The organism is Phytohabitans flavus (genome assembly GCF_011764545.1).
Taxonomy (GTDB): Bacteria; Actinomycetota; Actinomycetes; order Mycobacteriales; family Micromonosporaceae; genus Phytohabitans; species Phytohabitans flavus.
Map to the genome: position 1 here is coordinate 4,857,084 of NZ_AP022870.1, position 461,373 is coordinate 5,318,456.

The 461,373-nt window shown below is 70.1% G+C and carries 384 protein-coding genes, 1 tRNA gene, 25 pseudogenes and 1 CRISPR repeat array (2 of these 411 running past the window's edge); of the genes and pseudogenes, 193 read left to right on the forward strand and 217 right to left on the reverse strand.

Features of this window, described 5'->3' with window-relative positions:
• The 4 genes from Pflav_RS21230 to Pflav_RS21245 form a co-directional block, all read right to left on the reverse strand.
• On the reverse strand, positions 1-1,698 hold the 5' portion of the coding sequence (locus Pflav_RS21230) for a BTAD domain-containing putative transcriptional regulator (protein WP_173037704.1). 1,437 nt of this gene lie to the left of the window's left edge; the window shows 1,698 of its 3,135 coding nt (coding positions 1-1,698); it begins with the start codon at positions 1,696-1,698; the stop codon falls past the left edge of the window.
• Between the two features lie 33 nt (positions 1,699-1,731).
• Entirely contained in the window at positions 1,732-2,133 is a 402-nt protein-coding gene (locus tag Pflav_RS21235; RefSeq protein WP_173037705.1) for a GlcG/HbpS family heme-binding protein, read from the reverse strand.
• A gap of 36 nt (positions 2,134-2,169) precedes the next feature.
• Positions 2,170-3,306, reverse strand: coding sequence for a glutathione-independent formaldehyde dehydrogenase (locus tag Pflav_RS21240; RefSeq protein ID WP_173037706.1), 1,137 nt, complete (start codon positions 3,304-3,306; stop codon positions 2,170-2,172).
• A gap of 224 nt (positions 3,307-3,530) precedes the next feature.
• Positions 3,531-3,800 carry a helix-turn-helix domain-containing protein gene (locus Pflav_RS21245; protein ID WP_173037707.1) on the reverse strand — a complete coding sequence of 90 codons (270 nt, stop codon included), beginning with the start codon at positions 3,798-3,800 and terminating at the stop codon, positions 3,531-3,533.
• A gap of 87 nt (positions 3,801-3,887) precedes the next feature.
• Here Pflav_RS21245 and map point away from each other — a divergent pair, with 87 nt between their 5' ends.
• Positions 3,888-4,655: a type I methionyl aminopeptidase gene (gene map / locus Pflav_RS21250; protein WP_173037708.1), complete on the forward strand. Its 768-nt coding sequence runs from the start codon at positions 3,888-3,890 to the stop codon at positions 4,653-4,655.
• A gap of 6 nt (positions 4,656-4,661) precedes the next feature.
• On the opposite strand, the gene Pflav_RS21255 is transcribed toward map, so the two are convergent.
• Positions 4,662-5,513, reverse strand: coding sequence for a hypothetical protein (locus Pflav_RS21255; protein WP_173037709.1), 852 nt, complete (start codon positions 5,511-5,513; stop codon positions 4,662-4,664).
• Positions 5,510-6,034, reverse strand: coding sequence for a SigE family RNA polymerase sigma factor (locus Pflav_RS21260; RefSeq protein WP_173037710.1), 525 nt, complete (start codon positions 6,032-6,034; stop codon positions 5,510-5,512). Before Pflav_RS21260 ends, Pflav_RS21255 begins: the two co-directional genes overlap by 4 nt.
• Positions 6,035-6,179: 145 nt before the next feature.
• Here Pflav_RS21260 and Pflav_RS21265 point away from each other — a divergent pair, with 145 nt between their 5' ends.
• Entirely contained in the window at positions 6,180-7,241 is a 1,062-nt protein-coding gene (locus tag Pflav_RS21265; protein ID WP_173037711.1) for an amidase family protein, read from the forward strand.
• A 23-nt stretch (positions 7,242-7,264) separates the two neighbouring features.
• Positions 7,265-7,735 (forward strand): amidase, encoded by a 471-nt coding sequence (locus Pflav_RS21270; RefSeq protein WP_173037712.1) that lies wholly within the window; start codon positions 7,265-7,267, stop codon positions 7,733-7,735.
• A gap of 742 nt (positions 7,736-8,477) precedes the next feature.
• On the opposite strand, the gene Pflav_RS21275 is transcribed toward Pflav_RS21270, so the two are convergent.
• Entirely contained in the window at positions 8,478-8,786 is a 309-nt protein-coding gene (locus Pflav_RS21275) for an antibiotic biosynthesis monooxygenase family protein (protein ID WP_173037713.1), read from the reverse strand.
• A 169-nt stretch (positions 8,787-8,955) separates the two neighbouring features.
• Between Pflav_RS21275 and Pflav_RS21280 the strand changes: the two genes are divergently transcribed.
• Entirely contained in the window at positions 8,956-9,732 is a 777-nt protein-coding gene (locus Pflav_RS21280) for a hypothetical protein (protein ID WP_232071706.1), read from the forward strand.
• Positions 9,733-9,786: 54 nt separating this feature from the next.
• Here Pflav_RS21280 and Pflav_RS21285 read toward each other — a convergent pair whose 3' ends face one another.
• Positions 9,787-10,941, reverse strand: a complete 1,155-nt coding sequence (locus Pflav_RS21285) for an epoxide hydrolase family protein (protein ID WP_173037715.1) — start codon at positions 10,939-10,941, stop codon at positions 9,787-9,789.
• A gap of 62 nt (positions 10,942-11,003) precedes the next feature.
• On the opposite strand from Pflav_RS21285, the pseudogene Pflav_RS48030 reads away from it, so the two are divergent.
• Positions 11,004-11,951 (forward strand): annotated as a pseudogene (locus Pflav_RS48030) (helix-turn-helix transcriptional regulator).
• A gap of 514 nt (positions 11,952-12,465) precedes the next feature.
• Here Pflav_RS48030 and Pflav_RS21295 read toward each other — a convergent pair.
• From Pflav_RS21295 to Pflav_RS21320, 6 genes are all read right to left on the reverse strand, one after another.
• Positions 12,466-13,383, reverse strand: a complete 918-nt coding sequence (locus Pflav_RS21295; RefSeq protein ID WP_232071709.1) for a M20/M25/M40 family metallo-hydrolase — start codon at positions 13,381-13,383, stop codon at positions 12,466-12,468.
• Between the two features lie 447 nt (positions 13,384-13,830).
• Entirely contained in the window at positions 13,831-17,013 is a 3,183-nt protein-coding gene (locus Pflav_RS21300) for a BTAD domain-containing putative transcriptional regulator (RefSeq protein ID WP_173037716.1), read from the reverse strand.
• Between the two features lie 355 nt (positions 17,014-17,368).
• On the reverse strand, positions 17,369-18,592 hold the full coding sequence (locus Pflav_RS21305; protein ID WP_173032861.1) for an IS110 family RNA-guided transposase: 1,224 nt from the start codon (positions 18,590-18,592) through the stop codon (positions 17,369-17,371).
• A 352-nt stretch (positions 18,593-18,944) separates the two neighbouring features.
• Positions 18,945-19,289 carry a DUF1801 domain-containing protein gene (locus tag Pflav_RS21310; protein ID WP_173037717.1) on the reverse strand — a complete coding sequence of 115 codons (345 nt, stop codon included), beginning with the start codon at positions 19,287-19,289 and terminating at the stop codon, positions 18,945-18,947.
• 37 nt (positions 19,290-19,326) lie between these two features.
• On the reverse strand, positions 19,327-20,595 hold the full coding sequence (locus Pflav_RS21315; protein WP_173037718.1) for an SGNH/GDSL hydrolase family protein: 1,269 nt from the start codon (positions 20,593-20,595) through the stop codon (positions 19,327-19,329).
• Between the two features lie 85 nt (positions 20,596-20,680).
• Positions 20,681-21,055 (reverse strand): MerR family transcriptional regulator, encoded by a 375-nt coding sequence (locus Pflav_RS21320; protein WP_173037719.1) that lies wholly within the window; start codon positions 21,053-21,055, stop codon positions 20,681-20,683.
• Between the two features lie 52 nt (positions 21,056-21,107).
• Here Pflav_RS21320 and Pflav_RS43795 point away from each other — a divergent pair, with 52 nt between their 5' ends.
• Both Pflav_RS43795 and Pflav_RS43800 read left to right on the forward strand, forming a co-directional pair.
• Complete coding sequence (locus Pflav_RS43795; protein ID WP_197938677.1) at positions 21,108-21,422, forward strand: polysaccharide deacetylase family protein; 315 nt, start codon at positions 21,108-21,110, stop codon at positions 21,420-21,422.
• Between the two features lie 56 nt (positions 21,423-21,478).
• Entirely contained in the window at positions 21,479-21,961 is a 483-nt protein-coding gene (locus Pflav_RS43800; RefSeq protein WP_197938678.1) for a polysaccharide deacetylase family protein, read from the forward strand.
• Positions 21,962-21,972: 11 nt separating this feature from the next.
• Here Pflav_RS43800 and Pflav_RS21330 read toward each other — a convergent pair whose 3' ends face one another.
• The 11 genes from Pflav_RS21330 to Pflav_RS21375 all read right to left on the reverse strand — a co-directional run bounded on the left by Pflav_RS21330 (position 21,973) and on the right by Pflav_RS21375 (position 31,465).
• Positions 21,973-23,022 (reverse strand): LLM class flavin-dependent oxidoreductase, encoded by a 1,050-nt coding sequence (locus tag Pflav_RS21330; RefSeq protein ID WP_173037720.1) that lies wholly within the window; start codon positions 23,020-23,022, stop codon positions 21,973-21,975.
• 7 nt (positions 23,023-23,029) lie between these two features.
• Positions 23,030-23,290 (reverse strand): hypothetical protein, encoded by a 261-nt coding sequence (locus Pflav_RS21335; RefSeq protein WP_173037721.1) that lies wholly within the window; start codon positions 23,288-23,290, stop codon positions 23,030-23,032.
• Entirely contained in the window at positions 23,287-23,379 is a 93-nt protein-coding gene (locus Pflav_RS48035) for an FAD-linked oxidase C-terminal domain-containing protein (protein ID WP_197938679.1), read from the reverse strand. The genes Pflav_RS21335 and Pflav_RS48035 overlap by 4 nt, the downstream gene beginning before the upstream one ends.
• Positions 23,376-24,797, reverse strand: coding sequence for an FAD-binding oxidoreductase (locus Pflav_RS21340; protein WP_197938680.1), 1,422 nt, complete (start codon positions 24,795-24,797; stop codon positions 23,376-23,378). The genes Pflav_RS48035 and Pflav_RS21340 overlap by 4 nt, the downstream gene beginning before the upstream one ends.
• Complete coding sequence (locus Pflav_RS21345; RefSeq protein WP_197938681.1) at positions 24,794-26,041, reverse strand: (Fe-S)-binding protein; 1,248 nt, start codon at positions 26,039-26,041, stop codon at positions 24,794-24,796. The genes Pflav_RS21340 and Pflav_RS21345 overlap by 4 nt, the downstream gene beginning before the upstream one ends.
• 48 nt (positions 26,042-26,089) lie before the next feature.
• Positions 26,090-27,262 carry a CapA family protein gene (locus Pflav_RS21350; protein WP_173037722.1) on the reverse strand — a complete coding sequence of 391 codons (1,173 nt, stop codon included), beginning with the start codon at positions 27,260-27,262 and terminating at the stop codon, positions 26,090-26,092.
• Between the two features lie 16 nt (positions 27,263-27,278).
• Positions 27,279-28,337 carry an NlpC/P60 family protein gene (locus tag Pflav_RS21355; RefSeq protein WP_173037723.1) on the reverse strand — a complete coding sequence of 353 codons (1,059 nt, stop codon included), beginning with the start codon at positions 28,335-28,337 and terminating at the stop codon, positions 27,279-27,281.
• Positions 28,334-28,798: a poly-gamma-glutamate biosynthesis protein PgsC/CapC gene (locus tag Pflav_RS21360; protein WP_173037724.1), complete on the reverse strand. Its 465-nt coding sequence runs from the start codon at positions 28,796-28,798 to the stop codon at positions 28,334-28,336. Before Pflav_RS21360 ends, Pflav_RS21355 begins: the two co-directional genes overlap by 4 nt.
• Positions 28,799-28,817: 19 nt before the next feature.
• Positions 28,818-29,102 carry a hypothetical protein gene (locus tag Pflav_RS21365; protein WP_173037725.1) on the reverse strand — a complete coding sequence of 95 codons (285 nt, stop codon included), beginning with the start codon at positions 29,100-29,102 and terminating at the stop codon, positions 28,818-28,820.
• On the reverse strand, positions 29,099-30,241 hold the full coding sequence (gene pgsB, locus Pflav_RS21370; RefSeq protein WP_173037726.1) for a poly-gamma-glutamate synthase PgsB: 1,143 nt from the start codon (positions 30,239-30,241) through the stop codon (positions 29,099-29,101). The genes Pflav_RS21365 and pgsB overlap by 4 nt, the downstream gene beginning before the upstream one ends.
• A gap of 183 nt (positions 30,242-30,424) precedes the next feature.
• Positions 30,425-31,465, reverse strand: a complete 1,041-nt coding sequence (locus Pflav_RS21375; protein WP_173037727.1) for an aldo/keto reductase — start codon at positions 31,463-31,465, stop codon at positions 30,425-30,427.
• Positions 31,466-31,530: 65 nt separating this feature from the next.
• Between Pflav_RS21375 and Pflav_RS21380 the strand changes: the two genes are divergently transcribed.
• A complete protein-coding gene (locus Pflav_RS21380; RefSeq protein ID WP_173037728.1) occupies positions 31,531-32,136 on the forward strand; it encodes a TetR/AcrR family transcriptional regulator in 606 nt (201 codons plus the stop codon).
• 20 nt (positions 32,137-32,156) lie between these two features.
• Here the strand turns inward: Pflav_RS21380 and Pflav_RS21385 are convergent, their stop codons facing one another.
• A complete protein-coding gene (locus Pflav_RS21385; RefSeq protein ID WP_173037729.1) occupies positions 32,157-32,762 on the reverse strand; it encodes a cadmium resistance transporter in 606 nt (201 codons plus the stop codon).
• A 226-nt stretch (positions 32,763-32,988) separates the two neighbouring features.
• On the opposite strand from Pflav_RS21385, the gene Pflav_RS21390 reads away from it, so the two are divergent.
• Positions 32,989-33,855 (forward strand): universal stress protein, encoded by an 867-nt coding sequence (locus Pflav_RS21390; RefSeq protein WP_173037730.1) that lies wholly within the window; start codon positions 32,989-32,991, stop codon positions 33,853-33,855.
• On the opposite strand, the gene Pflav_RS21395 is transcribed toward Pflav_RS21390, so the two are convergent.
• Complete coding sequence (locus tag Pflav_RS21395; RefSeq protein ID WP_173037731.1) at positions 33,791-34,591, reverse strand: phosphatase PAP2 family protein; 801 nt, start codon at positions 34,589-34,591, stop codon at positions 33,791-33,793. The genes Pflav_RS21390 and Pflav_RS21395 overlap by 65 nt on opposite strands.
• A gap of 74 nt (positions 34,592-34,665) precedes the next feature.
• Positions 34,666-35,594, reverse strand: a pseudogene (bla, locus tag Pflav_RS48860) (class A beta-lactamase).
• Positions 35,595-35,674: 80 nt separating this feature from the next.
• On the opposite strand from bla, the gene Pflav_RS21405 reads away from it, so the two are divergent.
• The 4 genes from Pflav_RS21405 to Pflav_RS49335 are packed head-to-tail and all read left to right on the forward strand — an operon-like array spanning position 35,675 to position 38,590.
• Complete coding sequence (locus tag Pflav_RS21405) at positions 35,675-36,655, forward strand: LysR family transcriptional regulator (protein ID WP_232071711.1); 981 nt, start codon at positions 35,675-35,677, stop codon at positions 36,653-36,655.
• Positions 36,652-37,578 (forward strand): serine hydrolase, encoded by a 927-nt coding sequence (locus Pflav_RS21410; protein WP_173037732.1) that lies wholly within the window; start codon positions 36,652-36,654, stop codon positions 37,576-37,578. The genes Pflav_RS21405 and Pflav_RS21410 overlap by 4 nt, the downstream gene beginning before the upstream one ends.
• Before the next feature lie 50 nt (positions 37,579-37,628).
• Positions 37,629-38,090, forward strand: coding sequence for a helix-turn-helix transcriptional regulator (locus tag Pflav_RS49330; protein ID WP_462933160.1), 462 nt, complete (start codon positions 37,629-37,631; stop codon positions 38,088-38,090).
• A gap of 2 nt (positions 38,091-38,092) precedes the next feature.
• Positions 38,093-38,590, forward strand: a complete 498-nt coding sequence (locus Pflav_RS49335) for a WYL domain-containing protein (RefSeq protein ID WP_462933161.1) — start codon at positions 38,093-38,095, stop codon at positions 38,588-38,590.
• On the opposite strand, the gene Pflav_RS21420 is transcribed toward Pflav_RS49335, so the two are convergent.
• The 3 genes from Pflav_RS21420 to Pflav_RS21430 all read right to left on the reverse strand — a co-directional run bounded on the left by Pflav_RS21420 (position 38,581) and on the right by Pflav_RS21430 (position 40,978).
• Positions 38,581-39,498, reverse strand: coding sequence for an SDR family oxidoreductase (locus Pflav_RS21420; RefSeq protein WP_173037733.1), 918 nt, complete (start codon positions 39,496-39,498; stop codon positions 38,581-38,583). The genes Pflav_RS49335 and Pflav_RS21420 overlap by 10 nt on opposite strands.
• 108 nt (positions 39,499-39,606) lie before the next feature.
• Positions 39,607-40,344, reverse strand: a complete 738-nt coding sequence (locus tag Pflav_RS21425; protein WP_173037734.1) for a hypothetical protein — start codon at positions 40,342-40,344, stop codon at positions 39,607-39,609.
• Between the two features lie 31 nt (positions 40,345-40,375).
• Positions 40,376-40,978, reverse strand: a complete 603-nt coding sequence (locus tag Pflav_RS21430) for a class I SAM-dependent methyltransferase (RefSeq protein ID WP_173037735.1) — start codon at positions 40,976-40,978, stop codon at positions 40,376-40,378.
• 155 nt (positions 40,979-41,133) lie between these two features.
• On the opposite strand from Pflav_RS21430, the gene Pflav_RS21435 reads away from it, so the two are divergent.
• Positions 41,134-41,712, forward strand: coding sequence for a TetR/AcrR family transcriptional regulator (locus tag Pflav_RS21435; RefSeq protein WP_173037736.1), 579 nt, complete (start codon positions 41,134-41,136; stop codon positions 41,710-41,712).
• Between the two features lie 71 nt (positions 41,713-41,783).
• Positions 41,784-42,560 (forward strand): SDR family oxidoreductase, encoded by a 777-nt coding sequence (locus tag Pflav_RS21440; RefSeq protein WP_173037737.1) that lies wholly within the window; start codon positions 41,784-41,786, stop codon positions 42,558-42,560.
• Here the strand turns inward: Pflav_RS21440 and Pflav_RS21445 are convergent.
• The 4 genes from Pflav_RS21445 to Pflav_RS21460 all read right to left on the reverse strand — a co-directional run bounded on the left by Pflav_RS21445 (position 42,547) and on the right by Pflav_RS21460 (position 47,713).
• On the reverse strand, positions 42,547-43,131 hold the full coding sequence (locus Pflav_RS21445) for a hypothetical protein (protein ID WP_173037738.1): 585 nt from the start codon (positions 43,129-43,131) through the stop codon (positions 42,547-42,549). The genes Pflav_RS21440 and Pflav_RS21445 overlap by 14 nt on opposite strands.
• Positions 43,132-43,197: 66 nt before the next feature.
• Positions 43,198-44,424 carry a KAP family P-loop NTPase fold protein gene (locus Pflav_RS21450; protein WP_173037739.1) on the reverse strand — a complete coding sequence of 409 codons (1,227 nt, stop codon included), beginning with the start codon at positions 44,422-44,424 and terminating at the stop codon, positions 43,198-43,200.
• Positions 44,421-46,253, reverse strand: coding sequence for a caspase, EACC1-associated type (locus Pflav_RS21455; RefSeq protein WP_173037740.1), 1,833 nt, complete (start codon positions 46,251-46,253; stop codon positions 44,421-44,423). The genes Pflav_RS21450 and Pflav_RS21455 overlap by 4 nt, the downstream gene beginning before the upstream one ends.
• Before the next feature lie 125 nt (positions 46,254-46,378).
• Complete coding sequence (locus tag Pflav_RS21460) at positions 46,379-47,713, reverse strand: hypothetical protein (RefSeq protein WP_173037741.1); 1,335 nt, start codon at positions 47,711-47,713, stop codon at positions 46,379-46,381.
• A 242-nt stretch (positions 47,714-47,955) separates the two neighbouring features.
• Here Pflav_RS21460 and Pflav_RS21465 point away from each other — a divergent pair, with 242 nt between their 5' ends.
• Positions 47,956-48,294 carry an Imm51 family immunity protein gene (locus Pflav_RS21465; protein WP_173037742.1) on the forward strand — a complete coding sequence of 113 codons (339 nt, stop codon included), beginning with the start codon at positions 47,956-47,958 and terminating at the stop codon, positions 48,292-48,294.
• Positions 48,295-48,355: 61 nt separating this feature from the next.
• On the opposite strand, the gene Pflav_RS21470 is transcribed toward Pflav_RS21465, so the two are convergent.
• From Pflav_RS21470 to Pflav_RS21480, 3 genes are all read right to left on the reverse strand, one after another.
• Positions 48,356-51,649, reverse strand: a complete 3,294-nt coding sequence (locus Pflav_RS21470) for a glycosyl hydrolase family 95 catalytic domain-containing protein (protein ID WP_173037743.1) — start codon at positions 51,647-51,649, stop codon at positions 48,356-48,358.
• A gap of 69 nt (positions 51,650-51,718) precedes the next feature.
• The gene (locus Pflav_RS21475; protein ID WP_173037744.1) at positions 51,719-54,238 is read right to left on the reverse strand and encodes a discoidin domain-containing protein; all 2,520 of its coding nucleotides are present in this window, start codon (positions 54,236-54,238) and stop codon (positions 51,719-51,721) included.
• 805 nt (positions 54,239-55,043) lie between these two features.
• Positions 55,044-56,276: an ROK family transcriptional regulator gene (locus Pflav_RS21480; protein ID WP_232071715.1), complete on the reverse strand. Its 1,233-nt coding sequence runs from the start codon at positions 56,274-56,276 to the stop codon at positions 55,044-55,046.
• Positions 56,277-56,351: 75 nt separating this feature from the next.
• On the opposite strand from Pflav_RS21480, the gene Pflav_RS21485 reads away from it, so the two are divergent.
• The 6 genes from Pflav_RS21485 (at position 56,352) to Pflav_RS21505 (ending at position 63,123) form a co-directional block, all read left to right on the forward strand.
• The gene (locus Pflav_RS21485; RefSeq protein ID WP_173037745.1) at positions 56,352-57,215 is read left to right on the forward strand and encodes a LacI family DNA-binding transcriptional regulator; all 864 of its coding nucleotides are present in this window, start codon (positions 56,352-56,354) and stop codon (positions 57,213-57,215) included.
• Positions 57,216-57,438: 223 nt separating this feature from the next.
• Positions 57,439-58,548 carry an ABC transporter substrate-binding protein gene (locus tag Pflav_RS21490; RefSeq protein WP_197938684.1) on the forward strand — a complete coding sequence of 370 codons (1,110 nt, stop codon included), beginning with the start codon at positions 57,439-57,441 and terminating at the stop codon, positions 58,546-58,548.
• The gene (locus Pflav_RS43810) at positions 58,542-58,709 is read left to right on the forward strand and encodes a hypothetical protein (protein WP_197938685.1); all 168 of its coding nucleotides are present in this window, start codon (positions 58,542-58,544) and stop codon (positions 58,707-58,709) included. The genes Pflav_RS21490 and Pflav_RS43810 overlap by 7 nt, the downstream gene beginning before the upstream one ends.
• A gap of 54 nt (positions 58,710-58,763) precedes the next feature.
• Positions 58,764-59,720, forward strand: a complete 957-nt coding sequence (locus Pflav_RS21495; RefSeq protein WP_173037746.1) for a carbohydrate ABC transporter permease — start codon at positions 58,764-58,766, stop codon at positions 59,718-59,720.
• Positions 59,717-60,547 (forward strand): carbohydrate ABC transporter permease, encoded by an 831-nt coding sequence (locus Pflav_RS21500; protein WP_173037747.1) that lies wholly within the window; start codon positions 59,717-59,719, stop codon positions 60,545-60,547. Before Pflav_RS21495 ends, Pflav_RS21500 begins: the two co-directional genes overlap by 4 nt.
• On the forward strand, positions 60,544-63,123 hold the full coding sequence (locus Pflav_RS21505; protein WP_173037748.1) for a glycoside hydrolase family 2 protein: 2,580 nt from the start codon (positions 60,544-60,546) through the stop codon (positions 63,121-63,123). The genes Pflav_RS21500 and Pflav_RS21505 overlap by 4 nt, the downstream gene beginning before the upstream one ends.
• Before the next feature lie 635 nt (positions 63,124-63,758).
• On the opposite strand, the gene Pflav_RS21510 is transcribed toward Pflav_RS21505, so the two are convergent.
• From Pflav_RS21510 to Pflav_RS21580, 15 genes and pseudogenes are all read right to left on the reverse strand, one after another.
• A complete protein-coding gene (locus Pflav_RS21510; protein ID WP_173037749.1) occupies positions 63,759-64,520 on the reverse strand; it encodes an SDR family NAD(P)-dependent oxidoreductase in 762 nt (253 codons plus the stop codon).
• A gap of 35 nt (positions 64,521-64,555) precedes the next feature.
• Positions 64,556-65,412 (reverse strand): annotated as a pseudogene (locus Pflav_RS48865) (fumarylacetoacetate hydrolase family protein).
• Between the two features lie 175 nt (positions 65,413-65,587).
• Entirely contained in the window at positions 65,588-66,400 is an 813-nt protein-coding gene (locus tag Pflav_RS21520) for an IclR family transcriptional regulator (RefSeq protein WP_173037750.1), read from the reverse strand.
• An 89-nt stretch (positions 66,401-66,489) separates the two neighbouring features.
• Positions 66,490-67,419, reverse strand: coding sequence for an SMP-30/gluconolactonase/LRE family protein (locus tag Pflav_RS21525; protein ID WP_173037751.1), 930 nt, complete (start codon positions 67,417-67,419; stop codon positions 66,490-66,492).
• Complete coding sequence (locus Pflav_RS21530; RefSeq protein ID WP_173037752.1) at positions 67,409-67,711, reverse strand: antibiotic biosynthesis monooxygenase; 303 nt, start codon at positions 67,709-67,711, stop codon at positions 67,409-67,411. The genes Pflav_RS21525 and Pflav_RS21530 overlap by 11 nt, the downstream gene beginning before the upstream one ends.
• A 76-nt stretch (positions 67,712-67,787) precedes the next feature.
• A complete protein-coding gene (locus Pflav_RS21535) occupies positions 67,788-68,684 on the reverse strand; it encodes a ThuA domain-containing protein (RefSeq protein ID WP_173037753.1) in 897 nt (298 codons plus the stop codon).
• Between the two features lie 52 nt (positions 68,685-68,736).
• Positions 68,737-69,702: an ABC transporter permease gene (locus Pflav_RS21540; RefSeq protein WP_173037754.1), complete on the reverse strand. Its 966-nt coding sequence runs from the start codon at positions 69,700-69,702 to the stop codon at positions 68,737-68,739.
• Positions 69,699-70,658, reverse strand: a complete 960-nt coding sequence (locus Pflav_RS21545) for an ABC transporter permease (RefSeq protein WP_173037755.1) — start codon at positions 70,656-70,658, stop codon at positions 69,699-69,701. The genes Pflav_RS21540 and Pflav_RS21545 overlap by 4 nt, the downstream gene beginning before the upstream one ends.
• A 7-nt stretch (positions 70,659-70,665) precedes the next feature.
• Entirely contained in the window at positions 70,666-71,781 is a 1,116-nt protein-coding gene (locus tag Pflav_RS21550; protein WP_173037756.1) for an ATP-binding cassette domain-containing protein, read from the reverse strand.
• Positions 71,781-72,188 (reverse strand): ATP-binding cassette domain-containing protein, encoded by a 408-nt coding sequence (locus Pflav_RS21555; RefSeq protein ID WP_173037757.1) that lies wholly within the window; start codon positions 72,186-72,188, stop codon positions 71,781-71,783. The genes Pflav_RS21550 and Pflav_RS21555 overlap by 1 nt, the downstream gene beginning before the upstream one ends.
• Before the next feature lie 33 nt (positions 72,189-72,221).
• On the reverse strand, positions 72,222-73,334 hold the full coding sequence (locus Pflav_RS21560) for a substrate-binding domain-containing protein (protein ID WP_173037758.1): 1,113 nt from the start codon (positions 73,332-73,334) through the stop codon (positions 72,222-72,224).
• Positions 73,335-74,401: 1,067 nt separating this feature from the next.
• Positions 74,402-74,713 carry a hypothetical protein gene (locus Pflav_RS21565; protein ID WP_173037759.1) on the reverse strand — a complete coding sequence of 104 codons (312 nt, stop codon included), beginning with the start codon at positions 74,711-74,713 and terminating at the stop codon, positions 74,402-74,404.
• Entirely contained in the window at positions 74,710-74,931 is a 222-nt protein-coding gene (locus Pflav_RS21570) for a hypothetical protein (RefSeq protein WP_173037760.1), read from the reverse strand. The genes Pflav_RS21565 and Pflav_RS21570 overlap by 4 nt, the downstream gene beginning before the upstream one ends.
• Positions 74,928-75,536: a phage holin family protein gene (locus Pflav_RS21575; protein WP_197938686.1), complete on the reverse strand. Its 609-nt coding sequence runs from the start codon at positions 75,534-75,536 to the stop codon at positions 74,928-74,930. Before Pflav_RS21575 ends, Pflav_RS21570 begins: the two co-directional genes overlap by 4 nt.
• Entirely contained in the window at positions 75,472-76,560 is a 1,089-nt protein-coding gene (locus Pflav_RS21580; protein ID WP_197938687.1) for a LysR family transcriptional regulator, read from the reverse strand. The genes Pflav_RS21575 and Pflav_RS21580 overlap by 65 nt, the downstream gene beginning before the upstream one ends.
• A gap of 122 nt (positions 76,561-76,682) precedes the next feature.
• Here Pflav_RS21580 and Pflav_RS21585 point away from each other — a divergent pair, with 122 nt between their 5' ends.
• Complete coding sequence (locus Pflav_RS21585; protein WP_232071717.1) at positions 76,683-77,903, forward strand: MFS transporter; 1,221 nt, start codon at positions 76,683-76,685, stop codon at positions 77,901-77,903.
• Here Pflav_RS21585 and Pflav_RS21590 read toward each other — a convergent pair.
• Positions 77,857-78,567, reverse strand: a complete 711-nt coding sequence (locus Pflav_RS21590; RefSeq protein WP_173037762.1) for a siderophore-interacting protein — start codon at positions 78,565-78,567, stop codon at positions 77,857-77,859. The two genes, Pflav_RS21585 and Pflav_RS21590, sit on opposite strands and share 47 nt — an antisense overlap.
• 152 nt (positions 78,568-78,719) lie before the next feature.
• Between Pflav_RS21590 and Pflav_RS21595 the strand changes: the two genes are divergently transcribed.
• Positions 78,720-79,364: a maleylpyruvate isomerase family mycothiol-dependent enzyme gene (locus tag Pflav_RS21595; RefSeq protein WP_173037763.1), complete on the forward strand. Its 645-nt coding sequence runs from the start codon at positions 78,720-78,722 to the stop codon at positions 79,362-79,364.
• A 24-nt stretch (positions 79,365-79,388) separates the two neighbouring features.
• Here the strand turns inward: Pflav_RS21595 and Pflav_RS21600 are convergent, their stop codons facing one another.
• From Pflav_RS21600 to Pflav_RS21620, 5 genes are read right to left on the reverse strand one after another with little or no spacing between them, the layout of a single operon-like run.
• Positions 79,389-81,656, reverse strand: a complete 2,268-nt coding sequence (locus Pflav_RS21600) for a hypothetical protein (RefSeq protein ID WP_173037764.1) — start codon at positions 81,654-81,656, stop codon at positions 79,389-79,391.
• Between the two features lie 11 nt (positions 81,657-81,667).
• Entirely contained in the window at positions 81,668-83,848 is a 2,181-nt protein-coding gene (locus Pflav_RS21605; RefSeq protein ID WP_173037765.1) for a hypothetical protein, read from the reverse strand.
• A 15-nt stretch (positions 83,849-83,863) separates the two neighbouring features.
• Positions 83,864-93,160 (reverse strand): Tc toxin subunit A-related protein, encoded by a 9,297-nt coding sequence (locus tag Pflav_RS21610; RefSeq protein WP_173037766.1) that lies wholly within the window; start codon positions 93,158-93,160, stop codon positions 83,864-83,866.
• Entirely contained in the window at positions 93,073-96,390 is a 3,318-nt protein-coding gene (locus Pflav_RS21615; protein WP_173037767.1) for a hemopexin repeat-containing protein, read from the reverse strand. The genes Pflav_RS21610 and Pflav_RS21615 overlap by 88 nt, the downstream gene beginning before the upstream one ends.
• Before the next feature lie 20 nt (positions 96,391-96,410).
• Positions 96,411-97,079, reverse strand: coding sequence for a Tc toxin subunit A (locus Pflav_RS21620; RefSeq protein ID WP_173037768.1), 669 nt, complete (start codon positions 97,077-97,079; stop codon positions 96,411-96,413).
• 217 nt (positions 97,080-97,296) lie between these two features.
• Here Pflav_RS21620 and Pflav_RS21625 point away from each other — a divergent pair, with 217 nt between their 5' ends.
• The 4 genes and pseudogenes from Pflav_RS21625 to Pflav_RS21640 all read left to right on the forward strand — a co-directional run bounded on the left by Pflav_RS21625 (position 97,297) and on the right by Pflav_RS21640 (position 101,197).
• A complete protein-coding gene (locus tag Pflav_RS21625; RefSeq protein ID WP_197938688.1) occupies positions 97,297-98,601 on the forward strand; it encodes a phytase in 1,305 nt (434 codons plus the stop codon).
• Positions 98,602-98,798: 197 nt separating this feature from the next.
• Positions 98,799-99,509 (forward strand): alpha/beta fold hydrolase, encoded by a 711-nt coding sequence (locus Pflav_RS21630; RefSeq protein ID WP_232071719.1) that lies wholly within the window; start codon positions 98,799-98,801, stop codon positions 99,507-99,509.
• Positions 99,510-99,650: 141 nt separating this feature from the next.
• Positions 99,651-99,857: pseudogene (locus tag Pflav_RS46000) on the forward strand (cyclic nucleotide-binding domain-containing protein); the annotation flags it as partial.
• A gap of 431 nt (positions 99,858-100,288) precedes the next feature.
• Positions 100,289-101,197 (forward strand): NAD(P)/FAD-dependent oxidoreductase, encoded by a 909-nt coding sequence (locus Pflav_RS21640; protein ID WP_232072715.1) that lies wholly within the window; start codon positions 100,289-100,291, stop codon positions 101,195-101,197.
• Between the two features lie 134 nt (positions 101,198-101,331).
• Here the strand turns inward: Pflav_RS21640 and Pflav_RS21645 are convergent, their stop codons facing one another.
• Together Pflav_RS21645 and Pflav_RS21650 are read right to left on the reverse strand one after the other, a co-directional pair.
• Positions 101,332-102,006, reverse strand: coding sequence for an HD domain-containing protein (locus tag Pflav_RS21645; protein WP_173037770.1), 675 nt, complete (start codon positions 102,004-102,006; stop codon positions 101,332-101,334).
• Positions 102,007-102,115: 109 nt separating this feature from the next.
• Entirely contained in the window at positions 102,116-102,580 is a 465-nt protein-coding gene (locus tag Pflav_RS21650; protein WP_173037771.1) for a hypothetical protein, read from the reverse strand.
• A 155-nt stretch (positions 102,581-102,735) separates the two neighbouring features.
• Here Pflav_RS21650 and Pflav_RS21655 point away from each other — a divergent pair, with 155 nt between their 5' ends.
• The gene (locus Pflav_RS21655) at positions 102,736-103,689 is read left to right on the forward strand and encodes a GlxA family transcriptional regulator (protein ID WP_173037772.1); all 954 of its coding nucleotides are present in this window, start codon (positions 102,736-102,738) and stop codon (positions 103,687-103,689) included.
• Positions 103,686-104,237 carry a G/U mismatch-specific DNA glycosylase gene (gene mug / locus Pflav_RS21660; protein WP_173037773.1) on the forward strand — a complete coding sequence of 184 codons (552 nt, stop codon included), beginning with the start codon at positions 103,686-103,688 and terminating at the stop codon, positions 104,235-104,237. Before Pflav_RS21655 ends, mug begins: the two co-directional genes overlap by 4 nt.
• Here mug and cobF read toward each other — a convergent pair.
• From cobF to Pflav_RS21705, 9 genes are all read right to left on the reverse strand, one after another.
• The gene (gene cobF, locus Pflav_RS21665) at positions 104,234-104,992 is read right to left on the reverse strand and encodes a precorrin-6A synthase (deacetylating) (protein WP_173037774.1); all 759 of its coding nucleotides are present in this window, start codon (positions 104,990-104,992) and stop codon (positions 104,234-104,236) included. The genes mug and cobF overlap by 4 nt on opposite strands.
• Before the next feature lie 87 nt (positions 104,993-105,079).
• On the reverse strand, positions 105,080-105,451 hold the full coding sequence (locus tag Pflav_RS21670) for a hypothetical protein (RefSeq protein ID WP_173037775.1): 372 nt from the start codon (positions 105,449-105,451) through the stop codon (positions 105,080-105,082).
• Positions 105,448-111,498, reverse strand: coding sequence for an RHS repeat-associated core domain-containing protein (locus Pflav_RS21675; protein WP_173037776.1), 6,051 nt, complete (start codon positions 111,496-111,498; stop codon positions 105,448-105,450). Before Pflav_RS21675 ends, Pflav_RS21670 begins: the two co-directional genes overlap by 4 nt.
• A 71-nt stretch (positions 111,499-111,569) precedes the next feature.
• Positions 111,570-113,837 (reverse strand): LamG domain-containing protein, encoded by a 2,268-nt coding sequence (locus Pflav_RS21680; protein ID WP_173037777.1) that lies wholly within the window; start codon positions 113,835-113,837, stop codon positions 111,570-111,572.
• The gene (locus tag Pflav_RS21685) at positions 113,771-115,144 is read right to left on the reverse strand and encodes a hypothetical protein (RefSeq protein ID WP_173037778.1); all 1,374 of its coding nucleotides are present in this window, start codon (positions 115,142-115,144) and stop codon (positions 113,771-113,773) included. The genes Pflav_RS21680 and Pflav_RS21685 overlap by 67 nt, the downstream gene beginning before the upstream one ends.
• Before the next feature lie 5 nt (positions 115,145-115,149).
• Positions 115,150-116,148, reverse strand: coding sequence for a hypothetical protein (locus tag Pflav_RS21690; protein ID WP_173037779.1), 999 nt, complete (start codon positions 116,146-116,148; stop codon positions 115,150-115,152).
• The gene (locus Pflav_RS21695) at positions 116,145-116,408 is read right to left on the reverse strand and encodes an FG-GAP repeat protein (protein WP_173037780.1); all 264 of its coding nucleotides are present in this window, start codon (positions 116,406-116,408) and stop codon (positions 116,145-116,147) included. The genes Pflav_RS21690 and Pflav_RS21695 overlap by 4 nt, the downstream gene beginning before the upstream one ends.
• Positions 116,405-117,625 (reverse strand): DNRLRE domain-containing protein, encoded by a 1,221-nt coding sequence (locus tag Pflav_RS21700; RefSeq protein ID WP_232072716.1) that lies wholly within the window; start codon positions 117,623-117,625, stop codon positions 116,405-116,407. Before Pflav_RS21700 ends, Pflav_RS21695 begins: the two co-directional genes overlap by 4 nt.
• Positions 117,592-118,314 (reverse strand): hypothetical protein, encoded by a 723-nt coding sequence (locus Pflav_RS21705; RefSeq protein ID WP_180201278.1) that lies wholly within the window; start codon positions 118,312-118,314, stop codon positions 117,592-117,594. The genes Pflav_RS21700 and Pflav_RS21705 overlap by 34 nt, the downstream gene beginning before the upstream one ends.
• Before the next feature lie 292 nt (positions 118,315-118,606).
• On the opposite strand from Pflav_RS21705, the gene Pflav_RS21710 reads away from it, so the two are divergent.
• The 3 genes and pseudogenes from Pflav_RS21710 to Pflav_RS21720 all read left to right on the forward strand — a co-directional run bounded on the left by Pflav_RS21710 (position 118,607) and on the right by Pflav_RS21720 (position 123,235).
• On the forward strand, positions 118,607-120,448 hold the full coding sequence (locus tag Pflav_RS21710) for a tetratricopeptide repeat protein (protein WP_173037782.1): 1,842 nt from the start codon (positions 118,607-118,609) through the stop codon (positions 120,446-120,448).
• Positions 120,449-120,507: 59 nt separating this feature from the next.
• Complete coding sequence (locus tag Pflav_RS21715; protein ID WP_173037783.1) at positions 120,508-121,389, forward strand: hypothetical protein; 882 nt, start codon at positions 120,508-120,510, stop codon at positions 121,387-121,389.
• A 212-nt stretch (positions 121,390-121,601) separates the two neighbouring features.
• Positions 121,602-123,235: pseudogene (locus Pflav_RS21720) on the forward strand (carboxylesterase/lipase family protein).
• Positions 123,236-123,284: 49 nt separating this feature from the next.
• On the opposite strand, the gene Pflav_RS21725 reads toward Pflav_RS21720, so the two are convergent.
• The gene (locus Pflav_RS21725; protein ID WP_197938690.1) at positions 123,285-125,147 is read right to left on the reverse strand and encodes an ATP-binding protein; all 1,863 of its coding nucleotides are present in this window, start codon (positions 125,145-125,147) and stop codon (positions 123,285-123,287) included.
• A 186-nt stretch (positions 125,148-125,333) separates the two neighbouring features.
• Positions 125,334-125,549: a hypothetical protein gene (locus tag Pflav_RS46005; RefSeq protein ID WP_232071721.1), complete on the reverse strand. Its 216-nt coding sequence runs from the start codon at positions 125,547-125,549 to the stop codon at positions 125,334-125,336.
• A 127-nt stretch (positions 125,550-125,676) separates the two neighbouring features.
• On the opposite strand from Pflav_RS46005, the gene Pflav_RS21735 reads away from it, so the two are divergent.
• Entirely contained in the window at positions 125,677-127,680 is a 2,004-nt protein-coding gene (locus tag Pflav_RS21735) for an alkaline phosphatase PhoX (RefSeq protein ID WP_232071723.1), read from the forward strand.
• The gene (locus Pflav_RS21740; RefSeq protein ID WP_173037785.1) at positions 127,596-128,225 is read left to right on the forward strand and encodes a hypothetical protein; all 630 of its coding nucleotides are present in this window, start codon (positions 127,596-127,598) and stop codon (positions 128,223-128,225) included. The genes Pflav_RS21735 and Pflav_RS21740 overlap by 85 nt, the downstream gene beginning before the upstream one ends.
• Positions 128,226-128,602: 377 nt before the next feature.
• Here the strand turns inward: Pflav_RS21740 and Pflav_RS21745 are convergent, their stop codons facing one another.
• Entirely contained in the window at positions 128,603-129,568 is a 966-nt protein-coding gene (locus Pflav_RS21745; protein ID WP_173037786.1) for a Bug family tripartite tricarboxylate transporter substrate binding protein, read from the reverse strand.
• 49 nt (positions 129,569-129,617) lie between these two features.
• Between Pflav_RS21745 and Pflav_RS21750 the strand changes: the two genes are divergently transcribed.
• Both Pflav_RS21750 and Pflav_RS21755 read left to right on the forward strand, forming a co-directional pair.
• Positions 129,618-131,198: a sensor histidine kinase gene (locus Pflav_RS21750; protein WP_173037787.1), complete on the forward strand. Its 1,581-nt coding sequence runs from the start codon at positions 129,618-129,620 to the stop codon at positions 131,196-131,198.
• A complete protein-coding gene (locus Pflav_RS21755; protein ID WP_232071725.1) occupies positions 131,195-131,884 on the forward strand; it encodes a response regulator in 690 nt (229 codons plus the stop codon). The genes Pflav_RS21750 and Pflav_RS21755 overlap by 4 nt, the downstream gene beginning before the upstream one ends.
• A 12-nt stretch (positions 131,885-131,896) precedes the next feature.
• Here the strand turns inward: Pflav_RS21755 and Pflav_RS47555 are convergent, their stop codons facing one another.
• The 4 genes from Pflav_RS47555 to Pflav_RS21770 are packed head-to-tail and all read right to left on the reverse strand — an operon-like array spanning position 131,897 to position 135,001.
• On the reverse strand, positions 131,897-132,361 hold the full coding sequence (locus tag Pflav_RS47555) for a tripartite tricarboxylate transporter permease (protein ID WP_269474525.1): 465 nt from the start codon (positions 132,359-132,361) through the stop codon (positions 131,897-131,899).
• Entirely contained in the window at positions 132,349-133,428 is a 1,080-nt protein-coding gene (locus Pflav_RS47560) for a tripartite tricarboxylate transporter permease (RefSeq protein ID WP_269474526.1), read from the reverse strand. The genes Pflav_RS47555 and Pflav_RS47560 overlap by 13 nt, the downstream gene beginning before the upstream one ends.
• Positions 133,425-133,964 (reverse strand): tripartite tricarboxylate transporter TctB family protein, encoded by a 540-nt coding sequence (locus Pflav_RS21765; protein WP_173037788.1) that lies wholly within the window; start codon positions 133,962-133,964, stop codon positions 133,425-133,427. The genes Pflav_RS47560 and Pflav_RS21765 overlap by 4 nt, the downstream gene beginning before the upstream one ends.
• Positions 133,961-135,001 (reverse strand): Bug family tripartite tricarboxylate transporter substrate binding protein, encoded by a 1,041-nt coding sequence (locus Pflav_RS21770; RefSeq protein ID WP_173037789.1) that lies wholly within the window; start codon positions 134,999-135,001, stop codon positions 133,961-133,963. Before Pflav_RS21770 ends, Pflav_RS21765 begins: the two co-directional genes overlap by 4 nt.
• Before the next feature lie 245 nt (positions 135,002-135,246).
• Here Pflav_RS21770 and Pflav_RS21775 point away from each other — a divergent pair, with 245 nt between their 5' ends.
• Positions 135,247-135,987: a hypothetical protein gene (locus tag Pflav_RS21775; RefSeq protein WP_173037790.1), complete on the forward strand. Its 741-nt coding sequence runs from the start codon at positions 135,247-135,249 to the stop codon at positions 135,985-135,987.
• 72 nt (positions 135,988-136,059) lie between these two features.
• Positions 136,060-136,587, forward strand: a complete 528-nt coding sequence (locus Pflav_RS21780; protein ID WP_173037791.1) for a GNAT family N-acetyltransferase — start codon at positions 136,060-136,062, stop codon at positions 136,585-136,587.
• 215 nt (positions 136,588-136,802) lie between these two features.
• On the opposite strand, the gene Pflav_RS21785 is transcribed toward Pflav_RS21780, so the two are convergent.
• From Pflav_RS21785 to Pflav_RS21810, 6 genes are all read right to left on the reverse strand, one after another.
• Positions 136,803-138,059, reverse strand: a complete 1,257-nt coding sequence (locus Pflav_RS21785) for an HNH endonuclease signature motif containing protein (RefSeq protein ID WP_232071727.1) — start codon at positions 138,057-138,059, stop codon at positions 136,803-136,805.
• A gap of 407 nt (positions 138,060-138,466) precedes the next feature.
• On the reverse strand, positions 138,467-139,588 hold the full coding sequence (locus Pflav_RS21790; RefSeq protein ID WP_173042567.1) for a CapA family protein: 1,122 nt from the start codon (positions 139,586-139,588) through the stop codon (positions 138,467-138,469).
• A 213-nt stretch (positions 139,589-139,801) separates the two neighbouring features.
• Positions 139,802-141,382 carry an SGNH/GDSL hydrolase family protein gene (locus Pflav_RS21795; RefSeq protein ID WP_173037792.1) on the reverse strand — a complete coding sequence of 527 codons (1,581 nt, stop codon included), beginning with the start codon at positions 141,380-141,382 and terminating at the stop codon, positions 139,802-139,804.
• 172 nt (positions 141,383-141,554) lie between these two features.
• Complete coding sequence (locus tag Pflav_RS21800) at positions 141,555-142,736, reverse strand: Cmx/CmrA family chloramphenicol efflux MFS transporter (protein WP_173037793.1); 1,182 nt, start codon at positions 142,734-142,736, stop codon at positions 141,555-141,557.
• A 603-nt stretch (positions 142,737-143,339) separates the two neighbouring features.
• Entirely contained in the window at positions 143,340-144,404 is a 1,065-nt protein-coding gene (locus tag Pflav_RS21805) for a hypothetical protein (protein WP_173037794.1), read from the reverse strand.
• Between the two features lie 503 nt (positions 144,405-144,907).
• Positions 144,908-145,906 (reverse strand): LacI family DNA-binding transcriptional regulator, encoded by a 999-nt coding sequence (locus Pflav_RS21810; protein ID WP_173037795.1) that lies wholly within the window; start codon positions 145,904-145,906, stop codon positions 144,908-144,910.
• Positions 145,907-146,391: 485 nt separating this feature from the next.
• Here Pflav_RS21810 and Pflav_RS21815 point away from each other — a divergent pair, with 485 nt between their 5' ends.
• From Pflav_RS21815 to Pflav_RS21825, 3 genes are all read left to right on the forward strand, one after another.
• The gene (locus Pflav_RS21815; protein ID WP_173037796.1) at positions 146,392-147,357 is read left to right on the forward strand and encodes a trypsin-like serine peptidase; all 966 of its coding nucleotides are present in this window, start codon (positions 146,392-146,394) and stop codon (positions 147,355-147,357) included.
• Between the two features lie 76 nt (positions 147,358-147,433).
• Positions 147,434-147,649, forward strand: a complete 216-nt coding sequence (locus tag Pflav_RS21820; protein ID WP_232071729.1) for a hypothetical protein — start codon at positions 147,434-147,436, stop codon at positions 147,647-147,649.
• A 584-nt stretch (positions 147,650-148,233) separates the two neighbouring features.
• The gene (locus Pflav_RS21825; protein WP_269474527.1) at positions 148,234-150,675 is read left to right on the forward strand and encodes an ATP-binding protein; all 2,442 of its coding nucleotides are present in this window, start codon (positions 148,234-148,236) and stop codon (positions 150,673-150,675) included.
• A 9-nt stretch (positions 150,676-150,684) separates the two neighbouring features.
• Here the strand turns inward: Pflav_RS21825 and Pflav_RS21830 are convergent, their stop codons facing one another.
• Positions 150,685-152,196 (reverse strand): non-reducing end alpha-L-arabinofuranosidase family hydrolase, encoded by a 1,512-nt coding sequence (locus Pflav_RS21830; protein WP_173037798.1) that lies wholly within the window; start codon positions 152,194-152,196, stop codon positions 150,685-150,687.
• A gap of 408 nt (positions 152,197-152,604) precedes the next feature.
• Between Pflav_RS21830 and Pflav_RS21835 the strand changes: the two genes are divergently transcribed.
• The 6 genes from Pflav_RS21835 to Pflav_RS21860 all read left to right on the forward strand — a co-directional run bounded on the left by Pflav_RS21835 (position 152,605) and on the right by Pflav_RS21860 (position 159,963).
• The gene (locus tag Pflav_RS21835; RefSeq protein WP_173037799.1) at positions 152,605-152,850 is read left to right on the forward strand and encodes a hypothetical protein; all 246 of its coding nucleotides are present in this window, start codon (positions 152,605-152,607) and stop codon (positions 152,848-152,850) included.
• A 4-nt stretch (positions 152,851-152,854) separates the two neighbouring features.
• Positions 152,855-154,600 (forward strand): amidase, encoded by a 1,746-nt coding sequence (locus Pflav_RS21840; protein WP_173037800.1) that lies wholly within the window; start codon positions 152,855-152,857, stop codon positions 154,598-154,600.
• A 75-nt stretch (positions 154,601-154,675) separates the two neighbouring features.
• Positions 154,676-157,087 (forward strand): amidase family protein, encoded by a 2,412-nt coding sequence (locus tag Pflav_RS21845; protein WP_173037801.1) that lies wholly within the window; start codon positions 154,676-154,678, stop codon positions 157,085-157,087.
• Positions 157,088-157,110: 23 nt separating this feature from the next.
• Entirely contained in the window at positions 157,111-157,935 is an 825-nt protein-coding gene (locus Pflav_RS48870; RefSeq protein WP_173037802.1) for an amidase, read from the forward strand.
• Positions 157,936-158,027: 92 nt separating this feature from the next.
• A complete protein-coding gene (locus Pflav_RS21855) occupies positions 158,028-158,873 on the forward strand; it encodes a helix-turn-helix domain-containing protein (protein WP_173037803.1) in 846 nt (281 codons plus the stop codon).
• A 52-nt stretch (positions 158,874-158,925) separates the two neighbouring features.
• Complete coding sequence (locus tag Pflav_RS21860; protein WP_173037804.1) at positions 158,926-159,963, forward strand: alpha/beta hydrolase; 1,038 nt, start codon at positions 158,926-158,928, stop codon at positions 159,961-159,963.
• A 21-nt stretch (positions 159,964-159,984) separates the two neighbouring features.
• Here the strand turns inward: Pflav_RS21860 and Pflav_RS21865 are convergent, their stop codons facing one another.
• Positions 159,985-160,461 (reverse strand): nitroreductase/quinone reductase family protein, encoded by a 477-nt coding sequence (locus tag Pflav_RS21865; protein WP_173037805.1) that lies wholly within the window; start codon positions 160,459-160,461, stop codon positions 159,985-159,987.
• Positions 160,462-160,558: 97 nt separating this feature from the next.
• Here Pflav_RS21865 and Pflav_RS21870 point away from each other — a divergent pair, with 97 nt between their 5' ends.
• A complete protein-coding gene (locus Pflav_RS21870; protein WP_173037806.1) occupies positions 160,559-161,008 on the forward strand; it encodes a MarR family winged helix-turn-helix transcriptional regulator in 450 nt (149 codons plus the stop codon).
• 584 nt (positions 161,009-161,592) lie between these two features.
• Entirely contained in the window at positions 161,593-162,090 is a 498-nt protein-coding gene (locus Pflav_RS21875) for a response regulator (protein ID WP_173037807.1), read from the forward strand.
• Between the two features lie 419 nt (positions 162,091-162,509).
• Here the strand turns inward: Pflav_RS21875 and Pflav_RS21880 are convergent, their stop codons facing one another.
• The 7 genes from Pflav_RS21880 to Pflav_RS21905 form a co-directional block, all read right to left on the reverse strand.
• Complete coding sequence (locus Pflav_RS21880; RefSeq protein ID WP_173037808.1) at positions 162,510-163,274, reverse strand: hypothetical protein; 765 nt, start codon at positions 163,272-163,274, stop codon at positions 162,510-162,512.
• Positions 163,275-163,425: 151 nt separating this feature from the next.
• Positions 163,426-164,286 carry a DMT family transporter gene (locus Pflav_RS21885; protein ID WP_173037809.1) on the reverse strand — a complete coding sequence of 287 codons (861 nt, stop codon included), beginning with the start codon at positions 164,284-164,286 and terminating at the stop codon, positions 163,426-163,428.
• The gene (locus Pflav_RS21890; RefSeq protein WP_173037810.1) at positions 164,277-165,026 is read right to left on the reverse strand and encodes a polysaccharide deacetylase family protein; all 750 of its coding nucleotides are present in this window, start codon (positions 165,024-165,026) and stop codon (positions 164,277-164,279) included. The genes Pflav_RS21885 and Pflav_RS21890 overlap by 10 nt, the downstream gene beginning before the upstream one ends.
• Positions 165,027-165,059: 33 nt before the next feature.
• Positions 165,060-166,427, reverse strand: coding sequence for an MGDG synthase family glycosyltransferase (locus tag Pflav_RS43815; protein ID WP_232071731.1), 1,368 nt, complete (start codon positions 166,425-166,427; stop codon positions 165,060-165,062).
• A complete protein-coding gene (gene galE, locus Pflav_RS21895) occupies positions 166,424-167,248 on the reverse strand; it encodes a UDP-glucose 4-epimerase GalE (RefSeq protein ID WP_232071733.1) in 825 nt (274 codons plus the stop codon). The genes Pflav_RS43815 and galE overlap by 4 nt, the downstream gene beginning before the upstream one ends.
• Positions 167,249-167,342: 94 nt before the next feature.
• Complete coding sequence (locus Pflav_RS21900) at positions 167,343-168,638, reverse strand: hypothetical protein (protein WP_173037811.1); 1,296 nt, start codon at positions 168,636-168,638, stop codon at positions 167,343-167,345.
• 5 nt (positions 168,639-168,643) lie between these two features.
• Complete coding sequence (locus Pflav_RS21905; RefSeq protein ID WP_173037812.1) at positions 168,644-169,822, reverse strand: enolase C-terminal domain-like protein; 1,179 nt, start codon at positions 169,820-169,822, stop codon at positions 168,644-168,646.
• A 166-nt stretch (positions 169,823-169,988) separates the two neighbouring features.
• On the opposite strand from Pflav_RS21905, the gene Pflav_RS21910 reads away from it, so the two are divergent.
• The 25 genes and pseudogenes from Pflav_RS21910 to Pflav_RS22020 all read left to right on the forward strand — a co-directional run bounded on the left by Pflav_RS21910 (position 169,989) and on the right by Pflav_RS22020 (position 196,111).
• A complete protein-coding gene (locus tag Pflav_RS21910) occupies positions 169,989-171,491 on the forward strand; it encodes an FAD-dependent oxidoreductase (protein WP_269474528.1) in 1,503 nt (500 codons plus the stop codon).
• Between the two features lie 132 nt (positions 171,492-171,623).
• Positions 171,624-172,664 carry a LacI family DNA-binding transcriptional regulator gene (locus Pflav_RS21915; protein WP_173037814.1) on the forward strand — a complete coding sequence of 347 codons (1,041 nt, stop codon included), beginning with the start codon at positions 171,624-171,626 and terminating at the stop codon, positions 172,662-172,664.
• 756 nt (positions 172,665-173,420) lie between these two features.
• Positions 173,421-174,347, forward strand: coding sequence for a dihydrodipicolinate synthase family protein (locus Pflav_RS21920; RefSeq protein WP_173037815.1), 927 nt, complete (start codon positions 173,421-173,423; stop codon positions 174,345-174,347).
• Positions 174,348-174,350: 3 nt separating this feature from the next.
• Positions 174,351-174,845, forward strand: coding sequence for an FAS1-like dehydratase domain-containing protein (locus Pflav_RS21925; RefSeq protein WP_173037816.1), 495 nt, complete (start codon positions 174,351-174,353; stop codon positions 174,843-174,845).
• Complete coding sequence (locus tag Pflav_RS21930; protein WP_173037817.1) at positions 174,842-175,717, forward strand: FAS1-like dehydratase domain-containing protein; 876 nt, start codon at positions 174,842-174,844, stop codon at positions 175,715-175,717. Before Pflav_RS21925 ends, Pflav_RS21930 begins: the two co-directional genes overlap by 4 nt.
• Complete coding sequence (locus Pflav_RS21935; RefSeq protein WP_173037818.1) at positions 175,714-176,115, forward strand: MaoC/PaaZ C-terminal domain-containing protein; 402 nt, start codon at positions 175,714-175,716, stop codon at positions 176,113-176,115. Before Pflav_RS21930 ends, Pflav_RS21935 begins: the two co-directional genes overlap by 4 nt.
• Positions 176,112-177,197 carry a tartrate dehydrogenase gene (locus tag Pflav_RS21940; protein WP_173037819.1) on the forward strand — a complete coding sequence of 362 codons (1,086 nt, stop codon included), beginning with the start codon at positions 176,112-176,114 and terminating at the stop codon, positions 177,195-177,197. Before Pflav_RS21935 ends, Pflav_RS21940 begins: the two co-directional genes overlap by 4 nt.
• The gene (locus Pflav_RS21945; RefSeq protein ID WP_173037820.1) at positions 177,194-177,979 is read left to right on the forward strand and encodes an SDR family NAD(P)-dependent oxidoreductase; all 786 of its coding nucleotides are present in this window, start codon (positions 177,194-177,196) and stop codon (positions 177,977-177,979) included. The genes Pflav_RS21940 and Pflav_RS21945 overlap by 4 nt, the downstream gene beginning before the upstream one ends.
• A 22-nt stretch (positions 177,980-178,001) precedes the next feature.
• The gene (locus Pflav_RS21950) at positions 178,002-178,901 is read left to right on the forward strand and encodes an ABC transporter permease (RefSeq protein WP_173037821.1); all 900 of its coding nucleotides are present in this window, start codon (positions 178,002-178,004) and stop codon (positions 178,899-178,901) included.
• 31 nt (positions 178,902-178,932) lie between these two features.
• Positions 178,933-179,922 (forward strand): annotated as a pseudogene (locus Pflav_RS21955) (aldehyde dehydrogenase family protein); the annotation flags it as partial.
• A 95-nt stretch (positions 179,923-180,017) separates the two neighbouring features.
• Complete coding sequence (locus tag Pflav_RS47565; RefSeq protein WP_269474529.1) at positions 180,018-180,311, forward strand: aldehyde dehydrogenase family protein; 294 nt, start codon at positions 180,018-180,020, stop codon at positions 180,309-180,311.
• Between the two features lie 5 nt (positions 180,312-180,316).
• A complete protein-coding gene (locus Pflav_RS21960) occupies positions 180,317-181,540 on the forward strand; it encodes a CaiB/BaiF CoA transferase family protein (protein WP_173037823.1) in 1,224 nt (407 codons plus the stop codon).
• Positions 181,541-181,559: 19 nt separating this feature from the next.
• A complete protein-coding gene (locus Pflav_RS21965; RefSeq protein ID WP_173037824.1) occupies positions 181,560-182,573 on the forward strand; it encodes an ABC transporter ATP-binding protein in 1,014 nt (337 codons plus the stop codon).
• Entirely contained in the window at positions 182,570-183,472 is a 903-nt protein-coding gene (locus Pflav_RS21970; RefSeq protein ID WP_173037825.1) for an ATP-binding cassette domain-containing protein, read from the forward strand. The genes Pflav_RS21965 and Pflav_RS21970 overlap by 4 nt, the downstream gene beginning before the upstream one ends.
• Positions 183,469-184,230 (forward strand): enoyl-CoA hydratase/isomerase family protein, encoded by a 762-nt coding sequence (locus tag Pflav_RS21975; RefSeq protein WP_173037826.1) that lies wholly within the window; start codon positions 183,469-183,471, stop codon positions 184,228-184,230. The genes Pflav_RS21970 and Pflav_RS21975 overlap by 4 nt, the downstream gene beginning before the upstream one ends.
• A complete protein-coding gene (locus Pflav_RS21980) occupies positions 184,227-185,456 on the forward strand; it encodes a CaiB/BaiF CoA transferase family protein (RefSeq protein WP_173037827.1) in 1,230 nt (409 codons plus the stop codon). Before Pflav_RS21975 ends, Pflav_RS21980 begins: the two co-directional genes overlap by 4 nt.
• Positions 185,457-185,623: 167 nt before the next feature.
• On the forward strand, positions 185,624-187,237 hold the full coding sequence (locus Pflav_RS21985) for an ABC transporter substrate-binding protein (protein ID WP_173037828.1): 1,614 nt from the start codon (positions 185,624-185,626) through the stop codon (positions 187,235-187,237).
• A 62-nt stretch (positions 187,238-187,299) separates the two neighbouring features.
• Positions 187,300-188,097: an HpcH/HpaI aldolase family protein gene (locus Pflav_RS21990; protein ID WP_173037829.1), complete on the forward strand. Its 798-nt coding sequence runs from the start codon at positions 187,300-187,302 to the stop codon at positions 188,095-188,097.
• 11 nt (positions 188,098-188,108) lie between these two features.
• A complete protein-coding gene (locus tag Pflav_RS21995) occupies positions 188,109-189,029 on the forward strand; it encodes an ABC transporter permease (RefSeq protein WP_173037830.1) in 921 nt (306 codons plus the stop codon).
• 1 nt (position 189,030) lies between these two features.
• Positions 189,031-190,344 carry a Gfo/Idh/MocA family protein gene (locus Pflav_RS22000; protein ID WP_173037831.1) on the forward strand — a complete coding sequence of 438 codons (1,314 nt, stop codon included), beginning with the start codon at positions 189,031-189,033 and terminating at the stop codon, positions 190,342-190,344.
• A gap of 737 nt (positions 190,345-191,081) precedes the next feature.
• Positions 191,082-192,326 (forward strand): carboxypeptidase regulatory-like domain-containing protein, encoded by a 1,245-nt coding sequence (locus tag Pflav_RS22005; RefSeq protein WP_173037832.1) that lies wholly within the window; start codon positions 191,082-191,084, stop codon positions 192,324-192,326.
• Positions 192,263-193,510, forward strand: coding sequence for a hypothetical protein (locus Pflav_RS46010; RefSeq protein ID WP_232071735.1), 1,248 nt, complete (start codon positions 192,263-192,265; stop codon positions 193,508-193,510). Before Pflav_RS22005 ends, Pflav_RS46010 begins: the two co-directional genes overlap by 64 nt.
• Positions 193,447-194,601: a nidogen-like domain-containing protein gene (locus tag Pflav_RS22010; RefSeq protein ID WP_232071737.1), complete on the forward strand. Its 1,155-nt coding sequence runs from the start codon at positions 193,447-193,449 to the stop codon at positions 194,599-194,601. The genes Pflav_RS46010 and Pflav_RS22010 overlap by 64 nt, the downstream gene beginning before the upstream one ends.
• A 416-nt stretch (positions 194,602-195,017) precedes the next feature.
• The gene (locus tag Pflav_RS22015) at positions 195,018-195,302 is read left to right on the forward strand and encodes a hypothetical protein (protein ID WP_173037834.1); all 285 of its coding nucleotides are present in this window, start codon (positions 195,018-195,020) and stop codon (positions 195,300-195,302) included.
• Between the two features lie 104 nt (positions 195,303-195,406).
• Entirely contained in the window at positions 195,407-196,111 is a 705-nt protein-coding gene (locus tag Pflav_RS22020; protein ID WP_173037835.1) for a carbonic anhydrase, read from the forward strand.
• A gap of 83 nt (positions 196,112-196,194) precedes the next feature.
• Here the strand turns inward: Pflav_RS22020 and Pflav_RS48875 are convergent, their stop codons facing one another.
• On the reverse strand, positions 196,195-197,055 hold the full coding sequence (locus Pflav_RS48875) for a TetR/AcrR family transcriptional regulator (protein ID WP_377308274.1): 861 nt from the start codon (positions 197,053-197,055) through the stop codon (positions 196,195-196,197).
• 113 nt (positions 197,056-197,168) lie between these two features.
• On the opposite strand from Pflav_RS48875, the gene Pflav_RS22030 reads away from it, so the two are divergent.
• Positions 197,169-198,401, forward strand: coding sequence for a DUF418 domain-containing protein (locus tag Pflav_RS22030; RefSeq protein ID WP_232071739.1), 1,233 nt, complete (start codon positions 197,169-197,171; stop codon positions 198,399-198,401).
• A 65-nt stretch (positions 198,402-198,466) separates the two neighbouring features.
• Here the strand turns inward: Pflav_RS22030 and Pflav_RS22035 are convergent, their stop codons facing one another.
• The 3 genes from Pflav_RS22035 to Pflav_RS22045 form a co-directional block, all read right to left on the reverse strand.
• A complete protein-coding gene (locus tag Pflav_RS22035) occupies positions 198,467-200,311 on the reverse strand; it encodes a hypothetical protein (protein WP_173037837.1) in 1,845 nt (614 codons plus the stop codon).
• Positions 200,312-200,570: 259 nt separating this feature from the next.
• Positions 200,571-200,834: an SMI1/KNR4 family protein gene (locus Pflav_RS22040; RefSeq protein ID WP_173037838.1), complete on the reverse strand. Its 264-nt coding sequence runs from the start codon at positions 200,832-200,834 to the stop codon at positions 200,571-200,573.
• A 51-nt stretch (positions 200,835-200,885) separates the two neighbouring features.
• The gene (locus Pflav_RS22045) at positions 200,886-201,299 is read right to left on the reverse strand and encodes a VOC family protein (protein ID WP_173037839.1); all 414 of its coding nucleotides are present in this window, start codon (positions 201,297-201,299) and stop codon (positions 200,886-200,888) included.
• A gap of 92 nt (positions 201,300-201,391) precedes the next feature.
• Here Pflav_RS22045 and Pflav_RS22050 point away from each other — a divergent pair, with 92 nt between their 5' ends.
• Together Pflav_RS22050 and Pflav_RS22055 are read left to right on the forward strand one after the other, a co-directional pair.
• A complete protein-coding gene (locus Pflav_RS22050) occupies positions 201,392-201,598 on the forward strand; it encodes a hypothetical protein (RefSeq protein WP_173037840.1) in 207 nt (68 codons plus the stop codon).
• Positions 201,599-201,985: 387 nt separating this feature from the next.
• Positions 201,986-202,207 (forward strand): hypothetical protein, encoded by a 222-nt coding sequence (locus tag Pflav_RS22055; protein WP_232071741.1) that lies wholly within the window; start codon positions 201,986-201,988, stop codon positions 202,205-202,207.
• A gap of 185 nt (positions 202,208-202,392) precedes the next feature.
• Here the strand turns inward: Pflav_RS22055 and Pflav_RS22060 are convergent, their stop codons facing one another.
• Positions 202,393-202,854, reverse strand: coding sequence for a hypothetical protein (locus Pflav_RS22060; protein ID WP_173037841.1), 462 nt, complete (start codon positions 202,852-202,854; stop codon positions 202,393-202,395).
• 158 nt (positions 202,855-203,012) lie between these two features.
• Here Pflav_RS22060 and Pflav_RS22065 point away from each other — a divergent pair, with 158 nt between their 5' ends.
• A complete protein-coding gene (locus tag Pflav_RS22065; RefSeq protein ID WP_173037842.1) occupies positions 203,013-203,363 on the forward strand; it encodes a hypothetical protein in 351 nt (116 codons plus the stop codon).
• Between the two features lie 147 nt (positions 203,364-203,510).
• On the opposite strand, the gene Pflav_RS22070 is transcribed toward Pflav_RS22065, so the two are convergent.
• Entirely contained in the window at positions 203,511-205,094 is a 1,584-nt protein-coding gene (locus tag Pflav_RS22070) for a hypothetical protein (protein ID WP_173037843.1), read from the reverse strand.
• Between the two features lie 280 nt (positions 205,095-205,374).
• On the opposite strand from Pflav_RS22070, the gene Pflav_RS22075 reads away from it, so the two are divergent.
• The 6 genes from Pflav_RS22075 (at position 205,375) to Pflav_RS22100 (ending at position 210,770) form a co-directional block, all read left to right on the forward strand.
• Positions 205,375-205,950 carry a hypothetical protein gene (locus Pflav_RS22075; protein WP_173037844.1) on the forward strand — a complete coding sequence of 192 codons (576 nt, stop codon included), beginning with the start codon at positions 205,375-205,377 and terminating at the stop codon, positions 205,948-205,950.
• A gap of 497 nt (positions 205,951-206,447) precedes the next feature.
• The gene (locus tag Pflav_RS22080; RefSeq protein WP_173037846.1) at positions 206,448-207,011 is read left to right on the forward strand and encodes an RNA polymerase sigma factor; all 564 of its coding nucleotides are present in this window, start codon (positions 206,448-206,450) and stop codon (positions 207,009-207,011) included.
• On the forward strand, positions 206,998-208,071 hold the full coding sequence (locus Pflav_RS22085) for a CU044_5270 family protein (protein ID WP_173037847.1): 1,074 nt from the start codon (positions 206,998-207,000) through the stop codon (positions 208,069-208,071). The genes Pflav_RS22080 and Pflav_RS22085 overlap by 14 nt, the downstream gene beginning before the upstream one ends.
• Positions 208,072-208,246: 175 nt before the next feature.
• A complete protein-coding gene (locus Pflav_RS22090; protein WP_173037849.1) occupies positions 208,247-208,756 on the forward strand; it encodes a SigE family RNA polymerase sigma factor in 510 nt (169 codons plus the stop codon).
• Positions 208,743-209,897 carry a WD40/YVTN/BNR-like repeat-containing protein gene (locus tag Pflav_RS22095; RefSeq protein WP_173037851.1) on the forward strand — a complete coding sequence of 385 codons (1,155 nt, stop codon included), beginning with the start codon at positions 208,743-208,745 and terminating at the stop codon, positions 209,895-209,897. Before Pflav_RS22090 ends, Pflav_RS22095 begins: the two co-directional genes overlap by 14 nt.
• A 381-nt stretch (positions 209,898-210,278) precedes the next feature.
• Positions 210,279-210,770 carry a methyltransferase family protein gene (locus Pflav_RS22100; RefSeq protein ID WP_197938691.1) on the forward strand — a complete coding sequence of 164 codons (492 nt, stop codon included), beginning with the start codon at positions 210,279-210,281 and terminating at the stop codon, positions 210,768-210,770.
• A 107-nt stretch (positions 210,771-210,877) separates the two neighbouring features.
• Here Pflav_RS22100 and Pflav_RS22105 read toward each other — a convergent pair whose 3' ends face one another.
• The 3 genes from Pflav_RS22105 to Pflav_RS22115 all read right to left on the reverse strand — a co-directional run bounded on the left by Pflav_RS22105 (position 210,878) and on the right by Pflav_RS22115 (position 214,121).
• On the reverse strand, positions 210,878-211,540 hold the full coding sequence (locus Pflav_RS22105) for a tetratricopeptide repeat protein (RefSeq protein WP_173037853.1): 663 nt from the start codon (positions 211,538-211,540) through the stop codon (positions 210,878-210,880).
• Between the two features lie 174 nt (positions 211,541-211,714).
• On the reverse strand, positions 211,715-212,677 hold the full coding sequence (locus Pflav_RS22110; RefSeq protein ID WP_173037855.1) for a hypothetical protein: 963 nt from the start codon (positions 212,675-212,677) through the stop codon (positions 211,715-211,717).
• Positions 212,678-212,804: 127 nt separating this feature from the next.
• Entirely contained in the window at positions 212,805-214,121 is a 1,317-nt protein-coding gene (locus Pflav_RS22115) for a tannase/feruloyl esterase family alpha/beta hydrolase (protein WP_180201279.1), read from the reverse strand.
• Between the two features lie 376 nt (positions 214,122-214,497).
• Here Pflav_RS22115 and Pflav_RS22120 point away from each other — a divergent pair, with 376 nt between their 5' ends.
• Together Pflav_RS22120 and Pflav_RS22125 are read left to right on the forward strand one after the other, a co-directional pair.
• On the forward strand, positions 214,498-215,241 hold the full coding sequence (locus Pflav_RS22120) for an SDR family NAD(P)-dependent oxidoreductase (protein WP_173037857.1): 744 nt from the start codon (positions 214,498-214,500) through the stop codon (positions 215,239-215,241).
• A gap of 216 nt (positions 215,242-215,457) precedes the next feature.
• A complete protein-coding gene (locus Pflav_RS22125) occupies positions 215,458-215,883 on the forward strand; it encodes a PPOX class F420-dependent oxidoreductase (RefSeq protein ID WP_173037859.1) in 426 nt (141 codons plus the stop codon).
• On the opposite strand, the gene Pflav_RS22130 is transcribed toward Pflav_RS22125, so the two are convergent.
• On the reverse strand, positions 215,880-216,851 hold the full coding sequence (locus Pflav_RS22130; RefSeq protein WP_332107880.1) for an alpha/beta fold hydrolase: 972 nt from the start codon (positions 216,849-216,851) through the stop codon (positions 215,880-215,882). The genes Pflav_RS22125 and Pflav_RS22130 overlap by 4 nt on opposite strands.
• Before the next feature lie 48 nt (positions 216,852-216,899).
• Between Pflav_RS22130 and Pflav_RS22135 the strand changes: the two genes are divergently transcribed.
• Complete coding sequence (locus Pflav_RS22135) at positions 216,900-217,361, forward strand: ABATE domain-containing protein (RefSeq protein ID WP_197938692.1); 462 nt, start codon at positions 216,900-216,902, stop codon at positions 217,359-217,361.
• Positions 217,361-217,465: a CGNR zinc finger domain-containing protein gene (locus Pflav_RS48880; protein WP_197938693.1), complete on the forward strand. Its 105-nt coding sequence runs from the start codon at positions 217,361-217,363 to the stop codon at positions 217,463-217,465. The genes Pflav_RS22135 and Pflav_RS48880 overlap by 1 nt, the downstream gene beginning before the upstream one ends.
• A gap of 608 nt (positions 217,466-218,073) precedes the next feature.
• Here Pflav_RS48880 and Pflav_RS48885 read toward each other — a convergent pair.
• Genes Pflav_RS48885 through Pflav_RS22150 form a run of 3 tightly spaced genes read right to left on the reverse strand, consistent with a single transcriptional unit; the run spans position 218,074 to position 219,501 of the window.
• On the reverse strand, positions 218,074-218,277 hold the full coding sequence (locus Pflav_RS48885; protein WP_377310580.1) for a type I-E CRISPR-associated protein Cas6/Cse3/CasE: 204 nt from the start codon (positions 218,275-218,277) through the stop codon (positions 218,074-218,076).
• A 52-nt stretch (positions 218,278-218,329) separates the two neighbouring features.
• Positions 218,330-218,821, reverse strand: a complete 492-nt coding sequence (locus tag Pflav_RS22145; protein WP_173037863.1) for a hypothetical protein — start codon at positions 218,819-218,821, stop codon at positions 218,330-218,332.
• Positions 218,822-218,823: 2 nt separating this feature from the next.
• Positions 218,824-219,501 carry a hypothetical protein gene (locus tag Pflav_RS22150; RefSeq protein WP_173037865.1) on the reverse strand — a complete coding sequence of 226 codons (678 nt, stop codon included), beginning with the start codon at positions 219,499-219,501 and terminating at the stop codon, positions 218,824-218,826.
• A gap of 1,084 nt (positions 219,502-220,585) precedes the next feature.
• On the opposite strand from Pflav_RS22150, the gene Pflav_RS22155 reads away from it, so the two are divergent.
• Entirely contained in the window at positions 220,586-221,251 is a 666-nt protein-coding gene (locus Pflav_RS22155; RefSeq protein ID WP_173037867.1) for a C39 family peptidase, read from the forward strand.
• Positions 221,252-221,317: 66 nt separating this feature from the next.
• Here the strand turns inward: Pflav_RS22155 and Pflav_RS22160 are convergent, their stop codons facing one another.
• The 9 genes from Pflav_RS22160 to Pflav_RS46025 all read right to left on the reverse strand — a co-directional run bounded on the left by Pflav_RS22160 (position 221,318) and on the right by Pflav_RS46025 (position 228,299).
• A complete protein-coding gene (locus Pflav_RS22160) occupies positions 221,318-221,740 on the reverse strand; it encodes a hypothetical protein (protein ID WP_173037869.1) in 423 nt (140 codons plus the stop codon).
• Between the two features lie 400 nt (positions 221,741-222,140).
• Positions 222,141-223,001: a Vgb family protein gene (locus Pflav_RS22170; RefSeq protein WP_232071745.1), complete on the reverse strand. Its 861-nt coding sequence runs from the start codon at positions 222,999-223,001 to the stop codon at positions 222,141-222,143.
• Between the two features lie 162 nt (positions 223,002-223,163).
• Complete coding sequence (locus Pflav_RS43825) at positions 223,164-223,388, reverse strand: hypothetical protein (protein ID WP_197938694.1); 225 nt, start codon at positions 223,386-223,388, stop codon at positions 223,164-223,166.
• The gene (locus Pflav_RS43830; protein WP_197938695.1) at positions 223,385-223,597 is read right to left on the reverse strand and encodes a hypothetical protein; all 213 of its coding nucleotides are present in this window, start codon (positions 223,595-223,597) and stop codon (positions 223,385-223,387) included. Before Pflav_RS43830 ends, Pflav_RS43825 begins: the two co-directional genes overlap by 4 nt.
• A 96-nt stretch (positions 223,598-223,693) precedes the next feature.
• Positions 223,694-224,665, reverse strand: coding sequence for an aldo/keto reductase (locus Pflav_RS22180; RefSeq protein ID WP_173037873.1), 972 nt, complete (start codon positions 224,663-224,665; stop codon positions 223,694-223,696).
• A gap of 140 nt (positions 224,666-224,805) precedes the next feature.
• Complete coding sequence (locus tag Pflav_RS22185) at positions 224,806-226,620, reverse strand: carboxylesterase/lipase family protein (RefSeq protein WP_232071747.1); 1,815 nt, start codon at positions 226,618-226,620, stop codon at positions 224,806-224,808.
• Positions 226,621-226,655: 35 nt separating this feature from the next.
• The gene (locus Pflav_RS22190) at positions 226,656-227,375 is read right to left on the reverse strand and encodes an ABC transporter permease (RefSeq protein WP_173037877.1); all 720 of its coding nucleotides are present in this window, start codon (positions 227,373-227,375) and stop codon (positions 226,656-226,658) included.
• Between the two features lie 22 nt (positions 227,376-227,397).
• A complete protein-coding gene (locus Pflav_RS22195; RefSeq protein ID WP_232071749.1) occupies positions 227,398-228,144 on the reverse strand; it encodes an ABC transporter ATP-binding protein in 747 nt (248 codons plus the stop codon).
• Positions 228,141-228,299 carry a hypothetical protein gene (locus Pflav_RS46025; RefSeq protein ID WP_232071751.1) on the reverse strand — a complete coding sequence of 53 codons (159 nt, stop codon included), beginning with the start codon at positions 228,297-228,299 and terminating at the stop codon, positions 228,141-228,143. Before Pflav_RS46025 ends, Pflav_RS22195 begins: the two co-directional genes overlap by 4 nt.
• A gap of 122 nt (positions 228,300-228,421) precedes the next feature.
• Between Pflav_RS46025 and Pflav_RS22200 the strand changes: the two genes are divergently transcribed.
• The 4 genes from Pflav_RS22200 to Pflav_RS22215 all read left to right on the forward strand — a co-directional run bounded on the left by Pflav_RS22200 (position 228,422) and on the right by Pflav_RS22215 (position 231,496).
• A complete protein-coding gene (locus Pflav_RS22200) occupies positions 228,422-229,030 on the forward strand; it encodes a TetR/AcrR family transcriptional regulator (RefSeq protein WP_173037879.1) in 609 nt (202 codons plus the stop codon).
• A 152-nt stretch (positions 229,031-229,182) separates the two neighbouring features.
• The gene (locus Pflav_RS22205) at positions 229,183-230,046 is read left to right on the forward strand and encodes a helix-turn-helix domain-containing protein (RefSeq protein WP_173037881.1); all 864 of its coding nucleotides are present in this window, start codon (positions 229,183-229,185) and stop codon (positions 230,044-230,046) included.
• A 40-nt stretch (positions 230,047-230,086) separates the two neighbouring features.
• On the forward strand, positions 230,087-230,743 hold the full coding sequence (locus tag Pflav_RS22210; RefSeq protein WP_173037883.1) for an NADPH-dependent F420 reductase: 657 nt from the start codon (positions 230,087-230,089) through the stop codon (positions 230,741-230,743).
• A gap of 69 nt (positions 230,744-230,812) precedes the next feature.
• Positions 230,813-231,496: an SDR family NAD(P)-dependent oxidoreductase gene (locus tag Pflav_RS22215; RefSeq protein ID WP_173037885.1), complete on the forward strand. Its 684-nt coding sequence runs from the start codon at positions 230,813-230,815 to the stop codon at positions 231,494-231,496.
• On the opposite strand, the gene Pflav_RS48890 is transcribed toward Pflav_RS22215, so the two are convergent.
• Positions 231,497-232,264 (reverse strand): NACHT N-terminal helical domain 7-containing protein, encoded by a 768-nt coding sequence (locus Pflav_RS48890; protein ID WP_415624329.1) that lies wholly within the window; start codon positions 232,262-232,264, stop codon positions 231,497-231,499. It lies immediately after the preceding gene.
• Between Pflav_RS48890 and Pflav_RS22220 the strand changes: the two genes are divergently transcribed.
• Together Pflav_RS22220 and Pflav_RS22225 are read left to right on the forward strand one after the other, a co-directional pair.
• Positions 232,263-235,208, forward strand: coding sequence for a COR domain-containing protein (locus tag Pflav_RS22220; protein ID WP_173037887.1), 2,946 nt, complete (start codon positions 232,263-232,265; stop codon positions 235,206-235,208). The genes Pflav_RS48890 and Pflav_RS22220 overlap by 2 nt on opposite strands.
• Positions 235,209-235,247: 39 nt before the next feature.
• Positions 235,248-236,681, forward strand: coding sequence for a pentapeptide repeat-containing protein (locus Pflav_RS22225; RefSeq protein WP_173037889.1), 1,434 nt, complete (start codon positions 235,248-235,250; stop codon positions 236,679-236,681).
• A gap of 179 nt (positions 236,682-236,860) precedes the next feature.
• Here Pflav_RS22225 and Pflav_RS22230 read toward each other — a convergent pair whose 3' ends face one another.
• Positions 236,861-237,094: a hypothetical protein gene (locus Pflav_RS22230; RefSeq protein ID WP_173037891.1), complete on the reverse strand. Its 234-nt coding sequence runs from the start codon at positions 237,092-237,094 to the stop codon at positions 236,861-236,863.
• Positions 237,095-237,140: 46 nt separating this feature from the next.
• Entirely contained in the window at positions 237,141-237,713 is a 573-nt protein-coding gene (locus Pflav_RS22235) for a TetR/AcrR family transcriptional regulator (RefSeq protein ID WP_173037893.1), read from the reverse strand.
• A gap of 60 nt (positions 237,714-237,773) precedes the next feature.
• On the opposite strand from Pflav_RS22235, the gene Pflav_RS22240 reads away from it, so the two are divergent.
• Positions 237,774-238,259 (forward strand): FBP domain-containing protein, encoded by a 486-nt coding sequence (locus tag Pflav_RS22240; RefSeq protein WP_173037895.1) that lies wholly within the window; start codon positions 237,774-237,776, stop codon positions 238,257-238,259.
• A 16-nt stretch (positions 238,260-238,275) separates the two neighbouring features.
• Here Pflav_RS22240 and Pflav_RS22245 read toward each other — a convergent pair whose 3' ends face one another.
• The 11 genes and pseudogenes from Pflav_RS22245 to Pflav_RS48050 form a co-directional block, all read right to left on the reverse strand.
• Positions 238,276-240,663 carry an ATP-binding protein gene (locus Pflav_RS22245; RefSeq protein WP_173037897.1) on the reverse strand — a complete coding sequence of 796 codons (2,388 nt, stop codon included), beginning with the start codon at positions 240,661-240,663 and terminating at the stop codon, positions 238,276-238,278.
• Entirely contained in the window at positions 240,660-240,797 is a 138-nt protein-coding gene (locus tag Pflav_RS22250) for a helix-turn-helix domain-containing protein (protein WP_173037899.1), read from the reverse strand. Before Pflav_RS22250 ends, Pflav_RS22245 begins: the two co-directional genes overlap by 4 nt.
• Positions 240,798-240,864: 67 nt before the next feature.
• A complete protein-coding gene (locus Pflav_RS22255) occupies positions 240,865-241,017 on the reverse strand; it encodes a hypothetical protein (RefSeq protein ID WP_173037901.1) in 153 nt (50 codons plus the stop codon).
• Positions 241,014-243,560: an ATP-binding protein gene (locus Pflav_RS22260; RefSeq protein ID WP_173037903.1), complete on the reverse strand. Its 2,547-nt coding sequence runs from the start codon at positions 243,558-243,560 to the stop codon at positions 241,014-241,016. Before Pflav_RS22260 ends, Pflav_RS22255 begins: the two co-directional genes overlap by 4 nt.
• A 564-nt stretch (positions 243,561-244,124) precedes the next feature.
• Positions 244,125-245,396 (reverse strand): RHS repeat-associated core domain-containing protein, encoded by a 1,272-nt coding sequence (locus Pflav_RS46030; RefSeq protein ID WP_332107882.1) that lies wholly within the window; start codon positions 245,394-245,396, stop codon positions 244,125-244,127.
• Positions 245,393-249,190, reverse strand: coding sequence for a toxin TcdB middle/N-terminal domain-containing protein (locus Pflav_RS22265; protein WP_173037905.1), 3,798 nt, complete (start codon positions 249,188-249,190; stop codon positions 245,393-245,395). The genes Pflav_RS46030 and Pflav_RS22265 overlap by 4 nt, the downstream gene beginning before the upstream one ends.
• Before the next feature lie 1,036 nt (positions 249,191-250,226).
• Positions 250,227-251,180, reverse strand: a pseudogene (locus Pflav_RS46035) (SpvB/TcaC N-terminal domain-containing protein); the annotation flags it as partial.
• Complete coding sequence (locus Pflav_RS22270; RefSeq protein ID WP_173037907.1) at positions 251,177-251,506, reverse strand: nucleotidyltransferase domain-containing protein; 330 nt, start codon at positions 251,504-251,506, stop codon at positions 251,177-251,179. The pseudogene Pflav_RS46035 and the gene Pflav_RS22270, both read right to left, overlap by 4 nt.
• A complete protein-coding gene (locus tag Pflav_RS22275; protein WP_173037909.1) occupies positions 251,503-254,178 on the reverse strand; it encodes a Tc toxin subunit A-related protein in 2,676 nt (891 codons plus the stop codon). The genes Pflav_RS22270 and Pflav_RS22275 overlap by 4 nt, the downstream gene beginning before the upstream one ends.
• 17 nt (positions 254,179-254,195) lie before the next feature.
• Positions 254,196-255,923, reverse strand: a complete 1,728-nt coding sequence (locus Pflav_RS46040; protein ID WP_332107786.1) for a neuraminidase-like domain-containing protein — start codon at positions 255,921-255,923, stop codon at positions 254,196-254,198.
• 2,357 nt (positions 255,924-258,280) lie between these two features.
• Positions 258,281-260,695, reverse strand: a pseudogene (locus tag Pflav_RS48050) (peptidoglycan-binding protein); the annotation flags it as partial.
• A 359-nt stretch (positions 260,696-261,054) separates the two neighbouring features.
• On the opposite strand from Pflav_RS48050, the gene Pflav_RS22285 reads away from it, so the two are divergent.
• The 7 genes from Pflav_RS22285 (at position 261,055) to Pflav_RS22310 (ending at position 271,102) form a co-directional block, all read left to right on the forward strand.
• Entirely contained in the window at positions 261,055-262,665 is a 1,611-nt protein-coding gene (locus Pflav_RS22285) for an LCCL domain-containing protein (RefSeq protein ID WP_173037912.1), read from the forward strand.
• 194 nt (positions 262,666-262,859) lie between these two features.
• Positions 262,860-263,786: an ABC transporter ATP-binding protein gene (locus Pflav_RS22290; RefSeq protein ID WP_173037914.1), complete on the forward strand. Its 927-nt coding sequence runs from the start codon at positions 262,860-262,862 to the stop codon at positions 263,784-263,786.
• The gene (locus Pflav_RS22295) at positions 263,783-264,475 is read left to right on the forward strand and encodes an ABC transporter ATP-binding protein (RefSeq protein WP_232071753.1); all 693 of its coding nucleotides are present in this window, start codon (positions 263,783-263,785) and stop codon (positions 264,473-264,475) included. Before Pflav_RS22290 ends, Pflav_RS22295 begins: the two co-directional genes overlap by 4 nt.
• A gap of 19 nt (positions 264,476-264,494) precedes the next feature.
• Complete coding sequence (locus tag Pflav_RS22300; RefSeq protein ID WP_173037916.1) at positions 264,495-267,653, forward strand: FtsX-like permease family protein; 3,159 nt, start codon at positions 264,495-264,497, stop codon at positions 267,651-267,653.
• Positions 267,650-268,600 carry a hypothetical protein gene (locus tag Pflav_RS48055; RefSeq protein WP_332107787.1) on the forward strand — a complete coding sequence of 317 codons (951 nt, stop codon included), beginning with the start codon at positions 267,650-267,652 and terminating at the stop codon, positions 268,598-268,600. The genes Pflav_RS22300 and Pflav_RS48055 overlap by 4 nt, the downstream gene beginning before the upstream one ends.
• Positions 268,601-270,030: 1,430 nt before the next feature.
• Positions 270,031-270,432 carry an FtsX-like permease family protein gene (locus tag Pflav_RS48060; RefSeq protein WP_332107883.1) on the forward strand — a complete coding sequence of 134 codons (402 nt, stop codon included), beginning with the start codon at positions 270,031-270,033 and terminating at the stop codon, positions 270,430-270,432.
• A 151-nt stretch (positions 270,433-270,583) separates the two neighbouring features.
• Entirely contained in the window at positions 270,584-271,102 is a 519-nt protein-coding gene (locus tag Pflav_RS22310) for an SRPBCC family protein (protein ID WP_197938697.1), read from the forward strand.
• Here the strand turns inward: Pflav_RS22310 and Pflav_RS22315 are convergent.
• Positions 271,086-271,502: a hypothetical protein gene (locus Pflav_RS22315; protein WP_173037918.1), complete on the reverse strand. Its 417-nt coding sequence runs from the start codon at positions 271,500-271,502 to the stop codon at positions 271,086-271,088. The genes Pflav_RS22310 and Pflav_RS22315 overlap by 17 nt on opposite strands.
• A 235-nt stretch (positions 271,503-271,737) precedes the next feature.
• Here Pflav_RS22315 and Pflav_RS22320 point away from each other — a divergent pair, with 235 nt between their 5' ends.
• The gene (locus Pflav_RS22320; protein ID WP_173037920.1) at positions 271,738-272,199 is read left to right on the forward strand and encodes a molybdopterin cofactor-binding domain-containing protein; all 462 of its coding nucleotides are present in this window, start codon (positions 271,738-271,740) and stop codon (positions 272,197-272,199) included.
• Positions 272,200-272,232: 33 nt separating this feature from the next.
• Complete coding sequence (locus Pflav_RS22325; RefSeq protein ID WP_173037922.1) at positions 272,233-273,192, forward strand: carotenoid biosynthesis protein; 960 nt, start codon at positions 272,233-272,235, stop codon at positions 273,190-273,192.
• On the opposite strand, the gene Pflav_RS43835 is transcribed toward Pflav_RS22325, so the two are convergent.
• The 3 genes from Pflav_RS43835 to Pflav_RS22335 form a co-directional block, all read right to left on the reverse strand.
• The gene (locus tag Pflav_RS43835; protein ID WP_197938698.1) at positions 273,129-273,707 is read right to left on the reverse strand and encodes a Rossmann-fold NAD(P)-binding domain-containing protein; all 579 of its coding nucleotides are present in this window, start codon (positions 273,705-273,707) and stop codon (positions 273,129-273,131) included. The genes Pflav_RS22325 and Pflav_RS43835 overlap by 64 nt on opposite strands.
• An 80-nt stretch (positions 273,708-273,787) precedes the next feature.
• Positions 273,788-274,048, reverse strand: coding sequence for an SDR family NAD(P)-dependent oxidoreductase (locus Pflav_RS43840; protein WP_197938699.1), 261 nt, complete (start codon positions 274,046-274,048; stop codon positions 273,788-273,790).
• Positions 274,049-274,226: 178 nt separating this feature from the next.
• On the reverse strand, positions 274,227-275,033 hold the full coding sequence (locus Pflav_RS22335; RefSeq protein WP_232071757.1) for a helix-turn-helix transcriptional regulator: 807 nt from the start codon (positions 275,031-275,033) through the stop codon (positions 274,227-274,229).
• Between the two features lie 284 nt (positions 275,034-275,317).
• Here Pflav_RS22335 and Pflav_RS22340 point away from each other — a divergent pair, with 284 nt between their 5' ends.
• Complete coding sequence (locus Pflav_RS22340) at positions 275,318-276,148, forward strand: helix-turn-helix transcriptional regulator (RefSeq protein WP_173037924.1); 831 nt, start codon at positions 275,318-275,320, stop codon at positions 276,146-276,148.
• Positions 276,149-276,190: 42 nt separating this feature from the next.
• Here the strand turns inward: Pflav_RS22340 and Pflav_RS22345 are convergent, their stop codons facing one another.
• Together Pflav_RS22345 and Pflav_RS43845 are read right to left on the reverse strand one after the other, a co-directional pair.
• Complete coding sequence (locus Pflav_RS22345) at positions 276,191-276,724, reverse strand: DAK2 domain-containing protein (RefSeq protein WP_232071759.1); 534 nt, start codon at positions 276,722-276,724, stop codon at positions 276,191-276,193.
• 22 nt (positions 276,725-276,746) lie between these two features.
• On the reverse strand, positions 276,747-276,914 hold the full coding sequence (locus tag Pflav_RS43845; protein WP_197938701.1) for a hypothetical protein: 168 nt from the start codon (positions 276,912-276,914) through the stop codon (positions 276,747-276,749).
• A gap of 40 nt (positions 276,915-276,954) precedes the next feature.
• Between Pflav_RS43845 and Pflav_RS22350 the strand changes: the two genes are divergently transcribed.
• From Pflav_RS22350 to Pflav_RS47570, 3 genes are read left to right on the forward strand one after another with little or no spacing between them, the layout of a single operon-like run.
• Entirely contained in the window at positions 276,955-277,461 is a 507-nt protein-coding gene (locus Pflav_RS22350; protein ID WP_173037926.1) for a SigE family RNA polymerase sigma factor, read from the forward strand.
• Positions 277,461-278,564, forward strand: coding sequence for a hypothetical protein (locus tag Pflav_RS22355; RefSeq protein WP_173037928.1), 1,104 nt, complete (start codon positions 277,461-277,463; stop codon positions 278,562-278,564). The genes Pflav_RS22350 and Pflav_RS22355 overlap by 1 nt, the downstream gene beginning before the upstream one ends.
• On the forward strand, positions 278,561-278,686 hold the full coding sequence (locus Pflav_RS47570; RefSeq protein ID WP_269474530.1) for a hypothetical protein: 126 nt from the start codon (positions 278,561-278,563) through the stop codon (positions 278,684-278,686). The genes Pflav_RS22355 and Pflav_RS47570 overlap by 4 nt, the downstream gene beginning before the upstream one ends.
• A 180-nt stretch (positions 278,687-278,866) precedes the next feature.
• On the opposite strand, the gene Pflav_RS22360 is transcribed toward Pflav_RS47570, so the two are convergent.
• The 3 genes from Pflav_RS22360 to Pflav_RS22370 all read right to left on the reverse strand — a co-directional run bounded on the left by Pflav_RS22360 (position 278,867) and on the right by Pflav_RS22370 (position 280,254).
• Positions 278,867-279,193, reverse strand: a complete 327-nt coding sequence (locus Pflav_RS22360) for a hypothetical protein (protein ID WP_173037930.1) — start codon at positions 279,191-279,193, stop codon at positions 278,867-278,869.
• Positions 279,194-279,285: 92 nt separating this feature from the next.
• Positions 279,286-279,558, reverse strand: a complete 273-nt coding sequence (locus Pflav_RS22365; protein ID WP_173037932.1) for a hypothetical protein — start codon at positions 279,556-279,558, stop codon at positions 279,286-279,288.
• Positions 279,559-279,861: 303 nt separating this feature from the next.
• Positions 279,862-280,254 (reverse strand): ester cyclase, encoded by a 393-nt coding sequence (locus Pflav_RS22370; protein WP_173037934.1) that lies wholly within the window; start codon positions 280,252-280,254, stop codon positions 279,862-279,864.
• A 563-nt stretch (positions 280,255-280,817) separates the two neighbouring features.
• Here Pflav_RS22370 and Pflav_RS22375 point away from each other — a divergent pair.
• From Pflav_RS22375 to Pflav_RS22395, 5 genes are all read left to right on the forward strand, one after another.
• Positions 280,818-281,294 (forward strand): cellulose-binding domain-containing protein, encoded by a 477-nt coding sequence (locus Pflav_RS22375; RefSeq protein WP_173037936.1) that lies wholly within the window; start codon positions 280,818-280,820, stop codon positions 281,292-281,294.
• A 126-nt stretch (positions 281,295-281,420) separates the two neighbouring features.
• Positions 281,421-282,167 (forward strand): dihydrofolate reductase family protein, encoded by a 747-nt coding sequence (locus tag Pflav_RS46045; RefSeq protein ID WP_232071761.1) that lies wholly within the window; start codon positions 281,421-281,423, stop codon positions 282,165-282,167.
• Positions 282,080-282,703 carry a hypothetical protein gene (locus Pflav_RS22385; protein ID WP_173032636.1) on the forward strand — a complete coding sequence of 208 codons (624 nt, stop codon included), beginning with the start codon at positions 282,080-282,082 and terminating at the stop codon, positions 282,701-282,703. The genes Pflav_RS46045 and Pflav_RS22385 overlap by 88 nt, the downstream gene beginning before the upstream one ends.
• Positions 282,704-283,002: 299 nt before the next feature.
• Positions 283,003-283,206 carry a cold-shock protein gene (locus Pflav_RS22390; RefSeq protein WP_173037938.1) on the forward strand — a complete coding sequence of 68 codons (204 nt, stop codon included), beginning with the start codon at positions 283,003-283,005 and terminating at the stop codon, positions 283,204-283,206.
• Between the two features lie 232 nt (positions 283,207-283,438).
• Complete coding sequence (locus Pflav_RS22395) at positions 283,439-284,290, forward strand: DUF4253 domain-containing protein (protein ID WP_197938702.1); 852 nt, start codon at positions 283,439-283,441, stop codon at positions 284,288-284,290.
• Positions 284,291-284,329: 39 nt separating this feature from the next.
• Here the strand turns inward: Pflav_RS22395 and Pflav_RS22400 are convergent, their stop codons facing one another.
• The 5 genes from Pflav_RS22400 to Pflav_RS22420 all read right to left on the reverse strand — a co-directional run bounded on the left by Pflav_RS22400 (position 284,330) and on the right by Pflav_RS22420 (position 289,607).
• Positions 284,330-286,111, reverse strand: a complete 1,782-nt coding sequence (locus Pflav_RS22400) for a CocE/NonD family hydrolase (RefSeq protein WP_197938703.1) — start codon at positions 286,109-286,111, stop codon at positions 284,330-284,332.
• Positions 286,112-286,124: 13 nt separating this feature from the next.
• On the reverse strand, positions 286,125-286,907 hold the full coding sequence (locus Pflav_RS22405) for an ABC transporter permease (RefSeq protein ID WP_173037940.1): 783 nt from the start codon (positions 286,905-286,907) through the stop codon (positions 286,125-286,127).
• A gap of 2 nt (positions 286,908-286,909) precedes the next feature.
• Positions 286,910-287,680 (reverse strand): ABC transporter permease, encoded by a 771-nt coding sequence (locus tag Pflav_RS22410; protein WP_173037942.1) that lies wholly within the window; start codon positions 287,678-287,680, stop codon positions 286,910-286,912.
• Positions 287,680-288,729, reverse strand: a complete 1,050-nt coding sequence (locus Pflav_RS22415; RefSeq protein WP_173037944.1) for an ABC transporter substrate-binding protein — start codon at positions 288,727-288,729, stop codon at positions 287,680-287,682. Before Pflav_RS22415 ends, Pflav_RS22410 begins: the two co-directional genes overlap by 1 nt.
• Positions 288,730-288,827: 98 nt before the next feature.
• On the reverse strand, positions 288,828-289,607 hold the full coding sequence (locus Pflav_RS22420) for an ABC transporter ATP-binding protein (RefSeq protein ID WP_173037946.1): 780 nt from the start codon (positions 289,605-289,607) through the stop codon (positions 288,828-288,830).
• An 88-nt stretch (positions 289,608-289,695) separates the two neighbouring features.
• Between Pflav_RS22420 and Pflav_RS22425 the strand changes: the two genes are divergently transcribed.
• Together Pflav_RS22425 and Pflav_RS22430 are read left to right on the forward strand one after the other, a co-directional pair.
• Positions 289,696-290,484, forward strand: coding sequence for an alpha/beta fold hydrolase (locus Pflav_RS22425; RefSeq protein ID WP_173037948.1), 789 nt, complete (start codon positions 289,696-289,698; stop codon positions 290,482-290,484).
• A 43-nt stretch (positions 290,485-290,527) separates the two neighbouring features.
• On the forward strand, positions 290,528-291,271 hold the full coding sequence (locus Pflav_RS22430; RefSeq protein ID WP_173037950.1) for a GntR family transcriptional regulator: 744 nt from the start codon (positions 290,528-290,530) through the stop codon (positions 291,269-291,271).
• A gap of 43 nt (positions 291,272-291,314) precedes the next feature.
• Here the strand turns inward: Pflav_RS22430 and Pflav_RS48895 are convergent.
• Both Pflav_RS48895 and Pflav_RS22440 read right to left on the reverse strand, forming a co-directional pair.
• Positions 291,315-292,450, reverse strand: a pseudogene (locus Pflav_RS48895) (CaiB/BaiF CoA transferase family protein).
• A complete protein-coding gene (locus Pflav_RS22440; protein WP_173037952.1) occupies positions 292,447-293,442 on the reverse strand; it encodes an MBL fold metallo-hydrolase in 996 nt (331 codons plus the stop codon). The pseudogene Pflav_RS48895 and the gene Pflav_RS22440 overlap by 4 nt, the downstream one beginning before the upstream one ends.
• A 66-nt stretch (positions 293,443-293,508) precedes the next feature.
• Here Pflav_RS22440 and Pflav_RS22445 point away from each other — a divergent pair, with 66 nt between their 5' ends.
• Together Pflav_RS22445 and Pflav_RS22450 are read left to right on the forward strand one after the other, a co-directional pair.
• The gene (locus tag Pflav_RS22445; RefSeq protein ID WP_173037954.1) at positions 293,509-294,330 is read left to right on the forward strand and encodes an HpcH/HpaI aldolase/citrate lyase family protein; all 822 of its coding nucleotides are present in this window, start codon (positions 293,509-293,511) and stop codon (positions 294,328-294,330) included.
• A 182-nt stretch (positions 294,331-294,512) separates the two neighbouring features.
• Positions 294,513-295,085 carry a dihydrofolate reductase family protein gene (locus Pflav_RS22450; protein WP_173037956.1) on the forward strand — a complete coding sequence of 191 codons (573 nt, stop codon included), beginning with the start codon at positions 294,513-294,515 and terminating at the stop codon, positions 295,083-295,085.
• 263 nt (positions 295,086-295,348) lie between these two features.
• Here Pflav_RS22450 and Pflav_RS22455 read toward each other — a convergent pair whose 3' ends face one another.
• Genes Pflav_RS22455 through Pflav_RS22470 form a run of 4 tightly spaced genes read right to left on the reverse strand, consistent with a single transcriptional unit; the run spans position 295,349 to position 301,116 of the window.
• Entirely contained in the window at positions 295,349-295,999 is a 651-nt protein-coding gene (locus tag Pflav_RS22455; protein WP_173037958.1) for a hypothetical protein, read from the reverse strand.
• Between the two features lie 5 nt (positions 296,000-296,004).
• A complete protein-coding gene (locus tag Pflav_RS22460) occupies positions 296,005-296,949 on the reverse strand; it encodes a hypothetical protein (protein WP_173037960.1) in 945 nt (314 codons plus the stop codon).
• A 25-nt stretch (positions 296,950-296,974) separates the two neighbouring features.
• Positions 296,975-299,095 carry a hypothetical protein gene (locus tag Pflav_RS22465; protein WP_173037962.1) on the reverse strand — a complete coding sequence of 707 codons (2,121 nt, stop codon included), beginning with the start codon at positions 299,093-299,095 and terminating at the stop codon, positions 296,975-296,977.
• A 14-nt stretch (positions 299,096-299,109) separates the two neighbouring features.
• Positions 299,110-301,116: a hypothetical protein gene (locus Pflav_RS22470; protein ID WP_173037964.1), complete on the reverse strand. Its 2,007-nt coding sequence runs from the start codon at positions 301,114-301,116 to the stop codon at positions 299,110-299,112.
• A 336-nt stretch (positions 301,117-301,452) separates the two neighbouring features.
• Here Pflav_RS22470 and Pflav_RS22475 point away from each other — a divergent pair, with 336 nt between their 5' ends.
• Positions 301,453-301,662 carry a hypothetical protein gene (locus Pflav_RS22475; RefSeq protein WP_173037966.1) on the forward strand — a complete coding sequence of 70 codons (210 nt, stop codon included), beginning with the start codon at positions 301,453-301,455 and terminating at the stop codon, positions 301,660-301,662.
• Positions 301,663-301,693: 31 nt separating this feature from the next.
• Here the strand turns inward: Pflav_RS22475 and Pflav_RS22480 are convergent, their stop codons facing one another.
• From Pflav_RS22480 to Pflav_RS22500, 5 genes are read right to left on the reverse strand one after another with little or no spacing between them, the layout of a single operon-like run.
• The gene (locus Pflav_RS22480) at positions 301,694-302,764 is read right to left on the reverse strand and encodes a hypothetical protein (protein ID WP_173037968.1); all 1,071 of its coding nucleotides are present in this window, start codon (positions 302,762-302,764) and stop codon (positions 301,694-301,696) included.
• A gap of 29 nt (positions 302,765-302,793) precedes the next feature.
• The gene (locus Pflav_RS22485) at positions 302,794-304,965 is read right to left on the reverse strand and encodes a hypothetical protein (RefSeq protein WP_173037970.1); all 2,172 of its coding nucleotides are present in this window, start codon (positions 304,963-304,965) and stop codon (positions 302,794-302,796) included.
• Positions 304,962-305,420, reverse strand: a complete 459-nt coding sequence (locus Pflav_RS22490; RefSeq protein WP_232071763.1) for a hypothetical protein — start codon at positions 305,418-305,420, stop codon at positions 304,962-304,964. Before Pflav_RS22490 ends, Pflav_RS22485 begins: the two co-directional genes overlap by 4 nt.
• Entirely contained in the window at positions 305,339-308,119 is a 2,781-nt protein-coding gene (locus Pflav_RS22495; protein WP_173037974.1) for a DUF6603 domain-containing protein, read from the reverse strand. Before Pflav_RS22495 ends, Pflav_RS22490 begins: the two co-directional genes overlap by 82 nt.
• A gap of 17 nt (positions 308,120-308,136) precedes the next feature.
• A complete protein-coding gene (locus tag Pflav_RS22500) occupies positions 308,137-309,963 on the reverse strand; it encodes a phospholipase D-like domain-containing protein (RefSeq protein ID WP_173037976.1) in 1,827 nt (608 codons plus the stop codon).
• Between the two features lie 1,465 nt (positions 309,964-311,428).
• On the opposite strand from Pflav_RS22500, the gene Pflav_RS22505 reads away from it, so the two are divergent.
• Positions 311,429-311,776, forward strand: coding sequence for a YciI family protein (locus tag Pflav_RS22505; RefSeq protein WP_173037978.1), 348 nt, complete (start codon positions 311,429-311,431; stop codon positions 311,774-311,776).
• Positions 311,773-313,002, forward strand: coding sequence for an RNA polymerase sigma factor (locus tag Pflav_RS22510; protein ID WP_173037980.1), 1,230 nt, complete (start codon positions 311,773-311,775; stop codon positions 313,000-313,002). Before Pflav_RS22505 ends, Pflav_RS22510 begins: the two co-directional genes overlap by 4 nt.
• Here Pflav_RS22510 and Pflav_RS22515 read toward each other — a convergent pair.
• The gene (locus Pflav_RS22515; RefSeq protein ID WP_232071765.1) at positions 312,962-313,579 is read right to left on the reverse strand and encodes a GbsR/MarR family transcriptional regulator; all 618 of its coding nucleotides are present in this window, start codon (positions 313,577-313,579) and stop codon (positions 312,962-312,964) included. The genes Pflav_RS22510 and Pflav_RS22515 overlap by 41 nt on opposite strands.
• An 80-nt stretch (positions 313,580-313,659) precedes the next feature.
• Between Pflav_RS22515 and Pflav_RS22520 the strand changes: the two genes are divergently transcribed.
• The 5 genes from Pflav_RS22520 to Pflav_RS22540 all read left to right on the forward strand — a co-directional run bounded on the left by Pflav_RS22520 (position 313,660) and on the right by Pflav_RS22540 (position 317,605).
• Complete coding sequence (locus Pflav_RS22520; RefSeq protein WP_173037982.1) at positions 313,660-314,571, forward strand: ABC transporter ATP-binding protein; 912 nt, start codon at positions 313,660-313,662, stop codon at positions 314,569-314,571.
• A gap of 14 nt (positions 314,572-314,585) precedes the next feature.
• Positions 314,586-315,437, forward strand: coding sequence for an ABC transporter permease subunit (locus Pflav_RS22525; RefSeq protein ID WP_173037984.1), 852 nt, complete (start codon positions 314,586-314,588; stop codon positions 315,435-315,437).
• Between the two features lie 107 nt (positions 315,438-315,544).
• Complete coding sequence (locus Pflav_RS22530; RefSeq protein WP_173037986.1) at positions 315,545-315,697, forward strand: hypothetical protein; 153 nt, start codon at positions 315,545-315,547, stop codon at positions 315,695-315,697.
• A gap of 166 nt (positions 315,698-315,863) precedes the next feature.
• Positions 315,864-316,310 (forward strand): CBS domain-containing protein, encoded by a 447-nt coding sequence (locus Pflav_RS22535; protein ID WP_173037988.1) that lies wholly within the window; start codon positions 315,864-315,866, stop codon positions 316,308-316,310.
• Positions 316,307-317,605, forward strand: a complete 1,299-nt coding sequence (locus Pflav_RS22540) for an ArsB/NhaD family transporter (protein WP_173037990.1) — start codon at positions 316,307-316,309, stop codon at positions 317,603-317,605. Before Pflav_RS22535 ends, Pflav_RS22540 begins: the two co-directional genes overlap by 4 nt.
• 68 nt (positions 317,606-317,673) lie before the next feature.
• Here Pflav_RS22540 and Pflav_RS22545 read toward each other — a convergent pair.
• Positions 317,674-318,002 (reverse strand): annotated as a pseudogene (locus tag Pflav_RS22545) (sensor histidine kinase); the annotation flags it as partial.
• A 32-nt stretch (positions 318,003-318,034) separates the two neighbouring features.
• A complete protein-coding gene (locus Pflav_RS22550; protein ID WP_197938705.1) occupies positions 318,035-318,427 on the reverse strand; it encodes a MarR family winged helix-turn-helix transcriptional regulator in 393 nt (130 codons plus the stop codon).
• An 85-nt stretch (positions 318,428-318,512) separates the two neighbouring features.
• On the opposite strand from Pflav_RS22550, the gene Pflav_RS46050 reads away from it, so the two are divergent.
• Positions 318,513-318,851 carry a hypothetical protein gene (locus tag Pflav_RS46050; RefSeq protein ID WP_232071767.1) on the forward strand — a complete coding sequence of 113 codons (339 nt, stop codon included), beginning with the start codon at positions 318,513-318,515 and terminating at the stop codon, positions 318,849-318,851.
• Positions 318,779-319,510 (forward strand): NADP-dependent oxidoreductase, encoded by a 732-nt coding sequence (locus Pflav_RS22555; RefSeq protein WP_377308236.1) that lies wholly within the window; start codon positions 318,779-318,781, stop codon positions 319,508-319,510. The genes Pflav_RS46050 and Pflav_RS22555 overlap by 73 nt, the downstream gene beginning before the upstream one ends.
• A 796-nt stretch (positions 319,511-320,306) precedes the next feature.
• Here the strand turns inward: Pflav_RS22555 and Pflav_RS22560 are convergent.
• The 3 genes from Pflav_RS22560 to Pflav_RS22570 all read right to left on the reverse strand — a co-directional run bounded on the left by Pflav_RS22560 (position 320,307) and on the right by Pflav_RS22570 (position 322,701).
• The gene (locus tag Pflav_RS22560; RefSeq protein WP_173037992.1) at positions 320,307-320,576 is read right to left on the reverse strand and encodes a hypothetical protein; all 270 of its coding nucleotides are present in this window, start codon (positions 320,574-320,576) and stop codon (positions 320,307-320,309) included.
• A gap of 59 nt (positions 320,577-320,635) precedes the next feature.
• Positions 320,636-321,092: a CRISPR direct-repeat array (repeat unit 29 nt; unit sequence GGGACCATCCCCGCGTGCGCGGGGAGCAC).
• Between the two features lie 611 nt (positions 321,093-321,703).
• The gene (locus tag Pflav_RS46055; protein ID WP_232071769.1) at positions 321,704-322,378 is read right to left on the reverse strand and encodes a hypothetical protein; all 675 of its coding nucleotides are present in this window, start codon (positions 322,376-322,378) and stop codon (positions 321,704-321,706) included.
• Positions 322,375-322,701, reverse strand: a complete 327-nt coding sequence (locus tag Pflav_RS22570) for an AbrB/MazE/SpoVT family DNA-binding domain-containing protein (protein WP_232071771.1) — start codon at positions 322,699-322,701, stop codon at positions 322,375-322,377. The genes Pflav_RS46055 and Pflav_RS22570 overlap by 4 nt, the downstream gene beginning before the upstream one ends.
• A gap of 641 nt (positions 322,702-323,342) precedes the next feature.
• Between Pflav_RS22570 and Pflav_RS48900 the strand changes: the two genes are divergently transcribed.
• Positions 323,343-323,756: a WD40 repeat domain-containing protein gene (locus tag Pflav_RS48900; protein ID WP_377308232.1), complete on the forward strand. Its 414-nt coding sequence runs from the start codon at positions 323,343-323,345 to the stop codon at positions 323,754-323,756.
• 407 nt (positions 323,757-324,163) lie between these two features.
• Here the strand turns inward: Pflav_RS48900 and Pflav_RS22580 are convergent, their stop codons facing one another.
• Positions 324,164-324,655: a hypothetical protein gene (locus Pflav_RS22580; RefSeq protein WP_173037996.1), complete on the reverse strand. Its 492-nt coding sequence runs from the start codon at positions 324,653-324,655 to the stop codon at positions 324,164-324,166.
• Between the two features lie 666 nt (positions 324,656-325,321).
• Positions 325,322-325,405 (reverse strand) — tRNA-Leu (locus Pflav_RS22585).
• A gap of 168 nt (positions 325,406-325,573) precedes the next feature.
• Between Pflav_RS22585 and Pflav_RS22590 the strand changes: the two genes are divergently transcribed.
• From Pflav_RS22590 to Pflav_RS22625, 8 genes and pseudogenes are all read left to right on the forward strand, one after another.
• On the forward strand, positions 325,574-325,972 hold the full coding sequence (locus Pflav_RS22590; protein ID WP_173037998.1) for a RidA family protein: 399 nt from the start codon (positions 325,574-325,576) through the stop codon (positions 325,970-325,972).
• A 45-nt stretch (positions 325,973-326,017) separates the two neighbouring features.
• A complete protein-coding gene (locus tag Pflav_RS22595; RefSeq protein ID WP_232071773.1) occupies positions 326,018-327,127 on the forward strand; it encodes a fibronectin type III domain-containing protein in 1,110 nt (369 codons plus the stop codon).
• A gap of 216 nt (positions 327,128-327,343) precedes the next feature.
• A complete protein-coding gene (locus Pflav_RS22600; protein WP_415624330.1) occupies positions 327,344-330,007 on the forward strand; it encodes a fibronectin type III domain-containing protein in 2,664 nt (887 codons plus the stop codon).
• Positions 330,007-331,007 (forward strand): annotated as a pseudogene (locus tag Pflav_RS22605) (AAA family ATPase); the annotation flags it as partial. The gene Pflav_RS22600 and the pseudogene Pflav_RS22605, both read left to right, overlap by 1 nt.
• 89 nt (positions 331,008-331,096) lie before the next feature.
• Positions 331,097-332,232: pseudogene (locus Pflav_RS22610) on the forward strand (DUF58 domain-containing protein).
• Positions 332,180-334,451: pseudogene (locus tag Pflav_RS22615) on the forward strand (transglutaminase TgpA family protein); the annotation flags it as partial. The pseudogenes Pflav_RS22610 and Pflav_RS22615, both read left to right, overlap by 53 nt.
• A 745-nt stretch (positions 334,452-335,196) precedes the next feature.
• Entirely contained in the window at positions 335,197-335,868 is a 672-nt protein-coding gene (locus Pflav_RS22620) for a DUF3159 domain-containing protein (RefSeq protein WP_173038004.1), read from the forward strand.
• Between the two features lie 81 nt (positions 335,869-335,949).
• Positions 335,950-336,477 carry an NUDIX domain-containing protein gene (locus tag Pflav_RS22625; RefSeq protein ID WP_173038006.1) on the forward strand — a complete coding sequence of 176 codons (528 nt, stop codon included), beginning with the start codon at positions 335,950-335,952 and terminating at the stop codon, positions 336,475-336,477.
• Here Pflav_RS22625 and Pflav_RS22630 read toward each other — a convergent pair.
• The 3 genes from Pflav_RS22630 to Pflav_RS22640 form a co-directional block, all read right to left on the reverse strand.
• On the reverse strand, positions 336,474-336,767 hold the full coding sequence (locus Pflav_RS22630; protein ID WP_173038007.1) for a YiaA/YiaB family inner membrane protein: 294 nt from the start codon (positions 336,765-336,767) through the stop codon (positions 336,474-336,476). The genes Pflav_RS22625 and Pflav_RS22630 overlap by 4 nt on opposite strands.
• A gap of 87 nt (positions 336,768-336,854) precedes the next feature.
• Positions 336,855-337,589, reverse strand: a complete 735-nt coding sequence (locus Pflav_RS22635; RefSeq protein WP_173038008.1) for an ABC transporter permease — start codon at positions 337,587-337,589, stop codon at positions 336,855-336,857.
• Entirely contained in the window at positions 337,586-338,293 is a 708-nt protein-coding gene (locus Pflav_RS22640; RefSeq protein WP_173038009.1) for an ABC transporter ATP-binding protein, read from the reverse strand. The genes Pflav_RS22635 and Pflav_RS22640 overlap by 4 nt, the downstream gene beginning before the upstream one ends.
• 91 nt (positions 338,294-338,384) lie before the next feature.
• On the opposite strand from Pflav_RS22640, the gene Pflav_RS22645 reads away from it, so the two are divergent.
• Genes Pflav_RS22645 through Pflav_RS22660 form a run of 4 tightly spaced genes read left to right on the forward strand, consistent with a single transcriptional unit; the run spans position 338,385 to position 341,721 of the window.
• Positions 338,385-339,485: a sensor histidine kinase gene (locus Pflav_RS22645; RefSeq protein WP_173038010.1), complete on the forward strand. Its 1,101-nt coding sequence runs from the start codon at positions 338,385-338,387 to the stop codon at positions 339,483-339,485.
• Positions 339,482-340,159: a response regulator gene (locus tag Pflav_RS22650; protein WP_173038011.1), complete on the forward strand. Its 678-nt coding sequence runs from the start codon at positions 339,482-339,484 to the stop codon at positions 340,157-340,159. The genes Pflav_RS22645 and Pflav_RS22650 overlap by 4 nt, the downstream gene beginning before the upstream one ends.
• 49 nt (positions 340,160-340,208) lie before the next feature.
• A complete protein-coding gene (locus Pflav_RS22655) occupies positions 340,209-340,793 on the forward strand; it encodes an ATP-dependent Clp protease proteolytic subunit (RefSeq protein WP_173038012.1) in 585 nt (194 codons plus the stop codon).
• Positions 340,794-340,827: 34 nt separating this feature from the next.
• Complete coding sequence (locus Pflav_RS22660; RefSeq protein ID WP_173038013.1) at positions 340,828-341,721, forward strand: LLM class flavin-dependent oxidoreductase; 894 nt, start codon at positions 340,828-340,830, stop codon at positions 341,719-341,721.
• Here the strand turns inward: Pflav_RS22660 and Pflav_RS22665 are convergent.
• Complete coding sequence (locus Pflav_RS22665) at positions 341,711-342,805, reverse strand: acyltransferase family protein (protein ID WP_173038014.1); 1,095 nt, start codon at positions 342,803-342,805, stop codon at positions 341,711-341,713. The two genes, Pflav_RS22660 and Pflav_RS22665, sit on opposite strands and share 11 nt — an antisense overlap.
• Before the next feature lie 298 nt (positions 342,806-343,103).
• Here Pflav_RS22665 and Pflav_RS22670 point away from each other — a divergent pair, with 298 nt between their 5' ends.
• Positions 343,104-343,748, forward strand: a complete 645-nt coding sequence (locus tag Pflav_RS22670; protein ID WP_173038016.1) for a hypothetical protein — start codon at positions 343,104-343,106, stop codon at positions 343,746-343,748.
• A gap of 275 nt (positions 343,749-344,023) precedes the next feature.
• On the opposite strand, the gene Pflav_RS22675 is transcribed toward Pflav_RS22670, so the two are convergent.
• Positions 344,024-346,948: a glycoside hydrolase family 48 protein gene (locus tag Pflav_RS22675; protein ID WP_173038017.1), complete on the reverse strand. Its 2,925-nt coding sequence runs from the start codon at positions 346,946-346,948 to the stop codon at positions 344,024-344,026.
• A gap of 1,081 nt (positions 346,949-348,029) precedes the next feature.
• Between Pflav_RS22675 and Pflav_RS22680 the strand changes: the two are divergent.
• The 6 genes and pseudogenes from Pflav_RS22680 to Pflav_RS22705 all read left to right on the forward strand — a co-directional run bounded on the left by Pflav_RS22680 (position 348,030) and on the right by Pflav_RS22705 (position 352,772).
• Positions 348,030-349,468 (forward strand): annotated as a pseudogene (locus tag Pflav_RS22680) (GH1 family beta-glucosidase).
• A gap of 82 nt (positions 349,469-349,550) precedes the next feature.
• The gene (locus Pflav_RS22685) at positions 349,551-350,150 is read left to right on the forward strand and encodes a phosphotransferase family protein (protein WP_173038018.1); all 600 of its coding nucleotides are present in this window, start codon (positions 349,551-349,553) and stop codon (positions 350,148-350,150) included.
• A 21-nt stretch (positions 350,151-350,171) separates the two neighbouring features.
• Positions 350,172-350,609, forward strand: coding sequence for a serine/threonine-protein kinase (locus Pflav_RS47575; protein WP_173038019.1), 438 nt, complete (start codon positions 350,172-350,174; stop codon positions 350,607-350,609).
• Positions 350,576-351,604 carry a protein kinase domain-containing protein gene (locus tag Pflav_RS22695; RefSeq protein WP_269474531.1) on the forward strand — a complete coding sequence of 343 codons (1,029 nt, stop codon included), beginning with the start codon at positions 350,576-350,578 and terminating at the stop codon, positions 351,602-351,604. Before Pflav_RS47575 ends, Pflav_RS22695 begins: the two co-directional genes overlap by 34 nt.
• Positions 351,605-352,128: 524 nt before the next feature.
• Positions 352,129-352,449, forward strand: coding sequence for a PadR family transcriptional regulator (locus Pflav_RS22700; RefSeq protein WP_173038021.1), 321 nt, complete (start codon positions 352,129-352,131; stop codon positions 352,447-352,449).
• Entirely contained in the window at positions 352,446-352,772 is a 327-nt protein-coding gene (locus Pflav_RS22705; protein ID WP_173038022.1) for a hypothetical protein, read from the forward strand. Before Pflav_RS22700 ends, Pflav_RS22705 begins: the two co-directional genes overlap by 4 nt.
• A gap of 38 nt (positions 352,773-352,810) precedes the next feature.
• On the opposite strand, the gene metK is transcribed toward Pflav_RS22705, so the two are convergent.
• From metK to Pflav_RS22725, 5 genes are all read right to left on the reverse strand, one after another.
• Complete coding sequence (gene metK, locus Pflav_RS22710; protein ID WP_173038024.1) at positions 352,811-354,004, reverse strand: methionine adenosyltransferase; 1,194 nt, start codon at positions 354,002-354,004, stop codon at positions 352,811-352,813.
• A gap of 73 nt (positions 354,005-354,077) precedes the next feature.
• Complete coding sequence (locus Pflav_RS22715) at positions 354,078-354,500, reverse strand: roadblock/LC7 domain-containing protein (protein WP_173038026.1); 423 nt, start codon at positions 354,498-354,500, stop codon at positions 354,078-354,080.
• Complete coding sequence (locus Pflav_RS22720) at positions 354,497-356,629, reverse strand: sensor histidine kinase (RefSeq protein ID WP_232071775.1); 2,133 nt, start codon at positions 356,627-356,629, stop codon at positions 354,497-354,499. The genes Pflav_RS22715 and Pflav_RS22720 overlap by 4 nt, the downstream gene beginning before the upstream one ends.
• The gene (locus tag Pflav_RS46060) at positions 356,626-356,967 is read right to left on the reverse strand and encodes a hypothetical protein (RefSeq protein WP_232071777.1); all 342 of its coding nucleotides are present in this window, start codon (positions 356,965-356,967) and stop codon (positions 356,626-356,628) included. Before Pflav_RS46060 ends, Pflav_RS22720 begins: the two co-directional genes overlap by 4 nt.
• Positions 356,968-357,255: 288 nt before the next feature.
• On the reverse strand, positions 357,256-358,602 hold the full coding sequence (locus Pflav_RS22725; RefSeq protein WP_173038027.1) for an FGGY family carbohydrate kinase: 1,347 nt from the start codon (positions 358,600-358,602) through the stop codon (positions 357,256-357,258).
• 230 nt (positions 358,603-358,832) lie between these two features.
• Here Pflav_RS22725 and Pflav_RS22730 point away from each other — a divergent pair.
• The 7 genes and pseudogenes from Pflav_RS22730 to Pflav_RS22760 all read left to right on the forward strand — a co-directional run bounded on the left by Pflav_RS22730 (position 358,833) and on the right by Pflav_RS22760 (position 373,063).
• A pseudogene (locus tag Pflav_RS22730) lies at positions 358,833-360,701 on the forward strand (chorismate-binding protein).
• Between the two features lie 41 nt (positions 360,702-360,742).
• On the forward strand, positions 360,743-362,698 hold the full coding sequence (locus tag Pflav_RS22735; protein WP_173038036.1) for a glycoside hydrolase family 9 protein: 1,956 nt from the start codon (positions 360,743-360,745) through the stop codon (positions 362,696-362,698).
• Positions 362,699-362,737: 39 nt separating this feature from the next.
• A complete protein-coding gene (locus tag Pflav_RS22740) occupies positions 362,738-363,952 on the forward strand; it encodes a hypothetical protein (RefSeq protein ID WP_173038038.1) in 1,215 nt (404 codons plus the stop codon).
• A gap of 84 nt (positions 363,953-364,036) precedes the next feature.
• Positions 364,037-365,272: a pyridoxal phosphate-dependent aminotransferase gene (locus Pflav_RS22745; protein ID WP_232071779.1), complete on the forward strand. Its 1,236-nt coding sequence runs from the start codon at positions 364,037-364,039 to the stop codon at positions 365,270-365,272.
• A 347-nt stretch (positions 365,273-365,619) separates the two neighbouring features.
• Complete coding sequence (locus tag Pflav_RS22750; RefSeq protein WP_232071781.1) at positions 365,620-367,170, forward strand: NF041680 family putative transposase; 1,551 nt, start codon at positions 365,620-365,622, stop codon at positions 367,168-367,170.
• A gap of 1,224 nt (positions 367,171-368,394) precedes the next feature.
• A complete protein-coding gene (locus Pflav_RS22755; RefSeq protein ID WP_173038040.1) occupies positions 368,395-370,083 on the forward strand; it encodes an Hsp70 family protein in 1,689 nt (562 codons plus the stop codon).
• Positions 370,084-370,294: 211 nt separating this feature from the next.
• Positions 370,295-373,063: an alpha-amylase family glycosyl hydrolase gene (locus tag Pflav_RS22760; RefSeq protein ID WP_173038042.1), complete on the forward strand. Its 2,769-nt coding sequence runs from the start codon at positions 370,295-370,297 to the stop codon at positions 373,061-373,063.
• A 14-nt stretch (positions 373,064-373,077) separates the two neighbouring features.
• On the opposite strand, the gene Pflav_RS22765 is transcribed toward Pflav_RS22760, so the two are convergent.
• Positions 373,078-373,611, reverse strand: a complete 534-nt coding sequence (locus Pflav_RS22765; RefSeq protein WP_173038044.1) for a GNAT family N-acetyltransferase — start codon at positions 373,609-373,611, stop codon at positions 373,078-373,080.
• Between the two features lie 47 nt (positions 373,612-373,658).
• Here Pflav_RS22765 and Pflav_RS22770 point away from each other — a divergent pair, with 47 nt between their 5' ends.
• Positions 373,659-374,705 (forward strand): LLM class flavin-dependent oxidoreductase, encoded by a 1,047-nt coding sequence (locus Pflav_RS22770; RefSeq protein ID WP_173038046.1) that lies wholly within the window; start codon positions 373,659-373,661, stop codon positions 374,703-374,705.
• Here the strand turns inward: Pflav_RS22770 and Pflav_RS22775 are convergent.
• Positions 374,698-375,318: a hypothetical protein gene (locus Pflav_RS22775; RefSeq protein ID WP_173038048.1), complete on the reverse strand. Its 621-nt coding sequence runs from the start codon at positions 375,316-375,318 to the stop codon at positions 374,698-374,700. The two genes, Pflav_RS22770 and Pflav_RS22775, sit on opposite strands and share 8 nt — an antisense overlap.
• A gap of 762 nt (positions 375,319-376,080) precedes the next feature.
• Here Pflav_RS22775 and Pflav_RS48905 point away from each other — a divergent pair.
• A pseudogene (locus Pflav_RS48905) lies at positions 376,081-376,280 on the forward strand (hypothetical protein); the annotation flags it as partial.
• A gap of 586 nt (positions 376,281-376,866) precedes the next feature.
• Here the strand turns inward: Pflav_RS48905 and Pflav_RS22780 are convergent.
• The 4 genes from Pflav_RS22780 to Pflav_RS22790 are packed head-to-tail and all read right to left on the reverse strand — an operon-like array spanning position 376,867 to position 379,020.
• Entirely contained in the window at positions 376,867-377,154 is a 288-nt protein-coding gene (locus Pflav_RS22780) for a transposase family protein (RefSeq protein ID WP_377308221.1), read from the reverse strand.
• Positions 377,155-377,191: 37 nt separating this feature from the next.
• Positions 377,192-377,353, reverse strand: coding sequence for a hypothetical protein (locus tag Pflav_RS46070; RefSeq protein WP_232071783.1), 162 nt, complete (start codon positions 377,351-377,353; stop codon positions 377,192-377,194).
• Positions 377,353-378,153 carry a DUF1152 domain-containing protein gene (locus Pflav_RS22785; protein ID WP_232071785.1) on the reverse strand — a complete coding sequence of 267 codons (801 nt, stop codon included), beginning with the start codon at positions 378,151-378,153 and terminating at the stop codon, positions 377,353-377,355. The genes Pflav_RS46070 and Pflav_RS22785 overlap by 1 nt, the downstream gene beginning before the upstream one ends.
• A 45-nt stretch (positions 378,154-378,198) precedes the next feature.
• A complete protein-coding gene (locus Pflav_RS22790; protein WP_173038050.1) occupies positions 378,199-379,020 on the reverse strand; it encodes a hypothetical protein in 822 nt (273 codons plus the stop codon).
• A 281-nt stretch (positions 379,021-379,301) separates the two neighbouring features.
• On the opposite strand from Pflav_RS22790, the gene Pflav_RS22795 reads away from it, so the two are divergent.
• The 3 genes from Pflav_RS22795 (at position 379,302) to Pflav_RS22805 (ending at position 381,426) form a co-directional block, all read left to right on the forward strand.
• Positions 379,302-380,399 (forward strand): Kelch repeat-containing protein, encoded by a 1,098-nt coding sequence (locus tag Pflav_RS22795; RefSeq protein WP_173038052.1) that lies wholly within the window; start codon positions 379,302-379,304, stop codon positions 380,397-380,399.
• Positions 380,400-380,443: 44 nt separating this feature from the next.
• Positions 380,444-380,836, forward strand: a complete 393-nt coding sequence (locus Pflav_RS22800; RefSeq protein WP_173038054.1) for a hypothetical protein — start codon at positions 380,444-380,446, stop codon at positions 380,834-380,836.
• A gap of 164 nt (positions 380,837-381,000) precedes the next feature.
• Entirely contained in the window at positions 381,001-381,426 is a 426-nt protein-coding gene (locus Pflav_RS22805; protein WP_173038056.1) for a RusA family crossover junction endodeoxyribonuclease, read from the forward strand.
• A 4-nt stretch (positions 381,427-381,430) separates the two neighbouring features.
• On the opposite strand, the gene Pflav_RS47580 is transcribed toward Pflav_RS22805, so the two are convergent.
• From Pflav_RS47580 to Pflav_RS22820, 3 genes are read right to left on the reverse strand one after another with little or no spacing between them, the layout of a single operon-like run.
• Positions 381,431-382,003, reverse strand: a complete 573-nt coding sequence (locus Pflav_RS47580) for a TetR/AcrR family transcriptional regulator (RefSeq protein WP_269474532.1) — start codon at positions 382,001-382,003, stop codon at positions 381,431-381,433.
• Positions 382,000-382,923, reverse strand: a complete 924-nt coding sequence (locus Pflav_RS22815) for an FAD-dependent oxidoreductase (protein WP_173038058.1) — start codon at positions 382,921-382,923, stop codon at positions 382,000-382,002. The genes Pflav_RS47580 and Pflav_RS22815 overlap by 4 nt, the downstream gene beginning before the upstream one ends.
• A 55-nt stretch (positions 382,924-382,978) precedes the next feature.
• Positions 382,979-383,245 carry a winged helix-turn-helix domain-containing protein gene (locus tag Pflav_RS22820; RefSeq protein WP_173038060.1) on the reverse strand — a complete coding sequence of 89 codons (267 nt, stop codon included), beginning with the start codon at positions 383,243-383,245 and terminating at the stop codon, positions 382,979-382,981.
• 183 nt (positions 383,246-383,428) lie between these two features.
• Here Pflav_RS22820 and Pflav_RS22825 point away from each other — a divergent pair, with 183 nt between their 5' ends.
• From Pflav_RS22825 to Pflav_RS22840, 4 genes are all read left to right on the forward strand, one after another.
• Positions 383,429-384,229 (forward strand): class I SAM-dependent methyltransferase, encoded by an 801-nt coding sequence (locus tag Pflav_RS22825; RefSeq protein ID WP_173038062.1) that lies wholly within the window; start codon positions 383,429-383,431, stop codon positions 384,227-384,229.
• A 275-nt stretch (positions 384,230-384,504) separates the two neighbouring features.
• The gene (gene argS, locus Pflav_RS22830) at positions 384,505-386,229 is read left to right on the forward strand and encodes an arginine--tRNA ligase (protein ID WP_173038064.1); all 1,725 of its coding nucleotides are present in this window, start codon (positions 384,505-384,507) and stop codon (positions 386,227-386,229) included.
• Between the two features lie 46 nt (positions 386,230-386,275).
• Complete coding sequence (locus Pflav_RS22835; RefSeq protein WP_173038066.1) at positions 386,276-386,791, forward strand: helix-turn-helix domain-containing protein; 516 nt, start codon at positions 386,276-386,278, stop codon at positions 386,789-386,791.
• Entirely contained in the window at positions 386,788-387,222 is a 435-nt protein-coding gene (locus tag Pflav_RS22840) for a serine hydrolase (RefSeq protein WP_173038068.1), read from the forward strand. Before Pflav_RS22835 ends, Pflav_RS22840 begins: the two co-directional genes overlap by 4 nt.
• A 925-nt stretch (positions 387,223-388,147) precedes the next feature.
• Here the strand turns inward: Pflav_RS22840 and Pflav_RS22845 are convergent.
• Both Pflav_RS22845 and Pflav_RS22850 read right to left on the reverse strand, forming a co-directional pair.
• Positions 388,148-389,464 (reverse strand): TIGR04013 family B12-binding domain/radical SAM domain-containing protein, encoded by a 1,317-nt coding sequence (locus tag Pflav_RS22845; RefSeq protein ID WP_173038070.1) that lies wholly within the window; start codon positions 389,462-389,464, stop codon positions 388,148-388,150.
• Positions 389,465-389,468: 4 nt separating this feature from the next.
• Positions 389,469-390,428 (reverse strand): helix-turn-helix transcriptional regulator, encoded by a 960-nt coding sequence (locus tag Pflav_RS22850; RefSeq protein WP_173038072.1) that lies wholly within the window; start codon positions 390,426-390,428, stop codon positions 389,469-389,471.
• Positions 390,429-390,483: 55 nt separating this feature from the next.
• Between Pflav_RS22850 and Pflav_RS22855 the strand changes: the two genes are divergently transcribed.
• Positions 390,484-391,074, forward strand: a complete 591-nt coding sequence (locus Pflav_RS22855) for a GNAT family N-acetyltransferase (RefSeq protein WP_173038074.1) — start codon at positions 390,484-390,486, stop codon at positions 391,072-391,074.
• Positions 391,075-391,110: 36 nt separating this feature from the next.
• Here Pflav_RS22855 and Pflav_RS22860 read toward each other — a convergent pair whose 3' ends face one another.
• Complete coding sequence (locus Pflav_RS22860; RefSeq protein ID WP_173038076.1) at positions 391,111-392,673, reverse strand: pectate lyase family protein; 1,563 nt, start codon at positions 392,671-392,673, stop codon at positions 391,111-391,113.
• Between the two features lie 1,551 nt (positions 392,674-394,224).
• Here Pflav_RS22860 and Pflav_RS22865 point away from each other — a divergent pair.
• Positions 394,225-394,938, forward strand: coding sequence for a hypothetical protein (locus Pflav_RS22865; protein ID WP_173038077.1), 714 nt, complete (start codon positions 394,225-394,227; stop codon positions 394,936-394,938).
• Positions 394,939-395,224: 286 nt separating this feature from the next.
• Here Pflav_RS22865 and Pflav_RS22870 read toward each other — a convergent pair.
• A pseudogene (locus tag Pflav_RS22870) lies at positions 395,225-397,874 on the reverse strand (MGH1-like glycoside hydrolase domain-containing protein).
• A gap of 94 nt (positions 397,875-397,968) precedes the next feature.
• Between Pflav_RS22870 and Pflav_RS22875 the strand changes: the two are divergent.
• The 5 genes and pseudogenes from Pflav_RS22875 to Pflav_RS46085 all read left to right on the forward strand — a co-directional run bounded on the left by Pflav_RS22875 (position 397,969) and on the right by Pflav_RS46085 (position 404,966).
• Positions 397,969-399,871, forward strand: a pseudogene (locus Pflav_RS22875) (amylo-alpha-1,6-glucosidase).
• A gap of 154 nt (positions 399,872-400,025) precedes the next feature.
• Positions 400,026-401,360 carry a glycosyltransferase family 4 protein gene (locus tag Pflav_RS22880; protein WP_173038078.1) on the forward strand — a complete coding sequence of 445 codons (1,335 nt, stop codon included), beginning with the start codon at positions 400,026-400,028 and terminating at the stop codon, positions 401,358-401,360.
• Positions 401,357-403,240 carry a 1,4-alpha-glucan branching protein GlgB gene (glgB, locus tag Pflav_RS22885; protein ID WP_173038079.1) on the forward strand — a complete coding sequence of 628 codons (1,884 nt, stop codon included), beginning with the start codon at positions 401,357-401,359 and terminating at the stop codon, positions 403,238-403,240. Before Pflav_RS22880 ends, glgB begins: the two co-directional genes overlap by 4 nt.
• A 126-nt stretch (positions 403,241-403,366) precedes the next feature.
• Entirely contained in the window at positions 403,367-404,098 is a 732-nt protein-coding gene (locus Pflav_RS46080; protein WP_232071786.1) for a serine/threonine-protein kinase, read from the forward strand.
• Between the two features lie 241 nt (positions 404,099-404,339).
• Positions 404,340-404,966, forward strand: a complete 627-nt coding sequence (locus tag Pflav_RS46085; RefSeq protein ID WP_232071788.1) for a hypothetical protein — start codon at positions 404,340-404,342, stop codon at positions 404,964-404,966.
• A 131-nt stretch (positions 404,967-405,097) separates the two neighbouring features.
• Here Pflav_RS46085 and Pflav_RS22900 read toward each other — a convergent pair whose 3' ends face one another.
• Entirely contained in the window at positions 405,098-405,769 is a 672-nt protein-coding gene (locus Pflav_RS22900; protein ID WP_173038081.1) for a response regulator, read from the reverse strand.
• Positions 405,766-407,178, reverse strand: coding sequence for a sensor histidine kinase (locus Pflav_RS22905; RefSeq protein WP_232071790.1), 1,413 nt, complete (start codon positions 407,176-407,178; stop codon positions 405,766-405,768). Before Pflav_RS22905 ends, Pflav_RS22900 begins: the two co-directional genes overlap by 4 nt.
• Positions 407,179-407,388: 210 nt before the next feature.
• Here Pflav_RS22905 and Pflav_RS22910 point away from each other — a divergent pair, with 210 nt between their 5' ends.
• From Pflav_RS22910 to Pflav_RS22920, 3 genes are all read left to right on the forward strand, one after another.
• A complete protein-coding gene (locus Pflav_RS22910) occupies positions 407,389-407,916 on the forward strand; it encodes a DUF1707 domain-containing protein (protein ID WP_173038082.1) in 528 nt (175 codons plus the stop codon).
• Between the two features lie 146 nt (positions 407,917-408,062).
• On the forward strand, positions 408,063-408,872 hold the full coding sequence (locus Pflav_RS22915; RefSeq protein ID WP_173038084.1) for a metal-dependent hydrolase: 810 nt from the start codon (positions 408,063-408,065) through the stop codon (positions 408,870-408,872).
• The gene (locus Pflav_RS22920) at positions 408,869-409,759 is read left to right on the forward strand and encodes an amidohydrolase family protein (protein WP_173038086.1); all 891 of its coding nucleotides are present in this window, start codon (positions 408,869-408,871) and stop codon (positions 409,757-409,759) included. The genes Pflav_RS22915 and Pflav_RS22920 overlap by 4 nt, the downstream gene beginning before the upstream one ends.
• A 579-nt stretch (positions 409,760-410,338) precedes the next feature.
• Here the strand turns inward: Pflav_RS22920 and Pflav_RS22925 are convergent.
• The 6 genes and pseudogenes from Pflav_RS22925 to Pflav_RS22950 all read right to left on the reverse strand — a co-directional run bounded on the left by Pflav_RS22925 (position 410,339) and on the right by Pflav_RS22950 (position 416,845).
• Positions 410,339-410,934 (reverse strand): annotated as a pseudogene (locus Pflav_RS22925) (nucleotidyltransferase family protein).
• Positions 410,935-411,020: 86 nt separating this feature from the next.
• Positions 411,021-412,529 (reverse strand): annotated as a pseudogene (locus Pflav_RS22930) (bifunctional 3'-5' exonuclease/DNA polymerase); the annotation flags it as partial.
• Between the two features lie 107 nt (positions 412,530-412,636).
• Positions 412,637-413,557 carry a carbohydrate ABC transporter permease gene (locus Pflav_RS22935; protein ID WP_173038087.1) on the reverse strand — a complete coding sequence of 307 codons (921 nt, stop codon included), beginning with the start codon at positions 413,555-413,557 and terminating at the stop codon, positions 412,637-412,639.
• Between the two features lie 11 nt (positions 413,558-413,568).
• Positions 413,569-414,480 carry a carbohydrate ABC transporter permease gene (locus tag Pflav_RS22940; RefSeq protein WP_173038089.1) on the reverse strand — a complete coding sequence of 304 codons (912 nt, stop codon included), beginning with the start codon at positions 414,478-414,480 and terminating at the stop codon, positions 413,569-413,571.
• Positions 414,481-414,485: 5 nt separating this feature from the next.
• Entirely contained in the window at positions 414,486-415,919 is a 1,434-nt protein-coding gene (gene ngcE / locus Pflav_RS22945; protein ID WP_173038091.1) for an N-acetylglucosamine/diacetylchitobiose ABC transporter substrate-binding protein, read from the reverse strand.
• Between the two features lie 32 nt (positions 415,920-415,951).
• The gene (locus Pflav_RS22950; RefSeq protein ID WP_173038093.1) at positions 415,952-416,845 is read right to left on the reverse strand and encodes a MurR/RpiR family transcriptional regulator; all 894 of its coding nucleotides are present in this window, start codon (positions 416,843-416,845) and stop codon (positions 415,952-415,954) included.
• A gap of 158 nt (positions 416,846-417,003) precedes the next feature.
• On the opposite strand from Pflav_RS22950, the pseudogene Pflav_RS22955 reads away from it, so the two are divergent.
• Positions 417,004-418,016 (forward strand): annotated as a pseudogene (locus Pflav_RS22955) (N-acetylglucosamine kinase).
• 9 nt (positions 418,017-418,025) lie between these two features.
• On the opposite strand, the gene Pflav_RS22960 reads toward Pflav_RS22955, so the two are convergent.
• The 4 genes from Pflav_RS22960 to Pflav_RS22975 form a co-directional block, all read right to left on the reverse strand.
• Positions 418,026-418,922, reverse strand: a complete 897-nt coding sequence (locus Pflav_RS22960) for a carbohydrate ABC transporter permease (protein ID WP_173038095.1) — start codon at positions 418,920-418,922, stop codon at positions 418,026-418,028.
• On the reverse strand, positions 418,919-419,827 hold the full coding sequence (locus tag Pflav_RS22965) for a carbohydrate ABC transporter permease (RefSeq protein ID WP_173038097.1): 909 nt from the start codon (positions 419,825-419,827) through the stop codon (positions 418,919-418,921). Before Pflav_RS22965 ends, Pflav_RS22960 begins: the two co-directional genes overlap by 4 nt.
• A 16-nt stretch (positions 419,828-419,843) precedes the next feature.
• A complete protein-coding gene (ngcE, locus tag Pflav_RS22970) occupies positions 419,844-421,262 on the reverse strand; it encodes an N-acetylglucosamine/diacetylchitobiose ABC transporter substrate-binding protein (RefSeq protein ID WP_173038099.1) in 1,419 nt (472 codons plus the stop codon).
• Between the two features lie 98 nt (positions 421,263-421,360).
• Entirely contained in the window at positions 421,361-422,650 is a 1,290-nt protein-coding gene (locus Pflav_RS22975; RefSeq protein ID WP_173038101.1) for an aspartate aminotransferase family protein, read from the reverse strand.
• Positions 422,651-422,723: 73 nt separating this feature from the next.
• Between Pflav_RS22975 and Pflav_RS22980 the strand changes: the two genes are divergently transcribed.
• Positions 422,724-423,662 carry a hypothetical protein gene (locus tag Pflav_RS22980; protein ID WP_232071792.1) on the forward strand — a complete coding sequence of 313 codons (939 nt, stop codon included), beginning with the start codon at positions 422,724-422,726 and terminating at the stop codon, positions 423,660-423,662.
• Between the two features lie 6 nt (positions 423,663-423,668).
• On the opposite strand, the gene murD is transcribed toward Pflav_RS22980, so the two are convergent.
• Positions 423,669-425,003, reverse strand: a complete 1,335-nt coding sequence (gene murD / locus Pflav_RS22985; protein ID WP_173038103.1) for a UDP-N-acetylmuramoyl-L-alanine--D-glutamate ligase — start codon at positions 425,001-425,003, stop codon at positions 423,669-423,671.
• 46 nt (positions 425,004-425,049) lie between these two features.
• Between murD and Pflav_RS22990 the strand changes: the two genes are divergently transcribed.
• Both Pflav_RS22990 and Pflav_RS22995 read left to right on the forward strand, forming a co-directional pair.
• Positions 425,050-426,348: a hypothetical protein gene (locus Pflav_RS22990; protein ID WP_173038104.1), complete on the forward strand. Its 1,299-nt coding sequence runs from the start codon at positions 425,050-425,052 to the stop codon at positions 426,346-426,348.
• 383 nt (positions 426,349-426,731) lie between these two features.
• Positions 426,732-427,955 (forward strand): IS110 family RNA-guided transposase, encoded by a 1,224-nt coding sequence (locus tag Pflav_RS22995; protein ID WP_173032861.1) that lies wholly within the window; start codon positions 426,732-426,734, stop codon positions 427,953-427,955.
• A gap of 652 nt (positions 427,956-428,607) precedes the next feature.
• Here the strand turns inward: Pflav_RS22995 and Pflav_RS23000 are convergent.
• The 5 genes and pseudogenes from Pflav_RS23000 to Pflav_RS23020 all read right to left on the reverse strand — a co-directional run bounded on the left by Pflav_RS23000 (position 428,608) and on the right by Pflav_RS23020 (position 433,632).
• Positions 428,608-430,215 (reverse strand): annotated as a pseudogene (locus tag Pflav_RS23000) (PucR family transcriptional regulator).
• A gap of 4 nt (positions 430,216-430,219) precedes the next feature.
• Positions 430,220-431,025, reverse strand: a pseudogene (locus Pflav_RS23005) (TrmH family RNA methyltransferase).
• A 104-nt stretch (positions 431,026-431,129) separates the two neighbouring features.
• On the reverse strand, positions 431,130-431,858 hold the full coding sequence (locus Pflav_RS23010) for a hypothetical protein (RefSeq protein WP_173038106.1): 729 nt from the start codon (positions 431,856-431,858) through the stop codon (positions 431,130-431,132).
• A 194-nt stretch (positions 431,859-432,052) separates the two neighbouring features.
• On the reverse strand, positions 432,053-433,159 hold the full coding sequence (locus Pflav_RS23015) for an SPFH domain-containing protein (protein WP_173038108.1): 1,107 nt from the start codon (positions 433,157-433,159) through the stop codon (positions 432,053-432,055).
• 35 nt (positions 433,160-433,194) lie between these two features.
• Positions 433,195-433,632 (reverse strand): NfeD family protein, encoded by a 438-nt coding sequence (locus Pflav_RS23020; protein ID WP_173038110.1) that lies wholly within the window; start codon positions 433,630-433,632, stop codon positions 433,195-433,197.
• A 96-nt stretch (positions 433,633-433,728) separates the two neighbouring features.
• On the opposite strand from Pflav_RS23020, the gene Pflav_RS23025 reads away from it, so the two are divergent.
• Both Pflav_RS23025 and Pflav_RS23030 read left to right on the forward strand, forming a co-directional pair.
• The gene (locus Pflav_RS23025) at positions 433,729-435,030 is read left to right on the forward strand and encodes a serine hydrolase domain-containing protein (RefSeq protein ID WP_173038112.1); all 1,302 of its coding nucleotides are present in this window, start codon (positions 433,729-433,731) and stop codon (positions 435,028-435,030) included.
• A 40-nt stretch (positions 435,031-435,070) separates the two neighbouring features.
• Complete coding sequence (locus Pflav_RS23030; RefSeq protein WP_232071794.1) at positions 435,071-435,577, forward strand: Rieske (2Fe-2S) protein; 507 nt, start codon at positions 435,071-435,073, stop codon at positions 435,575-435,577.
• Here the strand turns inward: Pflav_RS23030 and Pflav_RS23035 are convergent.
• Positions 435,569-436,375: a DUF3097 domain-containing protein gene (locus tag Pflav_RS23035; protein WP_173038114.1), complete on the reverse strand. Its 807-nt coding sequence runs from the start codon at positions 436,373-436,375 to the stop codon at positions 435,569-435,571. The genes Pflav_RS23030 and Pflav_RS23035 overlap by 9 nt on opposite strands.
• Positions 436,376-436,463: 88 nt before the next feature.
• On the opposite strand from Pflav_RS23035, the gene Pflav_RS23040 reads away from it, so the two are divergent.
• Both Pflav_RS23040 and Pflav_RS23045 read left to right on the forward strand, forming a co-directional pair.
• Positions 436,464-437,255, forward strand: coding sequence for a hypothetical protein (locus Pflav_RS23040; RefSeq protein WP_173038116.1), 792 nt, complete (start codon positions 436,464-436,466; stop codon positions 437,253-437,255).
• 243 nt (positions 437,256-437,498) lie between these two features.
• Positions 437,499-437,978, forward strand: a complete 480-nt coding sequence (locus Pflav_RS23045; RefSeq protein WP_173038118.1) for a hypothetical protein — start codon at positions 437,499-437,501, stop codon at positions 437,976-437,978.
• A 128-nt stretch (positions 437,979-438,106) separates the two neighbouring features.
• Here Pflav_RS23045 and Pflav_RS23050 read toward each other — a convergent pair whose 3' ends face one another.
• The 4 genes from Pflav_RS23050 to fabG are packed head-to-tail and all read right to left on the reverse strand — an operon-like array spanning position 438,107 to position 441,412.
• On the reverse strand, positions 438,107-438,940 hold the full coding sequence (locus tag Pflav_RS23050; RefSeq protein WP_415624391.1) for an HAD-IIA family hydrolase: 834 nt from the start codon (positions 438,938-438,940) through the stop codon (positions 438,107-438,109).
• Positions 438,886-439,905: a ferrochelatase gene (locus Pflav_RS23055; protein ID WP_173038120.1), complete on the reverse strand. Its 1,020-nt coding sequence runs from the start codon at positions 439,903-439,905 to the stop codon at positions 438,886-438,888. Before Pflav_RS23055 ends, Pflav_RS23050 begins: the two co-directional genes overlap by 55 nt.
• A gap of 4 nt (positions 439,906-439,909) precedes the next feature.
• Positions 439,910-440,677: an enoyl-ACP reductase FabI gene (gene fabI, locus Pflav_RS23060; RefSeq protein ID WP_173038122.1), complete on the reverse strand. Its 768-nt coding sequence runs from the start codon at positions 440,675-440,677 to the stop codon at positions 439,910-439,912.
• Between the two features lie 30 nt (positions 440,678-440,707).
• A complete protein-coding gene (fabG, locus tag Pflav_RS23065) occupies positions 440,708-441,412 on the reverse strand; it encodes a 3-oxoacyl-ACP reductase FabG (protein ID WP_173038124.1) in 705 nt (234 codons plus the stop codon).
• A gap of 131 nt (positions 441,413-441,543) precedes the next feature.
• On the opposite strand from fabG, the gene Pflav_RS23070 reads away from it, so the two are divergent.
• Entirely contained in the window at positions 441,544-442,791 is a 1,248-nt protein-coding gene (locus tag Pflav_RS23070) for a sensor histidine kinase (RefSeq protein WP_173038126.1), read from the forward strand.
• Entirely contained in the window at positions 442,788-443,456 is a 669-nt protein-coding gene (locus Pflav_RS23075; protein WP_173038128.1) for a response regulator, read from the forward strand. The genes Pflav_RS23070 and Pflav_RS23075 overlap by 4 nt, the downstream gene beginning before the upstream one ends.
• 879 nt (positions 443,457-444,335) lie before the next feature.
• Here Pflav_RS23075 and Pflav_RS23080 read toward each other — a convergent pair.
• The 4 genes and pseudogenes from Pflav_RS23080 to Pflav_RS23095 all read right to left on the reverse strand — a co-directional run bounded on the left by Pflav_RS23080 (position 444,336) and on the right by Pflav_RS23095 (position 448,140).
• Entirely contained in the window at positions 444,336-444,854 is a 519-nt protein-coding gene (locus tag Pflav_RS23080) for a hypothetical protein (RefSeq protein ID WP_173038129.1), read from the reverse strand.
• Positions 444,855-445,122: 268 nt separating this feature from the next.
• A complete protein-coding gene (locus tag Pflav_RS23085; RefSeq protein WP_173038130.1) occupies positions 445,123-446,073 on the reverse strand; it encodes a VWA domain-containing protein in 951 nt (316 codons plus the stop codon).
• A pseudogene (locus Pflav_RS23090) lies at positions 446,070-446,989 on the reverse strand (DUF58 domain-containing protein). The gene Pflav_RS23085 and the pseudogene Pflav_RS23090 overlap by 4 nt, the downstream one beginning before the upstream one ends.
• Entirely contained in the window at positions 446,986-448,140 is a 1,155-nt protein-coding gene (locus Pflav_RS23095; protein ID WP_173042586.1) for an AAA family ATPase, read from the reverse strand. Before Pflav_RS23095 ends, Pflav_RS23090 begins: the two are co-directional and overlap by 4 nt.
• Positions 448,141-448,635: 495 nt before the next feature.
• Between Pflav_RS23095 and Pflav_RS23100 the strand changes: the two genes are divergently transcribed.
• A complete protein-coding gene (locus Pflav_RS23100) occupies positions 448,636-449,169 on the forward strand; it encodes a PH domain-containing protein (RefSeq protein ID WP_232071798.1) in 534 nt (177 codons plus the stop codon).
• 2 nt (positions 449,170-449,171) lie between these two features.
• Complete coding sequence (locus Pflav_RS23105) at positions 449,172-450,500, forward strand: PH domain-containing protein (protein WP_415624392.1); 1,329 nt, start codon at positions 449,172-449,174, stop codon at positions 450,498-450,500.
• Here Pflav_RS23105 and Pflav_RS23110 read toward each other — a convergent pair.
• Positions 450,424-451,443, reverse strand: coding sequence for a phosphatase PAP2 family protein (locus tag Pflav_RS23110; protein WP_173038132.1), 1,020 nt, complete (start codon positions 451,441-451,443; stop codon positions 450,424-450,426). The genes Pflav_RS23105 and Pflav_RS23110 overlap by 77 nt on opposite strands.
• 101 nt (positions 451,444-451,544) lie before the next feature.
• On the opposite strand from Pflav_RS23110, the gene Pflav_RS23115 reads away from it, so the two are divergent.
• Both Pflav_RS23115 and Pflav_RS23120 read left to right on the forward strand, forming a co-directional pair.
• Entirely contained in the window at positions 451,545-451,946 is a 402-nt protein-coding gene (locus tag Pflav_RS23115; RefSeq protein WP_173038133.1) for a thioesterase family protein, read from the forward strand.
• A gap of 50 nt (positions 451,947-451,996) precedes the next feature.
• A complete protein-coding gene (locus tag Pflav_RS23120; protein WP_173038135.1) occupies positions 451,997-452,842 on the forward strand; it encodes an MBL fold metallo-hydrolase in 846 nt (281 codons plus the stop codon).
• Here the strand turns inward: Pflav_RS23120 and Pflav_RS23125 are convergent.
• On the reverse strand, positions 452,836-453,210 hold the full coding sequence (locus Pflav_RS23125) for a nuclear transport factor 2 family protein (RefSeq protein ID WP_173038137.1): 375 nt from the start codon (positions 453,208-453,210) through the stop codon (positions 452,836-452,838). The two genes, Pflav_RS23120 and Pflav_RS23125, sit on opposite strands and share 7 nt — an antisense overlap.
• A 46-nt stretch (positions 453,211-453,256) precedes the next feature.
• On the opposite strand from Pflav_RS23125, the gene Pflav_RS23130 reads away from it, so the two are divergent.
• From Pflav_RS23130 to Pflav_RS23145, 4 genes are all read left to right on the forward strand, one after another.
• Entirely contained in the window at positions 453,257-453,658 is a 402-nt protein-coding gene (locus Pflav_RS23130) for a DUF1801 domain-containing protein (RefSeq protein WP_173042588.1), read from the forward strand.
• A 356-nt stretch (positions 453,659-454,014) separates the two neighbouring features.
• Complete coding sequence (locus Pflav_RS23135) at positions 454,015-455,109, forward strand: lytic polysaccharide monooxygenase (RefSeq protein WP_377308201.1); 1,095 nt, start codon at positions 454,015-454,017, stop codon at positions 455,107-455,109.
• A 304-nt stretch (positions 455,110-455,413) separates the two neighbouring features.
• Positions 455,414-456,337 (forward strand): SCO2521 family protein, encoded by a 924-nt coding sequence (locus tag Pflav_RS23140; protein WP_173038139.1) that lies wholly within the window; start codon positions 455,414-455,416, stop codon positions 456,335-456,337.
• The gene (locus Pflav_RS23145) at positions 456,334-457,233 is read left to right on the forward strand and encodes a hypothetical protein (protein ID WP_173038142.1); all 900 of its coding nucleotides are present in this window, start codon (positions 456,334-456,336) and stop codon (positions 457,231-457,233) included. Before Pflav_RS23140 ends, Pflav_RS23145 begins: the two co-directional genes overlap by 4 nt.
• A gap of 9 nt (positions 457,234-457,242) precedes the next feature.
• On the opposite strand, the gene Pflav_RS23150 is transcribed toward Pflav_RS23145, so the two are convergent.
• The 4 genes and pseudogenes from Pflav_RS23150 to Pflav_RS23165 all read right to left on the reverse strand — a co-directional run.
• On the reverse strand, positions 457,243-458,187 hold the full coding sequence (locus Pflav_RS23150) for an SCO2522 family protein (RefSeq protein WP_232071800.1): 945 nt from the start codon (positions 458,185-458,187) through the stop codon (positions 457,243-457,245).
• Positions 458,184-459,101, reverse strand: a complete 918-nt coding sequence (locus Pflav_RS23155; protein WP_173038146.1) for an SCO2523 family variant P-loop protein — start codon at positions 459,099-459,101, stop codon at positions 458,184-458,186. Before Pflav_RS23155 ends, Pflav_RS23150 begins: the two co-directional genes overlap by 4 nt.
• Before the next feature lie 11 nt (positions 459,102-459,112).
• A pseudogene (locus tag Pflav_RS48910) lies at positions 459,113-460,953 on the reverse strand (SCO2524 family protein).
• Positions 460,950-461,373, reverse strand: partial view of an SCO2525 family SAM-dependent methyltransferase gene (locus tag Pflav_RS23165; protein ID WP_173038148.1) — the 3' portion only. Its footprint extends 350 nt past the window's final position; only the last 424 of its 774 coding nucleotides appear in the window; its start codon lies off the right edge, out of view; the stop codon is at positions 460,950-460,952. Before Pflav_RS23165 ends, Pflav_RS48910 begins: the two are co-directional and overlap by 4 nt.

The following is a 461,373-nucleotide window of genomic DNA, read 5'->3' on the forward strand; positions in this document are numbered from 1 at the left end:
GCCGGCCTCGGCCAGGCGCTCGTCCGCGTAGGCGGCGACCGTCTCCAGCATCCGGTACCGCCCGCCGGCCACCGAGAGCAGCGACTTGTCCACAAGGGAGTCGAGCACGTACGGCACACCCGCGACCGCGCAGACCTGGGTCGCGCCCGCGACATCGGCGTCGCCGGCGAACACCGACAGCCGTCGCAGCGCCGCCTGCTCCCCGTCCGAGAGCAGATCCCAGCTCCACGCCACCGCCGCCCGCAACGTCTGATGCCGCGGCTCTGCGGTGCGGTTGCCGCGCGACAGCACCGCGAACCTGTCGGCGAGCCCCTGCCCGAGCGTCGCCACGTCCATCGTCCGCAGCCGGGCGGCGGCCAGCTCGATGGCCAGGGGAAGGCCGTCGAGGCGCCGGCAGATCTCGGCGACCGCCTCGGCAACGGTCGCGTCCAGCGCGAAGCCCGGCCGTACCGCCGCGGCCCGGTCGGCGAACAAGCGGGCGGCGGCGGTCTCGTCGAGCACGCTCACCGGCCAGAGGTGCTCTCCGGCCGCCCGCAGCGGCTCCCGGCTGGTGGCCAGCACCCGCACTCCGGGGCAGTACGTCAGCACCTGCTCGGCCAGCTCGGCCACGCCGTCGACGAGGTGCTCGCAGTTGTCGAGTACAAGCAGGGTGGACCGGGTGGACAGCGCCGCGAGCAGGCGGGTCGCGGGCGGCGCCTCGGCCGGCATCGGGTGCGGCCCGCTGTCGCGCAGGCCCAGCGCGGTGAGGATCGCGGGCGGCAGCTGCGACGGGTCGCGCAGGGCGGCAAGGCGTACGAACAGCACGTCCGCCCGCCGCGCGGCGACCTCGGCCGCCAGCCGGGTCTTGCCCACGCCACCGGGGCCGTAGAGGGTCACGAGTCGGGCGCCGGCGAGCAACTTCGCGACCGCGGCGACGTCATGGGCCCGTCCGACAAAGCTGGTGAGCGCCGCCGGCACCCCGGCCCGGGCCTCCGGCCGGAGCAACGCCAGGTGTACGGCCGCGAGCTCCGCGGACGGCTCGGCCCCGAGCTCCTCGACGAGCCGCTGCCGGAACGCCGCGAAGGTGGCCAGCGCCTCGGCCGTCTCGCCGGACGCGACGAGCGCGCGCATCAACAGCCCGTGCGGTCGCTCCCGGAGGGGATTCCGCGTCACCAGCTCGCGCAGCTCCGCCACCGCGGCCAGGTGCTCACCCAGGCGTAGCTCCGCCTCGATCCGGTCTTCGACCGCGGCCGACCGCCGCTCCTCCAGCCGGCTCGCCATCGCCCGTGCGGAGGGGGCGTCGGCCACGTCCGCCAGCGCGGCTCCGCGCCACAGCACGAGCGCGGCGCCCAGGAGCGCGGCGGCGCGGCGCGGGTCGCCCTCGCCGAGCGCCTGCCGGCCCTCCTCCGACAGCCGCTCGAACTCGGTCGCGTCGATCTTGTGGTCGCCGGTGAGCAGCCGGTAGCCGGAGGGCAGCGAGTCGATGGTGACCTCTGCCAAGGTGCGCCGCAGCCGGGAGATCTGCGACTGCAACGCGTGTCCGGCGTCGAGCGACGGGCGTTCGCCGTACAGCTCCTCCACCAGGCTGTCCACGCTGACGGCCTCGCCCGCCCGGACGAGCAGGAGCGCCAGCAGCGTACGCAGCGCCGGCCCACCGATGATGACCTCGCGGCCGTCGGCGCGCCATGCCCGCGTCGTCCCGAGAATGCCGAACCGCACCCGCCTATTGTGCTGTGGTTCGGGCGCGGGTGGTCAGAGGGCGCCCGCACCCGCCTCGGCGACGCTCTGGTCCTGCTCCCCGGTACCGCCGCTGACGCCGACCGCACCGACCACCATGCCGTCGCGGCGCAGCGGGATGCCACCCGCGAAGATCATCACGCGGCCGTGGTTGCTGGCGTGGATGCCGTAGAACTGCTGCCCCGGCTGGGAGTTCATGCCGAGCTCCTTGGTCGCGATGTCGAACGCCCGCGATGTCCAGGCCTTGTTGACGCTGATGTCGACGCTGCCCATCCAGGCGCCGTCCATGCGTACGTGGGCGACGAGGTTGCCGCCCATGTCGACCACGGCGATGTTCATCGGCTGACCGATCTCGGCGGCCCGCGCCTCCGCGGCCTCGATGATCCGGCGGGCGTCGGCGAGGTTGACGGTCGCCATGCGTGCTCCTTGCGGGTGAGTGTGTGGCTTGCCGGCTCAGGCTGCGGGCTTGAGAACGACCTTGGAGTAGCCCTCCTCGCGCTGGTCGAACCGCGCGTACGCGTCGGGCGCGTCGTCGAGCGGGAGCTGCTTGCTGACCACGAAACTGGGCCGCGCGCGGCCGGCGATGATCAGGTCGCGCAGGTACCGGTTGTAGGCCTTGACGTTGGTCTGCCCGGTCCCCATCCGCTGGCCCTTCTCGTAGAACTTGCCCAGCCGAAACAGCAGTTCGCCGTTGGCCGAGTGCGGGTCGGACGCGCCCGGGTCGTGCGGGACGTACAGCCCGACGACGCCGATCACGCCGGTGGCCCGGACGATGTCGACAAGGCTGTTGAGCACGCTCGCCGGCTGCTCCTCGCCGCTGGGCGCGGTGGCCTGGTAGCCGACCGCGTCGACGCCCTTGTCGGTGCCGTCGCCGCCGGTCTGGTCGCGGATCTGCTCGATCGGGTCGGCCTTCGTGTAGTCGATCGGGATCGCGCCGATCGACTCGGCGAACTGGAGGCGCGACGGCACCTTGTCGACCACGAACACCTTCGCCGCACCCATGATCAGCGCGGAGTACGCGGCCATCAGCCCCACAGGTCCGGCGCCCATGACCGCGATCGTCTCGCCGGGACGCAGGCCCGTCATCGCGACGCTGTGGTAGCCGGTCGGGAAGATGTCGGCGAGCATCGCGAAGTCGTTCTCGTGGTCGTCGTTCTTGGGCAGCTGGAGGCAGTTGAAGTCGGCGAACGGCACGCGCACGTACTCGGCCTGCCCGCCGCGGTACGGGCCCATCGCGACGTAGCCGTACGCCCCGCCGCCGAAGCCCGGGTTGACCGTGAGGCAGAACGCCGTGTAACCGACGAGGCAGTTCTTGCAGAATCCGCAGGCGACGTTGAAGGGCATCGACACCCGGTCGCCCTGCTTCACCGCCCCGACGCCGGACCCGACCTCCACGACCGTGCCCATGTTCTCGTGGCCGAAGACCAGGCCGGGCTCCGCCTTCGTACGGCCCTCGTACATGTGCAGGTCCGAGCCGCAGATGGCGGCAGAGCTGACCTTCACGATCACGTCGGTCGGGTCCTCGATGCGGGGATCCTCGACGGTGTCGACGCTGACGGTGCGGGGCCCGTGGTAGACGACCGCCTTCATGATCCGGCCTCGCCGCAGGCGGCGCCCAACGCGATGCTCATGCCGACGACGTTAGGTGCCGAGCATCTGCCCCGTGCCCGAAATGGAAGAAGACAACCGGCCGCGCCGGCCAGGGTTTGGATTGTGAACCGCGAAGGGTGAGGCCGCGGGAGCAGCGGCCTGGACCACCGCGGACGTCGCGGTAGCCCAATATTTGATCGTGGTTATTCCCAGATGCGCAGGGGCTACCGGACGGCTTCCAGCGGCAGGTCGCTGCCGCGCCAGGTGGCTGCCAACTCCTGCACCGGCAGGTTGAGCGCCTCACCGAGGCAGATGATCGTGCCGAATCCGGGAGAGGGCAGTCGTCCGGTCTCGATCTTGCGTAGGGTTTCCGGCGAGATGCCCGCTGCCTGCGCGACGTCCGCCAGGTCGCGTCCCGCTCGCGCGTGGCGCAGCAGGGCGCCGAGACGCCTGCCGGCTTCGATCTGCTCGGGTGTGAGCGGGTGGCGGACCATGCCCCCAGGATATGACTGGTATTACTATACCGGCAAGTGTTAGCGTGCCGGTATAACTATACCGGCACCCTGTGACGCGAGGTAATCGTGATTGAGCTGAAGACGCCTGCGGAGATCGAACGCATGCACGTGGCCGGGCGTTTCGTCGCCGAGGTGCTTACCGAGGTCGGCCAGCTCGCCGACGTGGGCGTCAACCTGCTGGACCTGGAGCACCACGCGCGCGGCATGATCAAGCGGCGCGGGGCGGAGTCGTGCTACTGGGACTACGCGCCGTCCTTCGGGCGCGGCCCGTTCCGCAACGTCATCTGCCTGTCGGTCAACGACGCGGTCCTGCATGGCCTACCCCACGACTACACGCTGCGCGACGGCGACGTACTCAGCGCGGACATCGCGGTCAGCATCGACGGCTGGGTGGCCGACTCGGCGCGTACGGTCGTCGTCGGGACCGCCGCCGAAGAGGACCTGCGGATCATCCGCGCCACCGAGGAAGCGTTGGAGGCGGCGATCGAGGTGGCGCGTCCGGGCAACCGCCTGGGTGACATCTCGGCCGCCATCTGGGCGGTAGCCGACGGCTACGGTTACCCGGTCAACACCGAGTTCGGTGGCCACGGCCTTGGCCGCACCATGCACGAGGACCCCCACGTTTCGAACAAGGGCCAGGCAGGGCGCGGCCTCAAGCTCCGGCCAGGCCTGACCCTCGCGCTCGAACCCTGGCTCGCCCGCACGACCGACCGGATCGTCTACGACGCCGACGGCTGGACCATCCGGTCGGCCGATGGCTCACGCACCGCCCACTCCGAGCACACCGTCGCCATCACCGAGGATGCCCCCTTGGTGCTCACCCGCCGCGGATAGGGTTCGTCAGCCGTCCACCGGGTGTAGCTGGCGGCCGCTGGCGTCGTAGAGTTCGCGGTCCCCGAGCGGTTGGGACAGGTGGACAGTGGCGGTCCGCGGGCCGGCGATGTCGTAGCAGGGCCCGCCGGGTGTGCCGGTTGGCACGGTGTCGACGCGTACTTCGACGCGCTGGGAGGTCTCGCGAACCGTGCCGACGTACCGCGCGCCGCACCGCCCGCTGTCGGACGGAACGCCGGAGAACCGCAGCTCCAGGCTGCGTCCGCCATCGAGCAGGATGACCTGGTTGAACGGCAGCGGCGGGTCCCCCGGATGATGGCCGTTCGGGGGCGGCTCGCCGGGCGGGATTCGTTTGCCGGTCAACTCGTCGACCAAGGGGCGGCCATTCCCGACGGAGTCCAGCGAAACCAGGATCCGGCGGAGTTCCGGCGGGCAGGCGGTCCCGGCCCGGCTGGAAGCGCGGACCGAGATCCTGATCTCACCAGCGGACTCCTGGACTGTGGCCGACAGGGCGGTCGCGCAGGCGCTGTCGAAGCTGGTCGCCTTGACCTCGATGGATATGTCCCGGGCACCGTCGATCCAGTCAGCCTGCTGGATGGCCACCGGCCCGGACGTGCCTGGTGTCAGGCTCGGACCCGGCGATGGATTGACAGCCTGGTCGGTGGTACCCGGCCCGTCGAGCAAAAGCGTCGACGCGGACAGCAGGCTGGCGGCGGCCAGGCCCGCAGCCGCGGCGGCCAGCCGTCGTCGCCGGGCACGCACGCGGCGGCGTGCGGCGGCGGCGAGGTCGGTGGCGACCGGCGCGCGTTCGGCGTCGGCGGCGAACTCGGTGCGTAGAGACCGTTCCAGGTCGAGACTCATGAGATCTCCTTCTGGGTGACCGGCGTGCCGAATCCGGCCGCGCGCAGGGTCGCGAGCGCCCGCGAGGCGGTGGCCCGGACGCTGCTCGTGGCGATGCCCAGCAGTTCGGCGATGGCGGCGTCGTCCAGGTCGGCGTAGTAGCGCAGCACCAGCACCGTGCGGGCCCGTGGCGGCAAGCTGTCCAGCGCTCGCCGGGACTCGTCCCGGGCGGCGACGGCCTCAGCGTGGTCCGCCACCACCGGCGCCGCGTCGGCGGTCCGGTCGGTCGGGACCTCGCCGAACCAGCGGCGCCGCCGCCACCCCAGGTACTTGTTGACGATCATGCGCCGCACGTATGCGTCCGGGTGGTCGGCGCGGGACACCCGCCGCCAGTGCCGGTACGCGTCGGCCAGCGCGGACTGGACGAGATCCTCGGCGGTGTGCGGGTCGGTGGTCAGGACGTACGCGAAACGTAGCAGCGACTGCCCGCGTGCTGCGACGTACTCATCGAACCGCCCGTCACCGGCGGAGCCTGCGCCCATACCCCTTAGATGCATCGAACCCCCGGTCCGCTGCATCCGCGGGGGTGTGACCTGACGCCGCCCCGGGACGGAAATGTGGATCACATATGGCGGAAACGAGCTGCTCCTAGCCTCCGCAACATCAACTTCGGGCTAGGAGGCTACGTTGAACGGACGAAGACGCACCACTCGTACCATCGTCACCGGTGTTGTCCTGGCGCTGGTGGCCGTGCCAGCTACCGCGTCGGCGCACGGATCGGGATCCGCGCGTGGGTTTGTGCTCGAAGAGGCGACGGTCGCGTCGATCCATCAGGCGTTCAAGTCGGGCAAGCTTACCTGCTCGCAGCTGATCGACGGGTACCTCACGCGGATCCTGGCGTACGAAAACCAAGGCCCCGCGATCAACTCCCTCATCTCCGTCGCGGTCGACGCGAAGGCCCAGGCGAAGGCCCTGGACGCCAAGTACAAGCGCCAGCACGGACGCGTCGGCCCGCTGCACTGCATCCCGGTGATTCTCAAGGACAACATCGATACGAAGGACATGCCGACCACCGGCGGCTCGAAAACCCTCATCACACCCTTGCCGGCGAAGGACTCCTACATCGCCAAGGCGTTCCGCGACGACGGCGCCATCATCCTCGGCAAAGGCAACATGGACGAGTGGGCGCATGGCGGGCGGGCCGGATACAGCTCCGCCGGCGGCCAGACGCTCAACCCGTACGACCTGTCGCGTTCCCCGGCTGGCTCCAGCGGCGGACCGGCCGCCGCGATCGCCGCCAACTTCGCCGTCCTGTCCATCGGCAGCGACACCGGTGGATCGATCCGCGGGCCGGTCAACGCCGAGTCGTTGGCTGGTATGCGGCCAACCCTCGGGCTGGTCAGCCGCGCCGGCATCATCCCCTTCTCGTCCACATTCGACAGCGCGGGACCGATGACCCGGACGGTCACCGACAGCGCCTTGGTGCTGAACACCATCGCCGGCTATGACCCGGCCGACCCCGCGACGAAGCAGAGCCAGGGCAAAATACCGAGTGACTACACCAAGTACCTGAAGAAGGATTCGCTCAAGGGCGCGCGGATCGGCGTGCTCCGCAACTACGTCAACGCCGCCAACGCCCCGATGATGGATGCGGCCATCCAGCAGATGCGCCAGCTGGGCGCCACCGTCGTGGACAACCTCGTGCTCCCCAGGCGGCGCTCGACCTGCGTGGGCAGTACTACCCGATAGTCTCCGAGACCGAATTCAAGACATTGCTGGGCGAGTACCTGGCCACCTACCGTCCCGGCGCGGCCGTCAAGTCACACGCGGACGTACTCGCCGCGAGCTCGCAACCCGGCTTCAACATGGCGCCCGAAGTGTTGGTGCGGCTCCAGACCGAGGCCGGCCGAGGCGCGATGACGGATGCGGACTACCTCCTGGCCGCCCAAGAGGGCCCCGCCAAGATGCGCGCCGCCATCGACAAAATCCTCGACGACAACCACCTCGACGCCCTCGTCCGGCCCACCAGCGCGGGCAGCGACATGGCCGCCCTGTCCGGGTACCCGGACATGCTCGTCCAAGGCGGCGTCGACACCAACGGCATCTCCGCCGGCATCGCATTCATCTCGAAAGCCTTCACCGAACCCAAACTGCTCGGATACGCCTACGCCTACGAACAAAAGGCGAACGCCCGCAAGGTCCCGGCGCTCACCCCACCCATCCCGTCATCCTGGTGGATGTAGCACACATTCGATCGCCCAGACCGCCCCAGCCCAACAGCTGGGGCCGGTCTGCATCGAGGCCACGGGTGCATCCCTCCTTCGCGGATCCCTTAGACCATAAAGATTTGAGCTACCGCGACGTCCGCGGTGGTCCAGACCGCTGCTCCCGCGGCCTCACCCTCCGCGCTTCACAACCCACCCCGCCCGCGGGCACCCGACAGACCGCCAGCGGGCCACCAGTCCGCGGGGCTCTGGAGCTGGAAGCACCAATGCGCCCGCCCCACCGGTCCTCTCGAACCTCCCACTCACCCGCCCGCCGACCAGACCGGGCCGCTTTGATCGGGCGAACGATCGCCAGCGAGACCACCACCGGTAGCGACGCCAGTCGCGCACCCAGCGCACCCACCCTAGTGCCATCCTGGAGGCCGGAGATCCCCGCCGGAGGCAAGACGTGGGGTAACCGCAACCCCCGCGACGCGGAGGCGTTTCCGCGCTGCCCGCCTCGCGGGCAGCGCCGAAAGAGTCCTGGATCTAGTCGACTTTCTGCCGTCATGACGGCAGAAAGTCGACTAGATCCAGAGGCCAGGTCCGCTCTGGGGTTGGGTTGTGAAGAGCGGAGGGTGAGGCCGCGGGAGCAGCGGTCCGGACCACAGCGGACATCGCGGTAGCTCGATTTGTTATTGATGGATCCGGGAATGGGTTGTGGACAGACCAAGCCGTGACGGCTCTGGTCGTCCGTCGCGAGGTCTGCGGACATCGACCATTATGGGAGGTCGGCGGCGACCTCGTGGTGGCTGACGAGGTCGTCCCAGCGGGTCAGGGCGCGGCGGGCTGCCTCCGCCACCACGGCTTGTTCGGGATTTTCGCCGGCGAAGGCGCGTATGTCGTCCATGCTCGCGAAGTAGGTGATCGAGGTGAACAGCACTTCGTCGCCGGCTTCCTGGCGCAGGAGCCGCGCACCGCGGAAACCCGCTACCTGCCGTAAGTGCTCGGCGACGTCGGTTTCGTAATGAGCCTGGTAGTCGCCGGCCGCCGCGGCCGACGTCCATCCTCGCCACACTCGCGCGATCATCTGTTCTGCTGCCTTCCCCGTGTCGGTTGGCACCCTTCCGTTGGCGAAGGCTACCGGGCGGCTCCTCGCGCTGTCTTCAATCCGACTTCACCACCGTCACCTGCGCTTTCTGGGCTGCGTCCGGATCGTGGGTACGTCGGGTGAGTAGTGCTGTCAGTACCATGCGTGCGTGCTGGCGGCTGATCCGAATCCGGTCGAGTACCTGTCGTGGTGGAGTGCGATCGTTGGCACGTTGCTCGGCGGGCTCGGCACCTTCAGCGCGCTCGTGGTGCTGTGGTGGGAATGGCAGCGGCGACGCGAAGCACGTCCCGCGCGGCAGGCGCGACCCGCGGCGGCGGCCGAGCGCGCTACCGAGGCCGCCGCCAGCGCGCCCACCGTCCCGGCCCGCGGGCGGCCAAAGGCGCAGCGCGTGCTGGTGACCGTATCGGTCCTGTTGACGATCGTGTCCATCACCCTGGTCGCCGGCCTGGTCCAAGGGTTGCGCCTGATGCGTGACACGAGCTACCGCCAGCTCGTCCCCGTCGCCGGAGACCTTCCCGCCCGCCAGAGCGTCGACGCCTGTGACAGCGGCCTCTGCCCCGTTACCCACCACTGGGACCTGACCGGCGACACCCGTCACGTCGAGGTCAGCTATGCCGGCCTTGCTCGGCGCGAGACTCAGCGCGGCAAGGCGGTGCTCGGCGTCGCCGCGCCCGGCTGTGGTCCCAGCCCTCAGGTGCTGTGGCAGGCCGTCATCGACGGGGAGATCGCGGCAAGCGGGATAGCGGGTCCTGGTAATACCGGAAAGGTCCTGGACGTGACCACCGGCCAGACGATCACTATGATCGTCGACAGGGCCACCACCACACCGTGCACAGTGGACTTACGGGTGAGCTGGATCGTCTTCTTCGCGCCCGATGAGGCGTGGCGGTTCATGAACGGCCGGGATGGTCTGCTCGAGGCCTAGCTATGCGCGTGCGGTGAGCCTGGTGGCTCCAGGCCCACCACTTCCGGCGACGGGTCAGCGAAGGTCGCGGAAGAAGTCTCGGATGTCGGCGGTCAGGGTTTCGGGTTCTTCCAGCGCGGCGAAGTGGCCGCCCTGGTCGACGTCGACCCAGCGGGTGATGGTGTTCTCCTGTTCGGCGTAGCGCCGGATTCCGACGTCGTGGGCAAAGACGATGGCCGCGGTGGGCACGCCGGAGTTCGGTTTCGTGGCGCCCCACGCGGATTCCTGGGCGTAGCCGACGTAGGCCGCGGCGCCGGCCGTGCCGGTCAGCCAATAGACCATGGCATTCGTCAGCAGCACATCCCGGTCGACGATCTTGTCGGGCAGGACCGATCGTGGGTGCGTCCATTCCCGAAACTTGTCCATGAGCCAGGCGAGCTGGCCGGCCGGCGAGTCGGTCAGGCCGTACGCGAGGGTCTGTGGCCGGGTGGACTGGATGGCGATGTAGCCGAACTCCTCCTGCATGAACGCCTCGATCCGGCGGATCCGGTCGCGTTCGAGGTCGGACAGGCTGGCCAGTTCCTCGTCGGTCAGCGGCAGTGGCGGCAGCGGACCGGGGCCGCCGTTGACGTGGACACCGGCGACGCGGTCCGGCGCGACCCGGCCCAGCTGCGGGCTGACCGCGGCTCCGATGTCGCCGCCCTGTGCCCCGTAGCGCTGGTAGCCCAGCCGGCGCATCAGCTCGGCCCAGGCCCGCGCGATGCGATCGGTGTCCCACCCGGCATCGGTGGTCGGCCCGGAGAAGCCGAACCCGGGCAGCGACGGGATGACCACGTGGAACGCGTCGGCCGGGTCACCGCCGTGGGCGCGCGGGTCGGTCAGCGGTCCGATCAGGTCGAGGAACTCCACCACCGAACCGGGCCAGCCGTGCGTGAGGATCAGCGGGAACGCGTCCGGCTCCGGGGAGCGCACGTGCATGAAGTGGATCCGCTGCCCGTCGATGACCGTGGTGAACTGCGGGAATTCGTTGAGCCGAGCCTCGGCCGCGCGCCAGTCGTAGCCACTGCCCCAGTAGTCGACCAGCTCCCGCAGCCAGGCGGTGGGGACGCCGGTGTCCCAGTCGTCGCCGGGCAGCGCGATTGGCCAGCGGGTCCGGGCGAGCCGGTCACGCAGGTCGTCGAGCTGCTCCTGCGGGATGTCGATGCGGAATGCGGTGATTTCTTCGCTCATGAGACCAACGTATGGAGCGAAGAGGACAGCTTTCGTCCTAGCTGGCGGGCAGACTTCTCGGTGTGTTGGAGACCTCGGCGCGGCTGCTCCGCCTGCTGTCCCTGCTGCAAACCCCGCGCGACTGGAGCGGCGCCGACCTGGCCGAGCGGCTCGGCGTCGGCGTGCGGACCGTCCGGCGCGACGTCGACAAGCTGCGTGCCCTCGGCTACCCGGTACACGCCACGCCGGGCGTGTCCGGCTACCGGCTGGGCGCCGGCGCGAACCTTCCGCCGCTTCTGCTCGACGACGAGGAGGCGATCGCCGTCGCGATCGGGCTGCGCACCGCCGCGACCGGCACGGTGGCCGGCATCGAGGAAAGCTCGGTACGCGCGCTCGCCAAGCTCGAACAGGTCCTCCCTCGCGGCTGCGGCACCGGGTAAACCTGCTGCGCGCGGTCACCGTGACCGTCCCCGCCACCGGCCCGACCGTCGACCCCGAGACCCTGACCGCCGTCGCGGCGGCATGCCGCGACCACCACCGGCTCCGCTTCGACTACCGCAGCCACGACGGCACGACATCGGTACGCACGGCGGAGCCCCACCGGCTCGTCCACACCGGCCGCCGCTGGTACCTCGTCGGCTGGGACGTCGAGCGCGCCGGCTGGCGCACGTACCGGATGGACCGGCTGGTCCCCGCGTCCCGACGGGTCCGCGCTTCACCCCCGCGCGGCGCCCGACGTCGACCTCGCCGCGTACCTGTCGCACGGCGTCTCGACCGCGGTCTACCGATACCAGGCGCGGGTCACCCTGCATGTATCCGCCGAGGTGGCCGCGGAGCGGATCCTCCCGACAGTCGGCGTCGTCGAGGCCGTCGACCCGCAGAGCTGCCTCCTGCACACCGGATCGAACTCCCTCGACGAACTCGCCATCTACCTCGGCCTCTTCGACCTCCCCTTCACCGTCCACGAGCCACCCGAACTGATCACACGCATCCGCGCCGTCGCCGCCCGCCTCACCGACGCCGTCCGCTAACCACATCCCACCCCCGGCCGCCCTCCCCGCGGTAGGGACGGCCGGCGTGCTGGCGCAACAACTGCTCGGGGTTAAATGCGGAGCCCCTTACGCGTACGGACACAGGTCTATCCACAATGGAGACTTTGAGCTACCGCGATGTCCGCTGTGGTCCAGACCGCTGCTCCCGCGGCCTCACCCTCCGCGATTCACACCCAGCCGCCGGCCTTACGGCCGGCGGCGCGGGCGACCCGGAACGTGCCTGATGTCGCCCACCGGTGGTGGTCTCGCGGGTGGCTCGGCCGGCTTTGTGAAGACCTAAGGTCTGCGGATCGCGCGCGCTAGGTAGTCCGCTGCCTCGCCGCCGGCCGTGCCGGCCGGGTTTTGGCTTGTGGAACGCGGAGGGTGAGGCTGCGGGAGCGACGGTCTGGACCACCGCGGACATCGCGGTAGCTCGAATCTCCATTATGGAATGGATCCGCGAAGAGATTGTGGCAGACCTTGCCTTTCGGCCCTGACCGTCGCCCCGCCTTCGTCAGGCGTGGGTGCGCTTGGCCAGCCAGCCGGCCATCGCGCGGACGCCGTGGCCGATGGCCCGCTCGTCCGGGGTGAAGGCGCTGAAGTGCGGATAGCTGCTCTCGATCGGGGCTCCGGGCGCGCGGACACCGAGGAACGTGAACGTGCCGGGCACCCGGTCGAGGAAGAGCGAAAAATCCTCGCCGCTGAAGGGGATCGCGGCCCGCAGCGCGCGTGCCCGGTCGCGGCCGAGCGTCTGGCGCAGGTGCCGGTGGAGCGCCTGGCCCTCCCGCACGGGCGAAATCATGGCGGGGAACGGGTCGTCCGGGAAGTCCACAGTGGCCTCGCCGGACGACCGCGCGAGCCGGCGGATGCTGTCGCGGATCTCGACGTACCGGTCCTCCGGCCAGCAGCGGTAGGAGAGCCGCACCTCGGCCCCGGCTGCCTGTACGCGCATGAAGACGAACCTCTCCAGCGGCCCGTGGGGTATCTGGAGGTCGGACACGAGCCGTTCGAGGTCGGCGGGGGTGGCGGGCGGAGACACCGTGCCGAGCGCGCCGATCTCGGCGGCGAGCCGCTGTGCCCGCGCGGCCGCGTCCGGGCCGGTGAGCGTGATCGTGCCGCGGTCCAGGCCGGGAAGCCCGAAGCCGGACGTGGTGAAGAATTGCCCGACCGGGAAAGGACCGCAGTGCAAGCCGTGGATCTCCGCCGGACGCGTGCGGGCGAACACGCCGTCGTCGAGCATCGCGGCAGCACCGCTGAGGCTCTCCTCGGCGGGCTGGAAGACGAACACGACGCGTCCGGTGAGCCGGTGGCGCAGGCGCGCCAGGACCTCCGCGACACCCACGCCGATTGTGGTGTGCAGGTCGTGCCCGCACAGGTGGGCCGCTTCCGTGCCGCCGCCCCCGATCTGCTCATCCGGCGGCACGGCGTCCATGTCGGCTCGATAGGCGACCGTGCGGCCACGACGAGCGCCAGCGAGGACGCCCACGACCCCGTGCCCGCCGACCCCGTGGTGACGGCGAGCCCGGCCGCGCGGAGCCGGCCCGCGACCACCGAGGCGGTGCGCTGCTCCTGGCCCGCGGTCTCGGGGTGCGCGTGGATGTCCCGGCGTAGCTCGACCAGTTCGGCGTCCAGCCGGGCCGCCACGGCGTCGACAGAGTCCTGGTCAATCGGCGCGGATCCGCGGCTGGCGTGCGCCGCTGGGGCGGGCAGCAAGGCAGCGCCGGCCGGCGCCAACCCGGCGCCGACCAAGCCGGCGAGGACGACGCGACGGCTTACGACATGATCTCCTGAGCTCGACATGGGTACGAGCGTCTCGCGTCAACGAGGAGAGCACATTGGAGCTAGCCGCCCTCTTCGCCGTAGGGCTAGCCTCACCACGTCAGGCCGCCGTGCCGGAGTAGTCATCGGGTCTCGTGCGAAGACCCCTTGCGAAGTAGTCCTCGAAATCGGCGCCCAGAGCCGCGCGGGTGGCGTTCGTCGCGCGGTCCAGGTCGCCCCGTTCGGCGGCCGTGGGGGGTTTGCCGGTCGGCTGCCGGGCGGCGTCGGCCGCACCGAGCAGTGTCGCGGCCTCCTGGTGGTCACCAGAGGCCGCGGCGGTGCTGGCCAAGCCGGTCAGAGCGGCTGCGACGTCACGCGCGGCGCCGAGACCTCGCGCCACCCGGAGTGCTTCGCGGTGGTGGTCCGCGGCCACGGTCAGCTCGCCGCGGTGTTCGGCGATGTGGCCCAGCTCGACAAGGACGCTGGGGACGTAGAGCGGTTGACCCGCCTCGCTGTCCCGGTCGGCCGCCGCGTCCAGCAGCGACCGCAGGTGTGTCGTTGCGGTGTCGAGGTCCCCTGCCCTGCGGGCTGTCCAGGCCAGGCCCATCGTCGCGAAGGCAGCCAGAAGCGGTGCGCCCTGTTGGTTCGCCAGCGCGAGCGCCTCACTGCTGTGCGCGCGCGCCGCCGCGTAGTCGCCGCGCTCCATGGCGATCCAGCCCAACCAGCCGAGGTGACCAGCGACATCGGCCCAAAGGTCAAGCTCGCGGGCGATCGCGAGTCCTTCGGTGTGCAGCGTGACAGCGGTGTCGTAGTCACCGCCCAGGCTGGCATGCGCACCGAGCCATTCGGCGGCCTGGAGTACACCCCACCGATCGCCGAGCCGGCGGAAGAGTGCGGCGGCTCCCGCCCCATCGCGGGCGACAACCTCGGCGTCGCCGCGGATGTAGGCGAGTTTCGCCAGCAGTACAAGGGTGGCGGCACTGCCCCACCTGTCGTCGGTCTTGTCGAAGCGGGTGAGCGTGTCGTTCAGCAGGGTCTCGGTGGCGGCGACGTCGCCCAGGTCGATTTCGGCGTAGGCGAGGAACCACGCGGCGCGGGCATGGGCGGTGTCGTCGTCGGCGTCGTCGAACTCCCCCAGCGCCGCGTCGTGCCGGGCCGGCCAGTCGGCCACGTCACCGAGCAGGAAGGCGAACCCGGTCTCCCACGCGGTAGCTCGCGCCCGCGCGGAACCGGATGCCGATCCCGTGCTGGCGGCCAACGCGGCACGCATCGCGCGGCGGGCCTCGTCAAGGCGACCGCGCAGGAACCAGTACCACGCCAACGCGTTGACAAGGCGCAGTCCGGCATCGCTGTCCCCTTCCCGAAGGGCGAAGTCGACGGCGCTCCTCAGGTTGGCGGCCTCGGTGTCCAGTACGCGCAGCCAGTGCCCCTGGTCGGGGCCGCGCAGCAGCTCTTCGGCCTGCTCCGCCAGAGCCGTGTAGTAGTGAAGGTGGCGTCGCCGCGTCACGGCGAGCTCGTCAGCCTCGGTGAGGCGTTCGAGGCAGTACGCGGCGACCGACTCCAGCAGGCGGTAGCGGGGCCCGAGCCGGACCACGAGCGAGCGGTCGACCAGGCGGGCGAGCAGGTCCGGCACATCCTGCCGGGGGAGGTCGGCGGCGGCACAGATCGCTTCGGCGGCCTCGAGTGTGCAGCCATCGGCCTGGACGGCGAGGCGGCGCAGGACGACGCGTTCCGGTGCGGTCAGCAGCCGCCAACTCCAGTCGATCGTGGCGGTCAGCGTCTGATGGCGTGGCTCGGCACCCCGATGTCCCGGCGCCAGCAGGCGGAACCTGTCGTCAAGGCCGGCGACGAGCTGCTTGATGCCCAGGCCGCGTACGCGGGTCGCGGCGAGCTCGAGTGCGAGTGGGATGCCGTCGAGCCGCCGGCAGAGCGCCGTGACAAGGCCGGCGTTGGACGCGTCGAGCGTGAAGCCCTTGTCGGCCGCGGCGGCACGTGCCACGAAGAGTCGCACCGCGCTGGAGCTTCCCGGATCGCCTCCGGTGGTCGCGGGCAGGTCCAGCGGCGGTACCGGCCACACGGTCTCGCCGGGCAGGTCAAGCGGCTCGCGGCTGGTGCCGAGCACGACAAGGTCAGGCACGGCACGCAGCAGCTTGTACGCGACAGCGGCGAGATCGGCGATCAGGTGTTCGCAGTTGTCGAGGACGAGCAGCATCCGCCGGGACCGCAGCGCGGCGGCGAGTCGGTCGACGCGAGGCAGTGTCCCGGTCGCGGTGTCGCGAAGGCCAAGCGCGCTCGCCACCGTGTCGATGATCGAGTCCTCGCCGCCGTCGGCAGCCGCGAGCTCGACAAGCCACGCACCGTCCGGGAACGAGGCCTGCGCGCGGCGTGCGACCTCGACCGCGAGGCGGGTCTTGCCGACGCCGCCGGGACCGGTCAGTACGGTCAACCGGCTCGCCCGCACGAGATCGGTGAGTTCGGCGATGGCCTTGTCGCGGCCGACCAGCTCGGTAACCGGAGCGGGAAGGTTGCTGGTCGGTCGAGCCTCCGCGGGCGGCGCGGCGTCGAGCGCCGGGTCCTGAGCCAGGATCGCCTGGTGCAGTGCGGCTATCTCGGGCCCGGGCTCCAGTCCGAGCTCCTCGATAAGCCGCGACCGGAGGTCGGCGAACGCGTCGAGCGCCTCCGTCTGCCGACCTGACCGGTAGAGGGCCAGCATCCGCAGCCCTCGGCTCCGCTCCCGCAGCGGGCTCTTCGCCACCACGTCCGCGAGGGAGTCGGCGACCGTCGCGTGGCGCCCCAGCGCGAGGTATGCCTCGGCGCGGTCGTCTATCGCCGTGAGGCGCTGCTCCTCCAGGCGTGCCACAGCCGCCTCGGCCAGCGCCTCGTCACGGTGGTCGGCGTAGGCAGATCCCCGCCACAACGCGAGCGCGTCATCGAGCAGGACGACGCGGGCGTCCGGACGCGGCTCGTCTGCCGCACGGGCAAGAAGCGCGGTGAAGTCGAGCGCGTCGACCGCACGCGTGTGGAGCGTAAGCCCAGCCGGTCCGGATCCGACGAGGGCACGGCCGCCGGGCTCGGCATCGTCGAGCGCCTTTCGCAGCTGTGACACCTTCACCGCGAGCGCCGCCGGCGGGTTTCCCGGCGGCTCGTCACCCCACAGCTCGTCGACGAGCCGATCCGTCGACACCGGTCGCCCTTCCCGGACCAGCAGCGCCGCGAGCAACGCCCGAACTTTCGCACCGGGCACGGCAACGGCCCGCCCACTGTCTGTCCAGACCGCGAGCGGGCCGAGCACCCCGAACCGCATGCCGGCCACCCTACGTCGCCGCGACGGTAGGTTCGCGGCGTTTCTAGAGCGCTTGGAGTCGGGGTGGCCTCGGCCTCCTGCCTTGGATAAAGATCCAAACCCAATAACCTTGAGCTACCGCGATGTCCGTCGTGGTCCAGACCGTCGCTCCCGCAGCCTCACCCTCCGCGGTTGGCAAGCTCACCCCGCGGGGCCGCGGTCGGCCGACCGCGACCCTCGCCGCCGGGTCGGCCCGCCGGGTCGGCCGTTGGGCGCGGCCATGCACCCAGCTCGACAGGTCGCGGAAGGCGGAACCCCGGGGGGTTGGGCTTGGACCGCGGACCCGGCAGCGCAGACATCCCATGTGGATTTGTTGTCAAGCGGCAGTGTCAAGATCTTTTCTGTGGTGTGCCCAGGCGATGTCTTCGCTGTATGGCTTGCCTGTTTTGAGGCATCCGTGGAGGATGCCGACGAGACGGTTGCCGAGCTGGCGGAGCGCGGCGCGGTGGCCGACGCCTTTGGCCCGGAGTTGGTCGTAGTAGGTGCGGGCGCCTGGTGAGTTGTTCAGTGCGGTGAAGGCCTGCTGGCCGAGGGCGTCGACCAGCCTGTCGTTGTGGACGTAGCGGGCCAGCACAACCTTCTTCTTGCCGGACTGGCGGGTGATCGGACTGGTCCCGGCGTAGTTCTTGCGTGCTCTTGCGTCGGCGTAACGCTGTTTGTCGTCGCCGAACTCGGCGAGCACCCGGGCGCCGAGCACGACGCCAAGGCCGGGCTGGCTAAGGTAGACCTCAGCGTCCGGGTGCTCGGAAAAATGGGCCTCGATCTCCTTACCCATGGTCTTGATCTCGGCGTTGAGGGTGCCCAGGATCGCCACGTGCGCGCGCACGGTCGCGGCGAAGGCGGTAGCCACTACTGGGGGCTGGCCCAGATGCTCGGCCCGCAACGCGGCCGCGATGGCCTCGGCCTTGGCTGCCCTGCCGTGGCGGCGTGCGCGCTTGAGCGCTTCGTTGATCCGTTCGGTGCTCAGCGCGGCGGCTGCGGTCGGTTCCGGCGCGGCGCCCAGCAGCTCAAGGGCCTCCGGGGCGGTGAGATCGTCGAAGGCGACCAGCGCGGCCGGGAAGAACTCACGCAGCGCGTGACGCAGCCGCAGCATCTGCCGGGTACGGTCCCAAATCAGCGTCTTATGCACACGGGACAGGACCTTGACCGCCTCGGCCTGGGCGCTGTCCCCGGCGACCGGGCGCAGCTGGTGGCGGTCGGTGCGCACCATGTCGGCCAAGGCATGTGCGTCACCGGTGTCGCTCTTGGCACCCGACACACCACGACGCTCACGGTACCGGGCCACCTGCAGCGGATTGATCGCATAAACCTGGTAGCCGGCCGCGATCAGCGCCTGCACCCACGGGCCGCGGTCGGTCTCGATACCGACCACCACCGTCGCCTCGTCGTCCTCACCCAGGTGCTCGCCGATCATCGCGTGCAGCCGCCCGATACCCGCCACACCCTCAGGCAGCTTCGCCCGGCCCAACACCCGGCCCGTCTCGTCTTGCAACTCGACGTCGTGGTGATCCTCCGCCCAGTCATCTCCGACGAACAGCAAACTCGACTCCAATCCATAGCGGACAGATCTGCTCCGGCGAGCCTGCGGAGAACTACCAGCGACCTAATAAACGAGTGCTCACGCCACAGTCAGCGAGGCACGACATCCCATCAGCGGTCCTGTCTCCCGACCACCAACGGGGCACGATCTGCGCTGAGGACTCAACGTCCTGGTCAGGGAAGTGCTCACCCGCCGGCGGCTACCGGAGCCGAGTATGACTGCCGCCCTACCCGGTTGCTCTTATTAGGTCGGGGATCTCGGCGAGCGCCAGCGAGCCGCCGACCTGCGCGGTGCCCGCGGGAGCATACGGTCTACAACTGACGCGGACCGGGGAAATCTATCTTTTCGGGGTCTAGCTCTTGTCCAAGGCGACGGCCTGGCGGACGTACTCCGCGAGTACGGGATTGTCCACATCGGACAACTTCTTGAGCTTGACGTGCCGGGTTGTCGTGCCGATGCCTTCGAGCATTCCGTACGGGTCGGTGAACTCGGCACCGCGGGCGAAGGCGAGTGTGATGTGGGTTTTGCTCCGGCTGACAATGGCGATCAACTTGTTTCCCTGCCAAGCCGGCGATCCTCGGCTGATCACTTCGCGAGAATCGGGTGCGTTCACGGCCATCAGCTTCCGTACGGCCTGCACAATCGCTGCCTGCGGTTCGACGAGATGGCGAGCGATGTATTCGTCAATGTCCGTCATTCCTACTCCTTAAGCCGTCCGGGCACGTCCGTTCGCGTCAGCAGCACAAGGCGCGGAAGATGGCGTCGGCGATGCGGTCGGCGCCGGCGTCGTTGAGGTGCAGACCGTCACCGAAGTCGTACCGGGCCGCCAACGCGTCGGGATCCTGCGGGTCGGAGAGCATCCGGTCGAGGTCCACCACCGCGTCGTACTCACCACTGGTCCGGATCCAGTCGTTGAGCTGGTCCCGCACCCGTTCCTTGTCCGCTGAGTAGTAGCCGGTGAAGTTCTTCATCGGGGTGATCGTCGCGCCGACGACGCGGACTCCGGCACGGTGCGCCGACCGGATGAGCTGCCGATGCGCCGCGATCAGGTCGGGCCCGGTCACCTCGGGCGAGGCGCCGCAGCCGAAGTAGTCGGGATATCCGCCGGCACCGATGTCGTTGACGCCTTCGAGCACCACGACCGTCCGCACGCCCGGCTGGCTCAGCGCGTCGCGGCTGAAGCGGGTGACAGCCCGCTCGCCGTAGCAGGGCGAGTCGGCGAGCAGCTTGTTTCCGCCAATGCCGGCGTTGACCACGCTCAGCCGCCGGTGCGAACGCACCAGCCGCTCGGCGAGCTGGTCCGGATAGCGGTTGTCGGCTCCGGCTGTCGACCCGTGCCCATCGGTAATCGAGTCACCGAACGCCACGACGGTCCCGGCCGGCCCGCCCGCCCCGGTGACATCGACGCCCGTGATGAAGTAGCGGGAGTGGCTTGTCTCGCCCCCGAAGGCCGCAGAACCCTCGTCCCGACGGTGGTCGCCGGCCGCGCGGTACGTCGTCGTCAGCCCGTCCTGGTGGAACGTCGCGGGACCGGATGGGCCCTTGAAGTAGAGGGTGATCGTCAACGAGTCCAGGGCCGACACCCGCAGCCGCACGGGATCGGACACGGCCGACCTGCCCGCCGGGATGACCGTCGAGCCATCGCCACCGAACCGCAAGGGCCGGACCGTGCCCGGTTTCAGGCCGGCGCCGGTGCCGGCCTGCGCGACGGTGGCTCCGGTGAGCCGCAGTGGTCCCGACCCGTACGCGTTCGACAGCCGGATCCTCACCTCACTCCCGCCGGCGCTGACCCGGACCACCTGTCTCACGGACTGGTCGGTGAAGCCTTCGAGGGACCAGTTCGGACCATCGAACTGGTTTCCCGGTATCGGTGCGTGGACGGATGTCGCCCACGCGGCAAACCACCGGTCGCTGGCGGCCGCGGCGGGTGGACCGGCCGCCGCGACCGCGCCCGCGGTCAGTACCGCCCCCAACAGCGACGCCACATGCTTACGGCTGAACATGAAAGCTCCTCTCGGCACGCGCCTCTGCGCTGGCGCCAGCATGCCGAGCGGCACTTACCGTTCCTTTACGATCGAAAGCCTTCGATCAAGCTTGGTTCGCCCGGCGCTGCGAGGCCGCATTGATCACGTCGTCGAGTACCCCGCGGGAGTTGGCCAGTTCGGTCATCATCCGGTCGATGCGGTCCCGCTCGGTGACCAGGTCGGCGACCAGTTGCGGGGTGGCGATCTCGGAGGGGCCGCCGTCGGCGTCCCGCATGCATGGCAGCAACCGCGCGATCTTCTTGCTGTGCAGTCCCGCGGCGAACAACTCCTGGATGCGGATGACCCTGTCGACCGCCCACTCTGGATAGTCCCGCTGGCCGCCGGGCGTGCGGTCGGCCGCCAGCAACCCCTGCTGCTCGTAGTAGCGCAGCGACCGCTCGCTCACCCCGGTGCGCCGCGCCAGCTCACCGATCCGCATCACACCCCCAAGGCTTGAACCTGACACCGATGTCAACTTCTACCGTGTCGGCATGACGAACGCCACGCTCTTCGACTACAGCCCCATCACCGAACGCCCACCGATCCGCTGGCCGGGCGGTGCGAGAGTCGCCGCGTACATCGGGTTGAACGTCGAGCACTTCCTGATCGACCGCCCGTCCACCAGCATCTGGCCCGGTACGGCGGACCTGGTCCCCGACGCGCTCAACCACGGCTGGCGTGACTACGGGCCCCGGGTCGGCATCTGGCGCACGGTCGACAGCCTCGACCGGCACGGTATCCGGGCAAGCGTGCTGCTGAACTCGGCGGTCGCGGACCACTACCCCAGATCGTCAAGGCCGGCCTGAGCCGCAACTGGGCCTGGCTCGCGCACGGGCGTACCAACTCGATCCTCCAGGCCGGCATGTCCCTGGACGAGGAGCGCCGCTTTCTCACCGACGTCGTCGACACCATCGCCGCCGCCACCGGGCAGCGGCCGCGCGGCTGGATGGGACCGGGGCTGACCGAGACGTTCAACACGCCGTCGCTGCTCGCCGAGCTGGGGCTGAGCTACCTGCTGGACTGGACCAACGACGACCAGCCGTACCGGCTGAACGTACCCGGCATGATCAGCGTCCCGTACTCGGTCGAGCTCAACGACCTCCTGCTGTTCGGTAAGGGCACCACGGGGCCGGAGTTCCTCCAGATCGTCAAAGACCAGTACGAGCAGCTCCATGCCGACTCCGAGCACAGCGGCCGGGTCCTGGCGCTGGCCCTGCACCCGTTCGTGATCGGCCAGCCGTTCCGCGCCAAGTACCTGGACCAGGCGTTGGAGTACCTCGCGGCGCAGCCCGACATCTGGCTGACCACGAGCGATGAGATCGCCGAGCACTACCTGCGCACGTAGGGCTACGGGGCTCAGGAGAAGGCTGGCATCACCTCGTCGTGGATGAGCTGGAGCTGGTCGTTGACCGATGCGACGTTGTCGAGATCGCGACCCATCAACGCCTTCACGAGCGCGGCGTCGGTGATGGCGAAAATCAGATGGTTGACGCCCGCGTCGACGATCTCGCTGCGCAGCTTGGCCACGCACTCCTCCGGTGTGCCCGCCACCGACAGCCGCTCGGCGATCTCCGGCGGGGTGCGCTCGATGGCGCCGGCCAGGTCGCCCTTGCCGAGCGCCTCGATGACCGGCTCCAGGTCGGCCGGGTCGACGCCGTTGCGCCGCAGCTGCTCCGCGGGCATGGACGACGCGTAGAGACCCACCATGCTGCGCGCGGCCTCCTTCGCCGCCGCCGAGTCGCGGCCGACCGAGAACACGATCCAGGCCCCGATGTCCAGCGACCGCCAGTCGCGGCCGGCCTTCTCCGCGCCTTTGCGGACGTTGGCGACCAGATAGTCGTACGCCTCGCGGGTGTAGCTCAGCGCGTGGTGCACGCCGTCGGAGACCTCTCCTGCCTTGCGGAACGAGCGCGGCCCGCGCATCGCGCCGAGCAGCACCGGCAGCCGTTGCTGCACCGGCCGGGCGAACGTGAACAGGCCCGTGTACTTGTAGAACTCGCCCTCGAACGTGATCGCGCCCTCGTCCAGCAGCGTCCGCATCACCTGGTGGGCTTCCAGCGTCCGGGACAGCGGCCGGATCTGCGTCCAGTCGATGTTGTACTGCGCGAGCAGGCCGAAGTTGCCGCACGAGATGACGCATTCCGCGCGCCCGCCGGTCAGCTCGTCGAGGGTCGCCACCGCCTGTGCGATCAGCGTCGGCTCGCGGAGCGCGACGGCGGAGAGGCTGGGTCCGAAGCGGATGTTGGTGGTCTTGTCGGCCGCCGCGGCGAACAGCAACCACATGTCCTTGTGCCACGTCTCGTCGGCGGCGTAGCAGCCGTAGAAGCCGAGCTCGTCCGCCTTCTTGATGGACTCGATCGATTCCGCGAGAGGGTAGTCGGCAAGCATCACATAGCTGAACCTCATCGGATCCTCACTCTCCTGTCGGCTCGTCCTCCATCAGCTCCTCGCCAGAGATCACCGAGTCGGCCCAGTGGTCGTGCATCCAGGCCAGGTGCTCCCAGCGACTGTCGACGATGCGGCGGGTGTCCCAGGCCGGGAAGTCGTGCTGCCGCACGTGGTCACGCATAAGCGCGGGATCCACCTCGTAAACGTGGTCGAAGCGTTGGACCACGGCGTCGTTGATCCGCCGCGGGTCGGGCGGGCGCTGCGCCGAGTACCGGAACCCGATCACTGCCCATCACCCTCGTACGCCTGGTCGAGCAGGTACTTGCCCGGGTTCATGATGTTGAGCGGGTCGAGCACACGCTTGACCTTCTTCATGACGTCCCAGCCCCGCCGAGCTCCTCCGGCACCAGGTCGACCTCGCCCTCCCGGCAGGCGCCGTGGCAGGCGCTGATCGACCCGCCATACGCGATCGCCACGGCGGCGATGTCGCGCTTGGCGGTGACCCAGGCGTCCCACGCCGCGTCGTCAAGCTCCTGCTCCCAGATACCGACGTCGATCTCCGTGAGATAGTCGCCCCACGGCTTGAACGCACCGTTGGTGTAGGCGAACATCCCCCAGTCGTCGAAGATCCGGAAGCGGTCGCCGAGCCGGGCGACGATGTCGTGCCACTCGCGGCGGACCTGCGGCAGCTTCGACCAGTTGATCGACGCGTCCTCGCAGTGCCAGCTCATCGGCACGACCTGCCCGTCGCGGAGCCGGCCGTGCAGCGGTGTCGCGTAGCGGTCGTGGCGCGACGCCCAGTCGCCCTGCGAGATCTCATCGCCGAGGTAGGCGCCGCCGGTCTCCTTCCCGATCCGCAGCAGCCGCTTGGCGCCGGGGCGCACCTCGTCGGTCGTGCCGTACATCGCGGTCGCGACCACGCACCGCACGTCGTCGGGCTGCGGGATGTAGGCCTCGTCGTCGCGGCGCAGGTAGTCGAGCTTCCACTCGTCGAAGAGCACGACGCCGGCAAGCGTGGCCAGCCCCGACTTGGCGAGCGCACCGGTCGACCGCCACGCGGTCTCGTAGTCGGGGTAGGAGAAGAACGCCGCGAACTCGGCCTCCGGGCGCGGCACGAGCTCCAGGACGGCCTCGGTGACGATGCCCAGCGTGCCCTGGTGACCCATGAACAGCTGCTTGAGCTGGTAGCCCGTGGACGACTTGCGCACCTTGCGGCCACCGCCGTCGCCAACCCAGATCAGCTCTCCGGTAGGCAGCACGATCTGGAAGCTGATCACGAGGTCGCGGGTGTGCCCGTACCGGCCGCCGATCAGCGACCAGCCGCTGGTGCCGATCCGGCCGCCGACAAGCGAGCACGGGTACGACGCGGGGTCGTCGGGGTAGATCACGCCGTACTGCCGCAGCTCCTCGTTGAGCTTGAGCATGTTGATGCCGGGCTGCACGGTCACCGTGCGGTCGTCGAGGTCCACTTCGAGGATCTTGTTCATCAGCTTGACGTCGACGACGATGCCGTGCCGCAGTGGTACGGCGCCGTCGGTCAGCCCGGTCCCGCCAGCACGCGGCACCACCGGGATCCGGTGGCGGTTGGCCAGCTTGACCACCTCGGAGACCTGCTCGGCGCTGGTCGGCAGGACGACGACGTCGGGCACGTGCTCGGCCCAGCGGTGCACGGGGAACGGCGCGGGGACGCGGGCGCGGTTGACTCGTGACGACTTGTCCGCGAAGACGTTGTCGGGGCCGCAGATGGCGACCAGCTCGTCGATGACCGGGTCGGTGACGAGGATGCTGGTCATGTCGCGTCCTCCAGGCCCGCGGCGAGCGCGACGATCTCGAGCAGGTCCATGACCTCGAGCGCGCCGCGCTGCTCGGTGAGCGGCCGCTCCGACCAGACGCAGGCGCTGACCAGGGTGTCGACGTCGAGGGCGGCCGCGCGCTCGACCCGGCGCCGGCTGATCTCCGCGGTGAGGTCGGGACGCTCGATGGGCAGGCCCCCGCCGGCGCCCGAGCAGTACGACCACTGGGTGACGTGGTCGACGTCCTTGAAGGTGAGGCCCGGGATGGCCCGCAGCACCTCGCGCGGCGCCGCGTGGATGCCCTTGCGCTTGTTGAGCCGGCAGGCGTCGTGGTAGGTGACGGCCCGCTCGACCGGGCGGGTCAGCGCCAACCTGCCGTCGCGGATCAGCTCGGCGAGCAGCTCGACGAAGAGCACGATCTCGAAGTCGTACTCGTCGCCGAAGTAGCTCGGGTAGTCCTCGGTGAACGTGATGTAGTCGTGCGGGTCGAAGACGATGATCCGCTTGGCGCCGACCGCTCTCCAGTCGTCGACGTTGTGCCGGGCGAACTCGCGGGCTCGCTCGGAGTACCCCATCTCCGCGGCCGGCCCGCCGCAGCACCACTGCTCGCGCATCAGCCCGAACTCGACGCCGGCCGCCTGGAGTATCCGGGCCGCGGCACGCGGCACGGACGTGCGGTGGAACGCGCCTTCGCAGTCACAGAAGAGGATGGTCTCGCCGCCCACAGGCAGATCGAGGCCGGCCGCCCAGTCGCGCACGTGCTCCTGGCTCACCGGCACGTCGCCGAGGACCGGCTCGGACTTCTGCCGATCGGTCTCCTCGACCCAGCGCTGCCATCCAGGCTGATGGATGCCGGAGTCGACGGCGAGCGCGCGGACCGCCTTGACCAGCTGCACGGTACGGGTCCGGAAGCGGTAGAAGTCACCGGTGTACAGCGTGTTGGGACAGCGCAGCTCGCAGGCACCGCACTGGGTACAGTGCACGTAGTCGCGGGCAACGTCCTCAATGGACAGTAGGCCCTTCTCCATCGCCACGACGTTGGCGTGGAAGGCCGTGGGCGTGTGCACCTCGTTGCGGGTCACCTGCATCACGGGGCAGACCTCGCGGCAGAACTTGTGGCCCGAGCTGTAGCAGTTGTAGGCGGCATTGCGCCACTCCTCGACGAACGCGGCGCTTGCGCCGTCGTCGCCTGTCCCGTCATCGGGACCAGCCGCCATACCATTTCCGCGTTCGGTCGAAGACATCGTCGTCCCTCCCTGGTCGCGTAACCATGGTGCCTCGCGGCTAGGCGATCAGTAAAGAGGTACGCGGAGCCCGGCCCCGAACGCGCCGCGGCTGCCGAGGTAGCCGGTGATCCGGTCCTGGGCACCGGTGTAGATGGCGCGGCGGCGGTCGGCCTTGGGCATGTGCTCCAGGACCCGGGCCAGGTCGAGGACGCGGATGGTTGGCCGGAGGGAAAGCCAGATCGGGATCGCCTCGGCGCGGGTGACGACCCACCGCCGGTTGGGCTGCTCGGTGAAGGTGAACTTCGCGAGGATGCCCTCGCGGTTGTCGTCGTTCGGGAAGTCGTGGCGGGCCAGGGTGTTCCCCATGCCGTAGGCGATCCACTTGTCACCAACCCGCTCCATCGGCTGTACGACGTGCGCGTGGTGGCCGATGATCAGGTCGATGTTCGGGTCCGCGATGAGCTGTTTGGACCAGGACAGCTGCTCCCCGTCGATGTTGTGGACCTTCTCCGTCCCCCAGTGGGCGGAGAGCACCACGATCTGCGCCCCGGCCTTGCGGGTGGCCGCGGCGGCGGCGCGGATCCCAGCGACGTCGATCCGGTTGGCCAGCCACTCCTTGCCGGCCGGCGGGTCCAGGCCGTTGAAGTGCATTGCCCAGGACAGGTGGCCGATCTTGACGCCGTGTACCTCGTAGATCGTCGGCTTGGCACGCTCGGCGGCACTCCGGAAGGTGCCGGTGTGGCGTAGACCGACCGCGTCGAGGGCGTCGAGGTTGTCGTACACGCCTTGCTCGCCTTGATCCAGTGCGTGATTGCTGGCCGTGGAGCATGTGTCGTAGCCGGCCTTCTTGACCGCGGCGGCCAGGTCGACGGGAGCGTTGAACCGCGGAAAGTCCTTGGGGTCGCCGGGGCCCATCGGGGCCTCCATGTGGCAGATGGCCAGGTCAGCCGACTCGACGGCGGGACGGATCGAGGCGAACATCGGGTCGAAGTCGTAACCGGCGCGGCCCGCCGCCTCGGCGTCGGCCCGTGCCTGCTGCCAGGTCGGCGGGTGCACGAGGATGTCACCAGAGCCGAGGATGCTGACCTGGCGCGGGATGCGCGCCGGCGGCTGCACGACATGCGCCGCGGGCTGCGCAGACAGTCGCTCGCGGATAACGTCGCCGCGCAGCGCCCACACGCCGGCCGGGGCAGCGACAAGCGTGACGACGAGCAGGACGCGGACGGGTGATGCGCGCATGCCGGGCGTGCCCTTCCTAGAGGCGGATGACGCGGCGCAGCCGCTTGCCGAAGTAGCCGGAGTCGAGAACGCCGTCGCCGCGCACGTCGCCGAAGGTGGGCCCGTCGACGGTGCCGCGAGATGAAACGAACCGCATGCCTCCGTCGGCGTCGTCGCCGATGTAGATACCGGAGTGGGTGATCAGGGCCGGGTCGTCGTGCAGGGCGAAGAAGGCGAGGTCGCCCGGTTGCATGGCGGACAGGTCCGTCGGCGAGCGGCTGGGGCTCGGGGCGGCGGCGATCACGACGGCTCGGGCGTACGCCGCCATGCTCGCCGCGGTGCGCGGCAGTCCGTCGACGGTCGTGGTGGCGGTCTGGCTGAACAGCGGGATCCCGAACCGGTAGCCGTAGACCAGCCTGAGAAAGCCGGAGCAGTCCAGGTCACGGCCCCACCGGCCGGACGGTTTGACGTTGCCGGCGTCTGGGAAGTGCCACGGGATCTCGAGGTAGTCGTAGAAATCGGCGCCGTCGCGTTCGTCCCGGCTGTGCACGTACCCGAAACCGGCGTCGCCGGCGTACCGCACGCCGTGCCGGTCGCGGAGGTCGGGCGCGCCAGGCAGGTACTGCATCGCGGCGGCGAGCACGTCCACCGGGAGATCACCATCGCGTTGCAGCTCGGCGAGCAGCCAATGGGCCAAGGACTCCGGGATGTGCGGACCGGGCGGCCACGCCTGCGGGGCTACTCGCACCCACCGCGTCGATTCGACCACCGCGGGGGTGGTCGACGGCTCCGCGAATCGGCGGCGCGGACCCGCGAAGACGGCCGTTCGCGCGCCGACGGTCAGGGTCGCCACCACGGTCTGGTCCGCGCGCCGGCGGACCTGGGTACGGGTCGGGTCGGCCAGGTCGAGCAGCTCGTACTCCTCGGCCAAGCGCTCGGCGGTAGGCCCACCGACCGGACGGTCGCCGGGAGCGGCGGGTCGCCACGTCGGGTCGGGACCGTCCGATGTGGATCCGCCGGTGTTGACCATCGCCAAGCCCACGCCGACCGCGGCAACGCCCACTATGGCCACCAGTCCGAGGTGGACCAGCCTCACAGGGAGATCACCAAGAGGGCCGTCGCACCGGTACCGCACGTGACCACGGCGGTGGCGGCGAGAGTCTGCAACGCCCGTGGCCGCACGAGCTGGAAGCTCATCAGCCCGGGGACCAGGAAGGACAACGTGTCGCCGCCGAACAGGAACGGATACCTCACGTGCAGTGCCACGAACGCGACGAGCGACAGCAAGGACGAAACCAGCATCGTTACCGCGAACAGCCGCTTGCCGTACAGGATCGTGATGCGCTTGAGCACCTTGATCAGCACGACGGTCACGATGGCCACCGCCGATATGGTGGCCACGCTCCGCACGTCCTCGAGGGCGGTCAACACGATGCAGCCGGGCACCATCAGGCCGGCGGGTGCGACGTTGGTAATCAGGTATCCGACTAGTCCGAACAGCAGCCCGGCGGCCACGATGACGGCGCTGAGCTCGGAGGACAGGTCGAACGTTGCCATGAGGGCGACTCCTGTTCACTCAGTGAAGGGTGGGCCGCCGGACGGTGGCGCGCAGGATCGCGGGGTGCGCTCCACGCAGGACGGCGGCGGCGAGATCATCGCGGGACAGGACCACGGTGGCGTCCGGGTCCATTTGACGCGGGGCGGCCATGTAGCTCCGCGGCATGAGAACGGTCTCGGCCTGGTAGAGGGCTTCGAGCTCGCGGGTCAGCTCGTCGAACGTGGCCGCGGCGGTGGCGGCCACGGTGACCTGGTCCAACGCCGCGAGCAGCTCCTCGCCGCGACCGTGGATGTTGCCGATCATGAGTAGTGAGGTGCCCGCGTCGCCGGGTGGTATCGCCTCGACGATCGCGTCGCGCAGTTGCGGGCCGGTGCGGTGCTCCCTTCGAGATCGACCACAGCGCCGCGCCACGCCTCGGGCACGTGGTGCAGCGCGCTGCGGGTCGGCGAGCCGATCAGGAAGACCCGGTGCGGGTTGATCCGCGGGATGATCGCGCCCATCTGGCCGTTGCGTTCCATCCGGTCCGGCCGGCAGTTGATCGCCACCGAGACGCGCCGACCGATCATCCGGCGCTGGCGCAGCAGGTCGACGTTCATCAGCGTCGACACCGGGTCGTTGGCGGCGAACAGGTTGACTGCCGCGAACCGGCGTCCCTGGTGCGCGCACGCGTCGACGCGCAGCATGCCTGGGTCGGGGATCGCGCGGTACATGCCAGCCAGGGCGGTGGCCCGGTCGACGCCGCACAGCTGCGCGACCGCCAAGGCGATCGCGACGTTCTCCTTGAAGGTAATCCACCGGAACGGGGCCATTTCGGCGTCGCCAACAGTTTCCGGCTCGACCGCGATCAGCGCGCACTGGCGGCGTGTGGCCTCTTCTCGCAGGATGTGCAACCGCTCTCGTTCGGCGGTGATCACCACGCCGCGGTGGGGCATCGACCGGCTCAGCGACCGGGCGACGTCGTCGAGGGTAGGCCCCATCTCCTCGAGGTGGTCCTCCCGCACATTGGTGATCACGACGATCCCGGCGTCGACCAGCTGCTCCTGATTGACCTGCTGGAGCTCCGGCTGGACCGCCATGCACTCGACGACGAGGGTGGCGGCGCCGGCGTGTACCGCCCGCCGCACCACGGCGACCTGCTCGATCACGTTGGCGGCACCGCGAGTGCGGCGGATCGGTACCTCCCGTCCTCCGGGGTAGATGAACCTCGCCGCCGTGCCGGTTGTCTTGGCCGCGACGATGCGGAAGGGGTCCGCACGCAACGCGCCCGCGACGAGCCTTGTGACCGACGATTTGCCGCGAATGCCGTTTACGACGATCCGGGTCGGTATCAGCGCGAGCTGCCGCCGGTGCCGGGCCCGTTCCAGCACCAGGTAGCCCAGCAGAACAACCAACGCGAGCCCGAGCCCACCGAGCGAAACGGCGACCTGAGTGCTCAGTGTCACAACCCCTCTCATATCGAGGCGGCAGGCTTCGGTAAGTCAGTGATTGTCCGCGGGGCAACCAAGGGTCACTTGGTGCGCATGCTGGATCGCGAGGCCGATCGTGACGTGACGTCGACCTAACGAGGGATGGCCGATATCTCGACTAACGCGCGGGACCGGACCGAGGCAACGCGTGGCGGAAGATCAACCTTTGCCAATTGGTGGGTTGAGGCGCATGAAGCCCTCCTGCCGGTGGTACGGAAAGTGCGGGTATGGCGCGGTCCGTACGCTTGCCGCGTCGAGCCGGGCCACCTGCTCGGGAGTGAGGCTCCAGCCGACCGCGCCAAGGTTTTGCCGCAGCTGGGCCTCGTCGCGCGCGCCGACGATGACCGACGCCACCGTGGGGCGCTGGAGCAGCCAGTTGATCGCGACCTGCGGCACCGCCCGCCCGGTCTCCTCGGCCACCGCGTCGAGGGCGTCGACCACGCGGAAGAGGTGCTCGTCGTCGACCGGCGGACCGTACTCGGCGGTCTGGTGCAGCCGGCTCCGCGCGGGCAGGGGGTGGCCCCGGCGGAGCTTGCCGGTGAGCCGGCCCCAGCCCAGCGGGCTCCACACGAGCGCGCCGACGCCCTGGTCACGGCCGAGCGGCAGGAGGTCCCACTCGTAGTCGCGGCCGACGAGGGAGTAGTAGACCTGGTGGGCGACGTACCGCGGCAGGTTGTGCCGCTCCGCGACCGCGAGGGACTTCATCAGCTGCCACCCGGCGAAGTTGGAGACCCCGACGTAACGCACTTTTCCGGCGCGCACCAGGTCGTCCAGTGTGGACAGCACCTCCTCGATCGGCGTGCCGGCGTCGAACGCGTGCAGCTGGAACAGGTCGATGTGCTCGGTGCCCAGCCGCCGCAGTGCCGCCTCGCACGCCTCGATAAGGCGGGAGCGGGACGAGCCGGCCTCGTTGGGGCCGTCACCCGTGGGCAGGCTCGCCTTCGTGGACAGCAGCACCCGCTCGCGCCGCCCCTTGACGGCTTGGCCGAGCACCTCTTCCGAGGCGCCCGCCGAGTACACGTCGGCGGTGTCGAAGAGCGTCACACCCGCGTCCAGGCAGATGTCCACGAGCCGGCGGGCCTCGGCCGCGTCCGTGCTGCCCCACGCGCCGAACAGCGGCCCACTCCCGCCGAACGTCCCCGCGCCGAACGCCAGCGCCGGCACGTTCAGCCCCGACGCGCCCAGTCGCCGATACTCCATCTCGGTCTCCTAACGGTACGATGGTTCCATTAACCTAGCACGACTAATGGAACTGGAGTACCGTTATGACGCACGACATGGTGCGGCCGGGCGGCCGTACCGCGCGGGTGCGCGAGGCGGTGCTGCGTGCGGCCGGCGACCTCCTGGCCGAGGGCGGCCTCGATCACCTCGACCTGGGCGAGGTCGCGCGCCGCGCCGAGGTCGGGCGGACCACCGTCTACCGGCGCTGGGGCACGCCCGCGGTGCTCGTCGCCGACCTCCTGGCCGAGATGGCCGAGACGTCGCTGCCGCGCACCGAGACCGGCTCGCTGCTCGGCGACCTCACCGCGAACGCCCGGCTTGTCCAGCGCACGCTCGCCGACCCCCGCCAGGGAGCGCTCTTCAAGGCCTTGATCGCGGCGGCGACCTGCGACGCGCGTACTGCCGAGGCGCTGCACCGCTTCTACGAGATCCGGATCGACGAGTGGGCCCCGTGCGTGGCGGCCGCCGTCGAGCGGGGCGAGCTACCCGCCGGCACCGACGCCCGCGAGGTGGTCCGCGCCGTCTCGGCCCCGCTCTACTACCGCCTGCTCGCCAGCGGCGACCCGGTCGACGAGGCCGCCGCCGACCGCGCCGCACGCGCCGCCGTGGCCGCGGCTACCGCCGGGGCGTACGGGCCTACCAGGTGCTGAGATCCACCGGCCGTTTAGGCTCAGTGCCCGACGGTGAGGACGCCGGATTCGAGCACGATGAACGCGCCGATGCTCATGAAGACGAGCGGGACGATCCAGTGGCCCCAGCGTTCGACGACGGCGATGACCTTGCGGTGAGAGCCGAGCCAGGAGCCGGCCAGGCACCAGACGGCGACCCCGATGGCGAACACGGCGACCGTGAGCAGGCTGTCGGCCAGGCCGATGGTGCGGAACATCGGGGTGTAGATCGAGATGTTGTCCGCACCGTTGGCGATGGTCACGCCGGCCACCGAGATCATGCGGCTAGCGACCGCGGGAGTGGGTGGTTCGGCCTCGTTGCGGGCGCGGACGGCACGGACCAGGCCCACCATGCCAAGGGCGAACGGGACCAGGCCGAGCAAGCCGACCCACCGGTCCGGGACCAGGGTGAGCCCGGCCGCCGCGACGGCGGAGAGGGCGACCAGGGCGGCGATGCCGGCGTATTGGCCGGTCCAGATCTGCCAGGGCTTGGGTTTGCCGGCGGCGCGCGCCGACAGGAACAGCACGGTCAGGACGATGATGTCGTCGATGTTCGTGCCAGCGAACACGGCCACGGCTGCTAGAAACGTACCGCCAAGATCGTCCATGATTCCCGGAGGATACGGGGACAAGCCAGGGCTGTGGGGTTGTGAAGCGCGCAGGGTGAGGCCGCGGGAGCAGCGGTCCGGACCACCGCGGACGTCGCGGTAGCCCAAATCTCTATTGTGGATAGACCCGTGTCCTCACCTCGTCGTCACCCGGATGGTGTGGGACGCCATTGCGCGTTTGCTGTTGCCGGCGCTTCCCGCGGTCGGCGTGGCTACGTTGGGGGTGATGACACCACGTCCCATCGTCGTTGCCTACGACGCGTCGGAGGGCGCCGAGGCGGCCTTGGGTTGGGCACTGGACGAGGGTAGGCGTAGCGGCGCGCCGGTGCTGCTGGTGCACGTGCTCGAATCGCTGGCGCTGGCTGGGCCGGTCCCGGTGTCGCAGTCGCCTTGGCTGGACGAGGGTGCTCGGCGGGACATACGGCAGATGGTGGTTTCGGCGGTCGGGCGGGCCCGTGAGACGCATCCGGACGTGGCGGTGACGGGTACGGTGATCGAGGGCGCCGCGTCGGCGGTGCTGATAGACCAGTCCAAGCAGGCCCGGCTGGTGGTGATGGGCAGCCGCGGACACGGCGGCTTCGCCGGACTGCTCCTCGGATCGACCAGCATGAACGTCTGCGCGCACGCGCACAGCCCGGTCGTCGTCGTACGCCAGACCGCGGCCGCCGATGACGCCCCGGTCGTGGTCGGGGTAGACGGCTCGGCGTGCTCCCTGCTCGCCGCGGACTTCGCCTTCGCCGAGGCCGCCACGCGCAAGGTCAGCCTGCGCGTCCTGTGGGCCTGGCCGATGCCGGTGCCCAACTGGCAACCACCGGCCGTCGACCCGGAGGAGGCTGCTTTCGCCAAGGACATGCAGATACAGGGCGCGGTCGCGCCACTGCGGGACAAGTACCCACAGGTCTCGGCCGCCATCGACATCGTCGACGGCCCTGCCGGCCGGGTGATGGTCGAAGCGAGCCACGGCGCCCAGCTCGTCGTGGTCGGCACCCGAGGGATGGGCCAAATGCGCGGAATGCTGCTCGGCTCGGTCAGCCAACAGCTGCTCCACCACGCCCACTGCCCCGTCGCCGTCGTCCGCGAACAGCCCGCCTGACCCACGCAGCCGGGTCGCGTCCGGGCCGGCCCGGTTTGGGCCCGACGACGAACCAGAGCGCGCCGGTGAGCGCCAGGCCGGCGACGACGTCGAGGATGTAGTGGTTCGCGGTCACGACGACCGCCAGGTCCATCGACAGCGTCACCGCGACGGCGAAGACGCGCAGCAGGACGTTGCGGGTCGCCGCGATCAGGGCCAGGCTGACGATGAGGGTCCAGCCGGCGTGCAGGCTGGGCATCGCGGCGTATTCGTCGGTGAAGCCGGTTGGTTGCAGTACCCGGTAGGAGTTCGACCGCTGGGTGACGGTGTCCACCAGCCCGATCCCGGCCAGCCGCGGCGGTAGCACGGGAAACGTCGCGAAGACGACGATGCCGACCGCGCCGGAGATGAGCATCGCGTTGCGGGCCCGCAGGAAGACCGGCCGGTGCCAGATCACCAGCCAGATCAGGGCCGAGATGATGAACGGCCAGTGCCCGTAGATGTAAACCCAGTTGGCGACCGTGGGCAGCAGCGGCACCTCGAACGCCGCCCGTTGCACCGGGACCTCCCAGTCGATGCCGAGCGATCGCTCCAGCACGATCAACCGGTCCCCGTTGCGCGCCGCGGCGGGGGTCTCGCCGCGGGTCAGATGGCGCACGCCGAAGTACACGGCGGCGGCAGCGACCATGATCACCACCTGCTGGAGAACCTTGAGCAGGCGTCCAGCGCCGCCCGCACGCCCCAGCCGCCGGCCCATGACCGAGGGGTTTCCCGATTTCGACAGGTACAGCCGGTGCGCTGGGGTTGGCGGCCGAACTCGCTCAGGCTCGCTCAGCCGAGGGTTTCCGCTAAGTAGGCTGCGGCCTGAGCGATGAGGGCCGAATCGTATTCGGCGTCGCTGGCCGCTCTGCTGGACATGATCGCCATGACGATCGGCGCGCCGTCCGGAGGCCACACGACGGCTATGTCGTTGATCGTGCCGTAGTCACCCGTCCCGGTCTTGTCGGCCACTGTCCAACCCCGCGGTAGGCCGGCCCGGATCCGTTGTGCACCCGCCTCGGTGGCGTTGCGTTCGAGCAGGTCACGGAGGAAGGCACGCTTCTGCGCCGGGAGGGCGTCCCCCAGCACGATCTTCTGGTAGTCGGTGCCGAACGCCCGGGGCGAGGTCGTATCGCGGGGGTCTCCGGGGTGGCCTGCGTGATCGCCGGCTCGATCCGGTCCATCCGGGTGACCGTGTCACCGAGGCTGCGCGCGTACGCCGTCAACTGGGCCGGCCCGCCCAGATCGCGGAGCAGGAGGTTGCCGGCCGTGCCGTCGCTGTAGCGGATCGCGGCGTCGCACAGCTGACGGATCGTCATCCCCGTGGCCACGTGGTTCTTGGTGATGGAGGCGTTCTTCATGAGGTCGTCCCTGGTGTACCTGACGACCGTGTCAAGGTGCGACATCGGGTTTCGGTGGAGGACGGCCGCCGCCGCCAGTCCCTTGAACGTCGAGCAGAAGGCGAACCGCTCATCCGCCCGGTGCGCGATGCTGGTCCCGGTGCCGGTGGCCAGCGCGTACACGCCCAAGCGAGCGTCGAAGCGCCGTTCCAGCTCGACCAGTCGTTCGTGGCGATCGTCGGCGGCGGTGGGAGATAAGGAGGGCATAGGAGAGGAGGCGGCCGAGGGCGTCGTCGTCTCCTTGGCACAGCCGGCCAACGGTACGAGTGCCGCCACACCAAGTAGTGCGCGGCGAGTGATGGTCGGTTGCGATGACGTCATGGTTGAGCAGCCAACCAGCCCTCCTCGTTCTATGTCCAAGAGATATGTTGGAACGATCTATAGCTTTTTGGTATATGTGGATGGTGGACCTGCTCGCACACCTCGAGGCGTATGTCGCCGTCGCGGAGGAGGGCAGCTTTTCCAAGGCCGCCGACCGGCTCTACATCGCGCAGCCGGTGCTCAGTCGGCGGATCAAGCACCTGGAGCAACACCTCGGTGGCGAGCTCTTCGACCGCTCCCGGCGCCAGATCACCAGCACCGATCTCGGCGTCCTGCTGCTTCCACACGCCAAAGACCTGCTGAGCCGGGTCGACCACCTGCGGCAGGTGGCGACGGCGGCGTTGGCTTCGACGGCGCACACGGTGGGCGTGCCGCCGGACTCGGACCCGGCGTCCTTGGCCCGCGTCATCCGCGCCGGGGCCCAGGCCGGCGTCACGATCGGCGTGCGAGAGCTCCCCGCCGAGGAGCGGGCCAGCGGTCTGGCGGATGGTTCACTGGCGTTCGCGCTGCTGCGGGTGCCGCCGGAGACAGCGGCCCACCACGTGCCTCTCGGCCTGGCGTCCGCCGCACCCGCGACCCGCGCATCCGGTCGACGACCTGTGCACCTGGAGAGCCTGCGAGCACGGCGGGGCGCGGGCAGCGAGTCGTCACCGGCGATCCTCCTGACGGCCGAGGACGAAATCGGTTTCGCCGCGGAGCGGTTCGACCGGGCCGCCGCCCGGGCCGGCCTGCCCGGGGGGCGCGTCCGCCGCATCGCCTCGACCGCGACCGCGCTGGCCGAGACGCTCGCGGGCGATGCGATGCTGCTGTGCGCCGAGCCGTTCGCCCGCCGCCACGACTTGGCCTGGTCACCGCTGGCGGACCCAGCGCTCCACCGGGGGTACGAGCTCGCCCAAGCCACTCTGCGCGTCGGTAGCCTCGACGGCTCCATGCTCGCCTGGATGGAGCCGCTGCTCGCCGTCGCGATCGGTGCGGTGGGTGGTCCCGTCGAGAAGCCCACAACGGCGGACCAAGGCTCCAGCGGGCCAGACCGGCGATCCCGGTTGGCGGCCTGGGGATGAGGCTCCGTCATCCGGCATTCGTCGCCAGCTCGGCGGGCCTTCTCACGGTCGCCGAGACCATCGCCGAGCAGTGGCGGCGGGTCGGCGCCACGGGCCATCTGCTCGCCCGCAACATCGACACGGGCGAGGAGCTCGGGTTCGACGTCGACGCACCGGTGCCGCTGGCGTCGGTGGTAAAGGCCCCGCTGGCCCTGGTGGTGCTGGACCGGATCGCGACCGGAGCGCTCGATCCGGCGATGCCGGTGACCATCGAGCCGGCCGCCAAGAGCATCGGCTGGACCGGCGTGGCCGGATTCCGGTACCCCGTCACCCTGGCCGTCGCCGACCTTGTCCACCAGGCGCTGACCGTCAGCGACAACGCCAGCGCCGACGCCTTGTTCGACCTGGTGGGCGTCGACCAGGTCGACGAACGCCTACGCACGTGGGGATGCACCGGCATCCGGGTCCGGCACCGCATGCACCGCATGTACGAGTGCGCCGCCGGTATCGCCGGTGACGACTTCGGACTCGCTCTGAAGCTGGCGATCCGGGACGACGCCGCCGGACAGCATTCCATCGAGACCCTCGACCCCGCCTACGCGAATGTCGGCAGCGCCGCCGCCCTCGTCGGACTGCTGCAACGGGTCTGGCTCGACCAAATCTCCCAGCCCGAGGCCACCGCCGAGCTTCGCCGCCTCATGGCGCTTCAGGTCTTCACCCAGCGCCTCTCCAGCGACCTGCGCGCCGACACACTCCGGGTCAGCGGCAAGACCGGCACATTCCTGCACCTGCGACACGAGATCGGCCTCGTCACGGCAGACTCCGGCGACCGGGTGGCGATCGCCGCCCTCACCCGCTCCCAGCGTCCGGCGAGCATCGCCCACGACATCGACCTCGCGATCGGCGCCGCCGCCCGCTCCGCCTTCGAAAGCCTCCGCCGCTAGCGAGCCACCCCGGGCGCGTCCGGGACTGTCCGCCGTTTCAGGATTGGTCCATGCGTGCCGCCCGGCTTATCAATCTTGTGTTGTTGCTCCAGTCCCGCGGCACGATGACGGCCGCCGAGCTCGCGCAGGAGCTTGAGGTCTCGGAGCGCACCGTGTATCGGGACGTCGTCGCGCTTTCCGGTGCGGGTGTGCCGGTCTATGCCGAGCAGGGCCGCGCGGGCGGCTACAAGTTGGTCGGCGGCTACCGCACCCGGCTGACCGGGCTCAACCGGACCGAGGCCGAGGCGCTTTTCCTGGCCGGGCTGCCCGGACCGGCCCGGGACATGGGTCTGGACGAGCCGGTCCGCTCGGTACGGCGCAAGCTGCTGGCCGCACTGCCACCCGGGTTGCGCGACGCCTCGGAGCGGGCTGGGCAGCGCTTCCACCTGGACGCGCCGGGCTGGTTCGCCGACACCGATCCCCGCCGCTACTGGCCGACCTGGCCCAGGCGGTGTGGCAGGACCGTACGCTGACCATGCGTTACCGCCGGCACGACGAGGTGACCCGGACCGTCGAACCGTACGGACTCGTACTCAAGAACGGCGTCTGGTATCTGGTCGGCAAGGTGGGCGAAGACTTCCGCTCGTACCGCGCGGACCGGGTCACCTCGGTCGAGCCGACCGGCGACACGTTCGAGCGGGACCCGGCGTTCGACCTTCCGTCGTTCTGGGCCGCGCGGGCGGCCGAGTTCGTCCGGCAGATGTTGCGCGAGACCATCACGATCCGGCTCAGCCCGGAGGGCCTGCGGCAGCTGCGCTTCGTCGCCGAGGCGGTCGCCGTACGCGCGGCGACCGACGCGGCGAAGGAGCCGGATCCCGAGGGCTGGGTCGAAACCCAGCTCCCGGTCGAATCGATGGACGTGGCCTACAGCTACGTGGTGCGGCTCGGCCCCGACGCGGAGGTGCTCGACCCTCCCGACCTGCGCGCCCGGGTCGCCGCGGCGGCCGAACGGATGCGGAACCTCTACCGGTAGCCGGTGACGTCGGCGACCTCACCAGGGTCCTGCACCTCGACGAGGTACCGCCACGCGTCCGGCTGGCTGCCGTCGAGGTCGGTGAAGCCGTACACCTGGGCGAGCTCCCCGCTGGACACGGACCGGCCGTTCCACCTGGCCCGTTCCGGGTCGGCGGCGAGCGCGGCGACAGCCCGCCCGACGTACGCGGGCGACTCCGAGATCGCGAAGTGCGGCTCCTTCGCCGTCGCGTCGCGCCAGTTTTCCTCCGTGACGCCGAAGTGCTCCAGCATCATCTCCGAACGCAGCCACCCCGGCGTGAGCGCCACGGCCGTCGCGCCGTGCTCCGCGACCTCCTTCGACCACGCGAACGCCAGCCGGTTCACCGACCACTTCGCCTGGTCGTAGAAGACCGACAGCCGATAGTTCGTCGAGTTGTAGGCCGTGGTCCCATCCCCCATCTCGACCACCAGCCCGCCTGGCGAGCGGATCAGCAATGGCAGCGCATAGTGACTGGTGATGATGTGCGTGTCGACGGCCAGCCGGAGCAGCCGCAACCCCCGCTCCAGCGGCTGCTCCCACACCGGCTTGTGCCACGTGGTCAGCGGGTCGCCGCCCCACACATCGTTGACCAGCACGTCCAGCCGCCCTTGCTCGCGGTCGACGCGCCGCACCAATTCCTCGACCTGTGCGGGCACCAGGTGATCAACGGCCACCGCCACGCCGACACCGCCGGCCGCCGTGACCAGCTCGGCGGTCTCCTCGATCGTCTCCGCCCGGTCCATCTCGGACCGCTGCTCACGCGTGCTGCGCCCGGTGGCATACACCGTCGCCCCCGCCGCGCCGAGCTGCACCGCTATCTGCCGGCCCGCGCCTCGCGTCGCCCCGGCCACCAGGGCCACCTTGCCCGCCAATGGTTGCTCACTCATACCACCGACACTGCCCACAAAACCTGACAGGATGCGTCAGAGTTTTGCGCCGCGCCGTAGGCGCCGCAGCCTGACACCCAGAGCGCTCGATCGTTCGTCGCTGGCTGGTCAGCCCCAGTCGAAGGTCAGCAGGGCGAGTCGTTCGACCGGTTCGAAGAAGAGCAGGATCGAGTCCGCGCCCTGGTGGCGATAATGCCAACCCGGGACCGAAGCCACGAAATGGAACCGGTTCCCGGCTGGGCTTATCGGCCAGACACGGCCGGCATGAAACCGGTCGCCCGGTTCGACGTCGAGCGGGAAGAGGTCTTCGTCTTCCCAGTTGCCACCCGGCGGATCGCCGCCCAACTGGTCAAGCAGCGGGACATCGGTGCGTACGCCGTAGAGCAGGGAACCATCAAGATCAAGTCTGATCAGACTGCCTTCCCTCTGGTACGTCTCGCGGTGCGCCAGATAACTGCGTTCCTCGTCCTCGCAGTGCTCATCGAGGTCGGCGCGGAACCCGCCCCACGGGTCAGGCACCTCGTCCGGCGTCGTGGCGCGCTGGAAGTACCGGATGTCGCCGACCATGCGGTACCGGTCGTCCTCGACGGCGAAGCCCAACCAGTTCGTGGTCTGCAACGGTGAGTGGAAGGCGTCCGTGTGGTCGCCGAGGTACCCCGCGACCGGTTCCACCGGGCTGAGCAGGTGGACCCAGCCGGACCAGCCGGCGTTCACCTGGCCGAGGTCGATCGAGATCAACGGATGCAGATGCCGGCGAAGCAATTCCACCTGCTCAGCCACGAACACGTCGGCGGGCTCGGGATAGACCCGAAGACCCGATTCCGGCTCCATGATCTTTTCCCGCACTCCGAACCTCCTGCGAACCGTGGCGGCCGAGTCAGTGCATGCGCCGCGCCCGCAGCACGGTATCTCGGGTGTGGCGGGTGCCCGGAGGCGCCGGAGCGGTTCGTGGGCGGGACTCGTTGATCAGGATCTTCCAGCCATCGTCGAGGAGCTCGGCGACGTCGGCGGGCTGGTAGAAGGCGCCCGGGTCGACGCCGAGCTCGTCGCGCGGAGGGAGGTCGGCGAGGTCGTGGCTGGCGAAGAGCAGAGTGCCGCCTGGGGCGACGGCCGCCAGCAGGCCGCGCAGCGCGGCGTGATCCGCCTGGCGCGGCAATGGGAAGTACTGGGCGGACACCAGATCGAAGGCACTGGCCGGCGGCGGTGTGGTGGTCAGGTCCCCGTCCACCCACGCCACAAGATCGACGACATCCACGCCGGTGGCGGCGGCCCGCCCCAGCGCTGTCCGTGAGATGTCCATCGCGGTGACCCGCCAGCCGCGCCGCGCCAGCCAGAGCGCGTCGGCTCCCTCCCCGCATCCCACGTCGAGCGCCCGGCCTGGGGGAAGATCGGCGACCTCGGTGACGAGCACCCCGTTGGGCGCGCCGCTGAAGAGCTGGTCGCGGCTGCGATACATCTCGTCCCAGAACTGTGCGTCCATATCGTTCCTTCTTCGGTCGTGGTCCAGCGGGTGTCGGCTCCGGGCCAACATGCCCCTGCCGTCGACGGGCCGACAAAGTTCTTTGCGGAAACCGCAAAAGCCGCCGGGGTACCGCTTATTTGACCTGTAGTTCCAGAATGGACTACCGTACCCGCGTGGCACGCACCAAGGGGTTCGATCCAGACGTCGCCGTGGACCAGGCCATGGAGCTCTTCTGGGCCAACGGGTATGCGAACACCACGCCCCAGCAGCTCGTCGAAGCGCTCGGTATCGGTCGAGGCAGTTTGTACAACGCGTTCACAAGCAAGCACAACCTGTACGAGCTGGCACTTCGGCGGTACCACGACCGCGTGACCACCCGGTTCATCGAGGTGCTCGACCAACCAGGACCGGCACGCGAGCGCATCCGCTCGGCACTGGAGCTGATCGTGACCGCCGTACACGAGGACCAGCAGCGCCGGGGGTGCATGATCGCCAACGCCGCGGTCGAGTTCGCCGGCACCGACGAGGCGGTAAACCGTCTGGTACGCCGGGCGCTGCACCGCCAGGAGGCGGCGCTGCGGAGCGCGATCGAGGAGGGGCAGCGCGCCGGCGAGGTCGACGCCGACCGCGATGCGGCACAGCTCGCCGCGTTCCTGCTCGCGACGATCAACGGCGTCCGGGTCGTGGCCAAGGCCGACCCGGACCCGCAGCGACTGACCGGGCTCGTCGATACAGCCATGCTGCTGCTGTAGTGGTGGCCGGAGGGCCAACCAGCTTTGCCATGCCATTTTTCTGTACCCACAGTTCCAGAAAGGGACCGCTCGTGGATCTCCAGCTGAAGGACAAGGTCGCGGTCGTCACCGGGGCCAGCAAAGGCATCGGCCTTGCCACCGCGCGGGCGCTGGTCGCCGAGGGCGTACACGTGGTGGCCGTCGCCCGCACGACGAGCCCGGAGCTGACTGACCTCGGCGACCGCGTGACCGCCGTACCCGCGGACCTGACCGCCTCCGACGCTGCCGAGCGAGTGGCGGACCGAGCCGGGGCGGTCGACATCCTGGTCAACAACCTCGGCGGCATCATGCCCGGCAGCATGGCGGGTGGGTTCCTGACCGCCGACGACACGCTGTGGCAGCAGACGTTCGAGCTCAACCTGTTCAGCACCGTACGCGTCACCCGCGCCCTGCTCCCGGGTCTGCTCGACCGGCGCGGCGTAGTCATCATGATCTCCTCGATCGGCGCCCGAGCGGCGTTCCGGCCCGTCGACTACGGCGCGGCGAAGGCTGCGATGACAAACCTGGCCAAGGCGCTCGCCGAGGAGTTCGGCCCGCGTGGGCTGCGGGCGCTTACCGTGAGCCCCGGGCCGACCAGGACCCGAAACTGGGCCGACCCGGACGGGTATGCCGGTGAGCTGGCCCGCAATGCCGGAATGAGCATCGACGAGTTTCTGGCCCACGTCCCCGAGCGGATGGGCATCACGACCGGCCGCCTGACCGAGCCGGCCGAGACGGCCGCGCTGGTGACGTTCCTCGCGTCTCCACTGGCCGGCAACATCACCGGCGTCGACTACCTCGCCGACGGTGGCGTGATCAAGACGGTGTGAGCGCGTGTATGCGCCCGGAGGCTCGTAGGCGATGGGCGCGGCGGCGCCTCCAGACGACCAGGACGATCCCGCCGCCGAGCGCGAGACTGAGCACGGCGGCTCCGCCGGCGACCGCTATCGTCGTGCCGAGGATTCGCAGGAGCCGACCATTGTCCGGCATCTCGCCCACCGCCAGCATGTCCGCGCCACGCCCGACTGGCGCCACGCAGGTGAGCTTCCCGGTCCCCGTCTGGTCGGCCACCAGCTCGTAGCGGGCCGCCCAGGTCTCCAGCCCGCTGAAGAACGTAAACGTCCGCGAGTCGGTCACCCGTATCGGCGAGCCGGCCACCTCGCCCTCGCACAGGTACTCCGCCGGCGCGGTGTCCGGGCTGACGTACAGCACGAGGGTCTCCCCCGCCCGTACCTCGACCGGCACCGTGTCGCCGCTGCGGAAGCGCTCACCCAGGTCGGGGAAGCCGTCGAGCCAAGACCGGACACCGGTCACCAGCACAATCATCGCGACGGCCAAGCCGAGCGCGGTGGCCGTACCCGCGACCACGTACCAGCCGCGGCCAGGAGGGGGCTTCGCCATGGCCGACATCATGCCGGGGCGCCGGCCGACAACGCGACCCGCTGTACTACTGAGCCCAGGCCACTGCTAGAGGAAGATCGCGGCGGTGGTGCCGATCGCCGGGCCCGAGGCCAGGAGCTTGCACAGGTCGTCGGAGGCGAGCAGGTTGGCGCGCAGCCGGTCCGGCACTTTGGCGTCGACGAGAGCGGCGCGTAGCGCTTCTTTGCGGGCGGCCCAATCCGCGTCTTCTGGCAGCTCCGCCACCGGCGCCTCCAGCAACGAGAGCACCGTGTCGCGTTCGGTGGCGCCGATCTGGCGGCCGAGGGCCGCGCGCAGGTGCGGCCACCGGATGGCAAGGAGCGCGAGCTTCGCGACCTCGGCGAGGGTATCCGGCGCGGGAAGGCCGGCTGTGATGCGTTCCTGCCGGACGACCGCGTAGAAACGGAAGACGTTCACGAAGCGCTTGATCTCTCGTGGGTTCTTGCCCAGCCTGCCTGCGGCCGCTGCGACGACCTCCGCCACCTCCGGGTCGTTGGGGCGCAGGCGCCGGCGCAGCTCACGGCGCATTGCCGCGCGCGTCTCCGGGCTGAATCCGCCGGTCGGTGGCATGCCTTGGCGGTCCCGTTGGACCGCAGCCGCCGCGTCGGAGATGTCCGCGATGGACGGTCCCCGCCGCCGGATGCCGTCCGCGATGCGGCTGACCTCGTGCTCGTCGACGGCGTCGTCGTTCTGTCCGGTAGTCGCCGGCCGGAAACGGTCCACGAGAGTGGCGCCGAGGAACTCGTTGGCCTGGTCGGATCTGAGCGCGGGCAGGCTGATCGGCAACTGGATGATTTTGTCCAGGAAGCGCCAGCCGAGCGTGCGGACCTCGCCCCAGTAGTCGTCCTCGGTCAGCGCCTCGACGAGTGGCTGATACGCCACCTCGATGTGCGCGGCGATCATTTCAGGCTCCATCGCGACGACGAATACGCAGTTGGGAAACTGCCCCGCCAAGAACAGATTGATCGCCTCGATTACCTGGGCCACCGTCGAGGGCGAGCATCGGTCCAAGTCGTCGACAAAGATCACGACCGGCTGCCGCTTCGTCGCGACAAGGTCAAGCACGCGGCGCATGTCCGCCTGGACATGGTGGAGCTGTCCAAGCTGGCTCTCGTACCCAGGATCGCGGACGGTGTCGGCGAACAGCCCCGAACCCTGCCGCTCCGCGAGTTGGGCCAGGCTCCGTGTGTAGTCGGGTGGGCGCACGAGTGCCGTGAGCGTACCGGCGACGTTCTCCCGCCAGAATGCCCTGGCACGCGCCAGCCCCGCGATCACCGTCGCCGCCGTTCCCCGGCCAGCAGCGCCTGGGCCCCGGTGGCAAGCCGTTCGGCCGCGCCGGGCACGAGCGAACGGCAAATGGCGACAACCGCCGCGACCAGCACAACGGCACCGAGGACGGCCGCCAGCGGCAACAGCCTCTCGAGCAAAGCTTTGTGTACGCGGCGGCGAACGACGTCGGCGTCCACCCGGCGTACGTTCAGCTCCAACCAGAACGCCTCCCGGTCCGCACGGTGCATCCGATCGGTGACCTGGGTGATGACCTCGTACGCCAGACCTGCCCAGACCTGCTCACCGCTCTGGTACATCCATGGGTTGAACCAGACGGTGGGCCGCCACCCTGGCAGGTTCGGGGGCTCGATCTCCAGGTCGTCCGCCTTCCCGCTGGCGGATTGGTGGAGCTTGCGCAGCACCGCGCGGTTGGAGACGTCTGGGGGTGCGTCCCCACCCGGCCTGCTGTCGGGCCGGCGCGACCACCACCGCCTGGGCTTCGGCGCGAGCAGGCGACGCGACCGCGGGCTGAGCCGGACGCGTCGACGCGACTCCCGTCCGGCCGCCTCGGTGCCACTGGTCGGCGGATCGAGTCGGTCCTGGATCATCCGCATCAGCGAGGTTTTCCCCGCGCCCCAGGGCGCCTTGATCCCGATGGTCAGCGGCGGAGCCGTGGCTTCGTGCTGGACGAACTCGCTGATGGCGACGGCGTAAGGGCGGTACTCGAGCTGGTCTCCGGTCGTCCAGTAGTCGTTGCTGGCGATGGGTTCGGGGGCGTACTCGCCGGTCTCGCCCTCGTCTGCCTCGGCCTCGGACTCGACGGTCGCGAGAGGGGGTGGCGTGATGCCCGCCGACGCGGTCGGGGGCAGGTCGGCGAGGGCCTCGCTGGCCACCCGGGCCACGCGGACGCTATCGTCGTTTTCCGCGAGCCATCGGAGTCTGTCGCGGGCGGTCGCCGCCACTGACGGTGCACCGGCCTGAGCCAGAGCCTTGAGCATTTCAGCGGCTTCGAGCCGGAGGACGACCCGGTCGCTGTTGAGGTCTGCAATGACCTCGTCGGGCAGGCGAGCGGTGTTGTCGGTTCCGGCGACCTTCGGGTTGCGGGCGATGACGATCGTGCCCGATGTCGAGGACCACTTGGACGGTGTCTGGTCGGGGGTGGTCGCCCGCACCGCGTCAAAGAGGTATTCGTAGAGCTCTTCGACCGTGACAAGACCGTCCTGGTCGAGGTCGGCCTCCCCGGTCGCCAGCCCTTGGACGAGCGCCCGTGAAAAGATCGATGATATGCCTTTGCCCTCGACGGGCTCGGATCCCTCGAACGAGTACTCGGTGGCATTGCTGGAGGTGATGATGACGCGCCCACGGCCCGCAAACCGCTCGCCGAGATTCAAGGCGGTGCTGGACTTGGGCCTGAGACCTTGGCTGAACGCGCCGCTGTAGCAGCAGTCGAGGATCAGCACGACCTCCCGCGAGCGGCACTGATCCATCTGTTCGTTGATGAAGTCGGCCGGCGTGGAGGTCGCCGACAGATTCCGCAGTTCGGAGTCGGTCGCCGCGAGGTAGAGCCGCCCTCTGTCGTCCTTCAACCCGTGGCAGGAGATGTAGAGCAGGACCAGCTCGTCCCGGCCGCGGTCGGCGAAGAAGCGACCGATGTCCCGACGGATAGCCGCCTCCGGCCGATTCACCGCGGTCTGCACGTCGAAGCCACCGATCGACGGGTCGCCCAGTACGCCGGCGATCGCCGCCGCGTCGTAGACGGGTGATCGGAGCTGGCTGAGGCCGGGATCCTGATAGGCGTCCGTGGCTATCACCAGTGCGCTTCGGATGTCAGCCATCAACCAGACATCGTATTGCGCCGGCGCATCGCCGTGAAGTTCGCCGGTGAGGGCGCGGTGCCGCGGAATAGCGGAAGGCTCCGCCCGGGCCGGACCCGGGACGGAGCCTTCGTGTGTAGCGACGGTCAGTGACCGCGGTTGCTGGCGACGAGCTGACCCCTGTTCAGGAGCGGCGGCCCGTCCGCGGCCCGCGCCCCCTCTGTTTCGTCCGGGAAGAACTCGAAGCGACCGCCCATGTCGGCGACCACGTTGATCGACCCGGCGCTGTTGTAGACCAGGAACTGCTTGTTGTCGCCCAGCTCGGTGATCGCGCCGTTGGACACCACCTCACCCGCGTTCGGGTTGAGGTTGCTGACATCCGGGCGATCGCCACCACCGAAGTCGGGCCAGACCGTGAGGAAAGTTCCGGTGGTCGGCGCGACAGCGGTGACGTTGAGCGAGAGCGCCCAGGTCTCGGGCGTAACCGCCGCCGCCACTGAGACGGCGCGGGTGGTGTCCGGACCCAACCGCGAACTCGTGCGGGTGTCGAGGATCCGCTGCGGCGTGATCGGTGCGAACTTCAGGCCGTCGATGCTGTCGTTGAAGTAGTACCCGAAAACGTCGACGAGCCAGTGGGTGGTGGTGCTGGTGTAGACGCCGAACATCGGTTCGTTGCCGGTGCAATCTGGCGGGATGTCGCACCGCGAGGCCGGCGTGATGACGCTGTTGGGCCACACGCCGCCCTTGCCGTAGTTGACCGCCGAGACGCCGGCCGGCGGGTTACCGAGACCGTTCCACACGGTCAGGTAACCGCCGTTGGTCGGGCGGACCGCGGTCACGTTCAAGGCGACGGCCGTGATGGCGGCGTCAACCGCCGGATCGTGGAGCGTGAACGCGTACTGGTACCAGGACCCGCCGGGCACCTGCCCTACGGTGTCGCGGGTGTCCTCGAGCCGCCACGCCCCGAGCGGGTCCGGGATGTAGGTGCTGCCGACCGGGGCCGCCGCGTTGCTGCTGTAGTAGCCAGAGACGTCGGCGAGGATGTGCGTGCCGGCGCTGCTCTGGAAGATGTCGACGATACCGCTGGCGCCTACAGCGACAGTGACCGTGTTCGCCCGGGTCGCCCCCGTACCGAAGTTGATGGACGACGCGGTAGGCCGCGCGGCACCGCCCGGGTAGGCGGTCAGGAAACCGCCACCGAGGGTGCTGACGACCGTCAGGTTGAGAACAACGGCCGAAACACCCGAGGCCGGCACGCCGCCACGGCCGTTGACCTGGAGACGGACGGTGGCATTCCGACCGACGACTCCCTTGGGCGCGCCATTACCGCTGCGGGTGTCGAGGATGCGGCTCGGCGCGAGCGCCGTGTAAGTGCCGACCGCACCGGTAGGCGGCGCCGCCGCGGCGGGCGACGCGAGGACGTAGACGGAACCGGCGATGGCGAGTGCGGTTGCCACAGTGCCGGCCAGAGCTGTCCGCATTAAGCGCATGATCACCCCGTGTTGTGACTAGAAGGATTGGTGAAGGGCACGGACACCCCAGCACCACTCGGCCGTTGTGCGCAAGTCGGTTAGGTGACTTTGGTCGAACCGCCGCGATCGTTGGCCGAACGGGTTCATTCTTCCGTTGCGACGCAAGTCACCGTCACAACCACCGACCAGCCGCGCTACCACATGCTGGACGGAGGGCTCGCCCTTCGTTGATCCAATGCGATAGTTCGCCGGTGCATCCGCTGAAGCTGATAGAGACGACGCCCGGCAAGTACTCGCTGCTGCTCAACGCGGGCTCGACCGAGGTCGACGACGTCATCGCCGAGCTCGGTCACGAACCCAACGGGTACTTCTGGGAAGGGATCGCGCAGCTGATCGTCCAGGACGAGGCTCCCGCTCTGGCCGGCCGGATCGAGTACGACCCTGAAGGCGGCATGTTCGTCGCCTACGGCACGGACCGGGCCGCCTTGGAGGATCTCGGCGAGCGGATGAGCGCGCTGGCCTCCGACGAGGAGCGCATGCGTGAGCTGGTCACCACGGCAGAGGAAGCCGGCTTCGAGTTCGACGACTGAGGCCGGCCCGCTCAAACGGTGCCGGGCGGGCGCCATACGACGCCCGCCCGAAAAGATTCGTTCAGTACACCTGCATCTCGTACAGCGAATAGCCCCACTGTCCGGACAGCTGTGTGCCTTGCATCCGGACGTATCTGGCCTGGCCGCTCACTGTGATCTTCTCGTTGCCGCCCGACGAGGTCGTCGTGGTGTACATGTCTCGCCACGTCGATCCGTCAGTGGAGGCTTGCAGCTTGTACCCCTTCGCGTACGACGCCTCCCACAACAGGTTGACCTCGCTGAGGTTGAACGTGCCGCCGAGGTCCACCTGGATCCAGCTGTTCGGATCCTGGCTCGCCGCCCAGCGCGACGCCTGGTCGCCGTCGAATGCCTTCGCGGCGGCCTGATCGGCGCTGGACTGCGACGACGCCGAGGCGGCCTTGCCGAGGGCAAGGTTGGTCCGGCCCGCGGTCGTCGTGATGTTGAGGGTGGTGGCCCGTCCGGCCTGGAGCGGCACGACGCGCGCGATGTTGCCCAACGGCGAGCTCTGTACCGCGCTGCCGTCGGTGGTGATCGAGGCGATGCCGTTGCGCTGGATCAGCGTCAGGTTCTGGTTGATCCTCGACGTCAGCGTCACCTTGATCGTGCGGGCGTTCAGGTCCCACGTCAGGTTGTTGATGGTGAACTGGCCCTTGCCCAGCATGCCGTTGATGGAGCCCCTGGACAGGCCGCTGGGCATCGCCGGCAGCAGCTCGATCGTGCCCGGCTGGGTGGCGGCCGCCATCTCCATCATGATGCTGGGGACGGAGTTGACCACGTCGGTGGCAAACACGCCGTGGTTGTTGTAGTGCGACGTCGCCATGCTGCTGTAGTAGTAGTCGTCCTTGGCGAAGCGCAGCAGCTTCGAGTTGACCGAGCCGGCGTTGTTGAGGTCGGCGGCGATCAACGCGCCGTGCAGCAGGCCGTGTCCAGCGTTCTCGTAGCTACCCTGGTCCTTCCTCTGTAGAAACACCTTGGCCGCGTTGTACTGCGCCAGGTTGGTCTCCGGGGTGAGCTCGCGGTACGGCCAGACGGGCATGAGGCCGCTGGAGTGCCGGTGCTGGTACTGGTTCTGGTTGGCAAGGCCCGGCCAGGCCCACTCGGCCAGCGCGCCGTCGTTGTTGACGAGGTACGGCGGCAGGTTGTTGAGCTTCTCCTGCCAGACCGGGATCTTGTCGGCGTCCCGGCCGAGCGTCCGGCTGGTCTGGATCAGCGTCGACAGGGCGAAGCGGGCGCCGGAGATGTCGTACACCGAGTTGACCGCGAGCGGCACCCCGTTCGGCGGGCGGTTCTCCGGCGAGATGGACCCGGCGAAGATGTACTTGCCGTTGGCGTCCTTCTTGACGAGGAAGTCCTCGTAGAAGTCGCCCATGTCGCGGATCAGCGGGTAGTACTTGTTGGCCAGGAACGTCGTGTCGCCGGTGACCTGGTAGTACTCCCAGAACGGGTAGAGCAGCCACGACTCGCCACCCGTGACGTACTGGTACGGGTAGTCGAAGTTGATGTTCGAGATCAGCCCTTCCTCGTTCGGCGTGTTGCCGCCGGTGAGCATCCCCCGCGTGCCGAGCAGCTTGCGGGCGTTGGTCCGGAAGTCGTTCTGCCACGCCTGGTTCAGGTAGAAGTACCCGGCCATGGCTTCCGGCATGTTGCCCACGTTGCCGCTGGAGATCTGGAGGTTGAGGTTCGCGTCGAGGTGGTAGTAGCCGTCCCATCCGACGTTGCTGTCACCGGTCCAGTTGCCGAGCAGGTCGGGCGCCGCGGTCTCGTTGCTCGACGCCAGCAGGTGGTACCGGCCGGCGTAGAACATCCGCTCGTACAGCGCCAGGTTCGGCGACGACGCGTTCTTCTGCTCGGCCAGCAGCTGCTCGGTCGGCTTGGCCCGATCGGCGGCGCTCGCGCCAAAGTCGATGTTGACTCGGCCGAAGATCTCGCGGTGCCTGTTCGTGTGACGGTTCAGCAGCGTCTGGTAGCTGTCGTTGATCCCGCCCAGCTGCGACCGCAGCAGCTGCCGGTTCCACTCCGTCTCGGCGGTGACGCCGCCGTTGTAGGTGCCGTTGTACCGCTGGGTCAGCGACAGCAGCAGCACGTAGGTCGCGTTGGACACGGCCACGTTGGAGCCGGACATCGCCTTCGTACCGTCGGTCACGATGCGCGTGACGCCCTCGTAGCCGGCGTTGTAGGTGCCGCTGGGGTACTTGGCCCGGATGTTGAGGAAGTCCACATTGGAGTTGTTGGTGAACGTGACGCCCTTGTTGGTGAGGTTCATGCCCGGGTCGACCGACAGACCCAGCGTCACGTTCAGCCGCTGCCCGCTCGGCGCCGGCATGTACTGCACAGTGGCGCCGTCGGTGCGGGACACGAACGAGTCGCGCTGCCAGCTGCCCCGGTCGTCGGTCCATTTCACCGACACCACGCCGTTGGCGTAGTCGGTGGACCGCGAGTAGTTGCGCACCGCGCCGGCGTCGGGCATCTGCATGGTCATTTTGAAGCCCGGGTGCTTGCTGCCCTCGCCGCCGCCCCCGTATCCCTGCACGTCGGCCGCGAGCTGGTTCGCCTGCTGGTACTGCCCGGCGATCGCCTGGTCCCGGATCCGGTTGATGTTGTCCGCGCTCACCGTGTTGAAGGTCCGGTGCGGGCGGGCCTCCGAGCGCGCCATGAAGAACCGCTTGTCGTTGAAGACGAGGGTCTCGTTGCGCGGGTTGCCGAAGACGATGACGCCCTGCTTGCCGTTGCCGGCCAGCAGCCCGTTCGCCCAGTCGCCGTAGGTCTGCGGGTAGGTGTTCGACGTCGCGATCGCAGGTGCGCCACCGAGCGGTGGCGGCGGTGGCGGCGGGGTGGTGCCGCCGGTGCCCCAGACCTCAAGCTCCCACAGCGAGTAGCCCCACTGCGTGTTCGGCGTGACGCCCTGCATGCGCACGTACCGCGTGGTGCGGCTGAAGGTCACCGTCTCGTTGCCGCCGACGCCGGTCGTGGTGGAAAACACGTCGGTCCAGCTCGTCGCGTTGTCCGACACCTGGATCTTGTACGCCCTCGCGTAGGCGGCCTCCCAACGCAGTACCACCGACGTCACGGCGTAGGACGCGCCCAGGTCGACGTGGATCCACGCGTTGTTGTCGTTGCTGTGATCGCTGGACCAGCGGGTGCCGGTGTTGCCGTCGATGGCGTTGGCGGCGAGCAGCGTGCCGTCCTGATAGGACGCGACCGCCCGGGCGCCCGGGTCGCGCGACAGGTTCACCTCGTCGGCCGCGTTGGCTTGCGTTTGCACCGCGGCCGAGGTGAGGAGAAGCGTGGCCGCGGCCACGCCGAGTACCCGTCTGAGAATTCTGGCCTGTTTCATGGGGCTCCTTTGCGTGGGGGTGTACCCCGGGGCGGAGAGCGGCCGGCCCCGGGGTTCGAGCGCTGGAGGTCAGGCGGTGGTGACGCGCAGCGAGGAGATGGCGTCGTTGTTGCCGGTGTTCAGGAGGTTGGCGTTGTCGGCCCGGAAGGTCCACGCCGTGCCGCCGAAGCCCGCGTCGGCGTAGCCGGTGACGACGTAACCGGACGGCACCCGGATCGAGGAGATGGAGTCGTTGGCGATGCCGGCGGCCTGTAGCTGCGGCAGGTCGTAGTTGCCCACCGCGAGCCGCGCCGAGGGACCGTTGAAGTCGGCGTCACCGTGGACCGTCGGGCCGGCGGGCGGCGGTGGGGTCGTGCCGCTCGTGCCCCAGACCTCGAACTCCCACAACGAGTAGCCCCACTGGGTGTTCGGTGTGACGCCTTGCATGCGCACGTACCGTGTGCTGCGGTTCACCGGCACCGTTTCGTTGCCGCCGCGGCCGGTCGTGGTGGAGAAGACGTCGGTCCAGCTCGTCCCGTTGTCCGACACCTGGATCTTGTATCCCCTGGCGTAGGCGGCCTCCCACGAAAGCACCACCTGCTGCACGTTGTAGGTGCCGCCCAGGTCGACGTGGATCCACGCGTTGTTGTCGTTGCTGTGGTCGCTGGACCAGCGCGACGACGGGTTGCCGTCGATGGCGTTGCCCGCGACAAGCGTGCCGTCCTGATAGGACGCGACCGCCCGGGAGCCCGCGTTACGCGACAGGTTCACCGGCTGGTTGGCCGGCGGCGCCGGCGGCGTCGGCACGGTCTGCCCGGCCGGCGGCCACAGCGTGAACGAGTTCGCGCCGTTGCGCGCGCCGGCGAATGGACCCGCCATGACGCCGCTGGCGGGGATCGCGTTGCCGAAGAAGTCGGTGTTCACGTCCGCGGCGATGCTCTCGTTGGCCCTCGGGATGGTGCCGACCCGCGCCTTCGTCACCTGCGTGAGACCGCTGATGCCGGTGGCGTTGAGGTTGAAGTTGAGCTGCACCGACGTGCTGGTCGCCGTGGTCTGCACGCCGGAGATGACGTTTGTGAAGTTGCCTTCCTTCACGTGCGTCTTGTTCGTCGCGTTCTCCGGCAGCGTCGAGCCCTGGACGAGGTTGTTGTACCAGAAGTCCTTCACCGGCGACGTGACGGCGCTGCTCTCGTTCATCGTGCCCGGCTGGAAGTAGTAGGCGTCCCGGCCGCTGCCGTCGATATTGATGTTGCGGTTGTCGATGAACAGGTTGTTGGCGAACACGAGGCCGGTGGCGTCGAGCGTGCGGATGTCGCTGTTGCCGATGAACACGTTGTTGTCGACCAGGATCGGGCCGAACACCGCCTCGGCGTAGTAGCCCCACGGGGCGTTCATCACGATGTTGCCGGTAACGCGGACGTTCTGGTTGCCCCAGTCGGTCCAGATGCCGGCGGAGTTGCCGCCGCGCGAGTTCTTGATGTAGTTGCTCTTGATGAGCCCCTCGTTCATGTAGTGAACCTTGATCGGGGCCGTCTCCGCGCCGCTGAACTCGTTGCGGTAGTTCGTGTCCTCGATCATGTTGTACATGAGGTCGGAGTTCCACGAGAAGACGCCGGCGATGCCGGACTGGCCGGACTTGGCGATGTAGTTGTTGCGCACGACGTGCGAGCCGTACTTGCTCGTGTCACGGAAGTTCGTCCGCACGTTGCCGGGCCGGTTGCCGGCCCACTCGTCGCAGCCGAGGCCGATGTCGATGCCGATCGTGCGGGCGTTGATGACGATGTTGTTCTGGATGATCCAGCGCAGGCCGCCGTTGACGCTGATCGCGCCGGCCTGCCGGCGCGACGGTGAGCTCGGGAAGTCCGAGTAGGTATTGGCGGCGTGCTTCACGGTGAAGCCGTCGACGGTGATGTAGCCCAGGCCCCACGCGTCGGGGGCGAAGATCTGCCGCCGCACGTTGATCTCGGCCAGCCGGGCGTTGGGGTCGGCGGTGCCGAAGTTCGCCCAGATCGTCGTGTTGCCGCCGGCCACCTGCGTGTACCACGTGTTGGCGGCGTTCTGGACGTCGGCCAGCGCGGCCTTCTCGAAGTACGCCGTCTCGTCCAGGTAGACGTCGCCCGCGGTGTAACCGGGGAAGGTGGCGTCGCCGCCGCCCTGCGGCTGCCCGGTCGCGTACGGGTTGTACGCGCCGAAGTAGGTGCTGGGCAGCGTGACGCTCCAGACGTTGCCGCTGGACCGCACCCAGTTGTTGACCTCTTCCGAGCCCTTGATGACCACGTCGCCGTCGCGGGCGGTGGTGTACGTGATGCGGGCGCCCTCGCCGGTACCGCCGCGCGCCGGCTTGACCTGCTCGCGGTACAGCCCGGCGTGCACGACCACCGTGTCGCCGGGCTGCGCGTCCTGCGCGGCGCGGTTGACGGTCAGGTAAGGCGCGGCCTGCGTGCCGGCGTTGTTGTCGTTGCCGTTCTTGGCGACGTGGATGGTGCGGACGGCCAGCGCCGCCTGCTGCGCCGCGAGCGCGGGCACCGGCCTCGACACCAACGCGATGGTGCCGGCGACGACGCAGAGCGAGGTGATCGCGGCGGCGAGGCGGGTCCTGTGTTGTCTCATACGATTCCTTTGTGGAAGCGGGATCCCCGCCGTGATCGCCGAATCACGGTCGGCATCAACGATGGCCATGGACACGTTTCGCGGGATGGGCGTTGCCGAGCGGCCGGCGTGGGCGCCGAGCACCACGCACGGTGGCGTCGTGGCCGGACTCAAGGTCACAGACCATCGCCCGGCATGTTGCCACTTAGTTACATTATTAATCTATGCTGATGCCTAGTGGGCGTCAACCCCTTCGCGGTCGGGGGTAGCCCGCGGCGTCGAAGAGCCAAACCCAGGAAGCTTTGGGCTACCGCGACGTCCGCTGTGGTCCAGACCGTCGCTCCCGCAGCCTCACCCTCCGCGTCGGGCAAGCCCACCCACAGGTCGTCGTCGGCCGGACCGCGACCTTCGCTGCCGGGTCCGCGCTCCAGCCCAACCTTGACCTAGCTCGGCGGTCGGGCGCAGGTCCGTCCAAGACAGGCCTGCGCCCGAAGGGCGCTCGGTTTGCCTTGATCGACGCTACGACGGGCCGCCGTCTGGCAGATCGTGGTACCTAGTTGCCCCTGGAGGGCGGTTGAATACCACGATCCGTCGCGACACGCGCCCGCACACCCACCTCTGGCCCGCGTCCAACGAACGATCCCGGTCGGGCTTGGGGTTGGGCTTGGACTGCGGACCTGGCAGCGCAGGTCGGAGATTTCGGCGAGCGCTAGCGAGCCGCCGACCTGCGCGGTGCCCGCGGGAGCATACGGTCCGCAGGTGACGCGGACCGGGGCAAATACCCATCTGAAGAAATATCGAATGCGACCCCGACCCTGAAAGATCTCTAGACGCGGGCTGTGACCTGGGGGCCGTGGCCCGGTGCGACCGACCCCTGGAGCACCAGGGCCGCCCCGCCGATCGCCGCGGCGTCGCGCGGGTTGCTCGACAGGTCGACCCGTACATCGTGGACGTCCCGCGCGAAGGCCCGCTCCGCGAGCCGGCGGCGGATCTCGGTGACGTAGATCGATCCGGCGACGGCGAAGCCCGGCCCGGCGAGGACGAGCGTGTCGAGGTCCCACAGGTTGGCGAGGACCACCGCGCCCTCGGCCAGCAGCGCGGCCGACTCGTCGACGAGCGCGCGGGCCTGCGGGTCGCCGTAGATCGCCGCGCGGGCGAGCACGTCGAAGGCTCGCGCGTCGGGGTCGTCGGGGCGGATGCGCAGGCGGTCCGCCAGGTCCGGGGTCGCCCGCACCCGAGCGGCGAGCACGTGCGGCGCGGCGGTCTGCTCGAGGCAGCCGCGGTTGCCGCAGTAGCACCGCTCGCCTTCGTGGACCACGGCGATGTGCCCGAGCTTGCCCGCGTTCGAGCTGGCGCCGCGGTGCAGGGCGCCGTCGAGGACGACTCCGGAGCCGATGCCGGCGTTCATGTAGAGGCAGCCGAAGGTCCGGTCGCGCGAGACCTGCCGTCCCCAGAACTCCCCGACGGCGGCCGCCGCGGCGTCGCTGTCGACCAGCACCGGCACGCCCAGCCGCTGGGTCAGGGCGTGGGCGAGATCCAGGTCGGCCCGCTGCTCCAGTCCGGGCAGCGCGAGAAAGCGGCCCCCGGCTACGTCGACCGGTCCCGGCCCGACGACGGCCATGCCGGCCACGCTGTCCGCCGGCAGGCCGAGGCCGGCCGTGACGTCGCGGTAGAGCGTGGCGAGCTGCTCGACCACGTCGCCTGGCTGCTCCTCGGCGGCACCGGCGACGAGCTGGCGGCCGACGGTGCCGCCCCGGGTGTCCGTCACCACGCAGGTCAGGGTGTCGGCACCCACGTGGATGCCCACGCCGTAGGCCGCGCGGGAGTTGATGACGAGCATGGATCGGGGCTTGCCCCGGGTCGCGACCGTGTCGCCGGTCTCGCGCACGACCCCGTCGTCGATGAGCCGGCGAACGATGTTCGAGATCGTCGGCTGGGTCAGCCCCGTGACCTTGACAAGTTCCACCCGGCTGATCGGCCCGGAGGACCGGATGAGGTCCACGATGAGCGCACGACTGCCCGGCCCGGCGGCCGCAGACTCCCGTCGTGCCACTCTCATCCGCCTCTCGTGTCGCCGTACGCTGTCGCACGACCACGTTACGGGCAACGAGGTGATTTGGACGAGGAGGAGATCATGACCGCGGCACCGTCCGGTCCGGCGCCCGCCCCGCAGCGGGGGACGCCCGTCGGCCTCGCCCTGGTACGCGACGCGGAGGTCCTCGGCGCCGAGCCGTTCTTCCACGAGTTCATCGCGGGCATGGAGCGCGTGCTCGTGCCGCTCGGCGTGCCGGTGCTGCTCCAGGTCGTCGCCACGGTGCCCCAGGCCCAAGACCGGATGCGCGCCTGGGCGCGGTACGGCCAGGTGCAGGGCATGATCCTGATCGACCTGCTGCCCGGCGACGAACGCGTAGCGCTCGCCCAGCGGCTGGGCATGCCCACCGTCGTCGTCGGCGACCCGGTCACCGCGGGCGGCCTGCCGACGGTGTGGCCGCAGGACGAGGTCGCGATGCACGACGTCGTCGCCGAGCTCGTCGCGGCCGGCCACACGCACCTCGGCCACGTCTGCGGCCCGGCCCAGATGGCGCACACGATCATCCGGCGCCGCACGTTCGAGTCCGTCGCGGCCGAGCGCGGTGCCCGCACGACCTCGTTCGACGGCGACTACTCCGAGGCTGCGGGCATACGTGCGGTAGCCGCGCTCGCGGCGCTGGAGGACCGCCCCACCGCGCTTGTCTTCGACAACGACGTCATGGCGCTCGGTGCCCTGCACGAGGCCGGCCGCCGTGGCCTCGCCGTGCCGGCCGACCTGTCCCTCATCGCGTGGGACGACTCGGCGCTGTGCCAGCTGGCCGTGCCGCCGCTCAGCGCGGTCAGCCACGACGTCCAGGAGCTGGGCGAGCTGGTCGGACACACCCTTGCCGACGCCCTGTCGTCGGCCCCACCACGCACCGTGACTGCGCCCCCGGCACGCCTGGTGGTGCGCGGCTCCAGCCTTTAATAGATTACTAATCTTTGTTGTTGACTTCGGTGTTCCCGTCGTAGACGCTGTGAGACGAGCGCGCTCCGGGTAACACGGGCACCCCATTTCCCGGGCTCTCCCGCTCGTTCGTTCACATCGCGCAACAGCGCCGATCACCACGATCGACGCGCTGTCACCTTGCCCTGCATAAAAGTAAGGACACCCTATGGACCATCGCACCAGGCCACGGACTGTGCGCGCCATGGGCGCGTTCGTCGTCGCCGCTCTCGTCCTGTCCCCTTCCCTTGTCGCCTGCGGCTCCGATGACGAGGCGGCCGCCAGCGACTCCATCGACGTCGTCAGCCGCTGGACGGCGGGCAACTCGGCGAACGCGGCGCAGAACAAGGTCCTCCAGGCCTTCACCGCGGAGACCGGCGTCAAGGTCAACCTCACCGAAGGCCTTGAGACCATCGACGACCAGGTAGAGAACGCCGTGGCCGCGGGCAAGTCCCCCGACCTGGTGATCGTCAACCTGTTCGACAAGACGCTGGGCTGGCTGGACGCCGGCGTCACCGTTTCGGCCGACCAGTACCTCAAGGACTGGGGCCTCGCCGACAAGATCAAGCCGGTCGCGCTCGATGAGTGGCGGGTCGGCAGCGTCGCCGGCGGCGAGCTACAGGGCCTGCCGTTCTCCGGGTTCAGCTGGCCGCTGTGGTACAACACCGACCTGCTCAAGAAGGCCGGCGTCGACAAGCCCCCGGCGACCACCGACGAGCTCATCGCCGCCGCCCAGAAGCTGCGCGCCGCGGGCTCCGGGCCGGTCGTCGTGGGCGGCAACGACTGGACCGGCCAGAAGCTCTTCTACCAGATCGCGGAGTCGTTCACCGACGCCGCGAGCATGCAGAAGGTCATGCAGAACGGCGGCTACTGCTCGACGCCCTCGGTGATGGAGGGCATCAAGCTGTTCACGAAGCTGCGCGACGGCGGGGTCTTCGTCGACAACGTCGCCGGGCTCAACGCCGACAACATGTACGCGTCCTACTACGGGGACAAGGCCGCGATCATGCCGGGCGGTTCGTGGGCCTACACCGAGTCCACCGCCGCGGGCACCGGGATCGACAAGCGCACGACGCTCGCCGGGTTCCCGATCCCGAGTGGATCGACCTTCAAGAAGCCGACGGCGTACCGAGGGTTCACCGGCGTCGGGTTCATGATCACCAAGCGCGGCGCCGAGCCGGGCCGGATCGAAAACGTGCGCAAGCTGGTGACGAAGTTCTACGCCGACGCGTCCGTGGGCGAGTTCGTCAAGGACGCCAGCATCCTGCCCCGACCAACGGCGACTTCGGCTCCTACTCGGCCAACCCGTTGCTGAGCCAGTCGCTCGGCCTCGACAACACCGTCGAGTACGCCGTGGTGCCCGACGTGTGGATCGGCGCCGCCTCCGACCGGATCATCACGGTCCTGACCGGGGCCTACGGGAAGTCGACGCCGGAAGAGATCTGTGCCGGTCTCGACACCGCGACAAAGGGCTGACGACGCGGGGCCGCCCACTCGTGGCGGCCCCCGCCTTCTGAAGGAACGCAGGAGATGTCAACAACCAGCACCCTGCCCGGCACCCGCCCCGGCACCGCGCCCCCGATCGTCACCGGCCGGCGAAAGGCGGGAGGTGGCCTGCACTCACCCCGCGTCCTGCTGCTGACGATCCCGTCGCTGGTCTGGTTCGCCGTCTTCACGGTCGGCCCGCTCATCGCGATGTTCGTCATCGCGACGCTGCGGTGGAAGGGGCTGCTGTACGAGCCGACGTACGTCGGGACGGAGAATGTCAGCCACGTCTTCGCCGACCCGGTGTTCTTCGACGCACTGCGCAACAGCTTGGTACAGGTCGCGATCGTGATCCCGATCATGATCCCGCTGGCGTTCATGCTCGGCTACCACCTCCACACCAAGCCGCGCGGCTACCGCGTGCTGTCGGTGCTCTACTTCTCGCCGGGCCTCATCTCGATCTCCATCACCGCGATGATCTTCTATGGGGTGCTGTCTCCGGACGGCGGGGTCAACGGCGCGCTGCGCCAGATCGGCCTCGACTCGTTGGCCACCCCGTGGCTCGCCGACCCGAGCACCGCGCTCGCGAGCCTCATCGCCATCGACCTCTGGCGCGGCGTCGGCTGGACCGCGGTGCTGTTCGCCGCCCGCCTGGCCAGCCTGCCGTCCGATGTGGTCGAGGCGGCCCGGATGGACGGCGCCGGGCGGTTCCGCATCATGTGGCAGATCGCCTTTCCGATGATCAAGGACTACGTCCGCACACTGACGATGCTCCAGTACCTCTGGACGCTGTTCACCTCGGCCGCCCTGATTCTCCTGCTCACCAAAGGCGGACCGGGCACCTCGTCCACCACGCTGTCCTACCTGGTCTACGCGAAGGCGTTCACCCAGCGGGACCTCGGCTACAGCCAGGTGGTCGGTGTCGTCCTCCTCGTCCTCGGCATCGCCGGGATGCTCCTCATCCGTGCGCTGCTGCGCAGCTCCCTGGAGAACAAGCGATGACCCGTTCCCGGCGTAGTGGCACACCGGTCGCCACCGTCCTGTCCTGGCTGTACGCGCTGCTGCTCGCGGCGCCGCTGTACTACCTCGCGGTCAGTGCCCTAAAGACGAACGTCGAGATCTTCACGCGGCCGTTCGCGCTGCCGGCGCACTGGCTGTGGGGAAACTTCGAGACCGCCTGGCGCACCGCCGACCTCGGGGGCGCGCTGTTCAACTCGGTGCTCATCTCGGTCGTCGCGATCGTGCTGACGCTGTGTCTGGCGGTACCCGCGGCGTACGCGCTGGCCCGCCAGGACAACCGCGTCGCCCGCGTGGTCACCGGCGTGTTCTCGGCCGGCTTCCTCATCCCTCCGTTCGCGGCGCTGATCCCCACCGTCATCCTCGCCATCAAGATGGATCTCTTCTACACGCGCGAGTTCCAGATGCTCTTCCTGCCGGCCAGCGCACTGCCGCTGTCGGTGCTCCTGCTCACCCAGTTCATGCGCACGGTGCCGCCGGCCCTGGTGGAGTCGGCCGCCCTCGACGGCGCGGGCCACTGGCGGCTGCTGTTCAACGTGTTCATCCCGATCGCGATGCCCGGCGTCGTGAGCGTGACGATCCTGCAACTGCTCACCTTCTGGAACGAGTACCTGTTCGCGCTGGCCATCACCGGCACCGGACCGGACGTGCGCACGGTGCAGGTGGCGCTGCCGACGCTCGTTTCCGACGCCACCAACTTCGGGGTGCTGACCGCCGGCACCGTACTCACCCTCCTGCCGGTGTACATCGCGTACTCGCTGGCGAGCCGCCGTATGCAGGAGGCACTCACCGCGGGGGCGGTCAAGGGATGACAATCACCACGCAAGCGACGACGTCCATCGCCACCCGGCTCGACCTCGGCGGCGAGTGGGAGCTGACCTGGTCGGCGGGGCCGCCCGGGGTCCCCGACGCCGTCCGCACGGCCGCGATCGCCGCGCACGTGCCCGGCGAGGTGCACACCGCGCTCCTGGCGGCAGGTCTCATCGCCGACCCCGACGTCGGCTGGGGTGAGCTGGCCCAGACCTGGGTCGGCCGCTCCGGGTGGGTCTACCGCCGGCACGTCCAGTGGGCGCCGGCGCCCGGCACGCGTACCGACCTCGTCGCCGACGGCCTCGACACGATCGCCGACGTCTACGTCAACGGGCAGCACATCGGGGCCGCGCGGGACCAGCACCTGGCGTACCGCTGGAGCGTCGACGACGCCCTGCGCCCCGGCGACAACGTCATCGAGGTGCGTTTCGCCTCGGCCTGGGACGCCGCGTACGCACACGAACGCGCCCACGGCCCACTGCCCAGCCCCTACGACGAGCCGTACGCGCACGTGCGCAAGGCCGCGGCCAACTTCGGCTGGGACTGGGGACCGCACTACGTCACCGCGGGCATCTGGCGCGACGTGCGCCTGGAGACGTACGTCGGCCGCATCGAACACGTCCGGCCCCTCGTCGCCCTCGACGACGACCACACCACCGCCCGCGTCACGGCGCACGTACGCGTCGACGCACCGGCGGGCGCGCGGGTCCTGGTCGAGCTGACCGACCCGGACGGACTTCCTGTCGCGTCGGCGGCCGGCACGGTCGCGGGCGACGAGGCCACGATCGTCCTGCCCGTGGCCGACCCCCAGCTCTGGTGGCCGATCGGCCTCGGCGGGCAGCCCCTCTACCGCCTGCGGGTAGAGCTGATGCACGCCGACACCGGCACGCTGGACTCCACTACCGCCCGCCTCGGCCTGCGCTCCGTCGCGGTCGACGAGGCCCCCGACGCGATCGGCACCCGCTGGGCGCTCGTCGTCAACGGCCGGACCGTGCGGGTACGCGGCTACAACTGGATCCCCGACGACACCCTCGCCAGCCGGGCCACGCCCGAGCGGGTCACCGCGCGGATCGACCAGGCCGTCGCCGGCAACGCCAACCTGCTGCGCGTCTGGGGCGGCGGCCACTTCGCCACCGAGGAGTTCCTGGACGCGTGCGACGAACGCGGCGTACTCGTCTGGCACGACTTCCTCTTCGCCTGCGCCGCCTACTGCGAGGACGCGGAGATGGTCGCGCTCGTCACCGCCGAGGCGGAGCAGGCGGTCGCGCGGATGTCGGCCCACCCCAGCCTCGTCATCTGGTGCGGCGGCAACGAGACCGCACTCGGCCTGCACCACTGGGGCTGGGCCGACCAGCTCGGCACGCGCGGCTGGGGCGCGTCGTACTACCTTGACGTGCTCCCGCGAGTGCTCGCCCGGCTCGACCCGACCCGCCCGTACGTGCCGAACTCGCCCTGGTCGGGCACCGTCGACCGGGACCCGGTGGCCGACACGCACGGCCTCAGCCACCTGTGGGACGCCTGGAACGACGCCGACTACGCGCACTACCGCGACCACGACCCGGCGTTCGTCGCCGAGATGGGCTGGTGCGGCCCGGCCGCGTGGACCACGCTCGAACGCGTCGTCGAGGGCGAGGATGTCGGCCCCGACTCCCCGCTCACCCGCCACCACCTGCGCGCCATCGACGGCCTGCACAAGCTCACCCGCGGCCTCCAGCCGCACGTGCCCACCCCCGCTACCGGCGCCGACTGGCACTTCGCGACGCAGGTCGTCCAGGCCCGCGCGGTCGCCGCCGGCGTCGAGTGGCTGCGCACCCGCGAACGCTGCGGCGGCGTGGTCGTCTGGCAGCTCAACGACTGCTGGCCCGCCATCAGCTGGTCGGCCGTCGACAGCGCGGGGATCGAAAAGCCGCTATGGCACGCCCTGCGCCGCTCGTTCGCGCCGGAGCTGGCCACGGTCCAACCTGTCCACCCTGGTCCGACCCACGACCCGAGCGGCGAGCAGGGGCTGGAAATCGTGCTGGTCAACGACTCCGGCACCGCCTGGCACCCGGACATTCTCGTGCGGCGGGTCGCGCTCGACGGCCGGGAACACGCACGAGCCCAGCTGCGGCCCACCTGCCCGCCGGGCGGCCTCGTCCGCCTGCCCGTCGACTCCGCGGTGGGCCGGCCCACGGACCCGCACGCCGAGTTGCTCGTGGTCGACGCCGGCACAGCCCGGACGACCTGGGCCTACCGCCCAGACCGGGCCATGGCGCCGCTGCGGCCCGAGCGGCGGGTCGACGTCACCGCCGCCGGCGGCGAGCTGCACATCGCGGTCACCGCCGTGACCATCCTGCGCGACGTGTGCGTCTTCGCCGACCGGCTCGCCGCGCCCCTCGGCGTCGAACCGCACGAGCTGGCGGTCGACGACGCCCTCGTCACCCTCCTGCCAGGCGAGCGCCACGTCTTCCGGGTCACCCGCCGCGACGGCCACGCGCTCCCGGAGAACGCGGCCGGTGCCCTGTCCGGCGCACTGCTCGACGCCGCGGTCCGATCCATCGGCGAGCTAACCGCCGAAGTCCAACGTGGACCGGAGTAGAGCGAAGAGATCGTCTAGAGACAGGCCCAAAATCAAGGGAAGTCGGGCTACCGCGATGTCCGCGGTGGTCCGGACCGTCGCTCCCGCGGCCTCACCCTTCGCGGTTGGGCAAGCTCACCCCGGGTCGTGGCCGGCCGACCGGACCTTCGCTGCCGGTCCGCGTTCAGCCAGCCTTGACCAAGAGATCTTTCAGCATCAATGTGGTGGGTCGCTCTGTTGGGGCTCGGGGTTGCGGTTACCCCACTTCTTGCCTCCGGCGGGGACCTCCGGCCTCCGGGATGGGGGAAGTGCCGTCCCGACGGGACGGCACCGCGGGCGGGGTGCGCGCCTGCGCGCCGGTGGTGGTCTCGGTGGTGATCGTTCGCCCGATACCTACACGACCTCCGACCGCGGCGCGGATTCTGGGCGAACGATCACCAGAGCGCTCCGCGGCTACGGTGACTCGTGGATACCACGATCCGTCGGGGTTGGGCTTGGACCGCGGACGTGGCAGCGTAGGTCGGGGAATTCGGCGAGCGCCAGCGAGCCGCCGACCTGCGCGGTGCCCGCGGGAGCATACGGTCAGCGACTGACACGGACCGGGGCAAATACCCTTGTCTCAAGAAATCGAATGTGACCCGACCCCGAAGATCTCTCTAGGCCATGGGTGGGGCGCCGGCGAGGCGGAGGCCGGTCACGCCGCCGTCGACCGCCAGCAGTACCCCGGTCGTCGACGCGGACTGGGGGCCCGCGAGATAGGTGATCGCGTAGGCCACCTCGTCGGCGCTGACCAGGCGACCGATGGGTTGCCGGCCACGCAGCGCCGCGCCGGCGGCGTCCGGGTCGTCGGCGGCGTCGAGGAGCCGGGCGACCCACGGCGTGTCCGCCGTGCCCGGGATGACCGCGTTGACCCGGATGCCGTCGCCGACGTGGTCGGCAGCCATCGCCAGGGTCAGCGCGGCCACGGCGCCTTTGCTGGCCGAGTAGAGCGCCCGTTGCGGGAGGCCGATCTGCGCTGCGATCGAGCAGGTGTTGACGATCGACGCCGCCGGCGAGCGGCGCAGGTGTGGCAGGGCGGCCCGCGAGACGCGGGCGATGCCGACCACGTTGACGTCGAGCACGCTGTGCCATTCGTCATCGGCGTTTACGGTCACGTCACCGGTCGCGCCGATCCCGGCGTTGTTGACCAGGATGTCGATCCTGCCGAACCGGTCGACGACGGTGGCGACGGCCGCGTCGACGGCGACGGGGTCGCGTACGTCGCAGGTGAGCGGCAGGTCGGCGGTCTTGTCACAGTCGGCGGCGGTGTCGAGGGTGGCGACGATCGCGCCCCGGCTCTGGAGGGCGGCCACGGTCGCGGCGCCGATCCCGTAGGTGCCGCCGGTGACGACGGCGACGAGCCCGTCGAAGTCGGTCATGGAGGTGTTCCTCTCTCGCGCGCCGGCGTGGTCGCTCATCGCGGTGCCACTACGTGCTGGCGTTGGGTTCCCAGGCCGTCGATACCAAGTTCGATGAGGTCGCCAGGTCGCAGGTAGACCGGCGGGCGCAGACCCATTCCCACGCCGGGCGGGGTGCCGGTGTTGACGAGATCGCCGGGTTCGAGCACGAGAAACTGGCTCAGGTAGTGGACGATCGTGAACGGGTCGAAGACCATCGTGGCGGTGCTGCCGGTCTGGCGCCGCTCGCCGTTGACGTCGAGCCACATGCCGAGCGCGTTGACGTCGTCGATCTCCTCCGGAGTCGCGAGCCACGGCCCGGCGGGGTTGAACGTCTCGGCGGACTTGCCCTTGGACCACTGGCCCCCACGCTCGATCTGGAACGCCCGCTCGCTCACGTCGTTGCAGAGCACCCAGCCGGCGATCGCCGCGCGCGCCTCCTCGGGGAGTCGAGATAGCTGGTCCGCCTGCCGATGACGATCCCGAGCTCGACCTCCCAGTCGAGCTTGGTCGAGCCGCGCGGCTGCCGCACGTCGTCGTCGGGACCGACAAGTGTGTTCGGCGCCTTGGTAAACAGGATCGGCTCGTCGGGCACCGCCTGCCCGGTCTCCGCCGCATGGTCTCGGTAGTTGAGGCCGATGCAGATGATCTGGTGCGGCCGGGCGAACGGCGCGCCGATCCGCTCACCGGCGAACTCGCCGACCTGGCCGGCCTCAACGCGCGCGGCGACGGCCTCGCGGAGCCGGTCATGGCCGGCGGCGAAGTACGCGGCGTCGAAGTCGCCCACCAGATCGCCGACTTCGACGTAGGTGAGGTCGTCGACGCGGACGACGGGCCGCTCGGCGCCGGGCGCGCCGATCCGCATCAGCAACATCGCGGTCTGCTCCTCGAAAAGGCGAAACGAAAAAGGCGAAACGGGGGAAGGCGAAACGGAAAGCGGTACGGAGGCATGGCGCGCCCGCGGCGCCGGTCGACGGACGACCGGAGCCGCCGAAGCGTCTCCTGTGGACTATGTCCGGGAGAGGATGGAGTGGACGGTCAGCGCCAGGTCAGCTCGGAGCCGACCGCGAGGCCCACCCGGTGGGCGAGCTCCTTGGCCTGGCTGGCGAGCGCGGCCACCCGCTCGGGGTGGCCTCGGCCTTGTTGATGGTGACGCTGATCGCGGCCGGGCCCTTGATGCCCGTCGCCGGGCTCGGGCGGAAGGCCGCCGCGACGCAGACGGTACCGGTCACGGTTTCCTCGTCGTCGATGCCGTAGCCGAGCGAGCGGGTCTGCTCGAGCCGATTGTGCAGCTCCTCGACCGTCGAGATCGAGCGCTGGGTCATCGTCTCGAGCTGGCCGGACGCCGGGAGGCGGCTGGCGAGCTCCTTGGGCCGCAGCAGCGCCAGCATCGACATGCCGGTCGCGGTGCAGTTGGCCGGCAGGTGGCCGCCGATCTCCGAGGCCAGCCGCAGCGGCCGCTCGCCAAGCTGGCGGGCCACGTAGATGACGTCGAGGCCGGAGCCGAGCAGCGCGAGCTGGCACATCTCCCCGCTCAGCTCCTCGTACTCGTTCGCGGCGACCTGGAACTCGCTGGCCAGGTCGACACTGCCCAGATAGCGGGCGCCGAGCTCGAGGAGGCCGCTGCCGAGCACGAACCCGCCGCTGCGCCGGCGGACGAGCCCGGTCTCGACCAGAGCGCTGCACAGGTTGAGGGCGGACGACTTGGGAATGTCCAGCTTGCGGGCGAGATCGCTGATGCCCATGGGGATCGAGCCGCTCGCCGCGAGCAGGTGGAGCAACGCGACAGCACGGGTCACCGCCGGCGCACGGGAGGTCGCGCCGTCGACCGCGGCCGGTAGAGCGCTAAGGCTGTGCGTCACCGAATTGATCCATTCTCCTGATCGTTCGCCGTCGGCGGAGAGCCGCGACATGTCCCGTCGGGACGAGAAAACCGGAATAATCGATGGTACTAGCCCGGCGATGGCATCGACGCCTCCTCCCCTACCGGGCCGGGCACAGGATTTCCCGCGACAAGCGTCGGCACCCGATACAGCGACGTCGACGCGCAGATGTAAAGGTCCCTGCGATCCGGCCCGCCCCAGGTCAGGTTGCCGACCACCTCGGGCACGGCCAGCACGCCGAGGCGGGCACCGTCGGGCGCGTAGACCCAGATGCCGCCGGGGCCGGTCACCCACACGTTGCCGCGCTCGTCGGTTTTCATCCCATCGGGCACCCCGGTGGTCGACTCGGCGGAGCCGATCCCTTCGGCGAACAGCCGACCGCCGGCGAGGCTGCCGTCGGGCGCGACGTCGAAGGCCTTGATGTGGCAGCGGCCGGTGTCGTTGACGTAGAGGATCCGCTCGCCAGGCGCGAAGCACAGCCCGTTGGGGAGGTCGAACTCGTCCTTCGCCGCGGCCAGCGACTGCGTGCCGTTGGGCGCGATCCGGTAGACGCCCTGGAAGGGCAGCGACTTCTCGCGGGGTACGCCGAAGCCCTCGACCCGGCCGTACCAGGGATCGCTGAAGTAGACGCTGCCGTCCGAGCGCACCACCACGTCGTTCGGGCTCTGTAGCTCGGCGCCGTCGTGGTGGCTGGCGAGCACGTCCACGCCGCCGTCGGGCCGCTCCCGGACCAGCCGGCTTGTCGCGTGCTCGCAGACGAGCAGGTTGCCCGCCGCGTCGTACGCCATGCCGTTGCACTTGTTGGCCGGCCGCCGGACCTCCTCGACCCCGCTCGCGGCGCTCCACCGCCGGCGCACGTCGCCCGGCATGTCGCTGAACAGCAGCGTGGCCGACGGTGCGTGCCACACCGGACCCTCGGTGAACATGAAGCCGGTGGCGAGGCGCTCCACGGTCGCACCCGCCGCGAGCAGCCCGGCCGAGACGAGGTCAGCGCTCATCGGAACCTCCACTGGGCACGAACAGCACCGGCTCGAACCCGTCGAGATGGGCCGCGATCGCCGGCCAGACCTTCTGGTGCAGGTCGGTGTCGACCCAGGCCAGCCGCTGCTCCTCGGTCGCGAACCGGATGACCAGCCGCCACCGGCCGGCGCCGACCGGCGCGAGCAGCTCGCTCGCCACGAACCCGGGCTGCGCCGAGACGGCTGGATAGAACTCGGCCGCGTACACGCCGCGCAGCTCCGCGTCGTGCCCTTCGGTGACGTCGAGCTCGACATGCAGCACTGAAGTCACGTTCTCCGCCTTTCCGCTGCGGTGGACGGGGCGTGCGCGCGACCCGCGCGCACGCCGACCGTCCTACATGGAGTGTCTAGTGGGTGAGCCAGTTCATCGTGTTGCGCCAGATCAGCAGGTTGTCCGGCTTCCAAAGGGCGTCGAGGTTGTGGCCGATGGTGTGGTGGACGACCTTGCCCCGGCCGAAGGTGTGTGCCCAGGTCGTCGCCGACGTCGCCGGCTTGAGGCCGCTGTTGGTGGTGTACGGCAGCCCGTCGATGTTGATGCCCTCGGTGAGCAGGGTGGAACCGCCGTCGTAGAGCGGGAAGTGCTGCTCGTCGGTTACCCCGAACGCCTTGACGCCCTGGGTCACGGGGTGGTTGCCGTTGATGACCCTGACCTGGAACGGACGCTCGGTCGGGTGCCCGTCGTAGGCGCCCTTCACGACGTCGCGGAAGTTCGTCGACTTGAGCGAGATGTGTCCGCTGTTGTGCGCGGCGAACAGGCTGCCGCCCTTCTCGACGTAGGACTTCACCGCCTCGCCGAAGCCCTCGGTGACCCAGGTCTCCTGCGGTCCGTTGGGCGGCGCCACCATCTGCCCGGTGATGTTCGGGTACGCGTCCGGACCCACGTAGCCGCCGGGAATGATGATGCCGTCACGGAAGACGAGGAAGACCTTGTAGCCGTCCAGCATCGCGGCGGTGTCCTTCTTGGACCCGAACCACTCCCAGTTCGCGGTGTAGTCGAACTTCACGTTCGTGTCGCCGAAGAACTTGATGAGGTGGGTCCGGATGTAGTCCAGGTTGTGGTAGCGGTCGCCGATCAGGGCGAGCACCGTCGCGCCGGGGGTCTTTCTACCGGGGACGGCGGCGTGGGCGTGCGCGGCGCCCGGCACCACGGCCGAGCCGACCGCGACGCCGCCGAGCACGCTGGCCGTACGGATGACGTTGCGGCGAGAGAGGGACGTGGACTTCTCGGTTGCTTCTTCGGACACTGTCTTTCCTTTCAGAGGAGTTCCAGGCCGTCCCGAGGGAGGACGGCCAAGGTCATCCGCGTCGCGGGCCGCGACCGACGGTCGTGCCTTCGGACCGGGGGTTCGCGGCGGCGAGGACGGCGATAATGAGCAGGCCCTCGACGATGAACTGCCATGCGGTGCTCACGTGCAGGACGTTGAGCATCGTGACGAGCAGGGTGAGGAAGAGCGCGGCGCCCCAGATGCCGGAGACGTTGGAGACGCCACCGGAGATGAGCGATCCGCCGAGGACCACGACGATGATGGAGCCGAGCTGGTAGGTGGTGGCGAGGTCGACGGCGGCGCCGCCCGCGTAGCTCGCGAGCAGCACGCCGGCCACTCCGGCCGAGCCGCCACTGATCAGGTAGGTGCTGCCGCCGACCCGCCCGGTGCGGATGCCGGCCAGGACGGCGGCGGGCTCGCTCTGGCCGGTCGCCTGTAGGCGCCGGCCGTATGCGGTGCGGTGCAGCACGACCGCCGCGAGCCCGGCGACCGCGACGCCCACAAGGACGATCCACGGGATGCCGAGCACGCGGGCGCTGGTGAAGCCCGCCAGCCCCGGGGACGGGGCGAACGAACCCTGGTGCGCGAGCACCTGGGAGCCGGAGAGGAGCACGAACCCGACCGAGAGCGTCGCGACGATCGGCGGGATCCGCAGGAGCCTGATCGACAGCGCGTTGACGAGCCCGACGACCAGGCCGCAGGCCGCGGCGACGAGCAGGCCGGGCACCAGCAGCGCGTTGTCGCCGCCCATGACGCGCAGGCCGACGAAGCCGCAGAACGTCATCACGTAGGCGATCGAGAGGTCGATGTTGCCGCTGCCCGAGGTGATGACGAACATCTGGCCGACGCCGACGATCGCCAGGTACGCGGCCACGGTCGCCGCGGCGATCACGGTGCTGACCAACCCGCGCCCGGCGGCGCTGACGGTCACGACCCAAACGACGACGGCGGCCGCGTACACCCAGATCCAGCGCTGTCCCGACAGTTTGACGATCATGCCGGCCGCCGCGAGGAGAGGGCGCGCACCGCGACCACGAGGAAGAGCACGAGGCCCTGGGCCCCGACCTGGTAGTCGGAGGAGACGTCGAGGAACGCGAGCAGCGAGGTGACCAGCGTCAGGCTGACCGCGCCGAGCACCGCACCGACCGGCGCGATCCGGCCGCCGCCGAAGCTGGCCCCGCCGAGCACGACCGCCGCGATGCTGAGCAGCGTGTACCCGGACGAGGCGTTGACGTCGCCGGAGGTGGTGTTCGCGGTGACCGCGAGCCCGCTCAGCACGACACAGAAGCCGGCGAGCGCGTAGACGGCGAGCTGCGTGACGATCAGCGGGCGCCCGGAATGGCGGATCGCGTCCTGGCTCACGCCGCTCCCCCGGGCGATCAACCCGAACCGCGAGCGCATGAAGACGAAGTAGGCGACGGCCGCGCTGATCGCCGCGATCACGACCGGCAGCGGGACGACGACCGGCCGCAGCGCGAACAGGTCGGTCAGCCAGGCCGGCGCGATGCCGCCAGGGATCGGCAGCAACAGCAGGCCGAGGCCGAGCCAGACGAACGAGGCGCCCAGCGTAGCGATGATCGACGACACCTGGCGGGCGTGCACGACCAGGCCGAGCAGCACGTAGCCGGCGACGATGCCGAGCAGCGCAAGGACGCCGAGCGGCGGGTTGTCCGTGAGCCAGGTCGCGCAGACCACGTTGGCGAGCCCGACCGCCGCGCCGACGCCGAGGTCGATGTCGCCGAGCGTGGCCAGGCACAGCTGGGCCAGCGCGGCGAAGATGAGGCCCGTCGAGCCGGACAGGATGAGCGTGAGACCCCGGTACGTGGAGGCGTTCGGTTCGAGCGCCAGCACCACGGCCAGCAGGGCGACGAGCGAGCCGACCGGGAGCGCGGCCTGCGACGCGCGGCCCCAGGGCACCACGCCGAGCCGGGCGGGCAAGGTAGGCGCGGTCATCGGTCCCTCACCGCACTTCCTGGAACGACGCCGCCACGACCCGCTCCTCGCTGAACTCGGCCCGGTCGACCTCGTCGACGATCCGGCCGTCCCGCAGCACGTAGCACCGGTCGCATTCGGACAGCTCCTCGTTCTCGGTCGAGTACCAGAGGAACGACCGCCCGTTCGCGGCCTCCTCGCGGATGATCTGGTAAATCCGCGCCTTGGTGCCGAGGTCGACACCGCGGGTCGGATCGTCGAGCAGGATCACGTCGGCGCGGGTCGCCAGCGAGCGGGCGAAGAGCGCCTTCTGCTGGTTGCCGCCGCTCAGGTCGCCGATGGACGCGTCCGGCTGGCCGAGCAGCCCGAGTCGGTCGATCCACCCGGCGGCGAGCCGCCCCTCGGCCACCGTGGAGAGCAGGCCACGCGAGGTGAGCCGGCGCACCGACGAGACCGTGATGTTGCGGTTGACGGACCAGTGCGGGAAGACGCCCTCGACTCGCCGGTCGCCGGCCACATAGGCGACGTCGCCGCGCAGCGCGATCCGCGGGTTGCGGCGCCGGCCAGCCGCGAAGACAGCCCGCAGCAGGTCGCGCTGGCCGTGCCCCTCCAGCCCGGCGAGGCCGACGACCTCGCCGGGCCGGACGGTGATCGAGACATCGTGGAGCCGCGGGGTGGTGAATCCCGAGACTGCGACGCGGGCCTCCTGCCCCTTTACGGAGGCCGGCCGCACCGGCTCGCCGCGCTCGCCCGCCGTCGAGGGCGCCACCCGGGCTTCCCCCATCAGCTTCACGAGGCCGTCGCGGTCGATGTCCCGCGTGGCGCCGTCGAAGACGATCCCGCCGTCGCGCAGCACCACGATCCGGTCGGTCCGGGCCTGGATCTCGGCCAGCCGGTGGGACACCAGCAGGCAGGTCAGGCCCGTCCCGGCCGCGTCACGCAGATAGTCGAAGAGCTGTGCGGCCGTGACCGCGTCGAGGGCCGAGGTCGGCTCGTCGAGCATCAGCAGGCGCATCGGTGTACCGACGTCCGCGACCGCGACCGCGATCTCGACCATCTGCCGTTGCCCCAGGCTGAGGTCGCCCACCTGCGCGTTGACCGCGATCCCATGCCCGGGAAACACCCGGTCCAGCGCCGCCGTCATCAGAGCCCGGCAGTCCCGCCGCCAGCGCGGCCCGCGCCGCCCGGGTAGCGGATCACCAGGTTCTCGTAGACCCGCAGGTTGGCGCAGAGCGACAGCTCCTGGTGGACCACCCGGATGCCCAGCTCGGTCGCCCGCCGCGGAGAGAGCCCGCGACCGCCGGCGATCGGCTCCCCGGCGATCACGAGCGCGCCCTCGTCGGGATCGGTGATCCCCGCGATGATCCGCATGAGCGTGGACTTGCCGGCGCCGTTGTGCCCGATCAGGCCGATGACCTCACCGCTGGCGGCGGCGAACGTCGTGTCCACCAGGGCACGCGTCTCTCCGTACGTCTTGGCGACATGGTCGATCGAGATGACCTGTTCGGCGGTCGCGGGCATGTCGGACTGCTCCTCCGTCAGCGGCAACATCGGCGGGAAATCCTCGGCTGGGGAGCTAGGGAGCTAGCTGTAGACCCCGATGTAGCCCGGGTCTCCCGGCAGCGGTGAGTCCGGCACGGCCGTCTTGTTGTTGGCCGCCTCGACGAGCTTCTTCGCGTAGTCGAGGTTGTAGACCGGGGTCGCGACCCCCTCGGGCGGCGTGGCCTCGATCCACTTCTTCGCGTCGTCGAGCGTCAGGATGCTGATCAGCGGCCCGGGGATCGACTTGGGCATCTCGGTGCCTTGGGTGAGCAGGTAGGCGATCCAGAACGCGATCGACGAGATGCCGGGCGCCGACGAGGACGAGATCGTCTCGTAGCCGCTGGCCGACTGCTCCTGCCAGAACCGCAGCTCGTCGCCGCGGTTGCCCATAATGATCACGGGCAGCTTGCGGTTGGCGGCCTGGAAGGCGAGCGCGGCGCCGGTGCCGTCACCGCCCTGTGTCACGACGGCGTCGACCTGCGGGAGGCTGGGCAGGATGCCGGCGACGGCCTGCTGCGCGACCGACTTGGTCCAGTTTCCGTGCACTTCGCCGACGATCTTGATGTCCGGGTAGGCGGCGAACGCCTCCTGAATGCCCTTGTGGATGTCGTCGTCGACCGAGGTGCCCGCGATGCCCCGGATCTCGAGGATGTTGCCCTTGCCGTTCAGCTTCTTGGCCACCCACTCGGCTTCCTGCTTGCCGAGCGCGACGTAGTCGAACGCGACCTGGTAGGCGCAGGGCGAGGTGGTCACCGAGTCGTAGACGACGACCTTGATGCCCTGGTCACACGCCTTCTGGATGACGCCGTTGAGCGCGGTCGCGGAGGCCGCGTTGATGACGATCGCGTTCCAGTCCTGCACCAGCATGCTCTGGATCTGGGAGATCTGCGTGTTCGCGGTGTTGTCGGCGTTGACCACGGTGTTCTTGCCGACGAGTTGCTGCTTGGTGGCGTCGGCGACCGCGAGGTCCCACGCCTTGACCATCGTCTGCCGGTAGAAGTTGCCGTCGTAGGAGTTGCTCATGGCGATGTTCGGTGGACCCGAGGCGGCCGTATCGGTACCTCCGCCGTCGTCACCGGACTGGCAGGCGGCGACCGACCCGACGGCCAGCACCGCGACCAACCCCAGACATGTCTTACGCCAGTAGCGGCTCATATCGCCTCACAGACCGTTCGTTCCGAGCCGTTCAACATACTGAACGGTGGACAATATGCTGCGTCGTCACTCAGCGGGCTGTCAATAGGTTGCGAGATTGTTTCCGCCGTCCAACTGGTTGTCCGGAACAAAGGGTCAAAACCCAAGATCAACCCCATAAAGCCCAGGCAGCGGTACGGGCGCCGGCGCCCCGCCGCGACCTAGGTATTTATGGGCGTCGCACCGGCGGCGAAGCTCCACAGTGTCCGAACCGAGAGCCAGCGAGCCAGCATCATCAAGTGACGCGCCGCCCGATCCCGGACTCCGTCCACGATGGACTGATCATGGACAAACCGGGTTCGCTATGCCCCCGCGGGCACCGCGCAGGCCGGCGGCTCGCTGGCGCTCACCGAGATCCCCGGCCTCCGCTGCCGGGTCCGCGCTCCAAGCGCACCCCCGGGTTCCTCATCTCCGCGAGCTGTCGAGCTGGGCGCGTGGCCGCGCCCAGCCGCAGACCCACGACGGACGAGACCTTGATCAGTTGGTGGTCAGGTCGCCCGTGGCGAGAAAAGACGCACAGACGTTGCGCGATCTGCCGAGACCTCCACCCCATAAGCCCTATAGATCCAGAACTCCCCGGGAAGCCCGCGACGCGGACGGCGAAAATCGGGCCTGGATCGTGGGCGCTGACGCGCCCGGGCGACCACGGCAGCGGCCGAGTCTGGTCACGGGCCGGGTGAATGGACAGTGCCGGACCACCGGCGGGGTGCCCCGTCCCCCAGTCGGCCATGGCGGGCGCATCGGTGCGCCCAACTCCAGAGCCCGCCGGGGCCGGCCCCCCGATGCCCGCAGGCGGGGTCGGGTTGTGAAACAGCGGAGGGTGAGGCCGCGGGAGCGACGGTCCGGACCACGACGGACATCGCGGTAGCTCAATTTCTTAGAAGCCGCGGAAGACGCCGTCGGCGCTTGCCGATCGCATGAGCTCGACGTAGTCCATGTTTGCGAGCGACTCAGCCACGGATTCAGCTTTCCAGTTTCTCGGTTGCCGCGGGGATACCGACGCCGACCCGGTCTCACTCAAAGGCCGCTTAGTCGAGCCAGGCCAGCGCCCGCTCGATCTCCTGCCTGGCGCGGAGGTGGGAGTCGTAGCGCATTGGTTCCAGCTCGGCGGCGATGGCCTCAATCCGGGACCGCAGCTCGGCGAACGTGTCCTCGATGTCGCCGGTTTCGGCGGGGTGGCTGGCGGCGTAGGCGCGGGCCTTGCGCCGGTCCAGGGCGGAGGAGACCGCGTCGCGCGCCAGCCGGCCCAGAATCATCGTGCCGCCGAAGGTCAGCGCCAGCACCCACGGTTCGGCCGGGTGCGGCACGGCCAGCAGGATCCCCACGCAGGCGACGATCATCCCCCGAACATCAGGTAGCCCTCGGTCAGCTGCCGGCGCGAAGCATTCGCCGGCGGTAGGAGCTGATTCGCAGCCCCTTTGAGCCAATCGGCGGCGCTCTCCAGGCGGCAGATGGTGTGGTCGTGCACGGTGCCCGTCAAGTCCGCGTGCTGGCAGTACACGGCGGCGCGGGTCGCCAGCTCCGCGGTCGCGTAAAGCCGCGCGGCGATGGTGGTCACCGGTCGCGCTCCGCGGTCCTGAGCCAGCGCTCGACCGAGACGATTGCCTGGCAGACACACCGGTCGGCGAGGCTCGCGAAGTGCAGCCGGGTGTCGCGCTGGCACAGCAAGTCGAAGCCGGCGGCGGTCCGGGCCGCGGACCCCCACGGGTGCGCCGCGATGCGGCGGCGCATCACCACGGCCAGGGCCGACCGCGCGGCCACCAGAACGTGCAGGAGCTGCTCGCCTGGCACCGTGCTGGTCGGCGGCGACGCCGCGCGGGGTACGGGCGGACCGAGCCCGCGCCGGTTGACCAGGTCCCGCAGCGCGTCGGCCAGTCTGAACAGCGGCAACAACGACACGAGCGCGACCAGCACGGTCACCGCGATCGTCCACCCGGAGGGCAGGCCGACAAGGCCGCAGAGGGTGGCCGTGACCCACACGACCACGGCGAGCAGCAGCGCGTCGAGCCAGGGGCGGACCCACCGCGGGAACCCACCCGCGGCACGGATGGCCGCCCGGATCGAGTCGTCGATCCGGATCCGCGCGGACTGGATCGCGTCATGGTCCTGCCCCTCGCCGAGGTCGGCAACCCGCTGCGCGGCCTCGTCGAGAAACCTCCACACAACCACCAGATCCGCGTTGTCGCCACGACCCATAGGCCCAGAGTCGCAAACCGCCGCCCGTCGGCCTCTTCACCGCGACCTCAGCGGGCTGAACTCTGTGCCCACTTCGGCAGCCATACCTTCTCGTCGGGGTGTCCACCCGCCTGGAGCTGAGGTAGTCGCGAAGCTTGCCGAGTGCGGGATGCGGGTTGTCGTCGCGCCAGATCAGTGACATCGGGTAGACCGGTGCCGGGTCGCGCACCGGTATGCGCCGGAGGTCGTAGCTGTCCGGCCACAGGTATCGCGTGCGTTCGCCGGCCAAGGTCGCCAGCTCCGCGGAGTCGGCGATCTCGGCCAGCAGTGCCTCGTTTCCGAAGACCGGCCCGACCACGTCGATGGTGAGACCGAAAGCGGCGGCCAGCTCGTCGTAGTAGCTGGCCCACTCGGTACCGGCGGCCACGCCGGGCATCCAGATGCGATGCGCGGCGAGTTGCGCGGGCGTGACAGCGCGGGCGTTGGCGAGCGCATGGCGTGGCCCGACGAGGATCTCGTGGTGCTCGTCGATCACGCGGGCGGTCCTGATCGCGCCCGCCAGCTGGCGCGCGGGGACGGTGACGGCGTGGAAGGTGGCGTCGACCGTCCCCGCCTCGACCGCGGCGGTCGCGGCGTGGACGTCGGCATCGAGGGTCACGACATCCAGCTCGATCCGCGGATACTCACGGTGGAAGTCCTGGAGCAGCACCGCCGGCGCGATCCGTCGACTGTGGACGTCGACGCGGAGCGCGCGGCGACCCGGGCGCACGGAGGCGTCGGCGCGCGCCGCCACGCGGAGCAGCTCACGGGCGTGGGGCAGGAATGCCTGGCCGTCGACCGTGAGCTGGGAGCCACGTGCCGTGCGGGTGAACAGCCGTACCTCCAGATCCTTCTCCAGCGCGGCGATGCGCTTGGACACGGCCTGCTGGGTGATCGACAGCGCGGCCGCGGCGTCCTGGAACTGGCCGGCATCCGCGGCGGCGACGAAGGTGCGCACGGCGTCGAGATCCACGGACCAGACCTTACGCACACAACGATCGGTTGTGGCTCGCCGCCGTTTCGGTTGTTTGATCCGTTCTCTCTGCCCTTGCTTTGATCGCCGCGATCAACAGCGAGTTGTCTCGGGAGAGCGCAGTGGGCCGGCAGTTCAGATGGTTGTGGGCGGCGTACGCGGTGAGCGCCTACGGCTCCGGGCTGGGCTTCGGCGCGTTCCCGCTGATCGCCGTGCTGGTGTTGGATGCCAGCCCCGCTCAGGTGTCCGCACTGGCCGCGGTGGGCCCGGCGGTGGGCGCGCTGATCGCCTTGCCACTCGGGCCGTGGGTGGAGTTTCACCGCAAGCGGCCGGTGATGATCGCGATGGACCTGGCCCGGTTCGCGGTCTTGACGACGATCCCCATCGCGTACGCCGCCGGCCGCCTCGGTTTCGTGCAGTTGCTGGTCGTCTCGGCGGTTGTCGCCGCCACCAAGATCGCGTTCAACGCCGCCAGCGGCGCCTACCTCAAGGCCCTCGTCCGGCCGGACGACCTGCTCGTGGCCAACGCGCGCTTCGAGTCCACGACGTGGAGCTCCATCGCGGTCGGGCCGCCGCTGGGCGGGGCTGCGGTCGGGCTCTTCGGGCCGGTCGCCACCATCGTGGCCGACGCGCTGAGCTACCTGCTCTCCGCGCTGGGCATCACGGCGATACGCGGCCGGGAAGAACGCCCTCAGCGCACCGGCAAGCACCGGGTCCGGGCCGGCGAGCTGCTCGACGGCTGGCGGCACCTCCTGACCCATCCCGGCCTGCGGGCGCTCTACCTCAACCAGCTGCTCGTCAGCGGACTGATCATGGCTAGCGAGCCGCTGCTGGCCGTACTGCTGCTCGGCGAGCTCGGCTTCGCCCCTGGCAGTACGGCCTCGCCTTTGCCGCCCCTGCGTCGGCGGGCTCGTCGGCGCACGCCTGGCCCGCCGTGTCGTCGCCCGCTACGGCCAACACCGCGTCCTGCGTACCGCCGGCACGCTACGCGTGATCTGGCTGATCGGCCTCGCCTTCGTCCAGCCCGGGGTCGCCGGCCTCGCCACGGTGATCGCGGCCGAACTCGCGATCATCATCAGCATGAGCCTGTACAACCCTGTGCTCGCCACCTACCGGCTGGAACACACCCCAAAGACCGCATCGCCCGTACCCTGTCGGCCTGGTCGATCAGCAGCAGCGTCGCGATCGCCATCCTCAGCGCGCTCGGCGGAATCCTCGCCGAAGCCACCAGCCCACGCACGGCCCTCACGGTCGCGGGATTGTTCATCCTCACCAGCCCGCTGCTGCTACGAGGCGTTAGTCGAGGCCGACGCGGCCCTCAGCCCAATAGGCCTTCCCCTTGACCTGCCGGGGCACCCGCGGCCACCCCCGGCTGGCGCGCCGCACCGCGTGGACGGTCGCCGCGTCGCCGGTGACGACGAGGCTGCACGGCCCAGAGCCCGCGGCGTCGCGCGCCTGACGCAACAGCTCAGCACGATCCGCGGCCTTCGAGACCACCGCCACCTGGCCAGCGATCCCCAGACCGGCCAGCACCTCGGCCAGCCCGGCAGGATCGTCCGCCTCGAAGACGTGTGACACGTCCTCAGTCACCGCGCGCAGCGCGCAGGCGAGGGCCACGCTGGACTCGTCACCGACGAAGACCACGGGACCTGTAGCGTCGCGCAGGTCGATCGAACGGCGCGGCCCGAAGATCGCACAGTCGTCGCCGACCTCCACCCGCCGAAACCACTCCGCCGCCGGACCGTCGCCGTGCGTGAAGGCGACCAACTCCGTCACGCCCCGTCCGATGTCCCACCCCACCGGCGTGTAGGTGCGCATACGCAGCGTCCCGCGCTGCGGCCGGAGCTGAAGCTTCGCCCCCGGCACCCACACCGCCTTCCGGAACGCGTCGGCCGAGAGCTCCACCCGCACGAACTCCGGCGACAGGCGACTGACCTCGGTGACCCGGGCAGTATCCAGCAGCGCACCACCGGCCAAGTCAGCCAAGCGCGCGGTGAGCAAGCTCATCGACCCCTCCGATCGGCAGTTAGGTCAACCTAACATGGAGTCTTCTTCGTGTGTGCGGTGTGTTGGTCGGGACCTTGGCGGGCGCGGTCGCCCGACTGAAAAATGGTCGTCGCGCGAGACTTCACTATTTCCAATTTGCGGATCGGACCCGGATGGATCGCGAAGAGGTGTGGCGGGCGGTCGAGCGGGAGCGGTACGCCGTCATCGGCCTGCTGGAGGATCTGACGCCCGAGGAATGGGAACGCCCCTCCCTGTGCACGGGATGGCGGGTGCGCGAGGTGGCGGCCCATCTGACCATGCAGAACAACATCGGCCCGCTGAACCCATTGGGCGACGTGATCCGAGCCCTGGGCAACTTCAACCGGATGACCGACGCCACCGCGCGACGCCGAGCCGCCGCCCCGCCAGAGCGGATCGTCGCGGATCTGCGTGCGATCGCCGGGTCGCGCCGGCTGGGGATCGGGATGAACCCGCGGGACGCCCTGCTGGACACCCTCACCCACGGCCAGGACATCGCCATTCCCCTGGGGCGCTCGCACCCGATGCCGCTTCAGCCCACGCGCACCGCCGCGGAGCGGGTCTGGGTGATGGGCTTTCCGTTCGGGGCCAAGCGGCGGTTGCGCGGCTTCCGGCTCACCGCCACCGACGTGGACTGGGCCCGCGGCGACGGGATGGAGGTGCGGGGACCGATCGGCGCGTTGCTGCTCGTCGTTGCCGGTCGGACGGCGGCCGGTCTGGCCGGGTGCACCGGGGACGGCGTGGACGAGCTCCGGCACCGGACGACCGTTCCCCGCTGAGTTCCTCCCGATCCTGCTGGTCGACTACGCGGATTGGCGCTTGATCGCGTGTATCAGCGCACCGCGGAGAGTGGGCCGGATGCGCATCTCGTCGGCGCCGGTCTCGTTCGCGATCGCCTCGAGGAGGGCAGCGGCCAGCTCCTTCTTCTTGTCGGCGCTCCCCGCCTCGACGATCTCCCGGAAGCGCGTGCCGAGGCCCTGAGGGAGGAGGTTGTTGCTGTACAGGACCTTGCAGCCTTTGCTCTCGAGGAAGTCGACCATCACCTTGCCACTCTCGGCGGTCGCGGCCAGCTCCAGCATGGATATCTCGTTCGCGACCCTCATGACGTCGTAGGGCTTGAGGCTGGTCAGGAGCTCCGGGGCGACATCGTTGACGATCTGCTGGAACTTGGACAGGTCCTTGGGCGGTTTGCGGTCTTCCCACGCCGGCTTGTAGGCCGCGTCCATCTTCGCCTTCAAGGCTTCGATCTCTGTGTCCGGGATGAACTTGCCCTTCCTCGTGAACTTGACCGTGTCCTTCAAGGCGGGCCAGGTCCGGAGGATTTCGCGGATCTCGAAGATCGTGATCCCGTCGACGTACTCCTTGCCTCTGCCGCCGAGGAACGTGTTGATGGCGGCGGTCTTGAGCGTCTTGTAGTTGACGACGTCGTCGTCTTTGACGCCGTCGAGGCAGTAGTAGACCGGCGCCCCCACCTTCTGTGCCCACCAGAGCCCGGCCACACAGCCGAGCGCCCCCATGTACGCGTTGAAGTCCGTCCCCCGCAGCCCCTTGGTGTCGTACTTGGCCCGCGGCTGCTGCTCGGCGAGGGACTTCAGGAACGATTCGCACTGCACCCTGAACGCCGCCTCGAACTGCGGCAGTGTCCAATAGAGATAGTCCACCGGCCGTTTCTGGTACATCTCCGCGGTCGCCTTGACCCCCGCTTCGACAAGGAGCGGGATCGTCTTGGTGGGATTCGCCAGCAGCTGTGTGTACCAGCCTTTTCCGATCGCCAGCTGGACGGTCTCCCACAGCTCCCACATCCGCAAGGGCTGGTCCTTGTCGAGGGTGGCGTGCGCCGCCTGCACGTACGGCAGCCGTACGTGCTCGAAGCCCCAGATCGTGCCGGCCTTCTCCTTGAACGCCGTGATGAGGTCGCTCTCCTCCACGTCGCCGTAGGTCGTAAGAATCGTGACCTTGTCCTTCGGCCGCCGGCCGAGCGCCTCGAAGATCAGCTTCGCGCCGGCCACCTTTTCCGCGCCCCGCTGGCGTTTCTGATCCGGAGTGAGCCCACCGCCACCGACCGACATCCCGCCGTACGACGTCAACTCGACCTCGAGGCCCGGGTCGTCCGGGTTCGGGGCCAGCGAACGCAGGCTCGCCAGGCGCAGGTACTTGCCGAGCACGTGCTCCAGCGGCTGCACGCGCCCGCTGTGCATGCCGTCGAAGACGAGCCGCGGGTTCTCCATCCCGTAGTAGGCGGGCTGGGCTGTGTCGATCCCCATCGATATAAAGTCACAGATCGCCTGGTAGTCCCCGGTGTTCCAAAGAAGGTTGAGGAGGCGGCAGGCGAGACCGTCCTCGGCCTGGTTGACCGAATAAATGTCGATGTGCTTGCAGATCCAGTCGCGGACCGGCTTTTCAAGGATCGCCGGATTGTTCCAGTCCCGCTCGAGCAGGAACTGGGCGAGGGATGTCGCGGTGAGCCCGCCGATGTGGCTCAGCGCCTCCGTCAACCAGGCGTCGGTGAAGCCGGCCTTCGCGCCGAACCTCGTGCTCAGGATCAGGGTCCGGGCATTGCGGACGAGTTCGACGAAGAACATGTCGTGGCGGTCGGTGTTGACGAACGCGCCCGGCGTGGTGAGGAGCCCTTCGATCCACCCCCGCACGGCCGCGCTCCACTCGTCGTCGGGGAGGGTGCCCATTTGGTCGTAGAGCTTCGTGAAGGCGTTTTCCGCCGCGTCGAGGTCGCCCTTCTCGATGGCCTCGACGTGTGCCTTGAAGGACAAGGGCACCGACGGCTGCGCGACGGCGATGGTCAGCCCGGTGACGTCTACGGGATCGGCGTCCTCCTCCCGCCTGTTCTTTTCGACCGGCGGCGTGCTGGAGGCTGCGTCCTCGACCACAACGACGTCGCCGTTCGAATCACCGTCCACTGTGGTGGCAGCGACGGCCGGCGGAGCGTTGTTCGCAGGCGGCCGCGGGCCTGTATTCGTGGGTGTGCTGCCGACCGACTGGCGGCGGACGGTCGAACGGGGCTTCTTCATCCGGGACGTCGGCGTGGACTGGCTGGCGGACCTCGATCTGGACAAGATGGTGCCTCCTAGGCCACGGCGGTGTACCGCTTAAGGATGATCAACAGCACGTCCTTGAGAGGCGAGGGGGTCTTGGTCGTGCCCAGCGCCTTGATGATTTTGTGAGCGGCCATCTTCCTCGACGTGGGCTCCTCCGTATCGACCATCATCCTGAACGCCGGGCCGAACCAGCCCGGCAGGATGCCGGCTTCGTAGAGGACCTCCGCGCCCTTGGTCTGGAGAAAGTCCCGCAGCACCCCGCCGTCCCTGGAGAGCGTGGCCATGTTCAGCAGTAGGAGCTGCGCGACGACCCTGTGGAACATGTCGTCGGTCAGGTCCGCGAACAACGGCCCGTTCAGGTCCGGAAGGTTGCCGCTGCCGCCGACCATGGACTTGTTCGCCTCGTCGATGACCTGCTGCCGGAGCGGAGACAGTCGCTCCGCCGCGGCGTCGTCCTGCGTCTTCATATCCTCGATCAGCTTGACTACATCGGCTTCGGGCAGGAACTCACCCTTCCGGCAAAACTTGACGACCTTCTTGAGGTCAGTCCAGTTGAGCAGGATCTCCCGGATCTCGCCGAGTGTGATCACCTCGACGTAGTGCTTGCTGTTTTTCGGGTTCGCGAGGAACGCGTTCACCGAGTCGGTCTTGTTGGTCTTGAAGTTGATGATTTCCTTGTCCTCCAGGCCGTCCAGGCAGTAGTAGACGGGTACGTTCTCCCGGTGCGCCCACCAGAGGCCGGCTATGCAGCCGAGTGTGCCCAGGTATTTCGGCTCGTACATGCCCCGGATCGTCGCGGTGGCCCATTTCGCGGCCGGGGCACGGCCGGCGAGGACAAGTAGGTACGCCCGGCACTGTTCCTCGAACGCTTTCACGAAGTCTTCCTTGTCGCCCTCCTCGCGCACGCCGGCGTACTCGAGCGGTTCCTCAGCCAGGATCTTTTCGATCGCCGCCTTGCCTGTGTCGATGAGTTTCTCGATCATGGTGTCGGGGTCCATCAGTAGCTTCAGATACGTCTTCTCCTGGAGAGTGGCGTTGATGACGGCCCACATCTCCCACATGCGCACGGGGTGCTTGCCCTTGGCGGTGTTGTGCGCCGCGTACACGAACGGCATCCGCACGTGCTCGAACCCCCAGATGGTCCCGCCCGTGTCCTCGCACGCCTTGTACAGCGAGGAGTTCAGCACCGCTTCGTAGCTGATCAGGACTTTGGCGTTGCCACGGTCGCTGAGGGCCTTCAGCACCTCGGCGGCCCTGGAGACCTTCTGCCGTCCATCGTGGAGGAGGACATCGTCCTCGTCCTCGTCGGTGCCGGGGGACTTCTTACCGAGCCAGACCAGCTGCTCCTGAATTCCGTCGTCGACATCGTCAACCGTCAGCGCATCCTCGCCGCTCGGGTGCATGACGTGGACGAGGTGCAGGTACAGGCCGAGCAGATGCTCGATCGGCTCGACATACCCGTTGTAGAAGCCTTCCACGTCCGGGGCGTCCTCGATGTCGACGTACGAGGGTGTTGAGGTGTCGATACCGGCGGCGATCAGCGCGCACATCGTCTCCGAGTCGCCGGCGTTCCACAGCATGTTCAGCATCCGGGCGGAGAGCCCAGGACGCACCGCGGAATCGAACACGGCGCGGTCCTCCGCGATCCACTTGCGCAGGGACAGCCCGAACACATGGGGCTCGTTCCAGTACTCCTCGATCAGGGCGACGCGGACGCGGGTGGCGCGCTCGGGCGACAGGTTGGACAGGTACTTTTCCAGCAGCGCGTCTCGTGCCTCGTGCGCGTCGTCGTTGGCCCGGAGAGTGCCGTACGCCCAGATGATGCGGGCGAAGAGGTCTGGCTCCGTCCCGGCGTACTTCGCCACGGCCGGATTGTTGAAGGCCGCCTCCATCCATTCCCTGACCATCGGCAGGCTTTCCACCGGCTCCGTGAGCAGCAGTGCGTTGAAACCCTTCAGCGCGGCGGCGAACTGGCCATCGACCATCTCCGCCGCATAGCTCTCGGGCTTCGTGGGCGGGCGGTCGTCGACGCCGAAGATGAAGTCCACCATGTGAGCATCGTCGCCGCCAAAGACCATGCCCTCGTCAGCCTCCCGCTTGGTCTTTTCCAGCTGCTCCTGTGTGTACGGCTCGGCTTGGACCTGTGTCTTGGGCCGTTTGTCGCCGTCCTTCTTGGTCTTCGAGGGGAGCAGTCTCTTATTCCCGGTCATCGCTGCGCTCCTCGCTTAGTGGACGCGGGCCTGGTAGGTCAGCACGAGGCCTGCGTTGAGCAGGTTCTCCTTAGGACCGTCCACTGTGAATGTCCACGTCGCCGCTCCGGTCGTGTGGACCGCTAGGCCCGGGGTCGGCAGCAGCTTGCCCTCGGTCAGCGTCTGCGCGGGGTCGCCGCCCAGCACGAGCCGCGTCGCCGAGCCGTTCTCCAGCTCGTACGTTGGGTAGATGCCGCCGATCTGGGGGCCGGCCAGGTCCGGGAACATCTCCGGGGTGAACGGCAGCACCAGCCGGCCCTCCTCGCCGGAGACGAACTCGCTCCACTCGTCCGGGAAGTCGCGCGCCAGGTCGAAGAAGCGGGCCGCCGGGTACGGCTTGAGCAGGCCCCGCACCGCGTTGGCGAAGACCGGGCCGCCCTGCTCGGCGGAGTACTTCACGGTGACCACGACGTCGAAGAGGTCGCGTACCGCCCGGCCACCGCGCTCCAGGCGCCAGCGGGAGACCGCACCGGTGCCCTCGAAGGGCAGGTACCGCTCGTCGTCGAAGCGGAGCTCGAACAGGCCGTTGTTCTCCCGGCCGTAGTCCGGCTCGGAAAGCGCGATCTGCTGACTGACCCGCCAGTCACTGCGGACCGCGGCCGGCGGCGTGCCCTGCGGGTCGAGCAGGTACCGCACGGCCTGCGGATCGGGCGCCAGCACAGTCTTGTGGCCGAGCTGGGTGAGCGTGGCGGGTACCGCCAGCGGCTCGCCCTCGCCGTCCTGGAACGTGACGGTGACGGTCCGGATCTGGCGGCGGTAGTGCCCCGGGAAGTCCCCGTCGAACAGTGCCTCGGTCAGCGCGAACTCGCAGCTGCCGGAGTCGCGCAGGCGCAGCAGCGCCAGCGGGTCCAGCTCGCGCAGCGACACCTGCCGGGTGATCTCCAGGCCGCGCCCACCACCGTCAACCTGCGCCTTGGCGAGCCGCTCCAGGTCGAGTGCGAGCGCGTCGCCGGCGAGCAGGCCGCCGCGGCGGCTCTGCCAGTAGGCCGGCCGGATGAACGTGGCCGCCTCGCCCTCGACACCCTGCTCGAACTGGAACGCCCGCTCGGCCGCGCGGGCCGCCTCGTGCGCCAGGTTGTACGCCTGGAAGTACAGCCCGGCCAGCTCGCCGGACATCCAGGAGTAGAGCTCGACGTTGGTGAACTTGTCCCGCAGGAACGCGGCCACCGACTCGCCGTGCGCGATCTCCCGTTCGAGCAGGCCGGCCTCGGCGCGGGCGATGGCCAGCTGCTGGTTGGCGCCGGCGATCCGGTGCTCCAGCTGGAGCCCGTCGGCCTGGGCCTCAGCGACCTGTAGCTCCCAGTCCTCGACCATCCGGTCGTGCTGTGCCTGTACGCCGAGTGCCTCGCCGGTCATGCTGAACGCCTCGCCGAGCGACTCCGCGGTCTCCGCCGCCTTGTCGATCGAGGCACCGAGCTCCCGGCCGCCCGACTCGACGCCGATGATGAACGGCCCGAACTTGGCCTCGGGGACCGCGTACGCGAAGCCGGCCGCCACCTTCAGCACGCTCGCCACGTAGTGCACCGTCGCGGCGGTGGCCATCAAACCGATCTGGGCGTGTTCCCGCTCGCTCATGCCGGTCGAGATCAGCGCCTCGTAGTGCTTCTTCCGCTCCTGCGCCGCGTCGAGGCTGGCGGTCAGCTCGGCGACGGTCTCCTCGGCGACGCGTACCTGGGCCTCCTTCACCGCCCGGGTCATCGCGAGGATCTCCTGCTCCTGCCGCCGCTGGAGCAGGCCGAGCTCCTCCGCGCTGCCGCGTTCCAGCGCGCTTAGCAGGGTCTCGCCGAGCTGGCGGAGCTTGTCGGTGAGCTCCTGGGCGCGGCGGAGCGCGACCGCGAAACGCTGGTGCGGCACCGGTACCGGCAGGGCCACACCGACCCCGTCCAGCCCGCCGCCCGCGGCGACCTGGCTGACCAGCGCGGCCGGGTCGATCGGCGGGGCGAAGAGCGGCAGCGGCTGGCTGATCCCCATGATGTTGAGTGACTGCCGGATCTTGACCAGCCGGTCCTCGACCCGCGCCCGGTACTCGTCGTAGGCGTCGTTGCCGGGGATGTGGAAGTACGTGCTGGCCACCCCGGCGTGCACGGTGCCGGTCGCCAGCGTCCCGCCGCTCGTGAAGTACCCGATCAGATCGGCGTCGTCCAACGAGGAGAACGAGGTGGTGGCCGGCAACATCCTGGTGCCGAGCCGGTTGCCCCGCTCGCCGAGCAGGTCGTAGGCGAGCACGTAGAGCATCCGCGCCTCGTCCACGCTCTCCGGCGTGTACTGCCGGAACAGCAGGTCACCCCAGTCCAGCAGGTTGTCGATGTACCGCATGACGACCGCCCGCCGGTACGCCACGGGGCGCAGGTCGGCGATCGCGTGCGGGTCGAAGGGGTCCTCCCGGTACGCCTTGAGCAGGTTCTCCCGGTCGCCGAGTGCGTCGAACACCCGGGCGAGGTCGGCCGCCATCAGCGTGTGCTCGCGCAGCTGCGCCACCGCGGCGCCCTGGACGGCGGTCAGGCCGGTCCCGGCGGCGAGGGCCTCGACCTTGGCCGCGATGTCCGCGTGCGCGTCCGGCGAGATGGCGTCGAGCAGGGCCTCCCGCTCCTCCTCGGTAGCCGGGTCCCGGTTCTGGGCGACGGCCGGCGCCAGGGTGCGCAGAGCGGTGAGGACCGGCCTCAACGCGTCCGTCACGTCGCCAGCGTCCAGCCCGGCGTCCGTCACCTCGGCCAGGTCGCCGGTGACGGCCTCGGCCAGCGCGTCCAGGTCGACGACGAGGAACGGCAGGAACCGCCAGTACGAGTCGGGGTTGGTGGGGTCGAAGACGTACTCGTACCAGCGCTTGGCGTCCTCGAAGCGCTGGGCGCCGTTCAGCGCCTGGGCGATCAGGAACGGCGCGTGGAAGAAGATTTCCCAGTAGTACAGGCCGTTCGCGCTCCGGAAGTCCAGGTGCGAGCCGGTCGGCAGGCGGGTCTCGTCGACGAGGTCGGGCTTGACCCGGATCGCGCCCGTGGCGGCCTCTTCGGTGGTGACCGCCACCTCGTCGGTCTCCTGGGTCGCCAGGTCGAGCAGCGCCGGTACGCCGCCGGTGAGCAGCTTCTGGCTCAGCGTCGAGGCGGTGCCGGCGGTCAGCCGGATGATCTCGAACGGCAGCCCGGCCACCTCGTACGGCTGGCGAACCTGCACGGTCTTCGGGAACACGATGTAGTGCTCGCCCACGAACATGTACAGGCCGGACTCGCTGTCCAGCGCGGCGTCGAAGTACGGCGCCTCCTCCTGTGGCAGGCCACCCCAGGCCTCGGCGACCGGCATCGGTTCGGGCAGCTCGGACGGCTCCTGGTCGGCGTCGATCCGCACGTACGTGTCGCCGCTGAACAGGTAGACGTCGTTGTCCCGGCGGAACGCGCTCTGCACCGCCCACGGCAGCTCTTTCGGGTACCCCTCGTCCACAAAGGAGGGAGTCCAGCCGGCCTGCTCGCCGATGGTGTACCGCACATACTGCGTACCGGTGGTCAGGTAGAGGCGGTTGCCAGCCAGCCAGGCGGCGTCGACCCGACCGGTCTCGGCGAGGGCGCTGGCGAGGTACGTCGGACGGGTGACCCGGCGGCCCCTCCTCGGATCCGCGTGGTACTCGCGGCGGTTGTTGTCGAACCAGTACATGGTCCTGCCGTGCAGCATCCCGGCGCCGATCGTGAAGTCCGTCGGGAGGTCGTGCCCGTTGTTCAGCACCGGCAGCGGGCCTGTGAAGGACTCGAACGGCATATCGGTGGAGTGCCGGAATCGGAGGTACTGCGTACCCGACCGGAGGTAGATCGCGGTGTCGTCCACCACGGCGGCCTCGATCGTGCCGAACCCCTGCGGCGGGCCCTCCGTGCCCCAGAAGGCGGTGAGTGTGGCGTCCCCGGCGAGGGCGTTGGAGTTGGCGTACCGGCCGGCGCCCGCGGTGGCGAAGAAGTACTCTCTGCCACCCGCGGCGAAGGCCACGTCGATCCTTGTCCACGGTGGCAGGTAGTCCTGGTTCGTCGCGACCGGCATCGGGTAGCCCGGGTCGACCTCGCCGAACGGCGTGCCGGTGAACCGCACGTACCACTCACCGCATATCACGTAGGTGTACTGCCCCCGGACGAAGACCCCGGTCACGTCGCCCGCCGCGGGCAGCAGTGCTTTGACCCGACCCCACGTGGAAGCCGTCGCCGCCGGCGGGGTGCTCGGCCAGCCTTCCGGCGCGGACCGTGAGAACGACGGCCGAGGCTCGTCGTTGTGGAAGAAGTACCGGGCGCCGTCCCCCAGCTCGAACGCCGCGTGCACCCTCGGCCAGTCCGGGAGCCGGTCCGGGTTGCCGGTGCCGCGCGGGAGCCGGGTCACCTCGGTGCCGGTCACCCGCGCCGGGCGGCACAGGAAGCTGCCGCCCTTGTGGTCCACGCTGAACCAGAAGTCGGTACCGGCCGGTGCGTCGAAGCGCACCACCGAGGACGGGTCGACCGGATCCACGAAGATCTGCGCGACGCGCTCGGTGGTGGCGGCCAGCGCGTTCTTGGCGTCGAGGTCGGTCGCGGCGGCCAGCAGCTCCTTCTGCGCCGGAGTGGTGGCGGCGTCGGCGGCGGGCAGGTTCTCGCTGTACAACTCCGGATTCAGCTCGAACAGCGCGGCGGTGCGCCGGGACTCGGTGGCGTCCGGCTCGGTGACGGAGTACGAGCAGGAGACCACAATGGACATCTGGCCGGTGTCCTTCATCCGCGGCGCGACGCGCAGCGTGATGTCCGAGACCGTGCCTTCCTCGGAGGCGCCGGTGCCGAGCGTCTGGGCGGGCGCCCACTCCTTCGTGAGGTTCTGGAAGGAGTAGAAGATCCGTACCCGCTCGGTCGGCCCCTGCCCGGAGACGGTCTGCCGGCCGCCCTCGCCGCTCTGCGCGACGACCGTCGTGCCGGCCTGGTCCTCGGCCGGGACCTTCTCGGACACCACCCAGAAGACGAAGACGCGGCCGAACGCGTGCACCGGGTGCACGTGGTCAGCGTCGATCCGCACGTCGACCGGCTGCCACGGCTCCCACAAGCCGGACAGCTTCTGGCGGTCCGCGAACTCGGCCCGCCGGAAGTAGTACCGGCGCGGGTCGGTCCTGGTGCGGCCGAAGAGCACAAGCCGGCGGGGTCCGTCCGCCAGCTGGTCCTTTGTGTACACGTAACCGCCGGCGATGGTCAGCCGCGACACCTCGGTGTACTCGTCGAGGTAGCGCTTGTACGCGCGCTCCACGGCCTCAGCGGTGATCTCGCCCTGTAGCAGGTCGCCCTCCAGCGCGGCGAACGCGGGCGTCTTGGCGGCGCGCAGCTCCGGCCGCAGGTAGTTCTCCGGGTAAAGGAAGACCTTGCGGTTCGCCTCCCAGACCCGGTAGTTGCGCATCCACTGCCACCACTGCTTGACCCGCTGCCGCGTCTGCTCGTCGCCGCCGGCCAGCTCCAGGTTCAGCAGGTACCGGTGGAGGTAGAGCTGCACCGCCGCGATCGCCTCGCGGACCCGGGAGGTGTTGCCGCGCGCGCCCATGTCGACGTCGACGAGGAGCCGGGCGAACAGGTCGCGGCTGGTGCCGCCGCCGGCGAGGACGGTGGCGAGGAGCACGTCCCGCTTGCGCAGGTTCAGCTCGTCGTGCAGCTCGCGGGCCAGCCCCGGCCATCGCTCCACCTCGGTGCCGCGTTCGATCAGGTCGTAGAGGGCGTCGGCGGCGTGGTGCGGGTCGGGCTCGTCGCCGTGCAGCGGCGTCCAGACACCGCCGTGCACCCGGGACGGGCCGGTGCCGAGCCGGCCGGCGAGCTCGAAGAGGCCGACCATCTCCAGCAGGAACTCCAGCTCCAGCCGGTCGCCGTCGGCGCCGTCCGGCCCGCCGGCCGCCAATCCGGTGAGGATTCGGGCGTTGCGCCGGCACCAGGTGACCTCGGCGGCGTCCCAGCCGAACAGCTCGGCCAGGTACGCGTACGGGTCGGCGAGCGCGGGCCGCCCGGGGAGCACGAACGCGGCGAGGCCGCCGTCGGCGTCACGGTGGTTTCGGGCGAGCGCGGCGAACCGGGCGATGGTGTGCAGGTCGCTCAGGCGGTAGTCGGCCGCGTCGGACCAGCGGTACCGGAACGGCTGCGGGTAGGTGCGGTCGATCGCGTCGAACCGCTCGCCGGAGTACCGCACGTACTCCTCGCCGAGGGTGAGGTAGGTGCGGTCGCCGAGCCGGAACGCCCCTTCGACGCCCCGCTCGTAGTCCTGCGGCAGGTCGCCCCAGTCGTCCCGGATCCGCCGAGGGTAGCCGTCCTCGACGGTACCGAGCCGGCCCTTGGCGTACCGGGCGTACTGCCCGCCGGCGAACGCGTACAGCTCACCGGTGCCGGACATGAACGCGGCGTCCAACCCGCTCCGTCCAGTGTGGAACTCGTTGTGCACCAAGCCCCACACGCCACGGAGCTCCGCGACGTGCACCGCACGGTCGGCGATCCGCACGTAGTGCTTGCCGGCGAACAGGTACGTCGCGTCCCCCTCCCGGAACGCGGCGTCGATGCGCTCGTGGAACTCCTCCGGCAGCGCCTGGAGCTCCAGCTCGGCCGAGAGCCCGGCGGCGATCGTCTTCGGGTACGCGTCGTCGGCGCGGCGGTAGTCGGTGCCGGTGTAGCGCACGTACTGGTCGCCGGAGAACAGGTACGTGTACTCCCCGGCGACCAGCGCCGCGTCCACCCGCCCGAGGTCGGCGACGTTGTTGCGGACCTTCCCGAGCAGCTCCCCCACCGCGTGGCTGGCGTACACCTCGTCCGAGATCGCGTGGCAGGTGCGCCCGACGAAAAGGTAGACCGTGCGCCGGTCGGAGACGGCGGCGTCGACCATCGACCCGCTGCCGTTCGCGTACCGCTCCGCGAGGTCGTCCTCCACCCCGGCGGGCAGCGCGGCGAATGCTTTCTCCGTGCGGATGTTGCCGACGATCGGCTTCGGGTAGCCCGGGTCCACGTACCGGTAGTCCGGGCCGCTGTAACGCACATACTGGTCGCCGGAGAACAGGTACGTGACGCCGCGGTGGACCAGCGCCGCGTTCACGACGTCCGAGTCGTCGGTCAGGAAGTTGTTGCGGGTACGGGCCCAGTGCGCGTCGATCCGCAGCCGCCCGCCCGAGGATCGGCCGTCGTGGCGCAGGAACTCGCCGTTGGCGAAGAAGAAGTACGTGGCGCCGTCCCGTCCGGTGAACGCGGTGACCAGCCCGGTGACCGGGCCGATGCCGCGCCAGATCCGCTCCAGCGGCCGGGGGTACGACCAGGCGTCGGACTCCTCGTTGTACGCCAGGTACGTCCCGCCGGTCACCACGAGCGTGCTGTTGCCGCTGGCGAGCACCGCGGTCGGCATGGTGAAGCCGGCCGGGCGGTGCTCGTCCGGCAGCTCCCAGAACGACGCGTCGGCGGTGCGCGGGTATCCCTCGTCGGGGCGGTCGTAGCCGGTGCCGGAGTACGCGACGTAGCGCGCCGTGCCGTCCGCCTCCGCCGGCTCGAACAGGTAGGTGACGCCGCCGCGCACGTACGCCAGCGCGACCCGGCGCAGCCCGCCCCAGTGCTCGGCGATCACCCTCGGCCCGCCGTCGGCCTCGGCGCCGGAGTATGCGTCGCCGGTGTAGACGACGAACTGGTCGTCGCGGAACACGTACGTGCGACCGTCCACACCGACGAACGCGGCGTCCACGGCGTTGTCGTGGTAGATCGCGTTGCGCGGGCGGCCCCACTCCTCGGCGAGCGGGTACGCCCGGCCGAGGTCGACGTCGACGCAGGTGCTGCCCTGGAAGAGGTACGTGTTGCCGTCGGTGCCGCGCAGGATCGCGTCGCTCCCCTCCTGCCACTCCTGCGGCAGCGACCGCACCAGCCGGGGCCGGGCCTGTTCCGGGTTGGACGCGTCACCCTCCAGTGCGCCGTACCGGTACCAGCCGTAGGAATGGTCGAGGTACACCATCCCGTCCTCGACGAGCGCGCACCGCACGTTGTCGACCGCGCGCTCGTCGTACCGGCGGTGGGCGGTGCTGGAGACGGCGTGGCAGCGGTCGCCGCTGAACAGGTACACCGAGCCACGGTCGGCGAACGCGGCCGTGACGCTCTCCACGGGCGTGCGCAGGTTACGCAGCCTCGGCTCCTCGGCGAGCGCGGTTAGCTTCCGCGGGTAGCCGATATCCACAGTGGAGTAGTCGGAGCCGGTGTAGCGGACGAACTGGTCGCCGGAGAAGAGGTAGGTGTGCTCGCCGGCCACGAGCGCCGCGTCGACCCGCCCGGTACGGGCGATGTTGTTGACCACGTTCCCCCAGAAGGGGGTGATCGACGCCGGGTACCTGTCGTCGACCCGGTTGTAGTCGGCCGTGGAGTAGCGCGCGTACTGCTCGCGGAAGAACATGTACGTCCGGCCGTCCACCCCGACGAACGCCGCGTCCACGCCCGTAAACGGGACGCTGTCCCAGTGCCCGGCCAGTGTCTTCGGCTCGGACCACCAGCGGCGCTTGCTGTCGTACACGATGAAGTTGCCGCCGTTGAAGAGGTAGGTGCGCCCGTCCCGGGCGGTGAGGACGGCGTCGATGCTGGCGAACTTCCCGTCCGGACCGGCCAGCTCCTCGGGCAGGTTCCACCAGTTGTCGGTCAGCGGCCGGGGGTAGCCCGGGTCGGCGGCGGCATAGTCCTTCGTGGAGTACCGCACGTGGAAGTCGACCTCGGTGGCCGGGTCGCAGCTCACCTCCAGCCGCCCGCCGTCGCGGCGCAGCACGAGGCGGATCCCGCCCTCGGCGGTCACCGTCCACTCCGGAGCGGCGCCGGTGACGGCCACGTCCGCGGCGGTCGCGATGCCGTGCGTCTGTAGCAGCTGGCGCAGCCGCCACGACAGCCGGCCGGCGTCCAGCTCCTCGGTGTCCGGGCCGGCGGCGACGTCGAAGAGCGCCCCGGCCGCGCCGAAGAGGTGGGTCGCCCCGTCGGCGACGAACGCGGCGTCCACCCGCCGCAGCCCGCCCCAGTCGCCGGCGATCCGGCGCGGGTACCCGGCGTCCACGATGGAGTAGTCGGCACCGGAGTACCGCACGTAGAGGTCATCGCTGAAGAGGTAGGTGCGCCCGTCCTGCCCGACCAGCGCGGCGTCGACCTTGCCGCCGGGCAGCGCCGCCCGCAGCCGGCCCCACCGCCGCGCGGTCATCTCGGCGCTGATCGTGCCGTCCCGCAGGGTCACGGTACGGCCGTCCTTGAACAGGTGCACCGCGCGCGACGCGTCGGCGAAGGCGGCCTCCACACCACCCTCGAACTCGGCCGGCACGTCCCGAGCTGCGCCTCGATCCGCCGCGGGTACCCCTCGTCGGCGACAAGGCCCTCGCTTTCGACGAGGCCGGTGTAGCGGGTGACCTGGTTGCCGGAGAAGACGTACAGTGCGGAGCCGTCCACATAGGTGGCGTCGACCCGCCCCGTCTCGGCGAGCGCGTTGGCGATCCGGCCCCAGGCGCCCGCGATCGGCTCGGCGACCGCGCCGTCCCGTACCGCGAAGAAGCTGTCCCCGGCGAAGAGGTAGGTCGTGTCGTCCCGGCCGTGGAAGGCGGCGTCCAGCGACTGGCGGAACCGGGCCGGCAGCGGTGCGGTGCGCCCCTCGGTCTCCCACCACTCGGCGATCCGCCGCGGGTACCCCTCGTCCACGGTGGCGTAGTCGGCGCCGCTGTAGCGCACGTACTGGTCGCGGTGGAAGAGGTAGACCCGGCCACCCTCGTCGACGAAGGCGGCGTCGATCCGCGTCGCGTCGGCGAAGGCGTTCGCCACCGCACCCCACTCGTGCGCGCGCCGAAGCCACCGCGGGTGCCCGGCCTCCCGCACAAAGGTGTGCTGCGCGCCCTCGCCGTCCCGGCCGACGAGCCACTCGGCGCCCGCCGCGTCCGTGAACGCGGCGTCCACACTGGACAGCGCGGCGAAAGTGGTGAGCGACCTCGGCTGCGCGTCGACGAGCTGGCGGGACGCGGCGGAGTACACCCACACGTCGGCGCCGTGGAACACGTACACGTTGCCGTCGGCGCTCTCCAGCAGCGCGTCGATCCGGTCGATGCCGGCCGGCAGCGCGAGCGGCTCGGAAAACTTGCCGGCCAGGTCCTGGTCCAGGAACGCGGCGGCCACCTCGTCTGGCCCCAGCGCGACCGCGGCGGCGAAGCGCGCGAACCCACGCATGCGGCGCAGCGCCCGGCGCAGGTCCGGGTCCGCGGCGGCGGTCGAGGGGGCGTCGAGTACCGGCTCCACCAGCAGCTCGACGGCTCGGACGCCGACGACCGCGTCGCAGATGGCGGCAGCGGTGGCGGCCGGCACGCCGAGCGCCTCCTCCAGCGTGGCGAGCAGGAGCGCGCGCTGCTCGTCCGCGAGCCGTGCGAGCCCGGCGGCGATCTCGGCGGTACCGGCGGCGACCTCGGTCGCCACGGCGTGCAGCAGGAAGAAGATGTCCGCGCTGTAGTCGGCGAGCCCGGGCAGCCGGAAGTCCACCGCGTTCGGGGCGTACCCGAAGTACTCCACCCGGTCGGCCGGGACGGTCAGCGTCTCGGTGAGGTAGCCGGCCTCGACGAGCTGCCTCGCCAGGCGCCGGGCCTCGTCGTCGCTGAACTTGAGCTCGGCGAGCGCGGCGCGATCCAGCTGGTACGGGCGGGCGTCGTCCAGCACTACCCGGAGCTGGTAGGCGATCGTGGCGCTCTCCGGCTCGGTGAACCCGGGCAGCGGTAGCGTCGCCGCCGGGTCGGCGAGCAGCGCGGCGGTCTCGTCGGTGAGCCGGCCGTCGCGCAGGTGGCCCTTGGCGAGCAGCTCGGCCACGCGCCGTGCGACCGCCGCGTCGGCCAGGTCGGTGAGATCCTCCGGGACCAGCGCGTACGCCGCGTCGCGGGCGGCGACGACCTCGGCCCGCATGGCGTCCAGGACCCGGTGGCGGTACGGGTGGAACTCCGCGGACAGGCGCAGCTCCGCCACGGTCATGGTGACCACGACCCCCGGGTCGGTGTACCGGCCGTCGGCGTCCAGGTGACCGTTGAAGGTCAGGCTGTCGACGATGCCGGCCCGCTGCTGCTCGCCGACAGGGAGCGTCGCGAAGGTCTCCGGACCGAGCGCCGGCCGGTCGGCGGCGAACCGCAGCAGCCGCTCCACCAGCAGCGCGTGCACGTCGGCCGCGACGGTGGCGAGGTCGGGGATGTCCGCGTCGACCGCGAACGCGGCGGCGTTGGCCGGGTCGGCGAAGAAGTCCGGTGCGATGACCTCGCCGGAGGTGGCGAGGTAGCCGTTGAACACGAGGTTGTCGTACAGCTCGGTCCGCCCGGCGTCGTCGAGGTCGGTGAGCGCGGCGAGGTCGGACAGGTAGCAGGACGGGTTGTCGGAGGCCGCGCAGAGGCCGGCGACCAGCGCGAACAGCGGATCCCGGTGGGCGCGGAAGTCGCCGCGCAGCCGCAGCTCGTCGGCCTCCTCGGGGACCCGCTCGGGCACGACCGTGCCGCCCGGCGCCACGTAGCCGGCGAGCATGAGGTTGGCGTACAGCTTGGCGACGAGGCGGTCGCCGAGCCCGAGGCCGAGGAAGTCGTTGCCGGCGACCGTACCGAGCTCGGCGAGGGCCTCGTGCGCGGTCCGCGCCACCCGGTCCGCCGCTACCCGCAGCAGCCGGCCGGCCGTACCCGACTCCACGGCCGCCGCCCCGGCGGCGACGTCGTGGATCACCTGCGCGGCCCGCTCGCCGAACCGCTCCGACCAGAACGCCTCGGCGGTCGGCTCGATCTCCCCGAACGCCTCGCCCAGCCGCTCCAGCAGGGCCAGGTCGGCCTCCTCGTCCGCCGGCCCGCCGGCGCGCAGGACACCGGCGAGGTCGGCGGCGGCCAGCCCGGTCGTTCCCATCCAGCGCACGACGGCCACGAGCGTCTGCACGAGCCACAGGCCGGGGCCCGGGTCACCGCCGGCGAGCACCCGGTCCACGTCGAGGCCCTGGGTACCGCCGGTGCCGATCAGGATCGGAAAGCTGGTGAAGCGCTGGATCGAAGGGTCGGTGGCGAGCGCGTCGAGCACGGTGAAGAGGTCGGTGACCGGGAGGCCGAGGACGGTGGCGAGGCGGGCGATCCGGTGCAGCAGGGACAGCTCCGCCAGGCCCGTACCGGAGTTGGGAAACACCGTCTCGATCCGGCGGTCGCGGTACCGGACGACCGTGGCGACGAGGTCCCGCTCGGCGAGACCGAGGGCGGTCGCCAGCGTGCGGCGGTACTCCGCGTTCGCCGGGGCGAGGAGGTCACCGGTGCCGGCGAGCTCGGCCAGCTCCTCGGCCGGGGCGACAAGGCGTACCACCGCGCCGACCGGCAGCTCCAGGGACCCGCACAGGTGCTTGACCACGGCGAGGTGCCGCAGCGCCGCGGCGTCGATCCGCCCGGCGCAGCAGAGCCGCACCACGAGACCGAGGTCCACAAAGGACATACCGGTACGGCGGGCCAGCCGCACGAACCTGTTCACCCGCTCGTACCAGGCGATCGCGATCGGCAGGGTACCGGCGCCGATCACCAGCCGCTGCCCGTCGGCGCTCAGCGATACGACGGCGCCGTCCCCGTGGACGAAGGGACGGCGAGCAGCTCGTCCACCTCCGCCGGGGTGAGGCCGGCGGCATGGCGGAACGCGTCCACGCCGGCGAGCTTGTCCCACGCGTCGCCGGTGTCGTCGAGGTTGTAGCAGCCGCGCAGCTCGGTGCCGTCGCCGAGCACGGTGGTGACCATCTCCACGTCGCCGGGCGTCAGCCCCAGGGACTCGCGGGCGATGACATCCGGGTCGGGGCCGGGGGTGAAGCGCCGGTACAGCTCGACCGGGTCCACGCCGAGGTGGCGCAGGTACTGCCGGACCCGCTCGTGCCCCAGCGAGAACGGTGCGACGAACGGGAACGGCAGCGTGGCGAGGTGCGTCCACACGTCGGTACCCGCGGGAACGGTGAGCTGCTTGGCGAGCACCTCGTTGACGATGTCCAGGTACGGCAGCTCGGTGTAGCTGTGCTCCGCGTCCAGCGGTACCTCGGCCAGGTCTGGTCTTCGCGCGGCCAGCCCGTCGCCGGCCTCGCTCCCGTCCGCCGAGTCGGCGGCGAGCTTCAGCAGATCCGCGAGGTACGCCGCTGGGGAGTAAACCGATCGTGTCTCGTCCGCCGGACGGAGATCCAAATCGCCGAAAAGCCTGTCATAGCTGGGCAGCAAGCCGTCCGTGGACATAAAAGGTCCTCCTCGTGGACCGAACACGTGGGATGGCCCGAGGAGCTGAAGCGGTAACAGCGTGATACCGAGTGTCGGGATCCTGACCGGCGCTTTTGACGTCGGGTGGAGCCCGGAGTTCGATTCACGGCAACGTGTCGGTCAACTTCCCGGCAGGCTACGTAGGCAGGCTCAGCTCGTGATACGCCCTTTGAAGTCGGCCTTGTCGGTAGCTGCCGTGGCCGCATCCCTACTCGCCGTGGCTCCCGCCGCGGCGCACCCCGCCGCCCATTCCGCGTCCCCGGCGGTCGTGACGACAGACAACGAAACGCCCGTCCTCTACGACGACGAGGCTGGCAATAACTCATCCGGTGACGACCCGGCCATCTGGGTACATCCGAAGGACTCTCGCCGTTCGATCGTCATGGTCACCGCGAAGGAGGGCGGCCTGCGCGTCTACGACCTGAAGTCGCGTGAGCTCCAGTCGCTGCCGGCCACCGCGGCGCCGCGCGCGGACGGGGTGCCGGGCCGCTACAACAACGTCGACATCGCCTACGACGTGCGGCTCGCCGGCCGTACGGTCGACGTCGCCGTCGTCTCCGACCGGTACAACGACCAGCTCCGGTTCTTCGTGATCGACCCCGCCGGGTCCGCCGCGGGACAGCCGCTGACCGAGGTCACCGCGCCCGAACAGACGTTCCTGTTCAACCCGGATCGGGAGGCCGTCGACGAGGAGCAGTCCGCGTACGGCCTCGCGGTCTGGCAGCCGAGGCGGGGCGAGACGTACGCGGTCGTGACCCAGGAGGGTACGACGGCGATCGCGACCGCACGGATCGTGGAGATCCAGGGCAAGCTCGGCTACACGAACATCCGGAAGACGACCATGCCGAGCCACTTCCCGCTGCCGGACGGCTCGACCTGGTTCCCGTGCGAGGAGCCAGGCGTCCTGCCGCAGTTCGAGGGCGTCACGGTGGACCAGCGGTCCGGCGTGCTCTACGCCGCGCAGGAGGACGTCGGCCTGTGGCGGATCCCGCTGCCGCTCGGCTCGGGCACGCCCAAGCTCGTCGACAAGGTGACCGACTTCGGCATCCACGACGTCTACGACCCCGAGTCCGAGGAGTGCCTGCCGATCGACCCGGCGGCCAAGGGCTTCGGCGGCACCCGGCTCACCGCCGACGCCGAGGGCGTGGACATCTACTACGGCCCCGACGCCACCGGGTACGTCATCGTGTCGAGCCAGGGTGACGACACGTTCGCGGTTTACGACCGGCAGGGCCACAACCGGCCGCTGGGCAGCTTCCGGGTCGCCGGGGTCCGGGGCGCCGACGACATCAACGGTTCGGACGGTCTCGCCGTGACGAACCGTCCCGTCGGCGACTACCGCCGCGGCCTGCTGGTCACCCACGACGAGCCCGAGACCGGGCCCGACGTCGACGACGACCGCGACGCCACGAACTTCTCGTACGTCTCGTGGGGCGCGATCGCCGACGCCATGCGGCTCCGCGTGGACACGCGGGCCGGCAACGACCCGCGCCTGCGCTGAGCCCCGCGCAAGCTCCTACAATCCGGCCCGAGCACCTGCCCAGACCCTTCATCCGGTCGCGCAGGGGCTCGGGCCGGGTGCCATCCACTCTTTCTCCAGTACCTGTCAACAACGGCCTCCTAGTTTGAGGTCGATCACGTCGCGGCCGGTCCGCCGAGGCGCGAGGTACAGGTGAAAGTGAGAAAGGTGGAAATCCGGTGAAGAACCCGACGATCGTGGTCGTGCACGGCGCGTTCGCCGACAGCAGCGGCTTCAACGAGATCAACCAGCGGCTGCTCGCCGACGGCTACCCGGTGGTCGCGGCGCCGAACCCGCTGCGCGGGGTCAACTCGGACGCGGCGCAGGTCAAGGCACTGCTGGCCACCATCGAGGGGCCGATCGTGCTGGTCGGTCACTCGTACGGCGGCGCCGTCATCTCCGGGGCCGCCACCGGCAACGCGAACGTGAAGGCGCTGGTGTACCTCGCGGCCTTCGTGCCGGACACCGGCGAGGCCGTCGGCGAGCTGGTCGACCGCTTCCCGGGCAGCACGGTCAACGAGTCCCTCAGGCCCGTGCCGCTGCCGGGCGGGCAGGTCGACCTGTACATCGACCCGAGGGTGTTCCACGAGCGGTTCGCGGGTGACGTGCCGGCGCAGGAGGCCGCGCTCTACGCGATCGCCCAGCGGCCGGCGACCGCCACCGCGTTCGGCGAGCCCGCGGCCGGCGAGCAGGCCTGGCATACGATCCCCAGCTACAACCTGATCAGCGGCGCCGACAAGATCATCCCGCCGGCGTTGCAGGAGTTCATGGCGAAGCGGGCGAACGCCACGGTCCAGGTTGTCGAGGGCGCCTCGCACATGGTCTTCGTCTCGGAGCCCGGCACGACCGTCGCGTTCATCGAGCAGGCGGCCCGCGAGACCGCCGGCTAGCCTTCAGGCGGCGGCCACGGCTCAAGGCGCGTGGCCGCCGCCGGCAGGGCTCGAGGAGGAGTAAGGGTGGAGAACGGTCCGGCTCCCAGGGGCCCGGTCCTGGACGACGAGCAGTTCCGCCGGCTCGCCGACTACGGCGACGTGGAGCGCGCCGTCGCGGGCCGGGACCTGTTCACGTCCGGTGACCACTCCTACGACTTCTTCCTGCTCCAGACCGCGAGCGTGGACATCGTCCGGGATGCGACCGCGATCGAGCCGGAGCGCCTGATCTACGAGGGCGGCCCCGGCGACTTCATCGGCGAGCTCAACCTGCTGACCGGCCAGCACGTGTACCTGACCGCCCGAGTGGTGACCGGCGGGACGGTCGTCCGGATCGGCGCGGCGATGCTGCGGCGGGCCCTCGCCGAGCAGGTCGACATCGCCGACATCCTCATCGCGGCGTTCCGGGAGCGGCGCGAGGTCATCCAAGCCGCCGCCGGCAACGCCCTGGAGCTGGTCGGCCGCCCCGACGCCGCCGAGACGCTGGCGCTGCGCACCTATGTGACCCAGCTGCTGCTGCCGCACACCTGGCTCGACGCCGCCTCGGAATCGGGGCGCTCGCTGGTCGGGGTGGCCGGGCTCCGCGACGACGAGCTTCCGGCGGCGATGGTCAACGGCTCGCTGCTGCGGCGGGCGACGCCCCGAGCCGTCGCCGAGGCGCTCGGCCTCACCTACCGGGGCGACGGAGGCACCCCGATCTCGTCGTGGTGGGGGCCGGCCCGGCGGGTCTGGCCGCCGCCGTGTACGGGGCGTCCGAAGGCCTCGACACGGTGCTGTTGGACCGCACCGGGCTCGGCGGCCAGGCGGCCAAGAGCGCCCGGATCGAAAACTACCTCGGCTTCCCGCACGGGGTCAGCGGTGAACACCTGACCCGGCTGGCGATGGTGCAGGCGCTCAAGTTCGGCGTGCGGATCTACTCCCCCTGCGCGGTGGCCGGCCTCGACCTCTCCGACGACCGGCGGCCGGCGGTCCTGCTGGAGGACGGCGCGCGGATCGAGAGCCGCGCGGTGATCGCCGCGACCGGGGCGCACTACCGGCGCCCCGACATCCCGCAGTGGTCGACCTTCGAGAAGAGCGGGTGCATCCGGTACGCGGCGACCGATCTGGACGTCCGGGGATACGAGGATCAGCCCGTCACGGTCATCGGGGGCGCCAACTCGGCCGGGCAGGCAGCCCTGTCCCTGGCCGCCCGCGGTGCGACGGTGGACCTGATCATCCGCGGCGCCGACCTCGGGGCCCGGATGTCGTCGTACCTGACCGACCGGATCCGCGCGCACTCCCGGATCCAGGTGCACACCGGTACCGCACTCCGCGAGCTGGCCGGCGCCGACACCCTCACCTCGATCGTCGTCGAGAAGTCCGGTGAGCGACACGACCGGCTGGACTGCCGGGCCCTGTTCTGCTTCATCGGCGCCGACCCCGTGTCCAGCTGGCTCGCCGGCGTGGCCAAGGACAGCGACGGCTTCGTCCTCACCGACAGCCGGCTACCCGCCGGCACGCACGGCACACCGCTGCCGTTCCAGACCAGCGCCCCCCGGCTCTTCGCGGTAGGCGACCTCCGCTCAGGCTCGACGAAACGGGTAGCCACCGCCGTCGGCGAGGGCGGGAGCGCCGTCTCCTCCGTCCACGCCACACTCGCCGCCGACTGAGCCCGTCAAGGTCGGTGCGTCCCCCGATCTCCGAGCAATACAACCCACCAAACAGATGCGAGCTACCGCGATGTCCGCGGAGGTCCAGACCGCTGCTCCCGCGGCCTCACCCTCCGCGTCACACAACCCAACCCCTACTCGTCGAATGGTGCGGAAAACAGGATCTCTTCAACCGTGGGAAGCCTGAACCCCGGCACACGACTGCGTCCCACTTCGGCGAAGTAGTGCATTATCACTCCTGCCGGCTTGTTGGCGCAGATGTCGACCATGGTTTCGAGAGCGTCCTTCTTGAATCCCAGGCGAGGGAATGCCGAAATGATGGCGTCAACCGTGCCGTCCGGCATCTTGTCGAAGCCTACGCCGGAAAAGTCGAGTGCCGATCCGAGGCATACGATTGAAATCTCCGGCTGCTTGCGGAGCGCGATGCCGAAGGTCGTGTGAAGTGCGATGGCGTCCCAGACGGTATCGATTTTCTCCGCTTCCAGCCCTTGGGTGGCCAGGAAACTGCGCGCCGCGTCGGCGCCGTCCACCTCGAACTGTCCCTCCGGCGTCCAATACTGCCGCAGCAGGCCGAGGTCGTGCAGCAGGCATGCCAGGAAGGCGACTTCCTCGTCGTAGTCGGTGCCGGCCTGCCGAAGCTGCGTCGCACCGAACAAGTACGTCCGCAACACGTGGTTGAACAGCACGTCCGACATGGTCTCGCGGGCGAAAGCCAGAGCTTCTTCCGCGAGTTTCGTCCGCGGGATCCGGATACCGGCGACTTCCTGCGGCACTACCACGGTCACTTGCTTAGCAGCATCGTGGTTCATGAATTTCGAATCCCCTCTTGGATTTTGCCGTGGCTGGTCAGCAGTACGGCCAGCGTCGCGAGTTCCGCGCCGGCCGCGATGCGCAGCGCCAGCAGTGGGTTCACGCGCCTCATACCCCTGTGGTCGAGCCGGGGCGGACGATCATCAGTACGGTGACCACCGCCCACAGCATGTTGAACATGCCGGTGTACATGGCTAGCCGCGCTGGTCCTCGCCGGTCGGCGGTCGATGCGGGTGGCAGCGAGGCGAGGGTGCGTGCCTGGCCCGGGAGGATCAGCAGCACGAGCACGCCCGCGGCGGCCGTGGTCAACGCGATCGAGATGATCAGCCATGCGTCGCCCAGCACGCCGAGGCTGCTGGCGGTGGCGAGCCCGAATACCGGTACCACGATCCCGACCGCCGTGTAGACCCGGCAGATCCGGTGCAGTGAACGGAGCACGGCCAGATCCCGGTCGGTGCCGGACTCGGCCAGGGCCCGGCGCGCCGCGGCGGGGAACATGCTGGCGGCTACGGTCACCGGCCCGATCGCGATGATGGCGGCAAGCACATGGATCGAGAGCAGAAACTTCGTCATCGGCGCCGACGCTACGCACCGCACACAGTCACTGGAAGTGGCAGGATTGCCAGGCACCAACGAGTTCTCGCCAACGCACCCCGACCAGTGAAGACGGCACCTTAGGGCCGGTTGGGAGCGTTGGCCGTAACAAGAAGGCGGCGTAGGTTGTCGCCATGCACACCGTGGCCGTGCTCGCCCTGGACCAGGTCATCCCGTTCGACCTGTCCACCCCCATCGAGGTGTTCAGCCGCACCCGGCTGCCCGACGGCCGCCCCGCCTACCGCGTCCGCGTCTGCGGTCCGGCGCCGACCGTCGATGCCGGTGCGTTCACGCTCCAGCCGCCCTGGGGCCTGGACGCCCTCACCGACGCGGACACGATCATCCTCCCCGGCTGTGCCGACCCCACCGCACCGATCCCCGGCGAGGTCCTCGACACCCTGCGGCAGGCCGCCGCCGCGGGTACCCGGATCGCCTCGATCTGCGCCGGCGCGTTCATCCTCGCCGCCACCGGCCTGCTCGACGGGCTACCCGCGACCACCCACTGGCTCGCCGCCAACCTGCTCGCCGAGCGGCACCCCGCCGTCAAGGTCGACCCCGACGTCCTCTACGTCGACAACGGCCAACTACTCACCTCCGCCGGGGCGGCGGCGGGTCTGGACCTGTGCCTGCACCTGATCCGCCGCGACCACGGCTCCGCCGTGGCCGCCGACGCCGCCCGGCTGTCCGTCATGCCCCTGGAACGCGAGGGCGGGCAGGCCCAGTTCATCGTGCACGACCAACCGCCCACCCCGCGAGGCTCCCTCCTCGAACCCGTGCTGCGCTGGATGCAGGACAACGCCGCCAAGGACCTCACCCTCGACGACATCGCCACCCAGGCCGGCATGAGCACCCGCACACTCAACCGCCGCTTCCGCGAGCAAACCGGCACCACCCCACTGCAATGGCTGCTGCGCAACCGCATCCGCCAGGCCCAGTACCTGCTCGAAGCCACCGACCACCCGGTCGACCGCATCGCCACCCAGACCGGATTCGGCTCACCCACCGCCTTCCGTGACCGCTTCAAACGAATCGTCGGTACCAGCCCCCACACCTACCGGGCCGCCTTCCAGAAACACACCACAGCGTGAACGGTGCGGGACTCGACGATGTGGTCGCCGAGGGGTTGACGGCGGTGTTTGTCGGGATCAACCCCGGGCTTGCGTCAGTGGCGCTGGGGCACAGTTTCGCGACGCCGGGCAACAGGTTGTGGCCGGCGTTGTACCGCGCCGGGTTCACGCCGCGGCTGATGCGCGCGGAGCAGGAGCGGGACCTACTGCCGTTAGGGCTGGGTATCACGAGCATCGTGCGCAGGCCCACCGCACGTGCCGCACAGCTGTCGCGGCAGGAGTTGGTGGACGGCGGCCGGGATCTGGCGGAAAGGATGCGGGCTCTGCGGCCGGGCTGGCTGGCGATGCTGGGAGTGAGCGGATACCGTCTCGCGTTCGACGCCAAGCAGGCGCAGATCGGCCCGCAATCGATGACGGTAGGCGGTGCCCGCGTGTGGATTTTACCCAATCCCAGTGGGCTCAACGCTCACTTCCCGCCAGCGGCGCTCGCGGTCGAGTTCGCCAGGTTCCGGGTGGCAATCGGGCTACCGGACCGCTCTGGCCTCCTCGGCGACGGCCCGTTTCGCTAACCAATGCGGCGCAACAGATAGGTATCCATGATCCAGCCCTTGCGCTCGCGCAGCTCGGCGCGCGTCTGGGCGATCTGGTCGACGACGTCGCCGAGCTTGCCGGCGACCAGGACCTCGTCTTCGGTGCCGAGGTACGCGCCCCAGTAGATGTCGATGTCCTCGTCCCGGTACGCGGCGCAGGCGAGGTCGGCGTCGAGCATGACCACGATGTCGTCGGCGTTGTCCGGCAGCGCCTCCTTGATGCGGCGGCCGGTGGTGACGTGCACCGGACCGGCGACCCGGTTGATCGCGATCCGGTGCCGGGCGGCTAGTGCCTGGATGCTGCTGATGCCAGCGATCACCTCGTACTCCAGCGTCAGCGCCCCGCGCTTGAGCATCGTCTCGATGACCCGGATGGTGCCGTCGTACAGCGAGGGGTCGCCCCAGACCAGGAACCCGCCGACGCCGTCCTCGTCCAGCTCTGCGTCGATGACCCGCTCCAGGCGCTCGGCGCGTTCGTCGCGCCACCGGCGTACCGCGTCGGGGTAGTCGGCCGCGGCGCGGTCGCGGGGCGGGTCGGTGACGGTGACGGTCCGGTACCGGTCGTGGGTGATGAACCTCTCGCAGATCGCCTGCCGTGCGTGGGTGAGGTCGTCGGCGGCTGGGCCCTTGTCGAGCAGGAAGAACACGTCGACGGCGTTGAGCGCGTCGACGGCCTGGATCGTGACGAAGTCCGGGTCGCCGACGCCGACACCGATGACCAGCAACTTACGCATGACACCCACCATCACCAGCAGTGCGGAAACGGAACCGCCACACCATGTCGCACGACCCCACCCGGGTTCAAGGTGGGCTGCCCTTCATCAGGGACCCGTGGGGAAGTGCGTCGATCGCAGCACCGTGTCCCTATGCTCGATCAGGGCCCGGTACCGGCCGGCCTCGACCAGAGCCTCGTAGAGCTTGCCGGCCAGGGCGAGAGTGTCCAGCTCCGGGTCCACCCGCTCGATGTGGCCGGTGAGCGCGTGCGAGGCCCACGGCTCGACGTCTCCCTCTTGCACGACGAGATGGATGATGAACCCTCGGCCGACGAGCTCGCACACGGTCCGCCCGTCGGGAAAGAGGATCTCGGCGCGGAGTGGGACACCCTTGTTCAGGTCGGCGACGAGCCGATTGATGCTTCCTGGCGGGTATCGTCCGTCGAGCGTGCCCAGCATGAGGTTTACGTAGGTCGTCATTGAAGCCCTAGGATACAAAGAGGGCTCCACCTCACGCAGGCGACAGGTTCGTTGGCCGCGGTCAGCTTCGTGTTCCACTCGTTGGTCCTGTCGGTGTCCCACCCAACCACGCGGTACTGGGTGTATGTGGGTCCGCCCCGGCTGGAGCTCACTGCCCTCCAACGCCCTTCCTCCATGTTTTCCTTCGAGATGTTCTTGGAGTGGACGTAGACCCTGGCGGCGTTTTGGCCTATCGCCCCGGAGAAGGCGGTCTTACTCGACGAATAGTTGTTCTTGTCGGGCGTCTTGAACTCCGACCGCACGCCATCGACCCACGCATCAAACACCCGCTCGTTGGCCGCGCCGCCTGCCGTAAAGCTGTCGTCCTTCGAGACGACTTCGCTGCCTTCCCAAGCGAGAAGGAACGCGATCTCGAACTCGTGGTCCTTGAACGCCGCCTTCTCGCCATTCCCCAGGGGCGCGCCGTCGTTGCCACGCGTCTCGTCGATGCGGGACAGGCAGTTGTCGATGAGCGTGTTGACGATCTGGTCCTCCGTGATTCCTTCGACGACCTCCTTGAAGAGCCTTGCCCAGCCACGAGTCCTTTGCATGCCTCCGGCGGCATCCACAAGATCGTCCGCCAGGTCTTGAAGCGCGAGCAGCAGGTTGGGGAACTCGCCATCGAGAATCTGCTTCTTACGGAACTCGCGGAGGCGTTGCAGCCGGCCCGGATCCTCGCTTTGGGTGGCCCGTCGCTCGTCCTCGTCGTTGCAGAACGGGTTCCGCTTCTTGCCGCCTGGCGTGCGCTCGTAGCCGTCGTCCGGAACCGGACGCAGGCCGTTCTTGTCCGTTATCGAGACCGGGTTGGCGTTGGCGTACGTGTACCCGTGCATCTGCTGCGGGTCCGTCACGTCGATCAACGGGTCGACGCTGATGAACCGGCCGATCGATGTGTCGTATTGCCGGGCCCCGAGATGGGTCAGTCCCGTGGCGTCCTGCGTCCCGCCGACAAAGCCCTTCTGGTCCGGCCAGGACGTGGGCGGTGCACCGCGGACGGCGCCGTAGGGCGTGGTCCGGCGCCGCGTGAGCGTGCCCGAGTTGGCGTCGATCGTGATGGAGTTCGTCCCGTGGTGGTCGCCGGCCTGGTAGAAGACGCCCGCGTTGGTGCGGATGGCGATCGGCAGCCCGCCGAACGAGTAGTAGCGAGTGGCCGTCACGGCTCGGGTGGACGTGTTGAGCCGCAGCTCCATGCCGTCGATGTAGAGCGTGATGGCACCGGGCTCCTTGCGAGCGATCCGGCCGCCGAGCCCGTCGTAGACATAGGTCGTCTCCGGACGGCCCGCGGGCTTCGAGCTGGCCAGCCTGCCCTCCGCGTCCCACACCAGCTCCTGGGTGCCTGCGGCGGGGTCCGGGCGGGTCAGCGTGTTGCCGGCCGGGTCGTAGGTGTACACGTCGGATCGGGCCGGGCCGGTCTGGTCGATCCGCCGCAGGGTGTGCGGCTGGTTGCTCTCGTAGCGGTATGTCCGCACCCTGTCGGGGCTTCCGTGGATCGTCTCAACCTGACGGTTGCCGATGTCGTCGAAGGTCCAGGAGTGGCGGTATGGCGCCGGTCCACCGACCGTCCGCGGGTTTGCCTGGCAGGTGTCCGCGGTGGCCCATGCCTCGGTCATCCGCCGAAACGGGTCGTACTCGAAGCACTGGACGTCACGTTCGCCGCCGGCCGGGGTGTCCGAAATGGACAGCACGTTACCGGCCTCGTCGTACGAGTAGCGCGCGTCCATGTCCGGGACGTCTTTGCCTTCACGGTCGACCTTCGATCGCAGGAGCCGTCCGCTGCCGCGCTCGAACTCCCAGCTCAGCCAGGCCTTCTTGGCTGTACCTCCGGTGTGCAGCTCGGCCTGCAACAGCTCGTTGACGTCGCTGTAGGCGGCCGCGGTGACGTATGCCGTCTCTCCGGTGACCGCGGTCGGTCGGCCGAGGCCGTCGTACGTCGGTACCAGCACTTCCGCCGCGAGCCCACCGGCGGCGGGCATCCCGACGGACTGGACCGTCCCGTCGGTGTTGTACGCGGTGGTGAAGTCGTAGTTCTTGCCGAGCTCGGGACCGACGTCGCCGCCGGGAATCCAGTACCGCGTGGTCAACGGGCGGTAGAGCTTGTCCCGCGCCTCGTAGCTGACGATGTAGTTGCCGTTGGCGGTGTACCGGGCGGTGTAGTGCAGCTGTCCTTTGGCCTTGGTGTCGTACTTCGAGGCGGTGAGCTTGGTCCCGGTGCCCACGTCACCTTGCCACGTCTCGATCATCCGGCCGAGCGCGTCGTACTTGTGGGACAGCTTGACGCCGCGGCCATCCGTCACGCTCGCGACCCGGTCGTCCTCGTTGTAGGTGAACGTGGACGTGCCCGCGTCCGGATCCTCCACCTTCGACTTCAGCATCCGCCGGTTGTATTCGTAACGCCACACGTTGCCGGCCGGGTCGGTGACCGTTTCCACCAGGCCCGCACGGTTGTACGCGTACCTCGTGACGAGGTCATGCTGGTGCAGCTCGACCGCGTTTCCACGGGCGTCGGTGACTGTCGTCTCCGGAACCCCGCCGTCCGGTGGTGTCACGGTGACCCGGTCGCCGGCGTAGGAGGTCGTGGTCGACCACTTCGCCGTCCCGGCGGTCGCCACGGTCTCGGCGACGACTCGTCCGGCTCCGTCGTAGGCGTAGGCACTCTGGCCATTCACCGAGCCTTCGGGCACCACGATGGGTTGGTCGCCGCCGGTACCCGTCGCGAGGTACGGATGGTTCGTCTTCGCCACGGCACCTGTGCCGGTGTAGTAGGTGTCGGTCACCAGCCAGCCACCCGCGCCGGGCGCCTGGGTCTGCCGCAGCCGCAGCAAGCCGTCGTAGATCTCGTGGCTCGCTTTGTAGCTGCCGTCGTTGGCGAGTACCTCGGTGGTGACGACGCTCGTCCTGTCGCGGCGGACGTTGTATGCGAACTTCTTCGACGGACTGGCACCGAGCGCTCGACTGCGATCGGCCAGCCAGACCGCGGTCATCCGGCCGAGCGGGTCGAAGGCCATCTCGGTCGTCAGGTCGTTCGCGTCGACGATCCGCGTGGCGAGGCCGAACGCGGGGTCCATGATGGAGTACGCCGAGTGGTCCAGCGCGTTCGTCGTCTTGACCTTCGTGGTGAGCCCGTCGGTCTCCGTGTACTCGGTCGTCGACACTCGCCCGAAGGCGTCCTTGGCCTCCGTCGTCCGGCCGTAGCGGTCGAGCGCCGTGATCTCGTTGGTAGGCGCGTAGGTGACCGTCGTTCCGTCCACGTCGCCGATCGACTCGGTCTTGGTGAGGTCTCCAACCTCCGGGACCTCACCGTGCGGCTTGCGGTCGTAGCTCGAGCGCGTGTCCGCCAGGAGGTGCGTTTCCGGGTCCGGGTTGGCCACACCGCAGCCGACAGCGAATACCCTGGTCCGGGCGATCAGGTTGTACAGGCGCTTGGCCGGATTGTCGACGTAGGACATGCGGGTGCACTTGTCGTCGTCGTTCTTCCCGGGCGCGACGTCGCCGAGGTCGTCCACCACCAAGGCACGGCCCCAGACCGGGTCGAACGTGGTGTCGACGCGCGCCTCACGCCATCGTCCACCGGCCAGCGCTGTCAGGCTGCGCACCTGGTCGGTTCGGACGAACGCCGCCTCGCGGAGCGCCCAGCCCTCATTCCTGGTATGCGTGACGGACCGCCACGGCCGGTTGACGGTCTTCGACACGACACTCGCGCCGTCGTAGACGATCGCCTCCAGCTCGTGCCCGGCGAAGTCGTCGTGGTCGTCGTGGGCGACGCCGGTGGAGTCCAGAACGCTGACCGCGGGTGCGGTCCCGTCCGCACGTGCCCCTCGGCTCATGCCGCGCAGCAGGTGGTGCTCGGTCCGGCCGGGCATGACTTGGCCATCGCCGGTCCGGACGTCGACTTGGGCGTAGCCGCGCCAGTCGGACCACGTTAGGTCGGCCTCCTTCGTGATCCCGTCGGGCTCGTTCTTGCGCCACCCCGCATCACCGACGTAGTCGTAGGTGGACACCATGTCCGGCTGCCCGCCCACGAGGTCGTCCTCGACGACGCTGCGCACCACGTACTTGTGGAACCAGTCAGTGACCCTGTGCTGCTCCCCACCGCCAAAGGGATTCCAGCGCACCGGGTAACACCGTTTGGTGTTGCTGCCCGGAGTCGGCAGGGAGCTGGCCGAGCAGTCGGTTGGGGCGTAGACGACGCTGATCTGCCCACCGGTGTCGGTCTTCACCGTCGCCAAGCGGTAGCGCACCAGCGGGGCGATACCGTCGGCCGCGGAGTCCACGCGGTTGGCCAGCTGGATCCCGTCGAGCTCCACCGTCGGCATCGAAGCCGTGCCGCCGCGGTGACCTGTGTGGTCGATCTGCTTGAGCCACAACGTACGGGAGTTGTCGTCGCCCGCGTAGAAGGCGTGCCGCAGCGTCCACGACTCGACCGGCGTCCAGTGTGGACCCTCGCGGATCTCGGTGCTGATTCCGGTGAGCCGTCTACGTGTGAAGAACGACGTCGACGTCTGCGTCGCCTTGCACTTCGTACCTGGGGCGCAAAGCAGGTCGGAGGGGACGTCCGGCCACGCGCTCGCCGTGGTGTCGTTCAGGTCCTCGACATCGCAGTCGACGGCCCCGGCCGGGATGCACCGCTCCGCGGTCGTGAACAGAACCCTGGCCGGCGCGGGCGTGCTGTAGACCTCGTTCTCCCGCTGCCCGTAGTCGATTCTGGTCAGGTAACCGCCGCGTACGTACCGCGAGCCGTCGACATCGGTCCGGCCGCCACGCGCGTAGTGGTTGAACTCCTTCTCGTAGAAGTACGAGATGACGTTTCCGTGCCGGTCGACGACGTGGTCGAGGTTCCATCGCCAGGCCTGATCGCAGTGGGAGTCGGCGAAGCCGCTCGCCTTGTGGCAGGGCTCATCCGGGTCGTCGCCGTACACGGGCTTGGTCCAGGTCGAGTCGGTCTCCTCGTCCTGCGCGCCGAAGCCGGGAAGCCGGTTGAGGCCGAAGTAGTACCGCATGCCGTCGGTGGTCGTCAGCTTCCAGTGCTCGCCGTCGTCGTCGCCGTTGGTGGCCCCGGTCAGCCGCTGGACCAGCGCGCCGGAGTCCTTGCCGAGCCGCCATGTATTGTCGTCGACCCGCACGAGCTCGCCCGAGTGTCCGGAGAGGACGATCGTGGCGTTGGGGAAAGCCCAGCACTGCTCGGCGGAGTTCTGTTGTCCGTCGTCCGCACACGGCTTGTACCGGCGTTCGATGTACCCCGGCTCGTAGGTGAACCCCTCGCCGATCCAGGAGCCTTGGTTGTTGGTCGCGCTGTTGCGGCCGTCGACAGTCTGGGAGGAGTAACTCAGGGCGACCTGTGGGTTCAGGCCTCCCGGTGTCCCGGGTGTCCGGATCGGATAGTTCCAGGTGAACGCGCCGGACGCGAGCGAGGTCGACCAGGACGACGACGGCGACAGCTTGGATGCTTTGTAGTCGCCCTGCGCCGACGCGTCGCCGGCGCTCATCGTGAGAACCGTCCCCGCGGCGACGTCAGCCGAGAGGGTTCGCGCGCGTGGGTCGTTCGCGGAATCGATGGGCGCGGTAGTCTGGCACTCGGCCCGTTCGGGTGTCACGGCGGCGCACGCTGGCAGTTTCACCAGGTGCAGCCGGTCGCCCCATGCTCCGCCCCGGGAATGCGTGAACGCCGCATAGCTGAGCGTGATGCGACCGCTGCCGGACTCGACCCGGAAGACGGGGGCGTCGAGGCCCGCACGCCGGGAGTGCGCCCGGTCGAAGGTGCGCACGCGCAGACCGGCCCTGTCGCTGGTCGAGGCCGGGGGCCAGCTGACGGTGTCCGGCCGGGTCAGCCGGCGCGCCGCGGACGGGTCGGGCTTCGGCCGGTCGGGTACCGCCGTGGCCCCCTTGGCGGCGGGCCTTGCCGCGGCGGCGGCGGGGCCGTTTCGGTCCGCCGCGTGTGCTGGGACGTGCCCCAGGCCGGTGATGGCGATCAGGACGACGACGAACGAGCTGAGCAGTGGCCGTAACGACATAGGAAACCACCCCGGTACGAGGGACTGACACGTGGGGGACACCCGACGCGGGTGCCATTTGGCCGGATGCGTCACTTGTCTTTGACCACCGTGGTGCTGGCGATCAGCTGGATCTCGGTCTGGCTCAGGACACCGGAGTAGACGCGAATCTCGTCCATGTCCCCGGAGAAGTAGGCGCCGTAGGTGGTTTCGCTCGTCTGGGTACGCCCCACCTGCAGACCACGGTCGAGCGTGCCGTTCCAGGCGGGGATGCCGGTAGCTGTGCCGGTGGCCGCGACCTGACCGTTGACGTACAAGGTGGCGGTCTGCTGGTCGTAGTCGTAGCTCAGCGCGAGGTGCTGCCCGATACCGGACTCGGACTCGGGAAGCGCCGACGCCGCGCCGGCCAGCAAGGTGACTCCGCCGGTGCCTGTGTCGTCGCCGCTGGCGAAGAACACCTTCCACTGGTGGTTTACGCAGCTGAGGGTGAACCTGCTGCGGTTGGTGCCCGGTTGGGACAGCACCGCCTGCTCCCCGGCGTCACAGTAGGCGGCCAGCCGGGCCCGGATGGCGACGGTGAAGCTGCCCCTGAGGCCGACGAGGTGTGCCGGCGAGCTGAGGAAGTCGCCGCTGCCGTCCAGGTCGACGTACGGGTTGCCGCCGCCCATCAGGTCGCTCGGATCGATGACGCAGTTGAGTTCCTCGTCGCACGTCTCCACGGGCTGGCGGAGAGTCGCGTCGCCGTTGACGGTGAGCGCCTTGGCCGGCTCGACGGTGGTCCCGTCCGCCGCGTAGCCCTTCGTCACACCCGCCGTGACCTCGTCCAGCGGCCAGTACGCGGTCCGGCCGACCCGGCGGATGTATCCCGCGTCGTCGGCCGACGCCCACCTGTCGAAGACGCGCGCCGAGGCGATCGATCCTTGGAAATTCCAGGTGTAGCCCGTCTTGGCGGTGCGGCGGCCGATGTGGAGGTTGCCGTGCGAGCCCCAGTTCGACCTGTTCGCCGCGGTCACCACCGCGCCCCTGTCTACCTGCAGCCAGATCTGATCCGTGATGGGGTCGAACCCCGCGACGAGATGTGTCCACTTGCCTAGGACGACCTCCGAGGTGCTCATCACCTGCCAAGTGCCGACGTTCGCCTCTACATCGGACGTGGGCATGTGGAAGGACCACTTCTTGGCGCCGCCGTTGATACCCAGGCTGAAGCCTGGCTCACCGACTCCGTCCTGGGAAAGGACCGTCTGGTACCGAGTGTTGCTTGTCGCGTTCACCCAGGCGCTGACGGTGAAGCCCTTGGCCGTGTTCACCGTGTTCACCTTCGCCGAGGTCAGGTAGGCCTGGCCGCCGCCGTCGAAGGCGGCCGCACCGCCGAGGACGCCGTCGGGACCCTCGGCGCCGAACGTCACGCCCGAGCCGCGCGTCGCGCGGTTCGCGGCGTCGCTGAGGTTCACGGCGCTCGCCGAGCCCGCCTGGTCGGTCAGCGCGTACTCGACGACCGGGCCACGGCCCTGGGTCACGCCGAACGTGCACGACGCACCGGCGCTTTCCTGAAGGGCGCCGTCGACGGAGTACACGGTCAGCGTGTGTGGGCCGTAGGCGGACGGTTTCCATTGGATAGTGACCGGCCCGCCGCCGGTGGTCGGCGATGTCGTCAGTGGCGACGTGCCGGAGGCGCCGGTGAACTGGTACTTGTACGCCGTCACATCCGTCGAAGCCGAGTCGAAGGTGAACGAACCGTAGGAGCCGACACCGTCGTGCCACGAAGACTCCGCCTGGCAGGCCGGTGTCGTGTCGGCGGCGTCAGCCGGAAGGTACTGCGGCGAGTCTACGTCGGGGCCGAGCGGCTTGGTGGCGTCGAGGACGAACTCGCACGGGCCGCTACTACCACTCCAACTCAGGCGGTTGCCGTTGTCCCAGTCGGACACGTCGGTCCGCCACGCGACGGTGACGTTTTCCGGGATGGTGATGCCGGCGTTGGCGAGGTTGTATTCGTATCCGCCACCACTCTTGACCGTGGTCTCACCGACGTGTGTCTGCGGGCTGCCGCCCGGCGGGGTCCAGGTCACCGTGAACTGGACGCTCAACGGCTCCGCCGTGGTGTCCGGATCCGACGCGGTCGCCTTGAGCACGGGGAGCTTCGGCACGTAGGGGCGCGACGACCCGGTCACGCAGCCGGCGCCCGGGTCGGACGCGAGGTTCGTGGCAGGCGCCGGCCTCTTGTTGTACCGCACCGAGATGAAGGCGTCGTTGCAGAAACGGCGCATGGCCCGGTAGGAGCCTTCCGTGTCGGACTTCATGCCGAACGTCGTCGCGGTCCAGCCGTTGGCGTTCGCCTCGCGGAGCGCCTGCGTGGCGTCCATGGAGAGGTTCCGCTGGATCTGCCCGCAGCTCTGGGTACCCGTCGAGTTCGTGGTGCCGAGGTAGGTGCCGCCGGCCCAGCCCGTTCCCCCGGCTGATTGCCCCAGTTCGTGCCGCCGTCGACCCCGCCGGTACGCCACAGTTGCGTGCCATAGGCGTTCGTGGGGTTCTCGACCGCCTTCAGGGTCACGTTGAAGTTCGCCTGAAGGATCTGCTTGTCCGAGCCCAGGTAGGCGCTTGTCGGGACGATGAAGAAGATCCGCGTGACGTCCGAGGAATCGCAGGCGCTGGTGTCCCTGGGGCACTTGCCCACACGCTGGTCAGTCGCGTTGCCTCGACCTGCCCAGTCCCAGTACTCGTTGTTCGGATATCCCGAGTCGACCACCGTCCGGTTGGAGTTGTAGTCGCTACTCCACTGTGGATCGATGTAGATGGGATAGCGCAACGCCGGGTCGGCCAGCATCATGGGGTCCGGGCTGAGAATGAGCCGGTTGCCTACAAGCCGGATGCCGACCGGGCCGTGCTTGGCGGTCTCCGGTGCGTATCGAGCTGGGTCCAGGGTCTCCCCCGGGTTGGCGCCAACGCCTGAGTCCCACATAGCCGGCTTCGGCGCGACGAACATCGTGCCGCCGGATCCGGCGTCGGTCGCCACAAGCCGGCCGCCCTTCACCTGAAGGCGCAGGCGTTCGGTGCGCACACCGAGGGCTATCTCCCGCAGGGCGGGCTGCTTCGCCGCCTCGGCGCTCTTGACGACCAGGACGTGCGAGAAGCTTTCGACATCCGAGTTCACGACGAGGTCGACGTCGGGAAGGACGTCGCGATACGTCGCCCGCGATCCCTCGACGACGGGTGCCGGCAACGGTCGCGGCCAGGTCAGGCTGAGGCTGCGACCCGATCGGGCCATTGTCGCGAGTGGTGAGTCGCCGCCGTTGGAGAATGTCACCGGCATCGTGGTCGCCTTGGGCGTCAGCCGCCCTGTGCCGGTCTTCACGATGCCGGCGTCGACCGGCAGCCACTTCCCGCCCCGGTACACCCTGATCGGTTGCTGGTGCTCCTCGCGGGTGTAGGTGCCGTCCGGGTTGGCATACGTGGTGGCGCGTTCGCTACGAGCCGCCGCGACCTCGACCTGCCGCCCGGATTTCCTCGCCGCGACCGTGGCCTCCTGCTCGGTCACCTTGACAGTCGCCGAGTGTCCGGTCGCACCTTCCGGCTTCGCCACCACGTCCGGCCTGCCGCGCAGCTCGGTGGAGGGCAGCACGGCCACGGCGGTCAGCACCAGCAGCGTGACACCGACAATGGTTCGTCTCATCGTTCTCATCCCGCCTGTGCGCCGAAAGCGATGGAACCGGTGGGGGCCACGACCGTGGCGGCGGCGTCGACAGCCGCGGAGCCGGCGACCAGATCGGTCCACCTGATCGCGTATAGCGACTTCATTCCCTGGTACACGGACGGCGCGAACAGGTGCGTGCCGTTACCCCCGACGGCGACGCCGATCAGCGTCCGTGCGGCCGCCGTGCCGGGTCTCACCGCCACGTCGTATGTCAACGTCCCGGTCCGGCCGGCGGGAAACACCCTCACCTCGCCGCTGTCCAAGAGGTTTCCACCGGCGTCCGTGCCCGGCGCGCCGACCGCGGCGACGAGCTTCGCGTCGGTGACCACGGTGGTCGGATCGAGGTTGACGACAAGTGTCTTCTCGCCGAAGCGATCGCCGGTCTGGCGACCCGCCTTCCAGTTGGTGGAGAGCAGGCTCACCGCCGAGCCCGTGACCTTGTAGAAGTGGACTACGCCGGTGTCGTCGAAGCCGGCGTCGTCCTCCCCTGGGGCGCCGACGAGCAGGATGGAGTCGATCGGGCCGCCGGCGATCGTCCGATAGGGAGCCATCGAGATCGACTTGCCGAACTCGTCGCCCGCCTCGAACCCGTTCACGCCGAAATCGCTTTGTGAGATGCACATCAGCAGCTCGAGCCTGTTGTTGGTGATCGTATGGCGGAACGTGCAGACACGTCCGGCGAACTGCGTGGCCGCCGAGCCCGACTCGCCGGGCATCGAGATCGCGAGCTGGTTGCCCGTAGCCGCGACGGCCGTACCGAACCGATCGTCCGTCTCGTTGCTCTGACCGGACACAATGGACTGCTCCATCGCGATCCGGTGTTCGCCCCGTATGTACGTGGCTGTGCCCGCGTCAATGACCCCGCCCACGTCGTCGCCCGGAGCGCCGACGACGATGAACGGCTCGCCGCCGCTGGTCTGTCCGGCGACCAACGCGAAGCCAAACCAGTCGTAGGCGCCCTGAGCGCCGGGGACACGGTTCACACCCTGGACGAAGGTCTCCGCCGCCGGCCCTTGCCGAGCCCGGCCGGCGTCCCATAGAGAATGTCCACCTGGCCCGCGTCGGGTGCCGTCAGATCCTCGTACGGCGTACCGATCGCCAGGTCGGCGCAGCCGTCCCGGTTGACGTCCACGACGGCGATGGACGAGCCGAAACGGTCACTGGCCTCAGCGGTGTCCGGTACCTCTGGCAGACTCTGGTCAAGAGTCGTCTGCGTACCGGTCCTTCCGTCGACGACCGTCACCGCGCCGGATTCCCATAGCCCGCGGACGCCTTCAACGGGTCGCCGATGGCCTTGTCGACATAGCCATCACCGTTGAAGTCGGCCTTCTCCGTCACCACTCCCGGGCAGCCGGGCGCTGGAGGAGACCAAATGTCGACCGTGAACTCGCACCAGCCCGACCCGGTGGACCAGACTCCGGCGGCCGACTTGGCGATTGTCTGCCACCGGTAGGACTTCCCGTCGACAAGTTCACCCGGCGGAATTTGATAGTTGGCGGTCGTGTCCGCACCGACGGTCACGTACCGGACGGTGGTGGCACTGCTGCCGACCTCGCCGTACTCGAAGTGGACGTCGACGTTGTGGCCATCGCTCTGGGAGTATCTCGCCGACAGCGTCGGTTGCGCCGTGCCGATCGCGGGACGTCCCGTGCCCGTCGTGCATGACGTGGTGGGCGTAGTGGACTTGTTCACGAATCCCGGCGGGAAGCTCCACGAGACGATCGCATGCGGATGCGTCCCGGAGTCGTAGGCCTTGAAGCGGCGGTAGTAGGCGTTCGTGTTGTCCCAGTACGGAGTGAAGGCCACGGCGAACGCCCCATAGCCCTTGTTCGCCGCTACCTGGAACACCCCGGCCGCTTCGTGGTCGAGCCATTGCCCGGTGCAGACGCCATTGGACGGCCGCAGACTGTGCCCGGCCGCCGTGAACGCGTACGCGCCGGCGTCGCCATTGCCGTTCTTACCGATGCCGTTGCCGTAGGCATCCATCAAGTCGGGCCGGTTGTCCCAGTAGGTGGAGTCGAAGATGTTCCCGCTGGCCGGGAAGAGCAGCATGTTGTAGGCGTCGCAACTCGCGGCGTAGGTGCCCCACAGCTTGACGTTGGCGTAATGGATCGTCGCCCCGCTCATCCCCTGCGCGGTGAAGTTGACGTACGCGATGCGCTTGGTGCCGCCGCCGTCCTGGGTGCCACTCTCAAGCTCCGGCGAGGTCCAATACCTTGTGGTGGTGCCGGATCTCACCCACGTGTCCTGTCCTCCGTAGGCGACCTGCGACTGGTCGGACGGGTCGACGGTGATCGGAAACCGCCGCGCGGGATCGTGCAGCCACGCCTTCTCCGCCGCCAATCCGAAGCGCCCGTCCACACGCGACAGCCCAACCTTGTGGACGTTCTTCGGGCCGCCGGTCGCGTCCTTCGCGGCGTCCCACATCAGCGGCGCCGGCGTCGAGCCGGCGTTGTGCACCAAGCCCCATGCCCGTCGGGCTTGGATGCCGCGTCGCCGAGCTTCAGCGCCGCCTGCGCGCGGTCGTAGTGGGCGAGCGCCGCCCGATTCTTGATCACCGTGAACTGCTCGTATCCGGTCATCTGCGCCTCGACGACGAGGTCGATGCCTGGCAGGACATCGCGGTAGATGGCTCGCTTGCCGTCGAGTACCGGCTCGGGCAACCCGTCACTCCAGCGCATCGCGCGTCGCGTACCGCCCGCTTTGATGGAAGCGAGATCGGACTCCCCGCCCTCCCGCCGCCCCGCGAGCGTCAGGTCGTTGAGATGTGCCGCGGGTGCGACGGTCCCGTCAGGACGGGCGTGGAGCGTCAGGTCGACCTCGGTCCACCGGCCATCCCGCTTGAAGCGCACCGGTCCCGAGGCGATCACACTCTCGAACCTGCCGTTCGGCAATGCCCACACTTTCGCGTTCTCGGTGGTCATCTCCTCTATCGGCACCTTTTGCCCGGTCGCCCGGGCCACCTCGGAGGCGTGCTCGCGGGCAGCGGCCAGCGGCTCGCGCGGCTCCGGTCGCGCCGATACCGGCTCGGGCGACCCACTGCCCGCGGCACCGACGCCTGCCGCCGGCAGCGGCGTGACTCCCACGCCCGGCACAAGCAGGACCGCGATCGTCCACGACATCGCCTTGAGGCGACCCAGTCTCACCACGACAAACTCCTAGGGTCCGAGATCGGGGCATGACAACTACTAGCCCGCCGGGGAGTTGGCCGGTACGCACAATGGCGGACAGCGAACAAAGAACGGCTCCACCGCTGGTCAGAGCATTGTTCGCGGCCGTACGCCGAACAATTCGCGCCGTGGCGCGACGCTCGCGCGCCTACCCCTGTCGCGCCGCGAGGACCAAGATCTGACCGCAGAGCGGATCGGTCCGGGAAACGATCATCGTTAGACTGAGATCGATTGGCATCTACGGAAAGCAAGCGGGGGCGGTGACTAACGCGTGGGCGGCACTTCTGGTGCCCCGCGGCGGGGGCGCAAAGAGGGACTAATCGATCCCGCGCTGCCTTCACATCGACGGACGTTCGCGCAGCGCCTCCGTGCGCTGCGCAAGGACTGCCACGATCCGGCGTACCGACTGCTCAGCAGGCTGTCGCACTGCGGGACGGGGACTCTCTCGGAGGCCGCGGGCGGTCGCCGCTTCCCGACGTGGGAGACGACTCGTGCGTACGTGACGGGATGCCTGCTGTACGCGCAGCGCGGTCCGGAGATCGACGAGGTCCTGCCGGTGTGGCGCCATCTGTGGGCGGAGACAAACGCCGTGGAGCAGGCGCATCGCCAGCAGGAGGGGGGTCAAGGGTCGGCACCACCCGCGGCAAGCTCCCCGCCGACCACGGCCGTCGACGCACCGGAGCCCGCCGAGGTCGTCGGCGTTGCGCGAAGTCCTCACTCGGAGGGGCTGGTCAGACGGCGGGCGCTGCCGTTGCGCGCGATGACGGCCGCGGCTGTGGTAGTGCTCATCATGGGCCTCGTCGGCGCGAACGCGCCGGCAGCCCGGCCTCATATGACCGGCCTCTACAACATCGTGCTGGCGCCGTTCACATGGTCCGGACCGACGCCGGCGTCGCAGGTGCCAAGCCGCCTGCAGACCGTCCTGTTCAGGGAGCTGAATGCCTGGGCGGACGAGGTATCGGCGATCCAGCTACGCGGACCGGACCAGGTCGAGGTCATCGAGCCTGAGCGCGGTTCGAATCGCAACGAGTCGTTGCACAGGGTGGCGCGTGACCACGGTGCCGACGTCGTCGTAACCGGGCGCTTGCAGTCCATCGATGGCATGCTGACCGTCGAGATCGAGCTGTTCCTCACCGACCGGACGTTCGGCGACGCACCGGAGTTCGTTGGCCTGCACACCATTAGCGTCACCGAGCCGGTCGACGTGCTCGAGCGAAACCTCGAGATCAACGAAGAGCTGACCGAAACGGCCGTCCACTACCTGAAAGCCGTCGTGGCGTTCGTTCGCGGCCTGGGCGACTACGCGTTGGACGACTTCACCGGCGCCGAGGGCAGGTTCCTGACGGCCGAGGCCGAGTTTGACCTGGTAGACGAGGTCCCGGGCCACCACAGAGTTCGGCATGACGTGCTTTACCTCCTGCTCGGCAACACCGTCGGACGTGGCGACAAGGCGCGGCTCGACCAGGCCGTCGACTACTACCGGCTGGCCCTGTCGCAAAACCCCTCGTACACCCGCGCGCGGATCGGCTTGGCCGAAGCGACCCGGGCTGCCGTCCGCTGCCAGGCCGGCCAGGCCCAGCCCGGACCGCTCGAGCTGGCCGCCGACCACTACCGGGCCGCGCTCGCCGGCGATGACGGCGACGACGGCTCCCAAGCGTTCCTGCGGATGCAGGCCCACCTTGGCCTCGGACTGGCATATCAGTGCCTGACCATCGCCAAGCTGGGCGACCATTGGGCCGACGCCGACGCCGAGTTCCGCGAGGTACTCCGTCTGCACGCCACCGGCGGACTGGCCGGCGGCGAGGCGCGGCACTCCCTGCGGCTGGCAGCGGAGGCCAAGGCCGGTCAGGCGCTGACCGCATACCTCACGGCGGGCCAATCCGATGCGGCCCGATACGGCGGCTACCAGACCGCCGCAGCGGCGTATGAAGAAGCACTGGCCCTTCTGGACCGGATCGACGTCGTGCGACCGAGAAACCTGGAGCGCGAGCTGATCTACCTCCGCAACCTCCGATCGGTCTACCAGGCGATGGACGCTCCGGAGCTGACGGACGTCGACGCACGAATCTCCGCCACCAGCAGCACTCTCGCCTCGGTAGCCAAACGGCGATGACCAACGCCATGCACAGGCTCCTGGCCCACCGAGGCCGCTACCTCGCCGTCCTCGCAAGCGTGCTCGCCGTGGCCGCGGCGACCGCCGTCGCGTTGGCATCCAGATCTTCCGACCAACCCCAGCACGGTGTGGTGCCGCAGCACCTTGCCAGCGTCCCCGGTACGCCCGCCGAAATACCTTCGCAGATACCGACGGCAGGTCAGCTACCCACAAGTGACACGCCGGAGCCGCTGCCGCACCCGTCTACCGCCGACCGGACCAGCGCGAGCGCGAGGACGGGCGGGCCGACCACCAGCAGCGGCAATACAGCGCCGGCCACCACATCGACAAGCGCCGAGGAGCCAGAAGACCTGCTCAAGCGGCAGGACCCGGTCCCGGACGGCGTCGCCGAGCAGGTGGAGTTCTTCCTGGGCGGCGGTAGCGAAGATCCCTGTACCGGCGAGTTCGGGCCGCCACACATCACTGGTGACAAAAGCGCGGAGATTCCGTCAGAACCAATACTCTGCTTTTATGGCTTCAAAGAGTCACAGCCGCTGACAGTGACTATCACCGACCCTGCACGCCACGAGACCACGGTGGTGCTGCAGTCTACGGATAGTTACTTCTGGACGGAGGTTCGCGTCCTTCCGATCAACCCACTCGGGCTCTACTCGGTCAGGGCCGAGCAGGTGTCGAATAGCGCATCCCACGAGTTCACCCTGCGACGCGCGAGTTCGCCACGCCTCCTGCTCGCCGCACCGCCCGTAGCCGTCGCCACAGGTGATGACGTCAACCTTTACCTAGGCGGCTTCCCGCCAAACAGCCCGACACTTCTCCACCTGTACAACGCCACCACAGGTCACTACCGCACCTCGTTCACCGCTCCTGTCGACGCACACGGCGAGGCGCACATCGTAATCGACACCAAGCCCGACGATCCCCAGGCTGCTACGGCATCATGAGTCCGCTCGCTTACGACCCGAAGTCCCCACCCGAGTCCGCATTCTGCATGAAATAGACAGCTCCTGGACTCAGGGTGGCCTCGGCGTCCTGTCGCGGAGGTCACCCCAACTCCAAAGGCTATCTCGACCGCCATCTGGTACGTCCGTTTGCGTATACGAGAAGCCGTTCGTGGGCCGATTCGGCCAGGGCCGCTACCGATGATGCTGCGCGCATGAGTCCATTGAGGTCATTTCGATCTTTCTTCGTGGCGGCCGTGGCGACCGTGGCGACCGTGGCTGCCGTGGCCGCCCTGGCTGTGGTGTCGGCCGTGCCGGCGGCTGGGGCGGCTACCGAAGGCGGCCTCGACCGAGGTGTGCTGCCAACCGTGGTGCGGGTCGATTCGGGCGCGATCCGCGGCGAGGCCGGCGCCGATGTCATCCGCTTCTCCGGCATCCCGTACGCCGCCCCACCCGTCGGTGACCGACGTTGGACCGCGCCCCGGCCGCCGCGACCGTGGGCCGGTGTCCGGGACGCGATCACCCCAGCTCCGATCTGCCCGCAGTTAGGTCGCGACGAGCAGTTCAACGAGGTCGTCATGGGTGACGAGGACTGCCTCTACGTTGATGTCGTCGTGCCGACAAGGCCGAGCCGGCCCGGTCGCCTGCCGGTGATGGTGTGGCTGCACGGGGCGGCTTCACCTCCGGCGCGGGCTCGCAATACGACGGTGCCCGCCTCGCCAGCGACGGTGACGTCATCGTGGTCGCCGTCAACTACCGGATCGGCGCGCTCGGCTTCCTCGCCTCGGCAAAGCTCGACGCCGAGGGCACCGTTTCGGGCGGTTACGGCCTGCTCGACCAGGCCGAGGCGCTGCGCTGGGTACGTCGCAACGCCGCCGCGTTCGGTGGTGACCCACATAAGGTGACCTTGGCGGGCCAGTCGGCGGGCGCACGCGCCGTCTGTACCCACCTGGCCGCACCTGCCTCGCGCGGGTTGTTTCAGCGCGTGATCGTCCAGAGTGGCGCCTGCGCCAACCCGGTCATGGAAAAGGCGGACGCCGAACGAAAGGGTGCCCAGGCGATTCAGGATGTCGGCTGTGCCGGCGCCGCGAGCATCACCTCCTGCCTGCGGCAGACCGCGACGGCACAGCTGGTCCGCGTCCTGACCGACCCGGGTCGGCCGGTCACCGCGGAGCGCCGCGACGACCCGTGGGGACCGGTCGCCGGCACCCGCTACCTGCCCCGGCAGCCGATCGACGCGATCCGGCGGGGTTCCGCGATCGGCGTACCCCTGCTGATCGGCAGCACGCACGACGAGATGGCCGGGTTTGTGCTCAGCCGGCACGACGATCTGACGGCGGAAGGCTATGCCGCCCAGATCCGTGCCACGTTCGCCGACCGCGCCCAGGACGTGCTCCGCATGTACCCGGTCGAGGACTTCGCCAGCCCCGCGCTCGCACTGTCCACAGTGCTCACCGACTGGGGCGGCGGGATCGGCAGCTGTCCCACCCTCACGACCGCCCGCGTCGCGAGCCGGCACGCACCCGTCTACGCGTACGAACTCTTGGACGGCATCCCGCCATTCGGCGCGTACCACGGCTGGGACCTGCCCTTCCTGTGGAAGACCTCGATCCCGCTAAGCCAATTCCCCGACTACGAGGACATGACGCCAAACCAACAGCGACTGAGCCGCGCGATGGTCGACTACTGGACGACCTTCGCACACCACGGCACCCCAAACACTCCCCGCCAACCGCGCTGGGCGCCGACCCATCGTGAATCGGTCTCCGCGCTCGGTCTGGCCGCCGGCGAGATCGCACCCACACCGTTCGCGGCCGACCACAAGTGCGGCTTCTGGGACAAGACCTGATCATTGTGCGGATGTTGGTTGTCGTTGGCCGTGTAGCTCTTGCGCCTACCTACCCGGTCGGGCCGGCGGGCTGGTACGAGCATCGGATTCCACTGTGGATGCTCGCGCGCAGGTGTGCGCCGATCACCGGGGCGACGCGTTCGATCTGAGCCACCGCGCGCCGGATGGCCCGGCCGACGGCGAGACGGGCCCGCTCCTCGTCGTTCGCGAAGGATCGGCGCCGCCCGGCCAGCCCGGTGCTGGCACCAAGCTGCGCGAGTATCCAGTCCCGCTCCCGCTCCAGGACGGCGACGCCGGCCGCGTCTCCGCGGTGCCCGGCCACGTCGATGGCCTCCGCGAGGTCGGCCACCCGTTGCCGATAGTTGCGCACGGCGGTCTGGTCGAGCAGCGCTTGGGCAGATCCAGCGTCGGCGGCGACCGCGCGACTAAGCGCTTCCACGCCCGCCACCAGCTCGATCGACGGGATCTCGACGCTGGGGTTGGCGGTGAGCACAGCCAAGTGCAGCATGCCCACCATGTGGTCGACGATCACCGATCGGGTCCCCAGCTCGACCCGCCACCTGCGTCCCTCCCGTACGCACACCACCGACCGCACGGCGGCACTCGACTCCACTACCGGTGCCAGCTCGCCGGCGGCGGCGCGCTGTGCCGCGGCGGACGCGGCGTCGTCGGGGCCACCACGGCGGTCGAGGGCCTCGGCGAAGCGGAGGCGAGAGAGCCGCACCGCGGGCCAGTGTCCGAGCGCGAGGTTGTGGTGTACCGCCTCGCGCAGATGCCCAATCGCGCGGTCGGGGTCGCCCATGGTCAGCGCGGCGACGCCGAGCGCGTGCTCGGTGGAGCCGAAGCAGGCCACGCCGAGGCTGGCCATCATCGGCAGGTGGGCGTAGGGCGCCAGCAGGCCGTGGACGCGGGCGGCCGCATGGCGGTTGTCCAGCAGGTACGCCGCCTCCGCGATGCCGTACATCGTGACCAGCCAGCTGGAGGAACGGGGCAGCCGGTCGAGGCCGGACCCGCGCAGTGACGCCAGCGCGTTCTCCGCCGTGCGGCGGTCACCGTCCAGCGCGGAGGCGACCGCGACGGCGCCGAGCAGAGAGTTGTCGACCGCGCTCAGCGTTGGCGCGCTGACCGTCGCCCTGATCGTCGGCAGCAGCTCCGGCAGGCGGCCCTGGTACCAGCGGATCGTCACGAGCTGGGCCACGTACCAGGCCGGTGCGTCCGCGTCACCGGCCTTGGTGCCCAGCTCGTAGCAGTGCTGGGCCAGTTGCTCCGCCTCCTCCAGGCGGCCGGCCCGGATGGCGAGCATGACCTCCACGGCGCTGACCACGAAGTCGGCGGCCAGGTGCGGCCCCTTGACGAGTAGCGCCCGCAGCTCGGCCAGCCGACGGCCGGCGTACCGGTCGCCGGCCAGCAACTTGTCGACGACCTGCCAGAGCAGGCCCATCACCGTCGGACCGCGTCGACCTGTGCGGGCCGCCTCGCCAACCAACTCCTCGGCCAGGCAGAGACGTGCGTGTGCGTGCTCGGGGCCGAGCAGGCAGTGGTGCGCGATGCTCAGCGCCTCGACTCGGGCGTCGAGGTCCGGCGAGGCCCGCACCTCGTCCAGCAATGCCAGGATCGTCGCCGATCGCCCCGCCCGGTAGTCGGCCTCGCCCGCCGCCCGTACACGCAGCCGCAACGCGAGGTCGCCCCACTTGTCCGGGTCGAGGCCCGCGCTGGCGACCAGCGCGCTCACCTGGGCCAGGCGGGCCTCGAAGAGTCCAGCGGCGACGGCCGTGCGGTGCTCGTGCACCCACAATCCGCCGCTCCCGAGGACAGCACCCGCCATGACCGCGACGTCACCGCTCTGCTCTGCCTCCACAAAGGCCGCGTCGAACCAGCGACGCGCGTTTGCCAGGTCGCCGTCGTCCTCCAATGCACGACGACCGCACGCCGACAACGACTCGGCCCACCCATGCCCCGCATGATCATTCGTCTCGAGAATCACCTGACACGGTCCCCCATACCGGTCCTACGCCGGGGTCGCCGACCAGGTTCATTGCGCGCTCAAATAGTCTCAATCACTGAGACCGACCATCGGTTCGTCGAAGGGCCGGCGGAGTTACCACGGGATGACGCCGTCGTCGTTGAAGAATGAGCCGGTCGGGCCGCCGTCGGGCAGTGTGGCGAGCCGGATCGCAGTGGCCGCGGCCGCCCGCGGAGGCCGGCCCTGGAGTGCGCACGCCGCCATCCCCCTGACCGACGCACCGCACGTCACCACGGTGCTCGCCTGGCCCCCGCACACCCGCTCGCGGGCCGTCGCAGGGCTCGTCCGCACGGCAGCCCAGCTGTAGGAAGGACACACTAAGTCTCGCCTGAATGTTCACAGCGGGGGCATGATCGTTTGCTAGTCGATCATGAAGGGTTCACAGAGCGTGATTTACGGTCTGCGAATGGAACGTCGAATGTTCATTAAATCTGTCGCGGTGGCGTCGGTGGGCGTCGGGGTATTCGGTCCCGACTTCATGAAGCAGGCCCTCGCCGCTCCCGCAGTGCCGGGTCCCGGCCCATATGGCCCATTGCTGCCTGTTCCTGATGCCAATGGCCTCTACCTGCCCGCTGGCTTCGCCAGCCGCATCGTCGGCGTCGCGGGTCAGGTCGTCCAGGGCACGTCGTACCCCTGGCATCCCGCGCCCGACGGCGGCGCGGTCTTCGCCCATGCCGACGGTTCGTGGACGTACTGCTCCAACAGCGAGGTCGGCGACGGCGGCGCCGGGTCGATCACCTTCGCGGCCGACGGGGCGATCATCGGGGCCCGCCGGATTCTCAGCGACACCAGCGGAAACTGCGCTGGCGGCCGCTCGACGTGGGGTACCTGGCTGTCGTGCGAGGAGCGGGACGGCGGCTACGTCTGGGATTGCGAGCCGCTGGGTGCCCGCCCGGGCATCCGTCTTGACGCCCTCGGCCAGCGCGTCCACGAGGCGGCCGCTGTCGACTCGGTCGGAAAGTGGATTTACACCACCGAGGACGACGGAGACAGCCGCTTCTACCGCTTCACCCCCAACGAGTGGAGCGGCGTTCGTCCCAACTTCGAGGCTGGCGGCGTGCTCGAGGCGCTGTCGGCTGACCTCGACGCCGCGGTCAACGGCCCGGCGCCGGTGACGTGGGTGCCGGTGACCGACCTGACGGAGGGCTACCGGGGCGCCGACAGCTCGTCCTTCGACCGGGGTGAGGGTTGCTGGATCCACGGCCAGACCGTCTACTTCTGCACCACGGGCGACGCTCGCGTGTGGGCGTTCGACGGGGTCACCCAGACCCTCGAGCTGGTGTATCTCGGTGGCACCGGAGCCCTCCAGGACCCCGACAACATCACCGTCCACCCGGTGAGCGGTGACCTGTTCGCCGCCGAGGACGCCGGCAACCTCGAACTCGTGTTCATCGGCGAGCGTGACGACGAATCCGGGATACGTGAGGTGACTCCGTTCCTGCGCCTGGCCACTCCCCTCGGCGGCGGCAGCGAGATCGCCGGCCCGGCGTTCAGCCCCGACGGCACCCGGCTCTACTTCAGCTCGCAGCGCGGCCGCGTGGGCAACGCCGGCGGCGGTGGCGACGGCGTGACCTACGAGATCATCGGGCCGTTCCGGGGCACCGACGGCCCCACCGCGCCGCCTCCGCCCGGTGTGCCGGTCGTGGTGGTGCCGTTCGAGTCGACGTGGCGGATCCTCGACGACGGCTCCAACCAGACCCCCGGGTTCGCGGCTTCCAACTTCGACGACTCGGCGTGGAAGCAGCAGGCGGTCGTGGCCGGCCTGGTGCTCGGCTACGGCGACGGCGACGTCGTGCAGCCCCCGCTGTCGTACGGCCCGGACGCCGACAACAAGCACATCACCACGTACTTCCGGCAGAGCTTCGAGGTCGCCGACCCGAACAAGTTCGGCCACCTCATCCTCACGCTGGTGCGCGATGACGGTGCGGCCATCTACCTCAACGGCGTCGAGGTCTGGCGCGACAACGTGGGCGACGGTCCGCTGACCCACACCACCCTGGCCCCGGTGAACACGCCCGACGAACGGACCGAGTTCGTCAAGCGCGTGGCCAACACCCTCGTCGCCGGTACCAACGTGCTCGCTGTCGAGCTGCACCAGACCGACCCGGGCAGCTCGGACCTCGGGTTCAAGCTGGCGCTGTACGCGTCGGAGGAGCCGCTGCCGCCCGAGCCGGTGACCATCGTGCCGTTCGAGTCGACGTGGCGGATCCTCGACGACGGCTCCAACCAGACCCCGGGTTCGCCGCTTCCAACTTCGACGACTCGGCGTGGAAGCAGCAGACCATCACGGCCGGCCTGGTGCTCGGCTACGGCGACAGCGACGTCGTGCAGCCCCCGGTGTCGTTCGGCCCGAGTTCCGGCAACAAGTACATCACCACCTACTTCCGGCAGAGCTTCCAGATCGCCGACCCGGCGGCGCTGACCGACCTCCAGCTGCAACTCGTGCGCGACGACGGCGCGGTGGTCTACCTCAACGGCGTCGAGGTGTGGCGCGACAACATCCCGACAGGTCCGCTCACCCATACGACGCTGGCCGCCGACGCCGGCGACGAGCGCCTCGTGCACACCTTCGACCTGCCCACCAACACGCTGGTGGCCGGCACCAACGTGCTCGCCGTCGAGGTGCACCAGACCTCGTCGGGTAGCTCGGACATGGGCTTCAAGCTGGCGTTCGTCGGCATGCCGGCGATCAAGAGGTTCAAGACCGCCGTGCCGCTCATCGTGTCGACGCACAAGAACGGCATCAAGCCGGGTGCGAAGCTGACGGTGGAGGAGGGCACCTGGAGCCCCGATCCCGAGTTCTCGTACCAGTGGCTCAGCGACGGGAAGCCGATCGAGGGGGCGACCGCCGAGCAGTTCCACCTCACCGGCAACTACAAGGGCAAGACGATCACCGTACGGGTGACCGGTCAGCTCAAGGGGTACGAGCCCGCGACCGTCGAGTCGAAGGCAGTCAGCATCCACTAGTTGGTTGGCCTTGGCGTCATGTCGCGGATAAAGATCCAAAACCAAAGGGATTGAGCTACCGCGACGTTTGTCGTGGTCCGGACCGTCGCTCCCGCGGCCTCACCCTCCGCGGTTGGCAAGCTCACCCCGGGGGTCGCGGTCGGCCGACCGCGACCCCCGCTGCCGGGTCCGCGCTTCAAGCCCGGCCTGACCTGGCTCGGCGCTTGGGCGGGGGTTTGGGCTTGGACCGCGGACCTGGCAGCGGAGGTCGGGGAACTCGGCGAGCGCCAGCGAGCCGCCGGCCTGCGCGGTGCCCGCGGGAGCATACGGTCAGCGACTGACGCGGACCGGGGCAAATAGCCCGTCTCAAGAGAATTTGACCCCGACCCTGAAGATCTCTAGCCGGCGTGGGGTAGGCCGAGGTCGCTGAGAACGGCGGTTATCCGGGCGGTCTCGGCCTCCACGAATTCGCCAAAGGCGTCGCCGACGAGGTAGGCGTCGGCCCAGCCGTTGCGGGAAAGGCAGTCTTGCCACGGGCGCGAGCCGTGTAGGCGCTCGACCGTGCCCCGCAGCGTGTCGCGGGCCGGCGCCGCCAGGCCGGGCGGGGCGACGAGCCCGCGCCAGTTGGTGAAGACCACGTCGGCGCCCGCCTCGCGGAGGGTGGGCGCCGCCACTCCTGGTACCCGCGCCGGGCTTGTCACCGCCAGCACCCGCAGCTGCCCCGAGCGCACCTGGTCGGCGGTCTCGCCCAGCCCGGAGACGCCGAACGCCACCTCGCCCCGGAAGACCGCCGCGAGCAGGTCGCCGCCGCCGTCGAAGCTGGCGTACCGGACCCGCGACGGCGCGATGCCGACGCCTTTCGCGGTCAGCATGAGCGCCAGGTGGTCCGGGCCGGCTGGGCTGGAGCCGCCGCCGGCGACCATCGCGCCCGGGTCGGCCCGCCAGGCGGCGACGAGGTCGGCGAAGGAGCGGTACGGTGCGGGCCGCGGCACCACCACGAGCGCGGGCTCCTCGATGAGCCGGGCCACCGGCGTTGTCTGGCCGAGCGTCGCCCGCGCCCGCTCGGTCAACTGCGCGCCGACCACGCCGAGGCCCATGAGCATCAGCAGGTCGCCGTTGCCCCGCTCGTACACCAGCCGCTGCAGGCCGACCGTGCCGCTCGCGCCGGGCAGGTTGAACACTTCCGGATCGCGGACGAGCCCAGCCGCGTCCAGCGCCTGCGCGACAGTGCGGGCGGTGAGGTCGTAACCGCTGCCGGGCGCGTTGGGCACCATGATCCGCAGGTCAGTGGGGCCGGACCGCCGGCTGCCACAGCCGCCCACCGCCAGTGCGGCGCCAGCGGCCAGCAGCGTGCGGCGCCGCATCTGGTACCCCCTTGCCCTCGTGCCCTTTAGGCAGTTTGCTATTTCCACCATGTTTCGCACCAGCCTGTTCCGGCGGCCGTGGCGGCTCTCGCTCGCCCGGCAGTTCCTGCTGCTCCAGCTCGGCATCGTGCTGCTGGTGGTCGGCGCGGTCGCGGCCGTCTCGGTGGCACAGGCAGACGCCCGCTTCCGGTCCGGCGAGGGGCGACAGTTGCGGTCCGTCGCCGAGACGGTGGCGGCAAACGCGACGGTACGGCAGGAGCTGGCTGAGCCGGCGGTCAACTTCGAACGCCTCTCGACCGAGGCGGAAACGGCCCGCAGCGTCTCGGGCGCCTCGTTCGTGCTGATCGCCGACGCGACCGGGACGCTGCTCACCGGCCTCGACCGCAGCGGCCCGGTGCCGTTGGGCGCGAGCACGGTCCGGTCCGGCAAGTCCTGGGTCGGCGTGGTCGGTGACGCGCTGGTCGCCCACGTGCCGGTACTCGACGAGAGGCGCGAGCTGGTCGGTTTGGTCGTCGTGGGCCTTGAGTACCCCACGTGGCCCGAGCAGCTCGCCGACGCCGCCACCGACCTGCTCACCTACCTGCTGCTCGGTGCCGCGCTCGGGGTGCTCGGGTCGTGGCTGCTGGCCCGCTGGGTCAAGCGGCAGACGCTGGGGCTGGAGCCACGCGAGATCACCGGCCTGGTCGAGCAGCGCGAGGCGATGCTGCACGGCATTCGCGAGGGTGTGCTGGGTAGCGACGCCGCCGATCGGGTCACGCTCGTCAACGACGAGGCGATCCGCCTGCTGGACCTGCCCGAGGACGCGGTCGGCCGGTCGCTGCACGCGCTCAAGCTGGAGCCCCGGCTGCTCGACGTGCTGACCGGAAAGGCCGCCGGCGCCGACCAGATCGGCCTGCGCGCGGGGCGGGTGCTGGTGCTCAACCGGATGCCGGTGATGGTCCGTGGCCGGGAGGTCGGCTCGGTGACCACGCTGCGCGATCGCACCGAGCTCACCGCGCTCCAGCATGAGCTCGACCTCAGCCGGCACACCACAGACACGCTGCGGGCGCAGGCACACGAGTTCACCAACCGGCTGCACACGATCGCGGGGCTGATCGAGCTGGGCGAGTTCGACGAGGTCACCCGGTACATCAACCGGGCAAGCCGGGCACTGGCCGAGCTGACCAGCGACGTCACCTCGCGGGTACCTGATCCGGCGCTCGCCGCCCTGCTGATCGCGAAGGCGAGCCTCGCCGCCGAGCAGGGCATCCGGTTCACCGTGTCGGCGCGGTCGGCACTCCCCGAGATCGACGAGGCGCTCTCCGCCGACCTCGTCACGGTGGTCGGCAACCTTCTCGACAACGCGTACGACGCGGTCGGCACCGGCACGGCACCGGCATGGGTCGAGGTGGAGGTGACCACGGAAGGTGAGGAGGTGCTGGTCGTGGTCCGCGACTCCGGGCCGGGGATCGAGCCGGAGCTGGCCCGCGGGGTCTTCGCGCAGGGGTACACGACCAAGGCGGCGCACCAAGGCCTCGGGCTCGCCCTGATCCAGCTGGTCTGCACGCGGCGCGGCGGCTCGGTCGCCGTGGCCGGGTCGACGTTCACCGCCCGCCTTCCTCGGGCCACGACGCGGGCGGTCGCGCGGTGAGCGGGGACGGCGGCGTCCGGGTGCTGGTCGTCGACGACGACTTCATGGTGGCGAAGGTGCATGCCGGTTTCGTCTCCCGGGTGCCGGGTTTCCACGTGGTCGGCAGCGCGCACACCGGTGCCGAGGCGCTCACCGAGGTCTCCAGGCTGCGCCCCGATCTGGTCCTGCTCGACATCTACCTGCCCGACATGTCGGGCCTGGACGTCCTCCGCGGCCTCCGCGACGGTCCGAGCGAAGCCGACGTGATGGCCGTGACCGCGGCCCGCGACGTCGACACGGTCCGCACCGCGCTGCGCGGCGGTGTCGTGCACTACCTGATCAAGCCGTTCACGTTCGAGACGCTGCGCGAGCACCTCGAGCGGTACACCGCTGCCCACCGCCACCTCGCGGCCAGCGGCGAGGTTGCGCAGCACGACATCGACCGGCTCTTCGGTGCGTTGCGCCCGGCCCAGGTCAGCCTTCCCAAAGGACTCACGCCGCCGACGGCCGCGCTGGTCGAGCGGGTGCTGCGCGACTGCGCCGCCGACCTGTCCGCCGCCGAGTGCGCCGAGCGGGCCGGGTTGTCCCGGGTGGGCACGCGCCGCTACCTGGAGTACTTCGTGGCCGCGGGCAAGGCCGAGGTCCGGTTGCGGTACGGCGGCACCGGCCGCCCGGAGCGCCGATACCAGTGGCTCGCCGCGCCGTGACGGCCGGCGCGGTCAGTCGTCCTCGCCGAGCGCGACCTTCGCCGGCACCCGGTCCGCCTTGCCTCTGGCCAGCAGCCGCGGGACGTACGGCACCACGAGCGCCAGCACCGCGAGGCTGAGCAGCACCACCGTCAGCGGCCGGCTCACGAAGACGCCAAAATCACCATTCGCAAGGCTCAGTGCCCGCCGGAACTGTTCCTCCATCATCGGCCCCAGAATCAGCCCGAGGATCACCGGGGCGATCGGGAAGTCGTACCGGCGCATGAAGAAGCCGATCACCCCGATCGCGTACGCGAGCAGCACCTGGAACACGCTGCCCGACACCGCGTACACGCCAAGCGTCGCGAACACGAGAATCGCCGAGTACAGCACCGGGCGCGGGATCTGGAGCACCTTGACCCACAGCCGGATCAGCGGCAGGTTGAGCAGGAGCAGCAGCACGTTGCCCAGGTACAGCGAGGCGATCAGCGCCCACACCAACGTGCCCCCTCGTCGAAGAGGTCGGGTCCGGGCTGCACATTGAAGATCTGGAACGCCGCCAGCATCACCGCCGCGGTCGCGGACGTGGGGATGCCGAGCGTGAGCAGCGGCACCAGCACGCCGGAGAAGGACGCGTTGTTCGCCGCCTCCGGACCAGCCACGCCCTCGATAGCACCGCTGCCGAACTCGTCGCGATGCTTGGACCGCTTGGCTTCGTATGTGTACGACAGGAACGTGGGCAGCTCCGCCCCGCCCGACGGAAGCGCGCCGAACGGGAAGCCCAGCGCGGTGCCGCGCAGCCACGGGCGCCAGGAGCGGCGCCAGTCGTCGCGGGTGAGCCAGGCGAAGCCACGGGCCGGCTCGAGTGGTGCCACTGTGGACGGTACGTCGTGCGGCCGGCTCGCCAGATAGAGCGTCTCGCCGATCGCGAAGAGGCCGACGATGACCACCACGATGTTGACGCCGTCGAGCAGGTTGACCGACCCGAACGTGAACCTCGCCTGACCGGTCAGTGAGTCGATGCCGACCAGCCCGAGGAAGAGGCCGAGCGTGAGCGAGAGCAACCCGCGGACCATCGAGCGACCGACAAGCGCGGTCACCGCGACCATCGCCAGCACGGCCAGCGCGAAGTAGTCCGCCGCACGGAACATCACCGCGAAGCGCGCCATCGGCGCCGCGAGCAGGCTCAGCAGGACCGTCGAGATGGTACCGGCCACAAAGGACCCGATCGCCGCCGTCGCGAGCGCCGCCCGCGCCCGGCCTCGGCGGGCCATCTGGTACCCCTCGATGGAGGTCGCCACCGACGCGGACTCGCCGGGCGTGTTGAGCAGGATCGAGGTGGTGGAGCCGCCGTACATGGCGCCGGCGTAGATGCCCGCGAACATGATCAGCGCCCCGGTCGGCGAGTCCAGGTTGAACGTCAGCGGCAGCAGCAGCGCGATCGTCAGCGCCGGCCCGATGCCGGGCAGCACGCCCACAAGCGTGCCGACGGTGACCCCGATGATCGCGAAAAGCAGGTTCTCCGGGGTGAGCACGGCCGCGAAGCCGTCGAGCAGCACGTTCACAGCGGCAGCACCCCCGCCGGCAGCTGGATGTCCAGAAACCGGGTGAACGCCACGTAGATGACCAGCGAAAGCGCCAGCGCCACCACCGCGTCCCGCAGGATCACCTCGCGCCACGGGCGGTCCCCGAGCAGCCGCGCGGCGGCCACGAAGAAGACCGCGGTCGCCGGCACGTAACCGACCACTGTGTACTCGAGCACCAGCGCGTACCCGACCAACGCGGCCATCAGTGCCGCCGGCACGAACCAGGACGCCCGCGGCGCGCGCTCTCCGCGCTCCCCCGCCGCCGCCTTGGCGGTCCAGCTCTGGATGAGGTACGTCGCACCGAGTACCACCCAGCCGGAGGTGACGATGAGCGGGGCGAGCCACGGGCCGTCCACTGTGACGCCGTGCTGGGCGGCATCCCCGATCGCCCGCACCAGAAGGCCCGCCCCGGCGAGCAGTACGACGACCGCGGCGATTCGCGGCCCGAGCGCCCGCCCCAAGGGGACGGTGCCGGGCACCGTCCCCTGTGGACGCTCGTCGGCGACGGTGCTCATGAGCCGGCGAGCCCGATCTCGGTGAGCACCCCGGTGATCCGGGTGTTCTCCGCGTCGAGGAAGGACTTCGCCTCGTCGCCGCTCTTGTAGAAGTCGTCCCAGCCCTGCTGGGTCAGCGCGTCCTTCCACGCGGGCGACGAGTGCAGCTTGTCCACCATGGACACGACCGCGTCCCGCTGCGCCCCGCTCAGCCCCGGCGGCGCGACGATCCCCCGCCAGTTCATCAGCTCGACCTCGAAGCCGGCCTCCTTGATGGTCGGCGCCGGCGTACCGGCACCCGCGTCCACACCGGACGCACCCGAGACCGCGAGCGCGCGCAACTGGCCCGACTTCACCAGCTCCTTGAACTCGCTCACGCTGGACACGCCCACCCCGAGGTCACCGGAGAGCAGAGCAGCCTTCGTCTCGCCACCGCCGGAGTAGGGGATGTACTTGGCCTGCTTCGGATCCACTCCCGCCGCCTTGGCCAAGAGCCCGACGAGGATCTGGTCCGTACCGCCGGCCGAACCCCCACCCCACTTGATGGCGGTCGGGTTCGCCTTGAAGTCGTTCACCAGGTCCGCGAGCGTCTGGTACTTGGAAGCCTTCGGCACCACGATGACCTCCGCCTCGGCGGTGAGCGTGGCGATCGGCGTGGTCTGGGTCAGGTTGACCGCCGACTTGTTGGTCACCACCCCGCCGACCATTACCAGCCCGGTGATCATCAGCCGGTGCGGATCGGCGTTGTGCTTGCTCACAAGCTGCGCCAGCCCGACCGTCCCCGCCGCGCCCGTGACGTTGTCCACCTCCACGGACTCTGTGGTGACACCGCCGTCCTTCAGCGCCTTCTGCAACGTACGGGCGGTCAGATCCCAGCCCCCGCCGGGCGCGGCCGGCGCCATGATGCGGATCGTGCTGGTCGGGTAATCCACCTGCTCCGCCGAGGCACCCACATCATTGCCGCCCTCGGCACAAGCGGCCGCACCGAGCATCAACGGAAGTAAACTGGCCAATCCGAGCGCGCCGGCCCGCAGCCGGGCACGCGAAGCTGTCGTCATCACCGCGGTCGCTCCTGTCCGAAGCCGCGCGTCATGGGGTCGCGCGTGCTACGGGCATCCTCCGAGAGGGCGTGACCCCCGTCACCGTTGTGAACAGAGAGTGCCTTTTGGTCCTTTTGGCCACAGCCTCGGTGCGGCGTCTAGGCGAAGCTCACTGCACCCTAGCCCGAGTCAGTCTCCCGGCTTCGTGCCGTGATCACGCCGGCACGAGCATCCCCCGCGCGCCCGGCTCCATGATCGTCGGCATGACGAAGCACCGCCCCACCACCGCTCGTGTCGCCACCGTCGCCGCCGCCGTCGTGCTCGGCGGCTTCACCCTCGGCTGCGGTTTCGTACAGAACGCCGTCGACACCGCCCAAACCCTCGGCGAGTTCTCCGACCGACTCGGCAAGTCGGCCGAGCTGACCTACACCGCCGAGTACAAGACCAACGACGCGAGCGTCACCTTCGTACAGCAGCCGCCGAACTCAGCGGTCCTCAGCACCGACAGCCGGCTGATCTTCACCCCCAAGGCGATGATCATGTGTGACAAGGGCGAGTGCCAGCAGGCCCCCAACACCGCGGCCGTGGCCGGACCCGACGACGCCAACCTCGTCGCGGCGGTCGGCGGCGCTGGCTTCCTCACCCCGGAGCTCGCGCTCGGCCTCGTCGCGGCCGCCGCGATCGTGCCCGGCACCGACGTCAGCACCAGCGAGCGCGAGATCGCCGGCCAGAATTCGCTCTGCGCCGACGTCGACGGCATCGAGGACCCACAGGCCGGCGCCCAGTCCGGCGACATGAAGTCGTTCTCCGTCTGCGTGACCGACACCGGGCTACTCTCCTCGTTCAGCGGCGAGACACACGGCGGCGAGAAGACGGCGATCGAGATGGTCTCCTACTCCGACCAGGTCGACCCGGCAGCCTTCGCCCCGCCCAAGGGCGCGAAGGTCGTCGAGGTCACCGACCTCACCGCGCAGGCCTTCGCTGACGCGACAGCCGGCAAGTGAGTCTTCGCGCTCCACAGATGCTGCTATCTTCGCCCCGCTGATCGTCGCTGGACCGAGGGTTGGAGGGTAGTTGTGGCTGAGGTGGCGTTACGGCCGGTCGATGACTCCGACCTCGATGCCTTGTTCGAGCAGATGCGCGATCCCGAGTCGGTCCGGATGGCTGCCTTCACGGCCGAAAATCCCGATGATCGCCCCGCATTCGATGCCCACATGGCGAAGATCCGGACGTCGCCCGACGTGACCACCCGCGCGGTCACCGTCGACGGACGGCTCGCCGGCAGCATCGCCAGCTTCGTCGTTGACGGCGATACCGAGGTCACGTACTGGATCGACAGGTCCTTCTGGGGACAGGGCATCGCCAGCCAAGCGCTCGCCCTGCTCCTGGAATCGGTTCACGTGCGGCCCCTGTTCGCCCGCGCCGCGAGCGACAATGCCAGATCGCTCAAGGTGCTGCGGAGGGCAGGATTCGCGACCGTAGGCACCGCGATCTCATTTGCCAACGGGCGAAACAAGGAGATCGAGGAAACGATCCTGCGCCTCGACAAGCCCGCGAAGACCACCCCATCCGACGCGCCGAGCGGCGAAAGTCAGACTTACTGACCCAGAATGGGAGCTACCGCGATGTCCGCTGTGGTCCAGACCGCTGCTCCCGCGGCCTCACCCACCGCTGTGCACAACCGACCAAACTCATCGCCCCGCCAAGGCGACCACCTGGTCGCCCCATGGCCGAACCCCGATCGTCCACGCCACTACCCAAGCACCGTCCACGAGGGCGTCCATCGCCTTCACCACGCATCAACCCAGCACCGTGACCATCAGGTCCGGTGGTGGTAGAGATTGCGGCGGGGATCTTGTCGCGGGTCGACGTAGGCGGGTGGGATGAACTCCGGCCTGCCGTCCTCGGCGCGGAGCCGGACGGTCCAGTGTCCACGGTGGATGATGCGGTGGTGGTAGCCGCACAACAGCACGCTGTTGTGCAAGCTGGTAGGTCCGCCGTCGGCCCACGAGCGGATGTGGTGCCCGTCGCACCAGCGCGGCGGTCGGTCACAGCCGGGGAAGGCGCATCCCCGGTCGCGTAGCTCCAGCGCCCGCCGTAGCGACCCGGTGATGAGCCGCCGGGTGCGGCCTAGGTCCAGGACTTGCCCGTCGCCGTCGAGCACCGCCGGAATGATCTGTGCGTCGCAGGCCAGCTGGCGGACCTGGGTGGGGCTGAGCCGCCCACCGGTGTCCAACACGCCGATGCCGAACTGCTGCTCTAGCAGTTCGAACGGAACGGTGACCATCACGTGTGGCCGCTGCCCACCGTTGTCCGGCAACCGCTCGGTCCGGGTGGCCAGGTCGCACACCTCTACCAACGCGTCAGCTCGGCGCTGTCCGGGGGTGCGTGGTTCGTCGTTGTCGTGGCGGGGCGCGCACAGCGGGTCGAGGGCGGCGTTGACGGTCGCCGCGCCGGCCTCGTCCAGCCAGCCGGTGACCCGGACGCGTCCGTCGCCGAGACGGGTGAGCTGGAACGCCCGCGTCTGCCACGCCCGGGCCTCCTGCCGCTGCAACGCGGCGGCATCACGGGCGTCGGCGATCTCGGGAGCGACGTGGGCGAGGATCCGCCCGCCGGCCTTGCGCAAGATGGTGGGCTCGAACTGCTCGGCCTGACCGATCAGCACCGCCTCCGCCTCATCCACCAGATCGGCGCCGAGGTCGGCGGGAAGATCCCGGACCGCGGCGGCGATAACGGCGGCCTGCTCAGCGTTGACCACACCCGCGACCAGGGCGGTGTCGAGGGCGGCCCGCTCGTCAACCGCTCTCGCCAGGTCGGCCAGCCGTTTCGCGGCGTGGATGCTGATCCGGTGACGCTCCCGCAACCACACCGCCGTGCTGGAGGCGTGCTGCGCGATCGGCAGGCCGCGACCGTCGATCTCCCGAAGCAGATGCAACTGCGCTGCGGTAAGCGTTTGCAACGCTTGGTGGATGCTGTCCAGGGAATCGACAAGCTCGTCATCACTCAATGTCCAGACCGACGCGGTAGCGCATTTACTGGCTACCTCGCGCAGCTGCTCTAACGCCTCCCTGGACACTCGCTAATTGTTTCGCATCAACTCCAAGACCACCAGTTATATTCGTCGATCTAGGGATATTCGATTTGGCAATCTTGCGAGGTTTCGAATGTGGGAGCGTCGGTGCGAAATGGCCGTCACAATGAGGACCCCAGTAGGTCCGGGATCCTGCTCACATTTCGGTGGTCGGCCTGGCTTCTGGCCCTTGGGCAGCAACACCTCCAGCACCGGCCCCGCGCGCTGTCAACCAGCCGCCGCATGACCGGGCCCGGCAGGCGCGCCCAGGGTGGGCTTGGACCGCGGACCCGGCAGCGGAGGTCGGGGATCTCGGCGAGCGCCAGCGAGCCGCCGACCGCAGCGGTGCCCGCGGGAGCATACGGTCCGCCACTGACGCGGACCGGGGCAAATATCCATCTCAAGAAAGGCGATCAGAGGACCAGGCCGGCCTGCTGGCCGCCCCGGCTGAACAGGTATCCGCGGATCCGGTCCATCGCCGCTTGATAGGTTTTCCGCCGGCTCTGCGGAATCTTGGGGTCGGCGAGTGCGCGGGAAAGCTCGACCAAGCGGATATCCGGTTCTAGGTCGACCCAGGTAGGGATCGCCTCAATCTTCGTCACCTTCCACCGCTTCGGGGCCTGCTCGGTGAAGGTGGCGCGGGCCATGATCCCTTCGCGGTTGCCGTTGATGGGCTTTTCATGCCGGGCGAGTTCGTTGCCCATCCCGTAGACCACCCACTTGCCGCCGATCTGCTCGATCGGTTGCACGACGTGCGCGTGGTGCCCAAGGATCAGATCGATGTCCGGGGAGGCGATCAGCGTCCGGGCCAAGCTCTGCTGATCGGCGTCGGGCTCGTGTTGGTACTCGGTGCCCCAGTGCAGGCTGAGCACGACGATCTCGGCACCGGCGGCACGCGCCCGCTTCGCCATGTCGATGACCCTGGCCGGTTCGATCTTGTTGGCCAGCCATTCCTTGCCCGGCGGTCGGCTCAGCCCGTTGAAGTGCGAGGTGTACGCCAGATGGGCCACCTTGACACCCTGGACCGTGTACAGCAGCGGGGTGTTCGCCTGCTCAGCGCTGCGGGAGGTGCCGGTGTGGCCGAGCTTCGCCGCTTCGAACGCCTCGATCGTCCGGACCACGCCCGCCTCGCCCTTGTCGATCGAGTGGTTGGAGGCCGTGGAGCAGCCGTCGTATCCGGCCTGCTTCACACCCTGTAGCACCTGGGGAGGCGTGCTGAAGGTCGGGAACCCCTCGAACGGCCCGGCGGGACCGGCGAGCGGCGTTTCCAGGTGGCAGAGCGCCAGGTCGGCGCCGGAAATGGTTTGGCTCACCTGCTGGAACATCGGGAAGAAGTCGAATCCATCGGTGGTGGAGTCGCGCTGCGCCTGTTGCCATACCGGTGGGTGGACGAGCAGGTCACCGGCGCCGAGGACGGTGAGTGTCCGGTCGCGGGCTGGCGCGCTCGTCGCCGGTGTCGGTGTCGGACCAACCCATTCGACCGCCCCCTGTCGTCGGGGAGCGCCGGCGGCGCCGAGCGCGGAAAGACCAGCCAGGCGGCGCCGGAGGCAACGAGCGCGACGCCGGCGACCAGCGCCACGGCGACAAGCTGGCCGCGGCGACGGCGGCTAAGGCGACGCTTACCATCCCATACGGGCACGGCGCAAGAATAAGGCTCAGGCACCCGCCTGCGGCACGGATCTTCAGGACGAGCAAGCGGGCCGGGCGCCCGTGGCGGACCAGGGCGCCCGACGGCTAGGGCGAGGCGGTCAGAGTGGGGGGAGGACTTGGGCCACCCGGGTCGCCATCGCTTGGTACCCCGGGGCGTTGGGGTGGAACGAGTCGGCCAGCGGTGAGGTGAGGCCGTTAGCCCATACACCGCTGGCGCTACAGAGCCGGTGGCCGCGGAAGAGCTCCAGCCCGTTGACGTAAACGACACGGGAGTCGCCCGTGGCCACGACGGCGTCCCGGATCATCCGGTCGGTCTGGACGGTCGCGGCGTAGATCGCTCTCCGTTCGCTTTCGATGAGGTTGCTGCCCAGGTCCGGGCAACGGTCCTGGGCCGGCGGCGGGTCCGCGGAGTCGTCGGGGTTGGGCACGACGGCCGGGTAGCTCAGCACCATGAGTTTGCCGCTGGGGTGCATCTCCGCCCTGATCTGCCGGTACAGGGCCGTGAGCTGGACCTGTACCTGGGAAAGCTCTTGTGGGGTGACCAACGGTCCCCCTCCGGAGCAGTCGGCGCCCAGATAGCAGCCGGTGAGCTTGGCCGCGAAGCCGAGGTCGTTGCCGCCGATGGTCAGCGTGACGAGCCGGGTGTGCGGCTGTATCGCGTCCAGCTGGGGTGGCACGCCGGGGTGCTGGCTCGCGTACAGGTCGATGGTCTTCGCGCCATGACACGCCGCCAGGGTGGGCCGGTCCACCGGCAGTCCCGGCAGGAGTGTCCCCGTGATGAGGTTGGAGAAGGTCGCGGGCGACCGCCGGCACAACGCGTCGGAGTACGGTGGCGCGCCGGTGCCTGAGGAGTACGAGTCACCCAGTGCGACATGCCGGATCACCGGGGGCTGAAGCCCGGTCCCGAACGGCCCGGTGCCCACCACGATGTGCAGCAGGTCCGTGCCGAGACCCTCGCACAGCAGGTAGCGCAACCCTGGAATGGGGAAGCAGCCGCCCCAGTAGACCCCGATCGGAGCCAACAGGTACAGCTCGAAGGCGATCTCCACGTTGCGGCCGCCGTCGAAGAGCTCAGCGGGGATGCCGACGCCGCCCGAGCTCGCGCCGTAGTAGGTCTGCCCGTACGAGCGGGGCGCCGAGGTATAGAGCAACTGGCCGTCGAAGCGACCGCGGTCGATCACGCCGGTGGCGATGTAGGCCGCGTCGAGCCAGAAGTTGCAGCCGAACTCCGCCAGGTAGGAGACACTCGCCGCGTAGTTGGTCTGATTGGGGGTGCCGCTGACGGAGGTGCTCCGCGTGATCGCTTCGGTGCAGTACAGCCCGGTTGGCGGGTCGTCGGGCCCGGCCTGCGGCGACGCGCCCCGCAAGGTTGGCATGTCGGCCCTGCGGATCGCCGCGCGGGCCGCGCCGTCCGCCTTGAGCGTGGCGCCGGGACCCTTCGTGGCACCCGACAGCGCCTTGGGCTGAGTAGGGCTCAGCGGTGTCGCGAACGGCGTGATCTCTTTGGTGGTGCGGGGAAGGGTCACCGGGTCGGGTGTCTGGATTTCGGGCTGCCAACCTTCGCCCCGCGCGGCTGGTAGGGCCGCGGCGCCGTCACCGGCGGCCGGCGTCCCGGCCAGCGCGGGTTGTGCGCTGACGAGTAGCCCGCCGATGACCACAACCGCGGCGAGTAACCGCATACGCCGTCCTGGTGACACGGCTCTACGTGATGTCACTGCCCACCTCCTAGCATCATGTGATCGACGTATGACGATCAGCGAGAGGGATGCGCAGTCATGCAACCAATCGCCGACCAGACGAATACGACCCGTAGCCGATTCGTGTCCGAAGTTGCGCGATGACGCAGCCCAGTCACTTGGCGGGCTCGGGGGGCCGTGGTGCGATCGCCTGGAGCAGCGGTAGCGCCATGAGCAAGGCGGTCCCGGTCAGCGCGACCGTGACCCACACCGGCCCCAGCTCGCCGGCCGCGACGGCGAGGGCCGCCGCCGCGAGGGCCGGGCCGGCGGCGGCTCCGACGTTGAGTGCCGCGGTCGCGTACGAACCACCCATGGTCGGGGCACCCGCGGACTCGTAGAGCACGCGTGCGATCAAGGTGCTTCCCACGGCGAAGGCCAGGGCGCCCTGCGTGAAGACAAGGCCGAGCAGCGCCACGGGATGAGCAGCGAGGATCGCCAGCGCGACCCAGCCCAGCAGCAGCAAGGCTCCTCCCGCGGCGATGGTGAGGCCGGGACGCTGGTCGGAGAGGCGTCCCGCGACCGTGACGCCGATGAAGGATCCGACGCCGAAAAGCACCAGGGCCAGCGAGACCCACAGCTCGCCCAGACCGGCGGTAACGGTCACGATCGGTGCCAGGAAGGTGAAGGTGGCGAACGTGCCGGCATTGACCAGCGCGGCAAGCAGCATGGCCAGGACCAGCCTGGGCGAGGTGAGCTGGGCCAGCTCTGATCGCAGAGACGGGCCAGCGATCAGGCCGGACGATGCATTGACGGATCGATCGGGAATTCCTTTAGCGATACCGAAAGCGGCGGGAACGCAAAGCAGCGCGATCGCCCAAAAGGTCGCCCGCCAGCCCAGCGCTGTGCCGAGCAGCGCCCCAGCCGGCACACCGGCGACGGTGGCCACCGTCGTACCCGACAGCAGGACCGCCAGAGCCCGGCCCTTCTGATCCGCGGCCACGACCCTGGTCGCTGCGCTGAGCGCAACCGCCAGGAAGCCGGCGTTGGCCAAAGCAGCCACGACACGAGTGGCGAATAGGACGGAGAAGGTCGGGGTGATCGCGCCGACAACGTGACAGACAGCGAAGATGAGTACGCACGCGAGAAGTGCGGTCCGTGCTGGCCACCGGCGAGCAAGGGCGGCCAGGCCGGGTGCGCCGACGACCATACCGACCGCGAAGGCCGAGGTCAGCAGGCCGGCGGCCCCGACCGAGACGTCGAGGCTGGCGGCGATTTCCGGCACGAGGCCGGCAAGCATGAATTCCGAGGTGCCCATGGCGAAGACCGCCAGGGCAAGCAAGTAGAGCGCGAGAGGCATCCAGGACTCCGAGGCGAGAGAACGAACAGAAGACGTCTCGTCACCACGGCCAGACCCCAGGGCGCACCCAACAGACCGGCCCGCGCGGAAGCGACGGGCAGGGAGGGCTAGGAACTCAGATGTTCAGGGGCTGGCGGCGTGACCGAAAGCCCCCAAAGTGGATGCCTCAGGGCTCGACATAGCCCCACATTACTTAAAGGCCAGGCAATGATCCAATCTGTGTGGCGCGTCGCGCTGGAGCGGACTGTATGTCGCGGATAGGGATCTAAACCAGAGAGATTGGGTGGCTACCGCGATGTCCGCGGTGGTCCGGACCGTCGCTCCCGCGGCTCACATCTTCACTAGGCAATGAATCCGCAGCCGCCATTGTGGACGGAGCCGATGACCCCGAGGCCAGAAGGTCTCTAGGCCCGACTTTCGTGGTAGGTCCACATCTCGGCCATGCGGCCGTCCTTGACGCGCACCAGCCAGACCAGTTGGCGGGGCGAGCTAGGGGCTTGTGCTGCGCGGCCGGCCGCACCGACAACGGCGACGAGGTCGTCGTCGCCGACGATGGCGTCGATGTGGAAATGAAGGTCCGGGCGGGCTGCTCGCGTTGAAGGCTCAGCGCAGGGCAGTGTGGGCGTCGGTGAAGAAGCGGTCGCGGTCGTCGCCGTGGGCGATTGCCGCGTTGTAGACGGCGTCGATCGCGGCGGCCAGCGGATCGTCATTCGCCAGGGCTAGCAGGGCGGGGAACGCGGCGGCCTGCTGGAGCATCTCGGTGACGCTGTGTATGCCGAAGGTTTTTGAGTCTATGCGCAGCGGGACGGTGGTGTGCGGCACCTCGGGATCGGACAGAAGCCGGTGGAACGCGGGGGCGCCGCCCTGCTCGGTGAAGGATGGCGGCAATGGGTGGTCGGCCTCGGCGGCGGCGAGCACCTCGGCAATCCACCCGATCCCCTCAAGCCCGGCCACACGCATCGCGCGGCGGGCCGCCCAGCAGGCTGCCTCGCGCTGCCGGGCGGCGGGCAGCGCGTCGATGCGGTCGAGGATCGGGCGGTCCATCCGGGCCAGGGACTGTGCCTGGCTCAGGAGCCCACGGACACGATCCGACGGCGGTGGACCTCCCCACCGCTCGGCCTCGCGCTCGGCCCGCAGGCGGCGTGTCTTCTCGGCCTGCGCGGTCGCCTCGGCGGCCTGCCGACGCAACGTCTCCACCCACGGATACGGCCCGGCGGTGTCGAGCAGCTGGTCCCAGATCAGGCCCAGGGCGAAGGCGTGCCGGCCCAGCACTCCCTCGTGCCGCAGCGTGAAGCCGTCGGGGCCGGACGTCAGCCGTACCGTACTCGGCTCGTCGTCCGGCAGCGTGGCCAGCGGATGAGGGAAGATCGGCTCGTCGGCGGTGGCCCACGACCACCTCAGAGTCTCGCCGTCGACCCGCTCCAGCCGGACCTCCAGGTCGCCGGCGGGCAGCACTCCCACCGGGACCTCGACCGGCGCGGGCCGGTGGCGGACCACCGCCACCCGGGACAGGCCGGCGTCGTCCTCGTACGGGTCAAGTGGCAGCGGCGACAGCATGGCCGGACGGCCGGACGGCCGCGGTACAAGTGACAGCATCGCCCACTCGGCGGCCTTCGCCGGCTTCTGCTCCCAGTCGCGTCCCCCGGGTCGTCCAACACAGTGCGCCAAGGCGTCTCCTCCGACACCGCCCAGACATGCAGCTCATGCTGCTCGGGCGGGTCGTCGTCGGTGCGTACCGTCTCGTGCAGGCGGTGACGCGCGTGCACCCGCACCCGAATCAGCCCGGGCGGGACGGCGACGTCGGTGAGAGCCTCCGCCGTGCCGCCCATCAGGCCGATCACCGACAGCAGGCCGCTGGGACACCAGAGCGTCGCCTCACTGATCGCGTCCCAGCCGGCGTCGACATCCGCCGGAGGCCCGGGCAGGACACGGACGCGTGCCTCGATCCAGCCAGTGTGTATGCCGCAAAAACCGGTGAACTCATTCGGCCCGTTGACGTGCAGCAGGTCGTCGCCGAGGGCGTAGATCCCCACGCCGGACGCGCCCGGCACAGCGGTCACCTCGTATTGGCAGTGGCTGACGGACAGCCGCGCCCAATCGGTCACAAACGTCGACATCGGGTCCACTCAGGAATCCTACGACCGTCCTCATCGGACCCGCGCCGTAACCGGCTACCCCACTTCGCTGGTGCTGTCACGCTCGACGAGCTCGACCGTGAACCGCTCCCGATGTCCGGGCGTGACGGTGCCGGTGAGCAGCATTCGCGTAGCGGCGGTGGCCATCTCCTCGGTGGGCAGCCGCATCGTGGTCAGCGGCGGGTTGGTGCAGATCGCGACGACGTTGTCGTCGAAGCCAATGACGGACACATCCTCCGGTACCCGCCGGCCGGTGGCGGTGATCGCCTGTATCGCGCCGGCCGCCATCAGGTCGCAGGCGACGAACATGGCGTCGATGTCGGGGTGCTCGTCGAGTAGTCGCAGCGCCGCGGCGTGGCCGCCTTCGCGGGTGAAGCCGCCCGCGGTGCCGATGTCACGGAGCTTGAACGCGTTGATGGCACGCCGGTATCCGGAGCGCCGGGCGATGGAGCAGGTGTTGAGGTCCGGGCCATGGATAGCGGCGATCCGCCGCCGCCCAAGGCTGTGCAGGTGTCGCACAGCGGCATAGGCGCCGCCGGCGTTGTCAGCCTCGACCACGGGCACGGACGGCGCCGTGGGCACGAGGGACACCACTTTGCGGCTGCGGTGCTGGAGTTGGGTGGCGAGGTCCGGGGTGGCGTTGGCCAGGATCGCACCGACGGTGAGGTCCGCCGCGATCGTGTCGATCCTGCCTGCCGCGTCCTCCTCGGCGACCACCTGGATGCGCAGCTGGACGTTCACGGTTTCCAGGGCGGTCACCACCCCGGCGAGGACTCGGCTGTAATACGGGTGCGCGCCGAGGGCGAGGTCCGGATTGTCGATGACCGCGATCAGGTCGACGGTGCGCTGGCGGCCAGAGGCCAGCGCCCGCGCGGTCTCGTTGGGGCGGTAGCCCAGATCCGCGATGGCCTGAGTAACGCGTCGCCGGAGCAGGTCAGACGCTCCGGGCGCATCGTTGATAACCCGCGAGGCGGTAGCGCGGGATACACCCGCGACGCGCGCCACATCCTCGATCGTCGGTCTCGAGCCGCTCATGCCAACCACGCCTCCTGCGCCGCCGAGCCAACGGCGACACCCACCCCACGATAGGCGCGGGAGCGCTCTCACGAGAAGCGGGGGTTTGATCAGACCGCGGTGGCTGGGCGTCCGCACACGATCAACAGCGCGACGGCGGCGGACGCGAGTTCGTGCGCACCGGCTACTCGGCCGGGATCGGCAGCAACGCCCTTAAAGGCTATAGATCGCCACTCACGCTACCCCGGAAGACGGTTTCGGCGATCAAGTTCGATATCCAATTGAATCATGACGGTCATTATGATCGCCACTAAGGACGCCGACAGCCGCAGTGTAACAGCGACATCGCAGGCACCGGCGGTCGATCGCAAACCCGACACAGCAGGAATTGACGTCCTTGATTCATTGACAGCCGTCTTCGCATATCGATACGTTTCCGGTGTCGCGATGAACCACGGGGGCGCTCCAGTTTTCGATCCGGGAATCGAAACACTGGGAAGGATTTCATGCGAACGTCAATACGACTCCTGGCCCTGTCGGCCCTGATCCTGCCGGCGGTCCTCGCCGGCACGCCGGCGCAGGCCGACACCGACACCACGCCGGGCACGGCCGCACCGGCCAGTGTCGCGTCGATCGAGCGCAAGGCCGGATCCGGCTCGCAGGCCGCGGCGTACTGGACGGCCGAGCGGATGGCGGCGGCCACGCCGGCCGACGAGGTGGAGAAGACCGCCGGCCCGGTCACCCAGAGCCCCGCGCCGGAGCAGGTGCGGCGCTTCGCCGAGTCGGTGGCGCCGAAGGGCGGCAGCGGCTTCGGCACTCAGCTGAACGAGTCGATCACCGTGGGGAAGATCTTCTACACCAGCTCCACGGACGGTCTCGGCCACTACTGCTCGGCGAGCGTGGTGAACAGCCCGGCGCGCAACATGGTCTTCACCGCCGCGCACTGCGTGCACGACGGGCCGGGCCGAAACTGGCACACCGCAAACTGGATGTTCGTGCCGTCGTACCGCAACGGCGCACAGCCGTACGGCACCTGGGACTGGTCCACGCTCGCGGTGCCGAGCGGCTGGATCAGCACGCGCGAGCGGCAGTACGACGTGGCGGTCGCGCTCGTCTACGGCAGCCGGTCGATCGTCGACGCGGTGGGCGCCAACGGGCTGCTCACCGGCGGTGGCCGCGCGTACCACTACGACATCTTCGGCTACCCGAGCAACAGGGACAGCGGCGAGATCCAGTGGGTCTGCTCCGGCACGTCGCGAGACGCGGGCAGCAACCGGATCGAGATGGACTGCGGCTTCGGCGGCGGTTCCAGCGGCGGTCCCTGGTACTACAGCTACGACAACACCAACAGGCGTGGTGACGTGCACGGAGTGATGAGTTACTCCAGCGGCACGAACACGAATGGCTCGCCGTACTTCTCCGCCGCGGTGGTGGGGACGCTTTACAACACGTACGCGAACGACACCTGGTGAAATGACGGTCTGCCTGGTGTGCCGCGCGGCACACCAGGCAGACTGGTATGCGACCCACCCGACCCAGGGAGGCGACATGTCACACCGCATGTCATACCGCGTACTGCTCGGCGTGGCCGGCGCCGCGGTGCTGGCCGTGGCCGCGGTCGCCGTGATCATCGCGATGCGCGACGCTGAGGCGGCGCGCCCCACGCCCGGCCCGGTCGTCGAGACACACAACCCGAGCCCCGGCGCCACGGACCCGTCTGAATATTGGACCGAGGAGCGCATGAAGGACGCGATCGGCGACTGAGCCCCCCTCCGCGCGGGCCGTTCAATTTTTCTTGAGATGGATATTTCCCCGGTCCGCGTCAGTCGCTGACCGTATGCTCCCGCGGGCACCGCGCAGGCCGGCGGCTCGCTAGCGCTCCCCGAAACCCCCGACCTCCGCTGCCACGTCCGCGGTCCAAGCCCAACCCCGACCCCGCGAGAGATCGTGGTATCCAACCGCCCCTCCAGAGGCAACTAAGTACCATGATCTGCCAGACGGCGGCGTCCGTCGTAGCGCCGATCAAGGCAAACCGAGCGCCCTTCGGGCGCAGGTCTACCTTTGGACGGCCCCCGCCCAACCGGCGAGCTGGGTCCAGGTTGGACCGGAGCGCGGACCCGGCAGCGAATGTCGCGGTCGGCCGACCGCGACCCGGGTGAGCTTTGCCAACCGCGAAGGGTGAGGCCGCGGGAGCGACGGTCTGGACCACAGCGGACGTCGCGGTAGCTCAATCTCCTTGATTTTGGAGCTTTATCCGCGGCCCGACGCCGATGGCCGACGTGTAGCCTCGTTGGCGCGCCGTCGAAGGCAGCGTGGCCAGTGGGGTGGGACGAGCCTGGGGGCGGGCCATGTCGGCGCACGTGGTACGGGTCCATCGTAGACGGATAGGCATGTCGCAGGAGGAGCTGGCGGCGGCGACCGGCGTGAGTGTGCGGACCATCCAGGCACTGGAGTCGGGCGGGATCCGGGTGCCGAGGGCGGTGACCATCCGCCTGCTGGCCGACGCGTTTCGACTGTCCGATGAGGAGCGTGACGGCTTCGTGCGGGCGTTGCTCCGGGGTGGCGCGACGGCGGTCGACGGCGGGTCCGGCGGCCCAGCGGCCGCCGAAGGGCCCGCGGAGGTGAGCGCGCGGCACCTGCCGCGGCGACCGGTCGGCTATGTCGGCCGCGGCGACGAGGAGCGGTGGCTGCGCCGGCGTATCGACGAGGCGGTCCACACCGACCAGCCGTTTCTCGCGGTGGTCGACGGGATGGCCGGGGTCGGCAAGACGGCGCTGGCGGTCTCGGTCGCGCACGGCGTCGGGGATCGTTTCCCCGACGCCCACCTCTTCCTCGACCTCCAGGGGCACGGGGCCGCTCCACTCTCGACGATCGACGCCGCGGCCGTCCTGTTGCGCCAGCTCGGCGTCGAGCGGGGCCGCATACCCGACGACCCGGACGACCGGCTGGCTCTCTGGCGTGCGGAGACCGCGCGGCGGCGGATGTTGCTGGTCCTTGACAACGCCGCGAGCACCGCACAGATCGAGCCGCTGCTGCCCGTCGACGCCGCGGCGCTGACCCTGGTCACGAGCCGCACCCGACTCGGCCTGCTGGCCGGCGCGCCGACGCTCTCACTGATGCCGCTCGACGTCGACGACGCGACCGACCTGTTACGGCAGATCGTCGGGGACCGGATCGATCGCGAAGTCGCGGAGGCGGCGGTGGTCAGCGCGCTCTGCGGCAGCCTGCCACTGGCGATCCGGCTGGTCGGGCAGTACCTCGCCAGCCGTCCGCTGTGGACGGTCCGGGCGCTGGTCGAACGGCTGCGCGGCGAGGTACCGGCGACCATCGACGTCGCGGCCGAGGGGCAGACCGTGGCGGCGACATTCACCATCTCCTACCGGCAGCTCGCCGACCCCACGCGGCGGATGCTGCGGCTGCTGGGCGCCCACCCCAGCGGCGGGTTCGAGCTGTGGACCGCCGCTGCCATAGCAGACCTGCCGGTCGATCGGGCCCAGGCGGTGCTCGACGACCTCGTCGAATCGCATCTGTTGTGGGCCGAGACCCCAGGCCGCTACCGCATGCACGACCTCGTCCGCGACTTCGCCCGGTCGCTGCTGTCGCCGGACGAGGCCGTCGCCGCCACCGGGCGGCTGCTGAGCTACTTCGTCGCGACCGTCCGCTGGGTGGAGAGCACGATCACCACCTGGTACCCGCGGGACCACGACCAAGGGCCGGCCGTGACGGCGCGGCCGTTCCGCGACCACGCGGAGGGCCTCGGCTGGCTCGACGACAACTCGCCAAGCATGGCAGCGGCGATCGAGCAGGCGTGCCAGTTGCCCGCACTGCGCCGCGACGCGGGCCGGCTCGGTGAGGCGCTGTTCGGGTACCACTTCCGGCAGGGCCGCCACTACAGCGCCAAACGGCTCCAGCTGCGCACCCTCGAGGCCGCGCGGCAGGCCGGTGACCAGCACATGATCGCGACCACGCAACGGCTGCTCGCCGGCACGCTGCTCGTCCTCGGCGACCGGGCGGAGAGCCTCCGGTACCTCAAGCTCGCCCTGCGTAGGCACCGTGCGCTGGGCGACACCTGGGCGCAGATGCGGGTCCATGCCAACCTCACGTCGCTGTACCGCAACACCGGTCCGCTCGCCGACGCGGTCGAGTCCGCGCGGACCGCGATCGCGGCCGCCGTGGCGATCGGCGACCGCGACTCCGAGATGTCCGCCCGGCTCGACCTCGGGCACGTCTACCGCCTGCTCGGCGACCCGCGCGCCGGGATCGCCGAGGCACGCGTCGCGGTGGCCTGGGCGCGCGGCCACTCCAGGCTCTACCTCGGCAGGGGCATCCACCACATGGCGCTGAATCGGCTGGCCCTCGGTCACCCGCGGGTCGCCATCCTGCTGCTCACCCGCGCGCTCCGGCTGCGGCAGGAGACCCGCAACCCGATCGCCGAGGTGGAGAATCGTGCCGACCTGTGCCTGGCGTTGGCCATGGGCGGCGACAGCGCCGCCGCCCTCGACCAGGTCCGCACGGCGGTATCGATGATGCGGACCCTCGGCGACCTCTTCACCACCGCGTACGCGGCCAACCGGCTCGGCGCCGCGCTCCGGCTCGCCGGTCGCCCGGACGAGGCGCGGCCGCTCCACGACGACGCCCTCGCGGCGGCCACCCGCGCCAGTCTGCCGTACGAGCGGGCGCAGGCCCACCTCGCGCTCGCCGCGCTCGCCGACCCGCACGCCACGGCCGTGGTCGAGCACCGCCGCCAGGCCCGGGAGCTCCTCGTCGGCTACGGCGCACCGGTCGACTGATCCCCGCGGCTAGCGTTGCAGTGTCAGCAGACCCGGTCGGTAAGGCAGGAGGCCGTAGTCGCCGCCGGAATTGGGGGCACGTCCCTGGTAGAGCAACTGAAGGTTGCAGGGATCGATGGTCATGGTTTGATCGGCGTTGCCGCGAATCAGCTCGCCGTGGCTGATGTCGTTGGTCCAGGTGGCGCCGCTGTTTGCCTTGCCGGCAAAGGGGTTGCTCTCGGTCGCGGCTTGTGGTGTCCACGAGCCGCCCAGACTGGTGGCTGTGAACGAGCGGAAGTAGCGACCCTGCGCGCCGATCGCCTCGACGAGCATGAGGTATTGGTTTCGGCCCTGGACCTTGTAGACCTGGACCGCTTCGAACAGGTTGTTCGTCGTGTCACTCATGATCACCGTCGATGTCGTGCCAAAGCTGCCGGGGAAGTTTCCGATGGGCATACTGGCCCGGTAGATCCTGCCGTTGTCCCCGGCGAAGAACAGATACATGTTCGTGCTGTCACCGATGAGTGCCTGGTCGATGGGTCCCGTACTGGAGCCGGCGATGCTTCCGGAGAAGAGCACCTGCTGCGATGACCATCCGTTCGCGTTGGTGGGATCGCTCGACGTCCGGTAGGAGAAGGAGGTGCCACCCCACTGATAGGCAAGCACCCAGATGTTCCTTGGGGCGAAGTAGAGGAGCGTAGGCGCAACGGTGGCGGAAGACATCGCGTTCTGGCTGGCCGAGGCCATGTCGGACCAGTTGGTGAAGAGGCCGAAGTTCATCGACCCCCACCTCGTTCCCGTGTCGTGCGTCGTCGCATAGACGAGATGCCTGCCGTTGTAGGGGGCGTAGGTGAAGTCCTTGAGCGAGACCCATCCCGACCTCGGGTTGGCCAGCGGGCCCGTCGATGTCCAGCGGTAGCTCGTTGGAAGAGCGCACGTGCCGGGCGGCGGCGTCGTCGGATTCGTCGGCGTCGTCCCACCGAGGCGGACCAGCTGCCACTGCTGGTTGCTGCCGCCCCAGTCCGCGTACTGCACGATGTTCGCACCGTCGTTGGTCGCGGCACCCTGCACCTCGACCGCCTTGTTGCTGTTCCGGTTGATCAGCCGCACGTAGCCGCCGTCCGAGTCGGCGAGCCGGAACTGCTGGTTGGCGGCGTTACCGTCGGCCCACTGCACGATCGCGGCACCGTCAGCTGTCGACCAGTTGTAGACGTCCAGCACCTTGCCCGAATGGCGGGACTTGAGCCGGTAGTATCCGCCCCCGGAGTCGACGAACTGCCACTGCTGCCACGCACCGTCGCTACGCGCCCATTGTGTGATCCGCGCGCCGTCGTTGGTGGCCAGGTTGTACACGTCCAACGCCTTGCCACTGTTCCTATTCACCAGCACATACCAGGCGGTGGTGTCCACAGTGGCCGCCGAAGCCGACGTCGCGGCCACCGTGACGAGCGCGCCGCCCACGACCGTCGCGGCAACAGCGGCGGCCAACCCCGACCGCCACCCACGACGCCACCGCGCGGTGCGCGCAGACCCAACCGGCATCGCACCTCTCCTTTCGATCATCTCGTACCGCCGACACGAAGCGCGTCGCATCGACACTGCTATCTGTTAGCGCTAACAGGCCTGACCGCGACGATCCGGGCAGGCTTATGCAGAGCTGTACGGCGACGGGTAGCCAACCGGGGCGCTAGCTGAACGCACCACCACATGGACTGTGAACGATAACAGTGACGCACGTCAAGATGTACCGAGAATGTTTCGGAAGAGGCGCGCGGGCTGCCACGTGCCGGTGACAGTGCCACCGGCCCGGTTACGTGGCCGTAATCGTTCCGGTCGATCGCTGGAAACGCGACCCCAGCAAGATCATGTTCCTCGATCTGGACCGACGCGGTGGTCGGACTGCATTGTCGCGGTCCTGGCCCCGCGTCTGTCTGCTTCAGGAGGTGAAACATGGCAGTGACACCCCCGACACGCGCGGAGCTGGAGGCCATCGCCCGATCGACCTTCGCTCTGCTCGACATCGACATCTCTGTGCTTCCCGTGAACGACCCAGCCGCTCCGATGGACCAGGCCCGCATCATCGAGGCCTCGATCAACATCCTCGCCAAGGAGCCGATCCTGGCCGCCTACGAGGTGGACGGCCAGGCCGACGCGACAACCCTGTATCCGACGCCGTTCCTCGAGTGGACGAGGTGATCCGATGACAGACACCGTCCCGGTCGTCGACACCGATGCGAATCTCGACGAGGTTCCCCAAGACAAAACCATCGATCGCAGGTGGTTCCTCGCGCGTACGGCGGCCATCGCGGCCGGCACCACGGCCGCGGCCTGGCTGCCGGAAGCCGCGTCCGCGGCGCCCGTGCCGCTGGGTGCGCACCCCTTCGCCTACGCCAGGAACGTGCGCCCCGACGCCCGCGGTGACCTGACCGAGCTCACCATCGCCGAGGCCGCCGAACTGATCCGGACCGGACGGCTCTCGCCGGTGACGCTGACCGAGGCCTATCTGGACCGGATCGACAAGTACGAGGACATCTACCTCGCCTTCAACCACCTCAAGAGCCGCTCCGAGCTGCTCGCCGAGGCGCGGGCGCTGGGCCGCAAGCGTGGCAAGCCGCACCCGCTCCACGGCATCTCCTTCGCGCCGAAGGACAACTACTACACCCACGACATGCCGACGACGGCGAACAGCCCGATCTTCCTCGGCTTTGTCCCTGACTACGACGCGACCTGCATCGCCCGGCTGCGCGACGAGGACGCCATCATGCTCGGCAAGGCCCAGATGGGTGCGCTTGCCTCGGGCCGGGGCGTGATCCCGGGGACCAACATCCCGACCAACCGCAACGCCTGGACGCCGGACGACATCCGTTACAACCCCGCGGGCTCCTCCTCGGGCACTGGAACGGCAGTCGCGGCACGGCTGGCGACCGGCGGGATCGGGACGCAGACCGGTGGGTCGATCACGGGGCCCAGCGTCGCGGAAAACCTCACCGGCATGGCGCCGACCTTCGGCCGTACCTCGCTGTACGGCGTCATCCCGCTGACCTACACCGTCGACCGCACCGGCCCGATGGCACGCGACGCCAAGGACTGCGCGATCATCCTTCAGGCGCTCGCCGGACCTGACCGGAACGATCCCCGCACCCGCGGCCTGCCTCCGGTGCCCGACTTCGTCACCGCCGCCACGCCGGTGACCCGCGGCCGCAAGGTGGTGCCGCGCTACCGCACCACCGTCGGAGTGCCGCCCGACTTCCTGACCGTGAGCGACGCCCAACAGGTCGCGCTGCGCAGGACGATGCTCGGCGTACTCGCCGACATCGGTTACCGCGTCGTCGACGTGACGATGCCCGACGAGTGGAACCTGCTGGTCGGTGACCTCGCCGAGACCCAACACGCCTCGGGTGCCCACTACTTCATGCCGTGGCTCAAGCAGGACGTGCGGCTGTTCGGTCCGCGGCTGGACGGCTTCCTGCCCTTCGTGCTGCGCTCCGGTCCCGGGCTGCTCAAGCTCCAGCAGGCCAACCTGATCCTGCTCAAGCGGATCGTCGAGCAGCTCTTCGCGCAGTGCGACGTCACCTTCGTCAACGCCGGCAACTTCAACCGGCCCGGCCTGCCGACCATCTCGATGCCCATCGGATTCGGCACGGACAACACGACCGGGCTCACGGTTCCCCGTGGCGTGGTGCTCGGTGGGGCGCCGTTCGGCGAGCAGCGGCTGCTGTCGGTCGTCGCGGCCTATCAGGCGGTCACCGACTTCCACCTCCGGCGCCCACCGGACCCCACCCTGCCAACACTCGCCGCCACGACCACCGCGACGGCACGCGCCACCGCGGCCCTCAGCGCCGCCGGTGCCACGAGCTTCGGCGGCGGCAGCGCACTGCGCCAGCACACCCTGGCGGAGAACGCGAAGCACCCCGTCTCCAACACATTCGACCCCGACGAGGCCTGACCCCGACCCACACCTAGCGCCGGGCCGAACGACCGGTCCGGCGCACCTATGTCCAAACTGGACGAAGGAGCCTCCGTGCACAGACCACCTCGTGCCGCGACGGCCTTGCTAAGCCTGGCCATGGCGGTCACGATGACCGCCGCGACGGCGAGCAGCCCCGCCGCGGCGACGCCGCGACACAAACCGCCGGTGATCGACCTCGAACGCGTCACCGGGCTGCAACTACAGGCCATGATGGACGCCGGTAAGTTGACCTCGGTCGAACTCACGAAGATGTACCTGGATCGGATCAACGCGCTGAACAAGAGCGGGCCCGGTCTCAACGCCGTTACCCAGCTCAACAAGAACGCGCTCGCCGAGGCGGCGTACTACGACAAGCTGCGGGCCAAGGGAATCAAGCTCAGCCCGGCGATGGGCCTACCGGTGTTGATGAAGGACCTCATCGACGTCAAGGGCATGTACACCTCGGCGGGCAACTTCTCACTGCGCAACTCGTACCCGGCCGAGGATGCCGGCCTGGTCAAGAAGCTGCGGGCGAACGGCGTCGTCATCCTCGGCAAGCTCGGCCTGTCCGAGTACGCCAACTTCTTCGGCAGCCAGCCCTCGGGCTTCGCCAACCTCACCGGCCAGGTGGTCAACGCCGTCGACGCCGATCAGAACCCGAGCGGCTCGTCGTCCGGCAGCGGTGCCGCGGCCGCCGCCTCACTGGCCACCCTCGTCGTCGGCACGGAGACCTCCGGCTCGATCATCTCGCCGTCCTCCACCCAGGGCATCGTGGGCCTGCGGCCGACGGTGGGCCTGGTACCCGGATACGGCATCGCACCGATCTCGGCCTCCCAGGACACCGCCGGTCCGATGGTCGGCACGGTAAGCGACGCCGCGCTGCTGCTTCAGACGATGTCGGGGTACGACCCGGAGAACGAGGCGTACTACGCCGGGATCTGGGGACCGGGCGTGAACGACACCGACATCATCCCGCCGGTGCCGCACGAACTGCCCAACTACCTGTCCGCGCTCGATGCCAACTTCGTGCGGGGCAAGCGGATCGGCTACAACGGCACGCTGACCGAGGGCACCCCACTGAAGATCGCCTACGACGCGCTGGTACAGGCCGGCGCGATCATGGTCGAGCGCCCGGTCATCAGCCCACCCGGCGTGCCGGGCAGCGTGTTGAGCTGGGAGGCGCACCGCGACATCGACCACTACTACCAGCACCTCGGCCCGCAGGCCCCGATCAACAGCCTCGCCGAGGAAGTCGCCGTCAACCAGAGCGAGGAGCACCAGGCGCTGAAGTTCGGCAACGGCACGCACCAGTCCGCCCTCGCGCAGGACATCAACCCGGACTCGGCAGCCTCCGTCCAGTACCGGAACAATCTGGTTGTCGGCAAGCAACTCTCGCACCAGGGCATCGACCGGATGATGACCAACGACACGCCGGACGACTCCACCGACGACTTCATCGCCATCCTCGGCAGCGTGTCCAACGGTGCCCGCGCCGGGTACCCGCAGATCACCGTCCCGATGGGGTACAACTCGACGACGCGTCGCACGGTGAACGTGAACGTGCACGGCGGCGCCTACGACGAACGCGACATCCTGGGCGTCGCGTACGTCATCGAGCAGGCGACGAAGCTGCGCCAGACCCCGGGCATGGTGAACCCCAGCATGTACCGGTGCGCGCAGACGGTCCCGGCGCAGCCGTTCGCCAAGCGCGGTGACTGCAACCCGACCTACGACCAGGTCATGCGGATGCTCGGCGGCCGCCCGGCGCCGCTGGCGTTCTCGCTCGAGACCGAGACCGCGGCCAGCCTCCGGACGAAGCTGCTCGACGGCAAGATCTCGGCGGTCGACCTGACGAGGGCCTACCTCTACCGCATCGGCCTGACCAACGCGGAAGGGCCCGCCACCCAGGCGGTCCGGGACCTCAACTGGGACGTGTTGAAGGAGGCCAAGGAGGCCGACAAGGTCCTCAAGAAGTACCGCGACGACAAGAAGCACGGCAAGAAGCCAAAGGCACCAGGACCGCTGCTCGGCCTGCCGGTGCTCCTCGACGACTCGTTCGACACGGCGTCGATGGCCACCACGGGTGGCTCCATCGCGCTGCAGGACCTGAAGCCGGCGAAGGACTCGACGGTGGTGGCCAAGCTCGAGGCGGCGGGCGCGCTCATCCTGGGCAAGACCAACGTCAGCGAACTGAACGGGGTCTTCTCCAGCAACATGCCCAAGGGGTACTCGTCGCTCGGCGGGCAGGTGCTGCTGCCCTCGGACACTGACAAGACCCCGGCCGGCTCCTCCGGCGGCTCGGCGGCGGCGACGGCATCCGGCCTGGCGGCGCTGACCATCGGCATGGAGACGTCCACGGATACGGCACAGTTGCTGGCTCCGGCGGACGCGGCCGGCGTCGTCGGTCTGAAGCCGACGGTGGGTCTGGTCAGCCGGACCGGTGTGCTGCCGGTGGCGAAGTCGCAAGACTCCCCGGCCCGCTGACCCGGTCGGTCTATGACGCCGGGATGACACTCAACGTGCTGGTCGGCAAGGACAGGTCCGACCCGGCGAGCACTGCGCCACCGGTCGCCGACTACACCGCGGGGCTCACCCCGAACGCCTTGGTGGGCAAGCGGATCGCCGTAATCTCCAGCACCACCGGCCCGTACCCGGCAATGGTTTCGGCGCTCCAGGCCGCCGGTGCGACAACGGTCCCGGTCACCATCGGGCCCGCGCCGGCCACGCCGAGCATCGTGCAGACAGAGTTCAAGCGGGACCTTGACGCGTACCTCGGCGGTCGTTTCGCCAAGGGCAGCAAGGCCCCGGAGTCGCTTCAGGAAATCATCGCCTACAACGACGCGCACCCCGTCGAGGGACTGAAGTACCAGCAGACCCAGCTGGTCGCCAACCAGGCCGTCGACCTGACCGACCCGGCCACGCTGGCCACCTACACCGCGGATCTCGCCGCCGGCAAGACGGCCAGCCAGGCCGTCATCGACACGGTCCTCAACAACGGCACGCCCGCCGACCCGTCGGACGACTTCGACGCTGTGCTCGTCCCGACGAGCAACGCGTTGATCAACGTCGCGGACCGTGCCGGCTACCCGGCGTTGACCATCCCGGCGGGATACGGCACCGGATCGGCCGGCCGCAACCCGATCGGCGTCACGCTGGTGGGCACCGCGTACAGCGAGGCGAAGCTGCTCGCCGGCGGCTACGCCCTCGAACAAGCCACCCAGGTCCGTCTCGCGCCGAGCTGGACGAACCCCAGCATGTGGCGATGCGTACCGGGCAGCACGTTCTTCACCGGCCAGTTCTGCAACCCCGGAGACCGCCTGCTGCGCAAGTGAACACCAACCACGAATGGATGGCCCGTGCCGCACCAGGCACGGGCCATCCCCTTTCGGCGGGCCTTCGGTTGGCAGCGGTAGGTTCGGCCGTCGTGGTCGCTGCCTCACCATCGCCCGGGGAAGGTGGCCCGTGGAGCCCCGACTTCCTCACCGACGTCGTTCTCCTGACCGGTCCCGCCCAGGCATATCGCGACGCCGTGCACGACGACTTCAAGCTGGTGCTGCTGGAGGGGCACGGCGGCACGGTCGAGCGGCGTGGCGCCACGTACCGCGTTCCGCCGGGTCGTCTTGTCGTCCACCACCCTGGTGCGGCGCATGTCGGCAGGCCGGACGACCCGGCCGGTCGGTGGCGGGTGATGTGCCTGCCCGCGGACCTGGTAGCCGAGGTGACCGAACCGGCCCGGCTGCGTTTCGACCCGCCGGTGCTGCCTGACACCGCCCTGGCCGCCCGCTTCGTCGAGCTGTTCGGCCTGTTCGAGGCGCAGGCACCGCCGCTGGCCTGCGAGGCGGGCCTCGTCGACCTGGTCGCCGCGCTGGCCAAACAGGCCGGCGTCGGGACACCGCTGGCCACCGACCGGGCCGCGGCGATCGCCGAGACGGCCCGCGACCACCTCGCCGCCCACCTGGACCGCAACATCACGCTGGCCGCGCTCGCGGAGGTGGCCGGCACCAGCCGCTTTGGCGTCTCCCGGGCCTGCGCCGCCCACTTCGGCCTACCACCGCACGCGCTGCATCTGCGGCTGCGACTCGACCGCGGCTGCGAACTCATCCGCCAGGGCACGCCCCTGGCCGAGGCGGGCGTGCTTACCGGCTTTCACGACCAGGCGCACTTCGCGCGCACGTTCGCCCGGACGTACGGCATGACACCACGCCAGTTTCGCGACTCGTGGGCCGGCCGCGGCCCGCACCGGAAGCTGGTCCGCCGGCTGGTCGGCTGACCGCAATATCGTGCAATACCCATGAGGTGGGGCATTCCTAAACTCTGCCGGCATGGATGACACATTCGACCGCAGGCGGGTACTGGCGATGGGCGGCGCACTGGCGGCCACGCCGCTGCTCGCCACCGGCACACCAGCGCAAGCCGCGCCCTCCACTAAGGACGGTGTCACGCTCAGGCGCGTCACGTTCACGGCACCGGACGGCGTACGGCTCGTCGGCCACCTGCGCATCCCCACCGGCCGGCGGGTGCCACGCCCCGCCGTGCTCCTCTCCAACGCGATGACATCGGTCAAGGAACAGTCTGTCCAGACCGGCTACGCGCACGGGCTCGCCGCCGCGGGCTTCGTCACGCTGGTGTTCGACCAACGGCGCTTCGGCGAGAGCGGCGGCGAGCCTCGCCAGCACGAGGACAACGAGGACCGCCTGACCGACCTACAGGCCGCGGTCAGCTACCTCATCGGGCAGAAGGCCATTGTGGACTCGGGCCGGATCGGCGCGCTGGGCGTCTCGATCGGCGGCGGGCTCGCGATGAAGCTCACCGCGGTCGACCCGCGGGTGGGCGCGTTCGTCGCGATCGCGGCCGGCCTGCACGACCCGCAGCGAATCCGCCAACTGTTCGGCGGACCGGACGCCTACGCGGCCGCCCTCGCCGAGCAGACCGCCGCGCTGGAGCGCTACCACCGGACCGGGAAGATGGAGTACATCCCGATCGTGCGCACTTCCGACGTGCCCGACACCCAGCCCGTACTGTTCAACAGCGACATCGCGACCGAGTACTACGGCACGGCCCGCGGCGCGGCGGCCCGCTGGCAGAACAGGGCGTCCACGCTGTCCCTGCGTACCATCCTCGTGCACGACGTGCGGCACCCCGTCGACCTCGTCGGTCCCCGGGCCGGGCTGCTGGCCGTGGGCGCCCTGGACCGCTCGACGTTGCCTGAGGACCACCAAGCGATCTACGACCGACTCACCGGACCGCGCCGGCTGGTGCTGCTGGAGAATGTCGGGCACAACGACCTCTACGACCAACCCCAGCATGTCGGCCGGGTGGTCGCCGAGGCGGCGACCTGGTTTCGGACCCACCTGCACTGACGCCCGCCGGGCCGGTGGCCGTCAGGTGCCGGACGCGGAATCCGGTCGGGGAGTCAGGCGGATGATCGGTAGTTCTCGGTCGGTCTTGTCCTGGTACTCGGCGAAGCGCGGCGCGGCGGCGGTGATCTGCCGCCACGCCTCCTCGCGTTCGGCACCGTTGAGCTGCTCGGCGACCACCGCGACCGTGCGCCCGCCCACCTCGACCTGCGCCCGGTCGGGATGCGCGGCGAGGTTGTGATACCATGCCGGGTTCTTCGGCGCTCCGGCCGCGGAGGCGACGATCAGCCAGCGGCCGTCGCCGCCCGGAAACCAGCCGACCGGGGTCCGCCGTTCAATCCCGCTCTTGGCGCCAACCGTGGTCAGGACCAACGCGTTCATGCCCATGACCTTGCCGCCGCTGCGGCGGATCCGGTTGATGACGAGCTTGTTGAACCACACCAGCAGTTTGCCGCGGGGCTGGCGGGCGCCTCGAGTACCACTTCCGATGGTGAAGCTCATCAATGCCTCCAAGATTGAGGGTTGACCGAGCAACAGTTAACTCGTTAACGGTTATCTCCGCAACTGTATCCTGATCAAGCCTGCTAGTCTCGGTCGGGTGAAGGTGGGAGGCGCCCGGGAGCTGGCCTGGCTCGAGCTCCACCAGGCCTGCGGGCTGCTGCGCCAGGCGCTGAGCAGCCGCCTGGAGGCCGAGGCCGGGGTGACCGCGGCCGAGCACGACGTGCTCTGGTTTCTCGCCAACACCCCGGACCGGCGGCTGATCATGTCCGCCCTCGCCGACCGGATGCTGATGACCCGCGGCGGCGCGACCCGCCTCGTCGACCGGCTGGTCGAGCGTGGCTGGGTCTCCCGCGAGACCGACGAGCAGAACCGCCGGCTGACCTACGCCGCGCTGACACCCGACGGTGTCGCCGCCGTCCGCCGTAGCTACCGACTCATACTGGCGGTCCGGCCAGCGCTCTTCGACGACCGGCTCACCGACACCGACGTGGCCGACCTACGCCGCATCATGGGCAAGTTGCTACGCCGCCTCGACGTGGTGGAGTGAGGGCACCCAACCCGGTTGCGAACCTGGATGCTGGCGGCGGCGGGGCCTTCATCAAGGGGTCGCAACCCATGCCGGAGAAGACGCCGAAGGCGGCGATGGCAGGTACCTGCCCCGGCGGTCGGCCGTCAGCGGCGAGGGCGAACCGTCCCAGGCTGCCGTCGTGGGGGTCCGGCGAAGCGGTGTCTGCGCCGCCGAAACGGCAACGATGTCGGCGACGGTGGCGGCGTCATCTTCACCCACGGTCGCGAGGAAAGGTCATATTCTCCGAACTCGGTCACCCGTCGATACAGAGCGCCGCAACACGAACAGCGCCCGTACTCGACGATGACACCGCTCGGATGGGCACTGGTCCGTTCGCTGCCGACCAGGCCACCACACTGTGTGCAGGGGTCATCACGATCCATCAGCGCCAGCGTAGAAGTCCCGCGACGAGTTCGCACCTTGGTTCGATCCTCGGAGCGAGTCGTGCGGGCAGGTCGTGCGGGCGACCGCCGCGCGGCGTACGCTCACCGCGGCCCGCCAGCACGCCGTTCGGGCCTTGACTACCCACTCGGGCGTCGCTACGCATAGAAGGTTGCTTATCCTTGACAGATGGCCAGACGGCACCGTTGCGGGTACTGGTTGTGGAAGACGACCCGGGCGACCTCGCCCTCGTGGAGAGTGCCTTCGCCGACCACCTGGCCCCGGTCAGCTTGGACCACGTCGAAGACGGGACCGAAGCGCTGGCGTTCCTGCGTCGGGAGGACAGATACGCCGACGCGCCTCGACCAGACCTGATCCTGCTGGATCTGAACATGCCCCGGATGGACGGCCGGCAGGTGCTGGCGGTGATCAAATCCGAGGACGACCTCAAAGCCATCCCGGTCGTGGTATTCACCACCTCCGCCACACCCAGCGACATCGACGACAGCTACACCGCGCACGCGAACGCCTACGTCACCAAACCCATCGACCTCGACGACTTCGAAAGAGTGCTCGCCGAGATCCGAACCTTCTACGGTCACACCGTCCGCCTCCCGCGACGCCAGCCCGCCCCACCCCAGCACGACAGCAGCCGGACCGAGGCGGACCCGGACTCCTGAGCAACTGGCCCGCGCCAGGGGCTCGTCAGGCTCCACTCGGACTAGAGACCTTTCAGGGTCGGGATCACATTCGACTTCCTTTGAGATGGATTCTTCCCCGGTCCCCGTCACTTGCAGACCGTATGCTCCCGCGGGCACCGCGCAGGTCGGCGGCTCGCTGGCGCTCGCCGAGTTCCCCGACCTCCGCTGCCAGGTCCGCGGTCCAAGCCCAAACCCCCAGTAGCGCGACCTGTCGAACGGGCCGCGTACACCTCCTCGATCGACGCGGTCGGGTCGGTGTACGCGAGAGATCGTGGTATCGAACCGCCCGTGGAGAGGCAGTTCGATACCACGATCTGCTAGACGGCGTCCGCTGTAGCGTCGATCAGGACAAACCGAGCACCCAACCGCGACATGACGCCGAGGCCATGCTGTCGTGATCAGGCTTTGAGGCGAGCGACGACGTCGGCGGGGGCGTCGATGGTTTCCGCGGCCGGCGGCGGGGTGACGCTGATCGGCTGGCCAAAGTCGGTGTATTGCGCCTTGATGTTGCGGGCGCCCGGGACGACGGCCTCCAAGTCGATGTCCAGCAGGGTGAGCTGGCCCCGGTCGTTGACCCGGGCGGTGAACGGCACCGCTTTCGCCCTGTCGCCCAGCCCTTTCAGCCGGTAGGCGGCCGCGGTCGGCACGTTGGTCAGATCGAGCGTGCCGCGAAAACCACCGGAGCCGTCCCGCTCAGCCGAGACCAAGCCAGCAAGGAGCTGGCTGGCGCCCGCGGGATCCTTTTCCGGCAAGACATCAAGGTGGGTACCGGACAAGGCCTTGCCGTCCAGGCGCATCCAGCCGTACGGAACCCCGGGCATCTGGGCGACCTTCGCGTACATCACGCCATCGGTAAGGACCAACTCCATGCCGACGATAGGCCGGCTGCTGAGCACGGACACGATCATGCGCGCCTTGCCGGCTACTGGATCAACATCCCCGTGGACGACCAGGTCGCCCCCCGTCGTGACCCCGATGCCCAACGTCTGCTCGTTGAGCTTGCGGGCGGCCGCCGTAAGAGCCTGCGCGGCGCTGATCGTCGGCGACGGACTGGCAGACGGCGCAGAGCTCACGCCCGCCACTGGGTCCTTCACCACCTCGGCCGGTCCCCCGCAGCCGGCGGCCACGCTAAGCGCGAGGGCCAATCCGAACGCGATCCGCACTGCCCCAACACTGCGCACGCGTCACTCCTGTTCACACCGCCCGCACTCGCCACAGAACCGGCACAGAGTAGCCGCCGGCCAGACCGCGAGGGCGGCCGGGCAGCGAACGCGATCACGCACTCCTTGATCACGTGAGTGCCGCCAGGGAGATCTAATGTCCAGCGGCGGCCACCAAATGGCGGCGGGTGCTGGCGAGCCAGATCCCGGTCACCATGACGGCCACAGCGGCCACCTCGATGATGATGCGCACCCAGCCGAGAGCGAGCCTCTCCTCGAAGGCGAGTACCCCGATCAGCACGCTGGCGGCCGGGTCGACAAGCGTCAGCGCGGTTAGTGGGGCGGCCAGTCGCCCGCTCTGGAAGGCGTTAGCGGTGAGCGCCAGGGCGCCGATCGCGACCGGGGCCAGGGCGTAGACGTGCCAGCTGGTCAGTACCGAGATGGGTTTTTCGCTGAGCATCGTGGTGATCGGTTTCAGCAGGGACGCGAGCATCGCGTAGAACAAGCCGGTGGCGACGCCGAGCACGCCGCCTCGCGCGGCGCCGGTGGTACGGGTGGAGACGATCAGGCAGATGGTGATCACGGCGCCGACCACCGCCCCGACGCTGAGCCAGGCCCCGGCGGACGGGTCGGTGACGCCCGCTCCCGGCTGGGCGGTGGCGAGAAAAGTCGCCAGCCCGGCGAGCCCGAGCGCGGCCGCGATCAGGTCACGCGAATGCGGCCGGGTCCGGGACATCGCCGACTCGATCGGGATCGCGAAGAACAGGCCACTGGCGAGCAGCGGCTGCACCAGCGCGAGCGGGCCGAAGCGCAGCGCCAGCGCCTGAAGTGCGGTGCCAGCGAGGTCGGGCATCCAGCCGAAGAGCCACAACGGGCGGTGCAGAAGCGTGATCAGCAGGCGGGGATCGGGGGCCCGCCGGTGTCGCTCCCGTTTCGCCGCCCGTTGCTGGAGCGCGGAGCTTAACCCAGTGCATATGGCCGAGCCCAACGCGAACAGGGCCGCTATCAGCTGCACGACGCGACTCCGCGCCAGTGTTCGCCCAGCGGCCCGACCTGTAGCCCGCGCTCGGCGCAGTGGTCAAGCAGCCGGGGCAGGGCGGCCAGGCCAAACCGCCAGGAGCCGGAGACGAAGGTACAGCCGGAGTCGTGTAGCAGTACGGTGGCGCCGCCGGTGAGCCCAACGGTCAGCGTGTCGCAGACCGAGCCGGGCGTGGCCGACCGGGTCCACTCCTTGCCCCAGCGAGTCCACAGCACCGGCGTCAGCTCCAGCTTCCGGGCGGCCAGCAGCGCCGGCAGACTGAGGATGCCGTGCGGCGGGCGGAAAAAGCGCGGCCGGGTGCCGGTCGTCTCGGCGATCAGCGTCTGCGCCCTGGCCAGCTCGTAGTATGTCGCGGCCGGCCGCTCCAGCAGCAGGTTGCGGTGTGCCCACCCGTGCACCGCCACCTCGTGGCCGGCGGCCACCAGGTCCCGGCCGAGTTCGGGTCTGCGCTCCAGCATCGAGCCGAGCAGGAAGAACGTCGCGCGTACGCCGCGGGTGCCGAGCGCCTCGAGGAAGTGTGGTGTCGAGGCCGGGTGGGGCCCGTCGTCGAAGGTGAGCGCCACATGATCGGGATCGCCGAGCCCGGCCAGGCGCGGGAAGAGGCTGATCCGCAGCCGGGTCAGTGCGGTGAGTGCCGGCGCGCAGTGCGCCACCGCCGCGAGCCCCGCAGCGGCGGCTAACCTGGCCGCGCCGATGCGGCCAGATACGCCGATCACTGGGCGGAGTCGGGCGACGAGGACCGCTTGGGCTCAACGCTCACGGCTGGCCAGGCCCCTCTTGGCAGCCTCGGCGATCAGGGTCGCCGGGTCCGCCTCGAAGAGGGCCAGTCCGGCCTCCCGCTGCCGCTCGCCGCGCGCGCCCTCGATGAGCTCCAGGAGAATTGGTCCGAGCGCCTCGCGCCGGCGTACCCACGCCACCACGCCCGCCTCCGCCATCGTCGCGGCGTTCACCCTGCCGTGCCCAGGGATCGGGCGGTACGTGGCGACCGGCAGGCCGCAGGCCAAGCCTTCGAGCGCGGTCAGGCCGCCGGCGTTTTCGACCAGGACGTCCACGGCGTGCATGAGCGAGGCCATGTCCTCCACCCAGCCGAGCGGGTGGCCGAGCTGCCGCCGCTTCAGGCGCCGGTACATCGCGGTATTGCGGGCGCAGACGACGACCGGGATCGCCACCCCGGTACGGTCGATGTCCTCCGCCGCCGCTATCACGTCGCCCACACCCCACGATCCGGCCACGAGCAGCGCGAGCCGCCCCTCGGCGGGCAGCCCGAACCGTACCCGCGCCTGCTGCTTCGCCTCGGCCGAGGCCGGCTGGAACCGCTTCGAGACAAGCCGCCCGGCTACCCGTACGTCCGTGGCGCCGTACCGGTGGGCCTGTGCCCGGGTCGTCTCGTGCACCGCACAGTGGATGTCCACTCCCGGTGACACCCAGCTCGGGTACACGCCGAAATCGGTGAGGTAAGTGATCAACGGCGCCTCCAGGTGTCCGCGGGCGCGCAGCGGCCCGAGGATCTGGCTCGCGATCGGGAAGGTGGACACGACCGCCCGGGTGTCCGGCGGCACAAGTCGCAGGAACTGCCGCCGCAGCGGGCGCAGCATCGACCGCGTAACCGACGCGGCGCCGGGGAAGCGCTCGCCGGTGGTGAACAAAACGTCGTAAGTCCACGGCACACTGCTCAGCAAGCCGTGGTAGAGACGCAGGAGCAGCCGCCCCGATCGCCACGGGAAGACCTCGACGAGATCCCAGCAGTCCACCTGGAAGCCCTGCTCCTGGAGGCGGCGCGTCAGCTCCTGGGTGGCACCTGTGTGCCCGGCGCCGACCCCCGCGGAGAAGACCACGATCCGGGGGTCCCGCTCACCGTTTTCCGCCCCTTCGAGCGGTGGCCGCCGCGCTTCGCCGCGCTCCGCCGCGCCGATCGGTCGCTTGCGCGCCGCGCCGGCCGCCGCGCCGGTCGGTGGCATGCGGGCCGCGCTGGCCGCAGCGCCGATCGGTGGGTTGCGCGCCGCGCTTCGCTGGGCCGCGACGCCACGCATCTCGCACTCGTCGTGGATCATCTCGGACAGCCCGTACCGGGGTCGCCAGCCGAGCTCGCGCCGGATCTTCTCGATCGATCCGATCACCTTCGGGGGTCGCCCGGGCGCCGTCCGCCGTGCAGCTCCACAAAATTGATTCCGGTACTCCGCCGGATCGTGTCCAGCACCTCCCCGACCGAGTAGCCCACGCCGGACCCCACGTTGTAGACGGCGTCGCCGCCCCCACCCACCAGCGCCTCCACCGCGGCGACGTGTGCCGAGGCCACATCGCGCACGTGTACGTAGTCCCGGACGCAGGAGCCGTCCGGGGTCGGGTAGTCGTGGCCGAACACGGTCGGGGACTCGCCGCGGGCGACCGCCTCGACGACCAGCGGTACCAGGCCGGTGCCCGTACGCCGGCGGGCATCGGCGGGCCTGTCTGCGGCACCGGCCCAGGCCCCGGCGACGTTGAAGTAGCGCAGAATGACGCAGCTCAGGCTGCCCGCCCGGGCCGCGTCGCCGACGACCCACTCGCTGGCCAGCTTTGTCGCGCCGTAGGGGTTCATCGGCCGCGGTACCGCCTCCTCTTTGATCGTCTCGGCTTCCTGCGCCCCGTAGACCGCGGCGCTGGAGGAGAGCACGATCCGGCGTACCCCGGCCTCGGCCATCGCCTCCACCAGCGTCAGCGTGCCGGCGACGTTCTGCCGGTAGTACGCCAGCGGACGCGCCACCGACTCCGCGACCGACTTCCGCCCGGCGAGGTGGACCACCCCGGTGACCGCGTGCGTGATCAGCGCCCAGCGGACCGCGGCGGGATCGGTCACCGACGCGCGCACCAGCGGCACCTCTGCCGGCAGCGCGGCGGCGTCGCCGGTGGACAGGTCGTCGAGCACCACCACCCGGTGGCGGGCGTCGAGTAGACCCCGCACGACGGCACCGCCGATGTATCCAGCCCCTCCGGTCACCAACCACGCCACGGCGGCCGATTACCCTCTATGCCCGATCTAACTCGCGCGGGACGGCCTAGGCGATCTGGGCGCAGGCCCACAGCGCGGGGTACGCCAGCGCGATGATGGCCAGGACGTACGTGAAGTTCCATCGCGCGATGGTGAACGTATCGACACCGAATCGGGCCTGAAGCACCACGTTGAGCCCGGAGAGTGGGCCGCCGGCCGCCTGTACGCCCCAGGCGACAAGGCCGGCCATGGCGAAGAGTGTGGGGTCGGGGTGCAGTGGCGCGAGTGCGCTGGCCGCGACCGCGATGGTGATCACCGGGTGTACGCCCACCGCGGAGAGCGCCACCATGAGCAGCATCAGGAGCCACGCGGTCAGGACCCCGAACTGGGTGATCGGTGGGCCCAGCCCGGTCACCTCGACCACCGCCTTGAAACCGGCGGTCAGCAGGCCGGCGGAGAGAAACATCGCGAGTTCGCCGCTCATCGCCGGCAAGGATCGCCGGGTGTGTCCGGCGAGCCGGGCCGCGGTACGGCGGGGATGGCGGCGCAGCAGGATGGCGATCGTGATGGCGGGCGCGCAGCACATGATGATCCCGGTGACCGGTACGCCCGGGAGCAGCAGGTGCAGGCCGAGCACGGCGGCCATCAGCGCGACCGGCAGCCGTAGCGCGTCGCGGGTGACCGGGAAGCCCCGAAACTTCTCCACGTCCGGCCCGAACGCGCGCGTGATCTGAAGCCCGCTGATCGCCAGCCCGGTGGCGGCCAGGCCGGCGCCGATGAGCATGAGGACCGGGAGGCGGGCGGCCGGCGCGTAGGTGAGCACCGCCGCCGACGCGCCCCAGAACGGTGACCAGAAGGCGCCGGCCGAGTAGCCGCGGGAGAGCACCATCAGCTCGGGGCGGGCCAGCGGGAGCGCGCGGAACACGCGGCGGGCCACGATGTCGAGCGCGGTCACGTTGATGACGGAGCCGAAGGCGTGTACCGCGGCGGTGGTTTGCCAGACGGCGGCGCGGCCGGTGGGCGCGGCGTGGTCCGGGCCACCGCGTGGGGCGACCAGCCGGACGAAGGTGACCGCCGCCAGCATGCTGATCAGTGGCTGGTTGCCGGCCAGGGCGAGCCGCCAGTCCGGCCGTACCCCGAACAGGAGCCCGACCACGACGCCGGCCGTGCCGGCCGCCAGGAGCGCGAGCACGACGGCGCGGTATCGCCGACCCAGCCGGCCCAGCAGCAGCGCACCGGCCACCCAGGTGAGCGCGCCCGCGCCGAGCGTCGCCGGTCGCCAGGCCAGGCCGGCGATCGTGAGGACGACCGCCGCCGCGAGCAGCGTGGCGGGCAGCGGCTGGTATCGGCGTCCGGCCGGCACCCCCGTCAGGCCGCTAGCTCGTGCAGCACCTTGCCCAGGGACGCTTTGAGCTCCAGCCCGATGCCGGGCTCCTCGGGCAGCCGCACGTGTCCGTCCTCGATCGCGTAGCCGTCGGCGAAGCCGCCGAAGGGCGCGAAGATCCCGGGGTACGACTCGCAGCCGCCGAGCGGCATCGCGGCGGCGATGGCGAGGTTGAACTGGTGGCCGCCGTGCGGGACGCAGCGGGTCGGGCTCCACCCGGCGTCGTACAGGGTGGCGAGCGTGCGGCGGAACTCGGTGAACCCGTAGCTGAGCGCCGGGTCCATCTGGAGCACGTCGCGGTCGGCGCGGAGCCCGCCGTACCGGACGAGGTTGCGGGCGTCCGGAAACGACATGAGGTTTTCGCCCGTTGCCAGCGGGCCGGGGTACCGGGCGGCGAGCTCGGCCAGCGCGGCGTAGTCCAGCGGGTCGGTCGGCTCCTCGTACCAGTGCAGGGGGTAGGCCTTGAGCGCGTCGCCGTACGCGATCGCCTCGTCCTGCGTGAAGCGGCCGTTGGCGTCGACCGCGAGTGTGCACCCGTCGGGCAGGATCGCCAGCACCGCCTCGATCCGCCGCAGGTCGTCGGCGAGCGGGGCGCCGCCGATCTTCATCTTCACGGTGCGGTAGCCGAGGTCGAGGTAGCCGCGCATCTCGTCCTGGAGCGCGTCGATCCCACGGTCCGGGTAGTAGTAGCCGCCGGCGGCGTACACCCATACCTTCTCCGCTGGCGCGGCAGGCGGGCGACCAGGGATCTCGAGGCCGGCGAGCAGGCGGTGCAGCGGGAGGCCTGCGAGCTTGGCGGCTAAGTCCCAGGCGGCCATGTCGAGGATGCCGATCGCGACGGCGCGGTCGCCGTGACCGCCCGGCTTCTCGTCGCGCATGGCGGCCGCCCAGATGCGGTCCGGGTCGAGATGCCCGGTCGCGGGGTCGACCAGCGCGTCCGGTGCGGCCTCCAGCACCCGTGGGATGACCCGGGTGCGGAGCAGGCCGGCCTGGGCGTAGCGGCCGTTGGAGTTGAAGCCGTACCCGACGACCCGCCGGCCGTCGCGCACCTCGTCGGTGATCAGCGCGAGCACGCTGACGTCCATTTTGGAGAAGTTGATGAAGGCGTTCGACATGTCCGCCTCGATGGGGACCGTCAGCTCGCGGATGTCGACGATGCGCATGCGGGGGAAACTCCCGTCAAGGGTCTGTTGGAAACGATCTCACGGGTGTTGCCGGAGCGTAACACGGGTCTCATTCGCGTTGAAGCGGCTAGCGACCTATTCCACAACGCGACTGAGACGTATGGTGATAACGATTCCAAGACCTGCGACCAGGAAGGAGCCGCCCATGGCCGCCCCCACGCGCGCCACTGACGTCCTCGTGATCGGCGGTGGCGGCTCCGGGCTCGCCGCCGCGGTCAGTGCCGCCCAGCACGGTGCCCGCGTGCTGCTGGCCGAGAAGCAGCCCCGCCTCGGCGGCTCCACCGCGCTCTCGGTCGGCTCGATCACCGCCGCCGGCACCCGCCTCCAGGCCCGCGCCGGCGTCCAGGACTCGGTACCCGACTTCGTCGAAGACATGGTCGCGTTCAAGCCGGCCCTGCTCACTGGCGACGCGCCCGCCCTCCGCGAGTTGCTGGCCCGCGAGTCGGCGGCCACCGTCGCCTGGCTGGAGTCGCTGGGCGTGGCCCTGGTCGGCCCGTACCCGGAAGCGCCGCACCGGGTCTCCCGCATGCACAACGTGGTGCCCAGCTCCCGCGCGTACATCGCCCGCCTCGCCGACGCCGCCCGCCGCCACAAGGTCGAGGTGCTGCTCTCCACCGAGGTCGCCGAGTTGGTCCGCGATGCCTCGGGCGCGGTGACCGGCGCCGTGCTGCGTACCCCGACCGGCGATGTCACCGTCGAGGCGCGGCACGGCGTCGTACTGGCCAGCGGCGACTTCAGCGGCAACCCGAAGATGCGCCACGAGCACCTCTCCCCCGCCGCGGCAGCGGCCCACCCGATCAACCCGTACGCCAACGGTGACGGCCACCGGCTGGCGGCCGAAGTGGGCGCGGCCTGGCGGCGGATGGACGTGACGTTCGGGCCCCAGCTGCGCTTCGCACCGCCACAGCGCCCCGGGCTGGTCAGCCGCCTGCCCACCTGGCGCTGGCTGTGCAAGGCGGAGGCGTTCCTGGTGCAGCGGCTGCCCGCGTCGGCGCTGCGCCCCTTCGTCAAGTCGCTGCTCATCACGCACACCTCGCCCGCCGCGACGCTTTTCGCGCACGGCGCCATCCTGGTGAACAACGCCGGCGAGCGCTTCTGCGACGAGAAGGAGTCCGTGGCACCATTGTCCAGTCAGGACGGTGGTCGGGGGTACATCGTGTTCGATGCGGGGATCGCGGCGGCGTTCAACCGCCCGCCCAACGCCATCTCCACCGCGCCCGGCATCGCGTTCGCGTACTTCGACGACTACCGCCGCGGGCGGCCCGACCTTGTGTTCCAGGCGGACACGGCGACGGAGCTGGCCGAGCGCATCGGCGTCGACCCGGCCGCGCTCGCCGAGTCGGTACGCCAAGGGGCGCTCGGCACCCCGCTCGTCGCGATGGGCCCTGTGCACAGCATGCTCACTGTCACCGAGGGCGGCCTCGCGGTGGACGACGAGCTGCGCGTGCTCGACACCTCGGATGTGCCAATCCCCGGCCTGTACGCGGTCGGCGGCGTCGGACAGGGCGGGATGCTGCTGCTCGGCCACGGTCACCACATCGCCTGGGCGATGACCTCGGGTCGGCTCGCCGGACGGGCGCTGGCCAGGGCCAACGCCGGTGGCGACGGCCGCGCGAGCGGCGGTCGGGCGGGGAGGCACGCGACGTGAGTGGGCCACCTGGCGTCTCTTCGCGAAGCGAGGAGGCGGCGTGAGTGGGCGGCCCGGCGGCCGGGCCCGACCTATACTCCTCAGCATCCGCCGCACAGACAGTGACCGGCACTACGGAAGACGGCCACCGGCATGACCACGATCAAGGAGGTGGCCCGGCGCGCGGGCGTTGCGCCGGCCTCCGTCACACGGGTCCTCAGCGGTCACCCCAACGTCAGCGAGGCGCTGCGGGCGAAGGTGCTCGCGGCGGTGGACGAGATCGGGTACAAGCCGGACCTCATGGCAGCCGGCCTGCGCCGCGGCTCCAGCCACACCGTCGGGGTCATCGTCAGCGACATCATCAACCCACTGCTGGCCGAGATGGTCGACGCGCTCGATGTGAAGCTGCGCGACAAGGGCTACACGGTGCTCCTGGCCAACTCGCACGGCGACCCGGACCGCGACGTCGAGAGTGTCCACCTGTTACGCCAGCGCCGCACCGACGGGCTGGTCGTGATGGTCGTCGACGAGACCCGGGCCGAGCTGCGACAGGCACTGCGCGACCTGCCCATCCCGGTCGTGCTGCTCGACCGGCAGATCGAGACCGCCGACGCGGCCAGCGCCGTGCTCAGCGACCACCACCGGGGCACCCGCGAGCTGACCCGCCATCTGCTCGACGGGGGTCACCGGCGGATCGCGCTGCTGACCGGCCTGCGCGGCACCACGTACCCGGGGCGCGAGCGCACGCGCGGTTTCGTCGACGCCTTGGACGAGCGGGACATACCGGTCGCGTCGGCCTTCATCCGCGACGCCCGTGCCACCCCGGAGTCCGGCCAGCGCCTGGCAGCCGAGCTGCTCGACGACGGGGACCCGCCGACCGCGATCGTGGTCGGCCCAAACCCGATGCTGGTCGGGGTGCTGCGCGAGCTACAGCGGCGCAACCTGCGCGTGGGCCGCGACCTCGCCCTGGCCTGCCTTGACGACATCCCGATCGCGGCCCTGCACCACCCTCCGATCACCGCGCTGGCCCGCAACACCGAGGAGATGGCGCACACGGCGGCCGCGCTGCTGCTGGACCGGCTGACCGGGGTGAGCCGCTTCCCGCGCACCGTGGTCCTGCCGACCGAGCTGCGCCGCCGCGCCTCCACCACGGCCCTCGTAACGCCGGCGGACGCGGAGCTCCCGGTCAGCTGACCCGATCACTCAGAAACGGATGGCGCTCCGGACGCCGTCCTGAATAGAAATGCGAATTTCGAGAGCTACCGCGATGTCCGCGGTGGTCCGGACCGCTGCTCCCGCGGCCTCACCCTCCGCGCTTCACGACCACCCGGCCTCCCGCCCGGCAGGCTTCGCAGATCGTGGTATTGAGCTGCCGCTATAGGGACCGTTCGATACCACGATCTGTTCCCACGGATGCCAGAAGACGTGGGGCCGCTCCCCGGGGCGGTGCGCCCGCTCCCCGGGCGACGCGCCCGCTCCCCGGGCGAGAGGTGACAGCAAAATCGGGGATTTTGTCGGGATCTTCGAGCGCTCGGGCCCGCACTAGCGGAGGCACTGGGCGCGGCGGCGGGTGTGAACAGCGGAGGGTGAGGCCGCGGGAGCGACGGTCTCGACCACAGCGGACGTCGCGGTAGCTCTGATCCGGCTTCTCAAGCAGGTCTTCAGGCCACGCCACCCGCGGCCGGACGCCGCACCGCGCTGGCAGGCGGCTAGCAGCGGCGCGTGAATCGGGACAAAAGAATCGCGGTTACGCGGGTGTTTCGACCGTAACAGCCAACGAGACCTCAGCCGACGGTCACGAAATGACCTCGTAGCCTTGTGGAAAACGATACCAACGCCTACGTTCAGCCTTACGACAAGCGCCGCTCCGCGGTCCATCCCCCACCAGCCGACCGGGCTCACCGGCCGAGCGTCAGCACGCGAATCCTCACAGCTCAGAGGGGCTTCTTCATGGCTGCAAGCACGTTCCGAGGCGTCCTTCCCGCGACCATCACTCCCTTCACGACCGACGGTGATCTCGACCGCGACGCGCTTGTTTCGTATACACAATGGATGGAATCGATTCCCGGGGTGACCGGGCTCGTGGTCAACGGCCACGCCGGTGAGGGGACCTCGCTGACCCGCGAGGAGCGGATCGAGGTGATCCGGCTGACCAAGGAGACCGTCGGCGACCGCCTCGCCGTGATCGCCGGCGTCGGCGGGGACGGCAGCCGCGTGGTGGCGGGCGAGGCGGCGGACGCGGCCGAGGCCGGCGCGGACGCGGTGCTGGTCTTCCCCGCCGGAAGCTGGCTGCGCTTCGGCTACCAGGAGGGCGCGCCGCGCGAGCGGTACGAGGCAGTGCGCGCCGCCTCCGGCCTGCCGATGATCCTGTTCAACTTCCCGGACGCCACGCACGCGACGTACGACCTGGACACCATCCTGTCCATTCTGGAGCTTGACGGCGTCGTGGCCATCAAGGACGGCGCACGCAGCATGATCCGGTGGGACACCGAGCTTCCGGTGATCCGCCAGCGCTTCCCCGACGTGCCGGTGCTGACCTGCCAGGACGAATTCCTGCTGCACACCATGTGGGAGGCCGACGGCGCCCTGGTCGGGTACGGCGCGCTGGTGCCGGACCTGATGGTCGACCTGCTGGAAAAGGCGCGGCGCAAGGACTACGCCGCCGCCAAGGAGGCGTACGACCGGATGGCGCCACTGACCAAAGTGGTCTATCACCGGCGCTCGCACATCGAGTCGACCCCGGTCATGAAGCTCGGCCTGGTGCACCGGGGCGTGCTGCGCCACGCGACCGTGCGCCCGCCACTCATGCCGATGGACGACCTCGTCGCCCAAGAGGTGGCCGCGGCGCTCAAGGCCGCCGGCATCGAGGCGGCCTGAGCCATGGCCGCCGCGCCCGTACGAGCCACCGAGCCGGCCGCCCTGCGCCGCGAGCTGCGCGCGCTGGTCGGCACGGTGAGCGCGCCGCGCACCCGGCCCGTGCTGGCGTCCGACGTGCACCGCTTCCGGCTGGCCACGGCCGCCGGAGGGGGTGCGGGGAGCACCGACCCGACCGTCGTCCCTGCGGTCGGGTCGGTGGTACCCCCCACGTTCTTCTGCCCCGACCCGCTCGTGGCCGCCGAGGCGCTCGGCCTGCCGCGCCCGCGACCACTGTCCCGCACCATCGACGGCGGCTCGCAGTGGCAGGTGGTACGGCCGGTCCGGGTCGGCGACACCCTGACGCTCGTCGCCCGGATCGCGGCGATCACCCCGCGCACCACCGCGGACGGCCGGCCCATGGTGCTCACCGTCATCGAGGTCCTCGCCTGGAATCAGGACGGCCACCAGGTCGGTGTCGCCCGCGGTACAAGCGTCAGCTACGAGGAGCGGGTGTCATGAGGGTGAGCGAGGCCATCCCGACACTGACCGTCGACGCGGCCACATTGGAGCATGTCGTCCGCTGGTCCGCCGCGATCGACGACTACACGCCGATCCACTTCGACCCGGAGGCGGCGGCCGCCCGTGGCATGGCCGGCCCTGTGGTCAACGGCCCGTGGAAGGCGGCCCTGCTCGCCACGATGTTGGAGTCCTGGTTGGACGGTCGCGGCACGCTCGCCCGCCTGGACTGCCGCTACCGCCGGCCGGACCTGGTCGGCGCCGCACTCACCTTCGGCGGCACGGTCACCGCGGTCACCGCCGCGACCGGCCACGACGTGGTGGAGTGCGACGTCTGGGTAGCCGGCGCGGACGGGGACAAGACCGTGACCGGTACGGCGACCGTCCACCTCAGACCCGCCAGCACGGACGAGGAGACGCTTGCCACCGAGCGCCTGAAGGCAGCGGTCCGGCTGGGCCAGGAGGCCGGCCGCTTCACGTACGAGGTGACCGCCGGCGACATCGCCCGCTTCCGCGCGGCGGTCGGCGACCCTGGCCCGGACACCGTCGCGCCGCTCACGTTCTTCGCCGCCCTCGACCCGGTGGAGCGGCGGGACATGCTCCTCGACGCCGAGGTCCTGGACGAGATCCCGTTCGCGAAGACCGGTGGTGGCAACGCCTTCAACGAGGTGGAGTACGAGCGGCCGATCCGTGCCGGCGACGTCATCACGGTCGTCACCAGCTACACAGAGGTGTACGAGCGGGACGGCGGGTCGGGGCGGCTGCTGTTCCGGGTACGCACCAACGACCTCCTCGACGCCGCCGGTGACCTCGTCGCGCGGACCCGGATGGGCCACGTCATGGCGTACGACCTGAAGCGGAGGGTCAAGGCATGAGAGACGTCGAGGTCGGTGACCGCCTCCCTGCTCTGGTGAAGGTGGTGACGACCGAGCAGCTGGTCCGGTACGCCGGCGCGGCCAACGACTACGCCCGCATCCACTACGACCACGCCCACGCGCGGGAGCGCGGCTTCCCCGGCGTAATCGTGCACGGACTGCTGAAGGCCGCGTTCCTCGGCCAGCTGGTGACCGAGTGGTGCGGACCGGACGCGTGGGTGCGCCGCTTCTCCGTGCAGTACCGCCGCAACGACTTCCCCGCCCAACCCATCACCTGCCACGGCCGGGTCACCGCCACTGCCGCCGACTCGGTGGAGCTGGAGCTGTGGACCGAAGACCCCGAGCGGCAGGTGACGACGAAAGGTACCGCGACCGTCGTGTTTGGACCGAGCGCATGACCGCACACCGCATCGCCACGATCCCCGGCGACGGCATCGGCCGGGAGGTCGTACCGGCCGCCCAGGACGTGCTCGCCCTCGCCGGTGAGCGGCACGGCTTCCGTCTGGAGTGGACGGAGTTCGACTGGAGCTGCGAGTACTACACCCGCACCGGCCGGATGATGCCCGCCGACGGCCTCGACCAGGTGGCCGCCTTCGACGCCATCTTCCTCGGCGCGGTGGGCTACCCGGGCGTCCCGGACCACGTGTCGCTGTGGGGCCTGCTGATCCCGATGCGCCGCGCATTCGCCCAGTACGTCAACCTCCGTCCGGTCCGGCTGCTGCGCGGCATCGAGAGTCCACTTCGGGGGATCGAGCCGGGCGACCTGGACTTCGTGGTCGTCCGGGAGAACAACGAGGGCGAGTACTCGGAGATCGGCGGACGCCTCTACCGCGGCACTTCACGGGAGATGGCCGTGCAGGAAGCGGTCTTCACCCGGGCCGGCGTGGAGCAGGTGATGCGCTACGCCTACAACCTGGCCCGCACCCGCCGCGGCGACCTCGCCTCGGCCACCAAGTCCAACGGCATCATCCACACGATGCCGTTCTGGGACGAGCTGTTCCGGGAGATCGGCGGCGACTACCCCGACGTGAAGACGCGCGAGTACCACATCGACGCGCTCGTCGGCCTCTTCGTGCTCGACCCGCGCCGGTTCGACGTGGTGGTCGCGTCCAACCTCTTCGGCGACATCCTCACCGACCTCGGCGCCGCGATCGTCGGCAGCATCGGCATCGCGCCGTCGGCCAACCTCAACCCCGAGCGGCGACACCCTTCGATGTTCGAACCGGTGCACGGCTCGGCACCCGACATCGCCGGACAGGGCATCGCCAACCCGCTCGGCCAGATCTGGTCCGGCGCGCTGATGCTCGACCACCTCGGGCACTCCGCGGCCGCGGCCGAGGTGGTGGACGCGATGGAGGACGTGCTCGCCGGCGGTACGCGTACCCCGGACCTCGGCGGCACCGCGACCACCGCCCAGGTCACCGCCGCGGTGCGGGATGCGCTCGCGTCCCGCCCGCTCGAGACAGGGAGCGGACGATGAGCCTTTCCGGCAAGGTCGTGGCCATCACCGGCGGAGCCGGTGGCATGGGCCTGGCGACGGCACGCCAACTGGTCGGCCAAGGCGCCGGCGTCGCCGTGCTCGACCTCGACGACGATTTGGTACGGGACGCGGCCGCTGACCTGTCCACGGACGGCGGGACGGCCATCGGCGTCGCCGCGGACACCACCGACGAGAAGTCGATGGCCGCCGCGTTCGCCACCGTGCGGGAGCGCTTCGGCCGCCTCGACGGGCTGGTCACCGCGGCCGGCGTACGGCAGACCGCCGCGCTCGCGCTCGACCTCGACCTGGAGGTCTTCGAGCGCACCCAGCGGGTCAACGTGACCGGGACGTTCGTGGCGGTACGGGCGGCGGCCAGGGTGATGGTGGCCGACGGCACGCCCGGCTCGATCGTCACGATCGCCTCGGTGACCGGTGTCTCCGCGCGATGGGCGCAGTCGGCGTACTGCGCCAGCAAGGCCGCCGTGCTCCACCTGACCCGGGTGCTGGCGCTCGAACTGTCCACACACGACATCCGGGTCAACGCGGTGGCGCCGGGCGTGACCGAGACCCCGATGATCCGCAAGGCGATCACCGACGAGGGGCCGCAGGTGCTCCGCGACAAGATCGAAGGATCGCTCGCCCAGTTCCGGCCCGGCATCCCGCTGCGCCGCCTGGCCCAGCCCGAGGAGCAGGCCGAGGCGATCACCTTCCTGCTCTCCCCGGCGTCGTCGTTCGTCACCGGCGCCACCCTCTTCGTCGACGGCGGCGCCGCCATCGTCTGAGTGCCCTGTCAGGAGGTACGCCGTGCGAACCCTGTGGCGCAACAAGTTGGTCGCTATCGCGGCCGGCTTCCTCGTGGTGCTGGTCATCGCGGCCGTCGGCTCGCTCATCTGGAGCCCGTTCGACCCGTACACGCCCAACGTGGCGATGCGCAACCAGCCGCCGATGACCGCGAGCGACGGGCCGATCCCGCATCTGCTCGGCACCGACCCGCTCGGCCGCGACCTGCTCGTACGGCTGCTCCAGGGCGCCCGCATCTCGCTCGGCATCGGTCTGCTCAGCGTGCTGGTGTCCGGCACGTTCGGCTTCCTGCTCGGGCTGGTCGCCGGCTACTTCCGCGGCTGGGTCGACGACCTCATCATGCGCCTCGTCGACCTACAGATGAGCGTGCCGTCGCTGCTGATCGCGCTGCTGGTGCTCTACGTCCTCGGCCCGAGCATCCTCAACGTGGTGCTCGTGCTCGCCATCACCCGCTGGATGGTGTACGCCCGGGTCACCCGCGGCCTCATGCTCTCCCTGCGCGGCGAGCTCTTCATCGAGGCGGCCCAGTCGCTGGGCGCCAGTCACCTGCGCACGATCTTCCGTCACATGGTGCCGAACCTGCTCGCGCCGGTGCTGGTACTGGCCACGCTCGAGATGGCCGTGATGCTGCTGACTGAGGCGTCACTCAGCTTCCTCGGCCTCGGCATCCAGCCGCCGCAGTCGTCGTGGGGCCTGATGCTCGCCCAGGGCCGGGAGTACCTGACCTCCGCGTGGTGGCTGGTCACCTTCCCGGGCCTGGCGATCCTGCTGACCACACTCAGCATCAACCTCATCGCGACCTGGCTGCGCGCCCGCTCCTCCGACACCAGCCGGGACAGCCTCGGCAGCGGGGTCATCGAGCCCCGGCCCGGGTGGCCGACGGCGCGCCCGCGAGCGCGCTGACCGACGGACCGAACATCGGAAAGGCACCCGCATGATCCAGATCCGAAGCCCGTACAGCGGGGAGATCGTCGGCGAGGTGCCGTCGCATGGTCCGTCCGATGCGGACGACGCGTGCAAGGCGGCCGCCGCCGCCCTGGGCCGCGAAGACTTCCCGCAGCACGCCCGCGCGCTCGTGCTCGACCGCACCGCCGTCCTGCTCGGCGAGCGGGCCGAGGAGCTGGCCCGGCTGATCACCGCGGAGACCGGCAAGGTGATCAAGGATGCCCGGGTGGAGGTGGCCCGAGCCGCCGAGACGCTCCGCTTCGCCGCCGCCGAGGCCCGGACCCTCGCCGGGGACCTCGTGCCGATGGCGGCGCACCCGGGCGGCGTCGGCAAGCTGGGCCTGGCGCTGCGGCTGCCGATCGGCGTGGTCGCCGCCATCACCCCGTTCAACTTCCCGCTCAACACCGTCGCCCACAAGGTCGCGCCGGCGGTGGCGGCCGGCTGCCCGGTGGTCCTCAAGCCGGCGCCGCAGACCCCGCTGACGGCGTTGCGGCTTGTCGCGCTGATGGTCGAGGCCGGCCTGCCGGAGGACTGGGTCACGGTGCTCACCGACACCGGCAGCGAGGCCGGTGCCGCGCTGGTCACGCACCCGGTGCCGGCGATGGTGGCGTTCACCGGGAGCCCCGCTGTCGGCTGGAGTATCGCCGCCGCCGCGCCGCGCAAGAAGGTCGCGCTGGAGCTGGGCTCGAACGCGCCGGTGATCGTCGAGCCGGACGCGCCGCTGGCCGCCTGCGCCGCGCGGATCACCAAGGCTGCGTACTCCACGGCCGGACAGGCATGCATCTCCGTGCAGCGGGTGCTCGTGCACCGCCGCGTGCACGCGGACCTACGCGACCTGCTCGCCGCCGCGGCCGACCGCCTCGTGGTCGGCGACCCGATGGACGAGCGGACCGACGTCGGCCCCCTGATCAACCCGGCCGCGACCGAGCGGGTACTCAGCTGGGTCGACGAGGCCCGGTCCGGCGGGGCGGGTATCGCGGCCGGTGGCCGGCTCGTGGACGGCTGTATCCGCCCCACCGTCGTGGACCAGCCGGCCCCGGCACCAAGCTGCGCACCCGCGAGGTCTTCGGACCGGTGCTCGCGCTTGTCCCGTACGACACGTTCGACGAGGCGGTCGCGATCGCCAACGAGACGCCGTACGGGCTCCAGGCCGGCATCTTCACCCGGGACATCAACACCGCCCTGCGTGCCGTCCGCGAGCTCGACTTCGGTGGCGTACTTGTCAACGACGTCCCCACCGTGCGGGTCGACCAGCAGCCGTACGGCGGGGTCGGCGACTCGGGAAACACCCGCGAAGGCCCGGCCGCCGCCGTGAAGGCGATGACCGAGGTGCGGTTCGTGTCCATCCAGGACATCGCGGCGGAGTGAGCACAGTGGATACGACGACGACCGCGCTCGGGGTGCTGACCGGCATCCGGGTGCTCGACTTCACCGAGCGGATCCAGGGGCCGTACGGCACCCAGATGCTCGGCGACCTCGGCGCGGAGGTCATCAAGGTGGAGCGGGTCAGCACTCTCACCCCCGACGGCCGGCCGGACGACCGCTATCCCGCGCCCGGTACCCAGCCCACCCTCTACACGGCCATGTTCCTGTCGGCCAACCGCAACAAGAAGAGCATCACGCTCAACCTCAAGGCCCCCGAGGGCGTCGACGTGGCCCACCGCCTGGTGGCCGGCAGCGACGTCGTGTACGAGAACTTCCGCCCCGGCGTGATGGACCGGCTCGGCCTCGGCTACGCCGACTGCGCCGCCCTCAATCCGTCCATCGTGTACTGTTCCGCCTCCGGCTACGGTCCCGACGGCCCGTACGCCCGCAAGCCCGGCCAGGACGTGCTCGCCCAGGCGCTGGGCGGGTTCGGCGCCGTCAACGCCACCGGCGGGCGGCCGACCCCGGTGGGCATGTCGGTCACCGACGTCATGGGTGGGATGAACGGTGGCATCGCCGTCCTCGCCGCGCTCTACCATCGGCTCAATACCGGCGAGGGGCAGCACGTGCAGGTGAGCCTGCTCAACAGCGCGATCGCCGCCCAGTCCGAGCCGGCCGTCCAGTACCTCAACGGTGACGCGGGCGAGCCGGTACGCGACACGCCCACGCAGGGCCACCCGTACATCCCGCCGCCGTACGGCTTCTACGCCACCTCGGACGGCCACATCGCGCTGTCCTGCGGGCACCAGGTCCCCCAGCTCTGCCGGGTGATCGGGCTGCCCGACCTGTCGAAGGACCCGCGGTTCGACAGCCAGCGCGCGCGGGAGCGCAACCGGGAGCAGTTCGAGCGGATCGTGGAAGACGCGCTCCGGCGGCGTACCACGGCCGAGTGGCTGCCGCTCATGGCGGCCGAGGAGCTGTTCGCGGCGCCGGTGCACGGCTTCACCCAGGCGTTCACCGATCCACAGGTGACGCACGGCCGGATGGTGACCACTGTGGACAGCCCGATCGGGCCGCTGCGGCTTGTCTCGCCCGGTTTCACGCTCACCCGTACGCCCGCGACGATCCGCACCGCGCCGCCCAGCCACGGGCAGCACACCGAGCAGATCCTCACCGGCGCGGGATACACCACCGAGCAGATCGCGGCGCTGCGCGACCGCGGCGTCATCTAGGACCTGGAGGGAGGAAGGCATGACGGGTCGAGACGACATGGATGCCGGACCGCTGCTGGATATCCGGGACCTGACACTGTCGTTCCGCACCGGCGGCGGGCTGGTCCGTGCCCTCAACGGGGTCAACCTCACCGTCGGGCACCGCGAGCGGGTCGGCATCGTCGGTGAGTCCGGCTCCGGCAAGTCGGTCACCGCTCAGGCCGTGCTCGGTCTCGTGCCGGCCGCGGAGGTCACCGGCGAGATCCGCTTCGCCGGCGAAAACCTCCTGGCGGTACCGCAGGAACGGATGCGGCAGGTCCGCGGCAAGGAGATCGGGTACATCTTCCAGGACCCACTGTCGGCATTGGACCCGGTCCGGTCGATCGGCGACCAGATCAGCGAGACCCTGCGCATCCGCGGGGTCCGCAAGGCCGAGGCGATGCGCCGCTCGATCGACCTGCTCGGCCGGGTCGGCGTGAAGAACGCCAAAGAGCGGGCCCGGGACTACCCGCACCAGTTCTCCGGCGGCATGCGCCAGCGCGTCATGATCGCCATGGCCCTCGTCGCCGAGCCGCGGCTCGTCATCGCCGACGAGCCGACAACCGCCCTCGACGTACGGGTCCAGGCACAGGTGCTCGACCTGCTGCTGGAGCTGGCCGAGGAGCGTGGCCTCTCGGTGCTGTTCATCACCCACGACCTCGGCGTCCTCTCCGGGTTCGCGGAGCGGGTCGTGGTGATGTACGCCGGCCGGGCGATGGAGCAGTGCGTCACCGACGAGCTCTTCTACGGCTCCATCAACCCGTACACGCTCGGCCTGCTGGAGTCGCTGCCACGCATCGACGGCGAGGTGCCGCGGCGGCTGACCACCATCGGCGGACAGCCGCCGTCGCCGGCCCACCCGCCGTCGGGCTGCCCGTTCCACCCCCGCTGCCGGTACGCCATCGACGTCTGCGCCGCGCGGGTGCCAACCCTGCTGACCCCGCCCAACGGCTCCCATCCGTCCGCCTGCCACCGCGCGCAGTGGCTGGCCGAACAGCCCGGGGTGCTGCGATGACAGAGCCCATCCTCGAGGTCACCGGCCTCACGAAGGAGTTTCCGATCGGCGGCGGCTTCGGCCGGCGCAAGGAGACCCTCGTCGCGGTCGACGACGTGTCGTTCAGCGTGCTGCCCGGCGAGGTGCTCGGCCTGGTCGGCGAGTCAGGTTCGGGCAAGTCGACGACCGCCCGCTGCGTGATGCGACTGATCGAGCCGACCCGGGGCACCGTCCGCTTCGCCGGCGAAGACCTGCTCGCCCTGCGCGGGCCCAGGATGCGCCGGGTACGGCGTGGCATGCAGATGGTCTTCCAGGACCCGTACTCCTCATTGGACCCCCGGATGAAGGTGGAGGACATCATCGCCGAGGGCATGGTGATCCATCACGTGCGCTCCGGCGCGGCCGCCCGCCGGGCCCGGGTACGCGAGCTGCTGGAGCTGGTCGGCCTGCGCCCGGATCACCTGACCCGGCGGCCGGCGAACTTCTCCGGCGGCGAGCGCCAGCGCATCGGCATCGCCCGCGCCCTCGCGCTCGATCCTCGGCTGCTCATCTGCGACGAGCCGGTCGCCTCGCTGGACGTCTCCATCCAGGCGCAGATCCTCAACCTCTTCAAGGACCTGCAACAGGAGCTCGGCCTGTCGATCGTCTACATCGCACACGACCTGGCCACCGTGCGGCACCTCTGCGACCGGATCGCGGTGATGCGGGACGGGCGGATCCAGGAGATCGGCGACCGCGACCAGATCTACGGGGCGCCACGCAGCGAGTACACGAAGGAGCTGATCGAGGCCGTGCCCATACCCGATCCGATCCGCCAGCGGGAGAAGCAGGAGCGCGGCGCGGCCCTGCGCCGCGCGGCGAAGGCCGGTCCCCCGGCAGAGGTCCCGACACCGGCGGTGGCCAAGGCGGCAAGGCCATGAGTGGTTTGCGAATCACGGTCGCGGACCGGGTGGCGACGATCCTGCTCAACCGGCCCGAGGTGCTCAACGCGATGCGCTCGGAGGATCACCGGGCCCTGCACCAGGCGTGCGACGAGCTGGAGGCCCGCGACGACGTCGGTGCGGTGCTGATCCGCGGCTCAGGCAGGTCGTTCTGCTCCGGCTCGGACCTGCGCGAGATCGGCGACATCACCGGCGCCGCGGCCCGGGACTACGTCCGGCTCGACTTCACCACGAAGAACCGGGTCGCCGGGCTCGGCAAGCCGGTCGTGGCAGCCATCCACGGCTGGTGCGTGGGTGGTGGGGTCGAGCTGGCGCTCGCCTGCGACATCCGGATCGCCGCCGACGACGCGGTCTTCTCGATGCGCGAGGTCGCCCTGGGGAGCGTGCCCGGCTCCGGCGGCCTCCAGCGGCTGCCCGCCGTGGTCGGACTCGGCGTGGCCAAGGACTGGATCCTCACCGGCCGCAACGTGTCCGCCGTGGACGCCGAGCGGCGCGGCCTGGTGACCGAGGTGGTACCGGCCGCGGAGCTCGCCGCTCGGGCGCACGCGCTCGCCGCGGAGCTGGCCGGCCGCAACCCGACCGCGGTGCGCCTGGCCAAGGTGGCGCTCGACCCGCGGCCGGAGCCCGACTACGGCCTGGTGGCCGCGTTCCAGACCCTCGCCGGGGACGCCTGCCACGGCGACCCGCTCTACCTGGAATCCACCCGCAAGTACACCGACAAGAGGGGCAAGCCGTGACCGATCAGGTACTCGCCGGGATCCGAGTGCTGGACTTCACCGAGCGGATGCAGGGGCCGTACGGCTCCCAGATGCTGGGTGACCTCGGCGCGGAGGTCATCAAGGTGGAGCGGGTACGCGCGCTCACCCCCGACGGCCGGCCCGACGAGCGGTACGGCGCCAACGGCCGGTACGGCTCCGACCCGGAGGACTCGACCTTCTACCCGGCCGGTTTCCTGTCCGCCAACCGCAACAAGAAGAGCATCACGGTCGACCTGAAGCACCCGTCCGGCAAGGAGGTCATCCGGCGGCTGGTGGCAGTGAGCGACGTGGTCTACGAAAACTTCCGCCCCGGCGTGATGGAGCGGCTCGGCTTCGGCTACGCGGACTGCGCGGCCATCACACCGTCCATCGTGTACGCCTCCGCGTCCGGCTACGGCCCTGACGGCCCGTACGCCCACAAGCCCGGCCAGGATGTGCTCGCCCAAGCGGTCGGCGGCTTCGGCGCGATCAACGTGTCGGGTGCCGGGCGTCCTACTCCGGTGGGCATGTCCATCACCGACGTGATGGGCGGGATGAACGGCGGCTTCGCGGTGCTCGCGGCGCTCTACCACCGGCTCAACACCGGCGAGGGGCAGCACGTGCACGTGAGCCTGCTCAACAGCGCGATCGCCGCCCAGTCCGAGCAGGCGGTGCACTTCCTCAACACGGCCGTCGGCGAGCCGGTACGCGGCACCGTGATGCACGCCCACCCGTACATCCCGCCGCCGTACGGCTTCTACGCCACCAAGGACGGCTACATCGCGCTCTCCAGCGGGCGCCAGGTGCCGCAGCTGTGCCGGATCCTCGGGATCCCCGACCTGTCCAAGGATCCCCGCTTCGACGACTACTGGAAGCGGGACCGCAACCGGGTCGAGTTCGAGCAGCTGATCGAGGACGCGCTCAGCCAGCGCACCACGGCGGAGTGGCTGCCGCTGATGGAGGCGGAGGACCTGTTCGCCGCGCCGGTGCAGACGTTCGCGCAGACGTTCGCCGACCCGCAGGTCACGCACAACCGGATGGTGGTCACGGTGGACAGCCCTATCGGGCCGCTGAAGCTCATCGCCCCCGCGTTCACCCTCACGGGCACGCCGGCGACGGTGCGCACCGCGCCGCCCACCCACGGCCAGCACACCGCCGAGATCCTCGAGCTGGCCGGCTACACCTCAGACGAGATGGCTGCCCTCCGCGCTGAGGGAGCTGTCTGATGAGTCAGTCCGCGCCGGCCCGTTCCCCACCCTCCGGGCGTGCTCCAGTCCGGAACCCAACAACCGCACCACCGTCCCGACACCCCACGCGGTGATCGAGAGTCGCGACGCAGGGACCGCGCGACACGCTGACACAGACGTCACGCATCGATCCGAAAGAGCGAACCATGTCGATGGCACAGACAGATAGAGTTTCCCCGCCGCGCCGCCGGACCCGCCGCGCGATGCTCGTCTCCCCCGCGCTGGTCCTCGCCGTTGTCCTCAGCGGCTGCGGCATGACCAGCGACGACGAGGGCGGCAGCGGCAACGGTGGCGGCCTCACGAAGATCACGATTGGGCTGTCCGAGGAGCCGCGCTCGCTCGCCAGCTGGAACGCGTACTCCAACGATGGGCACCCGGTCCTGCGAAACATAGAGGAGGCGCTGCTCAACCGCGACCCCCAGACCAACGAGCTGGTCGGCGAGCTGGCCACCGAGTGGAAGCAGCAGGCGGATCCGAAGACGTGGCGGTTTACCCTACGCCAGGGTGTCACCTTCCACGACGGTTCGCCGTTCAACGCCGAGGCCGCGGCGTACGGGTTGAACTGGGTGCTCAGCAAGGACAACGCCTTCCCGATGCGCACCTTCCTCGGGCCGGAGCTGACCGCGACGGTCGTGGACGAGTACACATTGGACGTCACCACGGAGGCCCCCGACCCGATCCTGCCGACCCGGCTGTACTTCGTGACGATCCCGTCGATGAAGGCCCTGAAGGAGAAGCCGAACGAGTGGGAGACCCACCCGGTCGGGACGGGGCCGTACAAGTTCGCCGCGTGGAACCGGGGCCGCGACATCCAGCTCACCGCGAATGACCAGTGGTGGGGCCGCAAGGACACAGCCGCGGCGCACGGCAGCAACGACAAGGTCAAGGACGTCACGTACCTCTTCCGCCCGGAGACCGAGGTGCGGGCCTCGATGGTGAAGACCGGCGAGGCGCAGTTCGTGCGCTGGCTGACCGAGTCGCAGTGCGGCGAGGCGCCCAAGTGCGAGAAGGGTGTCGGTGTGGAGACCGTCATCCTGCGGCTCGACACCCCCAACCCGGCATTGAAGGACCCGCGGGTGCGGGAGGCGATCGCGCTCTCGTTCGACAAGTCGCAGATCATCAACAACATCATGGGCGGCGGCGAGCTCGCCGCGCAGATCGTCGGGCCGTCCGCGCTCGGCTTCAACAAGAGCCTCCAGCCGTACCCGTACGACCAGGCCAAGGCGAAGCAGCTGATCGCCGAGGCGAAGGCGGACGGGGTACCGGTGGACGCGCCGCTCACGGTCGCCGCCCGGGAGGGCTTCATCCTGCGGGCCGACGAGAGCATCCAGCTCGTCGCCCAGGCGCTCACCGATATCGGGCTGACCAACGTGAAGAGCGAGATGCGCGAGACGGCCAAGTTCGAGCAGGCGTGGACCGCCGGGTACCAGGCGATCACGCCGGACCGTGGCCTGATCGGGCTCCAGCAGCACGGCAACGAGCTGATGGACTACTCGTCCAGCATCGAGGGCTACTACGCCTGCAAGGGCGCCACGTCGGCGTACTGCGACCCGGAGCTGGAGAAGCTGACGGCCGCGGCCAACCAGCTCGCCGGTGGCGAGCGGGACACCGCCCTTCAGAACATCGCGAAGTACGTCTACGACCGGTACATCACCGTCCCGGTTGGACAGCCGAACTTCTACTTCGGACTGGCCACCGGGATCGACTGGAAGCCGCGCCTGGACGGCTTCCTGCTGGTCAAGGAGATGAAGGTCAGCTGAGGTTTCCGCGCCGGGGCGGGCCACCACGGTCCGCCCCGGCCCCTGGCGACGACGGAGGAAAAATGAGCACCAACCCGCTGATCTCGAGCTGGCAGGCCGGCCGCACCACGTACGGTGTGTGGTGCACGATGCCCGGCTCGGTGCCGGCCGAGTTCATCGCCCGGCAGGGCGTGGACTACGTCTGTGTCGACTACCAGCACGGCCTCATCGAGCACAGCACCGGCGTGCCGATGATGCAGGCCATCGAAGCCGGCGGGTCGGTGCCGATCGCCCGGGTCAACTGGAACGAGCCAAACCGCATCATGCAGGTCGCCGACGCCGGAGCCCGAGGCGTGGTCGTACCGATGGTCAACAACGCCGCCGAGGCCGAGCGGGCCGCCCGGGCGCTGCGCTTCCCGCCGCACGGGGACCGCTCGTACGGGCCGGTGCGGGCACGTGAGGTGCTCGGCACCACGGACCCCGAGGCGCTCGCCGACCAAGCCTGCATCCTCATGATCGAGACGGCGGACGGCATCAAGAACGTACGCGAAATCGCCGCCACGCCGGGCGTGCACGCGCTCTACATCGGACCGAGCGACCTCGCGCTCGCCATGGGCCTGCTGCCCAACCACACTCCCCCGGACGCCGAGTTCGTCCGCGTCATCGACGAGATCCGGGCCGCTTGCAAGGACAACGGGATCGCCGCCGGCATCCAGTGCGCCAACGGCGAGATCGCCGCCGGGTACACCGCCCAGGGCTTCGACATGATCACCATCGCCTCGGACGTACCGCTGCTCACCGGCGCGGTCCGGAGCAACCTGGCCGCCGCGAAACGCCAGACCGGCAGCGCCGCGTCCGCACCGCCCACCAGCAACTACTAAAGGGGTACGCGATGCTGCGGTACGCGCTGCGCCGGACCTTCCACTCGGCCATCGTGATGATTGGTGTGCTGATCGTGGTGTTCCTGGTCGTCGACCAGATCGGCGACCCCGCCCGGCTGATGCTGCCGGCCGACGCGCCCATCCAGGTCTACCTCGACCTACGGGCCAAGCTCGGGCTGGACGAGCCGTTCCTGGAACGCTTCTGGCACACCATGAGCGGCTGGTTCGTCGGTGACTTCGGCGACTCGCTGTGGCAGGGCGTACCCGCGCTCGGCCTCGCGCTGCAACGGGTACCGGCCACGCTCACCCTCACCATCGTGTCGCTCGCGTTCGCGATCCCGGTGGCGCTGCTGCTCGGCACCCGCTCGGCCATCAAACCTGGCTCCCTCACCGACCGCCTCCTCACCACGGTGTCGCTAGCGGGTGTGTCGGTGGCCGACTTCTGGCTCGGCCTCATGCTGATCCTCGTCTTCAGCGTCCAGTTCGGACTGTTGCCGACGTCCGGCTTCGGCGGCCTGGAGTACCTCATCCTGCCGGCCCTGACCCTCGCCTTCCGCCCGATCGGCCGGATCGCGCAGATCGCCCGCTCGGCGCTGGTCGAGGAGATGCAGAAGCCATACATCCAGACGCTGCGCGCCAAGGGCCTGACCGAAAAGCAGATCGTGCGCAAGCACGCGCTGAAGAACTCGGCCATCCCCATCATCACGGTCAGCGGCGACGAGATAGCCACGTTCCTCAACGGCGCGGTGGTGATCGAGACGATCTTCGCCTGGCCCGGCATCGGTACCCTCTTCATCGGCGCGATCGAACGGCGCGACCTGCCGCTCATCGAGGCGTGCGTGTTCGTGGTCGCGCTCATGGTGATCGCGGTCAACCTGATCGTCGACCTCACGTACGCATACCTGGACCCGCGCGCGAAGATCAGGGGCTGACATGGCGACGATCCGCTGGGGCATCATCGGCTGCGGCGACGTGACGGAGGTCAAGAGCGGGCCCGCCTTCTACAAGGCCCGCGACTCCCAACTCGTCGCCGTGATGCGCCGCGACGCCGCCAAGGCCGCCGACTTCGCCCGCCGGCACGGCGTAGCCCGCTGGCACACGGACGCCGACGACATCATCAAGGCCCGCGACATCGACGCCGTCTACATCGCCACCCGAACCGACACCCACCTGGAGTACGCGCTGCGCTGCGCCGCCGCCGGCAAACCCACATACGTGGAGAAGCCGATGGCGATGGACGCCACCGAATGCTCACTCATGCGCTCCGCTTTCGCCGCAGCCGGTGTACCGCTCTGGGTCGCCTACTACCGGCGGGCTCTGCCCCGCTTCGTCCGGGTCAAGGAGCTGCTTGAGTCGGGCGCGATCGGCACGCCCCGGGTCGTACGCACCACGCTGCGCGCACCACTGCCCGCACTGCCGGCCGGCGAGCCCTTGCCCTGGCGGGTCGACCCCGCGTACGGCCGCGGCCACTTCTTCGAAGGCGCCTGCCACGCCCTCGACCTCATAGACTTCCTTTTCGGCGAGCTCTCCGACGTACACGGCACGGCGGTCAACCAGGCCGGCGCATACCCAACCCCAGACCTGGTCACCGCCACCTACCGGCTGCCCGGCGGGGTACTCGGCACCGGCCAGTGGTGCTACGCCGCCGACTCGGCGGCCGACGTCACCGAGGTGACCGGCTCCACCGGGCGGCTGCGCTACTCCACGTCCAAAATGGACGAGCCGATCACGCTGGTGACCGGCGGCCAGGAACAGCGCATCCCCGTACCCGACCCGCAGCACGTGCAGCAGCCACTCGTACAGTCCATCGTGGACGAGCTGAACGGCCAGGGCCGCTGCCCAAGCACCGGCGAGACCGCATTCCGCACGGCCCAGGTGACCGACTGGATACTCGGCCCCAGCCCCGCACGGACCGGGGTCAATCAAACCACTGATCGCCGCCCGGCCGGTCGTACCCCGATCACCCCCACGTACGCAGGGAGCAGGTCCAGAAGTAGAACCTGGTGTCGCAGCCGGGGGGATCACCCCCGCGTGCGCGGGAGCAGGGCTGCCCAACACCCGCCGCCGCAGTCTCGGTGGGATCACCCCGCATGCGCCGGGAGCAGACCGGCGACCTCGACCCGAAAGACCTGGAAGTCGGATCACCCCCGCATGCGCGGGAGCAGGGCGGGATCGATGTCCTCGGCCACGCTCACACGGGATCACCCCCGCGTGCGCGGGAGCAGACTTCCTGACCTGCGACCCTAGAGATCAACTACCTCGTGTTTCTTCACTTTGTTCGCCAAGATCATTTGAATGTGTCTCTCCAGATGGACCGACTGAATCGACGTGGCCGGGTTGCCTGAAGCGTAGCGGTTGCCGGTGGCCGGGAGTTCTATCAGAAGCTTGCGGGCAGCCACGGCAGCTCGCCCCTGCCGGGCAGGTTAGCTTGGACGCGACCACGTCGCGGATGGCCGAAGGGCGCGCAGTCACTGGTCGGCCTGCCCGATCGCCGGGCCCGGCACGGACGCCCTGGCGTGACTGTCGCCCGGTTGTGCGGAATCACTAAGGAGTTCTCCGTCCTTAGTGAACCGATCGGTGTCCGGGAGACGGAACTTGGGTGGCGGTGCGACTCGCACCCGCCAATTGTTGGAATCTGTCCGGTCGACTACTTCGGCTCGACGCGACCATTGTCACGATCTCATTACGGGTGACACCTTCATGGCCACAACTGCCAGAAGGGAATAGCCAGTGGCGAGATTCCGATCCGGCCGGCACGCAAGAGCGCCGAAATGGCGCGAAATCCTTCTCCGGACATGCGCCATCGTCACCACCGCGCTGATCATCGTGCCAACGGCGGCGGTCACCAGCGCGCAGGCGCACCCCCGCCATCATCCGAGCAAGCTGGTCGTTCATGCCCGGCCCAGACCGATCGCGGCAGCGTGGCGGTCACCGGCAAGGCAGCCCGGCAAGCAACCGTGACGATCGCGGGCGGGGTCGTTCCGGTGACGACGTTCGCGGACGAAAGCGGCGCGTTCAGCACCGAGGTGGTACTACGCCCAGGCGTGCGCAACACGCTGAAGGTCAGCGCCTGGAGCGGCACCCGGCGGGTCTCCACCGAGGTGAAGGTGCGCCAGCACCTGTCGCAGGCGACCGGGCGGGTCACAGGTCGGGTGCTCGACGCGGTCGCGAACACGCCGGTGGGCGGGGCGACGGTGGCCTACGGAAAGCGCAGCGCGGTCACCGACGCCGACGGGCGCTACACGCTGACCGGAGTCCCGGAGGGGCGAATCGCGATCGGCGGCCGGCTGCGCGGCTACCTGGGTGGCCTCACGGTGTCCACGGTGGACGGTGGCGAGGCCGTCGCGCCTGACCTGCTGCTGCAACGGCTGGCGGCGCCCGTGCGGGTCGGTCCTAACGGCGGCGACTTCAGCGGGCCGGGCTGGCGGGTGCAGATCCCGCGTGGCGCGCTCCGGCGCAACGTAGACCTTCACCTCACCCAACTCGCCTTCACCGGCGGCAAGGACGGCTTCGGCGCGCCCATCGTCGACCTCTCCCCCGACGGACTGCATTTCTCCCGCCCGATCACGGTGACGCTGGATCCGCGCGTGCTCGGGCTCCGCGCCGACGACGCCCAGGTGACCGGGTTGAATCCGGACACGCTGACCTCCACGACCATCAAGACCAAGACGGTCGGCGGGAAACTTGTACTCAGCCTCACCGAGCTCGACGGCCTGGAGCTGCGGATCGCGCCGGGACCGTGGAACATGTGGGGCGGCATGGACGCCTACTGCACGCCGTTCGCGTCGGCCAGCGAGGCGGACTCGGCGGTGTCGTACCTTCGCAAGGTCCTGCTGCCGTTCCTCGACCAGTTCATGGGCGCGTCTTCACGCCGACTGTGGTCGATGTACCTGGACGGTGGCCCCGACTCGACCAGCCGGGAGACCGTCAGCGACGCGCAGGCGATGAAGCAGTTCGCCGAGTCGCCGTTCACTCGCAACGCGGCGCGTACCGTGGTCGACCAGGTGGTCATCGCGCTCGGCACTGAGCGGCCGGCACTGTCCGCACCGCAGACGCCGACCGCGCTACAGCTGGAGCAGTTTCCGGACTCGGCGAATCCGATCGGGCACGACGTCGACATCAACTTCAGCGACCCGTTCAACGTTCCGGGAACATCGCCGGTGGCATGGGGCACGTCACCATCGGCACGACCCGGTTCGAGGACCTTCGCAACTTCTCCGGACCGCTGAAGCTGCTGCCCGAGGCCAGCGACCGCGGCGTGATCACCAGCGTCGAACTTGAGGCAAGCCTGACGCTGACCGTGCTCGACGCGATCGACCTCTGCGAGGGCGACGCCGGTGCGGGCATCGAAACGCACGCGACGATCCCGCTCAGTCGCCTGGAAGCCACCAGGAAGGCAAGCGGCGGACACTACGCCAGGAAGGTGCTGTTCGTCGCCGAACCCACCCTCCAGCCGGACCGCCGGGATATCACGAACCTGTACGACAACGACCGCGACGACGACGGCGTGCCCGACGCGCAGCCATGGACCGGTGCGACGTACACATTGGACAACTGCCCGACAGTGGCGAACGCGGACCAGGCCGACGGCGACGGCGACGGGGCCGGCGACGCCTGCGACAGCGACGAGCAACCACCGCTGCCACCGGGCGGCATCCCTGAGGGCCCGCCGGACGGCACGCCCGTGCCGGACACCGGACCGCGAACGCCTGGGGCAGGCGGTTCCTGGGGCGACCCGCACCTGATCACCTTCGACGGCGGCTCCGTGGACTTCCAGGCCGCCGGGGACTACACCCTCGTCGAGTCCACCACCGACAACTTCGCGGTACAGGCACGCTACGTCCGCCGGCCAGGGCTGACCCCGACCATCTCGATCAACCATGGAGTCGCCGCCCGGGTCGGTACATCCATCATCGCGTTCGGCGACAGTCCGACCGCGCAGTTGCGCGACCCCTGGTCGCCACCCTGGATGGGCAGCCGCTCGCACTCGGTGGACCCACCGAGCTGCCCGGCGGCGCGGTGCTCACCTACGACAATGTCCGTGGTGCCGTGGTGCGCTGGCCGGACGGCACGCAACTGGCCGCCGGCCGCTGGACCGGCGACAACGTATTCGTCACGCTGTCGGCGAGCCGCTGGGGCCGGGTACACGGCATCCTCGGTAACGCCGACCGCGACCCCGCCAACGACACGACGGCACGCGACGGCACGCTTGTCGAGGACGTCTACGACGCCGAACGCTTCTACGGCGTCTTCGGCGCGAGCTGGCACGCGACCGGTGACGCATCGTTCTTCCGGACGCCCCTGCCACCCGACCGCGGGCTTCCCGTCGTGCCGCCGGACCCGGCGTCAGTGGCAGCGCTGCCAGCAGATCTTCGTGCCGCGGCCGAGCAAATCTGCCGGGACCGGGGCCTGACTCCCGGTGCCGGACTGGACCAGTGCATCCTTGACGTCGCGCTCACCGGCGACAACGGCTTCGCGGACAACGCCGCCGTAGTCGCACAGCTGACACGTACCACCGTCCCAGCCGGCGCTCTCGGCGCGCCCGTCGAAGACACCGTCCTCATCGGACTCGGTCAACGCGCCACCGGCTCACTCGACCGGGCATTCGCGGCCGACGTGTACGAGATCGACCTAGCGGCCGGATCCAACGTCCGGATCACCACCCCAGGCCCGTGCCCCGGCGTGGGCACCTTCTCCATCACTCTGATCAATCCCAGCGGGGAACCGATCGGGCGAACCCGCGGCACCGGCTGCGGCACCATGGAGGCGACCCAGCTACGCGAGTCCGGCCGGTACCAGCTGCGGGTATTCGACTCCGGCGGCTTCACCGGCGCCTACGAGCTACAGGTCGACGGCGACCAGCTCGGCCTCACCTGCCAGGCCACCGAGGTGGCGCCAAACGACGACGGCTCCAGCCCACCGATCGCACTGCCGTTCACTGTGGACTTCCTCGGACAGCGCTTCAGCAACGTCTGGGTCAACAACAACGGCAACGTCACCTTCAACGGGCCACAATCGGCATACACGCCGTCCCCGTTCGCCTCCGGCGGGAACGCGATCATCGCTGCCTGGTGGGCCGATGTGGACACCCGCGGTGCCGCGTCCCAACCAGTACGGTACGGGCTGGGCAACGTCGACGGCCGTCAAGCCTTCTGCGTCGACTTCCACCAAGTCGGCTACTTCGCCAGCCACGACGACAAGCTCAACTCCTTCCAGCTCTACCTGGTCGACCGCAGCGACGTCGCCGACGGTGCCTTCGACATCGTCCTGCGCTACCGCCAGCTGCTCTGGGAGACCGGCGACGCCAGCGGCGGCAGCAACGGCCTCGGCGGCACCTCAGCCGCGGTCGGCTACGCAAACGGCACCGGCCAGCCAGGCACCTTCCACGAAGTCACCGGATCACGAACGCCAGGATCCTTCCTGGACACGGCACCCACCGCACTGACCCGCACCTCCACCAACAGCGACGAAGCAGGAATCCACATTTTCCACATCCGCGGCTAACCTCTGGTTGGTAAGCACGCCTGGTACCAAGAGGACCTCCGATCGGTGTGAACGGCTAACGCCCCACAACCGATCGGAGGTTCCTCGCCGCCCACCCAACGCCCAACGCATCTGCGATGCTGGATGGCATGCGGAAGCGACTCACGGCCGTTGCCAGCTCGCTCCTCGTCGCGGCGGGCTGCAGTGCGGCCTCACCCACAGTCCCGTCACCCTTGCCCCCATCACCGGCCCCCTCAACGGCTGCTGTGCCCTCCGCACCGCCGCCTCCGTCAAGCTCAGCCGTTCCGGTCCGCGAGCCGAAGCTGATCTACTTCGGCGGGATAGGCCCATGGCCGGAGAACTCGTTCATCGGTGAGGTCACTACATCGACGCAGCTTGCCAGGTTTCAGATCGCACAGGACTCAGTCGAGGACGAGGTGCGCCAGGCTGTCCTGGCCTATCAGCAGAGCGGCCTACGCCTGTTCGTGTACGCGAAGCTGGTCGGCTGTTACGAAGACAGCGTTGAGCTGATCATCCAGGCACCGCTGATGTACCCGATGTTCACCACCGAAGGGGAACGGCTCTGTGTGGAACCCTCTTTCTACATAGCGGCGTTCGCCGTGCCCGCCGAGCTTGTACCCGTCGACGTCGACATCCGCTGCGAACCTGGGCCGATCACCTGCCCGAAATGGCGAGGCCACGCCAGAGGCCGCGGAGACTAGCGAATCTGTGTCGCACATCGCACCAGCGACGCCTTTCGCTTCCTGAGCGCGAGTAGCAGCATCCCCAGGTGGACTGACCCTGTCCTGGATCATGAGGAGATCACGTGCAACGGACGCGCCTACCACGCCGTTCCCTGCTCGCCGCCGCCACCGGCGTGGCCGTTGGTGCCGCCGGCCTCGCCGGACCGGCCCATGCCGCCCATCCAGCGGAGCCGGCGCCGGACACCCCGCAGAAGGCCCTCGACCGCCTGCTGGCCGGCAACCGCCGGTTCAGGAGCGGTCACGCGATCCATCCGAACCAGACGCTGCGGCGCCTGCAAGAGGTGGCGGCAGGGCAGCACCCGTTCGCCATCACGCTCGGCTGCGCCGACTCGCGCGTACCCCCGGAGCTGCTTTTCGACCAGGGGCTCGGCGACATCTTCGACAACCGTGTCGCCGGCAACATCGTCGACGACCTGCTGTTGGGGAGCGTCGAGTTCGCGGTGGAGGAGTTCGCGCCGCCGCTGCTCATGGTGCTGGGCCATGAGCGGTGCGGCGCCATCACGGCCACGATCGAGGCGCTGGAGAGCGGCGGGGCCGCGCCCGGCCACATCGGCGCGATCGTGGACGCCCTGACCCCGATCATCGAGCCGCTGCTGGAGAGCGAGGGCGACCGGGTGGAAAACGGCGTACAGGCCAACGTCCGCGCGCAGGTGCAGCAGTTGCTGACCACCAGCCACATCATCGCCGAGCGGGTGGCGGCCGGCACGCTCGCGGTCGTCGGCGCCCGCTTCGATCTGGATACCGGCCGGGTCACGCTGGTCCACTGAGGACTACGCGACCGCGCGGCGGGCGCGATCTGCGTCCGCCGCCCAATCTCCATAGGCGCCAGCCGCGGCCGGATCGTCGGCGCCTATGAGGACCCCGGACGCTGATCCGTCTGGCCGTCGGTGGGCGGGATCAGGCCGTCCAGCAGGCGGGCAAGACCGAAGTCGAACCAGCGGTCCACCGCGGCGTTGGCGTCGCCGCCCTGCGAGTCGACGACCACGAGCCAGGCGCGATCGTGCGCGTGGCGGGTGCGAGCGAGTCGGGCGTGGGTGGTCGATCGCCAGGTGTCCCAGGTCGCGGCGCCGGCGTGCTGTTCGGCACGCTCAGCGACGTGCAGCAGCGCCAGTCCCTGGACGTATCCGCTCAGCGTGAGATACGCGGCGAAGGCGTCCTCCGGCGTGTAGCCGACGCGGAGTAAGACCGCCACCGTCCGGTCGACCAAGGCCATCACCGCCGGGACGATGGGCGGTCGTGTCGTCGCCAGGACCGGGAGCAACCAAGGGTACCGGCGGTAGAGAGCCCATTCGTCGCGGGCGAGGCGTTCCAGGGCGTCGCGTGGGTGGGCCGGCTCCGGCTGTGGCGCGCGGCGTCGGTGGCTGTCGGTGAGTACGTGCTCGACCATCGCCGCGAGCAGGCGGTCACGGCTGCGTATCGACCGATAGACCTGGTCCGTGCTGAGTCCGGCATGGTGCGCCACGGCACGTACGGACACCCTGTCGATCCCGTTCGCGTCGGCCAGTTCGACGGCGAGGTGTACCAGCCGGTCACGGGTTATGGCGCTCGCCTGCTCGCGGCCAACGGTCGCCGGGTAGGGCGGCGCGGTGTGGCCGAGATCGCGCCGGCGGCGGTAGGCGCGCGCCTGGCAGCGCCGTGAGCAGTAACGCCGAGGTCTGCCGCGAGACCGGATCGGCAACGCCGCGCCACACTCGGCACACCGGAGAGACATGACGCCCCCGCTTGTTTCGTCACTACGGATGCCGTGACGAAAGTACTCGTTCCTCGGGGGCTGCCGCGAACAGCATCGAAGGCGTCGCGTCCGTCCGTCTTCGAGGGGTCTCCGTGCGCCTGTTCCGCATCCAGTCACCCGGCTCCCGCAGTGCTGCTCCGGAGCCACCACCAGACCGGATCGTCGATGTCGATGCGCTACGCGGGATGGCTCTGCTCGGCATCCTTCTGGTCAACATCGCCTACTTCGCCTCTGGGTACCCGTTCCACCTCGTCACCGATCCCGACCACAGCTCGTGGCTCGATCACGCCGTGACTTGGCTCGTCGAGGCCACGCTCACGATGAAGGCGTACCTGCTCTTCTCCTTCCTGTTCGGCTACAGCTTCACGCTCCAGATCGACTCCGCGGCACGTCGCGGCGTGCCCTTCGCCCCCCGATTCCGGCGCCGCCTCGCCGGCCTGTTCGCGATCGGGCTGGCGCACGCCGTCCTGCTGTTCCAGGGAGACATCCTGACGACGTACGCGTTGCTGGGCCTGATCCTCCTCGCCATGCGACAGGTCCGCCCGCACACCGCGCTGGCCACCGCCGCCGCGTTGGTCGGCGTGGTGGCCTTCGCCATGGCGCTCGCCGCCACCACCGGGGCGGAGCTCGTACCCGACCCGTCGGCCGCGCTGGCTGCCGGTGAACGCTCCACCGAAGCGCTTCGGGGCGGTCTCGTCTCGGTGGTGGCCGAGCACCTGCGCTCCCTACCGGCGATGCTCGGCTCGCTGGCGGTGCAAGGACCGCTCGCGCTCTCGGCCTTCCTGGTCGGGCTGGCGGCCGGGCGCGGGCGGGCACTGGCCGACGTCGTTCGGCATGACCGTGTGCTGCGACGGATACAGTGGATCGGTTTTCCGGCCGGGCTGGCCGGAGGCGTCGTGTTCGCCACCGGCGGCGGTACGGCAAACTTCACCGGGCTTCTCGTCGGCATCCTCACCGCGCCGCTGCTCGCCGCGGCGTATGCGGCGACGGCGCTGCGCTACTTCCACACCACCTCGGGTCGCCGCTTGGCGCTGGCACTGGCACCTGCCGGGCGGATGTCGCTGTCCAACTATCTCGGCCAGTCCATACTCTGCGTGGTGATCTTCACGGGTGTGGGGCTGCGGCTGGCAGGCGACGTCGGGCCGCCGGCGGTGCTGCTCGTCGCCCTCGGGATCTTCGCAGTCCAGGTGGCCGCCAGCGCGATGTGGCTGGCCCGGTTCAACTACGGCCCGGCGGAATGGCTCCTGAAGACCTGGACCGAACGACACGGCGTACCGCTGTCGCGTCGCGGGCAGTCCCAGACTTCTGCGCCGGCATCGAGGTAGTCACGGCGCTGATCTCACGCGGGCCGGGCGCCCGTGGCGAGCCACGGGCGCCTGGCGTTCGGGTCTCAGGTGCCGGTGCATCCGGGTGGGGCGCCGGGGGCGTTCCACCGGTCGCACCAGTTGGCGGGTGCCATACCGGGGTTACCCGGACCCCAACTCGCACCAGCGGTGTAGCCGTAGGGTTGGACGTCAAGGTCGGTGACTTGGAAGATCGCGTAATCCACCATGTTGCCGGTCTTCAGCGTGTAGGTACCACCCTGGAGAGAGGGCCAGAAGAACCGGTAGTCGTGCGACCCATCGGGTGTAGGTATCGGCAGCCAGGAGGCGTAGTACCAGTACTGCATATCAAACGCCCACGGGATCCGATGCTCGTAGTTGATGCCGGACAGGGAAACGCGGATCCAGCACCGCTGGCCGGCCAGGACGATCCCCTGGACCGCGACGTACCGTGAGGCATTGGTGTACCAGCCTGTGATCCTGCATTTGCCATGCTGAATCGTCACCGACTCGCCGGAGGCCATCGGTCGGATGACCGTGTCCGGCCCCATGCCTCCGGCCTGCGGTTGGAGGGTCGTTTCCGGCGTACCGACACCGCAGCCGCCATCCATGGGAAGGAACCCGTACCACTGGATTGTCGGTGTCTGCGCGCAAATCAGTGACGACGGGCCGACGAAAACTTCCTTCCACGGGCTCTGGGTCGTCTTGGACACCGGGATCGCGTTGTAGACGTTGTGCACCAGCATGGCCCCGTAGCTGGCGTTGATCTTGTATGGGTTGTAGTTGCCGATCCGGCCGAGCGACGCCGACTTGTGAATGTCGCGTTGCAGGCCGACCAGCTCGCCGATGTAATCCGCGATCGGGTAGGGCGCGATCGAGTTGACCGGGAGCTGCGAGTTCCTGTCCCACTGGCCAAGGCACGGGTATGCACCGCGGTCGACGTCGGCTTCGGAGATCCCGAGCTGAGCCAGGAAGGCGGTGCGTATTGTGCCCGGGCCGGGCATGCGAGGCGTCAGCGACCCGTTGGTGACAAGGCTGTCCACACAGGTGTAGATGGCGCGCAGCCGCGTGGGTGTGAGGTCCTTGGGCGCGTTGTTGCCGAATCCGATGTAGCTGAGGCCGCTGGGATAATCGGTAGTGTTGGCGACCAACGGCGCGGCCCCGCTGGACTGGTCCGTGATCACGCCGAGGCCCATGCTCGCCGTGACGGTGGAGTTCACCCTGCCGAGGCTCTGCGCGATGTACTGCGCCATGGAGAACGGGACGATGCCCTGGCTGTCGAACAGCCCGACCACCACGCCCAAGTTGTCGCGCAGCGGCGCGTTGCCCGGGAGGGTGTCCTTAACGCATGGGTATTGGGCTTTGTCGTAGCTGTACAGCCCAATCGTCCGCAGCCAGTCGGTGCGCAGCTGCGAGCCCGTGGCGGGCAGATAGGGATGGAACTCGGGCCGCTGGCAGGTGTAGATGGCCCTGAGATCGGCGGTGGAGAGGCGCCGCGACATGCTGCTCGATACCAGGAAGCTCATCGCGTCCCGCGCGAACGGCAGATACGCGAGGTCCGGGCTCGGACCGACCGGCGTGTGAATCGGTTCGGCGGACAGCCGCGCGAAGTCCAGGCAACCGTTGCCGAGCTGCCGGGAGTTACTCAGCGCCTGCTCGCCGGCCATGTCCGTGGCCGGGCGGGCCATCGTGCAGGTAGCACTGTTCTTTGTGGTGATGGTGCTTGATCCGCTCGTGTCGTATGACGCGAGCGGCTTCTGCCCGTTCAGCGTGATCGTCGAGGCCAACGAGTTCATCACGTCCTGCGTGGTGAACGAACCGACACCGGCGAGCTGGCGCACTTCGGTCGGATCAGCCTGGGCAGGTGCGGACGGCAGAGCAAGCAAGCCGCCGCACATCGTGATCACGGTCACGGCGGCGCCCACCCGCCGGTACATTGGGCTTACGCGCATAGCACAACCCCGTTTCTGGCTATGGCAACCTCGCCCCGTGCGAGGCAAAACGGCCTCCCAACGGAGGCCGTCTTAACGCATGTAAAGGCATGGAAATTAATCAAGGTTGAATAGTGCGTGGCGCCCGGACCACCAACCGACCGAGAGCACACCCACTTGAGACGATGTGGTACTCGGCGGCGACCAGGCGCCACCCTGGCGCGGGCCCGGGAACCCATGGCTAGGCACTGAGCCCGCGATGCGCGACGAACTCAAGGAAGTCAGCGGCGTCTAGCTCAGGTGCGCCGGCGTCGTGGAAGTGGAACCAGACCTCGTCGTGACAACGACCGTCTGTGACCGGAAAGCCCCAATGATCCCCGGTGCCGACCGGGGCGACGGCGATGAAGGTTCGGTCGGGAAACTCGCGGTCGTTGACCGACCTGAGGTCTTCGTCGTGGACCTCACGCAGGGACTTGGCCAACACATCAAACTGCCTGATGTCCACGCCGCTTAGCCTATGCGTCCAGCCGACAGCCAACATGGGTCGGACCGTCCGTCAGGCTGCCACGCAGAACTCGTTACCTTCCGGATCAGCCATCACCACGTGATGACCCTCAAACGTCGCCAGCACCCGACCGCCCGCCGCGACCAACTCGTCGACCTTCGCGGAGATCCGCGACCACGGATCAGCCGACCTGCCAACCCGCACGTCGATGTGCAGCCGGTTCTTCGCCACCTTCGGCTCCGGCACCTCCAAAAACACCAACCGCGGCCCAACCCCCGAAGGATCCTGCAACCACGCTCCGCCTCCCTCGTCCTCATCCAGATCACCGAACGAGGCCGCCCACTCCGCCCGCGTCACAAACGGCGCCGGCGGCGGCTCGTCCTCATAACCCAGCGCCACCTTCCAGAACTCCGCCAGCGCATCAGCTCGCACACAGTCGAACGTCAGATCCACCCGCAACGCCACGCCACACCTCGCTTCGGCCTACAGTGGCGACATCTTCCATCCGGGGTACGACATGGACGCCGCCTGGCCCTGAGACTGCCCATGCTCAGCCCGTGATCGCCACGCGGTCGCCGCCGCGCAGCAGCTGGCTGCACGGCATCGCCGCTGCGCTGCCGGTCTTCCGCTGGCAGGGGCGCGGACACCTCGTGACTACTTTTCGGCAGATTCGGATGCTGGCGGGCCGCGGTAGTCAGGCCTTACGTGGCGTCCAAGGCACCGGCGAGATCGCCTCGATCCAGCGCCGCCCGCACATCAGCTGACGCCGCCGGCGGCGGGTTATGGAACAGGTGATGCTCATGACACACACGCACATCTTCGTTGCACAGGCCAAGGCGTCGTCGCCCGACCGGCCCCATCACCACCGCCGCCGACGTCACCCTCACAGCCAAGACCAGCGCGACCAGCCACGAACCGCGCCACCCGCACTGACGACCGATCCCACCGCGCACGCGGCGGCCTAGGGCTGACGCCGGCGCCGACCGATCCCGGCCCCGCCGACGAGGTGGATGCTCGGTCGGAAGGCATAGTCCCCACCATCCAGGGGAAACCGCACAGAGACAGCTGACGGAGGGTGCGCTATGTCCCGCGTTTTCAGCGCGAACGGGTCCAGGCCCGCCAGTTCCGGGTCGTCGAAGAGCCGGGCAAGGGTGAAGGCCGAAGACATGCGGCATGTCCGGGTACCGGGGGTAGGCGATGTGGCGGTTCCGCCGCCAGAGAAGATCGCATTTTATGCCGGCATCGGCGTCCTCGCCGCCTTCGAGGTGGTGGACTGGCCCGTAGCAGGCGTGATCATCGTCGGTCATCTCCTCGCGGACCAGCGTCACTTCGCACGCCTGCGAGGCTTTGGCGAGGCGGCTGAGTCGGCGTAGCCCACTGACCAATTCATCGATGTTGGCGGATGCACTCCCGGGGACCCTCCAGCCGCCCCTGCCCGGCGCGCTACAGGGCTGTGCGCCGTACCTGGGTTTGTAGAGGCTCCGTCGACGTGCCGTTGGCCAGGGCAGCCGGCTGCCTTCCAGAGCGGCGTTTCTCACGCTGTTGCTGGCGGTAGGCCTCAGGTGTCGTAGCAGCCGTCCCATGGTGGATCGAACCCGAGATCGTCGGGGAGGAACTCAGCGTGGTCCTGCCCGTCGTAGAGCTCCGACTCGTCGACGAGCCCGAAGACGTGTCCATCGACATTCACCTGGAACAGCTTGATAGCGATGTCGCCGAAGGCTCGCCCTGGCAACGCCTCAAGCCAGCCGGCGAGGCACTCCTGCGCACGCCTGATGGAGGTGTCCTCGTCCTCGCTCGTGCCGGCGAACCAGGTCTGCGACCCTGTATGACCACCGTCTACGTCGAATTGATGCAGCACCGCGTACCAGCGCTTGTAGCGGTACCAATCCGGCTTGCTGCCCGCCCCGTCCTGCAAGGTCGCCGTGACTGAGCCGAAAAACTGCCCGTGGTCAAAGCTGCCAATCGTGTCGGTACGGTAGCCAGGCTCGTGCGCGATGGGGACGCGGTCGGGAATCGCCATGGTGCGCACGCTAGTACAGGCGGCAGACAAATCATCACCGCCGCCACTGTGCCCCACCCCACCGCCAGCAACCCACGACGGCCTGCCACGGCTACACATGGACGCCATACGGCTCCGTGACCGAACGCGGCTTGCGTGGCCCTTGAAGAATGCACTCCGTGGCGAACACCGACGCACGACGGCGCTGGCGAGAGCAGCAGCTTGCGCAGCAGCGCAGACGGCTCCATCCGGATGTCGCCCAGGGCGACCTTGAGGGATTCGCGTTGGTGCGTCCGGACGGATCCCTGACGGCTGAGGTCGTCCACGTGCAATGGATGGACAACCACCCAGCAGGCCCCGACACCCACGTGACGGTCTCCTTCGCGGACGGGTCGAACGTGGAGTTCGCGTTCGATGTCCCCGTCGTGAAGGTCCGAGCGGCCGACCTCCACACAGTGAGCCCAGACGACGCACGCCAGGCAGCGCCGTCCGGGTGGGGAGCGGACTCCGAGCGCTGGGACAAAGCCTGACCGTCACGGGCAGGAAGTGGTCGGTGTCGAGGGCCCTCTCGTTAAGCCCGAGGTCGGCACAGCGCCTGCCGGCCTGCCGAGCCCCGAGATGTATGCGCAAGGGGGCACCGCCGAGTCCGGCGGTGCCCCCTTGCGTGGGAGCCGGTGTTACTCGCTGACGAGGAGTATCCGGCGTCGCCTGGCGACGAAGAACAGTGCTGCGCCGATCGCCACGACACCACCGCCGATTCCGCCGATGAGCGCCGCGTTGGCCCCGGTGACCGGCAGGCCACCCCCGCTGCCGCCGACCGTGACGACCAGCTTGACCTCGTCGTTGGCCGGGTTGGATTCGGCGTTCTCCGGGTGCGGCCGGACCCGCAGGGTGCCGTCGTCACCCGGCGTGGAGATGATCCGGAGCTTCATCTTCTCCTTGACGCCCTGGTAGCCGGAGGCCTTGGCCGGGAACTCACCCTCGGTGCTGCAGCTGACCTCGGGCAGTTCCTTGACCGGGTGGCCGCTCTCGTCGCTGAAGTTGCACCACGGCCCGTCGTATTCATCGTCACTGACCAGCACGGTGCCCGTCGGTGCCTTGAACGTCCAGCCGGCGGCGCCGTCGGACGGGCCGTTGTTAATCACCGTGTACGGGATCTCGACGATGTCGCCGATGCTGCCGCTGACCGGCTCCGCGGTGACAGCGAAGTCGTGCGTGTTCGCCTTGGTCCAGATGGCGAAGTTGGCCCAGTTGTTGTCGGTGTTGCCTTCACGCCGGCTGGCGGCCCGGGTGGTGGGCTTCAGTTCGGCGACCGCGTCCGCGAACGCCTTGCCGGACGTCCCCTTGCGGGTCAGCTTCTTCGGCGCCCGCTCGGACTCGAGGTCGTCGACAAGGCCGACCTGAACGCTTCCGCCAGTCTCCTCGGGGCCGCGCAGGTTCTTGCCGAACGCGACGTGGAAAAGCGACTCGCCAGTCTCATCGACAAAGATGAGTCCTTCGCCAACACCGAGCGGGTCCAGGTCCGCAGGTGCCGGGCAGGTGACCACATTGGGGCCGTACACGTAACCGTCAGGGTGCTCGCCCGGCCACCAGTCCCGGTACTCGCAGTCCGAGTACTGCTCGACGATGCCGGCGCCCGTGGGCACCCAGATCTGGACGTACCAGTCGCCAGTCGGTGTATCGCCGTCGTTGTAGATGGCGGCCGCTATCGGACGCACGTCGCCGCCGCCGACGGGCTCGTTCGCAGTGTTGATGTCCGCAGTGGACGCGACCAGATCGGGGCCGCTCTCGACGATCGTGACTTCGAGGTCACCGCCGCCGGTGTACTCGGTGCCGTCGGGGCCGAACGCGCGTATCGTGCCCTTGAGCGTCCCGGCGGGGCCCGGCTTGGACTGTTGCTTGCTCTTCAGCTCGAACACGTGCGACCACTCGGTGTGCTCCGCGGCCAGACCTGAAAGTTCGCACGTGACGATCTGGCCGTCGAGCTGGCAGTAGTCGATCCAGTCGGGCACGCTGATGGCGACGTCGCGCAAGCCGCTGGCGTCGAACGTCATCGTCACGTCACTGGCCGGCTCGTCGCCCCGGTTGTAGGCGTAGGCCCCGACGAGCCGACCGCTGTTGTCGACGTCGCCGATGGCGTCGTAGGACATCTCCAGCTGCGGTCCCGCGGCCAGCGCGGGCGAAGGTATCGAAGCGCCAACGGACGCGGCGACGATCAGTGCGGCCGCGCCAGCCGCCAGGCGAATCTTGAGGGAGGACATGAGGCTGGAAGTTACATGACTATGCCTCGCCGCACTGCCCTGGGCGGCGTCAGAGCGCGCACGCCCCAGGCTGGGAATCACGCCGACATCATGAGCCCGGCGATCGGCGACTGCCCGCGTGGGTCAGAGTCGAGGTCGGAAATCGCGGCGGACGCCCTGCAACCAGCGCAGATATCGCTCGATGCCCGTACGGACCGCGGCGAGCACCCAGACGGCTGCTACGGCAGGCGGGTGTCGCCTGTGCCGCCGCTCTGACAAGGCTGGGGTTCAGAATGGTGGAGTGAGTGATGAGCGGCGGGGCGTCATACTCTACGGGGCTACGGTCATTGCCGTCGCGGAGGCTTTGCGGGAGCTTGATCCGCGGTACGTACCGCTCGATCGCGTAGCGCCGGCGCCAGGGCAGGTGCCGGTATTGTGTTGCCTGCACGGAGCGGAGGCCGATGCCGCTCGGGAGGCGGCACCCGGCATCGCATGGTTGGTGGTTGAGCTGTACCGGCCCGGGGCTGACGTCGAGCACGCCCACCACCCTGCGCTCGTGCTTAACACTTCCAAGTTCGACCCTGAGACCGCCGCGCGGGTGATTGACCAGCCTGATCTTGTGACCTGGTACGAAATCATCAATCCCATTCGTGCCATCACGGTCGACGGCAGGCCGCCAGCCAACGACTACAGCAACATCGCCTTCATCGAGCCGGATGGGCATCGGATAGTGGCGCACGCGGTCAGGGTTGAAGGGCCAGCGCCTGAGTGCCTGCCAACTGACACGAAAGCGGTGTTGCAGTCGCATGACGCGTGGGCGCTGGCCCGGCCACCGAAGATCGACGTTTGCCAGGCGTGCGCCCTTCGGCACCGTTGAGGAGCGCGGCCCAGGAAGAAGCGACGATCCCCATCACGGCCGGCCACGCCGCGGACCGGCGCACGCGGAGGCCGAAGGGACGGACGCTCCTCGGCGTCCGGTGAGCAGTAAGCACATCAAAACGCTGTCCGCAGCAAATGAGGATGCCAGATGGTTCGGTTGGTCGGTGGGCAGGTGTGTTCCTGGCCGTTCGTCGCCGATTCGTCACCGGTACCTTTCCTGTCGCCAGGAGCGACGCACGATGGTGGGCGGCCCAGAATCCAGATCTAGCCGAACCTGGTCTCGGCCGCAGGTGAATCTGAACCAGACCAGCTCGTAGGGTCAGCCAGACGCTCTGGCGTTCGGAGGGTGCCTGGCCCTGGTTGTTCGCCAGCCAACGACGGGGCCGTCCTGGTCGGCAGGCGCTGGCGTAACGCTGCGGCTTCCTCGGACATAAGCATGGTTGATCGGTTGACCATGTGATGAGGAGGCAGCGTTGAGTCGCTGTTGGCAAACAGATGAATGAGCGTGACAGGTTCTGGTTCGACGAGCTGTACAACGGCCACTACCTGGACATCGTCAGGTACGGCGTACGGCGGCTGGCCGAAGTGGACGCCGCCGCCGATCTCGCCCAGGAGGTGTTCGTCGTTGCCTGGCGGCGGCGCGATCAGGTTCCGGACAACAGTCTTCCCTGGCTGTACGGGGTGGCCCGGCGCCTGCTCGCCAACCACCGCCGGGCACAGGGCCGGGCTCCCCTGACCCAACCGTTTACCGACCTGCTGCGACCGGCGCAGGCCGACCACCCGGAGTCGGTGGCGGCGTTGGCCGACCTGACCGCGGCCCTTGTCCAGCTATCCGACATCGACCAGGAGATCCTCCGCCTGATCGGGTGGGAACAGCTCACCGCCGGCGAGGCAGCCACCGTGCTCGGATGCAGCCACACCGCCGCGAAGGTACGGCTGCACCGGGCACGGCGGCGGCTGGCCGCGGTCATGTCCACCCCGCGCCCGCTGACCGCTACCCCCGCCCCGGCCCGGCCGGTGGCCGGGCAGACGAACGGAGCCCACGATGTCCAGTACTGAGCAGCAGATCCGTGAACTGTTCGGCCGCGCCGATCCCGGCCGGCTGGCACCCCTGCCCGCACCTCGCATGACCAGTGCGCAGCTCATCGCCGAGACCGAGGCCCTGGCAACACGCACGCACCGGTTCACGGCGCCGCCCGGGCTGGGCCGCCGCAAGCTTGTGCTGGCCGGGGCCGCCACCGTGGCCGCTGGCGTCGCGGCCTATGCGCTGGCTCAGCGGTCCACCGGCTCCCGGACTGCGGGCAACACGCCGGCTTGGGCTCTGGCCGGGACCGTGGTCGTCCCGATGGGGTTCCGGGACGACAGGGACCCGCCCCCGGCGGCCGACCGGTTGCGGGCGTTGGCCGCGAGCATCACCGACGCCCCGCACGACACGCGGTCCGGCCGGTATGCGTACCGGCACGGGAAATCCTGGTCGTCCGGGATGCTCACCGACGAGGGCCACACCCTGGGGTTGGTGGAGGAAGAGGAGGCCTGGACCGCCTCGGACGGCAGCGGCCGGGTTCGACGCAAGACGGTAGGCGCGGAGTACCCCGACGAGGCGTCCCGCCAGTACTGGCAGGCGCGGATCGCCCGAGGGCAAGGCCCCACGATTCCCAACGAAGACCTCCAGGACGTGCCAGCCCGCCAGCCGGACCCGAACACCCCGCCACAACCGGCCGACTGGACCCAGCCGCCGACCGACCCGACTCAGCTCGCCCGCCTGCTCCGGGCCGAATACGGCCCGCTCGACACCGCCAAATGGACCATGGAGCTCTACCGCAGCTATGTGGTCCCCCGTCGGGTCCGCGCTCAGGTGCTCACAATCCTGGCCGGGGTACCCGGATTCCGGTGGCGCGGCCAGGTAACCGACCGGATCGGACGCCGCGGTGTGGCAATCACCGTACGGGCATACCCACCCCAGGACAGGACCGACAGCAACCAGTACGAAGGCGTGCTGATCTTCGACGAGCGCACCGGGGAGCTACTCGGCTACGAGATCTCCGTCCTCACCGCGTCCCCCACGCTGAACTCATACGTCCAGATCCTCGACGCCGATCACACCGACCGGCTCGGCTGACCCGACCCCAAAGGTGGTGCCAGGCCAGTGCCCGCTGGCCGGCACCACCGCAGGGCACACGGCCTTCGCAACTCGCGCGCAGGGCGGTCGCGTCTTTGCCAAATTCTCGCGGTCGATGCAACAGCCGGCACCGGGTTGGCGTATGCATGTCGACGGCTGTCGACGAGGGAGTGCGATGCGGGTGCCGACCTTCGAGGAGTTCGCGGGCCATTGCCTGCCCGCCCTCCAGCGGTACGCCTACGTGCTGACCGGCGACGTGCACGCGAGCGAGGACCTGGTACAGGACACGCTGGTCAAGCTGGCCGACGCATGGCGACGGGTCCACGCCGAAGGCAATCCCATGGGGTACGCCCGGGCGGTTATGTTTCGTACCTTCGTGAGCCGCTGGCGGACCCTGCGGCGCCAGCCCCTGGTCTACGGGTACGAGGAGGCGGCCGCGGCAGGTGACGCCTTCGCGGAGGTCGACACGCGCGACACGCTGCGGCGCGGGCTGGCCAGCCTGCCCCGGCTACAGCGGGCCGTGATCGTACTCGGCTACCTCGACGACATGTCGGACGACGACATCGCCGCGCTACTCGCCCGGCGGCCAGGGACCATCCGTTCTCTGCGCCACAGGGGGCTGCGCAGCCTCCGCGAGCGGCTGTCGGAAATGGAACCTGTGGAGGTCACTCGTGGAACGCGTTGAGCAGCTACTACGCGAGGAGCTCCGGATCATGGAGGCGAAGGTGACGGAACCCACCGATGTGACGCTGGCCCGAGTGGCACGCGTGCGCCGCCGACGGCGCATCCGACGAATCGGGGCCTTGGCGGGCGTAGCGGTGGTGATCGCGACGGCCGCGCTGGTCGGGCCGATGGCTCTGCGCGACCACATCCCGGCGGCCGCGGCGACGCCGGTCTACAGCAACGAGCTGATGCGCGCGATCTTCCAGGACGAGATCGGGTACGTGCTACAGCAACGCTGCACCACCACCGGCAAGGCCAAGGACTGCAAGGCCCAACTGCTCGTCACCACCGACGGCGGCCAAGCCTGGCACCCTCGCTACCTCCCGACCGAGCCGGGCATCGCGGGCCCGCACCGGGACCGGTCCGGTCGCGCGCTCAGCCTCTGGATGCAGCGCGACGAGCTCGCTGTCGCCGGCCCGGACCAGCGGTTCTGGACCAGCGCGGACAACGCCATCACCTGGCGAGAGGCGGACAGCCCTCGACCAGAGGAGCCCAGCGATCGGATGGGTGTGGTGGACGCCCGTGAGCAAGCGGTCTTCCTCTCCCCTCCCGCCGGCGGCTTCCCGCCCGCGCGGGATGGCGGCGGCCAGATCACCGCGGCGGGGGACGGCAGCTTCTGGCTGGCCTGCTCCGACCGGCCCTGCGCGATGGTCACCCGGGATGACGGCCGCAGCTGGGTAGAGGTCCCGGTGGGCAGCGGCGCCGAGCCGGTCGACTGGGTGGCCACCTTGGACGGCCAGACGGTGTACGCCTCCGTCGGCGCCGCCGTCCTTCGCTCGACGGACCGCGGCTTCACCTGGGCCGAGGTGGCCCGGCGTCCCGGCTCCGCGCGGAGCGTGGCCGGCGTGGTGACGGTGGACGGCACGCTTGTGCTGACCGAGGGACGCGATGGCACCGCGTTCCGGCTCGCGGCGGGCACGACAGAGCTCGATCCCCTGCGGAACATCGGGCCCAGAACCGCCTACCTCTACAGCAGCGGGACCTGGCTGGTCGCCTCCGCCGGCACTGAACACCGCGAGAACAGCGCCCCGCTCGGCTCGATCGTCGCGGTCTCCCCCGACAACGGCAGTACCTGGCAGACCCTGCCTCCCCCACCTGCCTGACCTGTTCGCCGGCGCCGCCCTGGTGACCTGGCTGGCACGCACCGACCACCTGCGCGGCGGCTCCATCGCGAGCCAGGTGGGCGCGCTGCGCCGGTGGGGCGTATGGCTGATGGTCACCGTGGCGGGCAGGGTTTCGGCGGCCAGCCACGGGCGGAGGCGTCCGGGCGGATCGGCCGCCCGGACGTCCCATCCGCGCAGAGGCGATGGACAATCTGTTGGTCACGGTGGAGGGTCAGGATGTCGATGTCTCCGTGCGTAGTGGGACTGGGGCAGTCCAGCTCGGCGTCTGGCGGATCGTGCCGGACCTGGCCGCGAGCAACACGCGGTCGGCGGCACTCACCGGGGCTATCGCATGGTCAGGGGATCCGCGATGATGTTGGCGTGCGGAAGCCGCAGGCGGTCCTTGGCAGTGCTGTCTTCTTCGTTATCGCGCCGGGCACAGTGGCTGGGCTCATCCCGTGGCTGCTCACGCGCTGGGAGTCGCAGCCCGGTTCCTGGCCGCTGCGCGCGGTCGGTGTCGTGCTCTTGGCCGCTGGGGTCGGGTTTCTGGTAACGGCGTTCGCGCGGTTCGTGGTCGAAGGGCTGGGCACTCCGGCTCCTGTCGCCCCGCCCACGCGGCTGGTCATCGGGGGCGTTTACAGGTATGTGCGTAATCCGATGTACCTCGCCGTGCTGGCCTGCATCCTCGGCCAGGCCCTGCTGCTCCTCCAGCCCGTGCTGCTGCTGGACGCGCTCGTGACCGGCGCGGCGTTCTACACGTTCGTCCGTTTCCACGAGGAGCCCGTGCTGCGCGCCCAGTTCGGTGAGGACTATCTCGCCTACCGCCGCGCGGTGCCCGGCTGGCGGCCGCGGCTGAGCCCCTGGCGGCCGTGACCCACGGGTGTCAGGAGAGCGCGCGACCCAGACTGTGGGCGCGGTAGCGCTTGGCGAATCGCGGCACCCGCGAACGGGCTGGCGGAACGTCTGCCGTGGCCGCACGCTCACATCTGCGTTCTCGCCTGCTCGATGTGCCGCACGATGGCGTGAGCACCATGCGCGCGTGCGATGGCATCCGCCTCGTCGAGTGTTGCGAACGCGTCCGCGCGGCGGTCCTGGGCGGCGGCGATGTAGGCCAGCCCGATCATGTTGGAGGCCACGCCCGGCAAGGCCCCGACCTCCCGGCGCAGCCGGGACGACTCCTCCAGCCGCTCACGCGCCTCGTCCAGCCGGCCAGCCGCATGCGCCGCGATGCCCAAGTGCCGCAGCGCCTCGGACCAGGTCGGCTTGTCGCCGGTCTGCGCCGCCAGCCGGCAAGACCGCTCGAGATACGGAACCGCGGTCTCGTTGTCACGCCGAATGAACTGGTGCAGGCAACCGATCCAGAACAACGCCTCGGCCTCGCCGCGCGTGTCCCCCAATGCCCGGTACAACTCAAGCGCCCGCTCAAACAACAGCAGCTCAGCGGGATCCTCATCGGGCAACGAACCGGCATCGGCCGACGCACTCTGAAACCGCGCATGCAGAATAAGCCCACGCGCCAACGCCACATCCGCGTCGACCGCGTCCAAACCCTGTTCAGCCTCGACCAACCCGCCGGTATCGCCGCCGAACACTGCCCGCGCATAGGCCTCTCTGGCCCGTTCGATCCGATCCTCGGTACTCATCGCCGCCCCCGCTGGCATCGCCACGTGCTAGATCCGGCAGTCTAGCCCGGGCAACCTGTGACCATCTGGATCGGCCACGACGGATGCCTCCTCTTCCGGCCCGCCAGGACCTTCTGCCAGTCGTCCCACCCGGCGCGGCCTTCTGCTGCTGGAGCGCGGCTGGCCGCTGCCCAATCAGTGCGCACCCACGAGGCGCTGGTGTATGGCGGCTGCGCGTTCGACGAGGAGGAAGAGGGTCACCGTGCTGATTGCCGCGCCGGCCAGGCAGGTGAGGAAGGTGCTGGTTGCGTGGCTGGTGAAGGTTTGGCCGGTGGGTGCCCAGCGGTCGCCCGCCAGGATGGTAGGCATACTGAGGAAGCCGGTGCCGACCATGCCGCCGGCGCCGAGCCATGTTGCGATCAGGGGTAGCGCGAACGGTCGGTCCTTGCCCCATCGGTGTACGAGCACGAGTATTCCTACGGCGGCGCACGAGACCTGTGCCGCTGTCACGATGTCGCCAAGGCGGAGCCAGATGTCACGCTCTCCAGGTCGCAGCCCGGCGGTGACACCGGCCGCCCAAGACAACCGTACGACTGCCAGGCCGATGGCCAGTACCGCCGCTGTCCACGCCAGCGGAACCTGGGCCGGGTGGGTCGCGCCCGGCGGAATTTGTCCCACGGTCCCCCGCACCGCGGTGCGCAACCGGGACCACGCGTACGCCGGGAAGGCGATGGTGAGTCCAGCACCCAATACGATGAAGCTGCCGTAGACGATGGCGAAGGTCCACGGCGCGAGCGTCGGTTCGGACCCGTCTGGTGCCGTGGCCGGAGGCGACCACCAACCGGCGGCCTCGAAGATCGCGGCCGCCGGCATGAGGATGATGAACGGAGCGAGTAGCCCGGCGCCTACCCACATCGGTACGGCGATCAGCCAGAGGGGAATGCGTTTCCCCCAAGGCCGGACGGTAGCCAACGCGACGACCGCCCCTACGATGCCGAGGCCGGCGGTACTGAGGTTGTTGGCCACCCAGTCAGTCCGCGACAGGCCGCTCATGTCCGTGATGCCGAAGGAACTGCCGGCGATCCAGGCGACTTTCAGCAGTACGTAGATGAGCGCCGCACCGAATGCCGCGTAACCAGCTACCCGTCCTACCGTCATCGCAGACTCCCCGAACCCCGCGCTTGCAGACTCGCAACCGCATGACTACAGGGATCATGGATGTGCGTTCCTGTGTGGAGGCTGTGTACGGCTGAGGGTATTCACAGCTCGGGTAGCCGTGGTGTGGTCAGCACCGTCCGCCCTGCGGCGGGGGTGTGCCGTGGCGCGTCCAGCGCACGACCGCATCGAACGCCGCGTGGAAGCAGGGCAGCATCGGCCGGACCAGGGTCGGCTGGAGCGCGACCAGCCCATCGGTGTGGGTGCCGCCCTCGACGCGGTAGTAGCGGTGGAGGCTGCCGCGGCCGGACCGAGTGACCATGCCGGCGTACATGTCTGAGCCGCGGCTGATCGGAATGACCACGTCGAGCGTGCCGTGGAGGGTGACCAGCGGCCGGCCGATCCGCCCGGTCAGGGACACCCGCTCGACGGTCCGGTGTACTGCGCGGGGACGGGTGGCGTAGTCGTAGTCGGTGTCGCAGCCCGCACCGGTGCCTTCCGGGCAGAAAGGTGTGCCGGCCTGGGTCGCGCCGTCGTAGTCGGGATCGAGCTCCTCACGCAGGATGCGTTGCAGCACGTCCCACTGGTTCTGGTAATGCCATTGCCACAACGGCTCGGAACCGGCCGGGTATCCGGCGGCGAGCATCGCCTCGTGGGCGCCCACCTCACCCTTGAGGTACCTGGGGTAGGCGCGCAGGGCCGGCGGCACGGTGGTGAGCAGGTTCGGTGCCTGCTCGGTCAGCAGCACGCCGTTCCAGTCGACCCCGCCGCTGTACAGCTCGGGATGGTGCTCCAACTGCCATCGCACCAGGTAGCCCGCGATGGACAGCCCGGCGGCGTAGGTGTGGCTCGGCGCGCGCCCGTAGCGCTGGGCGGCGACCCGCTTGGCGGCCTTGGTCAGCTGGGTGAAGCGGTAATGCCATTCCAGGACGGCGTCGCCCGGCCGGCGACCGTCCTGGAAGATCAATGGTCCGGTGTTTCCCTTGTCGGTGGCCGCGTACGCGAACCCTTGCGATAGCACGTAGTCGCCGATGACCCGGTCGTTGGCGTATTGCTCGCGGGTGCTCGGCGGGGCGGTGACCACGAGCCCTCCGTTCCACCGCTCAGGCAGCCGGATCACGAACTGGCTGTCGTGGCGCCAACCGTGTGTCGGGTTGGTGGCTGACGTGTCGGAAAAGTACCCGTCGAGCTGGATTCCCGGCACGCCAGTTGGGGTGACCGTGCCGGGCGCCTCCAGACCGGCCCAGTCAGTGGGGTCGGTATGCCCGCCCGGCACGGTGCCTGCCGTTGTCAGGTCCGGCAGGCAGATCGCCTCCAGATGCTGCGCGCCGGGGACCCTGAGACGGCCGGCGGCGCAACCGTCCCGGGCGGCCGCGGCGCCGGTGGTGACCAGCGGCGTCACGAGAACAAGCGATAGTAGGACGCCGAGGCGTCCGAAGTTCCGCATGGGTGTGCCCTTCCACAGAAGACGAGGTCGGATGAGGGCGACCGTAGAAGCGGGCGGCCGCGCACCGTAAGTGCCGTCCGGCCAGACCACGGCGGGCGGTAGTGACGCAGCTTGGCCGGACGACACATGCGATCTGGCCAGCCCCAGCCGCACCAGACCCGAAACACGCCGACAACGAAGCTCCTGCATACGGCTGCCATTCCTGGTCGACTGCCGCCATACCCGCGATTCTCGTCCTATGTGGAGCGCCAACACGCACCCCTACCGCGCTCGACCACATCACCAACCGTGAGTGGGGAGGCTGGTTCCGGTGACGCGAACGCGGCGTCCGATCACCGCCAGACGGCTGGCCTCTTTGTCGACCAGGCTTGCCGTCATGAACAAGACACTTGACGGCAAGGTAGCCCTGGTGACCGGTGGTGGTCGTGGCATCGGCGCTGCCGTGGCGCTGCGCCTGGCCGAGGAAGGCGCCGATGTGGCGCTGACCTTCCAGCAGAATCAACAACGCGCCGACGAAGTGGTGGACCAGATCAAGGCCGCGGGACGGCGGGCGATCGCCGTGCAGGCGGACAGTTCCGATCCGGCGGCGGTTGTTGACGCGGTGGACCGGGTCGTCGGTGAGCTTGGCCGATTGGACGTCCTGGTCAACAACGCCGGCGCGTTCCTGCTCGGACCGCTGGAGCAACTGGGCCTGGAAGACTTCGAACAGACCGTCGCGGTCAACATCCGGGCACCGTTCGTCGCGTCGCAAGCCGCGGTCCGCCACATGTCCGCCGGTGGGCGGATCATCAACATCGGCAGCAACGTGGCCGAGCGGTCTGTCTTCCCAGGCTTCTCCCTGTACGCGACGAGCAAGACCGCCCTGATCGGCCTGACCAAGGCGCTCGGACGCGAACTCGGCGGCAGGGCCATCACCGTGAACCTGGTAAACCCCGGGCCTACCGACACCGACTTGAATCCTGCCGACGGCCCAAATGCCGACACCATCAACGGGTTCACCGCCCTCGGCCACTACGCGGCGCCAGCCGACGTGGCCGCCGCAGTGGCGTTCCTCGCCAGCCCGGACGGGCGTTACATCACCGGGGCGACAGTCAACGTCGACGGCGGCTTCACCATCTGACCGTCGCCACCGACGTCCTGTCCACCCTTACGCACGGCTACGGCCCGTTCCTTTACCTGGAACGGGCCATACCCTTTGCCGGTCTCTTGACACCCGAGCCAGACGCCCTCGGTTCGGCCTGCGGGTTGGCTCGAATCTTGCGAACTTCGGCCCAAGTGCAGGATTGGGCGGGCCGGATGGTTGCTACGGTGATCTCGTGACAGAGGCCATCACGCCATGAGCGGTCTGCCCCGTGAGCTCAGAGATTTAATCGAGTCCGGTCCTATGGCTCACCTGAGCACCATCAACGCTGACGGAAGCCCTCAGGTGACCGTCGTCTGGATCGGGCTGGACGGCGACGACCTCGTCAGTGGGCACATGTCGCGGCACGCGAAGCTGCGCAACATCCAGCGGGACCCGCGGGTTGTATTGTCCTTCGACGCACCTCGGGAACGCACCGTCTTCCTGAACGAGTACGCCGTGCTGCGGGCAAGGGCCGTCGTCCAGCCGAGCAACGACGCATGGGACCTACTCAACCGCTTGACGAAGGTCTACATGTCTCCTGAGACCGAGTTCCCGGCGCCGAAAGGCCCTGGCTACATCGTGCGCTACTCCGTCGAACGCATCGGCGGTGTCGGCCCGTGGGCGCAAACGTCACGCTAGCCGGTCCGGTCCGGGCCTGAAGCAGACTGCCCCGGCTGCTGTACGGCGCTGTCCTGTTGGTTCCACGTGCGGTCGAGGAAGTCGGCGATGAGCGGGGCGATCTGCGGTAGGTGGGTTTCGAGGGCGAAGTGGCCGGTGTCGAACAGGTGCAGTTCAGCGTTGGGTATATCGCGTAGGTAGGCGTGGGCGCCGGGCGCGGGGAAGAACGGATCGTTGCTTCCCCAGGTGATGAGAGTGGGCGGGGTGTGCTCGCGTAGCCAGGCGTGCCAGAGGTCGTAACGCTCGACGTTGGAGTGGTAGTCGAACGCCAGCGCCAGCTGGGCTTCCTCGCGGCCGGGCAGTCCGAGGAAGTATTGGTCGAGTGCCCAGCCGTCGGGCGCGATCAGTAGAGGGTCGGCGACGCCGGTCTCGTACTGTGCGCGAACGCCGGTCGGGGTCAGCAGGTCGCGGATGGTCTGTTCGGCGCCGGGTGTCTCGGGGCGCAGGGCGATGAAGGCGCGGGCACCGTCTGACAGACCTTCGGTGTAGGCGTTGCCGTTCTGCACGACCAGGCCCGCGATCCACTCGGGGTGCCGCTCGGCGAGCCGGAAGCCGACCGGGGCGCCGAAATCAAAGATGTACATCACGAACCGGTCGAGGCCGAGCCGTTGGACGAAGCCTTCGGTGACGTCGGCGAGCCGGTCGAAGGAGTAGGTGAAGCCGGCGGGCGCATGGGTGTGGCCGAAGCCGGGATAGTCGGGGCGATCAGCCGGTATCGGGCGCCGAGGACGTCGATGAGGCGGCGGAACTGATGCGAGCCGGACGGGAAGCCGTGCATCAGCAGCAGCACGGGTGCGTTGGCACGGTCGGGGTGCGACTCGCGGTAGAAGACCCGGACGCCGTCGACGTCCAGGTGGCGGTGGGTGGTGGACGCGATCGGGGGAATCGACATCACTAATGCCTCTCAGTAGCGGCGATGCATTAGGTATAGCGACCGTCGATCTAACGTGTCAAGCCCGCGATGTAGCGTTAGTGGCGTGAGTGATCTCGTACCGCTGACCGGGGAGCCGCTCGCGCTCGACCTGGTCAACACGCGCCCGACCGGCGTTGACCTGCTGACCACCCCAGAAGACCTGCGCGCCTGGCTAAGGTTGGAAGCCGACCGGTTCGCGCAGGCACGGGAGTTCGCCGCCGTCGAACTCACCGACGCCGAACTGGCCGCTGTACGAGACATCCGCCACCGCACGGCCCGCGTCCTCGATCACGCCCGCCACGGCACCCAGCCGCCAGCGGGTGACCTGGCGGCCCTCAACCAGGCCCAGCGCACCGCACCCGCCATCACCGAGCTGACTTGGAGCGGTGACGTGGTAACCGCCACCCACAGCCGGACCGGCCCCGCGGAGCGCGGCTGGCGGCCTGGCTCGCCGAGGCCGCTGCCGAACTGCTCGCCGACTCGGCCGTCGGCAAGGTCCGCCAATGCGAGGCCGGCGACTGCGTGATGCTGTTCCTGCCCGCCCACCCACGCCGACGCTGGTGCTCAGCAGCCCGCTGCGGCAACCGCGTCCGCGTGGCACGCCACTACCAACGCAACAAACCCACCTGACCGGGTCATAGGCCCAGGCAACACGCCTGACGGATCGCGGCGAGCGTCCGCCGCCAGGCCAAGGCCCGCCAGGCTGGCGGTCCGGTCGGCGAAAGCAACCGTCCCCGGCCTGGCGGGCTGGTGCGCCGAGAGCGGAGTCGGCCTTCGCCACGTTCCGGAACAGGTACCCCTCCTCGGCGACCTGCCACAGGACCGGCGCCTACTCCATCAGCGGATTTTGCGATCGATCCAATCCAGCCCGCGCCCACCGAGCTGCCGCCAGGTCCCAGGGCGCCTGCTCGAATAGGCTCGCCTTTCTAATCGCCTCATCCCAACTTAATGTCATCGCGCTTCGCTTCATACGGCTCGAGTCAGGAGACGAAATTTCAAGATAGTACTCGGACTCGTGGCCAACTAATTTCCTTACGGGATCCGTTACACGAGCGGCCGGAACGATACTTACGGACACCCGATCGGCTGGTCGCTGTGGCGTAGCTGTTACAGCTAGGGCGCCATCGACAGGGCAGGTGGCCTCTTCCTCAGGAGGCTCACCCTCCGCTTCCTCTGCCATTACTGCCCATCGGTGGTTCAGGTCACACCTGAACTCCCACCAAATCTTCATCTTCGTCCTAGTAGAAAAGATGGAGCCCATCAGATAGGTGCGGGAGGGTTAGCAGGCCGCAGCCGTACGCCTTGACGTGTCCGATCCCGCTGACCAGGGTGCGGCGGAAGCGTCCGCGTCGGTGACCTAAAGGATGCCGTCGTACGTCGCCGTGGTAAGGGTGACGGTACCCATGCCGCGTTTGAAAGGTTCCGCAGGCCCCGGCGTGCATGTTCCCGATCGACACGCTCAACGTCCCAGCAGACGAGGCGCGCGCCTCGGAGCTAGTCGCGGAGTTCCGCGATGCCGAGGGCCTCGGTGAATTCGAGGATTCCTTCGCCGAACGGACCGGGGCTCTCCTCGAGTGCGGCCATGAGTCGATCGGGGCTAGCGACGAGGCCGGCCTTTTCGGCCCATGCCAGCAGTCCGGCGGCGGCCTCGCCGTTGAGTGGCTCGAATCTGTCTTCGTCGAGGGCCTGGACGATCTCCTCGTTGAGGTAGAACTCGACGGCGCCGCCGGAGGGATCGGCCGCCGTGGCGAAGGCGCAGTCGCTATCGAAGACCGACAGCGCGATGGCCGGTACCGCCGTCTCCAGCGCGAGGGCGGTGGCCAGGTCGTCAGGCGAGGTGTCGTCGACCGGGCCGAGAAACCCGATCCGCCAGCCGCTGGCGCGGACATTATCTGTCACGGCCACGAACAGGTCGTCGACGCATGCCAGCTCGTCCAACCGCGTGTCGCCGGTGCGCGCGATGATGACAAAACCGGAGTAGCCCACGATTATCCCTGCCGTTCGGTGAGGCGCTGGTTGGCGACTGCGAGGGCGTCGGCGGCCAGCGAGTCGGGGCCGCTGTCGTGCCAGCCCGCGGTTTCGGCCGTGACCGCGTCCACGTCACCGCGTTCAGCGTGCGCGTAGGCGCGGATGACGCCAGCGCTCCAATGCCCGTCCGGCCAGCGGCCGGCCTTCCACTGCCCGGAGGCGAGTTGCTCGGCGCGGGCCCGGCTGGACCGTTCGCGATCCTCCTCAATAGCGGCGAACATCGCGTCGAAGTCGCCCAGCCAACTCTTCATGCGGGGCAGGTTCTTTGCCAGCCAGGTCCGCACGATGGTTGCGGCGCGTTCCGCGTCGGCTTCCGCGGACAGCGAGAACCTGTGATCGGACAGCTCCACGGTGTCGTCGGTCGCGACCAAGCGATGGCGCCAGACGCTATGGTGCGGCATTGCGTCACGGTGCGGATCTTTCTCTCCGAAGTAGTACCGCAGGTGTGAGGCGAGCAGCACCCCGACGTTGACGAAGAACTCGACCTCACCCCTCAGCGCGGTGGTGCGCTGGATGTCGAGGGCGATGCCGTTGCCCTCGGGGTCGAAGAGCCGGAAGACCGGCCCGCGCCGGATAAAGCCGGCGGCTGCCAGGTCGACCTCGATGAGCTCGACGAACCGTCGTAGGCAAGCGTTCACGAGGCGGCACGGTACCGTCCCCAGGACCGCCCAAGCCAATCCAGTACCTGCACGAGCGGATCGCCAAGCTGCGACAGCAGAACGAAAGCGGGCCAGGACAGATGATCGTCGCGACGCTATCTCTGCCACAGCCAGGCCTCAACCACGAATACCCCTCCGATGACAGCTGATGGTCGCGCTTACCCAACCACCCTTCGGGCGGGCGCTACGTGCCACTCGATCCACAAAGGACCGAACTAAACGTCCCTGTCGGACGCTGCCAGGACTCGCCATGCGCTGAACTGAGTAGGGAGGACAGGAATCGGCGCCAGGACCCGCGGAGCACTGGACCAGCTCGACGACCGTGGGCGGCGGGTCACAGCGACCGCCTGGGACCATCACCGCGTGCGCGGGAAGCACCGATTTGCTCCCTACAAGCTGGCACATCCCTCTAGTAAAAGATTGTTCCCTATCGGGCACCTTTGCGGACATTGCCACATTTTTGGGACATATCGCGGGGTCGGAGGGAGCACCGCAGAGAGTTCCCGAGGCCCCGTCGGGCGTCGCATCGCCCTCGGGGCGGTGACAGGCGGGTCCGTGGACCCGCCTGAGCGACCCGTCGGGCCCAGGCCGGCGGCAGGCGACGCCCGTGGGCCCCGGAAGACCCGCTCGGGTTCCCGAACATTGCCATCACAGACCTCACATACGGGACATGCGGGTCGCCATCACCCGATGCCGCGGCCCGCACCCCCGGCCCGGGAATGGATCCGGTCGCCGGCCGGTTGTACATGGCCGCACGCCGGAACCCCGGCCGCCACCAGCCCGGGTTGCGCGCCTGGCCCGTCGCCCGGCCCGCCATCCGACGGGCCCCCGCCCGGCGGGAATCACCCGCCACCGCGGACGGTTACACCCCCCGCACGTCTGAGCAGGCCCCCGGGCCGCGGGAATCACCCGCCACCGCGGATCGTTGTAGATCTCCGCACGTCTGAGCAGGCCCCCAGGGCCGCCGACGATCCCCCGAAGACTTTCCCCCTTTTTCGCATGGCATCCGCGTCCCCGGGCGCGTGCGTGCCGTGTATCCCCCAACGGAAGGCGTGAACTCACCATGCGTACCGACATCATGCGCAAGATCGCCCTCACCGCTACCGGCATCGCCGCCACCGCCGGCGGCATCGCCGGCCCCGCCGTCGCCGCCCACGCCGCTCCCACCGAACAGACCACGCAGGCCGCGCAGGTGCAGACCGACCGCAAGCCGACCAGCGAACGGGAACTGAACGTACGCTACGAAGCCCAGCCGAACTTCTACTACTGCGGCCCCGCCGCCACCCGCAACGCCCTCTCCGTGCAGGGCAAGAACATCGACGTCAACACCATGGCCAAGGAGATGGGCACCACCGAGGCCGGCACCAACAGCATCAACGACATCACCCCGGTCCTGAACAAGGAAACCGGCAAGACCGACGCCTACAAGTCGGTAGAGATCCGCGACAACAACGCCGACGACAAGCAGACCGACAAGCTACGCACCGACGTCGTCCGCACCGTCGACGAAGGCCGCGCCGTGGTCGCCAACATCGCCGGCACCACCACCGACACCGACGGCGTCAGCCACTCCTACGAAGGCGGCCACTACATCAGCGTCGTCGGCTACCACGACAACGGCAAGACCGTCACCATCGCCGACTCCGCGAACCCGGACCAGGCCTCCTACCGCATCAGCGTCGACAACCTCGCCGACTGGATCGCCACCCGCGGCTACTCCACCTCCTGACAATCCACACCAAACGACAAGGGCCGACCCCACAAGGGGCCGGCCCTTTCGTCCTATCAGGACTGGTCATGAGTCAAGCGAGATCACACGGTATGGCAGGCCGGTAATCCGGAGCGGTTGTGCGGTACCCCGAGTGTGATCGGCCCCGGCGGCGCTGATCGAATCCAGGATCGAGAAGCTGGGATAGCTGCGCCGGTCGACGAACAGACTCCTGTAGTAGCAGTTCCAGTAGCTGGCCGCGCGTTGATACGTCAGGCCCACGAAGGCAGGGTTGGCCGCAGCGAACCGCCCGTAGGCGCGACGTATCGCTGTACCGGAAACATCGACGTCTGCGAGGCCGTGCCGGATCGCCAGGATGATCTGAACGACATACTCGCCCAGCAGTTGCACGACGAAGGGCGCTACCCAAGTCTTCGCCTTCCCGACAATCGCCTCAAGGTGGCGCTGCCGGACGTAGCCGTCGTGGTGCCTGGTGTACAGGCACGCCATAACGGTGCGCTGTGCCGGTGACAGGCGCTGCCTCAATCGTGCGAAAGCTCGGCGTTGTAGATGCGGTACGGGATCGACACAAGTTCCTCGTCCACGCGGACGACAAACGGCGCGGCCGGCGCCAGCCCCGACGTGGGGACGGCTGCCGCCACCACAGCAACCTCCGACCGCAGTGCCGCCGGGAAGCAAGCGCTGAAATCCCCCACGGTGACCTCCGTCATCGAGCGTCTACACGATGCGACCGTACCGAGTGCCCACCACGGGTGAGGCGATCAAAGCCGGCGCTCGCGGTACCGGATCGCGGCATGAGCGGATGCGTCGTGTATCCAGTGGGCGAGTGTCGAGCAGGGACCGGAGAACGCCGCCAGTCAGGGTACGAGGCGGGCGATTGCTCCGGTTTCTAGGGCCGACCAGACGGTGCCGTCGGGGTGATGGTGATTCCGTGGGGTTCGGAGCCCGGGGTTGGTAGGTCGTAGTGGCGGAAGGTGCCGCCGGGGCTGATGTGTCCGATGCGGTTGGCGGCCCACTCGGTGAACCAGCAGCCGCCTGCGGGGTCGGCGACGATCGCGTGAGGTTTGGCCGTGCGGTCGGGCAGCGGGAACTCCTGGATTTTGCCGTCCGGCGTGATCCGGCCGATCTGTCCGGCGACGATCTCTACGAACCAGAGGGCGTGGTCGGCGCCAGCCGTGATGCCGACCGGACCGGCGCCGGCGGTGAGCAGGTCGTGGATGGTGACGGTGCCGTCGAGGCCGATCCGGCCGATGGCGTTGGCCTGGTTCAAGGTAAACCACAATGCTTGGTCCGGGCCCACGGTGATCATTGACGGAAAGGCGCCCTTGACCGGCAGCGGAAACTCAGTGATAGCGCCGCTGCCGGTGATCCGGCCGATGGCGTCGGTATTCATCTCGGTGAACCACAAAGCACCGTCAGGCCCCGCTACGATGCCGAACGGTCCGCTGTCCGGCGTGGGCGTGGCGAACGACGTGCTGGTGCCGTCCGTCGTGATCCGACCGATCCGGTGGTCCCGGTTACGGGTGAACCACAGCGCCCCGTCGGGACCGGACGCGATGACCGAGGGTCCGCACGCCGCCGAGTTCAGCATGTAGGTGGTGGTTTCGCCGCCTGGCATAAGGCGGGCGATCTGTCCACTGTGCACCAGGGTAAGCCACAGCGCTTCATCCGGGCCGGTGGTAACACCGTACGGGCCGGCCCCCGGGCCTGCCACGGACACTTCGCTGATCATCAGAGGCTTTTCAGACATCGAGTACTCCTTCACGGTTACGGCGTACCCTCCGGCGCTCGTTGTCACCGCCTCAATACCTGGCGGCTGGCTGAGCGATGTCCGGGCCGCCGGTATGCGGCCTCGGGTGGTAGCCGGGGTGCGGCGGCGGCAGTGCTGCCACGCAGGCCGCGGAACATGCGTTCACCAGGAACGGCAGCACGTCGGTGGCGACGCTTCCGGAGATCCAGACTTGGTGTAGCTCACCGTCGACCGGGCCGTCGCAGACGCTGCAGGTCCGTACCGCGTCGCAGCCCACACGCCCGCGTCGAGCGCGGCGAGGTCTGCCTCTGCCGTACGGGTCAGCGCCCGCAGCTGCGGAAACGGCGGCCGGAACTTGAAGTTGCCGTAGAGGACGCGGGTGCTCACCGTGCCTCGTCGATCAGCGCCAGCAGATGCCGCCAGCCGTCCGCCTCGGTATCCTGACGGTCCGCGTGGAATACAACGGTGGTCGGCCGGGTCGCGACCGAATGGCCGACGCAGCGGCAATGGTCACGGGCCGGACCGCCCGCACTGGGTCCGACCGCGTCCGCGAAACGATTGGGGAACAGCTGCGGCGTGATGTCATTCGCGTCCACGCCAAGGACCCTACCGAGATCCGTCGACGACACACGCACTGTTATCGACACGACCGGGCGCCGACGAGCGGGTCACGTTCTTCTTCCCCGTCCCCGTCAGCGGTCGATGGCGGCCATGCTGCTTTCGTCGTGGCGCTCACCGGAAGCTGGAGGCAGGTCGTTCAGGCGGGCGACCTGGTCGGTTGTGAGCCTGATGCCGTCGACGGCGGTGTTCTCCTCCACCCGGTCGACCCGCTTGGTGCCTGGGATGGGGGCGATGTCGCTTCCCTGGGTGAGTAGCCAGGCCAGGGCGACCTGTGCGGGCGTGGCCTTGACCTCGGCGGCGACGGCCCGGACCTCGTCGACGATGCGCAGGTTGCGTTCGAGATTGCCGCCGGTGAAGCGCGGGTTGGTGCGACGCCAGTCGTCGGCGTCCAGGCCTTCCAGGGAGCGGATGTTCCCGGTGAGGAAGCCGTGGCCGAGCGGGGAATATGGCACGAAGCCAATCCCCAGTTCGCGTAGTACGGGCAGGACCTCGGCCTCGGGGTCGCGGGTCCAAAGGGAGTACTCGGTCTGGACCGCAGCCACCGGATGAACGGCGTGAGCCCGGCGGATCGTCGCCGGGCCCGCCTCTGACAGACCTATGTGGCGCACCTTGCCCTCGGCCACCAGCGCGGCCAGCGCCCCCACCGTCTCCTCGATGGGCGTGCCCGGGTCCACCCGGTGCTGGTAGTACAGATCGATGTAGTCGGTGCCCAGGCGCCGCAGCGACCCGTCCACGGCCAGACGGACGTTGGCCGGGGTGCTGTCCAGACCCGGACGGCCGGTGTGGGAGACAAAGCCGAACTTGGTGGCCAGTACGGCTCGGTCCCGACGTCCCTTGACGGCCCGACCCACCAACTCCTCGTTGGTGTATGGGCCGTACACTTCAGCGGTATCGATGTGTGTAACCCCGAGGTCCAGGGCGCGGTGGATCGTACGGATCGACTCGGCGTCGACCCGGCCGGCACCGGTGTAGTAAGCCGACATTCCCATCGCCCCGAGGCCGATGCGGGAGACCTCGAGACCGCCGAGCGAAGTGGTCTTCATCCTACTGATTCCTTTCTCTGGAACGGATCTGGTCAGATCGCGCGGACTTTGCCCATCGGCTGGCGAAGACCAGGGTGGCGGCGGGGCGCCGCGCGTTCCAATACGACGCCAGGTGCGGTCCTGTGATCGCGCCCCGCGGGCTAAGGGATCGGTCCGCCGTAGTCCATCCAGAAATCGATGGCCGCGGGTCGTGGGCGAGGTGCCACCGCGGTGTCGTCGCCGAACCCCATGACGTATTCCGGTGCCTGCTCCACGGTGGGCCAGACTGGCAGCCCGGGTGCGTTCGGGTCGCCGGTGCGGACGAAGTTGACCCAGTAGGTGCTCATCTGATCGCGCAGCCTGTAGTCGACTTCCTCGTACTCGGCGTCGCCGTCCTTGCCGAGGTTGTCGTAGGCGTACATCACTTCCGCACCGTGGTAGGCGCCGAACTTCTCGAGGCCGTCTTCCGGTGGGGTACGCGTGAAGTGGTAAAGGTAGGCGGACCGTTCGCCGGTCTGTGTCTGTAGGCGGGCCCAGCGGTACATGGCCCGGGTCATGATCTTGTCCGTGTCGGCCCGCAGGCGGGACTCGAGCACCTGCTCCCGCGTCTGCCCGGGGTACAGACGGAGGAAGCCTTCCGCGTCCTCGCCGTACGTCTCGCGCGCCGACGCCTGATACTCGTGCACATCGGTGTCCGGTGGGCTGGCCAGAGCGAGCGAAGCCTCGTCCCCGTTGCTGCCGACAAGGGTCGGCACGTCCAGCTGGTCGCCAGAGGCGTAGATCTGCGCCGGCGACCGATCCAGCATGTGGCCGTCGACGGAGGGGCGCCAGTGAGCGTCGAGCGATCCCGCCGCATCCAGGATGCGCTCGACGGGCATCGCGCGCATCTGCGCCACGGTGGCGCCGTCCAACTCCTCGCTCAGGCGCCGGCCCGTCTCCTCGGCCGCCTCCCTGGTGTCGGTCTGGTCGCCCCGGTCGGTGTTTCCGGTGGTACCCATGCACGCCCCACTTCCGGCGATGATGCCGTCCACGAGGCCTTCGGCAAGCGGCGTCGCGCCCAGGATGCAGACGCTCTCGCCGCCGGCCGACTCGCCCGCGATCGTCACCCGGTCAGGGGAGCCGCCGAATGCAGCGATGTTCTGACGGATCCATTCCAGCGCCGCGATCTGATCCAGGATTCCGTAGTTGCCCGAAGCATCATCCTTGGACTCCGCGGCGAGTTCGGGGTGGGAGAGGAAGCCGAACACGCCCAGCCGGTAGTTGAGGGTGACAGTGACCACCTCGCCGCTGGAGGCGAGTGCCTCGCCGTCGTAGATCGGCAGGGCGCCGGAGCCGGTCGCAAAGCCCCCACCGGGGATGTAGACGAGCACGGGAAGCTCCGCCGATGCGGGCTTCGTGCTACGCCAGATGTTGAGGGAGAGGCTGTCCTCGCTGACCGGATACGGGTTGAGGAACGTGCCCTCCAACGGAATGTCGACGACCTGCGAGAGCGCTCGCGTGAAGAACGTGGACGTGCCCTGAATCGGAACGTCGGAGAACCGATCGGCGGTGAAGAGCTCCGTGCGCGGTTCGAGCGGCTGGGGCGGGCGCCACCGCAGCTCTCCCACCGGAGGCCGGGCGTACGGGATACCCGCGAAGATTTCGACAGTGCGATCGTCGTTCTGGACGCCTCGGACGGGTCCCTCCTGGGTCTGGACGAGCGCCGAAGGCTGGGGATCGGCGCCTCCCGCGATGCGGTTCTGCGGCGGTGGGTAGGCGAAGACGGCCGTGGCGCACACGACTGCTCCGGCAAGCAACCATGCCCCTACCTGAAGCAGGACGCGCCCCCGAAGCCACCAGCGCGCGGTCACGCCGAGCACCACAAGCAACGCGGCAAGAAGCACCAAGCCCCACCACGGACTCCGGTTAAGCCAGGCGAGCACGAACGCGATCGCCGTCAGCGCGAGCAGCGGCACCCAGTATCGGAGAGATCTCACGAACCTGATGAGCAGATCGCCCCTTGCCGAGAGGGTCACTGCCGTGGCTCCCAGCGAAACAGCTTCGCGGCGAGCGCGGTCGCCACGACGACCCATCCGAGTGTCGGGGCCAGCAGGACCAGCGCTTCGGTGACGGGTACACCGCCGTTCCAGGTGTTGACGACCAGCTCGGTGGCTGAGCCTCCGGGCAGCAGCCGCTTGAGCAGGGTCAGGCTCTCGGTGCCGGTGATGCCAACCCAGCTGGCCACAGTGATGGTGCTCAGGCTGAGGGGCAGCGTGGTGACCTGTGCGTGCTCGGGAGAGCGGGTAAAGCCGGCGGTGGCGATGCCCAGGGCAAGCAGCATCACGAACGTCGCGGCGACCGCCACCGCCAGGAGCGGGATGTTGGCAGGCCGGCCGCTCACGGCGGCGAACACCCCGAGGATCAACACCACCTGGACCAGGGCGATCACGCTGACCGGGAGTACCAGGCCGGACAGGATCGCCGGATCGCGGGCCGCGGTCGAGCGCAGTCGCTTGAGGAACAGGTTCTGACGGCGAGCGGCAAGGGTTGTCACCGCTGTGGTGTAGAGGCTGAATGCGCCAATGGTGGAGACGATCACGGCTGCGATGTAGCCGAGACTGCCGATCCTTTCGAACACGTCGCGGAAATAGATAAAGAAGGCGCTCGCCGCTACGGGCATGATGAGGTTGGTGACCAGCACGGCCCGGTTGCGAAGGATCGAAATCAGTTCGCTGTACGCGATGGAAAGCATGACGGCTCCACGTATCCAGTCTTCAGGCGAGCGTCGGATCGGCGTCGAGGGCGCGAAATACGTCATCCAGCCGGGTCGGCGCGGCGGACAGCCCGACCAGCTCGACCGCGTGGAAATCCGCCCAATCGAGCAGCTTCTTGAGGTCCGCCTGAAGGTCGAAGGTCTCGATCAGGTACGCGCGGTCGGGCATCCGGGCCGATCGCACCGGCGGTTCCGGAGCGTTGGGAGGAAGTGAGAACGTGATGGACGCAGGCAGCGTTCGGGTCAGCTCCGACACCGTTCCTTCGCGGCGGAGGGTGCCACGGTGCATCAGTCCGATACGGTCGGCGCGCTGCTGCGCCTCTTCCAGGTAGTGGGTTGTCAACACGACGGTGGAACCGTCCGCGCGCAGCTGTTCCACGGCATCCCAGAGGGCGTCGCGGGACTGGATGTCCAGCCCCGTGGTGGGCTCGTCCAGGAAGATCAGCTCGGGTCGTCCGTACACGGCGGTGGCGAAGTCGAGTCGCCGCTTCTCGCCGCCGGAAAGCTGCGACACCCTTGTGTCGGCCTTGCCGGTGAGGTCGACGATGCCGAGTACCCGCTCGACCGTGTCGGAACGCTGAGTAAGTCGGCCGATCAGCCGAACAGACTCTGAAACGGTCAGATCGGGCGAGAAGCCGCTCTCCTGAAGCATGATCCCCATCCTGGGCCGCACCGCGCGCCGGTCCGTCGGGCTCTTGCCGAAGATCCGCACCGTGCCCGACGACCCCCTTCGGTGTCCCTCGATCACTTCCAGGGTCGAGGTCTTCCCCGCACCGTTCGTACCGAGCAGTGCGTAGAGCTCCCCCGCTCGACGTGGAACGACAGATCCTTGACGGCATGGAAGTCGCCGTAGGTGACGTTCAGCTCGTCCACACCGATGACGGGACTGGCGCGACCAGTCATGACGGCGACTGGCCCTTCGAGCTGTGCCATGGCGGTGGCCCCACAGACTTCCGATCCGATCGGTACGGAAATCACGTTAGCACATCTGAACCGATCGGTCCAAAAGGAGTACGCTTCTACCCATGGACAGCACCCGGCAGGCGAAGATGGGCCGCCCCAGGGGCTTCGACGCCGATGAGGCCCTCGACCGCGCCCTCCTGGTCTTCTGGGAACGGGGCTACGACGGCGCCAGCCTGACCGATCTGACCGACGCCATGGGCATCAGCCGCACGAGCATGTACGCGGCCTTCGGCGACAAGGAGGCCCTGTTCAAGGCAGCACTGGAGCGCTACTCCCAGGGCCCCGCCGCGTACGGTGCCCAAGCGCTCGAGGAGCCCACGGCACGGGAGGTGGCCTCCGCCTTCCTGCACGGCTCGGTCCGGACCACGACCCAACCCGGCCGGCCCGCCGGCTGCCTCCAAGTCCAAGGCGCCCTAGCCGCCAGCACTTCAGGGCGACCCGCTCGTGACGCCGCAACGCAGTGGCGCAACGACGCATACTCCCGCCTTCGCGACAGGTTCCAACGGGCCCAGGACGAGGGAGATCTCCCGCCAGACGCTGATGCGGGACTGCTCGCCCGGTACGTCATGGCAATGGGGAACGGGATCGCTGTCCAGGCCGCCGGCGGAGCCGGTAGCGACGAACTCCACCGCGTCGCCGACGCCGCCCTGCAAAACTGGCCGCCCACCTGACGGCGACCGCGCCGGCGTTCGGGGGAGATGTGGTGGCCCCAAGCAGGCCGTTAGGACGCTAGGCGCGGCTGTTCTGCGGCCCCAGAGCCCTCGGGAGCCAGGGGTGCGACAGGACCCCCTCTCGTCGCCTTGCACCGCCATACGATGAATTTGTGAGCGAGAAATCGAGCGACCTTGGCGCGTTTCTGAGTGCTCGGCGGGCGCTGGTGACACCGCAGCAGGCCGGCATCCCCGACGTGGGCGTGCGACGCGTGCCGGGCTTGCGGCGCGAGGAGGTCGCCATGCTTGCCGGCATCAGCGCGGACTACTACCTGCGCTTGGAGCGGGGCCGCGATCGCAACCCGTCAGTGCAGGTGCTCGAGTCCATCGCACGCGTACTGCGGCTCGACGACGAGCACCTGGCCTACCTGCTGACGCTGGTCGCGGACGTTCCCCGAAAGCGCCGGCGCCGACAGCGCAAGGAGACCGTCCCGCCGGGTGCGCTCAAGCTCCTGCACTCCCTCGTTCAGCCCGCTTTCGTCGAGGGTCGGTACTTCGACATCCTGGCCTCGAACAGCCTCGCCCGAGCTCTCTCTCCAGGCCTTGCCGAAGGAGGGAATCAGCTCAGAGATCTGTTCCTGAACCCTGCCGAGCAGGCTCACTACCCGGATTGGGAAGACATCACGGAGTGCTTCATCGCGAGCCTGCGGCAGGCCGTGGGCACTGACATCGACGATCCCCGCTTCATCGAACTCACCGGAGAGCTCTCGTTGGCGAGCGCGCGATTCCGCCAGCTGTGGGCACGCCATGAAGTACGCGGACAGCGCGGGACGCCGATCCGGTTCAATCACCCGCAGGTCGGGGAGCTCATCCTCAACCGTGAACGGCTGAGCATCGGCGGTGCGGAAGGCCTGATGCTCGTCGTGTATCACCCGGACGCCGGGTCCAGCAACGCCGAGAAGCTGACTCTCCTGGCTTCCGCGGACCTACCCGTCATCCACGAGGCACAACAAGCGGTGCGGCAGGCCAGTACCTGAACCGAATCGCCGCCATCACGATCCGTAGAAAGACGCACGCATGACAACCATCGGGATCATCGGGGCCGGCGAGGTCGGAAGCCAGATCGCTCGCGCGGCAATAGCAAATGGGTACGAGATCGTGATTGCCAACTCGCGAGGGCCCGAGACCCTGAAAGGTCTTGTCGAGGAGCTGGGCCCGCGGGCACGCGCCGCGCGGCCGGCGGAGGCGGCAGCGGCGGGAGACTTCGCGGTCGTCGCCTACCGTTACAAGCCCACCCACGACCTGCCCGTCGAGGCGCTTGCCGGCAAGATCGTGCTAGACACGAACAACTACATGATCTGGCGCGACGGCAACTTCCCGGTGATCGACTCCGGCCAGAAGACGGTTCACGAACTGCGTCAGGAACAGCTTCCTACGTCGAAAATCGCCAAGGCATTCACGCACATCCAGGCTCCCAGCCTGTTCAGGCTGGCCCGACCCGCTGGCGCACCCGACCGGCTGGCGCTTGCGGTTTCGAGCGACTACCCCGAAGCCGTCGATCTCGTCACCAGGTTGTACGACCAGTTCGGATTCGACACCGTCGACAACAGCCCCCTGAGCGAATCCTGGCGAAGTGCTCCTGGCACGCCTATGTGGCACCACCATGTGCACGGGCAGAGCCGCGAGGAGCTCATTCACAACCTGCGACGAGCGAAGCGCGCCGCCCTGGCGTGACGTCCCGCAACCAGCTCGCGCCGGGCTGGTGAAACGGCCTGATCGGCCATGCATTTCGAAAGGATAGAAATGACTGTCACCCTGATCACCGGAGCCAACAAAGGCATCGGCTTCGAGACCGCCAAACAGCTTCTGGAGCTAGGGCACGATGTCTACATCGGCGCACGTGATCTCAAGCGAGGCGAGTACGCCGCAGCAGCGCTCGGAGCGCGATTCGTCCAGCTCGACGTGACCGACGACGCATCCGTGAGCAGCGCACTGGCGACAATCGACGCGGCCGAGGGCCGACTCGACGTCCTGGTGCACAACGCGGGCATTCTGGAGACCGGGCTCGACGGCCCCGCCGCCCTGCGATCCTTCGACACGAACGCGGTGGGAATCGTACGCGTCACGGAGGCGGCACTCCCCCTGCTTCGCAAGTCATCGAATCCTAACGTCGTCACCATCTCGAGCAGCGCCGGGTCGTTCTGGGCGGTGAACAATCCCGAGCGGCCGGAGTTCGGATTGCCGCTCGCGCTGTACTCGGCGTCCAAGTCCGCGGCCACCATGCTGACGGTGCAGTACGCCAAGTCCCACCCGGGCATCAAGTTCAACGCCCTCGAGCCGGGCACCACCGCCACCGACATGACCGCCCCCTTCGGAATCGGACGACCCGCAGAAGAAAGCGCCCGACACGTCGTGCGCCTGGCGACCCTGGACCCGACCGGACCGACGGGCACCTTCCAGGACGAAGCAGGAGAGCTGCCTTGGTGATCACGTGCGAACAGTTCGGCGGTGGCGCGTTGGCACAGAATGGCAAGCCGCAGCATTTCCTCGGGCAGCGCTGACATGTCCCGGACCGCGTCGAACATCTCCCGGACCGCGTCGGAGGAGGGCTCGCCTCCCCCTCGCTGATGAGTCACCACGTGGCGAAGCGCGTCCCTGAACACATCTCCAGTCGACCCGGGCCAGACGGTCACGCCGACGCGCATCGCAGCGAAGACTTCGGCGAATGCACGGGTATCGGGTAATCCTCGGCCGTAGAGGTTGATGAGCTGCGGGAACTCGCGCAGGAGGTCCGGCTGTGTGGGCGGCCGCGATCAGCTCGTGCCGCTCCCGGCCCGTACACCCAAGGCCTCGGTCCCGTACCTTCCGCACGGCTATGTTGATGTGACCGACAAGCTCGTTCTTCTGATCGATCCAACCCCATGCGGCACCAACCGCCGCCGCAGGAGTGACGACGTCAATCCCACCACTCGCCAGCACGGCGACACCCAAGAGTCGGTTGAGCCGGGAACTCCAGCCGTCGTCAGTCGCGCCGAGGATCCGGCACGCCATCTCGAACGACATCGACGAGTGACCCACAAGATCTCCCATGTCCGTGTCCGAACCTCCGGGCACACTACAGCCAGAAAGTCGACTGGCCTGCTTATGTGGAGTGCTTGTCCGGTCGCCGACACTTGCTTGCCCGGGGCAACGGGTGCAGACAGCCTGAGTCCGAATAGGACCGTTGGGCCACACACGTGTCGAAAGAGGCTGCATGGCGAACCTGGAGAGGGTGCATCTGACTCCTGAGCAGATGTCCACTGCGGTCGCCACTGGCCGGCTCGACCTAACCCGCAAAAACCTGACGACACTGCCGGACGAGATATTCGAGCTGCCGAATCTCACCGAGCTGATCCTGTACGACAATCGCCTGACCGCGTTGCCACCCCGGATCGCCGAACTCAAGACACTCCGGAAGCTGGTCGTCCAAGGCAACCGCCTCCGGCAGATCCCGCCCGAGATCGATGAACTCGCCGACCTCACGATGCTCGCCCTCGGCGACAACCGCATCACCAGCCTGCCCGCAGAGCTGTGGCGGCTCGGAAAGCTGCAGGACCTGCTGCTGAGCGACAACCAGCTCACCGAGGTACCGCGCGAGATCGAGCATCTCACGGTCCTTTCCCGCCTCGACCTGAGCTACAACGAGATCCTCACCTTGCCGCGCGAACTCGGCCGGCTGGGCAACCTCCAGATCCTCGATCTGACCGGCAACCAGATCGCGTCGGTGCCGCCCGAACTCGGCCGGCTGACCAACCTGCTCCGCCTCAACCTCGGTTCCAACCGCCTGACCCACCTACCAACCGAGGTGGGCCAGCTGGCCAACCTCCGTGAGTTCGACCTGCGGGGCAACCTCATCACCACACTGCCGGCCGGACTGGCGCACACCCTGCGCCGCGGAATGCGGGTCAACCTGCGGGGCAACCCGCTCCAGGAGCCGCTGCCCGAGCTGCTCGCACGGAGCACCGACGCGGTCGCAACCTACCTGGAGAGCCTGGAGACGGCCACCGCCCAGTACGAGGCCAAGATGATCCTCATCGGTGAGGGCAACGTCGGCAAGACGTCGCTGGCCGCGGCGCTCGACGACGCCCCTTTCGTGGCCAACCGGCCTACCACTCATGGCATCGAGGTCCGGTCGCTGGTCGCCACCCACCCGCGCGCCGGGACACCGATGACGCTGCACACGTGGGATTTCGGCGGCCAGGAGGTATACCGGGCCACCCACCCGTTCTTCTTCAGCCGGCGCGCGCTCTACCTGGTCGTGTGGAAGCCGCGCGAGGGGCAGGAGCAAAACGACGTCGAGGGGTGGCTGCGCCGGATCAAGATCCGGGTCGACACGGAGGCCCGGGTGCTCGTCGTCGCCACGCACTGCGACGAGCGGCGGCCCGAACTCGACTACCCCCACCTGGCGCAGCTCTTCGGCGAAATACTCCACGGGCGGTTCAGCGTCGACAACGCCAGCGGCAGCGGCGTCGCCACGTTGCGTACGGCGGTCGCCGAGCAGGCGGCGAACCTTCCGCACATGGGACAACTGCTCAGCAGCCGATGGATCACGGCCCGCGACGAGATACTGGCGCACGCGGGTAAGCAGCTGCAGATCCCGTACGAGAAATTCGTCGAGGTGTGCCTGCGGCATCAGATGACCGAGGAGGAGGCCGCGACGCTGGCCGGCCTGCTGCACGACCTCGGCCAGATCATCTACTACGGCGACGACGACGGCCTCCGCGAACTCGTGGTGCTCAACCCCGAGTGGCTGACGAAAGCCATCGGATACGTCATCGAGGACGAGGCCACCGTAGACGCGCAAGGGGTCCTCGACCACGGACGGCTGCGGGAGATCTGGCGCAAGCGGCCGGACTGGCCCGCGTACACCAGGGAGTTCCACCCGTACTTTCTGCGCCTGATGGAGAAGTTCGACATCTCGTACCGGCTGGAAGCCCCTGGGCACCGCAGCCTGGTCGCCCAACTCGTGCCGTTCGAGCGACCGGAGCTCGAGTGGGACCTGCGCACCCCGGTGCAGCCTGGGCAGCGGGCGTTGACCCTGGTGTGCGAGACCAGCGAGCCGGCGTTGGGGCTGATGGCGTGGCTGACGGTGCGGCACCACCGGGCTTCCGTCGGACGGCACTGGCGCTCGGGATTGTTTCTGCGGCACCAGGTGCCGGCGTACGACTCCGAGGCGCTGGTGGAGCTGGTCACCGACCGGCAGCTCGTCGTGCAGGTGCGCGCGCCCTCGCCGGACCTGTTCTTCAACGTGATCCGGGATAGCGTCGAAGACCTGCTGACGCACCGGTGGCCCGGCATGACCTACCGGCTGTACATTCCGTGTCCGACGAGCTCGGTCGGCGGCAAGGTGTGCCCGGAGAGGTTCTCGCTGAAAGGCCTATTGCGGCTGCGCGAGCACGGGCACGCCACACGCACCTGCGAAGGCTGCGTCATCACGTACGACATCTGGTACTTGCTGACCGGCTTCGCACTGCCAAGCCATCCGCTCAAGTCCGACCTCGACCGGCTCAGCGGCGAGATACGTGAGGTGGGGCAAGGCGTCGACGAGCTGCGCCGTTACGCGGCCGACATCGCCAACGCCGTCCGCCTGATGCTGAAGGCGATCGCGGTCGAGGTCGACGACTGCCCGCGGCTGTTCACGCTGACCGACGTGTCGACGGGTGTGCTGCGCCGTCGCCACCACCGGGTGACGCTGTGGTGCGAGCACCCCGGCAGGTGGCATGCCGTGCCCGAGGCCGTCTACGAGGTGCGCAAGCCGCAGCGGTGGCTGGTGGAGATCGCCCCGTACGCCAACCTGGTGTTGAAGGCGTTGCGCCTTGCGTTTCCGATCGCCTCCCGAGTGGCCGGTCTCGTGCTCTCGGAGGAGCGGTTCAAGGAGAGCGAGCGGGAGCTACAGCTGATGGAAGCGATCATCGACCGGCTCCCTTCTGACGTTTTGAGCAGTGGCTGGGAAATCGAGACGCCTGAGGTGTCAACCAAGCTCACGCTCGCCGAGGGGCAGGCACTGCGCGCGCTGCGGCAGTTCCTACGTGAGCAAGATCCGGCGCGCGCGTACGGGTCGCTGCGGCGGGTCATGGCCGAGTCGGGCGACTTTCTGTGGGTGTGCCCTCAGCACTACGCTGAGTACGACCCGGGTCTACCCACGATCCCTGGCGCATAGCAGGCGCCACGGCGCCGCCCGCCTAATAGGCTCTGGCGGGTGGATGAGACCTCGACGCTGTACCAGGCGGCAGCGGACCGGTTCGCGACGGCTAAGGCGGGCACGCGGAGTGCGGCTGCGGAGGCGTTGATCGCGCTGGCCGCGGCCGATCCGGAGCTGCGTCAACCAGTCGCGGACACGCTGTGCGCGTGGCTGCGCACACCGCCCGCCGACGCGGCCGGGGAGCGTCGCGTGGTGTTGCGTTTGCTGACCGACCGGCTGCGCACGACTGGCGGCGAGTGGGAGGGCGTCAGCGTTGACCTGTCGGGTGCGACGCTTGTCGATGTCGATTTCCGCGGTTGCCGGCTCGACGGCGCCGGTTTCGCCGACGCCCGGTTCGTTGGCACCGCCATCTTCGACGGCGCCACGTTCGACGACGATGCCCTTTTCCAGCGAGCGGTCTTCCACGGGGACGCCTCCTTCGCCGGTACGGGGTTCGGCGGCCACGCCGTCTTCGGCCGTGCCCGGTTCCGCGCGCGGGCGGACTTCACTGGCGCGTCGTTCAGCGGCATGGCGTGGTTCGGTCGGGGCACCGAGACGTGGTGGGACGACGACGAGGCGTGGGACACGGTCGAGGAGATCGATCCGGCGCCGTGGGACGAGCTCAACGAGGACGATCCAGAGTGGCCGGTCGCGGTGCTCATCGAGGACTACCAGGACTGGGAAGAGGGCGGCGACGGGGCGCGGTTCGCCGCCGACGTGTCCTTTGTAGATGCCCGCTTCGCGGGGCCGGCCTGGTTCTACTACGCCCGGTTCGGTGCGGCGGCGACGTTCGCCGGGGCGCGGTTCGCCGGACGCGTCCACCTCGACCAGCCCGCCGTCGACCTCACCCGCGCGCACTGGGCCAGCGGCAACGAAGACGGCGAGTCGGTGTGGCCGCTGGGCTGGACGGTGCGGCCGGCCGATGGCGGTGACCTTGTCCCGGACACCTCGGTCGCGCCGTACACCGGGCAGCTCGCCGTCCCCGATCCCGCCGTCCGCGCGGCCGGCCTGGGGATCCTGGACCAGCTCGGCGACGACCGGCCCGAGCTGCGGCAGCGGGTCCTGGCCACGCTCTGCGCGTTTCTGCGGATCCCAATCCCGTTCGACCTGCGCGCGAACGGCCGCACTACCGAGCAGGTCGCGCTGCTGAGCCTACGGCAGCAGGCGCAGCAGCTCATCGCGCGGCGGCTTCGGCCAGGCCCGGGCCAGTGGCCAGGCATGAACCTCTGGCTCAGCGGCGCCACGCTCGTCGACCTGGACCTCAGCGGCTGCGAGGCTCGGTTCGTCGAGCTCACCGGCGCCCAGTTCCACGGCACTACCCGGTTCGACGGCAGCCGGTTCGGCCAGGCGTCGTTTACGCTGGGCGGGCCGGAAGGCCGGGCCACATTCCACGGCGATGTCGTGTTCGGCGCCGACCCGCCCGCCCACGTGGTCCTCCACGGCCACCGATGATCCGCCGCCCGCGACGTACACGGCCGAGCAGATGGCTGAGAAACTCGCCGCGCTCCGGCGTGGCGAGATCAAGCCTGCCGTCGGCAGACGCGCCCACCGAGCCGAGAGCCCGTCTCGACGCCTTGATGACCGCGTTCACCCGCTACAACCTCACGTGGGAAACCCAACTGCGGACCTCGCTACGCCTGTCCCTGGAACCGGCCGCCGACCAACCCGTGCTGCGCCAAGGCCGCGCCATCGGCTGGATCACCGAAGCCCTGACACCACTCGAAGAAAGCCACCCGTACGTAGACATCACCCGGCTCGCGATCGCCATCCGGTCCGCCACCGGCATCGAAACGCTGATCTGGCTCGTCGACATCGCTGGCGACACCCGCGAAGAAGCCACCGCCACCGTCAAGGCCACCGCCCAAGCCTTGCTCAGCGCCGCCATCCACAACGGCTGGCGCGGTCCGGGCATCAGGTGTCGGTTGGCCAGTTGCGGAGGATGGCATCGAGGGCGTCCAGGGTTCTCAACCAGGAGGCGTCCACGGGGCGTGGGTGGTGACGAAACCCGCCGGCCTTTTCCAGGCTCACGTAGCCGTGGAGGGTGCTGTGCAGCATGCGTACCGCATCGGTCTGCGCGGGCTCGGCCAACTTGTAGCCGCGCAGGATCGCTCGGGTCATCTCAGCGTGGCGGCGGGCCGCGGTCGCGGCCGCCGTCTCCGGGTCGAGGTCGATCTGCATCGCGGCGTACCGGCCCGGGTGTTGCTTGGCGTAGTCGCGGTAGGTGTTGGCGAAGGCTACGAGGGCGTCCTTGCCCGCGCGGCCGGCCAGCGCGGCGGCGGCACGATCGGCGAGCTGATCCAGGGCCAGGGCGGCGAGCCTGACGCGTAGGTCCCGTGCGTTCTTGATGTGGGCGTACAGGCTGGCGTCCTTGACGCCGAAGCGGCGGGCGAGCGCCGAGACGGTGACCTTCTCCAGACCCACCTCGTCGGCCAACTCCGCCGCGGCCAGAGTCAGGCGTTCGGCGGTCAGCCCTACACGTGCCATGCGGGACGCTCCATACCTGATCGGATTAACCAGTTGCCTAGAGCTATTAGGCTACTACCTATGAGACCGATGACCGAGCTCGCGATCCGGGGGAGCTTCGTCAACTGCACCAAGGGCGAGGCGCGACGCCTGCCGATACCCAAGGATCTCGATGAGCGACCATGGCACGACTTGGACTTCCTCGGATGGCAGGATCCTTCCGCGACGCAGCGCGCCTACCTTGTCGCCGAGTCCGACCCGGGGCTCGTCGGCGTGGCGCTGCGAGTGGCGACCCAGCAGGGGCACATCCGGCGCAGCATGTGCTCGATATGCCTCACGACGCACACCGGAAACGGCGTCTCGCTGATGACCGCACGCAAGGCCGGCCCGAACGGGCGACTCGGCAACTCCGTCGGCATCTACGCCTGCACCGACCTGGCCTGCTCTCTCTACCTGCGCGGGCAGAAGAAGGCCGGACGGCACCTCGATGAGACGCTCACCCTCTCGGCGAGGATCGAGCGAACCACGACCAACCTCGCCGCCTTTCTGCACAAGATCCTCAGCTGATCACACCGCCGATACGTCATCCGGTGAGCTGGCGGTTAGTCGGTGTGGCGGTGGCGAGCCGCCCGCACAACGCCGCCAAGGTCTGCGGCCCTGCCACGGCGCCCGCCGCGGACGCCTGAGCGAATGCGTCCTTGCCTAGCGCCGCCACACCGATCCGCGTGACCACGTCGATCGCCTTCTGCTCGGCAGGCGGAATGCCGCGGTTGGCCAACAGCAGCAGCTCCCCCGCCGCACCGACCATGGTCGCGGCAAGCACAGGGTCGCCTGCCGCGACGAGCGCCGCGTGCTGTGCCAGCATCAGCGCCGCCTCCTCCTGCGTCCGGCGTTCGTGGCGCATCGCGTGCGGCAGCGTCCGCCGCAGCAGCTCTGCCGCCTCGCCGGCCCGCCCGGCCGCGTGCCACACGAGGGTGCGCCGCAGGTCGACCACGGTCACCGTGCTCAGGTCCTCACCGGTGTCGCCGAGTAGCAGAGTGGCGCGGTCGATCGCGGCCAGCGCCGCGCCCGTGTCGCCGTGCGCCAGCCAGATCAGCGCGCCGGTGCTGGCGGCGGTCGCCGCGCCCCGATGGTGCCCGGCGGCCGCGAACAGCGTGGTCGCCTCCTCGGCCCGCCGCGCCGCGTCGCCGAACGAGCCAGCGTCGCGGGCGTTCTCCGCCAGGTTGTTCAGAGTACGGGCGAGCTCGATCGGCCCGGCACCGCCGCGACGCTTCGCGACCAGGGCGGCGGCCGTCTGCCGCTCGGCGTCGCGCAACCGGCCGTCGAAGGCCGAGCACACCCCCAGGTTGTTGAGCACTCGGCCCAACAAGACCAGGTCGCCGGCCCGGCGCGCCTGCACCAGCGCGGCACGCAGGTGGGATCGGGCGCCCCGCCAGTCACGAACCTCCAGCCCAACCCAACCGAGCAAGAGCCGCGCCTCGGCAAGTCCGATGTGGTCATCTGGCGCCAGCTGCGCCACGGCCTGGTCGCCGAGCTGCCTTGCTGCCTCGGTGTCGCACCGCAACAGGGCCAACCGGCCGGCGCGGACGAGTCCGGCCCCGCCCATGCCAGACCAGCTGAACGCGGCCTGGCCCTCGCTGTACCGTCCCGTCAGGTCATAGTGGCGGTACAACGCGTCCATGACCGCCGGAGTCAGCAGCGCCGGATGGTCGCGGACGGCGATCTCGACAGCGGCGCGGAGGTTGTCGGCGTCCGCCCCCGACAGCGCCCGCCCGGGCGCCGGATCATCGCACCACGCCACGACGAGGGCAAGGTAACGGGCCGCGGCCGCCCGCCGCACGTCGCCGCCCTGGGCCGCGGCGGCCAGATCCTCGACCGCGAGCTCACGCACCGCGTCGGGCAGCGTGTACCGGTACCAACCGGCTTCGTCGGCCACCCTGACCAGGCTTGTCTGCACTAACTCCTCGACGGCGGGCAGGCAACCGTCAACGTCGACGTTCAGTGCGGCCGCCACGGTTTCGAGATCGGCCAGGCGCGCGCCGCCCGGAAACGCGCCAAGCCACCCGAACACCGTCCGTGTGCCGGGCGTGACCAGATCGAGGCTCGACTCGATGGCGCCGCGCAGCGACCGGTGCCGATCGGGCAGGTCGACCGGGCCGCCCGACAGGACGTGGAGGCGCCGGTCGAGCCGGCTGGCCAGCTCGCGCACGCTCAACACCCGCATCCGCGCCGCGGCCAGCTCGATCGCGAGTGGCAGTCCCTCCAGACGGTGGCAGATCTCTGCCACCACCTCGTTGTCCACGCCGCCCACCCGCCACCCCGGATTGGCGGCGGCCGCCCGGCGTACGAACAGCTCGGCGGCGGCGACGGCGGGCAGCGGCGGCAGGTGCAGCTCCCGTTCGCCGCTGACCCGCCACGGGCGCTGGCTGGTGGCCAGCACAGTCAGGCCGGAGCAACGGCGTACCAGCGCCGCAACCAAAGGCGCGGCGGCCACGACGCGCTCGACACAGTCGAGGACGAGCAGCACCCGCCGGTCGCGAAGCTCGGCCGCGACACGGTCCTGCGCGGCCAGCTTCGACCGCCCGCCCGCCCCCACCACCTCCGCGATCAGCTCGCCGAGCAGGGCTGGCTCGGTCACCGTGGCCAGCTCGAGGGTGTATATCGACAGTGGCGCCCCCGAGAGGAACGTGCTGATCAGCTCCGCGACAAGCCGGGTCTTGCCCACACCGGCGGTGCCGACAACTGTGACGATCCGATGCCGCCCACCAAGAACAAGATCGGCAAGCGCCCCGAGGTGCCGCTCACGGCCGACAAGGTCACCGGACGCGGCCTGATGAGCGCTGGTCAGCGGCGCCGACAGCGCCACCGCACGCCCCTGCGCCGCCGCGGTGAACGCGACAAGCTCGACCCCGGCCAATCCGAGGATCTCGGCTAGCGCCGCGACAGTATGCCGGCGTGGGCTCTTCGTCACCCCCGCTCGAGGTCACGCAAGGCCCGCTCGCTGAGCCCGGACCGGCGGGCGACCACGGCCTGGCTCAGACCCGCCGCCACCCGATGGCGCAACAGCAGCTCACCGAACGTACAGACCGCCGCGGACTCGACCACGCGGGCAACGTACGCCGATCAAGGCCTCACGTGCGAGCAAGCCGGCCGCTATCCGACAGACCAAACGTCACAGCGTGGTGCCGGGCCCAGTCAGCGTGGCCATCACCTCGTCGGCGCCGGGCATGGCTTCGACCTCCGCGGCGGCTTGCGGCAGGATCAGCTGCGGCAGGCCGTGGGCGAACGCGCCGAGCATGGTGCAGGCGCCGCCGTGCGAGATCACCAGGCGGCAGCGTTCGCGGGCGATCTGGCCATGGCGGCCGCTTCCCGCCGCGAGGACACACCAAGCTTGTCCAAGATGGACGCGACATGCCGGTCGACGGTGCGCACCGACAGCACCAGCTTTGTGGCGATCTCGGCGTTGGTCAAACCCTCGGCGAGTAGTGAAAGCACACCAGCCTGCCGGCGGGTCAGCCCGGCCGGGTGTGCCCGCGTGGCGGCCAGCGGCCCGCGTGGCACCGTCCGCACGCCCCGGCGGCGCAGCCCGCGCCGGACCAGGCGGGCCGCAGCGATGGCGCCCAGCTCGTCCAGCATCCGCACCGCTTCGACCGCGGCCTGGAGCGCGCCAGAGTCGGCCAACGTCAACGCACGCTCGTACGGACCATCATCCACATTGGATATGTCTGGCTCCCCGGGCGCCAGCAGACCGGCACGCCGTGCGTAGCGCCGCAGCTCGGCGTCGACCGGCTCCGCGCCGGGACGGTCAGAGTGCGGCCGCCACCCGTCGAGCACCGCCGCGGCGACGTCGGTCCGCCCACACAGCCAGGCCCACTCCATCAGGCCGGTACCCGCGTAAGCCAGCCCGATCAGGGATCGCTGGGCAAGTGCGTGCCGCCACGCCGCCTCCAGCAGTGGTCCGGCCTCGGGCGCGCCGCGCCGGGCCAGCAGCCGGGCATACTGCGGCTCGGCGTAGAGGCGTAGCATGCCCGGGTCCTCATCCCGCTCGATCAGCGCGGCCAGCCCCGCCTCCGCACCGGCCCAGTCGCCGCGACGCATCCGCAGCAGGCAGGCGTGGACCTCCAAGTTGTAGGAGTGCGACCAGAACCCCCGGTCCCGGGTGAACGCCAACCCGTCGGCCAGGCAGCGCTCCAGCTCCTCGAGGCGGCCGTACCGGTACAGCAGCTCGCCCAGGTTGGTGTAACCGCGCGCGGCGTGCTCGTAATGCCCGTGGGCGAGCGCGAGGTCGAGGCTCCGGCGCAGTAGACCGATGCGACCGTCCGGGTCGAGGCCGGGCCCGGCCAGGCTCTGATAGTTGAGGCAGAGCTCGACCAGATCCACCCGCCCCGCACGCTCGGCCAGCTCGGATGCCCGCGACAGCGTGCGGTCGGCACCCGGATCGCCGACCAGCGCCAGGATCGCCCCATGGTTCGTCACCGCGAACGCCGTCGCCGCCGCCGATCCGGCCTGCTCCAGTGTGTCGACCGAAGCCCGGGCGGTCCGCTCCGCTTGGCCGGTGTGGCCCACGAGGTAGTAGAGCCGGGACAGCCGGACCAGGGCCTGGCCGTGCGCCACCGCGTCGCCCAAGCCCGCGTACCCGGCCACCGCCCGCTCGCCGACCGCCACCGCGGCGCCGAACCGGTGCGCGTTGTGCAGCTCCCACGCGTACCCGTCGAGAACGGCGGCGCTCTGCTCTGGCGGCAGCCGGTCGGCGTGCGCGGCAGCCGCCTCGAAGTGCGCCAGGGCCTGCCGGTGCGATCCGGCCGCGGCCGCCTCCCGTCCCGCCCCTGGGGCGTACTCCAGCACCGTGCCGGCGTCGCCGCCGCGCGCGGCGTGGTGCACCAAGCGCGTTGGATCCGGCCGATCCTGGCGCCGCAGCGCCGCGATCACCGCCCGGTGCAGCATCCGGCGGCGAAGCGCGGGCAGACTGGCCTCGATCGCCTGCCGAGCCAACTCGTGCCGGAAACCCACACCGTCCGCCCGTACCCGCAACATGCCCTGCTCCTCCGCGGCCACGAGCACGTCCAGATGGTCGCCATCCAGCAGCTGCTCCAGCAGCGCGAAATCGACCCAGCCCGGCACGACCGCGAGCTGGGCCAGCGCCGCCTGGCAGGCCGGATCAAGCCGCCGCACACGGGCGAGTACGGCCTCGGCGACCGTGGCCGGCACCTGCCCCGGCGCGACGGCGAGCGCCTCGGTGACGAAGAACGGGTTGCCCGCGGTGAGGTCGTGCAAGGACGCCGCACGCCAACCGGTGCCCGCGGCCAGCTCACCCACCGCCGTCACCGACAACGGCCGCAGCAGCACCTGCCGAACCGTCCCAGCGCCGAGCCAGCGCTCCAGCCGATGCCCGGCTGGAGCGCCGCCGTCGCGAACGGCGACCACCACGACCGCGGGTAGGTCCCCCACCCGCCGCGCCAGATGACCGAGCACGTCCAGCGTCGCGTCGTCAGCCCAATGCAGGTCCTCGACCATCAGCACCGTCGGTCGCGGACCGCGTAGCTCCGCGACCGCCGCCTCGAACACACCATCGCCGCCACCTGCCGCCAGGGCCAGGTCCAAGGGCCCGCCGGTGCCGGTCACCGCGTCCCGCAGCGGCCCGTACGGCCTGGCCGTAACCAGGTCCTCGCACGCGCCGTACAGCACCCGCAACCCGGCCGGCAGACCTTCCCGAAACACCCGCAGCAGGCTCGACTTTCCCATCCCCGCCTCGCCGCGGACCAACACCACCCGACCCCGCCCCGCGACGGCCTCACTCACCGCCTCCAACAGCACCGCGAGCGCCCCCGCCCGCTCCAACAGCACGTCCCGCACACCGACCTCCCCCAAGGTGGCTCCCCACGGACGAACGCACGCCGTCCCGGGCTAACCAACCCTGCGCCAGGCCGGTAGCTCGAAAGGACCGGCCGGCACCAAACTTCCGCTCAACTGCCGGTGCTGGTCGCCCGCCCTCTTGGGTCCGGCGGTTCGGCCGGGTCCGATCACTTGAGCAGGCCCAGCCTCCGGAGCAGGTCGATCGACACCCGCCACGCCTCGACGTGCAGGCTGCCCCTTGATGCGGGTCGATGAGCCGCTTGTACGCGGTGGCCGACATGGACTTGCCGTCGCTGAGTGCGGTCCGCAGGAAATTGATCTCGTGCATCTCGTGCGCGAACGTCGACAGGATCGCCGCGTCCGACTCCAGGACCTGCGGAAGGATGGCCACCCGGAGCAGCCTGCGGTCCTCGTCGGGATCGACGACCGGATGCTCGGTCCAGTAGCTGGCCTTGTACCCGGGTGCTGGCGGGCGGATCGGCTCCATGACGTCATCCCAGGTAACCCGGGGCTTCGGGAAGTCGCCGAGGGGACCGTACCGGGCGAAGGTGCCCTTCGGCACCTCACCAACCTTGATCATCAGGTCGTCACCGATGTGGATGCCGTGCTTGCGCGCCAGTTCGACTGCCTGCGAGAGGGTCCGGGGACCGTCCGGGTTCGGCGGGAACGCCATCTCCAGGTCGCCCACCCTCGCGCGAAGCCAGGTGGTTTCGGCGGTACCGGCCAGCTGGATCCGTGGCCGGAGGCGGGCCGCGCCGGCTCCATGCAGCCGGCTGGCCCCTCGGTGGCGATCGCCAGCATCGCGGCGAAGCCGACCGAGGTCAGCAGGGCTTCCGCACCGGCCTGCGCGTCACCCTGGGCGATGCCCTCGGTGTACCCGCGATAGGCGGCGGCGGTCCGCTCCTCCGTGTCGAGCTTCGGCGGGCCGGGCAACCCGCCGACGGCCGCCCAGAACTTGTCCAAGGCACCCAGGCGCTTGGCCTCCTCCATCCCGAGATGCTCGGTCAGCAGCTCGAACCCGGACCGGATGTCGCGGAAGCCCTGCCCGAACGCGCGGCCCACCTGCAACCCTTCCAGGTACGCGGCCTCGGTCGAGCCGGGCACCGGCGGCGGAGGCGGCCGGACACCAGCGGCCGGCGCCGGAGTGTGCGAGCCGGCGCGCGGGTCCACCGCCTGGTGGCCGGTCGGGTCGCTGAGCCCGACGGGGTTGCCCCGGGCATAGGCGTACAGGTTCGGCCCGTCGACCAGGCCAGCCGGATCGGGGGCCGTCCACCGGGCCAGCCACGGCGCGTAGTACCGAGCGCCGTGGTAGTACAGCCCGGTCTCGCCGTCGCGTTCCTTGCCGGTGTACCGGTACCGCTTCGGCGCCTCGGTCTGGGCCCGCACCGCCTGGTACGCGGTGCTGCCGTACGGGTGGTACTCCTCGTAGGAAACGACCTGCGCCTGGGCGTCGAGCTCCAGGACGGCCGAGCCGAGCCGGTTGGTGTACTGGAACCGGGTCACCTGCGCGGCGCCGGGGTCAGTGCCGGCCGTGCGGGTCTCGATCATGGCCACGGTGCCGGTCCCGTCGGCCACGTGCAGAGTCTGGCGTTCCAGCGCCACGGTGACGCCGTCGATGGCGTACTCCCGGTGGATCTCGAAGCCGCCGAGGTAGCGGCGATCGGCGGCGCGAGTGGCCGGCGCGGCCGCGGTGCCGGAGCGGTCGGTGGACTTGCGCAGGCGCTCACCCCCGTCGCTGTACTGGTACCAGGTGGTCTCCGGTGTGCCGTCGACGACGACCTGCCGGGCAGTCGACCGCAACCGGTCGGCGTGGTCCCAGGTCAGCACCGACAGGTGCGGCATGCCCGTCATGTTGCCGTGCGCGTCGTAGCCGTACGACTCGGCCGGACCGTCGCCGACCCGCGCGCCGGTGAGCCGGTTGCCGGGGCCGTCGTAGGAGAACCGCCGGGTCCAGCCGGCACCCGCGCGCGTCGACTGGTGCACCAGCTCGACGACGTTGCCGACCTCGTCGTAGGCGTAGCGCTCGGTGTAGCGGGCCATCGCGGTCCCGTCGCCAGGGTGGGCCAGCCCGACGCGGGGCGCGTCGGTGGGGCCTGTGGGTGCGGGTGCGCCGGCCAGGTGTTCGCGCCCGGTGGCCTCGACGAGCCGGTACAGCGCGTCGTACGTGTACCCGGCCGACGGCTCGACGACCTGGTTGCCGAAGAAGACGGTCTGCTGCGCCTCGTCGCGGATCGACGTGACGTTGCCCGCCGGGTCGTAGGTGTAGCGCAGGTCCTGCAACGCTGTCGCGCCCCGGGTGGTGAGCTGGCGGCGCAACCGGAAGGTGTCCGGGTCGTACTCGTAGCTGGTGCGCACCCCGTTGCCGTGCTCCACTCGCCGGCGCTGCCCCTTGGCGTCGACCTCGACACCGGTGACGGCGTGCAGGTCGGCGGTGTCGGGCGTGAGCAGGCCCTCCGGCGCTGGCAGCGGCCGGCGGGACCATACGTCGATCCGGTCCAGCAGTCCGCCGTCGTCGTATCGGGGCTGGACGACGTCGGTCCGGGGATCCGGCCCGCCGGCGTCGTGCGGCGCGACCGCCTGCGTCGCCCGGCCGAGCGCGTCGTAGCGGGAGCTGGTGGTGAAGGTTTCGGCCTCCAGCGCGACCGGGCCGGACCAGTCCGGGGTGCCACGGTGATCAACGGCGAAGCGGCGGCTCGCGGTGAGCATGTTGCCTTTGACGTCGCGGCGCTCGACAGTGTGGACGCCGGCGCCGTCGAAGATCTGGTGGACCGCGCCCCGCAGGTTGCGGGCCTCGGCGTCGGGCAGGGCCTCGCCGTAGACCACCCGGCCGACGGTGACCGGGAGTCCACCGTCTGTGCTGAGCACCGTCGTGGTGGGCGGCGCAGCGCGTCGTAGTCGACGCCGTGCTGCTGGCCCCGGCTGTCGAAGGTATGGCAGGGCTGGCCGGCGATGTCGAGGACGATCCGGAGCCGGCCGGCGTCCATGAGGTCGTGGGCCAGTCGCCGGCCGAGCAGGTCGTGGTCGTAACGGGCGACCAGCCGCCCGAGCGGGTCGGTCACCCGCCGCGTCCGGCCCGCGATGTCGGGCTCGACCAGGCTCGTGAGGCGTTCGTCGACACCGTCGGCGGTGCGGTTGTGTGCGATGGTGGCGACCGGCCGGCCCAGGCTGTCGAGGTGGGTGACGGCCGGGGTCGCGGCGTGGCTCGCGGCCTTGGCGGCGGCGGCCTGTTCGAGCGGTCCGAGCGCCCCGCCCGCGCGGCGGTCGTACCACGTCGGCAGGTACTCGTCGGGGTCCAGGCGGCCGGTGAAGCCGGCCACGTCGGTGTCGGTGGCGGGATCGAGCAGGACGGTGTCGTTGCTGTCCCAGGACTCCTGCCGCCACGGGTCGAAGGTCGCCTTGACCCAGGTGTGGTCGGGAGCGAGGGTGGCGACGACCCGTCCGAGCGGATCGCGGCAGGCGACGCTGCTCACGCCGGCGGTCCGGGCGAACTCCAGCCTGTGCGTAGCGGTGAAGAACGGCTCGTAGCCGCGGACCGGCTGCCCCTTGTTGTCGCGGATGGTCCATCCGGTGCCGGTCCACCGGACCGGGACGGCGGGTCCGTCCGGGGTGAGCGGGCCGGCCGCGACGCGGGCCTTGTTCTGCATCGGCCGGCCCAGGCCGTCGCTGTACACCAGCTCGTGCTGGATCCGGCTGGACTGCCCCGGAGCCAGGTCCCCGACGTGGACCTCGCGGGCCATGGCGTGCGCCACCGGTCCCTGGGGCGTGTCGGTGTCACGGCTTCGCCAGTACGCGAAGATGTCGTAGACCACCCGGGTGGTGGCCGCGCCGAGCAACGCCTGCGCGGTGCCGAGCGGGTCGGCCAGGTCCGCGGCGATCTCGGCGTCGGTCAGGTCGGCGGTGAAGCCGTCCAGGCTGTCGCCGGGCTCCTGCCCGGGCTTGCCCAGGACGGCGGTGCCGACCACCATGCCCAGGGTGTCGAAGGCCGCCGCGACCCGGTTGCGGTTGGCGTCGGTGACCAGCCGTGGTTGTAGGACCCGGTAGTCGTGGCCGGCCGTCGTGCGGTTGCCCAGCGGATCCTGGATCTCCACTGGGAACAGGTCGTGTGCGTCGTAGGCGACGGTGGTGGGGTGCCCGAAAGCGTCGGTGAACCGGCGGGGCTGGAAGAAGTGCCGCCGCGCCTGCTCGTGCTCCTCTGCCGGCGCGGCCGGCTCGGCGGTGAAACTCACCTGCCCGGACGGGATCCACCAGTGCGGGTCGGCGTCGTGGACGTAGCCGGCGCCGGTGAGCATCTGGTCGGTCACCTGGGCACCGTGGACGGCCGCGACCATGCCTGCGGTCAGGGCCAGCTGTTGGCTGGTGTACGGGAGGGCCAACGACTCGACGACGCCCAGTGGCAGCGGCCCATTGAGGTCGTCACGCCGGTAGCGGACGCGGGTGTGGCTGAGCAGCCGCCGGTGCGGCGCGCCGGTCGGGTCGGCGTCGAGGTCTTCGGCGGGGACGTCGTGGGCGCCGTCGCCGGCGGCGTCGGCGAACGCGCCGATGCCGTCCACAGTGAACAGTGCGGCCGGGGATGCCGTGACGCCCAGGATCTCGTAGGCACGCGTCTCGGCCACCACCGGCGTCCGGTACGCGGCTCCCGCCGTGACGGCGTTGGTGTACCGCTGTTCGGACATGGTGATCCGGACGCGCCCCTGCTCGGCGCGGACCGCGGCGGGCAGGGCCGGGTCGGGGTGCGCCCGGCCGTAGGCGACGGCGACCGAGCGGAGCACGTTGCCGAAGTCGTCGACGTCCAGGACCGCGGTGTGGCTGATCCTCGGGTCCGCGACCTGGGCCCCGGCCACCTGGTAGCGGGTGCGCTCATGGTGCTCCTGCACGGATTCGCACGGGTGGACGGCGAACCCGGCGTGCGCGGTGCCCCGCCTCGGTTGCCGCAGCCGGACCGCGTAGCGCTGCTCGGACACCGTGTACGGCCGTGCCTGCCGGTCGGTGCCGTCGAGGGCGTAGACCTCCCGCCGCAGCACGGTGCCGGCCAGGGCACGGCACGCCTCGCGCTCCTCGTCGGCGGTCAGATTCGCCGGCAGGACGGTGTCGGCGAGGTCGGTCACGCGGGTGCCGGGTTCGCGGTGGTACTCGTCGGCGAACCGCATCGCGATTCGATGGTGACCGAGGTACGCCCCGGTGTGGTACCAGGTGCGCGTGAGCACCGGCGGCGCGCTGTGCACCTGTTCAGCGTCGAACGCTTCGGTGTCGAACTGTTCCACCATCCCGAAGCCGCGGAACTCGCGCTCGTAGCCGTCGAAGTGGCCGTGGTGGTAGGCGTACCGGCTGACGAACCGGCTTCGGCTGACGTGGTCGACGACCTCGACACGCTCCACCACGTGTACGGGGAACGGCAACCGGGTAGCCCACGGCCGCCCCGCCGCCCGGTCGGCCAGGAAGAACCTGGTGGACGGCGCGTACGTCAGGCGGGTCTCGGCGCCGAGGTTGTTGCGGGTGGTGTTGAGCAGGTAGGGCTTGGCGCCACCGGTCAGGTCCACGTAGCGGACCGGCCGCGCGGCGTCGCCCGGCGCCGTCGAAGACCAGACCAGGCAGGCGGTGCCGGTGCCGAGCAGGTCGGTCACCGTCACGGTGGTCTGCCCGTCCACCGGCGGCACGCTGGTCAGGCGGGTGGGTGCGGTGAAGCCGTTCCCGGCCTGGTTCCGCCAGATCCGGGGCCCGTCGCCGGCCAGGTAACACAGGTCGGTCGGGCCGGTGCCGTCGAAGTCGGCCAGCCGCAGGTGCGCCGGGTCGAAGGCGTCCGGGCGGTCGAAGCGCGGCGGCGCCGCCATGGTCACTTTGGGGCCGAACCGACCGTGGCCGAGGTTCGGCCAGTAGCAGACCTCGCCATCGCGCACGCGGACAAGGTCGGTCAGGCCGTCGCCGGACATGTCGGCCAGGTGCACGGTGTCGGTGCCGTCGGCGAACACCAGCCGGGGCCCCGGTCATCGTCGGGCGCGGTGGGCATCCGGCGGGGCGGGCCGAAGCCGCGCTCCCCTCCGACGGAAACCAGGTCAGCGCCTCGTCCTCGGTCAGCAGCAGGTCGGCGCGGCCGTCACCGTCGAGATCGACCAGCCGCGCGTTCGGGTCGTCGAAGTCCACAGTGGGCAGCTCGGCGAAGGGCGTGAACGGGGCCCACTGCCCGTCGTCGGTGCGCTCGTGGAACCCGGGCGTCGGGCCGCCGAAGTCAACGACGTCGAGCGAGCCGTCACCGTCGAGGTCGAGCAGCACCTGCCCGGCGCCCAGTGCCCGGCGGGCGGGAACGGTGGCGACGGGCTCGGCGGCGGCGAGCCGGCCGTCGCCGAGGTTGCGCTGGTAGTACCAGGTGCCGGCCTGTGCGGTGAGGGCCCCGGCCAATGCCTCTCCGTCGAGGTCGACGAAGTGGACGCCCGGACCGGGCAGGCCGGCGGGCAGACCCCCGCCGTCCGCGTCGAGGTCGGCCACCGCGTCGTGCGGGTCGGCCGGCTGGTAGCCGAACTCCGCCGGCGGCAGCGAGCGTTTGCGGTAGCCGGTGCCGGTACGCCGGTAGCGGCTGTGGGTGATGGCGGTGAGCAGGGTCGCGGTGGGATCGGGCGCGTAGGTCAGGTCGGTCGAGGCGACCAGGCAACCGGCGCCTACCTCCGCCTCGCCCGGGAAGTGGTGGAACATCAGGACCCGCCGGCACAGCCGGTAGGTGCGCAGCTCGAAGCCGGCGCGGTAGCTGGAGAACGGGTCGGGGCGGCTGGCCCAGGGACGGTCCTCCGCCGGGGTCGGCAGGTCGGGGTCGTGGTCGCCGTAGTCGAGGACCACCTCGAACATCCACAGTGGATCCGTCAGGTCCGGATCGACGAGGCGGGAGACGCGGTTGCCGTAGCGGATGCGTTTGAGGTACCGGTTGGCCGCCGTCCCGGCGGGCGTGCGGTGCCGCTCAGCGGTGTGGCCGGTGTCCACACCGGCCCGGTCCTCGGGCTTGTGGTCGAAGACCACCACGTTGCCGCGATCGTCGAACGTCGAGCAGACAAGCCAGGTGAGCACCCGCCGGGGATCCGCCGGATCGGCGATCCGGGCGGCGGCGGTGGCGCCGTAGACGGTGGTCACGTTGTCGCCGCCGGTGGTGCGCCAGTGAGTGGTGCCGTCCACCTTGTCGACCCAGCGTTCGATGCGCGCGAACGCCGCGTCCACCCGTGGACGGTAGCGGGTCACCAGGTGCCCGGGTTCTTCCATGACGACCGGCCGCCAGTCGTCGTCGGGGTCGAGCTCGGGGATCAGGTCCTCGCCGCCGAGGGTGAACACGTCGGTGTCGTCGTAGCGTGGCACGCCACGATCGGTGCGGCGGCTGACGGCGGGCATTGACAGCGCCCAGCCGAGGCCGTACGTGCCGTTGCCGTGCCCGGAGTCGTAGGACAGGGCCAGGCTTGGCCCGAAGCCGGCGCGGCCGGGGCTCACGGCCACCGGCACGGTCATCGCACCGGTGCCCCTCGCCGGGTTGACCTGGAACCTCTCGCCGATCCCCCGGATCGCACCGCCGCCCTTGGGCAGGGCGACGGCCGGTGCGGACCACCCGGGCGGGGCGCCACCGGCGCCGGTCGGTGCGGCCGTGGCATCTCGATCGGCGTTCACGCCGCACCTCCGGGACGCCGGTAGACGGTCCGGGCCGAGGCCAGGATCCGCCCCAGGAACGAGGTGGACTGGGCCAGGCCGCTCGCGAGTTCCTGCGGGGTCACGAAGAGCAGGTCCAGCCGCACGCCGACCATCCGCAACGCGCCGTGCAGGTCCCGGCCACGCAGCCACGGTGGGTCCTCGCTGGGACCAATCACCAGCAGGTCCAGGTCGCTGCCGGCGTGGGCGGTGCCCTTCGCGTACGAGCCGAAGACGTCGATGCGGTCGGGATCGCAGCCGGCGACGACGCGCTGCACCACGCGGTCCACGTCCGCCGCGCCGATCACGGGGTCACCTCGTATCGCAGGATCAGGACCAGGTCGTCGATGTCGCTCTCGTCGAGCGAGCGGAAGTCGGCGGTGCCGGCGCGGCGCAGTTTCACCGTCCACATCGGATACGGCTCGGTCGCCGGTGACCGCCCGAGCGGTGAGGCCGGGCTCAGCGCCGTGTTCAGGTGGTGGATGCCGTTGAGGGTCTGGTCGGCGAGCAGGGTCAGCGTCTGCGGCGCGGCGCCGGGTCGGGTCAGTACAAGTTCGTAGTTGCCCGGCTGGGCGAGCTTGGCCAGAACGTCCAGGCCGGTCACCTTGATATCCATGCCCCTGGTGAAGAGCGCGAAGTCGTCCGGCGGGGTGGGTAGTGCAAGCACCTGGTCCTGCCCGCCGACCGGATGCAGGAACTGCTGCCATGCCGCGCTGTGCTGGTGCCGCGCGCTGATCAGCCGGTAGAGGCCGGCGCGGTTCTCGGCCAGCGCGACCGTGTTCAGGTGCGTCCGCACGGCCTGCCGGGCCGGCTCGGCCAGCGTGGCCCCGCCGTCGCGGGCGGTGTAGCGCAGGTGCAGGACGACGTCGGTGATGGTGCGGTAGTCGAACGGCGCGTACACCGGGTTCAGCCGCAACTTCCAGGTGCTCACCGCACCGGCGCCTTCGAACGGCAGGTACCGCTCGTCGTCCATGCGGGCGTCGAAGAGGCCGCTGTCGTTCTGGCCGCTGCTGGTGACGATGGCCTGGACGCCGCCCAGGTCGTCGACGAAGCGCACGTCGTTGGCGTCGACCCGGCTGTACTGCGGCGACACATCGGTGGACACGCGGGTCTGGTTGGCCAGTAGCGTGAGCGTCGCCGGCACCGACCCGTACGGACCGACCACACACGGGATGCTCACCGACACGTTCCTCAGGCGCCGGTGGTAGTGGCCCGGGTTCTCCAGGTCGAAGAGCAGCTCCGGCAGCGTGATGGTGCAGGAGCCGGTCGTGCGCAACTGCATCAGCGCGTACGGGTCGAGGTTGAGCAGCGAGACGTGCTTGGTGAGTTCGAGCTCCCGGACGTTGTCGGTGAGGTAGGCCGCCTCCATCCGGCGCAGGTCGTAGAGGAGCCGGTCACCGGCGAGCAGGCCCTTGCGCAGGCTGTCCCAGTAGCCGAACTGGACGAACGACGAGTCGGGCAGGCCGAGCTCGTGGCGCATCCCGCGCTCGGCCCGCTTGGCCACGGTGTAAGCGAGCTGGTACGCCTGGAAGTACGTGGCACTGGTCTGCGCCAGCAGCCACTCGAACAGTTCCGCGTTGGTGTACCTGGACCGCAGGTACTCCTCCACGTGCTCGGCGTTGGCCACCACGGTCTCGTGGTTGGCCTGGTGCCTCAGTGCGATGTCCCGGCGGACCTCTGCGGCGGCCTGCTGGGTGGCGAGGTGGTCGAGCTCCTTGCCGGCCTGGTCGTGCAGGAAGCGCCACTCGTCCTTACGCCTGTGGTACTGGCCCATGGTCGCGCTCATCGCCGCGCCGGTCTGGAGCAGCGCCGCCGCGCCTCGGGCCGCCGTCGCGAACGCGGCCGTGGCCCGCCCGGCGTTCTCGCCGCCGAAGATGACCGTCGCCATGGGCGAGGCGATCCCGACCGCGCCGAACTGCACGCTGGGGATGAGGTGCGCCCCGCCGGACACCGCGTCGAGGACGATCGAGGCGCCCTGGGCGATGAGCGTGCCCACGTTGAGCGCCATCGCGACCGTCTCCCAGTCGTTCATCAGGTCGTCCTTGAGCCCGGCGTAGTACTCCTGCCGTGCCACGACCACCTCGCGGTTGCTGGCGAGGACGGCCAGTTGCTGGTCGGCCTCGTCGATGACGCGCTGCTGTACGCCTCGGACCTGGCGCGCAACGGTGGCCTCGCCGGTGGCCCGGAGCCGTTCGAGGCCGTCGGCGTCGCGGCGTTCGAGGTAGCCCAGCAACTCGGCGCCGAGCCCGCGCACCAGCTCCGCCAGCTCGATCGCCTCATGCAGGAGCACCCGGTACCGGTACGGCGGCAGGGCCGCACCGCTGTCGGTCGCCACGCTGCCCAGGTCGAGGCCCGCGGCGGCGGCCTGGACCAGCTGGCCCGGGTCCAGCTGCGGCGCGAACAGCGCGAGCTGCCGCTCCAGGCCCTGGATGTTGAGGCAGTGCCGCACCTTGAACAGCCGGTCGGCGACCAGGTCCCAGTAGCGCGGTAGCTCCTCGTTCTGCGGGATCGCGAAGTACCCTCCCCGGAACACCGGCAGCGGCGGCGCGCCCGCGGGCACCGTCACGCTGGTCGCCACCGGCGGCGCGATCAGGTTCTCCGCGGCGACGACCGCGTTGCTGAAGTCGTCGAGGCCGCCTTCGATCTCGGCGTAGGTGCGGGCCGGTTCGGCGTCGCGGCGCGGCACCGTCTGCGGCCTCGGTCCGAGCAGTTCGGCGGCCAGCACGTAGAGCTGGGTCGCCTCGTTGACCGATTCGAGGGTGTCCTGGCGGAACAGCTGATCGCCCCAGGCGATGAGGTTGTCGATGTAGGCCAGGACCGTCGCCTTCTGGTAGGCCACCGGCCGGAGGGTGGCGATGGCGTGCGGGTCAAACGGGTTGGCCCGCCACACCGCCACCTGCTTCTCGGCGGCCGGGTTGCCCTCGTGCACCAGCCGCATCAGCTCCTCGATGGTCTGGGCCGCGTAGTCGGCGCCGGTCATCGCGTTGAACGGCGCCGTTACCCAGTACCGGCGCGGCGCCGGCTCGTTGGTGGCGCTGGTGGGGTTGAAGATGTACTCGAACCACCGCTTCGCCTCGGCGAAACGCTGGTTGCGGGACAGCGCCTGGCCGATGGCGTACGGGGCGTGGAAGAACAGCTCCCAGTTGTAGATGGCGTAGCCGGCGTCAGGGTGGAAGTCGACACCCTCCTGCGGATACGGGGCACGGCCCGGTTCGGCGTGTAGTGCTGGATGAAGTTGAACCCGGTCGTGCCGGCCACGGCGGCGGGGTCGCGCTGGAGCTTGCGGTCGAACAGCGCGTCGAGCCCGCCTTCGCTGAGCTGCCGCAGGAACAGCGGCACGTAGGCGTGGTAGAACGGCGAGAAGACGTACAGCACGTAGTCGTAGGCGATGGCGCCGGACGAGGTGAACGGTGAGGTCGGCGCGCTGTACCAGTAGTCGATCATCGCGAAGAACTTCGGGATGACGAAGTACTGCCGGTTGGCGTCGGCGTGGAAGAACGGCAGGCCGAAGTCGGCTTGCGTCAGCTGGTGCGGCACGACGAGCCGGTACCGATCCGCCTTCTGCATCATCTGTATGTTCTGAAGCACGCCATGCTGGTCGTAGTTGACGATGTTCATCACGCTGACCTGCGGCCGGATACCCGAGGCGGAGGTGGTCACCGGCACCAGCGCCTGGCGCTGAAAGGTGCTGTTGGCCGGCCGCACGAGTTTCCCCAGGTACTGGCTGCCCGGCAGCTCGCCCATCCCGAGCGCCTCGTCGCTGGTCGAACCTTGGTTGAAGTAGATGAAGGACAGGACCTCGACCGGATGGTTCGGCCCGCCCAACACGAACCGGCCGATGTGGTCGAAGTTGGCGCTGTACCCGTAGTCGGTGAACACGTTGATGTGCAGCGCACCGTTTTGCTGCGCGGAACGCAGGCTCAGCCGTATTCGCGGCCCGGACGACGGATACTGTGCCAGCACCATCGGCTGCGACGCCGCCTCCGGTGGCAGCCACTTGTCGCCCTTGAACTCACTCCACCAGAGTGTGACCTCGGTGTGCTTGCTCGTCGCCGGTGGCGGCGCGTTGCTGGGCTGCATCGGCGTGGCCGGCTGGATGGCGTCGGCCTTGGTCGCGACGGTCGCCCAGAAGAGGTGCAGCCGGCCGCGCCAGACGACGGGCAGGATGTGGCCGCCGGTGACGTCGACGTCGATCTTGGTCCAGGCGGTCCAGCGGGACGCGTCGAGCCACATGCGGTGGTAGTAGGTGGCCGGATTCCCCGGCTTGCGGGCCACCACGTGCAGCCGGGTCGGCGAGCCGCTCTCGTGGTAGAGGCCGACGACGTCCAGGCGCGCGACGGCGTTGAGCTTGTCCAGGTACCCCCGGAACGCGTCCTCGGCGCTGTCGCGGGTGATGTCACCCTGGAACAAGTCCTGTTCCAGCTCGGCGTAGAACGGCGACTTCTCCTTGCGCAGGCCGGGTTCCAGCCAGTTCTCCGGGTGGAGGAACACCTTGCGGTTTGCCTCCCACACCCGGTAGCGGCTCATCCACTCCCACTGCCGCCAGTCGCCGTCGGCCTCGGCGTCGACCACGAGTCCCGGTTCGAGGTTGAGCAGGCACCGCTGGACGAACAGCTGCGCCGCGGCGGTGGCCTGCACGATGCGTGAGGTGGACCGGCAGGCGGCCACCTCGACGTCGATGAGGTAGCGGGCGTAGACGTCGTTGGCGTCGTGCCAGCGCCCCACCCCGCCGGAGGATGGGCCAGCAGGTGGGCGACCATGGCGTCCCGCTGCTGTTCGCGGAGCACGTCACGGACTGGCCTGGCCACGGTCGGCCACTGGCTCGCGGAGTACCGCGCCTTGACGCTCTGCCGGATCGCCTGAGCCTGCGCCGGCGTCACGGTCGCACCGATCCAACCGCTCACGTTGGCGTCGACGCCGAGGCGGTCCAGCAACGCGAACGCGGGCACCAGCCGGGCCAGCGCAGTCTCGGTCCGGTGGTCCTCCGGGTAGGCGAGGTCGAGTAGCCCCCGGTCGCCCGCGTTGGCCGGATCCCCCATCAGGGCGCGCAGGCTCTGCGCCGGCCAGCCGGTCCGATCGATCAGGGCCTGGGTGTACTCGGCTTTGCTCGCGCCGGTACGCGCCAGGTCCATCAGCGCCGTGAAGGGTGCGCCGCCCGCCCCGATCGCCGGGCGCACCGCCACCGCGTCCGCCAACCTGGCCCACCCGGCGTAGCGACCTTCCGGAGCGGTCGGGGTGACGGGCAGGGCGGTCGGGTCCAGCCAGCCGGCCGGCACGCCGAACGAGCGCAGCCACGACGTCTCTCCCGCCGACAGCCCGAAGCCGGCCAGCACCCGGGCGGCCTTGGCCAGCCGCAGATACACGCCGAAGTACGGGCCGAACGCGGGCTCGTCCCGCCCCACCGGGGTGTCCCTGCGGGCCGGGTCCCGGGCGATGCCGGGGAGCTTGAGGAAGTCGTCGACCATCGGCTGCGCCTTGTTCACGAACGACCGCATCCAGTCCGACACCAGCTCCGCCACCACGGAGGTGGGGATGCCGAGCGCGTCGGCGAGCTCCTGGGTCACCGCCGCCGTGCCCAGAGTGCGCCGGTCGTGGTCGGACAGCCGGGCCAGCACGAACCCGTGACGTGGACCGCCGGCCGGCAACGCGGCCGACCCGACCAGGGCCGCCTGCGCGGACGGCACGTCGCCGTACGCGCCGAGCTTGGCCCCGACGAGCGTCCTCTGGTCCTCGACGGTGAGGGTGGAGTTCCCGGACAGCACCGCCATCACCGCGTCGACATCGGTGGCGGCCAGGCGACCGGCCAGCCGCCGGCGGACCAGGCCGCCGGTCGGGTCGGGGGCCGGGGCGTGCTCGGCGTAGACGGTCGCCAGCCGGTCGCGCACCGAGCGCAGAAGCGTGCCCACGACAACGTCGTCGGGCAGCAACCCGCTCGCCTGGTCGACCCGGTGACGGAACAGGAAGTCCAGCTCGGCGACCGAGAACCGGCTGGCGCGGATCCGATCGACCTCGGCACAGAAGCGGTCCACGGCCTCGGGCGCGGTAGCCGGGAACGGATCGGCCGATTCGACCAACCCGCGCACGGCCAGCAGATCACGCACCGGCAGGTCCAACCCGCGGGCGAGGACCGCGGCCCGGTACAACAGGGTCAGGTTGGCCAGGTTCAGCTTGCCGTCGGTGAGCTGCCCGATCGCCAGCAGCACGTCGTCGTCGCCGAACTCCAGGGCGGCCACCAGTGCCGGGCGGTGGTCGGCCAGCTGCTGGCCGGCGGCGGCGATCTCGGTGCGGGCGGCGTTCAGCGCGAAGGCGGGGTCTGGCGGGTTGAGCACGGCCAGGTTGGCGAACAGGTCGGTGTACAGGCTGCGGCGTGGCCGGTCCTCGCCGGGCAGCGGAGGCACGTCGCGGGTGTCCAGCCGGCCGAACAACGCCAGCGCCGAACGCACCGGGACGGCGAACCGGCGGGCGGCCTTGTGCACGGCCCACAGCTGGCGGAGCAGCTCGGTGTTGAGCCGCCCCAAGCCTTCCGGCTTGGCGGCCTGCAACAGCGCCACGGCGGCGTCGAGGTCGTAGACGTCCCACCCGAGCCGCCGCCACAGCCGGACGAACCGGTGAATGCGGTCCAGGACGTTGGCGGTCAGCCCGGTCAGCCGCATCGTTGCCAGGTCGTACGGGGCGTCCGGATTCTCGGTGAGCACCACCGTGCCAGTCGGGTTGACGAACGTCGTGTTGAGCACCCGGGCCAGCTCGACGTACGTCAGGTCCGCGCGGTTGAGCATGATCCGGACGCGGCTCAGCACGTCGATCCAGGTGCCGGTGACGGTGATGCTCGGGTCGACAGGGTCGGGCACGGTGTTCCCGGTCTCGGCCAGTCCCCAGTACTCCCAGGACTTGCGGGCGGCCACTGACGGGCCTGCCGTGACGATGTCGGCCTCCAGCGCGGACATGCCCAGGCCCTCGACGGCGAGCGCGACCGACGCGGCCGAGCCGGGCTGGGCCGGTGGCCGGAACGTGTGCAGCAGCTGCACCCGGCTGGTGTCGAGCATCCCCAGATAGGCGCGGGACTCAGCCAGTGGCAGATCGAACGGCAGCCGCCACGGGAACACCGCGGACGCCAGCTTCGCGTAGGCGGCGTTGTTGGTGTACTCCGGTTGCGCGCCCAACTCCTCGGCGGTCAACGTGGTCTGCCGTTGCCGCGCGGCGGCGGCGGGGTTGGCCGGCGGCGCGACGGCGTCTTCAAGGATCTCGTTGACCAGGTCCAGCTGCGGCATCAGCGTGGTGCTGTTGGCGCAGCTCAGCTCGATCTGCGCGAGGTCAGGACGGCGGTACAGCAGGAGGTTCTTGAAATCGACGCCGCCCACGTGGCGCTGGGACAGGAAGTGCAGCAGGTCGGTGAAGTAGGCGGCCGGGCTGAGCACCGAGCGGCAGTGCGGGCTGGTGCTCCGGTCCAGCGACCCGAACAGGCTCTGGAGGTTGGGGAAGTCGGCCAGGTTTGACACGCCACTGTGGACGGTCTCGCCCGGCGTCGGGCCCAGGGCGGCCGGATTGGCCCCGGCCAGCTCGACGTTGAGGTTCATCGCCAGGGACAGCGCCGTGGCGTAGCTCTGCTCGGCCCGCGCGAAGACCCGGGCCGCCTGCACCGGGCCGACGTCCGCGTGGCTGGCGTACTTGCGCAGAAACGCCGAGCGGCCCATGGCGTACACGTGCTGGGCCGAGTGCAGCTTGTCGGCCAGCAGCGGGCGGGCGACGGCGTACCGGCCGGCCACCTTGGCCATCCGCTGGCTCAGCAGCAAGGACTCACGCAGGGCGGGGCGGTCGGCCGGTTTGGCGGCTGCCGGGTTGTCCTTGAGGTAGCGGTCGACGTCGGTCCGGCGCAGGTCGAACGCCGGCTGGCCGTCCAGGAACACGGTGACGGCAGCCTTGGCCGGCACCGGGCTCGCCTGGTCGTCGGCCAGCCGGGCCGAAAACGCGGCGGTCGGGTGGTGCCGCTCGAAGCCACGTTCGAGCAACTGGGCGTACGCGTCCAGGGCGGTTTCCCCGTTGGCGGCGGTGAAGTTCGGGGGCACGCCGATCGGTGGCCCTTCGCTGGTGTCGGTGAGCACCACCCGCCACTGGGTGGCGCTCAACCGGGCCAGGTCGCGGGTGTGCGTCCGCGTGCCCGCCTGGCGGGCAGCAAGCAACCGCTTGAGCAGCGGGAGATGTCCCCGACCCACCTGCGCGACGGTCATGGTGAAGCGCAACGTCTCCACCTCCGGCACCGTGTAGCCGGGTTGCTTCGCCAGTTCCTCCCAGAACGCCGGACCGGGAGTGCGCGAGGCGCGCAGGTCGGCCACGAACCGCTCCTGCTTGGCGGTCGGCACACCCGCGGCGTCCAGCACCTGGCCGACCGGCGTCTTGTAGGTGCCGACCGGCGCCGCGAGTGCGGCGTGCTTGGCCTGGGCGTGGAGGTTGGCCAGGTCGTCCTTGGCGCGCTTGGCGTAGCCCGGCGACACCACGCCGGCGGCCACCGCGGCGTCGACGGCCTGTAGGCGCACTTCGGGATCGGCGGCGAAGACCGCCGACAGCAGGCGGTCGCCGTTGACCGTCAGGTCCACCCCGGCGGTGGTGTCGGCCAGCGCCGAAGTCTCGGCGTCGGCCGGCACGCCCTGCCGGAACAAGGCGTAGAACAGGTCGCCGGGCAAGCCGGTCCGGCCGGCGAGCCGCGCCGCGATCGAGTGGAACGCGACGTGCGCCTTGTCGGTGCCGGTGGCCTCGGCCAGGTAGGTGAGGTCGCGGTGCTCGCCGCTCTCGACGATCTCCTCAGGACGCAGCGTCCCGAGCAGCCGCGCCACGGCCTCGCTCACGCGTGCGTGCTCGGCTGGGCCCACCCGGTCGGCTCCGCCCAGCGCCAGCGTCTCCTCCAGCAGCGGCGGCACATTGTGCCGCACCGGCGAGCGGAACACCAGCGCACCCGTGGCATCGACCACGTCGAGTTGCAGGTCCACGCCGCTCGTTCCGGCCTTGGGTGCGCTCGGGTCGACCGGCGTCGGATAGACGATCGAGTAGCGGCCGTCGGCGTCGGTGCCGCTCCGAGCCAGTTCGACGGCGTCCCGTAAGGTGCGTCGGCGCGCCACCACGGTGACCCCGGCCAGGGGAAACCCGTCGGCGTCGTAGACCGTCCCCTCGACCAGCGACTCCCCCGGTCCTGGGGCCGCGGCCTTGGGCCGGTCGCGGAGCCGCTCCACCGCCGCCGAGGCCAGCTCTACCGTGGTCCGGTCCGGCTCGCCGGTCGGTGGCAGACCCAGCAGCAGCTGTACCCGGATCAGCGCCGCCCGGGTCGACGGTCCGACCTCGGCGGCGTCCCGCTCGGCCTCGTCGAACTCAATGCCGATCGCCTCCAGTGCCCGGTGCACGACGACCACGTCCGCGACCGGCGCCTGCCCATCCGGTGGCACTGGCGCGCCCCCACCGTCGCCGGTCGAGGCGTCGCGGTCCCTCGGACCAATGCCAGGTGGCTGCATCGTTCAGGCTCCTGTCCGTGCCGTCCGGCGGGCGCACTCCGGCCCCCTTTTCTCAGGACCAGCCAACGCCCCTCGGCCGTCACGGAAATCGGCAGCGCGTACCCATCTTTCGCCTCCCACTGCCCACGTTTCGGAACGCAATCTTGGCGAGTTCGAGGTCAGGCGGGACCGTGGCTCGGACGAAAGCGGCGCCGGTGCCCCGGCTGGGGACCGCGTGAAGGGTCAATGGCGCGCTTGCTGGCCGATCGCGTCAACTCACGCATGCCGCCAGTCAGGATGCCCATCCTGTACTCCGGCGTGCTCGAACTCCTCCTACGCTCCGCAACGCTCGCGTCCGACATCCACCACCAGGGGGACCCATGCGCAAATTCCCGCGGATCTGGAAGTTGATCGTCACCATCCTCGTCCTCACCCCGACCGCCCTCGTCGCCGCCAGCACCCCGGCGCACGCGATCGACATCGTCACCTGGGGCACGAACGCTTCCGCGTACCGCGGCATGACCGGCGACGTCACCGTCATCTGCCCGGCGGCTGGCTCCGTCTACGCCACCACCGGCACGTTCACCTACACCGACAGCTCGTCGATCTGCAGCGCGGCGGCCCACGCCGGCGTCATCACCGTCGCCACCGGCGGCTTCGTCACGATCACCCCGAACGCCGGCACCGCGTTCTACTACGGCACGACCCGCAACGGCGTGACCACCAGCTCGTACGGCTACTCGTACCCAGGATTCACGATCGTCGACGGCACCACCGACCCGGGCGGGATCGGCTGGAACCGCGGCGCGTCCGAGTTCCGCGGCAGGGGCGGGACGTTCACGTTCATCTGCCCGGCCGGCGGCTCCTACTACGCCACCGACGGCACCTTCACCTACACCGACAGCTCGTCGATCTGCACCGCCGCAGCCCACGCCGGCGTCATCACCGCCGCCTCCGGCGGGCAGGTCACGATCACCCCCACGACCGGCACCGCCTTCTACTACGGCACGACCCGCAACGGCGTGACCACCAACTCGTACGGCTACTCGTACCCAGGATTCACGATCCTCGGCGGCACCACCGACCCGGGCGGGATCGGCTGGAACCGCGGCGCGTCCGAGTTCCGCGGCAGGGGCGGGACGTTCACGTTCATCTGCCCGGCCGGCGGGTCCTCCTACGCCACCACCGGCACCTTCACCTACACCGACGGTTCGTCGATCTGCACCGCCGCGGCCCACGCCGGCGTCATCACGATCGCCACCGGCGGCCCGGTGACCATCACGCCGGACGCCGGCACCGCGTTCTACTACGGCACGACCCGCAACGGCGTGACCACCAACTCGTACGGCTACTCCGCCCCCGGATTCACCGTCGCCGGCGGCACCACCGCTCCCGGCGCGATCGGCTGGAACCGCGGCGCGTCCGAGTTCCGCAGCCGCACCGGGCCCTTCACGTTCATCTGCCCGGCCGGCGGCTCCTTCTACGCCACCACCGGCACCTTCACCTACAGCGACGACTCGTCGATCTGCACCGCCGCCGTCCACGCCGGCGTCATCACCGTCGCCGCCGGCGGCCCGGTCACGATCACCCCGACCGCCGGCACGGCGTTCTACATCGGAACGACCCGCAACGGCGCCACGACGAACTCGTACGGATACTCGTACCCCGGATACACGTTCGCCGGCGGCACCACCGCCCCCGGCGGGATCGGCTGGAACCGCACCGCCGCCGAGTTGCGCGGCAGGGCCGGGAGCTTCACGTTCATCTGCCCGGCCGGCGGCTCCTTCTACGCGGTCACGGGCACCGGCACCTACGCCGACAGCTCGTCGATCTGCACCGCCGCCGTCCACGCCGGCGTCATCACCAGGGCGGCCGGTGGCACCGTCACCGTCACCCCCAACAGCGGCACCGCGTCCTACGCCGGCACCACCGCGAACGGCGTGACGACCAGCTCCTACGGGTACTCGTACCCGGGCTTCACGGTCAGCTGACCCACCGCCGGTCCCGTACGGGACCAGCGCGAGTAACGCGACGGCGGCCCGCCGCTACACAGGTTTGCGTAGCGCCGGGCCGTCGGCGAGCGGACGCCTGACGCATATCCCGGCGCGTGCCCCGGCATTGACGTCCCCGATCGTGGCGGTAAGGATCTGACCCGACGCTGGCGCTTGTCGGCCGGAGGAGGGGGATGTCCAAGCCGCTGCTGTCCGTGCCGCCCCAGCGGACACCGGAGTTGGGCCCGGACACCTTGATCGCCTGCGAGAGCCTGGTCCGGATCTACCAGACCGGATCGGTCGAGGTGCAGGCGCTGCAAGGTCTCGACCTGGTCGTCGACCGCGGCGAGATGATCGCCGTCGTTGGCGCCTCCGGTTCGGGCAAGTCGACGTTACTGTCCATCCTCGCCGGGATCGACGCCCCCACCGCCGGCCGGGCGCGCGTCGACCGGTGGAACCTGCTAGCGATGTCCCGGGCCGACCGCGTGCACTACCGGCGGCACACCGTCGGGTTCGTCCGGCAGCAGACGGCGAGCAACCTCGTGCCCTACCTGACCGCGCGCCAGATGGTCGACCTGCCGATGACGGCGGCCCGCACACCGGCCCGGGACCGCCGCGCGCGCGCCGCCGAGCTGCTGGACGCGCTCGGCGTCGCGGACTGCGGCGACCGGCGGCCGGCCCAGCTGTCCGGCGGCGAGCAGATGCGGGTCGCCATCGCGGTGGCGCTCGCCAACCAGCCGCGGGTCCTGTTCGCCGACGAGCCCACCGGCGAGCTGGACGCGGCCACCTCCGCCGAGGTCTTCCAGGCACTGCGGCACGTCAACCGGCAGTTCGGCGTCACCGTCGTCGTTGTGACCCATGACCCAGAGGTGAGCGGCCAGGTGGAACGGACGGTGGCGATCCGGGACGGCCGTACCAGCAGCGAGGTGCTGCGCCGCACCGCCACCGGCGCCGACGGCGGCACGCACGTGATCGCGGAGGAGTACGCCGTGATGGACCGGGCCGGGCGGGTCCAGGTGCCGCGCGACTACCGCGAAGCGCTGGCGCTGACCAGGCGGGTCCGGCTCGCGTTGGAGGCCGACCGGGTCGAGATCCGCCCGGACGTCGGCGGCGACGCGTGAGCGGCGACCTGGCCGGCGGGCCGCTTGTCACCGTGCGCGGCGTCCACCGGAGTTTCGGCTCCGGACCGACTGCGGTCCACGCCCTTCGGGATGTGTCCTTCGACGTCACCGCCGGCACCATGGTCGCGCTGGTCGGCCGGTCCGGCTCGGGCAAGACGACGCTGCTCAACATCGTCGGCGGGCTGGATCACCCGGATGCCGGCACAGTCGTCGTCGACGGCGCCGAGGTCACGGGGCTCGACGACGACGGCCTGTCCCAGTTGCGGCGTGCGAAGGTCGCCTACGTGTTCCAGACGTTCGGGTTGATCCCGGTGATGACCGCCGCCGAGAACGTCGGCGTTCCCCTCCGGCTGGCCCGCATGCCGACCGCGGAGCGCGAGCGGCGGGTGGAGCTGTTGCTCGAGCTGGTCGGCCTGGCCGACCACGGCGAGCAGCGCCCGGCCGAGCTGTCCGGCGGCCAGCAGCAGCGGGTGGCGATCGCCCGAGCGCTGGCGGCCTCGCCACGGCTGGTGATAGCCGACGAGCCGACGGGGCAATTGGACGCAGAGACCGGCCTGTCGGTGATGGCGCTGCTGCGCGGGGTGGTGGAGTCCGAGGGCGTGACGGTGCTGGTCTCCACGCACGACCCGGTGATGATGGCGCTGGCCGACCGGGTGATGCGGATGCACGACGGGCAGGTCGACCCTTGACCGCCGCTCGGTGTGCCCCGTGCTGAGGTTGCTCGCCCGCCGCACTCGCGCGCAGTGGCCGCTGCTCGCCGCCCTCCTCGCGATCGTCACGATCGGCGCCACGCTGCTGGGCACCTGCGCCCTCCTCGTCACCCGCACCGCAACACAGGCGCTGGAGGTCGTCGCCGCCCGCGCCGACGCCGACGACGTCAAGGCCACCGCGTACACCGTCGCCGTCCGCAGCTCCGACGGGCGGTCGGTGGCAGCCGACACGCGCGACGTGCTTACCTCGGCGCTCGCGCCCTTTCCCACCACGACCACCACGCGCGCGTCGTCCGTGATGCGCTCGCTGCCGATCGGCCCCGAGGTGGGCGGGATGCCGGCCGAGACGTACCTGTCCGGCTTGGACGACCTGCCGGCCCGCGCCCTGCTGGCCGCCGGACGGTGGCCGCGGGCCACGACCGACCCCGCGGCGGCGCCGGAGGCCGTCGTGCTCGAGTCCACCGCGCGGATGCTCAAACTCTCCCCCGGCAGCCGGGTCCACCTCGGCGAAGAGCGCTCCCTCGAGCCAGGCCGGGCCTTGGACGTCACCGTCGTCGGCGTCGCGCGCCCGCTTCCGGGTACCGGCTGGGACCGCGACCCGCTCGCCGGCGCCGGCTACGACCTCGCGTACCAGGACGGCCGGAGCACGGTCCACGCGTACGGGCCGTTCCTCGTCGACCTCGCCGACCTGTACGCCAGCGACTCGGTCCTCGGCCGGCTGGAGGTCACCGCCCGTCCCGACCTGTCCCACCCCGAGCGCCGCGACCTGGACGCCGTCACCCGAAACGTGGCCGACGCCGACCGCCGGCTGGAACGGGCCCTCGCCGACCGGGTACGGATCCAGCGCGTCGAGTCCCGGCTCCCGCTGACCCTGGACCACGCCCGCCAGCAGCAGCAGGTCACGGCCGCCGCGGTCCTCGCCGTCGCCGTCCTCGGCTGTGTCCTGGCCGCGACCGCCCTCGCGCTGGCCGGGCGGCTCACCGCCGGCGTGCGGACGGCGGAGAGCACCCTGCTGTCCGCCCTGGGCGTCGGCCGCGGCCAGTTCGCCGCCGCCGCGACCGTCGAGGGTAGTGCGCTCGCCGTGCTCGCCGGGGCCATCGCGATACCCGCGTCGTCCGCGTCGCACGCTGGCCTGACCCACCTGCCGCCGCTGTCCGGGGCCGGGCTCGCCGTCGGTCCGGGCGTCAACGGCGCGCAGGTGCTCGCGGTCGCCGCCGGTGCGGTGGCGCTCGCCGCGGTGCTCGTCGTCCTCGCGATCCGGCGCGCACCCGACGGCGGCGAACGCCACCACCGCCGCGAACTGCTGGCCCGGTCCGGTGCCGACCTGCTGCTCGTGGCGCTCGCCGCCATCGGCTGGTGGCAGATGGACGCCCAGCCCACCGGCTCCGGCGCCCGCGCCGACGCGGTCCGCGTGCTCGCCCCCGCGCTGGTGCTCACCGCCGGTGCCGCGCTGGCGCTGCGGGTGGCCCCGCACGCGCTGCGCGGCGTCGACCGGCTGGCCCGCAAGGCCCGCGGGCTGGCGTTTCCGCTGGCCGCGATCGAAGCCGCCCGCCGCTCCCACGCAATGGCCGCCGGCCTGCTGATCGGCCTGGCCTGCGCGGCGGGCACGTTCGGGATCGCCCTCAACGCCACCTGGGAACGCTCGCAGCGCGACCAGGCCGACCTGTCGGTCGGCACCGATCTCACCCTCACCCTGGCCGCGGCGCCCCGCGCCGCGGACGGTGCGGCTGTCACCGCGGCGACCGGGGGCACCGCGAGCCCGGCCGTCGACCGCGGCATCGCCGTCGGGCAGTGGATCGGCAGCGCGGGCGAACCGCCGCGGCTGGTCGCGGTCGACACCACCCGCGCCGGAGCCCTGCTACGCGGCCGGCTGGACGGCGACCGCACCTGGGCCGATGTCGGCGCCGCCCTCGCACCACCGGCCCCGGCGGCGGGCGTCCCCGTGCCGGCCGGTGCGCCGCTCGCGATCACCGGTACGGCGACCGGCGGTACGCCGCTGGCCGTGACACCCAGGCTGCTGCTGCAGGACGCCACCGGCCTGCGCACCGCCTGCAACGGGGAGACGATCCCCCTTGACGGCAGGACGTACCGGCTGCCGGACTGCGCGCCCGTCGACGGCCTGCGGCTGGTCGCCGTCGTCCTGCCGGTCGCCGGCCTGCCCGGCGCCGCCGGCGGCGACATCGCCGTCACGCTCACCGTGCCCGGCGCCGCGCCCGCGTCCCCCTGGACCGCCACCTCGGCACCACCCGAACCCGGACAGATCGCCCGTCCCGCCGTCGCCGTCACCGGCACCTCCGCCGGCACCCGGCTGACGATGACGGCGACGGTGCAGCTCACCGGCCCTGAGGTCGCCGCCCGCACGCTCGTCGCGAGCGCCTTCCCCGACCCCGGACCGGTGCCCGTCGCCGTCTCCACCCGCTTCGCCGACGAGCTCAATGTCCACAAAGGATCCGAGCTCAGCCTCTCCATCGGCACGACGCCCGTCACGATCGAGGTCGCCGAGATCCTGCCCACCGTGCCGGGCGCCCCGGGCGCGGCCGCGATCCTGGCCGACGTGGACACCCTGTCCCGCGCGCTCGCCGTCACCGGGAATCTCGAGTTCCCGATGGACGCCTGGTGGGTCGGGAAGCCGGCCCGTGCCGACGCGGCGGCACGCGCCGCGGACCTGTACCTCGGTGCCGTCAGCACCCGCGCCGCAGAGGCCGCCCGCCTCGCCGGCAGCCCGCCAAGCGCTGGGCTGCCGGCCGCGCTGCGGCTGCTCGTCCCCGCCGCGACACTGCTGCTCTTCGCCGGCGTCGTCCTCCACGTGACCTTCGACCTGCGGGTCCGCGCCGTCGAGGTAGCACGGTTGCGGGGCCTCGGGATGTACCGCCGGGAGATCCGCGCCGTCCTGCTCGGCCAGCACGCTGGGATCCTGCTCCCGCTGCTGATGGCCGGTGCGGTCGTCGGCGCCCTCGCCACCCACCTCGTGGCGCCCCTGATGGTCCGCTCCGACACCGGCGCCGCGCCGGTCCCGGCGGTCGTATCCACCTGGCCGTGGGCCGCCGAGGCCGCACTGCTGGCCGTGCTGCTGGCCGGGTGCGTGCTCGCCGCCACCGTCGTGGTGGTGGCGCAGGCCAACCGCGCCGACGCGGCGCACCTGCGGGTGACGTCATGATCCGTCTCGGCGTACCACGCCTGCCCGCGATCCACTGGCCCAGCGTCCGCGGCCGGGGCCGCGCCGATGCCGGCCCGCTGGCACTGGTCGCCGCCGTCGTGGTGGTCGTCACGCTGCTCGCCGGCGCCGCCCCACCGCTGCTGCGGGCCGCGGCCGACGACGCGGTACAGGACGCGGCCCGTACCGCCGGCCGGAACGCCGACGTCACGGCCCACGCCCGCTGGCCGTACGACGACGCGCCCGGCGGCGGCCGGGCCCGCACTCCCCACCTCGCCGCCGACATCGAGGACTTCCGCGACCAGGCCGTGGGGGCGCTCGACCCGGGGCTGCGCGCCGTGCTCGGCCCGCCGGTCGCCATGGTCACCAGCCCCACCCTCAAGGTCACCGATGGCAGCCTGCTGCGTACCTTCCAGCTCGCGTACCTCCTCGACGAGCGCGGGGCCTACAGCGACACGCAGGTCTCCTGGATCGCGGGCGGCCCACCGGCGCCCGCCGTGCCATCCGACGACGCCAGCGTCACCGCCCCCTACGACGGGCCGCCCTGGCCGGTGCAGGTCGGACTCTCCGAAGCGGACGCCGCCGCCCTCGACCTCGGCCCCGGTGACCGCATCCCGCTCGCCGACCAGTACCGGCGGGTCAAGAACGTCGTCGTCAGCGGCATCTTCCGGGCGACGGACAGCAACGACCCCACCTGGCGGCTCGCCCCTGGCTGCTGCAACCGGCGGCCGGCGCGGACGGCGTGGGCACCACCCGGCTCGGCGGCCTGCTCTCCCCGGACTCGCTGCCCGACGCGCGGCTCGCCTTCGACCAGGACGAGCTCGATCGCGCCGTACGCTTCACCCCCGACCCGGACGCGCTCGGCTCGGACACCTCCGAGGCGATCGCGGCGGCCCTCGTCACCCTCAAGGCGACCTCCGGCTCCTCCAACGTCGGCGACACGACACTGAAGTGGGAGACGCAGCTCGACCTGGTACTCCGCGATGTCCAGACCCGGATCAACGCGGCGTCCGCGCAGGCGTCCGTGCTGCTGATCGGCGTCCTGGCCGGCGCCGTGCTGATCCTGCTGCTGGCCGCGGACCTGCTGGCCCGCCGCCGTGCCCAGGCGCTGACCGCCGCCCGGCAGCGCGGGGCCGGACTGCCCGACCTCGCCGCCGAGCTGCTCATCGAGTCCGCGGCCGTCACGGTGGCGGCCGCCGCGGCCGGGCTCGCGCTGGCCCGCATGGCCACCCCCGGCGTCTCCTTGTGGTGGACGATCCCGGTCGCCCTCGCCGCCATCGCCGCGGGACCAGGCTTAGGCACGCTCCTGGCCGCCCGGTCGACCCGCGACGTGCGTGCCCCGGCCAACCGGACCGCGCGCCGCTGGCTCCGCCAGACCGCCCAGCTGCGCCGCGCCGCGCTGGAGGCCGCGATCGTGGTCACCGCGGTCGCCGCGCTGGTCGCCCTACACCAGCGCGGAATCCTCCCGGCCACGCCCGGCGGCGCGACCGGCGCCTGGTCCACACAGGACAGCGGCGCGGCGCTCCCCTCGGGCGCGCCCGCCCTCGGCATCCTCGCCGGCGCGCTCGTCCTGCTGCGGCTGCTACCCGCCGCTACCACGTTCGCGCTGCGGCGGGCCCTGCGCTCACGGCGCCCGCTGGCGGCACTCGGCACCGCGCGGGCCGCGGCGACCTCCACCCACGCGCTGCCGCTGCTGGTGATGGTCGCCTCCGTCGCGCTGGCCACGTACGCCCTCACCTTCGACGCCACGGCCAGGCGAGGACTCGCGGACGGGGCCTGGCGCACCGTCGGCGCCGACGCCCGTCTCGATGCCAATCCCGCCGCGGGTATCGACATGAACGCGGTCGGGCGCAGCATCGCCGCGACACCCGGAGTCCGGCAGGCGGTCGCCGCGCAGGTGACCGACAACGCGCGGGTCACCACCGAGTCGACCCTCGTCACCCCGCGCCTGGTGATCGTGGACGCGGCGGCGTTCCAGCGGCTGCTGGCCTCCATCCCAGTGCCGGACGCACCGGAGCTTGCGCGGCTCGCGCCGACCGGCCAGGACGACGTGCCGGCGCTGGTGCGATCGGGTGACCGGAGCCTGCTGCCCGGGATGCGGCTGCAGCTGCCACGCGGCGATGACGAACCGGCCCTGCGGCTGACGGCCGTCGGGACGGCACCCGCCGTTGGCGACACCGCGGACGTGGTCATCGTGGACGCTTCGGCCCTCACCGCCGCCGGCGTGCCGGCCGTCCCGAACACCGTCTGGGTCACCGGACCCGGCGCCGCTCAGGCCGTCGCCGCTCACGCCGAGGGCGCGACCGCCGTGGTACGTGCGGACGTGCTGCACGAGCGCCGCACGGCTCCGCTGACGGCCGGCCTGCTGCGACTGGCGTGGATGTCGGCCGCCGCCCTGGCCGCCCTCGGGCTGCTGGGGCTCACGCTGGGCGCGGCCGCCGGTGCCCCGGAACGGTGGCTGACCCTGAGCCGGTTGCGGACCCTCGGCCTGCGGCTGCGCGAAGCCCGATGGGTCGCCGCGGGCGAACTGCTGCCGCCGGTGGCGGTCGCCGCGATCGCCGGGCCGCTGCTGGGGGTCCTGCTCGCCCACCTGACGTTCGGCCCGCTGGCGCTCCGCCTGCTCATCGGGTCGCCCACCGACCCGGCGGTGATGGTGGCGTGGTGGGGCGCCGGCCTGCTCGCCCTCACGCTCCTGGCGGCGGTCACCGTGGTGGTGCCGATCGAGTCGGCGCTGCGCCGCCGGCGCCGGCTGAGCGAACTCCTCCGCGCCGGCGGCGGATAGCCGGCCTCAGGGCCCAGACGACCTATGCGTCGCGCTGGAGCATCGGATCGGCCGACCCTGGTTTGACGGTAACGGTGGCTGCATCCTGGGATCAGCGGCCGCAACCGATCGCAGCCGCTGTCGATCGCCGACCCGACCCCAGGAGCGACCAGTGGCACGCAACGGACCGGAATACGATCCTCGGCAGGCGACGGTGAGGGATTCCTACCGCGTGACGGCGACATCGGTCGCCCCGCCCTCGCGGCTGTGGTCACTTCTCGTCGACGCGCACAGCTGGCCCCGGTGGGGGACCGTTGACGCGCTCGTGACCGAGCAGTCGTCGCCGAACGGTCTCGACACGGTCGGCGCCGTACGCGCGTTCCGCACAGGCAGTGTGGTCACCAGCGAGCGCATCGTCGATCTGCGTCCGCCGGAGGCGTTCACCTACGAGGGCGTCAGCAACCCGGTCCTCACGAACTACCGGGCGGAGATCCTGCTCACCGAAGAGCCGGGTGGCGGAACGTTGGTCACCTGGCACGGCTCCTACGACGTCGCGACCGATCTGCATCTCATCATGCGGCGCACCATGGCAGAGACGATGCGTAGCATGGCCGAGGGCCTCGCCCGCGAGGCGGCGATCTCTGCCGGGACTGTGCGCCCAGGGGCCTCGCCCCTTAGGAGAAGAAGTTGACGAAGGCTGTTGTATCGGCGTAATAGGCAGCTAGTTGGCCGATTTTTTCTCCTACGAAGTCGTAGCGTTCGATGATCGAAGTCCGCCAGCCGTCGGGGTGGCCCTCGCGGGCAGAGAATTCGACCTCGTAGTAGTGCAGCACCGTGTTGCCGTCCTGGAAACAACGCGATCCGCTGGTCGTGAACCGGACCCCGCTGCGCCCCGCCATGTCAGCCGCAGCGGTGCGCCACTGGCTCCACCCTTCGAATCCTTCGAGGCGACCGAAGATGCTGTCTGGCTCGACGAGAACCGATTGGTTGGTGACGTAGGTGGACAGTCCCGCATGGAACGCAGGTTCATCGAGCATCGTGGACTCGATGAAGGTGTTGTATTCCTTGACGATCGCGACGTAGTCAGTCATCGTTCTCTCTTTCCTGGATGACAGCGCCGATATCGTGACTTCGGCCCTTCGGCGCGTTGCCATATGTCTACTACCGGCACGGGCGATCAGCCACGGCCCAGCGATCCCCCCTTCGCCCCGGCACCGCGAAGTACACCCCAACCTCGGATTGGCAGGCCCTGGCAAACATCCGGTTCAGCGAACAGAGTGAGTCGGCAGCTGAGCCGAATCGACCGCGAGCCCTCGGGAGAACGTGATGAGTCCGCATGAGGACGCTGCCCCTAACTGGGCAACCGCGTCGCGGCGAGCCGTTCTGGGTGGTGGCCTCGCCGCAGCCGGCGAACCTCGCGTCACCCGCTTCACCACCGTTGTGGACATCGGCCGCGTCGTCAACGCCCAGGCCGCCCGAAGCCAGATCACCGGTGGCGTCATCTTCGGCATCGGCTACGCGCTGCTGGAGGACAACCCCCTCGAACGGGACACCGGTCGGCTGGCAGGCAGCAACCTGGCCGACTACATGGTTCCGGTCAACGCCGACGTGCCCGAGATCGACGTCCATTTCATCGATCGGCCCGACCCGGTCGTCAACGGCCTCGGCGCCCGCGGATGCGGAGAGATCGGCAACGTCGGCTCGGCCGCCGCGATCGGCAACGCCATCTACAACGCCACGGGGAAGCGGATCCACGACGTTCCCATCACTCTCGACAAGCTGCTGTAGCCCCGTCGCGCCTCTCCGAGTAGGAGTTTATCGATGCGAGACCGCCGGACCACGATTTTGTGGTGGATCATAGCCGCGTATTTTCTGGTGGCGCTGGGAACAACGCTTCTCGACCACCCGATACCCGCCCTGAGCGTCGTTCTGCTTGTCGTCATCACGACGATGCACGCACTGCGCCGCTACAGCGTCACGGCTTTCATAGCGTTCGCCGTGATCGCCTTCGTCGTCAGCAACTCCTACGAGAATCTCAGCGTGCTGACGGGGTTCCCCTTCGGCGACTACTACTACACCGACGTCCTCGGCCCCAAGCTGTTCCTCGTGCCCGCGCTGATCGCACCCTCCTACTTCGCCTCGGGATACTTCGCGTGGTCGATCGCCCACATCCTGCTCGGCATCTTCGGCGCGAGGCCTCGTGGCCGTGACATCTTCTTTCTGCCGCTGATCGCCAGTTTCGTGATGGTGATGTGGGATCTGATCATGGATCCGATCACCTCCACTGTCATGGGCTCCTGGATCTGGGAGGACGGAGGCGGCTATTTCGGCGTGCCCTTCCTTAATTTCATGGGATGGTTCCTGTGCGTCTACACCATCTTCCAACTCTTCGCGGTCTACGTGGCAAAGCGCGATTCCGCGGTAAGGCTCGAAGAACTTGAGACGCGAACTGCCAACCGGAACCACTGGTATCAGGTGATCGTGGCGTACTTCACGACCAGCCTGCCGTGGACACTTCGCTCCGTGACCCAGGGCGACGCTATTGCCACCGATCCAGTAGGGCAGCAGTGGCACACCCTCGACATCTATCACAGCATGACGCTGGTCGCGATCTTCACCATGTGGTTCGTTTCCCTGCTGAGCGTCCTGCTCGTAAGCCGGGCGGAAAAACTCGACGGGGTTCAAGGCGAACGCTCGAGCGGCAACGCGTTCGTTGCTCAGGAAAGGTCGCAGACCTTCTCGCACTCCCGCCAGAGTTCCCGTTCCCGATCGGGGTTGTAGGACTCTTGAGACGACCTTTCCGCCGTACCCAAACTGATGTAGGCGCCGCTGTCTGCGGAATGGCCGCGCACCATCAGGCGAGCAAGGTACGTACCCGCGGTCTTGGCGCTGACTGACAGCGGAGTGAGAGTCATCAGCGGCATGACCCACTTCATCGCGAAACGCTGAACGGCACTGGCATCACGGACCAGACCGGTGCCGGGGACGAATCCCGGGTTCCAGGAGTAGATCTCCACTTCGGCCGGCAGTTGGCGAGCGAACTCGTGCACCTGGTGGATCACGGCAAGTTTGCTGGTGGAGTAGGCGGTCCGGCCGGCGGTGAGAGTGTCGGTCGTCTTCGTGGTCCCAGGAGTCATCAGGGCTCGCGGCGACGTCCACTGCGGCGCCGGAACCATGCCCATGTTGTGCCGGAGATCGCCGAAGTGTGTGTCAGACGTGGTGATGACGATCCGGGCCGGCTTGGCGAAGTGGTCGGTGAGCAGCCGCACGAAGAGGTGGTTGGCGAGCACGTTCACCGCGAAGGTGGTCTCGATGCCGTCTTCGGTGGCTCGGTTGCCGCTGGCCAGTTGCAGGCCTGCGTTACCAACGAAGCCGGTCAGCGGGGAAGCAGGCCGCTGTCGAGACGGTGTGCGATCTCCGCGGCGGCCGACCGGATCGACGACAACGACGACAGCTCGGCGTCGACCCAGCTCACCTGCCGGTTGCCGCTGTCGCGCACCAGTTGGGCGACGAGGTCGTCGCCTCGGTTCCTGGTGGTGACGACCAGGTGCATGTCCTCGGTATCGCGCAGCATTCGTACGGCGGCGATATTCCCGATGCCGCGGCTGGCTCCGGTCATGACAATGGTGTGCTTCATGGTCGCTCCGCCCGAAGTGGACAAGCCTGCTTGCGGTTGGCGACGAGGAAGGCCAACGCCCTCAGGTCGCTGCGATTCGTTGCGTGCCGAAGAATCCGGCCGGCCAGCTCGACGACTCATGTAGCCTTTCTACCGCCGTCCCCAACGGGCAACCACGGATTGTCGATCCGCCTGTGCGCTATGTCGTTTGGGGCGCGGGCGCCTCGGCCAACCTTCGCGGACCTTTGATCACTTCGGCCAGGCGCTTCAGCTTCGCATCACTCTCGGTGTACGGCTCCGCGGTGTACACGACGAAGTAGTGCGACTGTTCGGGGTCGATCAACACATGGCAAGCGACCGTGATCACCCCGAGTTCGGGGTGCATGATGCGGTTGCCCTTGTCGAACTCGACGCCGACCTGCTGCTCGCTCCAGAGGTCAGCGAACTCCGGGCTCTCCCGTCGCAACCGCTCGACGAGGCAGGCCGCCCTTGAGCCAGGTCCGCGTAACGCGGCGACCGAGCGCGCTTTGGCGGCGAAGACACGGGAAATTCGGTCGTGGTCGCCGGGATGGTAGCGGCTGCGGGAAGTCGGGTCGGTAAACCAGCGGTATCCCACGGCGCGGTCTGGTCCGACGAACCCGGTGAGGTCGCCGTTGAGCGCGCGGGCGAGGGGGCTCTGGCGGAGCGTCTCGCCGGTCTCGGTGACGATCTCAACGGGACTTTCGATCATCCCGTCGAAAATGCGCAGCAGGCCCGGGCTGATGTGGTTGCCGGTGCAGCCGCGGTTCGGCGGGTTGTGCCCAGCGAGGCGAAGAAGATGGTCGCGCTCGTCAAGGGAGAGATGCAAGCCGTCGGCGATGGAGTCGATCAGCTTTTCGGAGGGGAACGGTCCGCGCCCACGTTCCAGCCGGCTGTAGTAGTCAACCGAGATGTTGCAGATGGAGGCGACCTCCTCGCGGCGCAGTCCACTGGTACGGCGGCGGTGCCCGCGCGGCAGGCCGACCATCTCGGGTTGCAGCGACGCCCGGCGGTGTCGCAGGAAACCGGCGAGCCCGACTCTGTCGATCATGACTTTCTTTCTACCTCGCCCGGCCGGGCGGATCCTGGGATCGTCGATCCCCCTCATGCCGGGAGCGGCCGTCTGCCCCTGGCCGCCGGCGCCCGATGACTCGGCGATCCATGGCCCTTCGACGCTTCGCCCGCTGACGTTAGAGGGGGATCCGGAATCCGTGGTTGGCCGCAGCGACGAGCGGTACAACTGAACCGAGCCGGGCTCTGAAGGGGGAAGGGATGATCGATCGCGCCGGACTCGCCGCCTTCCTGCGTCACCGTCGCGAGTCTCTGCAACCAGAGGATCTCAATCTTCCCCGCGGACAACGCCGCAGAACCACCGGGTTGCGCCGCGAAGAGATCGCCGCGCTCTGCCACATATCCACTGACTACTACGGTCGGTTAGAGCAGGCACGGGGCCCTCACCCGTCGGAACACGTAATCGCCTCGATCGCCCAAGGCCTGCACCTCTCCCTCGATGAACGCGAGCACTTGTTCCACCTCGCCGGCCACAACCCGCCCAGCAGGGACGCGACCAACGAACACATCAGCACCGGCCTGCTGCGCGTCTTTGACCAGCTCGCCGGGAAGCCTGCCGAGATCGTCACAGAGCTCGGCGAAACCCTGCTGCAGAACGACCTCAGCCTTGCCCTTGCCGGCAACAAGAGGCGGTACGCAGGATTTGCCCGAAGCGTCGGCTACCGATGGTTCATTGAACCTGCTACCCGAGCGCTGTACGAGCCAGAAGACCACGAAGGCATTTGCCGGGTGTTTGTCTGGGAGGCCCGCAAGATCGCGACGCTACGCGGCCCCGGGTCCAAGGCCGCCCGTCTGGTAGATCTGCTCCTGAGCAGCAGTCACGAGTTCGCAACTCTGTGGCACGAACACGAAGTTGGCGTGGCCCTCGAACATCCCAAACGCTTCGTACATCCCGAGCTCGGCACCATCGCGCTCAACTGCCAGAGCCTGATCGATCCCCTCCAGCCGCACGTCCTCATCGTCTACACGGCCACGCGCGGCACCGAAAGCCACGACAAAGTCCAACACCTTGCCTCCACCGCCGCGACCTGATGCCGACATGCGTCAGCCGCAGCCGGCCGTAGGCCCGATCGGTCAGATGCCTGCCGGCGGGGTGAGCCGGTGCCGGCTGGTCGGGTCGCGGTAGAGCGCGAGCGCCCAGAAGAGCAGCGCCACGCCCATCGCGCCAGCGTCCGGGTTGCCCACCGCCCGCTCGCCGACGTAGCTGGCCCGGCCCTCAGCGGGATGAGTTCGGCGGTGGCCTGGGCGTGTGCCAGCGCGGCGGCCGCGGTCGCGGGCCAGTCGACCGGGCCCGCGGCCGTGCGCAGCCCCGTCCAGCGTCGGGGCGAGGCAGTCGACAAGTGTACGGTCGCCGACGCGCGCCTCACCGACACGCTGGTTCGCCGCCGTCCCCTCGCTCAGGCCACGCAGGATACCGCCGTCCACATCGGACTCAGATGCGGCGATGGCGGCCGCGAGCCGTTGGAACAGCAGCCCCAGTAGCGGGCCGCTGGTGCCGCCGACCTCGTCCAGGAAAGTAGGTGGCGGCGGCCTCGACCTCGGTGGCGAGGTCGCATGTGAAGGGGATACGCGAGTACGCTCCGCGCAGCCCGTCGCGCAGGTTGTCACCGAAGTCGCCGTCACCCGCGGCCTAGTCGTACCGGGTGAGGCTGGCGTGCGCGGCCTCGGCCTGGCTGAAGACGTTGTACAGCTCGATCGCGGTAGTGCCGCCCAGCCCGTTCACGAGGACGAGGGCGCGGTCTCCGGTGGGCAGGTAGGCGAGGACGTCGCCGGCTGAGGTTTTGCGCGAGGAAGGCAACCTGGGCCGATGCGCGGTGGCTCGGTAGGGCGGAGGTGTCATGAGGAGCGAGGACGACCGTGCCTACGTCGAGTACCTCTCGGCGCGGCTGCCGTGGCTGCACCGCACTGCCTACCTGCTGTGCGGTGATGGCGACCGGGCCGACGACGTCGTGCAGATGACCGCGATCGCGATGTATGCGCATTGGGGCAAGGTGCGCGAGGCCGAAAACATGGATGCGTACGTGCACCGCATGCTGTTCCGGTCGTTCCTGCGGGTGCGGCGGCACGCGTGGTCGCGGGTGTTGCTACTCAACCGGCTCCCCGACCGGCCGACCGGCGGCGACGGCCACGGTGTCGAGGAGCGCGACAACGTGTTGCGAGCGCTCGAACAGTTGCCCAAGGGGCAGCGGACGGTGTTGGTCCTGCGGTACTTCAGCGACCTGTCGGTCGAGGACACGGCGGCGGTCCTGGGATGTTCGACGGGGACTGTCAAGAGCCAGACCACCAAGGCGCTGGCCAACCTCCGAAACCTGATCGGCTCACCAGATTCGTTGAGGAGCAGCTGATGGACGAGAATGTGCGTGACCTGCTGGCCGGCGTGCCGGCTCCGCCGCCTACCCGCAGCGCCGCCGACCTCGCGCAGGTCGCGCGGCGACGCATCCGGCGGCGGAATATCGAGCGCTACGCGCTGGCCGGCGTGATGGTGGCAGCGGTGGCGGTCGCCACGCCGGTGGCAGTGGCGAACACGCGCGGCACGGCACCCAACGGCACGCCGCCGGCCGCGTCACCGAGGGCGGCCGCGCCGATCACACAGTGCCGTCTCCAAAAGGTCGCATTGCCGCCAGGCCTGGCCGAGAAGGGTGTGCAGCGAGTCGAACCAGTCGGCGTCGACCCGTCCGGCCGCTACGTCATCGCCCGCACCTGGCGCGACTACAGCTCGCCCGCGGCGATCCTGTGGACCGACGGGCGACCGGAGATCGTCCCGGTGCAGGGCGAGAACGTCCAACCAGCCGCGGTGAACGCCGGCGGCCTGGTCATGGGCATCGTGTACGCGAACGGCGCATGGAGATCGTGGGTTTACCGGGACGGCAAGGTCACTCAGCTGCCGCCCCCTCCAGGCCACCCGGTCGACAACATGGGCCTGGCCGTCAACGCCGCCGGTGACGTGTTCGGCCAGGCCGACACCCCCGACGTCGGCACGCCCGACCTGGTGGTGTGGCGGGCCGGCAACCACTACCGGCCGCAGATCCTCACCCCTGACGAGGCGGCCAAGGTCCGCGCCGAGTTCAACAACGAGGGCGCCTCGGCCTGGCTGCTTACCGACGAGGCCGGCCGCGTCAACACCGGCAAGGGCACTGTCGCGCAGCTACAGACCCCGCCCGGCGTCGACTGGATCCAGCAGACCGCGGTCAGCGGATACTGGGCGACGGGCTACGGTGGCCTGAGGGCCCAGCGGGAAGCCCAGCCGGGCGGCACCGCAGCCCGCAAACTCCCGTACAAGGTCATCCGCTGGGACCTTCGCACCGGCCAAGGCGCCGTTCTCGGCGACCATCCGGTATACGACATCACCGGCCCGGCGCGATCTCCGGCATCTCCAACCCGGACGTCAACGCCAAAGGCGACGCCCTCAGTGCCATTCAGCTCCACCCCGCCGGCGGCAAACCCGTGACCCTGCCCACGACCGCCGGCCTCACCGCAAACGCGGTCGCCATGAACAACACGGCCACGGTCGTCGTCGGCTACCTCTACAAGGGCCCGACCGTGCGCCCGGCCATCTGGACCTGCCGATAAACCCCAGGTAGACGACCACCGGCGTCAACACCGCACGGACCCGCCGGCCCGCTCACGAGCAACCTGGCCCCATACCGAGCGTTCAGCCCGGAGACGATCAGCGCCAGATCCGGATACGTGATCTCGCACGCCCTGAGCGTCTCCTGCGTACAAAGCAGCGGGTGCGGGACGGGCTGAGTATCAGGACACCGGCAGGTCCACCCGTCGTCCCATTCCGAAGTCTGGCGCTTCGTCGGTGGTGACCATAGCGAAGGCGCCAGCCGGCACGCCGCCGAGAGTCGCGACTCGAGAGGCGGCGTCCAGTAGACCGGCCTCGCTCGCTCCGGAGATAAAGAAAATGTAGACGTCGCCGCACTCTTCGCCATCGTCGTACACCTCGGCCTCGCCTGCATCCTCCAACTCGACCAGGAAGTCATCGACCCTATCGATCCAAGGGAACGGATAGGCGCCAGGTACAAGATTCGGAGCCGGCACCAGCGGAATGTGAATCTCGACGACGTCTGCCATGACCACATGATCCATCACCGGCCGGGCGGGAGGTACGCGCGGTTTCGAGCTGCGGCGACCTCGGCAGACCATGGATCACGGTAGCTGTCGGCTCAGCCGGCGGCGTCCGGCCAGGGATCATCGAGCCGGCCATCGGCGATGGCGCGCCGGGACTCCCCGTCGTTGCGATACCGCAGCGAAATCACCGACAACGGCAACCGTTGCCCAGTCGACCGCGAGCGCGCCCGCACCGGCCGGACGAAGCGACCGGGACCTGGGCCGGTGGCGATCCAATCCGCCAGCGGAACCTCCGGGTCACCGAACGGGTGCGCGATGACCACGAGCACGTCGTCGAGATCAATTGGCTCCCCGGCTGCGTCCTCCAATCGATGCTACGACCGGACCGGCCACCACGCGGTGCGCGATCGGCGGCATGAGCGGATGTGGGCGGGGCGAAGTGCATGGCGGCTGAAGGGGCTTGGTGCGAGAGCGAGTTCGAGCATCACCGCAAGCCGCATGGCACGGGTTGGGTGATGATGGCCAACCCGGAGGGCAACTTGTTCTGTGCGCGCCCGTAGGGACGTCCTGCCGATCTCTGGGTGAGTGGTGTGGGTTCTGGCTGTGCCTCGGCGTTCGACTTCCCGAGCCGATGCTGTGGGTGGCTCGGGAAGTCGAACGCGAACGATGCGTCAGCTGCCGAGCTGTCGCTGCACTGCCTGGGCGTCGATCAGGTAGTTCATCTCGTAGAAGCGCCCGTCGCGGACCTTGTGGAAGGAGTACTCGGCAAACTCCAAGGTGGCGCCGGTGGGGGGCACGCCGAGCCACTGCTTGGTGTGCGTGCCCTTGTTGAAGAGGCGGGCTGCCACGCGGTCACCATCGATGGCGACGTCCTGGACCCGCCAGGTGAAGTCCGGGACCGCATCGCCGTGCGCCTTCAGCTCCGCGATGATGTCGTCCCGCGTGACCGGCTTGCCGTTCTCGATGAGTTCGTCGTGAACGAACTCGGTCATGCGGTCGAAGTCATGAGCGTTGAGCGCGTCGATGTAGCGCTCGAAGACCTCGCGCACTTCAGACTCAGACATGATGTCTCCCTGCTCCCCGGGTTGGGGTTGCGTACTCGGGTGGTGATGGCGTGCGACGCCCGTCCAGGTTCTCGCTGTGGTGGCCATCGCTGACGTGCACAACCTCGGGCCTACGACTTCTATTCCGGTCGGTACAGAAGTCGGCCGAGGTGCCGGTCGCGAGGCCGAGGAGCGTGCGGCGCGCTGGTGTCGCCGAAGGCCAGGCCGCCGATACCAGCAGCACCTTGCCGGCGAGCAACGCAGCCCCATCACTCCCTGTAGCGAGCGGATCGCGGCAGAAGAGTCCACCTGATCTTTTGCTCAGGTTGCGGGGGACGGCCAACCCGGAGAAAAGTCGATGCCGATGGCAGGCGGGTTCAGGCCATCTCAGCGGCAAGGCCGATCAGCGACGCGAGGTCGCTTAACGCGGGATCCCTCGAATGGATCACTCTGCATTCCACATTTCGACAATTGTTTATCTTGACGATTGTCGATGCACGTCGGATCCTCGGGACATGGGTGGACGCTCGCGGCAGCAACGTCGTGTTTGGCCGGCTCTGCTGGCCGTCGTAGCAATTCCCGCGATGGTGACCGGCACGGCCCTCGTTACGATGCCCGCCGCGGCCGGCATCGGACCCCCGGCAGTGCTGAACACCTGCGCCGCCCCGACGCCGACCGGGGTGCAGTGCACGATCGGGACGCCAATCAGCTCGTCTTCGTCGTCGCCGAGCACGACTCCGCCCAGTACCTGCCGGGTCACGTACACCACGCAGTCGCAGTGGGCCACCGGATTCCTGGCCAGGGTGACCGTCCACAACGACGGCACCGCACCGGTCCACGGGTGGGCGGTCCGCTTCACCTTCCCTGGCGACCAGCGGATAACGAAGTTGTGGAACGGTACGCACGACCAGAGCGGCGCCGCCGTGACGGTAACGCACGTGGGCTGGAACCAGCTCATCCCGCCCAGCGGCAGTACCTGGTTCGGAATGTACGGCGCATCCACGGCAAGTCAGCCACCGCCCACGACTTTCACCCTGAACAACGCGCCCTGCACCGCGTAGCTGACCGTAGGTCAGCATTCATCATGGGCCGCAACAGGTTCGGGCCCGTGCGCGGCGACTGGGACCGCCAGTGGAACGGCTGGTGGGGCGACAACCGAAGCCGCCCGCGACGGCGACGTCGCAATCATGGGCGGCGCGACCACCATCAACCAATACCTTGCCGCTGGCCTCATCGACGAGCTGCGCCTGCACATCGCGCCACTCACATTCGGCACCGCCACGCGGATCTTCGACGGCGTCCCGCCACTGGAACTCGAACAGATCAACGCGCGGGCAGCAAGCCTGGTCACACACGTGACCTACCGCCGCCTCCTCGATCAGGGCATCGACCGGGAGTCGCGCGGCGATCGCTGCGGGGCCGGTCGCGTCGTCCGAGCGGCTGGCCGACATCCACCTGCACGAGGAGTTCGAGCAGGTCGATGGCACCCTCCACGGTGGAGCTCACTGCTCGCAGTGGTAGGCACGTCGCCGCGACGTTGGCAATGCCGGCGGTCAGGCAGGCGGCGATCGCGTCCAGCGCAGAAACCGCGGATGCGGGTGCCGCTGAGCCACTTTTTGTTGGTCGGCCCGGATCCGACCGCGTTTCATGGCCGTTCCCAGACGCATGGTCGCCGCCCAACGAAGGTGAGCCGAATCGTCGCATTCATCGCGAGTCGCAAATATTGGCGGACGGTAGATCTCGATGCCCTGTCCGCCCGGGTGAACCTAATCGAAGCCCCTTGCGTGGCACGAGTCAGCAGACGGGCTGAAGTCCATCTGGTCGAAACCACAGAAATGGAGTCGTCATGCGTGGTCTGCGGTTGCCGCGAAGCCGATCCATCTACCGGCCTTCGGGGCCGTACAGGTATCTCGTCCCCCTGCTCGCCGCCCTGACGGTGCTCGCCGTACCGTCCGTCGCATCCGCCTCGGTTGCCACCACAGAGCAAGTCGCCGCCGCCCGCTGGTCGACCCCGTTCCAGTGCCCAAATGGCTCCACCGCCTCCGCCGGCCGCCTGATCGTGGAGTCGGTCAACTCCTTTGAGGAGGGCACGACGCCTGACCCCAATCCGCCCATCGGGGTCGCGTTCGTGGGCCAATGCCCCGACGGCACCTTCAGCTGGGGCGTCGGCGGGGCGACACGGACGCAGCTGCCGACGACGCAGTTCGACCCGGACCTCGAGTACGTGAGTGCCAGCGGCACGTACGCAAACGTGCGAGACAACAGAGGCGGGCTGCACACGGTTTCGATCAACGCCCGTTGGACCGCGACCGGGCCGATCGTGACCGAGGACTCCGGGCCGGGGGCGTGGCTGAAGCAGCGCTCGGCGACCGCGACGGCGACGATCGTCTTCGACGGCAACACGCTCGTCGACGGCGCCGCCAACTACCCGTACCACGCACCGTTCATCCGAGTCGAGGTATGCGAGTAGCTCAACCTTCGCCATAAGCTCGTCCAGCTGATTGAAGGAGGAGGCCCGCCGACCGAGGCCGGCCTCCTCCTCTGGCCGCGCTACTCATCCGCCAGCGCGCAGTGACAAGACGGCACCTTCCGCGTCGCCGCCTGCGACAGCCAACTGGATGCCCAGCTCCAACCGCGTCCGAGGCGGCCGCCCAGGCCGCCCTCGACACGGGCAACAAGGCTCGCGCCGGAAGCAGGTATGGTTCGTCGGGGCGGAGGTTCATCGCCGACGATTGGCGAGAGAGTGGTTTCCGCTATCAGGAGGAAAGTGTGGCTAGCGGTACTGTCAAGTGGTTCAACTCTGAAAAGGGCTTCGGCTTTATCCAGCAGGACGACGGCGGCGCAGACGTCTTCGTCCACTACTCGGCCATCGCCAGTAGTGGATACCGTGAGCTTGCGGAAGGCCAGAAGGTGGAGTACGAGGTGACCCAGGGTCAGAAGGGTCCTCAGGCGGAGAACGTTCGCGGTCTCTGACTCGATCCTGACAAGAAGCTCTGAGCGCTGTCCGAGCGCCGCATGCCAGCATGCGGCGCTCTGGCGTTCCTGCGTGATCTGGCCTGCGTGTAGGTCGACCTCGGTCCCAGCGCAGACCGCTGCCTCACCACAGGCAGCCCGCGCAGCGCGATCGGCCACCACGGGGCGAGCAGGCTGTCGTACGGGCGAAGGCGGAAACCTCGCCGACTGACCTGGTGTCTATGCTGCGTCGGTGTCGTGGTCGTCTTCGCAGCTGTCCCGTGGGTTAGCGATTCTCCTCGGCAGCGCCGGGGCGCGCGCCGGTGTTACGCGCGTGGCGCTTCCCTCTGGCCGTCTGGTGCACGGTGACGAGGGTGAGGACGAGGATCCGGCCCTGTGGGTCAGCGACGGCCCAGCTGGCCGCGAGCTGTGGGCGGTGCTGCACACCGCGCACGAGCGAACGGGGTTGTGGCCGTTGCTGTTGGACAGCCTGCGCGGTGACTCCCGCCGTCCGTGGGATGACGGTGAGCTGGGGCCTCGGGACGTGTCCAGCGCTGCCGATGGTGATCCGGAAGCGTTGCTGGCCGGCTGGTGGGCGGACTACACCAGCATCGACGATGCTGACAGGCTTTCCCCGGCTGAACGTCGCGCCGTCACCGCCCCGTATGAGCAGCGCTGGCCCGGTTTGGCGATGCCGCTGCCTCTTCGGCATGATCCGGGAGAGCTTGCGGAGCGCTGCGTGACCGAACTGCTCGCCGGTAAGGCGGGTCTGCGGTTGGGTTTGGTCGCCGCTACTCGTTCCAGCGATGCCATCGCGGTCGTGGGTTGGCAGGGCGCTGTCAATTACATCGGCGACGCCGCCCACCTGTCGGCTGTCCTGAGCTCCTGGGAGGACCGCTTCGGCGTCCGCCTCGTCGGCGTAGGCTTCGCCGAGCTGTACCTGAGCGTTGCGGCACCCCCAACCAGCGACGCGGAGGCCATCCGCGTCGCGGCGGAGCACTTCGCGTTCTGCCCGGACAACATCTGGCAGAGCAGCACAACCAACCTCGTCGACTACGCCAAGCGGCTGATCGACGCGACGATCTGGTCCTTCTGGTGGGACTGACTTCCGCCATAGGGAGGCCGTGCACCGTTCCTAGCCTGTCTAGGCCATGCGTAAGCCGCGTCTCGCGTCTGGGATGACCGGCAAAACTAGGTGAGATGGGTATTGCTCGCCGATGTGGACGGTCGTCACGCCGTCGAACACGCCGGCTGGGCGGTCGACGTCGTCGTTGTGCAGGAAGGGTCCGCAGCCGGTCAGGTCGTTCTTCAAGTTGGACAGCCGTGCGCTCGGGCCGGGATAGACGTAGTCGCTGCCACGCACCTGCAGCGCGATCCGGTAGCCGGCGGGGATGACTAGGCAGGTGGGCAAGATCTCGATGTCGAGCTCGTACACCTCGCCGGGCTCGAGGGGCTCGGTGGTGTCGTGCGGATGGTAGGGACGGTAGGGCTGTGACAGCGCCGGGTCGAGCCGGCGATGGGACGCACGCAGCCATCCCTGCGCGACCGGTGTGTGCGGGTCGAGAGCACCTTGGAAGACGATCTCCGAGCCGGACGGCGAGTAGACGCGGACGACCAGGAACAGATCGGCGTCTGTCGTGCTGGAGGAGACGAAGAGCTTGGCGGCGAGCGGACCGGTCACCTCGACGTCGGCGTCGAGTGGCGGTGTGGTGAATTCAACCCCGTCGCCGAGGGCCGGGTAGGAGACCGAACCGGTGACCGGCACCGATTCGGACAACGCCAGCGAAGAGGAAAGGTACCGCCGGGTCCACTCCGTCGCAGGCGGCGGCCAGGCATCCTCGCCCCGTGGCTCGAAGGTCGCGTCGACGTGCCGGATCTGCAGCTGTACCGCCGGTCGGTCCTCCCAGCCGTTGTTGGCTCCCTTCAGGTACCGGTCGAAAAAGCGCATCTGTAGGTCGACGCCGTAATCGGTGTAGAACAGCGGCCAATGCGCGTGCCCGTGCATCTCCAGCCACTTGCGCGTCGAGGCAGCACGTACGAACGCCTCGACATTGCCGCGCAGGTGCAGTCCTTGACCGCCCCAGTTGCCGCAGCTGAGCACGGGGATGGTGATGCGGTCCCACTGTGCCGACCGGATCGCATGGAACTCGTCGGCGAACCGGTGCGCGCGTAGGTCGGCGCCGAAGTCGGACCGGTTGGCGGCGAGTTCCTGTGCCGTCAGCTGCTCGTCGCCGCAGATCAGCTGACCGGTGTTGGGGTTGCGGCCGCCGGTCTCGCCGATGCCGTACTGCACGGTCTTGACCTGCATGTCGTACCAGTTGTCCCAAAACGTGGAGCGGATTCCGCCCTGGCGTGCGCCGTCACGGTAGAAGTCGGCAGCGCCCTCCCACGGGCAGATCGCGGCTAGATGTGGCGGGTTCAGCGACGCTACGTGCCACTGGTTCATCGCGTAGTAGGAGATGCCGTTGAGCCCGACCCGGCCGTTGCTCCACGGCTGGGCGCCGGCCCATTCGATGCAGTCGTAATAGTCGCGGGTTTCCCTGGCGGAGAACAGGTCGATGTAGCCGGGTGAGCGGCCGGTGCCGCGCGAGTCGACGCGCACGCATGCGTACCCGTGCGGCACCCATTTCTCCGGGTCGACGACTTCCCAGTTCTGATATTTGTTTGTGCTGTTGGTGACTGCGTCGGGATGGTCGCGGCACATCGCCTCCCAGGCGCTGGGGTAGCCGACCTGGAACGGTAGGCCCTTTGCGTACGGGCCGTAGGTCAGGATGACCGGTACTGGTGCGTTGTCAATCGGACGGAAGACGTCGGCCCGCAGCACGATCCCGTCGTCCATGACGATCGGGACGTCCCATTCGATGCGCATTCCGTCCGCGATCTCCGTCCGGAACGTCTCGGGACGCGACGTGCGAGCAGTCTCCACCGGGTTTCCTTCCTCAGCGATTGACGTGCAGGTGCCATGGCATGAGCCGGTGCAGCGCGGTTTCGGTGCCGGCACGCGCCGCGATGCCCAGTACCGCAAGCACAAAGACGGCGACGAAGGCCGTGTTCTGTTCGAACGACCGTGCGTTGGTCAGGATGAACGTGCCGAGGCCGGGCAGGCTCGCCAGGAACTCCACGGCGACGGCACCCACGAGTGCCCGGCCGACGGCGACCTGGACGCCGGCGACGACGAACGGCAGCGTCGAGGGCAGCAGCACGTCGAGCACGAACCGTACCCGGGACAGCCGGAGTACCTTGGCGGTTTCACGAAGTTGGGACGGTACGTTGCGGGCACCGTCGCCGGTGCTGACCGCGCACGGCAGGAACGCGGACAGCGCGATCACGGCGAGCCGCGTCTGGCTGGAGTAGCCGAGCCAGATCGTCGCCATCGGCACGATCGCGAGCATCGGCATGGCGTAGAGCCCGCTGAGGTACGGCGACGTGAGATAGCGCAGCCACGGGAGCCGGCCGGTCGCGAGGCCGAGGGCGGTACCGGCGAGGCAGCCGATGAGCAGCCCGGCGGCGACGCCGCTGATGGTGTCGCCGAACGCTTTGCCGAAGTCGGCCGAGATCAGCGTCGGCCAGGCTGCGCGGACCACACCGGACGGGGTCGGAAGGTAGTCAGGCAGCCAGAGGCGGACCGACGCCTCCCACACCGCGACGACGAGTGCGGCAACGATGAGCTTGCCAACCCAGCCGGCGAGGTTCCGTGGCCTGCGGGTGGGAGCCGAGACCACGCTCACTCCTCCACCGCCCGCCAGCGCGCGAAGTAGCGTTCGACCGCGCGGCCAAGGCTCATCAGGCCCACGGCGAGCACCGAGACGAGCAGGGTGAGCCCGAGGACGGTGGCGCTGTCGAAGTTGGTACTGGCGGCGAGCAGCAGGCCACCCACGCCGCTGGCGTTGAGGAAGAATTCGGCGGCCAGAGTGCCGACGAAGGCCATCGCGATGCCCTGCCGGATGCCAGTCATCGCGTAGGGAACCGTATGTGGCAGCAGCAGGTCCTTCCACAGGTGCCATTCGCTGCTGCGGTAGGTCCGCGCCACCTCAAGCAGGGTGGTCGGCACGCGGTGCGCTCCTTCGGCCGTGTTCACGACGATCGGGAAGACCGCGGTCAGGAAGACCACCAACGACTTCGCGGGCAGCCCGAACCCGAACGCGGACAGGATGATCGGGGCGAGCGCGACGATCGGTACCGACTGTGCGGCGAAGATCAGCCAGTCGGTGCTGGTGCGCAGCAGCTTCGCCCGGGAGAGCAGCAGACCGAACCCGACCCCCGCGACGATCGCGAGGATCAGGCCGATCACCAGTAGCGTCCCGGAGGCGAGCAGCGCGCTCGGCAGGGAGCCTTCCTCAGTGAGGACGAGCAGCGCCTCGGCCGACCGGCCCGGCGTGGCGAACAGGACGGGGTCACGCTGACCGACGATCTGCCAGACGCCGAGCCCGAACAGGAGGCCCACCGCCGAGACAACGGCCGCCAGGAGGCGTTTGCCCGGCCGAGACGCGTGCATCACTTGCCGGTCGAGTCGGCGAAGACCGACGGGTCGACCATGTCGTCGAACGTCGGCGCCTTGGCCTTGGGCACGTTGCCGGCCGCGACCGCCGCGTCGATAGTGTGCTGGACGGCGGCCCGGTCCAGACCGTCGCCGTCCTTGGGCCAGACGCCGAGTTGGAGGAACTGCGGCAGGGCGAGCTGGGTCACGCCGGCCGGCTCCTTCGTGATACTGGCGGCGATGTCGGCGACCCGCTTGGCGTTGGCGGGATCGAACATGAATGCGATCGCCTGGCGGAGGGCGGCGACGAGGTTGACGTAGGTGCCGCGGTCGGCCTTCAGCATGTCCGAGCGGATGACCAGCATCGTGTAGTGCACGAGCGGGTCGACGCCGGCCAGTGTCATGATCTCGTGCACCTGCGTGCCCGCGGCGAGCTTGGAGCGGACCGTCGCAAGCTCGTCCGGGTGCAGGACGGCGAGCTTGACCTGGTCGGCGACGAGCGCGTCGACGGTTGGCGGGCCGCCCACGTTGATGGTGCTGACGTCGTTCTTCCCGAGCCCGCAGCTCGCGATCATCGACGCCAGGCCGAGCGCCTTGGGTGCGCCGACAGCGTCCACGGCGACGGTCTTGCCCTTGACCGACGCACAGGTCGTCACGCTCGGGTCGGTGCTCGCGAGCAGGTAGCTCGGCTTGGGAAAGCCCATCACCGACACGATCGAGCCGCCGGTGGCCCGTAGCGCCACCGCGCCGGGGGTACCGATGATGCCGCCCTGGATCTCACCGCTCTGCACGGCCCGGCCGACGTCGGCTCCGGTGGTGAGCGGCCGCAGCGTGACGTCGAGCTGGCGGTCGGAGAAGTATCCCTGCTCCTTGGCCACGTACATCACCGTGTTGAGGTAGATCGGCGGGATGCCGGGCACGCCGATCGTCAGCTTCTCCACACCGCCGGCGGTGGGGCCGCCGGCGGAGCCGGACGTCGAGCCCTCGCCACAGGCGGCGACGGCGGTGGTGAGCGCGAGGAGTGAGGCGAGCCCGGCCATGGTGGCCAGGCGCCGCTGAAGCTTCATGCGTGGGTGCTCCTTCGAAGTGCCGGCGCGCGGGGTTGTCATAGGGTGCCTAGCGCGCGGAAAGGGGGGAAGAGGAGACGTCGCCGGTACCAGCGGTGCTAGTCCCGCTGGCCGGTCATAATCAGGTTCCAGACCCGTTCCCGGATGGCCAGGAACTCCGCCGTGGCCAGGACGGACCGGTCGCGAGGCTGAGGGAGCGAGACGTCGATCAGCTCGGCGATCCCGCTTGGGCGGCCGTTGAGCACGGCGATCTGGTCGCCGAAGAGCACGGCCTCGTCGATCGAGTGGGTGACGAACAGCATCGTCACCGGATGGTCCTGCCAGATGCGCAGCATCTCGAACTGGAGCACCTCGCGGGTCTGGGCATCGAGCGCGCCGAACGGCTCGTCCATCAGTAGCAGGCGGGGCCGCACCGCGAGTGCGCGGGCCAGGCCCGTGCGCTGCTGCATGCCGCCGGAGAGCTGATGGGGGTACGACTTTTCGAAGCCGACGAGCCCGACGAGCCTGATGAGCTCCCGGGCCCGTTCCAGGGCGGCCTTCTTCGGCACGCCGCTGACCCGCAGCGCGTAGGCGACGTTGGCCTCCACCGTCTTCCACGGGAACAGACCGAAGTGCTGGAAGACCATGGCGACGCCCTCGGGTGTGCGGGTGACTGCCTGGCCGTCGATGCGCACTGTGCCTACGGCCGGCTGGATCAGGCCAGCGACCGCTCGCAGCAGCGTGGTCTTGCCACAGCCGGACGGGCCGACGATGGCGAGCACCCGGCCCGGGTCGAGCGTGAGGTGGATGTCGCGGGAAACCGTCCGCTCACCGAACCGCATCGTCAGCCCGTCGAGCTCCACAGCGGCTCCAGCTCGGGCCAACTTCGTCGTGGTCATACGGGGATTCTGGCGATACTATGCCCGACACGCAATAGTCATGTTTGAGAAACTGGAAAATGCATGATCCTGGTATGGAGTGCCTCTGATGCTTGAACAGACCCCGCTCGTCCTGCTGCACACCTGGGGCGGCGACGCGCGCACCTGGGGCCCGGCGGCAGCGCTCCTGGCTGCCGGGGCGGGCCGGCCGGTGATCGCCGTCGACCTGCCCGGCCACGGCAGTCGCCGCGCCGAGCCGTTCAGCCTGGGGGTTGCGACCGCCGCCGTCGACGTCGCGATCAGCGCTGCCGCAACCGGATCCACAGTGGCCGGCGTCGACCTTGTCGGCGCCGGCCTCGGCGCGGCGATCGCGCATGCCTACACCCGGAGCGTGGCCGGGCCCCGCGCGGCCCCGGTGCGTTCCCTGACGCTTGCCGGCTTCCCGCCGGTCACCGGCGCCGAGGCGGAGCAACGGCTACGACAGACCCGGGCCCGGTTGGCCGCGGTCGACGCGGACTCGTTCGCTGCCGAGTACGTCGCGCGGACGCTGCGCACGACCGACGACGACCGCCGCCGCCTGCTGCGCGACCCGATGGCCGCGACGAGCCCGCAGACCCTCCTCGCCACGCTGGAAACGACCCTGTACTGGGACCGCGCCGCCCCATCAGCCGGCGGCAGTCACCGGGTCCCCACGCTCGTCCTGCGCGGCGCGCACGACGACCGGGTGAGCGAATCCGCGGCCACGGGTCTGGCCACGATGCTCGGCGGTACGGCGTCCGCCGTACCGAACGCCGGTCACGTGGCCTATCTCGACGAGCCGCAGGCCTTTGCGGAGGCGATCGTCGCGTTTCATGCCTCAGTTGCCGACAGGTCCACAATCGATGCGAAACTAACCTAGCCCGCCACGTGATACCTACGCGCTGACCGATCGAGGACCGCCCATGACGCCGGCCCGCCGCGCCGCCACGCCAAGCCAGGCCACCACGCCACGCCAGGCCACGCCGTCCCGGCAGGGCAAGGCTCCGACGAAGCGCGACCGCATCGCCGCGGAGCTGCGCCGGATGATCAGCGAGGGCGAGCTGCCCCGGGGCAGCCGCATCCAGCAGGATGTGCTGGCCGCGATGTTCGACACCAGCATCACCCCGGTACGTGAGGCGCTACGGCTGCTCGAGGCCGAGGGTGTGCTGGTCGGCGAACCGCACAAGGGCGTGCGGGTCGCCGACGCCGACTTCGAGCAGGTCAAGACCGTCTATCTGATGCGCAGGCTGTTGGAGCCCTACGCGATGCAGCGGGCCGCTCGGCGACTCTCCCCACGTGACATCGACCTGGCCGAACGCCTCGCCGAGGAGATGGAGCAGGCCGCGGCCGAAGGCGACCGGGCCCGGCTCAACGCGACCAACTACCGGTTCCACTTCCTGTTCTACGCCAACTGCGGCAACGAGGGTCTCACCAACGAGATCGAGCAGCTCTGGCAGAAGTTTCCCTGGGATGTACTGCAGGTGGTCGACGACCGGGCGGAGGAGACCTCCAACGAGCACCGATCGATGCTCGCCGCCGCGCGCCTCGGCGACGGCGCCGCGCTGGCCAAGGCTACCGAGTGGCACCTGGGGCGCAGCTTCCTCGCGCTGGCCCGGCACCTGACGGGTCAGCGAATCGCTGACCCGTTCGACGTCGACAACGACTGAGCCGGCAACGCCGCTGGGTTTTCGATCAGCCCGGCCGCCCGCGTCAGTTCTTCGAGGACTTCGCCGGTGTGCTCCCCAACGCCGGCACCCGCCGACCGCCCGGCGGCTCCGGCACCCGGTGCAGCGGTGAGGTCACCACCCGCACCGAGCGGCCGGAGGGCAGTGTCGCCTCCGACCAGCGGCCGGTCGCCTGCGCCTGTGGATGCCTCAGCACCTCACCGATCTGGTTGAGCCGCGCGTATGGTACGTCGGCCTTCGCCAGCCTGGCGATGACCTCCTCAGTGGACAGTACGCCGAGCCGTTCCTGAACGGTGCGCTCAGTCAGCTCGCGATGGCTTACCCGCGCGGTGTTGGAGGCGAACGCGGGATCGTCCAGCAGCGCAGGATCGTCGAGGACGACGCGGCACAGTCGTTGCCACTGGCCCTCGTTTTGTACGGCGATCAGCACGTCCTGGCCGTCCGCGGTGCGGTACGGGCCGTAGGGGCGATACTCGCGTGTCGCAGCCCCGCCGGCGGTGGCGCGGATCCGCCGTGAAGCTCGGCGAGCAGCAGCGGGCTCATCCATTCCAGCAGTACGTCGAACAGCGCGATGTCCAGCCGCTTGCCGACGCCGGTCTGCTCCCGGGCGTAGAGCGCGGCGAGGATCGCCGCCAACGCGTAGGTCCCGCCGGCGAGGTCGGCCAGCGAGACACCCGGTTTGGCCGGCGCTTCCGGGGTCCCGGTAGCGCTGATCGTGCCGGCCTCTCCCTGCACCAGCGCATCGTAGGCCTTGCGGTCGGCATAGGGGCCGGTGTCGCCGTATCCCGAGAGGTAGCAGCGGATCAGCCGCGGGTTGAGCGCGGAAAGCTCTGCGTCGGGCACGATCCGCTCCATCGCGCCTGGCGCGAGGTTGCACACAAGCACGTCGGCCTGGGCCAACAAGCCGCGCAACGCCTGCCGGCCGGCTTCGTCCTTGAGGTCGAGCACGACACTGCGTTTTCCCCGGTTGAGCCAGACGAAATGGGTCGCCTCGCCGTGCACGGCCTCGTCGTAGCCGCGGGCGAAATCTCCCCCGCCAGGCCGCTCGACCTTGATCACATCGGCGCCGAGGTCGCCCAGGTGTCGCGAGCACAACGGCGCCGCGACCGCCTGCTCGACCGCGACCACCCGAACGCCGGTGAGGTCACCCCGCGTGCTCATCGGGCACCGAAGCGGAGCACGGTACCGACCGCCGGCTGCACATAGTTGTCGGACAGCTCGGTCGACAGCGTCGTGTGGGTGCGCAGGCCACTGCAGTGCATCGGCATCACCGTGGCGACCTCCATCTCGCGCAGCGCTTGGGCGGTCAGTGCCACGTTCTCGGTGGGCGTGGTCGGGAAGCCCAGATGGAACCCGCCCATCACGGCGCGGACCGGCTTGTCGCCGCAGACCGCACGGGCCCGCGCGATCGTGTTGATGACGCCGGCGTGCGCACAGCCGGTCAGGATCACCAGACCGGCGCCACGGACGTCGATGACGAGACCCATCTCGTCCATCACCTCATCTCGACGCAGCCGTCCCTGCGAGGAGACCTGGTAGAGCCCAGGATCACCAGGTTTGAACGCGGGCGCGGCGCCAGCCTCGAAGCCGACGGTGCGGGGGATCTCGCCGGTGGTGTGCACACCCCAGCCGAGGTCGAGCGAGTCTTTCGTCAGCACCGGTACCCCACCGGACTTCTCGACCTCGGCGAAGCCGAACGCCGCGTTGTAGACCGGCGAGGTGCGCCCGTCCCCCATCACCGCGTACCGCGGCAGCTGCGCGTCCTCGTGGGTAGCCACCGGGATGCGCCGCTCCGCGAGGGACAAGAAGGTGTGGATGCCACCGAAATGGTCGGGATGTCCGTGGCTGATGACGACATGGTCGACGCTGGCGGGATCGACGCCGAGCACCTTCATGTTGTGCGCCAAGACCGTGCCGGTGAGGCCGGCATCGAAAAGCACCCGGGTGGTGTGCCGGCCGCGCACGGCCTCGACCAGGAAACTGATGCCGTTCTCCGCCTGCGGCGGCACCCGCTTGGGATCGAAGTGCTCGATCAGGCCGTAGCGGCTGACACAGTGGTCATCCGCACCGGCCGGGCTCGCCTGCTCTGGCAGAAGCATGTCGACCTGGTTCTCGACGAGCACGGTGATCGTGACGCTGTCAGCTTCAAACATGAGAGCAAGTTACATGACGTACTCAGATAATGCATCATCTGCATTTTCGTGTGCGATGATGTCCCGGTGAACCCCCGTTCCCACCTCTACGTCCCCGCCGACCAGCCGCGCTTCCTGCGCAGCGCAGCACGGTCGTCAGCCGACGCGCTGATCCTCGACCTCGAAGACGCGGTCGCCCCGGCCAACAAAGACACCGCCAGGTCGGCCGCCGCCGACTTCGCCGCCACCCGCCCACCGCACGCCAGCTTCGAGCTCTGGGTACGAGTCAACGAGGGAGCCCGCGGACGAGACGACGCCGCCACCGTTCTCGCCACCGGGAACGTCGACGGAATCTGGCTACCCAAAGCCACCGTCGGCGCCGACCTCGACGCGATCGCCGCCATCGCGGCCGAGTCCGGCGCCGCCCTCGGCCTCCTCGTCGAAAGCGCCACCGGCCTCGTCGCGATCGCGGAACTAGCAGCCCACCCGGCCGTGCGATGCCTCCAACTCGGCGAGGTCGACCTCCGGGCCGACCTCGGCATGCCGCCCGACACCGGCGACCACCTGCTCGACTGGGCACGCGGACTGACGATCGCGCACGCAGCCGCGCACCGCCTGGAATGCGTCGCCCCGGTCTCCACCCGGATCACCGACCCGGACAGCTTCGCCGCCTCCAGCCGCCACCTCCGCGACCTCGGGTTCCGCAGCCGCGCCTGCATACACCCGACCCAGGTCGCCGTCGCCAACGAGATTTTCAGCGTCGACCCGGCTCGGCTCGCCGACGCCCACGCACTGCTCGACCGCTTCGAACGGCAGCAGGCCACCGGCAACGGCGCGTTCCGCGACACAGACGGAACCATGGTAGATGCGGCGACGGTGCGCCAAGCCCGTGAACTGACTGGCCGCTGACCTCGGCCAAGGCGGCCGAATGCGCTCGCGTGGCGGCTCTCGCGCCGCCTCCGGGCTGGTCCATGTTGTGTTGCGCAGGGCAGATCGGCGCGTCAGAACTTTTCGGCGCGACGTGTCGAATTCGGCCGCTCCCGTCCGTCGGGAATGACGACAGCACCTCAGAACCAACATATGGAGTAACCATGCGTACCCTGATCGCCACCGCGTTCGTCTCACTCGACGGCGTCATCGAGGGGGCCGGCGAAGAGCCCGGCTACCGCAACACGGGCTGGACGTTTAAGGACATCGAGTTCGACGAGGCCGTATACGGGATCAAGGGCCGCGAGCAGGATGAGGCCGCAGCTGTGTTGATGGGCCGAGTCTCCTACGAGCTGTTCTCGCCGGTATGGCCGGGTATGAGCGAGTTCCCTGGCTACAACGCGATGCCGAAGTACGTCGTGTCGACCACGCTGCAGGAGAAGGACCTGGTGTCCAACTGGGGCGAGATCAGTATCCTCCGTTCGCTTGACGACGTCGCCGCGCTCAAGCAGACCGAGGGCGGGCCGATCATCATCCACGCCAGCGCCACCCTGAACCGCGACCTGTCCGACGCTCGCCTGATCGACCGCTACCACCTGCTGGTCTACCCGGTCCTGCTCGGCGCGGGCAAGCGCCTGTTCAGCGACACCGACAAGGACAAGCAGAACCTCAAGCTCACCGAGAGCGAGTCCTACGCCAACGGAGTACAGAAGCTGGTCTACGACGTCGTCCGCTGACCAGCCCCGCCGGGGTCGGCCTGTTCTGAGGCCGGCCCCGCATCCCCACACAACTAAGCCGCGAACGCCTGCAAACCCTCACCCTCCAGGCGACACAGCTCGCCGCACGCCGCGACCAAACTCCAACGCGACCTGGCACACACCCCCAGCTCGGCGAGTTCTACGCGAAGAACGCGACCCGCCAGGACGGACAACTGCCGGATCATGGAGGAGTCCGCCGGACGGCGAACGCGGTGTCCGATGCCGAGCGGATTACTGAGGCGTCAGCGCAGGATGTCGAAGCGCAGGCCGGAGGAGGCCTCGCCGCTGCCGGGCGCCTTCGTCCTGGCCTGCCAGACCGTGACGCCGGTGGCGGTGGCTAGCAGGCGGTGGCGTCTTACCAGCCGGGTGGCCTCGCGGGGTACCTCCTCGTCGGCGATCTGGGCGGTTTGCGGCACCAGCGTGCCGCGTACACCGGCGTCGCTGACGCCGGTGGCACCCTCCGGTGCGGTCGCCCGGGCCAGTAGTGCGCGGTCGTCGGGCCCGGTGGTGCTGACCAGTGGGTACCAGTAGTCGGGCAGCGGGGTGCCGAGCCGGTAGTCGACCCGGTCGACGCGGGTGGGGTCGAAGGCCGGTTCTCCGGGCGGGCGCAGTCGCAGGTAGCGCTGGTAGCGGTCGACGTGCTCGCCGTCCCGGTCTACGGTCGCCAGCTCTACCACCCAGGCGAGGTTGGCGAGTTCGTCGCGGACGACGAGCGTGTCCTCGATCGCCTCGCCCTCCAGCGGTCGCGGGTTCGGTGGCACGAGCAGCCGCAGCCCGGCGCCGCTGCCGGTCAGTTCCCACAGCCGCCACGGGCCGGCGCCTCCGTCGGCGACGGCGGCTGCCGGAACATCGGTCACCGTGCCGAACGTGTCCACCACCCGCAGCGTGGTCACCGCGGTCAGCCCGGGGCGACGCTGAGCGGGACCATGAACCAGTCGTTGCTGTACAGCTGGGCGAAGGAGGCCAGGGCGGCACCGGCCGGGTCGGTGGCGCGCAACGCGTCGAGGTTGACGTCGCCGTCCTCCAGTTCCCAGAACCGGGGCCGGGGCATGCCCGGGTAGCTGACCGGGGCAGGCCGGACCGTCACCGGCGTGCCGCCTGTGAGGGTCCCGGTGGGCGCGGGGCCGCTGTCGAAGGTGTACCAGTCGACGCCACCGCCGTGGTACTCGTCGGCGACCAGCTCCACCGGGCCGCGTGACAGCGGGGCGGAGAGCCGGAAGCGGTACTCCAGCCGCTGGCCGTCCCACGCCGCCGGTGCGCCCGCGCCGGCCGCGGGGCGCACCCGGGTCCGCAGCCAGCGCAGCCAAGCCCGGCAGGCCCGCTCGACGCCGGGCCGCAGTCCAACGTCGAGCCCGGCGATGGCGGGGAGGCTGCCCGTGTCTCCGGCGGCGCCGAGGTGAGGGAGCAGGAACCGGTAGAGCTGGCGGGGGTCGGGGATCCGCCGCAGGTACAGGCTCAGCTTCGGACCGGCGTCGGCGGGCTCGAATGGGAACGCGTCGTTGAGCACGGTCCGGGCGGCCGTTACGGCCTCGTCGCGCAGGCGTCGTCCAAAGTCGACACCGAGTTCGGCCAGCGGCAGGTAGCCGAGTTCCTCGACGGTCGGCAGGGGTTCCGGCTCCACCGCGGGCTCCACCGCGGCGAGCGGGGCCTGGCCGCCGGCGGGTCGCAGCGACGCGGTCTCGTGGGCGATGGTGACCTGGACGGGGGTGCCGGCGTCGTCGGCCACGAACTCGCGGGTCTGCCACTGCCGGGCGAGCATCCACAGTGGATCGCGGGCCGGGGCGGCGAGCGAGTCGCGCTGGTCGTCCGGCGTCACCGCGACGGATTCGGGGGTCAAGCGCACGGCTGTTGTCCCTTCCCGGGGCGCCTCACGGGGTGCCGCCGACGACGATCTCGATGCCCGGCCGGCGTTCCGCCGGCGTGGCGCGGTCCCGGGCCATGGCCAAGGTGGATGTGAGTACCTCCACGAGCGTGTCGAGGTCCCACGTCGGAGCTTGCGGGTCGGGATGGACGGCGACCAGGATGGCCTGCGGGGGCGATGCGTCCGGCTGGTCGTAGTGGAAGGCGACCGCGCTGTCGTGCGCGGCGGCCGGCACCGCCTGGTTCCAGCTGTCCACCATCAGCCCGGCGACCCGATTGGGCAGCTGCGTGCCGTATCCGGACTGGACCACGAAGCCGACCGCGCCGACGCTCGGTGTCGCCGCGCCGCCGATCCAGATGCCCGGGTCGGCGTGCGGGAGCTGAGCGACGCGGGGGTCGAGCTCCTCTCCGGTGCCCAGCGTCTCGGCCAGGTCGTGGACGGTCAGCAGGGCGCGGACCGCGGGGCGTACCAACGCGTGGTCGGCCAGCCACGCCCGCACCGCGGCGGGCGCGGCTCCCTGCAGCCGCGACGGCCATTGGCCCAGGTCGTCGCGGAGCCCGCCGGCCGGCGCGGCGATCGGGACGAGTACCGGGATCCGCTGTCCGCACAGCTCCTCGGCCCGGGCCCGGGCGCGGGCCAGGGTGCCGGCGGGGTCGGCCGGGTCGTTCTGGAACGGGATCGCGGCGAGCCGTGGTCGCAGCCCGGCCGCCGCCGCGGCGGCGAGCTCCCGGAGCAGGGGCATGTCGCGGGCGCTGGCCGGGTCGGTGGGCGGCAGCGCCTCTGGGACGCCGAGCGCCGCCGCCTCCAGCAGCCGCGCGGTGAGCAGCCGCGCCTCCCGGGCCGGCTGGTCCAGGCTGGTGACCAGGTCGGCCACCCAGGTTTCGGCGGCGAGTACCCGGTCGACGAGCGCGCCGACCGCGTCCGGCGCGGGTGGTTCCGCGGTGGCGCTGGCCGGGTGTCTCAGGTCGTCGGCGGCCAGCGCCCGGGACGCCGCGATCAGCCGCCCGAGTGCGGTGGCGGCGACGAGCAGGTCGCTGAGCGTGGGCTCCGGGCCCGGCGGCGGGTCTTGGACGACGAGCCGGCCGGCTGGTACCGGCCCGGCCGCCGCCCAGTGGGCGCGGGCCAGCCGGTCGAGGCGGGTGTGCAGCTCGGCGCTGCTGGCGGCGGCGCGTACCCAGTCCAGCGGGTCGAGGTCGAGCGCGGCGACGTAGGTGGTCAGCGGCTCGGCGACGTCGGCCCCGTCGGCATCCACCAGGCGCAGCCGCACCCTCACCGTCTCCGGGTCGGGCAGCAGCCGGCTGGCCCAGGCGGCGGTCAGCGGGTCGAGCTGGGCGGCGAGCCCGGGGAACGCGGTCCAGGTCGGTGTCCGCGCCGGATCCCATATGGACAGTACTCGGTGGACGGCGTCGTGGCCCGGCCGAGGCGTGCGGATCACCTCGAACTCGTCGGGCACCCGGCCCTCGGCGGCGACTGCGAGCGAGGCGCCGGCCCGTACCGCGTTGCCCTGCACGAGCTGGTGCACGCCCTCGGCGGCGACGAGGTCAGCGACCGCATCGACCCGTTCCTCCAGCCGGTCCAGGACGCTCCGCAAGCGGCCGAACTCCTCTGTGGACACGACCGGCAGCGCCAGCTCGGGGTCCAGGATGTCGCCGGGCGTGGCCGGGAACGGCACCGTCGTGTGGTCCCAGACCGGGGTAGCGGCGGACGTGGCGGTGAGGTACCGCTCGCGCAGGGCCAGACCGTCCACAGTGGCGGTCAGCATCGTCGAGGTGGAAGCGTCGGCCAGCAGCTCGCCGAGCGCGTCGCTCAGCGCCCGGGTGGCGCCGTCGAGTGCCGCCTGCGCGGCGACCACCTCGTTGGCGGCGTACCGGGCGGCGGCCGTAGCCGCGCCGTCGGCGGCCTGCTGCGCGGTCGTGGCGGCCGCCTGTGCCTGGGCGAGCGCCCGGGCCGCCTCGGTCCGCTCCGCGAGCGCCGCGGCGGCGGGGTCGCGGCTGAGCACGCCGGTGAGGTGTGCCCGCCGGTCCTGTGCCGCGCGCAGTTCGGCCGCCTTGGCCGCCCGCTCCTGGGTCCAGGCCAGTAGCGCGTCGGTTCCCTCGGGCTCGACCACGTACGTGTTGTAGCTGCGCATCGACGCCGCCTCCCTCAGGGGACCTGGATTGTGTAGTAGGACCGCCGGGCGGCCGGGCGCCGCGCGTCGATCGCTGCGAGCTCGCCCTGCAGCCGCGGGATAGCGGTGTCCAGTGTGGACGCCTCGGCGGGCATGCCGGCGTACGGTGCGGCCGCGGCCTCGGCCCGGGCGGACCGCTCGCCGGCGACCCGGACCTGCTCCTGTCTCTCCGTCACGGTGGTCGCGAGGGCCGCCGCGGACTGCTGGAGCTCGGCCAGCCGGGCCTGCGCCGCGCGCAGGTCGGCCTGCCGGGCACGGCGCGCCTCCTCCCACTGCTCCAGCGCGGTACCGGCGCGGAACCGGGTCAGCTTGCGGAACGCGCCCAGGTAGGCCTGGAGGCCGGCGTCGGCGAGGTCCCGTTCGAACAGGTACCCGAACACCGCGGCCAGCGGCTGGCCGGCGCGGACCGCGTCGAGCACCCACTGCGCGGCCCGTACCCGGCTGGAGGAGAGGTCGACGGCCATCGACCGCGTGGTGGACTGGGCGGCCCGCTGGGCGAGGTACGCCGAGCGGAGCACCGCCGCGGTGGCCGCGTGCCCGAGTGAGGGCGCGTGCACGTGGCCGGTGCTGCGCGGCGCGGTCCGGGGCGCCACGTCGGTGAGCCACCCGTACGCGCCGACGACGACCGGGGTGGACGGCTGCTGGCGCTGGGCGAGCAGCCGCTCGGTGGCGGCACCGGTGGCCCAGGCGTCGAACCGGTGCGCGGCCGCGTCGAGGAACTCACCGAAAAGCCGGGCGAGGTCATCGCGGGTCGCCCCGGCGAGCAGCCGCAGGGCGTTGTCCACACTGGACAGCTCGGACGCCGCCGCGGCACGCTTGGCCGCCACAGCGACCTTCGCGAGCAGGGTGTCCGGCAGCTGCCCGCCGATCCCGGTCAGGGCCGCCTGCGCCGTGCCGGCCACCAGGGGTAGGTAGACCGCCGCCGAGTGCGGGCCGTCGGCGGTGCCGACGAGGCCGTCGAGCCCGGTGTACCCGGCGCCGGCGGCCGCCCACCGTACCGGGGAAGCGGCTTCCAGGAGCGGTGTGAGGTCGGTGCCGGTGATCTGGCGCGGGTCGCCGGTGCCGCCGCGCGGTGCCGGCGGCGCGGCGGGGTCGGTGGCGGTAACCGGGCCCACGGCGGCTCCCCAGGCGCGCATCCACGCCGCGACGCCGGCCCCGTTCTCGCCGGTACGTGCCACCCACCGGGACGGCGCGGTCGCCGGCAGCACGCCGTACGGCTGGCGGCCGACCCGCAGCGCCGGCGCCGGGCCACCCGGGTGCAACAGCCGCCAGGCGGTCTGGGTCGCCGCGCGGGCGCCCCCGGTGGCGGTGCCCGAGAGGGCCAGTCCGGCGAGCAGCCGGGCCGCGTCCACGCCACCCGCGCGCGGCGCCGCCCCGCCAGACAGCGCGGCGAGCGCGGCAGCGGGCAGGCCGAGCAGGCCGGCGACCTGCGCGCCACCGGTACCGGCCGCCGGCGCCGGCGGCTCCACGGCGGCCGCGTCACGCAGTACCCCCGCGATCTGCCGCTGCCGTTCCGGGCTGAAGGCGGCCCGCACGCCGCCGCTGTTGTTCGTCGGTGTGCCGTCGGCCAGCACCTCGACCCCGGCACTGAACGCCTGGCCGCGCAGCAGCTCGGCGAGCGGCCCGGCGGCGTCGCCGGTCCGGACACCCACGACGACGAGCTGCTCGATCGGCGGGGCGCCGGGCGGCACCGCGAGGCTGACCGCCAGGCCGGCGGCGCGGGCGGCGTTGAGGTCGCCAAGCCATGCCGACCCGGGCGCCGACGGGTCGAAGCCGCCGCACTCGGGAGCGCCGGTGACGTTCTCGGTCCATATGACGTATCGCGCCGGCCCGCCGGCGGGGGCGAGGTTGACCGGCTCCCGCCCGGACAGGGCGATGACCGCGAACCGGTCCGGCAGCAGCTTGGCCCGGGGCGGAGCCGGCCAGGGGTTGGTCCGCGCCCCGGGGAGGGCCGTCCGGGCTTGGCGGCCTGGACGATCCACGCGGCGCGCTGCGGGCCGAAGCGGCCTACCAGCTGCTCCCATGTCTGGTCGGCGTCCGCGGTCAGCGTGCCGGCGCGTACGGCCCAGTAGTGCGCGCCCCAGGTGCTCTCGTCGGCGGTCAGGGTCGGGTCGTGCGCGTCGACCGAGAGCGCGTCGGGGTAGATGCGCACGTGCAGGGTGCCGCCGGCCCACTTCGTCTCCAGCCGCAGCGGCAGCAGTACCAGCGGGGTCGCGGAGCGGTGACCGCCGATGAGCCGGGCGGCCGCGGTCGCGCGGGACTCGGTGTAGTCGGCCAGCAGCCCGGTCGCCTCGTCGATCTGGGCGGACGTGGCGTCCATGCTGTACCGCACCGAGCTGTACGCCTGCGCCCGAGGTGCGACGCCGTTGACCACTACCTCCAAGCGGCGTACCCACTCGGCGAGCGTCGCGACCTGGGACTGGGCCGCGACGAGGTTGGCCGACGCGGCGGCGTGCTGGGTGGCGAGGTCGTCGCGGCGGGCCTCCCACTCCGCGAGCGCGCGCTGGAAAGCTTCGATCTCGGCTTGAGAGGGGCCGCCCTCGTAGTCCTGGGGGCGCATCAGACGCCGACCTCCTGGTGTTCGGCGATCTGCTGGGCCAGCCCGTTGAGGATCGCCTGGCGGGTGTCGCGCACAGCCGTGGCCTGGACCAGCACGGCTCGCAGGGCGGCCAGCTGGTTGGTCAGATGGTTGCGGGCGTTGTCGAGGTTGTCGGTGCGTTCGCTCACCGGTCGCGTGCGCTGCTGCCGCGACTCGGTCACGACGGTCTCCAGGACGGCGCGGATGGCGGCGGTCGCCGGCCAGCCCGCCGCGTACTGCCACTCCGCCATCTCCCGGCGGATCAGCTCGACCTCGTCGACCGCCAAGTCCTGCGCGGCCAGCAGCGTGCCCTTGGTCGTCAGGTGCGCGCCCAACTGGACGCGCAGGTTGAACCGGCGCCGGCGGGTGGCGAGCAGGTCGGCGAGCTCCGCCTCGGCCGCGGGGCGCAGGACCGCCGTATCCAGCGGCTCGGCCACCAGGCGGGCGGCGCGGGCGTCCAGGGCCGCGTATTCCGCCATGATCCCCTCGACGACCAGGCGCGCGGCAGTGATCCCACCCTCCGAGGCGTCGGCGCGCTGCTGCGCGGTGACCACGTTGGCCTTCGCCTCGTCCACCCGCGATTTGGCCTGCTGTACCGCGGCGTTGGCGGCGTTGAGGTTGCCCGCGGCGGTATCCCGGGCGGCCCGGGCGTTGTTGAGCGCGGTGTTGGCCGCGTCGAGGACCGCCTGCTTCGCCGCGAGGACGGCCTGCAGGTCGTCCATCTGGTTCTTCCATCGGGCCCAGGCTGGGTTCGGCTTGCCGGTTTGCGTCTCCCGCGGCGGTTCGTTGCCGCCGTGCTCGACCACCGCCTCGTACGCCGCGTCGCGTGGCGGTATCGTCGCGTCCCGCTCGGCGGTCCGCTGGCCCAGCACCTGCTGAGCGGCGTTGAGGGCGACGGTGGCCGACACCGCGCCGGAGATGGCCTGGCTGTGCGCGCTCTCCAGCGGCGGGACGAGGGCGGCGAGCCGGGTGACCTCGGCCCGCAGCCCGTCCCGCGTGGCGATGGCCTGGTTGAGGCTCTGCTGCGCGGCCGCCATCCGCTGGTCGATCATGGCACGTAGGTATGCGAACACGCGATCCCTCAATCCTGTGCGGTCGACGAGAGCTGCGGTTCGAGCCACAGCGCGATGGGCAGGCGTACCCGGAAGGCGGGCTGCTGGACGATGACCGCGACGTTCGCGGAGTCCAGCGCCCAGACGGCGCTCGCCGCACCCGGCGCGAGCGTCCGGGCCAGGCCGGCGAGCGGCCCGGGCACCGGCATGTGCAGCTGGCCGGCCAGGTGCGGGTGGGACCAATCGAGGTCGCTCCAGTGGTGCAGCGGGGCGGGCCCCTCCGGTGGCGGGTCGTCGCAGCCGAAGCGGGCGTGCGCCGCCGCCTCCTCCACTACGACGTGCCATGCCTGGCCGGGGATGGCCGCCTGTTCCGGGGTGAGGGCGAAGCCGAGGAACGTGCTGCCGGTGCCGATAGCGCCCGACAGGTACGGCATCAGCCGCTCCTCGCCGCCGTCGCCCCGGGCGCGTGACAGGTACAGGGCCGCGGTGGGGAACCGCCGTAGCAGCGCGCCCTTCACCAGCAGAACCAGGTGGTCCGCGCCGGAGCCGTGGCCGCCCAGCTCGTCATCGGCGTCCCAGCTCGCGATCGGCGGTACCGCGGTGAGGTCCGACCCGCCGGCCCAGAACCGGCTGAAGAACGTGGCGGTCTGGTCGAGCGGAAACCGGCGCCAGACCAGCTCCCGGGCCAGGGCGTGGTTGAGGCCGACCAGGAAGCTCTCCACGAACGCGGTGTTCGTCCGTACAAGTAGGACGGTGTCGTCGGGCAGGTCGCCGGCGGCTGGCAGCAGCCACTCCTCGGCCACGGCCCGCAGCAGCGTGTACGCCGGCTCGTCGAACCGGGGCGCGAACAGCCGCTCCGGCGCCGCCGCGGCCGCCGCCCGGGCGGAAGCCGCCACGCCCGCGAGTTCGGCGCGGGTGAGCGCGGCTCCGCCGCCGTGCCGCCCGGCGACCGCGCCGGTGACCAGGTCGGCCAGCTCCGGGTCGGCCCGGCCGGGCGCGCCGAGGCCGGCGTCGCGTAGCTGCCGCCAGGCCCGGTCGGCCAGCTCCTCCTGGTGCACCGCGACCGCCCAGGAGGCCAGCCCGGCGGCGGTACGCCGGCGCGGGTCGGTGTTGAGCTCGGTGAGCCAGCCCGCGCTGTCCGGTGCCAGCGCTGCGATCCCGCCCTGGTAGTCCTGACCGTAGAGCGGCGGGCGCAGCTCGACGCCGGACCCGGACCGGCTGACCGCCGTCCGCAGCGAGCCGGCGAGCCCGCCGTCGCCGGCCGGCGGCTCGGCCGTCCCGATCGGGCGTAGCGCCCCCTGCATGAGCGTGGTCGCGTCGGGGTCGTCCGCGGCCGCGCCCCAGCCCGGCGCGCCGACACCGATCTCCCGCCCGGCCAGCGAGGCCGGCGCCGGCCGCGGCCGCAGCCGGCGGACCAGCGCCTCGAAGCTGCCTTCGGCGCCGGTCTGGAAGCTCCAGGAGTAGTACACCGGCAGCTCGACCGAGCCGGTGCCGCCCCAGGCCGGCGCGAGCGGGTCCGCGCCCGCGTCGCCGCCGACGCCGGCGACCCGGCCGGCGGCGAAGGTAGGCGTCAGGCAGGCCAGGTACCGCACGCCGGCCTCGAGCCGGCGCGGGCAGACCAGCCGGGACAGGGTACGCGCCGGGTCGCCGGCCGCCGCCTCGACGGGTTCGGCCGGATCGTGGGTCACCTGCACGTGCGCCCAGGCCCACAGCTGCTCCGGGGTGGGCAGTTCCGCGGCCGGGCACCGCAGCACGGGCAGCCCGTCCCCGGCGGCGGCCCGCAGGGTCGCGCGGCTGGCGGGCACGACCACGAGCGCCAGCCAGGGCTGCAGCCGCCGCTGCTGCCGGGGCGTGCCCGGGTGCTCCGGATCGGGCAGCGCCTGCCCCTGCGGCGGGAACGGGGTGAACCGCCACGGCAGGTCCGGGCTCGCCAGCTCCACGTACGGGAAGTAAGACGGCTCGAAGTCGGGGCAGCCGTCGAACGGCTCGGTCCGCAGCACCTCCCGCGCGTCCAGGCCGATCACATCGCCGGGCCCGGCGACCGATACCGGCACCTCCAGGCTCCCCAGTGCCGGCTCCCCGCGCAGCCGTACCGTCGCCGGCACCGCCGCCCGCGCCGCACCCGCGACCGGCCGCTCGGTGAGCGCCGCGGCGAAGCCGGCGCGATACCAGGGCAGGAAGGTCCTGACCACCCCACTCACGCGCGTACCCCCGTTTCAAGATCCACGATGTTCAGCGTCTCCATCACCACGTCGCTACGTACCGCCCGGTCGAACGGCGCCTCGACCGCGGTCGCCGGAGCCAGCGAAACCCCGGCTGGCAGTGACGCGAAGCTCGGCGCGCTGAGCTTCTGGTCCGCGCTCAGCTCCGTGAACTGCGCCGGCGCGAAGTGCGCGGTCAGCGGCTCCACCGCCACGCCGGGGCCGGTCTCGACGTCGACGTGGTAGCGCTTCGTGCCGCCCTTGGGCAGCAGTGCGCCGACCCGGCTGACCGCCGTGGCCAGCGGCACCACCTTCTGCCGTACGGAGACCACGGCCAGCGGGTGCACCACGAGGTCGTCGTGCGCGGCGAGCGTCACGCCCGCCGGCACCCGGGGCGGCAACGCGGCGGACCAGCTCGCCGGGCGGCAGATCTCCTGCCACACCAGGCCGGCCACGTCCACCCGTTCCAGCGCGGGGGTGGGCCGGGTGTACCGACCGTGAGGTTGACGCTGACGTCGACGCTGAACCACAGCACCTGCACGGTCAGCACCCCGGCGACCCGCCACGGCTGCGGGCCGGTCACGTCCACCGCGAGCCGCGCGGCCACCAGCGTCCCTGTCGGCCCGAATACCCGTACCCAGGCCAGGAAGCTCAGGTCGACGCCGAACGGCGCCCACCGCATCAGCGCGTCGAAGGCACCGCCGCCGTCGAGGCCGAACCCGCCCGCCTCGGCGCGCAGGCTCACCCGCGCCCCCATCTGGATGGTGTTGGCGGTCAACGCGAGGTAGCTCTCGAAGCGGATCCGCGGGTTGTCGCTGCCAGAGAGGCTGATCGTGAGCCGTTCCAGGCGGCGCAGTCCGGCCGGCGGCTCGAACCGGGGGTGGAAGCCGCCGATCGAGACCAGGAACGTGGGCTCGTCGCCGAAGTTGAGGCGTACTGCCATCTCGCCGGACAGGGCGAACGAGGCCAGCCGCGAGTGGTGCAGGGCGGCGTCGAGGGCCAGTTCGCGGCGGGTCAGGTCGAGGCTGCCGATCGCGTCGACGTACAGCTCGACGACGGGCTTGTGGGCGTCGGGCAGGACTACGGAGATCGCGGCGAGCAGGACCGCCCGGATCGGCTGCGGCAGTTCCAGCAGCAGCGCCAACCGGATCTTCACGATCGGTGGGCTGCCCCAGGAGATCTCCGCGAGCGGGCCGACCAGCAGCCGGTCGGGCGCCTGTGGAAAGAACCGGTCGAGGGTGTCGACGATCCGATCCGCGTTCCGCACCGGGTCGTCGGCGAACAGCAGCGAGTCCAGCACACCGCCGCTCAGCCCGGCGCGGATCGCGTCGGCGTCGATCGTGCGGTTGAGCGCGACGAGGCCGCCGATCCCGGTAAGGGTGAAGCCCATGCCCAGCGGGATGGGTGTGAACCCGGCGGCGGTGATGACCAGCAGCAGCGCGAAGCCTGGACCGCCGTCGGGGCGCTTGGTGTTGATGATGCCGATCGCCTTGACCGCGACGGTCTCCACGATGGTCAGCTCGAACACGCCCGAGTACCGGCCGGCTACCGGGTCGAGCGACAGGAAGCCGCCGCCGCGGACCGCGGGTAGGTCGATGGCGAGGCCGATACCTTCCGGCGGCTGCGGGCCGAGCGCGAGCCGGGCCGGGCCCAGGTTGCCACCCTCGGGTGGGAAGTCCAGGTCCAGGCGCGCGCCCATGCGGTCCACAGAGACCGAGAACGGGCCGAGCGTCACCGCCACGGAGGCGCTGACCGAGGCATGGATCGCTCCGCCGTCCGGGACGAGTCCGAAGTGGACGGACTTGAAGGTGACCGGGCCCGGCGTCGCGCCGACCGGCATCGTGGCGTCCAGCCCGGCCCCGCCCCGCACGTGCAGCCCGGTCTCGGAGGACCAGCTCAGCGCCAGGTCGAAGGGGACCCGCCAGCCCTCGGGCGGGAGTATCTCGGCGAGGAAGCCGTCACCGCCCGCCCCACCCACCGCCAGCGAGCCGCCCTCGATGCCGGCGGCCACCTCGACCCCGTCCGGCGTGCCGATCAGCTCCAGGAACACGCTCGACGCGGTCACCGACACGAGGCCGGCCGAGACGAGCGTGACGGCGTCCTCGTCCGGGCCCGGCTTGCGTCGCAGGCGCAGCCCCACCCTGGTGTCCTCGCCGGGTACCGGGCCGGTCCCGGTGAGCGCGAACGAGCCGGGACGCACCAAGAACACCGGGCCACCGGCGAGCTGCGCGACGCCGACGACCTCCAGGTCGACACGGTCGGACAGGGGGACGGTTGCCGCGACGCCGCCCTCGGCGTAGGGCTGCAGGGCCAGGCCACTGTCCGCGGCGGCCAGCGCGGTCGGGCCGGCCTGGGCCAGGATCAGGCCAGCCTCGGCCCACGCGTCGACCGCCGGGTCGTCGGTGTCGTTGTCCCACCACACGGGTACGCGCAGCGCCATCGGCGGGTCGGTCGGCGCACCCGCCGGCCACAGTACCGGCAGCACAGCACTGTCCACATCGGTCACGTCCGCAGGCACGCCGGCCGCGAGGGCCACCGACTGGGCACGCACCAGTAGCAGGTTGGCGCCGAAAGCAGCCGTCGCCCACCCGTACCCGTCGCGCAGCGGGCCCACCGGGTCGCCGAGCATGCCGGCCAGCCGGTCCCACCGCACCTCCGCCCGCCGGTAGTCGATGTCCCGCGCGTCCGGGTCGCCGCCGCCGGCCGGCACGTGCCGGTAGTCGACAAGTCCGATGAGGACACTCAGGCCGTGGATCGCGCCATGGTGGTTGACCAGGTACGTCGCGACGAGCTGGTCGAACACCTCGGCGGTGAACGTGGGCGTAAGCCGGTCGGCCAGCACGGCAAGGGCGGCCGGCAGGTCGCGGACGGCGGCGGTCGCGGCGGGTACCTTCGCCACGACCGCCGCGAGGTCGTCCTCGCTGCTCTCGGGAAGTGCGGTCAGGTCGCTCACCAGGTCGGCGAGCTCGGCCAGGACGTCGCGCGTCGCGCCGAGCCCGGCGAACACCTGCGCCAACTCGGCGTCGTCGAGCCGGTACCCGAAGGTCCGCAGAAACCCGTCCAGGCCGGCCGGCGTGGCCAGCGCCCGGCCGACCGGGTCGAGCAGCCGGGCCAGCTCGAGCGTGAGCAGCCGTACAGTGTCGGTGCCATTCATCGTCGTGTCCCCGTCCGCTACAGAAGGTGGGTGGTGTGCTCGACGAAAAAGTCACCCCAGTCGAACGTCTCCAGGTCGAAGCCCGGCATCTCGTCCAGCCCGTCCAGGTAGGTTTCGAGCTCGGCGCGGCTGGTGTCCGGCGTCCAGGTGTCCACCCGCTTCGACGTCTTCTTGGTGAACGCGTCCCAGTAGTCCAGGATCGCCGCCCTGCCCATCGGGAACGTGCTGAACGCGCGGTCCATCTCCCAGTGCGCGACGGTGTAGCGGACCAGGTTGTAGCGGGCGTAGTAGGTGGGCCGAGGGTCGGCGACGCTCCACCGCCGGTAGTTCGCCGCCGACTCGTCCTCCGGCTCGTTCTGCCACTTGATCCGCCCCTTGATGCGGGCGATCTCCGCGACGTCGGTGAGCAGCAGGTTGATCTCGGAGTCGGCGTATCCGTCCAGCGACCGCCCGTTGATGTTGGCCGAGCCGATGAACAGCGCCTCGTCGTCGACGAGCATCAGCTTCGTGTGGATGTACGGCCGGGCGGACCGCTTGCCCCGGCGGCGCGGCATCCAGATCCGGACCCGGGGGTGTTTCACCAGCTCGGCCAGGCACCTGTTCTGCATGAGCAGCGTCACCTTGTTGAACGGGTCGATGCTGAGGCCGAGGCGCCGCGCCTGGTCCAGCATCGCGGTCCGCTTCGCCGGGTCGGTGGTCGCGGCGTAGGTGTCGCGCAGCGCCGGCAGGTCGGACCGGGTGCCGATCTCCTCCGAGTACGACGGCAGCACGATCGTGACCCGCAGTTGCGCCTCGTCCGAAAGTTGTTCGACCAAAGCCTCGGCGAACCCGGGATGGCGGAAGTACTGGTTCTCGATGTAAAGCCACTGTTCGGCGTCGCCGAGCAGGTCGAGGTAGCTGGTCTTGATCTCGGCCTGCCAGTGGCGGGCAGCCATGTGGATCGGGATCCACGTGGCCCCCTGCACCTCCACCCGGTACGGCAGCGTGCGCCGGGTGGTGATGGCGGCCGCCTGCGGATGGTTCTCCTTTACGAACACGTCGTCCGCATCGAGCGTGTCCGATGTGGATACACCGAACGAGACGACCTTCGCCAGTTGGTCGACCTCGAAGTTCCACCGCTCGACGAAGTTGTCCACCAGGCCGAGCGCCATGTCGCTGCGGACCCGCAGGCAGCCGTCATGCCACATCGTGCCGCCGCCGGCCACGCTCCCAGCCAGGTCCATCCCGCAGTACCCGGTCAGCGTCTGCCCGCCGTTGCGCTTGCCAGCCACGATGAACGTCTTCTGATGGTGCGAGCCCATCGTGAACTGCGTGAGGTTGCGGTAGCCGCCGGGCGGTGGCGAGGTGAACTGCCGCTCCCAGAACCGCTGCATCCGGTCCATCAGGGACGGCGGGATGATGGTGTCCGGCCTGCCCAAGGGGATCAGGCGGCCGGCGCCGCTCGCCGTCCGAAGGAAGTAGCCGGGGTCGTACTCAAGGTTGACGGCGATGATGATTTTGAGACGCTGTGCTGCCACAGTCTCACCGCCGATGCGCGCCGCCACCCGCTTCCAAAACGCCTCCACCTGCCCGTACAGGCGGGGTGCGGGACCGGTCACATTGGAGTTCCACAGGATGTGGCAGCTGGACTCCGGCTGCTTGAGCGCCTCGACGATGAGGTCCTCCAGGCGGTGCCCCTTGCGCAGTTCGATGCCGGTCGAGATGTACCAGCCGGCGATGAACAGTTTGGGGGCGGTCAGCCCTTTCATCGACTCGAGCAGATCCGGAAAGTACTCGTCGGCGTCGTAGAGAAGCTCGATCGGCCGCGTGTGTAGAGCTGGGTCGAAGGGCCGAAACTTGGGCATGCCAGGACCTCCAACCAGTTGCTACCCAGGGTTCGGCGAGCTGACCGTCCACAGTCAACCCGCAAGATCGAGATCAAGAAGCTAGCACCTGACGGACGTGAGTTTCCGTCACCTTTTTGACTGGCCGGGCTGACAACCATTTTCGGCTGCCAAGTATTGCCTGGTCACGCGCCGATCAGCATGCCGTCCAGGCCGGGGGCCGACCCGAAACGGTGTCGCACGTGGACAGTCCACTCGCCAACCAACATGCTGCGAGGCTACGAGTGAACCGGCTCCCCAGTCGTCAGCACCGAGGCGCGGGCCGGTCCGCCACGCTGCGGACAGAAGGTCCACCACACGGCTGAGCCGGAAATCACCTTCGACGTGTCCGGCCTGCCCCGCCGCCCCACCCTCGTTCCGGGAGCAGCAGATGGCCGCCCCGGCGGGTGGCGGCGACCGGACGCGCCTGGTCGCCCAGCACCAGGACGGGCGCTTCCTGGTCCGGCTGGCGCCTGGTCAACAGCTGTTGCATCCACAGTAGAGGGTCCGAGGCAAAGGACCGATGGGATCGGCTGAATTTGTTCGGGCTCGGTTCCAACAACGCGCTCTACATCACCCGGCAGACCGCGCCGGGCAGCGACACCTGACCGGCTGGTAGGGCCTCGGCGGGACGTGGACGAGCCCACCGCAGACGGTCGGGTTCTACTGGCACACGTTCTACTACATCTTCGTCTTCGCCACCGGGACCGACGGCAACGTCTACATCTACAACCGGATCGAGGATCCGGACGCCAACAACCGCACGCGGCCGGTGAACCCCAGGACATCCGCGGGAAGCTGAGCTGGCACCGTCAAGGGCGGCCGCGCCGGTGACCGGGCCGGCCGCACCTCGTCGGCAAGGATCACCTGCTGCAACTCCCGCGGATGCAGCCGGGTGCCTTCACCTTGATCACCAAGGTCATGTACGGGGAGAGCCCCCGCACCCGGCCGAGGACACAGTGATGCGGCAGGCCGGGCAAGTGCTCGACCAGGCCTCGGGCAGGGTTCAGCCAGGCCTGTACGACCTAGCGTTGGACAACGGGCCGCAGACCTGATCATGCATGCCGCAGGCACAGCGAGCCCGGTCGGCCCCTGGGGTGTGTCTATCGATCATGAGAGCCAGATGGCGGCGATGAGGACCAGGCCCGCACGGTAGGCCGCCGCGTTCGGCGGCCTCTCACATGGCCTGGACCGACCAGCGTGATCTCGACAGTGCTCGCGCCCGAGGGCAGCCGGCCGGAACCGGCGTGGCCCAACAGATCAGCAACCGAGCCTTGCCGCACTGGACCCGGCGATGGAGGACGAGGTCGCCCCTGCGTGAAAGCCGTTCCTCCCGGTCGTGCTGGCCAACCTCGAAGAAAAATTGTCGAGGGATGTCCAGAATGAAGGTGGCGGCTCCGACCAGGGGCACGCGCCCGCCTTAGGGCGCCGGAGCCAGGGAGATCCGATGAAGTACATGATCATGATGTTTGGTGGGTTGGGTGCCTCACTGGAGGGCCGATCGCCAGAGTGGGTCAAGGGCCTGCACGAGCTGATGATGACGATGGACGCCGAGCTCAAAGACACCGGCGAGATAGTGGCCTCGCACAAGCTGATGGACCCGGAACGGGCCACGACCGTCCGCTTTCAGAGTGGGGCGCCGGTGCCGACCGACGGGCCGTTCGCGGAGATCAAGGAGTCGCTGGCCGGGTACTGGATCCTTGATGTGAGCGAGGAGCGGGCCCTGGAGATCGCGTCGCGGGTGGTGGCCTACACCGAGTACCCGATGGAGGTCCGGCGGATCATGGAAGGGTGATCGGCGGGGATGGCATCGAGGACCTGCTGCGCGACCTCGCGCCGCGGGTCCTCGGCACGCTGGTGCGGCGATACGGCCAGTTCGACGCGTGCGAGGACGCGATCCAGGAGGCGCTGCTCGCGGCCGCCCAGCAGTGGCCGGCAGAGGGCGTGCCCGAGCAGCCGCGCGCCTGGCTGCTGACGGTCGCGACAAGAACACTCGTGGACCACTGGCGGGCGGACAGCGCCCGCCGCGAGCGGGAGGTCGTGGTCGCCACCGACCCCGCCCTCCAATCACACGCCCAGGGGGACGCCGACGACACCCTTACGCTGCTGTTCCTGTGCTGCCACCCCGCGCTCTCGCCGCCCTCGCAGCTCGCGCTGACCCTGCGCGCGGTCGGCGGGCTCACCACCGTGGAGATCGCGGCCGCGTTCCTGGTGCCGGAAGGGACGATGGCCAAGCGGATCACCCGGGCCAAACGGCAGATCCGCGAGGCCGGGGCCCGGTTCACAATGCCGCCGGCGGTGGAGCACAGCGCCCGCCTCGGCGTGGTGCTGCACGTGCTGTACCTGGTCTTCAACGAGGGGTACACCGCCAGCTCCGGCCCCGGCCTGCACCGTACCGACCTGACCGCCGAGGCGATCCGGCTCGCCCGGCTGCTGCACCGGCTCCTGCCCGGTGAGGGCGAGGTGGCCGGCCTGCTCGCGCTGATGCTGCTCACCGACGCGCGCCGGGCCGCCCGCACCGGTGCCGACGGCGCGCTCGTACCCCTCGACGACCAGGACCGTTCGAAGTGGGACGGTGCCGCGATCCGGGAGGGGGTGGCGCTGCTTGCCGCCACGCTGGGCGGCGGGCCAGTCGGGCCGTACCAGCTCCAGGCCGCCATCGCCGCCGTCCACGACGAGGCGCCGAGCGCCGAGCAGACCGACTGGCCGCAGATCCTCGCCCTCTACGACGTGCTGGCGCAGGTGACGCCCGGACCGCTTGTCACGCTCAGCCGCGCGGTCGCGGTAGCGATGGTGCACGGGCCGCGCGCGGGGCTGGCCCTCGCCGGCACGCTCGACGCCGACGAGCGGATGGCACACACCCACCGGCTGGAGGCCGTCCGCGGCCACCTGCTGGAACGCGCAGGCGAACCGGCCGCCGCCCGGACCGCGTACCTGAAGGCGGCGCGGATGACCGCGAGCGAACCGGAACAGCGCTACCTCACCCTGCGCGCCGCCCACCTCCGCACCCCCGACACCTGACCTGGTGCCGCACCGAAGCCCTGCCTCGTATGCCTAACCAGCCAGTGCAGAACCGGGCCGAACGCGGCGAGCTGGTCGGCACACCAGCGCACGAACCCCGCGCTGGTGACCACGTCCTATCCCTGGGTCGTTCGGCGTGCCAGCGGTCGATGAGGGCGGGCAGTTCGCGGAACATGAAGGCGTAGAAGTCGCGCATCTCGGTGAGGCGTCCGGCGGCGGGGCTGTCCGGTCCGGCGGCTTCGATGCCCCGTTCTGCGGCTTCGAACATGGCTTGGACCATGCCGTTCTGCGTGGACATCAGGGTGGCCCACGCGCCGTCGCGCAACCGGTAGTGCTCGCGGCGGCTGCCCGGTGCCGGCACCGGCTCGATCAGCCCGACGGTGGAGAGCATCTTGATCGCGCTGGATACGGACCCTGAGCTGATCGCGAGCCGCTCGGCGATCTGCGGGGCGGTGAGGCTGCCGGTCTCGGCGAACAGGAATGCCGCCAGGACCCGGGCCGTCGCTCTCTGCAACCCGCCCTGGGTCAGTGTCAACGCCATCCGCTCGGCCGCGTCGGACGTATCCGGCAACTCCACCCCTGCCTTCCGAGATCTTGACGATATCCTAACGCCTCCGAGTCTTCAGAAATCTCTGAACATACTGATAGCTTGAAGGTATGGCTGCGGCGATCGAGCTCATCGATCTCACCAAGATGTATGGGGCCCGGCGGGGCCTGGCTGGCTTGTCCATGACCGTGCGGGTCGGGGAGGTGTTCGGCTTCCTCGGCCCGAACGGTGCGGGAAAGACGACGACGATCCGGCTGCTGCTGGACCTGATCCGTCCCACTTCCGGCACCGTGCGTGTACTCGGGCGCGCGGCCCGGCGCGACGCGATCGAGGTGCACCGGCGAGTCGGTTACCTGCCCGGCGACTTCGCCGTCGACGGCCGGCAACGTGCTGGAGAGTGCCTGGCGTTCCTGGCCGCGCTGCGCGGCGGCGTGCCGGCTGACCGGATCCGCGAGCTGGCCGACCGTTTCGACCTGGACCTGCGGGCGCGGATCAAGAGCTTGTCGAAGGGCAACCGGCAGAAGGTCGGCCTGGTTCAAGCGTTCATGCACGATCCAGAGCTGCTGATCCTGGACGAGCCCACCTCCGGGCTCGACCCGCTCGTCCAGCAGACGTTCCTCGACCTTGTCGGGGAGGCGAAGCGGGCGGGGCGGACGGTGTTCATGTCCAGCCACATCATGAGCGAGGTCGAGGCGGTCGCCGACCGGGTCGCGATAGTCCGCGACGGGCGGCTCGTCGCCCTCGACACGGTCGCTGACCTGCGCGACCGCTCGTTCCTGCGGGTCGCCATCGGCTTCGCCGGCCCGGCGCCCGCCGCCGAGTTCGCCGCGCTGCCGGGCGTCACCGACCTGGCGGTGGACGGCTCCACGATGTCGTTCCGGCTCGACAGCAGCCCGGACTCGGTGGTCAAGGCGGCCGCCCGACACACCGTCACGAGCCTGCGCACGGAAACCCAGGACCTCGAGGACCTGTTCCACACCTTCTACACCGGCGGCGGCGACACCGCCGCTGCCGACCGCTGACGAACGGGATGACGATGACGACTTCGACTCCCTCACCCGCGACCACCGCTCCCGGCCGGGTGGCCGGCGGCAGCCTAGGCGGTGCCTTCAACGGATCGGTGTTCACGCGGACGTTGTGGGACAACCGGCGGTCCCTGCTGGTCTGGGCCGTGGCGGCCGGGCTGCTGGCACTCGTGTACGCGAGCTTCTACCCACAGGTCTCCGCCGACTCGATGGCCAACGTGCCCGAGGCGATGCGTGGGTTCGGGTTCGAGGACACCTCGACCGCCGCCGGGTATCTGCGCGGTGCGGTGTTCGGGCTCCTCGTCCCGCTGCTGGTCACGTTCTACGGCGCTGCGACCGGTGCCCGGACGATCTCCACCGACGAAGAGTCCGGATACCTCGACCTGCTCCTGGCGCACCCGATAAGCCGTACCCGCCTGCTGCTGCACCGCTACGCCGCCCTCGCCGCCGGCGCGATCCTGATCGCGGCCGCGGTCTTCGCCGCCATGCTCGCCGTGCGCAACAGTGCCGACCTGGACAGCATCGCCGTCAGCGGCTTCGCCGCCCAGACGCTCAACGTCGCCCTGCTCGGCCTGCTGTTCGGCGCGGTGGCCACCGGCATCGGCGCCGCCTTCGGCCGCTCACGCGGCGCTGTCTTCGGCAGCACGGCGGGCCTCGGTGTGCTCGCCTACGCACTGCACGGCCTGGCACCCCAGATCGGCGCGGAGTGGCTGCGCTACCTGACCCCGTACCACTACTACATCGACCACCAACCGCTCATCAACGGCGTCAACGGCGGCGACATCGCGGTCCTCGCCAGCTGCGCGACTGTGGCGGTCGCGGCCGGCGTATGGCGCCTAAACCAGCGGGACCTGCGCCGCTGAGCCAGCCCCGGGCGGCCAGCCTCTTGACGAAATCCCTACGGCGGATGCCCGTCAGGCTTTCGTCAGGATCGTTGCCCACCACCCGGCGGTGGGCGCACCTTGTCGTCGTGAGCGTTGAATCGGACCGGCGCAAGATCGTTCGTGATGCGTGGTCAGCCCGCCACTGCGCCGAGGACCGCTCGGCCATGATCGGCCTGAGCGTGATCAGAGGTCTGGCATTGGCGATACTGGCCGTGCTGATCCTCGTAGCCCTCATCTAGGGTCCCCTCGGCTGTCCAACGAAGAGCGCACCCAACCACAGCCGGCCGCCTGCACCACGCTTCAAGGCTGCTGTTACCGCACCCGGGACGGTAGGGTGACCGTCAGGTGTGCCGGGAAGTCTGGTCGGCGTCGTTGTTGCCGTGACCTGGACAGGAGGCACACGCCTTGCGGGCACAAGATCTGGCCGCGCCGTTTCCGACAGTGGGCATGGATACGCCGGCGATGGATGCCGCACGGCTCCTGGCCGGGCAGAACCTGCCCGGACTGATCGTGGTCGACGACGCTGGACGCCCGACCACGATCCTGCCGGGCACGCAGGTACTGCGGATGGCGATCCCGTCCTACTGCCAGGACGACCCCACGCTGGCCCGGGTGATCGACGAGGCCGCCGCCGACCTGTTCATCCGTAACGTGGGTGACCGCACGGTGGCCGAGCTGCTTCCCCGGGAGCGCCGCGAGCTGCCGGTCGTGGACCCGGACGCCACCGTCCTGGAGATCGCCGCGACCATGGCGGCCAGCCGCAGCCCTCTGGTCGCCGTCGCCAACAAGGACAGGACGCTTCTGGGCGCGATCACCCTGGACGCCCTGCTGGACCGGATGCTCGGCACGTGAGCGTCACCGCCTGGGCCGCCATAGCAGTCTTCGCCGTCGCCTACGTCCTGATCGCCACCGAGAAGATCCACCGGGTCGCCGCCGCTCTCGGCGGTGCGGCGATCATGCTCGTCATCGGTGCGACGGACGCCGAGCACGCGTTCTTCTCCGAAGAAGCCGGCATCGACTGGAACGTCATTTTCCTGCTCATCGGGATGATGCTCATCGTCGCGGTGCTCAAACGCACCGGCGCGTTCGAGTACCTCGCGATCTGGGCCACCAAACGCGCCAACGGCCGCCCCTTCCGCGTCATGGTCCTGCTCGTCCTGGTCACCGCGGTCGCGTCCGCGTTCCTGGACAACGTCACCACCGTACTGCTGATAGCGCCGGTCACCTTCCTGGTCTGCGAACGCCTCGACGTACCCGTGGCACCGTTCCTGATCGCCGAAGTGCTCGCCTCGAACATCGGCGGAACCTCCACATTGGTCGGTGACCCGCCGAACATCATCATCGCCAGCCGCGCCGGCCTGTCCTACAACGACTTCCTCCTCCACCTCGCCCCGATCGTCGCGCTCCTGGTGGTGGTCTTCATCGGGCTGTGCCGGATCCTGTTCCGGTCCGCGTTCAAGTACGACCCGGAACGGGCCGCCCAGATCGCCACTCTGCGCGAACGTGACGCGATCCGCGACGCCCGGCTGCTCGTGGTCAGCATGGTCGTACTCGCCGCCGTGACCGCCGCGTTCGTCCTGCACACCGTCCTTCACCTTGAGCCCTCGGTGGTGGCCATCGTCGGCGGGCTGATACTCCTGACCCTGTCCCGGCTGGACGCCGGCGAGGTCGCCAAAGACGTGGAGTGGCCCACGCTGGTCTTTTTCGCCGGCCTCTTCGTGATGGTCGGCGCCCTGGTAAACACCGGAGTCATCGACGAAATCTCCCGCGCCGCCACCGACGCCACCGAGGGCCGGCTGTTCCTCGCCACGATGGTGCTGCTGTGGGGATCGGCGCTGCTGTCTGCCGTCGTCGACAACATCCCCTACGTCGCCACGATGAGCCCCGTGGTCGCCGAGATGGTCAACAGCAACGGCAACACCAGCCAGTCGCAGGTCCTCTGGTGGGCCCTGGCCCTCGGCGCCGACCTCGGCGGCAACGCCACCGCCGTCGGCGCCTCCGCCAACGTGGTCGTGCTCGGCCTGGCCGAACGCGCCGGCAAACCCATCACCTTCTGGCAGTTCACCAAGTACGGCCTCGTCGTCACTGTCGTCACCGTCGCGTTGACCGTGCCGTATCTGTGGCTGCGCTACTTCGCCTTCGTCTGAGCCGACCACCCGGGGATCGGTAGCGGCGGCGTCCTCGAAGCAAACAGACCAGGTCGGGCGCCGTCACCTCAGGAAGCGGCGGGGAGGTGGACGACGAAGCGGCAGCCGTTGGGGATGTTGTGCGCGTCGACGCGGCCGCCGTGCGCTTCGACGAGTCCACGCACGATCGCCAGCCCGAGGCCGCCGACCGCGCCGTCGATGCCGCGCGGGGTCCGGGCGCGTTCGCCACGGAACGCGATGTCGAACACCCGCGGCAGGTCGGCCTCGGGGATCCCCCGCAGGTGTCGGCGACGGCCAGCCAGGCGCCGTCGGTGCCGCTGCCACCGCTGACCCACACCGTGCCGTCCTCCGGGGTGTACCGCACGGCGTTGAGCAGGAGGTTAGCCACCACGGGTGCGTGTCAGCCCAGTGCTTTGCGCAGCAGTGCCGTCAACTGGTCCTGTTCGTTGGGTGAGAGTCGTCCGACCGCCGTGCGGGCGAAGGTGAAGGCTGTTGCGAACCGGTGGTTGATCTCGTCTCCTCGGGGGTTCGCGTGAGGAGTCGTGCGCGGCGGTCCTGCGGATTCGGTTCGCGGGTTACGAGGCCGAGCGCTTCGAGACGCGCGACGATCTGGGTGATGTTGGAGGCATCACAGCCGAGCTCCTCTGCCAGGGCGCCCATGCCGCGTCGCTCATCGAGTCGCCCGAGTACACATGCCTGCGCGGGGCTGAGCGACAGCTCGGCTGCGGCTGCCTCGTAGGCGCGGTCGTATACGTCGACCAGGTCGAACAGGACGGCCTCGGCTTCGGACGAGGTGGTTACGGGTCCGTTCGGCAGTGCCATGGCTCCTAGCCTAGAACAGTTACTTGATTCGCTCAAATAGCTGTGATCCAATATCCTTGATTCACTCAAGCAATAAGGAGGGCCGATGGATAGCCGAGTCGAGCGCGCAGCGGGCGGCGCGATCGTGGTGCCGCAGATGAACGCGGTCGCCCTTGACCGGTTCGGCGGCGTCGACGAACTCTCGTCGCGCCGGGTACCGCTCCCGGAGGTCGGCGACGACGACGTTCTCATCCGGGTGGAGTTCGCAGGGGTCGCGTCCTGGGACGCGTTCGAGCGGGAGGGGGCTACGACGGCGTTTTCGGCGTCGCGTCGACCTTCCCCTATGTTCTTGGCTGGGACGCGGCGGGCACGGTGGCCGCGGTCGGACGCGATGTCACTCGGTTCGATGTGGGTGATCGTGTCTACGCTTCGACGATGCCGGTGAAGCGTGGCGGCTTTTACGCTGAGTACGGTGTCGTTGAGGCGGAGTTCGTGGCTCATGTGCCCGACCGGCTGCCGACCGAACAGGCCGGCGCGATGCCTTGGGATGCCCTGACCGCACTGAGCGGCCTCGATCTGCTCGGTCTGCGGCCGGACGAAACGCTCATGGTCTTCGGAGCCAGCGGAGGCGTCGGGCACATGGCCGTGCAGCTGGCGCGGTACAGCGGCCTCCGAGTGTTGGCCGTGGCCTCTGGTGACGATGGTGTCGCCCTGGCCCGGCGGTTGGGCGCCGACGACGTCGTCAACGGTCGAAAGGAGGATGTGTTGGCGGCGGCACTCGAGTTCGCACCTGGCGGGCTCGATGCGGCTCTGGTCACCGCGGGCGGCGAGACTGCCGAACGATCTCTTCGCGCGGTCAAGAAGTCGGGACGGATCGCTTGGCCGAACGGTGTCATGCCCGTGCCTGTGACCCCGCCGGGCCCGCCGGTGTCCTACTACGACGGGGATATAAGCCGTGCCGGCACCGATCGGCTGAACGCGATCATCGAGGCGAGCTCCTTTGAGGTCCACGTCGCCCGGACCTTCCCGTTCAAGCGAGTCAAGGATGCGCATCGCACCCTCAACGATCACTATGTCGGGAAGCTGGCCCTCAAGGTCGGATAGAACGCAACAAGCGGTTCGACGCTCCGGCTGCCAACGGCATCAACGCCGCTTAGCCTGCCTGACACGCTGGTAGCGGTCGAGGTCCTTCGCGGTCCGGCGTTTCAGTTCCAGGTCAGCGTGACGATGGGACTGGGTCGTATGGATGGTGGCGTGGCCGAGCCAGAACGCGATGCTGGCGGTGTCGATCCCGGCGTTCGAGAGCTCATCGGGCGGGTGTGTCGCCGTGTGTGCGGGGTGCCGTTCTTTCCGCCCAGGCTCGGTCCGGGCAGCGTCTGGACCGCGATCACGATGTGTCGGGTGACAAAGCATTGCGCCCGCCGCCCGGGTCGCCGTTATTCCCGTGCTGGTCGGGAACAACGGCGACTCTGACGGCCCGTGAAGCTCGGTGAGCCACGCGGTCAAGGGGCCGGACGGTGAGCTTCTGAAGCGGTCTCACCCAGTGCTTACATCCCTTGCCGATGCAGCGGAGTTGAATGTGCGGGCCGACCTCATATCGTTTACACCAAAGGCCGTTCAGCTCGCTCGGCAGGCCACCTAGAGGCAGCGGTCGCCGACGCCGGCGGGCGTACGTGGCGGCACCGACCGACAAGCCGATCTGGTCGGCGAGCAGTGCTGGTGGTAGTTGGGCGGCGAGGGCCGCGAGCGCGCCATTGCGGGCATGGAGTGCGTTCGTCAGTCCGAGCTTGGCGGCTCGGTCGCGGAGACGTTCCCCGGATAGCGGCCGGTTGCCTTGGCTGCTGGGGAACAGCCAGCGTGAGCCGGTCCTGCGGGAGTGGCCGGCAACCTCGCGGGCGAGTCAGGCGAGGGGTTCGCGGAGCCGGATAGGGGTGACAGCCAGAGTCAGGGTGGTCCGGCTGTCGGTCACGGTGACGGCGTTGACGTCGAGGGCAGCCAGGCGAGTGATGCGTTGGCCGAACAGTAGGACGAGGACGGCCGCGAGGCGTGCGGGTGGATCGTCGAGTTGGTCGCGCAGGAGGCGCTGGGCCAGGGCGAGGCGTCCCTCGTCGTCCAGCATCGCGCGTTGTTCCCGGCTGATGCTGGCCGGGACGTCCAGCTCAGCAGGCATGTAGTCGTGGTCGACGGCCCATTTCACGAACGACCGCAGAGCGGGTCGATGGCTGGGCAGTGACCATCCCCGCGTGTGCGGGGAGCACTTGCCGAGCGAGAGCCACCTCGTGGTGTGCGACGGACCATACCCACGTGCGCGGGGAGCACGGGATTGTGTCGGCACCGTCGCATCCATCCGGAGGACCATCCCCGCGTGCGCGGGGAGCACGGCGGTGTCGTCTTCGGGCGGTGGCGGCACGGCGGGACCATCCCCGCGTGCGCGGGGAGCACGCCATCCACTTTAGGGCTTTTCCGAGCGTGGAGGGACCATCCCCGCGTGCGCGGGGAGCACAAGCGCAGCTTCGTTTATCTGATCGACCGCGCGGGACCATCCCCGCGTGCGCGGGGAGCACTGGCTGCCGCTCGGCCTCATCGCCGCCGGCGCCGGACCATCCCCGCGTGCGCGGGGAGCACGATACCGCGCCGACAACGGTTTTCGCGGCACTCGGACCATCCCCGCGTGCGCGGGGAGCACACTTGTTGACCTGGGACTTTACGGGCGCGTGGGCTGGATTTTATTCACTTTGTCGTCCGAGTCATGCCGTCTGCCGGCATGCATCTCGCGCCACCGGCCTGGCCTCCGACTGCGCGGAGTCCATGCTGGACCACGAGACCTGCTGACGCCAGCATCGACCCGGAAGACGTCGACACGAACCGGCATACGCCAGGTCCCAGTCGACCCTACCGACGGCCGCGCAAGCGTCGAGCGCTTACGCGGCCGTCGGGGGCTCGACCTACGCGAGCGGGTGTGGTTCGCCGGTGAGGGCAGCCACCGCCGCTGCCACTTCCTGCAACGTCGCACGTACATACGTGGTCGTCGTGCCAACGTTGGCACCGCCGTCGGTGTGACCGGCGAAGGCACGAGCCACCGCGTATCCGAAGGCACGCTCCACCCACGTCAACGTCGTATGCCGCAACCAATGTGTACTGATCTGCTGCGTCGCGACCCAGGGCAGATGCCGACGGATCCGCGCCCAGAGATGGTCGTAACGCCGGTAAGTGATCGGCCGCCCGTCGCGGTAACGCAGTACCGGCGTCCCAGCCGGGGCGGGTCGCGGTCCTCGACAAGCCGTAGCAGGCCCCGCATCAGCGTCGGCGACACCGGCTGCGAGCGCACCGTCTCGCCTTTCTCCCGCAACAGCACCAGACACTGGTCCGGATCGAGGTCTCAAAACGCAGGGCCAAGGCGCCGCCACGCCGGCAAGCGGTCTCGGTATGCAGCCGCAGGATGATGGCGTCCAGCCCAGGGTCATCGCCGGTCGTCGCAGCGACCTTGTTGATCTCCGCCAACCGCGTATCAGTCACGGCCCGGCGAGTGCTGGGCAGCCGCCGCGGCTTGGCAACCTTGACCGCCGGGTTGCAGCCCTCGCCGATCAAACCGTCCTTGATCGCATGCCGGTACAAGCAGCGCATCGCCGCGATCAGATGCTCCGCCGCCAGACGACCGCCCCGCGCGTTACGGCGTTTGACCACATTGGCCTTGACCCGCTCAGTCAACTGCTCAACCTCCGACGGAGTCGGCTCGTCCAGCCGCCGCTCACCCCAATGCTCGACGATCCGATTCCAATACGAGCTGTAAACCCGCCGGGTGCCGGCACTGACGGCGGCCGAGACCACCGGCACATACGCGGCGAACGTCGGAGCCGGCCGCGTCGGAGCGGCCTGCTGTAAGTCAGCGGGCGAGATACCGAGCCGGGACAGCAGCACCAGCGCCGCCTCGACCTCCGCGGGACCGGGTCGCGTGCTCGGTGGCGCGGTCATGCCGCATCACCCCGGACCGCAACAGCGTGGAACTGCGTGATCATCTGCGCCAGAGACGACAGTGGCTGGACCACCAGCAACCCCACCTCGGGATAGGCAACCAACAGGACACGAGACCCGCCGATCAGCCCACACCAATGCCGCACCGACGCCGGCAGCCGCACCCGACCAGGGTCCGTGACGCGGAACACAGCCCGCTCGTCGGCTGTGACCAGGATCAGGCCCTCACCGAGGCGCACGTCCAGGCGGGTACCACGCCGCCAGCCCATAGCCCCGATCACCGCGACATCGGCGATCCGGCCGTCGCGATCGATCGACGCCATCCCGCAGATCAATGAGCCAGGCTCACGGGCCGGCGACTGGGACAGTGGCAACGCCCGCCGATCACGCGCTGACACAGCCGCACGACCGCAGCGTGCTTGGCCGGGACGACCGGGGAAATAATCGTGGAGGTCACCGCGACCACCACCGAGAGCCAGCAGCGATGCTGGCCGACTGGTATTCAAATGCCCTTGAACACCACTGCGTCAAATCACGCAGGTATGCCGGGAAATTGTGTCCGAGGATCGACACAAATCGATGCCCAACGGGAGCTGTGCCTCGCCGGCACGCTCTCGCTAACCTAATGCAGAACCCTACCTGAGCAAACGCCCTCTCACCATCGATAGCACGAGTGGCAGCAAGGGCCGCCGGGCCAATGACTCGGCGGCCATTTCCCGTGGCAGCTCAGTGCACGACTGCCCCGCCGCCGTCCATCGTCCAATCTGGACGATGAACCGCGCTCACCGCCCACAGTCCGGTAGTACCCCGCAGCCGCGTCACCTCCACAGCCACCGGCAGATGTGCGTCCGAACCTGCCCGGCCACGCTACGCGGACCGCGACACCACCAACAACCTCCAACGAACCTGCCGACGCACCCACCGAGCTCAGGCGCCGCCGCGCCGACGGCGACGTCGGTGGCGGATGCCGAGCGCGCCTCAATGTAGATCGACCGTCCGTCCCTCTCGGCTAGGAAGTCAGGCCGGCGACTTGTCCCCTCCAGCACTGGATGGCACGTCACCGTGTAGCCGATCCGGAGCAGGCGCTCATGGAGGTACAACTCGAAGAACGCTCCGCGGACCTGCCTGTCGTCCTTCGCTCCACACCCTGACAGGCCACACCGAATCGCTGCACGCACTGGCGGTAGCACCGGACGGCCTCTGGCTCGCGAGCGGCAGCGCAGATCAGTCGCTCCGAATCTGGTCTCCCACTGACGGAACATTCGTCAGCACCATCAGAACAGAAGCCACAATCGATCAGATCCGATGGAGCCCGGACAGCACAACAATCTTCTGCGCCGGAGCCCGCACCGTATACGGCTTTGATCTCCTCCGCTGACATCACGGACCGCATCCACAAGCCAACCAGCAACACAGATCGCCGCAGCAACAAAGCCTTGCATCCCGCGGGTGGCGCTGGTCCAAAATTGCTTCACGCAATCAAGAGCGCCCGCCTACGCCGGACGCACGCGCACGCGCTAAGCTGTTCCGGCCCGCGCGCACGCGCCCACGCATCGACGCTTTCGCAGAAGCCGCGCCGCCGCCAGCACCAAGCACCCCATTGCCAGATCGGTCCCACGGGATCCCAGCTAGATCCAGCCCCGAGGCCGCCGCAGATTAATCGAAGAATCACGATCAATGGCTCGTGCGCGACGGCAACGCTGACGGCAACCCAGGCCGCCCACTACAACCGTCAGCGCACGACGCACACAAGCCATCACGCTTCGGATCGGGCGCGACATCCTGCTACCGAACAGAAACCCAATCCACGAAGGGGGCAGTCTTTGCGCACTGCGGCCAGACCATCCGCATAAATTTGGCAAACTCAAAGGCTACGGATTCAATCATCGCCAACAGCTCAGCAAGATCGATTTCCTCCACATCCGGATTGGGCATCCAACCGGTACGGGAAGCGCAGGCGGCCGTCACGCGATCACCATTAACTACAAAACTTAGCGTGCGCTCTACGCCCTGCCCGTACAAATCCACTTCCACCGAACCATTGGATCGCAAGCCATTCAGCAAGTCCGGAAGTTGTTCAATTAGGGTAGACAAGTCGTACCGGATATCCACCGGCCACTGTTCTTGGCCGAAGCCAGCCATTCTGAACACGCAATCGGTCTCAGCAAGGCGACTGCACAATTCCATGACAACCGACTCGTAGTCCGGGTCAGACGGCCCCTCGGCCGCCAGCTCAGCGGTCAAGGGCACGACGAGCACGACGTTAAACGACGTCATCACAGTTACCCTACAGCAATCGGGAATGCAGTCTTATACAGGCCGTTTCGGCGACGGGACACGACCACATGTTCTCATGTGGACACCAGCGCCCAGGACACCCACTGACTCATTCGAGACCGTACGACGCCGCGATACAAACGAGATGTCCGAAGAACTCCCTCAAAGGCCGGCGACCGGCGCAGCGTCCTGGCGGCCCGACCATCGACTGCCGGATACACAGATGCATACGGATCAGAACGACCCATCAACGCGTGGACCTGGACATCAACGCCCCCACGGGATCAACATCTACGCCCCCGCCGACGGGCGGCCTACCCGCCCAGTCCGCAGCGCGCCCATGGCACACGCCGGCGGCTACGCACCAGGTCGGCCCCTCCCCCACGCGAACCGCGAATGTGATCAGGGCACCACCGGGCGACGACGAACGGCACGACCTCGTCACATTGGGTAGCGAGCCAAGCCGGACGCGGTCGCCGCCTATCTGCGAGCCACCAACATGATCATCATCTGCGACCACCACACCTGGGCCCTTGAGAACGACACCGAAACGATCCCACTCACACCGGCCACAAACTTCCCGCAGACGACAGCAAGAATCCCCGGCCAGATGGGCCGGGGACCAGCAAAACATGAGAACGCGTCGCGTTCCGTGTGGAATTAACGTGTCCGAGGGGGGACTTGAACCCCCACGCCCTATACGGGCACTAGCACCTCAAGCTAGCGCGTCTGCCATTCCGCCACCCGGACTTGCACGTCCAACCCTACCTGTGGCGTCAGAACGGGCGCACCGTCCTATCGCCGCCCGAGGGCCGCACGGGGGATCACTGTACACGGCTCTGGCGGGGGTGTGCACGGTGGGCGCGCGGGGGCGGAAAACCGGCGGCGGCCCGGCTCGTGCCGGATCACACTGGGCCCATGCCGATCAGCCGCATCAATCCGGACGGGTTGCACGTTACGCCTGGTTATCACCACGTCACCGTCGCGGAGGCGGGGCGGACTGCGTACCTGGCGGGGCAGTGTCCGCTCGGCTCGGACGGGATGATCGTGGGGCTCGGGGACTTCGACGCGCAGGTGGACCAGGTGGCGGCGAACACCATGGCGGCGCTCGCGGCGGTCGGTGCTGGGCCGGAGCGGGTCGTGCGGACGGTGATCTACGTGGTCAGTAGTGACCAGCCGGTGCTGTCGCGGGTGTGGGGGCGGTTCCAGGCCTCACCGCTGGCGCCCGCATTTACCACCGCCAGCACGTTGCTCGGCGTTGCTCAGCTTGGCTTCACCGGTCAGTTGATCGAGCTGGACGTCACGGCGGCGCTGTAGGACCCGGGTGGCGCGAAGGCGGCACTGCCAGGCAGCATGACGGGCGTGTCCCAGCCGTCTCCGCTCGCTACCGCGCAGCAGAATGCCCGTGCGCTGCGTGACGCCGGCGACCTCGCCGGTGCCCGGGTAATGCTCGACCAGACCCTGGAGGGCGCCAAGGTCGCGCTCGGTGAGGACAACCCGGATGTGATCGCGACCGGGCAGGTCCTTGCCGGCCTGCACCGGGAGGCGGGCGACTCGATGGCGGCGCGGCGGGTGCTGGAGGAGGCGTACGCGGCGGGTCAGCTGCACCTCGGCGACGGGCACCCGCTGATGCTGTCGATCTCCTTCGACCTCGGCGGTGTGGCGGAGGAGCTGGGCAACCGGCACGAGGCGCGGCGGGCGTTCGGGCGGGTGGCCACGCTTGCTCCCGCCGTTTTCGGCGATGACCACTGGACGGTGCGGGCGGCGCGTGAGTACCTGGGTGACGCCCAGCCCTCGGCCGAGCTGACCATCCCCTCCGAGGAGCCACCGGCACCACCGCCGATGCAGTTCCCGTCGTCGGCCGCGTTCGCGATACCAAGCACGCCACAGGTCCAGCCACCGCCGGTCCAGCCACCGCCACCGCCCGCTTACAACCAAGCACCGCCGATCCAGCCACCGCCGGCACCCGCATACAACCCGCCACCGCCTGTGCAGGCGTATGGCGGCGACTCCGAACCCACGTACCACGTAAGCCGCCCGCGGAAGGTGCGTGGCGCGACGGTGGCCGCGGTCATCGCGGCCGCCGCCGCCGTTGTGGCCGCGGGGTTCGTGGCGATCCAGGTGGTGTTCGCGGGCGGGGACGGCGACACGCCACCGCCGTCGGCTTCGCAGGGACCGCGGCTGGCCGGTGACCCGCCGACCGACCTGAAGTTGCGAGTGGACGGTACGGCGATCACGGTCACCTGGAAGGACCCGACGGAGGGCACGGTGCCGTTCATCGTGTCGGGCGCGCAGGCGGGCCGGCAGCACAGAGCGATGGCGACAATCAGCCCAGGTGAAACGAGCGCGACGATCAACGGCTTGAACCCGCGCCTGGGCTACTGTTTCACGGTTCTCGCTGTCTACAGCACCGAGGAGTACGCCGCCTCCGGTCAGGTGTGTACGGAGCGCAACACCCCGACTCCGGGTTAATCCACAGTCGTCAAGATCGCGCGCAACTGAAGCGACCTGCGCCGACACGACTGTCACTAGGGTTATCCACAGGCTTGGCGGAGCGTATCCACAGCGGGTACCCGCCTACCCAGCGCACGCCCTATGATGGCGGGCGGCATTTGGGGAGGAACACATACGACAAGCAGCGCGGGAGGACGCCGGCCCGCGTTCACGGGGTGGGGAGGGCGGCCGACTGTGGTCACCACAGGCAGCGGCATACCGGAGGTCGCGGACGCGACTCCGGTGAAGACAAAGAAGCTCAAGCGCGGCGGCATCGTAACGATCGCCACCGTGCTTGGTTTGGTGGCCGCGATGGGCTTGACGGTCCTGGGCCTCGGCGCCGCGGACCACGCGGTGGCCAGCTACGACGCCAGCTCATGGCTGTGGAGCTCACTGCGCAGCGAGATGGCCCGGGTCAACGGTGTGACCGGCCGGGTCGACACGCGACTACAGATCCCGCGTGGCCAGGGCCACCGCATGCAGGTGTCGCAGACCGACCGTTTCCTGATCCTGCGCGACCTCAACACCGGCCAGGTCAGCTCCCTCGACCTCGCCACGCTCCAGGTCACCGCGACCACGAAGACGGTGGCCGGTGTGGGCGTGAGCGTGGCGTTGCAGGACGACAAGGCGTTCGTGGTCGACGCGGTGCAGGGCATCGTGCGCCAGCTCGACCCGCGCTCGCTTCAGCCGATCGGCGAGGCGGTGCACTACCCGCCGGGCATCACCGGCGGCGCGTTCGACGGCGGCGGCAGCCTGTGGGTGGCCGTGCCCAGCGAGGGCACGGTGTCCGCGGTGACCGCGGCGCCCCTGCCCGACGCGCCGGCCGCGTCCGGCGGCGCCGGCGGCAGCGGTCAGAGCCCGGCGATCGTGCGCACGGTCGACGTCGCCGACCCCAGCCACGACCTCACGATCTCCACGTTGGACGAGGGCGTCGCGGTCCTCAACCGCACCACCAAGACGCTGACCACGGTCAAGGGCGAGGACAAGCAGGCCACCCCGCTGACGATGGACGGGCTGGGCTCGCTGCCGCCGCGCACAAACGGGCCGCGGGTGCCGGTGACCGTGCCCGACGCGCGTCACGTGTGGGTCGTCGGCCCCGACAAGGTGCAGGACTTCCAGGTGCCCGGCGAGGGCGCCAAGCTGGAGCCGGCGGTGGCCTGGGCCGGGCGTTTCTACGCCGCGGACGCCTCGACCGGCACGGTCTACGTGTTCGACGAAAACGGCCAGCTCGTCAACAAGATCGAGGTCAAGGACGCAAACGGGCCGCTGGAGCTCGAGGTCCGGGAAAACTACCTGTTCATCAACGCGCCGAATTCGCAGAACGCCACGGTGGTCGACGACAAGCACGAGGTGCACACCGTCGACAAGTACGCGAACGACGTGCTCGGCGGTGACCCGCCGCCGCCTCCCCCGCCGCCGCCGGTGAAGAAGGACCCGCCGGTGGGCAAGCCGGGCGCGCCGCGCGACGTCATCGCGACCGGCGGCAACACCGAGGTGACGGTCGGCTGGCGCTCGGCCAACCCCAATGGCGCCGACATCACCAAGTACGTGGTGGAGGGTGACGGCAAGACCATCGAGGTGGGGGCCAGCCAGCGCTCGGTGCGGATCACCGGCCTGGTCAACGGTCAGGAGTACCGGTTTACGGTCCGCGCGGTCAACGCCAAGGGCGCCGGGCCGGAAAAGGAGAGCAACCCGGTCGTGCCGACGTCCGAGGTGCCCGACCCGCCGGACAGCGTGACCGCCGAGGCCAAGCCGGACGGCACGGTCGTCGTGAAGTGGCCGGCCGCCAACGGGCAGGGCCTGGCCATCCGCAAGTACACGGTGACGGCCGTCGCCGCGGGCGCCGCCGCACCGGCTGGCGAGTCGACCTCGACCGAGCTCGTGGTGCCGGCCGGCGAGCTGGAGTATGGCAACCAGTACGCGTTCCAGGTCGTCTCGGTCAACGAGCGCGGCGGCGCGTCGAAGGAGTCGCCGGTCAGCAACAGCGTGGTGCCGTTCACGGTGCCGGACCGGCCGCCGGCGCTCGACGTGACCACGGTGCAGGGCAAGGCAGGCACGCTCAACGCCGTGTGGTCCGCCCCGGCGGAAAACGGCCGCACGATCACCAAGTACATCGTGGAGGCAGGCGGCAACCGCACCGAGGTCACCGGCACCAGCACCGAGATCGGCGGCCTCGGCGAGGGCGCCAACGTCACGGTCAAGGTGCGCGCGGTCAACGAGGCCGGCGAGGGCCCGGAGGCGACCGCGACCGGCCGTACTGTGGACAAGCCGTCGGTCACCGTTACCGGCAGCTCCGCCACGGTCACGTCGGTGACGGTCAACTTCACGATCAACGACGGCGGCGGCAACGCGACGTGCAGCCTCGACGTCGGCGGCAAGGTGCAGGGCGGCGGCTGCGACGCGATCACGGTCGGCGGGTTGACGCCAGGCACGGCCTACAACTTCACGGTCACCGTGACCAACGCCGCCGGCAGCACCACCGCTACTGGCAACCGCGCCACGCCGGCGGTCTTCGGCACATCTGTATGCGTCAACAACACCGCCAGCTCCGACCAGGGGCAGCACGTCTGGTGCAACAACCCGGACAACGCTATGGGCGTGTTCAATGGCACCAACATGGGCTCCGGTCAAGTCGGCCGGGGCACCAACGGCGGGCAGATCGAGGCGGTCTGCCACACCACGGGTGAGGGCATCAACGACTACGTCTACAACCCGGGCAAGATGGGCACCAGCCCGAACGACCGCACCAACGTGTGGATCCGCATCAAGTGGGGCGGCGGGGAAAAGTACATGTCGTTCGCCTGGTTCAACGTGGATGGCGTCGACAGGAACACCACCGGACCGCTGCCGGCCTGCTGATGACCGCGACCGTCAACCATCCGCAGACAGCGAGCCCACCCGAAGGGCTCACGCCGCAGCACGTCCAGGGCTTCGCCCAGCTGGCCGCGCGGCTTGCCGACAACATCGGCGCGGTCGTGCTCGGCAAGCCGCAGGTGGTGCGGCTGGCGCTGACCGCGCTGTTCGCCCAGGGGCACGTGCTGCTGGAGGACGTGCCCGGCGTCGGCAAGACCACGCTCGCGCGGGCGATGGCGGCCACGATCCACGGGCAGTGGCGGCGTATCCAGTTCACGCCCGACCTGCTGCCCGCCGACGTGTCCGGCGTGACGATCTTCAACCAGGCGACCCGGGGGTTCGAGTTCCACCCCGGGCCCGTCTTCGCCAACGTGGTGATCGCCGACGAGATCAACCGGGCCTCCCCAAGACCCAGTCAGCGCTGCTGGAGGTCATGGAGGAGCGCACCGTCACGGTCGACGGTGTGCGGCACCCGGTGCCCCGCCCGTTCCTTGTGGTGGCCACGCAAAACCCGGTCGAGATGGACGGCACGTACCGGCTGCCCGAGGCGCAGCTCGACCGCTTCCTGGTCAAGCTCTCGGTCGGCTACCCGAGTGAGGCGGTGGAGATCGAGGTGCTCCGCGGCGCGACGATGCGCTCGCCGGAGGCCCTTGAGGCGATCGCGGACACCAACACGATCGGCCAGATGGTCGCGATGGCGCAGCGGGTACACATCGCCGACCCGCTGTACGCGTACGCGGTCCGGCTCGCCACCGCCACCCGCAACCACCCGCAGGTGCGGGTCGGGGTGAGCCCACGTGGCGTGATCGCGCTGACCCGCGCGGCGTGCGCGTACGCGCTGATCGAGGGGCGTGGCTTCGTGCTGCCCGAAGACATGAAGACGCTGCTGGGGCCGGTCTTCGCGCACCGCGTGCTGCTCACCTCCGACGCCCAGCTGCGCGGGGTCACCGCCGCCGACGTGCTCAACGACGCCATGGAGCAGGTCCCGGTCCCGCTCCCCAACGGCCCGCAAGGCCCGCCCCACCAGAACGGCACGGCCTACCAGGGCAGCCCCGGACAGTACGGGACGCCGGCCGGGCGCCACTCGGGCTAGGGATACCCGATGCGCCTCACCCCCGCGGCGCCGGGCTGCTCGCCAGCGCGGCCGTGCTGCTCGCCGCCGGCTTCTGGTTCGGCTACCCGGAGCTGACGTTGCTGGGCAGCGCGGCGGCGATCGCGACCGGCTACGCGTTCGCGCACGCGGCGTGGCGCCCCGGGCTGTCCGTCAAGCGGGTCGCCGACCCGGACCGGGTGGCCCGCGGCGAGCCGGCCACGATGACGCTCACCGTCCGCAACACCGGCCGCCTCGCCTCGGCCAGCCTCATCGCCGAGGACCGCTGCGGCGCCAGGCCGGTGGCCGTACCGTTGCTGCGGCTGCGCCCCGGCCACGACACCACAGTCAGCTACCCGGTGCCGACCCACCGCCGCGGCGTCATCGCGGTCGGGCCACTGCGCGTCACCCGACGCGACGCGCTCGGGCTTGTCTCGCTGGCCCGCTCGCACGGCGATACCGCCAACGTGTGGGTGCACCCGCGCATCCACCACCTCAATGCCGTACCCGCCGGCGTGGCCCGTAGCCTCGACGGCCGGCTCGACCGGGTGCCGCACGGCACGATCACGTTCGACTCGCTCCGGGAGTACGTGGTCGGCGACGAGCTGCGCCGCGTGCACTGGCGTACCAGCGCCAAGGTCGGCGAGCTGATGGTGCGCGAGGATCTCGACACCTCGCTCCCCAGCTCGTCGTGCTGCTCGACGACCGCGTCTCGGCGCACCCTCGGGAGAGCGTCGACGAGACGTTCGAGTCGGCGTGCGAGGCGGCCGCCTCGGTGGTGGCCGCCGCCGTGCGGGAGGACATACCGGTCACCCTCCAGCTCGTCTCCGGGGGTGGGGGCACCGGCGACTTCCTCGACCGGCTGGCCGAGGCGCACCTGCACCGCGACGGCGACCTGCTCGCCGCCACCACCCGCCTGCGCCAGCAGCGCCTCGGCGACACGCTCGTCTTCCTCACCGGTCCGGGCGGCGGCGCCGAGTTGGGGCTGGTGGGCGCGCTGCGCGGGTCGTACCCGGCGGTGGTGGTCGGCATGTTCGGCTCGACCGACCCGACGCCGGCCGCCGTCGACGGCATGGTGGTGCTGGACGCCAAGGACGGCCCCGAGTTCGCCGCCGAGTGGGAGGGCGTCGAGCGCTGGTGATCACTCGACTGGCAAAGGCCGCACCCGTACCCATCGTGCTCATGATCTTGATTGGGTTGAGCGGCGCGGCGCTCGCGCGGATCTACGCGGGTCCGCTGCTCCCCCAGCTCGTCGTGGGCGCGGCGATCGGCTCAGTGGGTGTCAGCGCCGCCGCCCGCCGCATGCCGTCGTGGCTTGTCGCGCCGGTGTCGGTGGTCGCGATGGCGATCTACACGGCGGTCGCGCTGCGGCTGGCGGCCCAGCGCGCCGAGCTGCCCGGCGGGCTCGCCGAGATCGTCACCGACGCCGCGCGCAACGGCATCCCCCGCCTGCTCACCGCCATGATCCCGGTCGAGCCCACACCCGACACGGTGCTGGTGCCAGTGGTCGGCGCATGGCTGGCCGGGCTGGCCGCCACCGAGGTCGCGGTGCGGGCCGGGCGCGTGCTGGCCGGCTACCTGCCGCCGGCCGCGCTCTACGCCGGCGCCCTCTACGTCGTGGGTCCCAACGCCGAGGCCGCCGTGCTGCCGACGCTGGCGTTCGCGGCCGCCGCCGCGGCCGGGCTGGCGGTGACCGGTCGCCCGCCGTCGCCGGCGGCAGGCGAGATCGCCGCGCCGGTCCGGGCGGCGATGCGGGTACGGGTGGCGGCCGGCGCCGCCGCTGGGCTGGCCGCGATCGTGGTACTGGCCGCGGTGGTCGGACCCTTCGTCGCCGGCCAGGTGAGCACAAGACCGGTCGACCCGCGCAAATACGTGCAGCCGCCGCAGGTGGACAGCCTCGACGAAAACCCGCTGATCCGCATCTCCGGCTGGGCGCTCAACCCCGACCAGCACCTGCTCGACGTGAGCTCGGAGCCGGGCGGGCCGGTACGGCTGCGGCTGGCGGTGCTCAACGACTACGACGGCATCACCTGGCGGGTCGGCGCCACCTACCGCACCGCCGGCCGGGTGCTGCCCTCCCCCGCCGTCATCCCCGGCTCCACAGTGGACACCCTGCGGCAGCAGGTCACCATCGAGGACCTGACCGGGCGGCTACTGCCCACCGCGGCCACCCCGACGGCGATCGACGGGGCGCGCGTCGCGTACGACCCGGGCAGCGGCACGCTCATCCGGCCCGAGGGCCTGCAATCCGGCCTGCGGTACACGGTCACGTCCACCCGCGAGCGGCCCGACCTCGGACTGCTCTCCGCCGCCGGCGTACCCTCCGGCCCGGCCGTGGCCCGCGTGCTGCGGGTCGGCGACGGGGTGCCGGAGCAGATCCAGCGCCTCGCCGACCAGATCGCCGACGAAAACGGCGCGCCGTACCAGCGGGCGGTGGCGATCGAGGAGTTCCTGGCCACCCACTACCGGCTCGTCGCCGACGCGCCGAGCGGCCACGCCTTCCCCAACCTGGGCTTCTTCCTCTTCGGACCGCGGGGCGGCGGCGGGCAGGAGGGCACGTCGGAGCAGTTCGCCGCGTCGTACGCGCTGCTGGGTCGCCTGATGGGCCTGCCGACCCGGGTGGTGGTCGGCTTCCAGTCCGCGAACGGCAGCGGGCCCGTGCGCGGCGCCGACGCGCTGGCCTGGCCGGAGGTGCTCTTCGAGGGCGTGGGCTGGGTGGCGTTCGACCCGATGCCCAAGCCGGAAACCGACCCGCGGCCGGTCGAGGAAGACTTCAAGCCGCCCACCGAGCCGCCGAGCGAGCCACCCTCCGAGGCGCCCACCGCGTCCGCCGCCGCCAGCGCCTCCGCCGCCCCGGTCGCCGGGCAGGAAGGCGCCAGCGGCCGACCCACCGCCGCGATCGTGGCCGGCGGGCTGAGCACGCTGCTGGTACTGCTGATCGGCGGCAGTGCCGCGGTGATCCTGACCATGCGGCGCGGGCTGCGCCGCCGGCGCCTGGAGGTGGGGCCGCCGGCCGAGCGGGTGGCGGGCGCGTGGCTGGAGGTCAGCGACGCGCTACGGCTCGCCGGCCGCCCCGCCGGCCCGCACCTGGACGCCACCGAGGTCGCGGCGCACGCGCACGCGGCGGCGGAGGGGCGGCCCGGCAGCGGACTCCGGCCGGCCGCGCCCCCGATCGACGAGCTGGCCGAGCTGGTCAACCACGCGACCTTCGCCCCCTTCGCGACCGACGAGGCCCAGGCGCGGCAGGCCAGCGCGCAGGCGGTGGCCTACGCGACGGACCTCCGCGCCCGCCGCTCCTGGTGGCGCCGCCTGCTGTGGTCACTGCACCCCGGCCCGCTCCGCTGGCACAAACGCCGCTGACCTTTAACGCTTTGAGCTACCGCGACGTCCGCGGTGGTCCAGACCGCTGCTCCCGCGGCCTCACCCTCCGCGCTACACGATCCCGGCCTGGCCGGCCTGCGGGGTCGAGCGGCGTTAGGCGCAGACCCAGGTTCTGATCAGGGCGCCACACGCCCTGTCGGGTCCGTCCGCGGCGAGGCGAACCCCTGATCGCGTCGCGAGCCGTGATCAGCCCGGCAGGCGGCCGGCCGCGCGCTCGCACGGCCGGCCGGAGCCGACTCGCCCGGCGCACCGGGCTGGGCGCGTCCGTGCGCCCAGCTTGAGAGGTCCGCGCAGAGCGCACCAGGTCCGCCGAGCTTGGCGCAGTGTGGTTGTGCCCTCCCATCCCGGGTCCGCCTGCCGCCAGAGCGGCGCTTTCTGGCCATTTGTCCGTTGACCGCAGGGTCCGAGCCGGCCCTCTCAACAGATCGTGGTATGCAACTGTCCCTATCACGGCAGTTCCGTACCATGATCTGCTTTCGCCGCCGCGAAAGGCGGGCATTTCGGTCGCGCTGGCCGCGTGGGTGGCCTGCGCCGCCCGAATCCCGCCGGAGGGAAAGGGTGTGAAGCGCGGAGGGTGAGGCCGCGGGAGCGACGGTCTGGACCACCGCGGACGTCGCGGTAGCTCAGATTCGAAATGCTGGCAGCCCACACGGTGTCAGGGTCAAGACGCCCGCGAGATGGGGGTGCGTGACGGAGAGATCCCACTAAGTTAGGCTTCCCTAACATGAGGGACGAGTCGCTCGCTGACCTGCTGGGAGGCAGGCGCGGGGCGGTGGACGCGACGGTACCGCCGCTCGCGTTCGTCGCTGGTTGGCTCGCGACCGGCCAGTCGCTGTGGGGCGGCGTGGTCGCCGCGCTCGTCGCCGGCGCCGCCGTGGCGGTGTGGCGGATGTCCCGTGGCGCCCGGCCCGGTGCCGCGTTCGTCGGGCTGCTGGCCGTCTGCGTGGCCGCGCTGATCGCGGTCCGCACCGGCCGCGCCGCCGACTTCTTCCTGCTCCAGCTCGTCTCGAACGCCGCCAGCGCCCTCGTCTGGGCGCTCAGCATCGCTCTGCGCTGGCCCCTGCTCGGCGTGATCGTCGGCGTGGTGCTGCGGCAGCGCACGAGGTGGCGGCGCGACCCGGACCTGCTGCGCGCCTACGGCCGGGCAAGCTGGATCTGGGTCCTCCAGTACGCGATCCGCCTCGCCGTCTTCCTCCCGCTCTACGCCGCCGACCAGGTCGCCGCGCTGGGCGTGGCCCGGGCCGCGCTGACCTGGCCGCTGATCGCCGCCTGCCTCGCGGTGAGCTGGTGGGTGATCCGCCGCTCGCTGCCCCCGGACCACCCGGGCCTGCGCCACCCGGTCACGCCCGCGCCGTCTGACGAGATCTCCGAGGCCCGCCAGAACACAAAGATTTGAGCTACCGCGACGTCCGCGGTGGTCCGGACCGTCGCTCCCGCGGCCTCACCCTCCGCGGTTCACAACCCTAAAATCTGGATCGTGGTCGACGAGCAGCCGCTTTCCGCGGACGAGATCCTGGACGTGGTGGACGAGCACGACGTGGTGGTCGGGCAGGCGCCGAGGCGGGAGGTGTACGCGAACCGGCTGCGCCACCGGGCTACCTTCGTGCTGGCCCGCGACCCGGACGGGCAGATCTTCGTGCATCGCCGGACCGCCCGGAAGCTCGTCTTCCCGTCGCTGTACGACATGTTCGTCGGCGGGGTCCTCGGCGCGGGCGAGACATACGACGCGGCCGCCCAGCGCGAGGCGGCCGAGGAGCTGGGCGTCGACGGACTGGCCGCGCCTACCCCGCTCTTCAAGTTCCTCTACGAGACACCGGCGCACACCTGGTGGTCGGCGGTCTACGAGGTACGGGTCGACGGGCCGGTGCGGCCGCAGCCGGAGGAGGTCGACTGGTATGCCTTCCTCCCCGAAGACGAGCTGCACCGGCGCCTGACCGAGTGGGAGTGGGTCCCGGACGGCTTCGAGGCCTACCGCCGGCTGCGGGAGTTCCGCAGCCAAAGTTAGGCAGCCGGGTGGAGCTTGTACGGGTCGTGCTCGACGAGCAGCTTGTCCAGGCGGGCCTGGTCGACGCGGGTGACCACCTCGGTGGTCTCCTGGTGGTCACGGATGCACTTGGCCAGTGTGAACGAGGACGTCACGACGTAGAGCAAGGCCAACGCGAGGAACGAGCGGATCCAGATGTCGACGGGCAGATAGACGATCGCGACGCACGCCGCGAAGAGTGAGACGCCGAACGAGAGCGCCGCCTGCACGAAGAACGCTGTGGTGGTCTTGCGCGGAACTGGAGCGGTCATGCTCTCGATACTCGCCGTGGCCGGCCGTCGTTTGTTGAGCACAGGTACTCAACATGGGACGGCGATAACGCTCAACTCTGCTGCCGGCTAGGCGTCGCGGCGGCGCAGCACCAGGTACCCGCCGAGCAGCGCGGCGACCGTCCACAGTGCCAGGAGTCCCAGCCCGCCCCACGCGCTGTAGTCGCGGGCCCAGCGCGGGTCGTCCTGGGGGCCGGCCAGGTGCATGACGACCCAGCCGGTCTGGTCCGGCAGAAACTGGGTTACCTTGCGGATCGCCGGGACGTTGCCGAGCCCCTGCGAGCCGAGAAAGAGCACCGGCAGCAGCCCGCCCAGCACCAGCGCGGTGTGCCGCACCATCGTCGCCACCCCGACCGTGAACACGCACATCAGCGTCAGGTAGATCCAGGCGCCGGCGCACGCTTCCAGGACCTCCGCCGAGGAAAGCCGCATCCGCGCCGCCACGACCGTGACCGGCACGGTCACCAGCGACACGCCGGCCGCCACCGCCGCGACGGCGGCCACCTTGGCGAGGAAGAAGCGGCGGCGGTCCGGGACCGCGGCGAGCGAGGCGCGGATGGTGCCGGAGGAGTACTCGCTGGTGACCGCCATCGCTCCGAACACGACCAGCGCCATCTGCCCGAGCGTCAGCGGCAGGAACGCGGCCATCAGCGGGTCGTACCCCTCCATGCGCTGGGCGTTGCGCAGGGTCAGCTCCAGCAGGAACGCCAGACCGGCGCTCACCACCACGAACGCCGCGAGCGTCCACGGCGTCGAGCGCACCGTACGCAACTTCGTCAGCTCCGCGGAAGCGAAAGAGATCACCGCGCACCTCCACCAGCGGTCAAGGAGAGGAAGCCGGCCTCCAGCGAGCCGTGCGACGCCACGAAGTCAGCGAGGGAGACGTCCGCCAGCAGGCGACCGCGATCGATCACCACCAGGTGGTCGGCGGTAAGCGACATCTCGCTCATCAGATGGCTGGAGACGAAGACCGTCCGGCCCTCCGCCGCCAGCCCGCGCAGCAGCCCCCGGATCCAGTGCACGCCCTCGGGGTCCAGGCCGTTGACCGGCTCGTCGAGCAGCAGTACCGGCGGGTCGCCGAGCAGCGCCGCCGCGATGCCGAGCCGCTGGGCCATGCCGAGCGACAGCGCCTTCGCCCGCCGCCGGCCCACGCCGCCCAACCCGACCAGCTCCAGGACCGACGAGACCCGGGACGCCGGTATCCCGTTCGTCTGGGCGAGCCACAGCAGGTGGTCGTACGCCCGGCGGCCGGCGTGCGTGGACTTCGCCTCCAGCAGCGCGCCCACCTTCGTCAACGGCCGGCGGAGGTCGCGGTAGCGAACGCCGTCGATCCGCACCTGCCCGCCCGTCGGATGGTCGAGGTCGAGCATCATCCGCATCGTCGTGGACTTGCCGGCGCCGTTCGGGCCGAGAAAGCCCGTCACCATCCCCGGCCGTACCGTGAACGACAGCCGGTCGACCGCGACCGTCCGCCCGTACCGCTTTTCCAGGTCCCGCACTTCAAGCACGGCAAGAACGCTAGGGGCGGTGCTGAGCGCGGGCAGTCGGCGAAAGTCGCGGGGTGGCGCCGACGAAGGTTGACGCACGTACCCTTCGGGCGTGGGCCGTCACCTCATCGCCGCCGGCGCCGTCGCTGCGGACATCGCGATCCTGGCCAGCGGCCGTCCCGGTCTGGCCTGGGTGGGCGTGCTGTTCGCGGCGGCCGCGCTCCTCGCGTACCGGATGCCACTTGCCGGCCTGGCCGCGGCGCTCGCGCTGAGCGCGGGCACCGGCCTGGCGTACCTGCTGATGCTCTGGACCGCCTTCCGCGCCGGGCGGGCCATCGGTGGCCGCCGGGACGCCCTTGCCGCCGTCGGGGTCGCGGGCGGCGGCCTCGCGCTGATCCTCGCCGTGAGCCGGCCGGATCCGCGTGGCATTCACCAGATCGCGCTGGCGCACCTGATCTTCGTGGTGCTGCCGCTGCTGATCGGCGGCTACCTCGCCCAGCAGGAGCGGCTCACGGCCGCGCTCGCCGACCAGGCCCGCCTCGCCGAGCGGCTGCGGATCGCGCGGGACATGCACGACTCGGTCGGCCGCCGGCTCAGCCTCGTCTCGATCCAGGCGGCCGCGCTGGAGGTTTCGGACCTGCCGCCGTCGCGAGCCGAGGCCGTCCGGCGGCTCGCCATCGCCGCGCGGGAGGCGATGGACGAGGTGTACGGGGTGGTCGGCGCCCTCCGCGACGCCCCCGACCCGGCGACGGTGGGGGCGCTGGTGGCCGAGTTCCGGACGGCTGGCGTTCCGGTGGAGCTGAGCGAGCGGGGCACCAGCCGGTCGCTGCCCGTGGCCGCCCGCGAGGCCGCCTACCGGGTGGTCGAGGAGGGCCTCACCAACGCCGCCAAGCACGCCCCCTCCCGCCCGGTCACCGTCGAGCTGGCCTGGGAGCGGCGGGCGCTGCGGGTCACGCTCATTAACCCCGCCTCGTCGGGGCCGGCCGCCGCGGCGGGTGCGGGCCGCGGGCTGCAAGGGCTGACCGAGCGGGTACGGCTCGCCGGCGGCCGCCTCCGCCACGACTCGGCGAACGGCACCTTCCGGCTCAGCGCCACGCTCCCCGTCGACCCGCCTCCGCCGCTGACCGCCCGCAAGCCGGTGCTCGTCGGCGCCGCCGCGGCGGTACTGCTCTTCCTGGTGCTGCCGGCGACGATGATGCTGGGTGTGGCGTGACAACACCCATCCGGGTACTCGTGGCCGACGACGAGCCGCTCATCGCCGCCGGTATCCGCACGGTCCTCGACTCGGCCGGCGACATCGAGGTGGTGGCCGAGGCGGGCAACGGGCGCGCGGCGGTCGAGGAGGCGGTCCGCCACCGTCCCGACGTCGCGCTGCTGGACATCCGCATGCCGCTGCTCGACGGGCTCGCGGCGGCCGAGGAGCTGCGCCGGCGCGCCCCGGAGGTACGCACGGTGGTGCTCACCTCGTACGGCGCCGAACCCAACGTGCTGCGCGCGATCCAGGGCGGCGCCTCCGGGTTCGTCCTCAAGAACTGCGCGCCCGACGAGCTGATCCGCGCGGTCCGGGCCGCGCACGGCGGCGAGGCGTACCTCTCCCCCGCCGTCACCCGCCTCGTCCTCGGCCTTGTCGCGCCCGCCGAGGCCGCTCGCCAGCGGGAGGCCGCCACCCGGCTGGCCGCGCTCGCCCCACGCGAGGCGGATGTGGCCCACCTTGTCGCGCAGGGGCGGTCCAACGCGGACATCGGTCGCCAGCTCGGCATGAGTGAGGCGAGCGTCAAGACGTACGTGAGCCGGCTGCTCACCAAGCTCGACTGCGCCAACCGGGTACAGGCCGCGCTGCTGGTGCGCGACGCCGGCATTCTGCCAACGGCAGAAGACCTGCGCTGACAGCGAAAGCCCGATCCCGTGGCGCTTTTGTGGACCTACGGTTGGTCGCATGAGTGATCAATCCCTCGACGACGCCATCTACAACCGGCTGCTCAAGGAGCGCATCATCTTCCTCGGCAGCGAGGTCAACGACGCGGTGGCCAATCGCATCTGCGCGCAGCTGCTGCTCCTGGCCGCCGAGGACCCCAAGAGCGACATCAACCTGTGGATCAACTCGCCCGGCGGCTCGGTGTACGCCGGCATGGCCATCTACGACACGATGCAGTTCATCGACAATGACGTGTCCACTGTGGCCATGGGCCTCGCCGGCTCGATGGGCCAGTTTCTGCTCTGCGCGGGCACGCCCGGCAAGCGGTACGCGCTGCCGCACGCACGCATCATCATGCACCAGCCCTCCGGCGGTATGGGCGGCACCGCGGCCGACATCGCGATCCAGGCCGAGCAGATGGTGTTCACGAAGAAGTCGCTGCTCGAAATGATCGCGCACCACACCGGCCAGACGTACGAGCAGATCGTCGAGGACGCCGACCGCGACAGGTGGTTCACCGCCGACGAGGCCCGGCTCTACGGCTTCATCGACAAGGTCATCACCGGCGCCAACCAGGTACCGGAAGGGGCCGGCACCCTCGGCTGACGCGCGCCCGCCGCCCTGTAGCAGAGTGTCGACCATGACTACCGCCCTGCGCGCCGGCATCGTGATCCTGGCTGACCAACGGTGGGCGACGGCGGCCGGCCGGTGGCGGCGTGCCGAGCAGTACGGCTTCGCGCACGCCTGGACGTACGACCACATCGGCTGGCGCGACCTCGTCGACGGACCCTGGTTCGACGCCGTCCCCACGCTGGCCGCCGCGGCCGGGGTGACCTCGCACATCCGGCTCGGCACGATGGTGGCCTCGCCCAACTTCCGGCACCCGGTGCACTTCGCCCGCGAGGTGACCGCGCTGGACGACATCTCCGGCGGCCGCCTGACGCTCGGCGTGGGGGCGGGCGGCGTGGCCGGCTTCGACAACGCCGTGCTCGGCGGCGAGGCGTTGCCGCCACGGGCGCGGGTGGACAGGTTCACGGAGTTCCTGGAGATCCTCGATCCGCTGCTGCGCGACGAGGCGGTCACCTATCGCGGCCGGTACTACACGGCGGTCGACGCCCGCGGTACGCCCGGCTCTTTCCAGTCACCCCGGGTACCGCTTGTCGTGGCTGGGCTGGGCCCGAGGTCGATGCGGCTGGCCGCACGGTACGGGGCCGGCTGGGTCACCACGGTCGGACGCATGGACTCGCTCGACGCCTGGTGGCGCGCGGCCCGCGAATCCATGTCCCGCTTCGCGGAGGTACTGGCGGCGGCGGGGCGCGAGCTGTCCACAGTGGACCGCTACCTCTCGCTCGACGCCGCCCCGCGGTTCTCGCTGTCCAGCGCCGCCTACTACGCGGAAGCGCTCGGCCGGGCCGCCGAGTACGGATTCACGGACGTGCTGTCGCACTGGCCGCGGGCGGACAGCTGGTACGCCGGCGACGAGGCCGTGCTGGACGAGGTCGCGGAGACGGTGCTCCCGACCCTCAAGGGATAGGAGCGGCGGACTGGCGCAGGCGCGCCGCCCGCGGGATGGGGCGGTTGAGCAGGCGCATGCCGGGGACCTCTACCCACCGGTGCAGGGCGTAGGCCGCGCCGTACGACACGAGCAGCAGCGCGGCGACGATGCCCAGCGCGGGCCACAGCGACCACGGCCCGCGCAGTTCCAGCAGCTCCACGGCCGTGACGATGACCGTGAGGTGGACCAGGAAGAAGGCGTACGAGACCTCGCCGAGGTGCACCACCACCGGGTGGCGCCAGGGTGACCGGTCGCCGCGCAGGTCGGCCAGCGCGGCGGCCGGGATGAGCAGGGCGGTGCCGACGATGATCGCGGCGGTGTCCCGCGTCACGGCGGGCGCCAAGCCGACGGCCAGGTAGTTGGCCACGAAGATGGCGGTGGCCACGCGCAGGCCGGGGCCGCGCCACGCGTTCAGCAGCACAAGCCGGGCGAGCACGATGCCGAGGGCGAACTCGGTCATGCGGGTGACCGGGAAGACGTACACGAACCAGCGCTGGTGCTCGGGCACCACCACCGTCGCGCCGGCGATCCACGGCATCGACCAGGTCAGGGCGATCAGGACCAAGCCGATCGGGTACAGGGCGGCGGGCTGGAGGCGGCGCAGCGCTGCGTGCAGCAGTGGGAAGCAGAGGTAGAAGAACATCTCGCAGGCCAGCGACCAGCCCACGGGGTTGATGCCCAGGTAGACGAACTCCTGCGTGTACCAGCCGTGCAGCAGTACCGCGCTGGCGCCCAGCGGCTCCCAGAAGATCGGCGGTATGCGGTCGGTCACGTACAGCGAGCCGACCGCGAGGGCCAGCGCGACGAGGTACGCCGGGTAGATGCGGGCCACCCTGCCCTGCCAGAAGCGCAGCGGCCCGCGGTCGGGGCGAGCGGACCAGGCCAGCACGAAGCCCGACAGCACGAAGAAGAACGAGACGCCCAGATCGCCGGCGTCGAAGAGGAACTGGGCGGCGCGGCGGACAGCGGGGTCGGCGAGCGGGACGAGCGAATACGCGTGGAGCCCGAAGACCCCGAACGCTGCCGCGAAGCGCAGTCCGGTCAGCGAGGGCAGTCGGGACACAACGCGCGACTCTACCGGCGGGATCCGCGCCGGGCATGGCAGACGGGCACAGCCGGCACGCCGGGGAAAATAGTGGGAGAGGCCGCCACGGGGGAAGCGGCCTCTCCAAGCACTAGGTTACCCCGCTTCTGGCGTTCGTGGGGGGCGGCCTTCTGAGTGACTGATCAGTTGTCGGTTGCCCGACAAACGGACCCGGACCTGCCCTGTCGGGCATCCCGCGAGGTGGCCAGAGTGGCTAGAGTGACCAGCCGAAGACTCCATAGACATGCCACGGCGGCGGACGGGAGGGCCGTTAAGCGTGTTTGACAGGAGCACGCCCATCGCCGTGGTCAGGCGGCTCGGCCGGGAGTATGGCTGGGTGGCGGCCGCGGTCGGGCTGGGCGCGCTGGTGCTGATCTGCTCGGTGCCGTTCGTCACCGGGGTGGGGACAAACTGGATCTCCGGCGACCCGTTCGCCGCCCCGCCGAGAGTCGCGCCTACGGCGGGCAGCACGCCGTCGCCCGTACAAGAAGAGGCTGCTGGACCGCCGACCAGCGCCGCGCCCACCGCGACGCCCTCGCCCTCCCGCACGCCGGCCGAAGCCGGCACCCAGCCTCGGCCCGCGACCCGCACGACCACGACGGCGCCTCCTGCCCCGCGCACGACGGCGCCGCCGCCCGCCGCGGCGCCCAAGGCACCTGTCGCGCTGGGCCCGGAGGGCGGCGCGATGGGGTTGTGGCAGATGCTGCGCGACCGCTGCCGGAGCCTTCACCGGGATGCAGATGCGCGGCTGCGCAACTGGACGGGCCCGGCGGAGAACAACTGGGAGTGCAAACGGCAGGGGAGCCAGCGGAGCGAGCTCATCGACATGCAGGCCGCCTGCCGGAGCAAGTACGGAAGCGTGGCGTTCGCGCAGTTCTCCAACGGTCGCGACGCCTTCTCGTGGCACTGCTTCAAGCGCTGATCCCCCGGTAACCATCCACAATGGAGCCGGGCGAGTGGCAACTTGTGCCACCCGCCCGGAAGTCTTTGTGGGGTGGTGGGCCGACCGGACCGCTGCGTTGGCCAGTCCGGCCGGCCCACCACTTGGCTGGCCTGACCGTGGGAATCAGGCCGCCGCTTGGCCTGACCGTGGGGATTCAGGCCGTATTTCCGGCTCGATTGTGGGGATCGAGCCGCTTTGGTGACCCGGGTAGGGGGAAGGAGAGAACCCCTACCCGGGCCGGGAATGCTGTCGGGTCAGGCCCCGATCAGCCGGTCGTAGTCGTGCAGTGCCATGGCGACGTCGACCTGCGCCCAGAAGCGGTGGTAGGTGAACGTCGGTGCCGCACCACCGTTCAGGTACGCCTGCACCTTCGGCCACTCCGGGTCGTTGCGCAGGAACGACCGGATGCTGATGAAGCTGCTGTTGGAGTTGATCTGGTCGCCGTTGGGCATGGTGCCTGTGTAGCCCGGCGGGACGTAGAGGCCCTGGCCGGTCGAGCTGTTGTACGTGTCGTCGAACCGGTTGTAGTCGGCCCGGGTCTCCGGCACCGAGACGCCGCGCGTGTCCTTGCGGGCGAGCAGGGCGTCGAGCAGGGCCTTGGCCGTGGTACGGGCCTGCGCGTGGTTGGCCTTGGCGCCGTAGTAGATCAGCGTCCGGGCGTACGCGCCGGTCACGCCGACGTCCTGCGTGTGGTCCACGACGGACACGTGCAGGCCGCTGTTGTTGACCGAGGTGGTGCCGCTCGTCCAGTTGCCGCCGGGCTGGCCGGTCCAGCTCAGCGTCGACGGGACCTGGTACGTGGTACCGCTGACCGTCGTGTTGGCGATGGCCCAGGTGACCCACTTGTCCAGCAGCGCCTTCGCCTGCGCGTTGCCGGTCTCGTAGTAGTACTCCGCGACGCGCTCCATGCTCCACGCCTGGAAGCCGAACCACTGGTTCGACGGCGGGTCGTGGTAAACGGGCTTGTCGTCGTAGACCATGCCGTAGAACGTCGGGCGGCCGGCCGGGCGGGCGCTGTAGTCGCCGTTCCAGCTGTTTGTCGCGCCACCGGCGATGGCACCCTCAGCGGACTGGAGCCAGGTGTAGAACTGGATCTGCCGGGTGAGGCTGGTCGCCCAGTCGGTCTGCGCGGACGCGGACCGCGGGATCAGCTCGGGGGTGGTGGACAGCGCCCAGGCCGCGAAGGGGTTCTGGTAGCCGCCGTGGTTGTGGCTGGAGCCGATCCGCCAGGCCCAGGAGCTGCTGCCCTGCGGGCCACCCCACGCGGAGTACCAGGAGAGCAGGTACGCCGCGCTGCTCTTGCCGGTGCCCGCGGTGCAGGTCGGCGAGGCGCAGCCGGGGTTCTTGAAGTACTTGTCGTACATCGAGTACCGCAGGTAGTCACCCATCTGGGCGGCCTTGGTGATGGTGGCCGAGATGCTGGCCTGGTTGCCCTGCTCCTTGGCCCACTTGAGCGCCCAGTACGCGGCCTGCACAGCGCGCGCGTCGGCGTCGGGGGCGCTGGTGTAGCGCCACTGCTGCGTGTACGACGAGTCACCGATGAAGATCGGCAGGTACCCGCCGTTGCCCTGGCGCCCGAAGTTGAACGTCTCGCACGACGGGTGCGGGACGGTCTCGAAGACGCCCTCCTGCGGGCCGCGCTGGTAGGTGTTGATGTACGCCGGCCGCGTGGTGCGGTCGCCGCACCGGCCGTAGCCGTACACGTTGTCGACGTCGAGCAGCCAGTGCATCTGGTACATGCGGTTGTTGCCGTACGTCTGGGTCAGCTCGTTGTACAGCGGGTCCTGACCCACGCTGATCGTGGAGTCCAGCTTGCCGCCCTGCTGCGGGTACAGGTCGGGACGGTTCGCCTCGGGCGCGTAGTCGGCCGGGTCGTTCGGGTTGTAGCCGCCCTGCGTCTCGGTCGGGATGATGTACCGCTCCATGACGCCCCAGGCGTTGTTGAACGGCGTCCAGTTGCCAGTGGAGCGGCCGTACATCGCCTCGAGGAAGAGCCAGTAGCTGAACGCCTCGGACGTGGTCTCGTGACCGTGGTCGGGCGCCTCGACGAGCAGCGTCTCCACCGAGTGGTACGGGACGCCCTCGGCGCTGAAGTACCCGTTCGCCGGAGCCTTGATCTTGTTGTACAGCTCGAGGAACTCCGCGCCGTACTGGCCCGGCGGCGTGGTGTTCTCGTCGTCCGTCACGGTCACCGCGGTCTGGGACGAGGTGTAGTTCGTCGCGCTCGCCGTGATCGTGGCGGTGTCGTTGGTGGCGTCCGCGTCCTGGGCCGCGTTCACCGGCACGTTGACGCCGGCGCTCCAGTTGGCCGAGGTGAGCGTCACGCTTGTAGCGCCGAGCGTGACGTCCGCGTCGCCGGTCTTGGCCAGGGTGACCGGTACGCTGCCGGTCGGCGCGGCGCTGAGCCGTACGTTCAGCTGCGAGCTGCTGCCTTCGGCGACGCTGAGCGTGGCCGGGGTGACGATGCTCGCCTGGCCGGTACCGGTGACCGTGAAGGCGCGCTCGGCCGTGGCGGTCAGCGCCGGGGTGGCGTTGTCGTACGCCCTGGCCTGCACCGTGTACGAGCCGGCGGGCAGGCCGGTCATCTGGTAGCTGTACGGCGCGGTGGTGTCCTCGTTGACGAGGAGGCCGTTGCGGTAGAACTCGACCTTGCTGATCGAGCCGTCGACGTCGCTGGCGTTGGCACTCACCGTGACGTTGGCCGGCGCGTTGAACGTGGCGCCGGCGGCGGGGCTGGTGAGCGAGACGGTGGGCGCCTGGTTGGCCGCGCCGTTGCAGGCGGTGCCGTTGATCGTGAAGGCGGTCGGCTTCGCGTTGGTGCCCGAGTACGAGCCGTTGAAGCCGATCGAGACCGAGGCGCCGGTGGCCAGGTTGCCGTTCCAGGGCATGTTGGTGGCGGTGACGTTGGCGCCGGACTGCGTCCAGTTCGCCGACCAGCCCTGGGTGACGCGCTGGTTGCCGGGGAAGGCGAACCCGAGGTTCCAGCTCGTCAGCGGGTCACCGATATTGCGGATGGTGACGCTGGCGGTGAACCCGGTGTTCCAGTCGTTGGTCGTATAGACCACGTCGCAGGCGGTCGCGGCGTAGGCCATGCCGGCCGGCACGCCCACCATCCCTCCCGCGACCAATGCGCCCGTGGCGACCATCGCCAACCGGCGTTTTCTTGCGGTGAGCTTCATTGTGGAGTGTCTCCTCGCGGACCAAGCCGAGCGAGCTCGGGTGGCGCCTTCTACGCGATCGTGTGAGAGCGGGCGCGCAGGGCGGAAGGCGCCTGTGGTGACGTGGGGCGTCCCGTCCCGGACCGGGGTGATCCGTTAACAACCAGGCGCCGGTTTCCTGAGTCGGATGCCCTCGGCGGCCCGCGGCGCGCGGTGTCGGCTCCCTCACGCGACGCTTCGACAGTCTTGCATGGGAGCGCTCCCGCAGCAAGTGGGGGCGTTTTCGTCTTCGCTCCCTTGTGGTCAAACAGGCCCTGACCTGCCGATCTAGCGGCACTGCGGGGTTTCGCCGTCATTGGCTAGGTGTTTCGATCTTGTTTTGGGTCTTTCACAAAGCCGTAACGGGTACTACAGTTCAGCCAACGTCGATGGGAGCGCTTCCATTGATGTCGATGCAAGTAAGCGGGGGACAACACTACAGGGACACCGCCGGCACCATCGGCGGTCCCACAACCGCTCAGCCGCAGAGCTGGCGGCGGGCCAGCCCGGACTCCGCCGCCAGCGTCTCACCCCCGGTCGAGAGGAGGTGGAACCAGAGCCACTCGCGTGGCCCGGCTCCCGCGCGACATGCGAGCGAGGAGGGAAGATCCTCGCGCGCGTGTGTAACTGATGGTGGGGACGGGGGTTGCCCTCCCCGTCCCCACACCCACTCTCATTGACGATAAACCCCACCGCCCAACTGGGGTAATCGGTCGTCGGGACAGGCGAGATGCGCCCGACCGGTCGACCGGCGCGCTTTGGCGCGCACGGAGGTCCTGAACTCCACCCACCCCCCAGCCCCGCCTCCGCCCGGCACGCTCGGCACCGATGCGCCGCGAGCGGCTGCCACGCGCCGCATGCATCCGACGACGGTCCGCGCGCGGACCTGGTCGAGGCGGCCCACCCGGACCTGAGCGGGCGGGCAGGCCCTGGCCGCGGCGATATGGACGAACCTTCGGCCAGATCGCCACCCGATCACCCCATTTCCATCCGCCGCGATCCGGGTTAGCCTTGGGAGCGCTCCCAGACCAAGGGGATGGGCCACCACCGAGGAGACCCGAACATGTCCGTACCGACCAGGACCACCGCTGGCGCTACCCCGACCGCTGACTCGGCCAGATCGGCCCTGCTCAACGGCGTCGAGCCCGACGATCTGTCCCGGGACCCAGCGGCCGACACTCCGCTCGGCCTGGCGTTTCCGGATGGCTTCGGGTGGGGGGCCGCGACGTCGGCGTACCAGATCGAAGGGGCGGCCAAGGACGACGGCCGTGGTGAGTCGGTGTGGGACACGTTCAGCCACACGCCGGGTCGCACCAAGAACGGCGACACCGGCGACGTCGCGATCGACCACTACCACCGGTACGCCGAGGACCTCGACCTGATGAGGGAGCTGGGCCTGCACTCGTACCGGTTCTCCATCTCCTGGTCGCGCGTCCAGGCCGACGGCACGGGCGCGCCCAACCAGCGCGGCCTCGACTTCTACCGCCGCCTCGTCGACGGGCTGCTGGAGCGAAACATCGAGCCGCTGGCCACGCTTTACCACTGGGACACCCCGCAGGCGCTACAGGACCGGGGCGGCTGGGAGTCGCGCGACACCGCCTACCGGTTCGCCGAGTACGCCGAGCACGTCTACGCCGCCCTCGGTGACGTGGTGCCGGTGTGGATCACCATCAACGAGCCCAAGACCGTCGTGCAGAACGGGTACATCACGGGCCACCACGCGCCCGGCAAGCGCGACGAGCCGCTCGCCTACCAGGTCGCCCACCACCTCCAGCTCGGCCACGGCCTCGCGGTGCAGGCGCTGCGCGCCACCGGCAGCTCGGCGCGGATCGGCCCGGCCTTCAACCTGCACCCCTGCTACCCCGCCGACGACACGGCCGCGGCGGCCGCCGCCACCCGCCTCTACGACGGGTACGAAAACCGCCTCTACCTCGACTCGGCACTGCGCGGCCACTACCCCGCGGACGTGCTCGCCGACCAGGGGCCGGACAGCCCGCTGGCCCGCTCGATCCGGGACGGTGACCTGGCCATCATCTCCGCGCCGGTCGACCTGCTCGCCGTGCAGTACTACACGCCCTACTACGTGACCGGCGAAGGCAGCACCGAGCAGCGGCACGCGACGTCGGAGGCGTTCTGGCAGCAGATCTACCCCGACGGCATGTACGACATCCTGACCCGGGTCACCCGCGACTACGGCCCGCTGCCGCTCACCGTCACCGAAAACGGGCTGCCCTGCCCCGACGTGCTCGGCCCGAGGACGACATCAACGACGTGGAGCGGGTCGCGTTCCTGCGCGACCACTTCGCCGCCGCGCACCGGGCGATCGCCGACGGGGTGCCGCTGGAGAGCTACCACGTGTGGTCCCTTTTGGACAATTTCGAGTGGGACCAGGGCTACGAGGAGCGGTGGGGCCTGGTGTACGTCGACTACGCCACCCAGCGACGCATCCTCAAGCGCAGTGCCCTCTGGTACAAGCGGGTTATCGCCGACAACACTGTTTGAATGCGGGACAGTCTCACGAAGCGGCGGGTCAGCGAGGACGAGCTGGCCCGCCTCGTGGCACGCGCGCTCCATTGTGGACAGTATGGCACCGCCCGAGGTCGCCGCGCTGCGCGGCCAGATCGCCGGGATCACCGCCCGCCTGCACACGATCACCGGCAGCCGGTACGGGTACCCGCTGCGCGGCAGTCGTAGCTGGCAGTCGAGCTGGCGGGGCGCGTTCGGCGCGATGGTCGAGGACCTGATGGCCGATGCCGCCCGCCTCGACAAGCCCCTGCCCGCGCCACCGGAGCGGATCGGCGCGCTGATGCGGCGGCACGCTGACGTGCTGGACGAGGTGACCCGGCCGGCGTTGGTCCACTTTGACCTGTGGGACGGCAACGTCTTCGTCGAGCGAGGGCCGGACGGTTGGCGGGTCACCGGGCTGATCGACGGCGAGCGGGCCTTCTGGGGCGACCCGATCGCCGAGCTCGTCTCGCTGGCGCTGCTGCGCGAGCCGGAGCCGGAGCTGCTGGCCGGGGTCGAGCTGAGCGGGGGCGTGCTGCGGCGGCTCGACCTCTACCGCACGTACCTCTACGTGATCATGGCGATCGAGGGCGCGACCCGCGGCTGGTACGACGCGGAGCGGGTCACGTTCGAGACATGGCTCGCCGAACGTATCGAGGCACAGTTGGCGTTGCTCTGAGGATCGACCAAACTGGTCGCCATGACGTTCGCCCCGGGGCTGCTCCTGCACGACCGGTACGCCATCGTCGAACAGATCGGCGTCGGTGGGATGTCCGAGGTCTGGCTCGCCGTTGACCAGGTGCTCGACCGCCCGGTCGCGGTCAAGGCACTGACCGCCACGCTGGACGACGAGCCTGATCTGTTCGCGGCGACCTGGCGCGAGGCAAGGGCGACGGCAAAGCTCACGCACCCGCACATCACCCAGGTCTACGACTACGGAGAGCAACGGCTCGACGACGGCACGGTCGTTCCGTACCTCGTGATGGAGCTGCTCGACGGCCGCAACCTCGCCGACCGTCTGACGTCCGGCCCTCTCCCCTGGCCCGAGGCGGTCCGCACCGCCGCGCAGGTGGCCAGCGGCCTGGCCGCGGCGCACCGGGGGGCGTGGTGCACCGCGACGTCAAGCCCGGCAACGTGATGCTCACCCCGACCGGCGCCAAGGTGCTCGACTTCGGCATTGCCACGCTGGCCGGCTCCCGGCCCGAGGGCGACGGCGGTTGGCTGATCGGCACCCCGGCGTACGCGGCACCCGAGCGGCTCGACGCCGGCCCGCCCGACCCAGCCGCCGACGTGTACGCGCTGGGCGCGCTCCTCTACGAGGCACTCACCGGCCGGCCGCCGCTGCCGGTGGCGACCTGGGAAGAGGCGGAGGAGGCACACCGGCGTCCGTCGTCGGTGGCCCCGCCCTCGGTGCCCGGCCTGCCGTCCGCCGTGGCCGCGTTGGTGCTGGCCTGCCTCTCCCACGCCCCCGACCGCCGCCCACGCGCACAGGAGGTGGCCGACGCCCTGGATGCGGCCGCCCCCTCGGTCGCCCCGGCCGACGCCCGCGCGGGCGATGCCCGCCGCCCGGCCACCCGCTATACGCGGGGCGTCGCGTCGGCGGCGCCTTCGGTTGGGCCGCGCACGGCAGTGGGCCGCCCGCTACCGCCCGCGCCGCGGAGCAGACCAGGCGCGCGGGTCGAGGGGCAGCGCCGCGGCCTGCACCCCATCCTCATGATCATGACGGCACTGCTGCTGGCCGGCGGACTGACCGTGGCCGCACTCGCCTCGTTCGCACCGTCGGACAACTCCGGCGGCGCCGCCGGTGGCCCACCCGGCGGCGCCCCGGCCCGCACCACGCCGCCGCGCACCACCGCCCCGCCCACACCATCCCCGGCCGACCTTGTCGCGCAGGTCGACGAGACGCTGGAACGCGCGATCGCTGACGGCCGCATCGACGAAGACGCCGCCGACGACCTGCGCGACGGCGTAGACGACATGCGGGAAAGCCTGGAGGACGACGACCCCGAGGAGCTCCGCGACGCAGCGGCCGACCTGCTGGAGCAGATCAACGACTTCAACGAGGGCTCGGTCGCGCAGGAGGCCCGCTTCGACCTCACGCTGGCACTCGACCCGTTGCTCCGCAACAGCTGATCTGGGCCTGTGACAACCGGCAGACACGGCGACGACCACGAACACTTCCTTGATCGGCCGGGATGCCCGCGGGCTCGCCGGGATTTGTGAACGTTTACCGTTGCCAGGGCAACGGAAAATGCACCCAAAGGCTCGGTTCCCCGGTCCGCTTCAGTTGCGGACCGTATGCTCCCGCGGGCACCGCGCAGGTCGGCGGCTCGCTAGCGCTCGCCGAGATCCCCGACCTCCGCTGCCGGGTCCGCGGTCCAAGCCCAACCCCTGGGGTTACTCATTTCCGCGAATTCCCAACCTGGGCGCGGCCGCGCCCAGGTTGGGCTTGTAGCGCGGAGCCGGCGGCGAAAGGTCGTGGTCGGCCGACCGCGGCCCGGGGTGAGCTTGCCAACCGCGAAGGGTGAGGCCGCGGGAGCAACGGTCTGGACCACGACGGGCATCGCGGTAGCTCGGGTCTGCCTCTTGGATCTGATCGTCCACATGGATCCGGGCGTTGCTGGACGACGCTTAAACTACATAGGTAGGCTAAGGGCGTGGAAGCGCTCGGGAGGATCGGTAAGGCGACCGTCGACGTGCTCGGGGTGCTGCTGGACGGCGACGGGCCGCGCTGGGGGTTGGAGATCATCAAGCTGACCGGGCGGCCGTCCGGCAGTGTGTATCCCCTGCTGGAGCGGCTTGAGCGGGCCGGCTGGGTCGCCTCGCACTGGGAGGACGACAGCGACCGGCGCGGGCCGCGGCGGCGGATGTACCTGCTGACCGCCGAGGGGGCCGCCGAAGCCCGGCGCGTCCTGGCCCGTGCCGCGGCCGCCAAGGCGACGTGGCGGCCTACCGGTTCGCCGCGGGAGGCCCGATGAGGATCGCGCTCCTCGTCGTGCGGTGCGCCGCCGCACTTCTGCCCGACCGCACGCGGCGCGACCGCTACCGGGAGCAGTGGGAGGCCGACGTGCGCGGGGCGGCCGAGCTTGAGTTGTCGCCGCTGCGGCTGGCCTTGGGAATGGCCGGCGCCGCGGTGCTCATCACGTTCACCTCGACGAAAGGAACCCGCATGACACCGATCGGTCCCCTGGCCCTCGCGATGCGCCTCGTCGGTGGCGACGTCCGCCGCCGGGCCGCCGCCCTCGCCGCACTCTCCGCCCTCGCCCTGGCCGGCGGCCTGCTGCTACTGATCACCGGCTGACCCCGCGCGGATAGCGACCGCGCCGGCGCAGGCGAGGCTCAGGCGGTTACCGCGGCCTTGAGGTCGTCGGCGCGGTCCGTGTTCTCCCAGGTCAGGTCGGGCACCTCGCGGCCGAAGTGGCCGTAAGCCGCGGTCTGCCGGTAGATCGGGCGCAACAGGTGCAGATCGCGGATGATCGCGGCCGGGCGCAGGTCGAAGACCTCGTGGATGGCCTTCTCGATGCGCTCCACCGGCACCGCCTCCGTGCCGAACGTCTCCACGAAGAGGCTCACCGGGTGGGCCTTGCCGATCGCGTACGCCACCTGGGCCTCGACCCGCTCGGCAAGGCCCGCCGCCACGACGTTCTTCGCGACCCACCGCATCGCGTACGCGGCGGAACGGTCAACCTTGGACGGATCCTTGCCCGAGAACGCGCCGCCGCCGTGCCGCGCGTACCCGCCGTACGTGTCGACGATGATCTTCCGGCCGGTCAGTCCCGCGTCGCCCATCGGGCCACCGATCTCGAAGCGGCCGGTCGGGTTGACCAGCAGCCGGTAGCCCTCGGTCTCCAGGCCCAGGCCCTCCAGCTCCGGGGCGATCACCTGGTCGCGCACGTCCGGTGTCAGCAGCGACTCCAGCGAGATGTCCGGCGCGTGCTGGCTCGAGACGACCACCGTGTCCAGGCGCACCGGGCGCAGCCCGTCGTACTCGATCGTCACCTGGGTCTTGCCGTCCGGCCGCAGGTACGGGATCGTGCCGTCCTTGCGCACCGCCGACAGCCGGCGCGCGAGGCGGTGGGCCAGCGCGATCGGCAGCGGCATCAGCTCCGGCGTCTCCGAGCAGGCGAAGCCGAACATCATGCCCTGGTCACCGGCACCCTGCGCGTCCAGCGCGCTCTCCGAGCCCTCGGCGCGCAGCTCGAACGCGTTGTCCACGCCCTGCGCGATGTCCGGCGACTGCGAGCCGATGCTGATGCTCACGCCGCAGGAAGCGCCGTCGAAGCCCTTCTTCGACGAGTCGTACCCGATCCCCAGGATCGTCTCGCGCACGATCGTGGGGATGTCCGCGTACGCCTGCGTGGTGACCTCACCGGCGACATGGACCTGACCGGTCGTGATCAACGTCTCCACCGCGACCCGGCTCCGTGGGTCCTGGGCGAGCAGGGCATCCAGGACCCCGTCACTGATCTGGTCAGCGATCTTGTCCGGGTGGCCCTCCGTGACCGACTCGGACGTGAACAAACGACGCGCCACGACACCATCCCCTTGCTCAGAGCTTTATCCGAGCGTAGAGGCCCATGCCGCGGCACGAGACGCGATCCGTGCGCTACCGGGGCAGCGCCTGCTGAAGCTCCGCGCGCAGTGCCGGCGTCAGCATCTCACCGGCCTGTTTGGCCAGCCGCGCCATCTCGTAGCCCACCACCCCGATGTCGGCGTCACCCGCGGCGAGGGTGGCCAGGATCGAGCCGTCCCGGACCGCCATCACCAGGAAGTAGCCCCGGCCCAGCTCCACCACGGTCTGCTTGACCACGTCGTTGTCGAACATCTGTGCCGCGCCGGTGGTGATGCTCATCAGACCCGAGGTCACGGCGGCCAGCTTGTCGGCGTGGTCGCGGGGCAGATGGTCGGAGACCGCGATGAGAAGGCCGTCGGAGGAGACGACAATCGCATGAGCCACGCCAGGCGTGCGTTCGGCGAACGCGCTGACCAGCCAGCTCAGATCACGGGCATCTTGACTGAGCTCACTCACGGTTGTTTCGCCTCCTGCTCGATCGTTCGCATCACGTCGTCGCTGTCCTCCGCTTCGGCCCGGCGGACACCGCTGTAGTACTGGGAAAGCATGTTGCCCACGGCCTCGGGGTCCGGCTCCACCCGCGAGGTCGGTACCGACGCCGGCCGCGGCTCGTCGCCGACGGGCGGAAGCTGCGCCATCGGTACGCGCAGCGGCAGGCCGTTGGCCATCGTGCCCCCGATGACGGGTACGGACGGCGGGGTCGGGCCGCCGGGACCGGTGGTGGCCGGCGGGGTGGCGGGTGCGCCGTTGAGCCCGCCCGAGCGGCCACCGCCTTGGCGCGACCACCACGTGCTGCCGGTCTCGGTCGCGGTGGCGCCGACGGACTTGAGCACGTCCTCGGCGCGGGTCGGCGCGTGCCGGACGCGGGTCACGGCGCGCAGCTCGGCGGCCGGCAGGGCCGGGAGCGCGGGTGCGTGTACCCGTACCGGTGCCGGGCTCGCCGGCGCGGCGGCCAGGCGCAGCTCGCGGGCGACCGAGTCGGGTACGGCGGCAACCGCGGCGAGCGCCGGGCGGGCGGCCGGCTCGGGCAGCGCGCGAGCGGGCGGGGCCGGCGCGAGCAGGCTCGGGGGCAGCCAGACCGTGGCGACGATGCCGCGCTCGGCGGCGACGAGCCGCACCCGGATCGAGTGCCGCGCGGCCAGGTGGCTGACCACGAAAAGGCCCATCCGCTCGGAGGCGGCGACGTCGGCGGCGGGCGGCTCGGCGAGCAGCGCGTTTGCCTCCTCCACCGCCGTCTCGCTCATGCCGAGGCCCTCGTCGACGATTTCCACCGAGGCGGTACGGCCGCTGGCCGAGCGGGTGGTCATCCTCACCTGGGTGAACGGCGCGGAGAAGTTCGTCGCGTTCTCCAGCAGCTCGGCGAGCAGGTGGACGACGTCGGCGACGGCGTGGCCGATCACGTACAGGTTGTCGACGGCCTCGTGCCGTACCCGCGGGTACTGCTCGATCTCGGCGGCGGCGGCCATGGCCACGGTGGAGAGCGCGACCGGCTCGTTCCACCGGCGGCTGGACTCGGTACCGGCGAGGACCAGCAGGCTCTCGTCGTTCCGGCGCATGCGGGCGGCGAGGTGGTCGAGCTTGAAGAGGTTGGCGAGCTGGTCCGGGTCGCCCTCCTCGCGCTCCAGCTCGTCGAGGAGCTCGAGCTGCCGCTCGACGAGCACCTGGCTGCGGCGGGCCAGGTTGACGAACATCGCGTTGACGTTGCGCCGCATGACCGCCTGCTCGACGGCGAGCTCGACCGCGCTGCGGTGTACGGCGACGAACGCCTCGGCCACCTCGCCCACCTCGTCCATCGAGCGCACTGCCGAGGGTGGGACTTCGATCTTGGGTACACCGTGGCCGACCCCGCGCAGCCGTTCGATCGCGTCGGGCAGCTCGTCCTGGGCGACGTGCAGCGCGTGGCGGCGCAGCTCGCGCAGGGAACTGGCCACGGACCGACCGATCAGGACCGAGATGACCAGGGCGATCAGGAGTACGGCGAGCACCGAGCCGGCGACCAGCAGCGTCCGCCGCAGCTGGTCGGCACTGCGGTCACCGGCCACCTTCACCGCGTCGGCGAGCACACCGGACTCGACCTGGCGGAGCAGGTCGTGCCGGTCCTGGCTCAGCGACCACCAGCGGAACGGCTCGAGCACCTTCGCGTCGCCGCTACCCGTGGCGATCGTGGTCTGCTCCATCGCGACCGCGGCGCCGAACTTGGGGTCGGCCGCGGCCTGCTCGTACCGCAGGACCTGCTCGGTGGTGGCCGCGACCCGGAAGTCGGCGAGCGCGGTGAGCTGCTGTGCCCGCAGGTCGGTCAGCTCGACCTGGTCGGTGGGGCCGTACGCGCCGGCGCTGCCGGCCGCGAACAGGCGGGCGCGCAGTCGGGAGCCGATCTCCTTGATCCGGGCCAGCTCGACGTACCGCAGCACCATCTCGGTGAGCTCGGGCCGCTCGACACCGGGCGTGGGCTGGGCCAGCAGGGTGAGGAGCGTGTCGATCGTGCGGCTGTAGTTGCCGATCACGGTGTCCGCGCCAACCGCGCCGCTGGCCGCCGCGCCGCGGAGCGTGGACAGGTCGTCGACCGCGTCGCGGGCCCGCTTCAAGGCGATCTGCCAAGCGGCGTCACCCCGGCGAGCGAATCGGCCGCCTCGCGGAAGTCGGCGGCGGAGCGGTCCACCGACACGTAGTACTGCCGGATGTCCGCGGTGACCTCGTTGGCGCTCGTCTTCTTGGCTTGCAGCGCGGCAAGGTTGCCGGCGGTACGGTCGCGCTCGCTCTGTAGGTCGTGGACGAGCGTGGTGACCTGCTGGCCGAGCGCCACCTGGTCGGCGAACTCGTCGAGCACCGTGGCCTGGCCGACCAGCGCGCCGGTCTGCACGCCGGCGACCACCATAAATGCCACCGAAGGGATGACGAGCACCATCGCGAGCTTGGTGCGCATTCGCCAATCCCGGACCCGCAACCGCGAACGCCGCCGATGTGGGATAACCCGGACATCGAGCCGCCTGCGGTGTCGCGGAACCGTCCGGTCCGACGGCTCCGGGGCAGCAGCGACCACGCCTCCCCCTTACCTCGTACCCGGCCTGCCGAGGAGCGGAGTCCATCCAATCAGGCACGGGAGCCGTGTCAACGCCACGACCAGCGACAAGTTCACGAACGATACAGCGGCTGACCGGATCTTGCCGGTACCGCCGAGGGGGGCTCCTCCATCCGGACGATGGCGTCCGGGTCAGCGACCCGCCGGAGCCGCCGGGATCAGGCCGGCGGCGAGCAGCGCGGCCCCCACGGCGCCCACCTCCGGGTTGTCCACATGGCGTACCGTCCGCGGCGCCAGGGCTACCTGGAACGCGCGGCGCCACCACGGTTGGGCCGCCATCGCGCCGCCGCCCAGCACGACCTCGGTGGCGCCGTCCACAGTGGACTCCAGAGTGGCCAGGTCACGCGCGACCATTTCGCACACACCGTCCATCAGCCCGGCGAAGATCTCGGCCGGCGTGGTCGAGAAGGACAGCCCGGACAGCGCGCCAGCACCGGAGGGCGCGGTACCGGGTGGACGGTCGCCGCCGAGCCGCGGATCGGCCCGCACCTCGGTCTTCCCCGGTGCGATCGGGGCCAGCGCCTGCTCCAGCGCCTCGCCGAGGGGCAGTTGGAGCGTCTTCTTGGCCCAGGCGAAGAGGTTGCCGCCGGCTGAGTACGCCGCGCCGGTCACGATCCGCTCGTGGTCCACCCGGTAACGCCACACCAAGGCGGGCAGCGGGGGCAGCGGCGCGCCCGGCGGCACCGGCTGTACCAGGCGGACCGCGGCCGACGTGCCGACCGTGACCGCGGCGTGGCTCGGCTCGAAGCAGCCGGTGCCCACGTTGGACGCGGCGCCGTCGCCGACCGGTGGCGTCCAGGGCACGACCGCGAGGGCGGGCCAGCGGCGGGCGTACTCAGGGCGCAGTCGCCCCAGCCAGCCGGCCGGCGCCAGCGGCGGCACCTCGGCCCGGGTGACGCCGGCGATGGCCAGCGCTTCGTCGTCCCAGTCGAGCGCGGCCAGGTCGAGCATGCCGGTGCCGGAGGCCTGGGACACCGACATCGGCGCCTCGGTGAGCAGCGCGCCGAGCACGTACTCGGGCAGCCCGGTGAACAGGAACAGCCCTGGCCCGGCGCTCGCCCGCAGCCAGGGCAGCTTGACCGTCCAGTAGAAGCGGTGCCACCACGCGCCGGTGCGCTGGTGGAACGCGTCCGGGTCGGCTGGCCCGGTGACGCCCGGCGGCGGCGTGGGGCGGGTGTCGAGCCAGGTGACCAGCGGCCCGAGCGGTACGCCGGACTTGTCGAGCGGTACCACCGAGTGCCACAGGGAGGACACGGCCACCAGCCGCACGCCGTCGAGGTGCCCGGCCGCGGCCAGCTCGTCCACGCAGTCGATCAGCGCGGTCAGGTACGCCGTCGCGTCGAGCGTGGCCGCGCCGCTGTCGTCGACCGCCACCTCCACAGACCGGCGGGCCAGTGCCCCGGCCACCGGGACCGCCGCGTCGTCCAGCACGAGTCCGCGTACCGACGACGTGCCGAGGTCAAGCGCGAGAATGCTCATCGCCGCCACCGTATCTGTATCTACCGAAACCCCGACGTGTAAACTCCCGCACATGTCCGCGCGCCTGAATTCCTGGTGGCGCCGCCAACCCGGCGGCCCGACCACCCGCGCGTAGCTGATACCCACGCGGCCGCCACATAAGGCGGCCACGGCGTGATGTCAGAAAGCTCGAGCATTCCGACGCACCGGTTGTCCGCCCGAGGCGGCCCCCGGACCGGAGGAATGTACGGATGGATCTTCTGACCCTGCTCGACCCGGCTCAACCACGCCCTTTCGCGCTGCTGCGTCGCGAGGGCGCGGCGCATATCGAGATCTTCACCGGCGACCTGACCAGCGTCGACCGGCTCGCCGACATCCCTTTGCCGGCCGGGCACCAGGGCCCGGCCACGCTCGCGCTGGTGCCGTACCGGCAGATCACCGAACGCGGTTTCGCCTGCGTCGACGACGGCACGCCCCTGGAGTGCCTGGCCATCCGCTCGTACGGTGAGGTGCCGCTCGCCGCCGCGCTGGCCCTGCTGCCGGACACGCCCGAGGTGGCCAGGGACGGCGGTTTCGACATCTCCGACGAGGAGTACGCGGCGACGGTCGGCGCCGTACTGCGGGACGAGATCGGCCATGGCGAGGGGGCCAACTTCGTCATCCACCGCACGTTCACCGCCACGGTCGACGAGCCGCTGCGGGCCGCGCTCGCCGCGTTCCGGCGGCTGCTTGTCGCAGAGCGCGGGGCTTACTGGACGTTCCTCGTGCACACCGGTACCCGCACGCTTGTCGGCGCCACCCCGAGCGGCACGTCAGCGTCGAGGACGGCCTGGTGATGATGAACCCGATCAGCGGCACATTCCGCCACCCGGACGGTCCCGCCGAGCGGGAGGCGCTGCTGGAGTTCCTGGCCGACCCCAAGGAGATCGACGAGCTGTACATGGTGCTCGACGAGGAGCTCAAGATGATGGCCACCGTCGCCGACCACGGTGGCCAGGTCGTCGGCCCGTACCTGAAGGAGATGGCGCATCTCACCCACACCGAGTACCTGCTGGCCGGGCGGGGCTCGCGGGATGTGCGGGAGGTGCTGCGCGAGACGATGTTCGCGCCGACGGTCACCGGCAGCCCGATCGAGAACGCGTTCCGGGTGATCGCCCGCCACGAGGGGCGGGGGCGGCGGTACTACGCGGGCGTGCTCGCGCTGCTCGGCCACGACGCCGACGGCCGGCAGACGCTGGACGCGCCGATCCTCATCCGCACCGCGGAGATCACCCCCGACGGGGTGCTGCGGGTGCCGGTGGGCGCCACGCTGGTACGCCACTCGACTGCCGAGGGCGAGGTCGCCGAGACGCACACCAAGGCGGCGGGTGTGCTCGCGGCGCTGGGTCTGCGGCCGGCGGCGGCACCGCGTCCCTCCGGCGAGTCGGGGGTACAGCTGTCGGCCGACCCGGACGTGCGGGCCGCGCTGACCGCACGCAACGAGCGGCTGGCCCGCTTCTGGCTGGACGAGCGGGGCCCGGTGGCGATCCCGGCGACGGCTCGGCGGGCGCTGATCGTGGACGCCGAAGACACGTTCACCGGCATGCTGGCGCACCAGATGCGGTGGCTGGGGCACGACGTCACGCGGCGGCCGTGGACCGACCCCGGCTCGCTGGAGGAGTTCGACCTCGTCGTGGCCGGCCCGGGTCCGGGCGACCCGACCTCCCCGACGACGTCAAGATGCGCGCGATGCGGGCGGTGATCACCGCGCGGCTGCGCAGCGGGCGGCCACTGCTCGCGGTCTGCCTCGGCCACCAGCTGCTGTGCGGGCTGCTCGGGCTTGACCTGCACCGGCGGGACGCGCCGTACCAGGGGCTCCAGCGCGAGGTGGACCTCTTCGGCCGGACGCGGCGGGTGGGCTTCTACTCCACGTTCACCGCGCTGTCGCCGGTCGGCGCGCTGACCACGCCGTACGGGCCGATCGAGCTGGCCCGCGACCCGGCGGACGGCGCGGTGCACGCGATGCGGGGGGCGGCGTTCGCGGGCGTGCAGTTCCACCCGAGTCGGTACTGAGCCAGGACGGGCTCGCGGTGCTGGCGGATCTGCTGCAAGCATTGACGGAGGTACCTTCCGTCCATTAGACAGGTAATCTAACTTACCTTCTCCACCGCCGGGAGTAGCCATGCGCCGATCTCTGCTCGCCATCGCGCTCCTCGCGGGCACACTCGTCACCGGCCCGGCGGCGGTCACCGCCGGGCCGGCCCCCGCGGGCGCCACCGGCCACATCCGGGTCGACCAGGTCGGGTATGCGACGGGCGAGGCCAAGCGGGCCTACCTGATGACCGCCGCACCCGCCGGCGACGCCCGCTTCGCTGTGCTGGACCAGCGCGGGCGCACCGTCCACAGCGGACGGATCGAAGCCAGCGCGGGCGCGTGGAGCGCGGCGTACGGCGCGGTGCACCCGATCGACCTGACCGCGGTCCGCACCCCAGGGGTGTACCGGCTGCGCGTCTCCGGTGGCGTACGGGCCGAATCGCCGGTGTTCCGGGTGGACAGTCCGAAGCGGCTCTTCGCCCCGCTGCTCGCCGACACGGTCAACTTCTTCCAGGTGCAGCGGGACGGCGCCGACGTGATCCCCGGCGAGCTGGACCGCAAGCCGTCGCACCTGACCGACCGGCGGGCCACCGTGTACGAGCCACCGGTCTTCACCGGCGACGGCGGCGACGTGCCGGCGGCGCCGCTTCAGCCGCGGGCCGGCGCTGGCCCGGTCGACGTCGAGGGCGGCTGGTTCGACGCCGGTGACTTCGTGAAGTTCACGCACGCCTCGGCGTACGCGCTGACCCAGCTGCTGTACGTGCAGCGGGAGACCGGCGGGCCCCGGACGCTCCGCGGCGAGACCGCCTTCGGGCTGCGCTGGCTGGACAAGATGTGGGACGGGCGCACGCTGTACGTGCAGGTCGGCATCGGCACGGGCAGCGAGGAGTTCGGCTTCCTCGGCGACCACGACGTGTGGCGGCTGCCCGAGGCCGACGACGCGCTGGAGATTGGCCCCGGGGCTGGCTCAACCCGGGGCTGGGCGCGGAGCGACCAGCCCGGATTGAGCCGGCAGCCGGGGCCGAAGCGAGCGGAGCGAGCCAACAAGCAGAGCCCGGGCGACGAGTACCAGTTCATCAAGTACCGCCCGGTCTTCCCCGCCGCGCCGGCCGGGGAGAAGGTGAGCCCCAACCTCGCCGGGCGGGTGTCGGCCGCGTTCGCCCTCGCTGCCCAGCTGGCCGCCGAGCGGGGCGACAAGGCGGCCGCGCGGCGGTGGCTGGCCGAGGGCGCTTCCCTGTACGGCCAGGCCCGCACCACCGACGTCGGCGAGCTTGTCACCGCGTTCCCGCACGCGTACTACCCGGAGGACTCCTGGCAGGACGACATGGAGCTCGGCGCCACCCAGCTCGCGCTCGCCGCCCGCGCGCTCGGCGACCCGCGCGCCGGCCGGTGGGTCCGCGAGGCGGCCGGGTGGGCCCGCGCCTACCTGGACACGCAGCCGTGGGACACGCTCAACCTGTACGACACGAGCGCGCTCGCCCACGCCGACCTGGTGCCGCTGCTGCGCGGCGACGCCCTCGCCGGCGAGCTCGTCGCGGACCTGCGGCGGCAGCTGGACAGCGGGGTCGCGGCAGCGGCCGACCACCCCTTCGGCCACGCGGTCGACGTCACCCAGTTCGACGCGGCGACCCGCAGCTTCGGGTACGCGGCCACGGCCCACCTCTACCGCGACCTCACCGGCTCGCGGGAGTACGACGCGTTCGGCACCCGGCAGCGCAACTTCGCGCTCGGCGCCAACGCGTGGGGCACCTCGTTGATGATCGGCGCCGGTACGACGTACCCGCAGTGCCCGCAGCACCAGGTCGCCAACCTGGCCGGACTCCCCCGCGGCGCGGTGGTCAACGGGCCGAACGGCGCGGAGAACTTCGAGTTCATCGGCATCCCGGACGGCGCGAACGCGTGCCCGGCAGACGGGATCAACCGGTTCGCCGCGTACGACCGGCCGGACGCGCGCTACCTCGACGACGTACGGGCCTGGCCGAGCTCGGAGCCGGCGATCGACTTCACCGCGACGGCGGCGCTCGCCTTCGCGCTCTCGGAGTAGCCTCTTGCCGAGCTAACTCTTCCTATATAGAGTTACCGCATGAGCGGGTCCCGAGGCATGTGGTCCGGTGCGGCGCTGGTGTTCGCCGCCGTCGATGTGGCATACATGCTGCTGTTGCGCTCGTCCAGCCCGCGAGGGCCGGACGAGGACCTCTTGGCGTACACGGTGAGCGGCGCCATCGCGGCGTCGCTGCCCGCGCTGGCCGCCGCGCTGGTCTGGATCGCCTGGCGGTGGCGGGTCGGTGATCGACTGTCCGGGATGGACGGTCCGGCGCGCCTGCTGGCCGCCGCGGTCGCGACGCTGCCGGCCGACCGCCGCGACTGGGGTGCGGCGATGACCGCCGAGCTGGCGCAGGTGCGGCGCCGCCGGGAGCGGTGGCGGTTCGCGGCCGGCTGCGCCCGCACCGCGGTGTTCCCGCCGCGCGGGCACCGGGCGCTGGTGGCCGCGGTCGCGGCGCTGGCCGTCGCGGTGGTGGCCGGCAGCTGGCTGGCCGCCGGTCGCGCGCTGCCCGAGCTGCGGGTCTTCGCGGTGACGTTCGCCGGGCTAGTCGGCCTCCTGGCCACGGTGGCCGCGTCCCGCGCGCGGCGGCCGCGCCGGCCGGCGGCGGGCCTGTCCATCGCGGTCGTCGGGCTGGCCGGCGTGGCCGCGTCCGTCGCGCTCACCGGCTACTACCTGCGCACCGACGCGTCGGTGGTGCTGGACTACCCGAACGCGATCATGCTGGCGGTCGGGCTCGCAATCGGCTTGTGGCTCTCGCTCGTCCCGCCGCGGGCGCTGACCACGAGCCGCCGTGCGCGTCGTGCCGGCCTCGGCGTCGGGGTGGCGATCGCCGGCGGCCTCGCGCTGAACGCACAGCTCAACGACATCGCCGCCGGCCAGAGCCTCGGCATGTACGTCATCGCCGTCCCGGTCACCGCCCTGTTCCTGACCGCGTTCTTCGTCACGGTGGCCGACCGCTCCTTCTGGGCCGGACTCCAGTCGGCGGTGTGGACGGTGGTGACCGCCTGCCTGCTGGGCTTCGCCGTATACCTCGTCGAGGCGTTCCGCTACTGGCGCGCCGGCGTGCACCCCATCGACGGAGATGGCATCTACGGTGCCACCGGCACGCAGCTACAGGAAGCCATCGGGTGGATGCTCGCCGCTGTCCCGCTGATCGCGCTGCCGTTCGCCGTCTTCGGGGCCGCTCTCGGCACCCTCAGCAGCGGTCCCCGCGCCGCCGTCACCGGGGTCGTGCCAACCTCGGAGAGTAATTAGTTTCGCCTTAAGCCTTTCTGTGGGATCGAACTTCGTCTCCGGGCGCTTCGTACCGCCCCACGACACCCCACAGTTGGAGGCACCGTGCGACACGGAAACGTCGACCTTGGTCTGCTGCGCACCGGGGCGCACAGCCCGTCGGTCTTCGCGCTCAGCCGCAGCATGGGCGATGGCACACCGATCGTCGACTTCTGCATCCCGTGCAACCCGTACTTCCCCACGCCGGACATGTTCGCCGCACTCGCGCAGAACCTGGAGTCGATCCTCAAGTACTACCCGAGCGACTCCGCCGAGATCACCAACAAGTTGTGCGGCGTGCTCGGCCTGCATCAGAAGACGGTCGCGATGGCCAACGGCTCCACCGAGCTGATCACGTGGCTCGACCACCTGATGATCAAAGAGAGCATCGCGATCCCGATCCCGACGTTCGGCCGCTGGACCGACCAGCCGCTGGAGACCGGCAAGCGGGTCGACATGTTCCCCTTGCAGGAGGCCGACGGGTACGCGCTCGACCTGGAGGAGTACGTCGCGTTCATCCGCAGCCGCGGCTCCCGCGTGGCGGTGATCTGCAACCCCAACAACCCGGACGGCGGCTTCCTGCCCCGCCGCGAGGTGCTGCGCTTCGTCGACGCGCTCACCGACCTCGACCTGGTGGTGGTCGACGAGTCGTTCATCGACTTCGTCGAGGCCGAGCGCCAGCCGTCGATCGCCCCGGACGCCGCGATCCGCCCGAACGTGGTGGTGCTCAAGAGCCTCGGCAAGAACTTCGGCCTGCACGGCATCCGCTTCGGCTACCTGGTGGCCAACCCGCAGATCGCCAGCAAGATCGCAAAGACCCTCCCGAAGTGGAACCTCAACTCACTCGCCGAGACGGTCGTCCACATGATCCAGGACTACGAGACCGAGTACCGGGAGAGCCTGCGCCTGCTCGCCCGCGACAGGTACCAGATGGCCGACGAGCTGTCCCGCGTCCCCGGCCTGACCGTCTTCCCCTCGCAGGGCAACTTCCTGCTGGTCAAGCTCCCGCCCGGCTGGAGCGGCGTGGACCTGCGCGACTACCTACTCACCCGGCACGGCCTCTTCGTCCGCGAGTGCGGCAACAAGCTCGGCATGACCAGCCAGTTCCTGCGCTTCGTGGTGCGCCCACAGCAGGACGTGCGGCTGCTGGTGGAGGGCATGCTCGCCTACGGCCGGTACCTGCACGGCGAGTCGAGCCATTCGCTTTCGACCAGCGACGACAGGTACGGCACGTCGACCGTGCTGGAGCCCGACAACCTGATCCCGTACCCAGGCCGCCGCAGCCTGGCCACCGCCAACTAGATCTTTTCAGGGTCGGGGGCACATTCAATTTCTTAAGATTTGCCCCGGTCCGCGCCAGTCACAGACCGCATGCTCCCGCGGGCCCCGCGCAGGCCGGCGGCTCGCTAGCGCTCCCCGAAATCCCCGACCTCCGCTGCCACGTCCGCGGTCCAAGCCCAACCCCGACCCGACCCGGGATCGCCGTCGGACGAGGAGCAAAGAGGTGGGTGCGCAGGCGCATTCGCTCTGCTTCCCTAGAGTGGCCGCACCGGCGTCCGCGAGAGATCGTGGTATCCAACTGCCCCTCCAGCTTGTTCTTTAACCTCCGGCGCCGTCGATGGCTAGTCCTGTCCTTTGTGGATTGCGGCGTGTCGGTGCTCGACGTGGGACGGCCACCGTCCGATGATCTTTCGGTTCCCTGGCAGGACACGAAAGAGCGGATGGTGGCCGTGGCCACGATTGTGGACTACCTCGGTGGTCTGGTGTTATCCGACACGCCCGCCACGGCGTTGGCGCCGGCGGCGTGGCTGGCCGGGTTCCGGCGGGACTACTACCAGTGCCTGCGGGCGCGGACGGACGCGTTGTTCGAGCTGACCGACGCGGTGTTGTGCGCCGACGGGCCGGTGACCAGCTTGGTCGAGTTGTCGTTGACCGCCGAGCACCGACGCGGTCACGGCGCGCTGTATGACGGCCTGAACTGGGGCGATATCGACATCGCCCGGCTGCGGGTGACGCTGGCTGGTCTGCCGCTGCCGCGCACCGCCGATGGCCGGATCGTGTTGGCCGTCGATGTCAGTAACTGGCTGCGCCCGGAAGCGGTGACCTCGCCGGACCGGCTGTTCTGCCACGTCTACGGCCGGGCCAAAGGCCAGGCGCAGATGATCCCGGGCTGGCCGTACTCGTTCGTAGCCGCGCTGGAATCCGGCCGCACCTCATGGACCGCGATCCTGGACGCGCAACGACTCGGGCCGACCGACGACGCCACCGCGGTCACCGCCGACCAGCTCCGCGACGTCGTGAACCGGCTCATCGCCGCCGGGCACTGGCGCCACGGTGACCCGCAGATCCTGATCGTCGCCGATACCGGCTACGACACCGCACGCCTCGCCTACGTGCTGGCCGACCTACCCGTCCAGTTGCTCGGCCGCATCCGCGCCGACCGGGTGCTTCGCCTACCCAAACCCGCCTGGGCACCAGCCGCAGTCGGTCGGCCACCCAAGCACGGGCCCGAGTTCCGCCTGGACACCCCACACACCTGGCCCACCCCGCAGCACCAGACGACCACCGACACCAGCCGGTACGGCACCGCCCGGGCGGCCAGCTGGGACCGGCTGCACCCACGGCTAACCCGCCGCACCTGCTGGATCGACCACAAGCAGGACCTGCCAGTCATTGAGGGCACCCTCATCCGGCTGCAGGTAGACCACCTGCCCGGCGACCGCGACCCCAAACCACTCTGGTTGTGGTGCTCCGCCAACGGCGCCACCGCCGCAGACATCGACCGCTGGTGGCAGTCGTTCCTACGCCGCTTCGACCTCGAACACACCTTCCGCCTGTTCAAACAAACCCTCGGCTGGACCCGCCCGAAACTACGCACACCCCAGGCAGCGGACCGCTGGACCTGGCTGATCATCGCCGCGCACACCCAACTCCGACTCGCCCGGCCGCTGGCCGCGGACCTACGCCGCCCCTGGGAACGACCCGCACCACCCGGCCGACTCACCCCAGCCCGCGTCCGCCGAGGATTTCGGAACATCCGCGCCACCAGCGCCCAGCCAGCCGGCGCACCGAAACCCGCCACCGCCGGCCCCGGACGCCCACCCGGCTCACACAACCGACGGCCGGCAACCCGCCACGACGTCGGCAAAACCGTCAAACGCGACCTAACCATCACCGCCCGCAAACAGCGCACAGGTTAAAGAACAAGCTCCAGAGCCTGTTGCAAAATTGCCCGACTACAGCGTGTGCGTAGAAAAACACGGCTGTGTCCGCCGCTGGCCGCCGAACGGCGGCCAGTGAGGGTCAACGCGACCCTCACTTCATGCGAATCTGGCGATTTTGCGACAGCCTCTCCAGGGGCAACTAAGTACCACGATCTGCCAGCCGGCGGCCCGTCGTAGCGCCGATCAAGGCAAACCCAGCGCCCTTTGGGCGCGTGTCTGCCGTGGGTGGACCCCCGCCCAACCGCCGAGCCAGGTTAAAGGTTAGGCCGGAACGCGGACCGGCAGCGAGGATCGCGGTTGGCGACCACGACCTGGGGTGAGCTGGCCAACCGCGGAGGGTGAGGCCGCGGGAGCAGCGGTCCGGACCCAATGGCACTCAGCCTAGTTTGATCAAGGCGACGACCTGGGCATTCTGCGAGGCTGCGCGGAGTGCCGGGGTTGGGTCGGTCGTTGAGGGCTGGTCGGGCTTTGGGGAAATCTGTTGCTGCCGCAGCGACCATCGCTTTCCCCGGAGTGGAGTCTGCGCACTCCCGACGGAAACGCTGGATCTAGTCGACTTTCTGCCGTCAGGACGACAGGAAGTCGACTAGATCTCGCGGGCTTGGCCACAGCGGCACGTCGGGTTGGACGCTTTGGCTGGTTTGTCCGCATGCCAGTCGGAGCACGCCAGCGATCGTGGTATTTAGCTGTCGCTATAGACGCAGCTAAATACCACGATCTGCCGGATAGTGTCCGGGTGCGGCGCCGGTCGAGCGTTCACGATTCGACCGCCGGCTCTGATCGGTGCGACGCATGTGTGGGGGTCGCGGCCTCACCGCCGGCGATGTCAGCCGAGGGGTTTGGGTTGTGGAACCGCGGAGGGCGAGGCCGCGGGAGCGGCGGCCTTGACCCTGCCGCTCAGCTAATTTGGTCAAGGCGATGACCTAGGCATTCTCCGAAGGCCGCGCGGCGTGCCAGGTACGGCCGGGTCCTTGGGCGCGTCAGGGCGGCAAGGATGGGTCTGACTTCATGATCGACCTAAGTTGAGCGGCATTGGGTCCGGACCACCGCGGACGCCGCGGTAGCTCAAATCTTCATCTTTTTGTTGAAAGTTCTGCGACCACCACTGTGGACGGATCCAATGGTCCTGACCAGGAAAGATCTCTCGCCGGGACCGGGGCGGGCGGCACGGCTGGCCATTGGTCGCTATCGTCGGGTGCCGTGAACGGGCTGCCTCGACTCGGGATCGACTTCGGTACATCGCACACGGTCGCGGTCTGCCAGTGGCGGGACGGCGGCGGGCAGCCGCTGCTCTTCGATGCCTCGCCGCTGCTGCCGTCCGCCGTGCTGGTGGACAGCCAGCGGCGCCTACTCGTGGGGCGGGACGCGCAGCGTGGTGCGCGGGCCGACCCGGCCGGTTTCGAGCCGTACCCGAAGCGGCGCGTCGACGAGGGCACGATCCTGCTCGGCGGGGCCGAGATCGGCGTACCCGACGTGATCGCGGCCGTGCTGCACCGGTGTGCCGGTGAGGCCGCGCGGGTCGCCGGCCGGCCGGTGGCCGAGGTGGTGCTGACCCACCCGGCGGCCTGGGGGCCGCGCCGGCGGGCGGTGCTGACCGGCGCCGCGGCGCGGGCCGGGATCGACGCCCCGGTCCTGATCCCCGAGCCGGTCGCGGCCGCGGTCTATTTCACGACCGTCCACGGTGTACGCGTCCCGCCCGGGGCCGCGGTCGTCGTGTACGACCTCGGCGCGGGGACCTTCGACGTCGCCGTCGTGCGGCGCGAGGGCGAGACCGGATGGTCGGTGCTGGCCTGCGACGGCTTCGACGACCTCGGCGGCGCGGAGTTCGACGAGCTGATCGTCGACCGGCTGCGCGACCGCTTCCGCGACCAGGATCCGGAGACCTGGCGGCGGCTGACCGACCCGACGACCGCGACCGACCTCCGCGAGCGCACCACCCTGTGGGACGAGGCGCGCGCGGCCAAGGAGCAGCTGTCCCGCAACAGCGCGGCCGGCGTGCACGTGCCTTTCTACGGGGTCGAGGTGGTGACGCGGGAGGAGTTCGAGCTCGCGGCGCGCCCGCTGATCGAGCGGACGGTCAACCTCACCGTGTCGACGCTGGAGCGCGCCGGTGTGTCGCCGGGTGCGGCGGCCGGCCTGTTCCTCGTCGGCGGCTCGACGCGCATGCCCCAGGTCGCCACCCAGCTGCACCGCCGGCTCGGCATCGCGCCCACGGTGATCGAGCAGCCAGAGCTCGTGGTCGCCCAGGGCGCGGTGACGGCGGCGGCAGCCGCTTTCGTACCCCCACCACCGATCCAGCCACACGCCGCGCCACCCCAGGTATCGAACCCGCCGGAGAGGCCGGCGCCACCCCGCAAGCGGCGACGGCGCCTGGCCGTCGCCATCGCCGCCGCCGGCACCGCGCTTGTCCTCGCCGGCGGCGCGGCCGTCTACTTCCTCACCGACCGGGAGTCCTTTCCGCTGAACGCAATCGGCCAGACCAACCACGGGGTGTTCGAGTCGGCGGAGCTGGCGGCGTTCGCCCGGCCGTGGCTCAACGAGGTCACCAACTGCAACCGGATGGGACCGGGCATCTACGGCGGCACCGTGACGGAGTACGTGCAGTGCACTGGGTCCGACGGGTCGTGGAATGTGCAGTTTCGCGCGCTCACCGACATCTCCCAGCGCGACGCCTCTCGCCAGCACCGCAAGGTGGGATACCAGGGCCGCCCGCAGTCGTACACGGGCGAGCGCCCCGAGTCCGGGCAGCGCATCGACTACATGTACGAGCAGCAGTACCCGGTGATCTACTGGGACGACGACACCTCGGCGATGGTCGGCGACCTGCAGGGCGACCTCGGCGCCACCACAGAAGAGCTGGCCCCGATCTGGGCCGCGCGCGTCACCTGAGGCTGCTCACGCCGTGGCCGCCGCATAGGCGGCCTTTGGGCGCGACCAAACGCGGAGGGTGAGGCCGCGGGAGCGACGGTCCGGACCACGACGGGCATCGCGGTAGCTCGAAATCCAGAAATGCCCCGCCGGACGGTTGAATCTTCGTTTCGAACGCGTAACGTCCACCGCAGTCGATGCCGACAGTCAATGTCGATTGTGGGGGGCCAGCATGCCAGTCCGTCGTGTCCTCGCGGTCTTCGCCGCCCTCCTCGCCGCGGTCGGGTTGGCCACGCCCGCCGCTGCGGGCGACCGTCATGGCGGTGGGCTGGCGGGGCAGCACTCGCTGCGCTCGCCGGTCACCGACGAGTCGTTCTACTTCGTCATGGCCGACCGGTTCGCCAACGGTGACACCGGCAACGACCAGGGTGGACTCGGCGCGGACCCGCTGGTGTCGGGCTTCGACCCGACGAAGAAGGGCTTCTACAACGGCGGCGACCTCAAGGGCTTGCTGTCCCGGATCGACTACATCCGCGGGCTGGGCACGACGTCGATCTGGCTGACGCCGAGCTTCAAGAACAAGGCCGTGCAGCTCGAGGACGGTCCCTCCGCCGGCTACCACGGGTACTGGATCACCGACTTCACCCAGATCGACCCGCACCTGGGCACCAACCAGGACCTGCGCGCGCTGATCGACGCCGCGCACGGGCGCGGCATGAAGGTCTACTTCGACATCATCACCAACCACACGGCGGACGTGATCGGGTACGAGGGCAGCGCCCGCCGCGGCTACGTGTCCAAGGACGCGGTCCCCTACCGCACGGCCGCCGGCGCGCCCTTCGACGACCGCGACTACGCCGGCAAGGCCTCCTTCCCGGCGCTCAGCCCCGCGACCTCGTTCCCGTACACGCCGGTGCTCGACCCCGCCGAGCAAAACCTCAAGGTGCCGGCGTGGCTCAACGACGTGACGCTGTACCACAACCGTGGCGACACGACGTTCGTCGGTGAGAACTCCTACTACGGCGACTTCTTCGGCCTCGACGACCTCTTCACCGAGCACCCGCGCGTGGTCGCCGGCATGACCGACATCTACAAGACGTGGATCCGCGACTTCGGGGTGGACGGCTTCCGCATCGACACGATGAAGCACGTCAACGACGAGTTCTGGCAGAAGTTCGGCCCCGAGGTGCTCGACTACGCGCACCGCCACGGCAAGCGCGAGTTCTTCATGTTCGGCGAGGTCTTCGACACCACCAAGAGCTTCACGTCGCACTTCACCACCGCCGACAAGATGCAGGCGGTGCTCGACTTCCCGTTCCAGGACGCGGCCCGCGGCTTCGCCTCGCGCGGGCAGGCGGCCGGCCAGCTCGCGACGTTCTTCGCCGGCGACGACTGGTACACCGACGCGGACTCCAACGTGTACCAGCTGCCGACCTTCCTCGGTAACCACGACATGGGCCGCATCGGCCACTTCGTGACCACCGACAACCCGGGCGCGGGCGACACCGAGCTACTGGCCCGCGACCGGCTCGCGCACGAGCTGATGTACTTCAGCCGCGGCAACCCGGTGATCTACTACGGCGACGAGCAGGGCTTCACCGGCGCGGGCGGCGACCAGAACGCGCGGCAGACGATGTTCGCCAGCCAGGTGGCGGACTACCTCGACGACGACCTGCTCGGCACGGCGGCGACCCACGCGCAGGACAACTTCGTGGCGGGCCACCCGCTGTACCAGAGCATCTCGTCCCTCGCCGCGCTGACCCGCGCGCACCCGGCGCTGCGCGACGGTGCCCAGGTGCACCGCTACGCCGCCGATGGCCCGGGCGTGTACGCGTTCTCCCGGCTGGACCGGCGCGACCAGCGCGAGTACCTCGTCGCGCTGAACAACAGCGAGCAGGCCCAGACCGCGGCCATCCCGACGTACGCGGCCGGTCGCGGCTTCCAGCGGCTGTACGGCAACGGTCCCGCCCACATCAAGTCCACAGCGGACGGTGCGCTCACCCTGACCGTGCCGGCGCTGTCCGCGGTGGTCTACGCGATGGACGGCCGCGTCCCCGGCTCCAAGGCCGCGCCGAAGGTCACGATCACCGGTGCCGCCCCGGCGGACGGCGCCCGCGGCCGGATGCACGTCACCGCGGACGTGGCTGGCTCGTCCTTCTACGAGGTCGCCTTCTACGCGCAGACCGGCAACGGCCAGTGGCGCCCGGTCGGCGTCGACGACAACCCGCCGTACCAGGTGTTCGACGACGTGAGCGACCTGCGCGCGGGCACACCGGTGCGGTACAAGGCCGTGGTCCTCGACAACCGCGACCACACCGCCACGAGCGCGGCGCGCACCGCTGCGGTGCCGGCCCCGCTGGTGTCGATCGAGACCCCGACCGAGGGCAGCCGGGTCCGCGGGAGCGTCGAGGTCCGCGCGGTCGTCGATCCGGAACGGGCCACGCACACCGTCGCGTTCGAACGCCGTATCGGCGGCGGCGCCTGGACCCCGATCGGCAGCGACACGACCTCACCGGTCTACACGGTCTTCGACCAGCTGCCGGCCGACGTCGCGGCGGACACCCCGATCGAGTACCGCGCCACGGTCCGCGAGCCCAACGGCACGACCGCCACCAGCCAGGTCCGCCGGGTACGCTCCGCCGGTCCACAAGCGACGGTCGCCACGCTGCACTACCTCCGCCCGGCCGGCGACTACGGCGACCAGGACACGGGCTGGGGCCTGCACATGTGGGGCGACGCGGTCGACCCGGCGGTGCTCGCCCAGGTGGCCTGGGACAACCCGTGGCCGTGGACCCGGATCGAGGGCGGCTGGGCCGAGTACGAGATCCCGCTCGCCCAGGACACCCAGCCGGTCAACTTCATCATGCATCTGCCCGCCGGCGACTCCGTACCAGACACGCGAGAGCCGGGCGGCGACCGCTCGTTCCTGCCGATCAACAGCCCGGAGGTGTGGATCGTCCAGGGCGACCCGACGGTGTACACAAGCCGGCCGCCGGCCTGACCCGCCGCCCCGGCTCAGGCCCGGTACTCGCGGATGATCTCCGTGTCGGTCTGACTGGGAGCTTCCGGGTCGCGGGTGACGCGCTCGACCTCGACAAAGCCTGCCTTCGCGGCGACCGCGCCGGACGCCGCGTTGGCGGCGTCGTGGCGGATGGCCACCCGGTCGATCCCGGGCAGTGTCCGGGCCACCCGGGTCAGCGCGCCGACCGCGGCGGTCATGTAGCCGCGGCCGGCGTAGGACGTGCGGATCCAGTAGCCGATCTCGATAACGCCCGGACCCATCCGCGTCATCATGCCGATGGCGCCCACCAGATCGCCGGTCGTGTCGAACATGGCGTAGGTGAACTCCGTGCCGTCGGCCCAGCTCTCCGCCGACTTCTCGATGAACGCGCGAGTGGCGTCGGCGTCGTGCTCGTCTCGCGCCCAGGCGAGGAACGGCTTGAGCTCCGGCAGTGACTCGCGGATGGCGGTCGTCGCCTCGTCAACCCATTGCGGCTGCCAGCGCCTGAGCACCACCGCTCCGGCATCGATCGTCTCGGGTGGCTCCATGGTCCGTAAGCTTATGGACGATCGGTCCTCAAGGCTTGGGGGTTTTGATGCGTGCCGGCGTCGTGCTTACCGCAACCCCCGGTGTGGAGGATCTCGCCGTGCGGGCCGAGGAGTTGGGCCTGGACAGCGTATGGGTCAACGACACCCCGATGGTCCACGGCGACCCCTTCGTCGCCTTGAGCCTCTGCGCGAAGGCCACCAGCCGCGTCAAGCTCGGCATCGGCGTGATGTCACCGGCGCTGCGTTCGGCGCCGGCCGCCGCGAGCGGGATCGCCAGCCTCAACGCTCTGGCACCGGGCCGGATCATCTGCGGGGTCGGCACCGGAAACAGCGCCCGACGCACGCTTGGTATGCGGCCCACCACGGCGGCCGCGCTGGAAAGCTTCACCACCGCGCGTCAGGACCTGTGCGCCGGGCGCTCGACCGAGTACCGCGAAGGTGACCGGGTCCGCGACATCCGGTTCCTGCACGACAGAGCGCATGTGAACACCGCCGACCCGATCGAGTTCGTCGTGGCCGCGCTGCTCGGACCGAAGGCCGCCGCCGTCGCCGGCCGCCGCGGCACTGGGCTCATCTCCTTCGGCCTGCTAGACCCCGCCGCCTGGCACGCCCTGCACGAAGCTCGCCGCCAAGCGGCGCAAGGCGTCCCCGGCTCCCGCACGAACTCCTACCTGGTCACCGCGCTGCACATACTCGACGAGGACGAGGATCCCGACGGCGACGCGGCCCGGGACACGACCGGCCACTTGGTGCTGTCGCTGCTGACCTTCGCCGCCGACAAGCGTGCTTTCGCCGCTCAGCTCGGCCCTGCGGAACGCGAGGCGGTGCGGCGCCTCCTCGACCGGCGCGGCACCACCGCCACCGCGCCGGACCGGCACACCAAGCTCTACCCCAACTATCTCGGCCGCATCGCACCGCAGGACCGAGACCTGGTGGTGCCCTCGCTGATGAACATGCTGACCCTGGTAGGCACCCGCGACGACATCCTCGCCCGGATCAACACCCTGGAGCAGGCTGGCATCGACGAGCTCCTCATCCAGCCGGTAGTCGACCCACCCACCGAGATGGCCCAGCTCGCGAAGCTCCTCAATTGACGTCCGCGGTTTCGCGCATCACCTGAACGGAACGGGCGGCCGTCGTGATTTCGAGATGTACGAGGTTGACGGCGGCCTCCGTGGACAGGATCCGCCGCGCCACGAACTTGCTGGCGAGGGCTAGCTCAAGCCGCGGACCGGTCCAACGCTCGATCGATACCGGACCGTCCAGCAGGTGCCGGACGACCGCGTGGCGGTTGCGCTGGAAGGAACGCTGCCGCCCGTACAGCGCCTCGATCACGGCCGGACTGAGCCGGCACCGCTGCCGGTCCGCCCGCCGCAGGTCGATGCTGGCCAGCAGGTGGCCGACGACGTCGGCGAGCGTACGGCCATCGATGTCACCGCTGCCCGGCACACGGTCGAGGCCACGCGCCTGCCGGACCCACAACCCGATGTCGTACTCGGGGTGGCGCGGGATCCGGAGGGCGCTGGTGCGGGCGACGTGCCCGACGACCTCCGACTCGGGCAGCTCGTCGGGGCGGTCGCCGCGGAGCCAGCGCAGCAACGAGGTCCAAGCGAGAAGGGCGCGGCCGGCCTCGTCACTGGTGCAGACCCTGCGCGACCCCTCCGGGCTGTAGAGAACGAACAACTCCAGGCCGGTCGGATCGGTCATCGGCGTCCCACGGCTCGTGGCTAATGTGGACACTCCAGCCCGCGATGGTAGCCCCCATCCACAATCACCTGTCGATGTACGACGCTGCCCCGGTTCGGGCGCCGGTTACCATCGAAAGGCTTCCTCGAACGGGGCCGGCGCCAACGTGAACGTGACCGACAGCGCGCGCCGCACGGACCTCGCGAAATCTTTGACCGCTCGTCTCCCATGATCGCTGCGGCCTCCGATCCAATCGCCGATAAGGGCGATGGTCGTGGGTGGGTGGCCGGCATAATCAGATGGGGTGGCCTTGATCGGTAGATGCTCTGGTTGTCCGTGGCGATTCTTTTCCCCTGGAGGGGCAATTTCTCGCCACGATCACAGCGCGACACAGCGCTGCCTGCGCCGATCACGGAAAAGCCGCAGCGATCGGCGCCTTTGCGTGAAGGCTCGATCCGTCAACGCAGATCTGGCGCCTTGGCCCCAGACTTCCGACCCCGGAAGCTCTCTATAGAGCCTTCGGCGTCGGTCTTGGGCTTGTCCACAGTGGTTCCCTTGATCAGCGCGTCGGGGGCGAAGTAGGCCAGCGATCGTGGTACCCAGCTGTCGCTATAGGGACAGTGAGCCTTTCCGGGTAAGGCTCTGATTACCGGGCGCGGTTGTCCGGGATGCCCAAGGTGTACGCGAATCGCCCTGGTAGGCGGGGATGAGCTATGAAGGCGCGGAACGCCGGTACGAAAGTGTTCCTCTCACAGACCACGTCCCCGGAGTTCCGCGCCGCTGATGAGTATCACCTATACCGCCACGCTGCCCGTACGCGACCAGACCGTGTTCTACCTGTCCGGACTGCTGCATGCCGAACGTGCGCGGCGCGGCACCCGCACCGAAAGGCGTGCGAGAGGCGTACGGGCAGGGCGTGCAGGGCGCTGACCTGCTTCCGGCGGGCTGTGCTGGCGCTACGTTGGCTGCTGTACGGGACCCGGGCCCGGTCAATGTACGGCCGGCGTTGGCGGCATCGTGATGTGGTTGATCTTGATCGCGAGCCTGTCATCTACGGATCTGTATGGCGGTGCTATAATCCGCGCATGTCAGGGTGGCAGCGATTCAGTCTCCTGCTGTGGTTCATCGGAGCATGTTGGATAGGGTCAGCCATAGTCGGCGTGTATAACCACGACTTCTCAGACCTCTCGGGACTGCCCAATCATTACTACACGCGAGGCTTCATTGGCGGCGGCTTCATCGTCGCGTCCATGGCTGCCCTTACGCACGACTATCAGAAGCGTCGAAACAGCGCGAGTTCTCGGAGCCGTCCCAGCGGCGGTCATATGGCCGCACCTCAAAGGGATCGCGGAGACACTGGATTTAACGCGGCATTTTGGACGGCCCTCATCCTGTCGGTTCCGCTAGGGCTCCTTACGACGCTCCTCGGGCGTTTCCTGGGCCTGAATTGATGCATTACACTCTTACCTTAAGTCACTTTGTCACATACTCTAAGTTACTGGCCGTTTCGCTGTGACCCGGGTAGGAGTCAATGAGCCTTCCCGCGTAACGGCTGGTGTCGTTGGGTGATCAGGTGGTTCGGCCGTGTTCGATGTGGAGAAGGACGAGTGCGGCTGCGACAATGTCGCCGATTCGTCGGGGACAGAGGCTGACGTTGCGGAGGGCTTTGAACGTGGTCTTGAGCAGCGAATTGCCGCGTTCGCCGATGGCCCGGATCCCGTTGTGGACCTTGTCGTAGGTCTGCTGGGCATGTCGGTGAGTTGCCCGCCCTTGGGCTTCTTGAACGCCACGGTGATGGTGCCGGCCTCGCCCTCGTAGCCCAGATCGCCCAGGGCCCGCAGGTGCTCTGCGGTCCATACGGTGAGCAGGGACATCGCGGTAGCTCAGATCTCGATCAGTGGGGATAGGCGCGGGGAATGCGGGTGGTGGAGATCTCGTTGCGGAAGGCCTCGATGCGCCCGATCACCTGGCGCCGGCCGTAGGTGTTCTCGATGCGGCCGAGGTACAGGCATTGGGCGGCGAGCTTGTCCAGATCGACGGTGAAGTAGATGGCCATCAGCGGGTTGACGAACAGCGCGCTGCCGGTGGTGCGCCGGGTGAACTGGATATCCCGAATGCGCCGCGGGTGGCGGCGGCGATCTGGCCGTTGACGATGCTGGGCCGCTCCGGGGTGGCGGCCTGGGCGTCGGCGACGGCGTCGCGGTACAGCGCCGCTTCCCGGCTGTGGCCGGGTATGGACAGCGCGCCCAGGTAGCCGCCGTCGCGGTCGAGCGCGGCGATGTTCTCCAGCACCTGGACGTGGTTGACGCCGTGATAGGCGTCAATGCCGAAGCCGAGACAGGTCACCAGCTTCACCGCCACGTCCAGGCCTGCCACGGCGGCGAGGCTGGTGATGTCCTCCACGGGCGTGCCGAGGGCGGCTTCGTCACCGCGCAGCAGGATGTCGGTGCCGCCGTCGACGAGCACCACCGCGTCGATATCCAGTGTTTGGATGAGGTGCCGATAGGCGTCCCGCAACGGTTGGACGCCGAGCGGGGGAAAGGCGTACACCGTCGACGGTAGCTGCTGAGCGGCCAACCACCGGGCGAGTGTCCGCTCGGGGAAGTACCAGTCGGGGCTGGCGGAGTCGGGCGTCACCGCCGCGACATTCTCGGCCGCCCATATGTCGCGGTCGGTCAGTTCGAGTTCGGAGAAGGACAGGTTGGCCAGGTGTACCTGCGCCCCGTTCTGCCACAGCGCGAGAGCCAGCGGCAGACCGGCATAGACATCGAACCCGCCGCCCGCGCCAGCGATCAGGATGCTGCGGGCAGGGGCCAGAGCCATGAAAAGCGGTGGAGCGGCCAGCGAGGGCAGCATGGCAGGGCTCGTCACCGTTCAATGATCCGCCAAGGACGCAACCAGCTACGCCGTCGGAGCAGGATCAGCGAGACGTACGCAGGACGGCCTGGTTCGGACCTGGTAGGAGACCGCGGCGATGGCGAGGGCCCAGCCGTACCCGGCGAATGCGACCGAAGCCGCTCCGCCCAGGCTCAGCACCCCGTACTCCGTGAAGAAGGCGTAGACCAGGCTCCCGGTGCCGTAGAGGGCCAGCGTTGGTGCGATGAGCCATACCGGAGCCAGCGGCAAGAAGCGAGGCACCCGGCGGCCTGACAGCCAGAGCGTCCAACGTGGAAAGACCATCCCCCATGTCTGGACGAGCCCGAGCAAGAGAAAGACGGCTAGCCCGATCCCGATGACGCCGCCCGCGACCGCCTGCCACGTCGGCCGGAAGCCATTCGGTTCGATCCCGGCGACACCTGCCGCGCCCAGAGCGTGCAGGAAAAGGTACGGCCCGAAGACGCCGCAGCCGGCATAGGCGATCCGCCGAACCCGTGGCGGCGCGGCACTCGGTGTGGGGTACCACCGAGCCGACGATCGTGCCGAGTGGGCACTGCCGCAGCGGGCGCACACCCCCGCCCCTCGACGCTGCCACGACAGCGCGGTCGCGAGAAACAACGCGCCGACGACGGCCAAGGCCAACCGTTCGCCGAACGCCAGCCAATCACTGTTGCCGTCGCGATCGCGTACCGTGCCTGTCAGAGCCAGCTCGATGATGCTGAGCAGCACCCAGCAACTGCTGATCAGCGACAGCGCGGCCATCGTCCACAAGGCTGCGGATACGGCCAGCAGGATTCGCCCCCGCGGTGGCGCGACGATGGTGGTGGCTGCGGCGGCGGCTCCCACGAGCAAGACGGCAGCCGCCGGCCAAGCGGCATACGCCAAGCCGACGAACTCCTGATGCCCCGCGATCGCCGCTATCAACAGCGCGCAGCCATACAAGGCGCTGGCCGCACTCGCCGCCCAACCAACCCACGACGGCCACCGCCGCCACCAACCGGCCCCCGTGACCCATCGAGCACGGCCGAAAGTATTCACAACCCCGGCTGTGAGGCCACTGAGAGCGGGAACTCACATTGCCCGCCAGGGCTCCATCTCGGTACAGCCGAGACGCGGAGGGCGCAGCGATGAGATCTGGTGTTGGCGCGGCGTTCGTCGTGGTCGTGCTTGCCGGATGTACCAGCGCCGCGCCGCGGCCACCGGCGCCGGAGTTCTCCACGCAGCCGCTCCGGGCGCGGGCGGCGCACACGGCCACGTTGCTCGCCGACGGCCGTGTCCTGCTGGCCGGCGGCTGCGCGAACGACGGGTGCGGCACCGCCGACGCCGCGCCCCACACCGAGATCTACCTGCCCGGGCATGGGTTCGCGGCCGGGCCGGCGATGCGGCATCCCCGCGACGCGCACACAGCGACCACCCTGGCCGACGGCCGGGTGCTGTTCGTCGGCGGCTTCACCGGTGAGGGGCGGCCGCCCCTGGCGGAGGCGGAGATCTTCGATCCGCGCACCGTCGAGTTCGGACCGGGCGGCAGCCTGGGCACCGGGCGCGGTGGGCATGTCGCCGCGCGGCTGCCGGACGGGCGGGTCCTGGTCGCCGGTGGGTGGGTCGGTCTGCGGGCGTACACGGCGAGCGTGGAGATCTTCGACCCCGCGACCGGCGCCTTCACGGCCGGGCCGGCGATGCCCGGACCGCGCCTCGGTGCGGCGGCGGTCGCGTTGCCGGACGGCAGGGTCCTGGTCACCGGCGGTGAGGAGGCGCCACAGCGGGGGCTGGCGACCGCGCTCGTGTACCTGCCCGGCACGGGCCGCTGGCAGCCGGTCGGGCCGATGGGCACACCGCGGTACAAGCACGCCCTGGCCATGCTGCCTGACGGCCGCGTCATGGTGACGGGCGGCACCACCGACGACACCCGGCTGCTGGCCTCGACCGAGGTGTTCGACCCGGCTACCAACCGGTTCACGCCGGGGCCGGCGATGGGCGCGGAGCGGTACAAGTGCGCGGGCGCCGCGGTCGCCACCCGTGCCGGGCTGCTGGTGGCCTGCGGCGACCAGGTCGAGTCCTACGACGGGCGATCGGCCCGCTTCCGGCCCGTGCCCGGTACCCGGCAGGTCTGGCGGTCCTTCCCCACGGCGACCGCGCTGCCGGACGGCTCGGTGCTCGTCGTCGGCGGGTACGACCGGCAGATCCGCACCCACCGCGACGCGGCGGTCGTCCGCCCCGTCGGGTGACACGAGAGGATCACCACGAGACAGCCCTCGCTACCATGCCGGCCATGACGATCGGCATCAGGTCCACGGTGGTCGCCGTGGTCGCGCTCGTGGCCATCTCCGTCGCCGGGTGCGGGAGCCGGAACGGGCAGGCCAAGTTCCAGGAAAAGCTCACCGGCGCCGGCTTCGACCACGTCTCCGTCACCCGCGACGAGGAGGGCTCAGGCAGCAAGAAGGCGCTCGTCGCGTACGACGTCGACTGGCCCGCCAACACCGACGGCGACGACGCCACCTGCACCGTCGAGCTGGAGCACCCGGCCAATAAGAACGGCTCGCTCAAGGGTGGCGACTGGCACATCGACGAGGTCAACGGCCAGGACGTAAACGGCTGGGGCGGCGACAGCCCGAACCCGGCGACCGTCCGCCAGCTGCTCCAGGAGCACGGCTTCGACTGCTGAGGACTCGCGATCTCAGGGCGGCGGCTGAGATCTCGATCGCTAAAAGTGCACGAACGGACCCTGTCCGGCAGACGAACCGCGTCGGTACGGTCAGAGCGCGGGTCGCCGCTGACGCCGATTCACCGCACTTGTCGTCCTCATTAGACGATCCGGAGGGCAGGATCGTGGGAGAGACCCTTGCGCAGGCGTCGGCGATCGCGTTCGACGTCCACGGGCTTCCGCCACTGAAAAACGAAGCACTGTCCATCTTCGCCGCCGGCCACCGCCAGGCCGGCCGGGTGCGCACGCTGCTGGAGGCGGCCTGCGCGGCCGCACAGCGCACCGGCTGGACCGCGCTGGCCGACCCGGTCGCGCTCGACGTGGTGCTGCGCCGCCCGCCCGGCTCGCACAGCGGCGACGCCACCAACTTCCTGGGCGGGATCGGCGACGTCCTCCAGGACAAGCGGCGGTCGGCGCGCGGCAGCCTGGCCCACCTCGGCGTGCTCGTCGACGTGGCGCTCTACGTCGACGACCGCCAGATCCGCCAGCTCTCGTACCGGGAGGAGCACGCGGACGAGCCGTCGTACACGGTGCGGGTCTCCGCCCTCTAGGGCGTCAGCCGCGCAGGCCGTTGCGGAGCAGGTCGATCGCGCGGTCGGCGCTGGCCCGCCGGCGCTCGATGTCGTCGACCCCCTCGATCACCGACGCCACCATGCGCATGATGTCGAGCAGGTCCTCCTTGACCAGGTCGGAGCGGAGGGCGCCGTCCTCCTGCGCGCGCCGGACCGGCTCGGCGAAGGCCCGCACGATCCGCTCGGCCAGCGCCTGCAACTCCGGCGCCTCCGTGCCCTTGGCCAGCGCCTGGTGCAGGCCGTGGCTGCGCACCTGGTGGTCGAGCAACGCCCGCAGCAGCGCGTCGAACGCGTCCGCGCGGCCGTCGTGAGCCGCCGCAAGCCGCTCGATGTCGCGCACGTTGTCTTCGAAGATGGCGACCGCCAGCGCGTAGCGGTCCGGGAAGTGGCGGTAGAGCGTGCCGCGCCCGACGCCCGCGCGCCGGGCCACCGCGTCGAGCGGCGCACTGAAGCCGGCGATCGCGAACACCTCGCGCGCCGCCTCGATAATCAACGCCCGGTTGCGCCGGGCGTCCCGGCGGAGAGTGTGGCTCTCCGTGATCTGGACCGAGGTCACGCGCCGAAGTCTACGAGAACGCTGGCCGCGCATCCCCAGGAAAGCGTTACTCCGGCACCCCCGTGCCCATAGTTATGGATCACTCGGGCACCGCTGGGCAGCCGATCGGGGTCGGTGCCTACCCGAGCGCCGCCCCGCCGTACCGGCCGCAGCCCGGCCAGCTCGCCCAGCACCGGCGCGCCGGCGAGCTCCGGCACAAGCTCGGTGCAGCGGGCGACGATCCCCGCCGCGACCCGCGGATCCGGCGCCGTGTCCCACTCCCCCAGCTCGTAGGTGCCGCCCAGCACCACGTCCCGCGAGCGGGGATGCACGTAGACCATGCCGGCCGGGTGGTGCTCCTGCCGTACCGACGTCTCGATGCCCGGATTGGCGACCAGCACGACCCGCCCGCGGGCCGGTACCACGGCGGCGTCCGCGCAGAGCTCACCGGCCGCGAGGCCGGTAGCGTTGACCACGACGGGCGCCAGCTCCGCGGCCTCCGCCAGGTCGCGCAGGCGCCGGCGCTCCAGCGCCACGCCGCCGCCGGCCAGCCGCGCCACGAGCCACTCCAGGTAGGGGCCCATCTCCACGGTGGGCACGGTGAAGCGCCACTCACGGCCGTGGTCTTCAAAATTTGGTACGGCCGGCGCCCACCACGGGTCGTCGGACGGCTGGACGAGCATGCGAGTGCGGCGCATCACCACCCCGGGCGCGCCGGCGGCCGCCTGGCGGGCCAGCTCGTCGTAGGTCTGCCCAGCCCAGGCCAGCACCCGCGGATCCGGGTCGGTGCGGGTGGGGTACCAGACGGCGGCGGCCACAGCGGAAACGGTCTCGGCGGGCGGGTCGGCAGCGACCAACGCCACCTGCGCGCCAGCCTCACGAAGGCGGATCGCGGAAGTCAGTCCGATGACGCCCGCGCCGACCACGACAACATCGAACATTTGGGGTGGATGCACCACTTTCCGGGTGCCGGGTACGGTTGCTTCGCGCGTGAGTCTACTGGTGGCCCGGGGAGGAAGAAATTGCCGACGATGGATCCTTAGTGGGCTTTCCCATTACATAGACGCCACGACCCTGGTGGCCCTCGAGCACCCCGGCGTCCTGTAGGCGGCCGAGCGCCGCTTTGACCGGGGTGTCGCTGCACTCGTACGCCTGCATCAGCTCCGCGATCGAGGGCAGCTTGTCGCCCGCCTTGAGTTCACCGGACTCTATCCGTTCACGGATGTCGTTAATGATCTTGCGATATACGGGCACGGCGGGCATGTGCTGGCACTCCCCTTGGTCGGCGTATGACATTTGATCATGCCCGCCCTGGGGTCTCAAGTATTCGTGGTATCCAATTGACTCTGGGTCCTAAGAACCCTAGGTTGAACGTTCGGTGAGGCGGCTCTGCCCCTTGGTCGGCAACCTGGAGGCCCGGGTCGCCTCACCCTCCCAGGAGGTCCGATGCCGGACAGCTACGCCTACGACAACGACGTCGACGTGGCAATCCAGCAGCACATGTCCCTGTCCGCGATGCTCGACGACTTCACCCGCACCCGACTGTCCGCTGTAGACACTCTGGCCGGAGCGACCGCTCCGCCCAGCACTTTTCGCTGCCTTGAAGTGGGCGCCGGCGCCGGCAGCATCGCGCGCTGGCTGGCCGGCCAAGGCGCCTCGGTGATCGCGACCGACCTCAAGCCCGGACACCTGAACGAGGAGGAGAGGATCCGTGTGCTCGCCCACGACATCGTGGCCGAGCCGGTGCCCGACCCGCCGTACGACCTGATCCACACCCGCCTGCTCCTCATCCACCTGCCCGAGCGCGAGCAGGTGCTGCGCAAGCTCGCCGCCGCGCTCCGCCCGGGCGGCAGCCTGGTGGTCGAGGACTGGTACGTCCGCCCCGAACACATCCTCGTAGACGCACCCACCCCGTCCGACACCGCGCTCTTCGAGCGCTACCAACGCATCCTGCTCGACATCCTCGACAACGACCCGACCTGGGCCGCCCGCATCCACGGCCAGATGGTCGCCGCCGGCCTGCGCGAGGTGGACACCGCGATCCACTCCCCGGTATGGCCGGCCGGCAGCCCAGGCGCGCTGCTCGTGACGGTCAACCTGAGCCTCTTCCGCCAGCGCCTGCTGGACGCGGGCCTGACGAGCGGCGAGCTCGACCACCTGGAGTGGCTTGTCCGCGACCCCCGCTCCGGCCTGGTGATCCGCGGCCACCTCCTGTACTCCACCATCGGCCGCGCCCCGGAACTCTAATAGGCACTACTCTTTGGAGCTATCCACAATAGACATTGAGCTACCGCGACGTCCGCGGTGGTCCGGACCGCTGCTCCCGCGGCCTCACCCTCCGCGGTTCACAACCCCGCCGCCGGCCTCACGGCCGGCGGCGCCTGGCACAGAACCCCGATGGGGCTCCGATCACCGCACGGGATGGGCGGCTACCGCTCGGCCAGCGGCAGGTCGAGCGCCCGAGCCCGCCAAGTCGCGTAAATCGGGCGACCGCTGCCCGTGCGGCGCCTACATTTGCCGGCATGGCGACCCTTGAAGCTCTGCTCCACGACCGGCTCGCGCCCGCCTTCGAAGCGGTCGCCGGCGCGCGGGTGGATCCGAGCCTGCGGCGGTCGCAGCACGCGGACTTCCAGGCGGACGCCGCGCTCGCCCTGGCCAAGCGGCTCGGCCGCCCGCCTCGCGAGATCGCCGCCGACGTGCTCGGCAGCGCTCGCCTGGACGGGCTGGTGGCCACGGCGGAGGTCTCGGGGCCGGGGTTCATCAACCTGACGCTCGCCGACGACGCGCTCGGGCCGCTGCTCGGCGCGATGAGCCGGGACGAGCGGCTCGGCGTGCCACGTGTCGAGGCGCCGGAGACGGTGCTCGTCGACTACTCCGCGCCGAACGTGGCCAAGGAGATGCACGTCGGCCACCTCCGCTCGACGGTGATCGGCGACGCGGCGGTACGGGTGCTCGACTGGCTCGGCCACCGCGTGCTCCGCGCCAACCACCTCGGCGACTGGGGCACGCCGTTCGGGATGCTGATTGAGCACCTTGCCGACGAGGGCGAGAGCGGCGCGGCCGGGGAGCTGTCGCTCGGCGACCTCAACGCGTTCTACCAGGCGGCCCGCGCCAAGTTCGACACCGACGAGACCTTCCGCGAGCGGTCGCGCAGCCGGGTGGTCGCCCTCCAGAGCGGCGATCCGGGTACCCGGCACATGTGGCGGCTGCTCGTCGACGAGTCGGAGCGGCACTTCCTCGTCTTGTACGACCTGCTCGGCGTGCGCCTCACCGACGGCGACTTCCGCGGCGAGAGCTTCTACAACGACATGCTCGCGCCGGTCGTGGCCGAGCTTGACCGGCTGGGGCTGCTGCGGGTGAGCGAGGGCGCCCAGGTGGTGTACCCGGCGGGCTTCACCGGCCGGGGTGGCGAGCCGCTGCCGCTGATCGTGCGCAAGTCGGACGGCGGCTTCGGCTACCCGGCCACCGACCTCGCGGCGATCCGCTTCCGCACTGCCGAGCTGGGCGCCACCCGCCTGCTCTACGTCGTGGGCCTGCCGCAGAGCCAGCACTTCGCGATGGTCTTCGAGGTCGCCCGGGAGGCCGGGTGGCTCACGCCGCCGGCCCGCGCCGAGCACGTCGGCTTCGGCTCGATCCTCGGCCCGGACGGCAAGCTCTTCCGCAGCCGCGCGGGTGACACGGTCAAGCTCGGCGCGCTCCTCGACGAGGCGATAGCCCGCGCCGCAGCCTTGATCGCCGAGAAGAGTCCCGACCTCGACCCGGAGACCAGCGCGGCGGTGGCCAGGGATGTCGGGATCGGCGCGCTCAAGTACGCCGACCTCTCCAACGACCGCACCCGCGACTACGTCTTCGACTGGGATCGCATGATCTCGTTCGAGGGCGACACCGGGCCGTACCTCCAGTACGCGCGTGCCCGCATCCTGTCGATTTTCCGTAGGGGTGGCGTCACCCCGCCGCACGACCTGGCCGCGATCCCGGTCACCGCGCCGCCGGAGCGGGCGCTCGCCATCGAGCTGCTCGGCTTTACCGGCGTGGTCGCCGAGGTGGGCGAGTCGCTGGAGTTCCACCGGCTGGCCGGGTACCTCTTCCGGCTGGCCACCGTGTTCACCGCGTTCTACGAGCGCTGCCCTGTGCTGCGTGCCGAGGGCTCTGTGCGGGAGAGCCGGCTCGCGCTCTGCGACCTGACCGCGCGCGTGCTGGGACGTGGGCTCACCCTGCTCGGCATCGGCACTCCCGACCGGATGTGACACGTTCAGCATTGTCGTAAGTACGTAGTTGCGTAATACTCGGTGCATGACGAGCATCGAGGAACGCGTCCGTGCGCTTGAAGAGCAGATGACCGCGCTCGCCGCCCTGCTGGACCGGTCATCGCCGGAGGTCGGCGAGCCCGCCGCCGGTACCAAGGATGTCTTTTGGGCTTTGGAGGGACTCAAGCGGCGACTGCCCGGCGGCGCCGGCGCCGTCCTCTACACCGGGGCCGTGGAGCCGGCGGAGGGCGAGCGGTACGAGTGGCAGTACGGCGTGATGACCGCCGACCTGATGGCCGAGGACTGGTCGGCGGCGGCCACCGCGCTCTCCGCACTCGCCCACCCGGTGCGGCTGCTGCTGCTCCGCGAGGTGCTTGGCGGCCGCCACGGCGCGTCGGAGCTGTCCGAAGTGGAGGGTCTGGGCACCAGCGGCCAGCTGTACCACCACCTGCGCCAGCTCGTGAGCGCCGGGTGGCTGCGGGCGAACGGCCGCGGGCAGTACATCGTGCCGGCCGAGCGAGTGGTGCCGCTGCTGGTGACGCTCACGGCGGCAACCCGATGAGGTGGGACCGCTGGGGCGTCGGGGTGTCCGTGCTCGCGGCCGCGCTGGGCTGGCTGGCCGGGCCGCGGCCGGCCGAGCTCGGCGACGAGTCCACAGGGGACGCTCAGCTCGGCTCGCGGGTGCGGGCGCTGGCCAGCGACACGACGGGGTACCGCGGGCTGGCAGTCGCGTACGTGACGAGCGACTCGGTGCGCGTCGCCGGCCTGGGCGACGACGGGGCCGGCGGGGCGGTCGGTGGGGACACGCCGTTCGAGATCGGGTCGATCGGCAAGCCGCTGACCGGGATGCTGCTGGCCGACCTGATCCGCGCCGGTACGGTCCGCGCCGACGAGCCGCTGCGCGACCTGATGCCCACTGTGGACTTCGCCGACCCGGACACCGCCGCCACGACGGCCGAGGAGCTGGCCCGGAGGCCCCAAGATTCGCATTGACGGGGTCGAACCTTTACGCGAAGACGCCGATCAAGGCCGATAGCCGCAGATTTCCTTGGATCGACGTAAGCAGCACGGTGTCACGCTGCGATTGTGGCGAGAAATTGCCCCTGGAGGGGCGATTTTTCACCACGGACAACCAGGGCACCCACCGATCAAGGCCACACCCCCTTTCTCTGCGCAGCTCAAATCTCGATCCTGCGATGGCCATTGTGGACGGACCCACCTACCCCGACTCCAGAAAGCCTCTATAAAGCTTTCGGAGTCGGGGTCATTGAGTCTGTCCGCAGTCTCTCTGCGGGATCTGCGTCGCGTCGGGATTTGAGCCGCCGCGATGTCCGCCGCCGCGTCGCGAGATGCGGCTTTGTGAAGACTCGTGGTTGCCCTGGCAGCAATAAGTCTTCCCAAACCTCGACGGGCCATCACCGAGACCACCACCGCCGCGCGACACCAGGCGCACACCCCACCCGCAGTGCCGTCCCGTCGGCGGAGATCCCCGCCGGAGGCAAAAGAAAGGGGTAACCGCAACCCCGAGCCCCACAGAGCGACCCACGACACCGAAAGATCTCTAGATCCAGGCGCCGCGCCTTTGTGAACACCAACCGTTGCTATGGCAGCGGAAAACGTTCACAAAAGGCCGACGAGCCCTGCCCTCGCGGCAAGTCCTGGTGATCGTCAGCTCAGGCCCTAGGGAGCTTCGGGGTTTGGTCGGTCGGAGCCCTAGGCCCCAGATTCGCGTTGGCGGGATCGGCACCTGCGCGTAAAGGGCCGATCAAGGCCGCGTCCCCTTCCGCACGCGCTAGTGGGCGACGGCCTCACCCCCGACGGCATTGCCGGGGTCTGATTGTGAACCGCGGAGGGTGAGGCCGCGGGAGCAGCGGTCCGGACCACCGCGGACATCGCGGTAGCTCAAAGGTCTAAAGATCTAAAGGTCGCCTGGGGGATCGGCGAGGATCGGGAGGGTGCGGCTGCGGCCCGGGCGGGGGTACTGGCGGGCGGCGGTCGCCAGGCGGCTAGCGTGGTCCTGTTGCTTACGCCAATGGCCGTACAGCGAGCCGCGCTGGGATAGGCGGTCCACGGCGCTGATCGTCGCCGGGTCGACCTCGCCGGGTGGGGCGTCGCGCCAGGGGGTGCCGGGCAGGGGCATGAACGTGTGGGCGTGGATGCGGGCGCCCAGGTCGGCGAGCTCGCGGGCGAGCGACAGCGAGGCTTCCACATCGGACGGATCCTCGCCGGGCATGCCGAAGATCATGTCCACGTTGATGGTGAAGCCCTCGGCGATGCCCAGCCGCGCCGCGCGCTTGACCTCCTCGACGCCGTGGCCGCGCTTGGCCGCGTCGAGGATGCGGTCGGAGCCGGACTGGGCGCCGACGATGATGTTCGTGTTGGCGCAGTACTTGCGGACCAGCCGCAGCGCCTCGCGGCTCACGTGCTCCGGGCGGATCTCGCTGGGGAACGAGCCGAAGAACACTCGCCCCGCCGGGCCGATCCCCTCCTTGCACGTGGCGAGCAGCTCCTCGACGGCGGCGAGGTTGGGCTCTTCGCCGTCCGTGCCGTAGGACAGCGCGGTCGGCGTGATGAACCTGACGTCGCGCAGCCCCTTCGCACGCATCTGGTCGACGTGCCACCGGACATTGTGGACGCTGCGGTGGCGGAAGCGGGCGGAGAACATGAAGGGGGTCTGGCAGAAGCGACACGAGTACAGGCAGCCGCGGGTGATTTCCAGTGCGTTGAAGCGCTGCCACCGCAGCGAGAAGCCGCGGAACGTGTCGAGCGGCAGCCGCGCCGGCCGCCCCGTCTTCACGACCGCGCCGGTGGCGTCGCGGTAGACCAGGCCGGGCACGCCGGTCGGGTCGCCGCCCGCGTCGACGAGCGCGAGCAGCGTGGTCTCCCCCTCGCCGACCGCGGCCACGTCCCACCCGGCGTCGAGCGTCTGCACCGGCTCGGCGGTGGCGTGTACCCCGCCGGCGACGTGCCGCACGCGCGGCGAGTCCACTTTGGAGCGGATGGTGGCCAGCTCGGCGGCGAGCGCCTCGGCGTCCGGCGAGTAGAACGACCACAGCACAAGCACCCGCGGCGCCCGGGCCAGCGCCGCCTCGATCTCCTCGGCGGTCGCCTCGGGCGTGGTGGCGAAGCGCACGTCGTACCGCGTTGGCGTGTCGTGCTCCTCCAGCGCGCCGAGCAGCACATGCAGGCCGTACGTCACCGCCTTGCGGTAGCGCAGCACAATCACGAGATCCACGTGGCTATCCTGCCAAAGCCGCCGCGACAAGCCGCTCCCCCAGTGCGCGTACGGCTCGACGCAGCTCCGGTCCACCCACGACACGGGATATGCGGGGGACTGCGGCGAGCTGCTCCGCGTACCAGATCGGGCTGCTTGTCGTGCCGACCAGCCGGCAGGTGCCGCTGTCGACCGGCTCGACGCGGCCGAGGGCGCGCGGGAGCCAGCGGGACAGCTCGTCTGCGGGCGCCTCGACGAGCACCTCGGTCTGGTACTCCCAGCCGACCGCCAGGTGCTCCTCCAGCGTGGCGACCGGGTCGAGGTCGGCGGGCGGGCTGAAGGTCGCGTCCAGGGCCGTGACGTCGCGAATCCGGTCGATCCGGTACGCGCGGCGGGCACTCGAGGTGTGCGACCAGCAGAGCAGGTACCAGCGGCCGTGGCGGACCACGACGCCCCAGGGGTCGACCTCGAAGATCCGCTCCGGACCGGCCTCGGAACGGTACCCGAACCGCACCCGCCGTCCCTCCGCGCGGGCCTGCACCAGCGCGATGGTGGTCCGCGGGTCGGGACGGGCGGCGGCCCGGTCGGGGGCGGGCGCGGCGCTGCGACGGACCGCCTCGGCCTGGGCGGCCACCGGCTCCGGGAGCGCCCGCACGAGCTTGCCGAGCGCGCTGCCGACCGAGTCGGTGGGGTCGCCGGCGTCGTGGTGACCGTCCAGCACGGCCATGACAAGACCGAGTGCCTCGGTACCGCTGAACAGCAGCGGGGGCAGCCGCAGCCCTCGGCCGATCCGGTAGCCGCCACGCGGCCCGCGCTCGGACTCGATCGGGATGCCGGCCTCGCGGAGGATCTCGACGTACCGCCGGGCGGCCCGCTCCGATACGCCGAGCTTGCCGGCGATCCGCTCGGCGGTGATGCCCGGGCTGCCCTGCACCAGCTCCAGGGCGAGCAGCGCCCGAGCGGTGGGACTCGCGTCGGGTTTCACGGCGTCACCACATTCCGGAAGCAAAATGACCGGAATGCAACCTAGCATGGCGGGCATGATCCGGATCGTTCCCGCCAACGAGGCGTCGTGGGAGGACCTCACCTCAATCCTCGGCACGTCGTATGCCGGCCGGTGCCACTGCCAGTGGTTCAAGGTGCCCGGCTGGCTCTGGCGCGACTCCACCCAGGAGGAGCGGACCGCCGCCTTCCGCGCGCAGGCCGCCTGCGGCACCCCCAGCGCCGACTCCACCAGCGGCCTCGTGGCGTATGTGGACGGCGAGCCGGCCGGGTGGGTGGCGGTCGAGCCGCGCGTGGCGTACCCGAAGCTGCGCAGCCTGCGGGTGCCGTGGACCGGGCGGGCCGAGGACAAGGACGACCCGGACGTGTGGTCGGTGACGTGTTTCGCGGTCCGCCCGGGCTACCGGGGGCAGGGCCTGACCTATCCGCTGGCCCGCGCGACGGTCGACTTCGCGCGGGGGCGAGGGGCGCGGGCGCTCGAGGCGTACCCCATGATCGTCGACCCCGGCAAGGTGGTCACCTGGGGCGAGCTGTACGTGGGCGCCCGCCAGGTCTTCGAGGAAGCCGGCTTCAAGGAGGTCAGCCACCCGACGCCCCGCCGCGTCGTGATGCGCGTCGACTTCGCGTAGGGGGCTGCCACATTTCGACAGCCCCCGTCGGCGGCGCTAGCTCGCGTAGGTCTCGTACTCGGCGACCCTGGGGGTCGCGGACGAGCTGGTGATCTCAAAGGTGATCTTGCGCAGTGCGGTCCGGGCGAACGTGATCACGCCTGCCCCACTGCCCGAGGCCAGGACCGCTCCGGTGTCGGCGTTGACCACCCGCCACGATCCGATCGCGCCGGTGGCACCGGACGCCTCCCGGATGTTGATCCTGGAGACCGAGGTGGCCGAGCCCCACTTGATCGAGATGGAACCCGTCGAGCCGGCCGGCGACCAGTACGTGGTCATGCTTCCATCCAGCACGTTGCCGTAGCTCGTACCGCTGGCCTTGCTGGAGCCGTCGGCGCCGGCCCCGAGGCTGAGGTTGGTACCGCTGGGCTGGGTCGGTGCCGGGGTCGTGGGCGCCGGCGTCGTGGGGCGCGGCGTGGTCGGGCTCGGCGCGGCGGTGGTCGGCGGCGTCTGCGGCGAGCAGTTGCCGTTCGACACCTGAAGGCCCTTGTTGGCGCCGGCCGTCTGGCTCACGACGTTCGGCACGCAGCTCGCCCCGTCGAGGCTGTACGCGTACGGGATGCTGACCGTGGTGTTGGACTGCGGGTTGGGGCCGGCCGGGTTGGTGTCGCTGCCCGGGCTGGACCAGGTCACGTTGTCGAGGATGTTGCCGCTGACCTGCCAGAAGCCGGCCTCGCTCGTGTAGAAGGTGCCGAGGACGTCCTTGGAGTTGCGGAAGTAGTTGTTGTCCACCTTGGCGCGGGCACCGGCGCGGGAGTTGATGCCGGACTCGTGCAGGCTCACGTAGTGGTTGTTGTAGATGTGGGCAATGCCGCCACGCAGCAGGGGCGTGCGTGAGTCGATGTTCTCGTACAGGTTGTGGTGGAACGTGACAAACCCGTTCGAGCGGTCGCTCTCGCTCGACCCGATGAGGCCGCCGCGGCCGGAGTTGCGCAGGATGCTGTAGGACAGCGTCACGTACTGGGTGTTGTCCTTCATGTCGAAGAGGCCGTCGAAGCCCTCCGACTCACCGCCCGACGCCTCGAGCGTGACGTGGTCGACCCAGACGTTGCGGACGGTGCTCTCCATGCCGATGGCGTCGCCGCCGTTGGAGATGGGCGAGCCCGACTTCTTGACGTTCCGGACGGTCACGTTCTGGATGATGATGTTGCTGGCGTCCCGGATGTGGATGCCCAACTGGTCGAAGACGGCCCCGCCCCCGACCCCGACGATCGTGACGTTGCTGATCTCCTTGAGCTCGATCTTGTCGGCGGCCGTGTTGCAGCTGTCGCCCGACACCTTCGTGGTGTTGCCGTGGTTGATCGTCCCCTGGACCTCGATGACGATCGGGGTGCTGCTGCTGGCCCGGCCGCACAGGGCCGCGTGGATCGCGGTGCCGGTCGTGGCCCGCACGGTCTGCCCGCCCGCACCGCCGGTGGTCCCGCCGTTCTGCGTCGCGTAGCCGGTGACGCCACCGACAGCCGCCGACGCCTCGGGTATCGACAGGACCACCCCGGTCGCCGCCACCAGGGCCGTCGTGCCCAGCGCCGCACAGAGCCGCAGCGCGACTGCTCGTCTCATCCTCGCCTCACTTCTCGCATCGAATGCTCGATGTCGCGACCACCGCACGGTCGTGGGGCCGTCCGGCTGCCCAGTCACCGATCGCTTCGACGAACGGCCAAGGCGCGCGACACACGAAGCGCGCCCGAGCGGCGAGGTCCGGCCCGGTCGAAGCCAAGCCCAGGGGAAAGCGCTTTCCGAGCTGAGCATAGGACGACGCCCATCGATACGACAAGATCCCCGCCCGGATTACGGCGATATGGCGACACCACGAGGCCATCGGCCTGACCACACAACCCCAGGAGTGAGCTACCGCGACGTCCGCGGTGGTCCGGACCGCTGCTCCCGCGGCCTCACCCTCCGCGACACACAGCCAAACCCCGGCCCCGCATGGCAAGGCCGCGACGGCCCACGCCCCAGACACCGGACCAGCACCGCCGGCGGCGAGCCCGCGGCCCACCTCGGGCGCGCGATAACACAACGCTGGCGGACCTTGGCCGCTTGTCCCCTTAATCGCTTCGCGCTCCGACCCCATCGCGCCGATCGGAGAGACGGTCGCGGACGACCGGCACAGTCCAAAGAGGGCGCAGCCTTGATCGGTAGCGCTACGGTCGTCCGTGGCGAGAAATTGCCCCTGGCGGGGTAACTTTTCGCCACGGACGCGGCGCGACACGGCGCCACTAGCGTCGATCAAGGAAGTCTGGGCCCACAGGCCTTGATCGACGTCCTTGCGTGGAGGCTCGAGCGCTGGCGGCTGTCGGCCAGCTCACGATGACCGGCTGGCACGGGCCAGGGTGACGCTGTCCGGGGCTTCGCAGTCTGCGGCATCCCGCCGCTTGCGCTTCTAGGTCAGAATTTGGGCCATGCTGCGTTGGGCCAACCTCGCCGACCGGGTCGCTCCCGCCGACCTGGCATTGCTCGGTCTGAGCTGCTTCAACGGATTCGACATCCCGGTCGGAAAGGCGGCCCAAAGCGCTCTTGACGGACTTGCGTCTGACGCCCTGATCGGAAAGGCGGCCCAAAGCGCTCTTGACGGGCTCCGGTTTGCCCGATTTGACCTCTCGGCGCTTCGGCTAGAGCACGCTCAAGTAGTACGTCGACACCTACGTCGCTATGATGCGGACGATCACGGCTTTCGCAGCCTTTTGCCGGCTGACATCCGATCTGGCGACGTAATCCTCTCCCCCGAAGGGGCAGGACGTTAGCGGATCCAATGGGACGGCGTGTGGTCGTGGCGGCGGTATTTCGGAACTTCGGCGCCGCCGGCGCGCCGTTCCACCTCGGCTGCTCCAACGGCAGTTCTGTCGCTGTCGACCCGGCGGTTCGAATCAAGGTACGTCGGCAGAAGCTTCCTCAAACCGATGACCTTGGCGATGTAGGCACGGCACTGCAGGCCACGCTTTCGGCGTTGTGGGACGTCGACGACACCGTCGCCGTGCGGCCCACGATCGAGGCAGTGGCCCCGAGGTCAAAGCGCAGATAGATGACGAGCAGTGCTTCACCGGGGCGATAGCGGCAGGATTTGCCTGGAACCTGCTACGCCTTGGTGACTCCCCTGGCCGAAGTCAGGGGATGGCCAAGATCATGATCTCACCGCTCGGCTCGGACTTACTTTTCGATCGCATCCGGCCGGCCAGGGAACAGGATCTCAACACTCGAAGGCAGCTGGGCCAAGTCGCAATCCAGGCTGGCGTTAGCCATACTGTCAACAGCTGGCTCATGCCGATGCATCTTCTCGGGGTCGGCGCCGAGTACTTGCCGCGCGGGGTGGCGGCCAGGACGGTCACCGCCAGTGGTCAAGCCCGGTGGACGATCGCCGATCCCCACATCCAACTTTCGCTGACGCCCGCTGGCCGAATCTGGCTCCTGGCTCACGCTCGCCTGTCCGGAACGGAACTGTTGGAGGACGCCTTGCCCCCTGAGCCCTCGCCCAGTGGCCACAGCTATATCGTCAACTTCCACGATCAGGTCACCGGGTCAGCGTTCGCGGTCGGCGACCAGGCGAAGCAGGTCGTACACATCCATAACGACGGAGCCGCCCGGGACGCGGTCAAGGCCATCCTCGACCTGGTCCAGCAGCAGCGCGCCGGGCTCGTTCTCTCCGCTGAGGAGGCGGCCGAGTTGGATGAGTCCCTGGCCATTCTGCAGGTGTCCTTGACCGAGGAGCAACCTGCCTCAGCGTTACGGCTCGCCGCACTGACCATTTCTCGGATCGCCGGTGACCTGTTTGTCGGTGCCGCCGGCAACGCCGTGTGGGAGGGATTCAAAGCCGCGATAGGCATATAGGACATCGCGGCAAGACGCTGCGACACAGCGGGTCCGCCGCGGCTAGAGGGTTTCGGTTCTTGACACCGTCATTGCCGGCCGCTGGGACGGACAGAGCAAATGCGGCCGTGCGACCAACCCCGGCCTGGTCTCGCCGCGGGCCGTGCGGGCCGGGGTCGTGGGTGTGAAGCGCGGAGGGTGAGGCCGCGGGAGCAGCGGTCTGGACCACTGCGGACGTCGCGGTAGCTCAAATCTTTGGCTTGAAATAGACCTTTCGGGTAGATCCGGGGTGGATCCGCCGCATGGGCTAGCGGCGGGTGGTGAGGATCAGGTCGGCGACGAGTGCGGTCCAGCCGGTCTGGTGCCATGCGCCGAGGCCGGCGCCGTTGTCGCCGTGGAAGTACTCGGGGAAGACGATCAGGTCCTTCCAGTCGGGGTGGGTCTGGAAGAGCTCGCACGCGCCGTACATCGGGCGGCGGCCCCAGGCGTCGGGCACGAAGAGTGAGATCAGTCGGTCGGAGAGGTCGTCGGCGACCTCGGTGAGCGTCTGTTTCTTCCCCGAGCGCGTCGGGTGCTCGATCACCAGGTCGTCGCCGAAGAACGCGGCGTAGTCGCGCAGTGCGGAGATCAACAGGTAGTTGGTCGGCATCCAGATCGGGCCGCGCCAGTTCGAGTTGCCGCCGAATAGGCCGCTTGTCGACTCGGCGGGCTCGTAGCCGACCGTGAACTCCTGCCCGCCCAGCTCCACCGAGAATGGTTTGTCCAGGTGGCGGCGGGAGAGCGTACGGAGCCCGTACTGCGAGAGGAACTCCTCCTCGTCGAGCATGCGGGCCAGGATGCGCACGATCTGGTCGGGGCCGACCATCGACAGCAGGCGGCGCTTGAGCCCGTCGCCGGCCAGCCGCCGGGCGCCGAGCACGTCCGCGTACGCCGGCTTGTTGGTCAGGAACCACCGCAGCCGCGCGGCGAGCTCTGGCAGCCGGCCGAGCGTACGTGAGCTGAGCGTGGTGGTGGCGGCGAGCGGAAGCAGGCCGACCACCGAGCGCACCTTGAGCGGCACGGTACTGCCGTCGGGCAGGCGGAGCTGGTCGTAGAAAAAGGAGTCCTCGTCGTCCCAGAGCCCCTGGTGGTACGCGGCCGCCGCGATGTAGGCGAAGTGCTCGAAGAACTTGGTGGCCACGTCCTCGTACGCCCGGTCGTGCTCGGCCAGCCGCACGGCCATGTCGAGCAGGTTGAGCGCGTACATGGCCATCCAGCCGGTGCCGTCGGACTGCTCCAGCACCCCGGCGACCGGCAGCGCGGCCGAGCGGTCGAACGGGCCGACGTTGTCCAGCCCGAGGAAGCCGCCCTCGAAGACGTTGTTGCCGTTGATGTCCTTGCGGTTGACCCACCAGGTGAAGTTGAGCAGGAGCTTGTGCATCACCCGGGCGAGGAAATCGTAGTCGCGGCCGCCGTCGATCTCGAAGACGCGCAGCGCTGCCCACGCGTGCACGGGCGGGTTGACGTCGCCGAACGCCCACTCGTACGCCGGGATCTGCCCGTTGGGGTGCATGTACCACTCACGCAGCAGCAACAGCACCTGCTGCTTGGCGAACTCCGGGTCGACCCGGGCCAGCGAGACGCAGTGGAAGGCCAGATCCCAGGCCGCGTACCACGGGTACTCCCAGGGGTCGGGCATGGAGATCACGTCGAAGCTGTTCATGTGCCACCAGGCGCTGTTGCGCCCGTGCTTGCGGCCCGGTGGCGGCGGCAGGCTGGCCGGGTCGCCGTTGATCCACTGCTCGACGTCGAAATGGTAGAACTGCTTGCCCCACATCAGCCCGCGATGGCCTTGCGAAGCACCGCCGCCTCCTCACGGGAGGCGCCCTTCGGGGTGAGCTGGGTGAAGTACGCGTCGGCCTCGGTCCGGCGCGCGGCGATCACCTTGTCGAAGTCTCGGCCCAGGTCGAGCAGGGGTGCCGCCTCGTCGCCGGGCGGCGGCGAGGTGAGCGTGAGGCGCAGCCGGATCCACATCTCCCCGCCCGCCGGTACGGTCAGGCGGTAGTGCAGCGCCCCCTTTGTACCTGTCATATCCGGGTTGACCGTGTCCGCACCGTCGACCACGTGGTCGTTGATGCCGTCCTTCGGGTACTCACTGCGGCCGGGCAGGCCCCACAGCCGCTGCGTATTCGTCTCGTTGTCGCAGCACAGCACGGTCGGGTCGCCCTCGCCCTGCAACACGATCTGGCCGAGCACCCAGTGCTCGCCGACGAGCCGCCCGTCGCCGCCGTGCAGCACAGGCTTCTGGTCGCGGCCGGGCAGCCCCCACGACCAGGTGTTGCGGAACCACAGCGTGGGCAAGACGTCCAGCGTCGCGGTGTCCGGGCCGCGGTTTGCCACGTTGACCACGATGCACATGTCGGTCGGCGAGGCCTTGGCGTAGTCGACGGTCACCGCCCAGTAGCGGTCGTCGTCGAAGACGCCGGTGTCGACAAGCTCGTACTCGGTCTCGTCACGGCCCGGGCGGCGTTGACGGCGACCAGGTCGTCGTACGGGAAGGCGGACTGCGGGTAGTGGTAACGCCAGCGCATCCAGGAGTGGGTCGGGGTGGAGTCTTCGTACCACCAGTACTCCTTGACGTCCTCGCCGTGGTTGCCCCCGTCGCCGCCGAGCCCGAACATCCGCTCCTTGAGGATCGGGTCCTGGCCATTCCACAGGGCGAGGGCGAAGCTGAACGTCTGGCGGTCGTCGCAGATGCCGGCCATACCGTCCTCGTTCCACCGGTATGTCCGGGAACGGGCGTCGTCATGGGGAAAGTAGTCCCAGGCCGTGCCGTGCTCCGAGTAGTCCTCCCGCACTGTGCCCCAGGCCCGCTCCGAGAGGTACGGGCCCCAGGCTCGCCACGGCTGTTCTCCCGCGTTCGCCTGAGCCAGCCGCGTATGCTCCGCGTCGCCCGCAGGCGTCACCGCTTCCGCCACCTTCGCCTTCCGTCGTCTGAACCGCACTGAACCATTGTCCCGGTGACGTGTTACGGGTGCCGTCACCGTCGTCCCATCTTGGTAAGGGAGCCTAATGATCGGCATCGGGTTCGGGCCGCAGGTCTGCGGTGATCTGGCGACGGGTGCCACCCGAGAGTGGCTGCTCACCGACGGGGTCGGGGGTTATGCCATGGGAACCGTCGCCGGCCTGCGCACCCGCCGGTACCATGCCCTTCTCGCGGTCTCCGGGGATACGCCGGCGTCCCGGCATGTAGGACTCGTGTCGCTCGATCCCGTCGTGACCCTGCCGTCCGGCGCCCAAGTGCGGCTCGCCACACACGAGTGGGCCTCCGGGGCGGTCGAGCCGAAGGGGCATCACCTGATCGAGCGCTTCGACCTCGCCGACGGGCTCCCCGCTGGCGGTACCGGATCGGCGACGTCGTTATCGAGCGGGAGATCGCCATGGTCCACGGCCGGCCGGCGGTCGCGGTGGTGCACCGGCTGATCTCCGGCGGCCCAGTCCGGCTGGCACTGGAGGCGCTCTGCACGTGGCGGGACGGGCACGCCGAGCGGTACGCGGACGGCCCGCCCCGCGCGTGCTCCCCACCGCGGACGGCGCGGTCGTCGAGCAGGCGTACCGGATGGCCGGCCCCGGCTGGGCGCCGACCGGCCAGTGGTGGCGCGGCGTCCACCATCGCGAGGAAGCGGCGCGCGGGCTCTCGTCCGAGGAGGACATCTGGTTCGCGGGGCGCTTCGGCGGCTCGCTCGACACGCCGGGCGACACGCTCGAAGTGCTCGCCTGGGCCGGCGACCTGGACGACCGCCCCGCCCCGGCCACCGAGGTCGTGGCCGCCGCTCGGGAGCGGCACTGGAAGGTCATCGCGGCCGCCACACCCGCCGACTCGGTCGACGCGACGCTGGCCCTCGCGGCCGACGCGTTCGTGGTGCGCACGGCCGCCGGGCCGGACGTCGTTGCGGGCTACCCGTGGTTCGGCGCGTGGTCGCGGGACACCATGACGTCGTACGAGGGGCTCTTCCTCGCCACCGGGCGGGCGGAGGAGGGGCGCGAGCTGCTCCGGGCCTACGCGGGGACGCTCTCGCAGGGCATGCTCGCCAACACCGCGGACACCGGCAGCGTCGAGTACAACACCTGCGACGCCACGATGTGGTTCCTGCACGCGGTCGACCGGCACGTGTCGGTCACCGAGGACACCGACCTCGCCGCCGAGCTGCTGCCCGCACTGCGCGGGGTGGTCGACGCGCACCTGGCCGGTACCCGGTACGGCATCCGCGTCGACCCGGCCGACGGGCTTGTCACGCAAGGCACACCGGGCGAGGCACTGACCTGGATGGACGCCCGGGTGTACGGGGTACCGGTGACCCCGCGCGCCGGCAAGCCGGTCGAGGTGAACGCCCTCTGGGTCAACGGGCTCGCGGCGATCGTGTACCTGGCCGCGCGCGTGGGCCAGGACCCGGGCGCCGCGCCGCAGGTGCACGCCCGCGCGCGGGACGCGTTCCGGGCGCGGTACCCCGCCCCGACCGGCTGGCTCTACGACGTCCTCGACGGGCCGGCCGGCAACGACATGTCACTGCGCTCCAACCAGTTGCTCGCGTGGTCGCTCCCGCACGCACCCCTGGACCCGGACGAGGCGGCGCTCCGCGCGATCGGTGCCGCGCTCATGACCCCGCTGGGCCCGCGCAGCCTCGCCCCCGACTCGCCGGGCTTCATCGGAAATCATCGCGGCGCGCCGGCCCAACGCGACGGGGCCTACCACCAAGGGACAGTGTGGCCGTGGACAATAGGGCCCTACGCGGATGCGACGCGGAAGGCCGGTTGGCGAATTAGCGATTTGTTCACCGGTATCGAGTCTCATTTGCCCGAGTTTGGCCTAGCATCCGTAAGCGAAACCGCCGACGGGTATGCGCCACACGCTGCGACCGGCTGCCCCTTCCAGGGTTGGTCCGTAGCGGAAGCGCTGCGCGCTCGACGGTTTTGATCGGTGCGCGTTACATACACGCAACGGTGGTGTCTTCACTGGTTTTCTCGTGACCGGCACGATTGGTCCGAACCCAACGACGTGAAGGCATCTGGCGGGGTGCCTGTACGCGCATGGGCAAGGGGGCAATGTAAATCCAGGGGGGCGGACCTTCATGACCTCGGCGGGCGGCGACGTAATCGACATCAGGACCTCACCGCGACAGCGGGTCCTGATGCTTTCCTGGGAGTACCCACCAGTGGTGGTCGGGGGTCTCGGCCGGCACGTGCACCACCTCTCCACCTCGCTGGCCGCGGCGGGCCACGAGGTCACCGTCGTCACCCGGCACGCGCCCGGTGCGCCGCTGGAGGAGTACGCGGATGGCGTGCGCATCGTCCGCGCACCGGAGGACCCACCGCTCTTCCCCTTGTCCACGCCCTCCCTGCTCGCCTGGACCATGGCGTTCAACCACACGCTGACCCGCGCCGCCCTGCGCGCCGCCCAGTCCGGTCAGTACGACGTCGTCCACGCCCACGACTGGCTCGTGACGCACACCGCGGTCACGCTCAAGGAGCACCTCGACCTCCCACTCGTCGCCACCATCCACGCCACCGAGGCCGGCCGTCACCAGGGCTGGCTCCCCGACGATATGAACAAGTGCATCCACTCCGTGGAGTGGTGGCTGGGGCGCGAGGCGTGCCGCGTACTTGTCTGCTCGGAGTACATGAAGTGGGAGGTGACCCGCCTCCTGGAGCTTCCCGCACCCCGGGTCGAGGTCATCCCCAACGGCGTCGACGACCGGGTCTGGCGGGCCCAGCCCGGCGCGGTCGCCGCGGCCAGGTCGCAGTTCGCAGGCGAGGGCCCGCTGGTCGGGTTCGCCGGCCGCCTGGTGTACGAGAAGGGCGCGCAGCACCTCGTACACGCGATCCCCCAGCTCCGCGAGCGGCACCCCGGCCTGCGCGTGGTCATCGCCGGCGACGGGCCGTACAAGGGCGAGCTGGTCCAGGCCGCGCAGAAGCTCGACCTGGTGGAGACGGTCAGCTTCCCCGGTTTCATGAACGAGACTCAGCTTCCCGCCATGCTCGCCGCCACCGACGCGACCGTGGTGCCCAGCCTGTACGAGCCGTTCGGCATGGTGGCGCTCGAAGCCGCCGCGGCCGGCGCCCCGCTCGCCGTCTCCGCCACCGGCGGCCTCGCCGAGATCGTGGAGCCCGGCGTGACCGGCGTGACGTTCCCGCACAGCGACCCGGACGCGCTCGCCGGCGCGGTGGGCACGCTGCTCGGCGACCAGACGTTCGCCCGCTCGGTGGCGCAGCGGGCCCGCACGATGGTGGCCGAGCGCTACGGCTGGTCGACGATCGCTGCCCGCACCGCCGCCGCGTACGCGACCGCCCGCCGGGAAAGCTCCACGTTCAACACCCGCCAGGCGGAGATGCTGCTGGAGGAAGGACGCGCGAAGATCGTCGTGCCCGAGGGCAACCTGCTGGCCCTGGACGGCGTCCTTTCGTGACCCCGGTCCTGCTCCCCGGCACCGAAGCGCCGCTGGTCGGCGAGCTCGACCTGCACCTTTTCGGCGAGGGCCGGCACGAGCGCCTGTGGGAGATGCTCGGCGCACGGCTACAGCCGGAGGGCTGCCGCTTCGCGGTGTGGGCGCCGAATGCCCGCGAGGTCCGGGTCATCGGCGACTTCACCGGCTGGGGACCGGACGACGGGATCGTGCTGGAGCCTGTGGGCGAAAGCGGCATCCGCGCCGGCTTCGTGCCGGGCGTCGAGGCGGGACAGCGGTACAAGTACCGCGTCCACGGCGCGGACGGCCGGTGGACCGAGCGCGCCGACCCCATGGCTACGCACACCGAGTGCCCGCCGCGCACCGCCTCGGTGGTGTACGAGTCCGTGTACGAGTGGGGCGACACCGCTTGGATGTCCACCCGCACAGCGGGCCACCACGCCAAGCCCATGTCCGTGTACGAGGTGCACCTGGGCTCGTGGCGCCCCGGACTGTCCTATCGCGACCTGGCCGACCAGCTTGTGTCCTATGTGGTCGATCTGGGCTTCACGCACGTGGAGCTGATGCCGGTCGCCGAGCACCCGTACGGCCCGTCGTGGGGTTACCAGGTCACCGGCTACTACGCGCCCACGTCCCGCTTCGGGGCGCCGGACGACTTCCGCTACCTGGTGGACAGGCTGCACCAGGCCGGCATCGGCGTGCTGCTCGACTGGGTGCCGGCCCACTTTCCCAAGGACGAATGGGCGCTCGCCCGGTTTGACGGCACCGCGCTCTACGAGCACCCGTGGGCCGGCGAGCACCCCGACTGGGGCAGCCTGATCTTCAACTACGGCCGTACCGAGGTGCGCAACTTCCTCATCGCCAACGCGCTGTACTGGCTCGAGGAGTTTCACATCGACGGGCTGCGCGTGGACGCGGTCGCCTCGATGCTGTACCTCGACTACTCCCGCCAGCCCGGCCAGTGGGCGCCGAACGCGTACGGCGGCAACGAGCACCTGGAAGCCATCTCGCTCCTCCGCTCGCTGAACGAGACCGTGTACCGGCTGCACCCCGGCGTCGTCATGATCGCGGAGGAGTCGACGGCGTGGCCCGGCGTGTCGCGGCCGGTCGACTGGGGCGGCCTCGGCTTCGGCCTGAAGTGGAACATGGGCTGGATGCACGACACGCTGGAGTACGTCTCCCGCGACCCGCTCTACCGGTCCTTCCACCACGACCAGCTGACCTGGCCGACGATGTACGCATTCGACGAGCAGTTCCTGCTGCCGATCAGCCACGACGAGGTGGTACACGGCAAGGGCTCGCTCATCGGCAAGATGCCCGGCGACCGCTGGCAGAAGCTGGCCGGGCTGCGCGGCTTCCTCGGGTACATGTGGGCGTTTCCGGGCAAGCAGCTGCTCTTCATGGGCTGTGAGCTGGCCGACGAGCGCGAGTGGAGCGAGCAGGCCGGCCTCGACTGGTCCCTCCTCCCCACTTCCGCCGGCGTCCGCGACCTGCTGCGCGACCTGAACCGGGCCTACCGCGAACACCCCGCGCTGTGGTCCCAGGACACCGCGCCGGCGGGCTTCCGGTGGATCGGGTGGGACGACTGGCAGCAGAACACGGTGTCGTTCGTGCGGGTCGGCGACGACGGCTCGATGGTCGCCTGCGTGGCGAACTTCTCCGGCGTACCCCGCATCGACTACCGCATCGGCCTGCCGGACGGTGGCCGGTGGGTGGAGATCCTCAACACCGACGCGCCCTGCTACGGCGGCGCCGGGGTCGGCAACTACGGCGGCGTGGACGCGTCGGCGACCGGGTCGCACGGCCACCCGTACTCCGCCGAGGTCCACGTCGGCGCATACGCGACGGTGTGGTTCGCCCACCGCTTTGTTATCTCGCCGTAATGCGGCACTCGCCACGTCTGATTATCGTGTGGCTCGGGGACTGAGCCTTTTCAACCTCCTGGTCAGCACCACCGCCGACCGCGAGTCGAGGTGGAAAAAGGCTCATTGGGATGGGGAACCTTGTCCGTGTGGCAAGTGCTCATCGCCGAGCGGTACAGCCTGGTGAAGCCGGTCGGCAGCGGCGGCATGGGCCGGGTCTGGCTGGCCCGCGACGAGATGCTCCGCCGCGAGGTGGCGGTCAAAGAGGTCGTGCCACCCGACTGGATGACCGCCGAGGAGCGCCAGCTGCTCCGCGAGACCACCATCCGTGAGGCGCGCGCCGCCGCACAGCTCAACCACCCCAACGCCGTGCAGATCTACGACGTGGTCTACACCGAGGGCCGGCCGTGGATCGTGATGGAGTACGTGCCGTCCCGCTCGCTTCAGGAGGTCGTCCAGCAGGACGGCCCGCTGCCCGTCGAGCGGGTGGCGCAGATCGGCCTCTCCGTGCTGTACGCGCTGCGCGCCGCCCACGTCGCCGGCGTCCTGCACCGCGACGTCAAGCCGCACAACGTGCTGATCGCCGATGACGGGCGGGTGGTGCTGACCGACTTCGGGCTGGCCACGTTCGACGGCGGGGACGGCGCGATGACGCGCGCCGGGCTCATCATGGGCTCACCGCAGTACGTGGCGCCGGAGCGGGCCAAGGACGGCATCTCGACCGTCGAGACCGACCTGTGGTCGCTGGGCGCGACGCTCTTCGCGGCGGTGGAGGGGCACTCGCCGTACGCCCGCTCGACCACCATGGCCACCCTCACCGCGCTCGCCACCGCGCCGCCCGACCCGGCCCCCGCGCCGGTGCGCTGCGCCCGGTGCTGAATGGGCTGCTGCGCAAGGACCCGAAGCACCGGCTCAACGGCGAGGAGGCCGAGCGGCTGCTGCGTCGCGCCGCGCTCCCGCCGCCCGCCGTGCGGCCGCGCTCCCGCCTGCTCCCCCGCCCCGCCGCTCGCCGGAGAACGCGCGGCCCGAGTTTCCGGCCGAGGGATCCGGCGGCAGACGGCGCCGGCTCGTCATCGCGGCCGCCGCGGGGCTGCTCGCCGCGGTCGGTGCGGCCGGCGCGGTGGTCGCGCTCAGTGGCGACGGCGACGGGGGTACCCCTGTCGTCGTCGGCGCCCCGGCCACCTCGCCCAGCGCCTCCCCGCCGGCCAGCGGCGCCGGAGCGGGCACGGGCATGCCGTGCGCTTCGCCGCCCACCGGTGCCGCGCCCAAGCGCCCGGCCCCGCCGGCAAGCCCGCGGTTCGCGCTCGCGGACGGCTTCTCCTGGCACGCCGACCCGAGCGGCTTCACGGTGGCCGTGCCGTCGTCGTGGACGTACTACCGGGACGGCGACGTGGTCTGCTTCCGCGAGCCGGGCAGCCCGCGACTGCTCGCCGTCGACACCGCGCCGGGCCTCAAGGGCGACCCGGTCGAGCACTGGAAGTCCGAGGAGCGCAAGGTGGTGGCCGGCGGCGCGCTCAGCGAGTACCGGAAGGTCGCGATCCTGCCCAACCGCTACTTCAAGGGCGGCGCCGACTGGGACTGCACCTGGCTGAGCGCCAAGGGCGAGCGGCTGCACGCGCGGCAGGAGCTCTTCCGCACGTCAGAAAAGCGGACATACACGATCCTGTGGGTCACCCGCGAGCTCGACTGGGCCGGCAACCTCGCCTACCTCAACATGATCAACGCAAGCTTCGCGCCGGCGAAGTGAGCCCCCGCCCGGGCGGCGCGTCCGCCTCTTGGCCGGCCGCCGCGCCGCCGCCGGGCGCGAGCCTGGCCCCGCGCGAGCCGCGCCCCGCGAGCGCTTCGCCTTGGGTGACGTGAGCGCCAGCGGGCTCGGGCTCAGCCGAGCCAGCCGGGGCGGACCAGGCCGGCCTCGTACGCATATACGACAAGCTGGGCGCGGTCGCGGGCGCCGAGCTTGACCATCGCGCGGCTCACGTGGGTCTTGGCGGTGGCCGGGCTGACCACCAGGCGGGCGGCGATCTCCTCATTGGACAGTCCCGCGCCGACCAAGGCCATCACCTCGCGCTCCCGATCGGTGAGCTGCTCCAACGACGGCTCGGGCACGGCCGGCTGGACGCCGCCCCGGCCAGCGAACTCGGCGATAAGCCGCCGCGTCACGCCGGGCGACAGCAGCGCGTCGCCGGCCGCCACCGCGCGCACGCCGCGCAGCAACTCGACCGGCTCGGTGTCCTTGACCAGGAAGCCGGAGGCGCCGACCCGCAGCGCCTCGAACAGGTACTCGTCAAGCTCGAACGTGGTCAGGATGACGATCCGCGTCGCCGCGAGCGCCGGGTCGGCGGCGATCCGGCGGGTGGCCTCCAGGCCGTCGACGCCAGGCATGCGGATGTCCATCAACACCACGTCGGGCTTGGTCTGCCCGGCGAGGCGGACGGCCTCGATGCCGTCGGCCGCCTCGGCGACCACCTCGATGTCCGGCTCGGCGTCGAGCAGCGCCCGGAACCCGGCTCGCACCAGCCCCTGGTCGTCCGCCAGCAGCACCCTGATCATCCATCCCCCTCGTCCGCACGCCCATCCGAGCCTTTGTCCGCACGCCCGTCCAGGCCCTTGTCCGCACGCCCGTCCGGGCCCTTGTCCGCACGCCCGTCCCGGCCGTTGTCCACGCGCCCGTCCCGGCCGTTGTCCACGCGCCCGTCCGGGCCTTTGTCCGCGCGGCCGTCCCGGCCCTTGTCCGCGCGCCCATCTCGCCCGCGCCGGCCGTCACCGTTGCCCAGCGGCAGGGTGGCCGCCACGGTGAAGCCGCCACCGTCCGCCGGGCCGGCCGCCAGGGTGCCACCCAGCGCGGCGGCCCGTGCGCGCATGCCCGCGATGCCGTTGCCCGCCTCGGGCGAGGCCGGACCGCCCACGCCGTTGTCCGCCACGCGCACGGTGACCGCCTCGTCGCCGTATCCGATGGTGACCACCGCGGCGGCGCCCGCACCGGCGTGGCGGCGGACGTTGGTGAGGGCCTCCTGCACGATCCGGTAGGCCGCCCGGTCGACCTCGGCCGGCAGGTCGCGCGGCTCGCCCTCCACGACCGTGCGCACGGGCAGGCCGGCGTCGGCGGTCAGGTCGTCGAGCCGGGCCAGGCTTGGCGCGGGCGCCCGCGGGGCGGCCTCCTCCTCCGGGCGGAGCACGCCGAGCACCGAACGCACCTCGCGTAGCGCCTCGGCGCTCGCCGACTTGATCGCGGTCAGCGCCTCCCTGGCCTGCTCCGGTCGCGTGTCCATCAGGTGCAGCCCCACCCCGGCCTGCACGTTGATCAGGGACAGGTGGTGGCCCAGCACGTCGTGCAGCTCGCGGGCGATCCGCAGCCGCTCCTCGCTGGCCTGGCGCTTTTCCTGCTCGGCCCGGGCCCTGGCCTGCTCGGCACGGTATTTGGCGACCTCGGCGAACTGCTGCCGGCGCGCCCGATTCGCCTCGGCCAGCAGCAGCGCGACGAAGACGCTGGCCGCGATGACCGCCGCCCGGCCCCAATCCGGACGAGTGACGACCGTGTAGGCGACATAGCCGGCTGCGACAAGCGCCCACGTGGGCGCACGCTTGCCCACCTCGATCGAGGCGAAGACGGCGAAGATCGCGGCCAGGTAGAACGGCCCGCGCGGCTGCTCGACCCACGCCACGAAGCCCACGGCGCTGGCGATCGTGACGGCCAGGGCCGCAACGGGAAACTTGTATCGCCAGGCGAGCGCGATCGGCCCGGCAAGCAGGATGGCATATCCGAGGGCGTCGGGGTCGATGTGCGCGGTGCGCGCGGCGAGCACCTGGGCCACCGCGCTGACGAACGCGAGACCGCCCGCGTGGCGCTTGCGGTTGGGATCCCACCGACGCTCCCACCGGCGCTCCCACCGCGCACGCGAACCAGCGCCCGGCTCCCAAGGCGGGTGGCCGGGCGGGCGGGGGCGCCAGTCCTTGCTCACGGTCTGAAGGTAGGCCACGCGACCCTGCCTCGGCATCGCCCCGCCGCGGCTATCGCTCGTACCCCATCGGGAGTATCCGGGACCCGTCCGCCTCCCCCTCCGCTACTCCACGGGTGGTACGCGCGGAGCCCCTCCTGCTCCTATCGGTGGCCGGACGATGTCTCCACCGGCCCGACGCGGCGAGCCCGCCGTTCCGGGACCCTCGTTTACATGACAGCAACGGAAGCCGGCGCCGGGCGTGTACGAGCCTCGGACGTCGAACGGGAACAGATGGCGACGATCCTCCGCGCCGCGATGAGTGAGGGGCGGCTGGACCTGGCCGAGGGCGAGGAGCGGCTGGCCAAGGCGTACGCGGCGACGTACCGGGACGAGCTGCGCGGGCTCGTCACCGACCTGCCCGACGGTGGGCGGCGTGCGCTGGCCGATACACCCGAGGCGAGGACGATGGCGCGCTGGGCGCTGCGGCGGCACTTCAGCGGCGTGGTCGTGGTCGGAGCCATCCTGGTGGGGCTGTGGGTGCTCTCCGGGGTGGCGTTCTTCTGGCCGATCATCCCGCTGGCCTTCCTCTTCCTCGGGCTGGCCAAGCACGCGTCGTGGCACCGCCACGGCGGGTACCGGCAGTACGGCGACTGGCGCGGCCCGAGGGGTCGCGACTGGCGTGACCGGGGCGACTGGCGGGTGGAGGCCGAGTACCGCGGGAGCGGCTCGTGCGGTAGGGGGTACCGCGACGGGTGGTGACCGCCGCGGTCGGGTGGCGCCTCCCGCGCCGGTGGGCGCCACCCGGCAGCACACACACCGCAGCAGATGAGCGGAACACGGTGGCGTGGTGAGCGCCACCGTGGCGGTCGTTGAATGTGGACTGTCGCTCTGGGACAGTCCCGCGCATGATGGGGCCGTCTCACGCATTGTCCGGCGCAGCCGTCTGGCTGGGCGGTTCCTGGGCACTTGACCATTTCGCCGGATACGAGCAGACGCCGCTCACCATAGCCGTCGGCACCGCGGTCTGTGCCGGCGGCGCGCTCTTTCCCGACCTCGACCTCTCCGGCAAGGTCACCCGCAACAAGGGCGGCGCGACGGTGGCACGCACCTTCGGCGTGGCGTCGCTCTTCCTGGCCGAGGTGATCGAGAAGCTGTCGCTGGTCGTCTACCACATCACCAAGCTCAGCAAGGACCCCGACCGGGAGAACGGCCACCGCACGCTCACCCACACGCTCCCGTTCACGGCGCTGGTGGGGTGGGGTACGACGGCGCTCTGCACCGCGTACGGCAAATGGGCCGTCGTCGGAATCCTCTTCGTCATGATCGGCCTCGCGCTCCGCGGCCTCTTCGACGAGTGGGCCAAGCGCGCCGGCTGGCTGCTCATCACGCTCATCTCCGCCGCGGCGGCGTGGTTCACCGCGCTCCAGCTTCCCGGCGACCGCGGGTACCCGATGCTCGGCCTCGCCGTCGGCGTCGGTTGCCTGGTCCATCTGTTGGGCGACCTTGTCACCCGCGCCGGCGTACCCATCCTGTGGCCCATCCCCACCGGCCGCCGCATGTGGCGGATGATCGGCCTGCCCGACGCCCTTGCCATTCGCGCCGGCAGCGCGGTGGAGGTCTACCTGTTCCGCGGCGCGTTCATGGTGGTCTCGCTGCTGTCCGCGTGGGGACTGCTGGCGCCGTCGGTGCTTCGCCGCTTCAATATCGAAGTGTGAGTGTTGCCGGTGACGACGCGGTCCCGAGCTTCTGGGGTGCGCTCGACCTGCCCGGCTTGGCCGATGTGCACGTGCACTTCCTGCCGCCGCGCATGCTTCGCCGGGTATGGGCGCACTTCGACGCGGCCGGCCCGCTGGTGGGCGTGGAGTGGCCGATTCGGTACCGCTGGACGGACGCGGAGCGGGTCGCCCACCTGGCGAAGCTGGGTGTGCGGGCCTTCACCGCGCTGGCGTACGCGCATCGCCCCGACATGGCCGCCGACCTCAACGACTGGACGCTCGCCTTCGCGCGCGACACGCCCGGCTGCCTCCCGTCGGCGACGTTCTACCCCGAGCCGGGCGTGACGGAGTACGTGACCGCCGCACTCGACGCCGGTGCCCGGATCTTCAAGGTGCACCTCCAGGTGGGTGGCTTCGACCCGCTCGACGCCGCGCTGACACCGGTGTGGGGGCTGCTGGCGGAGGCCGAGGTGCCGGTGGTGGTCCACGCTGGGCACGCGCCGGTCGCGGCCGGGTACACCGGACCTTCGCCGTTCGGCGCGTTGCTCGCCCGGCATCCCCGGCTCCCCGCGATCGTGGCGCACCTCGGCGCGCCGGACTATGAGGCGTTCCTGGCGCTGGCCGAGTCGTACGAGCGGGTCGCGGTGGACACGACGATGGCGTTCACGCCGTTTTTCGACCAGTTCATGCCGTTTCCGCCGGCGTTACGCTCTCGCCTGCGCGAGCTGGGCCTGGCCGGCAAGGTGCTGCTGGGCAGCGATTTCCCCAACATCCCCTACGAGTACGCCGACCAGCTCGCCGGCTTGGAGCGACTCGATTTGGGCGACGACTGGCTGCGCGCGGTCTGCTGGGCGAATTTTATGGAACGCTTCGGTAATGCTGTTTGAGCGGCGGCTGCGGGACGGCATCGCGGACGGTAGCATCACGGCCGCTCTGCGCAGGTGGCGCCGCCCCAGGTCGTAACAGGCCGGACATACCGGACGGGCGCCGGCCTCGTGGAGGTGACGGCGGCCGATCCGGTACACCCGGAGGAGCTCACCGCCGACGATGCCCGCGCCGCCGGCTTCGAGAGCGTGGCCGAGCTGCTCGCCCACCTCGGCGGCCCCGCCGACGGCCACCTGTACCTGCTCCACTTCCGCCGCGTCGCCGGCCCCGACCCGCGCGCGGCGCTGGCCGCCGACGACCGCCTGGACGACGGCGGGGTGGCCGCGATCGACCTGCGCCTGGGCCGCCTGGACCACGCGAGCACCCGAGGCCCATGGACCGCCGCCGTCCTGCGCGCGATCGCCGACCATCCCGGCGTGCGCGCGGCCGACCTGGCGGAGGCGCTGGGCCGCGACCTCCCCTCGTTCAAGGCCGACGTACGCAAGCTGAAGGCACTCGGCCTGACCGAAAGCCTGGAGGTCGGCTACCGCCTCTCCCCCGCGGCGCCGCCTACCTGTCCCACCGCCCCTGACCCGCGCCGGCTATCGGCGGGTGCGTTGAGTGGGGATCGTGAGCTTGAAGGCCGCCACCGCCTCGGGGCTCTCCAGCCGGGCGCCGTCGGCGATGCGGTCGCAGGCCACGTCGACCACCTCGTGCTTGTGGGCCAGCAGGTACGGCCGGGCGCCGGCGTCGGCGTGCGCGACCGTGGAGATGCCGGGCCAGTGCTTGCGGCCGAAGAGCATCGGGTAGCTGCGCCGGCCCTCGTAGGTGGCGCAGACCAGGACGTCGGAGTACGGCAGGGCGGCCACCCGGCGCACCGCGTGGGCCGTCACGCCCGGCATGTCCACCGGGACCACGACGACCGCGTCGGCGTCCGTGTCGGTCAGGGCGCTCAGCCCGACGCGCAGTGAGCTGCCTATACCTCTCCCCCAGGTCTTGTCCACCAGCACGCTGGCGCCCTTGAGCTCGGCCGCGGCCTGTACCTCGTCGGCGGCCGCGCCGAGCACGACGAACACCGGCTCGCAGCCGGCATCGCGCACGGTCTCGATCGCCCGGTCGACGAGCGGTGTGCCGTCGTGTTGCAGCAGTGCCTCAGGCCCGCCACCGATCCGGCGCCCCCGCCGGCGGCGATGACCATGGCCGCGGTCGTCATCGCGAACACCCCCCCAGGTGTGCCGCGTCAAGTCTGAGCGCTGAATCCCATCCGCAAAAGATCCAGGCGGCTCATTTGGCGTCGGCGTAACAATCAACGACGGACACGTCGAGAGGGAAGCGGACCGTGGTGGCTCCGAAAAGGAGCTGTCCGGCGCGGGCAGCGGCGGCCCGCACCGCCTCGCTGACCTCGGCAGCCTGCTCCCGCGGCGCGTGCACCAGCACTTCGTCGTGCTGAAAGAAAACCAGGTCGGCGCCGGTGCCGACCAGGTGGCCGCGGAGCGTGGCGAGCAGAGTGAGCGCCCACTCGGCGGCGGTGCCCTGGATGACGAAGTTACGGGTGAAGCGGCCGCGGGCCCGCGCCCGGGCACCTTCGCCCTCGGTCGGGCCGAGCTCCTCCTGGTTTACCGACACGGACCGGGGCGGGCACGTGCGGCCGAGCCAGGAGCGGACCAGGCCGCCACCCTCACCGGTACGGGCGGCGGCCTCGACATACTCGAAAGCGGTCGGGTAGTTGCGCTTGAGGGTGGCGAGGGCGGGGACGGCGGCGCCGCCGGTCTGCCCATACATAGCGCCGAGCAGCGCGACCTTGGCCCGGGCCCGGTCACCGGCGAACGCGTCGGCGGCCAGCGCGGCATACAGATCGCCGGAGGCGGCCGCGGCGGCCAGGCGCTCGTCGCCGGAGACCGCGGCGAGCACGCGCGGCTCGAGCTGGCCGGCGTCGGCCACCACGAGCTTCCAGCCGGGGTCGGCGACGACGGCCCGGCGGACCACCTTGGGGATCTGAAGGGCCCCGCCGCCGCGGGTGGCCCAGCGGCCGGAGACCACGCCGGCCGGCACGTACTCCGGGCGGAAGCGCCCATCGTGGACCCACGCGTCGCGCCAGGCCCAGCCGTGCGCGGTCCAGATGCGGTAAAGCTCCTTGTGCTCCAGCAGCAGCGGCACGGCCGGGTGGTCGACGCCCCGCAGCGACCAGGCGCGCGTATTGGGCAGGTGCACACCGGACCGGGCGAACGCGCGCAGCAGCTCCTGGGGCGACTCCGGGTGCAGCTGCCGCACGCCGAGCGCGGCCGCGATCCGCGCGGAGAGCTCGGCCAGCCGGCGGGGCGGCCCGCCCACCGGCGAGGGCTCGCCGAGCAGCTCGTACAGCAGCTTGTCGTGGATGTCCGCGCGCCACGGCAGCCCGGCCGCGCCCATCTCGGCGGCGATGAGCGCGCCAGCCGACTCGGCGGCCACTAGCAGGCGGAAGCGGCCGGGGTGCTCGGTGCGCGCGATCCGGGCGCTCTGGTCCTCGTAAACGCGGGCGAGGATGTCCGGGTCGTCCTCGGGCGGCGGCGCGGCGTCGAAGAGGGAGCCCTGACCGTCGCCGGGCGGGGTGGCGGCACGCGGCGGCGGGTCGGGCGGCACCAGCGCGCCGGTCAGTCGGGCCCACGCCGCGGCGAGCGAGCGCGGCTCGCCCCACCGCCCCGCGTAGCCGAGCAGCAGCGCCTCGGTCAGCTCGACGTCGTGGCAGCGCTCGACCCGCACCCCCGCCCGAAGCAGCGGCGGGTAGCTGGTGGCGGTAGACCCCCAAACCCGCCGCCCATCGACCTCCACGCGGTCAGTCTGCCACCGTGGTATGACAGTTGATCAGGGACTTTGTGAGCTGACACGCCGACAGAAACGCCCACCAAGTCCCTGATCAACAGCTATTTGACGGCGCCGGCTGTCAGGCCCGCCTGGATTTGGCGCTGGAAGAAGGCGTACACGACGATCATGGGGAGGATGGAGAGGACGACTGCGGCGAACATGGCGGCCCAGTCGGCCTCGTAGCCGGCTTGCACCGAAATGTTTGCTATGCCCTGGGTGAGCACCCAGTGCTCCTGCGCGTTTTCGCCCTGCATGAGCGCCACGGGCAGCAGGTACTGGTTCCACTGGCCCATGATGTTGAAAATCGTGATGCTCACCAGGGCCGGCCGGGCCATCGGCATCATGACCTGGAAGAACAGCCGCGTGTGCGACGCACCGTCCATCACCGCCGCCTCGGCCACCGAGTTCGGCAGCGTCTTGAAGAACGCGGTCAGGAAGAACACGGTGAACGGCAGCGAGTAGGCGATGTAGACCAGGATCAGGCCGGTGTACGTGTTGAGCAGCCCCATGTTGTTGACGATGAGGAAGAGCGGCACCAGGGCCAGGAACACCGGGAACGCGAGGCCGGAGACGAAGAGGTAGTAGATGACCCGGTTGCCGATGAACTTGTACCGGGCCAGCACGTACGCCGCCATCGAGCCGAAGAGCATCGTGCCCGCGGTGGCCAGCCCCACCACGAAGAGGCTGTTGAGGAAGTAGCGGCCGACGTGCGCCTCGTTCCACGCCCGGACGTAGCTGTCGAGGCTGAAACTCGACGGCAGGCTGAACGGGTTGCCCAGGTACATCTCGGTATTGGTCTTGAAGGACGCGAGGAACATCCAGAGCAGCGGGGCGAGGATGATGATCGCCCAGATCGCGAGCGAGATGTGCGCGAGGCCGTTGAGCAGGCCGATCTCGCGACGCTGGTCCTGTGCTGGGCCGCCCGGGCGGCGGGCCGGCGCGTCCCCTCGCGGGGGTGCCGGGGTGTCGATGCGTGCCATTGCCGGTACCCCTAGAGCTCGATCGTCTCGCGCCGGCTGACCCGCAGGGTCAGCGCCGCGAACGTGATGGTCACGAAGAAGAGCGCCACACCCATGGCCGAGGCATAGCCCATCTGGGAGTAGCTGAACGCGTTGCGGTAGATCTCCATGCCGAGCACCGTGGTGGCGCCGTCCGGACCGCCCTGCTCGATCGAAAGCACCTGCACGATGGCGAACGCGTCGAACGCCGCGATGCCCAGGTAGACCCAGGCGACCTGGAGCGTGTCCCGCAGCAGCGGCAGCGTGACCCTGAAGAACATGCTGGCCCGGCCGGCGCCGTCGAGCACCGCGGCCTCGTAGATGTCCTTCGGCACCGAGGCCATGCCGGCGGAGAAGAGCACCACGTAGAAGCCGACCGCCTGCCACACGAGTACCGCGATGATCGCGAAGAGCGCGATGTTCCGGTCCGCCATGATCGGTATGGGGTCGATCCCGAAGACGCCGAGGAGCCCGTTGAGCAGGCCGCTCTCGTCCGGCGCGTACACCCGCCGGAAGATCACACCGATGATCACGACGGCGAGGACCTGGGGGAAGAAGAAGACGATCCGGTAGAAGTTCGACCCCCAGACCCCGCGCAGCGTGCCGCCGCGAGAGCCCCCGCCCACGTTCAGGAGGAACGCGAACACGAGGGCTATCGCGATGGCCACGAGCGGCAGGACAAGCAGCAGCACACCGTGGTGCCGTATCGCCTTCCAGAAGATGTCGTCCTGAAGCAACCGTTGGAAGTTGTCCAGCCCGATGAACTTCGGGTTAGCCGAGACACCGCGCCAGTTGGTCATCGCCAGGTAGAAGGCCTGGAGATACGGCGCGATCACGAAGGTCACGTAGATCGTGACCGGCACGATCAAAAAGCCGACGATGAACGGGTACCTGCCGTGCCGCATCACGACTACCGCTTGAACTTCTCGATGGACGGGTCCTTCTTCACCTCGTCCGCGACCTTCTGCATGCGGGTCACGAACTTGTTGGCGTCACCACCGTTGAACATCAGCTCGTTGGTGGCCGCGCGGCACTCGTCGTCCATCTTCTTGTACCAGGTGTCCCAGCGGTAGGCGAAGTAGTCGCTGCCGGCCGCCTTGAGCATGGTCTCGCTGCTGGTGAGGCCGGGCGAGATGGTGAGGCCCTCGGTGGCGCCCTGCACGACCGTGAGCACCTTGGTCAGCTGGGTGAAGCCCTTCGCGCCCTCCTTGGAGAGCATGTGGCGCAGGTACTCCATGCCGCCGCGCGGGTTCTTGCCCTTGGCCGCGACGAAGTACATCTCACCGGCGGCCGCGTAGATCGCGGTCTGCGGGAGCTTGTCCGAGGCGGTCGCGCTGGGGACCGGGACCACCGCGTAGTTGAAGCCGGCCGGGGTGTCCTTGGTCTGCTCGTTCTCCAGCCAGGAGCCGGAGGGGTAGAAGACGACCTTGTCCTGGTTCTGCTGGAGCTGGACCTCGGTGTGCTGGAGGCCGAGGTGCGCCTTGTCCATGTACTTGGCGCCGATCTCGCCCCACAGCTGGGCGGCCTGCTTGACCGGCTCGGCCGTCCAGGCACCGTCCTCGAGGTTGTCGATGTTCTTGAGGACGTCCGCGCCACCGATCTTGGCGGCGGTCGTGAGGATCACCAGGTACTGGTAGTACGCGGCGTTCGCGCCGGCGTAGGCATACCCCGTCTTGCCGGCCGCCTTGGCCTTGTCGAGCAGCGCGGTGAAGTCGCTCCAGGTCTTCGGCGGGGTCCAGCCGTTGGTCTGGAAGAGCTTGTCCGAGTACCAGAGCCCGAAGGTGGTGAAGGCGTAGTTGAGCGTGTACGGCTTGCCGTTGAAGGAGCCCTGCTCGATCGTGCCCGGCACGAGCGTGTCCTTGACGGTCTTCCCCGGGATGTCCAGCGACGGCGCGTTGAACAGCTCGGTCAGGTCCTGCACCTGGCCCGCCTGCACAAGGGCACCCTGGTCCATCAGCTTCGAGCCGGCGTTGTTGACCATGTCCGGCGGCTCGTTGCTCGTGAACCGCGGCTGGAGGACGGTCGCCATCTCCTCCGCCTGGTTGAACTTCACCTCGGCGTCGGGGAAAGCCTTCTTGTACGACGGGACGTGCACGTCGGTGGCGTACTTGGTGCCGAGGCCGCCGTTGAAGATGTAGATCTCGAGCGGGGCCTTGCCGTCCACGCCGAGCGGGTTGGTGGCGCTCTTCTCGCCCTCCGCCTGGTCGGTCGGCTCGTCTTCGCCGCCGCCGACACAGGCACTGAGCAGACCGGCGGCCGGTGTCGCGAGCAGACCGGCGGCCGCCGCCCGCCGCAGCAGCGTGCGGCGGGTGAGATCAGACGTACTGTCAGGGGGTACGGACATGATGCGTCTCCTCGGTTGGGTGTTTGTGGGGCTCATCTCGCCGCCTCCTTGCCCGCCTTGTGGCCGTCCACGGCTTGGGCGGTGCGCTGGAAGGCGGCGTGTGCACGGTCATGGGTCCGCTGCGCGACGGCGATGTAGAGCAGGTCGAGCACGACGAGCTGCGGGTGGCGGGCGGAGAGCGCGTCCGGCCGGAATGTCGTGGCCTGGGTGGCGGTGAGCAGCACGACGTCGGCGATCTCGGCCAGCGGCGAGCGGGGGAAGCTGGTCAGCGCGACGGTCGTGGCCCCATGGCTGCCCGCCTCGGCGAGCATCTCGATGGTCTCCCGCGTCTGTCCACTGTGGGAGATGCCGAGCGCCACGTCGCCGGCGCGCAGCAGGGCGGCGCTGGCGAGTCCATTGTGTACATCGGTCCAGGCCCACGCGGCCACGCCGATGCGGTGCAGGCTGAACTGCATCTCCTCGCCGACCAGGGCGCTGCCGCTGGCACCGAAGATGTTGACCCGGGCGGCGCCGGCGATCGCATCCGCGGCGCGCGCCACCTCGGCGAGGTCGAGCAGCGCGGCGGTGTCGTGCATCGCGCGCGTGTCGGCGGCCATGATCTGCTCGAGCACCTTTTCGAGCGGGTCGCCCGGCTCGATCTCGCGGCCGATGTCCACGGTCCAGCCGGCGGCTCGGGCCCGCCCGGTCTCCGCGGCGATGCCGAGGCGTAGCTCGGCGTAGCCCTCGAAGCCGAGCGCCCGGCAGAACCGGGTGACCGTCGCCGGCGAGGTGCCACTCCGCTCGGCCAGCTCGACGATCGTGGCCCGCGCCGCCCCGGCCGGGTCGGTCAGCACTTGATCAGCGACTCGACGCAGCGCGCCGGTGAACTCCGGCAGCTTGGCACGAACGGCCAGCAGCACGCCGTCCACTGCCACCTGGGAGTCCATTCGCCAGCCACCTCCGGGGCGCCTTTGGAAAGGAGTGTTAACTGATAGTGGTAAAAGTTCTTACTAAGAGGGGTACCTTGTCAAGGTGTTGGGCGAAGTTTTCAAACTGTTACCGTCTGGGAGCGCTATAGAGGCCCATAGGGCACCACGATGAGCGGGTGTCGGACGCACTCGTGATCGGGCTGGATATCGGCGGCACATCGACCCGCGTGCTGGTCGCCTCCCTCGCGGGCGACCGGGTCGGCACCGGCACCGCCGGCGGCGGCAACCCCACTTCCCACGGCGCCGAGGCCGCCGCGGCCGAGCTCGGAAAGGCACTCTCCGAGGCACTGGCGGCGACAGACCCCGCGCGGGTACGTGCCGGAACGATCGGCATCGCCGGCGTGGCCCGCCTGCTGGCCGACCCGGAGAGCCGCGCCGCGTTCGACCGCACCTGGGCCGAGGCGGGGCTGCGGTGCCCCTACGACCTGATCGGCGACGCGCTCGTGGCGTACGCGTCCGGCACCGCCAGCCCGGACGGCTCGGTCCTGATCGCCGGTACCGGCGCTGTCGCGGTCACCGTGCGCGGCTTCGCGCTGGACCGGGTCTCCGACGGGCACGGCTGGCTGCTGGGCGACGCGGGCTCCGGCTTCTGGCTGGGCCGCGAGGCCGTACGCGCCACGCTCGCCGCGATGGACGCCGGCCGCCCGCTCGGCCGCTTGTCCCGTTCCGTGGTGGCCACGCTGATGGATTCTTCGGCGGACGCGCCATCGGGCTCGGGGCGTACGGATCTTGGCGCGCTCTCCGCGCGCGACCAGGTCGACGTGCTCGTGCAGCGCGTGACCCGGCGCCCACCGGTCGAGCTGGCCAGGCTGGCGCCGCTGGTGATCGCCGCCCAGGCCGAGGGCGACCCCACCGCGTCGGCGCTGCTGGCCGAGGCAGCACGGCTACTGACCGAGAGCGTCGGGCGTATCCGAGAGCCCGGGGACACCAGCCCGATCGTGCTGGCGGGCGGCCTTCTGGTCGGTGAGACGCCGCTCGCGCCCGCCGTGGAGCGCGAGCTGGGCACGCGCTGGCCGGACGCCCCCCGCCCCGCGCTTCGGACGGCGCGGCGGCCGCCGCGTGGCTCGCGGCCCGGCCGCTGCTCACTCCGGTGGAGGCCGCCGCCCTACACGCACGGCTGTTCCCGTAGCGGTCGCGGTTATTTCAGTTGGCCGGCGGTCAGGCCGGACTGGATCTGGCGCTGGAAGAGCATGTAGACGGCGAGCACCGGGAGCATCGCGATCGTCAGGCCGGCGAATAGGCCGCTGAAATCGCCCTGGTAGCCCTGGCTCACGGCGAGCGCGGACAGTCCCTGGGCCAGCACGTACCGGGATTCGTCGTTGGGCATCAGCACCTGGGGCAGGATGAACTGGTTCCACTGGGCGAGGAAGTTGAAGATGCCCACGCTGATCAGGCCGGGCCTCGCCATCGGCAGCATCACCCGGAAGAAGAGCCGGAAATGGCCGCAGCCGTCGATCAGCGCGGCCTCGGCGACCGTCTGCGGGAGCGTGCGGAAGAACGCGGTCAGGAAGAAGACGGTGAACGGCAGCGAGTAGGCCGCGTACACAAGGATGAGGCCGCGCCAGGTGTTGAAGAGGCCCGCGTTTCGCACCACGAAGAAGAGCGGCACCAGCGCGAGGAAGACGGGAAACATCATGCCGCCCACGAACAGGTAGTAGAAGACCTGTTTGAAGCGGAAGTCGTAGCGGGCGAAAACGTATGCGGCGGTGGCGCCGAAGAGCATCGTGAGGGTGAGCGAGCCGGAGACGACGACGAGGCTGTTGAGGAAGTACCGGCCGATGTGCGCCTCGGTCCACGCGCGTTCCCAGTTTTCGAAGCGCAGCGCCCCGGGCAGGCCGAACGGGTCGGTGAGGATCTCGTCGTCGCTTTTGAACGAGCTGAGTACCACCCACAGCAGCGGCAGCGTGGTGAGCAGCGCCCACAGCAAAAGGAAGCCGTGGGAGAAGACGTTGGCCACGCCCCACTCGCGGCGCAGCGGGCGGTCGGCGCGCGGCGCGGACTTCGCCTCCTTGGTCTCCGTGGCGAGCAGAGTCATGAGAACTCGATCCGCTCGCGGCGGGACGCGCGCAGCGCCAGTACGGCCACCGACAGGGTGAGGAAGAACATCACCACGCCGATCGCCGAGGCGTACCCGAATTTGGTCTCACTGGCGAACGCGGTGTTGTACATGCGCAGCCCGATCACGTCGGAGGAGAAGTTAGGGCCGCCGTTTGTCATCAGCTGCACCAGGATGAAGCCGTCGAGGGCGGCGATGGCCAGATAGATCCAGGCGACCTGCACGGTGTCCCACAGCAACGGGATCGTGATGCGGCGGAGCGTGACAAGGCGTGAGGCGCCGTCGAGCAGTACCGCCTCGTAGATGTCGCGCGGTATCGCCTGCATCGCCGCGCCGAAGAGCACCACGTAGAAACCGACGTTGGCCCAGACCATCACGGCCAGCACGCACCAGAAGGCGGTACGCGGGTCGCCCAGCCAGCTCGGCCCGTCGATGCCGAGCGGCTTCAGCGCGGCGTTGATGAGCCCCGCGTTCGGGTGGTACACCTGCTGCCACACGACCGCGATGATCACGACGGAGAGGACCTGGGGAAAGAAGTACACAAGGCGGTAGGCCGCGGTCCCCCGCACGCCGGTGACGCCGGCCCGTCCCCCGCGCCCGCCCATGTTCAGCATGGTCGCGAAGAACAGGCCGAGCGCGATCGTCAGCACCGGCAGCAGGGCGAGCAGGATGGCGTTGTTCTTGACGGCGTTCCAGACGTAGTCGTCGCGCCACAACCGCACGAAGTTGTCCAGCCCCACAAAGTTGGCGTCCGCGGAGTAGCCGAGCCAGTCAGTGGTGGAGATCTGGAAGGCCTGGAGGTACGGCGAGACCACGAAGACGCCGTACAGGAGCAGGGGCGGCACCAGGAACGTGATGATCAGCGGATACTTCCCGTGCCGCATGCGCCGCCCTGCCCTCTCAGGCCCGCTTGTACTTCTTGAGCGAGCTGTCCTGGGCGATCATGTCGGCACCCTTCTGGCACAGGTCGAGGAACTCGGTCGGGCCGATGCGGCCGCTGAAGAACTCCCCGCACGCCGCGTCGACAAGCTCGCGCTCGAGCTTGCGGTAGTAGTTGTTGTAGACCCAGTTGAAGCCGCTCGTCCCGGAGGCGTCAAGCGCCTTGACCACGCTGGTGAGGCCGGGCGGCAGCGCCACGCCGTCGGCCGCGCCGGACACCGCGCTGAGCGCGGAGACCTTCTGGGTGAAGTCCTTGGCGCCGCGCATCGACAGCACGGTGCGGAAGTACTCCAGGCCACCGGCCACGTTCTTCGCCTTGGCCGGCACGATGAACGGCTCACCCGCCGTGCCCCGGATCGCCTCGAACGGCAGCTTGTCGCTCGCGCCGAGGCTGGGCGTGGGCGCGATCGCCATGTCGAAACCGGCCGGGGTGACCGCCTTCTGCTCGTTTTCGATCCAGGAGCCGCAGGAGATCAGCGCCGCCTTGCCACGGCACCACTCGGTCTGCGACTGCACGTGGTCGAGGCCGGGCGTACCGGGCAGGATGAACTGGTCCTTGACGATCTGGTGCCACGCGTCGGCGGAGGTCTTCATCGCGTCCGACTTCCAGGCGTTCGGCTCCAGGTTGTCGATGTTCTTCGCGACGTCCAGCCCGCCGAGCTTGATGGCCGTGGAGATGACCGGCCAGCTCATGTAGCGGGGATGCTTGCCCGCGTAGGTCCACGGCGCGATCCCGGCGGCCTTGATGGTGCGGCAGAGCGCGATGTGGTCGTCCCAGGTCTTGGGGTACGCCCAGCCTCGGTCGGCGAAAAGTTTCGTCGAGTACCAGATGCCGTAGGCGGTGTAGCTGATGTTGAGCACGAGGAACTTGCCGTCGTAGCTGCCCACGTCGACAACGCCGGGCAGCAGCGTGTCGCGCACCTTCTTGCCGGGGATGTCGAGGCTCGGCGCGTCGAGCAGCTCACCCAGGTCGGCGAGCGCGCCCTGCGACACGAGGCCGCCCGGGTCGATCTGGCCCGCGCCGGAGTTGTTGACCACGTCCGGCGGGCTGCCGTCGACGAAGCGCGGCTGGAGGGTCTTGCTGATCTCCTGGGTGGCCGAGTGCGTGATCTTCGCGTTCGGGTACTTCTCGCTGTACATGGCCTCGTGGGCCTTGGCGTACTCCTCGCCGTACCCACCGTTGAAGATGACCACGTCCAGCGGCGCGTCCGCCTTGACGCCGAAGGGGTTTTCGGCGGTCTTCTCGCCCCGGCTCGCGGTGTCGTCGCCTGAGTCGTCGCCACCGCCCATCGCACAGCTCGACAGCAGGCCGGCCGCAGGGGTCGCCATGACGCCGGCGACGACCCCGCGACGGAGGATGTCACGCCTTGTACTGTTCATGGGCCGCGTCACTTCCCTTCAGTCGCTGTTAGCGCTCTGAAGGATTCTTACGACAAGACCCGGGTGACAGCAAGCCCTGGCCGCCAACCGTTACCGGTTTACGCCCCTGCACGCCCGATCGCGTCCACCAGGATGGCCAGCCCTTCGCGCGCCTCGTCCGCGCTCAGCGTGAGCGGCGGACCCATGCGCAGCACGTTGCCGTACAGGCCGCCCTTGCCCACGAGCAGCCCGCCCTCCCTGGCCAGCTCGAAGACCCGCCCGGCCACCGCCGCGTCCGGCTCCAGCGTGCCCGGTCGTACGAACTCGATCGCCAGCATCAAGCCCTTGCCCCGCACATCGGCCACGATCGGGTGGTCGGCGGCCGCCGCGCGCAGCCCTTCCAACAGGATGGCGCCGACCCGTTGGGCGTTCTCCTGAAGGTTGTGGTCGAGCACGTAGTCGAGCACCGCGTTGCCGGCCGCCGTGGAGATCGGGTTGCCGCCGAACGTGGAGAACGAGATCGCCTGCACCGCGTTCATCACCTCGGCCCGGCCGACCACGCCGGCCAGCGCGAACCCGTTCCCGATGCCCTTGGCGAACGTGAGCAGGTCCGGGGTGACGCCGTGCGCCTGGTACCCCCAGAAGTGCTCGCCCGTGCGCCCCCAGCCGGTCTGCACCTCGTCCGAGATGAGCAGGATGCCGTACTCGTCGAGCACCTTCTTCAGCGCCGCGAAGAGCCCGTCCGGTGCGTGCACGAACCCGCCCACGCCCTGGATCGGCTCGGCGATCAGGCAGGCCACGTCGCCTGCGGTCTGGGTGGCGAGCACCTCGCGCAGGTCCTCGACCGCCGCCTCGATGTGGTCGGCCTCGTCGAGCTTGGCGAGCAGGCCGCGCAGCCGGTCACCGGAGTGCAGCCAGGCCACCTGGAGTGGGTTGAGGCTGCTCGCCGACCAGCTGCGGTGCCCGGTGATGCCCATCGCCGCGTACGACCGGCCGTGGTAGCTGTTGCGCACCGCCAGGATCTGGTTGGAGCGGCGCAGGTTGGTGGCGACGAGCAGGGCGGCCTCGTTCGCCTCGGTACCCGAGTTCGTGAAGAAGACCCGCGCGTCCTCGATACCGGAGAGGCGGGCGATCTTCTCGGCGAGCTCGACCTGCTGGCGGATCAGGTACAGCGTCGAGGTGTGCGCCACGCCCGTGCGCAGCTGCCGCTCGACCGCCTCGCGCACCTCCGGCACGTCGTACCCGATCATGGTGGTGAGCACGCCGCCGAAGAAGTCGAGATAGGTACGGCCGTTCGCGTCGGTAACCCGGGACCCGGAGCCGGACACGATCTCGATCGGCTCCGCGTAGTAGAGCGGCATCCATTTAGGGAGCACCGCCTGGTGGCGGGCAAGCAGGTCATCGGTCATACCGCACTTTCCAACGGCGCGGCCCGCGAGGCAACCAACAGAATGTAATGGCCAACCCCGTTAAGATCCGTCCGTGCACGTGCAGCCGGTCCCGCTCCCGTCCGGCGAGCCAGCCGCCGTGCTCGACGGCGTGGCTCGCTGGATCACTTCCGCGCCGCTTCGCGACCTCGTCGCCGCGTTCGGCGGCCAGTGGCCCGGCGGTGACAGCCCTTCCCTGCTGGGGTGGCTCGACGCGTTCTCCGCGACGAACTGGGACTTTCGAAACGGTGGCGAGCGCCCGGACGCGGTCGAGCCCGACTTCGAACCCGACGTGGCCGCGCTGGTCCTGACGTCGGCCGAGGCCCTCGGCATGGTCAGCGCCAAGCCGCCGCCGCGCCGCGACTACAAGCACGTGTTGGTGCTCGGCGGGCTGGCGCACGCCTGCCTGCGGCGCACCGCGTACGCCGCGCACCTGCTGCACCGCGGCACGTTCGCCGACGGGGTTGGCGTGCTGGGCAGCTACCGCCCGCTCTCCCCGGCCGAGCGGGCCCTCCCACTGGTGAACGGCTGCCACAGCGAGGTAGACGTGCTCGACCTGGCCGTGCGGCGGGCGTTCGGGGTGGCGGACCCGGTCGAGACCGACGACGCGCCGGACGGCTCCTGGTCCGTGCGGACCTACGCGCCCACCGGGGCGCCGCGGGTGGCGGTGCTGGCCGCGCCGTCGTCCAAGCCGGGGGTACGCCGCGCGCACACCGCCGACACCCAGCGCTTCTGGGCCAGGCGGGCGGCGCTCGCGCAGGGCGACCGGCTGCTGGTGGTGACCGCGCCGATCTACGTGCCCTTCCAGCACTGCGACGCGGTGCGCACGCTCGGCCTGCCGTACGGCTGTGCGATCGACACGATCGGCGTCGACCCCCGGCTCGCCGACGACCTCGCGCTCCCCGAGCCGACGCTCACACCCGGCCGGTACCTGCAAGAGATCCGGTCCGCGATCCGCTCGATGCGGCTCCTCGTCGGCGCGCTCGGCGGCTAGAGGCAGTCAGGCCTTGGCGGTGTCCCGGATCGCCTGGACGAAGACCTCGGAGCGGTGCTCGAAGTTGCGGAAGCGCCCGTAGCTCGGTGCCGCCGGCGACAGTAGTACCGCCCCATCGGTCGGCGTGACCGTACGGGCCAGTCGCACCGCGTCGATCAGGTCGTCGGCCACCTCGGTACGCACGCCGGGCAGCCCCTCCAGCGCGTCCACGATCCGCTGGCCGCTGTCCGGGATGCCGATCACGGTCAGCTCGCGGCCCTTCAGGTGCTCGCGCAGCGGGCTGTAGTCGAGCCCCCGGTCGGTACCGCCGACGATGACCGTGAGCGGCCGTCCCTCGTACGCGTCGATCGCGTGCATCGAGGCGTACGGGCTTGTCGCGAGCGTGTCGTCGACGAACGTCAGCCCGGACGGGTCCTCGATCTCGGTGAGCCGGTGCGGCAGCGCGGAGAAGGTCTTGGCCGTCGCGGCGAGCGTGTCCGCAGACGCCACGGTGTCGATGCCCAGCGCCTCCAGCACCGCGAGCGCCACGCACAGGTTGCGCTCGTTGTGCCGCCCGACCAGCGGCAGCACGTCCCGGTCGAAGAGCCGCGTCTCCGCCCGGTACACGATCTCGTCCCGCACGTGGTACGAGTCCGGCAGCCCGGCCCGCACCGCCGGCAGGTTGCCGATCTCGGCGGCGAGCCGCTCGTCCAGCCCGTTGACCACCACGGTCTCCGGGTTGTGCGCGAGGATGTTGAGCTTGTCCCGGTAGTACTCCTCCTGCCCACCGTGCGCGTCGAGGTGCTCCGGGAAGAGCGCGGTCACCACCGCCACGCGCGGCGAGTCGGTGAGGTCGCTGCACTGGTAGCTGGAGAGCTCCAGCACGTACTGGTCGGTGTCCGGCAGGTCGAGCAGCGGCACGCCGATGTTGCCGCCGAGGACGTTGGGGCGCCCGGTGGCGCTGAGCAGGTGGCTGATCAGGCTCGCCGTGGTGCTCTTGCCCTTGCTGCCGGTCACGCCCACGGTCGCGGCGGCGTGGTCGGCCATCCACAGCGCGCTACCGCCGGTGACCGTGATCTCCCGCGCGCGCGCCTCGACGATCCAAGGGTGGGTCTGCGGCACGCCCGGCGAGCGCACGATCACCTCGGCCGCCATCAGCGCGTCGTGACAGTCGTCGCCGGTGACCAGCGGTACGTCCTTCGCCCTGCTCTCCGACCAGTCGAGCGAGAGGAAGTTGACCGTGTCGTCGACGGCGACGAGGCGGGCCGGAGCGTGGTCCGCGATCGCGGCGGCGGCGGCCACCCCCTCGCGTCCCGAGCCCCAGACCGCGACGGAACGGCCGCGCAGGTCAGCCAGGCGCACGTGCTCTCCTCCTCAACCGGTGGTCCGTGTGGGCCTAGTATTGCGTGTGCTCGACACAAGTTTTCGGCGACTGTCCTTTCCCGCGCTCACGTTCGACCCGGCGACCGGCGTGGCGCAGCTGCCTTACACGCTGGACGGCCTCGACTTCACCGAGACGGTGACATTTCCGGCCATCGACGGGGAGCCGCCGGCCGCCTTCGGGCGCGTGCTGGAGCTGCTGCACCTCGTGGCCGGCGTGAGCTACTTCAAGGTCGGCGCGCCGCCGGAGATCACGACCAGCACGCCGCTGAGCCCGGCCGCCGCGGCCCTGCTCGACGCCGTCTACACCAAGGGCATGGCGGAGTACGCGTACCGCAACGACCTCCCGCACGTGCTCTCGCTGTCGGTCTCCGCACCCGCCGCCCCGCCCGCGACCCCGGTCTCCGTGGCCGGCCGTCGCCCGCTCAGCCCGGTCGGCGGCGGCAAGGACTCGATCGTCACGCTGGAGGCGCTGCGCCGCGGCGGGCTCGACCCGGTGCCCTTCGCGGTCAACCCCAACTGGGTGATCCAGTCGGTGTTCGCCGCGTCGGGGCTGACCCCGCTGGCCGCCCACCGCAAGATCGACCCGAAGCTCTTCGACCTGAACGCGGCCGGCGCGCTCAACGGCCACATCCCGGTCACCGCGATCAACTCGCTGATCGCCGTCGCCACCGCCGTACTGCACGGGCTCGGCCCGGTGGTGATGTCGAACGAGCGCTCCGCCTCCGACCCCAACCTTGTCTGGCACGGCCAGGAGATCAACCACCAGTGGTCCAAGGGCGTCGAGGCGGAGGGGCTGCTGCGCGAGGCGTTGGCCGCGCAGGCCGGGCTCGCGGACGCGTACTTCTCGCTGCTGCGGCCGCTGTCCGAGCTGCACATCGCCCGGCTGTTCGCCGAGCACACCCACTACGACGAGGTGGTGACCAGCTGCAACGCCGCGTTCAAGCTGCGCGACGCGAGCGCCCGCTGGTGCGGCCACTGCCCGAAGTGCCGCTTCGTCTTCCTGGCGATGGCCCCGTTCATGCCGCGCGCCCGGCTTGTCGCCATCTTCGGCGCCGACCTGCTCGCCGACGAGACCCAGATCCCGGGGTACAAGGAGCTGCTGGGGCTGGACGGGCACAAGCCGTTCGAGTGCGTGGGTGAGGTCGAGGAGTCCGTGGTCGCACTGAGCCTGCTGCGCGACAGGGCCGAGTGGGCGGACGCCCGGGTGGTCTCGGAGCTGGCCGCCGCGGTCCCCGATACCGCCTGGGCAGCGGCCAAGACCTCCGACGTCTTCGTGCCCGGCGGCACCAACTACGTCCCGCCCGCCTTCGCCGACCTGGTCTAGGCATCTTTCCGGGTCGGGGTCACATTCAATTTTCTGGGATGGATATTTGCCCCGGTCCGCGTTAGTCGCTGACCGTATGCTCCCGCGGGCACCGCGCAGGTCGGCGGCTCGCTGGCGCTCGCCGAGATCCCCGACCTAATAAGAGCAACCGGGTAGGGCGGCAGTCATACTCGGCTCCGGTAGCCGCCGGCGGGTGAGCACTTCCCTGACCAGGACGTTGAGTCCTCAGCGCAGATCGTGCCCCCGTTGGTGGTCGGGAGACAGGACCGCTGATGGGATGTCGTGCCTCGCTGACTGTGGCGTGAGCACTCGTTTATTAGGTCGCTGGTAGTTCTCCGCAGGCTCGCCGGAGCAGATCTGTCCGCTATGGATTGGAGTCGAGTTTGCTGTTCGTCGGAGATGACTGGGCGGAGGATCACCACGACGTCGAGTTGCAAGACGAGACGGGCCGGGTGTTGGGCCGGGCGAAGCTGCCTGAGGGTGTGGCGGGTATCGGGCGGCTGCACGCGATGATCGGCGAGCACCTGGGTGAGGACGACGAGGCGACGGTGGTGGTCGGTATCGAGACCGACCGCGGCCCGTGGGTGCAGGCGCTGATCGCGGCCGGCTACCAGGTTTATGCGATCAATCCGCTGCAGGTGGCCCGGTACCGTGAGCGTCGTGGTGTGTCGGGTGCCAAGAGCGACACCGGTGACGCACATGCCTTGGCCGACATGGTGCGCACCGACCGCCACCAGCTGCGCCCGGTCGCCGGGGACAGCGCCCAGGCCGAGGCGGTCAAGGTCCTGTCCCGTGTGCATAAGACGCTGATTTGGGACCGTACCCGGCAGATGCTGCGGCTGCGTCACGCGCTGCGTGAGTTCTTCCCGGCCGCGCTGGTCGCCTTCGACGATCTCACCGCCCCGGAGGCCCTTGAGCTGCTGGGCGCCGCGCCGGAACCGACCGCAGCCGCCGCGCTGAGCACCGAACGGATCAACGAAGCGCTCAAGCGCGCACGCCGCCACGGCAGGGCAGCCAAGGCCGAGGCCATCGCGGCCGCGTTGCGGGCCGAGCATCTGGGCCAGCCCCCAGTAGTGGCTACCGCCTTCGCCGCGACCGTGCGCGCGCACGTGGCGATCCTGGGCACCCTCAACGCCGAGATCAAGACCATGGGTAAGGAGATCGAGGCCCATTTTTCCGAGCACCCGGACGCTGAGGTCTACCTTAGCCAGCCCGGCCTTGGCGTCGTGCTCGGCGCCCGGGTGCTCGCCGAGTTCGGCGACGACAAACAGCGTTACGCCGACGCAAGAGCACGCAAGAACTACGCCGGGACCAGTCCGATCACCCGCCAGTCCGGCAAGAAGAAGGTTGTGCTGGCCCGCTACGTCCACAACGACAGGCTGGTCGACGCCCTCGGCCAGCAGGCCTTCACCGCACTGAACAACTCACCAGGCGCCCGCACCTACTACGACCAACTCCGGGCCAAAGGCGTCGGCCACCGCGCCGCGCTCCGCCAGCTCGGCAACCGTCTCGTCGGCATCCTCCACGGATGCCTCAAAACAGGCAAGCCATACAGCGAAGACATCGCCTGGGCACACCACAGAAAAGATCTTGACACTGCCGCTTGACAACAAATCCACATGGGATGTCTGCGCTGCCGGGTCCGCGGTCCAAGCCCAACCCCCCGGGGGTTCCGCTTTCACCAGCTGTCGAGCTGGGCGCACGGCTGCGCCCAGGTTCGCCTCGCCGCCCCAGCGACGCCGATCGCTAGATCTGAAACCTAGATAGAGAGCTTTCGAGGTCGGGTCTGGGGCCTGCGGCCCCAGACCCGCCTTGACGTGATCGAACCCCACGCGGAAACACGGCCTACGGCCCCGACTTCCCTTGATCGGCGCAGCAGCGCCGTGTCGCGTTGCGTCCGTGGCGAGAAATTGCCCGCCCAGGGGAAATTCTTCGCCACGGACGACCAGAGCACCCATCGATCAAGGCCGCACCCCCTCCGGCAGGATCGACCATCGCCTTGATCGGCGCGAGAGATCGCGCCAGCGATCGTGGTACTCAGCTGCCCCGGCAGCAACAGGTCTTCACCCAGTCCGACGAGTCGCCCGTCGAGCGGGGTGGCCGATCGCGGCCTGAGGGGGTGAGCTTGCCGACCGCGAAGGGTGAGGCCGCGGGAGCGACGGTCCGGACCACAACGGGCATCGCGGTAGCTCGGTTTCCTTGGTTTGGATCTTTATCCAGGACTCGTTGCCGAGGCTGCCCTTACTCCAATCTCTCTCGCTAGTCGCGGATCGCGTCCAGGGCGAGCAGCGCCACGTGCAGGGACATGCAGGTGTCGACCGCGTCCAGGTCGGCGTCGAGGATCCGCTCTATGCGGGACAGCCGCTCGTAGAGCGCCGGCCTCGACAGGTGCGCCGCGGCGGCCGCCGCCGACTTGTTGCGGCCGCTGTCCAGGTACGCCCGGAGCGTGCCGAGCAGGCGCTCCTTGGGGTGCCGCGCGTCGTACGCCAGTAGCCCGCCCAGCTCACGCTCCACAAAGGTCTGTAGCCGGGGCTCGTCGCGCAGCAGGTGCAGCAGGCCGGCGAGCCCCACGTGCGGCAGCCGGAACACCGTCCGGTCCCGCCGCCCGTGCCGCGCCGCGTCGGCCACCTGCCGCGCTTCCAGCAGGGAGCGGCGCGCGTCGCGCAGCGAGTCCACCCGTGAGCCGGCCGCCACGACGACGGCGGGGCGGCCTCACCCCGTACCCGATGCAAGGCGGCGGCGAACGCGGACAGTGACCTCTCGTCGTCCGCGGCCGGGGCAGTGCGACAAGCGCGCCCACAGCGTGGTCGTCGAGCGGACCCGCCAGGCCGGCGACCGCGGCCTCGCGCAGCGCGTGGCTGACCGCTTCGGCCAGGTCGCGCAGGCGCGCGGCGTCGAGCGCGGGCTCCTCCCCCGGTGCCGCACGACGACGCCGAGGAGGTGGCGGCGATCCAGCGGTACCCCCAAGGCCCGCGCCCGCAGCGCCACCTCGTCGACCGGGCGGGTGTGGTCGAGCAGCGCGGTGAGCAGCGTGCGGTGGATCTGGTGCTCCAGCCCTTCGGCGTCGCGCCGCATGAGGCGGCCGAGGGCGAGCGTGGAGGCCGCGCGTTCGAGCAGGATGGAGAGGCGGGTCGGCGGCGCCCCCTCCCCCGCCCACCGGGCCAGCAGCCGTCCCCAGTCCTGGCCGCGCGCACCGACGGTGGTGACGAGCCAGCCCGCGTCGGCGTCGTACGCGGTGCGCCCCGCCGGCTGGATCCGCCGCGAGTGCTGCTCCCACCCGTCCAGCAGCAGCGCGGCGCTGTCGCCCGCGGTGTCGTACGCGAGGACCTGGCGGGCGAGGTTTTCCAGCACGACCGGGCACCCGGCGAGCGCGGCGGCCTGGTGCACCACGTCGGCCGGCTCGGCACCCTCGACCGACAGCTCGGTGAACCGCTGGTGGATCTCCTCGGTCGCGCGCAGCTCGGTCAGCTGGGCGTCCACGATCAGCGCGTGCACCGCCTCGGTGATCCGCACGAACGGCGTCGCCCGGCGCAGCTCCACCAGCGGCATCCCGCGCCGCTGGGCGGCCGCGACCATCACCCTCGGCACGCTGCTCGTGTACCGGCGGCCCAGCTCCACGACGAGCCCCGCGACGCCCACGTCGGCGAGGTCCGCGATGAACGCCCGGACCCCGGCATCGTCGGCCGGCAGCCCGATGCCGGTGGTGAGCACGAGCTCGCCGCCGTTCAGGAGGCTGGCGATGTCGGGCACCTCGGCCGCGTGTACCCACCGCACCGGCCGGTCCAGCCCAGCCTCGCCCGCCACCACGCGCGGCTCGCCGTGGCGTACGGGGTCGAGGCCGATGACCTCACGGACGGTAGGAAACACAAGGTCAGTCTTCCCGACCCAGCTCCCAGAACGCGACTGCGGCCGCCGCGGCCACGTTGAGCGAGTCGACCCCGCGCCGCATCGGGATGACCACCCGCTTGTCGCTGCCGTCGACGGCCCTGCGCGAGAGCCCCGGACCCTCCGCACCGAGCAGCAGCGCGGGCCGGGCCCGCTCGGCCGAGGTCAGCTTCTGGATCGGGACCGCGTCGGCGGCCAGGGTCATCGCGAGCACCGTGAACCCGGCGCCCTTGACCTCCTCCAGGGCCGCCGGCCAGGGGCCAGCGTCGCGTACGGCACCGCGAACACCTCGCCCATGCTCACCCGTACGCTCCGCCGGTAGAGCGGGTCCGCGCACGAGGGCGAGAGGAGCACCCCGTCGATCCCGAGCGCCGCCGCACCGCGGAAGACCGCCCCGAGGTTGGTGTGGTTGTTGACGTCCTCGAGGATCGCCACCCGGCGCGCGCTCCTCAGCACCTCGTCCGCGCCCGGCAGCTCCTTCCTGTGGAACGATGCGAGCACCCCGCGGTGCACGTGGAAGCCGGTCGCCTTCTCCAGGACCGACTGGCTGGCCGCGTAGACCGGCGCGCCACCTTCGGCCAGGTCGGCGAACTGGTCGAGGCGCTTCTCGTCCAGCAGGTACGACCGCGCCCGGTAGCCAGCCCGCACGGCCCGCCGCAGCACCAACTCCCCTTCGGCGATGAACAGCCCGTGCGGCGGCTCCCAGCGCGTCCGCAACTCCACGTCGGTCAACGCCCGGTAGTCCGCGATCCGCTCGTCGTCGGGGTCGGTGATCAGCTCCACGCACCGCATTCTTCCGCTTGGTTGTGAGGCGCGGAGGGTGAGGCCGCGGGAGCAGCGGTCTGGACCACCGCGGACATCGCGGTAGCTCAAGTCTTTGGCCTTGGAATGATCTTCTAGTTGACGCTGCCGGTGGTGGCGACTTGGGCGGCCACCGCCTGGGCGCCGGCGGCCGCGGCCGCGGCGCGGACCTTGGGGGTGGCGTGGACGCTGGGCACGATGCGGCCCGCCGTCCAGGACATGCCGATGCCGGCGGCGAGGATGAAGATGGCGCCCACCGTCTGAAGTGGACCGACCAGCAGGCCGGCGACACCCACCATCGGGCCGGCGACCATCAACAGCAGGCCGTCCGACTTGTTGAACAAGCCGCTGTACATCACCGACCACCCGGCCAGCAGCCAGCCGGCGGAGTAGACGGCGGCGCCGGCCAGCGAGAGGGTGTGCGCGTCGAGGCCGTACACGGGGGTGTCGCGGGGTAGCGCGGCGAACGGGAGCCACAGCACCGCGCCGGTCAGGCCGACCATCAGCCCCATCGTGGCCGCGCGGCGGCTGCGCGCCGCGGCCAGGAGGCTGGCCATCGCGACAAGCGCCAGGAGGCCCAGCCACACGGCGACCACCCAGCCGACGAGGTGGAGGATGCGGCCGTTTTCCAGGTAGGGCAACGGCGCGCCGCCATCCCACCGGCCGAGCGTGACCGCGCCGTACACCACGGCGTAGCCGGGGAGGGTCCACATCAGTCCGCGGGCGAAACGCCGCATCGACCAGGCCCACGTGGCGTTGGTGACCGATGCGATCGACGAACGTTCCGCGACGACGGCGACCCCCGCCTCGGTTCGGGCGACCACCCTCACCGGTGTCGACCGGACGCTAGAGCCCGCCGGGCGTCTGTGTCTCGCGGCGTTCGTCATTGCCTACCCCCGCGGCCGGAGCGCCGGCGCCCCGGCAACCACCATGCTGGCTTAGAGCATGGCAGTCGCCGGGGCGCCAAGCGGATGTTTCCGACGAATCAGACGACCCAAAGGCAAGTCGCCACGCCGGGTCAGGCGCGTTCCCGTTCCGCTGAAGGTGTCGAGTCGAGCAGGTCGGATGGCGCCACCGGCGCGGGCGCCGGCAGGCCGCGCGGGCCGCCGTCGCCGGACACCTGCTGCTCCGCCTCCTGTACCGACTGCTGCACCTCGTGCGCCGCGGCCGCCGCGGCCTGGGCGGCCTCCGCGGCCTCGCGCTCGACGGCGCCCGCGTCGACCTGCGCGGTGGGCGCGTCGCCGGCCGTCCCGGCCAGGCCGCCCAGCGCGCCGCCGAGGCCCTCCAGCGCCTTGGTCAGCTCGGCCGGCACGATCCACACCTTGTTGGCCGTCCCGTTGGCGATCTGCGGCAGCGCCTGAAGGTACTGGTACGCCAGCACCTTTTGGCTCGGGTTGGAGGTGTGGATCGCGTCGAAGACCGTGCGGATCGCCTTCGCCTGGCCCTCGGCCTGGAGGATGCGGGCCTGCCGGTCACCGTCGGCACGCAGCACCGCGGCCTGCTTCTCGCCCTCGGCGGTGAGGATCTGCGCCTGCTTGTGACCCTCGGCGTTGAGGATCGCGGCGCGGCGGTCCCGCTCGGCACGCATCTGCTTCTCCATCGAGTCGCGGATGCTCGGCGGCGGCTCGATCGCCTTGATCTCGACGCGGGTCACCTTGATGCCCCAGCGGCCGGTGGTCTCGTCGAGTACGCCGGACAGGTGCCGGTTGATCTCCTCGCGGCTGGTGAGCGCCTTCTCCAGGTCGAGCGAGCCGATCACGTTACGCAGCGTGGTGACCGTGAGCTGCTCGATCGCCTGGAGGAAGTTAGCGATCTCGTACGTGGCGCGCACCGGGTCGACGACCTTGAAGTACAGCACCGTGTCGATCGAGACCACGAGGTTGTCGGAGGTGATCACCGGCTGGGGCGGGAAGCTCACCACCTGCTCGCGAAGGTCGACCTTGGTGCGGACCGAGTCGATGAACGGCACCAGCACATTCAGCCCCGGACGGAGCGTGCGCTGGTAGCGCCCAAGTCGCTCGACCACGAAGTTGCGCTGCTGAGGCACGATCCGCACCGCGCGGATCAGTGTGATCACCACAAATAGCACAACAAATGCGACGATGATGCCTATAACTACTTCCATTTATCCCAACTCCCGGACCATCTCTACCTACCGGATCAGAAATCCCGCCAGACCATGGCGGTAGCGCCTTTGACCTCTATGACCCGCACTCGCTCGCCGGGCTCCAGCACCTGCGTCGCGTCGTACGACCGAGCGGTCCACAGCTCTCCGTCGATCTTGACCAGCCCGTGGTCCATGTCGACCTTCTCCAGGACCAGGCCCGTGGACCCGGAGATGGCCTCCACGCCCATCGGCGTCTCGTCCGCCTCCAGCCGGGCCAGCCGGTGTCTGCGGATCACCGGCCGCACGGCGACGAGCGAGAGGGTGGAGACGATCACGAAGACCGCGGCCTGCACCGGCACTCCCGCGCCGAGGGCGGCGGCTATCGCGGCGGCGAACGCGCCCGCCGAGAGCATGGTCAAAACGAACGTGAACGTAAACATCTCGGCGACTCCGAGCAACACGCCCAGAACGATCCAGAGAACTGCATCCACCCTTTGATCGTGGCACGTCACCGCACGTCCGGCGAGTCGCCGAACGGTAACGTCGGGGCTCCCGTGCCGTTGAACCACCATCGGGAGGTACGAAACGTGTCGCTGCTACCGGAAACGACCCGCCAGCTCGATGTGCTCGCCGCCCAGACGCAGGCCACCGGACGGGCGCCCTCGGTGGTGCTCGGCGTGGTACGGGACGGCGGGCTGGAGTACATGACGGGCGCCGGCGACCACCCGGCGCCGGACCCGGGCACCCAGTACCGGATCGGGTCGATCTCCAAGACCATGACCGCGACCCTGGTGATGCGGCTGCGCGACGAGGGGCGGCTCGCCCTCGACGACCCGCTCGACCGCCACCTGCCCGGCACGCCGGTGGGCAGCGTGACACTGCGGCAGCTGCTCGGGCACGCCTCCGGCCTCCAGCGCGAGCCGGACAGCGCCGGGTGGTGGGAGCGGACCGAGGGCACCGGCGTGGATACTCTGCTGGCCGGCCTCACGCCGGAGAAGCTGGCCCACCCTCCACACCGGACGTACCACTACTCCAACCTCGCGTACGGCCTGCTCGGCGCCGTCCTGGAGCGGATCACCGGCAAGCCGTGGATCGACCTGCTGACCGACCAGATCCTGGCGCCGCTGTCGATGCTGCGCACCACGTACCACCCGCAGGAGCCGTTCGCACCGGGGTACGTCGTGCACCCACTGCACGGCACGGTGCACGAGGAGCCGCGCACCGACACCGGCGCGATGGCGCCCGCGGGGCAGCTGTGGTCGACGGTCGCCGACCTGGCCCGGTGGGTCGCGTTCCTGGCCGAGCCGGTGCCGGAGGTGCTCGCCCCGCAGACCCTCGCCGAGATGTGCGTTCCGGTCGCCATCAGCGACCCCGAGACCTGGAGCGGAGGCCACGGCCTGGGACTCGAGCTCTATCGCCGCGGCGAGCGCGTCCTTGTCGGCCATGGGGGCTCCATGCCGGGGTACGTCTCCGTCATCGCCGTCCACCGCCCGTCCCGCACCGGCATCGTGGGGTACGCGAACGCGTACGGCTTCCCGCTGGGCCAGCTCGGCTTCGCCGCGCTCCTCGAGGTGCTCGACCGCGAGCCAGTACCGCCCCCGCCGTGGCGGCCGGGCGTGCCGCCTCCGCCCGAGGTGGTCGAGCTGTGCGGCCGGTGGTGGTGGATGGGGCTGCCGCACGACGCCACGTGGGTCGGCGGCGAGCTGGTGCTGGCCCGCGCCGGGCGGGACCCGTGGCGGTTCACCGCCGAGGGCACGGATCGCTGGCGGTGCCGCTCGGGCGCCAACGACGGCGAGACGCTCGTGGTACGGCGGGACGCCGCCGGCGCGGTCGCCGCGCTGGACATCGCCACGTTCGTTTTCACGCGGGACGCGGGTCAGCTTGGCTGATTCAGCGGATCCACAGGCACGCCACAGGACTCGTCCAGGCATGCCCGACATGCTGGCGTCCATGGAAAAGGTGAACGCTCAACCAACGACGATGGCCCGACGCAACGTACTCGCCGCCGGCGCGGTGGGCGTGGGCGCGGCCGGACTGCTGGCCGCCTGCGGTGGCGGCGACGAGCCGGCCCCGTCCACCTCGACGACCACCGCCGCGCCCCCGACCGGTGCGGCACCGTCCGGCTCCGCGAGTGGCGGGGCCTTGCCCGCGAACGCGGTCGCCCGCACCGCCGACATCCCGGTCGGCAGCGGCGCGATCTTCCCGGGCCAGCAGGTGGTGGTCACCCAGCCGACGGCCGGCGAATTCAGGGCGTTCAGCGCACAGTGCACGCACCAGGGCTGCCTTGTCTCCCAGATGGACGGTGCCGAGATCATCTGTGCCTGCCACGTGAGCCGCTTCTCCATCACCGACGGCTCGGTGATCGACGGCCCCGCCCCGAGCCCGCTCCCCGCCCGGTCGATCAGCGTGGAGGGCGAATCGATCGTCCTACGCTGAGTCGACGGTCACGAAGTCGATCAGGCGTTCCATCGCGTTGATGAGTGGAGTTTCCACATCGTGGAAGCTGTCCACTTTGGACAGGATGTGCCGCCACATGTCCACCGGGTCGGCCACGCCGAGGGCGGCGCACACGCCCTCCTTCCACGGCCGGCCCGGCGGTACCACCGGCCACGCCTCGATGCCCAGCCGCCGCGGTTTCACCGCCTGCCAGATGTCCACGTACGGGTGGCCGGTCACCAGCACGTACGGGGACGTCACGGCGGCCACGATCCGGCTCTCCTTCGAGCCGGGCACGAGGTGGTCCACGAGCACGCCGAGCCGCCGCGTCGCGGATGGGCCGAAGTCGCGTACCGCCCCGGCGAGCTCGTCGATCCCGTCCAGCGGCTCCACGACCACACCCTCGATGCGCAGGTCGTCACCCCAGATCCGTTCCACCATCGCGGCGTCGTGCACGCCCTCGACCCAGATCCGGCTCGCCTTGGCGACCCGCGCGCGTACCCCGTCGACCGCGATCGAACCCGACGCGGTGCGGCGGCGCCCGGCCGGCGCGGCGTTCTTGACGGGTTTGCGCAGCGTCACAGTCTGCCCGTCGAGTAGGAACGCGGCCGGCTCCAGCGGAAAGTTGCGGCGCTTACCGTGCCGATCCTCCAGCACCACCGCGCCGTACTCGAAACCCACGACAGCGCCGCAAAAGCCGGAGTCGGCGTCCTCCACGACCAGGTCGACCTCCGCGTCGACCTCGGGCACCACCTTGCGGCGGCGCCAGTTTCCCGCGAGTACGTCCTCGCCATACATGTTTGTGACGCTAGCCCCGCGCGTGGGGCATCCCACGCAGACGCGCCGCACCCGAGACAGGGCAGGGTCCAGCACGTACTCTTGCCGCATGTCCCCCGCAGCAGGTGCGGCGACCCTCGCGGCGCGCCGGTCCAGCCGGTTCGTGGCCTGGGTCCGCGCGTGGCGCGCCGGGCTGGTGCCGTATGACGAGGTCGCCGACGAGATCGCTGGCGACGAGGAGCACCTTGTCGCGGACGCGCCCGGCACCTGGACCGATGTGCCGCTGCGCGACGCGCTGCCCACGCTCTCCAAGCTGCGCCCCGACGAGATCCGGCTGGTGCTGCCGGCCCCCGGCGACCCACGCGGGCTGCCCGGCCCCGGGCCGTTCGCGGGCGCGGCGATCGTCACTGGCGAGGCGGTGGTCGCCGGCGAGCTCGGCTTTATTCCCGAGGTGCGCAGCCACACGTCCGGGTCTGGCGTGACGTTCGAGACCGTGCTGTGGCGGGTCTACCCGCTGCCCGCGCCGTCACAGTCCGCCGCGGGCGCCGAGCCGGGCACCGCCGAGGCCGAGTCCGACCTCTCTACCGCGCTCGCCGAGGCCACCGCCCGCCTCACCCGCCTCGACGTCGCCCAGTGGCGACCCGAGCTGGCCGGCGCGCTGGCCGCGCTGCGCCGCCCCGACGCGGGCATTGACCTTCCGCCGGGCTTCGACCCGCGGGCCCGCCGCCTATTCGCCCGCGCCAGCGTGCTGGATCGCGTGCTGGCATTGGCCGAGCACGCCGCACCGGGCGGCGCGGTCAACGGATACGAGGCGCAGGAGCGCGATGCGGCGCTCCGTCCACTCACGACAGCCTGTCGCCGCGCACTCGTCGCCGCCTGCAACGCCCCCCTCGCCCCCTGAGCGAAAGCGTTCCTTCTGCGATCAAGGACAAATAGCGGCCCGTACATTTTGTCGACGATCGGCAAAGAATTCCTTGATCGACGAAACACAAGCATCGATTAGGCATCTTCACGGATTTCCGGGCCAACGCGGCCGTCTCGCATGTGCTACCAATCATGAGTTCCATGAGGTTTGGCATACGAGGCGGACAGACGAGTGCGCTTACACGCGTTCGCAGACGAGGCTAAGGAGCGCGGCTACATCATGGTCGCCGCGCTTCTCGCGCCGAAGAATTTGGCGCCGGCGCGCCAATCGATCAAGGGCCTGATCATGCCTGGACAGCGACGGCTTCATTTCCAGAAGGAAAGTAACGGGCGCAGAAAACAGATCCTCGACGCCGTCGCCGCGCTCGGCGTCGAGGCGATCGTCTACGATGGACACCGGTACGCGAGCAACAAACCCGCTCGAGACGCATGCCTCGCCCGGCTCGTCACGGACCTCACCAAGCTCGACGTGGAGCGCCTGATTCTGGAAACCGAGGATGGCGCACTCAAGAGCGACAAGGCGCTCATCTTCGCCCAGCTACGTTCAACCGGCGACGGCAACGCGCTGCGGTACGCACATATGCGGGCCTACGAGGAGAGCCTCCTCGCGATTCCCGACGCGATCGCGTGGTCATGGGCCAAGGGTGGCCATTGGCGGGCGCGCATCAGCGAGATCGTCTCGGACGTACGAAAAGTATGAGGAGTCTCTGAAAGCGCGAAACCCGGCCCGCCCACCGTCCGGAGGGCTACCGGGTTCACTTCCTAGGTGCTACTGCACCAGGCATTTTGATGCTAGGCCACCGACGACGTCACCGTCAACCGAACACATCAGATCTCGTCGATCAGGTCGGCGACTGAGTCCACGATGCGGGACGGGCGGTACGGGTAGCGCTCGGTCTCGGCGCGGGTGCTGATGCCGCTCATCACGAGGATCGTCTCCAGCCCCGCCTCCAAGCCGCAGAGGATGTCGGTGTCCATGCGGTCGCCGATCATCGCGGTGCTCTCCGAGTGCCCATCGATGGTGTTGAGCGCGGACCGCATCATCATCGGGTTGGGCTTGCCCACGAAGTACGGATCGACGCCGGTCGCCTTGGAGATCATCGCGGCCACCGAGCCGGCGGCCGGCAGCGCGCCCTCCACGGACGGGCCGGTCGGGTCGGGGTTGGTACAGATGAAGCGGGCGCCGTCGTTGATCAGCCGGACCGCCTTGGTGATCGCTTCGAAGCTGTACGTACGGGTCTCGCCGAGCACCACGTAGTCCGGTGCGAAGTCGCTCAGGACATACCCGACGGCGTGCAGCGCGGTGGTGAGGCCGGCCTCCCCGATCGCGTACGCCGTACCGCCCGGGCGCTGGTCGACCAGGAACTGCGCGGTGGCCAGCGCGGCCGTCCAGATCGAGTGCTCCGGGACGTCGAAGCCCATCCGGGTCAGCCGTGCCTGGAGGTCGCGCGGCGTGTAGATCGAGTTGTTGGTCAGCACCAGGAACGGCTTGCCCGACGAGCGCAGCCGGCTGATGAACTCGGGCGCGCCGGGAATGGGCTGCCCCTCGTGTACGAGCACACCGTCCATATCGGTGAGCCAGGACTCGATCGGCTTTCGGTCGGTCGTCACGGAGCCCCCCTGCGCGGTGGCGGACAGCAGCCCAAGGAACACGTGTCCCAGAGCGGAAGGGTACCTAGCCGAGATCTCCGGGCACTATCCGCCGCGTTAACACGTTCCCGCACGAGATCGTGGACCATCGCCACGAAGCGCGGGTCGGTGCCGGGCGTGGCGGCCCGCACGTAGTCCAGGCCGAGGCGCTTGGCGGTGCTGGCCGCCTCGTTGTCGAGGTCCCAGATCACTTCGAGGTGGTCGGAGACGAACCCGATCGGGCTCACCACCACCCCCGTCACCCCGTCCGCGGCGAGCGCGGCGAGGTGGTCGTTCACGTCGGGTTCGAGCCACGGCACGTGCGGCGGGCCGCTGCGGCTCTGCCACACCAGGTCCCACGGCAGGTCGGGCGCGCCGGCGGCGGAGACAAGGGCGGCGGTCTCGTCGAGCTGGGCCTCGTAACGGCCGCCGTCCGGGCCCGCGGTCGCGGCCATCGACGTGGGTATCGAGTGAGCGGTGAACACCACCCGCACGTTGCCGCCGGGCGGGAGGGTGGCCCGCGCGGCCCGGACCGCGTCGGCGTGCGGCTCGACGAAGCCGGGGTGGTCGTGGAAGTGCCGCAGCTTCTCGATCACCGGCGCGCTCGGACCCACCGCCGCGCGGGCGGCCGCGATGTCCTCCAGGTACTGGCGGCACGCGGAGTACCCGCCGTACGCGCTGGTGACGAACGCGAGCGCCCGCTTGATCCCGTCGTCGCGCATCTGCGCCACGGTGTCGGCGAGCATCGGGTGCCAGTTGCGGTTGCCCCAGTACACCGGGAGGTCGGTGCCCCGCTCGATCTCCCGCAGCAGGTCGCGACACTGCTGGTTGATCGGGGACACCCCGCCGAAGTGCTGGTAGTGCTCCGCCACCTCGGCCAGCCGCTCGGGGGGCACGCCGCGCCCTCGGGTGACGTTTGCCAGGAAGGGCAGCACGTCGTCGGGATGCTCGGGCCCGCCGAACGAGACCAGAAGCAGCGCGTCATACGCCTCGCTCACGGACTCACGCTCCGATCGCGTGGAACCCGCCGTCCACGTGCACGACCTCGCCGGTGGTGGCCGGGAACCAGTCGGAGAGCAGCGCGAGGATCGCCTTGGCCGCGGCCTCCTGGTCGTTGAGGTCCCAGCCGAGCGGCGCCTTGCGTACCCACTCGTCCTCGAACTGCTCGAAGCCCGGAATCGACTTGGCCGCCATCGTGCGCAGCGGGCCGGCCGAGACGAGGTTGCTGCGGATGCCCTGCTTGCCCAGGTGCAGCGCGAGGTAGCGGGAGGCGGACTCGAGGCCGGCCTTGGCGACGCCCATCCAGTCGTACACCGGCCAGGCGAATTTGGCGTCGAAGGTCAGCCCGACCACCGAGCCACCCCGGCCCATGAGCGGCAGCGCGGCCATCGCGAGCGACTTGTAGGAGTACGTGGAGACGTGCAGCGCCTTGCTCACGTCCTCCCAGGGCGCGTCGAGATAGCCGCCGCCGAGGCAGCTCTGCGGCGCGAACGCGATCGAGTGCACCACCCCGTCGAGCCCGTCGACGTGCTCGCGCACCTTGTCGGCCAGCCCGGCGAGCTGCTCGTCGTTCTGTACGTCGAGCTCGATGACCGGCACCGGCTCGGGCAGCCGCTTGGCGATCCGCTCGACCAGCGACATCCGGCCGAAGCCGGTCAGCACGACCGTGGCGCCCTGCTCCTGGGCCAGCTTCGCGGTCGAGAACGCGATCGACTGATCGGTGATGACGCCGGTGATGAGCAGTCGCTTGCCGGCGAGCAGTCCTGACACGTACGCACCCTTCCTTCGGTCGGCGATGCCTCAGTGACCCATGCCCAAGCCGCCGTCGACCGGAATGACCGCGCCCGAGATGTACCCCGCGGCGTCGCTCGCCAGCCAGGTCACCGCGCCCGCCACCTCGTCGGGGGCGGCGAAGCGGCCGGCCGGGATGAGCTTCTTGTACTCCGCCTTACGGTCCTCGGGCAGCACGGCGGTCATGTCGGTGTCGACGTAGCCGGGAGCCACCACATTCGCCGTGATGTTACGGCTGCCCAACTCCCGGGTGATCGAGCGGGCGACACCCACCAGGCCGGCCTTGCTCGCCGCGTAGTTGACCTGGCCGGGCGAGCCGTAGAGCCCGACCACCGAGGAAATGAAGATCATCCGACCCCACTTGGCCCGCAGCATCTTGCTGGCCGCCCGCTTGGCGAGCCGGTACGACCCGGTGAGGTTGGTGTCCACCACCCGCGTGAACTGCTCTTCGGACATCCGCAGCAGCAGCGTGTCGTCGGTGATGCCGGCGTTGGCGACCAGCACCTCGACCGGCCCGAGCTCGGCCTCGATCGTCCCGAACGCCGCGTCGACGGCCGCCGTGTCCGTGATGTCGCACTCCACGCCGAAGAGCTCGCCCGGCACACCGCTGCCGCGGTGGGTGACGGCCACCCGGTCTCCCTGCTTCGCGAACGCCTGCGCGATCGCCAGGCCGATCCCCCGGTTGCCCCCGGTCACCAGCACGGTGCGGGCCATCGTAGCTCCTCCGCTCCTCGTCGCACGCCGGTTTGGCGCTCGCCGACCGACCAGACACTACCGGGGTATGACGCCAGGGATCACACCACGGCGGCACGACGCGATCGATCACACAACGTAATCTCCGTGGCGTGGGTTCAATCTCCCGCGAGGTCTGGGCTGGGCTGCGGCGCCTCTTCGCCGGGCCGGACTACCCGCGGATCACCATGCGCCTGCCGTGGTCGCGCATCAACGCGATCGTGCCCACGGTGGCCGCGTTCGCGCTGGTCGGCATCGCGATCGCCACCGCGCAGTACCTGATCGACGGCCGCGGGCTGCCACCGCTCAGCGGCTGGGCGATCGCGATCCTCACCGTCCTGCCGGTGCCGTTTCTGCTCCCCCGGCCGCTGTGGGCGTGGCGACTCATGTTCGTGAGCGCCCTCCTCGGCACGTTCAACCGCGATCCGGACCAGATTTGGCCGTGGAGCCCCGCGCACGTCGTGATCATCCTGCTGGTCCTGCTCGTGGTCGGCTCCCGGGTGGACCGCCCGGTGCTGCTGTGGATGGGCCTGTTCAGCCTGAGCACGGTCTGGCTCTTCGTACCGCCACACGCCGTCGTGGGCATCTCGCTGCTCTTCTTCGCCGTGGTGCTCGTCGCCGACGTCATCGGGCGGATCACCCGCAGCCGCAGCACGCTCAGTGATCGGCTCGCCGAGCAGTCCGAGGTGAGCGAGTTGGAGAAGGCACGGCGTACCGTGCTGGAGGAACGCACCCGGATCGCGCGGGAGATGCATGACGTGGTCGCGCACCACATGTCCATGATCGCGGTACAGGCGGAGACGGCGCCGTACCGCCTCCCCGACCTGCCCACCCCGGCCCGGGCCGAGTTCACCGCCATCGCCGGGGCGGCCCGAGAGGCGCTCACCGACATGCGGCGGCTGCTCGGCGTGCTGCGCAGCGAGGGCGCCGAGCCGTTGACCGCGCCGCAGCCCGGGCTGGCCGACATCCCCGAGCTCGTGGCCGCAGCGCAGCGGGCCGGCGTGACCGCCACGCTCGACGTGGCCGAGGGCGAGGCACCATCGGAGGCGGTCGGGCTGGCCGCGTACCGAATCGTGCAGGAAGCCCTCGCCAACGCGAGCCGGCACGCGCCCGGCGCGGCCGTGCGGGTCGAGATCCGCCCGTGGACCGCGGACCTGAGCCTGCGCGTCCACAATGGCCCGCCGCGCTCCGCTCCGGAGCCGGCACCCGGCGACGGGCACGGGATCGCCGGCATGCGCGAGCGGGCGACGCTGCTCGGCGGCGACCTGCTGGCCGGCCCGACCCCGGACGGAGGCTTCGCGGTGGCGGCCCGGCTGCCCTACGCACCACCCGCGGATCCAGACCCCGGGGGTACCGGGTGATCCGCGTGCTCATCGCCGACGACCAGGCGATGGTGCGGCAGGGTTTCGGGGCGCTGCTGGCCGCCCAGCCCGACCTCGTGGTGGTCGGCGACGCGGCCAACGGCGCCGACGCGGTCACCGCCGCCCGCCGGCTCGACCCCGACGTTGTGCTCATGGACGTGCGCATGCCCGTGCTCGACGGCCTGGAGGCGACCCGCCGGCTGGTGGGCGACCGCCCGGCGGGCAGCGAGCGACCGCGGGTGCTCATCCTGACCACGTTCGACCTGGACGACTACGTCTACGAGGCGCTGCGCGCCGGTGCCTCCGGCTTCCTGCTCAAGGACGCGCCCGCGGCCGACCTGGTGCACGCGGTGCGCGTCGTGGCCAGCGGCGAGGCGCTGCTCGCGCCCTCGGTGACGCGGCGGCTGATCGCCGAGTTCGCCGCCCGCCCCAGCCGCAACAGGCCGCGCCCGACCGCGCTGTCCACGCTCACCCCCCGCGAGACCGAGGTGCTGCGGCTGATCGCCCGCGGACTGTCCAACTCGGAGATCGCGGACGATCTCGTGGTCGCCGAGCAGACCGTGAAGACTCACGTCGGGCGGATCCTCGCCAAGCTCAACCTGCGCGACCGGGCACAGGCGGTCGTGCTGGCGTACGAGACAGGTCTGGTCGCGGCCGGCGAGTAGCACCTGGGTCGCTCACCGCCCGCGCGTAGCACCTGGGTTGTAAGGCAAGTGCAGACCCTGGTCCGACGCGCTGGCGACGGCCCGCGACAGACCCTTCTGGCCTGGTCGACGCCGTCGGCCGACGTCCACAGTGGACTACGCTCTGGCCGCCGCGTGCGCCACTTTCCCGACCCCGGCCGCCGGGCGGACACCACAGGCCGACCGATCGGCCAAGTGGGTACGGCGGGCTCCAGGGGTGTAGGATGGCGGACGGTTCTGAGCCCGGACGACCTCTGGAGGTGATCGCTGTGCGAGATAGCGATCCCCCTAGTCATACCGGGTCCACGCGTCAGCTGAGCTGACCGGTCTCTCCTCTTCCTTTCGCGCCCCGGGTAAGCGGCCCTGGGCGCACCGTCGCGCGTACCGCCAACGGAGAACCGCCATGAACCGTTACGCTGCCCCGCTGGGCTTCACTCTCGCCGCCGTCTGGGTGCTCGTCCTCTTCGTGCTCGTCTGAGCACTGCACCCCGAGCCCTCTGACTGTCCATTGAGGCCACTCGTGCTCCGGGTCGCCCGCGCCAGCCTGAACTGTCAGACGCGGGCCGCACACTGGTGCCGTGGTGGCATTCCAGAGACTCGATGAGATCCGTGGGTTCAGCCCCGACTCAGCGGGCGATCTCGAATTCCTGCTCTTCCGCCAAGACGGCGTCATCAGCCGGCGCCAGGCGCTGCGCTACTTGTCCGACAAGGCGATCCGGCATCGACTGGCCACCGGGCGCTGGCGCCACGCACACCACGCCGTGTACATAACATCACGCCGGACCGGTCACCGAGCACCAGCGCCGGTGGATCGCCGCCCTCGCCGTGGGCCGAGGCCGGATCGCTCCGGTTGCCGGGTTGTCAGCGCTCGCCGTGCAGGGGCTGCGGGGATTCGCCGCCTGGCCGATGCACGTGCTCGTCGGCGCGCACCGGCGCGACACCGATCCCCCGCCCGGCGTCGTGGTGCATCGCACGCGGCACCTGCCGGTCGAGGATCAGCACCCGGCGGGCAATCCACCCTGCACGATGCCGGCTCGCTCGATGATCGATGCGGCGCAGTGGGCACCGACCGACCGCGAGGCCGTCACCATCATCGCCGCCTGCTTCCAGCAACGCCTGGTGGGGCTCGCAGACGTCGAGCCGGCGCTGGCCAGGCTGCCACGCGTACATCGGCGCCCGGTCATCGTCGGGGCGATCGCGGACGCGGCCGGTGGCGCGGAGTCCATCTTCGAGATCGACTTCGCCCGGCTGTGCCGCAGCGCCGGCCTGCCCGAGCCGTCCCGCCAGGTCAGCCGCACCGATCGGTCCGGCCGCCGACGTTACCGGGACGTGTACTTCGACAGTTGGGGCGTACAAGTCGAGATCGACGGTGGACAGCACATGGAGGTCAGGGCCTGGTACGCGGACATGCGCCAGCACAACGAGATCGCCATCGCCGGCCAGCGTTTGTTGCGCTTCCCGGCTGGGCGCTCCGCCAGCGCCCGGACGAGGTGCTCGCCGACCTCCGCGCCGCGCTGCGCGCGGCCGGCTGGCAACCGGACGCGAGCGTCCGTGGCGAAAAACCGCCCCGATAGACGAAGCCTGTTCGATGCGCGAAGCGCCGCAACCCAAGCGGCCCGCCGCGCAAGCGCCGCACCACAAGCGGCGCTTAGGGGAGGCGGCTGGTCCAGAGGAGGCTCATGCCGCCCGCGGCCAAGGCGAACAGCAGCGCGATCCCCGCGTACCACTGCGTCACCTCGCGCGGCTCGACGCGGTGGCCGATCGAGCTGCCCATGTCCTCGTACACCTGCTTGAGCTCGCTCACCGACGCCGCCTCGTAGAAGAAGCCCTGCGTGGTCTCCGCGAGTTCGGCCAGCGCGAGCCGGTCGACAGGTACCGGCTGGAGCTGGCCGCCGATGTCGACCACGCCCGCGTCGGTGCCGAAGGCGATCGTGGAGACCGGCACGTTCGCGGCGGCGGCGGCCGACCCGGCCTCCTCGACCGAGCGGCCCGACGTGCGGTAGCCGTCGGAGAGCAGCACGATGCGGGCCGGCGGGATGCCCTGCGCGCCGTCGGCGGGCACCGACCGTACCGCCTCCAGGCAGGTGAAGACCGCCTCGCCGGTCGCCGTGGCCTCGGCCAGTGTGAGGCCGTCGATGGCCTGCTGGACCGCGAGCCGGTCCTTGCTCGGTGGCACGAGCACGTTCGCCGACTTGGCGAACGACACAAGCCCGAGGTTGTACGACGGGGGCAGCTCGGTCACGAACTGCTTCGCCGCCTCCTGCGCCGCCTCGATGCGGCTCGGCGCCACGTCGTCCGCCTCCATCGACAGCGACACGTCGATCGCCAGCATGATGGTGGCGCGTTCCAGTGGCTCCTCGCGGTCGATCGAAGGGCGGGCCATCGCGGTGGCCAGCGCCACAAGCGCGAGCAGAAACGTGCCGGCCGCGACGTGGCGGCGCCACCCCAGGCCCTTCGGCGCGAGGGTGCGCAGCAGGTCGAGGTTGGCGAAGCGGACCGCGTACTGCTTGCGGCGGAACTGCCGCCACACGTACACGGCCGCGATCGCGATCACCGGCAGCAGCGCGAGCAGCCACCACGGCTCGAGAAAACGGATCATCGCGTCGTCCCTCGGGTGCGTGCGTGCCGCTGGGCGGCGACGAAGCGGACCATGTCCAGCAGCCAGTCGGAGTCGGTACGCAGGCGCAGGTGGGCGGCATTCGCCGCGCGCAGGGCCTGGGCGATGGCCGCGCGCTGCATGCCGGCTGCCTCGGCGTACCGGCGCCGCAGCTTGGGGTCGGCGGTCTGCACCTCGTGCAGCGCGCCGGTCTCGGGGTCGACGAGCGTGAGCACGCCGACGTCCGGCAGCTCCAGCTCGCGGGGGTCGACCACCTCGATCGCCAGTACGTCGTGGCGCACCCCGAGCTTGCGCACGGGTCGGGCCCACTGCTCGACCGGCGCGAGGAAGTCGGAAATCACCACAGCCACACCCCGGCGGCGCGGTGGGCGGTTGAGCATGTCGACCAGGGCGCCCAGGTCGGAGCGTCCGGGCCTGATCTGGGTACGGGCGATCGCGCGCAGCAGCCCCTGCGCCTCCTTGCGCCCGGGGCGGGCCGGCATCCGCTGCACGTGGGAGGCGGTGCCCACCACCGCGCCGATCCGGTTGCCGCCCCGCACGGTGAGGTGCGACAGCGCCGTCGCCGCCGCGATCACCAGCTCGGACTTGAGGTGCTGGGCGGTACCGAAGTCGAGGCTGGCCGACAGGTCGACCGCCATCCAGGTCTCCAGCTCGCGGTCGGCCACCGTCTGCCGCACGTGCGGGTACGTGGTGCGCGCGGTGACCGGCCAGTCCATGCGGCGCACGTCGTCACCCGGCCGGTACTCCCGGGACTCCCCGCCTCGGTGCCCGGCCCCGGCAGCAGCCCTACGTAGTCGCCTTGCAGCAGCCCGTCGAGCTTGCGCGTGACCAACAGTTGCAGCCGCGAAAGTACGGCGTCCGCCCGTGCCGTCGTCTGCCCGTCCAGCGGAGGGCTCATGGCAGGTTGGGCCACGCACCGGCCGGCTGCGGCGCTCCGGGCGGCGGCGCGAGGGGCGGGGCAGACGCGGGTGCGGGGCCGGGGGTGGCGCTCTGTCGCGGCGCGACGGTGGGCAGCGGCACGGTGGCCATCACCCGGGCCACGATGTGGTCGGCCGGCACGTCGTCGGCGAGCGCGTCGTAGCTGAGCACCAGGCGGTGGCGGAGGATGTCCGGCGCCACGTCCTGCACATCCTGCGGCAGCGCGTAGTCACGGCCGCGCATCAGCGCGAGCGCGCGGGTGGCGCGCACGATGCCGAGGGAGGCGCGCGGGCTGGCGCCGTACTGAATCAGCGGGGCGATGTCCGGGATGCCGTGCTCGGTCGGGGTGCGGGTGGCGAGCACCAGCCGCACGGCGTAGTCGACCAGCGCGTTGTGCACGAACACCTGGTCGGCCTTGCGCTGGAGCCCGATCAGCTCGGACGGCGTGAAGATCGCTGACGGCTCGGGCGCGCTCACACCCATCCGGTACACGATCTCGCGCTCCTCGGCGTCCGTCGGGTAACCAACGATGATCTTCATGAGGAAGCGGTCGCGCTGGGCCTCGGGCAGCGGGTACACACCCTCCTGCTCGATCGGGTTCTGCGTGGCCATGACCAGGAACGGGTGCGGCACCTCGTGGGTCTCGCCGCCGATCGAGACCTGCTGCTCGGACATGACCTCCAGCAGCGCCGACTGCACCTTGGCCGGCGCGCGGTTGATCTCATCGGCGAGCAGGAAGTTGACGAAAACCGGGCCGAGCTCGATGTCGAACTTTTCGCTCGACTGCCGGTAGATCCGGGTGCCGATGATGTCGGCCGGCACGAGGTCGGGCGTGAACTGCACCCGCGAGAACGTACCGCCGGTGACCTTGGCCAGCGTCTCCACGGCAAGCGTCTTCGCCACCCCGGGCACGCCCTCCAGCAAGCAGTGGCCGCGCGCCAGTAGCGCGACGAACATCCGCTCGACCATCCGGTCCTGGCCCACGATCACCCGCTTGACCTCGAACAACGCTCGTTCGAGCAGCGTCGCGTCCTGTGCGGGCGTGCTGCTCTCGGCGGACGAGAGGGGTGCGTCGGGGCGCTCGGGCGTGGGCGCGTTGGCCACCGGTCCTCCACTGCGGTGCGGCGTCATCGGCAATGCGGCGGCGAGGTGCTGCCGCACCTAGCCTTACACGCCCAGCTAACCAGCCGGGGTCGCAGCGCCGGAAATCCGGTCGACCCAACGCGTCGTGGCTGGTCCAGGCGACCGAAAGTCTGGCCGCCGCTACCGCGTACGGACAGAGGCCAAACAGGCACGACCAACGGGTAGACATGAGGGGGTTTTTGATGTGTACGATTCAGCCGTCGCCGGGCGGCTTCCCCCGTGGCCGCCCGGCGCTCTATCTCCTCAACGCGCTCGTAAGCTTCTCGAAATGCAGAGTTCGTCGCTTCCGCTCGCAAGCTCCCGGAAGTGTTCCGCGCGTGGGTGCCAGGAGCAGGCCGTCTGGGCCCTCCGGTGGAATAATCCCAAGCTCCACGAGCCGGAGCGGCGCAAAGTCTGGCTCGCCTGCGAAGCCCACCGCGAGCACCTTAGCGACTTCCTCGCGGCGCGTGGGTTCCTTCGCGAGGTTGACCGTAGCCTGGAGGCGTGAGCGAGCGCAGCGAGCGAACCATTGGGCTCAGCACATCCCCCACCAGCGCGCTGGAGCCGTGGCCGGAGACGGTCGAGTGGCGCCCGGTCTCGCGTGATCTGATCTGGGTCGAGCTGATCGGCCTCGCGTCCTTCATGATCTTCGTGTTCGCCGGCCTGGCCATCCTCTGGGCCCTGACCGGCCACTGGATCTTCGGGCTGGCCCTGGCCGCCGCCGCGGTCATGACCGCCTGGCGGGTCACGGTCATCTTCCGGGCGGTCAAGGCCTGGGGGTATGCCGAGCGCGACAACGACCTGCTCGTACGCCACGGTCTGCTCGTGCGCCGGCTGTCGATCGTCCCGTACGCGCGAATGCAGTTCGTCGATGTCACCGCCGGCCCGCTGGAGCGGTCGTTCGGGCTGGCCACCGTCCAGCTGCACACCGCCGCGGCGGCCTCCGACGCGAAGATCCCCGGCCTGCCACCGGACGAGGCCTCCCGGCTGCGTGACCGCCTGACCGCCCTCGGCGAGGACCGCGCGGAGGGACTGTGAGTATCTCCGTCGCCACTGCCGAGCCTAGGCGGCGGCTGCATCCCCTTACGCCGCTGCTCAAAGGTGCCCGCGCGCTGGTGGTGATCATCGCGGCGCTCTCCTGGCAGACGCTCGGGCGGGTCGGGCTGGGCTGGTTCGCCGCGATGGTCGTCGCCGCGCTCATCGGCCAGGTGATCCTCGCCCTGATCAGCTGGTACTTCACCGGCTACCAGGTCGTCGGCCGGGAGCTGCGGATACACGAAGGGCTTGTCTTCCGCCGCACCCGGGCGATCCCGCTGGAGCGGATCCAGGCCGTCGAGGTGGTACGGCCGCTGCTGGCCCAGCTCACCGGCCTGGCCGAGCTGCGGCTGGAGGTCGTCGGCGGGGGCAAGACGGAGGCGCCGCTCGCATTCCTGACCGTCGACGAGGCCCGCACCCTACGCGAGCGGCTGCTGGTCCTGGCCGGCAAGGCGACCGCGACCGTCCCGGCCGCCGAGGTGGCCGACGGCGAGCCGGCGCCCGTCGCGCACCTGGAGCGGCCGATCCACGCGGTGGCCAACCGCGACCTGCTGATCAGCCAGCTGCTCACGCCGCAGACGCTGCTCATGCCGTTCGGTATCGCGTTCGTGGTGGTCCAGTTCGCGTCCGAGGCGACCTGGTCGTTCATCGGCATCGCGAGCACGCTGACCGCGATGGCCGGCGTGCTGCTCCAGCCCGTGCGCCGGATCCTCGCCGACTGGAACTTCCGGCTGGCCAGTCAGGACGAATCGCTGCGGGTACGCGGCGGCCTGCTCGAGACGCGCAGCCAGACCGTGCCGCTCGACCGGCTACAGGCGGTGACCGCGACCTGGCCGCTGCTGTGGCGGCGCAAGCGGTGGCTGCGGCTGCGGCCACACGTGGCCGGCGTCGCGGCGCCCAACGCGGGCGACGACTCCGGCGGCGCGCGGCTGCTGCCGGTCGGCGATCCGGAGACCGCGCGGCTCGTGCTCGGCGAGGCGCTGCCCGGGGTGGCGCTGGACGCGATCCCGTTCACCCCGCCCTCGCGGCGGGCCCGGTGGCTGCACCCCCTCGCCTGGCGGGTGCTCGGCGCCGCGCTGACCGACCAGGTTGTCGCGCACCGGGAAGGGCTGGTGACCCGGCAGGTGCTGGTCGTGCCGTACGCGCGGATCCAGAGTGTGCGGGTCGTCCGGGGGCCGCTCCAGCGCCGGCTCGGCCTGGCCACCGTGTACGCGGACACGGCTGGCGGCCCGAGCGCCGCGGCCCGCGACCGGGACGTCAGGGAGGCCTGGGAGTTGGCGGCGACCCTGGCGGAACGCTCGCGGGCGGCTCGCTCGGTGCTGGCTGAGCCGTAACCGCGCGCCACTTGGTCCACAAGGTCTCGGCCAGCCCTACCACCATGAATGTCGCACCCACGTACACCCAGCCGACCAGCACGTCGATCACGTAGTGCTCGCCGGAGTACACAAGGGTGAAGGTCATGGCGACCGGGTACGCGAGCAGCAGCGGCCACCAGCGCCGGCGTACCGAGCCCAGGAAGAAGAGCACCACGAAGAGCGCGAACGCGGTGTGCAGCGACGGCATCGCGGCCACCGGGTTGACGCCCAGCTGGCCGAGGTTGAGCAGGTTGCCGGCGCCGTGCATGCCGACCGCCGTCCAGCCGCGGTTGGAGATGCGGTCGACGTCCTCGATCAGCCCGTAGTGGGCGGCCCACCACGGCGGTGCGGCCGGGTACAGGAAGTACGTGACGAGCCCGGCGATCGTGAGGAACAACCACCGCCGCATGAACGCCACCCACCGCGCCCGCGCGATCAGCCACAGCACCACCGCCACGGCCAGCGCGACGACGAAGTGGGAGAAGTACACCCAGCTAGCCACCACGTCGTACCAGTACAGGTGCTCGGGGTGGTACAGGTGCCGCTGAAGCCACACCGTGGGTACCTCGCCGCCGAGCGCCCAGCCGAACATCCACCGGTCGGCCGCGACAAGCTCCCGCGCGTGCGGGGTGGCGCCGTTGTCGGCGAAGCCGCGCGACAGGCTGTACCCGGCGAGCAGCAGCACGACCGGCAGCCAGTCGCGGACGAAGCCCAGGTGGGTGCGCCACGGCTGCCCGATCCGCCAGGCGATGGTGGCGGTCCAGAGCCAGCCGAAGGCGTACAGCGGGTCTGTGGGCAGGCCGACGAGGAACCAACCGCCCACGAAGAGCAGCGCCCACACGCCCATGGCGATCACTTTGCGCCGCTGGCCGCGCACTGGAGGCGGGGAGTCCGCGGGCGCGGGAGACATCCTCGCGACCATCGGCCTCAGGTTAATGACAGGAGTACGTCAGATGGCCGGTGAGTGCGCTAGGTACGCCCATACGTGGTCTGCCTGGTTCGGAAGCGCCTACGCTATGCGGCATGGAACAGCAGCCGGATCCCGCGTTCACGCCGGGGTTGACCGCCCAGGTGGAGCTGACCGTCACCGACTCCGACACCGCGCAGGCGCTCGGCTCGGGTGACGTACCGGTCCTCGGCACACCGCGGGTGCTCGCGCTCGCGGAGGCGGCCACGGTGGTCGCGACGGCGCAGCTCATGCCGGCCGGCATGAGCACGGTCGGCGCGCGGGTCGAGCTGGACCACAAGGCCCCGACGCCGGTCGGCCGCACGGTCGTGGCGCAGGCCCGGCTGGCCAAGGTCAACGGCCGCCGCCTGCTCTTCGAGGTGACGGTGACCGACGGCTCGGCCACCGTCGCCGAAGGACGGATCGAGCGGGTGCTAATCGACCGGCAGAAGTTTGTGGAAAAGGCATTTGGTCAGTGAGCTGAGCGCTACCGTGCGGGGGCCGACGGCGCGGAGCGGAGGGCGGAGCTGTGGCAGTTGAGTTCGCCGAGGTCGGCGACAACGTGTTCGTTCTCCGGTACCCGGTGCTCGATGTCAACGCCACCCTCATCCTGGGCAACGGCGTGGCCCTGGTGGTCGACACCCTTGCCACGCCCGCGCAGGCAGCCGAGCTCACGGCCGCCGCCCGCCGGCTGACCCGCATGCCGTGGGCGCTGGTCAACACCCACCACCACTTCGACCACACCTTCGGCAACGCGGCGCTGGCCGGCGACCCGCCCTGCGACATCTGGGCGCACGAGGAGACGGTGTCGCTACTGCGCGCCCAGCCCGAGGCGGTGCGGCGGGAGGCATACGAGGAGGCGCTGCGGCTCGCCCCCGACCTGGCCGGTGAGCTTGCCCAGGCGCCCATCCTCGCCCCCAACCGCGCCGTGCACCTGGAGTCCACCGTGGACCTCGCCGGCCGCTTGGTCGTGCTGCGTTACCTCGGTCGCGGCCACACCGCCGGCGACCTGATCGTGCAGGTGCCCGACGCCGACGTGATCGTGGCCGGCGACCTTGTGGAGGAGGGCTCACCGCCGTCCTTCGGCGACGCCTACCCCCTCGAATGGCCCGAGGCGGTGGCCGAGCTGCTGCGCCTCACCACGCCCCAGACCGTGGTGGTACCCGGGCACGGCGCCCCGGTCGGCCCCAACTTCGTGAAGGGGCAGCACGAGGAGCTGGCCGCGCTGGACTGGCTGATCCGCGACGGACACCTCGACGGCGCCTCGGTGGCCGCGGTCGCCGCCAAGGCCCCTTTCGGCCCCGACGCCGCCCGCGTGGCCGTACGCCGCGGCTACGCCGAGCTGTCCGGGCGGACCAGCAGCTCGGGTCAGTAGCGCTCGACGAGGTGCTCCCGCCCGGCCGGCGGCTCGTAGGGCTCCGGCCAGAAGTCGGTGACCTTTGTGATCAGGCCGGCGTCGTCGAACTCGAAAAACGTCAGCGCCTGCTGCTCCTCGCCATCCAGGACGAAGCGGGCCCAGGTCGCCGCGTGCCGCTCCTCGCCGACCGCCATCTCCACGGCGAGGTGCCAGTCACCGGGATATTCCACATTGAACTGGACGTAACGCTCCTTGCCGAGGATCCGCTCCCGTGTCTGTGGCAGCTCGTAGACCACGTCGTCGGCGAGCAACGCGGCGAAGCCCGGCCAGTCGCGCGCCTCGGCCGCCGCCCAATACGCCATCACCGCGTCGTGTGACCTCGTCATGGCACGCAGAGTCGCACCTGGGTCTGACAGAATGGGCGCGAGTGCCATGGACGCCGAGGTCAAGACACCCGACGAGTACATCGCCGCGTTGCCGGAGCCGCGCCGGGGCGAGGTACGGATGCTGCATGAGCTGATCCGCCGCGAGGCGCCCGAGCTCGAGCCGCACATGGAGTCGGGCATGGTCGGCTACGGCACCTACCACTACCGGTACGACAGTGGTCGTGAGGGCGACTGGTTCGTGGTCGGGCTGGCCGGTCGCCGGGCGTACATCTCGCTGTACGTCAGCGCCTCGGACGGCGACAGGTATCTCGCCGAGACCTACCGCGACCGCCTGCCCAAGGCGGACATCGGGCGCAGCTGCGTGCGCATCAAGCGGCTGACCGACGTCGACCTGGCAACGGTCGCCGAGCTGGTCCGCGCCGCCGCGGCGGCCCACCCCGGCGCCTGACAGCGCTTTTGTGACGCGGAGGGTGAGGCCGCGGGAGCAGCGGTCCGGACCACCGCGGACGTCGCGGTAGCTCAAAGCTCCTGTCTCGGGCTCGCACAAGACGGCGGGCGGCATAGACGAGCGGCTATTGCCGCGGATATCGATTCATGATGCAATGTCGATGCCAGACGGCGCAGGGCTGACACGCGCCGTGCTGGCTGCCGGGCTTAGGGCCATGTGAGAGGCGCGCGTGCGTCCGAGATGGGACGGGTGCGCCGAGCCGAGCTGCCGCGCGCTTATTTTCCGTCCGCATCTCCCCGAATCCGGTGCGCGCCACCACGCGGCACCGGGCCTCGTACTGAAAGGGAGACCCTAAGGTGAAACTTCTACGCAGGGCTGCGGCTGCCGCCGCCGTCGCTGTGGTGGCCGCGGGCATCGTCACGGTGATCACGCCCGGCGCGGCCCAGGCGCACGGCGCCGCGATGGTGCCCGGCAGCCGTACTTTCCTGTGCTGGAAAGACGGCCTCTCGTCCACGGGCCAGATCATCCCCAACAACCCGGCCTGCCAGGCCGCGGTCGCCCAGGGTGGCGCCAACCCGCTGTACAACTGGTTCAGCGTCCTGCGCTCCGACGCGGCCGGCCGCACGACCGGTTTCGTGCCGGACGGTCAGCTGTGCGGCGGCGGAAACAGCACGTTCTCGGCGTACAACCTGGCTCGCAACGACTGGCCGCTCACCCACCTGACGGCCGGCGCGAACATGGAGTTCCGGTACAGCAACTGGGCGCACCACCCGGGCACGTTCTACTTCTACGTGACCAACAACAACTGGAGCCCGACGCGGGCGCTGGCCTGGAGCGACCTGGAGTCCACGCCGTTCCTGACGGTCACCAACCCGCCCCAGCGCGGTGCGGTGGGCACCAACGACGGCCACTACTACTTCTCCGGCAACCTGCCGTCGGGTAAGAGCGGCCGCCACATCATCTACTCGCGTTGGGTCCGCTCGGACAGCGCCGAAAACTTCTTCGGCTGCTCCGACGTCGTCTTCGACGGCGGCAACGGCCAGGTCACCGGCGTCGGCCCCGGCCAGGGCACCCAGACGCCCGGCCCGAACCCGACCACCAGCAACCCGGGCCCCAACCCGACCACGTCGAACCCCGGCCCTGGCCCGGGCACCGGCGCCTGCACGGCGACGTACCGCTCGGTCGGCTCGTGGAACGGCGGCTTCCAGGGTGAGGTCACCGTCCGCAACAGCGGCACGGCCAACATCCCCGGCTGGTCCGTCGGCCTGACGCTCGCGTCGGGCCAGAGCGTCAACAGCCTCTGGAACGGTACGCAGTCGGGCACGGCACCGAACCTGACAGTGCGGAACGCCGGTCACAACGGCGCGCTGAACGCGGGCGCGTCGACGACGTTCGGCTTCGTCGCGAACGGGCCGAGCACGACACCGACACTCAGCTGCTCGGTCGCATAACCACCGCATCACCGTCCGGGCCCGGCGCCGTATTCGGCACCGGGCCCGGTTCGCGCGCGACCACCCGTAGCTACGGATCGCGGTGCCGTAACGGTCCGTTTCCCCCACACCTCCAACCGGTTGCCATCCACCGCCATCATGGAGTCAGATCGAGGAACCAGATGGGCCGCCCGCGCGAGCGGTCCGTTTCGGTGTGGAGGCTCCCTTGGCTCCTGTGGCTCCGCCCACGGGCAGGTCCCGGCCCCGGTCCGGCCGGCATGGCGGTGCTGGGGCGGCCCAACCAGCAGCGCTGATCCTGGGCGAGGTGCACACCGGTCTACTCCAGAACGCCGGGGCGGTGAGCACCGCGATATCGGCCGAGATACTCCGGCTCGCCCCCGGCGGGCGCGTGCGCATATCCGAGCGGCCGATCTCGTACGCCGAGTCGCCGGAGGTGCTCACCGGCGTGGACTGCACCTTGGCCGGCGCCGCCGGCGGTCAGGTCCGCGGCGTCGGCACGATCGCCTCGCGCGCCACCCTGACCGGCGGCCACGTCCTGCAAGGCTCCTCGTACGCCGTGCTGGGCCCCAGCCGGCACACCCGCCGGATGCAGTGGGCGCACTACCTCTCCCGCCCGGGCCGGGTGGAACTCATCGGCAAGATGGGCACGGAGGACCTCGCCACCGGCTTCCTCGCTGACGGTCGGGACGCGGCGCGCCTCGACCTCGCCAGCGTGTCCGCGCGACTGATGGACGCGGTGCAGAGCCGGCCGGACGTCGACCGCCGCCCGCCGTTCCGCATTGCCCGCACCGAATTCCGCTGGAGCGCCGTGGCAGCGCCCAGCCGGACCATCCGGTTCACCGTCGTCAACAGCACCCTCCGGACTGCCTACCTCGAAGTCCCAGAGGACGAGATGCACGACGCGGTACGCCTCTGCGAGGATCTCGCACGGCACGACTGGCTACTCACGACACTGCTGAGGCTCCTGGAGCGCAGCGGGATCGGCGTAAACGCTCGCCGTCGCGTCGTCCATCGGCTGCGGCCCGCAGTCGACCACCTACTGCACCTGTGGATGCCCGCGGCCCGGATCCCGGAGCAGTTCCTGCCGCTTTGGCAGCTGTTGGAGCAGCGGTCCGGGCTCAGCCGGCAGTGGCTTGCCTGCGTCCAGCGGGTACGTGACCAGATGGACGCCGGGGCGATCCCGTCGCTGGACCTGCCTGACGACGATCCCGGGCTGGCACGGCGATGAGCGGGCCTCCGCCTGACGAGGGCGCCCTTGAGGCCGGCGGCTCGTGGCTGCGCCGGTCCTGGTCCAACGCCAGCCCGTCGCTCCGGATCGCCTGCGTCGCGATGTGGGGCGCCGGCGGCGCGGCGACCGTCCTCGGCGCGATCGGCGACTTCGCCGGCTGGTGGGAAAGCATGCCCTTCCTGACCAACGTCGCCTCGACCGTGACGGGCGCGCTGTTCAGCGTGCCGCTGGCGCTGGTGGTCTTCCAAGGGTTCGCGGCCAACGAGACGCAGAAGCGTGACCAGCGCGGCGTGGCGCTGCTCGCCAAGGCGACGGTCCGGGACATCCTGCACGACATCACCGGCCTGGCCCCGGATGCCACCGACCTGGACCAGCTGGCCGACCGGCTGCGGAAGCTCGACGACGAACTGCTTCCCGCGGCGCAGGACAACCGCAGCCAACCCCTCCTCGCCGCCGCGGTCGGCGAATGGCGAGAAGTCCACGAGCTCTGGTCGCGCACGCTGGTCTCCCAGGAGCGGGCCCAACGCCTGCTGCACGACGCGGCGACGCGGTGGAGGTTCATGCGGGAGCATGTCCAGCCGCACATGGTGCGCCAGCAGCTCGGCTGGATCTCCACGGAGGACACAAAGGAGATCGGGCGCCTACTCACGGCCGCTTCGGTCAGTTACTGGGACCCCGGTGAGCTGGATGACGAGCTGGTTCGCGCCATGGAGGCCCTGCTGACCGCCGACGACCTCCGCCCGCTGTCCCGATACTTCTCAGGCAGCCACTACGCCATCGTCGCCGGCATCGACGAGCAGGTGGAACAGTCGCAGGCCGCCGTTGCCTCGACCACGGCGCTGATCGCGGCGGTACGCCGCCTCGCAGCCGCCCACGGCTGGGCCGAACCTGGGTGACGCGAGCTTCTACACGAACGCGTACCGGATCCGGTCGAGCGGCATGGCGGGCAGCTCCAGGCCTTCGGCGGTCGCCCTCTCGGTGGCCTGGCTCAGCACCCCCTCCTGAATCGCAACCTGGGAGAGGATCGTGCGGACCGCGTGCTCGATCGGCAGGAAGCGACCGGCGAGCACCGAAAACGTGTGATGCGCGGAGAAAGGCCGCGCGTCGGCGGTGAGCTTGACGATCGGCGGCAGGGCCGCCCAGCGTTCCGGATAGTCGCCGTCGACGCGCTCGGGAGGCAGCGGGTTGCGACCGGCGTCGCGGATCAGACCCAGGCGAGCGAGCTGCCACACGGCCGCGAGGAATGCGCACGACCACGTACGCCGCCCGCCCCTCTCGTCCCACAACTCCACGTCCACGAAGATCGAGTGCTGGTTGGCCGCGTTCTCTTTCGGCGGCTGCCAGCCACCGGGCCGGGACATCGCCTCCAACGCGTGTGGCGCGGGCGAGCGCTGCCCGTTGCACAGCCAGCCGATCTCGGAGGCCGGCGGGCGTGAACCGTTCGTCCCCGGGCTCGGCTCGGTGACGACGAGAGCCTCCACGATCCGGGCGAGGTCGGCACACGCCGACTCGCGGACCAGGTAGTCGACCCGGAGACCGAGGTCGCGGGCGGCATCGACGAGTTGCGGCAACAGTTCGCTCGGCGGTGCGGGTTGGGTGAAGTAGTCATCGACCAGAAAGCACGTGCTGATCCGCGCGGTGGCCGGGCTGACCTCTTCGCCGCACGCCGCGGCCGCCGCGCGGGCCCACGGCGCGGCCTGGGCCAGATGCCGGCGCAAGCCGTCCGCGCCCTGCCGCAGGTCCTCCGCGTAGAGGTGGCCAAGCTCGATCGACAGGTGGGACAGTGGCACCGCGTCGACGCTGCCGTCCGCCGACGCCTCCAGGAATACCGCGGTCTCGGTGGAGGTCACAGCCCCTCCCATGCCGCGTCGTCGGTAACCTTCTTGGCGAGCGTCTCGAACGCTTCGACGGTCTCCCTGTTCGCGATCTGCCGCGCGAATACGTCGTTGTCTGAGATCAACTGCTCACGCCACTGCAGGACCGGGTCCAGCGGCACCGAGCCCATCAACAGCGTCCGTCCGACGCGCCACGCCGTCGCGAGCTCCTGGAGGTCCCGGTTACAGTCCCGCAGCCACGCCACCTGCGCGGCGCGCAGCCCGTCGAGCTCTGGCGAGTTGGGGTCGACCACTGCCGTTCGCACGAACCGGATGGAGTCGGCGAGCCGCTCCCGGTCGTGGCCATACGCCGGACCGGCGTCGAGGATGCCGCGTTCTCCGTACACCAGGCCGGCCGCCGCGATGATGTGCTGCCGGGTCCACCGGTGGAAGACCAGCCACCGGGAGACGACCCGGCGCAACTCCGGCGTGGCCGTCGCCGCCAGCACGATCTCGGTGGCGTACGAGCGCCCGGCGCTGAGGTCCACCAAGGTCACGTCGAACTCCTCGTCCAGCCGGAGGAACAGCCGGACGCAGCGGCGTACTCGGTCGCTGTCGGCGGCGAACTCGCTTCCGCCAGCGTCGCCTGGGAACAGTACGAGCCGGCCCGCACCAGGTGGCCGCGCACGCAGGCTCGCCCGGTCGGACTCGGTCCAGATGTCCACCGGGTGCGGGTCGGACACCTTACCCAGCAGATATGAGTGCAGGCCCCCTCTGGTCGTGCCGCGGCCGACATCGGGGACGTTGAAGATGGTGCCTGCGGTCGGTGACCCGAAGTCGAAGTCGAGGTAGCAGGTGTCACTACCCAGTAGCGACCGTCGGTAACCGATGTTGCAGCTCGTGACGGAACGGCCGGTGCCACCCTTGTCAGAGGTCGCGAATATGAGCATTCCGAGCCCCGCTACGGGGTCTGGGCGTCGCGCCGGGCGGCGGCGAGCCCGTCCAGATCGCGCAACACCTCGCTGATCAAAGCGACCGCCGTGGCGGGCCGGGTGGTCCGGATGGACCTGGCCCGCTCCAGTGACAAACGCATCGTATGCAGCACACGCCGCATCGCCGGACCGGCCTCACCGGACCCGCTGAGCAGTTCCTGGTCGTACAGGTGCTCCGCCTCGGTGAGCAGGTCGTCGGCGATCCCGCTGGCGCGCTCGCTTTTCAGCGGCGGCCGGCTCACCAGCCGAGCCGCGGCGGTCAGGCTTTCCACCACCCGCTCGGTGTAGTACCAGGAGGCCGCCTCGTCCTGCACCGGCAGCTGTCCATAGACGCCAGCGGGCTGATCCCACAGGTCGCGGGCCGCACCGTCCCTGAGCCGGCGCCGCGACAGGTGGTCCCAGATCGTGTCCACAAAGCGCAGAAGCTGGCCGCGCCGCTCCGGGTCGTGCATCATCTCGGCGATGCGGAGCGTCCGCTTCATCAGCAGCGGCGAGAAGTCCGCGGCAAGCCAGGCCAGGCGTGCCGGGCCCAACTCCTCGCTGCCGACGAGGTGCAGCTCGACGCCGGGGTAGTGCATGGTCAGGGCGTCGTCATCCGCATACGGCCGTCTGGTGATCCGCGCCCGGTTGGCCAACTCGGCGAGGAGGTCGCCCACGCGGGCCAGATCGCTGTCCGTTGCCCTTCGGTTGGCCAGGTCCTGCGCGGTTACCGCGGTCACCAGCAGGCTGAAGTAGTCGGACTCCAAGCCGTCCGTGGTGCGCCATGGAATGTCTTCGACCGGCCACCGCCCACCCCCGAAACTGGCGATCGTCGACCAGTACGTCTGCGTGAGGTCCCAGCGCAGTTGAAGCGCCCTCGCGAGCCGCTGCTGCTCCTCGTTGAGCAGCGCCAAGAGCCGGGTGCGCTCGGAGAAGAGTCCTTCGATCGCGTCCAGCGCCACCACGGAGAAGTAGAGGTATGGCGCGGCCTGGGCGACTCCCCCGGGCTGCTCGCCCACGTCCTCGTTGGTCCTGACGATTGGTGCGTCCTTGACGATCCCCACGACCAGCCGCACTCGAAGAGCCGGTTGGGGTTGTCGAGCAACTCGCTCGTGTCCATCTCGAATCCGATCGTGATCTCGCGCAGGGCGGCGCGCACCTGGCGCAACGCCACACGGAGCTCCTCGATCACCTGCCGGACAGGCAGGCCCTGCTGGTTGGTGGTGCGGATCAGCTGCTGCCCCTCGGCGGAGTCAGCGTCCATCACGCTGATCGTGAAACTGCGCAGCAACCCGACCAGGGCGGCGCTGAGCCGCTTGCTCGCCATCGCCTCAAGACGGTCGATCTCCGAGCGCAGGCTCTCGCGGCGGACCTCCCTCCGGAATCCGCGCACGAAGCTCATCGTCGCCAGCGACAGCGTCACGGACATGGCGAACGAATCGACGACGTCGATCGAAGCCTGCGCGGCGGTTGGATCCCCGTCGTTTTCGGCGCAGCGGAAATATGTGTCGCCGGCGAAGGTCGGCGTACCCGACGCGTCGGTGTACCGCTCCATGTAGTCGGTGATGACCCGGACGAGCACCTGTGGCACCTCGACCGCGTCACCGAGCCCGCGCAGCGCGGCCAGCACGTCGTCGGCCGTCTCGTTCGGCTGCTCGAGCTGGAAGAACGAAATCTCGGTCGCCGGCAGGAGGATGGAGAGCAGTTGCTCGGCGTCACTGATGGAGTTGGTCCGGTTTCGACCACCCCAGCTCCACTTGCCGTCCTGGAAGGACGCTCGGACGGTCGCCTGCCAGATGTCGAGGAGCTGCTGCCGGGGCTGGATCTTCATCGGCGCCCCTCCCCTCCTGGCGCCGTGGCACCGGCATGGCCGAGCACCAGGATCATGCCGTCGTATCCCTGCCGGAGTGGCGCCGTGGTCGCGATCTTTGTGATGTGCACATTATGGGCGATGCCCTCAAGGGATCGCGCGACGTCATCGACACCGATCGCCACCGCCGGAAACGTCCGGTCGCCGACAAGGTATCCGTGGGAGTGCGCCATGAAGGCCGCGGCGAACGGTGCACCGGGCACGAGGCAGCAGACGAACTTGGCGACGGCCAGCTCGAACTCGGCTCGCTCGCTGGACAGAGACTCCGCGACGAAGAACATCGTGCCGATGTCCCACCGGGCGGCGGGAAGCCGGAAGATGTCGCCCTGCCGCACGGTAGCGACCCGGGCCAGCGCGGCCCGCGGATCGACCACCGGGCTG

Coding starts and splice junctions, on each gene's coding strand:
- Pflav_RS21235 (WP_173037705.1), bottom strand. CDS start 2,133: ATGGCGACCGTCAACCTCGCCGACGCCCGCCGGATCATCGAGGCCGCG.
- Pflav_RS21240 (WP_173037706.1), bottom strand. CDS start 3,306: ATGAAGGCGGTCGTCTACCACGGGCCCCGCACCGTCAGCGTCGACACC.
- Pflav_RS21245 (WP_173037707.1), bottom strand. CDS start 3,800: ATGGTCCGCCACCCGCTCACACCCGAGCAGATCGAAGCCGGCAGGCGT.
- Pflav_RS21255 (WP_173037709.1), bottom strand. CDS start 5,513: ATGAGTCTCGACCTGGAACGGTCTCTACGCACCGAGTTCGCCGCCGAC.
- Pflav_RS21260 (WP_173037710.1), bottom strand. CDS start 6,034: ATGGGCGCAGGCTCCGCCGGTGACGGGCGGTTCGATGAGTACGTCGCA.
- Pflav_RS21275 (WP_173037713.1), bottom strand. CDS start 8,786: ATGATCGCGCGAGTGTGGCGAGGATGGACGTCGGCCGCGGCGGCCGGC.
- Pflav_RS21285 (WP_173037715.1), bottom strand. CDS start 10,941: ATGAGCGAAGAAATCACCGCATTCCGCATCGACATCCCGCAGGAGCAG.
- Pflav_RS21295 (WP_232071709.1), bottom strand. CDS start 13,383: ATGGACGCCGTGCCGCCGGATGAGCAGATCGGGGGCGGCGGCACGGAA.
- Pflav_RS21300 (WP_173037716.1), bottom strand. CDS start 17,013: ATGCGGTTCGGGGTGCTCGGCCCGCTCGCGGTCTGGACAGACAGTGGG.
- Pflav_RS21310 (WP_173037717.1), bottom strand. CDS start 19,289: ATGACGGACATTGACGAATACATCGCTCGCCATCTCGTCGAACCGCAG.
- Pflav_RS21315 (WP_173037718.1), bottom strand. CDS start 20,595: ATGTTCAGCCGTAAGCATGTGGCGTCGCTGTTGGGGGCGGTACTGACC.
- Pflav_RS21320 (WP_173037719.1), bottom strand. CDS start 21,055: ATGCGGATCGGTGAGCTGGCGCGGCGCACCGGGGTGAGCGAGCGGTCG.
- Pflav_RS43795 (WP_197938677.1), top strand. CDS start 21,108: ATGACGAACGCCACGCTCTTCGACTACAGCCCCATCACCGAACGCCCA.
- Pflav_RS43800 (WP_197938678.1), top strand. CDS start 21,479: ATGTCCCTGGACGAGGAGCGCCGCTTTCTCACCGACGTCGTCGACACC.
- Pflav_RS21330 (WP_173037720.1), bottom strand. CDS start 23,022: ATGAGGTTCAGCTATGTGATGCTTGCCGACTACCCTCTCGCGGAATCG.
- Pflav_RS48035 (WP_197938679.1), bottom strand. CDS start 23,379: ATGAAGAAGGTCAAGCGTGTGCTCGACCCGCTCAACATCATGAACCCG.
- Pflav_RS21340 (WP_197938680.1), bottom strand. CDS start 24,797: ATGACCAGCATCCTCGTCACCGACCCGGTCATCGACGAGCTGGTCGCC.
- Pflav_RS21345 (WP_197938681.1), bottom strand. CDS start 26,041: ATGTCTTCGACCGAACGCGGAAATGGTATGGCGGCTGGTCCCGATGAC.
- Pflav_RS21350 (WP_173037722.1), bottom strand. CDS start 27,262: ATGCGCGCATCACCCGTCCGCGTCCTGCTCGTCGTCACGCTTGTCGCT.
- Pflav_RS21360 (WP_173037724.1), bottom strand. CDS start 28,798: ATGGCAACGTTCGACCTGTCCTCCGAGCTCAGCGCCGTCATCGTGGCC.
- Pflav_RS21365 (WP_173037725.1), bottom strand. CDS start 29,102: ATGATCGGCAACATCCACGGTCGCGGCGAGGAGCTGCTCGCGGCGTTG.
- Pflav_RS21375 (WP_173037727.1), bottom strand. CDS start 31,465: ATGGAGTATCGGCGACTGGGCGCGTCGGGGCTGAACGTGCCGGCGCTG.
- Pflav_RS21380 (WP_173037728.1), top strand. CDS start 31,531: ATGACGCACGACATGGTGCGGCCGGGCGGCCGTACCGCGCGGGTGCGC.
- Pflav_RS21385 (WP_173037729.1), bottom strand. CDS start 32,762: ATGGACGATCTTGGCGGTACGTTTCTAGCAGCCGTGGCCGTGTTCGCT.
- Pflav_RS21390 (WP_173037730.1), top strand. CDS start 32,989: ATGACACCACGTCCCATCGTCGTTGCCTACGACGCGTCGGAGGGCGCC.
- Pflav_RS21395 (WP_173037731.1), bottom strand. CDS start 34,591: ATGGGCCGGCGGCTGGGGCGTGCGGGCGGCGCTGGACGCCTGCTCAAG.
- Pflav_RS21405 (WP_232071711.1), top strand. CDS start 35,675: ATGGTGGACCTGCTCGCACACCTCGAGGCGTATGTCGCCGTCGCGGAG.
- Pflav_RS21410 (WP_173037732.1), top strand. CDS start 36,652: ATGAGGCTCCGTCATCCGGCATTCGTCGCCAGCTCGGCGGGCCTTCTC.
- Pflav_RS49330 (WP_462933160.1), top strand. CDS start 37,629: ATGCGTGCCGCCCGGCTTATCAATCTTGTGTTGTTGCTCCAGTCCCGC.
- Pflav_RS49335 (WP_462933161.1), top strand. CDS start 38,093: ATGCGTTACCGCCGGCACGACGAGGTGACCCGGACCGTCGAACCGTAC.
- Pflav_RS21420 (WP_173037733.1), bottom strand. CDS start 39,498: ATGAGTGAGCAACCATTGGCGGGCAAGGTGGCCCTGGTGGCCGGGGCG.
- Pflav_RS21430 (WP_173037735.1), bottom strand. CDS start 40,978: ATGGACGCACAGTTCTGGGACGAGATGTATCGCAGCCGCGACCAGCTC.
- Pflav_RS21445 (WP_173037738.1), bottom strand. CDS start 43,131: ATGGCGAAGCCCCCTCCTGGCCGCGGCTGGTACGTGGTCGCGGGTACG.
- Pflav_RS21455 (WP_173037740.1), bottom strand. CDS start 46,253: ATGGCTGACATCCGAAGCGCACTGGTGATAGCCACGGACGCCTATCAG.
- Pflav_RS21460 (WP_173037741.1), bottom strand. CDS start 47,713: ATGCGGACAGCTCTGGCCGGCACTGTGGCAACCGCACTCGCCATCGCC.
- Pflav_RS21470 (WP_173037743.1), bottom strand. CDS start 51,649: ATGAAACAGGCCAGAATTCTCAGACGGGTACTCGGCGTGGCCGCGGCC.
- Pflav_RS21475 (WP_173037744.1), bottom strand. CDS start 54,238: ATGAGACAACACAGGACCCGCCTCGCCGCCGCGATCACCTCGCTCTGC.
- Pflav_RS21480 (WP_232071715.1), bottom strand. CDS start 56,276: ATGAGAGTGGCACGACGGGAGTCTGCGGCCGCCGGGCCGGGCAGTCGT.
- Pflav_RS21485 (WP_173037745.1), top strand. CDS start 56,352: ATGACCGCGGCACCGTCCGGTCCGGCGCCCGCCCCGCAGCGGGGGACG.
- Pflav_RS21490 (WP_197938684.1), top strand. CDS start 57,439: ATGGGCGCGTTCGTCGTCGCCGCTCTCGTCCTGTCCCCTTCCCTTGTC.
- Pflav_RS21495 (WP_173037746.1), top strand. CDS start 58,764: ATGTCAACAACCAGCACCCTGCCCGGCACCCGCCCCGGCACCGCGCCC.
- Pflav_RS21500 (WP_173037747.1), top strand. CDS start 59,717: ATGACCCGTTCCCGGCGTAGTGGCACACCGGTCGCCACCGTCCTGTCC.
- Pflav_RS21505 (WP_173037748.1), top strand. CDS start 60,544: ATGACAATCACCACGCAAGCGACGACGTCCATCGCCACCCGGCTCGAC.
- Pflav_RS21510 (WP_173037749.1), bottom strand. CDS start 64,520: ATGACCGACTTCGACGGGCTCGTCGCCGTCGTCACCGGCGGCACCTAC.
- Pflav_RS21525 (WP_173037751.1), bottom strand. CDS start 67,419: ATGAGCGCTGACCTCGTCTCGGCCGGGCTGCTCGCGGCGGGTGCGACC.
- Pflav_RS21540 (WP_173037754.1), bottom strand. CDS start 69,702: ATGATCGTCAAACTGTCGGGACAGCGCTGGATCTGGGTGTACGCGGCC.
- Pflav_RS21545 (WP_173037755.1), bottom strand. CDS start 70,658: ATGACCGCGCCTACCTTGCCCGCCCGGCTCGGCGTGGTGCCCTGGGGC.
- Pflav_RS21550 (WP_173037756.1), bottom strand. CDS start 71,781: ATGACGGCGGCGCTGGACCGGGTGTTTCCCGGGCATGGGATCGCGGTC.
- Pflav_RS21555 (WP_173037757.1), bottom strand. CDS start 72,188: ATGTTGCCGCTGACGGAGGAGCAGTCCGACATGCCCGCGACCGCCGAA.
- Pflav_RS21560 (WP_173037758.1), bottom strand. CDS start 73,334: ATGAGCCGCTACTGGCGTAAGACATGTCTGGGGTTGGTCGCGGTGCTG.
- Pflav_RS21565 (WP_173037759.1), bottom strand. CDS start 74,713: ATGATCGTCGCCTGCGTGGGGATCCTGCTGGCCGTGCCGCACCCGGCC.
- Pflav_RS21590 (WP_173037762.1), bottom strand. CDS start 78,567: ATGAGCTTGCTCACCGCGCGCTTGGCTGACTTGGCCGGTGGTGCGCTG.
- Pflav_RS21595 (WP_173037763.1), top strand. CDS start 78,720: ATGGATCGCGAAGAGGTGTGGCGGGCGGTCGAGCGGGAGCGGTACGCC.
- Pflav_RS21605 (WP_173037765.1), bottom strand. CDS start 83,848: ATGACCGGGAATAAGAGACTGCTCCCCTCGAAGACCAAGAAGGACGGC.
- Pflav_RS21620 (WP_173037768.1), bottom strand. CDS start 97,079: ATGTCCACGGACGGCTTGCTGCCCAGCTATGACAGGCTTTTCGGCGAT.
- Pflav_RS21645 (WP_173037770.1), bottom strand. CDS start 102,006: ATGAACCACGATGCTGCTAAGCAAGTGACCGTGGTAGTGCCGCAGGAA.
- Pflav_RS21650 (WP_173037771.1), bottom strand. CDS start 102,580: ATGACGAAGTTTCTGCTCTCGATCCATGTGCTTGCCGCCATCATCGCG.
- Pflav_RS21655 (WP_173037772.1), top strand. CDS start 102,736: ATGCACACCGTGGCCGTGCTCGCCCTGGACCAGGTCATCCCGTTCGAC.
- cobF (WP_173037774.1), bottom strand. CDS start 104,992: ATGCGTAAGTTGCTGGTCATCGGTGTCGGCGTCGGCGACCCGGACTTC.
- Pflav_RS21670 (WP_173037775.1), bottom strand. CDS start 105,451: ATGACGACCTACGTAAACCTCATGCTGGGCACGCTCGACGGACGATAC.
- Pflav_RS21675 (WP_173037776.1), bottom strand. CDS start 111,498: ATGTCGTTACGGCCACTGCTCAGCTCGTTCGTCGTCGTCCTGATCGCC.
- Pflav_RS21680 (WP_173037777.1), bottom strand. CDS start 113,837: ATGGACGCCACGCAGGCGCTCCGCGAGGCGAACGCCAACGGCTGGACC.
- Pflav_RS21685 (WP_173037778.1), bottom strand. CDS start 115,144: ATGAGACGAACCATTGTCGGTGTCACGCTGCTGGTGCTGACCGCCGTG.
- Pflav_RS21735 (WP_232071723.1), top strand. CDS start 125,677: ATGTTCATTAAATCTGTCGCGGTGGCGTCGGTGGGCGTCGGGGTATTC.
- Pflav_RS21745 (WP_173037786.1), bottom strand. CDS start 129,568: ATGCGGCGCCGCACGCTGCTGGCCGCTGGCGCCGCACTGGCGGTGGGC.
- Pflav_RS21750 (WP_173037787.1), top strand. CDS start 129,618: ATGTTTCGCACCAGCCTGTTCCGGCGGCCGTGGCGGCTCTCGCTCGCC.
- Pflav_RS21765 (WP_173037788.1), bottom strand. CDS start 133,964: ATGAGCACCGTCGCCGACGAGCGTCCACAGGGGACGGTGCCCGGCACC.
- Pflav_RS21770 (WP_173037789.1), bottom strand. CDS start 135,001: ATGACGACAGCTTCGCGTGCCCGGCTGCGGGCCGGCGCGCTCGGATTG.
- Pflav_RS21775 (WP_173037790.1), top strand. CDS start 135,247: ATGACGAAGCACCGCCCCACCACCGCTCGTGTCGCCACCGTCGCCGCC.
- Pflav_RS21795 (WP_173037792.1), bottom strand. CDS start 141,382: ATGCGGTTACTCGCCGCGGTTGTGGTCATCGGCGGGCTACTCGTCAGC.
- Pflav_RS21800 (WP_173037793.1), bottom strand. CDS start 142,736: ATGCCTCTCGCGCTCTACTTGCTTGCCCTGGCGGTCTTCGCCATGGGC.
- Pflav_RS21810 (WP_173037795.1), bottom strand. CDS start 145,906: ATGAGCGGCTCGAGACCGACGATCGAGGATGTGGCGCGCGTCGCGGGT.
- Pflav_RS21815 (WP_173037796.1), top strand. CDS start 146,392: ATGCGAACGTCAATACGACTCCTGGCCCTGTCGGCCCTGATCCTGCCG.
- Pflav_RS21820 (WP_232071729.1), top strand. CDS start 147,434: ATGTCACACCGCATGTCATACCGCGTACTGCTCGGCGTGGCCGGCGCC.
- Pflav_RS21825 (WP_269474527.1), top strand. CDS start 148,234: ATGTCGGCGCACGTGGTACGGGTCCATCGTAGACGGATAGGCATGTCG.
- Pflav_RS21830 (WP_173037798.1), bottom strand. CDS start 152,196: ATGCCGGTTGGGTCTGCGCGCACCGCGCGGTGGCGTCGTGGGTGGCGG.
- Pflav_RS21835 (WP_173037799.1), top strand. CDS start 152,605: ATGGCAGTGACACCCCCGACACGCGCGGAGCTGGAGGCCATCGCCCGA.
- Pflav_RS21840 (WP_173037800.1), top strand. CDS start 152,855: ATGACAGACACCGTCCCGGTCGTCGACACCGATGCGAATCTCGACGAG.
- Pflav_RS48870 (WP_173037802.1), top strand. CDS start 157,111: ATGACACTCAACGTGCTGGTCGGCAAGGACAGGTCCGACCCGGCGAGC.
- Pflav_RS21860 (WP_173037804.1), top strand. CDS start 158,926: ATGGATGACACATTCGACCGCAGGCGGGTACTGGCGATGGGCGGCGCA.
- Pflav_RS21865 (WP_173037805.1), bottom strand. CDS start 160,461: ATGAGCTTCACCATCGGAAGTGGTACTCGAGGCGCCCGCCAGCCCCGC.
- Pflav_RS21905 (WP_173037812.1), bottom strand. CDS start 169,822: ATGCGCATCGTCGACATCCGCGAGCTGACGGTCCCCATCGAGGCGGAC.
- Pflav_RS21910 (WP_269474528.1), top strand. CDS start 169,989: ATGGCCGCCCCCACGCGCGCCACTGACGTCCTCGTGATCGGCGGTGGC.
- Pflav_RS21915 (WP_173037814.1), top strand. CDS start 171,624: ATGACCACGATCAAGGAGGTGGCCCGGCGCGCGGGCGTTGCGCCGGCC.
- Pflav_RS21920 (WP_173037815.1), top strand. CDS start 173,421: ATGGCTGCAAGCACGTTCCGAGGCGTCCTTCCCGCGACCATCACTCCC.
- Pflav_RS21925 (WP_173037816.1), top strand. CDS start 174,351: ATGGCCGCCGCGCCCGTACGAGCCACCGAGCCGGCCGCCCTGCGCCGC.
- Pflav_RS21930 (WP_173037817.1), top strand. CDS start 174,842: ATGAGGGTGAGCGAGGCCATCCCGACACTGACCGTCGACGCGGCCACA.
- Pflav_RS21935 (WP_173037818.1), top strand. CDS start 175,714: ATGAGAGACGTCGAGGTCGGTGACCGCCTCCCTGCTCTGGTGAAGGTG.
- Pflav_RS21940 (WP_173037819.1), top strand. CDS start 176,112: ATGACCGCACACCGCATCGCCACGATCCCCGGCGACGGCATCGGCCGG.
- Pflav_RS21945 (WP_173037820.1), top strand. CDS start 177,194: ATGAGCCTTTCCGGCAAGGTCGTGGCCATCACCGGCGGAGCCGGTGGC.
- Pflav_RS21965 (WP_173037824.1), top strand. CDS start 181,560: ATGACGGGTCGAGACGACATGGATGCCGGACCGCTGCTGGATATCCGG.
- Pflav_RS21970 (WP_173037825.1), top strand. CDS start 182,570: ATGACAGAGCCCATCCTCGAGGTCACCGGCCTCACGAAGGAGTTTCCG.
- Pflav_RS21975 (WP_173037826.1), top strand. CDS start 183,469: ATGAGTGGTTTGCGAATCACGGTCGCGGACCGGGTGGCGACGATCCTG.
- Pflav_RS21985 (WP_173037828.1), top strand. CDS start 185,624: ATGTCGATGGCACAGACAGATAGAGTTTCCCCGCCGCGCCGCCGGACC.
- Pflav_RS21990 (WP_173037829.1), top strand. CDS start 187,300: ATGAGCACCAACCCGCTGATCTCGAGCTGGCAGGCCGGCCGCACCACG.
- Pflav_RS21995 (WP_173037830.1), top strand. CDS start 188,109: ATGCTGCGGTACGCGCTGCGCCGGACCTTCCACTCGGCCATCGTGATG.
- Pflav_RS22000 (WP_173037831.1), top strand. CDS start 189,031: ATGGCGACGATCCGCTGGGGCATCATCGGCTGCGGCGACGTGACGGAG.
- Pflav_RS46010 (WP_232071735.1), top strand. CDS start 192,263: ATGGGGCACGTCACCATCGGCACGACCCGGTTCGAGGACCTTCGCAAC.
- Pflav_RS48875 (WP_377308274.1), bottom strand. CDS start 197,055: ATGTCTCTCCGGTGTGCCGAGTGTGGCGCGGCGTTGCCGATCCGGTCT.
- Pflav_RS22060 (WP_173037841.1), bottom strand. CDS start 202,854: ATGGCGATTCCCGACCGCGTCCCCATCGCGCACGAGCCTGGCTACCGT.
- Pflav_RS22070 (WP_173037843.1), bottom strand. CDS start 205,094: ATGTCCTCCCTCAAGATTCGCCTGGCGGCTGGCGCGGCCGCACTGATC.
- Pflav_RS22080 (WP_173037846.1), top strand. CDS start 206,448: ATGAATGAGCGTGACAGGTTCTGGTTCGACGAGCTGTACAACGGCCAC.
- Pflav_RS22085 (WP_173037847.1), top strand. CDS start 206,998: ATGTCCAGTACTGAGCAGCAGATCCGTGAACTGTTCGGCCGCGCCGAT.
- Pflav_RS22090 (WP_173037849.1), top strand. CDS start 208,247: ATGCGGGTGCCGACCTTCGAGGAGTTCGCGGGCCATTGCCTGCCCGCC.
- Pflav_RS22105 (WP_173037853.1), bottom strand. CDS start 211,540: ATGAGTACCGAGGATCGGATCGAACGGGCCAGAGAGGCCTATGCGCGG.
- Pflav_RS22110 (WP_173037855.1), bottom strand. CDS start 212,677: ATGACGGTAGGACGGGTAGCTGGTTACGCGGCATTCGGTGCGGCGCTC.
- Pflav_RS22115 (WP_180201279.1), bottom strand. CDS start 214,121: ATGCGGAACTTCGGACGCCTCGGCGTCCTACTATCGCTTGTTCTCGTG.
- Pflav_RS22120 (WP_173037857.1), top strand. CDS start 214,498: ATGAACAAGACACTTGACGGCAAGGTAGCCCTGGTGACCGGTGGTGGT.
- Pflav_RS22125 (WP_173037859.1), top strand. CDS start 215,458: ATGAGCGGTCTGCCCCGTGAGCTCAGAGATTTAATCGAGTCCGGTCCT.
- Pflav_RS48880 (WP_197938693.1), top strand. CDS start 217,361: ATGCTGTTCCTGCCCGCCCACCCACGCCGACGCTGGTGCTCAGCAGCC.
- Pflav_RS48885 (WP_377310580.1), bottom strand. CDS start 218,277: ATGCACGCCGGGGCCTGCGGAACCTTTCAAACGCGGCATGGGTACCGT.
- Pflav_RS22155 (WP_173037867.1), top strand. CDS start 220,586: ATGCGTACCGACATCATGCGCAAGATCGCCCTCACCGCTACCGGCATC.
- Pflav_RS22160 (WP_173037869.1), bottom strand. CDS start 221,740: ATGGCGTGCCTGTACACCAGGCACCACGACGGCTACGTCCGGCAGCGC.
- Pflav_RS22170 (WP_232071745.1), bottom strand. CDS start 223,001: ATGTCTGAAAAGCCTCTGATGATCAGCGAAGTGTCCGTGGCAGGCCCG.
- Pflav_RS22180 (WP_173037873.1), bottom strand. CDS start 224,665: ATGAAGACCACTTCGCTCGGCGGTCTCGAGGTCTCCCGCATCGGCCTC.
- Pflav_RS22190 (WP_173037877.1), bottom strand. CDS start 227,375: ATGCTTTCCATCGCGTACAGCGAACTGATTTCGATCCTTCGCAACCGG.
- Pflav_RS46025 (WP_232071751.1), bottom strand. CDS start 228,299: ATGACTGGTCGCGCCAGTCCCGTCATCGGTGTGGACGAGCTGAACGTC.
- Pflav_RS22200 (WP_173037879.1), top strand. CDS start 228,422: ATGGACAGCACCCGGCAGGCGAAGATGGGCCGCCCCAGGGGCTTCGAC.
- Pflav_RS22210 (WP_173037883.1), top strand. CDS start 230,087: ATGACAACCATCGGGATCATCGGGGCCGGCGAGGTCGGAAGCCAGATC.
- Pflav_RS22215 (WP_173037885.1), top strand. CDS start 230,813: ATGACTGTCACCCTGATCACCGGAGCCAACAAAGGCATCGGCTTCGAG.
- Pflav_RS22220 (WP_173037887.1), top strand. CDS start 232,263: ATGGCGAACCTGGAGAGGGTGCATCTGACTCCTGAGCAGATGTCCACT.
- Pflav_RS48890 (WP_415624329.1), bottom strand. CDS start 232,264: ATGCAGCCTCTTTCGACACGTGTGTGGCCCAACGGTCCTATTCGGACT.
- Pflav_RS22235 (WP_173037893.1), bottom strand. CDS start 237,713: ATGGCACGTGTAGGGCTGACCGCCGAACGCCTGACTCTGGCCGCGGCG.
- Pflav_RS22240 (WP_173037895.1), top strand. CDS start 237,774: ATGAGACCGATGACCGAGCTCGCGATCCGGGGGAGCTTCGTCAACTGC.
- Pflav_RS46030 (WP_332107882.1), bottom strand. CDS start 245,396: ATGACGGGCATGCCGCACCTGTCGGTGCTGACCTGGGACCACGCCGAC.
- Pflav_RS22275 (WP_173037909.1), bottom strand. CDS start 254,178: ATGACCGGCGCCGACTACGCGGCCCAGACCATCGAGGAGCTGATGCGG.
- Pflav_RS22285 (WP_173037912.1), top strand. CDS start 261,055: ATGCGCAAATTCCCGCGGATCTGGAAGTTGATCGTCACCATCCTCGTC.
- Pflav_RS22290 (WP_173037914.1), top strand. CDS start 262,860: ATGTCCAAGCCGCTGCTGTCCGTGCCGCCCCAGCGGACACCGGAGTTG.
- Pflav_RS48055 (WP_332107787.1), top strand. CDS start 267,650: ATGATCCGTCTCGGCGTACCACGCCTGCCCGCGATCCACTGGCCCAGC.
- Pflav_RS48060 (WP_332107883.1), top strand. CDS start 270,031: ATGTCGGCCGCCGCCCTGGCCGCCCTCGGGCTGCTGGGGCTCACGCTG.
- Pflav_RS22315 (WP_173037918.1), bottom strand. CDS start 271,502: ATGACTGACTACGTCGCGATCGTCAAGGAATACAACACCTTCATCGAG.
- Pflav_RS22320 (WP_173037920.1), top strand. CDS start 271,738: ATGAGTCCGCATGAGGACGCTGCCCCTAACTGGGCAACCGCGTCGCGG.
- Pflav_RS22325 (WP_173037922.1), top strand. CDS start 272,233: ATGCGAGACCGCCGGACCACGATTTTGTGGTGGATCATAGCCGCGTAT.
- Pflav_RS43840 (WP_197938699.1), bottom strand. CDS start 274,048: ATGAAGCACACCATTGTCATGACCGGAGCCAGCCGCGGCATCGGGAAT.
- Pflav_RS22335 (WP_232071757.1), bottom strand. CDS start 275,033: ATGGTCGGCCTGCCGCGCGGGCACCGCCGCCGTACCAGTGGACTGCGC.
- Pflav_RS22340 (WP_173037924.1), top strand. CDS start 275,318: ATGATCGATCGCGCCGGACTCGCCGCCTTCCTGCGTCACCGTCGCGAG.
- Pflav_RS22350 (WP_173037926.1), top strand. CDS start 276,955: ATGAGGAGCGAGGACGACCGTGCCTACGTCGAGTACCTCTCGGCGCGG.
- Pflav_RS22355 (WP_173037928.1), top strand. CDS start 277,461: ATGGACGAGAATGTGCGTGACCTGCTGGCCGGCGTGCCGGCTCCGCCG.
- Pflav_RS22360 (WP_173037930.1), bottom strand. CDS start 279,193: ATGGCAGACGTCGTCGAGATTCACATTCCGCTGGTGCCGGCTCCGAAT.
- Pflav_RS22370 (WP_173037934.1), bottom strand. CDS start 280,254: ATGTCTGAGTCTGAAGTGCGCGAGGTCTTCGAGCGCTACATCGACGCG.
- Pflav_RS22375 (WP_173037936.1), top strand. CDS start 280,818: ATGGTGACCGGCACGGCCCTCGTTACGATGCCCGCCGCGGCCGGCATC.
- Pflav_RS46045 (WP_232071761.1), top strand. CDS start 281,421: ATGGGCGGCGCGACCACCATCAACCAATACCTTGCCGCTGGCCTCATC.
- Pflav_RS22385 (WP_173032636.1), top strand. CDS start 282,080: ATGCGTGGTCTGCGGTTGCCGCGAAGCCGATCCATCTACCGGCCTTCG.
- Pflav_RS22410 (WP_173037942.1), bottom strand. CDS start 287,680: ATGCACGCGTCTCGGCCGGGCAAACGCCTCCTGGCGGCCGTTGTCTCG.
- Pflav_RS22415 (WP_173037944.1), bottom strand. CDS start 288,729: ATGAAGCTTCAGCGGCGCCTGGCCACCATGGCCGGGCTCGCCTCACTC.
- Pflav_RS22420 (WP_173037946.1), bottom strand. CDS start 289,607: ATGACCACGACGAAGTTGGCCCGAGCTGGAGCCGCTGTGGAGCTCGAC.
- Pflav_RS22425 (WP_173037948.1), top strand. CDS start 289,696: ATGCTTGAACAGACCCCGCTCGTCCTGCTGCACACCTGGGGCGGCGAC.
- Pflav_RS22430 (WP_173037950.1), top strand. CDS start 290,528: ATGACGCCGGCCCGCCGCGCCGCCACGCCAAGCCAGGCCACCACGCCA.
- Pflav_RS22440 (WP_173037952.1), bottom strand. CDS start 293,442: ATGTTTGAAGCTGACAGCGTCACGATCACCGTGCTCGTCGAGAACCAG.
- Pflav_RS22450 (WP_173037956.1), top strand. CDS start 294,513: ATGCGTACCCTGATCGCCACCGCGTTCGTCTCACTCGACGGCGTCATC.
- Pflav_RS22465 (WP_173037962.1), bottom strand. CDS start 299,095: ATGCGCAGCTACAACACGTACGTGGTCGAGCCCGAGGGAACCGACGCG.
- Pflav_RS22475 (WP_173037966.1), top strand. CDS start 301,453: ATGCTGTACCGCACCGAGCTGTACGCCTGCGCCCGAGGTGCGACGCCG.
- Pflav_RS22480 (WP_173037968.1), bottom strand. CDS start 302,764: ATGATCGACCAGCGGATGGCGGCCGCGCAGCAGAGCCTCAACCAGGCC.
- Pflav_RS22495 (WP_173037974.1), bottom strand. CDS start 308,119: ATGAATGGCACCGACACTGTACGGCTGCTCACGCTCGAGCTGGCCCGG.
- Pflav_RS22500 (WP_173037976.1), bottom strand. CDS start 309,963: ATGCCCAAGTTTCGGCCCTTCGACCCAGCTCTACACACGCGGCCGATC.
- Pflav_RS22505 (WP_173037978.1), top strand. CDS start 311,429: ATGAAGTACATGATCATGATGTTTGGTGGGTTGGGTGCCTCACTGGAG.
- Pflav_RS22520 (WP_173037982.1), top strand. CDS start 313,660: ATGGCTGCGGCGATCGAGCTCATCGATCTCACCAAGATGTATGGGGCC.
- Pflav_RS22525 (WP_173037984.1), top strand. CDS start 314,586: ATGACGACTTCGACTCCCTCACCCGCGACCACCGCTCCCGGCCGGGTG.
- Pflav_RS22550 (WP_197938705.1), bottom strand. CDS start 318,427: ATGGCACTGCCGAACGGACCCGTAACCACCTCGTCCGAAGCCGAGGCC.
- Pflav_RS46050 (WP_232071767.1), top strand. CDS start 318,513: ATGGATAGCCGAGTCGAGCGCGCAGCGGGCGGCGCGATCGTGGTGCCG.
- Pflav_RS22560 (WP_173037992.1), bottom strand. CDS start 320,576: ATGCCTGCTGAGCTGGACGTCCCGGCCAGCATCAGCCGGGAACAACGC.
- Pflav_RS46055 (WP_232071769.1), bottom strand. CDS start 322,378: ATGACCGCGCCACCGAGCACGCGACCCGGTCCCGCGGAGGTCGAGGCG.
- Pflav_RS22570 (WP_232071771.1), bottom strand. CDS start 322,701: ATGGCGTCGATCGATCGCGACGGCCGGATCGCCGATGTCGCGGTGATC.
- Pflav_RS48900 (WP_377308232.1), top strand. CDS start 323,343: ATGCCGAGCGCGCCTCAATGTAGATCGACCGTCCGTCCCTCTCGGCTA.
- Pflav_RS22580 (WP_173037996.1), bottom strand. CDS start 324,655: ATGACGTCGTTTAACGTCGTGCTCGTCGTGCCCTTGACCGCTGAGCTG.
- Pflav_RS22590 (WP_173037998.1), top strand. CDS start 325,574: ATGCCGATCAGCCGCATCAATCCGGACGGGTTGCACGTTACGCCTGGT.
- Pflav_RS22620 (WP_173038004.1), top strand. CDS start 335,197: ATGAGGGACGAGTCGCTCGCTGACCTGCTGGGAGGCAGGCGCGGGGCG.
- Pflav_RS22630 (WP_173038007.1), bottom strand. CDS start 336,767: ATGACCGCTCCAGTTCCGCGCAAGACCACCACAGCGTTCTTCGTGCAG.
- Pflav_RS22655 (WP_173038012.1), top strand. CDS start 340,209: ATGAGTGATCAATCCCTCGACGACGCCATCTACAACCGGCTGCTCAAG.
- Pflav_RS22660 (WP_173038013.1), top strand. CDS start 340,828: ATGACTACCGCCCTGCGCGCCGGCATCGTGATCCTGGCTGACCAACGG.
- Pflav_RS22675 (WP_173038017.1), bottom strand. CDS start 346,948: ATGAAGCTCACCGCAAGAAAACGCCGGTTGGCGATGGTCGCCACGGGC.
- Pflav_RS22685 (WP_173038018.1), top strand. CDS start 349,551: ATGGCACCGCCCGAGGTCGCCGCGCTGCGCGGCCAGATCGCCGGGATC.
- Pflav_RS47575 (WP_173038019.1), top strand. CDS start 350,172: ATGACGTTCGCCCCGGGGCTGCTCCTGCACGACCGGTACGCCATCGTC.
- Pflav_RS22705 (WP_173038022.1), top strand. CDS start 352,446: ATGAGGATCGCGCTCCTCGTCGTGCGGTGCGCCGCCGCACTTCTGCCC.
- Pflav_RS46060 (WP_232071777.1), bottom strand. CDS start 356,967: ATGCGCACCAAGCTCGCGATGGTGCTCGTCATCCCTTCGGTGGCATTT.
- Pflav_RS22725 (WP_173038027.1), bottom strand. CDS start 358,602: ATGAGCATTCTCGCGCTTGACCTCGGCACGTCGTCGGTACGCGGACTC.
- Pflav_RS22735 (WP_173038036.1), top strand. CDS start 360,743: ATGCGCCGATCTCTGCTCGCCATCGCGCTCCTCGCGGGCACACTCGTC.
- Pflav_RS22740 (WP_173038038.1), top strand. CDS start 362,738: ATGAGCGGGTCCCGAGGCATGTGGTCCGGTGCGGCGCTGGTGTTCGCC.
- Pflav_RS22760 (WP_173038042.1), top strand. CDS start 370,295: ATGCCAGTCCGTCGTGTCCTCGCGGTCTTCGCCGCCCTCCTCGCCGCG.
- Pflav_RS22765 (WP_173038044.1), bottom strand. CDS start 373,611: ATGGAGCCACCCGAGACGATCGATGCCGGAGCGGTGGTGCTCAGGCGC.
- Pflav_RS22770 (WP_173038046.1), top strand. CDS start 373,659: ATGCGTGCCGGCGTCGTGCTTACCGCAACCCCCGGTGTGGAGGATCTC.
- Pflav_RS22775 (WP_173038048.1), bottom strand. CDS start 375,318: ATGACCGATCCGACCGGCCTGGAGTTGTTCGTTCTCTACAGCCCGGAG.
- Pflav_RS22780 (WP_377308221.1), bottom strand. CDS start 377,154: ATGGACCGCAGAGCACCTGCGGGCCCTGGGCGATCTGGGCTACGAGGG.
- Pflav_RS46070 (WP_232071783.1), bottom strand. CDS start 377,353: ATGGCCATCTACTTCACCGTCGATCTGGACAAGCTCGCCGCCCAATGC.
- Pflav_RS22785 (WP_232071785.1), bottom strand. CDS start 378,153: ATGCTGCCCTCGCTGGCCGCTCCACCGCTTTTCATGGCTCTGGCCCCT.
- Pflav_RS22795 (WP_173038052.1), top strand. CDS start 379,302: ATGAGATCTGGTGTTGGCGCGGCGTTCGTCGTGGTCGTGCTTGCCGGA.
- Pflav_RS22800 (WP_173038054.1), top strand. CDS start 380,444: ATGACGATCGGCATCAGGTCCACGGTGGTCGCCGTGGTCGCGCTCGTG.
- Pflav_RS22815 (WP_173038058.1), bottom strand. CDS start 382,923: ATGTTCGATGTTGTCGTGGTCGGCGCGGGCGTCATCGGACTGACTTCC.
- Pflav_RS22820 (WP_173038060.1), bottom strand. CDS start 383,245: ATGCCCGCCGTGCCCGTATATCGCAAGATCATTAACGACATCCGTGAA.
- Pflav_RS22825 (WP_173038062.1), top strand. CDS start 383,429: ATGCCGGACAGCTACGCCTACGACAACGACGTCGACGTGGCAATCCAG.
- argS (WP_173038064.1), top strand. CDS start 384,505: ATGGCGACCCTTGAAGCTCTGCTCCACGACCGGCTCGCGCCCGCCTTC.
- Pflav_RS22835 (WP_173038066.1), top strand. CDS start 386,276: ATGACGAGCATCGAGGAACGCGTCCGTGCGCTTGAAGAGCAGATGACC.
- Pflav_RS22840 (WP_173038068.1), top strand. CDS start 386,788: ATGAGGTGGGACCGCTGGGGCGTCGGGGTGTCCGTGCTCGCGGCCGCG.
- Pflav_RS22855 (WP_173038074.1), top strand. CDS start 390,484: ATGATCCGGATCGTTCCCGCCAACGAGGCGTCGTGGGAGGACCTCACC.
- Pflav_RS22860 (WP_173038076.1), bottom strand. CDS start 392,673: ATGAGACGAGCAGTCGCGCTGCGGCTCTGTGCGGCGCTGGGCACGACG.
- Pflav_RS22865 (WP_173038077.1), top strand. CDS start 394,225: ATGGCCAAGATCATGATCTCACCGCTCGGCTCGGACTTACTTTTCGAT.
- Pflav_RS22880 (WP_173038078.1), top strand. CDS start 400,026: ATGACCTCGGCGGGCGGCGACGTAATCGACATCAGGACCTCACCGCGA.
- Pflav_RS22900 (WP_173038081.1), bottom strand. CDS start 405,769: ATGATCAGGGTGCTGCTGGCGGACGACCAGGGGCTGGTGCGAGCCGGG.
- Pflav_RS22910 (WP_173038082.1), top strand. CDS start 407,389: ATGACAGCAACGGAAGCCGGCGCCGGGCGTGTACGAGCCTCGGACGTC.
- Pflav_RS22915 (WP_173038084.1), top strand. CDS start 408,063: ATGATGGGGCCGTCTCACGCATTGTCCGGCGCAGCCGTCTGGCTGGGC.
- Pflav_RS22935 (WP_173038087.1), bottom strand. CDS start 413,557: ATGGCACGCATCGACACCCCGGCACCCCCGCGAGGGGACGCGCCGGCC.
- Pflav_RS22940 (WP_173038089.1), bottom strand. CDS start 414,480: ATGCGGCACGGCAGGTACCCGTTCATCGTCGGCTTTTTGATCGTGCCG.
- ngcE (WP_173038091.1), bottom strand. CDS start 415,919: ATGTCCGTACCCCCTGACAGTACGTCTGATCTCACCCGCCGCACGCTG.
- Pflav_RS22950 (WP_173038093.1), bottom strand. CDS start 416,845: ATGGACTCCCAGGTGGCAGTGGACGGCGTGCTGCTGGCCGTTCGTGCC.
- Pflav_RS22960 (WP_173038095.1), bottom strand. CDS start 418,922: ATGACTCTGCTCGCCACGGAGACCAAGGAGGCGAAGTCCGCGCCGCGC.
- Pflav_RS22965 (WP_173038097.1), bottom strand. CDS start 419,827: ATGCGGCACGGGAAGTATCCGCTGATCATCACGTTCCTGGTGCCGCCC.
- ngcE (WP_173038099.1), bottom strand. CDS start 421,262: ATGAACAGTACAAGGCGTGACATCCTCCGTCGCGGGGTCGTCGCCGGC.
- Pflav_RS22975 (WP_173038101.1), bottom strand. CDS start 422,650: ATGACCGATGACCTGCTTGCCCGCCACCAGGCGGTGCTCCCTAAATGG.
- Pflav_RS23015 (WP_173038108.1), bottom strand. CDS start 433,159: ATGGAAGTAGTTATAGGCATCATCGTCGCATTTGTTGTGCTATTTGTG.
- Pflav_RS23030 (WP_232071794.1), top strand. CDS start 435,071: ATGCCCGACATGCTGGCGTCCATGGAAAAGGTGAACGCTCAACCAACG.
- Pflav_RS23035 (WP_173038114.1), bottom strand. CDS start 436,375: ATGTATGGCGAGGACGTACTCGCGGGAAACTGGCGCCGCCGCAAGGTG.
- Pflav_RS23040 (WP_173038116.1), top strand. CDS start 436,464: ATGTCCCCCGCAGCAGGTGCGGCGACCCTCGCGGCGCGCCGGTCCAGC.
- Pflav_RS23045 (WP_173038118.1), top strand. CDS start 437,499: ATGGTCGCCGCGCTTCTCGCGCCGAAGAATTTGGCGCCGGCGCGCCAA.
- fabG (WP_173038124.1), bottom strand. CDS start 441,412: ATGGCCCGCACCGTGCTGGTGACCGGGGGCAACCGGGGGATCGGCCTG.
- Pflav_RS23085 (WP_173038130.1), bottom strand. CDS start 446,073: ATGATCCGTTTTCTCGAGCCGTGGTGGCTGCTCGCGCTGCTGCCGGTG.
- Pflav_RS23095 (WP_173042586.1), bottom strand. CDS start 448,140: ATGACGCCGCACCGCAGTGGAGGACCGGTGGCCAACGCGCCCACGCCC.
- Pflav_RS23110 (WP_173038132.1), bottom strand. CDS start 451,443: ATGGTCGCGAGGATGTCTCCCGCGCCCGCGGACTCCCCGCCTCCAGTG.
- Pflav_RS23115 (WP_173038133.1), top strand. CDS start 451,545: ATGGAACAGCAGCCGGATCCCGCGTTCACGCCGGGGTTGACCGCCCAG.
- Pflav_RS23125 (WP_173038137.1), bottom strand. CDS start 453,210: ATGACGAGGTCACACGACGCGGTGATGGCGTATTGGGCGGCGGCCGAG.
- Pflav_RS23130 (WP_173042588.1), top strand. CDS start 453,257: ATGGACGCCGAGGTCAAGACACCCGACGAGTACATCGCCGCGTTGCCG.
- Pflav_RS23145 (WP_173038142.1), top strand. CDS start 456,334: ATGAGCGGGCCTCCGCCTGACGAGGGCGCCCTTGAGGCCGGCGGCTCG.
- Pflav_RS23155 (WP_173038146.1), bottom strand. CDS start 459,101: ATGCTCATATTCGCGACCTCTGACAAGGGTGGCACCGGCCGTTCCGTC.